The sequence below is a fragment of the Paenibacillus sp. 7516 genome (assembly GCF_002272715.1).
Lineage (GTDB): Bacteria > Bacillota > Bacilli > Paenibacillales > Paenibacillaceae > Paenibacillus > Paenibacillus illinoisensis_A.
On sequence record NZ_NPBI01000024.1, the window covers coordinates 115,343 to 531,965 of the forward strand.

368 protein-coding genes, 1 pseudogene and 2 riboswitches (1 of these 371 only partly in view) are annotated in these 416,623 nt (G+C 49.9%); of the genes and pseudogenes, 262 read left to right on the top strand and 107 right to left on the bottom strand.

Going from position 1 to position 416,623, the window contains the following annotated elements; translation table 11 throughout:
• Window positions 1-677: the 3' end of a carboxylesterase/lipase family protein gene (locus CHI14_RS20140; protein WP_095290697.1), read on the top strand. The gene continues 784 nt to the left of window position 1, outside the view; only the last 677 of its 1,461 coding nucleotides appear in the window; its start codon lies beyond the left edge, outside the window; it ends in the stop codon at window positions 675-677.
• A gap of 125 nt (window positions 678-802) precedes the next feature.
• Here the strand turns inward: CHI14_RS20140 and CHI14_RS20145 are convergent, their stop codons facing one another.
• The gene (locus CHI14_RS20145; RefSeq protein ID WP_249281179.1) at window positions 803-1,969 is read right to left on the bottom strand and encodes a VanZ family protein; all 1,167 of its coding nucleotides are present in this window, start codon (window positions 1,967-1,969) and stop codon (window positions 803-805) included.
• Window positions 1,970-2,230: 261 nt separating this feature from the next.
• On the opposite strand from CHI14_RS20145, the gene CHI14_RS20150 reads away from it, so the two are divergent.
• The 3 genes from CHI14_RS20150 (at window position 2,231) to CHI14_RS20160 (ending at window position 5,050) form a co-directional block, all read left to right on the top strand.
• A complete protein-coding gene (locus tag CHI14_RS20150; protein WP_095290698.1) occupies window positions 2,231-2,572 on the top strand; it encodes a zinc ribbon domain-containing protein YjdM in 342 nt (113 codons plus the stop codon).
• A gap of 430 nt (window positions 2,573-3,002) precedes the next feature.
• The gene (locus CHI14_RS20155; protein WP_095290699.1) at window positions 3,003-3,815 is read left to right on the top strand and encodes a class I SAM-dependent methyltransferase; all 813 of its coding nucleotides are present in this window, start codon (window positions 3,003-3,005) and stop codon (window positions 3,813-3,815) included.
• A gap of 173 nt (window positions 3,816-3,988) precedes the next feature.
• A complete protein-coding gene (locus CHI14_RS20160; RefSeq protein WP_095290700.1) occupies window positions 3,989-5,050 on the top strand; it encodes an LLM class flavin-dependent oxidoreductase in 1,062 nt (353 codons plus the stop codon).
• Window positions 5,051-5,165: 115 nt separating this feature from the next.
• Here CHI14_RS20160 and CHI14_RS20165 read toward each other — a convergent pair whose 3' ends face one another.
• Entirely contained in the window at window positions 5,166-5,825 is a 660-nt protein-coding gene (locus CHI14_RS20165; RefSeq protein WP_095290701.1) for a TetR/AcrR family transcriptional regulator, read from the bottom strand.
• A gap of 193 nt (window positions 5,826-6,018) precedes the next feature.
• Between CHI14_RS20165 and CHI14_RS20170 the strand changes: the two genes are divergently transcribed.
• Window positions 6,019-6,834 carry an SDR family NAD(P)-dependent oxidoreductase gene (locus tag CHI14_RS20170; protein WP_095290702.1) on the top strand — a complete coding sequence of 272 codons (816 nt, stop codon included), beginning with the start codon at window positions 6,019-6,021 and terminating at the stop codon, window positions 6,832-6,834.
• A 46-nt stretch (window positions 6,835-6,880) separates the two neighbouring features.
• On the opposite strand, the gene CHI14_RS20175 is transcribed toward CHI14_RS20170, so the two are convergent.
• From CHI14_RS20175 to CHI14_RS20180, 3 genes are all read right to left on the bottom strand, one after another.
• A complete protein-coding gene (locus CHI14_RS20175) occupies window positions 6,881-7,378 on the bottom strand; it encodes a hypothetical protein (protein ID WP_141236712.1) in 498 nt (165 codons plus the stop codon).
• A gap of 164 nt (window positions 7,379-7,542) precedes the next feature.
• The gene (locus tag CHI14_RS30855) at window positions 7,543-7,641 is read right to left on the bottom strand and encodes a hypothetical protein (protein WP_170948222.1); all 99 of its coding nucleotides are present in this window, start codon (window positions 7,639-7,641) and stop codon (window positions 7,543-7,545) included.
• Between the two features lie 60 nt (window positions 7,642-7,701).
• A complete protein-coding gene (locus tag CHI14_RS20180; protein WP_095290704.1) occupies window positions 7,702-8,166 on the bottom strand; it encodes a DUF4385 domain-containing protein in 465 nt (154 codons plus the stop codon).
• 161 nt (window positions 8,167-8,327) lie between these two features.
• On the opposite strand from CHI14_RS20180, the gene CHI14_RS20185 reads away from it, so the two are divergent.
• The 3 genes from CHI14_RS20185 to CHI14_RS20190 all read left to right on the top strand — a co-directional run bounded on the left by CHI14_RS20185 (window position 8,328) and on the right by CHI14_RS20190 (window position 10,724).
• Window positions 8,328-8,795 carry a DUF1877 family protein gene (locus CHI14_RS20185; RefSeq protein WP_095290705.1) on the top strand — a complete coding sequence of 156 codons (468 nt, stop codon included), beginning with the start codon at window positions 8,328-8,330 and terminating at the stop codon, window positions 8,793-8,795.
• Window positions 8,796-8,922: 127 nt separating this feature from the next.
• Window positions 8,923-9,048, top strand: coding sequence for a hypothetical protein (locus CHI14_RS30695; RefSeq protein WP_283163928.1), 126 nt, complete (start codon window positions 8,923-8,925; stop codon window positions 9,046-9,048).
• Window positions 9,049-9,236: 188 nt separating this feature from the next.
• Window positions 9,237-10,724, top strand: a complete 1,488-nt coding sequence (locus CHI14_RS20190) for a copper amine oxidase N-terminal domain-containing protein (RefSeq protein ID WP_095290706.1) — start codon at window positions 9,237-9,239, stop codon at window positions 10,722-10,724.
• Window positions 10,725-10,894: 170 nt separating this feature from the next.
• Here the strand turns inward: CHI14_RS20190 and CHI14_RS20195 are convergent, their stop codons facing one another.
• The 3 genes from CHI14_RS20195 to pdxR (CHI14_RS20205) are packed head-to-tail and all read right to left on the bottom strand — an operon-like array spanning window position 10,895 to window position 13,754.
• Window positions 10,895-11,353: a GNAT family N-acetyltransferase gene (locus tag CHI14_RS20195; RefSeq protein WP_249281180.1), complete on the bottom strand. Its 459-nt coding sequence runs from the start codon at window positions 11,351-11,353 to the stop codon at window positions 10,895-10,897.
• A complete protein-coding gene (locus CHI14_RS20200) occupies window positions 11,350-12,270 on the bottom strand; it encodes a D-alanine--D-alanine ligase (RefSeq protein ID WP_095290707.1) in 921 nt (306 codons plus the stop codon). Before CHI14_RS20200 ends, CHI14_RS20195 begins: the two co-directional genes overlap by 4 nt.
• A gap of 32 nt (window positions 12,271-12,302) precedes the next feature.
• On the bottom strand, window positions 12,303-13,754 hold the full coding sequence (gene pdxR, locus CHI14_RS20205) for a MocR-like pyridoxine biosynthesis transcription factor PdxR (RefSeq protein ID WP_095290708.1): 1,452 nt from the start codon (window positions 13,752-13,754) through the stop codon (window positions 12,303-12,305).
• Between the two features lie 247 nt (window positions 13,755-14,001).
• On the opposite strand from pdxR (CHI14_RS20205), the gene CHI14_RS20210 reads away from it, so the two are divergent.
• The 12 genes from CHI14_RS20210 (at window position 14,002) to CHI14_RS20265 (ending at window position 33,566) form a co-directional block, all read left to right on the top strand.
• A complete protein-coding gene (locus tag CHI14_RS20210) occupies window positions 14,002-15,237 on the top strand; it encodes an MFS transporter (protein WP_095290709.1) in 1,236 nt (411 codons plus the stop codon).
• Between the two features lie 789 nt (window positions 15,238-16,026).
• Window positions 16,027-16,383 carry a nucleotide excision repair endonuclease gene (locus CHI14_RS20215; RefSeq protein WP_095290710.1) on the top strand — a complete coding sequence of 119 codons (357 nt, stop codon included), beginning with the start codon at window positions 16,027-16,029 and terminating at the stop codon, window positions 16,381-16,383.
• 253 nt (window positions 16,384-16,636) lie between these two features.
• Entirely contained in the window at window positions 16,637-17,386 is a 750-nt protein-coding gene (locus CHI14_RS20220; protein ID WP_095290711.1) for a Bax inhibitor-1/YccA family protein, read from the top strand.
• A gap of 275 nt (window positions 17,387-17,661) precedes the next feature.
• Window positions 17,662-18,876: an AraC family transcriptional regulator gene (locus CHI14_RS20225; protein ID WP_095290712.1), complete on the top strand. Its 1,215-nt coding sequence runs from the start codon at window positions 17,662-17,664 to the stop codon at window positions 18,874-18,876.
• A 49-nt stretch (window positions 18,877-18,925) separates the two neighbouring features.
• Window positions 18,926-19,978 (top strand): ABC transporter substrate-binding protein, encoded by a 1,053-nt coding sequence (locus CHI14_RS20230; protein WP_349290388.1) that lies wholly within the window; start codon window positions 18,926-18,928, stop codon window positions 19,976-19,978.
• A gap of 275 nt (window positions 19,979-20,253) precedes the next feature.
• Window positions 20,254-21,114, top strand: coding sequence for an alpha/beta hydrolase (locus tag CHI14_RS20235; protein WP_095290713.1), 861 nt, complete (start codon window positions 20,254-20,256; stop codon window positions 21,112-21,114).
• A gap of 139 nt (window positions 21,115-21,253) precedes the next feature.
• A complete protein-coding gene (locus tag CHI14_RS20240) occupies window positions 21,254-22,039 on the top strand; it encodes a 2,3-dihydro-2,3-dihydroxybenzoate dehydrogenase (RefSeq protein ID WP_095290714.1) in 786 nt (261 codons plus the stop codon).
• A 23-nt stretch (window positions 22,040-22,062) separates the two neighbouring features.
• Window positions 22,063-23,397 carry an isochorismate synthase DhbC gene (gene dhbC, locus CHI14_RS20245; RefSeq protein ID WP_095290715.1) on the top strand — a complete coding sequence of 445 codons (1,335 nt, stop codon included), beginning with the start codon at window positions 22,063-22,065 and terminating at the stop codon, window positions 23,395-23,397.
• Between the two features lie 5 nt (window positions 23,398-23,402).
• Window positions 23,403-25,016: a (2,3-dihydroxybenzoyl)adenylate synthase gene (locus CHI14_RS20250; protein ID WP_095290717.1), complete on the top strand. Its 1,614-nt coding sequence runs from the start codon at window positions 23,403-23,405 to the stop codon at window positions 25,014-25,016.
• A 64-nt stretch (window positions 25,017-25,080) separates the two neighbouring features.
• Window positions 25,081-26,076: an isochorismatase family protein gene (locus CHI14_RS20255; RefSeq protein ID WP_095290718.1), complete on the top strand. Its 996-nt coding sequence runs from the start codon at window positions 25,081-25,083 to the stop codon at window positions 26,074-26,076.
• 44 nt (window positions 26,077-26,120) lie between these two features.
• Window positions 26,121-33,317, top strand: coding sequence for an amino acid adenylation domain-containing protein (locus CHI14_RS20260; RefSeq protein ID WP_095291251.1), 7,197 nt, complete (start codon window positions 26,121-26,123; stop codon window positions 33,315-33,317).
• 12 nt (window positions 33,318-33,329) lie between these two features.
• Complete coding sequence (locus CHI14_RS20265) at window positions 33,330-33,566, top strand: MbtH family protein (protein ID WP_095290719.1); 237 nt, start codon at window positions 33,330-33,332, stop codon at window positions 33,564-33,566.
• A 159-nt stretch (window positions 33,567-33,725) separates the two neighbouring features.
• On the opposite strand, the gene CHI14_RS30760 is transcribed toward CHI14_RS20265, so the two are convergent.
• From CHI14_RS30760 to CHI14_RS20280, 3 genes are all read right to left on the bottom strand, one after another.
• Entirely contained in the window at window positions 33,726-34,265 is a 540-nt protein-coding gene (locus CHI14_RS30760; RefSeq protein ID WP_349290389.1) for a hypothetical protein, read from the bottom strand.
• Complete coding sequence (locus CHI14_RS20275; RefSeq protein WP_170948202.1) at window positions 34,262-34,948, bottom strand: 4'-phosphopantetheinyl transferase family protein; 687 nt, start codon at window positions 34,946-34,948, stop codon at window positions 34,262-34,264. The genes CHI14_RS30760 and CHI14_RS20275 overlap by 4 nt, the downstream gene beginning before the upstream one ends.
• Window positions 34,949-35,033: 85 nt before the next feature.
• Window positions 35,034-35,903: an arylamine N-acetyltransferase family protein gene (locus tag CHI14_RS20280; protein ID WP_095290721.1), complete on the bottom strand. Its 870-nt coding sequence runs from the start codon at window positions 35,901-35,903 to the stop codon at window positions 35,034-35,036.
• Between the two features lie 235 nt (window positions 35,904-36,138).
• On the opposite strand from CHI14_RS20280, the gene greA reads away from it, so the two are divergent.
• From greA to rlmN, 3 genes are all read left to right on the top strand, one after another.
• Complete coding sequence (gene greA, locus CHI14_RS20285; protein WP_095290722.1) at window positions 36,139-36,618, top strand: transcription elongation factor GreA; 480 nt, start codon at window positions 36,139-36,141, stop codon at window positions 36,616-36,618.
• Between the two features lie 295 nt (window positions 36,619-36,913).
• A complete protein-coding gene (locus CHI14_RS20290) occupies window positions 36,914-38,269 on the top strand; it encodes a sodium-dependent transporter (RefSeq protein WP_095290723.1) in 1,356 nt (451 codons plus the stop codon).
• A 177-nt stretch (window positions 38,270-38,446) separates the two neighbouring features.
• Window positions 38,447-39,541 (top strand): dual-specificity RNA methyltransferase RlmN, encoded by a 1,095-nt coding sequence (rlmN, locus tag CHI14_RS20295; RefSeq protein ID WP_095290724.1) that lies wholly within the window; start codon window positions 38,447-38,449, stop codon window positions 39,539-39,541.
• A 99-nt stretch (window positions 39,542-39,640) separates the two neighbouring features.
• Here the strand turns inward: rlmN and CHI14_RS20300 are convergent, their stop codons facing one another.
• Window positions 39,641-40,081 (bottom strand): GNAT family N-acetyltransferase, encoded by a 441-nt coding sequence (locus CHI14_RS20300; protein WP_095290725.1) that lies wholly within the window; start codon window positions 40,079-40,081, stop codon window positions 39,641-39,643.
• A gap of 177 nt (window positions 40,082-40,258) precedes the next feature.
• Between CHI14_RS20300 and CHI14_RS20305 the strand changes: the two genes are divergently transcribed.
• The 5 genes from CHI14_RS20305 (at window position 40,259) to CHI14_RS20320 (ending at window position 44,398) form a co-directional block, all read left to right on the top strand.
• Window positions 40,259-40,735, top strand: coding sequence for a MarR family winged helix-turn-helix transcriptional regulator (locus CHI14_RS20305; protein WP_095290726.1), 477 nt, complete (start codon window positions 40,259-40,261; stop codon window positions 40,733-40,735).
• A gap of 101 nt (window positions 40,736-40,836) precedes the next feature.
• Window positions 40,837-41,955, top strand: a complete 1,119-nt coding sequence (locus CHI14_RS20310) for a glycosyl hydrolase family 8 (protein ID WP_095290727.1) — start codon at window positions 40,837-40,839, stop codon at window positions 41,953-41,955.
• A gap of 113 nt (window positions 41,956-42,068) precedes the next feature.
• Window positions 42,069-42,944, top strand: a complete 876-nt coding sequence (locus tag CHI14_RS20315) for a diguanylate cyclase domain-containing protein (RefSeq protein ID WP_095290728.1) — start codon at window positions 42,069-42,071, stop codon at window positions 42,942-42,944.
• Between the two features lie 22 nt (window positions 42,945-42,966).
• Window positions 42,967-43,110 (top strand): hypothetical protein, encoded by a 144-nt coding sequence (locus tag CHI14_RS30140; protein ID WP_167301716.1) that lies wholly within the window; start codon window positions 42,967-42,969, stop codon window positions 43,108-43,110.
• The gene (locus CHI14_RS20320) at window positions 43,103-44,398 is read left to right on the top strand and encodes a glycosyltransferase family 2 protein (RefSeq protein ID WP_095290729.1); all 1,296 of its coding nucleotides are present in this window, start codon (window positions 43,103-43,105) and stop codon (window positions 44,396-44,398) included. Before CHI14_RS30140 ends, CHI14_RS20320 begins: the two co-directional genes overlap by 8 nt.
• 343 nt (window positions 44,399-44,741) lie before the next feature.
• Here the strand turns inward: CHI14_RS20320 and CHI14_RS20325 are convergent, their stop codons facing one another.
• Together CHI14_RS20325 and CHI14_RS20330 are read right to left on the bottom strand one after the other, a co-directional pair.
• A complete protein-coding gene (locus tag CHI14_RS20325) occupies window positions 44,742-45,521 on the bottom strand; it encodes an ABC transporter ATP-binding protein (protein ID WP_095290730.1) in 780 nt (259 codons plus the stop codon).
• An 83-nt stretch (window positions 45,522-45,604) separates the two neighbouring features.
• A complete protein-coding gene (locus tag CHI14_RS20330; RefSeq protein ID WP_095290731.1) occupies window positions 45,605-46,831 on the bottom strand; it encodes an MFS transporter in 1,227 nt (408 codons plus the stop codon).
• 97 nt (window positions 46,832-46,928) lie between these two features.
• Between CHI14_RS20330 and CHI14_RS20335 the strand changes: the two genes are divergently transcribed.
• From CHI14_RS20335 to CHI14_RS20350, 4 genes are all read left to right on the top strand, one after another.
• On the top strand, window positions 46,929-47,846 hold the full coding sequence (locus CHI14_RS20335) for a helix-turn-helix domain-containing protein (RefSeq protein WP_095290732.1): 918 nt from the start codon (window positions 46,929-46,931) through the stop codon (window positions 47,844-47,846).
• 2 nt (window positions 47,847-47,848) lie between these two features.
• Window positions 47,849-48,883: a pectinesterase family protein gene (locus CHI14_RS20340; protein WP_249281181.1), complete on the top strand. Its 1,035-nt coding sequence runs from the start codon at window positions 47,849-47,851 to the stop codon at window positions 48,881-48,883.
• A 389-nt stretch (window positions 48,884-49,272) separates the two neighbouring features.
• On the top strand, window positions 49,273-50,850 hold the full coding sequence (locus CHI14_RS30700) for a chitinase (RefSeq protein WP_283163930.1): 1,578 nt from the start codon (window positions 49,273-49,275) through the stop codon (window positions 50,848-50,850).
• On the top strand, window positions 50,850-52,952 hold the full coding sequence (locus CHI14_RS20350; RefSeq protein WP_095290735.1) for a glycosyl hydrolase family 18 protein: 2,103 nt from the start codon (window positions 50,850-50,852) through the stop codon (window positions 52,950-52,952). The genes CHI14_RS30700 and CHI14_RS20350 overlap by 1 nt, the downstream gene beginning before the upstream one ends.
• Window positions 52,953-53,101: 149 nt before the next feature.
• Here the strand turns inward: CHI14_RS20350 and CHI14_RS20355 are convergent, their stop codons facing one another.
• Window positions 53,102-53,947 carry an aldo/keto reductase gene (locus CHI14_RS20355; RefSeq protein WP_095290736.1) on the bottom strand — a complete coding sequence of 282 codons (846 nt, stop codon included), beginning with the start codon at window positions 53,945-53,947 and terminating at the stop codon, window positions 53,102-53,104.
• A 224-nt stretch (window positions 53,948-54,171) separates the two neighbouring features.
• Window positions 54,172-55,359 (bottom strand): MFS transporter, encoded by a 1,188-nt coding sequence (locus tag CHI14_RS20360; RefSeq protein ID WP_095290737.1) that lies wholly within the window; start codon window positions 55,357-55,359, stop codon window positions 54,172-54,174.
• A gap of 167 nt (window positions 55,360-55,526) precedes the next feature.
• Between CHI14_RS20360 and CHI14_RS20365 the strand changes: the two genes are divergently transcribed.
• The 3 genes from CHI14_RS20365 (at window position 55,527) to CHI14_RS20375 (ending at window position 57,137) form a co-directional block, all read left to right on the top strand.
• Window positions 55,527-55,925 carry a winged helix-turn-helix transcriptional regulator gene (locus tag CHI14_RS20365; protein WP_095290738.1) on the top strand — a complete coding sequence of 133 codons (399 nt, stop codon included), beginning with the start codon at window positions 55,527-55,529 and terminating at the stop codon, window positions 55,923-55,925.
• Complete coding sequence (locus tag CHI14_RS20370) at window positions 55,922-56,599, top strand: TIGR00266 family protein (RefSeq protein ID WP_095290739.1); 678 nt, start codon at window positions 55,922-55,924, stop codon at window positions 56,597-56,599. The genes CHI14_RS20365 and CHI14_RS20370 overlap by 4 nt, the downstream gene beginning before the upstream one ends.
• Before the next feature lie 82 nt (window positions 56,600-56,681).
• The gene (locus tag CHI14_RS20375; RefSeq protein WP_095290740.1) at window positions 56,682-57,137 is read left to right on the top strand and encodes a MarR family winged helix-turn-helix transcriptional regulator; all 456 of its coding nucleotides are present in this window, start codon (window positions 56,682-56,684) and stop codon (window positions 57,135-57,137) included.
• A gap of 145 nt (window positions 57,138-57,282) precedes the next feature.
• Here CHI14_RS20375 and CHI14_RS20380 read toward each other — a convergent pair whose 3' ends face one another.
• Window positions 57,283-58,257 carry an aldo/keto reductase gene (locus CHI14_RS20380; protein WP_095290741.1) on the bottom strand — a complete coding sequence of 325 codons (975 nt, stop codon included), beginning with the start codon at window positions 58,255-58,257 and terminating at the stop codon, window positions 57,283-57,285.
• A 115-nt stretch (window positions 58,258-58,372) separates the two neighbouring features.
• Here CHI14_RS20380 and CHI14_RS20385 point away from each other — a divergent pair, with 115 nt between their 5' ends.
• Window positions 58,373-59,419 (top strand): LCP family protein, encoded by a 1,047-nt coding sequence (locus tag CHI14_RS20385; protein ID WP_095290742.1) that lies wholly within the window; start codon window positions 58,373-58,375, stop codon window positions 59,417-59,419.
• A gap of 140 nt (window positions 59,420-59,559) precedes the next feature.
• Here CHI14_RS20385 and CHI14_RS20390 read toward each other — a convergent pair whose 3' ends face one another.
• Window positions 59,560-60,144 (bottom strand): P-loop nucleotide/nucleoside kinase family protein, encoded by a 585-nt coding sequence (locus CHI14_RS20390; protein ID WP_095290743.1) that lies wholly within the window; start codon window positions 60,142-60,144, stop codon window positions 59,560-59,562.
• A gap of 272 nt (window positions 60,145-60,416) precedes the next feature.
• On the opposite strand from CHI14_RS20390, the gene CHI14_RS20395 reads away from it, so the two are divergent.
• The 5 genes from CHI14_RS20395 to CHI14_RS30545 all read left to right on the top strand — a co-directional run bounded on the left by CHI14_RS20395 (window position 60,417) and on the right by CHI14_RS30545 (window position 66,215).
• Complete coding sequence (locus CHI14_RS20395) at window positions 60,417-61,214, top strand: IclR family transcriptional regulator (protein WP_095290744.1); 798 nt, start codon at window positions 60,417-60,419, stop codon at window positions 61,212-61,214.
• Window positions 61,215-61,283: 69 nt separating this feature from the next.
• Window positions 61,284-61,928, top strand: coding sequence for a bifunctional 2-keto-4-hydroxyglutarate aldolase/2-keto-3-deoxy-6-phosphogluconate aldolase (locus CHI14_RS20400; protein ID WP_095290746.1), 645 nt, complete (start codon window positions 61,284-61,286; stop codon window positions 61,926-61,928).
• Between the two features lie 272 nt (window positions 61,929-62,200).
• Window positions 62,201-63,517 carry an MFS transporter gene (locus CHI14_RS20405; protein ID WP_095290747.1) on the top strand — a complete coding sequence of 439 codons (1,317 nt, stop codon included), beginning with the start codon at window positions 62,201-62,203 and terminating at the stop codon, window positions 63,515-63,517.
• A 201-nt stretch (window positions 63,518-63,718) separates the two neighbouring features.
• On the top strand, window positions 63,719-65,266 hold the full coding sequence (locus CHI14_RS30540; protein WP_249281182.1) for a DUF2339 domain-containing protein: 1,548 nt from the start codon (window positions 63,719-63,721) through the stop codon (window positions 65,264-65,266).
• Window positions 65,169-66,215 carry a DUF2339 domain-containing protein gene (locus CHI14_RS30545; RefSeq protein ID WP_349290391.1) on the top strand — a complete coding sequence of 349 codons (1,047 nt, stop codon included), beginning with the start codon at window positions 65,169-65,171 and terminating at the stop codon, window positions 66,213-66,215. Before CHI14_RS30540 ends, CHI14_RS30545 begins: the two co-directional genes overlap by 98 nt.
• Window positions 66,216-66,431: 216 nt before the next feature.
• Here CHI14_RS30545 and CHI14_RS30145 read toward each other — a convergent pair whose 3' ends face one another.
• On the bottom strand, window positions 66,432-66,587 hold the full coding sequence (locus CHI14_RS30145; protein WP_170948203.1) for a hypothetical protein: 156 nt from the start codon (window positions 66,585-66,587) through the stop codon (window positions 66,432-66,434).
• 211 nt (window positions 66,588-66,798) lie between these two features.
• Here CHI14_RS30145 and CHI14_RS20415 point away from each other — a divergent pair, with 211 nt between their 5' ends.
• Both CHI14_RS20415 and CHI14_RS20420 read left to right on the top strand, forming a co-directional pair.
• A complete protein-coding gene (locus CHI14_RS20415) occupies window positions 66,799-67,488 on the top strand; it encodes an FHA domain-containing protein (RefSeq protein ID WP_095290749.1) in 690 nt (229 codons plus the stop codon).
• 29 nt (window positions 67,489-67,517) lie between these two features.
• Window positions 67,518-68,096, top strand: a complete 579-nt coding sequence (locus CHI14_RS20420; protein WP_095290750.1) for a class I SAM-dependent methyltransferase — start codon at window positions 67,518-67,520, stop codon at window positions 68,094-68,096.
• 165 nt (window positions 68,097-68,261) lie between these two features.
• Here CHI14_RS20420 and CHI14_RS20425 read toward each other — a convergent pair whose 3' ends face one another.
• Genes CHI14_RS20425 through CHI14_RS20435 form a run of 3 tightly spaced genes read right to left on the bottom strand, consistent with a single transcriptional unit; the run spans window position 68,262 to window position 72,094 of the window.
• Window positions 68,262-70,565, bottom strand: coding sequence for a carbohydrate-binding domain-containing protein (locus tag CHI14_RS20425; protein ID WP_095290751.1), 2,304 nt, complete (start codon window positions 70,563-70,565; stop codon window positions 68,262-68,264).
• A 37-nt stretch (window positions 70,566-70,602) separates the two neighbouring features.
• Window positions 70,603-71,283 carry a DUF4956 domain-containing protein gene (locus CHI14_RS20430; RefSeq protein WP_095290753.1) on the bottom strand — a complete coding sequence of 227 codons (681 nt, stop codon included), beginning with the start codon at window positions 71,281-71,283 and terminating at the stop codon, window positions 70,603-70,605.
• A complete protein-coding gene (locus CHI14_RS20435) occupies window positions 71,276-72,094 on the bottom strand; it encodes a polyphosphate polymerase domain-containing protein (protein ID WP_095290755.1) in 819 nt (272 codons plus the stop codon). Before CHI14_RS20435 ends, CHI14_RS20430 begins: the two co-directional genes overlap by 8 nt.
• Before the next feature lie 253 nt (window positions 72,095-72,347).
• Here CHI14_RS20435 and CHI14_RS20440 point away from each other — a divergent pair, with 253 nt between their 5' ends.
• From CHI14_RS20440 to CHI14_RS20450, 3 genes are read left to right on the top strand one after another with little or no spacing between them, the layout of a single operon-like run.
• Complete coding sequence (locus CHI14_RS20440) at window positions 72,348-73,025, top strand: response regulator transcription factor (protein ID WP_095290757.1); 678 nt, start codon at window positions 72,348-72,350, stop codon at window positions 73,023-73,025.
• On the top strand, window positions 73,025-74,317 hold the full coding sequence (locus CHI14_RS20445; protein ID WP_095290759.1) for a sensor histidine kinase: 1,293 nt from the start codon (window positions 73,025-73,027) through the stop codon (window positions 74,315-74,317). The genes CHI14_RS20440 and CHI14_RS20445 overlap by 1 nt, the downstream gene beginning before the upstream one ends.
• Window positions 74,318-74,359: 42 nt before the next feature.
• Entirely contained in the window at window positions 74,360-74,683 is a 324-nt protein-coding gene (locus tag CHI14_RS20450; protein WP_227780152.1) for a hypothetical protein, read from the top strand.
• 146 nt (window positions 74,684-74,829) lie between these two features.
• Here CHI14_RS20450 and CHI14_RS20455 read toward each other — a convergent pair whose 3' ends face one another.
• Entirely contained in the window at window positions 74,830-75,594 is a 765-nt protein-coding gene (locus CHI14_RS20455; protein WP_095290762.1) for an SDR family NAD(P)-dependent oxidoreductase, read from the bottom strand.
• Window positions 75,595-75,793: 199 nt separating this feature from the next.
• Here CHI14_RS20455 and CHI14_RS20460 point away from each other — a divergent pair, with 199 nt between their 5' ends.
• Window positions 75,794-76,429, top strand: coding sequence for a TetR/AcrR family transcriptional regulator (locus CHI14_RS20460; protein WP_170948204.1), 636 nt, complete (start codon window positions 75,794-75,796; stop codon window positions 76,427-76,429).
• Between the two features lie 18 nt (window positions 76,430-76,447).
• Here CHI14_RS20460 and cobA read toward each other — a convergent pair whose 3' ends face one another.
• The 4 genes from cobA to nirB are packed head-to-tail and all read right to left on the bottom strand — an operon-like array spanning window position 76,448 to window position 80,922.
• Window positions 76,448-77,218 carry a uroporphyrinogen-III C-methyltransferase gene (gene cobA, locus CHI14_RS20465; protein ID WP_095290767.1) on the bottom strand — a complete coding sequence of 257 codons (771 nt, stop codon included), beginning with the start codon at window positions 77,216-77,218 and terminating at the stop codon, window positions 76,448-76,450.
• A complete protein-coding gene (locus CHI14_RS20470; RefSeq protein ID WP_095290769.1) occupies window positions 77,215-78,096 on the bottom strand; it encodes a formate/nitrite transporter family protein in 882 nt (293 codons plus the stop codon). Before CHI14_RS20470 ends, cobA begins: the two co-directional genes overlap by 4 nt.
• Window positions 78,097-78,146: 50 nt before the next feature.
• Complete coding sequence (nirD, locus tag CHI14_RS20475; protein ID WP_095290771.1) at window positions 78,147-78,464, bottom strand: nitrite reductase small subunit NirD; 318 nt, start codon at window positions 78,462-78,464, stop codon at window positions 78,147-78,149.
• Between the two features lie 16 nt (window positions 78,465-78,480).
• Window positions 78,481-80,922, bottom strand: a complete 2,442-nt coding sequence (gene nirB / locus CHI14_RS20480) for a nitrite reductase large subunit NirB (RefSeq protein ID WP_095290772.1) — start codon at window positions 80,920-80,922, stop codon at window positions 78,481-78,483.
• Window positions 80,923-81,431: 509 nt separating this feature from the next.
• Here nirB and CHI14_RS20485 point away from each other — a divergent pair.
• Together CHI14_RS20485 and CHI14_RS20490 are read left to right on the top strand one after the other, a co-directional pair.
• The gene (locus tag CHI14_RS20485) at window positions 81,432-82,025 is read left to right on the top strand and encodes an ANTAR domain-containing response regulator (protein WP_095290774.1); all 594 of its coding nucleotides are present in this window, start codon (window positions 81,432-81,434) and stop codon (window positions 82,023-82,025) included.
• An 18-nt stretch (window positions 82,026-82,043) separates the two neighbouring features.
• Window positions 82,044-83,120, top strand: a complete 1,077-nt coding sequence (locus CHI14_RS20490; protein WP_095290775.1) for an anthranilate phosphoribosyltransferase — start codon at window positions 82,044-82,046, stop codon at window positions 83,118-83,120.
• Window positions 83,121-83,128: 8 nt separating this feature from the next.
• On the opposite strand, the gene CHI14_RS20495 is transcribed toward CHI14_RS20490, so the two are convergent.
• The 3 genes from CHI14_RS20495 to CHI14_RS29770 form a co-directional block, all read right to left on the bottom strand.
• The gene (locus CHI14_RS20495) at window positions 83,129-83,677 is read right to left on the bottom strand and encodes an acyl-CoA thioesterase (protein ID WP_095290777.1); all 549 of its coding nucleotides are present in this window, start codon (window positions 83,675-83,677) and stop codon (window positions 83,129-83,131) included.
• A gap of 176 nt (window positions 83,678-83,853) precedes the next feature.
• Entirely contained in the window at window positions 83,854-84,477 is a 624-nt protein-coding gene (locus CHI14_RS20500) for an acetate uptake transporter (protein ID WP_095290778.1), read from the bottom strand.
• Window positions 84,478-84,533: 56 nt separating this feature from the next.
• Window positions 84,534-84,722: a hypothetical protein gene (locus tag CHI14_RS29770; protein WP_141236713.1), complete on the bottom strand. Its 189-nt coding sequence runs from the start codon at window positions 84,720-84,722 to the stop codon at window positions 84,534-84,536.
• 258 nt (window positions 84,723-84,980) lie between these two features.
• On the opposite strand from CHI14_RS29770, the gene CHI14_RS20505 reads away from it, so the two are divergent.
• A complete protein-coding gene (locus CHI14_RS20505; RefSeq protein WP_095290779.1) occupies window positions 84,981-85,157 on the top strand; it encodes an aspartyl-phosphate phosphatase Spo0E family protein in 177 nt (58 codons plus the stop codon).
• Between the two features lie 137 nt (window positions 85,158-85,294).
• Here the strand turns inward: CHI14_RS20505 and CHI14_RS20510 are convergent, their stop codons facing one another.
• The gene (locus CHI14_RS20510) at window positions 85,295-86,224 is read right to left on the bottom strand and encodes a response regulator (protein ID WP_095290781.1); all 930 of its coding nucleotides are present in this window, start codon (window positions 86,222-86,224) and stop codon (window positions 85,295-85,297) included.
• Window positions 86,225-86,660: 436 nt separating this feature from the next.
• On the opposite strand from CHI14_RS20510, the gene CHI14_RS20515 reads away from it, so the two are divergent.
• On the top strand, window positions 86,661-88,097 hold the full coding sequence (locus tag CHI14_RS20515) for an alanine/glycine:cation symporter family protein (RefSeq protein WP_095290783.1): 1,437 nt from the start codon (window positions 86,661-86,663) through the stop codon (window positions 88,095-88,097).
• Between the two features lie 142 nt (window positions 88,098-88,239).
• On the opposite strand, the gene CHI14_RS20520 is transcribed toward CHI14_RS20515, so the two are convergent.
• A complete protein-coding gene (locus tag CHI14_RS20520) occupies window positions 88,240-89,082 on the bottom strand; it encodes a methyl-accepting chemotaxis protein (RefSeq protein WP_095290785.1) in 843 nt (280 codons plus the stop codon).
• Between the two features lie 285 nt (window positions 89,083-89,367).
• Between CHI14_RS20520 and CHI14_RS20525 the strand changes: the two genes are divergently transcribed.
• Window positions 89,368-90,060 (top strand): Crp/Fnr family transcriptional regulator, encoded by a 693-nt coding sequence (locus CHI14_RS20525; RefSeq protein WP_095290788.1) that lies wholly within the window; start codon window positions 89,368-89,370, stop codon window positions 90,058-90,060.
• A 119-nt stretch (window positions 90,061-90,179) separates the two neighbouring features.
• On the opposite strand, the gene pepT is transcribed toward CHI14_RS20525, so the two are convergent.
• A complete protein-coding gene (pepT, locus tag CHI14_RS20530) occupies window positions 90,180-91,418 on the bottom strand; it encodes a peptidase T (RefSeq protein ID WP_095291254.1) in 1,239 nt (412 codons plus the stop codon).
• A gap of 313 nt (window positions 91,419-91,731) precedes the next feature.
• Between pepT and CHI14_RS20535 the strand changes: the two genes are divergently transcribed.
• The 5 genes from CHI14_RS20535 (at window position 91,732) to CHI14_RS20555 (ending at window position 99,441) form a co-directional block, all read left to right on the top strand.
• Window positions 91,732-92,766, top strand: a complete 1,035-nt coding sequence (locus tag CHI14_RS20535; RefSeq protein ID WP_095290790.1) for an NADH:flavin oxidoreductase/NADH oxidase — start codon at window positions 91,732-91,734, stop codon at window positions 92,764-92,766.
• A 275-nt stretch (window positions 92,767-93,041) separates the two neighbouring features.
• Entirely contained in the window at window positions 93,042-93,464 is a 423-nt protein-coding gene (locus CHI14_RS20540; RefSeq protein WP_481856436.1) for an SRPBCC family protein, read from the top strand.
• Window positions 93,465-93,698: 234 nt separating this feature from the next.
• Window positions 93,699-96,782, top strand: coding sequence for an ATP-binding protein (locus tag CHI14_RS20545; RefSeq protein WP_095290794.1), 3,084 nt, complete (start codon window positions 93,699-93,701; stop codon window positions 96,780-96,782).
• A gap of 126 nt (window positions 96,783-96,908) precedes the next feature.
• Window positions 96,909-98,072, top strand: a complete 1,164-nt coding sequence (locus CHI14_RS20550) for a response regulator (RefSeq protein WP_095290796.1) — start codon at window positions 96,909-96,911, stop codon at window positions 98,070-98,072.
• 25 nt (window positions 98,073-98,097) lie between these two features.
• Window positions 98,098-99,441: a cryptochrome/photolyase family protein gene (locus tag CHI14_RS20555; protein ID WP_095290798.1), complete on the top strand. Its 1,344-nt coding sequence runs from the start codon at window positions 98,098-98,100 to the stop codon at window positions 99,439-99,441.
• Here the strand turns inward: CHI14_RS20555 and CHI14_RS20560 are convergent.
• The gene (locus CHI14_RS20560; protein ID WP_095290800.1) at window positions 99,395-100,138 is read right to left on the bottom strand and encodes an effector binding domain-containing protein; all 744 of its coding nucleotides are present in this window, start codon (window positions 100,136-100,138) and stop codon (window positions 99,395-99,397) included. The genes CHI14_RS20555 and CHI14_RS20560 overlap by 47 nt on opposite strands.
• Before the next feature lie 156 nt (window positions 100,139-100,294).
• Between CHI14_RS20560 and CHI14_RS20565 the strand changes: the two genes are divergently transcribed.
• The 5 genes and pseudogenes from CHI14_RS20565 to CHI14_RS20580 all read left to right on the top strand — a co-directional run bounded on the left by CHI14_RS20565 (window position 100,295) and on the right by CHI14_RS20580 (window position 104,940).
• Window positions 100,295-100,759 (top strand): GyrI-like domain-containing protein, encoded by a 465-nt coding sequence (locus tag CHI14_RS20565; protein WP_249281184.1) that lies wholly within the window; start codon window positions 100,295-100,297, stop codon window positions 100,757-100,759.
• 213 nt (window positions 100,760-100,972) lie between these two features.
• On the top strand, window positions 100,973-102,148 hold the full coding sequence (locus tag CHI14_RS20570; RefSeq protein WP_095290804.1) for an acyltransferase: 1,176 nt from the start codon (window positions 100,973-100,975) through the stop codon (window positions 102,146-102,148).
• A 224-nt stretch (window positions 102,149-102,372) separates the two neighbouring features.
• Window positions 102,373-102,498, top strand: coding sequence for a hypothetical protein (locus CHI14_RS30705; protein ID WP_255247963.1), 126 nt, complete (start codon window positions 102,373-102,375; stop codon window positions 102,496-102,498).
• A 1,097-nt stretch (window positions 102,499-103,595) separates the two neighbouring features.
• Window positions 103,596-104,033, top strand: a pseudogene (locus tag CHI14_RS20575) (HNH endonuclease); the annotation flags it as partial.
• 250 nt (window positions 104,034-104,283) lie between these two features.
• Complete coding sequence (locus CHI14_RS20580; protein WP_095290807.1) at window positions 104,284-104,940, top strand: TVP38/TMEM64 family protein; 657 nt, start codon at window positions 104,284-104,286, stop codon at window positions 104,938-104,940.
• Between the two features lie 131 nt (window positions 104,941-105,071).
• Here the strand turns inward: CHI14_RS20580 and CHI14_RS20585 are convergent, their stop codons facing one another.
• Window positions 105,072-105,617 carry a cupin domain-containing protein gene (locus CHI14_RS20585; RefSeq protein WP_249281185.1) on the bottom strand — a complete coding sequence of 182 codons (546 nt, stop codon included), beginning with the start codon at window positions 105,615-105,617 and terminating at the stop codon, window positions 105,072-105,074.
• A 146-nt stretch (window positions 105,618-105,763) separates the two neighbouring features.
• Between CHI14_RS20585 and CHI14_RS20590 the strand changes: the two genes are divergently transcribed.
• Entirely contained in the window at window positions 105,764-106,765 is a 1,002-nt protein-coding gene (locus CHI14_RS20590) for an NAD-dependent epimerase/dehydratase family protein (protein WP_170948206.1), read from the top strand.
• A 169-nt stretch (window positions 106,766-106,934) separates the two neighbouring features.
• On the opposite strand, the gene CHI14_RS20595 is transcribed toward CHI14_RS20590, so the two are convergent.
• A complete protein-coding gene (locus tag CHI14_RS20595; RefSeq protein ID WP_082704104.1) occupies window positions 106,935-107,108 on the bottom strand; it encodes a CsbD family protein in 174 nt (57 codons plus the stop codon).
• A gap of 681 nt (window positions 107,109-107,789) precedes the next feature.
• On the opposite strand from CHI14_RS20595, the gene CHI14_RS20605 reads away from it, so the two are divergent.
• From CHI14_RS20605 to CHI14_RS20645, 9 genes are all read left to right on the top strand, one after another.
• Window positions 107,790-108,236, top strand: coding sequence for a DUF1641 domain-containing protein (locus CHI14_RS20605; protein WP_095290826.1), 447 nt, complete (start codon window positions 107,790-107,792; stop codon window positions 108,234-108,236).
• Window positions 108,237-108,259: 23 nt separating this feature from the next.
• A complete protein-coding gene (locus CHI14_RS20610; protein WP_095290835.1) occupies window positions 108,260-109,441 on the top strand; it encodes an NAD(P)/FAD-dependent oxidoreductase in 1,182 nt (393 codons plus the stop codon).
• 313 nt (window positions 109,442-109,754) lie between these two features.
• The gene (locus CHI14_RS20615; RefSeq protein WP_095290837.1) at window positions 109,755-110,399 is read left to right on the top strand and encodes an SDR family oxidoreductase; all 645 of its coding nucleotides are present in this window, start codon (window positions 109,755-109,757) and stop codon (window positions 110,397-110,399) included.
• Between the two features lie 47 nt (window positions 110,400-110,446).
• Window positions 110,447-111,190 carry a response regulator transcription factor gene (locus tag CHI14_RS20620; protein ID WP_095290839.1) on the top strand — a complete coding sequence of 248 codons (744 nt, stop codon included), beginning with the start codon at window positions 110,447-110,449 and terminating at the stop codon, window positions 111,188-111,190.
• Window positions 111,187-112,575, top strand: coding sequence for a sensor histidine kinase (locus CHI14_RS20625; protein ID WP_095290841.1), 1,389 nt, complete (start codon window positions 111,187-111,189; stop codon window positions 112,573-112,575). The genes CHI14_RS20620 and CHI14_RS20625 overlap by 4 nt, the downstream gene beginning before the upstream one ends.
• 76 nt (window positions 112,576-112,651) lie before the next feature.
• On the top strand, window positions 112,652-113,443 hold the full coding sequence (locus CHI14_RS20630; RefSeq protein WP_141236714.1) for a PepSY domain-containing protein: 792 nt from the start codon (window positions 112,652-112,654) through the stop codon (window positions 113,441-113,443).
• Window positions 113,444-113,596: 153 nt separating this feature from the next.
• Window positions 113,597-114,232 (top strand): PepSY domain-containing protein, encoded by a 636-nt coding sequence (locus CHI14_RS20635; RefSeq protein WP_170948207.1) that lies wholly within the window; start codon window positions 113,597-113,599, stop codon window positions 114,230-114,232.
• 251 nt (window positions 114,233-114,483) lie between these two features.
• A complete protein-coding gene (locus CHI14_RS20640; RefSeq protein ID WP_095290845.1) occupies window positions 114,484-115,269 on the top strand; it encodes an ABC transporter ATP-binding protein in 786 nt (261 codons plus the stop codon).
• 1 nt (window position 115,270) lies between these two features.
• Complete coding sequence (locus CHI14_RS20645) at window positions 115,271-116,926, top strand: hypothetical protein (protein ID WP_095290846.1); 1,656 nt, start codon at window positions 115,271-115,273, stop codon at window positions 116,924-116,926.
• Between the two features lie 133 nt (window positions 116,927-117,059).
• Here CHI14_RS20645 and CHI14_RS20650 read toward each other — a convergent pair whose 3' ends face one another.
• Entirely contained in the window at window positions 117,060-118,160 is a 1,101-nt protein-coding gene (locus tag CHI14_RS20650) for a Leu/Phe/Val dehydrogenase (RefSeq protein ID WP_095290848.1), read from the bottom strand.
• 314 nt (window positions 118,161-118,474) lie between these two features.
• Between CHI14_RS20650 and CHI14_RS20655 the strand changes: the two genes are divergently transcribed.
• A complete protein-coding gene (locus CHI14_RS20655; RefSeq protein WP_095290851.1) occupies window positions 118,475-118,990 on the top strand; it encodes a DUF2179 domain-containing protein in 516 nt (171 codons plus the stop codon).
• Window positions 118,991-119,282: 292 nt separating this feature from the next.
• Window positions 119,283-120,710 (top strand): pectate lyase family protein, encoded by a 1,428-nt coding sequence (locus tag CHI14_RS20660; RefSeq protein WP_095290853.1) that lies wholly within the window; start codon window positions 119,283-119,285, stop codon window positions 120,708-120,710.
• 143 nt (window positions 120,711-120,853) lie between these two features.
• Here CHI14_RS20660 and CHI14_RS20665 read toward each other — a convergent pair whose 3' ends face one another.
• The 3 genes from CHI14_RS20665 to CHI14_RS20675 form a co-directional block, all read right to left on the bottom strand.
• The gene (locus tag CHI14_RS20665) at window positions 120,854-121,867 is read right to left on the bottom strand and encodes a substrate-binding domain-containing protein (protein ID WP_095290855.1); all 1,014 of its coding nucleotides are present in this window, start codon (window positions 121,865-121,867) and stop codon (window positions 120,854-120,856) included.
• 202 nt (window positions 121,868-122,069) lie between these two features.
• Complete coding sequence (locus tag CHI14_RS20670) at window positions 122,070-123,254, bottom strand: glycoside hydrolase family 130 protein (RefSeq protein ID WP_095290857.1); 1,185 nt, start codon at window positions 123,252-123,254, stop codon at window positions 122,070-122,072.
• Window positions 123,255-123,256: 2 nt separating this feature from the next.
• Entirely contained in the window at window positions 123,257-124,438 is a 1,182-nt protein-coding gene (locus CHI14_RS20675) for an AGE family epimerase/isomerase (RefSeq protein WP_095290859.1), read from the bottom strand.
• Window positions 124,439-124,661: 223 nt separating this feature from the next.
• Between CHI14_RS20675 and CHI14_RS20680 the strand changes: the two genes are divergently transcribed.
• The 15 genes from CHI14_RS20680 to CHI14_RS20745 all read left to right on the top strand — a co-directional run bounded on the left by CHI14_RS20680 (window position 124,662) and on the right by CHI14_RS20745 (window position 138,649).
• The gene (locus tag CHI14_RS20680) at window positions 124,662-125,975 is read left to right on the top strand and encodes an ABC transporter substrate-binding protein (protein ID WP_095290861.1); all 1,314 of its coding nucleotides are present in this window, start codon (window positions 124,662-124,664) and stop codon (window positions 125,973-125,975) included.
• 231 nt (window positions 125,976-126,206) lie between these two features.
• Window positions 126,207-127,094 carry a carbohydrate ABC transporter permease gene (locus CHI14_RS20685; protein WP_095290862.1) on the top strand — a complete coding sequence of 296 codons (888 nt, stop codon included), beginning with the start codon at window positions 126,207-126,209 and terminating at the stop codon, window positions 127,092-127,094.
• Window positions 127,091-127,930 carry a carbohydrate ABC transporter permease gene (locus CHI14_RS20690; RefSeq protein ID WP_227779688.1) on the top strand — a complete coding sequence of 280 codons (840 nt, stop codon included), beginning with the start codon at window positions 127,091-127,093 and terminating at the stop codon, window positions 127,928-127,930. The genes CHI14_RS20685 and CHI14_RS20690 overlap by 4 nt, the downstream gene beginning before the upstream one ends.
• 107 nt (window positions 127,931-128,037) lie before the next feature.
• Window positions 128,038-129,075 carry a glycoside hydrolase family 130 protein gene (locus CHI14_RS20695; protein ID WP_095290866.1) on the top strand — a complete coding sequence of 346 codons (1,038 nt, stop codon included), beginning with the start codon at window positions 128,038-128,040 and terminating at the stop codon, window positions 129,073-129,075.
• Window positions 129,076-129,120: 45 nt separating this feature from the next.
• Window positions 129,121-130,062, top strand: a complete 942-nt coding sequence (locus tag CHI14_RS20700) for a glycoside hydrolase family 113 (protein ID WP_095291261.1) — start codon at window positions 129,121-129,123, stop codon at window positions 130,060-130,062.
• Window positions 130,063-130,295: 233 nt separating this feature from the next.
• Complete coding sequence (locus CHI14_RS20705) at window positions 130,296-131,261, top strand: phosphotransferase family protein (protein ID WP_141236715.1); 966 nt, start codon at window positions 130,296-130,298, stop codon at window positions 131,259-131,261.
• Window positions 131,262-131,278: 17 nt separating this feature from the next.
• Window positions 131,279-132,277 carry a glycosyltransferase gene (locus tag CHI14_RS20710; RefSeq protein ID WP_095290870.1) on the top strand — a complete coding sequence of 333 codons (999 nt, stop codon included), beginning with the start codon at window positions 131,279-131,281 and terminating at the stop codon, window positions 132,275-132,277.
• A gap of 40 nt (window positions 132,278-132,317) precedes the next feature.
• Window positions 132,318-132,602: a hypothetical protein gene (locus CHI14_RS20715; RefSeq protein WP_095290871.1), complete on the top strand. Its 285-nt coding sequence runs from the start codon at window positions 132,318-132,320 to the stop codon at window positions 132,600-132,602.
• A gap of 113 nt (window positions 132,603-132,715) precedes the next feature.
• Window positions 132,716-132,877, top strand: coding sequence for a hypothetical protein (locus CHI14_RS30150; protein WP_170948208.1), 162 nt, complete (start codon window positions 132,716-132,718; stop codon window positions 132,875-132,877).
• A gap of 97 nt (window positions 132,878-132,974) precedes the next feature.
• A complete protein-coding gene (abc-f, locus tag CHI14_RS20720; protein ID WP_095290872.1) occupies window positions 132,975-134,900 on the top strand; it encodes a ribosomal protection-like ABC-F family protein in 1,926 nt (641 codons plus the stop codon).
• Between the two features lie 250 nt (window positions 134,901-135,150).
• Window positions 135,151-135,618: a hypothetical protein gene (locus CHI14_RS20725; RefSeq protein ID WP_095290874.1), complete on the top strand. Its 468-nt coding sequence runs from the start codon at window positions 135,151-135,153 to the stop codon at window positions 135,616-135,618.
• On the top strand, window positions 135,618-135,902 hold the full coding sequence (locus CHI14_RS20730) for a hypothetical protein (RefSeq protein WP_095290875.1): 285 nt from the start codon (window positions 135,618-135,620) through the stop codon (window positions 135,900-135,902). Before CHI14_RS20725 ends, CHI14_RS20730 begins: the two co-directional genes overlap by 1 nt.
• Before the next feature lie 5 nt (window positions 135,903-135,907).
• Window positions 135,908-137,224 (top strand): glutathionylspermidine synthase family protein, encoded by a 1,317-nt coding sequence (locus CHI14_RS20735; RefSeq protein ID WP_095290877.1) that lies wholly within the window; start codon window positions 135,908-135,910, stop codon window positions 137,222-137,224.
• Window positions 137,225-137,239: 15 nt separating this feature from the next.
• Complete coding sequence (locus tag CHI14_RS20740) at window positions 137,240-137,644, top strand: DUF350 domain-containing protein (protein WP_095290879.1); 405 nt, start codon at window positions 137,240-137,242, stop codon at window positions 137,642-137,644.
• Window positions 137,645-137,701: 57 nt separating this feature from the next.
• A complete protein-coding gene (locus tag CHI14_RS20745) occupies window positions 137,702-138,649 on the top strand; it encodes a nucleoside hydrolase (RefSeq protein ID WP_095290881.1) in 948 nt (315 codons plus the stop codon).
• 75 nt (window positions 138,650-138,724) lie between these two features.
• Here the strand turns inward: CHI14_RS20745 and CHI14_RS20750 are convergent, their stop codons facing one another.
• Window positions 138,725-139,192 carry a heme-degrading domain-containing protein gene (locus CHI14_RS20750; RefSeq protein ID WP_095291263.1) on the bottom strand — a complete coding sequence of 156 codons (468 nt, stop codon included), beginning with the start codon at window positions 139,190-139,192 and terminating at the stop codon, window positions 138,725-138,727.
• 243 nt (window positions 139,193-139,435) lie between these two features.
• On the opposite strand from CHI14_RS20750, the gene lspA reads away from it, so the two are divergent.
• From lspA to CHI14_RS20820, 14 genes are all read left to right on the top strand, one after another.
• The gene (gene lspA / locus CHI14_RS20755; RefSeq protein WP_095290883.1) at window positions 139,436-139,927 is read left to right on the top strand and encodes a signal peptidase II; all 492 of its coding nucleotides are present in this window, start codon (window positions 139,436-139,438) and stop codon (window positions 139,925-139,927) included.
• Window positions 139,928-140,242: 315 nt separating this feature from the next.
• Entirely contained in the window at window positions 140,243-141,430 is a 1,188-nt protein-coding gene (locus tag CHI14_RS20760; protein WP_481856439.1) for an ABC transporter substrate-binding protein, read from the top strand.
• 24 nt (window positions 141,431-141,454) lie between these two features.
• Complete coding sequence (locus CHI14_RS20765; protein WP_095290884.1) at window positions 141,455-142,321, top strand: carbohydrate ABC transporter permease; 867 nt, start codon at window positions 141,455-141,457, stop codon at window positions 142,319-142,321.
• Window positions 142,321-143,148, top strand: a complete 828-nt coding sequence (locus CHI14_RS20770) for a carbohydrate ABC transporter permease (protein WP_095290886.1) — start codon at window positions 142,321-142,323, stop codon at window positions 143,146-143,148. Before CHI14_RS20765 ends, CHI14_RS20770 begins: the two co-directional genes overlap by 1 nt.
• Before the next feature lie 250 nt (window positions 143,149-143,398).
• Window positions 143,399-145,186 carry a cache domain-containing sensor histidine kinase gene (locus CHI14_RS20775; protein ID WP_170948209.1) on the top strand — a complete coding sequence of 596 codons (1,788 nt, stop codon included), beginning with the start codon at window positions 143,399-143,401 and terminating at the stop codon, window positions 145,184-145,186.
• Window positions 145,176-145,964: a response regulator gene (locus CHI14_RS20780; protein ID WP_095290887.1), complete on the top strand. Its 789-nt coding sequence runs from the start codon at window positions 145,176-145,178 to the stop codon at window positions 145,962-145,964. Before CHI14_RS20775 ends, CHI14_RS20780 begins: the two co-directional genes overlap by 11 nt.
• Window positions 145,965-146,089: 125 nt before the next feature.
• Complete coding sequence (locus tag CHI14_RS20785; protein ID WP_095290889.1) at window positions 146,090-147,427, top strand: extracellular solute-binding protein; 1,338 nt, start codon at window positions 146,090-146,092, stop codon at window positions 147,425-147,427.
• Window positions 147,428-147,483: 56 nt separating this feature from the next.
• Window positions 147,484-148,365, top strand: coding sequence for a carbohydrate ABC transporter permease (locus CHI14_RS20790; protein WP_095290890.1), 882 nt, complete (start codon window positions 147,484-147,486; stop codon window positions 148,363-148,365).
• 56 nt (window positions 148,366-148,421) lie between these two features.
• Entirely contained in the window at window positions 148,422-149,285 is an 864-nt protein-coding gene (locus tag CHI14_RS20795) for a carbohydrate ABC transporter permease (RefSeq protein WP_095291269.1), read from the top strand.
• 255 nt (window positions 149,286-149,540) lie between these two features.
• Window positions 149,541-150,950 carry an MATE family efflux transporter gene (locus CHI14_RS20800; RefSeq protein WP_095290892.1) on the top strand — a complete coding sequence of 470 codons (1,410 nt, stop codon included), beginning with the start codon at window positions 149,541-149,543 and terminating at the stop codon, window positions 150,948-150,950.
• A gap of 181 nt (window positions 150,951-151,131) precedes the next feature.
• Window positions 151,132-152,010 carry a helix-turn-helix transcriptional regulator gene (locus CHI14_RS20805; protein ID WP_095291271.1) on the top strand — a complete coding sequence of 293 codons (879 nt, stop codon included), beginning with the start codon at window positions 151,132-151,134 and terminating at the stop codon, window positions 152,008-152,010.
• 233 nt (window positions 152,011-152,243) lie between these two features.
• Window positions 152,244-152,954, top strand: coding sequence for a response regulator transcription factor (locus tag CHI14_RS20810; protein ID WP_095290894.1), 711 nt, complete (start codon window positions 152,244-152,246; stop codon window positions 152,952-152,954).
• Window positions 152,951-154,453 (top strand): sensor histidine kinase, encoded by a 1,503-nt coding sequence (locus tag CHI14_RS20815; protein ID WP_095290895.1) that lies wholly within the window; start codon window positions 152,951-152,953, stop codon window positions 154,451-154,453. The genes CHI14_RS20810 and CHI14_RS20815 overlap by 4 nt, the downstream gene beginning before the upstream one ends.
• 59 nt (window positions 154,454-154,512) lie before the next feature.
• Window positions 154,513-155,619 carry a DUF5050 domain-containing protein gene (locus CHI14_RS20820; RefSeq protein WP_095290897.1) on the top strand — a complete coding sequence of 369 codons (1,107 nt, stop codon included), beginning with the start codon at window positions 154,513-154,515 and terminating at the stop codon, window positions 155,617-155,619.
• A 45-nt stretch (window positions 155,620-155,664) separates the two neighbouring features.
• On the opposite strand, the gene CHI14_RS20825 is transcribed toward CHI14_RS20820, so the two are convergent.
• The 4 genes from CHI14_RS20825 to CHI14_RS30340 form a co-directional block, all read right to left on the bottom strand.
• Window positions 155,665-156,081: a YvaD family protein gene (locus tag CHI14_RS20825; RefSeq protein ID WP_095290898.1), complete on the bottom strand. Its 417-nt coding sequence runs from the start codon at window positions 156,079-156,081 to the stop codon at window positions 155,665-155,667.
• A 2-nt stretch (window positions 156,082-156,083) separates the two neighbouring features.
• Entirely contained in the window at window positions 156,084-156,518 is a 435-nt protein-coding gene (locus tag CHI14_RS20830; RefSeq protein ID WP_095290900.1) for a DMT family transporter, read from the bottom strand.
• The gene (locus tag CHI14_RS20835; RefSeq protein ID WP_095290901.1) at window positions 156,518-157,087 is read right to left on the bottom strand and encodes a TetR/AcrR family transcriptional regulator; all 570 of its coding nucleotides are present in this window, start codon (window positions 157,085-157,087) and stop codon (window positions 156,518-156,520) included. The genes CHI14_RS20830 and CHI14_RS20835 overlap by 1 nt, the downstream gene beginning before the upstream one ends.
• 223 nt (window positions 157,088-157,310) lie before the next feature.
• Window positions 157,311-160,937, bottom strand: a complete 3,627-nt coding sequence (locus CHI14_RS30340) for an InlB B-repeat-containing protein (protein ID WP_095290903.1) — start codon at window positions 160,935-160,937, stop codon at window positions 157,311-157,313.
• A gap of 416 nt (window positions 160,938-161,353) precedes the next feature.
• On the opposite strand from CHI14_RS30340, the gene trhO reads away from it, so the two are divergent.
• The 9 genes from trhO to CHI14_RS20885 all read left to right on the top strand — a co-directional run bounded on the left by trhO (window position 161,354) and on the right by CHI14_RS20885 (window position 170,517).
• Window positions 161,354-162,241: an oxygen-dependent tRNA uridine(34) hydroxylase TrhO gene (gene trhO / locus CHI14_RS20845; RefSeq protein ID WP_095290904.1), complete on the top strand. Its 888-nt coding sequence runs from the start codon at window positions 161,354-161,356 to the stop codon at window positions 162,239-162,241.
• 21 nt (window positions 162,242-162,262) lie between these two features.
• Window positions 162,263-162,901 (top strand): helix-turn-helix transcriptional regulator, encoded by a 639-nt coding sequence (locus CHI14_RS20850; protein WP_095291272.1) that lies wholly within the window; start codon window positions 162,263-162,265, stop codon window positions 162,899-162,901.
• 238 nt (window positions 162,902-163,139) lie between these two features.
• Window positions 163,140-163,712, top strand: coding sequence for a TetR/AcrR family transcriptional regulator (locus CHI14_RS20855; protein ID WP_095290906.1), 573 nt, complete (start codon window positions 163,140-163,142; stop codon window positions 163,710-163,712).
• 70 nt (window positions 163,713-163,782) lie between these two features.
• Window positions 163,783-164,586 (top strand): phosphotransferase family protein, encoded by an 804-nt coding sequence (locus CHI14_RS20860; RefSeq protein WP_249281187.1) that lies wholly within the window; start codon window positions 163,783-163,785, stop codon window positions 164,584-164,586.
• Window positions 164,587-164,912: 326 nt separating this feature from the next.
• Window positions 164,913-165,968, top strand: a complete 1,056-nt coding sequence (locus tag CHI14_RS20865) for an ABC transporter substrate-binding protein (protein WP_095290909.1) — start codon at window positions 164,913-164,915, stop codon at window positions 165,966-165,968.
• 149 nt (window positions 165,969-166,117) lie between these two features.
• The gene (locus tag CHI14_RS20870; protein WP_236146853.1) at window positions 166,118-166,978 is read left to right on the top strand and encodes an ABC transporter permease; all 861 of its coding nucleotides are present in this window, start codon (window positions 166,118-166,120) and stop codon (window positions 166,976-166,978) included.
• Between the two features lie 2 nt (window positions 166,979-166,980).
• Window positions 166,981-167,775, top strand: a complete 795-nt coding sequence (locus CHI14_RS20875; protein ID WP_095290912.1) for an ABC transporter ATP-binding protein — start codon at window positions 166,981-166,983, stop codon at window positions 167,773-167,775.
• A gap of 163 nt (window positions 167,776-167,938) precedes the next feature.
• Window positions 167,939-169,117 carry a winged helix-turn-helix domain-containing protein gene (locus CHI14_RS20880; protein WP_095290914.1) on the top strand — a complete coding sequence of 393 codons (1,179 nt, stop codon included), beginning with the start codon at window positions 167,939-167,941 and terminating at the stop codon, window positions 169,115-169,117.
• Window positions 169,118-169,197: 80 nt separating this feature from the next.
• Window positions 169,198-170,517: an MFS transporter gene (locus CHI14_RS20885; RefSeq protein WP_249281188.1), complete on the top strand. Its 1,320-nt coding sequence runs from the start codon at window positions 169,198-169,200 to the stop codon at window positions 170,515-170,517.
• A gap of 89 nt (window positions 170,518-170,606) precedes the next feature.
• Here the strand turns inward: CHI14_RS20885 and CHI14_RS20890 are convergent, their stop codons facing one another.
• Genes CHI14_RS20890 through CHI14_RS20910 form a run of 5 tightly spaced genes read right to left on the bottom strand, consistent with a single transcriptional unit; the run spans window position 170,607 to window position 175,090 of the window.
• Entirely contained in the window at window positions 170,607-170,843 is a 237-nt protein-coding gene (locus CHI14_RS20890; RefSeq protein WP_095290915.1) for a hypothetical protein, read from the bottom strand.
• A 42-nt stretch (window positions 170,844-170,885) separates the two neighbouring features.
• Window positions 170,886-171,572, bottom strand: a complete 687-nt coding sequence (locus tag CHI14_RS20895) for a class I SAM-dependent methyltransferase (RefSeq protein WP_095290917.1) — start codon at window positions 171,570-171,572, stop codon at window positions 170,886-170,888.
• Window positions 171,569-172,906, bottom strand: coding sequence for a glycosyltransferase family 4 protein (locus CHI14_RS20900; RefSeq protein ID WP_095290918.1), 1,338 nt, complete (start codon window positions 172,904-172,906; stop codon window positions 171,569-171,571). The genes CHI14_RS20895 and CHI14_RS20900 overlap by 4 nt, the downstream gene beginning before the upstream one ends.
• A 1-nt stretch (window position 172,907) precedes the next feature.
• Window positions 172,908-173,798 (bottom strand): glycosyltransferase, encoded by an 891-nt coding sequence (locus tag CHI14_RS20905; protein ID WP_249281189.1) that lies wholly within the window; start codon window positions 173,796-173,798, stop codon window positions 172,908-172,910.
• Window positions 173,798-175,090 carry a hypothetical protein gene (locus CHI14_RS20910; RefSeq protein WP_095290920.1) on the bottom strand — a complete coding sequence of 431 codons (1,293 nt, stop codon included), beginning with the start codon at window positions 175,088-175,090 and terminating at the stop codon, window positions 173,798-173,800. The genes CHI14_RS20905 and CHI14_RS20910 overlap by 1 nt, the downstream gene beginning before the upstream one ends.
• A gap of 390 nt (window positions 175,091-175,480) precedes the next feature.
• On the opposite strand from CHI14_RS20910, the gene CHI14_RS20915 reads away from it, so the two are divergent.
• From CHI14_RS20915 to cydC, 4 genes are read left to right on the top strand one after another with little or no spacing between them, the layout of a single operon-like run.
• Window positions 175,481-176,896 carry a cytochrome ubiquinol oxidase subunit I gene (locus CHI14_RS20915; RefSeq protein WP_095290921.1) on the top strand — a complete coding sequence of 472 codons (1,416 nt, stop codon included), beginning with the start codon at window positions 175,481-175,483 and terminating at the stop codon, window positions 176,894-176,896.
• Window positions 176,841-177,896 carry a cytochrome d ubiquinol oxidase subunit II gene (gene cydB, locus CHI14_RS20920; RefSeq protein ID WP_249281190.1) on the top strand — a complete coding sequence of 352 codons (1,056 nt, stop codon included), beginning with the start codon at window positions 176,841-176,843 and terminating at the stop codon, window positions 177,894-177,896. Before CHI14_RS20915 ends, cydB begins: the two co-directional genes overlap by 56 nt.
• A gap of 1 nt (window position 177,897) precedes the next feature.
• Window positions 177,898-179,766 carry a thiol reductant ABC exporter subunit CydD gene (gene cydD, locus CHI14_RS20925; RefSeq protein ID WP_095290923.1) on the top strand — a complete coding sequence of 623 codons (1,869 nt, stop codon included), beginning with the start codon at window positions 177,898-177,900 and terminating at the stop codon, window positions 179,764-179,766.
• Window position 179,767: 1 nt separating this feature from the next.
• Window positions 179,768-181,669, top strand: coding sequence for a thiol reductant ABC exporter subunit CydC (gene cydC, locus CHI14_RS20930; RefSeq protein ID WP_095290924.1), 1,902 nt, complete (start codon window positions 179,768-179,770; stop codon window positions 181,667-181,669).
• 166 nt (window positions 181,670-181,835) lie between these two features.
• On the opposite strand, the gene CHI14_RS20935 is transcribed toward cydC, so the two are convergent.
• From CHI14_RS20935 to CHI14_RS20945, 3 genes are all read right to left on the bottom strand, one after another.
• Window positions 181,836-182,795, bottom strand: coding sequence for an MraY family glycosyltransferase (locus CHI14_RS20935; protein ID WP_095291280.1), 960 nt, complete (start codon window positions 182,793-182,795; stop codon window positions 181,836-181,838).
• A gap of 128 nt (window positions 182,796-182,923) precedes the next feature.
• Window positions 182,924-183,730 (bottom strand): hypothetical protein, encoded by an 807-nt coding sequence (locus tag CHI14_RS20940; RefSeq protein WP_095291282.1) that lies wholly within the window; start codon window positions 183,728-183,730, stop codon window positions 182,924-182,926.
• An 8-nt stretch (window positions 183,731-183,738) separates the two neighbouring features.
• Window positions 183,739-184,047, bottom strand: coding sequence for an ArsR/SmtB family transcription factor (locus CHI14_RS20945; RefSeq protein ID WP_095290926.1), 309 nt, complete (start codon window positions 184,045-184,047; stop codon window positions 183,739-183,741).
• A gap of 159 nt (window positions 184,048-184,206) precedes the next feature.
• Here CHI14_RS20945 and CHI14_RS20950 point away from each other — a divergent pair, with 159 nt between their 5' ends.
• On the top strand, window positions 184,207-184,578 hold the full coding sequence (locus CHI14_RS20950; RefSeq protein WP_095290928.1) for a polyketide cyclase: 372 nt from the start codon (window positions 184,207-184,209) through the stop codon (window positions 184,576-184,578).
• 64 nt (window positions 184,579-184,642) lie between these two features.
• On the opposite strand, the gene gntK is transcribed toward CHI14_RS20950, so the two are convergent.
• The 4 genes from gntK to CHI14_RS20970 form a co-directional block, all read right to left on the bottom strand.
• Window positions 184,643-186,196: a gluconokinase gene (gene gntK / locus CHI14_RS20955; protein WP_095290929.1), complete on the bottom strand. Its 1,554-nt coding sequence runs from the start codon at window positions 186,194-186,196 to the stop codon at window positions 184,643-184,645.
• 84 nt (window positions 186,197-186,280) lie between these two features.
• Window positions 186,281-187,108, bottom strand: coding sequence for a carbohydrate ABC transporter permease (locus tag CHI14_RS20960; RefSeq protein WP_095290931.1), 828 nt, complete (start codon window positions 187,106-187,108; stop codon window positions 186,281-186,283).
• Between the two features lie 21 nt (window positions 187,109-187,129).
• Window positions 187,130-188,080 (bottom strand): carbohydrate ABC transporter permease, encoded by a 951-nt coding sequence (locus CHI14_RS20965; protein ID WP_249281191.1) that lies wholly within the window; start codon window positions 188,078-188,080, stop codon window positions 187,130-187,132.
• 45 nt (window positions 188,081-188,125) lie between these two features.
• Complete coding sequence (locus tag CHI14_RS20970; RefSeq protein ID WP_095290933.1) at window positions 188,126-189,400, bottom strand: ABC transporter substrate-binding protein; 1,275 nt, start codon at window positions 189,398-189,400, stop codon at window positions 188,126-188,128.
• Between the two features lie 324 nt (window positions 189,401-189,724).
• Here CHI14_RS20970 and CHI14_RS20975 point away from each other — a divergent pair, with 324 nt between their 5' ends.
• From CHI14_RS20975 to CHI14_RS20995, 5 genes are all read left to right on the top strand, one after another.
• Window positions 189,725-190,492: a GTP cyclohydrolase II gene (locus CHI14_RS20975; protein ID WP_095291285.1), complete on the top strand. Its 768-nt coding sequence runs from the start codon at window positions 189,725-189,727 to the stop codon at window positions 190,490-190,492.
• 235 nt (window positions 190,493-190,727) lie between these two features.
• Window positions 190,728-191,306 carry a glycerol-3-phosphate responsive antiterminator gene (locus tag CHI14_RS20980; RefSeq protein WP_095291287.1) on the top strand — a complete coding sequence of 193 codons (579 nt, stop codon included), beginning with the start codon at window positions 190,728-190,730 and terminating at the stop codon, window positions 191,304-191,306.
• 82 nt (window positions 191,307-191,388) lie between these two features.
• Entirely contained in the window at window positions 191,389-192,876 is a 1,488-nt protein-coding gene (glpK, locus tag CHI14_RS20985) for a glycerol kinase GlpK (protein WP_095290934.1), read from the top strand.
• 402 nt (window positions 192,877-193,278) lie between these two features.
• Entirely contained in the window at window positions 193,279-194,937 is a 1,659-nt protein-coding gene (locus CHI14_RS20990) for a glycerol-3-phosphate dehydrogenase/oxidase (protein ID WP_095290936.1), read from the top strand.
• Between the two features lie 68 nt (window positions 194,938-195,005).
• Entirely contained in the window at window positions 195,006-196,010 is a 1,005-nt protein-coding gene (locus tag CHI14_RS20995) for a Gfo/Idh/MocA family protein (protein ID WP_095290938.1), read from the top strand.
• Window positions 196,011-196,124: 114 nt separating this feature from the next.
• On the opposite strand, the gene CHI14_RS21000 is transcribed toward CHI14_RS20995, so the two are convergent.
• A complete protein-coding gene (locus CHI14_RS21000) occupies window positions 196,125-196,397 on the bottom strand; it encodes a winged helix-turn-helix transcriptional regulator (protein WP_236146850.1) in 273 nt (90 codons plus the stop codon).
• 482 nt (window positions 196,398-196,879) lie between these two features.
• Here CHI14_RS21000 and CHI14_RS21005 point away from each other — a divergent pair, with 482 nt between their 5' ends.
• Window positions 196,880-197,251, top strand: coding sequence for a DoxX family protein (locus CHI14_RS21005; protein WP_095290939.1), 372 nt, complete (start codon window positions 196,880-196,882; stop codon window positions 197,249-197,251).
• A gap of 114 nt (window positions 197,252-197,365) precedes the next feature.
• Here the strand turns inward: CHI14_RS21005 and CHI14_RS21010 are convergent, their stop codons facing one another.
• The 5 genes from CHI14_RS21010 to CHI14_RS21030 form a co-directional block, all read right to left on the bottom strand.
• Window positions 197,366-198,202 (bottom strand): DNA alkylation repair protein, encoded by an 837-nt coding sequence (locus CHI14_RS21010; RefSeq protein WP_249281192.1) that lies wholly within the window; start codon window positions 198,200-198,202, stop codon window positions 197,366-197,368.
• Between the two features lie 75 nt (window positions 198,203-198,277).
• Entirely contained in the window at window positions 198,278-198,973 is a 696-nt protein-coding gene (locus CHI14_RS21015) for a Crp/Fnr family transcriptional regulator (protein WP_095290941.1), read from the bottom strand.
• Window positions 198,974-199,098: 125 nt separating this feature from the next.
• Window positions 199,099-199,617 (bottom strand): AbrB/MazE/SpoVT family DNA-binding domain-containing protein, encoded by a 519-nt coding sequence (locus CHI14_RS21020; RefSeq protein ID WP_095290943.1) that lies wholly within the window; start codon window positions 199,615-199,617, stop codon window positions 199,099-199,101.
• 105 nt (window positions 199,618-199,722) lie between these two features.
• A complete protein-coding gene (locus CHI14_RS21025; RefSeq protein ID WP_095290944.1) occupies window positions 199,723-200,403 on the bottom strand; it encodes a CidB/LrgB family autolysis modulator in 681 nt (226 codons plus the stop codon).
• A complete protein-coding gene (locus CHI14_RS21030) occupies window positions 200,400-200,771 on the bottom strand; it encodes a CidA/LrgA family protein (RefSeq protein WP_095290946.1) in 372 nt (123 codons plus the stop codon). The genes CHI14_RS21025 and CHI14_RS21030 overlap by 4 nt, the downstream gene beginning before the upstream one ends.
• Window positions 200,772-200,934: 163 nt before the next feature.
• On the opposite strand from CHI14_RS21030, the gene cidR reads away from it, so the two are divergent.
• From cidR to CHI14_RS21050, 4 genes are read left to right on the top strand one after another with little or no spacing between them, the layout of a single operon-like run.
• Window positions 200,935-201,828, top strand: coding sequence for a cidABC operon transcriptional activator CidR (gene cidR / locus CHI14_RS21035; RefSeq protein WP_095290947.1), 894 nt, complete (start codon window positions 200,935-200,937; stop codon window positions 201,826-201,828).
• A 57-nt stretch (window positions 201,829-201,885) separates the two neighbouring features.
• Entirely contained in the window at window positions 201,886-202,743 is an 858-nt protein-coding gene (locus CHI14_RS21040) for a carbon-nitrogen hydrolase family protein (protein ID WP_095290949.1), read from the top strand.
• A gap of 51 nt (window positions 202,744-202,794) precedes the next feature.
• Complete coding sequence (locus tag CHI14_RS21045; RefSeq protein WP_095290951.1) at window positions 202,795-203,472, top strand: GNAT family N-acetyltransferase; 678 nt, start codon at window positions 202,795-202,797, stop codon at window positions 203,470-203,472.
• Window positions 203,473-203,503: 31 nt separating this feature from the next.
• Entirely contained in the window at window positions 203,504-204,175 is a 672-nt protein-coding gene (locus tag CHI14_RS21050; RefSeq protein WP_095290952.1) for a GNAT family protein, read from the top strand.
• A 120-nt stretch (window positions 204,176-204,295) separates the two neighbouring features.
• On the opposite strand, the gene CHI14_RS21055 is transcribed toward CHI14_RS21050, so the two are convergent.
• Both CHI14_RS21055 and CHI14_RS30710 read right to left on the bottom strand, forming a co-directional pair.
• Window positions 204,296-206,278: an LTA synthase family protein gene (locus CHI14_RS21055; RefSeq protein ID WP_481856440.1), complete on the bottom strand. Its 1,983-nt coding sequence runs from the start codon at window positions 206,276-206,278 to the stop codon at window positions 204,296-204,298.
• 164 nt (window positions 206,279-206,442) lie between these two features.
• On the bottom strand, window positions 206,443-206,940 hold the full coding sequence (locus CHI14_RS30710) for an antibiotic biosynthesis monooxygenase family protein (RefSeq protein WP_095290954.1): 498 nt from the start codon (window positions 206,938-206,940) through the stop codon (window positions 206,443-206,445).
• A gap of 135 nt (window positions 206,941-207,075) precedes the next feature.
• Between CHI14_RS30710 and CHI14_RS21065 the strand changes: the two genes are divergently transcribed.
• Window positions 207,076-209,421 carry a helicase C-terminal domain-containing protein gene (locus CHI14_RS21065; RefSeq protein ID WP_095290955.1) on the top strand — a complete coding sequence of 782 codons (2,346 nt, stop codon included), beginning with the start codon at window positions 207,076-207,078 and terminating at the stop codon, window positions 209,419-209,421.
• 107 nt (window positions 209,422-209,528) lie between these two features.
• Window positions 209,529-211,001, top strand: a complete 1,473-nt coding sequence (locus tag CHI14_RS21070) for an alpha-amylase (RefSeq protein ID WP_095290957.1) — start codon at window positions 209,529-209,531, stop codon at window positions 210,999-211,001.
• Between the two features lie 209 nt (window positions 211,002-211,210).
• Here the strand turns inward: CHI14_RS21070 and CHI14_RS21075 are convergent, their stop codons facing one another.
• On the bottom strand, window positions 211,211-211,960 hold the full coding sequence (locus CHI14_RS21075; protein ID WP_095290959.1) for an MBL fold metallo-hydrolase: 750 nt from the start codon (window positions 211,958-211,960) through the stop codon (window positions 211,211-211,213).
• Between the two features lie 203 nt (window positions 211,961-212,163).
• On the opposite strand from CHI14_RS21075, the gene uxaC reads away from it, so the two are divergent.
• From uxaC to CHI14_RS21095, 4 genes are all read left to right on the top strand, one after another.
• Complete coding sequence (gene uxaC, locus CHI14_RS21080; RefSeq protein ID WP_095290961.1) at window positions 212,164-213,606, top strand: glucuronate isomerase; 1,443 nt, start codon at window positions 212,164-212,166, stop codon at window positions 213,604-213,606.
• Between the two features lie 179 nt (window positions 213,607-213,785).
• A complete protein-coding gene (locus CHI14_RS21085; protein ID WP_095290962.1) occupies window positions 213,786-214,328 on the top strand; it encodes a MarR family winged helix-turn-helix transcriptional regulator in 543 nt (180 codons plus the stop codon).
• The gene (locus CHI14_RS21090) at window positions 214,325-216,052 is read left to right on the top strand and encodes an ABC transporter ATP-binding protein (RefSeq protein WP_095290964.1); all 1,728 of its coding nucleotides are present in this window, start codon (window positions 214,325-214,327) and stop codon (window positions 216,050-216,052) included. Before CHI14_RS21085 ends, CHI14_RS21090 begins: the two co-directional genes overlap by 4 nt.
• Window positions 216,049-217,932 carry an ABC transporter ATP-binding protein gene (locus tag CHI14_RS21095; RefSeq protein ID WP_095290966.1) on the top strand — a complete coding sequence of 628 codons (1,884 nt, stop codon included), beginning with the start codon at window positions 216,049-216,051 and terminating at the stop codon, window positions 217,930-217,932. Before CHI14_RS21090 ends, CHI14_RS21095 begins: the two co-directional genes overlap by 4 nt.
• Window positions 217,933-218,039: 107 nt before the next feature.
• On the opposite strand, the gene CHI14_RS21100 is transcribed toward CHI14_RS21095, so the two are convergent.
• The gene (locus CHI14_RS21100) at window positions 218,040-218,633 is read right to left on the bottom strand and encodes a hypothetical protein (protein WP_095290967.1); all 594 of its coding nucleotides are present in this window, start codon (window positions 218,631-218,633) and stop codon (window positions 218,040-218,042) included.
• Window positions 218,634-218,912: 279 nt separating this feature from the next.
• Between CHI14_RS21100 and CHI14_RS21105 the strand changes: the two genes are divergently transcribed.
• Entirely contained in the window at window positions 218,913-220,124 is a 1,212-nt protein-coding gene (locus tag CHI14_RS21105; protein ID WP_170948211.1) for a serpin family protein, read from the top strand.
• Between the two features lie 58 nt (window positions 220,125-220,182).
• Entirely contained in the window at window positions 220,183-221,079 is an 897-nt protein-coding gene (locus CHI14_RS21110; protein WP_095290971.1) for a diacylglycerol/lipid kinase family protein, read from the top strand.
• Between the two features lie 27 nt (window positions 221,080-221,106).
• On the opposite strand, the gene CHI14_RS21115 is transcribed toward CHI14_RS21110, so the two are convergent.
• On the bottom strand, window positions 221,107-221,709 hold the full coding sequence (locus CHI14_RS21115; RefSeq protein ID WP_095290972.1) for a GNAT family N-acetyltransferase: 603 nt from the start codon (window positions 221,707-221,709) through the stop codon (window positions 221,107-221,109).
• Window positions 221,710-221,874: 165 nt separating this feature from the next.
• On the opposite strand from CHI14_RS21115, the gene pdxR (CHI14_RS21120) reads away from it, so the two are divergent.
• On the top strand, window positions 221,875-223,350 hold the full coding sequence (pdxR, locus tag CHI14_RS21120; RefSeq protein ID WP_249281194.1) for a MocR-like pyridoxine biosynthesis transcription factor PdxR: 1,476 nt from the start codon (window positions 221,875-221,877) through the stop codon (window positions 223,348-223,350).
• On the opposite strand, the gene CHI14_RS21125 is transcribed toward pdxR (CHI14_RS21120), so the two are convergent.
• Complete coding sequence (locus tag CHI14_RS21125) at window positions 223,338-223,961, bottom strand: TetR/AcrR family transcriptional regulator (protein ID WP_095290974.1); 624 nt, start codon at window positions 223,959-223,961, stop codon at window positions 223,338-223,340. The two genes, pdxR (CHI14_RS21120) and CHI14_RS21125, sit on opposite strands and share 13 nt — an antisense overlap.
• A gap of 175 nt (window positions 223,962-224,136) precedes the next feature.
• Between CHI14_RS21125 and CHI14_RS21130 the strand changes: the two genes are divergently transcribed.
• Together CHI14_RS21130 and CHI14_RS21135 are read left to right on the top strand one after the other, a co-directional pair.
• Window positions 224,137-226,368 (top strand): MMPL family transporter, encoded by a 2,232-nt coding sequence (locus CHI14_RS21130; RefSeq protein ID WP_095290976.1) that lies wholly within the window; start codon window positions 224,137-224,139, stop codon window positions 226,366-226,368.
• Window positions 226,369-226,599: 231 nt separating this feature from the next.
• Window positions 226,600-227,553, top strand: coding sequence for a nucleoside hydrolase (locus tag CHI14_RS21135; protein ID WP_095290977.1), 954 nt, complete (start codon window positions 226,600-226,602; stop codon window positions 227,551-227,553).
• 183 nt (window positions 227,554-227,736) lie between these two features.
• Here CHI14_RS21135 and CHI14_RS21140 read toward each other — a convergent pair whose 3' ends face one another.
• Together CHI14_RS21140 and CHI14_RS21145 are read right to left on the bottom strand one after the other, a co-directional pair.
• A complete protein-coding gene (locus CHI14_RS21140) occupies window positions 227,737-228,480 on the bottom strand; it encodes a DUF3105 domain-containing protein (protein WP_095290979.1) in 744 nt (247 codons plus the stop codon).
• A gap of 260 nt (window positions 228,481-228,740) precedes the next feature.
• The gene (locus CHI14_RS21145; RefSeq protein ID WP_141236717.1) at window positions 228,741-229,649 is read right to left on the bottom strand and encodes a zinc ribbon domain-containing protein; all 909 of its coding nucleotides are present in this window, start codon (window positions 229,647-229,649) and stop codon (window positions 228,741-228,743) included.
• A gap of 360 nt (window positions 229,650-230,009) precedes the next feature.
• On the opposite strand from CHI14_RS21145, the gene CHI14_RS21150 reads away from it, so the two are divergent.
• The 10 genes from CHI14_RS21150 to CHI14_RS21200 all read left to right on the top strand — a co-directional run bounded on the left by CHI14_RS21150 (window position 230,010) and on the right by CHI14_RS21200 (window position 240,920).
• On the top strand, window positions 230,010-230,354 hold the full coding sequence (locus CHI14_RS21150; protein WP_095290982.1) for a Na-translocating system protein MpsC family protein: 345 nt from the start codon (window positions 230,010-230,012) through the stop codon (window positions 230,352-230,354).
• A gap of 237 nt (window positions 230,355-230,591) precedes the next feature.
• A complete protein-coding gene (locus CHI14_RS21155) occupies window positions 230,592-231,662 on the top strand; it encodes an ABC transporter substrate-binding protein (RefSeq protein ID WP_095291295.1) in 1,071 nt (356 codons plus the stop codon).
• 99 nt (window positions 231,663-231,761) lie between these two features.
• Window positions 231,762-232,700 (top strand): nucleoside hydrolase, encoded by a 939-nt coding sequence (locus CHI14_RS21160; protein WP_095290984.1) that lies wholly within the window; start codon window positions 231,762-231,764, stop codon window positions 232,698-232,700.
• Window positions 232,701-232,979: 279 nt separating this feature from the next.
• The gene (locus CHI14_RS21165; protein ID WP_095290986.1) at window positions 232,980-233,801 is read left to right on the top strand and encodes an ABC transporter permease; all 822 of its coding nucleotides are present in this window, start codon (window positions 232,980-232,982) and stop codon (window positions 233,799-233,801) included.
• 6 nt (window positions 233,802-233,807) lie between these two features.
• Window positions 233,808-234,599 (top strand): ABC transporter permease, encoded by a 792-nt coding sequence (locus tag CHI14_RS21170; RefSeq protein WP_095290988.1) that lies wholly within the window; start codon window positions 233,808-233,810, stop codon window positions 234,597-234,599.
• An 18-nt stretch (window positions 234,600-234,617) separates the two neighbouring features.
• The gene (locus tag CHI14_RS21175; RefSeq protein ID WP_095290989.1) at window positions 234,618-235,676 is read left to right on the top strand and encodes an ABC transporter ATP-binding protein; all 1,059 of its coding nucleotides are present in this window, start codon (window positions 234,618-234,620) and stop codon (window positions 235,674-235,676) included.
• Between the two features lie 105 nt (window positions 235,677-235,781).
• Entirely contained in the window at window positions 235,782-237,521 is a 1,740-nt protein-coding gene (locus CHI14_RS21180; RefSeq protein ID WP_095290991.1) for an adenine deaminase, read from the top strand.
• A 496-nt stretch (window positions 237,522-238,017) separates the two neighbouring features.
• The gene (locus CHI14_RS21190) at window positions 238,018-238,758 is read left to right on the top strand and encodes an HAD family hydrolase (protein ID WP_095290995.1); all 741 of its coding nucleotides are present in this window, start codon (window positions 238,018-238,020) and stop codon (window positions 238,756-238,758) included.
• A gap of 345 nt (window positions 238,759-239,103) precedes the next feature.
• Window positions 239,104-239,583, top strand: a complete 480-nt coding sequence (locus CHI14_RS21195) for a Dps family protein (RefSeq protein WP_095290997.1) — start codon at window positions 239,104-239,106, stop codon at window positions 239,581-239,583.
• A gap of 128 nt (window positions 239,584-239,711) precedes the next feature.
• Complete coding sequence (locus CHI14_RS21200) at window positions 239,712-240,920, top strand: nitric oxide synthase oxygenase (protein WP_095290999.1); 1,209 nt, start codon at window positions 239,712-239,714, stop codon at window positions 240,918-240,920.
• Window positions 240,921-241,023: 103 nt separating this feature from the next.
• Here CHI14_RS21200 and CHI14_RS21205 read toward each other — a convergent pair whose 3' ends face one another.
• Window positions 241,024-242,373: an MFS transporter gene (locus CHI14_RS21205; protein ID WP_095291001.1), complete on the bottom strand. Its 1,350-nt coding sequence runs from the start codon at window positions 242,371-242,373 to the stop codon at window positions 241,024-241,026.
• 258 nt (window positions 242,374-242,631) lie between these two features.
• Here CHI14_RS21205 and CHI14_RS21210 point away from each other — a divergent pair, with 258 nt between their 5' ends.
• From CHI14_RS21210 to CHI14_RS21225, 4 genes are read left to right on the top strand one after another with little or no spacing between them, the layout of a single operon-like run.
• Window positions 242,632-243,741, top strand: coding sequence for an ABC transporter ATP-binding protein (locus CHI14_RS21210; protein ID WP_095291002.1), 1,110 nt, complete (start codon window positions 242,632-242,634; stop codon window positions 243,739-243,741).
• Window positions 243,731-244,564 carry an ABC transporter permease gene (locus tag CHI14_RS21215; RefSeq protein ID WP_095291004.1) on the top strand — a complete coding sequence of 278 codons (834 nt, stop codon included), beginning with the start codon at window positions 243,731-243,733 and terminating at the stop codon, window positions 244,562-244,564. Before CHI14_RS21210 ends, CHI14_RS21215 begins: the two co-directional genes overlap by 11 nt.
• Window positions 244,539-245,345, top strand: a complete 807-nt coding sequence (locus CHI14_RS21220; protein WP_095291005.1) for an ABC transporter permease — start codon at window positions 244,539-244,541, stop codon at window positions 245,343-245,345. The genes CHI14_RS21215 and CHI14_RS21220 overlap by 26 nt, the downstream gene beginning before the upstream one ends.
• Entirely contained in the window at window positions 245,342-246,415 is a 1,074-nt protein-coding gene (locus CHI14_RS21225; protein ID WP_095291007.1) for an ABC transporter substrate-binding protein, read from the top strand. The genes CHI14_RS21220 and CHI14_RS21225 overlap by 4 nt, the downstream gene beginning before the upstream one ends.
• A 372-nt stretch (window positions 246,416-246,787) precedes the next feature.
• Here CHI14_RS21225 and CHI14_RS21230 read toward each other — a convergent pair whose 3' ends face one another.
• Both CHI14_RS21230 and CHI14_RS21235 read right to left on the bottom strand, forming a co-directional pair.
• Window positions 246,788-247,288 (bottom strand): hypothetical protein, encoded by a 501-nt coding sequence (locus tag CHI14_RS21230; RefSeq protein ID WP_095291009.1) that lies wholly within the window; start codon window positions 247,286-247,288, stop codon window positions 246,788-246,790.
• A 215-nt stretch (window positions 247,289-247,503) separates the two neighbouring features.
• On the bottom strand, window positions 247,504-248,523 hold the full coding sequence (locus CHI14_RS21235) for an AraC family transcriptional regulator (protein ID WP_095291011.1): 1,020 nt from the start codon (window positions 248,521-248,523) through the stop codon (window positions 247,504-247,506).
• Between the two features lie 129 nt (window positions 248,524-248,652).
• On the opposite strand from CHI14_RS21235, the gene CHI14_RS21240 reads away from it, so the two are divergent.
• Window positions 248,653-249,240 (top strand): NAD(P)H-dependent oxidoreductase, encoded by a 588-nt coding sequence (locus tag CHI14_RS21240; RefSeq protein ID WP_095291013.1) that lies wholly within the window; start codon window positions 248,653-248,655, stop codon window positions 249,238-249,240.
• A gap of 154 nt (window positions 249,241-249,394) precedes the next feature.
• On the opposite strand, the gene CHI14_RS21245 is transcribed toward CHI14_RS21240, so the two are convergent.
• The 3 genes from CHI14_RS21245 to CHI14_RS21255 form a co-directional block, all read right to left on the bottom strand.
• A complete protein-coding gene (locus CHI14_RS21245) occupies window positions 249,395-250,396 on the bottom strand; it encodes a cation diffusion facilitator family transporter (RefSeq protein WP_170948212.1) in 1,002 nt (333 codons plus the stop codon).
• 275 nt (window positions 250,397-250,671) lie between these two features.
• On the bottom strand, window positions 250,672-251,442 hold the full coding sequence (locus CHI14_RS21250; protein WP_095291014.1) for a DODA-type extradiol aromatic ring-opening family dioxygenase: 771 nt from the start codon (window positions 251,440-251,442) through the stop codon (window positions 250,672-250,674).
• Entirely contained in the window at window positions 251,442-252,116 is a 675-nt protein-coding gene (locus CHI14_RS21255) for an alpha/beta hydrolase (protein ID WP_095291016.1), read from the bottom strand. The genes CHI14_RS21250 and CHI14_RS21255 overlap by 1 nt, the downstream gene beginning before the upstream one ends.
• Before the next feature lie 239 nt (window positions 252,117-252,355).
• On the opposite strand from CHI14_RS21255, the gene CHI14_RS21260 reads away from it, so the two are divergent.
• A complete protein-coding gene (locus CHI14_RS21260) occupies window positions 252,356-252,904 on the top strand; it encodes a helix-turn-helix domain-containing protein (RefSeq protein WP_095291018.1) in 549 nt (182 codons plus the stop codon).
• Window positions 252,905-252,982: 78 nt separating this feature from the next.
• Here the strand turns inward: CHI14_RS21260 and CHI14_RS21265 are convergent, their stop codons facing one another.
• The 5 genes from CHI14_RS21265 to CHI14_RS21285 form a co-directional block, all read right to left on the bottom strand.
• Window positions 252,983-253,702, bottom strand: coding sequence for a 3-ketoacyl-ACP reductase (locus CHI14_RS21265; protein WP_095291019.1), 720 nt, complete (start codon window positions 253,700-253,702; stop codon window positions 252,983-252,985).
• Window positions 253,703-253,780: 78 nt separating this feature from the next.
• The gene (locus tag CHI14_RS21270) at window positions 253,781-254,680 is read right to left on the bottom strand and encodes a DUF4097 family beta strand repeat-containing protein (protein ID WP_095291021.1); all 900 of its coding nucleotides are present in this window, start codon (window positions 254,678-254,680) and stop codon (window positions 253,781-253,783) included.
• Complete coding sequence (locus CHI14_RS21275) at window positions 254,677-255,270, bottom strand: DUF1700 domain-containing protein (protein ID WP_095291022.1); 594 nt, start codon at window positions 255,268-255,270, stop codon at window positions 254,677-254,679. Before CHI14_RS21275 ends, CHI14_RS21270 begins: the two co-directional genes overlap by 4 nt.
• A complete protein-coding gene (locus tag CHI14_RS21280) occupies window positions 255,263-255,592 on the bottom strand; it encodes a PadR family transcriptional regulator (protein ID WP_095291024.1) in 330 nt (109 codons plus the stop codon). The genes CHI14_RS21275 and CHI14_RS21280 overlap by 8 nt, the downstream gene beginning before the upstream one ends.
• A 261-nt stretch (window positions 255,593-255,853) precedes the next feature.
• A complete protein-coding gene (locus tag CHI14_RS21285) occupies window positions 255,854-257,398 on the bottom strand; it encodes an FAD-dependent oxidoreductase (RefSeq protein WP_095291026.1) in 1,545 nt (514 codons plus the stop codon).
• A gap of 386 nt (window positions 257,399-257,784) precedes the next feature.
• Between CHI14_RS21285 and CHI14_RS21290 the strand changes: the two genes are divergently transcribed.
• Window positions 257,785-260,604: a glycoside hydrolase family 3 C-terminal domain-containing protein gene (locus CHI14_RS21290; protein WP_095291028.1), complete on the top strand. Its 2,820-nt coding sequence runs from the start codon at window positions 257,785-257,787 to the stop codon at window positions 260,602-260,604.
• A 98-nt stretch (window positions 260,605-260,702) separates the two neighbouring features.
• Here the strand turns inward: CHI14_RS21290 and CHI14_RS21295 are convergent, their stop codons facing one another.
• The 3 genes from CHI14_RS21295 to CHI14_RS21305 all read right to left on the bottom strand — a co-directional run bounded on the left by CHI14_RS21295 (window position 260,703) and on the right by CHI14_RS21305 (window position 264,191).
• On the bottom strand, window positions 260,703-261,542 hold the full coding sequence (locus tag CHI14_RS21295) for a methyl-accepting chemotaxis protein (protein WP_095291030.1): 840 nt from the start codon (window positions 261,540-261,542) through the stop codon (window positions 260,703-260,705).
• A gap of 181 nt (window positions 261,543-261,723) precedes the next feature.
• Window positions 261,724-262,233, bottom strand: a complete 510-nt coding sequence (gene nrdG / locus CHI14_RS21300) for an anaerobic ribonucleoside-triphosphate reductase activating protein (RefSeq protein ID WP_095291032.1) — start codon at window positions 262,231-262,233, stop codon at window positions 261,724-261,726.
• Window positions 262,230-264,191 carry an anaerobic ribonucleoside triphosphate reductase gene (locus CHI14_RS21305; RefSeq protein WP_095291033.1) on the bottom strand — a complete coding sequence of 654 codons (1,962 nt, stop codon included), beginning with the start codon at window positions 264,189-264,191 and terminating at the stop codon, window positions 262,230-262,232. Before CHI14_RS21305 ends, nrdG begins: the two co-directional genes overlap by 4 nt.
• 382 nt (window positions 264,192-264,573) lie before the next feature.
• On the opposite strand from CHI14_RS21305, the gene CHI14_RS21310 reads away from it, so the two are divergent.
• Window positions 264,574-266,217, top strand: a complete 1,644-nt coding sequence (locus CHI14_RS21310; RefSeq protein WP_095291035.1) for a GAF domain-containing sensor histidine kinase — start codon at window positions 264,574-264,576, stop codon at window positions 266,215-266,217.
• A gap of 181 nt (window positions 266,218-266,398) precedes the next feature.
• Window positions 266,399-267,337 (top strand): aldo/keto reductase family protein, encoded by a 939-nt coding sequence (locus tag CHI14_RS21315; protein ID WP_095291036.1) that lies wholly within the window; start codon window positions 266,399-266,401, stop codon window positions 267,335-267,337.
• Window positions 267,338-267,444: 107 nt separating this feature from the next.
• Here the strand turns inward: CHI14_RS21315 and CHI14_RS21320 are convergent, their stop codons facing one another.
• Window positions 267,445-268,536, bottom strand: a complete 1,092-nt coding sequence (locus CHI14_RS21320) for a GGDEF domain-containing protein (protein WP_249281195.1) — start codon at window positions 268,534-268,536, stop codon at window positions 267,445-267,447.
• A 307-nt stretch (window positions 268,537-268,843) separates the two neighbouring features.
• Here CHI14_RS21320 and CHI14_RS21325 point away from each other — a divergent pair, with 307 nt between their 5' ends.
• From CHI14_RS21325 to CHI14_RS21500, 35 genes are all read left to right on the top strand, one after another.
• A complete protein-coding gene (locus CHI14_RS21325; RefSeq protein WP_095291039.1) occupies window positions 268,844-269,239 on the top strand; it encodes a Fur family transcriptional regulator in 396 nt (131 codons plus the stop codon).
• On the top strand, window positions 269,215-270,021 hold the full coding sequence (locus CHI14_RS21330) for a winged helix-turn-helix domain-containing protein (protein ID WP_095291041.1): 807 nt from the start codon (window positions 269,215-269,217) through the stop codon (window positions 270,019-270,021). The genes CHI14_RS21325 and CHI14_RS21330 overlap by 25 nt, the downstream gene beginning before the upstream one ends.
• A 234-nt stretch (window positions 270,022-270,255) precedes the next feature.
• A complete protein-coding gene (locus CHI14_RS21335) occupies window positions 270,256-271,716 on the top strand; it encodes a catalase (protein WP_095291043.1) in 1,461 nt (486 codons plus the stop codon).
• 258 nt (window positions 271,717-271,974) lie between these two features.
• Window positions 271,975-272,391, top strand: coding sequence for a BlaI/MecI/CopY family transcriptional regulator (locus tag CHI14_RS21340; protein WP_095291044.1), 417 nt, complete (start codon window positions 271,975-271,977; stop codon window positions 272,389-272,391).
• A gap of 1 nt (window position 272,392) precedes the next feature.
• The gene (locus CHI14_RS21345; protein ID WP_095291046.1) at window positions 272,393-273,253 is read left to right on the top strand and encodes a M56 family metallopeptidase; all 861 of its coding nucleotides are present in this window, start codon (window positions 272,393-272,395) and stop codon (window positions 273,251-273,253) included.
• 39 nt (window positions 273,254-273,292) lie between these two features.
• A complete protein-coding gene (locus tag CHI14_RS21350; protein WP_095291047.1) occupies window positions 273,293-273,703 on the top strand; it encodes a DoxX family protein in 411 nt (136 codons plus the stop codon).
• A 211-nt stretch (window positions 273,704-273,914) separates the two neighbouring features.
• Window positions 273,915-274,616 carry a pirin family protein gene (locus tag CHI14_RS21355; protein ID WP_095291049.1) on the top strand — a complete coding sequence of 234 codons (702 nt, stop codon included), beginning with the start codon at window positions 273,915-273,917 and terminating at the stop codon, window positions 274,614-274,616.
• A 54-nt stretch (window positions 274,617-274,670) separates the two neighbouring features.
• Window positions 274,671-275,006, top strand: coding sequence for a hypothetical protein (locus CHI14_RS21360; protein WP_095291051.1), 336 nt, complete (start codon window positions 274,671-274,673; stop codon window positions 275,004-275,006).
• 245 nt (window positions 275,007-275,251) lie between these two features.
• Entirely contained in the window at window positions 275,252-276,205 is a 954-nt protein-coding gene (locus CHI14_RS21365) for an ABC transporter permease (protein ID WP_095291052.1), read from the top strand.
• 2 nt (window positions 276,206-276,207) lie between these two features.
• Entirely contained in the window at window positions 276,208-277,170 is a 963-nt protein-coding gene (locus CHI14_RS21370) for an iron chelate uptake ABC transporter family permease subunit (RefSeq protein WP_095291054.1), read from the top strand.
• Complete coding sequence (locus CHI14_RS21375; RefSeq protein ID WP_095291055.1) at window positions 277,164-277,922, top strand: iron ABC transporter ATP-binding protein; 759 nt, start codon at window positions 277,164-277,166, stop codon at window positions 277,920-277,922. The genes CHI14_RS21370 and CHI14_RS21375 overlap by 7 nt, the downstream gene beginning before the upstream one ends.
• 39 nt (window positions 277,923-277,961) lie before the next feature.
• Complete coding sequence (locus CHI14_RS21380; RefSeq protein ID WP_095291057.1) at window positions 277,962-278,948, top strand: siderophore ABC transporter substrate-binding protein; 987 nt, start codon at window positions 277,962-277,964, stop codon at window positions 278,946-278,948.
• 175 nt (window positions 278,949-279,123) lie between these two features.
• On the top strand, window positions 279,124-280,707 hold the full coding sequence (locus CHI14_RS21385) for a spore germination protein (protein ID WP_095291059.1): 1,584 nt from the start codon (window positions 279,124-279,126) through the stop codon (window positions 280,705-280,707).
• Between the two features lie 13 nt (window positions 280,708-280,720).
• Window positions 280,721-281,911 (top strand): Ger(x)C family spore germination protein, encoded by a 1,191-nt coding sequence (locus CHI14_RS21390; RefSeq protein WP_170948213.1) that lies wholly within the window; start codon window positions 280,721-280,723, stop codon window positions 281,909-281,911.
• Window positions 281,904-282,125 carry a hypothetical protein gene (locus CHI14_RS21395; RefSeq protein WP_095291062.1) on the top strand — a complete coding sequence of 74 codons (222 nt, stop codon included), beginning with the start codon at window positions 281,904-281,906 and terminating at the stop codon, window positions 282,123-282,125. Before CHI14_RS21390 ends, CHI14_RS21395 begins: the two co-directional genes overlap by 8 nt.
• Before the next feature lie 48 nt (window positions 282,126-282,173).
• Window positions 282,174-283,376: a GerAB/ArcD/ProY family transporter gene (locus CHI14_RS21400; RefSeq protein ID WP_170948214.1), complete on the top strand. Its 1,203-nt coding sequence runs from the start codon at window positions 282,174-282,176 to the stop codon at window positions 283,374-283,376.
• A gap of 131 nt (window positions 283,377-283,507) precedes the next feature.
• Window positions 283,508-284,332 carry a uroporphyrinogen-III synthase gene (locus tag CHI14_RS21405; protein WP_095291065.1) on the top strand — a complete coding sequence of 275 codons (825 nt, stop codon included), beginning with the start codon at window positions 283,508-283,510 and terminating at the stop codon, window positions 284,330-284,332.
• Window positions 284,333-284,529: 197 nt separating this feature from the next.
• A riboswitch (cobalamin riboswitch) is annotated at window positions 284,530-284,718 on the top strand.
• A gap of 400 nt (window positions 284,719-285,118) precedes the next feature.
• Window positions 285,119-287,017 (top strand): precorrin-3B C(17)-methyltransferase, encoded by a 1,899-nt coding sequence (gene cobJ, locus CHI14_RS21415; protein ID WP_095291068.1) that lies wholly within the window; start codon window positions 285,119-285,121, stop codon window positions 287,015-287,017.
• A 201-nt stretch (window positions 287,018-287,218) separates the two neighbouring features.
• Window positions 287,219-288,487, top strand: coding sequence for a sirohydrochlorin chelatase (locus CHI14_RS21420; protein WP_095291070.1), 1,269 nt, complete (start codon window positions 287,219-287,221; stop codon window positions 288,485-288,487).
• Entirely contained in the window at window positions 288,484-289,254 is a 771-nt protein-coding gene (gene cobK / locus CHI14_RS21425; protein WP_095291071.1) for a precorrin-6A reductase, read from the top strand. Before CHI14_RS21420 ends, cobK begins: the two co-directional genes overlap by 4 nt.
• 69 nt (window positions 289,255-289,323) lie before the next feature.
• Window positions 289,324-289,971 (top strand): precorrin-8X methylmutase, encoded by a 648-nt coding sequence (locus tag CHI14_RS21430; protein ID WP_095291073.1) that lies wholly within the window; start codon window positions 289,324-289,326, stop codon window positions 289,969-289,971.
• Between the two features lie 716 nt (window positions 289,972-290,687).
• Entirely contained in the window at window positions 290,688-291,842 is a 1,155-nt protein-coding gene (locus CHI14_RS21435) for a cobalt-precorrin-5B (C(1))-methyltransferase (protein WP_095291074.1), read from the top strand.
• Window positions 291,805-293,085 (top strand): precorrin-6y C5,15-methyltransferase (decarboxylating) subunit CbiE, encoded by a 1,281-nt coding sequence (gene cbiE, locus CHI14_RS21440; RefSeq protein WP_249281196.1) that lies wholly within the window; start codon window positions 291,805-291,807, stop codon window positions 293,083-293,085. Before CHI14_RS21435 ends, cbiE begins: the two co-directional genes overlap by 38 nt.
• A gap of 32 nt (window positions 293,086-293,117) precedes the next feature.
• Window positions 293,118-293,834, top strand: coding sequence for a precorrin-2 C(20)-methyltransferase (gene cobI, locus CHI14_RS21445; RefSeq protein WP_095291300.1), 717 nt, complete (start codon window positions 293,118-293,120; stop codon window positions 293,832-293,834).
• Window positions 293,831-294,628: a precorrin-4 C(11)-methyltransferase gene (gene cobM / locus CHI14_RS21450; protein WP_095291076.1), complete on the top strand. Its 798-nt coding sequence runs from the start codon at window positions 293,831-293,833 to the stop codon at window positions 294,626-294,628. The genes cobI and cobM overlap by 4 nt, the downstream gene beginning before the upstream one ends.
• Window positions 294,621-295,709 (top strand): cobalt-precorrin 5A hydrolase, encoded by a 1,089-nt coding sequence (locus CHI14_RS21455; protein ID WP_095291078.1) that lies wholly within the window; start codon window positions 294,621-294,623, stop codon window positions 295,707-295,709. The genes cobM and CHI14_RS21455 overlap by 8 nt, the downstream gene beginning before the upstream one ends.
• Window positions 295,710-295,817: 108 nt before the next feature.
• Window positions 295,818-297,320, top strand: coding sequence for a cobyrinic acid a,c-diamide synthase CobB (locus CHI14_RS21460; protein ID WP_095291079.1), 1,503 nt, complete (start codon window positions 295,818-295,820; stop codon window positions 297,318-297,320).
• Window positions 297,321-297,484: 164 nt separating this feature from the next.
• Window positions 297,485-298,207 carry an SDR family NAD(P)-dependent oxidoreductase gene (locus CHI14_RS21465; RefSeq protein WP_095291081.1) on the top strand — a complete coding sequence of 241 codons (723 nt, stop codon included), beginning with the start codon at window positions 297,485-297,487 and terminating at the stop codon, window positions 298,205-298,207.
• A 36-nt stretch (window positions 298,208-298,243) separates the two neighbouring features.
• Window positions 298,244-298,882 carry a ThuA domain-containing protein gene (locus CHI14_RS21470; RefSeq protein ID WP_095291082.1) on the top strand — a complete coding sequence of 213 codons (639 nt, stop codon included), beginning with the start codon at window positions 298,244-298,246 and terminating at the stop codon, window positions 298,880-298,882.
• Between the two features lie 72 nt (window positions 298,883-298,954).
• A complete protein-coding gene (locus tag CHI14_RS21475; RefSeq protein ID WP_095291084.1) occupies window positions 298,955-299,335 on the top strand; it encodes a phasin family protein in 381 nt (126 codons plus the stop codon).
• A complete protein-coding gene (locus CHI14_RS21480; protein WP_095291086.1) occupies window positions 299,336-301,006 on the top strand; it encodes an ABC1 kinase family protein in 1,671 nt (556 codons plus the stop codon).
• A gap of 537 nt (window positions 301,007-301,543) precedes the next feature.
• On the top strand, window positions 301,544-302,992 hold the full coding sequence (locus CHI14_RS21485; RefSeq protein ID WP_095291087.1) for a SulP family inorganic anion transporter: 1,449 nt from the start codon (window positions 301,544-301,546) through the stop codon (window positions 302,990-302,992).
• Window positions 302,993-303,197: 205 nt separating this feature from the next.
• Entirely contained in the window at window positions 303,198-304,727 is a 1,530-nt protein-coding gene (locus CHI14_RS21490; RefSeq protein ID WP_095291089.1) for a DEAD/DEAH box helicase, read from the top strand.
• Between the two features lie 339 nt (window positions 304,728-305,066).
• Window positions 305,067-306,266, top strand: coding sequence for a hypothetical protein (locus tag CHI14_RS21495; protein WP_212677014.1), 1,200 nt, complete (start codon window positions 305,067-305,069; stop codon window positions 306,264-306,266).
• Window positions 306,267-306,299: 33 nt separating this feature from the next.
• The gene (locus CHI14_RS21500; protein ID WP_095291092.1) at window positions 306,300-307,472 is read left to right on the top strand and encodes a hypothetical protein; all 1,173 of its coding nucleotides are present in this window, start codon (window positions 306,300-306,302) and stop codon (window positions 307,470-307,472) included.
• A 212-nt stretch (window positions 307,473-307,684) separates the two neighbouring features.
• Here the strand turns inward: CHI14_RS21500 and CHI14_RS21505 are convergent, their stop codons facing one another.
• Window positions 307,685-308,617 (bottom strand): hypothetical protein, encoded by a 933-nt coding sequence (locus CHI14_RS21505; RefSeq protein WP_095291093.1) that lies wholly within the window; start codon window positions 308,615-308,617, stop codon window positions 307,685-307,687.
• A 433-nt stretch (window positions 308,618-309,050) separates the two neighbouring features.
• Between CHI14_RS21505 and CHI14_RS21510 the strand changes: the two genes are divergently transcribed.
• The 11 genes from CHI14_RS21510 to CHI14_RS21565 all read left to right on the top strand — a co-directional run bounded on the left by CHI14_RS21510 (window position 309,051) and on the right by CHI14_RS21565 (window position 326,725).
• Window positions 309,051-310,844: a vWA domain-containing protein gene (locus CHI14_RS21510; RefSeq protein WP_095291095.1), complete on the top strand. Its 1,794-nt coding sequence runs from the start codon at window positions 309,051-309,053 to the stop codon at window positions 310,842-310,844.
• A gap of 53 nt (window positions 310,845-310,897) precedes the next feature.
• On the top strand, window positions 310,898-314,287 hold the full coding sequence (locus CHI14_RS21515; RefSeq protein ID WP_095291097.1) for a tubulin-like doman-containing protein: 3,390 nt from the start codon (window positions 310,898-310,900) through the stop codon (window positions 314,285-314,287).
• Window position 314,288: 1 nt separating this feature from the next.
• Entirely contained in the window at window positions 314,289-316,733 is a 2,445-nt protein-coding gene (locus CHI14_RS21520; protein ID WP_095291098.1) for a transcription initiation factor TFIID, read from the top strand.
• A gap of 73 nt (window positions 316,734-316,806) precedes the next feature.
• Window positions 316,807-318,090 (top strand): vWA domain-containing protein, encoded by a 1,284-nt coding sequence (locus CHI14_RS21525; RefSeq protein ID WP_095291100.1) that lies wholly within the window; start codon window positions 316,807-316,809, stop codon window positions 318,088-318,090.
• A gap of 21 nt (window positions 318,091-318,111) precedes the next feature.
• On the top strand, window positions 318,112-318,759 hold the full coding sequence (locus CHI14_RS21530; RefSeq protein ID WP_095291102.1) for a beta-mannanase: 648 nt from the start codon (window positions 318,112-318,114) through the stop codon (window positions 318,757-318,759).
• A gap of 47 nt (window positions 318,760-318,806) precedes the next feature.
• Window positions 318,807-320,066 (top strand): TRAFAC clade GTPase domain-containing protein, encoded by a 1,260-nt coding sequence (locus CHI14_RS21535; RefSeq protein ID WP_095291103.1) that lies wholly within the window; start codon window positions 318,807-318,809, stop codon window positions 320,064-320,066.
• Complete coding sequence (locus CHI14_RS21540; protein WP_095291104.1) at window positions 320,066-323,257, top strand: GAP1-N2 domain-containing protein; 3,192 nt, start codon at window positions 320,066-320,068, stop codon at window positions 323,255-323,257. Before CHI14_RS21535 ends, CHI14_RS21540 begins: the two co-directional genes overlap by 1 nt.
• A 237-nt stretch (window positions 323,258-323,494) precedes the next feature.
• A complete protein-coding gene (locus CHI14_RS21545) occupies window positions 323,495-323,989 on the top strand; it encodes a hypothetical protein (protein ID WP_170948216.1) in 495 nt (164 codons plus the stop codon).
• 322 nt (window positions 323,990-324,311) lie between these two features.
• Window positions 324,312-325,199 (top strand): ABC transporter ATP-binding protein, encoded by an 888-nt coding sequence (locus CHI14_RS21555; protein WP_095291107.1) that lies wholly within the window; start codon window positions 324,312-324,314, stop codon window positions 325,197-325,199.
• 91 nt (window positions 325,200-325,290) lie between these two features.
• Window positions 325,291-326,103 (top strand): ferric iron reductase, encoded by an 813-nt coding sequence (locus CHI14_RS21560; protein WP_095291108.1) that lies wholly within the window; start codon window positions 325,291-325,293, stop codon window positions 326,101-326,103.
• A gap of 142 nt (window positions 326,104-326,245) precedes the next feature.
• Window positions 326,246-326,725: a glutathione peroxidase gene (locus CHI14_RS21565; RefSeq protein ID WP_095291109.1), complete on the top strand. Its 480-nt coding sequence runs from the start codon at window positions 326,246-326,248 to the stop codon at window positions 326,723-326,725.
• A 72-nt stretch (window positions 326,726-326,797) separates the two neighbouring features.
• On the opposite strand, the gene pelA is transcribed toward CHI14_RS21565, so the two are convergent.
• Window positions 326,798-327,970: a pectate lyase gene (gene pelA, locus CHI14_RS21570; RefSeq protein ID WP_249281197.1), complete on the bottom strand. Its 1,173-nt coding sequence runs from the start codon at window positions 327,968-327,970 to the stop codon at window positions 326,798-326,800.
• Between the two features lie 513 nt (window positions 327,971-328,483).
• Between pelA and CHI14_RS21575 the strand changes: the two genes are divergently transcribed.
• From CHI14_RS21575 to CHI14_RS21600, 6 genes are all read left to right on the top strand, one after another.
• Complete coding sequence (locus CHI14_RS21575; protein WP_095291111.1) at window positions 328,484-329,845, top strand: FAD-dependent oxidoreductase; 1,362 nt, start codon at window positions 328,484-328,486, stop codon at window positions 329,843-329,845.
• A gap of 143 nt (window positions 329,846-329,988) precedes the next feature.
• Window positions 329,989-330,459, top strand: a complete 471-nt coding sequence (locus tag CHI14_RS21580) for a DinB family protein (protein ID WP_095291112.1) — start codon at window positions 329,989-329,991, stop codon at window positions 330,457-330,459.
• A gap of 164 nt (window positions 330,460-330,623) precedes the next feature.
• Window positions 330,624-331,463 (top strand): formate/nitrite transporter family protein, encoded by an 840-nt coding sequence (locus CHI14_RS21585; protein WP_095291113.1) that lies wholly within the window; start codon window positions 330,624-330,626, stop codon window positions 331,461-331,463.
• A 392-nt stretch (window positions 331,464-331,855) separates the two neighbouring features.
• Window positions 331,856-333,919 carry a molybdopterin-containing oxidoreductase family protein gene (locus tag CHI14_RS21590; RefSeq protein ID WP_095291114.1) on the top strand — a complete coding sequence of 688 codons (2,064 nt, stop codon included), beginning with the start codon at window positions 331,856-331,858 and terminating at the stop codon, window positions 333,917-333,919.
• A gap of 167 nt (window positions 333,920-334,086) precedes the next feature.
• A complete protein-coding gene (locus CHI14_RS21595) occupies window positions 334,087-335,310 on the top strand; it encodes an MFS transporter (RefSeq protein ID WP_095291115.1) in 1,224 nt (407 codons plus the stop codon).
• 196 nt (window positions 335,311-335,506) lie between these two features.
• The gene (locus CHI14_RS21600; RefSeq protein WP_095291116.1) at window positions 335,507-336,421 is read left to right on the top strand and encodes a class I SAM-dependent methyltransferase; all 915 of its coding nucleotides are present in this window, start codon (window positions 335,507-335,509) and stop codon (window positions 336,419-336,421) included.
• A 99-nt stretch (window positions 336,422-336,520) separates the two neighbouring features.
• Here CHI14_RS21600 and CHI14_RS21605 read toward each other — a convergent pair whose 3' ends face one another.
• Both CHI14_RS21605 and CHI14_RS21610 read right to left on the bottom strand, forming a co-directional pair.
• A complete protein-coding gene (locus CHI14_RS21605) occupies window positions 336,521-338,233 on the bottom strand; it encodes an ABC transporter ATP-binding protein (protein WP_095291117.1) in 1,713 nt (570 codons plus the stop codon).
• 97 nt (window positions 338,234-338,330) lie between these two features.
• Window positions 338,331-338,501 carry a hypothetical protein gene (locus CHI14_RS21610; protein ID WP_212677015.1) on the bottom strand — a complete coding sequence of 57 codons (171 nt, stop codon included), beginning with the start codon at window positions 338,499-338,501 and terminating at the stop codon, window positions 338,331-338,333.
• Window positions 338,502-339,201: 700 nt separating this feature from the next.
• Here CHI14_RS21610 and CHI14_RS21620 point away from each other — a divergent pair.
• The 3 genes from CHI14_RS21620 to CHI14_RS21630 all read left to right on the top strand — a co-directional run bounded on the left by CHI14_RS21620 (window position 339,202) and on the right by CHI14_RS21630 (window position 344,610).
• A complete protein-coding gene (locus tag CHI14_RS21620; protein ID WP_095291121.1) occupies window positions 339,202-340,218 on the top strand; it encodes a LacI family DNA-binding transcriptional regulator in 1,017 nt (338 codons plus the stop codon).
• A gap of 114 nt (window positions 340,219-340,332) precedes the next feature.
• Complete coding sequence (locus CHI14_RS21625) at window positions 340,333-341,100, top strand: alpha/beta hydrolase (protein ID WP_095291122.1); 768 nt, start codon at window positions 340,333-340,335, stop codon at window positions 341,098-341,100.
• Window positions 341,101-341,229: 129 nt separating this feature from the next.
• A complete protein-coding gene (locus CHI14_RS21630) occupies window positions 341,230-344,610 on the top strand; it encodes a GH36-type glycosyl hydrolase domain-containing protein (RefSeq protein ID WP_095291124.1) in 3,381 nt (1,126 codons plus the stop codon).
• 143 nt (window positions 344,611-344,753) lie between these two features.
• Here the strand turns inward: CHI14_RS21630 and CHI14_RS21635 are convergent, their stop codons facing one another.
• Entirely contained in the window at window positions 344,754-345,926 is a 1,173-nt protein-coding gene (locus CHI14_RS21635; protein WP_481856441.1) for a methyltransferase domain-containing protein, read from the bottom strand.
• A 196-nt stretch (window positions 345,927-346,122) separates the two neighbouring features.
• Between CHI14_RS21635 and CHI14_RS21640 the strand changes: the two genes are divergently transcribed.
• Entirely contained in the window at window positions 346,123-346,626 is a 504-nt protein-coding gene (locus CHI14_RS21640; protein WP_095291126.1) for a GNAT family N-acetyltransferase, read from the top strand.
• Window positions 346,627-346,652: 26 nt separating this feature from the next.
• Entirely contained in the window at window positions 346,653-347,441 is a 789-nt protein-coding gene (locus CHI14_RS21645) for an SDR family oxidoreductase (RefSeq protein ID WP_095291127.1), read from the top strand.
• Window positions 347,442-347,577: 136 nt separating this feature from the next.
• Here the strand turns inward: CHI14_RS21645 and CHI14_RS21650 are convergent, their stop codons facing one another.
• From CHI14_RS21650 to CHI14_RS21660, 3 genes are all read right to left on the bottom strand, one after another.
• Window positions 347,578-348,129, bottom strand: coding sequence for a hypothetical protein (locus CHI14_RS21650; RefSeq protein WP_141236720.1), 552 nt, complete (start codon window positions 348,127-348,129; stop codon window positions 347,578-347,580).
• A 244-nt stretch (window positions 348,130-348,373) separates the two neighbouring features.
• Window positions 348,374-348,922: a GNAT family N-acetyltransferase gene (locus CHI14_RS21655; protein ID WP_095291130.1), complete on the bottom strand. Its 549-nt coding sequence runs from the start codon at window positions 348,920-348,922 to the stop codon at window positions 348,374-348,376.
• Between the two features lie 32 nt (window positions 348,923-348,954).
• The gene (locus tag CHI14_RS21660) at window positions 348,955-349,212 is read right to left on the bottom strand and encodes a DUF2164 domain-containing protein (RefSeq protein ID WP_095291132.1); all 258 of its coding nucleotides are present in this window, start codon (window positions 349,210-349,212) and stop codon (window positions 348,955-348,957) included.
• 191 nt (window positions 349,213-349,403) lie between these two features.
• On the opposite strand from CHI14_RS21660, the gene CHI14_RS21665 reads away from it, so the two are divergent.
• Complete coding sequence (locus CHI14_RS21665) at window positions 349,404-351,131, top strand: glutamine--tRNA ligase/YqeY domain fusion protein (protein ID WP_170948218.1); 1,728 nt, start codon at window positions 349,404-349,406, stop codon at window positions 351,129-351,131.
• A 78-nt stretch (window positions 351,132-351,209) separates the two neighbouring features.
• Here the strand turns inward: CHI14_RS21665 and CHI14_RS21670 are convergent, their stop codons facing one another.
• Window positions 351,210-352,439: an MFS transporter gene (locus CHI14_RS21670; RefSeq protein WP_249281198.1), complete on the bottom strand. Its 1,230-nt coding sequence runs from the start codon at window positions 352,437-352,439 to the stop codon at window positions 351,210-351,212.
• 114 nt (window positions 352,440-352,553) lie between these two features.
• On the opposite strand from CHI14_RS21670, the gene mobA reads away from it, so the two are divergent.
• Window positions 352,554-353,168, top strand: coding sequence for a molybdenum cofactor guanylyltransferase (mobA, locus tag CHI14_RS21675; protein WP_170948219.1), 615 nt, complete (start codon window positions 352,554-352,556; stop codon window positions 353,166-353,168).
• Between the two features lie 86 nt (window positions 353,169-353,254).
• On the opposite strand, the gene CHI14_RS21680 is transcribed toward mobA, so the two are convergent.
• Entirely contained in the window at window positions 353,255-354,745 is a 1,491-nt protein-coding gene (locus CHI14_RS21680) for an aminotransferase-like domain-containing protein (protein WP_095291137.1), read from the bottom strand.
• Window positions 354,746-354,923: 178 nt separating this feature from the next.
• Here CHI14_RS21680 and CHI14_RS21685 point away from each other — a divergent pair, with 178 nt between their 5' ends.
• On the top strand, window positions 354,924-355,532 hold the full coding sequence (locus CHI14_RS21685) for a LysE/ArgO family amino acid transporter (protein ID WP_095291139.1): 609 nt from the start codon (window positions 354,924-354,926) through the stop codon (window positions 355,530-355,532).
• A 113-nt stretch (window positions 355,533-355,645) separates the two neighbouring features.
• Here CHI14_RS21685 and CHI14_RS30715 read toward each other — a convergent pair whose 3' ends face one another.
• The 3 genes from CHI14_RS30715 to CHI14_RS21700 form a co-directional block, all read right to left on the bottom strand.
• Window positions 355,646-356,482, bottom strand: a complete 837-nt coding sequence (locus CHI14_RS30715; RefSeq protein WP_095291140.1) for a methyl-accepting chemotaxis protein — start codon at window positions 356,480-356,482, stop codon at window positions 355,646-355,648.
• A 313-nt stretch (window positions 356,483-356,795) separates the two neighbouring features.
• Window positions 356,796-357,797 (bottom strand): GTP 3',8-cyclase MoaA, encoded by a 1,002-nt coding sequence (gene moaA / locus CHI14_RS21695; RefSeq protein WP_095291142.1) that lies wholly within the window; start codon window positions 357,795-357,797, stop codon window positions 356,796-356,798.
• A gap of 127 nt (window positions 357,798-357,924) precedes the next feature.
• Window positions 357,925-360,147, bottom strand: coding sequence for a methyl-accepting chemotaxis protein (locus CHI14_RS21700; protein WP_095291143.1), 2,223 nt, complete (start codon window positions 360,145-360,147; stop codon window positions 357,925-357,927).
• A 577-nt stretch (window positions 360,148-360,724) separates the two neighbouring features.
• On the opposite strand from CHI14_RS21700, the gene CHI14_RS21710 reads away from it, so the two are divergent.
• The 11 genes from CHI14_RS21710 to CHI14_RS21760 all read left to right on the top strand — a co-directional run bounded on the left by CHI14_RS21710 (window position 360,725) and on the right by CHI14_RS21760 (window position 372,618).
• A complete protein-coding gene (locus CHI14_RS21710; protein WP_349290394.1) occupies window positions 360,725-361,540 on the top strand; it encodes an ABC transporter ATP-binding protein in 816 nt (271 codons plus the stop codon).
• On the top strand, window positions 361,521-362,333 hold the full coding sequence (locus tag CHI14_RS21715; RefSeq protein ID WP_095291148.1) for an ABC transporter permease: 813 nt from the start codon (window positions 361,521-361,523) through the stop codon (window positions 362,331-362,333). Before CHI14_RS21710 ends, CHI14_RS21715 begins: the two co-directional genes overlap by 20 nt.
• Window positions 362,330-363,265 (top strand): ABC transporter permease, encoded by a 936-nt coding sequence (locus tag CHI14_RS21720; protein WP_249281199.1) that lies wholly within the window; start codon window positions 362,330-362,332, stop codon window positions 363,263-363,265. Before CHI14_RS21715 ends, CHI14_RS21720 begins: the two co-directional genes overlap by 4 nt.
• Before the next feature lie 80 nt (window positions 363,266-363,345).
• Window positions 363,346-364,407 (top strand): ABC transporter substrate-binding protein, encoded by a 1,062-nt coding sequence (locus CHI14_RS21725; RefSeq protein WP_095291150.1) that lies wholly within the window; start codon window positions 363,346-363,348, stop codon window positions 364,405-364,407.
• Window positions 364,408-364,429: 22 nt separating this feature from the next.
• The gene (locus CHI14_RS21730) at window positions 364,430-365,803 is read left to right on the top strand and encodes an aspartate aminotransferase family protein (RefSeq protein ID WP_095291152.1); all 1,374 of its coding nucleotides are present in this window, start codon (window positions 364,430-364,432) and stop codon (window positions 365,801-365,803) included.
• 64 nt (window positions 365,804-365,867) lie between these two features.
• A complete protein-coding gene (locus tag CHI14_RS21735) occupies window positions 365,868-367,148 on the top strand; it encodes a M20 family metallo-hydrolase (protein WP_095291154.1) in 1,281 nt (426 codons plus the stop codon).
• 92 nt (window positions 367,149-367,240) lie between these two features.
• Complete coding sequence (locus CHI14_RS21740; RefSeq protein WP_095291155.1) at window positions 367,241-368,122, top strand: nitrilase-related carbon-nitrogen hydrolase; 882 nt, start codon at window positions 367,241-367,243, stop codon at window positions 368,120-368,122.
• Between the two features lie 68 nt (window positions 368,123-368,190).
• Window positions 368,191-369,561 (top strand): NAD(P)-dependent oxidoreductase, encoded by a 1,371-nt coding sequence (locus CHI14_RS21745; RefSeq protein ID WP_095291157.1) that lies wholly within the window; start codon window positions 368,191-368,193, stop codon window positions 369,559-369,561.
• A gap of 92 nt (window positions 369,562-369,653) precedes the next feature.
• Window positions 369,654-370,949 (top strand): NAD-dependent dihydropyrimidine dehydrogenase subunit PreA, encoded by a 1,296-nt coding sequence (gene preA, locus CHI14_RS21750; RefSeq protein ID WP_095291159.1) that lies wholly within the window; start codon window positions 369,654-369,656, stop codon window positions 370,947-370,949.
• Window positions 370,946-372,385: a dihydropyrimidinase gene (gene hydA, locus CHI14_RS21755; RefSeq protein ID WP_095291161.1), complete on the top strand. Its 1,440-nt coding sequence runs from the start codon at window positions 370,946-370,948 to the stop codon at window positions 372,383-372,385. The genes preA and hydA overlap by 4 nt, the downstream gene beginning before the upstream one ends.
• Window positions 372,386-372,390: 5 nt before the next feature.
• Window positions 372,391-372,618: a hypothetical protein gene (locus CHI14_RS21760; RefSeq protein WP_095291162.1), complete on the top strand. Its 228-nt coding sequence runs from the start codon at window positions 372,391-372,393 to the stop codon at window positions 372,616-372,618.
• Between the two features lie 12 nt (window positions 372,619-372,630).
• Here the strand turns inward: CHI14_RS21760 and CHI14_RS21765 are convergent, their stop codons facing one another.
• The 7 genes from CHI14_RS21765 to CHI14_RS21795 all read right to left on the bottom strand — a co-directional run bounded on the left by CHI14_RS21765 (window position 372,631) and on the right by CHI14_RS21795 (window position 381,916).
• Window positions 372,631-374,307 (bottom strand): PucR family transcriptional regulator, encoded by a 1,677-nt coding sequence (locus CHI14_RS21765; RefSeq protein ID WP_095291164.1) that lies wholly within the window; start codon window positions 374,305-374,307, stop codon window positions 372,631-372,633.
• A gap of 401 nt (window positions 374,308-374,708) precedes the next feature.
• The gene (locus tag CHI14_RS21770; RefSeq protein ID WP_095291166.1) at window positions 374,709-377,921 is read right to left on the bottom strand and encodes an efflux RND transporter permease subunit; all 3,213 of its coding nucleotides are present in this window, start codon (window positions 377,919-377,921) and stop codon (window positions 374,709-374,711) included.
• A 35-nt stretch (window positions 377,922-377,956) separates the two neighbouring features.
• Window positions 377,957-378,889, bottom strand: a complete 933-nt coding sequence (locus CHI14_RS21775) for a TetR/AcrR family transcriptional regulator (RefSeq protein ID WP_170948220.1) — start codon at window positions 378,887-378,889, stop codon at window positions 377,957-377,959.
• A gap of 251 nt (window positions 378,890-379,140) precedes the next feature.
• Window positions 379,141-379,455 carry a DMT family transporter gene (locus CHI14_RS21780; RefSeq protein WP_095291169.1) on the bottom strand — a complete coding sequence of 105 codons (315 nt, stop codon included), beginning with the start codon at window positions 379,453-379,455 and terminating at the stop codon, window positions 379,141-379,143.
• Window positions 379,455-379,799, bottom strand: coding sequence for a DMT family transporter (locus CHI14_RS21785; protein ID WP_095291171.1), 345 nt, complete (start codon window positions 379,797-379,799; stop codon window positions 379,455-379,457). The genes CHI14_RS21780 and CHI14_RS21785 overlap by 1 nt, the downstream gene beginning before the upstream one ends.
• Entirely contained in the window at window positions 379,796-380,419 is a 624-nt protein-coding gene (locus CHI14_RS21790) for a TetR/AcrR family transcriptional regulator (protein WP_095291172.1), read from the bottom strand. The genes CHI14_RS21785 and CHI14_RS21790 overlap by 4 nt, the downstream gene beginning before the upstream one ends.
• A 126-nt stretch (window positions 380,420-380,545) precedes the next feature.
• A complete protein-coding gene (locus CHI14_RS21795; RefSeq protein ID WP_481856442.1) occupies window positions 380,546-381,916 on the bottom strand; it encodes a phospholipase D family protein in 1,371 nt (456 codons plus the stop codon).
• 370 nt (window positions 381,917-382,286) lie between these two features.
• On the opposite strand from CHI14_RS21795, the gene CHI14_RS21800 reads away from it, so the two are divergent.
• The 9 genes from CHI14_RS21800 to fni all read left to right on the top strand — a co-directional run bounded on the left by CHI14_RS21800 (window position 382,287) and on the right by fni (window position 392,775).
• Window positions 382,287-383,219: a MerR family transcriptional regulator gene (locus CHI14_RS21800; RefSeq protein ID WP_095291175.1), complete on the top strand. Its 933-nt coding sequence runs from the start codon at window positions 382,287-382,289 to the stop codon at window positions 383,217-383,219.
• A gap of 257 nt (window positions 383,220-383,476) precedes the next feature.
• Window positions 383,477-385,027: a phytoene desaturase family protein gene (locus tag CHI14_RS21805; RefSeq protein ID WP_095291178.1), complete on the top strand. Its 1,551-nt coding sequence runs from the start codon at window positions 383,477-383,479 to the stop codon at window positions 385,025-385,027.
• A complete protein-coding gene (locus CHI14_RS21810) occupies window positions 385,024-386,487 on the top strand; it encodes a phytoene desaturase family protein (RefSeq protein ID WP_095291180.1) in 1,464 nt (487 codons plus the stop codon). Before CHI14_RS21805 ends, CHI14_RS21810 begins: the two co-directional genes overlap by 4 nt.
• Window positions 386,484-387,356: a phytoene/squalene synthase family protein gene (locus CHI14_RS21815; protein WP_095291182.1), complete on the top strand. Its 873-nt coding sequence runs from the start codon at window positions 386,484-386,486 to the stop codon at window positions 387,354-387,356. Before CHI14_RS21810 ends, CHI14_RS21815 begins: the two co-directional genes overlap by 4 nt.
• Window positions 387,356-388,123, top strand: a complete 768-nt coding sequence (locus tag CHI14_RS21820; RefSeq protein ID WP_095291184.1) for a carotenoid biosynthesis protein — start codon at window positions 387,356-387,358, stop codon at window positions 388,121-388,123. The genes CHI14_RS21815 and CHI14_RS21820 overlap by 1 nt, the downstream gene beginning before the upstream one ends.
• Entirely contained in the window at window positions 388,092-388,853 is a 762-nt protein-coding gene (locus CHI14_RS21825; protein WP_095291185.1) for a lysophospholipid acyltransferase family protein, read from the top strand. The genes CHI14_RS21820 and CHI14_RS21825 overlap by 32 nt, the downstream gene beginning before the upstream one ends.
• 1 nt (window position 388,854) lies before the next feature.
• Window positions 388,855-390,003, top strand: coding sequence for a glycosyltransferase family 2 protein (locus CHI14_RS21830; RefSeq protein WP_095291187.1), 1,149 nt, complete (start codon window positions 388,855-388,857; stop codon window positions 390,001-390,003).
• Window positions 390,000-391,484, top strand: a complete 1,485-nt coding sequence (locus CHI14_RS21835) for a phytoene desaturase family protein (RefSeq protein ID WP_095291189.1) — start codon at window positions 390,000-390,002, stop codon at window positions 391,482-391,484. Before CHI14_RS21830 ends, CHI14_RS21835 begins: the two co-directional genes overlap by 4 nt.
• A 223-nt stretch (window positions 391,485-391,707) precedes the next feature.
• Window positions 391,708-392,775 carry a type 2 isopentenyl-diphosphate Delta-isomerase gene (gene fni, locus CHI14_RS21840; RefSeq protein WP_095291191.1) on the top strand — a complete coding sequence of 356 codons (1,068 nt, stop codon included), beginning with the start codon at window positions 391,708-391,710 and terminating at the stop codon, window positions 392,773-392,775.
• 80 nt (window positions 392,776-392,855) lie between these two features.
• Here the strand turns inward: fni and CHI14_RS21845 are convergent, their stop codons facing one another.
• Entirely contained in the window at window positions 392,856-393,290 is a 435-nt protein-coding gene (locus CHI14_RS21845; protein WP_095291193.1) for a hypothetical protein, read from the bottom strand.
• 158 nt (window positions 393,291-393,448) lie between these two features.
• On the opposite strand from CHI14_RS21845, the gene CHI14_RS21850 reads away from it, so the two are divergent.
• From CHI14_RS21850 to CHI14_RS21965, 25 genes are all read left to right on the top strand, one after another.
• On the top strand, window positions 393,449-393,919 hold the full coding sequence (locus CHI14_RS21850; protein ID WP_095291195.1) for a GNAT family N-acetyltransferase: 471 nt from the start codon (window positions 393,449-393,451) through the stop codon (window positions 393,917-393,919).
• Window positions 393,920-394,026: 107 nt separating this feature from the next.
• Window positions 394,027-395,127 (top strand): redox-regulated ATPase YchF, encoded by a 1,101-nt coding sequence (gene ychF / locus CHI14_RS21855; RefSeq protein WP_095291196.1) that lies wholly within the window; start codon window positions 394,027-394,029, stop codon window positions 395,125-395,127.
• Window positions 395,128-395,352: 225 nt separating this feature from the next.
• Window positions 395,353-395,511 carry a hypothetical protein gene (locus CHI14_RS30190; protein WP_170948221.1) on the top strand — a complete coding sequence of 53 codons (159 nt, stop codon included), beginning with the start codon at window positions 395,353-395,355 and terminating at the stop codon, window positions 395,509-395,511.
• Window positions 395,512-395,904: 393 nt separating this feature from the next.
• Window positions 395,905-396,972: a peptide chain release factor 1 gene (prfA, locus tag CHI14_RS21860; RefSeq protein ID WP_095291198.1), complete on the top strand. Its 1,068-nt coding sequence runs from the start codon at window positions 395,905-395,907 to the stop codon at window positions 396,970-396,972.
• 25 nt (window positions 396,973-396,997) lie between these two features.
• Entirely contained in the window at window positions 396,998-397,882 is an 885-nt protein-coding gene (prmC, locus tag CHI14_RS21865; protein ID WP_095291306.1) for a peptide chain release factor N(5)-glutamine methyltransferase, read from the top strand.
• Window positions 397,883-397,967: 85 nt separating this feature from the next.
• Complete coding sequence (locus CHI14_RS21870) at window positions 397,968-399,188, top strand: FtsW/RodA/SpoVE family cell cycle protein (protein WP_095291199.1); 1,221 nt, start codon at window positions 397,968-397,970, stop codon at window positions 399,186-399,188.
• A gap of 246 nt (window positions 399,189-399,434) precedes the next feature.
• Window positions 399,435-400,655: an FtsW/RodA/SpoVE family cell cycle protein gene (locus CHI14_RS21875; RefSeq protein ID WP_095291201.1), complete on the top strand. Its 1,221-nt coding sequence runs from the start codon at window positions 399,435-399,437 to the stop codon at window positions 400,653-400,655.
• Between the two features lie 238 nt (window positions 400,656-400,893).
• Window positions 400,894-401,556, top strand: coding sequence for a stage II sporulation protein R (gene spoIIR / locus CHI14_RS21880; RefSeq protein WP_095291205.1), 663 nt, complete (start codon window positions 400,894-400,896; stop codon window positions 401,554-401,556).
• Between the two features lie 235 nt (window positions 401,557-401,791).
• Entirely contained in the window at window positions 401,792-403,015 is a 1,224-nt protein-coding gene (locus CHI14_RS21885) for an L-threonylcarbamoyladenylate synthase (RefSeq protein WP_249281201.1), read from the top strand.
• Between the two features lie 215 nt (window positions 403,016-403,230).
• Window positions 403,231-403,791, top strand: a complete 561-nt coding sequence (locus CHI14_RS21890; RefSeq protein WP_095291207.1) for a manganese efflux pump MntP — start codon at window positions 403,231-403,233, stop codon at window positions 403,789-403,791.
• Window positions 403,792-403,916: 125 nt separating this feature from the next.
• The gene (locus CHI14_RS21895; protein ID WP_095291209.1) at window positions 403,917-404,489 is read left to right on the top strand and encodes a low molecular weight protein arginine phosphatase; all 573 of its coding nucleotides are present in this window, start codon (window positions 403,917-403,919) and stop codon (window positions 404,487-404,489) included.
• A 137-nt stretch (window positions 404,490-404,626) separates the two neighbouring features.
• Window positions 404,627-404,708: riboswitch (ZMP/ZTP riboswitch) on the top strand.
• Window positions 404,709-404,850: 142 nt separating this feature from the next.
• A complete protein-coding gene (locus CHI14_RS21900) occupies window positions 404,851-405,444 on the top strand; it encodes a TIGR01440 family protein (protein ID WP_095291211.1) in 594 nt (197 codons plus the stop codon).
• A 229-nt stretch (window positions 405,445-405,673) separates the two neighbouring features.
• Window positions 405,674-406,921, top strand: coding sequence for a serine hydroxymethyltransferase (locus CHI14_RS21905; protein WP_095291213.1), 1,248 nt, complete (start codon window positions 405,674-405,676; stop codon window positions 406,919-406,921).
• Between the two features lie 230 nt (window positions 406,922-407,151).
• Entirely contained in the window at window positions 407,152-407,781 is a 630-nt protein-coding gene (gene upp / locus CHI14_RS21910; protein ID WP_062321690.1) for a uracil phosphoribosyltransferase, read from the top strand.
• 38 nt (window positions 407,782-407,819) lie between these two features.
• A complete protein-coding gene (gene wecB, locus CHI14_RS21915) occupies window positions 407,820-408,977 on the top strand; it encodes a non-hydrolyzing UDP-N-acetylglucosamine 2-epimerase (RefSeq protein ID WP_095291216.1) in 1,158 nt (385 codons plus the stop codon).
• A gap of 187 nt (window positions 408,978-409,164) precedes the next feature.
• A complete protein-coding gene (locus tag CHI14_RS21920; RefSeq protein ID WP_024632723.1) occupies window positions 409,165-409,419 on the top strand; it encodes an AtpZ/AtpI family protein in 255 nt (84 codons plus the stop codon).
• The gene (locus CHI14_RS21925; RefSeq protein ID WP_095291219.1) at window positions 409,412-409,789 is read left to right on the top strand and encodes an ATP synthase subunit I; all 378 of its coding nucleotides are present in this window, start codon (window positions 409,412-409,414) and stop codon (window positions 409,787-409,789) included. The genes CHI14_RS21920 and CHI14_RS21925 overlap by 8 nt, the downstream gene beginning before the upstream one ends.
• Before the next feature lie 45 nt (window positions 409,790-409,834).
• Window positions 409,835-410,653 carry a F0F1 ATP synthase subunit A gene (atpB, locus tag CHI14_RS21930; protein WP_095291222.1) on the top strand — a complete coding sequence of 273 codons (819 nt, stop codon included), beginning with the start codon at window positions 409,835-409,837 and terminating at the stop codon, window positions 410,651-410,653.
• A gap of 79 nt (window positions 410,654-410,732) precedes the next feature.
• Window positions 410,733-410,957 carry a F0F1 ATP synthase subunit C gene (gene atpE / locus CHI14_RS21935; RefSeq protein ID WP_017691934.1) on the top strand — a complete coding sequence of 75 codons (225 nt, stop codon included), beginning with the start codon at window positions 410,733-410,735 and terminating at the stop codon, window positions 410,955-410,957.
• A gap of 114 nt (window positions 410,958-411,071) precedes the next feature.
• A complete protein-coding gene (gene atpF, locus CHI14_RS21940) occupies window positions 411,072-411,560 on the top strand; it encodes a F0F1 ATP synthase subunit B (protein ID WP_095291225.1) in 489 nt (162 codons plus the stop codon).
• Entirely contained in the window at window positions 411,557-412,105 is a 549-nt protein-coding gene (locus CHI14_RS21945; protein ID WP_095291227.1) for a F0F1 ATP synthase subunit delta, read from the top strand. The genes atpF and CHI14_RS21945 overlap by 4 nt, the downstream gene beginning before the upstream one ends.
• A 16-nt stretch (window positions 412,106-412,121) precedes the next feature.
• Window positions 412,122-413,636: a F0F1 ATP synthase subunit alpha gene (atpA, locus tag CHI14_RS21950; protein WP_095291229.1), complete on the top strand. Its 1,515-nt coding sequence runs from the start codon at window positions 412,122-412,124 to the stop codon at window positions 413,634-413,636.
• Window positions 413,637-413,844: 208 nt separating this feature from the next.
• The gene (gene atpG, locus CHI14_RS21955) at window positions 413,845-414,717 is read left to right on the top strand and encodes an ATP synthase F1 subunit gamma (protein ID WP_095291230.1); all 873 of its coding nucleotides are present in this window, start codon (window positions 413,845-413,847) and stop codon (window positions 414,715-414,717) included.
• 95 nt (window positions 414,718-414,812) lie between these two features.
• Complete coding sequence (gene atpD, locus CHI14_RS21960) at window positions 414,813-416,216, top strand: F0F1 ATP synthase subunit beta (RefSeq protein WP_095291232.1); 1,404 nt, start codon at window positions 414,813-414,815, stop codon at window positions 416,214-416,216.
• A gap of 63 nt (window positions 416,217-416,279) precedes the next feature.
• Window positions 416,280-416,623 (top strand): F0F1 ATP synthase subunit epsilon (locus CHI14_RS21965; RefSeq protein ID WP_095291234.1); only part of this gene is annotated, 344 nt, incomplete at its 3' end.

Consider the following 416,623-nt stretch of genomic DNA (forward strand, 5'->3'; position numbering starts at 1 on the left):
AAACGGTCAAAAAACACAGCGGTGCTGCCATGGCTCTGTTGTTCCAGCCCGTACTGGATGGAGTAACGCTCCCGCAGTCTCCACTTGAGGCTATACGTGCGGGAGCTGCCCAAGGCATCCCTGTATTGATTGGAACTACCCTGCATGAAGGTGCGCTGTTCATTCAGCCGCATGTCCCTTATTCGGAAGAAATCGATATGGTACAGGCTGTCGACTTCATGACGCCCGATCTGGAGAATCGTGCAGCGATTGCGGACAGCTATCCCAAAACGGCAGATGGACAGGCTCAGGTCATGACCGATCTGTTCTTCTGGCGCTCGGCGCTTCAATACGCGACTGCTCAACAGAAATATGCCCCCGTGTGGATGTACCGCTTTGATTGGGTCATGCCGGAGCATCCATTGCTGAGAAAGTCGATCCACAGCATTGATATCTTCTTTGCATTCAACACACTGCATGCGCTGAAATCCATGAACGCCGAACCGGATGCAGCAGCTGCAGAACTGGCGGGCAAGGTGCAGGATGCCTGGATCTCCTTTGCCAAGAATGGCCGTCCGGAAACGGCTGGTGTGAACTGGCCTCCTTATGAGGAGAATCGCGCGACGTTGATCTTTAATCATGAGATTGAACTTGCGCATGACCCAGAGTCATCCAAGCGGGAACTGCTTGGCGTGTAAACGAGCGAATTACAGTGTCATCATACACAGATCAAAGGCGTCTTCCGTCATGCTTGATGGAAGACGCCTTTTTTGTGGCCATTCATTACACTGCTGCTGACCAAGTGTCCGATGTACGGCGTAATTCATTTACGGGAGGCTCTGATATTGGATACATGATCACAATAGAATGAGCGGCTGCCTCTAGAGAAGAGTACCAGTATGACGTGAATGAAGAGTGCTCCAAACAGGAGCATATAGAGACCGATCATACCGATCGAAATCCATACTTTATACGGCTCAAGCACCGAGTCATTATTGACAAAGGCATAATCGTTAACGAGCCGGATCATGGTAAAAATAAGCCAAGGCACATAAAGCGCGAGCCAGCGTTTAAACAGCAAAGGCATGGAAGGTTTCCCTGTCTGCCTGCGAACATACCGGAAGCGCATAAGTGCGGAGCCTGGTGTGTTACCGTCCCGGATACTCGGAATGAGAAACAATACAATGAGCATCGCAATGGTTGTATTAGCTGCGCTGTTGATAACATTGGTACTGGATAGACTGAAGATTGAGAGCAGATTCGATAGGAATACCACCACAACACCGTCGATGATGAGTGCAAGCAGCTGAGGGATCGGAAACACTTGGTTTTGCTCCACAATTTGCTCACTTTTCGCCTGAATGCTGGCACGTGACGGGAATAGAGCAAGCAGGATCGGGGCTGCGAAGAATCCGAGTACCGCTCCTGACGTATTCGACAGCAGGTCATCGACATCAAACAGTCGATAAGGGCAGTTGTAATAACCGTAGAATCCGGTGATTTGCGTAATCTCAAAAAACAGGGAAAGTCCAAATCCGCCAAGTAAGGCATATTTCCAGTAGGATCTCTTTTGGAAAAAATACCGGACATAGACACCCAGAGGCATGAGCAGCAGCACGTTAAACAGAATTTGCAGAAAGGCCCTGCCTTGGATCATCCCCATGTAGGTGGACGGCTGGGACCATACAATCGGTGTTTCTTTCATAATATCTTTTACAAAAGAAAAGGGAACGAGATTGTAATATACCGTATCGGCAGCCTGTTGGGCACAGGTATTGCGGGTTGTCGGAAAGGGCAGGATGACGAGACAATACGCAGCGAGAATGTAAAATATGAACGAAAAACTGATGGCAAAGCGTGACCAGCTGAAAAAGCCGTCTTTGCGATAGCCATAAATAAGCCAAGGAACAAGTAAAAACATGGCGATGACCACGAAAATAAAGAAAGCCGTTTGTACAGGGAAAACATAAGAAGACATGGACATAGACATGACAAGAAACTCCTTTTGAAAAATATATATGAATCAGAATCTGAATTTGGATATGTCACGGGAATCTCTCCCGGATAGGTATATCGTATAGGATCCGTTTTAAAGTAAGGAGAGGTGAACCTTAAATTTCGTTTAAATTCCATGAACCGAACGCAGAAAGGGGGCTAACATGGATTTAACGTGATCCTTTCGCTGGAAGGAACATGAGGAATCCCGTATACTTGCGAGAAGCCCAAAAAAGGAATGGAGAGTTTAAACAATATGTCCAATTTACCTAACTGCCCCAAATGCAATTCCGAATACACATACGAGGACGGTAATCTGCTGGTATGCCCGGAATGTGCGCATGAGTGGACGTTGGAATCCGAAACCGAGCGTGCAGAAGAAACCAAAGTAGTACGTGACTCGAACGGGAATGTTCTGAATGATGGAGACACCGTGACAGTCATTAAGGATCTGAAGGTGAAAGGCAGCTCGCTGGTTGTCAAACAGGGAACCAAAGTCAAAAATATTCGTTTAATTGACGGTGACCATGATATCGACTGCAAAATCGATAGTTTGGGTGCGATGAAGCTGAAGTCTGAATTTGTGAAAAAGATCTAAAAGATCTAGAAGGTTACATAGTGTATTTCACGAACGAAGTATCCGAAATGAATTGACAGGAAATATATGGATGATATATACTGTCTGAAATTTAACAGGCAAACGCAATGATCAGGAGTACTAAGGACTAAGGCTGGCTCAGAGAACTGCCGTATGGTGCAAGGCAGTCCAACCTGTCCCCAACTCGCCTATGAGCGGCAGGATTGAGCAGCAGTCATTTAGACGGACTGAGATCAGATCCTGACGGCTAACCCCCGTCATCAGGTTCCTGAGTTTCTGTGGCCCAGTAGATACAGAGAGATCTGTCTTTAGCATGGTTCATGGATGAAGAAGAGTGGTACCGCGAAGGTCATACCTGTCGCCTCTTAGTTGAGGTGGCAGGTTTTTTGCATTTTTTGACCCTAAATGAAAAGAGGCAGGTGTCGGATGAATGACGAGAGAACGCATTATTGACTATTATTCCGGGTTTGACGAGTGGGGAAGATTGGAGCGGGAACCGCTGGAGTTCACCATTAACATGCATTACATCAGGGCACATCTTCCTGCAGCTGGACGTGTTCTGGATAATGGCGCAGGACCAGGGAAATATGCGATGGAGCTTGCGAGGGATGGATACCGAGTAACCCTGTCTGACTTGACACCTGCTTCTGTGGATATCGCAAGGCAGAAGGCTGAGGAATATGAGCTGACGAAGCAGTTCGAGGGATTCCACGTACTGGATGCAACCCGTCTTGAGGGGCTGGCTGACAATACATACGATGCATCGCTGATGCTGGGACCGCTGTATCATCTCCAGACTGAACAGGAGCGGGTGGCGGCTGTAAGAGAACTGCACCGGGTAACGAAGCAAGGCGGGATGGTGTACATCGCGATGCAAAGCCGAATGAGAATGGGCATTAACTCGCTGCAGTCTCCCCAGCACTGGAAACCAAATGATCATATGAGTGCCATTCGTGCTTTTGTGGAAAAGGGGACATTCGACCATCAGGATCATGGCCGATTCACAGGGGCGTACTATTTTAACATTCAGGATATTCAGCCATTCATGGAGCAGCACGGATTCCAAACGGTGAATCTGATTGGATCATCCAGCCTCGGGGCCATGCTCACAGCAGAACAGCAGCAGTATTGGAAAGAGCGCGGGGAGTATGAGGAGCTAATCCAATTCATGATTGAGAAGGCCGAAGATCCTACAATCCTGGGGATTTCCTCTCACCTGCTGTACATCGGGACCAAGAAATAATCATGAATGTCACAAAAATAGAGAACAATATTCAAAATCATGCCCTCTGGAGAAAGAGGGCTCTTGTGTTTTTCTTCAAAATAGTTCAATATTAAGATACATAACAAAAGGTGATCTACTTACAATAGGTTAGATGAACGACGGATCGCTTCATAAACAGGGAGGAACAGAACATGGAAATCGGAATTAGTACCTTTGTAGAGACAAATCCAGATGTAACAACCGGAGAACTCATAAGTCACGCACAGCGTATTCGTGATGTTGTAGAAGAGATTGTCCTGGCTGACGAGGTCGGTCTGGATGTATACGGCGTAGGGGAGCATCATCGTGCTGACTATGCAGCATCATCCCCGGCAGTAATTTTGGCAGCAGCAGCTTCACAGACCAAGCGCATCCGGCTGACCAGTGCCGTAACTGTACTGTCATCGGATGATCCGGTACGGGTATTTCAGGACTTTGCAACGCTGGACGGCATCTCGAATGGACGTGCGGAGATTATGGCGGGCCGGGGTTCGTTTATCGAATCCTTCCCTCTATTCGGCTATGATCTGAATGACTACGACGAGTTATTCGATGAGAAACTGGATCTGCTGCTTAAGCTTCGTGATTCGGAAAAGGTAACCTGGGAAGGCAAGCATCGTCCTTCCTTCAATAATCTGGGCATCTACCCGCGTCCAGTGCAGGAGAAACTGCCAGTATGGATCGGTAGTGGTGGTAATCAGGAATCGGTTGTCCGCGCAGGTCTGCTCGGTCTGCCGCTGGTACTCGCGATTATCGGTGGTCGTCCGGTACAATTTGCTCCACTGGTGGAGTTGTACAAAAAAGCAGCAGCTCATGCAGGGCATGATGCTTCCAAACTGACTGTGGCATCACACTCTCACGGTTTTATCGCGGATACGATGGATGAGGCTGTTGAGAAATTCTTCCCGCCTGCTCAGGCTGTCATGAACATGCTGGGCCGTGAACGTGGCTGGGGACACTACAGCCGTGCAACATTTGATGCGGCACGCAGCCTTGAAGGAGCACTGTACGTTGGTGACGTAGAGACGGTGGCTCAGAAGATTATTTACCTGCGCAAGGAAGTCGGCATCACTCGTTTCATGCTGCACACCCCTCTCGGCACAATGCCGCACAATGAGGTGATGAGAGCCATTGAATTGCTTGGTAAAGAGGTTGCTCCAATCGTTCGCAATGAGATTGCACGTTGGGAAGCCGAAAATGGAGAAGCGCGCTAATTCTGCTCGCTCGTTGATCAGAAAATAGAAGGTCACTTATTTTAACGTAATAAAAGGAGTAGAGGCTCAGCATACCAAGCTGGGCTTCCACTCCTTTTTTGTTTTGGCGCGATAACTATCTTTTGCTGTCCGTTTCAAAGAGAGACTGTACAATCATGGACAGCGTATGATCATAGAGCTTTTTGGCGGAAGCTTCACTCTCCAAGTGACCTCCCAGATACAGATGAATGACACCATGCAAGGGGGCCCAGATCATTTGAACGGCAAGCAGGGGTTCTTTCTCCTGGAGCAACTCCTGCTCATTTGCAGCTTTTATTAAATCAATGAGTTGCTTCATTGCGGTTGCGGTCCCCTCCAGACTTTCCGCATCCGGTTTGAACTCGGCGAATGACCCGCCAAACATCAGCTGATAGAAGCTGGATTGCGTCATGCCGAAATCCCAGTAGGCATAGGCAAGCGCACGAAAATATTGTTGATATGAAGTTTGCTGCGGCACGGCTTCAAAGGACTGAGACAGGAGTATGCATCCCTCCAGATAGAGGTGTTTGGCCAGCCCCTCTTTCTTGCCAAAGAGGTTATATATGATCTTGGTGGAGCACTCCATCCGTTCCGCCACACGTCGTACCGTGACGGCTTCAGGGCCGTGTTCCTGTAATAATGCTGCAGCAGCATGCACAATATTTTGTCGCAGGTTTTCGGAATGCTGGAGTCTTGCTTCCTGAAAAGTCGTTACCGTATGAATTGACTCCTTAGAATGTGATTGGTGATCTTTCATTTATGTTCATCCTCGTAGCGTCATATTTGTTTTCTAACGGAAACCATGTTTCTTATGAGTATTCTACTGTTTTGTGCCTGATATCGTCAATTTTCCAAATGCGAATTGACAGGATCAAGAAATAAGGATACTATGTTTTCATTAGGAAACGTTGTTTCCGATAAAAAACGACTGTATAAAAGGCGGATGAAAAATGAAAAAAATTCAGAATCAGTGGGCACTAATCACTGGAGCTTCCTCGGGTATCGGAGAGGCTTTTGCATTGGAAATGGCATCAAAAGGAAATCATGTCGTACTGGTGGCCAGATCGGAAGCAAAACTGAAGCAGCTGGCAGATCGCATAGAACGATCATATAAAGTTAGAGCAGAGGTCATCGTAGCGGATCTATCTGAAGTGAATGCACCACAGCAGATCTATGATGAATGTAAAAATCGGGGCATACGGGTAGATACCTTAATCAATAATGCAGGCTTTGCAACACATGGATGGTTCGAGCAGGTGGATGGATTGCGCCAGCAGGAAGAGATCATGCTTAATGTACTGGCTGTAACCAACATGACCCATCTATTCCTGCCGGCGATGCTGCAAACGCGCAATGGAACGGTGATCAATGTCTCTTCCACGGCAGCCTTCCAGCCTGATCCGTATATGGCTGTATACGGGGCAACCAAATCATTCGTTCTTTCCTTCACAGAGGCATTATACGAAGAGAATAGACAGCGGGGAGTTCGCTTTTTGGCCATATGTCCCGGTGCGACAGAGACGTCTTTCTTTGATGTCGTGAACGCCGAAGAGGCCTCTGTTGGAAAACGGGATACGCCTGAGCATGTGGTAGAAGTAGCGATGAAGGCATTGGAATCGGGTAAGCCCTATGCTGTACCAGGAGCCTCGAATTACTGGACGGCTCAATTGTCCCGGGTTTTACCACGCAAACAGATCCTGCGAGTGGTTGGAGGAATGTTGACTCCGCGTCCTCAGAGTGGCAAAGCACAAAGGGCACGGGCCTGAATCTATAGGAAAAAACGTTGACAGCAAAGATCCTTGCTGTCAACGTTTATGTACTAACAATTTTAATAATGCCATATAGAAAGCTGGCTCCTGCTGCACCGAGTGCAAATAGCCGAACTTTAAGTCCCAATCCGTCAAAGCTGAATACTTTCGGTAGCAGCCAGAATAAGCTGATGGTTGTCCAGAGCGCGTACAAGATTCCTGCAGTTAGCAGTTGTCTCCCCGAGATTTCCCTGATCGCGGAACCCAGCATGCCAGGAAAGGTTGCATCACCAATCATTTTCAGATTCCAGTAAGAGAGAAGAAAATAAACAAGCGCAACGCCCATCGTCCCCACGATCATTAGTGTATCCTTGCTTAGCAGTAAACTGCTAAGGGTCCGTGACCTGTTTTTCATTTCCCCGAAACCGACCAGGAAAAAAACGAATCCTAATACCAGTCCTACACCGGCTCCTGCCGTGCACAGCGTATGCAGAACGATACCGAGGATGCCGATTCCCCATAACATGTCATCACCTTCTTCAACAGCCTTACGAACTTCCATCCGCAGAATATACCATGCTGTCCATTCTACGCCTGATTTTATGGCTCATCAATGAAGTGCCTACCCCTGTTATCTGATTCCCGCTTTTGATCAACGTATAGTGAATGACTTCGCCGCTTCAGAAATGGAAGGCCAGATCAATCTGATTATGCAGTTCATTGAGCCTATTCCGGCTGTAGAATCATTTGATTCGTTTCATAAGAAGGTGCAAATGTAGTCAGGAATTCTTTGTAAGGAGTCCAGTTCTGCGGAGCAGTGAACAGGCGTTATGCATTATATCAAAAGGAGTATCAGGATGAGCCATGTATTTTTTAACCAGATGCCTATTCGTTATCCGATTCATACTTTTCCCGGTGCTGCTTCTTCATTTCAATATAATCCGGGTCAGTCTTCGCAATCTCCCACTGCGCCTTGAAGATAGCTGCGGCTTCCGCTTTTACCTTATCATTCTGATAGGGGAGAATCGAGCCGTCCTCTTTGGAATATTTGCGTCCACCTTTATGGTTCGTATATCGCCGGGCCCGTGTATATCCCATCTGCAGAAACTTGCGCGCCATATCCATGCCAACGAAATCATTCTTTTTCTTATATTCCAAAAACAGCTCGTAGATCTTCTCCGATGATTCGGTCGCGATCTCGGGTGTCTTAAAGCGCCAATAGGGCAGAATCTCGCTCTTGTAGGGTTCCACCATCAGCACGCCCTGCTCTCCTCGCCCGACGGTATATAGCTCTGGATGTTTGCGCAGATCGAGCTCTTCGTAATTCAGGCTGTAATCGAATTTTTTCATCGGTGTGGTCCCTCCTTGAGATACCATGTATGGTATTGCCATGCTTGAACATGGGATTTTGTAATCGTAATATAACTTCTACCTCTTTTTACCCCGATTCTTTTGGAACATGCACGGTTAATGGGGAACAAGAGAAGTAAAACCATAGGAGGGATCATGATATGGGAATGTCCGGTAGGTATCTTGTGGTGACCGACGAGTTGCTTGAATCAATCAAGTCAGGCGAGATCAGTGTGCATGATTGTTCCGTCGATCTGGATATTGATAAAACGTGGCAGATGCTTCAGTTCACCTTAACCGGGAACTTGGCGGACGGAGAGGCGCCTCTCGGATATGTGGTGCCGATGTCAGGGGAACAATATTTGGGGAATTATTCGGACATGGATCTGTTTCTGCTCTCGAACGAACAGGTGCTGGAAGCCTATATGGCTCTAGAGCAGCTGGACCCCGATGAACTGAAGGCACGTTTTGACCTGGACCAAATGATTACGGAAGGCGTCTATCCGGTCATGGAAGGCTGGGATGCAGATGAGACGTTCACGGAGATTGTTCAGACAATGAATGATGTTCAGGCTCTATATCAGGCAGCAGCAGCCGCCGGGAATGGAATTGTCTTTTATATTTTCTGAAACGGTTCATAAAGACGACGCTCCTTTATGTTTAAGCTGCTTCGGTTCGGGTTATTGATAAAAATAAGGCGATTGCCTTGCCTTGATGATTATCACGAAAAATCCGGTAGAAGAGAGGGATTGCGATATGACACAGGACCAGAATGAAGAGAACAAAGCCATTCAAGACGACGAGCCGGATCAATTTGAGACCCCTGTAACGACAGAGGACAATGAACCGACTGAAGAAGTTACCGAGGAAACCAAAGAGTAATGTACGAGGTCGTTTAAAATAAATTTTTATCCAAAGGTCGGACACATTTCCGGCCTTTTTTTACGTTTCACTGGTTTACAACATTTACCTGGTGGCCTCATAATAGGAATGAACCACATTTTTCCTAAGGAGGAGATCGTATCAAAAATCGAAGGTTAGCCAAGTGGATCGCCGTACCACTCGTTTTGATGATGGTGGCGCTTACGGGATGTCAGGCTGTTGGTGGGGTGGATGTTAGTAAGGCCATGGCCAACAGTACAAACGTAAAATCCGGTGAATCGAGACAATCCATGCACATTAACATAGAGCCGGCTAAAGAATTCGTTACCGAGAAAGACAATGAGATGATTGATCTTATTAATTCCGTATCCCTGGACATTGAAAATGCCAAAGTGAAGGATGCCCAAACGGCATCGATCCAAGGCTCTGTAAGTTACCAAGGAACCAAACTGCCTTTCCACCTTTCCATGGACGAAACCCAAATGGTGATCGACCTGGACGGTGCGCAGAAGCCGCTGTACATGTCACTTGAGGCTCTGGAAGGCGCGCAAACACTTCCGATGATGGATACCGAGGCTCTGGAAAAGCAGATCGAGGAGCTCTCTCCCAAATTGCTTTCCTTTGTCCTGAAGCATCTGTCCAATCCGAAAAATATCTCCGTTACGCCTGTACAGGAATCGGTTAACGGTGAGTCCCTCAGCCTCTCCAAGCTTCACATGGAGATCACTGGAGAAGAGATTCTTGCCATGGTTAAACCGTTCCTGACAAGTGTTGCCCAGGATGAGCAAGGACTCAAGGATCTGATCGGAGATCTATATGAAGTGTTCTATCCACTGCTGACAGCAATCAACCAGGTGGAAGAAGTGGACACAGGAGCCTTGACCTCCTTAATGCCAGAATCCAGAGAGGCAGCTGTTGCAGCCATGTACCCGATGATCAAGGCAGGGCTCGACGAGCTTCTGGTCAACTATGATCAAGGGCTGAACGAATTGTTGAATGAAATGCCCGAACTGAAGACGGTATTTGGCACAGATACCACGTTTAAGCTCGATTTCTATCTCGACAGTGCACTGAACATCCGCAAGCAAAATGCTGAGTTGAAAGTGGCACTGCCTGCCTCCGAGGATCTGCCTTTGCAATCCGTGACGCTATACGCAGACAGCGAACAGTGGAATATCGGTGGGGCGGTAACCGTGGATGCGGTTGATACAACAGGTGGCGTAATCAATCTGATGAAGGAAGACATCACTCCGGGTCAGATGCTGCGCAACTTCGATTCCAAATCCGTCGTGTATCAGCTGCTGAAAGACGAAGCCGGCATCACTCGGAAGAGCATTATGCTGTATCCAGAAGATGAGATCTATGGTGCCATTACGGTGAAAAATACAACATTCGTTCCTCTGCGTTACCTGTCCGAGGAATTGGATGCTGAGGTGAAATGGACCAAGGGATCGGATACCATCGTTGTTATTGACGACATTACAGGCAATGAGATTGTCCTGACTGTGGGTTCCAAGAACGCAACGGTTGCAGGCAAGGAAGTAACCATGGTTGAATCCGCCTATGTGGGCAAAAACGGTAAGACTTACGTTCCACTGCGCTTCATGGCAGAGTCTCTTGGAGCAACCGTGGATAAGGAAAAAGAAACCGGCTGGATCTTTATCGATCGGCCATAAGTTATAACATCTGTACGACATTTTCGGGTGAAGCGCCGATTATCAATGGTGCCGTTATCCCGATCGATGGTGCGCAGCCAGCCAAATATTAAGTGTAATCTCCGTCATGAGAAAGCGCCTGTCCCAGCAAGTTGTTGGGGACAGGCGCTTTTATTCGTATGATGTGAATATTAGGCAGGCTGAAGAGCCTGCGGCTTTTTGCTGAATCCAGTACTCCCAGCGGTAAAGCCCATCTGCCGATAGAACTCATGAGCTGCTTCACGGTCGGGACGGTTACCGCTGTTTAAGGAGAGCGAGTCTATGCCTTGGCTGGCGGCCCATTGCTCTGCTGCCAGAATCAGCTGACGGCCTATCCCGGTGCCTCTGAACTGGTCATGCACGATGAGGGCCAGGATGCGGCAGTGCTGACCGTTTTTCTCATACAGGTAAGAGGTCTGCATGCCAATCAATCCGATCACACGTCCACGGACCTCGGCGACGAGCGTATTAAAATTTGCATCAGCCGTAATATGGGCATAACGCTCCTGCATTTCAGCATACGTTGTGGGATAGCCCAGTTGGTCCATGAGAATGACCATATCCTGCAGATCTTCCGTTGAACTGGTGCGTATTGTCACATCCTGGCTCATGATAGCTGTGCCTCCTTATTTCGTTCCTTCAGTGAGAGTTCAATGATGGTATCCAGCAGCTCCGTAAAGGAAATGCCTGCAGCGGCTGCACTTTTGGGCAGCAGACTGTTACGGGTAAGACCTGGAAGCGTGTTGACTTCAAGCACATAAGGCATGCCATCACGAATGATCATATCCACGCGGGCATAGACGCTGCATTTCAGCACACGGTAACAGGCAAGTGCGGCATCTTCCACGCGCTGATGGATGTCGGCAGGGAGCTGAATCACCTGTTCTTCGGCACCGCCGTCATTATATTTGGAACTATAGTCGAAGAACTCGGCACTTGAACGAATGGAGATGATCGGGAGCATCCTGCCATCTACAATGGCACAGGTAATTTCATCTCCTGCGATATATTGTTCAATCATCACCGTGTCATCCCATACGAGTGCAGCTTCAACCGCAGCTTGAAGAGATGAAGGCTCTTGAACAACCTGGGTGCCAATGCTGGAGCCGCCTGAGTTGGGCTTCACAACGACCGGATACGTCAACTGCTGCACCGCCGTAGATGACAGTTCTTCCAGATGGTTCACCTGCACCCACGCTCCAGTAGGTATGCCCGCATGGTGCATGAGCTGTTTGGACATATCCTTATCCATACATACGCTGCTGGACAAGACGCCGCAACCGGTGTATGGAATGCCAAGCGACTCCAGGGTCCCTTGAACTGTACCGTCTTCGCCGTATTTGCCATGCAGCGCGAGTAAGGCTACATCAATACCCGCCGACTTGTCGATCAGATCCCGTTTGCTGCTTAGCTCAATGGGAATGACCTCATATTTATCTCTGTCCAGATGGGCAATCATCTCCTGTCCGGTGAGCAGGGAAATATCCCGCTCGGAAGATGTACCGCCCATAATCACGCCAACCTTCATGTGTAATCCTCCCATGTTGTTATTCAGCTGCTTCAGCTCATCTGTGCCGCGGTCTCACCAATGATACGGATACCTTTGCGAATATTCTCATCGCTGACTCTGGAGAAGCCCAGACGCATCGTATTTAACCCCTGACCTGGTTCCAGATAAAAGGTATCGCCAGGCGTGAAGGTCACACCCTTCACCTTGCAGGCAGCCAGCAATTCCCGTGTGCGGTATCCCGGGGGAAATTGTACAAATAAATGCAAACCGCCCTCGCCGGAGATCTGGCACATGGGCAGATGCTTGCGCAAGCAGCGCACGACCAGTTCGTATTTCCGCTTATATTCAGTGCGGGCCCGCTTCAGATATTTCTCAAAATTGCCGTTGCTCAAGTATTGATAGAGCAGGGATTGGTCCAGTGTTGAGGTGTGAATGCTGCGGGCCCGTTTCATGCTTTCCAAATAATCAATCAGTGCTGCATCTGCAATGACCCAGCCTACCCGCAGCCCGGGGAAGAGTACTTTGGAGAAGCTGCCCAGATAGATCAGTCCATTACCCTTGCCCGCACTAGCGATGAGAGGGGAGACGTGGGAACCGGAATAACGCAGTTCCTCATTGAACCCGTCCTCGATAATGGGCACTTCGTATTGATTCATTAACCGGATAATCTCTGCCCGTTTGGCAGGAGAAGTCACCGTTCCGGTTGGATTGTGATAAGAAGGTACCAAATAGGCCAGATCATACGAACTTGTGACGAGTTCATGCTCCAACTGCTGCAGGTTCAATCCATCTGGCTCCATGTCCACGCCGGTGAGGCTGAACTCATGAAGCTTCAGATTTTTGATGGCCGTATGATGTGTAGGGTTCTCGCATAGAGCTCTGCCGCTTTGTCTGCGCAGTGCACCAAGCACCAGATCGAAGCCTTCCGTGAATCCGTTGGTAATAAGAATATCCTTGCCGCTCAGGTCAACGCCCTTGTTCTCCATGTACCGGAGCAGATAGTTCATCAAAGGACGGTAGCCTTGTGCATATCCGTAGTTCAGCAGCACTTCGCCTTCGAGAGACATGCGATCAAGGAAGGCCCGTTTCACATTATGCAGATCAAACAGCTTTTCATCCGGGGCAATACTGGTAAACGAGATCTCGCCACGTTCTGCACCGGAACCATGTTTCATCAGATCATATTGTTCCGCCTGAATCGCATAGTCGCTTACCCGGCTCTTCCAATCCAGCTGCCAGCCGGTGGTCGGCTCAGGCGCTTCAATCATGGGGCTGACGTAGTTCCCTTTGCCTTTCACCGCATAGATCAGACCTTCTTCTTCAAGCTCGGCATAAGCGAGCAGGACGGTGCTGCGGCTAACCTTCATCAGTGTACTGAGTTCACGGGTGGAGGGCAGCTTTTGCTTCGCTTGCAGTCCGCCTTTGAGCATCAATCGCTTCATATAATCTTTGACTTGTATATATACAGGGCGGTCCTCCGTCAGTTGCAGATCGGAATACATCCCATCACTCCCTCTGTTTGCTATCTTGCCATATTATAAACCCCACCGAAAGAACCACAATACCTCTGTTTCCATTACTAGGTGGTTGGAACCCGGAACCGATAGCTGTCGATCCGTCCAGTCGCCTTTAGTCACGGTAATTTATTTCCAATGCCTCTATTTTTCATGGCTTTTCTATAGTAACCTAGATCTTAACATGACCCAAAATGCTTTAATTCCAATATGACGACACCGGAGGAAATCCCGCATGGCAAGAACGCTTTTCCCGAGACTTCGCGGCAACAGCCGGGGCTGCCTCGCTTTCGAACCGTTTTTCTTGATTCCGTACAGCATGATGGCAACGTACGCTACGCTGTACATGTATGAGCTGGGCGTTACCGAGACCAATATTGGCTGGATTACGACGCTCGGGCTGATCGTGCAAGTGCTGTCATCATTCATGAGCGGGTATCTGACCGACCGCATGGGACGTAAACGCGCCATCCTCACCTTCGACGTGCTCAGTTGGAGCGTGGCGATGCTGATCTTTGCCTTTTCCCAAAACGTCTGGTTTTTCGTTATCGCGACATTCATCAACGGGCTTCAGCGTGTTCCGCATATCGCCTTTTACTGTCTGATCGTCGAGGATACGCCAAAAAAGGACCGGACTTACGTTTTCACGCTGCTTCAGATCATCGGCGTAGTCGGTGGTTTGTTCGCTCCGCTTGGCGGTCTGTTGGTCGATTATTACGGACTGGTGGACGGCACTCGGATCATGTATGTGCTGTGTTCGGTGCTGATGACCTTCCAATTCATTGGGCGGCACCTGACCACGAAGGAAACAGAGATGGGCTATCGGAAAATGAAAGAGACGAAGGAACTCGGGCTCAAAAAGAGTTTGATCGACTACAGCGGCGCGATCCGAGACCTGTTTGCCAGCCGCAGCCTGATGCTGATCTTCGTCGTTTATATCCTGTTCAACTTTCAAATGACGCTAAAAACGACCTATCTTTCGCTGTATCTGGCCGACTATCTGAAAGTGGACAGCGGACTAATCTCGCTCGTTCCTGCCGTTTCCTCTATCATTATGCTGCTCGCGCTGTGGTTCATCATGCCTAAGATTCCAGCCGAAGGAGAAACGCGCTCGATGATGGCTGGCTTCGTGCTGTCGTTGCTTTCGAACGTGATGCTGGTGCTGTGGCCGACGTCGAATCTGGTCTGGATTGGTTTGAGTACCGTGCTTGCCGCCGTCGGATTGATGATCAGCTCGCCGTACCTCGAAGCGGCCGTCCAGAACGCGATCGACGACGAAAAAAGAGCAAAGGTATTCTCGATGCTTTCCGTCGTGATTCTGCTGCTTACTTCCCCGGCTGGTATCGTGGGAGGCTGGGCGTACGCGCTCGATCCGCGGATTCCGATCTGGATCATTACGGCTTCTTTTGCTGCCGCCTTTGTGTTTTTAATGATTTATTTGAATCGGGGGAGAGAAAAAGCCCATTTGTAAGGGAATCGGGGGCTTTCCGCTATCGTCTCGTATTTATGAATTTATCTGGGAACGTTTAAGAGGTGCCGCTTGGTCGGCGTCTCTTTTTTCTTTTATATATACTGCGAACTCAAGATTCAATGAGGTTTGGCTTGAGTATACGGAGGTTGTTATAGATGGTTTAAGGAGGACAACGTAAAAAAGCCCTGGCTTCGTGCCGGGCTGTGGGTGTAGCTTGATCCAATTCTATATAGATCTGCTGTTATGAAGTTATGACTTACTAAGATTGCATGGCATGACCATTCTTCTCTTTTCTAGGATCGATAGCTATCGGTTCTTCTACGTGGATCTAGTTGTTCCTTGCTGACTGGAATTGCAGGCTTTCTAATTCAAATCCACTTCTTACTGCTACATCTACTTCTTTTTCTAAGTTACAATCTACAATTAATCTCTTTCTACATTGCTTGCTGCAAGGGTCGTATTGATGATGAATCCTAAAAGCTACAGACTTGCAATACGTGCTAACTGTCCTCTTGTTGTGGTGCGCACATTACAGAATTCAGTATGAAAAAGATCATGATTCATAGGGTACAATAGACTGAAGTAGATATAAAGACATATGTCTTAGTGCCCAATTTCTTCCTCATACCCCTATAGTACCACTTTGAATCAGGGAAGTTAACCTTTTTTTTGAAATTATTGTCGTAATAGTTGAAAAAAGCGTGAATTGTGCATCTTATAGGATGAAATGGTTTCCTGTAATAATGTATGATAGGATGTAAGCCTATAGATAATGAGGAAGTGAGCCCAATGATTCAGATTACCGTACCAACACCGGATGTAACCATCACAAAACAGGCTAACCCGCAGCTTAGCCACATCTATGGTTTCACCGATTTTCACCTGATTACGCGTGAAAAGGGTGGAATCTTCATGTTTTACAATGCCGATGGAGAGCTGTTATTTGTCGGGAAAGCAAGAAAATTGAGACCGCGGATCAAGAAGCATTTTGAGGATACCGTTTCTCCAATGAAGAACCACCGGGAAGAAGTAGCGACCATTGAAGTTTGTCTGGTGGAAGATGCCGTAGACCGTGAAATTTATGAGACCTATATCATTAATACGATGCGTGCGAAATACAATGTAGACAAAGTGTTCTACAACTAAGTCTTCTGCCTAGAAACTACAGCAACAACTAGCATGTAAATGTCTGTATCAAGCTAAAAAAAGGTTTTACAGCCTGGGACATATGTCCTACAGGGTTGTAACGATGGATAAGGATGTGATCGACCGATTGCATCCAAGTCTGTGCTTGAACATCGAAAGATATGAATAGCAGATCACTGGAAATGTAGTAGAACATGAAGAACGTAAAAATTGGTTTCAAAGATTGACCCAATACATAGAAGAGGTGATTGTTTTGATCGGACGCAGTGGTAACCCCACACTCAAGGACAGTACATTTAAAAATACCGGTGGATATGGAGATGACCGGTACCAGCGTTACATGACGATTAACGGCACAGTGAACAAAGCATTCATTACGCTGGTCATCCTGCTCGGCAGCGCATTTGCGACATGGATGATGTTTTTTAACGGTCAGGAAGTGCTTCCTCTCGCCATCGGAGGTGCCATCGTCGGATTTATTCTGGCACTGATTATCTCGTTCAAACCTGTGGCAGCACCCTATCTGGTTCCCATCTATGCCATCGCGGAAGGCATGTTCCTTGGCGCACTCTCCGCAACCTACGAGTCATTGTACAATGGAATCACTTTGCAGGCTGCTTTGCTGACTATGGCAGTGTTCATCGCCCTGCTAGTCGCTTACAAATCGAGACTGATCAAAGCTACGGAGAACTTCAAGCTGGGAGTGGTAGCGGCAACCGGCGGCATTATGATCATGTATCTGCTCAGTTTCGTGCTGGGATTGTTCGGTATTACCGTTCCCTATCTGCATGACAATAGTCTGATCGGAATTGGGATTTCTGTCGTGATCGTGATCGTGGCGGCGCTGAATCTGGTGCTTGATTTTGACTTTATTGAGAACGGCGCAGAACAAGGTGCCCCAAAATATATGGAGTGGTACGGCGCATTTGGGCTTATGGTTACCCTGGTATGGCTGTATATCGAGATTTTACGTCTGCTCAGCAAGCTGCGGAGCCGGGACTAGAAACGAATAAATATTAAGATAACGAATTAAATCGAAGAGCTAACGCGTGCATCGTCACGTCGTTGGCTTTTTTTGTTCATATGGAAGCTGATGATCATTTGAACGGAAACGGGTGCACATATTTCCATATATGGATTGACTGAGAGGAAAAGAATATGATACTTTAATTGATAATGATTATCATTGTCGATAAATGATGAATCAGTCAAACTGACCTCAACGTACGCTGTACGCTTTATATTAAAATGATCAAACAGATCGAGAGGAGTGGCCTCATGTTACTGGAGAATGAATTGCACCGTGCTGTGCGAGCCCCCGTTATGAGTCGCAGCCCCAAGACGGACCTTGCTGAAGTAAAAACCTATATGGACGAGCATTACAATGAAGCATTGTCTATTGCCGATCTTGCTCAGAGAGCAAATATCAGTCCAAAGTATTTTGTTGATCTATTCAAAAAAACCTACGGTCTCAGCGCAATGGAGTATCTGACAGATCTCCGCATTAACCGGGCCAAGCGTTATCTGAAGGAATCCGGATATAAACTGCGTGATATTGCGCTCAGAGTCGGATACAGCGATGAATATTATTTCAGCCGCAAATTCAAAAAGGAAGTCGGCGTGTCTCCTTCCGATTATGCCAAGAACGCCAGAAAACGCATTGCCACCTGCTCCTCCAGCGTCATCGGACAGCTGCTGGCCCTCAATGTGATGCCCATTGCTGCGCCCATCGATCCGAAATGGACAGCGTATTATTATAACGCGCACCGCACGGATATCCAATCCCATCTTAAACTAACAGATCCTTATACCAGCTGGAGATTCGAAGCGAACGTGGAGAGGCTTGTGCACATACGGCCGGACGCCATCATTGGTACCGATCAACTCAGTGAAGAGGACCAAGCTGGGCTTGCAGATATTGCGCCTTGCTGTTTCGTCCCCAAGCATCAGACCGATTGGCGTACACAGCTGCGCATGATTGCTGCGTTCCTGGAACGGGAGGAACAGGCAGAACAGTGGATTGGACTATATAACAAGCGGGTAGAGAAAGCGCGGGAATCGATGCAGAAGGAAGTGGGATGCGAGAAGGTGGCTGTGATCCGGGTATATGGTCAGCGCCTCTATCTCTATTGTAATCCGGGGATCGAGGAGGTGCTCTATGGCGCATTGCAGCTGGAGACCTTTCCCGATGCCAGTACCAATACACCGCTGACGCTGGAACAATTAAATGCAATGAATCCGGACCGGATCCTGGTCATGGTATGTCCCGAGGCCGTATCGCGGGCATACTGGCTCAGTCTGCAGCACTCGCCAGTATGGAGGCAGCTGAACGCTGTGCGTCAGTATCAGACGCATTTAATCACCGGCGATCCCTGGTTTGATTACTCTGCAGTAGGCGTTATGCGCATGCTGGATGAGGCATTGCTCATTTTCACGGGATATTGTCCAAATATATATCTGGATAACGTCCATGGTGATTCACGAGCGACATGACATATAATCCATCTATCTAAATGAGAATGTTTATCAAGGGGGATATATCATGCATCAGCAGGAAAAAGAGAACGGGCAGCGTTTCGCTCCAAGTAGGTGGATTAATCATCGGCTGTCAGCTTTGATTGTGCTCGTATTCATGGTGGGATTACTGGCGGCCTGCGGCTCCACATCAGAACATGAAGGAGCAGCGCAGCAGGAGCAGAAGACAACCGAAGCCTCCACAACGGCCTCATCAGAAACGGCCGTACAAGAAGAAGAGGCAGCAGAAACTACATCTGGCGAACGGACTGTAAAAGACGAAATGGGACATGATGTGGTCGTTCCTGCCAAAGTGGAGCGTGTATTTGCACCTTATCTCGAGGATTCCCTGCTTACACTTGGCGTCAAGCCCGTTGCTCAATGGGCCAGCGGCACCCAAGGCCATGTTTACTTGCAGGATCAGCTAAGTGGCGTACCTACACTCGATTTCTCGAGTGGGCTGCCTTCGCCTGAAGCATTGATGGCTTACAACCCTGATTTTATTATCCTGCACACGGCGAATTATGCCGAGAACGGTGTATATGAGAGTTACTCCAAGATTGCACCAACCTATGTATTTAACAATGCATCCGGGGATGTAGAGAAGTCACTGGAGGTCATTGGCGATCTGCTTGGAAAAACGGTTGAGGCTGAGCAGGCAATCGAGACATATCACGCCAAGGTAGACGCGGCAAAGGCGGAGATTGCCAAGGTAGCGGACGGCAAGAAAGCGGCGATTATCCGCTTCGCTCCCCGCGGAATCAGCATGATGGGCGGCAACTATTTCAGCGGCTATGTCGTATACGAACAGTTGGGACTCGGCAAGCCTGCGCTCGTCGAGACGGAGAACAGTGCCATTGTCTCCTCCGAAGTGCTGCCCGAGATTGACGCAGATTATATTTTCACCGTGGAACAAGGACCAGGAAGCATGAAAGAGATGACGGATACCAAAGTATGGCAGAGCATGCCTGCCGTTAAAGCAGGAAATGTTTATGCAGTCGAGCCAGCACCATGGCTGGGCGGAGGATTGATTGCCTATGGTCATGTCATTGACGATACATTGAAGGCATTGACCCAATAATAGCGATGAATCAGCTCCTTCTCGGAGTGCCCCGAACCGGATATTATTTCTGTGTTCGAGGTGTCACGGGGAGGGGCTGTTGTTTTTTGCCAAGGTAAAAATGATCAAGAAAAATATGTAAATATGGAGATAATCAAAATGAATTCTGGATATCGTCCATGGGACAGCCGAAATCACTCTTTTATAATTGGTAATGAGAATCAATCTCATATAAATCGATACAATCTAATTACACATAGCAATATAAGTTGAACAACGAGGAGGATCCATCCGTAATGACGTTTCAGCCTAATCAATCAGCCTCAGGTACCCTTGAGCAGATGGCACGCAGTGCTGTTCCCATTCCCCGTTCAGAACAGTGGACGATGAAATCGAGAGCGGGCAATCATGCCTATCAGATCATGGTATATCAGCCTGCAGAGGCCGCCCCGCCGTCTGGATATCCTGTGATCTACCTGCTCGACGCTAACTCTGTGTTCGGCACGATGGTGGAAGCGGCTCGCATACAGGGACGCAGACCAGAGAAGACCGGGGCACTCCCAGCGATCATCGTTGGAATCGGGTACCCGACTGCAGGGGCGTTCTCGCCTCATCGATATTACGATTTTACTCCGCAGGCTACGACGGAATATACCCACAAGTCGGATGGAACAATTCTGCCTGAGCAGGGGGGAGCTGATGCTTTTCTGCAGTTCATTGAAGAGGAACTGAAGCCGGGCATGGAGCAGCAGTTCAACATAGATCGGAACAGACAGGCCATTTTTGGCCATTCTCTTGGCGGGTTGTTCGTTCTGCACACCCTTTTTACCAAGCCGGACGCTTTCCGTTACTACATTGCTGGAAGCCCTTCGCTTCATTGGAACCAGAAGGTGATGCTGGCCGAGGAACAGACGTTCATCGCAGGTCTGGAGCAGCATCCGGTCAATGTTAAGGTCTGGATTGGCATGGGCGAACAGGAGAAGAACCATCCTGCCCGCAACAATGACAAGGCATCGGGTTTAACGGAACGTCTAACTGCACTGAAACTGCCGGGGCTCGATATCCAATATACCGAGTTCGAGGAAGAGAATCATGTCTCGGTGCTGCCGTTTCTGATCAGTCGTACCATACGTTTGGCCTGCAGTCCCGAAGCGTAGGGACTCGAGGAGTGAGTATTGCTCGAGTCAGGTATGGGATTGGCCGCTTTTGGATTGGCTGAGATGTCATGGATAATCGGATTGATTTCAACAATCATTCAACGTTCAACAGGGCTTTAAGTCAGGGGAGGTACACAGCGTGAGTTATACAGGATTTCATGGAAAAGTGGCTCTGGTTACGGGTGCAGCACAGGGAATCGGCGAAGCGGTTGCCAGAACTCTGGCTGAACAGGGTGCAGTTGTAGCAGCAGTAGACATTCGGGAAGAGCAGCTGGATCAGCTGGTTGTGGATCTAAATCATCAAGGCCATCAGGCGGCTGCTTATCCTGCTGACATTGCGAATCGCCAAACGGTAGACGATACCGTACAGCGAATCGAGGCAACACTTGGACCGATTGGTATTTTGATAAATGCAGCTGGTGTGCTGCATACAGGTACAGTGGCAGCCCTGAGTGACGAGGAATGGACAAGGACATTCGACGTTAATACCCACGGTGTATTTTATATGTCACGTGCGGTTGTACGAAATATGGCGAAGCGCCAATCGGGAACGGTGGTTACTGTCGGCTCGAACGCCTCGGGCGTACCCCGGATGCACATGTCGGCTTATGCAGCCTCCAAGGCGGCGTCCACCATGTTTACCAAATGTCTTGCGCTTGAATATGCGGAGCAGCATATCCGCTGCAATATTGTATCTCCAGGGTCGACGGACACCCCCATGCAGCGCGCGTTGTGGCAGGATGAACAGGGCGCGCAGGCCGTCATTGCAGGATCACAGCAGGCGTACCGTCTCGGCATTCCTCTGAACAGGCTGGCATTGCCTTCCGATATCGCGGATGCCGTACTCTTTTTGGCATCAGATCAGGCGAGACATATTACCATGCATGATTTGTGTGTGGATGGAGGCGCCACGCTCGGCGTCTGAATCAAGATAAGGAGATGATGAATATGTCAAAAGCGGGTGCAATCACAGCAACCTCCGCCTTACACCTTCTGGAGCAATATCGGGAGGGGACGTCCTTTTTCTGGTCTTCACCGCAACATACCTTGCTCGCTCAGGGCGAACGACTGAGGTTTCCTGTCTCCGCTGTTCAGCAGCAGGTGGAATCTGATTCCTCAGGAAACATCGATCATGCGCATGGTAACCACGTGGAAGGAGTACATTTTGTTATTGAACAGGTTCGTAAAATGATTCAGGAAGCGCAGCAAACGGGCCTTCGGAAACCAATTGTGGTGGGAGCGATACCTTTTGATCCAAGTCAGTCCACTGCCGAGCTGTTGATCCCGGAAACGGTGCAATGGGCAGAACCTCCAAGCCATGCTGTGAACGGATCATACGAGAGACGCCCGGCGGCTACTGGCTGTGAGATTGAGGAAGTGCCTGGGGCCGAGACGTATCAACAAAGTGTTACTCATGTGCTGAGGCAGATGGAGCAGGGAGAACTCGACAAAGTTGTGTTATCCCGCACACTACGTGTGGTCTCAGATGATCTTGTGGACACACATCAGCTTCTGCGTAATTTGTTCAGGGATAATGCACACGGGTATACGTTTGCGGTTCCCATGAGGAAAGTTTGCGAAACGGAAAGTACTATAACAACGACATATCGCGACGATAATGAAGTGAATTACCAAGGAACACGTACGTTTATTGGAGCAAGTCCGGAGCTGTTGGTGACTCGAAAAGGCACCATCATACGGGCGAATCCGCTGGCTGGCTCCGCTGCTCGTAGTGATGACCCTGCTGAGGATCGCCGCCGCGCAGAGGCGCTGCTGGCTTCAGCCAAAGATCGGCATGAGCATGCTGTCGTTATTGATGCTGTTGCTGCTGCACTCCGACCTCTTTGCAAACAACTGATCGTTCCGGCAGAGCCCTCCTTGATCCAGACAAGCACGATGTGGCATCTGTCTACCGAGATTCATGGAGAATTGCTGGATAGAGATGTTTCGTCATTGGAGGTGGCCTTTGCTCTCCATCCGACCCCTGCTATCTGCGGCACGCCTGTAATAACGGCCAGAGAGGCCATTGGGTCACAGGAACCGTTTGATCGCGGACTGTTTACCGGCATGGTTGGCTGGTGCGACAGCGAGGGTGACGGGGAATGGGCTGTGACCATTCGCTGTGCAGAAGTGGAGGGCAATGAACTTCGATTATTTGCTGGGGCAGGCATCGTAGCGGGCTCCACACCGGAAGCGGAACTGGCCGAGACCTCCGCCAAATTCAGGACGATGCTGCTTGCCATGGGTCTGGACTCCACCGTATCCCGTTTGAAGGAGGAATAAAAGAGATGCTGCCAGGATATCAGGCTTGGCCTGAAGAGTTTGCAGAGCTTTATCGTCAGGAAGGTTGCTGGGAAGGCATTACATTTGGAGAAATGCTCCAGCAGCGTGCGGATGTATATGGCAATCGTACTGCCATTATTAGCGGTGAAGAGCAATTAACCTATGCAGAGTTGGATACACGAGTCGACCGGTTGGCAGCAGGATTGTATGCCAAGGGAATACGGCAATATGACCGCGTTATTGTTCAGCTGCCGAATATACCGGCTTTTGTTGAAGTGATCTTTGCCCTGTTCCGTCTGGGAGCACTGCCGGTGTTTGCACTGCCTTTGCATCGGAAAAGTGAAATCGAGTACTTCGCCCAATTCTCTGAGGCTGTTGCTTATCTGATCCCGGATCAGGATGGAGGATTCGATTACCGCAAACTTGCGGCAGAAGTGCAGGCTGGGGTGCCGAGCCTTAGACATATCATCGTGGCAGGAGAAGCCGGTCCATTTACTTCGCTTGAGGATCTGTATATTGATCCCGTTCAGCTGCAGGATGATCAACCAGTCTCTTCGGATGTAGCCTTTCTTCAGTTGTCTGGTGGAAGCACCGGACGGTCCAAGATGATTCCACGCACCCATGATGACTATATCTACAGTCTGCGGAGAAGCGTCGAGGTCTGCGGACTCAGCCCGGAAAGTGTATACCTGGCTGTTCTGCCTGTAGCGCATAATTACCCTCTGAGTTCACCAGGAGTACTAGGCACACTCTATGCAGGAGGTACGGTTGTGCTGTCACGGGGGGCAAGCCCCGATGAAGCTTTCCCGCTCATGAAGGAGCATCAGGTGACCATCACAGCGCTGGTACCGCCGCTCGCCCTGATCTGGCTGAACGCGGCCGCTGCAAGAGGAACCAAGCTGACATCCCTGAAGGTTCTCCAGGTTGGTGGAGCCAAATTCAGTGCGGAGGTGGCTGGACGCGTCAGACCTGTCCTGGGCTGCACACTGCAGCAAGTCTTTGGCATGGCCGAGGGGCTAGTGAATTACACTCGTTTGGATGATCCCGAGCATATCATTATTAACACACAGGGCAAACCGATGTCCCCGTATGACGAGGTAAGGATTGTGGATGACGAGGACATTGAAGTGGAATTGGGGCAATCCGGGCATCTGTTGACCCGGGGCCCCTATACCATTCGCGGATATTACAAGGCCGAAGAACATAACACGAAATCCTTCACCACAGACGGGTTCTATCGTACAGGAGATATTGCGAGCTTAACACCTGAGGGTTACCTCATTGTGGAGGGCCGGGCGAAGGATCAGATCAACCGTGGTGGCGACAAGGTGGCTGCCGAGGAAGTGGAGAACCATCTGCTGTCCCATCCGGCTGTTCATGATGCAGCACTGGTGTCCATGCCGGATGAGTATTTAGGCGAGCGCTCCTGTGCGTTTATTGTACCCAGCGGCGAGACTCCGGCTGCTGCCGAAATCAAGTCCTATCTGCGCAGTCGCGGCCTGGCGAGCTACAAAATCCCGGATCGGGTTGAGTTTGTCCACTCTTTTCCCAAGACGGGTGTGGGCAAGGTTAGCAAAAAGGCACTGCGCGACATGCTGACGATGAAGCAGCCCATATAACGACCATGATGCAGGGCTACGTTGAAACGGTATGAAATAAATAACGCTGAAAAGAGGGATATGGATGGCACTTCCAGTTATTAAGTCATATGCAATGCCTGCAGAGTCGGAGCTTCCGGTCAATAAGGTAGCGTGGACACCGGATGCGAAGCGTGCAGTACTACTCATTCACGATATGCAGCAATATTTCGTGGATGCTTTTACGGCCGGGGAATCGCCTTTAGTGGAGCTGATTGATCATATTGGACAACTTCGTGCAAAGTGTCATGAACTGGACATACCCGTGGTGTATTCTGCCCAGCCGGGTGGACAGACGCCGGAACAGCGCGGACTGCAGCTGGACTTCTGGGGAGCGGGCATTAATGGGGGACCTACGCAAAAGCAAATCATTGAACCACTGACACCTGCTCCTCAGGATACGTTTATGACCAAATGGCGATACAGCGCCTTCCAGAAGACGGATCTGCTTGAATTGATGCAGAAGCAGGGACGGGATCAGCTGATCGTATGCGGCATCTATGCTCATATTGGTTGTCTGATGACCTCCTGTGAGGCGTTTATGAACGACATTCAGGCGTTCCTGGTAGCCGATGCAGTAGCCGATTTTTCAGCCGAGAAGCACCGTATGGCTCTTACCTATGCGTCCGAGCGCTGCGCAGTAACGCTAACCACCGGGCGATTGCTTGAATCGCTCGATGTCTCTGCTAAAGGAAGCGATTCGATCGGGGCAAGCTTCTCGGAGGCAAGATCACACACTGCTGCAGCGATGGAGTCTGCTGAGACGAGTACTGGCAGCGGTGCTCAGGCGAGACTGGACGCGCTGCGAGTACAGGTCGCCGAACTGCTGCAGGAGCAACCATCCCAGATTGGGGAGCATGATGACCTCATTGAGATCTGGGGGCTCGATTCCATACGTATGATGAGCCTGGCGGAGCGTTTTCGGGTGGAAGGAACAGAGGTAACCTTTGTCGATCTGGCCGAGCAGCCTACGCTAGCCGCGTGGGCGGTGCTGTTGAGTGCACAGCCTCATAGGGTCATGCCAAACGGAGATTACTTTTGAACGGGGCGGTGAACTTGTCGCAGCGTCGGAATGGAACGTGGCCCATGTCGGCTGCCCAGTCCGGGATCTGGTTTGCTCATCAATTGAATCCGGACAACCCCATGTACAATACAGGCGAATACGTGGTTATTCACGGGCATGTTGATGTACAACAGTTTGAACAGAGTGTTCGTCAAACCGTCGAGGAGGCCGAAACCTTAAACATGGTTTATGGTGAAAATGAACACGGCCCTTACCAGACCCTCAACCAGGAAGGCGATCATTGGACGTTTCATATACTGGATGTTCGCGGCGAACAGGATCCCCATGCGGCCGCTTTGGCCTGGATGCACCAGGATCTCGCCAGCCCCGTCAACCTTGCAACAGGACCGGTATTTACAGAAGCCCTGTTCCAAGTGAGCGAAGGGCGCTACTACTGGTACCAGCGCGTGCATCATATTGCAATTGACGGATACGGCGTATCGCTAATTACCCGTAGGGTAGCAAGTCTGTATACTGCCAGGGTTAAGGGTGGATCAGGTGAGAGTGTCATAGAAACACGAGCATTTGGCCCGCTGTCCTCTGTCATTCAGGAGGATGAGGCTTATCATGAGTCTGCTGCAAGGGAGCAGGATCGCACGTTTTGGCTGGAACGTTATGCTGATGAACCGGACGTCGTAAGTTTGGGCGAAAAGGCTTCGCGCACAGCGGACCATTTTCTGCGGCAGAGGTTTGAACTTGCACAGTCCGATCGGGATCGCCTTCAGGATGCGGCGGCCCGGTACGGGGTGACCTGGCCTGATCTGTTTATTGCAGCAGCAGCCATTTATGTGCATCGGATCACCGGCACGCGAGATGTGATACTGGCTTTGCCTGTCATGTGCAGGCTGGGATCGATAGCCTTGCGTGTGCCAGGCATGGTTATGAACGTGCTTCCGCTGCGCTTGAAAGTTGAGTCTGATATGCGTGTATCTGCCCTGGCCGAACAGATTGTGCGGGAGATCCGGGCTGTTCGCAAGCATCAACGTTACCGTCACCAGGATCTGCGGCGTGATCTGAAGCTGCTGGGGGAGAATCGCCGACTATTTGGGCCGATGATCAATGTCATGCCATTCCATCATGAGCTGAATTTCGCGGGTCAGCTCGGGATGATCCATAACTTGTCTACGGGTCCGGTCGATGACCTGTCCATCCATGTCGTGGACCAAGGGCACGGTCATGGACTTCGGATTGACTTTGATGCCAATCCATCCGTCTACAGTGAATCGGATTTGCTGAGCCATCAGCTCCGTTATATGCAGCTGTTGAACCTAATGATGCAGGAAGGAATGGAAGAGCAGTACGTAGGTCAAATGGAAGTGCTGTTACCTGAAGAACGTGACCGGGTCCTGAACGGGTGGAATCAGACACAGCACAAGGCTCCTGAGCGGAACTCGGCGGCCATGTTCGAACAGCAGGTTCGGCGTACCCCGTCTGTCATGGCCGCAACGTTTGAGGCTGAATCTCTGACATATGCCGAGCTTAACGAGCGTTCAAACCGTCTTGCTCACGAGTTGATCCAGCACTACAAGGTGGGACCGGAGCAGATTGTAGCCATTGCTATGCCGCGATCTCTGGAGGTCGTGGTTGCCATTCTGGCTGTTCATAAGACGGGAGCAGCTTACCTTCCGCTGGACCCGGATTACCCTGAAGAGAGACTAACCTACATGCTTGAGGATGCGAGACCGGCATGTCTGATTACGGTGAAGCACAATCTGTCCCATTTGCAGCACATGTCCGATGTCCCCATGTTGGCCTTGGATGAACCGAAGGTTGCGGCGAGAATAGGCCGTCAGTCCGGAAGCAATCCCGAACCAGAGGATCTCACAAAAGCTGCCTCGCAGCTGAATCCCTCTTATATCATCTATACCTCCGGATCAACAGGTAAACCGAAGGGGGTTGCCGTTACCCATCTCGGCCTGTCCAATTTGCTTGAAGATATGAAGCTGAGACTGAAGGTCGGTCCGCAGGATCGCTGGTTATCGGTCACGACAATTGCTTTTGACATTTCTGTTCTTGAGGTATTCCTGCCTCTTACGACCGGAGCAAGGCTGGATATAGCCCGCAAAGAGACTATTCTTGATTCGGTGGCTCTGGCTGGACAGATGAGACGGCAGGGAACAACGATTATGCAAGCTACGCCAACGTTATGGCAGTCTTTGGTGACCAGCAAGCCTGGGACATTTGACGGTTTGACGGTCATTACCGGCGGTGAAGCCCTCTCTGAGGAATTGAAGCTTTCCTTGCAGGAGATGGGATGTCACGTTCATAACCAGTATGGGCCGACAGAGACCACGATTTATTCAACGGCTGCTGCCATGGTGGCTGAATCAACGGGTAAACCCTCTATTGGCGGACCGGTTCGAAATACGCAGCTATACGTGCTGGATGGGAGTCTGAATCCAGTTCCTCCGGGTATTGTCGGAGAATTATATATCGCGGGAGATGGGCTGGCACGAGGTTATCTGGGAAGACCCGACCTGACCGCCGAGCGGTTTGTTGCGAATCCCTTCGGACAAGCAGGCAGCCGCATGTATCGTACAGGAGACTTGGCGAAGTGGCTGCCTGACGGATCGATTGACTATTTGGGCAGGGCAGACCACCAGATCAAAATCAGAGGATTCCGCATCGAATTGGGTGAGATTGAATCGGTCATTTCCAGCTATCCGGGCGTAGCCCAGGTTACGGTTATGGCACGCGAGGATCAACCAGGGAATCCGCGTCTGGCCGCATATGTCGTTGCAGCCTCCGAATACACGTCAGGCCTGGATCTGTCGCTGCTTCGGGCACATGTGGCGGAGGAACTGCCGGATTACATGGTGCCAGCTGCCTTCATGACCCTTGCCGAAATGCCGCTGACCCCCAATAAAAAGATCGACCGCAAGCAGCTGCCTGTCCCTTCCGTGCTGTCCCATGCCAGCGGACGTGAGGCCAGAACCCCTCAGGAGGAGTTGCTGTGCAGTTTATTCGCTGAGATTCTGGGTGTCGCTCGTGTAGGGATCGACGATGATTTCTTCGAACTTGGTGGTCATTCCCTGCTTGCAGGCCGTATAACAGCCCGGATTCGGGATGTGTTTGGAGCAGAGCTGAGCATTGGCAGTGTATTCGAGTTACCAACGGCAGCAGGCCTCGCCAAGAGATTAGATCAGGTGGGGTCAGTCCGACCAGTAATAGAGCCTGCTGCCCGTCATGGTGAGATTCCTCTCTCTTTTGCTCAGCGGCGGCTCTGGTTCCTGTATTGTCTGGAAGGACCGAGTCCTACGTACAATATTCCGCTTGTGGTGCGGTTAACGGGCAAACTTGATATTCCTGCGCTTCAAGCCGCCGTTCAGGACATTGTTGATCGCCATGAGACGTTGAGAACGTTATATCCGCCAGAGTTTGGTTCTGCAAGCCAGACCATTCTGGATGCCGAAGAGTTTCGTGTGAAATTACATGTAAGATACGCTGCAGTGGATGAGCTGGGGGAGCTTCTGACCGAAGCTTCCCGGTACAGCTTCGAGCTCTCAAGCGAGCCGGGTATCCGTACGGAGCTGTTTACATCCGGTCCGGACGAGCATGTTCTGTTGTTACTGCTTCATCATATAGCTGGAGATGGTTGGTCCCTGTCGCCTTTGATGCGGGACTTGTCCCAAGCATACAGGGCACGTGTTCAGGGGGCGGCGCCTTCATGGAAACCTCTGCGCGTTCAATATGCCGATTACGCGGTGTGGCAGGATCGACTGCTTGGTGACGAAGAGCAGCCGGACAGCCTGATTGCAAGGCAGCTGGACTTCTGGAGCCATCAACTGGAAGGCTTGCCGGAACAAGTGACGTTTCCAGCCGATTATCCGCGTCCGGTGGTCTCCAGCTACCGGGGTGGAACGATTCCTTTTACCATTAGTCCGAAACTGCATGAACAGCTCTTGGCTGTGGCGCGGGAGAACAAGGTCAGTCTCTTCATGGTTTTGCATGCCGTATTGACGGTACTGCTTACACGCATGGGAGCGGGTACGGATATTGCGATGGGGACCCCGATTGCCGGCAGGATCGACGATGCACTGGACGAAGTGGTGGGCATGTTCATCAATACCCTTGTGCTGCGTACAGACACTTCCGGGGATCCGACGTTCCGGGAACTGCTGGCACGTGTGCGGGAAGTGGATTTGGCTGCTTACGAACATCAGGATCTGCCTTTTGAGCGTTTGGTTGAAGTGCTGAATCCGTCCAGGTCCCGCTCCAAGCATCCACTCTTTCAGGTGATGCTGGTCCTGCAAAATACGCCAGACGTTCAGCTGGATCTGCCAGGTGTGGTATCCCAAACGAGTATGCAGGGCGTGGGTTCCTCCAAATTCGATCTGACTGTGGAGCTCACGGAACAACGTGAACAGAATGGCTCACCGGCGGGAGTCGAGGGCGTGCTGGAGTACAGTACGGATCTTTTCCGGGAATCAACGGCAGCAGAGCTTGTGGTCCGATTGATCCAGGTGCTGGAGGATGCCGTCCAGCAAACGGATGAACACATTAGCTGCTTTAACGTGGTAACTCCCAAGGAACGTGCGCTCTTGGAGCAGCAGTGCTTTGCCGCAGGGGATGATGCTTCTTTACCTGGAATGACCATTGCTGAACGCTTTGAAGTTCAGGTAGCGGCTACCCCCGATGCACCGGCTGTGAGCTTGGGAGACACGGTCATTAACTATCAAGAGCTCAATGCAAGAGCCAACAGGCTGGCAAGATTGTTGATTGCAGAAGGTGTGGGCCCAGAGCAGATGGTTGCTCTTGCACTGCCACGTTCCACTGAGATGGTGGTCGGTATTCTGGGTGTGTTAAAAGCAGGGGCGGCCTATCTTCCGCTTGATCCGAATTATCCATCAGACCGATTGACGCATATGCTGACAGACGCAGCTCCGGGCGTGATGATTACAAACGAGGAAGTAGCTTCCCTGCTGCCTCAGCTGGAATCCGTACAATGGTTGAATCTGGACGACTCTCAAACCATTCAGCGGTTGTCTGCTCAGGATGAACGAAATCCCGCAGATGGTGAGCGCAATGGACACGTATCTCCTCTCAGTCCGGCTTACATGATCTATACCTCGGGTTCCACAGGCAAACCAAAGGGAGTGGTTATTCCCCATGCCAATGTGATCCGGTTATTTGAGGCTACACAGCACTGGTTCCAATTTAATGCGAGTGATGTATGGACGTTATTCCATTCTTACGCCTTTGACTTCTCGGTCTGGGAGATCTGGGGACCACTGCTGCATGGGGGCCGGCTGGTCGTTGTGCCGCATGAGATTAGTCGCTCTCCAGGTGCCTTCCTGCAGCTGCTGGCAGAGCAAGAGGTAACGGTGTTGAATCAGACGCCGTCAGCATTCTACCAGCTGATGCAGGCAGATCGGGAGCATCCGGAGTGGGGGCAGAAGCTTGGACTCCGCTACGTGATCTTTGGAGGAGAGGCATTGGAGCTCGGTCGGTTGGAGGGTTGGTATGAGCGTCATCCAGATGATGCACCCAAACTGATTAATATGTATGGCATTACAGAGACCACCGTCCATGTCAGCTATCAGGAATTGCATGAAGGCAGTGCCGCAGAAGGAGCCAGCAGCTGGATCGGCTGTGCCATTCCGGATCTGCGCGTATACGTGCTGGATGATCATCTCCAGCCTGTGCCTGCAGGTGTGACAGGTGAGATGTATGTGGCCGGAGCAGGCCTTGCCCGCGGGTATTGGGGCAGACCGGATCTTACGGCAGAGCGTTTCGTCGCAGATCCATACGGTCCGGCAGGAACACGCATGTACCGAACGGGAGATTTGGCCAAAAGACTTCATGATGGGTCACTTGATTACTTGGGCCGGGCGGATCAGCAGGTGAAAATACGCGGTTTCCGCATCGAACTTGGCGAGATCGAAGCGGTGCTGGCCAGACATCCCGAGGTTGCACAAGCTGCGGTCATCGTCCGCGAAGACCAGCCGGGAGATAAACGCCTCGTGGCGTATATTGTGCCAAACTCGAAGAGGGGTTCCGGACCAGAATCGGCTATCCTTCGTCGTCATGCTTCAGCAAGTCTGCCTGACTACATGGTTCCGTCAGCGGTGGTCACCATGGAGGCTATACCACTCACGGCCAACGGCAAGCTGGACCGCAAAGCTTTGCCTGTACCGGAAATGCAGCTGACTTCCGGTGGCCGGGCACCGCGTAATCCGCAAGAGCAGATTTTGTGTGATCTGTTTGCCGAAGTGCTGGGATTGCGAAGTGTCAGTATCGATGATGGGTTCTTTGACCTTGGTGGACATTCCCTGCTCGCTGTTCGTTTGATGAGCCGAATCCGGGAGGCCATGGGCAAGGAACCGGGGATTGGCATTTTGTTTGAAACGGCAACGGTTGCCGGGCTGGCCGAACGGCTTGAAATGGATTCGGATACGGGAACAGGTTCGCTGCAAGTGCTGCTGCCTCTCCGGACTCACGGAGCCCACCTTCCGCTGTTCTGTGTTCATCCTGCCGGAGGATTAAGCTGGTGTTATGCAGGATTGATGAAACATCTGGGTATGGAATACCCGATTTACGGATTGCAGGCCCGCGGCATTGCCCAGTACGAGGATCTTCCGGCTACGCTGGAGGACATGACGGCAGATTATATCCGTCATATTCGCTCCGTACAGCCTGAGGGACCTTACCGATTGCTGGGCTGGTCCCTTGGAGGCAATGTTGCTCAAGCCATGGCTGTACAGCTTCAGTCGGAAGGGGAAGAGGTGGAGTTGCTCGCCATGCTGGATGCCTATCCGAGTCATTATCTTCCGATTCGCGGGGAACCGGATGAGGAAGAGGCGCTGACCGCCTTGCTTGCCCTTGGTGGATATGATCCGGACAGTATTGGGGAAGGTCCGCTGGATATGGAAGCAGCCATGCGTATTCTGCGCAGTGAAGGAAGTGCGCTGGCCAGTCTGGATGAGGAGACGATCATGAAACTGCGGAAAACGTATGAAAATTCCGTGCGGATTCTGGGGGCTTACACGCCTTCCCGATTCGAAGGGGATCTGATTTTCTTCCGTTCTACCGTGATTCCGGACTGGTTTGACCCCATTGAACCAGAGATGTGGAATGCCTATATTGGAGGCCAAATGGAAAGGCATGATATTGCCTGCCGCCACAAGGATCTCTGCCAGCCTGGACCACTGGCTGAAATATGCCAGACGCTGACGGCCAAGCTGGAGATGCTGAATCAGCGCCAAGTTCATCTTAAATAGGAGGATAAGCCGATGAGCAACCCTTTTGAACAGGAAGACAGCAATTATCTGGTATTAATTAATGAGGAAGGGCAGTATTCGCTCTGGCCTGCATCCATTCCAGTCCCTGCAGGCTGGACCCAGATGCTGGGCAAGGCAAAACGCCGGGTGTGTCTTGATTACATTGCGGAGCAGTGGACGGACCTGAAGCCACTAAGCCTCTGTGATGAAACGGGGATGCCCGGTGTGGTTCAAGAGGCTGGCGGATGAGACTCCGGCTGCATTCCAAGGCCATTGTCAGTATAAATAAATATCAAAAATCCCTGGCTTGTTTGCCAGGGATTTTGGTGTTTCTACATATTTACTATTAAGTATCTACAAGTTGAATCTAGAAAAAACGGTATTGCTAAGCTTCTTTCAAAGGATAGATTATGCTGCTGGGGCAACAATTTGAGTTCTCTCAAGAACGGCTTGAGATTCAGCATTTGCAGGGCGGTAGCCTTTTTCGAGCAATTCTTTAATATAAATTTTGTTGTAGACGAACGAGAATACGATTCCGCTAACCCAAGCCCCGATACCAAAAGTGAAGGCTCCGATAGCTGCAGCGATTAAAAACATAATAACAGCCCATTTCAAATCACCACGGAACAGAGCAGGGAGAAACCCGAAAAAGAATGTTGTCCAACTGAAACCAACTTTACGTTTTTGGTTACACCTGCACTGTTTTGCAAAAAGATATGCATTTGTCCACTTCCTTCTAAAATAATGAATCGGAGAGAGAATCGGGGATCGACAAAAGTATGTAAGGTATAATCTAGTTATAAAAGCCTGATCTGTTTTTCCTATTTCTCGTCCAAGTGGTTCTATAGTACCATTAATTGGACATGATGTAATCATTTTTTTTGAAAATTTATGTTTTAAAAGGTGAAAATAAAAAAAGAAGGAAGGAATGAAAATTCCCTCCTTCACCGTATTAATGAATATAACTCCTCAATAGTAATCACATCAGGCTGTGTTGGCAGTTCCATTGCGGCGGAACCGGTGGCTGCCAGCATATGCCCCTCATCCAGACGCTGGCTGAGGAATTGATACGTCGGTGCTTCGGGACAATACCAGAGTCCGTCCATGCCACGCAGCATGGAAAAGGAGTCTAGCGGCATGGATAACCCCATACCAATGGCCTTGATATAACTTTCTTTCAGCGTCCACAGCCGATAAAAGGTTTCCAGCTGCTGTTCTGCGGGCTCTGCTGCCAGAATTCGGCTCTCCAACGGAGAGAAGAAACGTTCGGCAATCGTCATGTCGATGGGGGATATTTTCTCTACATCCACACCGAGTGGAGCGTGACCTCCTGAAATTACTGCAACCCAATCACCGGAATGGGATACATTGAAGGGCAGGTCCGGGTGGCTGATAAGTGAAGGCTTACCGTATGTATTGCGGATAAAGGCAAGCTCACCCGGTCTCGCACCAGTCCACTTGCCCAATGTCACACGAGCCAGCACCTCCCCAAGCACCGAACGATAGGCATCGGCCTGATGGACAAAACGTGACGCTTGCTGCCGCCGCTCAGCCGAGACGTGCGCGAGGAGCGAATGCCAAACTTCATTGGGGATTTCTGCAGGAATGCGCAGAACTTGAATGTTTATCATCATTTATCACCTGACGAGATATTCGGCATGCTCAGCAGAATTCCCTTTATATTCCTTCGTACTCCCAATGAGTTATCGCCTGCTTTTACACCTGTTGCGTTCTCTTCCACTCCTCATGCCCAGCTCGAATGCGTTCCCACATCTTCACGCGCTCCAGTTCACTGTAGCGTACCAACGGTTCATGAAAGACTTCGTCCAACAACTCTCTCCAATCGGTATAGCTCTGTATTTCGGTTTTATGAATGCCTTCTGCGGTATGGGTTCGCAGCATGCATCCACGCAGCTCGTTGCTGGCCACAGCATCCCTCTGGCGAAGCAGGAAAACATTATGCCATGGTGATTCGGCCGATTGACTGTAGAAATGATGTTTGGGGATAAACTCATCGAGGGTAAGGAGCACCTCCGGAGCATAGTCTACGCCCTCACTGGGTCCATGAGGTTCGTATTCAAGCCGCCATCCCTCAGAAGCAACGCTGGATGAGGTTAAGTTGTAGGTGAAAGGTGCCTCTCCATAAACCTCATAACGAAGTGGCAAAGGCTCGAAGGGCATGCCACCCAGGCCAACATCGACGATCCAGCGTTCGGTCTCAGGTCCAGCTTCAGGTAGGAGTACGGACAGCCCAAGATGGAACGAATTCACACGCGGCTGCTCGCCATGGGGCTGCACTCCCGCGCGATGCCACTGTACTTCATAGCCGAGAGAACGAAGCAGGACACTGAATGCGCCATTGAGATGGAAACAGTACCCGCTGCGTCCTTGCAGGACAAGTCGGACTGAATTGGCAAGATCGATTGCTTCAGGGCGACCTGTAAAGATATCTATCGTTTGCCATGAAAGGTATTGTACATGTGCACGATGAAGTTCTGACAAAAATTCCAATGTTGGCGGTTTAATATCATCAATGTGGATTCGTTTCAGATAGGACTTCAGTTCTGAATCTGTCAATGTGTTCAAGCGGAATCACCTCAAATCGATTAGTCGGCCATTTTTAAAGGAAGCGAAATAGCCATGATTTTATTGTAGAAGTGACAAGTGAAAATGGATACTCACGTTTACTCGGATTGTACCGGTACAATTGAGACAGCATCTATATCGTGGAGGATGAAATTCTTTTTTCGGGGGTATGTTAACCGTTTGGAGTGGATATAGGTTAGAATATAGATAGAAAGCAGGATTAGGAGATGGAAAAATGGCTAATGATGAAGTAATTTTGACACAGGAAGGCTTGGAAAAGCTGGAGGACGAGCTGAGGGAATTGAAGACGGTGAAGCGTAAAGAATTGGCTGAGCGTCTGAAGCTTGCGATCAGTTACGGTGACCTGAAGGAAAATAGTGAGTATCATTCAGCCAAAGATGATCAGGCATTTATGGAAACCCGCATTTTGATTCTGGAGAAGATGCTGACCAAGGCAAGAGTGATTAGTTCGGATAATATCGACTCCAACAAGGTGAGCATTGGCTCAATCGTGCTGCTGAATGATATTGAATTTGCAGAAAAGATTGAATATCAACTGGTTGGCCCAGCTGAGGCCGATGTAGCGAATAACAAAATTTCCTACGAAAGCCCACTTGGCAAGGAGATTATGGGCAAGGAAGTAGGCAGCGTCATTCATGTCAATGCACCGATGGGTGTTATCAAATATGAGTTGCTTGAGATCAGATCGAACTAACTACAGATCAAATAAGGGTTACGTTGCTGCCAGGGGGTGGCGAGCGTAATCCTTTTTTGTAACCAAAAACAGTCATTTGGAAGGTTATCGGAAGTCTTCATGATGTGTAATATAATGCAAGGGGTTGGAGTGTCTGAATTTATCCCATACTGAAATGTAGGGGAATATTCAATAAAAATAACCTTTCTCTCGAATGTAAATAAATAACATTTCGATAAATTTCGATTTTCGAATGACCTGACACGAGGAGTGTTATATAATTACGGGAAAACTTTAAAGTGATGGAGTAGATACGATGAATTTTAGTAAGCCAAACCTGGAGCAAGACAATACCGGCAAAGGTGAGCGCTTCTCACGCGCCGGGTTTATCCTAGCCGCCATCGGTAGTTCGGTTGGTCTGGGTAACATGTGGAAATTCCCTTATATTACAGGGGAAAATGGGGGAGCTGCGTTTTTCCTGCTCTTCATCGTCTGTCTATTGCTGATTGGTCTGCCCGTTCTGCTTGCAGAGCTTGCCATCGGACGCAGTGGCAGAGGCAGCGCCGCTACGGCATTTATCAAGGCTGGTGGACATAAGGGCTGGCTTGCGGCAGGTTTACTGCAAGTACTGACACCGTTTATCATTCTTTCCTTCTACGTTATTATTGCAGGGTGGACGCTGCACTATGCTGTGACCACGTTTAGCGGTAGGTTGTTCGACAATCCGGATTATGCCGGGCAGTTTGGTTCCTTTGTAGGCGGATATCTGCCGATCATGTGGCAACTGCTTGCAGTATTGATTACGGGCTGGATCGTAGCCAAAGGGGTTTCCAACGGGATCGAGAAATTCAACAAGGTCCTGATCCCAGCCATGCTGGTTCTGCTCATTATCCTGATGATTCGGGCAGTGACTCTGCCTGGAGCCGGTGCGGGAGTTTCCTTTTTCCTGAATCCCGATTTCTCGCAGCTTACGACTGAATCAGCGCTGGTTGCACTTGGACATGCCTTTTTCTCCCTGTCGCTCGGGATGGGTATCCTGGTGACTTATGGTTCCTATGTAGATAAAAATCAATCGCTGGGTGCGGCAACTGTCGCTGTCGGCGCGGGTGACCTGATCTATGCATTTATTGCCGGTTTAATCATCTTCCCAACGACATTTTCGTTTGGAATTGCACCGGACCAAGGACCTTCACTTATTTTCGTGGCTCTTCCAGCTGCGTTCTCGGCTATGCCGCTCGGATTCCTGTTTGGTGGACTGTTCTTCATCCTGCTGGCAATCGCAGCACTGACATCAGCCGTATCCTTGCTTGAAGTTCCGGTGAAATACTTCATGGAACGGTTGTCCTGGAGCAGAAACCGTGCCGTATGGGTGATCTCGCTGGCTGTTTTCATCGTTGGCTTGCCTTCCGTACTGTCGCTGGGCTTGCTGCCTGAATGGACCATTGGTTCGAAAAGTGTGTTCGACTGGATGGACTTTGTAGCGTCCAACATTCTGCTGCCTATCGGCGGATTGCTTGTGACGATCTTTGCGGGTTACTTCTGGAAAAAGGCTGCCGAGGCTTCAGGCCTGAATGCAGGCTGGTTCCGGATTTGGTTGTTCATGCTGCGTTATGTAGCACCCATTCTTGTCGTTCTCGTGCTGCTGCACACATCCGGTATCATTCACTTCTAACCGTGAAGACCGGGTAAGAGGAAACGATGTGCATTGTGCAGATTTGCCATAGCTAAAACCTCTTGGAAGAAATGCAAAAGCCCTTGTGTTCCCTCGATAATTTTGGGACAATACAGAGTAGAGGTTTTTTGGTAGGACCGATAAGCCATATGCTTTTTGCGAAAAGAGGACTATACAATGAACAAATCATCCATTTATGGATTAACATTAGAGCAACTTCGTTCCTGGTTACCGGAGCATGGGCAAAAGAAATCCCGTGCTTCCCGGATCTGGGAATGGTTATATCAAGAGCGCGCACATGATTTTCCCGAGATGAACGATGTGCGTCAGGAATGTCTGGATGTTCTCTCTGAACACTTCACGATGAACTCGATGAGTGAACACGTGAAGCAGGAGTCGGCAGACGGTACGGTGAAGTTTCTGCTGCGTATGCAGGACGGCAACCTGATTGAGACGGTATTGATGCGTCAAAAATACGGTCTAACTGTCTGCGTAACGACCCAAGTGGGCTGTAATATTGGCTGCAGCTTCTGCGCGAGCGGATTGATTAAGAAAAGTCGTGACCTGTCCGCAGGAGAGATTGTGGAACAGATCATGCATGTACAGCGGCACCTGGATGCAGCGGGTCAAGGCGAGCGAGTAACCAACGTTGTCGTGATGGGGATTGGTGAACCGTTTGATAATTTCGAGAACATGAGTAATTTCATCGAAGTGATCAAGGATCGTAAGGGGCTGGCCCTTGCTGCCAAACGTATCACTGTATCCACAAGTGGACTGCCTGACAAGATTAAGGAATTTGCAGACAGCAGTTTGCAGGTTAATCTGGCGATCTCCTTGCATGCACCGAATAACGAACTGCGTACACACATCATGAAGATCAACCGGGCCTTCCCGATTGAACAGCTGATGGATGCAGTGGATTATTATTTGGCGACCACGAACAAACGCATCATGTTTGAATATATTTTGCTTCGGGATGTTAACGATCAACGGGAGCATGCAGCCGAGCTGGCTGAACTGTTGTCCAGCCGTAAGAGCATGGTCAGCGTCAATCTGATTCCATACAATCCGGTTGATGAGCATAGTCAATATCAGCGGAGTACGGAAGAATCGATTCTGGGCTTCTATGACACACTTAAGAAAAATAACATCAACTCCACGGTACGTATGGAACACGGTACTGACATCGATGCTGCCTGCGGTCAACTGCGCAGTAAACAGATGAAAAATAATGCCGCTGAATCACAGCCAGACCGTCTAGCGATGGGGTAACTACCCTTGAGATGATTGGTGCGGCATCGTTATAGTGCACGTAGGCAAAACGCCTCCGTATCTCACTGAAAAAGTGAGTACAGAGGCGTTTTTTAATATCTATTGGAGCTGTTTGGTCATTAACAGATGGGGAATGCCATCTTCCATAAACACATCGGAGGCTGCGGCATATCCAAGACGTTCGTAGAACCCCGAAGCTTGAACCTGCGCATGCAGTTTGGCCTTCTTCAGCCCTTGATCCAGAGCCATTTGCTCGAGTTTATCGATCAGCACCCGGCCGAGGCCATGTTTGCGATAATTCATCATCACACAGATCCGTTCCAGCTTGGCGACATTCTCGACAATACGCAATCTGGAGGAAGCGGCGGGTACACCGTCCACGTAGAGGAGAATATGACGGGCTTCAGTGCCGAGCGCATCATAGGCGTCGAATTCATCTTCGGCAGGAACCCCTTGCTCTTCTACAAAGATCGCGGTACGAATGGCGAAGCAGGCATCGAGTAGTTCCTGATTATCAACTTCTACAATAGTGGTATTCATGAATGTTTCTCCTTTGGCCGATAGTAATGTCATTCTGGCATGGTAAACTGATACAAAAGCAAAATGGGATCCTCAAAAGAAGCAAAATTTCATCGTTCACTTTTAAGATGAGTTAATTTTAGTTATATCACTAGTTATGTTGCGAATGCAACAAAATGATAAGGGGGTGTGCGTACAATGACTGAGAAAAAAGAAGTGCTGCGCGAGATCGGCATGATCGCACGTTGTTTGGATTCCATCAGCAATGTTGAATTTCAACATTTGAACCTCTCTCGTGGACAGTATTTGTATCTGTATCGCATATGCGAGAACCCTGGCATCATTCCTAACCAGCTGGCTGAGATGATCAAGGTGGACCGCACCACGGCAGCCAGAGCAATCAGCAAGTTGGAGGCGGACGGGTTTATCGTCAAGAAGTCGGCATTGGGTAATAAAAAGAACAAGCAATTATATCCAACAGAGGCCGGACTGGATGCCTGGGCTTTTATTCAAAAAGAGGGAGTGCACTCCGACCAGGTTACGCTGGAGGGACTGACAGAGGAAGAGATTGAGCTGGCGGTCAGCCTTCTGCGGCGGATGCGTCATAATATCGAAGTGGATTGGAAGTTTGTCAAAAAAGGCGGCCGCCGGGCCTACATGAACGAGTCCGAATGAGCAGAGCCCCTATCCTTGATCCCTACATCCCAGACCATAGCCGAGCTTATTTCAAGGAAAAGAATCAACATTCCACAGGATTAATCGCACAGGAGGCAATCATGAAGAGCATCAAGCGTAGAAGACTGACGTGGCTGTTGGCAATATCCATTATTGCAGTCAGTATTGTAGCCTGGTCGTTTCTGTACATGAAGGGGAGGTTTGTGATGAACGAGGTGTCCCCGACGGTGGCATTTGTCCAGAACCATATGACCAATCCGAATGGCACGCTGGCTTCCTATTTGCAGGATGCTAAATCAGAGCAGGCAGACATTGTTGCCGGCAGGGAGGCGTTGTCGGAATCACTTGGTTTGTGGATGCAATATGCGGTGGTTAAGAACAATCAGTCATTGTTTGAACAGAGCTATGGTCTGCTGACGACTTATTTTCTAATGCCTCAAAAGTATGTTGCCTGGAAACTGGACAAGGAAGGCAAGTCCCACGTAACGACGAATGCACTTGGTGATGATTTTCGAATTATAGACGCCTTATTGAAGGCTGCGGATCAATGGGAACAGGGCAGAGATGAGAAGTTGACCACGGCTGCCGAGATCTCCCGTACTTTGAGCCAATCTGTACAGAATGAAGGATACTTTGTCGATTTTCATGACTTTACAGGCGGGTATTCCCCCGATACGTTGAGCTTGGTATATGTGGACTTGCCGGCGCTCGAGCAGATGGAAGAGCACGAGATGCTGCAGCCTGGGACATACGCCAAGTATGAGAATTTGCTTCAAAACATGCCCGATGACGGAGTGTTCTATCCCAAAACATTCAACGTTGTAACCAAGGAGTATACATATGATGACAAGGTAAACCTTATCGATCAGCTCATCATAGCGAACCACCTAGCCAACACCAGTCGGAAACCGGACAAACTGATTTCTTTTTTGAAAAAGGAATTTGAAACCCGTCATCAGCTGCCCGGACAGTATGTTCGTAACAATCGTGTACCGGCAGTAAACTATGAATCGCCTTCCGTATATGGACTCGCCATCTTGCTTGCCTTGCGCTCCGGTGATCCCAAATGGGCCAAACAGCTGTATAACCATATGATCACGATGCGTGGTCAGGATGTGGCTTATCCGGGAGGATATGTGTTTAATGGGAACACCCATATGTTTGATAATCTGTTCCCTTTGCTTGGAGAGACTGAATTACAGAAGTTCCTTAAACAGTAATAGATTTGTATTCTTATTTGGGTATAGATATGGTAGGATACCATTGTCTAATGATGTCATAAATTGGCGGATTACTAGAAGACATAACTTAAACCATCGGAGAGAAGGAAACTATGAGAAACAAAGCACCTATCCAACGTATCGCATGGGGATATGCCAGTCTGATTGGATTAGCTGTTATTCAGCAGCTCGTCATTTATCTCAAAATCTACATGAATCAGAGTTTTACCACGCTTGATGTCATTTTCAGCATTGTGTCGCTTGGCGCGCTGGTCCTTGGTTTTGTGATACCTGTCGGAGTGTCTGTTGTTGCCGGGTTTGTATACCTGGTTTCTTATTTTGTATGGCTTGTGACCTACGCGAACGTGGATGTACTGACGTTCTCATGGTGGCTGTTGATCCCAGCCAATGTGGCAGTTGCTGCCTTCATTAAAGCAAGTCTGGTTCGAAGCGCACGTGTGATGGAGCGGCTGCAGGAACTGCAGGACCGCAATCCGGAGCTTGATCTGGATACCACCCTCGGCAATAAGGAAGCCCTCGCAGATACGGTTATCAAGCAGAGTAACCTGGCAAGAAGATACTCGGAGCAGTATGGATTCAGCATGGCCATGTTCAAGATTGAATTTCTGCCGCTGGTCCTTGAATCACTCGGATCCGTCCGGTATGCGCAATTTCTGCTTGAGCTATCGAACACCATTCAGAAGCAAATTCGGTTCGAAGATTATAAATTTTTTGTAGACCGGGGACGGTTCGTCATTATCTGTCCGATGACCAATGTGGAATATTTGCCTGTGCTCACAGCACGGATCAAAAAGGCCATGATGGATCTGCCATTTATCGATAAAAAGGGAAACGAGCTGCAGACGGTTATTCGCTCCGGGGCACTCGTTTTTCAGAAGGAACAGTTCAGTAAGTACGAGGATATCGATGCTGTAATTGCTGCACTAGAACGGAATACAGAGACAGATCTCATTGGAGAATACATCTAGATGCAGGAGGAGGCATAGTCCGGTGAATTATTTAACATGGTTTGTTCCGCTCTGCATTATCGTCAGCAGCTTCTTCACGATCACCATACTTATCTTAACCGTTGCGACACTGCGTTTTCGAGGGAAAATCAACAGGAAATATGATCGGAGGAAGTTGAATGGCTGATTTCCTGCTGCTGATGTCCATTCTTAGTATCTGGATATCGGTCACTGAATCTATTGTCATTATGGCCGGGGCGATTCGATTCATTAATAAACAAGAGAAAAAGGGAATTCAAATCCCAGAGAACATGGATGACTATCCAACGGTAACGGTTATGGTGCCTGCACATAATGAAGGCGTAGTTATCGTTTCCACGGTTGAGCATATTCTGCGTCTGAATTATCCCGAACATAAAGTTCAGGTCATTGTCATTGCTGATAATTGCACGGATGATACCGCTGAACGGCTGAAGACACTTAAGGCTAAGAGCAGCTATGCAGACCGGGATTTCACGATTCTGGAGCGGAAAGGCACTGGAGGGAAATCCGGGGCACTGAATGATGGCCTCGAACTTGCCTGGGGCGAATGGATCTGCATTTATGATGCAGATGCGGCACCTGAACGAAATGCATTAATGTTTCTGACACAGAAAGCACTGGAGAACCCAGAGAAGCATGGTGCTGTATTTGGACGTAACAAGGCTCGTAACCGGGGACAGAATTTTCTCTCCCGCTGCATTAATCTGGAGCTTGTTACCGTTCAGCGTGTTCATCACACAGGGCTATGGGAGTTATTCAAACTGGGGACGATTCCAGGCACCAACTATATCATTAAGGCCAATCTGATTCGTGAAATTGGCGGATGGGATCCCGACGCCATTACAGAAGATACAGCTGTGTCGTTTGATATTCTTACCCGTGGTCAGCTGATTGCATTAGCGCCGCAAGCGGAAGCCTATCAACAGGAGCCCGAGCAGCTGAAAGTATATATGAAACAACGCCAGCGCTGGTCCAAGGGAAATTATCAGGTGGTTATTGATAATATTAAGCATCTGTTCGACCGTACAAGCTGGAGAATTAAACTCCATGTCCTGTACTATGCTGCGAGTTATTTCTGGTTTATGATCGCCATTATTGTTTCGGATATTATCTTCGTCTCTAACCTTGTATACCAAGTTATCGCACTGTTTAATCCCAACGTTATTTCTCCATTCCAGTTCTCCGGGGACGTGTACGTGTACCTTGTGGTTGCTTGGGCACTTATGTATTACATTTATGTACTGCAAATTAATCTGGCACTCTCTGCGGATATTGGACAGAGCAATACCCAAAACTTCATTGTGGCCTGCCTTTCCTACTTCACATATGCCCAGCTGTTTCTGGTTATCTCCGTTAAGGCATTTGTCTCTCTCATTGGGGACAAGCTGTTCCGCAGAGAAACCAAATGGTATAAAACACAGCGATTCGGCTGAGTTCATTTATGTTCAAACAAAGGCTGTTTCTGACCTGTTCAGAGGCAGTCCTTTTTTTATGGAAGAACACGTGCACAATAGGTATAATCTTTCGGAGAATGGAAACGGAGGACTGCGTAGTGAGCGAACATGGATCGGATTTTTATGACAGCGGCAATATTTCGTGAATGAAGAAACCTATCTTCGCAGACAACGAATTCCGCTATTTCTATTCCTCTTGCGAGCAAATAACACACAGGTTGCTGTGGATAGATGGAATAACCTGAAGCAGCCAAAAAACCTATCCACATGTGGATAAGTTTTTGGCTTTTTAAGTACGTAGGCTGTGTACAGATGAGCCATTTTATTTATCCGCAGCTCTCACATACACACGATCCCCATGATGTTCCACATCTACAGGCGCTTCAAAAAAGTTACTCAACACTTCGGTGTTCATCACCTCAGAGGTTAACCCGCTGCTTACAACCTCACCTCGCCGCAGCAGGAGACTATGACTGAATACGGGCAGAATCTCTTCGGTATGGTGGGTCACGTAAATTAGAGAAGGTGAGTCTGGTCTCTGCGATAATTCACTGATACTCTCCAGCAGCCGCTCACGGGAGAACAGATCAAGCCCATTGCAAGGCTCGTCCAAAATAAGAATGCGCGGATTCGCCATCAGGGCTCTGGCAATAAGAAGCTTCTGCTTCTCGCCCTGGGAACAGGTTCGATATTCGCGATCCCATAAGTGCTGACAGCCAAGAGTGGTCATCAGTTCCCGGGCCTGATCCAGATCCTCATCGGATAACTTATCATATAGACCGATCGTGGCATGCTTGCCGCTAATGACGACATACTGAGTACGATCCGTCCCATGTAATTTCTCCTGGAGGGAAGAACTGACCCAACCGATGGTTTTACGCAGTTCACGCAGGTCGACCTCTCCATACGGATGTCCAAGCACCGAAATCGTGCCTTCAGTAGGCCAGAGATAACCGGTGATCATGTTAAGCAGCGTGGTCTTGCCGGAGCCATTGAGGCCGAGCAATGCCCAGTGTTCACCATCATTAACCCGCCAGCTGACATCATTCAGCAGGGTGATCGGTCCCCTTTTCCAAGTCACGTGTTGTACATCAATAATCATGTCGTATTCCTTCCTTCTGTTTAACCTCTGTCTCGATTATCCTGACCTTATTGTAGTCACAAAATGACTGTCGTTTCAATGTATTAGGCCGTTCTTGGCCGATCTCGGCGCAGGAATACAGCACACACCCCGAGTAGGGGCAAGAAGGAACATAGCTTGATGACAAATGAAATGCTGGTCACATCAATCAGCGAACCGAGCACAACAGACCCAAGTCCCGCCATACCGAACGACAAGCCGAAGAACAATCCGGACACCGTTCCGATATGACGTGGCAGTAGTTCCTGCGCATACACAATAATGACGCTGAAGCCTGACATGAGAATTAGTCCGATGATGCCGCATAATACCATGGATAAAAAAGGTCCGGCATAAGGCAGCAGTAATGAAAATGGTGCGGTACCCGCGATGGAGAACCAGATCATCGGTTTACGTCCGTAACGATCAGCCAGCGGGCCGCCGAGCAAGGTTCCGATCATCCCCGCAAATTGTAGAATGAACAGGCAGATCTGTGCCTGCGAAAGAGGCAGGTTATACGCATCCGCGTAATAAAAGGCATAGTACCCGGTCATGCCGGCAATATATACGAATTTGGAAAATAGCAGCAGGATGAGGATTCCCATTGTAAAAGCAATAAATCCCCGACTTACAGGCTGGGCAGTAGGCTGTCCGATGCCATTTGACTGTACAGGCTGTTGCTGACGGGTGTGATTTTCTGCCAGCTTGTGTCGGTACCAACGGCTGACGGAAGACTGGATAACAATCCCGATCAGGGCAAAACCCATCAACCATAAGAAACTAAGCTGCCCTTGTGGCAGAAGAATAAAGGCAACGAGCAGTGGCGCGAGGGCTTGACCCGTGTTGCCACCGACTTGGAAGATAGACTGTGCCATTCCGCGTCCACGACCAGCTGCCAGGTGGGCGACACGTGAGGACTCGGGATGTAGAATGGATGAGCCTATGCCAATCAATGCTGCGGAAACAAGCAGCATCCATAACTCGGAAGACAAGGCGAAGCCAAGAACACCAATCAGGGAGAATAACATGCCTCCGGAAAGCAGGATCGGCATCGGCTTACGATCAGACATATAACCGATCAGCGGTTGTAGAACGGATGCGGTAATATTCAATGTGAAGGCAATCCAGCCCATTTGAGCGAAACTGAGCTGCATGGTTTGCTGGAACAGCGGGAAGGCAGACGGAACAACGGTCTGCATTGCATCATTCAACAGATGGGCGAAGCTGACTCCGGCAAGCGCCCAGTTGGCGGAGTGATTGAATTGCATTTTGCTTACAGCGGCTTGAGCCACGGGAGATCACCTCGAATTATTTTTTTACCATGATAAAAGATTCAGACAGCTATTGTCTTTGTGAAAAGTGCTTGGAAAGTGAGCACGATTTGCTATAATGTCTGCAGGTGAGGAAACGATGGAATTAAACATGACGTTGAATGGATTGGAATTGTGGAAGGCTTCAGGTGGTTTCTCCAATGAACCCCATGTACATGATGACTGGTATCAGGTTACGTTGCCAGTAAGAGGCGAGTGTCATCTGGTGCAGGAACAGCAGGCTTATCCTCTGCAAGCAGGACAGGGCATAATTGCCCATCCCCAGATGGAGCACTTTTTCGAGATTGGTTCAGATTCGGCAGTTATCGTTATCAAGTTCCGTAATCCGCCAGGAGGTTGCTTGGGGGATTCAGATCGAGGAAGGGCGCAGACCGAATTTCGGCCCACACAAATCTTCGACCCTGCTGAAATCAGCAGACTGTTCCGAGGTTGGAGCGCCCTTTTGCTGGACGACGCGCCTCAACCGTTGCAAATACAGGAAATCGAATTAGCCGTAGAGGCATATCTTTCACAAGTGCTGTCTGGTGGACAACAGAATAGAGGTAGCCTGACGGTAGCAACCGCAGGAATTGATGCCACTGGGGGTGCCGTGTCGAATCTGGTTTGTGAGCAACTTCAAAATCTGTTTGAGCGAACAACCAGCAACGGAGGCGCGTTCATTGATCCCCATCTCCGGCGCGTGCTGGAGTATATACACAGTGACTATACAAGTTCGATGGACATTGATTCCATGGCTACAATAGCGCACCAGAGCAGATATCATTTTATGCGCTCCTTCAAAGCATTGACAGGTTCAACACCGTACCAGTATGTGCTGCATTTGCGTGTGGAGGAAGCCACCAGACGACTGCGTCTTACGACAGATTCAGTGACCACAATTAGCTTTTGGCTGGGATTCTCCAATGTCAGTCAGTTCTATAGAGTGTTTCAGCGAATAATGGGTGTAACACCGATGGAGTATCGGAACCAGATGTAGAATTGGAATACGTACAGGGAGTGGATCAGCATATGAATGGTTACCTGGTTGCTGCGGATGGGAGCGGTGATTTTGCCACGATTCAGGCTGCGATTGACGCCATACCGGACCATAATAGTGGTAAGTTTGTTATTCGTATTAGACAAGGTGTTTATGTTGAGAAGCTGCATATCGAGAAGCCGTGGGTTCATCTCATCGGTGAGGGAGCAGAGCAGACCGTTGTTACATATGACGACTATGCACTCAAGACGTTCCCTAACGGGGAGTTATATCATACGTTCCATTCATATACAACCTTTATTGGTGCAGATAATTTCACTGCAGAGGGGCTTTCCTTCGTAAATTCGGCCGGTCCCGGCAAGGATGTTGGCCAGGCTCTTGCGGTGTATGTGGATGGTGACCGAGCAGCTTTCCACAACTGCCGCTTTATCGGGCATCAGGATACGATCTTCACCGGACCACTCCCGGAGCAGCCGATCGACAGAAGTTCCTTCGGTGGTCCGCGTGACGGGGCAGAGAGGCGGAAGCTGCGCCAATATTATGAAGACTGTTATATCGAGGGCGATATCGATTTTATTTTCGGTTCGGCTACAGCCGTATTCAAGGGTTGTGAGATTTTTGCGAAGAAACGCTTGTTTGATGACCCTACGGCCTCTACAGAGGAAGTTCATGGCTGGATCACTGCGGCTTCTACACCAGAAGATGTCCGGTACGGTTATGTGTTCATCGACTGTTCCCTGACCAGCGATGCACCTCCGCAATCGGTATACCTCGGCAGGCCGTGGAGAAATCACGCCAAAGTATGTTTCCTGCATTGCTGGATGGGTGCTCATGTGAAGCAGGAGGGCTGGCATAACTGGAACAAACCTGATGCAGAGGCCAGCGTGGTGTTCGCCGAATATAACAGTAAGGGTCCGGGAGCAGGGAGCGGGGCCGGGCGAGTGCCGTGGGCAACCATTCTGAATGAGCAGCAGGCAATGGAATATTCATTATCTCGCGTGCTCTCCGGAGAGGATGAATGGCAACCCTTTGGCTGAAGGGTAATTATCCCTATTTTCTCAAGAGCAATGCTTTACTACCTGTTGCAGGAGCTTATGCAAGGCTGTCTTTCAAGTCCATTATGGGCTTGGCAGACAGCCTTTTTTTGCAGCATATTCAATTTTCGCCCTCGAAAAGAATATTTTATCCCTTATCTCATGTGCATTTTACTGATTAAATACAGAAGAGGATCTGTAAATTCCCTGTAAAATCTGGATGTTATTAATCTTAAACGTAAATGGAGTGCAGATCCAATGTCGAAGAGAGGGAGGGAAGTTGCAAAATTAAATATGGATCACGAATTAAATTCTTATCGTCGCAGATCACATGCCAGTGCACAGAGAAGCTTTTACAAGGTGAAAACAAGCTGAGTACAGGAGGGATTTGCTTGAATCAAGCTGTTCGAGTCCGCCCGGTTATCATAGTCGCTTTGGCATTTCTTCTGATCATTTTGTGGTTTGCACCAAGAGCAGACGCCGCTGCCCAGTGGCAGGCCGGCACCGCATACAAGAAAGGAGACCTCGTAACATATCAAAACAAAAATTATGAATGCATTCAGTCCCATACGGCTTTGAACGGCTGGGAGCCTCCTCTAGTTCCTGCACTGTGGACCTATGTTGGGGATGGTCCCGGGGAGGGAGGAGAGACACCTGTTCCGGATACAACCCCACCCTCCATTCCTGCAGGCTTAGCCTCATCCTCGATCACGGGAACCTCAGTCCAGCTTACCTGGAATGCATCCACCGATAATGTGGGGGTGACCGGATACGACGTGTACCAAAATGGGGCTCTCGTAACGAGCACCTCAGCTGCAACAACGACAATAAGTGGGCTAACCAGCGGCACTGCTTATGTTTTTACAGTAAAAGCAAAAGATGCTGCAGGCAATGTGTCTGCTGCAAGCAATCCCCTTAGTGTAACAACTTCCACTGGAGCTCCGAATCCGGGGCCAATCGGTAACAAATGGCTGATCGGCTACTGGCATAACTTCGACAATGGCTCTACCAATATCAGACTTCGCAACGTGTCCACAGCCTACGACATCATTAATGTCTCCTTTGCCGAACCGGTTTCGCACGGCAGCGGCACGCTCGCTTTTACTCCATATAACGCAACGACAGCCGAATTCAAATCAGATATTGCTTATCTTCAGAGTCAGGGAAAAAAAGTACTGCTGTCCATGGGAGGAGCCAATGGAACGATTGAGCTTACCGATGCAGGCAAGAGGCAGCAGTTCGAGGAGTCGCTGAAATCCATTATTTCGACTTACGGTTTCAATGGTCTTGATATCGACCTAGAAGGAAGCTCCCTCTCCCTGAATGCAGGGGATACCGATTTCCGTAATCCGACGACACCCAAGATCGTTAATCTCATCCAGGGTGTAAAGGCGGTCAAGTCATACTTTGGCAGTGAGTTCATACTTACAGCAGCACCGGAGACGGCTTATGTCCAAGGTGGTTATCTGTCCTATGGCGGTCCCTGGGGAGCATATCTGCCGGTTATTCATGCCTTGCGTAACGACCTGACGCTGCTCCACGTGCAGCACTACAACAGTGGCTCCATGGTCGGGCTGGACGGACGCTCCTACGCTCAGGGCACAGCAGATTTCCACGTAGCCATGGCCGAGATGCTGCTTCAGGGCTTTCAAGTAGGTGGAAGCTCGGGTTCATTCTTCAGTCCATTGCGTCCGGATCAGATTGCGATCGGTGTACCGGCATCCCAGCAGGCAGCCGGTGGGGGCTATACATCACCTGCCGAGCTGCAGAAGGCATTGAATTACTTGATCAAGGGTGTATCCTATGGCGGTTCTTATACCTTGCGCCAACCCGCGGGGTATCCGGGCCTTAAGGGCATTATGACCTGGTCCATTAACTGGGATGCATATACGAACCATCAGTTTTCGAACGCACATCGTTCGTATTTGAACGGGCTCAGCACGCAAACGACGAAGGAGGTTGTGTACTAATGTCATATAAAGCCAAACACATGGATTTCAAAAAAGTCGGTAAGGTTCTCCTCGGTCTGGTCCTGCTCTTATCTGTCATCATCCCTACATTTACATTTCAATCTCGAACGGCCGAAGCAGCAGATGCCTATAAAATTGTCGGTTACTATCCTGCCTGGGCGGCATACGGACGAAACTACAATGTAACGGATATTGATCCCACCAAGGTGACACATATCAACTATGCGTTTGCCGATATTTGCTGGAACGGCATTCATGGAAATCCAGACCCTTCGGGCCCCAATCCGGTGACTTGGAGCTGCCAGAATGAGAAGAGCCAGACAATTAACGTACCGAATGGAACGATTGTTCTTGGAGACCCCTGGATCGACACAGGCAAACAATTCGCAGGGGACACATGGGATCAGCCCTATGCAGGGAATATCAATCAGCTCAACAAGCTGAAGCAGGTCAATCCGAATCTGAAAACAATCATCTCCATTGGAGGATGGACGTGGTCCAACCGTTTCTCTGATGTAGCCGCAACATCAGCTACCCGTGAGGTCTTTGCCAACTCTGCCGTCGATTTCCTGCGGAAATACAACTTTGACGGGGTGGATCTCGACTGGGAATACCCGGTATCAGGCGGGCTGGATGGTAACAGCAAGCGTCCAGAAGATAAGCAAAATTATACCCTTCTCTTAAGCAAAATCCGCGAGAAGCTGGATGCGGCGGAAGCCGCTGACGGCAAAGAGTACCTGCTTACGATTGCAAGCGGAGCATCTCCAACCTATGCTGCCAATACGGAGCTAGCGAACATTGCTTCCATTGTCGACTGGATTAACATCATGACCTACGATTTTAACGGAGCCTGGCAAAAAATCAGTGCACACAATGCACCGCTGAATGCGGATCCTGCCGCTGCAAGTGCAGGAGTACCGGATACCAATACATTTAATGTGGCTGCCGGAGCACAAGGGCATCTAAATGCAGGAGTACCGGCTGCCAAGCTGGTGCTGGGTGTTCCATTTTACGGTCGAGGCTGGGATGGATGCGCACAGGCGAATAACGGCCAGTATCAAACGTGTTCGGGTGGTTCTTCTATAGGAACTTGGGAGGCAGGTTCCTTTGACTTTTATGATCTGGAAGCCAACTACATTAATAAAAATGGATACACACGCTATTGGAACGACACAGCCAAAGTACCGTTTCTGTATAACGCCTCCAACAAGCGCTTCATCAGCTATGACGATGCGGAGTCCATCGGACACAAAACCGCATATATCAAGAGCAAAGGGCTTGGCGGAGCGATGTTCTGGGAGCTCAGTGGGGACCGCAACAAGACACTCCAAAACAAGTTGAAATCCGATCTGTCAACCGGGGGCACAGTGCCTCCTGCCGATACGACGGCACCGAGTGTACCGGGTAATGCCCGTTCGACAGGAGTAACGGCAAGCTCCGTAACCTTGGCCTGGAATGCTTCAACGGATAACGTTGGCGTTACCGGTTATAACGTCTACAATGGCACTAGCCTAGTGACTTCCGTTACTGGAACAACCGCAACCATTAGCGGGCTTGCATCAGGCACTTCCTATACCTTCACGGTAAAGTCAAAGGATGCCGCAGGCAATCTGTCCGCAGCTAGTAATAGCATTACCGTAAGCACTACTGTTCAGCCGGGGGGAGATACCCAAGCACCAACCGTGCCGACGAGCCTTACATCAACTGCAAAAACCTCATCCACGATCACCCTTAGCTGGGCAGCCTCCACGGACAACGTTGGTGTAACCGGATATGAGGTATACAACGGAACTGCTTTGGTGACAACCGTTAGTGGAACAACTGCAACTGTTACGGGCCTAACGGCAGACACCTCTTATACATTCACAGTAAAAGCGAAGGATGCGGCAGGTAACCTGTCTGCTGCGAGCAGTGCCTTGACGGTGAAAACCGAAGTGGGTACGACGAATCCCGGCGTCTCCGCTTGGCAGGCAAATACGGCTTATGTCGTAGGGCAGCTGGTTACGTATAATGGAAAAACGTATAAATGCCTGCAATCCCATACCTCCTTAACGGGGTGGGAACCTTCCAATGTGGCTGCATTGTGGCAGCTTCAACCGTAACATACCTGTAAAGGAGGATGCTCCTGATGAACTCAGGAGTGTCCTCTATGTGATAAGGCTTTTCCTTGAGAAGGATTGCAAACCAAAACACACAAAAGCCCCCAACCCCCGCATATGCGAGGGAATGGAGGCTTTTTGCTTCATTTAAATTAGAAATCAAAGTTGTCCGGGTCTGGTCCAACACGAACATCTTCGTTGAGGGCGCTGATTCGATCCATCTCATCGTTGGACAATTCAAAGTCGAAAATGGAAGAGTTCTCAATGATCCGATTTTCCTTAGTGGACTTCGGAATGGTGATGACACCGTTTTGCAGATCCCAGCGCAGGATGACTTGTGCCACGGATTTGCCTTTGGCAGAAGCAATCTCGGTAAGTACCGGGTTGTCCAGCAGTTGACCCTGCATCAGCGGGGACCAGGCTTCAAGCTGAATACCATGTTTCTCACAGAAGGCTTTCAGTTCAACCTGAGTAAGGCGAGGATGGTACTCGACTTGGTTAACCATCGGTTTCACTTTGGCATCCTGCATCAGGTCTTCAAGGTGATGGATCTGGAAGTTGCTTACACCAATCGCTTTGATTCGACCTGCAGCATAGAGCTCTTCCATCGCTTTCCATGCACCTTTGTATTTGCCTGCTTTTGGCCAGTGAATCAGGTACAGATCCAGATATTCCAGACCGAGCTTGTTCAAAGTTGTATCGAAGGCTGCAAGAGTCTCTTCATATCCAAGGTCTGCAGTCCAGGCTTTGGATGTGACAAACAGTTCTTCGCGCTTCAGGTTGTTTTCTTTCAACGCTTCGGCAATCGCCTGTCCAACACCGGATTCGTTACCATATATAGCGGCAGTATCAATGCTGCGGTAGCCATGCTGGATTGCTTTTTTGACCGCTTCGATCAATTCTGCGCCTTCTTCTACCTTAAATACGCCTAGTCCAAACCAAGGCATTTGAACGCCGTTATGCAAAGCTACTGTAGATTGTAAGTGTTGCGCTGTCATGTGATGACCTCCTAAGTGTGTTCGTAATTCAAAAAAAGTAATTCTCAAATCGTTCAATCTGATCCCCCAAAATTAAATGAGAGTAGATTAAATAGGGTCCAATGTACTATAATACTATACCATGCGAAACCGGTTCCTTTAAATAAGGGCTTCATGAGTCGCTGAACGTGATCAGTCTGAGAATTTAAATTTTTTTCGGTGTAGCCCGTTCTCATATCGAATGCTTATGCAACTGATGATCTGCGTTCAAGGACTCTGGCCCATCCTGTCAGGAGAACGGCGGCAAGAACCATAATTGCTCCAACCCAAGTCGTATGCACAAGCCCAATGGAGTCGGTTATGACCCCACCCAGGTATGCGCCTATGGCGATACCCGCATTAAAGGCAGCGATGTTGAAGGCAGAAGCCACATCCTTGGCCTGTGGCGCATAGCGTTCTGCGAGCGTGACGACATACATCTGAAGTCCGGGTACATTCATGAAGGCAAGCAGACCCATGCCGAGAATGGTGAGCAGTGCTGCGAGCTTGAACGGTACGGTAAAGTATAGTATGCCCAGAATGACCGTCTGAACGATAAACATATAAAATAATGCCTTCAGCGGATTACGGTTGGCCGCTTTGCCCCCAATGATATTGCCGATTGCGATGGCGATTCCGTATAACAACAGAATGGCTGCCACGGTTTTCTCGGAATATCCGCTGATATCATGCAGAAGCGGAGATAGGTACGTGAAAACGACGAATGTCCCTCCATACCCGACCGCTGTGATTGCAAACGCCAGCAGCAGCCTTCCTCCCGTTACAAGCTTCAATTGGTCACGGAATGCTGTGCGTGTTCCGCGCTGCAGGGTGGAAGGAACAAGTACCATATTACCAATAAGGGCAATGATGCCGACAATAACAATGAGAATAAATGCAGCACGCCAACCTAAATGTTGACCGATCAGCGTACCGAGAGGCACCCCGGTCACGGTAGCGATGGTCAGGCCCGAGAACATAATCGCAATGGCACTGGCCCGGCGGTTTGCTGGCACGAGGTCAGCCGCAATAGTGGAACCGATGGACATAAAAACCCCATGTGACAGGGCTGAAATAATCCGGGCTATAAGCAGCATGGTGATGCCACTGGATAGCGCGGCCATCGTATTGCCTGCAATGAAAACAACCATGATGGCCATCAACAGTGTCTTGCGTGACACGGTTGAAGTTAATGAGGTCAGGATGGGCGCCCCGAAGGTTACACCGAGCGCATATAAAGTAACGGTCAGTCCCGCTGTAGTTACGGAAATGCCCAGGTCACCCGCAATGAGTGGCAGCAGTCCTACACTGATAAACTCAGTCGTGCCGATGGCAAACGCACTAATGGCAAGTGCGAGTAGGGCCCAGGTGCTGCGTTTTGAATCTTGTACCATGTTTCTTGTTCAACTCCCCGAATGTAGATTTACGTACCGGCAAATGCTATTATGAATTATTCGATATAAAATGAATAGTACGTACTTTTTAGTACCATACGTACTTTTTGGTGCCTATATAGCTAAGCTTGGCAAGTTCATCAGATGATGAGGGGAGGAAGCATATAATGAACAGAAAAAAATACAATATCTCGGTCGAGGCTACGCTTGAGGTGATCGGCGGCAAGTGGAAGTGTGTCATTCTCTGCCATCTCACACATGGCAAAAAACGTACCAGTGATCTTAAGCGTATTATGCCCGCCATTACCCAAAAGATGTTAACCCAACAGCTTCGGGAGCTGGAGGATGACGGGATCGTGAACCGGATCGTCTATAATCAGGTCCCACCCAAGGTAGAGTATGAGCTCAGTGAATATGGCTGGAGTCTGGAGCCAATTCTGAATGCACTATGCAATTGGGGAGAGCAGCACATCGTGAAGGAGTACGGAGACAAATCAGCGATGCTCGAGGACAATGGATTGAACCATTTTGATTCGGATGAGAACAAGGAGCTGATCAAGCAATGAATTATGAGATTTTGCATGAAGGTGCTTTTGCCATGCTCAAGGTTCGTTTGCAGCGCGGAGAGCGATTCAAGGCAGAGAGCGGCGCCATGGTATCCATGACACCGACAGTGCAGCTGAAAGGATCTGCGGAGGGCGGCATGTTTGCCGGATTCGGCAGAATGATCAGCGGGGAGAAGTTCTTTTTTCAAGAGTTAACTGCTGCAGGAGGGCCTGCAGAGATTTTGCTGTCACCTTCCACCATGGGCGGCGTGGAGGCTGTTGAGCTGGATGGCTCCTATTCTTTGTATGTGCAGAAGGATGGATTTTTGGCCGGGACAGAAGGCATTCAGGTAAATAGTAAAATGCAAAACCTGAAGAAGGGGCTCTTCTCGGGAGAGGGTTTCTTCATTGTAGAGATTAGCGGGAGAGGCACGGTATTTCTGTCTTCATATGGTGCAATTCACGCTATTCATCTGGCAGCTGGAGAAGAAGTCATTGTGGATAACGCTCACTTGGTTGCCTGGCCTCAATATATGGAGTATCATATCGAAAAAGCATCGCAGGGCTGGTTATCCAGTGTGACCAGTGGTGAAGGACTGGTATGCCGATTCAGAGGCGAGGGCACAGTCCTGATCCAGAGCCGCAATCCGCAGGGATTCGGACAATGGGTGAAGCAGTTCATCCCTTCCCGCTGACGATCAGTCAGCCATCCGATGATCTCTACAATGCACGGCATACAACCAGTCCCAAGGCATCAGTGATGGAGGAATAAATGAGATGAGTTCACAGTATAAAAACGCACATGAAAGTCCAGGACACCTGCTGTGGCAGGTCACAACGATGTGGCAGAAGGAAGTACGCAGGGTGCTTGATCCATTGGGATTAACCCCGCCGCAATTTGTACTTCTGCATGGCTGTTTATGGCTGAATGAGAGAGATACGGAAGGGAAAGGTGTAACGCAGGTTCAGCTTGCGCATTTTGCCAACGTGGATGTGAATGTCACCTCTCAGGTTCTTCGAGCGCTTGAAAAACGGGGATTGATCCATCGCAGTCGCCATCAAACCGATACCCGTGCGAACATTATTGCTACAACGCCGGAAGGCACGGAACTGGCCAATCGGGGAATTCAGCTTGTTGAAGAGGCTGACAGACAATTCTTTGACCTGGTAAGCGATCATAAGGAAGAGTATATGGACATTATGCGGAAGCTTATCAAACATAAATCGGAATAGTCGCTGTATGGCATCCCACAATTTATTGAACTCATAGATGATATACCCATCGAAGCAAAGTAAGATGAGTTGGCACCTGGCCTTCTCTACATACAGACATTGAAAACCTCCCAGACCATGAGCCGGGGAGGTTTTTTAATAGCTTCTATTCGAGCCGGTACGAGGCGAACGGCTCGCCATGACGGAACGAGTCACTAAGTTGATCCAACTCCGTGATCATGTCTGGCGTAAGCTCCAGGCTTAAACTAGCCAGGTTGTGCTCCAGCTGCTCGGTACGCGTGGCACCAACGATTACCGTCGAAACGGCTGGACGAGCCAGCAACCAGGCGAGCGACAGAACACTTGGAGAGCAGCCGTATTCTGCTGCTTTCTCGCTTACCTGCTCTCCTAATCTGACATTGTGCTCCAACAGGAACCGGTTGAAGGATGGATCCGTATCCGCTCGAGAGCCCGAAGGAATGCCAGCTTGTGCATTATATTTGCCAGTTAGAATGCCGCCCGCAAGTGGGAAATAGGGAATGATTCCGACGCCTTGATCAAGACACATGGGGACAAGTTCCAGCTCTGGGGTGCGGTCTGCCAGGGAGTAGCTGGTTTGAGTGGAAATATAGCGCACATGACCTTTCAGTTCGCTAATGCCGAGAGCTTTCATGAGTTCCCAGGCCGCATAGTTGGACGCTCCGATATAGCGAACTTTACCGGAGGACACCATATCGTCCAGCGTTCGCAAGGTTTCCTCCAGCGGAGTGTACGGATCAAACGTGTGGATCTGATACAGATCCACGTAGTCCGTCTGCAGACGCCGGAGGCTCTGTTCCAGTTCTTGCTGCAAATGATAGCGGGAGGAACCCCGCCCATGCGGACCATCATGCCGGGGAAGTCCGGCCTTGGTTGCAAGCACGGCGTTTTCACGTCGACCCTGCAGGGCCTGTCCAATAATCCGTTCCGATTCGGTTCCGGCGTAGATGTTGGCGGTATCGATAAAGTTGATTCCCTGATCCAGTGCTGCATGAATAATGCGGATTGAAGCCGCGTCATCTGCACGTTTACCAAAAGCATTCGTACCGAGCCCAAGTGCGGATACACGCAAGCCGCTGTTGCCCAAACGTCGATATTCCATTCATCATCGCTCCTTCTGTGTCAGTTCTTGTATAGCAGATTATAACGTAATCTATTGAAAACGTGTTATTAATATAGTTAAATGATTCTAAGAACCCGTTATTAAAGGAGATATGATGGAAAACAGTGCTGCACATTTAACCCGCCGGAAGCCGAAGAAACCGAAGAAGAGATGGAAGAAACCTCTAATCATTACCCTAAGCGTGCTGATCGTGCTGGGAGGACTCGGATATGTCTACCAAAAACAACTTGTAGTGCTGGCATTTAACCTATTTGCCTCAGGTACGGTGAAGGAAGCGCTTGATGACTCCTTCAAACCGGTTGGAGATCAGAATGCGGAAGTCCCTGTGGTACAACACACTGACCCATTCTCGCTACTGCTGCTGGGGATTGATCAACGGGATAATGAACCAAGCCGTTCGGATACGATCATCTATTCCGTCGTGCGTCCGGAAGACAATAAAGTGCTGCTGCTGTCCATTCCGCGAGACTCCTATACCGAGATTGTCGGGCGGGATGTGAAATCGAAGATTAATTCAGCCTATGCCCATGGCGAGGCCAAGATGGCTATGGATACGGTGGAGAATCTGCTGGGGAACAAGGTGGACTTCTATGCCGCGATTAATTTTAACGGACTCAAGGATATTGTCGATGCGGTTGGCGGCGTTGAGCTGCCGATCAAGAAAAATATCGAGAACAAGCTCAAGAGTCATGAGAAGCTGTTTGTGGAAGCAAACAAACCCATCTATAGCGGCGAAGAAGCGCTTGGCTATGTCAGATACCGGGAGGACTCCGATTTTAACCGGACGATGCGCCACCGGATTTTCCTGAGCGCGTTCATGAATCGTGCATTGGAGGTCAAAAATCTGACCAAGATCCCGGACGTCATCAAGATTGCCGGATCGAACTTTACAACCAATATGAGCTCGGATTTCATCGTGAACTTTGCCGAGTCCTTATATATGAAAGACAGCGCGCCAACAATCAGCAACTATATGCTGAAAGGTGAAGGCGCAACCCGCAGTGGAACTTGGTATTATGATCTATCGGAGGATGATCTGCAGCATGTGCATGGAATGATTGCCAGCTGGCTGGACCCGAACGCTGCACAAGTGATTGAGCCGGAGACAACAGATGAGAACGAACCAGCGGACAAATATTAGGACGGAAGAAGTAACGAGTTGTCAGTAGTATAGATATAGGGAAGTACACGGATAGTTAAACGTCCGTGTACTTTTTTTATGGAATAGAATATGAGATCAGAAGTTTTTGGCTCGTGTTTTCTTCGTTAAAGGCTAGGGCATCAAGATGACACAGCAGATAAAGGTAGGATCGACATAAGATGTCTCAGATCGCACTCTTCTGAGCTGTTATCTACGGTGATGAGTTCAATATTTTCCCACTTACAGATGTTGGCCTGCATTCCTTCGACAAAGGAATCCCAGTGATCCAGTTTCCACCTGTCTCGCTCTAGGCCCCGGTTTCTGAGCCGCTGCTGTAGAACCTCTACATTCACATCAACTCGTAATACGACAGGAATGACCTCTCTCCACTCATACTTGGAGATCAATTGATTAATGTAATCGCTTTTATGAAAGTAACCAACAAAAGGTGCGTCCAGAATGACCGATCTGCCTAACTGCAGATTGTCATTAGCCACATTTAATAACGTTTCATACTCCAGATCCATCACGATATCGCGGTAATAGGCGTTGCCGTCGCGCTCGTGAGGGGAATAGCCACGTGCTTCCAGAAGCTTTCCCGTAAAAGTGTTACATACGACATCTTTATCCAGATAACAAAGATGGTGTTCGGCAGCAAGCCTTTTGCCGATCGTCGATTTGCCAGAGCCGGCAGAACCGATTAGAAAAATCAGGACAGGTCTCATGAGCTTCCCCCTAAATGATAGTTAAATCATAGATAATCCTACATTCTGGGTTCGCATATACGAACCAGTTTCGTGTTGGTGAACATTCGCTTTTAGAGTATACCGTTTTCTTTCGAAATACAATCTTTTTTGTGGAAAAATAATAAATAAAAAAATTTGAGAAAGCGGTTGATATTTTTCGAGGCGCTGATCTATAATGAGGGCATCGTTCGGTGATGTGAAATAAGTTCACATATGCGAACTTCGACGTCGAAGAAATTGAAGGAGATAGCATGGACAATATTCGCATGAATAAATCTGCGGAACGAGTTGCTGATTTACTCGTTTTATTTGCCAAGAGTGGTGCTCCGTTAACACTGAATGAAATTTGCAAACAGATGAACATGCCAAAAAGCAGTGGGTTCGAACTCGTGCAAACTTTGCTGCACAAAGGGTTTATTGAAATGGACGATATACGTCTCAAGACATATCGGCTGGGTATCGCGGTGTTTGAAACAGGCATGGCTTATTTGTCCAACATGGGCGTTCCACATCTGGCTAGACCTTTGCTTCAAGAGCTTAATCGTCAGACCGGAAGCACGGCCTTTCTTGGCATTGAGGATAAGGGGAAGATTGTATATTTGGACAAAGCGGAGAGTTATTCGGTGATGCGTCCAACAGCTAAGCTGGGTTCCCGCCGATATATGCATACTACAGGTCTGGGCAAAGCGCTGTTGGCTGCCCTGCCGACCAGTAAAGTGTTGGAGATTTTGGGAGAAGGCGAGATTCCATCGCGCACATCCTACTCTAAAGTAACGATTCCTGATATTTTGCAGGACATGCAGGAGATTCGCGAGCGTGGTTATTCCATTGATGACCGAGAAGACCATCTGGAGATGTATTGCATTGGATCTGCTGTCTATGATCAGTGGGAGGAGCCAGTAGCAGCAATCAGTGTTGCCAGCATGTATTCCACGATGACTCCGGAACGTGAGGCAAGCATTGTAAAGCTGGTCAAGGAAGCGGCATGGAAGCTTTCAGGTCAACTTGGTTTCAGCGGTGATCGGTTATACCCGGGAAAGCAGGAGTAGACCGAAGTGAACCAAACCCAATATACATGGTTTTAACAATAGACAGATAGGGATGAGGAGGAAATTGATATGTGGCGAAAGTTGGAGAGTATGAACACCATTGCTGAGACTGGAATTGTGTTGATAATTCGATCAGACAGTGAGGAAGAGGCATTATCTGTCGCCGAGGCGGCAATAGCAGGGGGGATTCGGGCGCTCGAAATTACGATGAGTGTGCCAGGTGCACTGGATGTAATTAAGGTGTTATCACGAAAGTACTCATCCCAAGGTATTCTGATTGGTGCAGGCACCATTCTGGATGGCGAGACAGCCCGAGCTGCCATACTGGCAGGGGCTGAGATGCTGGTAAGTCCTCAGCTCAATCCTGACATGATCAAGGTGGCTAATCGGTACCAGGCGGTTACGATCAGTGGTGCGTTCACAGCTAAGGAGATCGTCGAAAGTCTTGAAGCGGGTGCAGATATCGTCAAGCTGTTCCCGGCAGAATCCGTAGGGCCACAATATGTAAAAGCGATTTCTGCCCCTCTGCCACAAGCGGCGATTGCCCCTACTGGCGGAGTTACACCGCAAAATGTGCATGAATGGTTAACTGCGGGTTGTATTGGAGTTGGTGTGGGCAGCTATATCACCAAAGCCGCTAAAGACTCGGGGGATTACGGGCGAGTAACGAAGGCTGCTGAAGAATTTCTGCAGGCAGTAGCGGCTGCACGCTAATTTGCTTCATCCGGCTTACGTTGACCGTGCGAAGTTCACAACGATCAAGGATAGATCTCCGGGCTGACCGTTGTGAACCCGCAGGGTACTGAATAAGAGCAGCTGTTGCAATAAAGAAATTCGTTACCATGTTATGAAAACGTATACTTAACTGGATGCTGCGGTATTATTGGAAAGCAGTAAGGTTTAGCTGTCGCCTTTAATTACCATATTTATTCATTATATATAATTTAAGTAATTGTAATTTATATATGTTGAGGAGAGTGAGTTCAATGGCAACGTTAAAAACATCAACATCCCCTGCCTCGGTTCCACAAGCTCCAAAAGTGGGTTTGAGATGGGGAATTATCCTGTTATTGCTGCTGGGTGCAGTCGTTAACTATTTGGACAGGTCCAACCTGAGCATTGCCAATACAACCATTGCAGCAGAATTTGGGCTGTCCTCCACGCAGATGGGCTTACTGTTATCCGCTTTTTTATGGCCTTATGCATTAGCGAATTTGCCTGCGGGCTGGCTGGTAGACAAGTTTGGCCCCAAAAAGATGTTTGCATGGGCTTCAGGCCTGTGGTCAATAGCTACCATTCTGAGTGCATTTACCAATACTTATTCTCTGTTATACGCTATGCGGATGCTGCTTGGTGTATCCGAGTCTCCTTTTTTTACTTCTGGGCTGAAGGTGACAGAGCGCTGGTTTGCCAAAAGTGAGCGAGGGTTGCCAACCTCTATTATTAATACCGGCTCACAGATTGCCAATGCAATCGCACCTCCACTGCTAACCGTTCTGATGTTAACGATGACGTGGAGAGGCATGTTTATTTTTGTCGGTGTAATCGGTCTAATCATCATGCTGATCTGGATCAAGGTATATCGTGACCCGACGTTTACCGAAAAGCAGATGATCAAGGGCGTGGAAGCTGCTGCAAACCAGAGCGAGAGTGTGGATGGAACAACGGTTGCAGAGGCACCAAAAGCAAACTGGGGTTCACTGTTCAAGCATAAAAGCACCTGGTTTATGATTATCGGAAACTTCGGTATTATGTTTACCATCTGGGTGTACCTGACATGGCTTCCGAGCTATCTGGAGAAGGAGCAGGGCTTTACGTTGAAAGAAACAGGCTGGATTGCATCTATTCCGTTCGTAGCTGGAATTATTGGAGTTCTGCTGGGCGGGTTGATCTCGGACTTTTTCATTCGAAAAGGGGTCAATGCGGTCACCTCACGCAAGGTTCCCATTGTTGGCGGAGCTATTCTGGCCGCAGCTTCAGTAGCACCTATTCCGTTCATCGATAATACAGTAGTGAGCATCGTATTGTTATCCATAGGTTACTTTGCTTCGCAGCTGCCATCCGGCGTGATTTGGACTCTGGCAGCAGATATTGCTCCTGGGGAACAAGTGGCCTCATTGGGAGCGATCCAGAACTTTGGCGGATTCCTGGGTGCAGCGCTTGCTCCCATTGTAACCGGATACATTTTGGATACCACAGGCAGCTTTAATAATGTATTTTTGCTAGGGGCGGGTCTGTTGCTTTTGGGCGCTCTATCCTACGGTGTATTTCTGAAAAAACCAATCTCTAAAGCAGTCCACTGAAGCTGTTGAGTAAAAACTTAACTTCTATATAAGAAAGCATCAGCATACTCTGGCATTTGTCATTTCAAAAACCAGGGTTGCTGATGTTTTTTTATTTGGCCATGTCTATTGGTTGGAAAGTTATAATTAAAAGCTCATTTCTGGATGCATATATAGTAAAATACAGGAAAATAGATTAACATCAACCAATGGAGGAGCCTTATGAAGGACTTCAAGGACCGACTTCGCCAGGTTCAGGAACAGCAAAGGCAGTTGGTGAAAGAATACAACACGCTGCTTCAGGACTATCAGTCCGATGACCTGATTGTGCAGAATGAACAGCTTCGTGAGCAGGTGGATGCACACGAGTTGAAGCTGCGTCAGATCGAGGCACGTGCACGCAAGATGGAGGAGGAGAATGCCCGTCTTCGGATGGCGTTGTCCGAACAGATGCTGGATGAGAAGCTGAATCTTATTCGCGTATCCCAGGAGAAAATGGAGACATATTTCCGCGGGAAAACAGCTGTACATAATGACCGGTTGGAAGCTCACGAACATCGTACCAAAATAAACATGAACGCTCTATTCAATAAGGCTTCGGAGGAACTTCAGGAAGATGCGATGGAGTTCAAGGAGAGGATTGCTTATCTTGCTGCAGAGGTGAAGGAAAGCATCGAACGGCGTAGACAAACGCTGCAGGAACGGGAAGAAGCAGTTCGGCAGCAGATGCAGCTTGGCTATGAGCATATGGCAGAGGAAGGTTTGAGTGAAGAAACCATTCAGCGCCGGATTCGTCAGAACCGCATGGAGATGAAGATTGGGCTAAGCTGGATCAACAAGGTTGCCATCCTGCTTATTATTCTTGGCGTTGGTGCAGCGTTCCAGTATTCGTACTCCACGTGGTTCAATGATGAGATGAAGGGCGGTGCGTTCTTCCTGCTCGGCGTGCTGATGCTTGCCGGAGGGGAGTGGCTGTTTCGGCGGAAACGTCAGACGTTTGCGATGGGATTGCTTGGAGGCGGAATCTCAGTACTGTTCGGCTCTATTTTCTACAGTTATTTTCTGCTCCATATTATCGGTCTATATACGGGTCTTGGACTTTCTGTCCTTGTATCGGCGGTGTCCGTCCTGCTATCGCTAAGATATCAGTCGAGGACGATCTGCTCGCTTGGCCTGGTGGGCGGTTATCTTCCCCTGTTCTCGTATATGGCCTATTTCGGACTCAGCGGGAACTCTGTGTATGTTGCCATGGTCTATTTGCTGCTTCTTAACGGCATTATTGTACTCATTTCCTTCGGAAAACGTTGGCCGATCGTGCATTATATCAGTTTTCTGTTTAATACACCGTCCATGTTAATCCTCCTGTGGCTATCGCCGAACAACGTTGTGGGCATGGTGTATTCAGTTGCTACGTTTGCATTATATCTGGGAATTACACTCGCGTATCCATTCAAACATCGGGTTAAATTGACCTGGTGGGACTTCGCCCTGCTGGCGCTTATATTCTCCCTGGTGTATGTTGGACTCGCCGGGTGGGTACACCGCAATATGGTTCAGGAGAAACAAACCATACTATTGTTCTATATCACATCCTTGACCTTTGCCATTCTGATGATTCCGTTCCAGTTTGGGGCGAAGTGGCTGTCCATGGGGATGGTTAATCGAGGGGATTTTGCTTGTTATCCTAGGTCATCTGAAACAGTTCAGATCAGTAGAACGTGCGGGGTGGGGCGTTGTAATCCTGTGTGTGTTCACCTTCGTATATTATGATGTGCTGGTGCTATACATGGTGGGGGAGCAATCCTATTTTATGCTGAAATACTCCTGTATTACGCTGGGTGCGCTTTTGATTACATCGTATTATGCCATGGTTGGCAGCGGGAAAGGGCTATTGTCCAAAACCAAAATTCATCATAGTGTGCTGGAGCTTGGCGGGCTGAATATATTCAAGTACGTTACCCTTGGCAACCTATGGATATATGTTCTGTACGAGTCTAATGAACTCTATACCCGAGCAGTTGATGGGACCTTCCTACTCTACTTGTTCTACAAATGGCTGATGTTTGCTGCATTAACCATCGCACTGGCGTATGCCTTAAGCCGAGCTAAGTTATTCCATGACCAGATGGTAAAGTACTACACAACCTTTCTGCATGCAGCAGGCTGCTGTATTGCACTTGCAGTAACGTTGTCCATGCCGGCACTCGATCCTGGAGCCCAGCAGCATACGGCTGCAGAGATAGTGGGATTGCTGGTTCTGATTATTTTTAATATTGGGGTGTTTTTCGCTGGAAGAGACTTGCTGATTGCGGGCATACGCGGACAGTTCAAGAGCGTGGAGTGGTACCCGGTCATTGCGGGAATCTACCTGTTGGGTGTCATCACAGTCTTCCTGACGGTGCAGTTTCAATGGGGAGACATCGGTCTGATGTTCAGCTTGATGTATCTGCTGCTTGCGATTCTCTATATTGCTTACGGATTCCGTAGAAGGTACGTCATGATTCGTCGTCTCGGACTCGGTCTGACCTTATTCTCCACAGGGAAAATGGTATTCTACGATGTCGGTTTGCTGACAACGGGCAGTAAAATCATCGCCTACTTTAGCTTCGGTGTGTTATTGCTGGGCATTTCGTATCTGTATCAGAAGGTATCCAGTCGGATGGAGGAAGCTCAGGCCAAGAAGACCCCACAGGTGGAAGAATCGGATAGGTCTGAGTAAGTACTTTTTTAAATATGAACAATCGTCAGATCGCATTTTCAATGGTACATTTCTAAGCAACGCAAACAGGCCTCTTCCCGCTGTGATGTCAGCGTGTAAGGGGCTTCTTCATGTGGTCTTATGCGATTATGCGGGCAGGGAGTTATGTTCTATCCAAACGTGATTATGACATTGGTGAAACGTTTATGACATGGATCGCGTTATAATAGAATAAGCTCACGGCTGGGTGTTCAGATGCAACCATGATGTTTCAGATGCGGGTGTGCCGTTCAATAATTCTCTCCGTTCGTCTGTTTGGCGTGATAGCACAGTAAGTGTGATGGACAGAGCAAAGGCGAGCAGTACGTATATGAAAATCTTCTTTTTGTTCATGATGATAACCCTCTCTTGTTGATTAGGCTGGATGAAAGATCGTTATGAGAAAAAAAGCACAACGTCTGGTATAGTAGAGAAACGAATATATCATTGCCTGTATACACTATATAAATAGCCAGGAATGCAAACAATGGAACAAATCTGATGAAGTTATCATTATTCATGAAACGTATAGAGCTAGAGTGAAAATCGAAGGTGGGAGATGAACATGCGGGAGACGGCAAAAATCGTCATTCGTACACCTGGGCAGGAGAGCGACGGTTCATTTGCTTACGTAAGCCAGGGACGCTCCATCACGGTGGGACGTTATACGGGCGGCGGTGAATCGGACTTGTCCGTGTATAATCAGTTGATATCGAAGCGGCACTGCCGCATTCATTATGATGCACAGCGTCAGCTGTGGGTTGAGGATCTGGATAGCAAAAATGGTACCGAGTTGAACGGGCAGCGGCTCGTTCCCTATGAGAAATACCCGTTTGCCGAAGGAGACATTCTGACCATGGTCAATGGTTTGATCCAGCTTCGGACGGAGGGTGATCTCGAAGAAACACGCGAATACCGTATATCCGATCTGCTGGGTGAGGGAGTCCGGGTGCATGATCACCTGCAGACTGTACAGATTGGCGAGGTGGAAATTCCGCTGTCGAAAAAGGAGTTCCAGCTGTTCAAGCTGCTGTACAGTCAATTGGATCATTTTGTGACGAGAGAGCAGATCGTTGGCCAGGTATGGCCTGAACGAAGCATGCTGGAGAGCGATTCGGTAGGAATCGATGAGATCAACTCGCTGATCTATCGGACCAATCGCAAGTTGGGTGTCCATTTTACAATTAAGTCCGTTTACAAAAAGGGTGTATACATGAAGTCACATGTGTCTGGCGTTATGGGCGGCATGATGTAAACAGTCTGTATGAACAAAGGGATGAGGCCATGTTGATCATTCAATTCATTCCATGGCTGATTGCCGTGGTGACGCTAATCGCCGTAATATCGATTGTGCTGGTCAGCTGGAAAAATGGAATCTCGCCCATGCCCACATCCAGAATGGCCCGGCAGGTGGTCATTCAGGAGGTCAATCGCATTCCGGGTTATGGGGATATCATTGAGGCAGGTTCCGGCTGGGGGACGCTGGGCGTGGATATCGCCCGCGATTGTCCGGGCAAGCGTGTAACGGGCATTGAGAATTCGGTCATTCCCTTCTGGTTTTCACAAGTCATGTCCAGCATGATGATTGGATTCAGGAAAGCCAAGGGCGGACGGAATTCCCTGAAGGGACGGCTGCGGTTCATACGCGGCGATATCTACAAGAGCTCCTATGAACACGCTGACGGCGTGGTCTGTTATCTGTTTCCTGGTGCCATGACCCGGCTCGTGGACAAGTTTAGCAGGGAGCTTCCACCGGGGGCGCGGGTTATCAGTGTATGTTTCGCGCTTCCGGGCAAAGTTCCTCTCCGAACGATCACGTGCAAGGATGCTTTGCGTACGAAGGTTTATGTATACACATTTTGAAGAGAACGATGGTTATACCTTTCCTCAACGGAAAGGAGTGTGATCCTGTCACCAAAAGATGACGAAAGAAGGCGCCGAACCCACTTCTACAGTGAATTCGGCGCCTTCTATTGTTATCCTGAACAGGCGATTTATTTTATGCCGCTCCGTTCCGTGCGTCATTACTTATTTTGCGGAGTTTTCGGAGTCTGTCGCGTTGGTACTTGTGCTGTCTGTCGTTGTACCGGACTCTGTTCTGTTTCGTCCGCCTCCGAATCCACCTTGGCCGCGTCCTCCACCAGGACCACCCATGCCGGTATTGGCAGTGGTTACACCAGATTCATTCACCCAGGTAACGTTGCTAGTGGATTGGAATGTAACCACTTTGGTGCCGCCACTGTACGTACCGTCTGTGTAGAGGCCATCCGTAGCTGTACCAGTCGATGTTCCGCCAGAGTAGATTTCATAAGAGCCGTCTTCTTTCAGATCAGGAGAGCTGATGACAACGGATTGATAATCTTTTGCTGGAGCAAAGGTTATGATGTTGTTGCCATCGCTGTCTTGTATGTGAACCAGTGTTCCTGCTTTTTGCGTTTCAGGGAATGTCATTACGATTGTGTTTTGAGTTGAACTCTCTGATGTACCTTGAGCCATACCGGAGCTGCCGGCTGCGATCAGGTAACCACCACTCAATTCAAATGTGCCATCATAGTCGAGCGGGCCGTTGCCATCATTGGTTGGACCATTCACAATTACAGTTCCGCCAGTCATGTAGATGGAACCATTGGAGTCAAGTCCGTCACCGTCTGCATTGACGGTAAGGGATCCACCGTTAATGTGAAGCTCACTGTTTCCGGCAGATTCACCCGGCATACCACCTGGAGCACCACCTTGTGGACGAGTATTGCCACTAGCGTCTGTGCTTTGATCCGTATCTGTAGTTGTTGATGTTTTTCCAGTCGTCTCTGTTACAGAGATGTTGGAAGCAGTAGTGGCATCAGTTGTTTGAGTATTATCTTCTTCTGTGGTAGCCGCAGCATCCGCAGTTGCTGCAGTGATGTCACCTGAAGCATTGACGCCATCATCTGAAGAAGTTACGTCCACATCACCATCATTCAGTGTAATGGTTGCTCCTTCAAGCCCTTCATAGCTCTTCGCAATGTTGATAGTTCCACCGTTAATGGTGAGCGCCAGATCAGCGTGAATACCGTCATCGCCGGATTCAAGGGTAATCTTGCCATCGTTGATCGTTACATTGCTATTGCTGTGCAGGGAATCATCCATGGAATCAATGGTGTACGTACCGCCGTTAACGGTAAGATCTGCCCCCGCTTTAAGTGCTTTGGCACTTGTCGATTCTGTTTCTGTTGTAGTTGTCGTCGCAGCATCTGCATCCGAAGCAGTAGTCGATGCCTTATCAGCGGAACTTGCCGGTGCTGTACCTGCTGCATTCGTTCCGTCCGCTGCCGGCATATCAGCAGGCGGTTCACCATCTGGTGGAGTCCCCATGTCTGTTGGAGGTGTTCCGCCACCGCCGCCAAATGGACCTTCTTCTGCTTTGGCTGGTGCATTGGCACTGCCGCCGCCAGTGACGATGTTAAAGGTTCCGCCATCAGTAACGAGCGCAGTCTCAGCCTGAATACCATCGTTACCACTTTGGATATCGAATGTACCACCGGCAATGGCTACGAATCCTTTTTCGGCATCGATATCGTTGGTCGATTTCATACCGTCGCCTTCAGCATCAACCGTAATGGTACCTTCTTGGACAGCAAGCATATCCTTGCCTTTGATGCCGTCATCTGCTGCTTTGACGTTAATGGTGCCACTTACAATGATGAGATCATCTTTACTTGTGATCCCTTCGTTGTAGTTACCTGTTACGTTGAGTTTACCTGTGCCGTTAAACGTCAGATCTGCCTTACTGAAGATGGCTGCATCGGGCTCATCCGTTGCATCATCAGCGTATACATAGGTTGTACCATCCGAAACGGCATTCTCCGTTCCTTCTTGCAGGGTAATCACAGCTTTGCCAGCTTCCTTAATGTAGATGGCCGCACTGTCGTTATCGTGAATGGTTGCCCCATTCAGCACGAGGTGAACGGTTCCTTTATCGGTTACATTAACTACAATCTGCCCGTCTGTCAGTTCCCCGCTAAGCACATACGTACCTGCCTCGGAGATGGTTACCGATCCGTTCGCCGCTTTGGCTCCGGAGCCGGTAACGGTTGCTGTCTTCCCGCTCAGTTTAATGGTTGTAGAGTCGGTTTCACTCCAGCTTACATTGGTATCGTCTGCATCCAGGGAGACCAGATCCGCATATTTGACGGAGGTCTGCTCACTAACGGAAACGGTTTTGGTTGTGCCTGTTGTTGACGTTGCGGCGTTGGCGGTTGAGTTGGTTGCTGCTGGAGAACTGCATGCCGCAAGCATTGCGGTAATCATCGCTACGGACCATAACTTGCTACCTGTAATCCATTTTTTATTCATAATATATCGTTCCTCTCGATTATAAAATGTCTAGCAATTAATATTCCGGCGTTGGTGCCATGTTGAGGGAGATATCCAGATTCCCGTTGCGTGTACGAACGGCATCAAGGAATTCCTTCTGATTGACGTGTTGGCCAAGGTGAACCAGATAGACCAGTTCATACAAGCTGCCAAGTTCGGTTGTTCTCACTTTGTTCAACTGGTACTCAACATTGAATTTTTTGAATACTTCATCAAAGGCTTCTTCATAGCTCAGGTTTTCAGGAATGGTGACTTTGAGCAATTTTTGTTGACTCTTTTTGGCTCCAAATTTGAAATGACTCAGAACAAACATCAGTACACACAAGATGATGGTGAACAATACCGCGTATCCAAATGCGCCGACGCCGCAGGCAAGACCGGAAGCCATGGTGAACAGGACGTAGGAGATATCCTTGGGATCACCAGGCGCGCTTCGGAAACGGATGATCGAGAAGGCACCGGCCAAGCTGAAGGCGCGGGCTACGTTGCTGCCGATCAGCAGGATAATGATCGCAACGATAACAGGCAGGACAACCATGGTTAATGTGAAACTTTGTGAGTATGTGTTTGCATTGGTTTTCATGTATGTGAGACTGATAATTGCACCCATAAGGATGGCTAGGCCAATCGTGATCACGGCGCTGCTGAATGTCAGCGTTGTGTCGGTTAGAGCAGAACTGAAAATGGAATCAAGCATATACTACACTCTCTCTTTCTATGATCGTTTGGTTTGGTTTCATGGCAGGATCGAAGTCGGTACCCGGAACGAGGATTCGTTCACCCTGGTAGTTCAGGTTCGTCGTTCTGACGAGGCGTTTGAATTCGTTGCCGTATTTGGAGAAGCCTACACGGTACAAGCCGTGTTCAGACAATAGCTGGGATAGCCAGAACGGAACGGTTTTTTCCGCCTTGACCTCCATCAGCCAGCGACCGTCCTCCACCAGTGGTTCACCGTAGTCACCCTGCTCCAGCTTCAGATCGTATCTGCGGCTGCGGATATTGGTGTCAAAGGTGATGCGGAGATCGCGGCTGTTCTTATCGAACAATGCTTTGCGTTCATAGGCCAGATACACTTTCGGTTCCAGGTTGTATAAGCGAAGGAAGTATTCGATCTCATCGACAACCTGCTTGTTCATGTAGTCTGCCAGCTCAGGCGCCTGTCCCGTACGAACGAATTCGTAAGCCTCATCCAGCATCAGGGCCGTTCTTCTTTTGTTTACCAGGCCAAACACTTTCTTTTTGATCTCCAAATACACTTTGGCATTCTCTTCAGGTACACCGTAAGCCCGTAGTCTCAGCTTCTCCTTATATTTGGGCTTGGAGAGGCTTGCGCGGATCAGGGAATCCTGCGGAGTATCAAAGTACAGGTTGCTGATGGAGTAGAACTCGTGTTTCTTGTTGTACGCGTCCAGTTCCATGTACTTCAGCAGATCACGGTAGAAGCGTTCATATTGCTCATCGGTCAGAAGATACTTGCTCTCATATCGGTTGAATACTTCAATCGCCATTTAAGATTCATTCCTTTCATTCATGGGTTGTATGTTTTATTTCATCGTGTATCGCTTCCATGTCTGTATCTTAGAGCGCCAACCTTGAATGAATCTTAAATGATTTTACATTCCGTTGATCTTTTTTTACCTTCCTATAATAGTTCTCGTAAAATAAATGAATTAAGATTGATTCAAGATTCCGCAGGTAGAATGATTGATATAATAAAAGAAAGTGGCGACGAACAATTCAAGGCAGAGGAATGAATAGATCATGAGAATATTAATTGCGGAAGATGAGGTTCATTTGGCAGAGGCCGTATCCCAGATATTGAAGAAAAACAATTACTCCGTGGACATGGTCCACGACGGCAGATCAGGACTCGATTATGCGCTAAGCGGTATATACGATCTGCTGCTGCTCGACATCATGATGCCGGAGATGGATGGGATCAGCGTGTTGAGGAAGCTGCGCAGTGAGGGAAACCACACTCCTGTCATCCTGCTGACGGCCAAGGGTGAGCTATCGGACAAAGTAACCGGACTCGATTATGGGGCGGATGACTATATTGCGAAGCCGTTTGCGACAGAGGAACTGCTGGCCCGGATTCGGGCAGCCCTTAGAAGAAAAGGCGAGGTTGTACCCGAGGATGGGTTGAAGTTTGGCGATATTGAATTGAATACAACGCAGCTGAAGCTGGCTGTGCAGGGCAAGGAGATTAAGCTTAATTTGAAAGAGAACGAGCTGCTGGAGCTCCTGATCACACGTAAACAGGCCATCACGTCCAAGGAACAGATTATAGAGAAGCTGTGGGGTTTCGATTCTGAAGTGGAGTATAACAATGTGGAGGTATACATCTCGTTTTTGCGCAAGAAGTTGACCTTCCTGAACTCCAAGGTCCGCATCAATACCATCCGGGGTGTGGGTTATGTACTTGAGGTGACGTCCTGATGTTTAAGAGACTGCGCAACCGGTTTTTGGTCGTCAATCTGGTATCGATCTCCATCATGATGCTGGTTGCTTTTGCAACGATCTATATCATTACGTACCAGAATGTACAGCGGGAAACCAATATGGAGTTATTCAAGGTATCGGATTTCTATCACAGCCCATATAATTCGTCCAAGATGCCGCGTGGGGACGATGCTATCACAGGTAATCCGCCAACGGATGGGCAGCAGAACGGACCCGGCGGAGATCCCAATTCGCCGCCAGGGCGTTCCGTCTCGTTCATGGTGAAGACGGATAATGAATGGAACATTACGGATTCACAATCCAGATTCAGCATGGAGGAACCATTTTACGCAGAGGCATTGGAGAAGGTGGACAAGGCTGATTATGCAGAGCGTAAGACCGGACAGTTTGCGCTAAATGGAACGAACTGGGCGTACGTCATTGATCCGAGCAGCGATGGACATATGATTGTGTTCATTGATGTAACTGCCCAGCAGGGCATTCTTACGAATCTCATCTATACCTTCACCATCGTAGGTCTGTTCATGTTAATCGTCATCTACTTCCTGAGCCGTTACTTTGCCAATCGTTCCATAGCTCCGGTCAAGGAAGCGTTCGATAAACAGAAACAGTTCATCGCGGACGCCTCTCATGAGCTGAAGACACCTCTGGCCATCATTAATACCAACACCGACGTGCTGCTTGCCAACCGGGATGATACTATTGATAACCAGTCCAAATGGCTGCATTATATCAAGTCGGAGACAGAGCGCATGTCCCGGTTAACGAGTGATCTGTTATATCTGACCGAGATCGACGATTCACGTTCCACGATGATCCACTCCAAGTTTGATATGAGTGATGCGGTGGAGACCATTATTTTGACGATGGAAGCTGTTATCTTTGAGAAAAATATATCTCTCGACTACAGCATTGAGCCGGAGCTCATGGTCCATGGCAATAGTGAACAGATCAAGCAGGTCATTCTGATTCTGCTGGATAACGCTGTGAAATATTCCAAAGCCAAAGGCGAGGTCAATGTTTCACTGAAGAAGCACAATCATGAGGTGGTGCTAGCCGTCTCCAATACAGGGGATGGTATTGCACCGGAGCATTTGGATCGTATCTTCGATCGATTCTATCGTACGGATGCATCCAGAGCACGCAAGCATGGTGGACACGGTCTCGGTTTGGCGATTGCCAAATCCATCGTGGACCAGCACAAAGGTCAGATCTATGCTCGTAGTGTAGTAGGAGAGGGAGCGACGTTCTATGTTCGTCTAACTTAGATCTGAATAAGGCATGTCTGTTATGGGTTAACCTATGCTACAATGGCAACAGTATGTATGAACCAAGGAGCTGAACTGAACGTGACGGAAGCGAATTCGATTAATGAGCAGGAAATGATGCAATATATCGCGGACAAAACCAAAGCGAGTCAGGCGAATATTTCGCTTGTGCTGAAGCATGAGCAAGCCTACATCAACAAAGCGCATGAAAATGCCAAAGGCGAAGTGGACATCGACGGCGATGATCTGGCTGACTATATCCTGAGCCGCAAAGATGTGAAGCTCGATGAATTGACGGTTGAAGGCATTCTGGATGCCGAAATGGACTATCTCATGGAAAAAGGCCACGCTGGATACGTGGATTAAGATCATTTTGCCCGTAGTAATCAATGTACCAGAAAAAAAGACCCCAACCTCCACGTTACAGTGGAAAGTTGAGGTCTTCTTTTATATTTCTGTGAAGGGGCTTAATGTATTACCCGATCGTTTTGATAAAAGATTCGTACAGCTTATTATTGACCCATCATGCCGCCATCTACAGTGTAGAGGGAAGCTGTTACATAGGAAGCTTCTTCGGACAAGAGGAAGTTCATTACGGCTGCCACTTCTTCCGGTTCGCCATAACGTCCCATTGGAATGCTGGCTACGGTAGCATCCTGATAGTTTTCCACGTCACCGGAGTTTGCTTCGATTTGACGCATCATGCGAGTGTTAATCGTTCCTGGCAATACCGCGTTTACTCGGATATTGAATGGAGCAAGTTCATTTGCTGCTGTACGAGTGAGACCAACTACGGCATGTTTGGACATAATATATGGGGATACGGCTGGGGCACCCATCAGACCTGCAAGGGAAGATGTGTTCAGAATCGCACCGGATTTTTGTTTTTTCATTACTGGAATGACATTTTGCAGACCAAGGAATACGCCACGAACGTTAACGTTATATACCGTATCCAGTGCTTCAACGCTGAGGTCTTCGATCAGACCGGTTGGACCTTCGATACCCGCGTTATTGGCAAAATAGTCGATTCTGCCAAAAGCATCGAGTGCTTTTTGAACATAATTTTTCACGTCGGCTTCTTGGGATACGTTTGCTTTAACCGCAATCACATGCTCTTTGTCGAGGTTCAGTTCAGTGATTGTTTTTTGAATGGCTTCTTCGTTCAGGTCTACCAGAACCAGATTAATTTTGCGTTCAGCCAGTCTGCGTGCCAATTCTTTACCAATTCCTCCGGCAGCTCCTGTAATTACTGCTGTATGTGTATAAGTACTCATGATATATTCGCTCCTTATTTATTATTGGCAGGTTTTTCTCTAAAAAAAGTTTCAACCTGCCGTCTATCTTTCCTGTCTCAATGTTAAGATATACATAACGGTGTGACAATAATCATTGACAGCGCATATGTCTGGTATCGGACACAGATGTAAGCGGTGTTCATTTAGGTTACAATAATGGACAAAGGAGGCGAAAATGTTGATTATCGAACACCCCCAGGACCGGAGAGCACGAAGAACGCAGGATGCAATCATCGCTGCGACGGTTTCATTAATATTGGAAAAGGGAGCCGACGCCGTCACCATCCGTGACATTACAGAACGTGCAGATTACAATCGGGGCACTTTTTATTTGCATTTTCCTGGCAAGCCGGAACTTCTTGAATTCATTTTGGAGGATTTTATGCAGGGAGTGGGCCAAGCCTATGCCAAACCGTATGCTGAATTAAAGGAAGTGGATATGACCGGATTACTTCCTTCGACTATGCCTGTATTTGAATATATCGAAGCTCATCAGGATGTCTTCCGTGCCTTGATCACCATGCATGGCGATATGGCCTTAAGACTGTGCAATATGTTCCGGACTTACTTAACCGAGGATTTCGTACTGGTAACTGAAGATAGCGAGTACACGATCAATTATGATATTATGCTGAGCTACCTGATATCTGCGACGGTGGGTGTCATCATGCACTGGGCAGAGATTGGATTCAAATATTCAGCGCATTATATGGGGGAGCAGTTGACGGCATTAATAAACATCAAACCGACCCGTCTGCTGATAGAACCAGGACAGAAGGGTCGGACCATTCATGAACGTATGCTGTTGGATTAAGAAAAGGAAAGCGGGCAGCTATCCCGTCATAGAGGTGTCTGCTGCTTGCTGGAGCTGAATCAATTGTTCGCGTACGAGAACGGCTTCGCCAACAATGATTAGCGCGGGATTGGTCACCTTTTCCAAAAGGGAAAGAGTGTGAAGCTGGCCCAGTGTACCAGTAATGATTCGTTCCTTCGCGGTGGTTCCGCGTTCAATTAAGGCTGCGGGTGTATTGCTGCTTTTGCCGGATTGCAGCAGTTCACGTTGAATGTGGGGTAATTGGCTGATGCCCATATAGATGACCAGAGTGTCCACACTATGGGCGAGCAGATCCCAGCGAACGGAAGATACACGGCCATCACTCCCTGTACCTGTGACACATGCGAAGGTCGAAGCCACTCCACGATGGGTTAGCGGAATCAGGGATGAAGCCGATGTACCCACAGCAGAAGTGATACCAGGAATGACCTCAAAAGGGATTCCGGCTTCAGCCAGCACGAGGGCTTCTTCACCGCCGCGACCGAAGATGAACGGGTCACCGCCTTTAAGCCGAACCACCTGTTTGCCTTCCGCAGCGTGAGCAACCAGTAACCGACCAATCATCTCCTGACTCATGGAATGCAGCCCAGGGGACTTCCCACAATAGATTCGGAGTGCTGCTTCAGGAGCTTCGGCAAGCAAGTCATCATTCACCAGTCGGTCATACATCAGTACATCTGCCGTTTGAATGCGTCTCAGAGCTTTCACCGTAATGAGTTCCGGATCTCCGGGTCCAGCGCCTACGATACTTACCAGGCCCCGGCTCATGATCGTGTCCCCAGTTTGGACCCAGAATCAGCATTTGCCAATCCTGAACGACCGCCATGGATGGTTGCGAGTTTGGATGCCATCGGAATGGGGTTTCCCCAGCGGTGTGCAGCGTACAGCCCTAACCCGGTAAATATGGCACCACCAATGAAATTACCAAACAGCACCGGAATCTGATTCCACAGCCACCAGTCGGCAATACTGATGTCAGCACCCAGCATCATGCCCGCCGGGATGACAAACATATTTACAACAGCGTGTTCGAATCCTTGAGCAAAAAATATCGTAATCGGCAGCCACATGGCCACGATTTTACCGAGTGTGGAGGTGGACGTCATCGCCATGACTGCACCTAGTGTCACCATCCAGTTACATAGAATAGCCTTAATGATGACCAAAACAATACCTGCGCCGCCCAGATGCTGATATCCGAGCGTCTTGGCTTCGCTGGTCTGAATCAGCGTTTGAATGAGGGGACTGCTCATATCGGTTCCCATCTTCGTCAGTGTGAGTTCATATAACAGAGCATAGAACAGGCATCCAAGTATATGGCCTGCAATGACCCAGAAGTAATTACGCATCATATCCATCAGTGTGACTCTGCGTTTCATAACCGCGAGTGGAATCATGGCGAAGCTGCCTGTCACCAGCTCAAGTCCGAGCAGAATAATGATCACGAACCCTGCAGGGAATATCAGTGCACCTGCCAAACCAACGGAAGTTTGAGATACAGCGGTATATGCCAGCGTTGTTGCAAAAGCGAGAATTGCCCCGGCCAGAAAACCACGGATTAACATCTGCACCCGGTTCATTCTGGCTTTATTCTCACCTGCGTCCACCATCGATTGCAGTACTTCTGCCGGTTTAACAAAATCCATCGTGCACGCCTCCCTGATTCATGATGTCAGGCATATCTTCTGGTTAAAGACTAACCTGCAATGGTAATGTAGATCTCACCGCTATGATCATCGACCTCAGTTTTATATGTGTTCAGACATCCATCGTCCGGCTCGTGTACTTTGCCGCTGCGGAGGTCAATTTTCCAGTCATGCAGCGGGCAATGGACAGCCGTTCCACATACCATGCCTTCTGACAGCCTGCCGCCCTTGTGAGGGCAGCGATTCTCTATGGCGTGCAGTGTTCCATCACTCAATTTGAAGACGGCAATCTCGGTGTCCAAGACCGTAAACGTCCGTGCTCCCTTTTCATCAATATCCGCCAGATGTCCAATTCGCAATCGATTCATCGCTGATCCTCCTCTTCTAGTGGGCTGCCGGCTGGGTGCCAGCAAGTGGGGTGAAGTTTTTACGCAATTTTTCGTCTTCAATAATTTCCTTCCATGGATCAACAGTGCGGCCCAGTGTCAGTTCAAGCCGTTCGACCAGAGCCAGGCGCTCTTCACGGTCTTCGAGTGCCTTCTTCACATGGTCCAGACCGACACGTTCAATCCAGGCTGCCGTTCTCTCATTCCAGCGTGCGTTTTCTCTATAATATTGAAGGTAAGCATAAGTCCACTCTTCAACTTCGGCATCGGTTTTCACGGTGCACAGTAATTCTGCTGCGCGGACCTTGACCCCGCCGTTGCCGCCAACGTGCAGTTCCCATGCACCGTCAATCGCGACAACTCCCAGATCCTTAATGGTGGCTTCCGCACAGTTCCGCGGACATCCAGAGACCGCAAGCTTCACTTTGGCGGGAGCAACCATTTTGTCGAGTTTCTTCTCCAGACGAATGCCCATCTCAATGGAATCCTGAGTTCCAAACCGGCAGAAGGTGTTGCCGACGCATGTTTTCACCGTTCGCAGTGCCTTCCCGTAGCCAAATCCGGAAGGCATATCGAGTTCTTCCCAGATCTTCGGCAAATTTTCCTTTTGTACACCTAGCAAGTCAAGGCGCTGTCCACCTGTGAACTTCACCATCGGCACATCATATTTCTCGGCAACGGTTGCGATCTTAATCAGTTCCGCTGGGGAAGTGACGCCTCCGTAAATTCGGGGGATGACCGAATAGGTTCCGTCTTTTTGAATATTGGCGTGGTAGCGTTCGTTCGTGAACTTGGATACTCGCTCATCTTCGTACTCAGCTGGCCAGATCATGCCAAGGTAATAGTTGAGGGACGGACGACATTTGGAGCAGCCTTCCGGTTCATTCCAGCCAAGCACATTCATGACTTCCTTGACGGTTTTCAGCCCCATCTCTTTGATCTGGGCAACGATCTCGTCACGGTCGTATGAGGTACAGCCGCAGATGCCCTCTTTCACCTGTTCCCCGACAGCATCCCCTGCATAATGGACGAGCAGCGATTCAACAATGGGCTTACATCCCCCACAGGAAGCGGAAGCTTTGGTACAGGACTTGATGGCACCAAGGGTGTTGCATCCTTTATTCAGCACCGCGTCCCCGATGGCAGCTTTGGTGACACCATTACAGCCGCAGACAATCTCATCGTCTGGCATAGCTGCCATCCGCTCGGCTACCGATGGGCCGGAACCTGAACCGCCGGCGGATACCCCGAGCAAAATTTCCTTTTCACGTCCACTGATATTCTCTCCGCTTTTAATGAGGGAAAAGAGGGAGGCGCCGTCTGAGGTATCTCCGAACAGTACAGCTCCGATAAGCTGTCCGTCCTTCAAGACCATCTTTTTGTAAACCCCGTCTACGTCATCCTGTATACGAATGCTGCGGGTATCTGCTGCATCCTTGAATTGGCCTGCAGAGAATACATCCACGCCCGATACCTTCAGCTTGGTGGACGTCACAGACCCTTCATACCCTTCGGTTGCTGCACCGGCCAGGCGTTTGGCCAGAACCATGCCCTGTTCATACAGCGGGGCTACCAATCCATATGCGATGCCGCGGTGCTCCGCACATTCACCGACTGCCGAAATGCCAGGAATACTGGTGTTCATGTAATCATCCACGATGACACCGCGGTTCACGTTCAGGCCTGCCTGACGGGCCAGTTCAACCTGAGGGCGAATGCCGACAGCCATAACAACCAGATCAGTCTCGAGCACCGTCTGATCTGTGAAGCGCAGTGATTTTACCCGATGTTTACCCGTAATTTCTTCCGTATGTTTTTTCAAAAGAAACTTCATGCCTTGCTCCTCAAGCTCCCGTTGAAGCATCAGGCCTGCAGGCAGATCCAGATTCCGGTCCATCAGATGTCCGTTAATATGAATAACGGTGACATCCATTCCCAGATTGAGCAGCCCGCGTGCGGCCTCCAGCCCAAGCAGTCCACCACCGATTACAGCCGCTTTGCGATACTTTTGCGAGGCTGCCATCATCGTCTCACAGTCCTTGATATCACGGAAACCGATGACACCTTCCTTGTCTGCTCCAGGTAAGGGCAGAATGAATGCCTGCGATCCGGTTGCCAGAATCAGCTCATCATATGAAGCACGGACACCAGCCTGGGACACCACTTCCTTGCGCTCGGCATTGATCCGAATCACGGGATCTCCTGGGTACACCCGAATGCCGTTATCCTCGTACCAGCTCCATTCGTTGATTACGATATCTTCAATGCTCGTGCCGCCTGCAAGTACAGAGGAGAGCATGATGCGATTGTAGTTGGGGTGCGGCTCAGCACCAAAAACCGTAATTTCATAAGCATGCGGAGCGAGTTTAAGAATATGTTCAATTGTACGAATACCTGCCATACCATTGCCGACCAGCACCAGTTTTTTCGTTGTACTCATTGTGATTAGCCCCCTTGGTTCCATTCTGCGAACTGCCTCGCTTTTTCGTTCCGGAAAAATAGAAAAAGCCTGTCATGCCTCGGAGGACTGCGCATATGCATACGCATGCCATGGATCCGAGATTGCAAAACAGGCTTCATTGCCGTTTCAACCAGCTACGCCGTTGTAACTGTGATCGTTTAAATATGGAGTTGTTATGGCCTAACTATAAAAGATCCTTCCTTTCATGTCAATATAGTTAACACAAAAAAGTATTTGAAATTTGAAGTTAATTATGTTTACATGTGTGTAATGGAAACAAGAACTGAACGAGGAACGAACAGCGTGTATCACCCTTTTTATGATTATGGAAATTAGCCCAATAGGTTACCGACATGCCTAATCAGTTTCAAACATGTATATTTTCAACTTAAGATATTGTTAGGTTATATAACATATTATCTTGATGAACCATTTTAGGTGCTTAAGCTAACCATTCTGCCTATGCATTAGGGAGGGATTGATCCATCATGCGATCATTATTGGTCATCCGTGTAGAACCAACGATAGCGGCCTCATCCGATGCAATCCCTCTAACTCCTGAGAGATTGCTGGGGGCAAACGGGTACCATGTGCAGGTGACAGACAGTGAGAAGGAAGCTCTGAAGCTGGCAGCTGAAGCAGAGGCATCCATCCTGCATCTGTCGCTGGCCGATGTGGAATATTGGGTACGATGCCTGGGAAAGGGGAAGGTGAACACCCCATTGATATGGTGGTGTGCACCGGATACAGCCTCTTCCTCAGTAGAATCCTGCGAGGTAGAGACCTCATTGGATGGAATACTGACCCCATCCATGATTGGGCCTGAAATTCACTGGACGCTGCACTTTGCAGCCAAGCGTTATATGGAACGCAAGCAGTGGGAGCAGGAACGGAAACAGCTGCAGTCCCGGCTGGAGGATCGAAAGTGGATTGATATGGCGAAGGCCATTTTATGTGATCTGAAGCAAATCTCTGAGTCGGAAGCCTATGACCTGTTGCGCAAGAGAGCCATGGATGAACGTAAACGGATGGTGGATGTCGCCACGGCAATCGTGAAGGCGCATCAACTGCTCCAGTCGTAATTGAAAGGAGGACGCATCATGGATATGTCTGAGATTCTCAGGGAGGTTGGACGTGGAAAACGCGGTTCGCGTGATCTGAATTATGCCGAGGCGCTGGCTGTAGCCGAGCACATTCTGAGCCAGGAGGTGTCGCCTGCTCAGACAGCCGCTTTTCTAATGGCGGAGCGGATGAAGATGGAGAATGTCGAGGAACTGGAGGCCTTTGTTCATGCATGCCGGAACAGTTCAGACCGCCTGTCCGTATTTCAGGATGGACTGGACTGTGCAGGTCCGTATGATGGACGGACCAAATCGTTCATGGCTACCTTCCCGGTTGCTTTTGTGCTGGCAGCAGCCGGGCTTCCGGTGACATTGCACGGGAGCGAACCTCTGCCGCCCAAGTGGGGGGTAACCCTGTCCATGCTGCTCAGGGAAGCGGGTATTGATACAAGGAAAATGGATCGGGAAGAAGCCAGAGTGGCGGCGCAGAGAACGGATGTCATGTACGTATCCTCCGAAGACTGGTGCGCTCCGCTTCGACAGCTAAGACCGCTTCGAGAAGAACTTGGCTTTCGTACCGTGTTTAACACAGCGGAGAAGCTGATTGATTTTAACCATTCGCCGTATCTTGTTTTTGGCGTATTTCATAATACATTTTTGGATCGGATCGCGAAGCTGCTTACTCGCTTTGAATACCGTCGTGCTTACGTGGTACAGGGAATGGAAGGTTCGGAAGACCTCTATATTGATCGGCCTACACGTGTGTATACAGTGGAGAACGGAGATACAAGACTGGAGCTGGTGGACCCTGCTGCTTATGAGCTGGATATTCCTGTACCCGAGATGGCATGGACAGCGGCGAAACAGCTTGAAGTGGCACAATCGGTGCTCAGCGGAGAGGGGCATATCGCTTTTGTGAATCAGGTGTTGTTGAATGGCGGCTTCCGTCTGTATGTAACAGGTCGCGTCAATTCGATTGAAGAGGGCATCTATACCTGCCAAGGTTTACTGGATAGCGGTGCAGCGTATCGGAAGTATCAGCAATGGACGGTCTCCATGGGCGGGGAACTACCGGATAGCAGAGCAGTGTCCACGTATCCGGCTACCTCCAGATGATGTTGTAACTACTCCCAAGGATAGGTGACGGTAAGGAAGTCAGCAAATTTCTTGCTCTCTTCCCGCCGCTGCTTCCGCATGGCCGCCCGATCCGGAGCGGTCTCATATAGTTTCTTCTCTTCTTCCGTTTCTGGAATGAGGCGGGGGACAATGAGTTTTCGATTATTTTCATCCAACGCCACAAAGGTCAGAAATGCTGTTGCCGCAATCTTTTTCTCCCCTGTCTTCAAGTCCTCACGGATTACTTTCACAAATATCTCCATGGAGCTGCGTCCCGTCCAGGTGGCAAAGGATTCCAGCGTAACGGAATCGGTTGGGTTAATGGGATACAAAAAGTCGACTGAGTCGGTTGAAGCGGTTACTGTATTGACCCGGCATAGTTTGGAAGCGGCAATGGATGCAATATCATCAATATAGGACATTAACTTGCCGCCGAATAAAGTGTTATGGTTGTTCACATCGGTCGGAAATACTCGTGCGGTCTTGAAGCAGCGCGTCTCGCGCACATATTTTTTCTCCGCCTGTTCGGGCCCCGTATCTTTAGGTATCTCTCTCATGTTTCTTCCTCCTGACCATCTGGCTGCTGCATCTCTGAAGCATGTGCCAGGTCTATCGTCTATTCATGTTATTCCTAGTATAGGTGCCCACCAAGTTCATATTCCGATGATTTCATGATTGCCAAAAAAACCGCCAGGCGCGGACCGGCGCGCGGGCGGTTTGGTGCTGCTGTATATTAAACCTTGGCTTTGAAGATGCCGGACGGTCCGCCTACGGGCAGGAAAGTATATCCGAAATGAGCGTTCAGCACAGAAGCTCCTGTGCCGTAGAGCGACACGATACCAATACCCATTTCAGCATATGCTGCGATGGTATGGAAGACGTGAGGAGCTACGCCGAAAGCATCAAACGTCAGGCCAAGGAACAGGAAGTCAATCAGAATGAAAATGATGAGCAGTACTTTATTGGCTTCCACAGCGCCCAGCGTCATGAACAGGGTGAATACGAGGTATCCGGCAAAAGCAAATCCGAGCTGCTTACCGTCAGCCTGTTCTGCCAAGGTGGAGCCAAACACGCCCATTTTGATCAGCCAGTTGGCACCCATCGCAAACCAGAAAAATGCGTATGCGCCAAAAGCAGTCGTGCCAAATGTGTTATTGCGTTTGGAATCTTGGATACAGGCGAACAACTGTGCAAATGCACCCAGGAAGATCGCCCATGGGATAGCATAGCTGAGTCCGTCCGTAATGCCAAGTTTCTGGGAGGAAGCGACCAGGGTCACAATAGCCAGCCCAAATAATCCCATTGCGCTGGGATCGGCGTTTATGATTTTAACTTGAGTCCGTGAATCGGTTTGCATGGTGTTGATGAGCCTCCAATGATATCAAATCAGGATGTAAACAAGAATACAATCCTCTAGTAACTTTCGTATCCGCCGGGTCCGGACACACACATCGCCCTATTGTACCTGAATGGCCCGGTTATGGAAAGGAATTTGTTCACCGCACGAATCCGATATCCCGAACGTTCAAACACCCCTTCCATAGCATGCAGAATGGCCTCTTTGCTCAGTTTGCCTGCCAAAGGGGTGTTTTTGTTGTTCATTTTCCAAAATACACAATAAAGACACATTCATACAAGAAGTAGGATAGGGGAAGAAAATATGGATGCCTAACATTCATCTCACTTCAGAAATGGCTTCGCAGCGCCACTTTTGCGGCATCCGGGTAAACATAGTTATTCATGACTTTCAAAAACTGGGGAAGGATACAAAACATCCATGCCGACTATGCCATATGTTAATCCAACTATAGATTGACAGTAAAAACTAAAATATAACACAGAAATAAGGAGGTCAAAGGCATGGTTATGAGTTTGGATTTAAAAAATCAAATCGAAAAAGCCAGACATAACCTTCATATGTTGGTAGAACATCACGAGGGTGGGCTTGGGCATCCGGATGTCATCAGGCAGTCCATGGCATTGGATGAATTGATTAATGAATATAATCGAATGAATCGAAGCCAGACAAGAGCTTGAGTGATTCATATAATAGTAGGACAACCATAGATGAGTACATACGACGATGCGGGCATGAACATAACCGGAAGGACAGCTTTCTTCTCGAAGCTGCTTGATTCCTGTTAATTCATGCCCGCATATGTTTTGGAAGCGTTTCAATGTAAAAGCCGTTTGGCTTCCATATACAGTACCTGAACGAATTTTTTGGTATTAATTCGCGTCTGGGATAAGGATGGCTCCACATTGTTCTGCAGCTCCAGCATTTTCTTGCGAATTTCTGTGAAATCGAAGAATTTAGAAGCATAGTTCTCGAATTTGGGATGTGTATAATCCGTTAATCCCAGGGATACCACATGACTTAACGTCTGAAATATCGCCCGGCGAACACGCTGCTCTGAGGCCTTGACCTCTTTGGTTATCTCGGTGGCCGAGGCATCCGTTCCCAGTTTGCGTATCGCAATATTCTGAAAAATATCCTTGAGCGACGGGAATGTATAAGGCGAGATGGTGTGATCTTCAGCTTCAATCTGTTCCAGATATTCCAGCATGTCCAGCAGATCCTTGCTGCCTGTCTCACCGATCATGCCCATCTCCGACAGAAGGAAATGTCCAGCAGTGGCAATCGTTTTGTTAGGGGCAGGTGCGGTATGGCGTCCGGCAGATTGAATGCCGGTCAATCCCTGCAATGTCCGCTGAATATCCTGAATGGACTGCTGCATCCGCAGACGTTCTTCGACCAGACGGAGAACGGATAAAATCTCCAGCCGATTAATCGGCTTCGTAATGTAGTATTCAATGCCTAGCGAATAGGCTTCACCAATCATGTTTTTCGATTCAATCTGGGAGATCATCACGATCTTGCCCTCGAATCTTCCTTCCAGTGCGCGTACGGTCTGTATTCCATCCCGATGGGGCATGAGCAGATCAATCAGCAGCACATCTACCTTCTGTAATTCCAGCAGCTCGGCATGAATGTGAGCCCCGTCCTCTGCTTCTCCGGCAATCTCACCCAATCCTTCATCTTCAATAATATCCATCAGCATGGAACGAACGCCAGGATCATCATCCACGATAAAATAACGCATGTTTTCGGTATCCTCCTCTCTCTTTAGCGGATGTAATGGGGCCAATGTATGCTGCAGACAGATGAACTGTCGCGAGTTGGGTTCATTTTAATTCCTATCTTACTTCGTTGTTTCCTTTCTGCATAGAACCAGCCATGCAGCAATAAGTCAATATGTCAGATAACGTAACAGAGTTTTGCTGAAAACGGCCTTTTTATAAAAAAAATCCAATGTTCGTTGTAGGAAAGTGTCGTTTTTCGTAGATAGGACTGTAGTATAAGTAACATCTGAATGAGCTGGCTATGAATTGTGTGGAATGGTACAAATGCCAATCGGAACGAAATATCATCATTCAGAGCTATGCCATGGATTCTATATGCAATAGTATGGGAATTTTACGCTCAGACATGCAAACGGAATGCTGTTTAACAATATATGAATAAAAGGAGTATTGCCAATGGAGCAAACAATACAAGATATTGTCGTTGTTTTCAACGATTTTTTATGGTCCAAGCTGTTGATCCTATTGCTGGTAGTATGCGGGATTTACTTCACGACCAAGACCCGTTTCATGCAGTTCCGCATGATCGGAGACATGGTCAAGGTGCTGGCTGAGCCCAAGAGCAAGGAAGCGGATAAAATCTCGCCTTTTCAGGCGTTCTGTATCAGCATGGCTGCCCGTGTAGGTACCGGTAATATTACGGGGATTGCACTGGCTATTGCCCTTGGGGGACCGGGTGCTGTGTTCTGGATGTGGATCATTGCAATTATCGGTTCAGCCTCCAGTTTCGTAGAGAGTACACTCGCACAGATCTATAAAGTGAAGGATAACGGGGGCTTCCGCGGAGGACCGGCTTATTATATGGAACGTGGGCTAGGCAAACGGTGGATGGGGGTATTGTTTGCCATTCTCATCACACTCTCGTTCGGCCTTGTCTTTAACGCTGTGCAGTCCAACACGATCACTGTGGCATTCCAGAACTCGTTCGGACTTGATCGGTTGACGGTAGGTATTGTAATGGCGGTGATCTTTGCCGGAATCATTATGGGCGGCGTGAAGCGGATTGCCAAGGCTTCCGAATACATTGTGGTGGTCCTTGCTGTGCTCTATATCGGGGTTGCTGCATTTGTTGTTCTGGCGAATATCACCCAGCTTCCAGCCATGATTGCGTTGATCGTAAAAAATGCATTCGGCATTGAACAGGTCGCCGGCGGTACATTGGGTGCTGCGCTGATGAACGGCGTCAAGCGTGGGTTATTCTCCAACGAGGCAGGAATGGGTAGTGCGCCTAATGCTGCGGCTACGGCGGATGCGACGCATCCGGTCAAGCAGGGACTTATTCAGTCTTTTGGCGTCCTGATCGATACACTTGTCATTTGTACAAGTACGGCCATGATTATTTTGCTATCCGGAGTCTACGAAGGCTCCAATCTGGGGGGCATCGAATTGACCCAAGCGGCATTGAGTGTGCATATCGGATCTTGGGCATCAGGCTTTTTGGCTGTTATGGTATTCCTGTTTGCCTTCAGTACACTCATCGGGAATTATTATTACGGGGAGACCAATATTGAGTTTATCAAGTCTAATAAGATATGGCTGTGGGTGTACCGGATTGGCGTCATCGCCATGGTGCTGTTTGGTGCAATAGCAAAAGTCCAGCTGGTCTGGGATCTGGCGGATCTCTTTATGGGGCTGATGGTCGTCGTCAATCTGATTGCAATCCTCATGTTGTCCAGAGTAACGTTTGAGGCGCTGAAGGATTACAAAAGACAGAAGGCTGAGGGGCGTGACCCTGTCTTTACCCGTGACCTTATCCGTATTCCGGGTGAAGTGGAGTGCTGGGAGTCTGAAGCGGGCGTAACAGGAACCCAAGAGATGAAGAATACAAAATAGGATTAGCGAAGCTCGGGTGGTAAGAGCCGGGTAGGATAAAAAAACAAAAAAACAGGACACCGACGAAGCCAATAGGGAACGCGGGGTCCTGTTTCATTATTCATATATTTTCAGCTACATATTGATCGCTCAGGATACCATTTTACTTTGTATGAACAGAGTAACTGATCAGTTGATCTGCCAGCATCTTCATGCGGTCGCCCGTTTCATTCAGTTTCTCAATGACATCAGTGAAGGAGGATACAAGGGTAGCTTGTTCCTGGGAAGAGGCAGCAATCTGTGAAACTTCTACTTCCATCTGTTTAATGACCTGTTGGACGTCTTTCAGACTTGCATCAATATCGGTTGTGGCCTGTTTGGCGTCCACGGAGAGCTTGCGCACTTCGGAAGCAACAACGCCAAAGCCTGCACCAGCTTCACCTACACGCGCTGCTTCAATAGCAGCATTGAGGCCGAGCAGGTTGGTTTGTTCGGAGACTTCCCGGATGAATCCGGCAACCTTATTGATTTGGGCGGAGTTTTGGACTGCAAGGCGTGTGTTCTCCAGAATTTGTTCACTGGTCGCCTGCAATTCCTCGGCATGAGCTGCCACATGCTGAACCATCTCCACCAGGTTGCTATTAATGGATTGATTTTCTTGTATAATGGCTTCTAGCTGATTCTGATTGGATTGATCGTAAGATATGCAGAAAATGGCGACAACTTCATTATTGTCATCAAAGACGGGAATGTTCAAAATATCCAGCTCGATCCCGTAGACTTCTGCGGGCAGTCTGGTGAGCGAAGGTTCGCGCCCGTTGGTCAGAGCTGTAAAGTTTTTATAATCATCCAGCAGTGGCTCTCCTTTTTGAAAACCGAGATTGAATCTCTCATTGGCAACGGCGTACAATACTTTCTCATGATCATACACAGTCAAGCCGGCTGGTTCTCTAAGAATCAGGCTAATATAAGGCATAACTTTCAGAAGTGCATCTACAACATTCATGGGTCAAACCATCCTTTCATATTCCCTATTTGCGATTAAATTCAAAAAACGTACATAATGCTTTAATTATCATCGGATAAGATTGCGCTATCATTAACTCCATTTTTAAATAAAATAATGACGAATTACGGACGAAATCTGAGGATTTTCCCATGTAAAATGATTTATTGGATATAAGTGTTAGTTGTAACTATTTTTATATCAGGATATTGGAGCAGTCTGATGCCGAAATTGGGACATATGTCCATTTCTATACGTTAAATACTTGGGTGGGGGTTACCTGGAATGAGAGAAATCATGGATTTTGGGCGAATGCGTCAGCTGGCACGTGAACATGGTCTGGATCAGGTGTTGGATGAGCCTGCACTTGCAGAATTAAGACTACTGGAAGCCTCCAAAGGTGAGATTATATGTGCAAAGGGAGAACGGCCGGAACGGTTCTATTTTCTCGTTGAAGGCAAACTGAAGATTTATACGACACTGCCAAACGGCAAGTCACTGCTGCTCCGTTTCAGCACGCCGCCAGCCCTCGTGGGCGATCTGGAGCTGGTCAATGGAAAGGAAGCCAAGAATACGGTCGAATCCGTCAACAAAAGTCTGCTGCTGGGCGTTAGCTATCGTTATCTTCAAAACACGTATGCGGATAATCCGAAATTCCTGCATTTCATGCTTAGTCATGTGACCCATAAACTGTATACGTTCTCCAATCTATCAAGCCTGAATTTGCTGTACCCGGTCGAAAGCAGGTTTGCCAGCTATCTGTTGTCAACGATGGAACAGGGCGAGCAGGTGACGGAAGAGATCCAAACGTCCAAGCTGACAGAGCTGGCAGATATGCTGGGGACGAGCTACCGACATCTGAACCGGGTAATCCATGACCTCTGTGATCGGCAGATTATCCGTAAGGAACAGCGCAAGATTGTCATCTGCCATCTGGAGCAATTGCGCGAGATTGCCGGAGGGAACATGTATGAATAATATCGGCTCCATGGACGTGAAAGTCCCAAATGTAACGCAAAGAGCACCCTATGCCTCAAGCAATGGGTGCTCTTTGCTATCTAAACAGTGTAATCGATGTACGGTGTACATGCCGATGATTAAATATCGCCGCGCTCTTCAAATAATTGAGCAATCTCCACGATAACCTGAGTGGCTTTCACCATGTTATCAACCGAAACATACTCGAATTTGCCGTGGTAATTTTCGCCGCCTGTGAAGATATTTGGTGTAGGCATGCCCATATACGAGAGCTGGGAACCGTCCGTTCCTCCGCGGATGGGGCGAATAACGGGCTCAATGTCCAGACGAGTCATGGCTTCATGCGCAATGTCAACAATCTGGCGCACAGGTTCGATCTTCTCACGCATATTGTAGTATTGATCATTCAGCTGCACGGTGATGCTCTTCTCTCCATACTTGTCTTGGAGCTCTTCCGCAACCTTCAATACATAGGCTTTGCGCTCTTCGAACTTCGCCCGGTCAAAATCACGAATGATATAGCTGAGCTGCGTTTGCTCTACATCGCCTTCAATGGATATAAGATGGTAGAATCCTTCGTACCCCTCCGTGAATTCAGGAGCTTCTTCCGCAGGTAGGCGGCGGTTGAACTCCATGGCGATTTTGGCCGAATTGACCATTTTGTTTTTCGCGGTTCCAGGGTGAACATTCGTACCTTTGACTGTAATTTTGGCTGCAGCCGCATTGAAGCTCTCATATTCAAGCTCTCCCAGTGGTCCGCCATCTACCGTGTAGGCATACTTGGCTCCAAAAGCAGGCACGTCGAACTTGTGCGGTCCGCGTCCAATCTCTTCGTCGGGAGTGAAGGCAACCCTGATCTTTCCGTGTTTGATCTCCGGGTGAGCGATCAGATATTCCATTGCCGTCATGATCTCGGCAATACCTGCCTTGTTGTCGGCACCCAGCAAGGTTGTCCCATCTGTTGTCATGAGGGTGTGGCCCTTATATTCACGCAGTTCGGGGAAGTCAGTAGTAGACAATACCACATCCAGCTCCTGGTTCAACACGATATCCTGACCATCATACTGGTCGATGACCTGTGGCTTTACATTTTTGCCAGTGAAGTCTGTCGCTGTATCCAAGTGAGCCAGGAAGCCGATTACGGGAACATCCTTATCCGTGTTGGATGGCAGAGTAGCCATGACATAGCCATTCTCATCCATCGTTACGTCCTGTAAACCAATGGCTTTGCATTCACCTACCAGGTATTCACCCAAGGCGAGTTGGCCCGGTGTGGAGGGGCAGGTTTCACTGTTTTCATCCGATTGTGTATCCATTTGAGCATAAGTTGTCAGTCGCTCGATTAAAATATCTTTCACCATCATCGCTCCTTCGGCTTGGGTTGGTTTCATATGGGGTATATTATCTCCTGTGTATGAAAGTATCATATCATGTTTTGGACCAACTTCGTGTAGGGGCTGTAAGTGCTGGCAGGGTAGTTCTAGGTATAAAAAAGGGTACTATGGCACAAAAATGTACGTACTTGCATTCAGGGAAGGCTCCTTCATAATAAAGAATGGTCGAAGGATTGGCGAGAGAGACTGCCACAAGATTGGGTAACTGTTTTTCATGCTGGAAAACAAGCGATTGCCTCAACATATATCAATATTATTGAATAGGAGATGTATCCATATGTCAGAGAAATTATTTTCCCCCTATCAGTTCAAGGGGCTTCAACTGAATAACCGTGTAGTAATGGCGCCAATGTGTCAGTACTCCGTAACGGCCAAGGATGGCATCCCGAATGATTGGCATCAGGTTCACTATGTAAGTCGTGCGGTTGGAGGTACAGGTCTAATTGTCATTGAAATGACAGATGTTGAACCAGATGGCCGCATTACCGATAACGACCTGGGCATCTGGTCAGACGAGCATATTCCGGCCTTTGCCAAGCTGGTGGATGGTATGCATGCCCATGGCTCGAAAGTGGCGATTCAAATCGCACATGCAGGGCGAAAAGCAGAGGATGCAGAGCAGCCGGTAGCTCCATCCGTGGTCACTTTCCCGGGTGAAGACTTTAGGGAGCCTCGTGCGCTAACTACTGAAGAAGTAGAAGCGATGGTACAGAAATTTGCCGACGGTGTTCGCCGCGCAGTGCAGGCTGGAGTGGATGCCATTGAGCTGCACGGAGCACATGGATACCTCATTCACCAGTTCCATTCCAAGCTGATGAATCATCGGGAAGATGTATACGGACAGGATCTGGCTCGATTCGGCGTTGAGATTATTCGTGCAGTGAAAAAGGAAATGCCGGAAGACATGCCGCTCATTATGCGCATCTCTGCAGTTGAATACGCTGATGGCGGCTACGATATTGAGCACACCCTGGATGTGGCTCGTGCTTATCAGGCAGCAGGTGTAGACATATTCCACATCAGCTCTGGCGGAGAAGGACCTGCTGGACAACGGAAACCGGGTAACTACCCAGGTTATCAAGTTCCATTTGCCCGTCGTTTCCGCGAAGAACTGAACGTTCCGGTGATTGCTGTAGGGCTGCTGGATGATGCAGCTCTCGCTCAAGCCGTTATTGGCAACGGCGATGCCGATCTGGTTGCAGTGGGCAGAGGCATGCTGCGCGATCCATACTGGGCTAACCATGCGGCTCTGGCGCTCGGTGTCAGCAAGGATAAGGCAGCGATTGCGGAGCAGTATTCCCGCGGTTATTAATTTTATCTAAAACATATAGAAATTCGTAAGACAGGTCGTGGCAAAGGTGAACCTTATGCTGCGGCCTGATTTTGCATTTTGATAGCCAAGCAGTGGTGGTTGGGATTCCATCGTTCGGTGCAGACTAAGACGGGAGTTACACATCTTTTATATATGCGTTTCAAGATGAGGTTCGTAGGGGGTCCAATGCTAGATTCGGTTGTTAAATGAATTCATTTGACACCTATCTTCTTATCCCAAACAATGAGTAATATCTATTTAAGGAGGCGATGGTTATGACATCATCATCGAGCGCACTGCCGGATATCCGGCAGCGATTGGTACTTCATGCACCGCTGGAAAAGGTATGGGAGACTGTATCCACGGCAGAAGGCATGGAAGCCTGGTTTATGCCAAGCAATCTGGAGCCGGTGGAAGGACATGAATTCGTGCTGGAGGCCGGCCCCTTTGGCAAATCACCATGCCGGATTACGGAGGTTCAGCCGCTTCATAAGCTATCCTTTCAATGGGGCAAGGATTGGACACTTACCTTCGAACTGCAGGAACAGCCCGAAGGTACGGCATTAACGTTGATTCACAGCGGTTGGGATGCCGATAAACTGACTGAATTCGGACAGGCGCATGCCATCGTGCGTGAGCGAATGGAGCAGGGCTGGTCAGGCATCGTACAGAAACTGGCACAGGTTGTAAGCCAATAAGAGAGGATTGTCAGTTGCGATCAGGGTCATTTCCTGATTGAACAGCTGGCAGTCCTTTTTTTATTTTGTAAGCTTTTAATGGAGAGTTCATACCAGACGGTGAACCGCCTTAAAAAATGTGATTCTTTTTAGTTTCCTTCTATTTCCGTTGGCAGCAGAAACGTGTAACATGGATCATGAAGATTAAACGACAAAAAGTGACGTCTATCGTCACAAGTCGGAAGGATTTCATCGATGAAAAAACACTGGATTATGCTGACGATTAGTTTCATTTGTATTGTTGTCTTCCCCGTTGGGTGGATTGTGCAGAGTATTATAACTGAGCGCGGGAATCCGGTCGTTAAACAAGGCATAATCGATTTGACCACATGGGATTTCACCAAAAAGGGTGCAGCCACATTGGACGGAGTCTGGGACTTCTACCCGAACCAATTACTGACCCCGGTTGATTTTGAGGCGGATGTGTCCGGACGCAAACCACTTGGGCCACCTGCGGCTATTCAAGTCCCGGCCAGGTGGAATAAGACAATGGGTGAGGCTCATGGCTACGGAACATACCACCTTCGTGTCAAACTCAGGCCCAGCTTCGAGAAGAATGACTATGGCATTCGTACACAGAATATTCGTATGGCACACCGTATTTTTATAGATGGCAAAGAGATCGGAGGCAAGGGACTGCCTGGCGAAACAAGGGAAACAGACCTCCAGTACAACTTGCCGTTTACCGGGTTTACCTCGATTGAGGGAGACCGTGCAGATATCATCATTCAGGTTTCCAACTATACATACTCTTCCGGAGGAATTGTAGCTTCACTGTTATTTGGAGATGAACATAGCATTCTGTACAGCCAGCAGTGGGACTGGCTCAAGGATCTGATGACCCTTTTCGGATTTATCCTTCCTGCGGCGTTTTTCCTGCTGCTGTTCAGGCTGCGCCGGAGTGAGAAGGAACTTCGTTACCTGGGTTTATTCAGTCTCTCCGGAGCCATGTATGCACTGACGCATGGGGAGAAACTGCTGGGCACCTTTGTACCGTTTCTACCGAATACTGAAATTCTAAGGCTTCAATTAATAAGTTCAGCACTGGCCTATTACTATTTGCTTCGCTATATGGATGCGCTTGTTCCGGGTGCAATTCACAAATGGTACGTACGCCTGGGAATTACGCTGGTGATTCTGCAATGCGCAATCGGCCTTACCTTGTCTCCGGTATTATTCTCGCAACTGGAGCCTCTAATGCTGATGGTGTCGCTTAGCGTCATTGTATACACTCTTCGAGCAATGTTTTATTGGTTGAAAAAGAGGCCCAATGACAGCCATTACGTGCTGATCAGCATGATGAGCATCCTCATGGTCGTTATTCTGTATACCATCGGCGCATTCACGACGCAGGATACGGCCTTTCTCGCCCTATATGAGCTATTGTTATTTGTTTTTGCTCAGATGATTCTTACGGCGATCCGGTTCGCGCAGTCCTTTCGTGAAGTTGAGGCGTTATCCGAGCGCTTGCTTGTGATCGACAACCTGAAGGATGAATTCATGGCCAATACGTCGCATGAACTGAGGACCCCGCTGCATGGCATCATTAATATTGCCCAGTCCATGCTGGAAGGAGCGGCAGGGGCTGTGACGCCGAAGCAGGCCAGAAATCTGTCCATGATCACGTCTACCGGTAAGAGGCTTTCACTGCTGGTCAATGACATCCTGGATTTCGCAAAGCTCAAGAATAGTGAGATCGAACTGAAGCGGGAGGCGGTGGATCTGGAGTCCGTTGCCCGCACAGTGGTTGAAGTTTCGGGATTTACCTTCGGGGATAAGCCTATTGTGTTAATACAGGACTGGCCTCCATCCCTGCCACTGGTCGAAGCAGATGAGGATCGGTTACGGCAGATTCTCTATAATCTGATTGGCAATGCATACAAGTACACGCAGCAAGGCGAGATACGGCTATATGCGATTGTGCAGGGGGATCAAATCCGAATGTCAGTGGCGGATACCGGGGTTGGCATTGCTCCAGAGAAACTGGAGGATATATTCCAGTCCTATGAGCAGGAGAATGGTACAAGTGAACGAATTAACGGCGGGACAGGGCTTGGTCTCAGTATTACGCGTAAACTCGTAGAGCTGGGCGGAGGCATGATCTGGGCCCAGTCAGAACCGGGTCAGGGGTCTATTTTTCACTTCACCCTGCCAATTGCCAAAACGCCGCTGCTTCATACTGTTTCCAGACCGACGGCAGCGAGCTACGTGCCTGCCGAACGTGCTAATCCATCTGGAGGGCTTCCTACAGAGCTCGATGAATCAGAAGAAGGCCCTGCAGCAGAGCATACGATTCTGATTGTGGACGACGATCCGGTAAATCTCCAGGTATTGTACAATCTATTGTCAACAGAGCGATACCGGGTCATTTCTGCCGATAGCGGTGCTGCAGCCTTGAAAATGCGAGAACAATACCCGGGAATCGACTTGGTGATTACCGACTGGATGATGCCGCAGATGTCCGGAATTGAATTATGCCGCAAACTGCGTGAGCATAATTCTCTGTCCGAACTGCCGATCCTGATGCTGACGGCGCGTGGATTGCCTGAAGATATCAGGCTGGGATTCCAGTCCGGTGCCAATGATTTCCTGAGCAAGCCGGTCGATGCAGGTGAGCTTCGTGCGAGGGTGCGCACCCTGATTGAAATGCGGGCCTCCGTTCAAGGCGCCATTCGCACAGAGATGGCTTTTTTGCAGGCACAGATCAAACCCCACTTTTTATATAACGCACTTAATGTCATTATCGCTACTTGTGCCGTTAACCCGGACAAAGCTACAGATTTATTGATCGAACTGAGTCACTATCTGCGTGGCAGCTTCGACTTTCAGAACCGGGATCAGCTGGTGCCGCTGACCAAGGAACTTGAGCTGGTGGAGTCCTATGTCCATCTGGAACAGGCCCGGTTTGAAGAACGGCTGGTGGTCAACTATGAAGTGGAACCGGACGTTCGGATCTATGTACCGCCTCTCAGCATTCAGCCACTCGTTGAAAATGCCATTCGTCATGGTGTGATGGAGCGGGCCGCGGGTGGAACCGTGACTCTGAAAATTGCCAGAGAAGACGATCGTATCATCGTCCAGGTTGAAGATAATGGGGTGGGCATTCCTCCGGAGCGTTTGGCCCAGGTTCATTCGGGAAGGACGGAAGGACCGGGAGGGGTAGGCCTGCAAAATATCAACCGGCGTTTAGTGTCCTTATATGGCGAGGGATTGAATATTCAAAGCCATGTGGGCAAAGGAACGCAAATTCGTTTCCGTATTCCTCAGCCCAGAGGTTAATTATTCCGGAATTGTGCCGAGACCGATCATAATGGTTAACAGACTAATAAGTTGATGCAGTCTATTCTGTAATTCCTTTGATATAGAACGAAGAAGAATAAGTAAGGGCAGGAGGCTGGAAGAACAGTGAGAGCCATTGTAATCGATGACGAGAAGCCGGCGCAGCTCCATCTGGAGCGCCTGTTATTGTCGGACGGACGGATTACACCCGTGCGATGTTTTTCAACAGCTCGTGATGGACTGGATTTTCTGGCAAAAGAGCGTGTCGATGTGGTGTTTCTGGATATTGGCATGCCAGAAATGAACGGACTGGAAGCGGCTGAGTATATACAGCAGCTGGATAACAACATTCGAATTATATTTGTAACAGCGTACGCCGATCATGCAGTCGAAGCATTTGAACTGCATGCACTGGATTATGTTCTGAAGCCGGTAAGCTCGGCAAGATTGGGCAAGACCATTGACCGGATTGCTGCTTGGAAGTCTGCTATGCCCGAAATGGCAGCGGCTGCGGAAGTAAAGGAACACGTTTCCAATGCTGCCGAGGATGACGCCCAGTTACCGGGACTGCTCACCTTCAAACATTTGGATATCTATAGAAGCCTGAAACCGGAGGCAACCAAGCATAAATGGAGGACGACCAAATCCCAGGAGCTATTCGCATTTCTGTTTCACCATCGTGGAGAATGGGTAAGCAAAGAGATTCTGCTGGATAAATTATGGGCCGATGTCACCTTGGAAAAAGGGCTAACCCATCTGCATACGTCCGTATACCAGATTCGAAAACTGCTCAAAGAATGGAGTATGACAGGCAAATTGGAATACAACATGAATCGTTACCGTTTGCTGCCGGGCAATCTGGTGAGCGACGTGGAGCAGTTTGAATTGGGGACGGGATATGCAGAAGTCACTTCTACCCATGTGGAAGAGTTGCGGGAGATCATGTTGTTATATCGCGGAGATTATCTTGAAGAGCATGACTACCCTTGGGCCCAATCAAAGGCCCGTGAGCTAAAACGCAAATATATACGATTGGTCATGGACCTGGCTGAATGGAACATGAAGCATGGAAGCGGCAAGGACGCCATTGAGCAGTTGCTCGACTTACAGGAAAGAGAGCCTTATGCTGAAGAGGTTTGCCGATTAATGATGAAGGTATATGCATCTATGGGTGATGGATCAGCCATACTCCAATTATATTCATCATTTGCCAAGACACTCTTGGAGGATTTGGGGCATCAGCCGGAACCGGAAACGAGCCGTCTCTTTCAGGAACTAACGGCGAAGTAGGCACAGGCCGGGCGGGAGGATTGTAGTGAAATTATTTATACATCGCAAGGATTTGCGTACGGAGGATCTGCACGCTTTTGATTATTTGCAGAACCAGGAAGATGAGAGTTTGCACCTATTTATCTACGACCCCTTTCTGCTTCGTCAGGGACGCGATAAGGAACACAGCGGCATTAACTTTCTGAGGCATGCAGCCGGGCTTGAGAGACAGTACCGGGAGGCAGGCAAGCTGCTGCACGTGGCACATGGCAAGCCAGCAGAAGTTGTGGATTACATATTGGGACACACGGAAGAAATTATCGATGAAGTGGTCGTTCACCGGGATATGACACCTTACGCGATCGAAAGGGATCGCAGTATACGCAAGGTTGTGGACAAACACCAGGCCAAGTTCACACAGCTGACGGATCATCTGCTGATCGATCTTCCGCGGTTCGCTGATTTTACAGGCAAATCGGAGCCCTATAAAGTATTTGCTGCCTTTCACCGGCGCTGGATGGAGTTTATGAATGAATTCCCTAATCCTCCTTCGGTACTAACGGTAGCTGATCTTAAGATCAGTAAGCTGTCCATCGAGTTTCCTGATTCGTTTAGGGTACCCGCAGCGCTTACGGATATCGAGCCGGCTGAAGAACCTTATGCACTGCTCGATGAATTCCTGAAGGAGCGTATTGCCGAGTATGGGGAGCATCGGGATGAATATGAAGCATACGAACCAAGCCATCTGAGTTCTTATGTGGCGGTAGGAGCCATCTCGATCCGCAGGATGTACGATGCCGCTTACCGGGCAGAACAGCCGGATGAATGGATTAGACAGCTGTGCTTCCGGGACTTTTATCTATATCGTGCAGTATATGAGAGTCACTATTTTACATATGAGAAGGTATACGATCTGTCACCGTTAAGTGATTATCACTTCGAACGCTGGTGCAAGGCAGAGACGGGAATACCGATTATTGATGCTGCGATGACCGAGCTGAATGAGACGGGGCGCATGCCCAATCGATTGCGTATTCTGACGGCGATGTTTCTGACCAAAAATCTGCAGTGTCCGTTTCCCCTGGGTGAGGCCTACTTCAGACGCAAGCTGCTGGATTATGACAACATTCAGAATCGGGGGAACTGGTTATGGTGTGCTTCACTTGGAGAAAATGCTGCCCCGTATTTCCGGGTAAACAATCCGGTGACACAGTCGGAGAAGTATGATCCCCAGGGAGATTATATCCGGAAATGGCTGCCTGATCTGAAGGATCTGCACAGCAAGGATATCCATCAACCACGCGAGGGTGCGATTGTGGATCTGAAGGCATCCAGGCAGGCGGCTATAGAGGTCTATAAACAAATTCTGTCGAGTCGCCAGAAGGATTAGTACCGTGCAGGGGAATGTGTATATGGATGCTGGAGGGAGGATCGGATGGCCGGATCTCCAAGGCATAGCCTGAAATGTCAGGCTCAAGGCCCTGCTGTCTCAGCTTGTCCATGAGCAGGAGAAATGTCTGATCAATCTCTGCCCGATCCGGAGCACCGAAATGGGTGTATACGGCGTATTCACGGGCTGGAAGGACTATGCCGACCATGCCTTCCGGCACTTCATGGAAGTGGGATACCTCTACTCCGGCAATATAGTGATAGAGGCGTGTACGGCTCAGGGATACGCCTGTCTTCACCCCCGTCCGGGTTTGGCGGGGGATTTCATGTTGTCTACGTTCTAATTCAATCCACAGCTTAGGAATCATCACTTGTGACATATATACAGCTGTAAAAGGAGCCTGAAATTCAAGGCCAATCACATATGTCTGCGGCCGAACCATCCGCTCAAATGAATGACCCTTAGCGATTCGTTGACCTGCCATATCGGCTACTCGACCGGCTGATTGCAGCAAGGTATATCCTCCCCGTCGTCCAGGTTCTGCATATAGGGGCACACCCATTCCACTAAGCTCATGTAAATACCGAAGCATGGTACGGTAAGAAACCCCGAATTCAGCAGCCATTTCTTCAGCGGTAAACGTAGGTTTGTCATACACTCGCATCATAAGTTCAATCAAACGCTGCGTTTTGGTCATGTTCCATCCGCTCCTGATAGAAATATCGATATACTGACAGATTTTGTCACTATATTAGTATAAAATAGAGTCAGGACTTACGGCAACAGGATCAACTTGAAGATAGGGAGAACATGAATGAAAGGGTGAGAGGGTATGGAACAAGTCAATTCTTCAATGTTGGTACGTAAGGAGGCTGCGACCATTATTGGACTGAAATGGGAGGGAACCTTCGCTGAAGCAGGGGCAGGGGGCATTCGTGAGGTGCAAATGGAGTTCAAGCGTCGTTTGCAGGAGATCAGTGATGTGCTTCACCCGCAGGAGCTTCTGGGATTGTCCTATCATACGACAGATACAGGATTTGTCCATTATGTCGCAGTCGAGGTTGGCGAAGATGGAGCATCAACCATTCCATCCGGAATGGTGAAGGTTGATGTTCCGGCACATGACTACGCCAAGTGCAGTCATGTCAAAGGACAGAGTGTGGAAGTTTCATACAATCGAATCTATACCTGGATTGCGGAACAGGGCCATGCCGCGTCGCAAGGTCCGCTTACCCACTATGAAGTGTATCCGATGGATCAGGATCCATATGATCCGGAGCCCGAGTTTACCATTTTCATCCCAGTGAACCAGAAATAAATACTGCTGAGGCAGCATTGCTCGAAGACCGCATTATAGCGGTCTTTTTTACATTTATAGACATGAAAATAGTGTGAAATCCACTGAAAATTTAGGAATTGTTAAGAAAATGGACTACCCATCTTAAGCATTATGCCTTTTAATAGATAGTGAGCTTATCGTACTAAGTCATATCTGACATATTGACGAACACATTAAGGAGAAACGCTAAACATGAGTGAGACATTGAAAAGAGAGCGAATACCGGAGCTGAACCTGGTACGTGCCATGGCGATTATCGGCGTGCTGTGTGTGCATTCCACGTCTTATGCGACGGTGGACATGACAGGTTCGGGTTACTACTGGCTGTACAACTTTATTAATATCTTCATGAAATATGGTACGCCAACTTTTATTTTCATGAGCAGCTTCGTGTTGTTCTATAACTATTATTCCCGTCCCTTGGACAAGAAATTGGTCAGCAATTTTTATAAAAAGAGATTCGTTTACATTCTGCTGCCGTATTTCCTGTTTTCCCTGTTTTATTTTGTTATTCTGCATTTCACCCATTATCAAGGCCGTCCAGTTGGTGAATCTGCCATCAGCTTCATTACCAAACTGTTCACGGGTAAGGCGTATACGCATCTGTACTTTGTATTCATCAACATGCAATTCTATCTGTTATTCCCGCTCGTTCTGTGGCTGCTGAAGAAGTATCCTACGGTGGTTAAGTGGTCTGTACCGATTGGACTGCTGATCCAGTGGGCATTTATCGTAAGTAACAAATACGGGTTCCAAGTGCCCAACAAGGGAAGCTGGGCCTTCTCATACTTCTCCTATTTCATGCTGGGAGCGTTCATCGGGGTCTATTTTCCAAAGATCAAACAATGGTTCGTCATCAGCCGTGAAAATGCGACCAAAGGCCGCGTAGCATCCTGGATTCTGCTGTGGGCCATCTGGATTGCTGCCGGACTCGGACATGTATATATTTATTACCTGCTTCGTATGAAGATCGCGACGTATAACACACTGTGGTATGAGTTTTTCTGGAATTTGCATACCTTTGCTTGTGCGCTCGTACTGATTCAGATTGCATACCTGTTGTATCGCAAGGGGCCTGCATTGATTGCCAAGCCGCTTAATCGACTTGGTGCGCTGTCTTTCGGAATTTATCTGATTCACCCATTTTTCTTGCTGTTATATCGGGAATTCCCCCCGCAAACCGGGGTGTCCTGGCTGGTTCACCTATGGTATGCCGGAGGCTTTGCCGTAGCGCTGTTCGCTTCATGGATTGTAGTGGGGCTGACTGCAAGGTTCGTTCCATTTGCCTGGGTCATCTTCGGGAATCTGCCGAAACCAAAACCACGGGTCATCCCGCAATCCAATTCGGGCCAGCTCGATGTTCGTTAATATTTAATTGCCATTATAGGAATAATAAGCCGTTTCTTGGTCGACCTTAGGGTTGAGCGGGGAACGGTTTTTTTCATGTGTTCCATGAGCATCAGTGGGAACGAATGTTTCTTTTGGAGCGGCCAGGGGTAATGAGAAGGCGGAACACAAATCAAAAATGCAGAGACTTATAGAACAGGATTAAGGTGAGATGAATGAAAACATGTGAACAATGCGGGAAACCGATGCAAGATATATTGGAATATGTAGAGCACATTCTTCATGAATGCAATGGACAGACAACAGAGTACAGCACAGATGGCTATCCGGCACAGACACAGGGGTATGAGTGCGTCCGCGAGCAGATGTGATACAATAGAAAGAAACCGGATTCATACGGAACCGAGGTGACAACATGGAGACGGGCTCAGCCCCTTTCCGGCAGGACATGACGGAACATGAAGCGCAACAGACCAAGGTATGCATGTATTGCGGGCAACAGCGTCCGTTGTCTGAATTTCGGCGCAGAACCGGAAAGAGGGCAGGGCCCGGTGCCAGACGAGGAGCCTGTCGTCGCTGTCGTCAGCGCAGTGGACAGGCTGACGTTAGCGACATCCCAGTGCAGCAGGGTCAGAGTCTGCACATGCGGATGCAAAGACAAGAGAAGATTACAAACGAATCAAGTGCTGCAGCCAATCAACGGGTGATTCAAGAGACAGCGGATGAAGGTTCGGAGAAACAGCACAGCAAAGCTGAACCTCTATCTTCATCCACCTCGGAGCCATCAGGTGATCGGAAGAAAAGAAGACGGAGACGAAAGTCCAAACGGCAGCAGGCACAGCCAGGCCTTGAGCAGTCTGAACGGATCACGGAATCAAGCGCCGCAGACCAAGCAGAACGTGATCCGAAGGATGGTGGACGCACCATAGCCAATGTGCGTGCTGAACAGGCCGCCGCGCAGGCTTCTGTAGCGGCCAGCGAGGCTTCGATGCCGGAAGATCCGCAGGATTCGGCAGCGGGAACAGCAGCTGCGGGTCAGCAGACCGCAGCGGGGCGCAAGCGCAAGCGGCGCCGCAAACGCTCGGCGCCGCCTGGCGCTGGCACTGGACCGGACCGCATCGCGGTCAAGTCCGAGGTGCCAGCGAGCGACCGTGGCGCTGCGGCCACGGTCGGCGGGCCCTTGGCGGCAGCTGCACAGCCTGCCGCTCCAGGGCTGGACCCGGGCCAGGCAGCTCCTGCTGCGACCGGGACAGCCGAGTCTGCTCCCATGCGGCCACAGGGTCCGCAAGGGAGCAGGGCGCGGCCAATGCGCAAAGAACGTGCGCATAAGGCCGCTAGTGAAGATGGCGCCCGGGCAACGACTTCCGGGCACCGTCCCCATTCCCATCATGCCCGCAGCCGAAGCGCGGGGGCAGATGGCCGGCCGCGCCGCCAGACTCCGGCGGTCCCGGCAGCCATTGATCCGGAAGATCCGTCATCGCTCCGTACGAACAGGCAGGGCATGGTCCGCATGCGTGGCAAGACGGATAAAGGCCGCCGCTGGCATCAAGAGATTGACATGGAGCTTGCGGTCACGCTGGTCAAGGAAAAAGCCGCAGTTGTTGTCAATCGGTATACCATTCGCCGATTATTCAGCAACAAGGATTTCAAACGGTACATCATGACCCGGGATCAGTATACCTGCTACTTCTGTGGATCATACGGTGATACGATCGACCATCTTCTGCCTCGGGCCAAAGGCGGTCATACAACTCCGCTAAACTGTGTATGTGCCTGCAATCTGTGCAACCAGTCCAAAGCTGCAATGGATGCAGACGAGTTCATGCGGTCCGGCATACCTGAATGGAATGCCGCTCATCAGGAGGAACTGAACGAACTGCAGATGCAGGAAGCGCAGCTGGAATAAAATATGTTTATTTCTTCTCCTGTTAGGGAGAGGGATACCAATATAGAAAAGCACACCAAGACTTGTTGTACAGGTCAGGGTGTGCTTTTTGCTATGTTGGTCTCATCTGTGAATATTTCTTCAAATTAACAACGGTTTGAAGTGAATTCGTACGTTATACTGTGAGAAGAAGATGAACTGTACCCAGATCATTCGAGGACAGTAATTGCGATGTAAACGGATGGAGACTGAATAGATTGGAAGGATGCACATGACCCCGGTACCTCTGGACATCATGTCCTATATTACGGAAGAGAATATTCGTTATTGGCTGGAGCAGTTTCGTTCCCTGGGGCCGCTTCCGGGTATACTGCTGACCTTTATGAAGTCCTTTGTGCCACCGCTTCCGACCCTGCTGATCGTGGGGGTTAATGGTGCAGTATACGGACTATGGGCGGGATTTTTGTACTCGTGGATTGGAATGGTGCTCGGTTGTACTCTGACCTTCTTGCTGGTCCGGGAGATTGGGAAATCTGCCTTCGTGGAACGATGGTCCAGCAAACCGCGTGTTCAGCGGAGCATGGTATGGATTCGGCGGAATGCGTTTAGTTATGTATTTTTGCTGAGCATCTTTCCGGTCGGTCCGTTTGTCATTATTAATGTGGCGGCAGGTATTGCCCGAATGAGACTCATGTCTTTCCTGCTCGCCGTAGGATTTGGTAAGGGCATCATGATTTTCTGCGTGACCTACATTGGCTCCAATGTGGCCCAATTCCTGGAGCATCCAGTAAGGTGGATTGGTGTACTGCTGTTTATCGCTGTATCGTTGTGGGCCAGTCGGAAGCTGGAGAGACACTTCACCCGTTCATCGTCCGAGGAGAAACGGAACGAATCCAATCCCTCTTCAGGGAACACCATTTCTTCCTGATCAGCCGCATGCAATACGGTTCTACGGTACCTGGTTACGCGCATAAGCTAAACAGACTGTTATCGAGGATATGGATTTTTCTCGTTAACAGTCTGTTTTTCTTTTTGGTTCACTCATATGCAGGCACCCTCTTATTTGCCTTTATTCCATAATTCCAACAATGGTCCCTCGTTCCCGTAGACTGGATCCGTATCAGGGATGGGCACACCCTGAATCTCTCGTAGCACTTCAGGACGTTCTCCCGGATCACCTGTACGGGTATTGTAGCTTGTGCCGCCAGGGTAAGCACCTGCTATACGAAAATCAGAGCTGGCTTCCAGACGCTTATGTCCTGTTCCTGCAGGAAGCACAACAATATCTCCCGTTTGCAGATAAACTCTCTGTCCCTTTTCCCCGCCCAGAATCAGCTGAACGAAACCGCTTACCACTGCTAGTGCTTCATGGGCATTGCTATGAAAGTGATGATAGTCAAACACACCATTAATCCAGCTGTTTCCCCAATTATTGTTGTTCAACAGCGACTCTGCTCGGGACGGGTCTTTTGCCCATACGCCCTTATACAGCAGAACTGGTAAGTTTGGGTTGTTCGGAATCACGCCATCGTCTTTGAAGTAAAAGGTCTCTATATTCTCTCTTGGTTCATTCATCATCATCACCTCACTATTTATTACCCGCATTCATGTCGTACTCCACAGCAAGACAAATAAAAAACGAATAAAAAATGAATGGAAAATGATACAAAACGTATCAATTTAAGGTTATACTCAATACATACGCTCGCCTTAAGAGCCTGCCTGAGTAAAATCCAAGGAGGAATGGTTTGGTGAACATTGTCATTACAGGGGCTTCCGGATTTGTGGGATTCAATCTTTCTCATTATTTGGCCCAAAAAGGCCACCGCATTACCCTGATCGACCGGGATGACTATTGTCAGAGACTTGTTCACAGCTCCCCGCTGCATGAGATGACCTTCACTTGTTGTGACCTCGCTTCAGACCGCTTCAGCTTGCCTCAGGGAACCGATTATATCATTCACCTGGCAGCCATGCCGCATGTGGATTATTCCTACCATCACCCAGGAGAAGTGTTTCGTAACAACACACTAAGCACGCAGGCCATTTTGCAATATGCAGCCGATCATCGTATTCCGGTTGTACTGGCCTCCTCGGTAGAGGTCTATGGAGGCGAGTTTGGCAGAGTGTACTCCGAATCAGACGTATATGCTCCAGTATCACCCTATTCGGCATCCAAAGTAGCCTGTGAGACGCTCGCTCATTCCTATGCCCAATGTTACAACCTCCCTATCAAAATCTTCCGTCTAACCAACCTTTATGGGCCATGGCAGCTGCCTGACCGAATCATTCCCCGCAATTTTGGCCGGATGCTGGATGGCTTGCGGCTGGATATTCAAGGATCTGCTGTACGTGATTTTCTGTATATCGATGATGCACTGAAAGCCATTGAACAGATTATGCTGCATGGACAAGATCGGCATACGTATAACATCTCGACAGGACAAGGCACAACGATGCAGGAGATTGGCGAGCTGCTGCAATCACTGCAGCGCTCCATAGGAGATGTGGAGATTCGGGATCAGGAACCGACTCAGTCCAGAGGCTCCAGTTTGGTCGTTTATTCGGGCAAATTAAGAGAAGAATTGGGATGGAAACCGCAGATTACATTGGAACAGGGGCTGGAAAAGACATACCGCTGGTATCATGAGCATCCGGATTGGGTACGACAATTCAGCAGACAGTATCAAACATCGAGAGGAAGTCATGAGTTTATCGTGGATATGGCTAGATATGCGGCCCCAGCGATTTGATACAGCTTACTGCAATCAAAAAAAGCCAGGGAAGGGTGATTGGAATAACACCTTCCTTGGCTTTTTTCTGCCCCGTAGGTATAGGCATGTTTATGCAGCTTGTCTACGGGCCGACATCATCACGTATATAGTGCACGACTTGGTCGTACGAAGCATATGAGACCGGATCCTAGTGGCGATCTTTTACATCGGCAATTTTATCTTGAACCGCGCCTTTCGCCTTGTCCTTTTTACCCTCAGCCTGAAGGGATCTGTTATTTGTTGCGTTACCGATCTGATCCTTCACTTCGCCTTTGGCTTTATTCACGCCTGCTTTGATTTTATCGCTAGTTGAATTACTCATATCGAACATCTCCTTCATTTCTGGTGTAGTCCTTATTAACCGGGTTTCTGTAATTTTAAACTTCGTCCATCATAAGAAGCTGTCGTAGGGGCCTGAAACAAAGTGAAGATTCTCATCAGGAAGAATTGAGCGAATAGGGAATAAGCCAGCATGACAAGCTGCATAATAACGATAGTGACCAAATTCGTTGCATGGAATTCATGGTTTTGGAAAACACTTCCTAAAAATAAGACTGAAAAAATCCTCTATATGTACTTTTTCGCACATATGGACGTATGTGATCTTGTCTTAATACCACATGTGGTAGGAACGCAGATCTGGAACAAAAGGATAAACGGTTACATTCCGAGCGCGAAGCTTGACAAAAAAATCGGATTTGTTACAATGTTCACAATATCTTCACAAGTGTAAAAAATTTCTTTTTCATGTTCATGTGTAAGAGGTGTAATATAAGGGTATAGAGTTCGGTTTCGGCCTGCTTGTCGTTTTGCGTCAACACATGTTGTCCGCAATAGACCCAATACAATACATGATCCGAGAGCGGCCCTTGGGCTTCGCTCTTTCTATTGTGTGAAATTTGGTACATTTCAATGTATCCCTTGTATTCGTGGTTCGGCTCTGCTTGACAGGCATCATGAAAGTCGCGGACTTCTATCCCAAAGTAAAGGAGGACTTTCTCTTATGTCACAATCGCCTACTCAACAAGAGGTGCCAGTTACAGAAGGTGCCAACGTTTCCGAGCGCCAGTCCTTGGACGTGCTCGATCAACTGATGAAACCTGAGGTACAGGAGTCTCTGACCGTTCTGGTTGAAAACCTGCCTAAACTGGCTGAAATGGTTACTGCCATGACCAAAGCTTATGACTTTGCACAAAGCGTAGCTACAGACAAAGTTCTGATCAGCGACACAATGAGCGCAATGGGTGAATTCGCTAAACCAGTTGTAGACAAAGCCAAAGGTGTAGCTTCCGCTGCAATCGAAGCAAGTGATCGTGCGCAAGCAGAGCAAACTTCGGTTGGTCTGTTCGCTATGCTCAAAATGCTTAAAGATCCAAACGTACAACAAACGCTGCGTTTTGCTCAATCATTCCTGAGCATTCTGAACGAGCGTCAACAACAGCAACGTTAAGATTAGAAGAACGGAGGATGGATATGTCGAAGCAAATTTTGATCTTGGGCGGAGGTTACGGTGGTCTTTTGACTGCGCTGACTGCGCGTCAATACCTGACACCGGAAGAAGCGACAATCACAGTCGTGAACCGTTACCCTACGCACCAAATTATTACGGAACTGCACCGTCTTGCAGCAGGAAGCATTGCTGAAAAGGCAGTTGCTCTTCCGCTTGAAAAATTGCTGCGTGGTAAAAACGTGAACTTGAAAATCGATACGGTGGATACAATCAAGCCGGACGAGAAAAAAGTTCTGATGACCAGCGGCTCTACTTACTCTTATGATGCACTCGTCGTTGCCCTGGGTAGCGAAACGGCATTCTTCGGAATTCCGGGATTGCAGGAGTACAGCTTCACGCTGAAATCCGTTAGCGATGCTAACCGCATTCGTGCACACGTTGAAGCACGTCTGGATGCTTACAAACAATCCGGCAACAAAGCAGACGCAACGTTTGTTATTGGTGGCGGCGGTTTGACTGGCATCGAGCTTGTCGGCGAATTCGCTGACCTGCTGCCAGGCGTATGCCAAGAAAAAGGTATCGATTTCAACGATATCTCCCTGTATACCGTTGAAGCAGGTCCATCCATTCTTGCAGGATTCCCGCCAGAATTGGTTGACCGTGCAAAATCAAGTCTCGAGAAACGTGGCGTTAACTTCATCGTTGGCGTAGCGATCACAGAGATGAAAGAAAACGAAGTATTGCTGAAAGACGGCAGCTCCATCCCTACGAACACACTCGTATGGACAGGTGGCGTACAAGGTAATGCGGTTGTTGCTAACAGTGGAATTGAAGTGGATCGCGGCCGTGCTAAAGTTACGGAAGTTCTGCAATCCACATCCCACAAAGATGTGTTCGTTGCTGGTGACAGCGCAGTTGTCTTCCCTAGCGAAGGTGCTCGCCCTTATCCTCCAACTGCACAACTGGCTTGGCAAATGGGTGAAACCATTGGTCACAATCTGAGCGTAATGTTCAAAGGTGGCGCAATGGAATCCTTCACACCAGTATTCTCCGGTACACTGGGAAGTCTGGGTCGTAAGGATGCTGTCGGCATGATCGGTGGCAACCAGACTCGTCTGAAAGGTCTGCCAGCAACCATGATGAAAGAAGCAAGTAACATCCGTTACCTGTCTCACATCCACGGATTGTTCGCACTGGCTTACTAATTTAGTAGCCATTCATAAAAGGGTGCCCTTTGGGGCACCCTTTTTGCGTTGCTTCAGCCAGGGTTAAACGCTAAGGAGCAAGTGAGGTTAAAAGGGCTGCAGAACTGGATGAGCTGGGTCAGGTATAGACAGTACAGGGTGTATGGTATATTAAGAAGTATATGAAGCATTATTTATGCGCTGACATGCGCTAAACGGATGGGATCACAGCAGCCGGCGCTTAGAAGCGCCGGCTTTCGTTTAAATTAAAGACAAGTCCAGAGAAGGATAAAGCTACACGGGGTTACCCGTTTAACCGAGAGGAGCATGACATATGAATGTATTGGTTATTGGAGCAAACGGACAAATCGGCAAGATGCTTGTGGAACAGCTCGCCCAGGGAGGCAAGCATCAGGTGACGGCGATGATTCGCAGACCGGAACAGGCGGATGCTTTGAAACAGTTAGGTGCAAATGTAGTCATGGGTGATCTGGAGGGCAGCGTGAATGACCTGGCTGAAGCGATGAAGGATCATGATGCCGTCGTATTCACGGCAGGGTCCGGTGGGTCTACAGGTGCAGACAAGACACTCCTTATTGATCTCGACGGGGCTGTAAAAACAATGGAGGCCGCACTGCAGCAGGGCATTTCCAGATACATTCTGGTCAGTGCTTTTGGTGCAGATCAGCGGGAGAAATGGTCGGATGCCATTAAACCATACTATGTGGCGAAGCATTATGCCGATCGCGCGCTGTTTGCAAGCGAGCTGAATTATACGATTATTCGCCCTGGTGGCTTGAAAAACGAACCAGGAACAGGCAAAATCGCGGTAGGAACAGACTTGAAACCAGGAAGCATATCTCGTGAGGATGTGGCCCGAGTTATCGCGGCATCCCTGCAAGAGGAGAAGACATATCGAATGGCCTTTGACCTGATTGCCGGGGACGACCTCGTGGAGGATGCATTGGGCAAACTGTAGAGTTCTATTGTAAGATATCGGGAGAATGGAACGAGGGGGAACTCGGTATGAATGAAGCCGTGCTGGTGATTGAAGATGAACCCAAAATTGCACGCCTGCTTGAACTTGAATTACAGTATGAGGGATATCAGGTGGGGAAGGCAGGGAGCGGTACGGAAGGGTTGGAAATGTATCATGGCGGCCAGTGGGATCTGATTCTGTTGGATATCATGCTGCCAGGTCTGAGTGGAATTGAGGTATTGCGGCGAATCCGTGCCAAAGATGCCATGGTACCCATCCTGATGCTGACAGCGAAGGATTCGGTCGAGGACAAGGTGTCTGGACTTGATCTCGGTGCCAATGATTACATTACTAAACCTTTCCGAATCGAAGAACTGCTTGCCAGAGTGCGGGCAGCGCTCCGGCTGAGTGCCGCAGCCGCTTCTTCATCCGGGGTAATACGACATGCCAATCAAGACACAACAAGCCATATGACTGAAGAAGATACAGGCTGGCTTACTGCCGCTGGATTGAAGTTGAATGAGGGTACAAGGGAGGTTTCCCGGGATGGAATACCTATCGAACTTACTCCACGTGAGTTCGATCTTCTCGTGTATCTGCTGCAGAATCAGCGTCAGGTATTAAGTCGTGACCAGATTGTACAGGCCGTTTGGGGTTACGATTATTACGGAGATACCAATGTCGTGGATGTGTATATCCGTTATGTGCGCAAAAAGGTAGATAACGGATTCACTCCACCCTTAATACATACCGTTCGTGGTGTTGGATACGTTCTGAAGGAGCAATCATGAGTCTGCGGAGCAAAATTTATGGATACTCCTCGGTATTGTTTGCGGTGCTGCTCATCGCTGTAAACCTGTCCGTGTATATCGTATTTGAACGAATTTCAATGTCTAATGAGATCAAGCGTGTCGAAGCTGAGGCCGGCTCGATCGTAACAGGAGTGCGCGATTCTGCCGAATCCATTCCTCCGGATGATCTGCTGCGTGCCTATGCGCCGGTGGAAGGAATGCTGCGCATTGTCAATGAGGATGGTACCAGTTCCGATCCGGTAACGACAGCGACAGAGCCTCAATTGAACGAGATGCTAAGCAAACTGCCCTATAAGTACGAGAGCCAAAAGAAATCGGAGTATACCCGGGTTGGACAGCTGGAGTATGTCTGGGTGTCTGTGCCCGTAATCTGGCCTGATGGTGAAGTGGTGAATGTACAAGTCACCGAAAGTGTCGCAGATACCGAGAATGGCTTGTCTGTGCTGCGTACGGTTCTGGTCGCTGTAACGATTATCGCGTTGATCCCTGCGATCATCTCCAGCCGAATTCTGGCGAACCGGATGACAAGGCCGATTCAGCAGATGACCCGTACCATGAGTGATATCCAGTCAAGCGGCCAGTTTAAGCGGCTTCCACTGGCTGCCCAATCGAAGGATGAACTGAGTACCATGGGGCAGACGTTCAACCGCATGATGGATTTGCTGGAATCCAACTTCGAGCGGCAGGAGCGTTTCGTTTCGGATGCCTCGCATGAGCTGAAAACACCGCTGACCATTATTGAGAGTTATGCCAGTCTGCTGCAGCGACGGGGCAAGGAACGACCTGAGGTGTTCGACGAGGCTGTTGAAGCCATACTGTCTGAATCCGTTCGCATGCGGGAGATGACTGAACAGCTGCTCTTGCTGGCCAAGCAGCCGGAGCAATGGAACGTACAGCTGGAAAGGCTTGATATCACACGTCTGGCTCAGGATTCCACTCGAGCCTTCCGGGAAGCCTATCACCGTGAAGTTTATTGTGATGATCCGGGCAGTATCTGGGTGATCAGTGATGAAAGTAAGTTGAAGCAGATGTTGTTTATTCTGCTGGACAATGCCCGCAAGTACAGCGAGGATGCCATTGAAGTCAGACTGGAATCGAAAGGACAGGAATGCCGGATATGCATCGTTGATTCGGGGATTGGAATGCCGGAGGAAGAGCTAACCAAAGTATTTGATCGTTTCTACCGTGTGGACCCGGCAAGAACCCGCAGCGGCGGAGCAAGTGGATCGGGCTTGGGATTGTCTCTCGCGAAGGACATCGCAGGGGCTATAGGGGCACGTGTTGAACTGAAGAGTGCAGAAGGTGTAGGCACTGAAGCTTCGATTATTTTGCCAGTATCCGTTCAGACGACCCTGTTCTCATGAAATTCTCATTCTTCTCTTGTATACTGATGCCAAGAGTCTCACGAGAGCAGATGCACTTGTGAAAGGGGGAGGCAGATTGGAAAAGTCACAGATACCACCGGAAATGAAACGGGAACAGCAGCAGACGAGCGGAAGGTCAAAGCGACCGATATGGTGGGGGGCAGGTATTGTGGCTGTGCTGCTTGTCGCAATCGTAGGCTGGTGGCAGCCATGGCAGTCCAGCCGTGTGATGCTTAGTGCGGATGCAGCGGCTCAGGCCGTATTGGAACAATACCCTGGAGAAATTGTGAATTCCACGTTGAAGGACGGTACGTATATCATGCAGCTTCGATCCGAAACTGGGCTATATGATGTACAGCTGGATGCAGTAACCGCTACAGTCAATGCCATTACGCGGCTGGAATCCAATCCTCAGGCTGAAGAAAAAACACTGCTCAGCCGGGAGCAGATCAAGACGGAGTTACGGAAGCAAACCGATGAGCAGCTGGTATCACTGGAACTGGTGGAACAGCAGGGAAGTCCGGTTTATCTGGCCGTATGGAAAATGAAGGATAATCGCCGGGAGCAGTGGACGGTTGATCCATATAACGGGGAGAAGCAATCTTCCCAGACGCTGGATGCTCCAGCTTCCGAACCGGGAAAAGAGAATGATACTCCGCAGTTTCTTAGTGAGAAGGAAGCTGAGCAAAAGGCACTTGCCAGAGTTCCCGGGGAAGTGGATGACACGGAGCTCCGCGGAACGAATAGTGGGAATCCCTATTATCTGGTCGAGATTGATCTGGAGGACGGCAGGGAAGCTATCGTGCAGGTGAACGCGATATCCGGAGCGATTCGGTCCGTGACATGGGATGAAGACGAAGAAGATTAAGTAAAGTCTCAACAATGGAGATGCAATGATGCTGTGAATGTTCATCTCATTTTCTCATCAAATTCTAATCTGACTCTCGCTAATCTCTCATACGCACAGGTTATTCTATAACTGTAGACGAGAACGAGAACAATAACGAGGAGATGAAACATGATGATGAACAAACACAAACTATGGATTGGCAGCATTTCGGCAGCAGTACTTCTTGGAGGATCGGCGGTAGCGGCGAGCAGCAGTGTAAACGGACAGTCGGTACAAACCACGCCATCATCGACTTCGCAGTCGGTCACACAGAATCAGAGCAACACTGGCAAATTGCTGACAGGAGCGCAAGCCAAAGCAGCGGCATTAAAAGCGGCTGAGGGTAAAGTGGACGATATCGATCTGGAGCGCAGAAACGGCCAAACGTTCTACGAAGTTGAAATCGACCGCAAAGGAAGCAATGACGTTGTGGTACGACTGGATGCCTACACAGGCAAGATCCTGGCGGTTGTGGATGATGAAGACTATGACGACGATGATGATTATAATTACAATGGCTCTGTTACAAGTACTTCTTCCAACCAGTCTGCTGCAAAACAGGTTAAACTGACCGAAGCACAAGCCTCTGCGATTGCCCTGAAACAGGTGTCAGGTGGAAAAGTAACCGAAATTGAGCTCGACCATGATGACGGACGTTATGTCTATGAGATCGAGATCAGAACCGCGGATGGGGAAGCGGATGTTGATGTGGATGCCAATACAGGTAAAGTGCTGTCCTTTGACCAGGATTTTGACGACGAGGATTAATGAAAGAACGTTAAGACACCCATTAAAATAAATACAAGTTAGCATGCTCTTACATCTTGAGAGAATACCTCTTGAAAGCTGCGTGCTCATAGTAAAGGACGCTTCATATGAAGCGTCCTTTTTGCTGTCTTTTCATCATTATCTTAGAGGTCTGTTGTTAATTATGATGTTCATTTCGGATCACAACATCCTAAACTGTGGTAAACTAGTAGAATTATAGAAATAGACAGAGACAGGAGCTGGATAACGAAGTGAACGAAGAACAAGTACTTTCCATTGAAGGCTTGCGGATGCGTTATAACGGACGTTATGTCCTGAACGGAATTGATCTTGAGGTGAAGCGGGGAGAGATGATCGGGTACATCGGTCCGAATGGAGCTGGCAAAAGCACCACGGTCAAAATTCTGCTGGGACTGGTTGAAGGATATGTGGGTAAGGTTTGCATCTTTGGCAAAGATATCGCAGATGGTGATACGGAATATAAACGCAGAATCGGTTATGTACCTGAAGTTGCAGAGCTGTATGAACAACTGACGCCAGCAGAATACCTGACATTTATTGGGGAACTGTATGGCTTGTCTTATGCGGATGCTGATTACAAGGCGAAGCAGCTGATGGATTGCTTTGGACTCGAGAAATCCTATCATTCCCGCATTGCCTCGTTCTCGAAGGGGATGCGCCAGAAAGTGCTGCTCATCTCAGCATTGCTGCATGATCCGGATCTGCTGTTTTTGGATGAACCGCTCAGTGGACTCGACGCCAATAGCGTGATGGTGGTCAAGGAGATTTTGTCACAGCTGTCGGCCAAAGGGACAACCATCTTCTATTCCTCACACATCATGGACGTGGTCGAGAAGATCAGCAGCCGGATCATTCTCATTGCGGAAGGAAGAGTGATGGCAGACGGGACATTCAGGCAGCTGCAGCAGCAGTCCATGGAAGGCACGCTCGAAGAGGTGTTTAACCAATTAACGGGCTTTAATGAGCATAAGGCGATTGCCGAACGCTTTGTATCGATCGTGCAGGAGGTGTATTGATATGGCGGAATCCTCCGAATTCCGTACGCTGAAGATCCTGGATCATTTTCGCCATATCATTACCAAGACGGGTGCGGATTATGATGTACTGCGGCTTATATTGAGAGTAAAATTTCAAATGGACCAGCGTAGGGTACCGACTGTATTGTCGGCACGCAGCGGTAATAAGGAGCAGAAGGAAGGGAACCTGTACCTTCGGTCCCTCTGGTTGTACGGATTGATGGGTTTGCTTCTGGTGCCATTTGTCGTCTGGGATACGGGTCATTATATGCTCCAGATGGGTCTGGTCAACGCTGTACTGATGTTTATCATCATGACGTCCATGATCTCGGACTTTTCATCTGTGCTGCTGGATATCCGGGATCGGAATATCATTATGACCAAGCCGGTGAATGGCCGTACGATTGGCATGGCCCGGGCCATTCATGCCGGAGTCTATTTGCTGCTGCTGACAGGTTCCCTGACAGCCGTACCACTGGTTGCGGGCTTAATCACACATGGCATCGGATTCTTCCTGTTATTCATCGCGGAACTCATTCTGATCAATATGTTCATTCTGGTCACTACATCTCTAGTTTACCTGTTCATGATGAAGTTTCTGGATGGAGAGAAGCTGAAAGACATGATCAACATGGTACAGATTTTGTTATCCGTTGGAATCGCTGTTGGATATCAGCTGGTGGCACGGTCATTCAGTATCATTGATTTTGACATGGTATTCACGCCAGCCTGGTGGCAGCTCTTACTTCCTCCCGTGTGGTATGCAGCTGTATATGAATGGCTGTTCGGTGGTGGTGGGGATGTATGGCTGTATACCTTCAGCGCGCTGGCTGTTGTTGTTCCAATGATCAGTTTGGTTATCTATGTGAAGCTGATGCCTTCCTTTGAACTGTATTTGGAGAAAATGGCCCATTCCGGATCAACCTCGGGGCGAAGAAAAGGGTCATGGGATCGCACGCTTGCCAGAGCGTTCTGCCGTTCCGGAGAGGAGCAGGCCTGCTTCCGGCTGTCAGCGAGCATGATGCGGAATGAGCGGGAATTCAAGCTGAAGGTATACCCATCCATTGGATTATCCTTTGTCCTGCCTTATGTCTTCTGGTTCACCCAGCTGCAGTCATCCACGTGGGCGGAACTTAGAGAGAGCTCGTTCTTTTATACACTGTACATCATGCTGATTATTATCGTTTCGGTGATCATCATGCTGAAGTATTCGGGCCAATACAAGGCATTTTGGGCCTTCCGGGCCGCGCCGATTGCGAGTGAGAATGTGCTCTATAAGGGTGCACTGAAGGCATTTATGAGCAATATGTTCTTGCCTGTGTTTCTGCTGAATGCCATTGTGTTTGCCTGGACATTTGGTCTGCGCATTCTGCCTGATCTGGCTGTGATCCTGCTGGTGGCTACGGCCCTGATTCCGTTAACAGGCAAATTGTTATTGCGCAAGCCGCCGTTCTCCCTATCCTTTAGTATTGCCCAGCAAAGTGATGGCTGGTTCGTATTCGCGGGATTTCCGGTGATTGCCTTGCTATGGGGGATGCATGTTTTCTTTCGTACGCTGCCAGGAGGCATCTGGATCTTCGGTGGACTTCTGATTGTGGCCAATGTGCTGCTCTGGACCATGTTATACCGTGACAAGCGGGTGCATGCTCAGGCTTGAAGTGAGTGGGGAGTAGACAAGGAACGGAACAACGCACGAAAGTACACCATAAGAACGAAGGCCAACCCGTTCATCTGAACCAGGTTGGCCTTTTGCCTTTGAAGATCATTCGGTAAAGAAAGAGGAGGGCAATTCATGGCTGAGCAAGTCGGGCCTCAGCCATCCGGTCTGCGGCATCGGCAGTGGAGATGCTTGATGCCGCAGCTAGTTGGTAGACCTGGGTGAGTGTATCCGCGATTTCCGCCACCCGCTGGCGGATCTGGTCCGGCCCCTCACCCTCCAGCTCGTAGGCGGTGCTGATGATGCCGCCTGCGTTAAGCACATAGTCAGGCGCGTACAGAATACCCCGCGCCTGCATGCGGCGAACAACCGGCTCCCGGTGGCTGAGCTGGTTGTTCGCTGCCCCGGCAACGATGGAGCAGCGCAGCTCTTCCACTGTTGTCGGGGTCAACACGCCCCCCAGTGCACAGGGGGCGAACACCTTGCAGTCAGCGGCGTGAATATGGGCCGGATCGGCCGGGGTAGCGCCGCTGAACTGCACAAGGGCACGTTGTACACGTTCTGGTACAACGTCTGCCACAATGAGCCGTGCCCCGGCTGCATGCAGGTGGCGGCACAGGGCATGCCCAACCTTGCCCAGTCCCTGGACGGCAACGGGAATGCCCTGAAGAGTAGTGACCCCCTGATGCTGCAGCGAGGTCACAATGCCTGTATACACCCCGTAGGCAGTCATCTCGGCGGTGAAGTCATTTTGTGCCCCCAGTGACCCGGTTGTATCCGTCACATAGGTGGTTTCCAACCGGATCTGGTCCATGTCTGCTGCCGTAGTTCCCAGATCTAGGCCTGTAACATAGCGTCCGTTCAGTCGTTCCAGGAAGCGTCCCAGCGTGCGAAAAATATGCGCACGTTGAGAGACACTCAGGTTCAAGCTGTTATTGCCGGACGGCTCCACTCCCGATACTTGTTCTGCCGCCGGCAGCTCCCAGACCACGGCTTTTCCGCCGCCATACGGCAGGTTGGATACGGCATTTTTGTAAGTCATGCCTTTGGCCAGTTTAATTGCATCGCGAACAGCTTCTTCCTCCGAAGCATAAGACCAGCAGCGGCAGCCTCCCAGCGCTGGCCCAAGGACGGTGCTGTGGATGGCAATGACAGCCCGCAGTCCACTGTGTGGATCATGACAAAATACGAGTTCTTCGAGGCCTTCGCGCTCCATTTCCTGCCATAGCAGCATGGCCCTTCCCCCTTATGTCACCTTGTACCCATCTTGTCGTCTGAGCGTTTGCTCTCCGTTCACTGCTCTTCATTCTATTCGCAAAAACCTGGTTTCGCCCCTGGGTCTTCGGCCGGGTTGATAATCGGGACAAACGGTTCTATAATGGCAATTCCAGCGTGTCATTCGACAAGAAAGCCCCGAGATTTGCTTTCAACCGTTTAAAAGGCTCGCATAATGTCCAATGATGGAGATATGGAAAAACGTACAGGATACGGACCGAAGCCCGGATCGTGGGCCCAACCGTTGTGCATGCCAGGAAAGAGGGATTGCCGTTGCTTAAAATATTGTTGTTTATCTTTTTGATCCAAATCGTGTATGTGTCGGCTTATACGCTTCGGATGATTCTGACACTCAAAGGACAGAAATATATCGCAGCCCTCATCAGCATGGGTGAGATCGTCATTTATGTACTGGGGCTGAATTTGGTCTTGAAGTACCTGACCCAACCGTCTGCATTGATCGTTTATGCCGTAGGCTATGGCCTGGGTGTATTGCTCGGAGCCTGGATTGAAGAAAAGATTGCGCTCGGTTATGTTACGGTTAAAGTCATCTGTAATCAGATGGGCGGGAATGTAGCCAATGCACTGCGAGATAGAGGTTATGGGGTTACGGCCTGGGTAGGCAGTGGACGTGACGGAGATCGTTTGGTCATGGAGATTCTGGCGAAACGGAAAAATCAGAAATTGCTGTACCAGACCATTCTGGAACTGGACCCGAAGGCATTTGTGATTACTGTAGAACCGAAGCAGTTCCATGGCGGATTTTGGACACGTTCCATCAAAAAATAGGATAAAACAGGCATGCCGCGCTGCAGGCCTGTTTTTTTGTGAGCAGTTTCGGTTTCATTGCTTTTCCTTATCCCTGAAGAACTTCCTTAGAAGTTAATTTCGTACGATTGGTGGTTGCCTAGAGTACACTCCTCGCAGCACCCATGCAGCTCCGACAACGATTATCAAGAACCCAAAATAGGGATTATTGTTGTAATCGCTTCCAGGATGTACATTGTGGACATGTCCTTCATGACATGCACTGGCAGGGTTGGACGGACATGCTCATTATAATTCAGGGAGGAATCGTTCTATGAAAAGCAGGATTCGAACATGGTGCAGTGCCGCACTGGCTCTTACATTGGGGCTGACCCTACTGTCTGGCCCAACAAGTGTACAGGCAGCAGGAAACGCAGATTACAATCTTACAGGTTTCTCCCAGGGGAACACGGGCGGGGGTTCCATCAGCGAATCGGATACGTCCAGGTATAAAAAGGTCTATAATGCAGCGGATCTGGCTGCAGCGTTGAAAAAGAACTCCGGTGTCAAAGTCGTCGAGATCATGAACGACCTGAATCTGGGGTGGAACGAAATTCCGAGCGCCGCCCAGACATCCCCTTTTGCGAAGCATAATGATGCACTGACTCACCCCGTACTGAAGCAGACGGGCGTAAGCAAGCTGACGATTGACAGCTTCAATGGACTGACCATTTTCTCAGCTAACGGGGCTAAGATCAAACATGCAGCCATCAGCGTCAAACGCAGCTCCAATGTTATCATTCGTAACCTTGAATTTGACGAGTTATGGGAATGGGATGAAGCAACCAAGGGCGATTATGATAAAAATGACTGGGATTATATCACCCATGAAGAGAACAGTAACGTGTGGATTGACCACTGTACATTCAATAAAGCCTACGACGGGCTTGTGGATTCGAAAAAGGGAACCAGCGGTGTGACCATTTCCTGGTCTCTCTTCAAAGGGGATGACGGCAGCGCGAACAGCTGGGTTACCCAGCAGATCAATGAGCTGGAAGCGAACAAGGCAGCCTATCCGATGTACAACTATCTGCGCAGCAGCGCGGTAGGGCTCAACAAAGCCGATATCATTGCCATTTCGTCCCCTCAGAAAAAAGGACATTTGGTCGGCTCAACGAGCTTCGAATCAGCGAACGCCAATCTGTCCATGACCCTGCACCATAACCTGTATAAGGACATTCAGGATCGCATGCCACGCCTGCGTGGAGGGAATGCACATGCCTATAATATCGTGATGGATGCGACAGGGGCGCGTGCAGCCAAATCCAAAATTACGTCGGCGATGGCTGCTGCGATCTCGTCCAAAGGCTATCATTTTGATATCATCAGCAACGGGGCCATCTCCACAGAGAGCGGGGCGGTGCTGGTGGAGAAATCGGTGATCCAGGACGTGCAGTTCCCGGTTCGGAATAATCAGACGGATCCGGCCGATGCTGCGTATACAGGCAAAATTCGGGTGACGGACACGATATATTCCCTGGATGGAAGCTCATTCCGCGGCAGCAGTGATACTTCAGGCAGTCCGCTCAGCCCGGTACCGGCTGCAGTGAAGAGCTTCTCCTGGAATGGATTTTCGTCCCTTCCTTACAGTTATACTACGGATGATCCGGCGACGCTGAATGCCCGACTGACGGGATCAAGTGGAGCGGGTGCAGGCAAATTAACCTGGTCCAAAGACAATTGGCTGAAGACAAGCTACTAGATAACCCAATGCAGCAGGTAATGTGATGATTGAATGAGGGGTGGGGGGATGCCAACCCGCTCCACCGCATTTTTTATAAACAAAGAGTGCTCCTGCAGCCACCATGGCCGGGAGCACTCTTTTTAAGCAACAGAAGTCCTTAGTTAAACCAATCCATCATCCTGAGAAGCAGGTGCAGCACTCACGGAATCACGATAAATGATGTTGCCCTTCACATGTACGCGTCCGAAGCTGCGGCTTGGGTTATCAATCTTTTTGAGCATGGATTGAACCGCCGTGCGCGCCATCTGTTCCACATCGACTTCAACCGTAGTTAGTTGGGGGTCGGAGAGGGTGGCATAGATATCGTTATCGAAACCAACCACGGAGCATTGTGCGGGCACCTGTATCCCCAAGGAGGTCAGTTTCTGAACGAGTAAATGAGCGACCTGATCGCAGTTACATACAAAAGCCGTCGGCAGCTGCTCGGGCAGATCGATCTCAATGAACGTACCCCGCTCATCCCTGTCGTTAAGCACAAGCTCCTGATTCATCGGCAACCGATGCTCCAGCAATGATTTGTAATATCCAAGGAATCGATCCTGAATGCTGCTTGTAGAATATAGATTCCCGACATAAGCAATACGCCGGTGTCCCTGCTGGACCAGAACGTTGGTCAGCTCGTAAGCAGCGTAAAAGTTATCGGTAACGACAGAATCGATATCCGCATGCTCGTCGTAGAAATCAAGAAACATTTTGGGAACGTCCATCGACTGCACCAGTTCGATATACTCTTTGCTGATCTGCCCAAGCACAATGAAACCATCCACTTTGCTGTCGCTGTATAGTTTGGGCAGTGTTAAATCCTCTTCGTCCTGACCATTCAGAATGTGCAGAATACCATAGTATCCTTGGTCCTCCAAATGCTTGGTGATGCGCTGGAATACGCGTACGTAGAACGATTGGGTAGGTCCGGTAAAACGCTCCGGGATAATAACACCTATATTATGAGTCAAGCCTTCCTTCATCGAGCGGGCTGCGGCATTATACCGATAGCCCATCTGAACGGCAAGCACTTTGATTTTTTCCTTCAATTCGCCACTGACGCCATCTTTATCATTCAATGCTTTCGAGACCGTCACACTGCTAACTCCGAGCTTATCGGCGATATCCCGCATGGTGATATTGTTCTTCAGCTTTGGTCGCCTCCTTCAAGCCGGTTTACATACAATGTGCTGTCATTATGATTAGCGCTTACTTAAACATAATAACCACCCATATCAGTATACATCGTTACCCACATGGAATAAAGAAATTCTGGCAGGATCTGCGCTAATTTTTCAGCATCTTGCGTTTTTGGGTTGAAGGCTGGTCTTCATATTAAACCGATTGTTTTTGCAAAAGTTCCAAGTTCCGTTCGATCAGATCACCACGCTGGCTGGCACAATCCAGGGAACGATACGGATCGGCCGGGGTGTTGAAGGTGTAATCAACCAGTTTATCCAGCGTCGTGGTGGCCACATGACAGCGGGTATCGCTGGATGCGTAATAAATGAAGACTTTACCCTGTTCATTAACCACCGCACCGTTGCAAAAAATAACATTGGATACATCGCCTACACGCTCGTCGTCATAAGGTGCAATGAAATGCCCGCCCGGCTTGGCGATGATTCGTGCCGGATCATTCAGATCCGTGGCGAATGTGTACAGTACATAACGCAGACCCGCCGCCGTGTTGCGTACCCCGTGCGCAATGTGAATCCAGCCGCGATCTGTCTTGAGCGGGGCAGGTCCCTGGCCGTTTTTCACTTCGTATACCGTATGATATTTGCGTTCATCGATGATGGTTTCCTTGGCAATAACCGGATTCAGAATATCATCACATAGCCCAAAGGCGATTCCGCCGCCGCTGCCGGTGGAGATGAATCCGTCCTGTGGGCGAGTGTAAAATGCATATTTGCCATCGACAAACTCCGGGTGCAGAACCACATTCCGCTGTTGTGGTGAGCCTGTCGTAATGTTGGGCAGTCGCTCCCAGCTAACCAGATCGCGTGTGCGCACAAGACCTGCCTGTGCCACCGCGCTGGACGTATCAAATGCCGGAGCTTCGGGGTCTTTGCGCTCAGAGCAGTATATTCCGTAGATCCAGCCATCTTCATGCTGAACGAGTCGCATATCATACTGGTTGGTCTCTTCTGCATCGATGTCTTCCCACACTAATGGCTTGCCCGTGAAGCGAAATCCGTCGATGCCGTTGTCGCTCTCAGCGAGAGCAAAGATCGATTTGCGGTCCAACCCTTCGGTTCGGATGACCATCACGTATTTGCCATTGAAGTAGATGGCCCCCGGATTAAGCGTAGCGTTAATACCCAGACGCTCCATGAAATGGGGGTTGGTCGTATCGTCCAGATCGAATCTCCAGTGGAGCGGCACGTGATGGCGAGTAAACACCGGATAACGATACCGATCATATACACCGTTGTAGAATGCAGGATCAATCTCATTTTGGCGTGTAAGCAGCTGCTCCTGTTGCTCCAGTAACTCCTTATACTTTGGGTGTATCATCGTTATCCCATCCTCTCAATTAGTTCAATACAAAACCTGCTATTGTGATACGGGCATTTCCATGGTCCGGCAATTTCACTCTGATCCGGAACGCCGTCTCCGTCTACCGACCAGTACCATTCCCCGCCAGCACGGCGATCGATAATATGTTCCGTCGTATATGCCCACAAGCGGTTCACTCTCTCCAGAAACATAGTGTCGCCAGTACGCTGATAGGCGTTATAGAAGCCGACCATTGCCTCTGCCTGCACCCACCATATCCGTTTCTCATCCACATGAGTTCCCTCTTGTTCGTTCATCAGAGAGCCGTCGGCCTGTACAGCCACTTTGGAGATGTTATAGGCAATATCCGTCACCATCGCGGAGTACTCCGGATGTTGATCCAGCCCCAGCACTCTCAACGCGTCGTCAATTAGCCAGCTGGCTTCAATGTCATGCCCGAAGGATTGCAGATCGATAATGGATTCCCATGCCTTGTTGAAAAAGACCCCGAGAAACTTCGTGTTCTTGTCATACACCCGTTCATACAAGATGCCGAGCAGGCGTTCTAGCGCCGCTCTCACCTGCTGAACCGGCCATACTCGGTAGAGGGTGGTGTAGGCCTCCAGCACATGGATATGTGTATTCATCGTATAATCCGCAATCACACCGTTCTCGCTCAGCATTTCATTCGGCTGTTCATTCCAGAAGCGGTCGAATTGTTCCTTATACGCAGGTAATTCTGCATTCAGGCCTTTATCCTCAATCAGAGCAAAAAGCGTTTTTGCAAGTTCCAAAGCAGAGGCATCCCCAGTAGCACGGTAGTACTCGCTCAGTGAATACACCCCGAAGGATTGCGTATACACATGTTTACTTGTATCGAGTGGAGCTCCCTCGGCATCCACCATCCAATACATGCCGCCATATTCCGTATCAAGGACATGGTCCGCCAGAAAACGGTAGGCGTGTTCTGCGTGATCACGCCAGATTTTATTTCCGGTTACCCGGTAAGCTGCTGCAAAAGACCACAGCTGTCGTGCCGTGGCGATTCCGCCTTTGGGAGCGAGAGGGTCGACCTGAAGATCATTGGCAACCCAACCATAGAATCCTCCGTGGGTATTGTCCTTGAGGGCAGACCAAAATGGCAAAATATGTCCTTCCCAGTGTTCTTTTATTTCAGTCCGGATGTCACTGCTGTTCGTCATAAGTAAGCGCCCCTTCGAATTACAGGATCAAGTTTAAGTTAAGTTATCGGTAACTTTATTTAATAATATTAGATTCGGATATAGACGTTGTCAACGAATCGTTTGAGAAAAAACTTTTGTTAAGTAATAAATAATTTAATTGACAGGTAAGCGTTACCATAATAAAATCCATTTTGTAACCTTAACGATAACTTAAATTAACTTAGCAAAGGGGTCGAATCGATTGAAGAAAAACAAAGGCTGGATGCTTCTGCTTACCATGCTGCTCATTACTTCGCTACTCGCAGCTTGTTCTTCCGGAGGCGAATCTTCACAGGCAGGGGAGGAAATCAGCACAGATCCTGCGGATATCAAAGGTGAAATTACCGTTTTGACACAGCGTACGGATATTGTGGATACCGTGTTCAAGGATTACGCAGCAGCATTTAACAAGGAGTATCCGGATGTCAAAGTTAACTTCCAGTCACTGGCCGATTATGAGGGCCAAGTGAAAATCCGGATGAGTACCAAAGACTATGGTGACGTGCTGATGATTCCGACCAGCGTACCTATCGCCGATATCCCGGACTTTTTTGAACCGCTGGGTACGTATGACGAGTTGAAAGACAAGTACACAGGGATTGAAGAACGTATGGTTGATGGCCAGGTATATGGTATCCCTACCGTCATCACATTCTCTGGAATTATCTATAACAAGCAGGTATTCAAGGATGCCGGCATTACAGAAGTGCCCAAGACACCTGAGCAGTTCCAGGCAGCTCTCCAACTTGTGAAAGACAATACGGATGCAATTCCTCTGTACACCAACTATGCGTCCGGTTGGGCTTTGACGCAGTGGGAATCCGATCTGGCGACGGTTGCAGGCAGCGTGGACTACGTTAACATTGATCAGCCGAATACGGATGAGAACTTTGTGGCCGGCAAGCCGCATTATGAATTGTACAAAGTGCTGTACGACGCTGCTAAGAATGGCCTGATCGAGAAGGATCCAACCACAACCGATTGGGAAAGCTCCAAGGCTGACCTTGCGAACGGCAAAATTGCAACGATGGCACTTGGATCATGGGCGATTACGCAAATCCAGGGCTTGACGGATACACCGGATAATATCGGATTCTTGCCATTCCCTACAAATGCAAGTGAGGTCGTCGTTCCGCTCGCCGCAGACTATAACATCGGCATGAACGTGAATAGCGAGAACAAGCCTGCTGCGAAAGCATGGATCGACTGGTTCCTCGCGAAATCCAACTATGCAGTTGAGCAGGGCGGAGGCATGAGCGCAGACAAAAATGCGGAGCTGCCACCCATTTTGGATCAATACAAGGACGTTACATTCTCCACATTAACCCCTGCCAAAGAAGGACAGGAAGGCTTGGTTGATAAAATCGACAATGAAGGTGAGATCGGCCTCTGGCAGCCGGACTTCAAAAAACGCATTATTGAAGCAGCCATCGGTAACCGCAGCGAATCGTATGACGACATCATGAAGGATCTGAATGACAAATGGGTGAAAGCGCGGGCAGAACTCACGAAGTAAGCAGTTTACAGCAGATGCATCGTTGTCACTGCAATACGTACGTCTGACCACCGTTGACATACAGCGAGGCATCGCACACGGACTGAAGGAAGAAGGGTTTCCCTTTTCATCAAGGCATTTTGCATCTGTTTAACGGATGTGAAATGCCATCTTCAGTAGTGTATTTATCAGCGTAATGGGCGGGAGTCTTTCGATATAAAAGCGGCAGAACCGCTTGGAGGTGTGGAGAGCATGAAATACTTAAAGATTTCGAATTGGGGTTATTCAGCGCAGCGCATATTTATCATCTGTGCCTTCTCAATTATTCCGTTGGCACTGCTGTTCACGTTTGCTTATTTACCTGTCATTAACATGTTCAAATACAGCTTCACCGACTGGAACGGGTACAGCAAAAGATTCGACTATGTTGGGTTTGAGAACTACACGCGGATCTTCAGTGACCCTGAATATTTCAAAGTGTTTATTGTCAGTCTCTACTATTTTGCTGCCACGTTCATACAGATGGGCCTGGCCCTATACTTTGCAACAATCCTGAGTTTCAAAATTCGAGGCAAAAACTTTTTCAAAGGGATATTGTTCTTCCCCTATCTGCTGAATGGCGTAGCGATCGGATTTATCTTCCTCTTTTTCTTCAAACCGGACGGTACCCTCGATACCCTCATGCAGGCGGTTGGACTTGGGCAGTATACCCAGCTCTGGCTGGGGAATCCGAACATTATTAACGTGTCACTCGCAGGTGCATCCGTATGGAGATACATGGGCTTCAACTTCATCATCTTCCTGGGTGCGATCTCTTCCATTCAAAAGGATGTCTATGAAGCTTCGGATATTGACGGGGCCAATCGCTGGCAGCAGTTCCGCCATATCATCCTGCCGAGTATTACACGTATCCTGCAGCTCAACCTGATCTTGGCGATTAGCGGCGCAATCAGTGCGTTCGATATTCCATACATTATGACCGACGGCTCCAACGGAAGTGAGACCTTTGTCATCCAGACCGTCCACTTGGCATTTAAGTACGGCAAACTGGGCTTGGCATCGGCAATGGCTGTTGTGCTGCTGTTCATCGTCATTCTCGTTACGCTCGTTCAGCGTGTGACCATGAAAGGGGAGGAATGAACGTGCATCAACTCAAATACACCCTTGCGAGCCTATTCAAATATGCCTCACTTATTCTTGCCGCGTTCATTGCGCTTGTACCCATCGTTGTGGTGTTGTTTGCATCGCTTAAGACCAACGCCGAATATGCAACGAGCAGTCCGCTTGCCCCGCCAGCCAACTGGCTGAACTTTGCGAACTATACCAAGGCTTTTGTGGACGGCAACATGCTGGTTGGTTTCAAAAATACGATTATTATCCTGATCATTTCCATCGTGGGTGCGACTTTAACGGGCTCCATGATCGCTTACGTGCTGGATCGATTCAAGTTTAAAGGTAAAAAAATCATGGTTGCTGCGTTCCTGCTCGCTACCCTGATTCCGAGTGTCACGACACAGGTAGCCACATTCCAGATTATTAACGCCCTGGATCTGTTCAACACCCGCTGGGCAGCCATTGTAATGTATCTGGGGACAGATATCATTGCCGTGTATATTTTCCTCCAGTTCCTGGGTTCCATCTCCAATGCACTCGATGAATCCGCCATGCTGGATGGGGCCTCCTACTTCACAATCTACTGGAAAATTATTTTGCCCTTGCTGAAACCGGCGATTGTTACGGTCATTATCGTAAAAGGGGTCAACATCTACAACGATTTCTACACACCGTTTCTATACATGCCAAAGACCGATTTGCAGGTCATATCTACTGCCTTGTTCAAATTCAAGGGGCCATTCGGTTCCCAGTGGGAGGTTATCAGTGCAGGCATTATGATTGCCATCATTCCAACGATGATCATCTTCCTGCTATTACAGAAGTACATTTACAACGGCTTCGCACAAGGCTCTGTGAAATAAGAGGCGAAGGTTGCATGAAATGGATATGAACATGCACAGGAACGGAGAGGGCAGTAAAAACCTGGAGAAACATAGTCGCCTTTATCACCGAAGGGAGAAATGAAACGATGACAGTTGTTAAACCGAAAAACGTACACATTGTTGGAGATGCCTTACCCAATATGCCTTGGGAGGATAAACCGGAGGGGACAGAAGGGCCCGTCTGGAGACATTCAGCCAATCCGGTCGTGCCGCGTAACCCGGTCAAAGGAGTTGCCCGTATTTTTAACAGTGCCGTTGTTCCTTATGAAGGAAAGTTCATTGGTGTGTTCCGCGCCGAAACGATTAATGGCCGTCCGCACCTGCATATGGGTTCGAGTGAAGACGGTCTTACATGGACCATTGAAGAGGAGCGCATTCCTTTTGTGGATGAGAATGGTGATCCCTTTATGCCGAACTATGCGTACGACCCGCGTCTGGTGAAGGTGGAAGACACGTATTATATCATCTGGTGTACTGATTTCTACGGTGCAGCGCTGGGCTTGGCCCAAACGGATGATTTCAAAACGTTTGTGCGCCTTGAAAACCCGATGCTGCCGTTCAACCGCAATGGTGTGTTGTTTCCACGCAAAATCAATGATAACTATGTCATGCTGTCCAGACCGAGTGACAGCGGCCACACACCATTTGGCGACATTTTCCTGAGTGAAAGTCCGGATCTTGTGTACTGGGGCAAGCATCGCCATGTCATGAGCAAAGGCGGTCAGGGCTGGTGGCAATCGGTCAAGATTGGCGGCGGTCCTGCTCCGATTGAAACATCTGAAGGCTGGCTGATGTTCTACCATGGTGTCACCGGAACGTGCAACGGTTTTGTATACAGCATGGGTGCAGTCATTCTGGATCTGGATGAGCCATCGAGAGTAAAATATCGTTCCTCCAATTTCGTGCTGACGCCTGAGAAATGGTATGAGGAGCAAGGCTTTGTGGACAATGTCATCTTCCCATGCGCCACACTGCATGATGCGGAGACAGGACAGATCGCCATCTATTATGGAGCTGCGGATACGTATGTTGGCGTGGCGTATACCACCGTGGAAGAGATCGTAAATTACGTCATTGAGACGGACGAAGTTATCGCGGGAGACCGTGAGGAAGGCAAGCTGTAATTGAACATTTCTATAGATTGAAAGGGGTTCTACAAGGCAATGCATATGGAGTACATTAAGGGATTTACATTTGGCTGGATGAGCGGCAGAGGGGAATTCCGTAAACCGGAAGCCAAAGAGTCTCTGCGCCTGATGGCTGAACGAACGGGCAGTTCACATGTCATCTTTGCGCTGGCGGCACTCCAAGACCACCCGCAGGCGGTGGAAGTGAAGTATCGGGGAGAGCATATGGTGGAGGATGACGAATTGCTGGACATGATTCGTTACGCCCGCACCCTTGGGCTGCGCGTGATTTTGAAACCAACCGTTAATTGCACCGATGGCACGTGGCGCGCACACATTAACTTTTTTGATATTGATGTGCCGTGTGAGCCGAAGTGGAAGGACTGGTTCCGCAGTTATGCCGCTTATCAGAAGCACTATGCAGCCATTGCGGAGCAGGAGAATTGCGAGATGTTTATCGTTGGCTGCGAGATGGTACAGTCCGAACGTCGTAGTGCGGAATGGCGCGAGGTGATTGCGGCTGTACGTAAGGTGTACTCCGGACTTGTGTCATACAATACGGACAAGTATCAGGAAGGTCATGTGACATGGTGGGATGCAGTGGATGTGATCTCATCGAGCGGATATTATCCCATCGGAGACTGGGAAGCGCAGCTGGACCGTATTGAACAGGAGATTGCACCCTACAAGAAACCCTTTTTCTTCGCTGAAGCAGGCTGTCCCAGCCGCAGTGGATCGGCACAGGTGCCGAACGATTGGGGGCTTGAGGGCGAAGTGAGTGCCGAAGAACAGGAGCGTTTCTACGAAGCCATGTTCCGGCATGCCAGCCAGCGGGAATGGGTACGCGGATTCGGTCTATGGGACTGGAGTGCGAACCTATATCAGGAAAAGAATGCCCTGACCGATGATGGTTACGGCGTGTATGGTAAACCGGCGGAGCGTGTTATTCGTCGTTTCTATGAAAGGTTGTCGGTCGAAGTTTAGCATCTCTGGCTATAGGAATTCCGAACAGCAACATTGATGATGAAGCAGAGCGAGCAATGACGAAGAAGACGGCGTACATGCAGATAATCGTGGATTATCCTCATGTGCGTCTTTTTTTGTTTTCCTTGGGCGAGAGTACTTCGTTTCACGCTTGCGGGCATGTGCGCAGCAACGTATGATGGATAGAACATATCAATGAGCAGGTACGGAAAGACGAATGGACGGTGTTGATCATGAACAAACATGCACATGGCTGGGTCACGGCTGAAGGGACCCTGAACGAACAGGCTATAACCAGCCGGGAACCGCTCTATAAGGGCATGAACGCCAGGTATGTGGAGCGATTTACGGTCCACAGCGGAGAGAGTTACATTTTCAAACCACTCACGAATCTGGGGCAGCATGGGCGTGAACGGTGGATATCCATGCATGTACTGTCCTTACTGCCCTCCATCTACCCGAAGCTAATAGATTCCTCAGACGAAGCCATTGCTCCGGAACAGAGCTGGCTGATCTACGAGGACCTTGGGCCGCTTGTGCATGATTTGCAGGAAGATACATTGCTGTCTGCAGCTGTACATATGGCGGAATGGCACACGCTCTGGGCACCCCAATGGGACGAGCTGCCCCGTGTGGGCCAGAAGCCGTCCATTGGGAACATGCTGCAGGAACTCCGGGATGCCCAGGAATCAACGGATGAATTGCTGTCCAAGCTGGGAGTGACGCTCAATGCATCCGATTGGGACGAGATCAGGGCGCTTATTCAAACAGCTGACAAAAAACTTCCGCTTGTCCTGTGTCACGGGGATCTGCATCCCGGCAATATGGCCGATGTGAATGGCAGACTTGTCATTATCGATTGGGAACATGCCCATCTGAATACGCCCCTCTGGGATGTATATCATCTGGTGGATCTGTCTCATCCGCTGTTTCCGAGACATGTTACACCACAGCTTCGGGAGCGGATCATTCAGACGTATCTGGACGAGCTGGAGCAGCGCGGGCAGCGGACCGAGAGAATTTCTTTTCGAAGATGGTATGCCGCGTATGCCGTTGTATTCTCGCTCTGGATGCTGCGCTTGATTGATTCGGATCTGCAGAAGGCAGACTGCGTATGGCCGGAGGAGCAGCTGCGCAATCAATGGAATGAGACGGCAACCACGCTGGAACAGTGCATGAACCAGCTATTTACCGAATAGACATGAGGGGGCAGAACATGCGTAAAGTAGGACTCGTTATGCGCAAAATTCAATTCACCGAGGCGCAGGGACCACGCGTATTTGCTGATCGGCTGAAGCAGATCGGTCTGGAGCTTGGGGTAGATATTGTGTTTATATCGCCGGAGCGCCATGTGAGCGGGTATGACTGGCTGCCCGGTTATGAACACGAGAAGGGGGATCTGGTGAACTACGATATCGTGCTGGACCAGATTTATAGCCAAAATATAGAGCATGTCATCTACACGGTATCCGGGTTTACATTTTTGAAGATGTTTTTGCCCAAAAGTGTGCTGTTTCCGCACAGCTTCCCTGACCCGGCACTGACAGGGTATGAGATGATGAAGCCATTCTATAGCATGGTGGATAAAGCCATTGTGCAGACGGAGTTTTTGAAAACAGAACTCGGACGCAACTTCGGCGTACATGACGTGAGCGTGATTCCGATCGGCTTCAATGAGGAGCTGGCACACCGCCATTATGACCCAAGTCAGGTCGTGCACAACCGCGTGCTCTGGATCGGCCGGGATGAAGCGAATCGTCGCCCGGATCTGGTGCTGGAATATGCCCGGCAGAACCCGGACAAGGACGTGTACATGGTATTTGGCGGATGGCGTTATGAGGAGAGCATGAAGAAGTATGACATACCGGACAATGTGAAACTTCAGTTTGCATTGACCCAGGATGAAGTCTTTACTCTGATGAACTCTGCCAAGGTATATTGGAGCTGCTCTGCGTTTGATACATTTGCGATGCCCCTGACGGAAGCGATGGCTATGGGCAAAATGATCGTGAAGCCTGAGCATGCGTGCTACGGCCATATTCGTTCTACACATGCCTTTGCAGGCAATGAGGATAACTGGTTTGAGCTGGTGAATATGGCTGCTGCTGCACCGCGCAATGTATCGGAGGACAACCGTGAGTATGCGTTTGGAGCCTTTTCGCGCACAATTATGAAGGAAGGGTACCGGACGTTTTTTGCAGATTGGTTGAAATAAGCTGATGAGTAGCAAACTCCAACTGTGAGGAGAGGATTTTGTGGATATCGTTATTCTTTGGACGCTTGGCATGTGGGCAGTACAGCTGTTAATGGAATGGCTTGTGTACCGGATCCAGGGCCGCCGAATGACATGGGTTCAGTCCATCCTGCCTTGTGTGACTTTGCTCGGAGGGGCTATTGTAATCATGATCAGCATCGATATTGGTGGATGGAACGGTATCGGATATGCACTGCTTGGTGCAGCTCTGGGTACATCGGGCTTATTGACGTTGATCACGGTCGCCATTACGGCTCTGGTGCTGCAGCGTCGGAGAAGGAAATGATCAGGTCTTGGGGAAAAGAGCCACGGAATTGATGCTAGGCGCATGACATGGTTGCAGAGATGCAATCGTCTGTGATATATTGGCATTAATTATGACAAGGGAGGTGAAGACAGGTGAATCACGAGATGCTTAACAACCGTATTAGCCAGCTGCCGATTGCTATGGCTGGCATTGTTCACACTTTTCGCTACAACGGGAGAAGTCTGTCCAATTTTGAATATACGGAAGTTAACCATTGCGAGAAGATGCCTGCCTTAACCTCATTCGGACGATAAGCGATTAAGCTTGAATTCTGAAGGGCCGCGGAGCTAACCTCTGCGGCTCTTTTTGTGTTGCAGTCAGGATCTTCCATACCATAGGAGGAACCTTATTATGATGATTATTAGCGCGCAACAACTGACTAAATACCACGGAGCACATCTGGTGCTGGACGGCATAACTTTTGAAATTATGGAAGGGGACAAAGTCGCCCTTATCGGCCGCAACGGAAGCGGCAAAACGACACTGATGCGCCTGATGGCCCGGCTGAATCAGCCGGACGAAGGGCAATTGATGATCAAAAAGGATACACGGATCGGTTATGTAGCCCAGGTACCGGAAGGACTGGATGATTATACCGTACTGGACGTGCTGGCTCTGGGATTCAAAGCACTTATGGAGTGCCGCAGCCGGATGAAGGAAATGGAGCAGCAGATGTCTGACCCGGACTATGCAGCAGATCCAGACCAATTGGAACGTTTGCTGAAACGATATGCCGCACTGCAGGAACAGTTTGAACGTGAGGGCGGGTATGAGATGGACGCACGGATTGATCAGGTGGCGGAAGGACTGGATATTGCCAAAGCACACTATGGCTGGAGGTTCGGCTCCCTCTCCGGAGGAGAGCAGACCCGCGTCGTGCTTGCTTCACAGCTGATCGTCCGTCCCGATCTGTTGCTGCTGGATGAGCCAACCAATCACCTTGATTTGGAGCGGGTGGAATGGCTGGAAGGCTATCTTCGGGAGTACACAGGCACGATCGTGCTGATCTCCCATGACCGTTATTTTCTGGACCGGGTGGTGACCCGAACACTGGAGCTGGAGGATGGCGAAGCGCAAACGTCAGCAGGCGGCTATACGGAATACATGAAGGTGAAGGAACAACGGCTGCTGCAGCAATTTGAGGAGTTCAAGGAGCAGCAGAAGGTCATGAAGAAAATGAAGGAAACGATCCGTCAGTTGGAGGAATGGGGACGCATTGGCGGGAACGAGAAGTTCTTCCGGCGGGCCGCTTCGATGCGGAAGGCACTGGAGCGGATGGAGCAGGTGAAGCGGCCCGTGCTGGAGCGGCGCAATGCTGATTTCGATGTGCGTCCTACAGACCGCACGGGCCGCCGCGTAGCGGTAATTGATCAGGTGGAGAAGGCTTACGGAAAACGTCCGATTCTGCGCGGCGTTTCAGCGCTGCTGGAGTTCGGAGACAAGGTTGCCCTGATTGGCCGTAATGGCTCAGGCAAGACCACATTGTTCAAGCTGCTGCTGGGAGAAGAGCAGGCTACTTCCGGTCAGCTTGAATGGGGAGCAAGGGTGGATGTTGGTTATCTGGCACAGCAGGAGGAGCCTTCCAATCCGAAGCTGAGCGTGCTTGAACATTTCCGCCTGGAGGCAGGTGTGGAAGAAGGCGAAGCACGTGGTATTCTGGCAAGGTATCTGTTCTATGGGGCAGATGTATTCCGCTCGGTTGGGCAGTTATCTGGTGGGGAGTGGACCCGTCTACGGTTATCCCTGCTGGTGCATCGCAAGCCGAACGTACTGCTGCTGGATGAGCCAACCAACCACCTGGACATTGCTTCAAGAGAAGCACTGGAAGAATCCTTGGTTGACTTTGAAGGCACGGTGCTTGCCATCTCTCATGATCGCTACTTCGTGAACCGTATGGCTTCACGTGTCTGGGAGCTGGAGAATGGTGAGATGACCACCTACCTCGGGGATTATGAAGCCTATCGGGAGAAAAAGCTTGAACTGCAAATGCGAGCAGGTGAAGCGGCCCAGCATACCGTTCCGATTCCGACTCTTCCTCGTGAGCGTGCCGAATCTAAGGAACAACGTAATTCTCGCCAAGGAGAGAATGGAGCGGGGAAACGACGGTCAGCCGAGCAGTTGGAACAGAAGCTGGCTCGTCTGGAGGCACAGATTCAGCAGCTCGACCACCAGCTTGAAGTGCAGGCAAGCTCTGCGGAACTGGAACAACTGTGGAATGAGCGTGAGCAGCTGTCGGGTGAATACAACGAGTTATTGGCCCAATGGGCTGAATTATGATCGTTCGTCAAAGCAAGGACGAACATGAAAGGTCGGAGAATGGTCTCCGGCCTTTTTGTTTTCATGATGGTGAATACAGTCATCCTGCACTGCAATAGGCTTCAAAAGGTGCATTGCGAATGTCCTTATTTACATGTCATAGGGAATAGTGTAACTTTTTCCCTTCTCATGCGTTAAATACGTTTGTATGATTTTGAAGCGGCTCATCTTAGAGCTACACAAAAGGGAGGTTATCGTTATCTATTACGCATTGACTTATCGAAGCTGGTCGGACGATCGGCAGGCCGAGACCGGGCAGCTGGAGCACGTATCTGTTACCCGGGATGAACTGTTTATGCGCAAACTGGTGGATGCAACCCTGATGAAAAACAAATTATGGGCCCACCTGTCCAACGAGTGCGAGGATCTGCGGGATCATGCCATCTATGTGACTGCGTACGACAGCCAGATGCCGGCAGATTACGGTACAGCGATTGCGGACGCTGCACTGGCCATGTGCAAAATGTCCTCGATGTACAGCGCAGAGTACATGCTGTGGAATGGAAAGGCATTTCAGGAGTTGGAACTCGCAGACTCGTCCTCGTACACGATGGAACTCGCCGAGCGTCTGCTGGACCATTATATGGTTCGTAACGGAACGACGTATGAATTCGTGTATTCGGTGCTGGATGCGGATCGCCGGAAAGTGTTGTTTTTTATGAAGGAGGTAGACCTGTAATGACAGAAGAAGAGCGGCACCATTCATCGAAACCCGGGTCAAAGGCGAAGCTGGTTGCCTTTTCCCTGATGCTGGCTGTACCTGCGGTATTGTCGGGCTGCGGCAGCAATGACGAGTGCGACCCGGATTACGACACCGGATGTGAGTATGATTCCAGCAGTGGGCATTATTATTATGGCGGTTCATACGGTGGCGGCAGCAGTAGCAGCAAGAGCAGCTCGTATAGTAGCTCGAAGTCCAAATCGAGCGGGTTTGGCAGCTTCTTCCGCAGTTCGGGAGGTTAAGGGGTATGAGGCATATCCACTCACTGCCATATGGTCACGAAGAGGTGTTTGCGGGCGAAGCAGGGCAGCATGTTCCGTATCACCGGATGTATGGCAAGCAATATTGTGTACCCTCACTAACCCTGTATACGCCTTACGAAATGAAGGAATTGCAGCATGCCGCTGCACAGGTTGATGGAATATACAGCAAAGTCATGCGGTTTATCCAGCAGTACATGCCGGATAGCTTTCTGGAGCAGCAGCTGGGTATTCATCCAGGGCTCATTGCGACAGCAAGGATGGAGACGGTGACGGGTGGTATTACACGTCAGGACTGGATCATCGGCGAGGCGGGGTTCAAGTGTATCGAAAACAATACCGACACGCCTACGGGCATACCCGAAGCTGCGGTGCTGGAGCGCATTATGGTGGGCATGGCCGAACGTGATGACTTCAGGGCGCCATCAGCAGACATGGATGCCTGCATCCGGGAATGCTTCCGCGGGTGGCTGGAGTCTTATGCCGAGCAAGGTCTGCGAGGACCAGTGACTTTTACTTCATTTGGTGAGCATGTGGAGGATCGGACCAATACGGAATATCTGATGAGACGCTGCCAGGAGGCTGGATATGAGGTGCGTTATGCTCCTCTGGAGGAGCTTGAGATTGTTCCCGGAGAATCACTGTATCATGATGGGCACGAGATTCAGCTGCTGTATCGTCTGTATCCGCTGGAGTATCTCGTTGATGATCGGGATGAGACAACAGGTGTGGACATCGGTGCAGCACTGCTTGCACTGGTACAGGAAGGCCGGCTTGGGCTGATGAACCCCGTACAGCATGTCCTGATGCAGAGCAAAGGCTTCATGGCTGCGATCTGGTCACTGTATGAGCGCAATGAACAGACACCAGAGTACTGCGGTTTTCGGTTGTTTACGGATGCGGAGCTTGAGTCCATTTCGCGGTATCTGTTGCCCACTTATTTTGAAGCAGGACCCTTTGAACTGGAGTCTACTCCCTATGTTGAGAAAAGCTATTGGGGCCGTGAGGGACGAGGCACACTGCTGTTGGGTGAAGGAACGGAGAGTAACGCATCAGGAGCAGGCCAGGACGAAGATGAAGAAATCGCTGCGTATTATAACAACCAACCGAAGATTTATCAGCAGCTGGTTCCGATGGAACAGGCGAGCATTCTGACAGAGGATGGGGAATATAGCGGCTATCTGCTGACGGGCGTGTTTGTCATAGGTGGGCGTTTCGCCGGTGTACTGCCCCGAATCGGGGAGAAAGTGACCGGAGATATGGCCTATTATTGTGCGGCTGCGGTCAATGAACGTATTGGATGATGAGGAGGAGTAGAAATGGATAATTTGGGATTGAACCTGCTGAATGTAGCGGTGGGTGTCGGCATTCTGCTGGTGGTATTGGTATGTGGGTATTTCGCTTTTAGCAAGCTGACCCGGTATAACGATAGTGAGGAAATTGCCAAAGGCAACGAAGCAGCAGGGATGTATATGGGCAGCAAGCTGCTGGGACTGTGCATTATTGTCGGTATGGTGTCCTTCTCCACGCATTCATGGCTGGATATGCTGTTATGGTCTGTGCTTGGAATCATTATTCTGTGTCTGGTCTATATTATATTTGATTTCCTGATTCCCAAAATGCGTGTATGCGATGAGATTGCAAGAGGCAATCTGGCGGTAGCACAGCTGCTGCGTTCCATTATCATCGGCGTTTCCATCGTCATCGGTACGTTTTTGATGTAAAATGTACCCTAGTGTTTATGTGGAATGAATATTAAACGGAAGAAGGAGCGCGGCATCATGAGAAAAGTCATCATTGATACAGATACAGCAGGAGACGATACAATTGCGATCCTGACAGCACTGCACCACTTCCAAGTGGAAGGCATCACGATTACGGGGGGTAACGTCCAGTTTGACCAAGAGGTTGAAAATGCTCTGTACACCGTACAGGTTGCTGGACATGGCGGCAAGGTCCCAGTGTACAAAGGGTGCGAACGTCCGCTGATGGCCTACGGGCAGGCGCAGCACCGCACAGTGGAAGATGTGCATGGTGACGACGGCATGGGCGGCGCGCATTTCCCCAAGGCAGATCAGCGTCCCGAAAGCAGCCACGCGGTTGATTTTATCATTGAGAAAGTGCATGCCAATCCGGGAGAGATCTCTCTTCTGGCGATTGCACCCCTGACCAACATTGCGATGGCGATTCAAAAGGACCCGACGATTATTCCAGAGATTGCTCATCTCTACATCATGGGCGGTACGAATAATGCACTGGGCAATATTACGCCAGCGGCGGAGTACAACTTCTACGTTGACCCTGAAGCTGCCAAAATTGTCCTGCATGCCGGCATTCCAACCACGATGGTTGGCTGGGAGATGTGTACCCAATATTCCGTTATGGATGATGACGACCATGCAGAAATTGCAGCGCTCGGAACATCCGGAGCCGATTTCTTCACAGCGATCAACAGAGTGGTTATGCAGTTCAACAAGTCAGTACATAAGCTGAATGGCACCACACACCCGGATACACTGCTGATGGCGGTAGCAGCAGACGAATCGCTGATGACGAAGTCTGGTCAATATTACGTGGATGTGGAAGCCGCAGGAGAACTGACGCGTGGATACAGCGTAGTGGATATCAACGGACGTTTCGGCAAAGAACCTAACGTGCGCGTATGTGAAGCCATCGATCGGCCGAAGTTTAAATCCATGCTGTTGGATGTTTTGTCGGCTATTCAATGAACCAAGGAATGATCTAAACACGGCAAGCCCACTTGGGTCCGCAAGGACCAGGTGGGCTTTTCTTGTTACATTTCGTTAGCCTTGCTGCAGCAAAAATGAACGGATTCCGGTGGTGACCAGGTCGTGGTCTTCTTCATCGGGCAGACCCGATACCGTAATTGTGCCAACCTGTCCCTGACCCTCCACAATCAATGGAAAGGCACCACCAGCCAGTACGAAGTCTGAGGAAGGCAGGCTGAAATCCTGCTCGAGCGTTTTATCCTCACTGCGCAGACGCAGGGCGGTATGCCATGAGCTGGAGGAGAAGTGGTTTACCACGTTGTTTTTACGCCGGATCCAATCCTCATTGTCCGGGTGGGTGCCTTCCATGGCATGCAGGAAAAGGCGGTGTCCACGGAGGGTAATGTCGATGGTTACGGCCTGTGAACGGCTTTTTGCCTCCTCGATCAGATGGATTCCAAGCTTTAGTGCCAGTTCAGAGTCGAACGTACGAAATACCAAATCCTTTTCTTCCTGCTGCATTTCCTTAAGTCTCTCTGTCATCGTTAGATTCAATTTACAGACAGCCCCTTTACATGTGTAGTTTATGTCTACATTCGACGTAAGATAGGGTGGTCCCTTCCGAGCTCCGGTTGGGTTATGGTTTTGCCTTCTGCCCTGCATTTCCACAACAGTCCATTTGGAGACATGACTTTAGCTGTGGTAAAGTGAAGGAAACGTAACTTTGGACATTCCACAGGTTTACATAGGATAGAGCAAAACGAGTTGGGCAGGAGGAGAGGCAATATGCTGTTTTATTTTATAGCACTGCTGGTTACGCTGGTGGATCAGGGAACCAAGATGGCCGTGAGAATGTATATGGAAGTCGGGGACATGATGAGACTCGGTGACTCGGGCATGCAGCTGCAGCACTATGAGAACAGCGGGATGGCGGGAAGCATGTTTCAGGGAAATGCGCGTCTGTTCGGCGTTGTCGCCATCCTGTTCATTGCCGGCATTCTGTATTATCGAAGAAAAGGTGAAATTCGCGGTTTCTGGATGCAGGCAGGAGCAGGCTTCATGGTCGGTGGAGCCTTGGGAAATGCAATCGACCGTTTTGTATTTGCAAAAGTAACGGATTTTCTAGTATTTCCATCTGGGCGGGGCATTCTCAACCTGGCTGATGTAGCAATTAACATTGGGGTGATACTCTTGGTGATCGGAATGTTAATCCGTGCATTGAAGAGCTACCGGGCCAAGCGATCACGCAATGCCTTGCCCAAAGTTGAACGTTGGTAATACGATATTAATCAAGTGTTGCAATCACGCACAATGGAAAAAAGAAGGACATCGGATATAGGCCGATGTCCTTCTTTTTGTTATACAGCCGTACAATCTGGAAAATACACCCATGATTCATTTTAACCGAAACCGTTTTAGAAATAGAAAAGGGTTGAATAACGCCATTCTGTATGGTGGATAAGGTGAAAGGATTAACCATATGGTTATTTCACCAGTTTAATGGGTAAATCTTTACGTATATAACGCTGAGGGAGGTACAACATGAGAACATCGCTTACCAAGGCACTCGGGACAATGCTGCTGTGTGGAATAATGGCTGTGCTCCTATCCTCTTGTACAAGTGGGGAGAGCGCAAACGGCAAAGTGCAGGTCGAATTTTTCCAGAACAAACCCGAAGCCAAAGCAACTTTTGACGAACTGATCAAAACTTTCAATGCGGAGCATTCCGATATACAGGTCACTCAGGTGAATCCGCCCGATGCGGAGACCGTGTTGAAGACCCGCGTCGTGAAGAACGATGTGCCCGACATTATGGCCATGGGTGCAACCGATACATATTCGATTTTGGCCCAAAGTGAAATTTTTGCTGATCTGACGGACAGCTCGCTGACCAAGACCATTGATCCGAATTACATACAAATGCTGAAGGATGTCACGGGTATGGAGGAAGTGACCGGTATTCCTTACGCAACTAATGCAAACGGCATCATGTACAACAAAACGTTGTTTAAGGAAATGGGACTGGATGTTCCCAAGACATGGGACGAGCTGATTGCTACCGCCCAAAAGATCAAGGATGCGGGCAAGATTCCGTTCTACTTCACCTATAAGGATGACTGGCAGACCAATCTCCCGTTCAATGCACTAGGACCCAACCTGGTCGGTATTGATTTCTATCTGGATCGTCGCGAGAACAAGGTGACCTTCAAGGAGAAATACCGCGAGGTGGCGGAAAAGCAGCTTGAACTGATGAATTACGGTCATGGCGATAACTTCGGTAAGGCCTATTCCGACGGTAACCGGGCTTTTGCCAACGGTGAAGCATTCATGTATATCCAGGGAACCTGGGCGATCTCCGAGATTCGCAAAGCCAACCCGAATGTGGATATCGGCTTCTTCCCTTTCCCGACCGGAAATGATCCAAGTGAGATCAAGCTGGTGAACGGCATCGACTCCCTTTTTACGATTTCGGCGGATACGCCAAACCGGGAACAGGCTGAGACCTTTATTGCATTCCTGCTGGAGCCCGAAAACATCGGGAAATACATTGAAGAGCAAACGTTATTTGCAGCAGTCGAAGGTGTGGAGCAGGACGACCCTGCGGTGCAGGAGCTGACGCCTTATATCGAGCAGGGCAAAGTTATTGATTTTGCCGATCACTACATTCCGGCTGCGGTGCAGCTGAATTCCATCGTACAGTCCTTTTTGCAGAACAAAGACATCGACAACTATCTGGATACACTCGACAAAGAATGGGACAAGGTAGCGAACCGGCGTTAAGCCTTGTCCGAAGGAGGATGGAGTATGAACAAACGTATGGCACCCTATTACTGGATGACGGTTCCGGCGGTGGTATTGTTCTTCGTGTTTATGACGCTGCCGGCTCTCCAGGGGATTTATTATTCCTTTACGAACTATAACGGGTTTGGGAAAAGCTATGATTTCGTTGGTTTCAAAAACTATTTCAACCTGTTTCAGGACGACAATGTAGGCAATGCTTACTGGTTTACATTCAAGTTTGCCATCGTGGTAACTATTCTGACCAATATTCTGAGCCTGCTCATCGCACTCGGGCTGAATGCCAAGATCAAGTTCCGCAACTTTTTCCGCGGCATTTACTTCCTTCCGAACATCCTGAGTGTATTGATCGTAGGTTACATATTTAACTACCTGTTCTCGAACGTTTTTCCAATTTGGGGACAAAATCTGGGGATTAATGCCCTGTCGACGAACATTTTGGGTAGCGAAAGCCTGGCATGGATCGGGATCGTTATCGTGGCCGTATGGCAATCGGTAGCACTCAATACGATTCTGTATCTGGCCGGTCTGCAAACAATACCAACAACGCTGTACGAGGCATCCAACCTCGACGGTGCAGGCAAATGGCGTGAATTCTGGAGCATTACCTTCCCGCTCATTGCCCCATTTTTCACCATCAATATGGTACTGGCTATGAAAAACTCTCTGATGGTCTTCGATCAGATCGTTGCCTTGACCAACGGTGGACCCGGCCGAGCGACACAATCCATCTCTCACCTGATCTATACGGGTGGATTTGAAGGCGGCGAATATGCATATCAATCTGCGAACTCGGTTATTTACTTCATCGTTATTGCGGTGATTTCGATTCTGCAAATCCGGTTCCTGCAAAGAAGGGAGATGGATCTGTAATGAGAAGCCGTACACGTACCAACTGGCTGGTGATGCTGCTCGTTATTCTGGGCACATTATTCATACTATTTCCGCTCTATATGACGGTTACGATTGCGTTGAAAAATCCGGAGCAAATGGCTCAGTCGGTATTTGCCTTCCCGACCCAATTGCACTGGGAGAACTTCGCAAGCGCCATCGACATGACGAACTTCTTCCAATCGTTCCGTAACAGTGCTGTCGTTACTGCATCTACTGTCATTTTGACGCTCCTTAGTAACTCCATGGTGGCTTACGCTATCGCCCGCAATATGGAGAAACGCAAGTTTTTCAAAGGGCTGTACTATTACTTCGTCAGTGCGATGTTCATTCCGTTTCCGATCATCATGCTGCCGATTGTCAAACTGACATCTTCACTGGAGATGACGAACCTGCTTGGCTTGACCTTATTACATACGGTGTATGGACTCGCCTTTAACGTCTTCGTGTATGTCGGATATATCCGGTCCATTCCGGTGGCACTGGAGGAGGCAGCTTTTGTGGATGGAGCGACAACCTGGGGCACATTCTGGAAAATTATTTTCCCGCTCATGGCACCGATCAGTGCTACGGTTGGTATTCTGACATGTCTGTCCACCTACAATGACTTCCTGCTGCCGCTCATCATTATCAGTGATCCGGCACAGTACACACTACCGCTGGTGCAATACGTCTTCCAGGGTCAGTTCAATACCGACTTTAACCTGGCATTTGCATCCTACCTGCTGGCTTTGCTGCCGATGATTATCATCTATCTGTTTGCTCAGAAGTGGATCATTAACGGGGTAACTCAAGGTTCTGTAAAATAAAGCATTGTGAGTATAGAGGGGCGGACCTAAGAGTCCTCTCCTCTCTTTTTTTATTCCAAGGACGCACTCCGAACATTTCGAACGGATTGATTAACCCGGGAAACTGTGCTATTTTTTATTCGTTAGTTTAATCATTAAACAAAGAGAGCGAGTGTCGTATTTTGCAAGCGCTTTAATTAAATAAGTGAATGAAACCAGCATCGGTGTACTCAATCTCAAGAGCAAGGGAGTAGGATGGTGGTTTTTTTACATGCAGAAAGGAGAATGGACGGAGTTGCAGAGGAAATCAGGGCGCTATAACTCGCTTCGCAATCAGATCTTTGTCGGTTTCGTCATGGTGATGCTCATTGTTCTGCTGCTCGCAGGTGTAACCGCCTATGACCGGGTGGCTGCGTTGCTGAAGAGCAATGCCGAGAAACATATCCATCAGACCGCAGTGCAGGCCAGTGGACGGTTGGATGCGCTCATTGCACAGGTGAACTCCCTGACGGCCCAGGTCGCGGATGATTCGTATGTGCAGCGTCTGCTCAGTGACGAGAAGCGTGGTAAACCGGCCACTTTTAATCAACGTCAGGCACTGCTTCAGATTGCAGGCAGCTATCAATCTTTTATTAACGGGGCGCAAAGTATGGAGATCTACACAACCGGATACAACCGTATATTCCCGATGGATGACCGATCCCTGGATCTCCGAGTGGAGCGCAGCTGGATCACCCAAGCCGATGAAGGCAAAGGCAGATTAGTGTGGGCAGGCGCTGACCCCGAAGACCCGGGTGTACTTCTCGCCATTCGTCGAATCAACCTGCTGGATCATTCTTTTGAACATGGGGGCTATGTTGTGGTGCGGATGCAGCGTAGTTTTTTTCAACTGAATGATTCGAATGAGGCAGAGGGTTTACAGGATTCCATCCTGCTGCTGGACGGCGATAGTGAAGTGGTGACTTCCAATCTGCAGATTAACCTTGATCCCAAGGCCATTTTGGACAGCGGGTCCGTCGTTCAGAATGGAGAGGAATCCTATATCGTTGTCCGCCATAAGTCCGAGCTGACGGGATGGACACTTGCTGTACTGACACCGCTAGGAGAAACAACCGAAGGGGTATCGATCCTGAGAACGGCGCTGCTTGTTTCGGGAATCATTGGTGTGGTGCTGTTTCTTGTGATGTCCTTTTTCCTGTCCACCATGATCACACGTCCGTTGATTCGGCTGATGCGGGCCATGCGCGGGGCACAGCCCGGAGCGATGAGACCGAATCTGATGGTCAGCTCCACCATGGAGATCAATGAGCTGAATGATGTGTATAACCAGATGGTGTACAGGCAGAACGAATTGACACGTGTGGTGCACGAGAAGGAAGTCATGCAGTCCCGGGCCGAGCTGAAGGCGCTGCAATCCCAGATTAATCCCCATTTTCTGTTTAATACCCTGGAGGCATTCTATTGGTCTTTGGAGGAAAAAGGAGAAGAGGAGCTGGCACTTAGAGTTATTGCCATGTCCCGGTTATTTCGCTACATCATCCCGGGTCCTCATCAGGATGAATGGGTCACGATCGCGGACGAACTGGAGCATGCAGAGCGGTATTTAAACATTATGCAGATGCGGCTGGGCGAGAGAATGCAGTGGGAGATCAGGCTGAGCGAGGAACTGCGCAGCGTGCCTATCCCCAAGCTGCTGATCCAGCCATTGGTGGAAAACGCGATACTGCACGGGATTGAAAATACGTTAAAGCCGGGAAAGGTGGAGATCCGTGTTGAACCTTCCTCGGTAGAAGGTCGTGTACGCGTCAAGGTCCAAGATAATGGGCCGGGCATGGATGAGGAACGTCTGCTATCCATTGTTCAAGCTTTGGACGGCGGGCCTGCTGCATCCACCAAGGGAACGGGAGTGGGGCTGATCAATGTGCATCGCCGGCTGAAAGTCTACTTTGGCAGCCAACTGGGGGATGCAGCCAAACTTGTGGTGGAGAGTGAAGTCGGGAGAGGGACCATCATCTGTTTTGAAATTCCGAGGGAAACGGGGGCTGCACATGATTCATGAGAAAACCATTCTGATTGTGGATGACGAGCCGCGTACAAGAGAAGGCATACGCAAAACACTTGAGGCCTGGTCTACTGGGCGGAACCGGATTCAGACGGCCGCAAGCGGTGTTGAAGCCAGGGACTGGCTCGCCAGCCAGCCTGCAGATCTCCTGATCACCGATGTTCGCATGCCGGAGTTCTCGGGCTTGTCGCTGGTGGAGGCCATTCAGCATTTTCCCAGCAAGCCGGCTGTCCTGATTATGTCGGGGTATGCGGACTTTGATTATGTCCACCAGGCAATCAAGCTCGGTGTGGTCGATTATCTGCTCAAGCCGATTGACAAAGAGCAGCTGCTCCAGACCGTACAGAAGGCACTGCACGTCCATGAACAGCAGCGGCGCATCCAAACGATACAGGAGATGGTTGATCCGAAGCTGTTCGAGGTCAAGGAGCGAAGAGAACAGCAGGGCAATACCCCGATTGGCGAGGCTTTGGCATACATTGAGGCACATCTGGGTGAACCGATGACCATGCGTGAGCTTGCCGATTCGCTGCATCTGAACTCCAGTTATTTCAGCGTGCTGTTCAAGGAGCAGATCGGGCTGAATTTCAGTGAGTATCTCATGCGTAAACGGGTACAGCGGGCCAAGGAATTGCTGGTGCAGACAACGATGCCTATCTCGGAGATCGCGGAGAGCGTCGGTTACCAGACCGATAAATATTTTATCAAAGTCTTCAAGAGCCTGGAGGGGCTGAGTCCAAGCAAATACCGGCATGCCGTAAATGAAAAGAGTTAACAAGTTCACCTTAAAATAGTGGAGTTTTACCAAATCGTCCTGACCTTATAGCGTGGTGATGCCCGTGCTACAATTTCAATAAAGCGGTTACATTAACCGAAAAACCACTATTGGGGGCTGGAAATATGAGCAAAAAAACGCTGGCAATGCTTCTGTCATGGACGCTGGTTCTCGCTGTCATTTTATCGGGGTGCAGCAATGGGGGTTCCGGTGGAGGCGACGAATCCGGCAGTAATGGCGGCGGAGAGGGCAGTGCCGCAGACGGAAAGGTCACGCTGAAATTTATGCATCTCTGGCCGGCAGGCAGTTCTGCGCAGCAGAACAAGCTGGTCAACGATATTATCCAGCAGTATCAAACGGACAATCCAAATGTGACGATCAAGCAGGAAGTGCTGGAGAATGAACAATACAAGAACAAACTGAAGATTCTGTCCGCATCCAATGAACTGCCCGATGTGGGGGTAACCTGGGCAGCAGGCTTCCTGGAGCCTTATGTAAAGGGCAATCTGTTTGCGCCGCTCGATGAACTGCTGAATGGATCCCTTGGTGAGAAGTTTATCGCCGGAACGACAGAGGCTTACGCGGTAGACGGCAAAACCTATGCGCTCCCGATTGAGCTGAATATATCCCCTATTTATTACAACAAAGCGATCTTTGCCAAATATAATTTGCAGCCGCCAGCCACATACGATGAATTCCTGAATGTGCTGAAGACGCTGACCGAGAACGGCGAAGTGCCGATTGCACTCGGGAATAAAGACCGCTGGACCGGTTCACTCTGGTATATGTATCTGGCGAATCGTCTAGGCGGGGATGCGCTGGAGAAAGCGATTAGTGGCTCAGGCAAGTTTGAAGATCCTGCGCTGACACAGGCTGCGGCAGAAGTACAGAAGCTCGTCGATATGAACGCATTCAACAAGGGCTTTAACGGGTTATCCAACGACGAAGGCAAATCCGAATTCATGAATGAGAAGGCTGCCATGTACCTGATGGGAACGTGGGAACTGCCGAACTTTACTACGAACCCGGATATTCCGCAGGAATTCAAGGATAAGGTTGGATTTTTCAAATTTCCGACGATTGACGGCGGCAAAGGAGACATCAACAGCTGGGTAGGCGGACCGGGCGTAGGGTTGTTTGTGGCCCAGAACTCCAAAGTAAAGGAAGAAGCGCAGAAGTTTGTGCAGTATTTTGTGGAAAAATGGGGCGAAAGCTCCGTGACCGAAGCAGGGGTCATTCCGGCGACCAAAGTCGATACGGCGGCAGTACAGCTGCCACAGCTCTATATCGATCTGCTGAACGAGTTGAATCAGGCGAGCAGCCTGACACTCTTTGCAGATGTGCAGATGAAACCAGCTGCTGCTCAGGTGCATCTGGACATGATTCAGGCATTGTTTGGCAAGGCGGTCACTCCTGAGGACTTTGTGAAGAATCATCAGGCTGCGATTGATAAAGGCAACTGATGTACACCTCACTTACACCATTTGAAGGTTTGAACGTTTGAAGGGAGGATCACGTCTTGGACAAAGTCATGTCGAACCGTCTGGTTGCTGCGCTGTATGTGCTGCCTGCGCTGCTACTGCTGCTGGTTCTGGTCTATATCCCGATTGTGCTCACCGGATACTACGGTTTGATGCAGTGGGATGGGATTGGGGCGATGACGTTTATTGGTTTGGATAACTACGCCAGATTGATTCAGGACAGTACGTTCTGGCAGAGCGCCAATCATACTTTTTTGCTCGCCTTGTTCTCTGCGCTGAGCCTGATTGGTTATCTGATGATTGCACTTGTGCTGTCGGGAAAGATCAAGGGCGCGAATGTATTTCGAAAAATATATCTAATCCCGATGCTGCTGTCTTCCGTTGCGATTGCTCAGTTATGGCTGAAAATTTATCATCCCAGCAATGGTGTGCTGAACACCTTCCTGGAAGCGATCGGATTCAGCAATCCGCCGGCCTGGCTGGCGGAGCCATCGCTCGTGCTGTATGCACTGTTCGTGCCGATTCTGTGGCAGTATGCGGGCTTCTATATTCTGATCTATTATGCTGCGCTGAAGAACATCCCGGAATCTCTGGTCGAGGCTGCCCGAATTGATGGTGCGAACCCGTGGCAGATTGCCTTTCGGATCAAGCTGCCACTCATCACGGAAGTCATCAAGGTAACGGTGGTGCTGGCCGTGGTTGGCTCGCTCAAGTATTTTGACCTCATCTATGTGATGACCGATGGGGGCCCTAATGGCTCCAGTGAAGTTATGGCCTCCTATATGTATCGTCAGGCTTTCCGCAGCTTCGACTTTGGTTACGGCAGTGCTGTAGGATTTTTCCTGCTCTTGATCTGTCTGGTGGTCACATGGTTGCTCCGCAAGGCGACGGCTTCCAAAGATACGATCGAGTATTCCTGACGTGAACGTAAAATGAAAGGAGGTCTATCCTGGTGAAGACGGATACGGCTGTTCGGCTGCCCGTACATCCGGAGACGGGCCAAGGTTCAGCATGGTTAAGAAGGTTTGGATATGTGCTGCTCTATGTGCTCTTGTCTCTGGTGGCTGTACTTCAGATATTGCCCTTGATCTGGCTGCTGTTATTCTCGCTCAAAAATAATCAGGAGGTATTTGACATGCCTCCTTTTGCCCTCCCGGCTACGCCGCGTTGGGAGAACTATGTCAAGGTATGGACGGAAGGTAATATCAGCTTATACTTTTTCAACAGTGTATGGATTACGGTGGTTTCTGTGGTGTTCACGGTCCTGTTTGCCAGTCTTGTCACGTTTGCCATCACACGGATGCGCTGGAAGGGACGTTCGCTGGTGCTGGGGCTGTTCATGGTGGGTCTGATGATCCCGGTGCATTCCACGCTGATCCCACTGTTCAGCCTGTTCCTGAAGCTGAATCTCACAGATCATCCGTTATCGGTCATTCTGTCTTACATTGCATTTAATATGCCGATCACGATTATGATCCTGCTTGGATTCTATTATTCACTTCCGAGAGAGGTCGAGGAGGCTGCGGTGATGGACGGATGCTCCGTTAACCGGATCTTCTTCCGCATTGTACTGCCGATGACCGCTTCGGTAATTGCGACAACGGCCATCATTAACATGATCTATGACTGGAACGAATTTATTTTCGTCAATACCTTCATTAGCTCGGATGCGTATAAAACGCTGACGGTTGGTGTACAGAACTTTATCGGGCAGTACACCACCGATTGGGGCGCCATCGGGGCTACGCTGATGATCAGCATCCTGCCGATCCTGATTGCATTTCTGGTGCTGAGTGAACGGATTGTCGAAGGGATCGCGGCCGGTTCGGTCAAAGGATAATGGTCCGGTAATTGGTCCGATCATGCCCTTCTATTAGACGCATCGTCTGCGTTGTAATAGAAGGGTTTTGCTATGTCTCGGCGATGTCTACGGAGCAATGTGGCGGTGACTGCAAGACAGGTTTTATGAAACAAATTAATTCCTATTTCTGGTATTTCAAAAATCTTTCAATTATTTTCGCAAAACTACTGCATTTTCAAATCACCTGTGCTAACATACCCTATGAAATCAAGCCCACGTTGGAAAGGTGAGAAAATGACAGCAATATCCTCGACCAAAGAGTCCCTCCGTTCAGATGCCAAGGATCTGAAGCTGATTCGGCTGACCTGGCCGATTTTCCTGGAACTCTTCTTGTTTATGTTGATGGGGAGCGTAGATACGCTCATGCTTAGTTCGGTATCGGATAATGCAGTCTCCGGAGTGGGCGCAGCCAACCAGATTATCTCGATTGCCATTCTTGTACTCGAAGTCATCGGACATGGTGCTGCGATTGTAGTAGCCCAATATATAGGTTCCAAAAAACTGAGTGAAGCAGCACAGGTTACAGGGAATGCGATTACGCTGAACCTTATGGTTGGACTGATCCTGAGTGTTATTTTTCTGGTGTTTGGTGGACATTTACTGACACTTCTGAATATTCAAGGCGAAATCTATGATTACGCCCGTTCGTATATAAGCATTGTCGGGGGCGGGATTTTCCTGCAGGCTCTCATTAATGCGCTGGCTGCAACCATTCGTACACACGGGTATACCAAGGAAACGATGTACGTCTCCGTGTTTATGAACGTCATCCACGTGATTGGTAACTATGCCCTGATCTTTGGACATTTCGGCCTGCCCAAGCTGGGCGTGGAAGGGGCAGCGATCTCGACGGTGGGAAGCCGTTTCATCTGCCTGCTGATCTTCTTCTGGCTGTTGTACCGTGTGAGTGAGGTTCGGGTAGAGTTCGGTTACTACATTAAATTGTCCAAAAATTTTATCGGCAAAATTCTGCGCATCGGTATTCCGTCTGCGATGGAATCCATGGTGTATCATTCCTGCCAACTCATATTTACGTTGTACGTGACCTATCTTGGGGCGGAAGCCATGGCAACCAAGCAATATGCCGGTAATATTTCCAGCTATATATATCTGTTCAGCATGGCGATCGGCATGGGAACATCCATCATTGTCGGTCGTCTTGTGGGGGCACGCCGCAAAGATGAGGCATACAAACGGGTATTTGACAGTGTAAAATGGGCCCTTCTGGCCACCGTTATTATTGACGTGATCATTATTATCTTCCGCGTACCATTAATGAGCATCTTTACGGAAAACCCGGAGATTATCAAGCTGGGCGCTCAGGTACTCCTGCTCAGTCTGCTGCTTGAAACCGGACGTACCTGCAACATTGTCATTATTGGTTCCCTGCGTGCGGCAGGGGATGCCAAGTTTCCGGTATATATGGGGCTGATCTCGATGGTATGCATGAGCTTGCCTCTCGGATATCTGCTGGTGTTCCAGCTTGATCTGGGGCTGGCAGGTGTGTGGCTTGCCATTGCGGCAGACGAATGGACACGTGCGGTCATTATGTACTTCCGCTGGAAGAGCCGGGCGTGGGAGAAACATGAACTGGTGGAGCATGATGAGGACGAGGTTGGTGCAGAGCCGGTTCCGGCAGTCTGATTCGTTTGCCACGATTGGATATACAGCTCTCAAGGAAAGAGTCGGTCAAGGACATGGTTGTCCCTGATCCGGCTCTTCTTTTTTTATATTTTCCGCAAAAATGATCAAAACGGCCGCTTGGCGAACACGTATAGTAAGGATATGGAAGGGGGTTAATCTCCACTTGAGCCGTTACCAGGAGATGATTCAGGACAGCTTGTTCTATATTGAGACACATCTGCATGAGGAGATAGGACTGGAAGAGGTGGCGTCGGAGGCTTTGTTATCGCCATATCACTATCACCGGGTATTCCGGGATGAGGTGGGCATGACCGTTATCGATTACATTCGTCATCGCCGGATGAGTTTGGCTTCTACTGCACTGCGCTCCACAGATGCAGGCATTTTGGATATTTCTCTCGCCTGCGGCTTTGAAAGTCAGGAAGCATTCACCCGGGCCTTTCGTAAAATGTATGGCATGCCGCCCGGTCGTTTTCGCAAGGTATTCGATCTGAAACTATTTACCGGAAAAACCAGAGGAGGAGAAATACAGATGAATTCTGCAACTGCAATCAAAGGCTGGATGTTAACAGGAAGCCACCCGCAAAATTATGAAATGGGCATCGACCCTGCCGAAGTACATCAAGGTAAGGCCTCGGGATATTTGAAGGCCGTAACACCAATGGAGCCGAATGAGTTTGCCACGATGATGCAGCAATTCCGTGCAGACAAGTATGTGGGGAAACGGATGAAGCTGTCCGGCTTTGTCAAAACCGATCGTGTGGACGCATTCTGCGGACTATGGATGCGTGTGGATAATCATGTCCAGGACGTACTGCAGTTTGATAACATGCATGATAGGCCGATCACGGGAACACAGCCCTGGAATCAATACAGCATTGTGCTGGATGTACCCGCAGAGAGCGCAATAATCTCGTTTGGTGTGATCCTGAACGGTAAGGGCAAGGTCTGGGTGGACAGCTTCCGCTTCGAAGAGGTGGATTTGAATACGCCCTTAACCCATATGGAGACGGAAGTTGAGTTGTCGGACGAGCCGATGAACTTGTCGTTTGAAGAATAGTTTGATCGTTCGATGCTTATAAGCACAAAAAATGGTAAGAGACGAAGGCCGATCCATTTCCAGGTGAGGTCTTTTTGCCTTGTACGGGTATAAAGAAAGTGAAACGAAGTCCAAGCTTAGAGAAAACGGCTTGTTGTATAAATCATATCGTCCTCCATGGATTATCCGGCCAGACCTTGTTAACATAGATCCAGGAATAAAGAACTTAAGAATCAATAAAGAGGATGAATCCGATGACTAAAAAAGTGCTTGTGGTTGATGACGAGTCAAGCATCGTCAGTGCCATTGCTTATGCGCTCCGGCGCGAAGGATATGAAGTAGAGACCGCAAATGATGGCGAGGAGGCACTGGTCAAAGTGGCGTCATTCCATCCGCAGGTCATGATTCTGGATGTCATGATGCCCAGGCTCGATGGATACGGCGTATGCCGCAGACTGGAGGACCGTGAGGATATCGGTATTATTTTGCTGACCGTGAAAAATGACATCGTGGACAAAATCGTCGGACTGGAAATGGGCGCCGATGATTACATGACCAAGCCGTTCGAGATTCGCGAGCTGCTAGCGCGGGTGAAGGCGCTTATGCGCCGGGTGGAGAAGAGCAGTCCACCGCCAGACGAGCAGAAGAATCAGGCCATCGTTAATGGGGATTTGCGCATTCATGTGGCTCACCGGACGGTGACAGTGAAGGAAGAAAAGCTGGATCTTACGCCCAAGGAGTTCAACCTGCTCACCATCCTGATGTCCAATCCGGAGCGGGTGTACACCCGTGATGATCTGCTGGATCGGGTATGGGGCATGGAATATGCAGGAGGCACACGCACAGTGGATATTCATATTCAGCGTTTGCGCAAAAAAATCGGTGATACGGATCAGCAAAAGCTGCAGACGGTGTACGGCATTGGCTATAAGGCATCAGCTCCTGAACCGGGCGGTTCGGCATGAGGGTCAGCATCAAGCTGAAATTCAGCGTGTTTCTGGCGGCATTGCTCATCTTGACCGTTGTGGTACTCAGTTCCCTCGTCCTGCGAGGGATTGAACGCAACCAGCAGTCACAGATCGAAGGCATTCTGTCGCAGCAGACGCGTCTGGTCAATCTGAATGTGCGTCAGGCCTACTATACGGAAGCCATACGGCTGGAGACGGATGCCTTTCTGAAGCAAAATGGCCGCAGGCTGGCCCAGGAACTGGCGAACTCGACAGGTCTGCCCATTGCGCTCTATGACATGAATGGGACACAGGTAGGCTCGTCCATTACACCGGGTGAGAGTCTGGAGATCCAGGAGACGCTGAACTATGCTCTGCAAAATAAAATCGCCTACCGTGAACAGGGGGACACACTGCTCTATGCGGCACCGCTGGATGGTCCGGATGGCCAGATGGGTGCGATATGGATGCAGTACTCGGTCCAGAGCTACCATGAATTCTACGCACGCATTTTGCAGTTGTTCCTATGGGCGGGAATTGCTGTAGTTGTATTGAGCTTTATTCTCGGGTACCTGTTCTATAATCGGTTCGCGGTTGCGATAACCAAGCTGAAGAAATCAGCGGATTCCATTCGGGAAGGCGAGTATATCACCGAATCTCCTGTTAAACGCAAAGATGAACTGGGCGAACTGGGCCAAGGCATTTATTACATGAGCACGTCCATTCAGCAAAACATTACAGATATGCATGCGGAGCAGCAGAAGCTCCAGCTGGCCATTGAGAAGCTGCAGGCACTGGAGCAGCAGCAGAAACAATACATCGGCAACATCAGCCATGAATTCAAAACGCCACTAACCTCGATCAAGGCCTATGTGGAACTGCTTGATATGTACCGGGATGACCCTCAACTGCTGGAGGATGCATCCAGCAACATTGGCAAGGAAACGGAACGGTTATACGAGATGGTCGAGAAGGTGCTGCATTTATCAGCATTGGAGAAATATGATTTTGAGAATCAGGCGGAGGATGTAGAGGTGGGTGCGCTGCTGGAGGACGCCTGCGGACGCATGCGAGGCAAAGCCGAGAAGTTTGCGCTTCGCATGGAGCTGGGCATTCAGCCTGCCGTTATCCGCAGTGATCGGGAGAGCCTCATGCATATCTTCATCAATCTGCTCGATAATGCGATCAAGTATAACGTGCCTGGCGGTGTCATTCGGGTACAGAGCGAGCAGCGGCCACAGAAGCGTGAAGCGGTGATTCGCATCTTCAACTCGGGTATGCCGATTCCGGAAGAGGCAAGAGAGAAGATCTTTGAACCTTTTTATACCGTCAACAAGGACCGGGCGAGAAAAACAGGCGGAACCGGACTTGGTCTGTCACTCGTGAAGCAATTTGTAGAGAAACAGGGCGGGACGATCACCCTGCTGCCGGGTGATGAGAATGAGGAAGGAACAACATTCCAGCTTGTTCTCCCACTCGCCGATTCAAGTTTACAAGTTGGAAACAAGTCTGAATAACTTTGGAAGTATGACATGTGTATGCTTGGTCTATAGCAGAGAAAGCAGGGGGGACCATGATGAATTGGAAACAGGCGGCATGGGGTACGTTGGGTGCGTTAGCTCTGTTGTCCGCAGCAGCTTGCGGGGGGACGACGGCGCCGGGAGGCAGTACACAAAGCGGAAAAACGGGCACGGATATCACGGTAAAAGATAATACCAATACATCAGTGTACCAGAGCTTCAAACTCGAGAAAATTGATAAATTACCCAATATGCGCGGCGTGGCCTGGCTAAGTGATGACTGGATCGTATCGGACAAAGAGAACACGTCGATGAAACCCGTCACGGTTGAAGGCCAGGAGAGATACCCGCATAACTTATATATGTACGATCTGACGAAAGGAACCGATACACCGCTCAAGGAGAGCGAAGTCAGTCTGAGCTCGCCGCTCGTCTCACCGGATGGTCAGTACTTGTTCTACCGGGAGCCGGAGGAATCGACAGGCAAAGGTTTCTTTCTGAATTTGCACAACGGGGAGACGGTGAATGCGGGCAAGGAAGATGGTTTCGTTCAGGAAGGCGCATGGCTGGATAATGAGCATGTTGTCTTTCCGAATATGAAGGGAGACCTCGTCTCAGCCCGTATTGATGGAACAACCAAGGTTCTGGTGGAGACCGGCAATTTCAACGTGCGCAGCGTCAGGGTTTCGGGCAGTATGATCTACTATATTACCGGTGAAGACGGACAATTGAATGCCTATGATACAACCACAGGTGACGTGAAGCAGGTCCTGAAGAGCGTGGAGTGGGTTATTCCGTCCAATGATGGAACTAGGCTGGCCATTGTGAAAAAAACAGCGGATACGAAACGGGCGCTGGTGCTTACCGATCTGGAAGGCAACGAGAAGGCGACGCTCGCCAGAGGCACACAGATCTTCGGGACCAGTTGGTCCGGGGATGATTCCAAGATTGCGTATACGATTAACTCGGAGAGCGATGATGAGAAAGGGCTGTTCGTTTCCAACACGGAATCTGCAGAGCAATTCCAGATCTCGGCCGATATGGACGACATCTCCGATCCACTCGCCTGGAGCCCGGAAGGCAACAAGATTCTGCTGTCTCAGGCAGTTTTACAGAATGAATCGTATCACTTTGTCACTTCTGTTATTACGATTTCGGAGTAACCAAACGAAAAGAGCCTGTTTCCCAGTGGAAATCAGGCTCTTTTCTTATGTATTTTTTAACATGATGGAACCAAGCTGTTCCTTACGGAGAAGCCTCGGTATATAGAATAACGGATAGATCATCAAGTAAAGGTTTGGAACCCACCAGCCCCAATCGAACTCTCCACGGAATGACCAGAACGCAATCGCTTGGAGCCCGGAACAGAAGGTCAATACGAGGGAGATAAGAGCGACCAGCCGCCATCGTTGATCCGAACGGCGAAGTAGGAACAGACTATAGAGTCCTGTTGCGGAAATAAGCAGATCAAGCGGAAGAAACGACAGGTTCCATGCGACCAGCAGAGGGTTGGTATAGTCCTGATATAAGTATTCTTTAGGAATCCATGAACCCCAAGTCACCGCCCAATACAGAATAAAGCCGATATCCGTAAGCAGGAATAAGGTTTTTAACGAACGACTCAACGTTATCCCTCCTTATCTGGTTGTAATTTAGCTCCATGTTGCAGGGAACCCTCCTGTGCCAAAACAGAAGGTGAATATTCTGCTGCCACCTGAAAAGAAGCGTTACTCGGTACTTTCGCTTCAGGACTTCCCATACGTAATCCAGCCACACCAAGGATAATAAGGAGCAGGGATCCGGCCTTCAGCCAGGTCATCGGTTCCTGAAACGCGAATAGCCCAACCACAGCCAGAATGGTTATCCCAGCTCCAGACCATATGGCATAGGCGATACTGACTGGAATTTCTTTTAGCGCGAGACTCATGACCCCAAAACTAATCAGATAAAAAATACCCATAAGTACTGCGAGCCCGGGTTTACTTAATCCTTCAGACATTTTCATGGAGATCGTCCCTGCAACTTCAAATAGAACGGCTACAGCGAGCCATAACCAAGCCATTACAGTCCCTCCTTTGGAAGAACGCCTTCCAGGAGCATATCGACCATCTCCTGCAGTGCTGCCGATAAGGTGCTGCCGTTCCACGATCCCGATGCGGACTGTTCCATCAACCTGTATAAGCCGCCAATATAGACTTGTACAAAAACTTCAGTATCAAATGAACGCAGTTCACCAGATGCCTGTCCTGTGTGTACCAATTGTCTGATCTCATCCCAGTGGTTCGTTATAAAGAGATCTAACTGGCTCCAGACAGCAGGATAATATCGTTGCAATTCAGACAAACGCCGGAGATCAAACATGCCGAGGTCGTCGGGCATCATGACAAGGGCTTGTCTTAACTTCGACGGAAGGGAGAGCGATGCATCATTCATGAGCTGTTGCTCTTTCTGAACGATTTCGGTCAGTGAGGTATCGAGCAAGTCTTTGAGCAAGTCTTCCTTGGAAGGAAAGAATTCATATACCGTCTTGGTACTCATACCCAGTTGTTTGGACAAGTCATTCATACTGAACCGGAAGCCACTACGGATCACCTCAAGGCGGGTGATATCAAGAATGCGTTCTCTACTCATGATTATGACTCCTTGTACTTTGTTTGTTTGATCGGAAAATAAATAAAATAAATTATTTTCCTAGTTTTTTATATTTTATATCCCAGTTTTCTTTGTGTCAAGAAGAGGCACTTTTCCGTATTCCTTATAAAATAAAGAGCCTGTGTTCTGAGGCAGCTCCTCTCCAACTGTTTATACAGTTCAGAGGGGCTACCCGCCAGAACACAGGCTTTATTTATGGGACTTAATTTTGCATACTCAGCAGCAGCTTCACTGCTTCAGCACGCGTTGTGTTGTCTCTTGGAGCAAAAATGTTCAATCCTTTACCATTCAACAGCCCGGACTGTTGCATTCCAGCAACCGCTGCTCTCGCCCATACAGGAATCTGTTCGTTATCTGCAAAGGTTGAGCTGGTTCCGGATTCTGCCTTCACTTGCAGGGCATTCGCTACCATAACGGCCATTTCTGCACGGGTTACGGCATCATTCGGATGGAAGGCACCGCCCGAGTCCCCCTGAATGAATCCTGCCTGCACGGCACGGGCTACGGCAGACTGTGCCCAGATGCCTATGTTTGAGCGGTCGGTGAATGATAAAGGTGCTTCTGCATAATCGGTTTGCAGTGCATTCATCAGCATCACTGTGAACTCGGCACGTGTAACGGATGCATTTGGTTTAAACGATCCATCCACATATCCCTTCACGATGCCATCACGGACAGCCTGCTGAATGAGCTCTTCCGCCCAGTGACCTTTTATATCGTGTAATGCGACTTCTACTGGGGCGTTAGGCTGATCAACCGCGAACACAGCAAATTTGGTGAAATGATTTACGTCGACTTGGATCAGATCGCCATCCATAGAGGATTCTCCAGCAGAAAGCCATATCTTTTCTTGTTCATCAAAATAAAATAGTTCAGCCCGCTGATTGCTTCGCAAGCTTGATCCGTCGAAAGCCATCTTCAATGTTACGGGTTTGTCGAAATTCTGAGTTACATTTTTGAGTAGTTCATATACCGGGCTGAGCAGTTGAGCTTGATTGGTCAGCAGATCGGATGAATCCTCAACCTGGTCGACGGTGATCTTCAGTTCCTGATTCATCGCCCCGGCAGGGATAGTTAATGTCATGCCATTTCCCAAACTTACTTGACCGGCCTGCCCCGGTGCCAGCGTTAAACGGCCGTTTGTTGATGAGTTCGCCGAGTTGGGTGGCGAGGAATTATTGCTCGATCCGTTGCTGTTCTGGCTACCGGAACCACCGCCGTTATTGCCATTGCCGCCTGATGGTGGAGAAGGAATTACGTTCCATTTCGCATATAAGGTAAGATCGGCGATCATCTCCGTTTGATCAAAGTCGAATGGTGTCTTCAACTCAGGATCGATGTACCATCCACTAAACGTATAGCCTGAACGGCTTGGTGAAGCCGGAGCTGTGAGCTTACTCCCGTGCTCAACCGATACATCATCTACGGCAGATCCACCAAGAGTATCGAAGGAGATGGTGTACTTGTCAGCAGTCCATTTCGCATACAGGGTAAGATCGCCAGTCACAGGTGTATTGTCAAAATCGAAAGCCTGACTCAAACCTGAGTCGGTGAACCATCCAGCAAAAGTGTGTCCCACTTTGGTTGGATCAGCCGGAGCCACTGCCAACTCACCATATTGAATCGATTGATCAACGACCGCCGTACCGCCGTTAGAGTTGAAGTTAACGGTGTAATTGTTGATCGACCATTTTGCATACAAGGTAAGATCGGTAGTTACAGTTGTGTTGTCAAAATCAAAAGCCTGACTCAAACTTGAATCGGTGAACCACCCGGCAAAAGTGTGTCCCGCTTTGGTTGGATCAGTCGGGGCTGCCGCCAATTCATTATATTGAATAGACTGGTCATCGACCGCCGTACCGCCGTTAGAGTCGAAGTTGACGGTGTAGGAGTTAATCGACCATTTCGCATACAGGGTGATATCGCCAGTTACAGGTGTATTGTCAAAATCAAAAGCCTGACTCAAACCTGAGTCGGTGAACCATCCAGCGAAAGTGTGTCCCACTTTGGTTGGATCAGCCGGGGCTGCCACTAAATCATTATATTGAATCGATTGATCAACGACCGCCGTACCGCCGTTAGAGTCGAAGTTGAGGGTGTAGGAGTTGATCGTCCATTTTGCATACAAGGTAAGATCGGTAGTTACAGGTGTGTTGTCAAAATCAAAAGCCTGACTCAAACTTGAATCGGTAAACCACCCAGCAAAAGTGTGTCCCACTTTGGTTGGATCGGCAGGTTTACTGGTTTTGTCTCCGTAATTCACGTTCTGTTCAAGCACCTCGGAACCGCCATTACTGTCAAAATGAATGGTCCGCGGCGTATGAAAGCTGAATTGAACGGTTGTTGTGTTGCCTGCACGATCCGTGACAACCAGTACATGTTCTCCTTCGGCCTGAACGGTGTCTCCATTGTTAAATAGGAAACCATTCAACGTCGCTGTCCCTTCATTAAATGTGATGACTGGACTAATGGTATAGACTCCGTTTTGGGTTACGCCTGTGACAATAGGAGGGTGAGTATCCACCGTAAAGTGAATCGTTGTTGTACCAATGCTATTGGTGACTTCCAGGGTATAATCGCCATCTGCCGTGACGGTAGTCCCACTTGTAAATGCAGCGCCATTCAGCAACGCCGTACCACTATTAAAGCTAGGTGTGACCGCTTGATTGTACATTTCGCTGTCGGTTACGCCGCTAACGATGGGGGCTGTGGTTTGCTCAATCGTCAGCGTAACAGCCACCGGCATACTTGTGCCCCATTCGTTATAAGCACTATAAGTGAAACTGTCAGTTCCTACATAATCAGTCACCGGAGTATACGTAAACGAGCCGTCGGAATTCATGACGACTGTTCCGTGCATCGGCCCACTTCTCAACATAGCAACAGAAGCATCTCTATCATTGGAAAGTACGCCTGGGGCAGAAACAACCAAAGCGGCGTTTTGGTTAGTAATATAGTTGTCTTCAAAGGCTTCCGGGAGCTCCCCACCGTCTAAAGTCGGGAAAGCGCCTGTGTTAGCAACATAATAAACGAAAGCAGACTGGCTGCTGTTGAGATTAGGTACATTAAAATTTACCTGACCATCTCCCCCAAACTTGGTGCCGAGTAGGCTGAATAAGGGTTGATTTTGGTTGATGGGCAGTGTTAATCCGTTTGCCGGTATCCAATTGTTTGTTGGGAGACTAACCAGCATAGGTATGATCTCACCTATATATTCTTCACTTGTTCCATTCTCAGCACGCTGGGTTGGATCAGTAGAAATCGCATAGTAAATGATATCGTTCATTTTGGGCATGTTAGGAAGTTTAAATGTGGTATTCCCATCTCCGCCATAAGTCGTGCCGATCATCTGGTATAAATCGCTGTAATTAGATGTGGAGACCTCCTGGCCATTCAAGGCTAACCAACCTGGAGGGGTGAACTGATACGGAAAAATACGAACCTCTCCAAGAACGGATGGCCCCGCACCATAGATGCTCTCATCACGCGAAGGGAAGATTCCGTTTGTGGCTATGTAATAGCCTGTGCCGTCAGGTGCAGCACCGGATAAATTGGGTAATGAGAAAGTTGTTTTTCCATCACCTCCAAAATTATTTCCGAGGAGAGAGTAAAGAGCCGTATTTTGGGTGATCGACATCGATTGCCCTCTAGCTGGCATCCAGCCCGTAGGTATTGCATTGTAGGGAAATAATCGGATCTCCCCAAAGTAAGGCTCTGCTCCCGCTGCCTGTGCCCGTTCGAAAATACCGGAGTTATTCCACTGACCACTCAGTCCAATCAGGAGTACCATCCATAGGATACTTACTTTCTTGAATAAAGGTAAACTCACAATCTCATCCCCATTTTCCTCATAAATGTATTCACGTTATGCTTATCCCCATCCACTGCATTTTCGTGATTTACAGTGGTAAGCCATATAATGATGAGCATAGTGTACTGGATACGAAGGCAAAAATGAATACGATTTTAATTCAAATTTAAAATAAATTTAGATATCTTCCAGAGACACCTCATATATGGATGAAATGTTCCATAACTTTCATCCCTTTCTATACATTTATATTGACTAAGCCCTTCCGATTCCGATAAACTAGAGTGCAGGAATAAAAGTCGTATGTTGGGCAGCAGTTCGAGACGATGTTTCGGGCGGCTGTTTATTTTCTTTTTAATGAGCAAGGTTGCAACGTTGTAGGCTTGTCGGATGATCCGGCCAATATCAACATGGAATAGGAACAGGTGATACACATGTGTAACAGCGCGTACCGCGTGCTTTTATATTATAAGTTCGTGAAGATTGAAGACCCCGAGACATTTACGCAAGAACATCTGCAATACTGCAAGGACCTGGGTGTAAAAGGCCGTATTCTGATTGCATCGGAAGGTATTAATGGTACGGTATCCGGCACGCCGGAGCAGACGGAGCAATATATGAAGGACATGCATGCCAATCCGCTGTTCAGCGATATGGTGTTCAAGATTGATGACGTGGAAGAGCATGCGTTCAAAAAAATATTCGTTCGCCACAAAGCGGAGCTTGTAACCTTCCGCGTGGACGAAGATCTGGACCCGAACGTAACTAGCGGCAAACGCCTCACGCCAAAAGAGTTCCACGAGCATTTGCAACGTGATGACGTCATCGTCATCGATGGCCGCAATGACTATGAATACGAAATTGGTCATTTCCGCGGAGCCATTCGTCCGGACGTTGAGTCGTTCCGTGAGTTTCCGGAGTGGATCCGGGAGAACCTAGGCGACATGAAGGACAAAAAGATCATTACCTACTGCACTGGCGGCATTCGCTGCGAGAAGCTGACCGGTTTCATGATCAAAGAGGGATTCCAGGACGTGGCTCAACTGGAAGGTGGCATCGTAACCTACGGTAAGGACCCTGAGGTACAAGGTCGTCTGTTCGATGGCAAGTGCTACGTATTTGACGAACGTATCTCCGTGCCGATTAACCGGACAGATGAGGATATCGTTATTGCCAGCTGTTATCACTGTGGAACGACACATGACCGATATATTAATTGTCCAACCTGCAACCTGCAGCATGTGTGCTGTGAGGATTGCGAAGAGACGCATAACCGCTTTTGCTCGGATGCCTGCCGGGAGGCAGCACCGGTACACGCATAAGCAGGAGAGCAGGTGCTGCACGTGAAGCGTGAAGACGAAATGACGACGCGTGAACGGATTTTGTTCATGCTGAAGCGGCAGGGCACGATGACCGCAAGAGAAATGACGGCCGAACTTGAACTGACCGGCATGGCAATTCGCCGTCACCTGACGGCACTGGAGCAGGATGGACTAATTGAAGTCCGGGAGGCTCGGGCCACAGCTGGACGTCCATCTTCGGTGTACCATTTGACCGCACGCGGGGATGGTTTTTTTCCAAAATCCTACCCTTCTCTTACGCTTGAATTGCTGGAAGAACTGACGGAGTCTGCCGGTGAAGGCATTGTAGACACGTTGTTCGAGAGCCGGCGCGACAAGCTGCTCCGGAGCAAATTGCCCCAGATGGAGGGCCAGGATCTGGCCGGGCGTGTGGAGGAATTGGCACGAATACAGAATGCTAATGGCTACATGGCTGACGCTTCGAGAGAAGAAGACGGTTCTTATGTGCTGACAGAGCTGAACTGCCCGATTGTACAGGTAGCGAGCGTATATCGTCAGGCTTGCCGCTGTGAATTGGATCTTTTCCGTTCCTTGCTGCAGGCAGATGTCGAGCGCACGGAATGTTACGCTGAGGGCGGCAAAAAATGCACATATCAGATTCGCGAAGCCGCGGGAAATTGATGAACGTAAGGAGGCTGTTTCGATCATTCGAAACAGTCTCTTTTTTTGTTATATAAAACGTAAAAACGTTATTATTAGGGTTGAATACACTTTTATGGTTCACTTAACATCCGGTAAAGTTTTATCAGTTGACGTTATTTAGGAGGAAATATGATCGTACATGTACACTTGACACATGGAACTCATAATAATAACATCCGTTATATAACATCTGTTATTATTATGGAGGGAGAAAATAATGCCACCAAGATCGGAGATCACGCAGGAAAAAGTGTTATCTGCCGCATTTGAGCTTGTGCGGGAGCAAGGATTGGAGGCGGTCACTGCGAGAAACGTCGCTCAGACGCTCCAATGCTCTACCCAACCAATCTATAGCCTCTATAACAACATCGAAGAGCTGAAAGCAAGTGTGTATGATAAAGCTGCCGAATTTGCTCGCAATAGCATGATGGATTATAAGGATAGTGTTAATTCTCCTGCTCTGAACATAACCATCGGTTTTCTGTATTTTGCTCAAAACGAGAAACAGCTGTTTAGAGCCTTGTATCTATCTGGTTATCGGCAATACAATCCACACACCGATCAGTTTCTGGGTGAAGAACTGACCACATCTTATATGCGATACAGCAAGCGATTACAGGACATTTCCTACGAGCAACTCAAGCGTATTTTCTTAAAACTGACGATTTATTTAATCGGCATTGGAACGTTACTCAACTCTCACACCCTAGAGCTGGACATGGACGAAGCCATCGAGATGATCCGGGAAATGTATGAAATGTTACTGCATAAAGAAGGTCTCACTTATTAAATCCGAATAGGGAGTGTGCAAAGTGGTCCATGGGCTCGGTAACAAAATTGGAGAAGGCGGATGCGCTGAAGTGTTTGAATGGGAAGATGGAAGCAAGATCATCAAGTTGGCTAAGCCTAATACCATTCCGGCTGCTTTACAGGCTGAACTGCACCATTGTCGAACTGCTTGGGCCTGCGGGCTTCCCGTTCCGCGCCCCTATGATTTGGTGGTCGTTGGAGGACGATCAGGTATTGTATTTGAACGGATTTATGGCGATCCCATTATAAAGAGATTTGTGGAAAGAGCAGTAGAGCAATCCAGAATGCAGCCACCCATAGATATTATGGAAGATTATATAGACGCCAAGATCACGGCAAAACTTTTTCATCAGATTCACTCTCATTCAGTGGCCAAAATGCCAAGTCAGCGGGAAAATATAAAAAATGATATTAATAGAGCACAATATCTAACAGAAGCGGAGAAGGCAGCTATTATCGCCGAACTGGATGGCTTACTCATCAAGCAGCAGCTTTGTCACGGAGACCCAAATCCAGGTAATATACTGGTTAGGGATAACGACGCAGTCATTATTGACTGGAACAATGCTTCTACAGGAAATCCGGAAGCTGACTTGGCTGAATATGTTATTATGATCCGATATGCGATCTTACCCCCACATTTGCCGAGTGAAGCCAGTGTTCTTCTCGATGCTACAAGGGAAGCCTGCATTAACTTGTTCATGGTGGAGTACGAAAGATTATCTGGTATCCGTTATGCAGATGTTGAACCTTGGATCCTCCCTGTGGCAGCACGCAAACTGGTTGCGGATGGGATCTCCGAAGAGGAAAAGCGTTTGCTTATCAACGAGATTAGAAGAAGGCTCCACATTTGATAGGCAAATTAAATATGGTAAAGGCCATCGGCAGAAATATTGTGGATGGCTTTTTTATTTTGTGTAATGTTTTCTATCACGATTAAGGAATAAACCAAATTGGAAGCGGTACAACCATTGACGGGAAAGAAGTCGCACCTTAATATTAGAGAAACACAAAATGACCAATACGAGTCATGGACTTCAGTCGCATGAGGAATGTCTATGTTTGTCTGCTTTTGTCGATAAAAGCAACAATGCGTTGAAGCGTTCGCTTTGTCCCGCCCTATCGTGTCACTAGGATGAGAGATGGGCAACACATTTAGAAGATGGAGAGGGGTTCTCACATGAAAAAGAAATTCTGGATGTCACTGATGATGGTTGCCTCAATGATTGTAGCCGCAGGTTGCGGAAATAACAGCAGCACGGGTACGGGTACGGAATCCGAAGGATCCGGTACTCCAGCAAGCGAAGGTACTGCAGAAAAATCCTACCGCATTGCCATCTCGCAAATTGTGGAACATCCATCCCTGGATGCAACACGTGAAGGATTTATTGCGGCACTGAAGGAAGCGGGAATCGAAGAAAACAAAAACCTGACCATTGACTACAACAATGCACAAGGTGATTCAACCAACAACCTGTCCATTGCCCAAAAAATCGCAGGGGATTCAAAGAATGACCTGGTGCTCGGGATTGCTACCCCATCTGCACTGGCTCTGGCTCAGCAGGTCAAAGAAAAGCCATTGCTCTTCGCAGCAGTAACGGATCCGCTGGGTGCCAAACTGGTTAGTGACTTGGACAAGCCAGGCGGCAATGTCACTGGTGCATCGGATACGAATCCGGAGGCAATCGTGCAGTTGGCTGATTTTATTGCGAAATACATGACGGACGTAAAAACGGTAGGTTTGGTCATTAACGAAGGCGAACCGAATGCCGTTGTCATGGCAGACAATGCCGAAAAAGCACTGGCAACACACGGAATCAAGCTGGTCAAAGCGCCAGTTACGAATACATCTGAAGTTAAACAGGCAACAGACTCTCTGGTAGGCAAAGTGGATGCCTTCTACATCACACTCGACAACTCGGTTGTCAGTGCAGTGGATACGATCATCCAGACAGCAAACAGCAACAAGATTCCGTTCTTCTCTAGTGACCGGGATACGGTTGAAAAAGGTGCTTTTGCTACCGTAGGTTTTAAATACTATGACCATGGATATCAAGTGGGCGAAATGGCCGCGGATATTCTGAAGAATGGTACGAAGCCTGGCGATATGAAAGTAACCGTTCCGGACAAGCTTGATCTGATCCTGAACCTTAAAGCAGCTGAAGCTCAAGGCATCACCGTTACCGACGAGATGAAGGCGGAAGTGCAGGACCAGGATAACAACATTATTCAATAATCTGACCGGATAACAACCGGCAGTACGGATGCGAGGCGGACGTGCAGTGGGTTCGCCTCATTCTTTTCGAAAGACAGGGAGGAAGTAGCGTGAGTATAAGTTGGAATTCAATCGAAGGGGCAATCGAGCTCGGTCTGTTATATGCCCTCATGGCCCTTGGTGTATATATTACGTTCCGGATTCTCGATTTTCCCGATCTTACCGTAGACGGAAGTTTTACAACAGGAGGCGCAATCGCGGCGGTTATGATCTCCAATGACTTTTCTCCTTGGCTCGCTTGTTTGGCGGCAATGGCTGGAGGAATGATAGCTGGAGCCTGTACCGGTCTGCTGCATACCAAAGGCAAAATTAATGGATTGTTATCCGGGATTCTGATGATGATCGCCCTCTATTCCATTAATATGCGTATTCTTGGTGCGCCGAATAAATCCATTATGGGAATGGATAATCCATTCTCGGGTGAGCATGTCATGGTGCTGATCATCATTGTTGTGCTGGTATTTAAAATCATGCTGGACTTGTTCATGAAAACCGATATTGGACTGGCATTGCGCGCCACAGGCGACAACAAACGCATGATCCGCAGCTTCGGTGCCAATACCGATGTAACGACCATCGTCGGCGTCAGTTTGTCCAACGGACTGGTTGCCTTGTCCGGGGCATTTATTGCCCAGCAATCAGGCTTCGCAGACATTACGATGGGGATTGGTATGATCGTGATCGGATTGGCCTCCGTTATTATCGGGGAAGCCATTCTGGGTGCAAGAACGGTATTCTGGGCAACGCTCGCTGCTGTGGTCGGTTCAATTATTTACCGGATTGTCGTTGCGCTTGCTCTTCAGGTCGAATGGTTCGATACCTCTGATCTGAAGCTGATTACCGCGGTAATCGTCATTATTGCTCTTGTCTTCCCAACCATGCAGCGCTCCATGAAGCAGAAGAGCCTTGCTCGCAAACGAACGGAAGAGCTCATGCGGTCCACGGGTCAACAAGCGAAGGGAGGCATGTGAACATGCTGGAGATTTCACATGTGACGAAGCTGTTCAATCCGGGAACGACAGACGAGAAGACAGCTCTGGTTGGCGTGAATCTGACGATGAATCCGGGGGATTTTGTAACGGTCATCGGCAGTAATGGTGCGGGGAAATCTACGTTGATGAATATCATATCTGGTGTAATGAAGCCAGATATGGGGGATGTGCTGATCAATGACCGGTCCATCAAAAACCTGCCTGAGCATAAGCGCAGCAGCTGGATCGGCCGGGTGTTCCAGGATCCGATGGCAGGAACGGCTCCGCATATGTCCATTGAAGAAAACATGGCGATGGCGTATAAACGCGGTAAAGGGCGTGGCCTTGGCTTCGGGGTTACCCGGGCAAGACGGGAGATCTTCAACGCCCAGCTGCAGAAGCTGGGGATTGGACTCGATAAGCGTCCCAATGCCAAAGTGGGTCTTCTCTCTGGCGGGGAGCGCCAGGCACTCAGCCTTCTTATGGCAACCTTTACCCAGCCGCAGATTCTGCTGCTTGATGAACATACGGCGGCACTTGACCCTTCACGTGCCGAATTGATTACCGAGCTGACCGAAACGCTGGTCCGTGAGATGAAACTAACGACCCTGATGGTAACTCACAATATGGAGCAAGCGATTCGTCTCGGTAACCGTCTGATCATGATGGATAAGGGCAGAATCATTCTGGACGTCAGTGAAGAGCGCAAGCGCACATTGACCGTACCTGAGCTGCTGGGCGAATTCGAGCGCATCAGCGGCAAAAAGATGGCAGACGACCGCGTGGTACTTGGCTGAGGCCAGGCCATACGCGGGCGTATTATACAGAAAACCTTTTGCGTACCCGCAAGAGGTTTTTTGTGGTATGTTGTTTTCTACATGAACGAATACCAGGTTTAGCGTAATCACATTCGTATGAACCCAAACAAGGGATAAGCAAGCATATACAGGGGGACCAGGCATGTCATTGCAATTTGATGAAGGTACATATACCGTAACCCGGCGCACGGATTCCATCCAGCTGCTCGCGAAGGAATTCGCACTTTTTCATTTTTTATATGAAAACAAGGAAAAGGCATTCACCCGCAGCCAGCTGCTGGACAGTGTATGGCCGCTGGAGTATCCGGTTGAGCGCACCGTGGATGACCATGTATATCGGCTGCGTAAGAAACTGAAACAATGGGAAGAAGTTTCGCTGGATACGGTGCGGGGCTACGGTTACAGACTAACCATACGGACGAATATGGCAGCGCTGCCCGCCAACCCCTCCGCACACGATCTGGAGATGCGGGAAGTGATCCATGGATTGTTCCGCAAATATCATTTGTTTGGACAGGGGAAATCGATGCTAACCTTGTTCGATCAGCAGGATGCTCTGGGTATCCAGATTGATTCGTTCTATCAGCTGTATATCCATTTTATCCAGGGGGATCTGGAATGGCTAATGACCACCGAGGAATTTCCTTTTGAGGAGCGTTTATACTGGCTGCTGATTTTTGTACACGCGCTAATCGAACCGGCAGAGAGTTTGCATCTGTATGAGCAGGCATTGAATTCACCTGCGTTGTCTGCGGATCAGCTTCGGGAGCTCCGTATCCTGAATATTGTCGAGGTCTATGCAGAGGTTGGTCAATATCGGCGGGCCAAAGCACAATTAGTAGAGACATATCGCGTCATTGAGACAGATCATCTGGTCAACTTCAAGCTGCCCGTATCCCTGTCGGAGTTGTACGTAGAATTGTGGGGCGGCAGTGGTGAAAGAGTAGAAGAACAGATGAGCAAGTTACGTTCAAGTCTGAAGGATGCGCCATATTTGCGTGAGATTGGACGATTTCAGGTCATGGAGGGGCTGTGGCTGCTGAGGCAGGGGAGAGCTCGAGAAGCAGAGCCGAGAATGGATGACGGGCTGGATGTTCTCAAAATGACATTGAACGCACCACTATACATCAATTCGGCGAATCAGATCTTGTTATTCATGGCACACCACCGAATTGAGGGACGTCTGGTTCACAAATATCGTCAAGTCTATGCTGAAATTGCCAAAGAATACGGTGTTCCTATGTATGGGCAGCGTATTACGAATGAAGTCCGCGCGTATTTATCCCCATTTCCTCCAGCGTCTGATCTTCCTCTGATATAACTCTCGTATGATTACAGCCAAGGAACATGTAAGCCTGGCAACAAGGCTGTAATCAGAGGAGTAGGAGGAACCCCCCCACAATGAACACTGTTTCAAATGAATCTCATCGCTCATCACCTTCGTCCCCAATGCCACCCACAAGTTTGTGGACCAACTTCCGCTTCATGCGTATGTTTATCGCGTATGCGCTCGCTACTTTCGGGGATTGGTTCGATGCCCTTGCCATTCAGGTATTGGTGGCCTATCGATGGGGTGCCGATCCACTGATCATCGCACTGATTCCCGTCTGTATGGCTGTCCCGGGCATTCTGCTGGGTTCGGTAGCGGGTACCCTTGCGGATCGTCTGCACAAAGTAAAGATCATGCTACTCTGTGATGTAATTACCGTTGTGCTTACGGTTGCCATTTTGTTCGCGCCAAGCGCGGCATGGCTGCTTCCGCTTCTGGCCTTGCGAGCCATGATGGGCGTATTCCACATTCCGGCCCAGCAGGCGCTGACGCGTCAAGTAGTGGCCGAGGAGCATCTGTTCCAGGCATCGTCTCTGAACGGTTTTGTCGGACAGTGCTCCAAGGTGGCCGGACCGCTTCTGGGTGCCGTCATCCTGGCGGTATTCTCACCCCAGATTTGTATTATGATCAATGCCTGCACCCGTTTAATATCCGGGTTGGTATTATGGCCATTGCGACGGTTAACGGAGAAGCCGGAACATTCTATAGGCTATGAGACGCAAGACCAGCAGGACCCAGCAGAGACGGAATCGGTGCTGACGCAATGGACGAAAGGGTGGAGCTTTATACAAAACAGCCGGGCCATTTTATGCACGCTGTTGTTTGGCTGTTTGGGCTTAATGGCCATTCTGATGATTGATTATCAGTTCGTAACCCTTTTTCGAAGCATCAAGCCGGGGAATGAAACCTTGATCGGGTGGCTGGGCTCATCGGCAGGTGCAGGTGCTGTTATCATGATTCTGCTGCTGAACCGGCTGCCGCGAGTCAGTTATGGATGGGGGCTCGGTGGAGGTTTTGTCCTTATTGGCGCAGGTATTGGTGCTCTAGGCTGGGTAGTTCCCCATACCCCGGATGTATGGATTATCGTTTGGGGGCTGTGCATTGGTCTCGGAAACGGCCTTTCTATGGTGACTCTGAATTATTTGCTGCAAAAGGAAACCCCTCCTGCTTATGTAGGACGTGTCTTCGGCATCCAAAATTCGATGTCCAGTGTTGTGCTTGTCGTTGCCCCGCTGGCAGGTGGTGCGCTGATTCGTATTATGGGGCCCGGCCTTACCTTTCAATTCATTGGCATTGCTACGCTGGTTATTGGAATGGCAGGCATCGTAATGCAGCGTGTATTATGGGGAATCCGGGAATCACATGGGGCTGTCGTCAAGGAACACGTTTAACATCTATATCTGTTATGAAAAGAAATACGCTAAAAGCCGCTTCCGGTTCGCCGGAGGCGGCTTTACCATTCGGAAAGGTAGAGTATTCATTAGACCTCCCACCAAGCAAAGCAGGCTGTGGACGCCAGCAAGCCTCCAACGGAAAGAGAACCACTGACCGTCAGATTAATGGCCTGACTTGGCGGGCCGCCCGGCGACTCTATGTTCGCCGGGGCTGCACATGCTGCTGCGCCTGACATCTCCCGACGCAGCGGTAACCGAAGGCTTTGCATCTCGCTGTAAGATGTTATTCGTCCATCTCTGACATACCGGGCTTTCACCCGCATAACAGCTAACCCCATTGCTGGCGTTTGACAGTTTCATCCTTGCTAACGGGGATCGACTATCCTTTTTCGAATCACTGCCCGGAAGCAGCGGATTGGCGTCCCATACATGTCGGACCAAATGGCATCATCAGGCTCTTCCACCACGAGCTTTCCATCAATGGTGAGACCGGTAACGGCCATGATGGTCTCGAGTAAATCGGGCCGCATCTCCGGCACATCAAAGGTTGCAATTAATTGTCCATCCGGCTTCATGACCCGGGCGAATTCGCGAAAGGCACGCAGCATCGTGCCTGTATCCAGATGCTCCAGAACCGAAATGCAGAATATACGGTCAAACTTGCCTGAGGCATAAGGCAGCTGCGCCAGGTTCGCCTGAGCACGTTGCAGCCTGGTCAAGTAATGTTCCGGTAAATGACGCGCAGCATCTTCGCCGAAGTCGGAAGCAATATCCTGCCGGATTGCTTCCTCCGACAAGATACGTTCATCCCAATCACAGGCGTGAGCTTCCCGGCAGTGTTCGGCCAGCCAAAACTTGAACGGATGGGAAATGCCGCAGGCTGCATCCAGTACCACATCGTCTTGTTGGGCGAACTGGCGGGCCCATTCATATTCGTAAGGTCTGCTCCACCATGCCGGATGCAGTGGAAATACCAGCGTATCTGTTTTGGGATCGTTTCGCCGAACATATCTGGATACTAATGCCTCATTCTGATTAGGTGTGTCCATCATCCCCGAATCCCCTCTCTCAATCCTGCATCTGCCAAGAACGTCTCCAATACCGAACTCCACTTACGCCGCCATCCGGACAGATCGTAGGCCACGGCTGTCTCCCTGGCATATATGCCGAGGCGCTCCCGCTCCGCCCTGTCCTCCAGCAAGCGAACCAGAGCGGCGGTTAGTGCTTCATCGCCAGGGGGCACAAGCAGCCCATTGAAACCGTCCTGTATGAGATCGTTTAACCCGCCCACGTTGGAGGCAACGACCGGAATGCCGCAGCTCATGGCTTCCAGGCAGGCATAGGAGGTTCCCTCCGAGAACACCGTGGGAATCACGGCAATATCAGCCTGATGGTAGGCCTCGCGGATATCCCTGAAGTCGTACGTACGCTGCAAGATGCGATCCTGGTGCGGATGAGTGCGATGCCAATACCGAAACACCCTGCCCACCGTGCTGCCTTCAACCAGTTCTCCGGCAAATTCAATCTCCAGATCAGGATAGGCACCCAGCAGCCGATCTGCCGCAAGCATCATGGGGATGATGCCCCGTTCCATACTGATTCGGCGCGGATACAGAATTCTTAGAGGGCGGGCAATCTTTGATGGCAGAGCAGTACTATGAATGCTGATAGCAGAATCAGCGATCACGTTTGCCTGATCGGAATTGTCAGCGTTATCAAGCAGAACAGGTTCCTTTGCACTCCATCCGGAGATGACGACCCCGGCTTCTTCCTGGCTGGCGAGGTCCTCCTTCCATGCAGACAGCCATTCCGCTTCCTGTTCCTGTCCGAACCTCGGTCTGGGGGGAGCGGGAGTGAAATAGGAGGTATCCACAGCATTGGGAATAAGGACAACCTGTTGAGGATCATCAAACGTGCATGCCGCCCGGCAAAAGGTCTGAAAATGGGAGTCCACCGATACGATGCGTACCAGTCCATCCAGTGCCAATTGGATGTGCTCAGTCACCTGCTGCTTGGTCTCCAGCGGCAATCCGGGACGATCCCAGTTAATGCCGTGGCAGATGCCAAGACTGCCGGGCTTGTAGCTGATGGGCTGCCAGAGACAGCTGGCATAGATGACCGGGCCGCGAGCTGCAGCTGCCATCCGGGCAAAGGCTTCAGGCACATCATCCATATCGTAGGCGTACCCGAATACATCAATCTGCTCCGTACGTGTCTGAAAGGCTTCATAATAAGACAACTGATGCACTTCGGGATGATGCCCCAGTTCGCGGATCACACTGCACAGATACAGAATATAACGTTCAAGCCCCCCTCCGAACACCCGTCCGAACTCCCGGTTGTATCCATCCGTGAAGCTGTGTGTCAAAATGCTGACCACACCCATCTCAATACTCCTCCTTCCAGGGAACCAGCCGAGGTTCCGGGTCCAGGATGGATTCGTAATGCTCCAGACTGCCCCACTCGCCGCTGGGATCAATGCGTTTGTAACGCAGATACTTGCGAACCCGGTCTTCGAGGCTGCCTGCCCACCCAAGATGCTGTACTTTTAATTCCGTGCGAATGCCAGGCAATACCGAACAGGACAAGGGGAGACGGGGAACATGATGGTTCTGCTGTGGGTAAAAGTAAGGATACTCCGGCATATAGCGGACAAGTGATGCCGTATGCCGTCTGTGCAGGCCCCAAAGTTCGTCATCCCGGTAGTGGGTCCGTCCGCCCCACATATCGTAGAATCGGAATGCCACCCAGTCTGCATGGTCCTGGTTGATCAGATCGCGTATCGCTTCCTTGGCCTCCGTACTGTACAGTTCATCCGCATCGACGGACAGCAACCAGTCCGGTGAAGTACTTACAGCCGCTTGCCATAACGCATTGCGGAGCCGCCATTCCTCTGCAAATAGAGGCTTCTCCAGGATCTCGAGCCGAATCACTTTTGGATAGGACCTGCATATGTCTGGTGTTCCATCGGTACTCGCATCATCCACGATAACGATCTCATCCACGAATTCACTCAGATCATGGAGTACTTCCTCAAGGAATCGTCCGCGTTCATTACGGACCTGCAGCATGGCAGTCAGTTTGTTTCCCTGACTTTTGCGGACACGGCGGATGGAAGAAGGTGTGGGGGATGAATGCTCGCTTTCCACCTCATTGCTCTTCGAGTCCATCTGATGGTCCGCCAATGTTTCAGACGAGGAGGGGGGAACTTCCGTCCGAATGCCAGACTGCATGCCCAGCCCCCGATTATGCTGCGTGCGCTTCTTCGGGTCCAGCATCACGGCACCTCCCCAAGCAGCTGCTGTACAGCGTGATCCAGCAGTTCCATCTCCACAATCCGTGCGAGAGCTTCCTCATTCTCCATAGCAGCTTCGAGAAACTGTCGTACTGCCCCGTGACGATCTCCCCGCAAGGCCATGGCAGTCCCCGATAACTCCTGATAATCCCTGCGGCTGGAACGATCCTGGATATCTATCGTATGGATCAGAGCAAGAGCATCCTCCGCACATCCGGTCTCCTGGTAAATCCGGAACTTCCAATGCCGGGCCGTTTCTCCTCCAAGCGCGTCCAATATCCCCAGCGCAGCTCCGTAATCATCGTTTAACCGCAGCAGCTCTACCTGAACAAGCTGATTCTCTCCCGCCTCCAGCCAGCGGCACAGCTGTTCATAGTGATGCCGTTCCTGTTTGCTGCCTGCACTGATTCCGTAGACTTGCAGCGCAGATTCAACTTCTCCTGCTTTGGCATGAATGGCCGATAGAAACCGATAGTGGGATTGCACACAATCACTTCGTCCGTTCATGATCGCATGTGTAAAGGCTTCCTTCAGGGACGCTGCTGCACGGGAGTCGTCCAGCAGATATTCATAGGCTGCCAGCAAAAAGGAGATCGTCTCATGCGGCCCCGTTTTGGAACGGAGCTGGCGGTAATAGTCTGCTCGCATGCTGCACTGGAGCGGAGTGATGGTGTCCGGTGCTTCGGTAACGGTTTGTCTGAGGGCATGAAGAAAAAGCAGCTCATAATCTCTTAGCGGAAGTTCGAGATCATCCTTGTGTATGGAGCCAGCCGGGGCCTTGTCTTCACCACCCAGCCAGACCGCGCGGACGCCCTGAAAGGCCAGCTTCATGTACCGTGTTTCCGAAGACGTGCCGATCAGATCGGCAGTACCCACCAGTCTGGATATACAACCCTCCCACAGCGGAGAGTTTGCTTCATCGCCTGCTGGTTCGGGAAGCAGCACAATGCTGATCTTCGGATGCATCGATTGAACTGCTGTAAGCCAGTAGGGGTGTGCAATGACGGCTGCGGTGTGATTTTGCTGGAGCAGAATCTCAGCTTCTGGTAGGTTGATTACTGAAATGGCCGGTGGCATCTCTTCGGAACGTTCCTGACTGCTTACATATAAGACCTCTCCCTCGGCTGAGAGCAGAGCTGCAATGTCCGGATAAGGAAAAGTGGGCCATCCTCCTTTGCGGGGAAAAAGAATGTACCGATGGGGAGGACATTTGCTGTCATCCTCATTTGACGCTGTTTTCCCGTTGATCTCCGGTATCCATTCGGGCTTATCCATGGGTCATCACCTCACTTTGACTGCATTCTAACGTTCCACCCCCGCTTCCGGAGGTATTCCATCACTCCACATCATATGTACAGCCCTTAAGGCATTTCGCATGATATGTCTGAGTCTAGCATATGGGCATTACGTGCCAAACATGAGCAACTTCCCTGAATAGACGAAACAGATAAGCCAGCATATTAGGTTGAATTTTATCTAATGTGTGACCATCGTCACATTTTTTTCGCAATTCCGATGTAGATTGTGATAATTGTCACATGTACAAAATGGGCAATCTGGCACAATACGTTCATCACGTATTTGGCGGACAGACAGACAGCGAAGGTGCAGCTTCCATGCCAAATGCAAATCACTGCGATGTAAACAGAAAGAAGGGGTAACGGTATGGATCCGATTATGTTATCGCGTATCCAATATGCACTCACAACGATCTTCCATTTCTTTTTTGTACCGCTGTCCATCGGTCTTGTACTGCTGGTAGCCATTATGGAGACGTTGTACGTAGTCAAAGGCAAGGAGATTTACAAAACGATGGCCAAGTTCTGGGGCAAGCTGTTCCTGATTAACTTTGCCGTCGGGGTCGTGACAGGTATTCTGCAAGAGTTCCAGTTCGGCATGAACTGGTCCGAATATTCCCGCTTCGTCGGGGATGTGTTCGGGGCGCCACTGGCGGTTGAAGCCTTGCTGGCGTTTTTTATGGAGTCTACATTTATCGGGCTCTGGATTTTTGGGTGGGACCGGTTATCCAAAAAGGTGCATCTGGCCTGTATCTGGCTCGTATTTGTCGGCACATTCCTATCTGCATTGTGGATTCTGGCAGCCAATTCATTCATGCAGCATCCAGTCGGTTTCGAGATTAACAACGGCCGTGCCGAGATGAATGATTTCCTCGCGCTGCTTACCAATGGTCAGCTGCTGGTTGAATTCCCGCATACGATCTTTGGCGCATTAATGACAGGGGCCTTCGTGGTAACCGGCATCAGTGCGTACAAATTAATGAAAAAGCAGGATGTGGAGATTTTCCGCAAATCGTTCAATATTGCCATCATTATTGGTCTTGTTTCCTCATTCGGTGTGGCGTTCTCCGGGCACTTCCAGGCGCAATATCTGGTGGAGACGCAGCCGATGAAAATGGCAGCCAGCGAAGGAACTTGGACAACGACGGAAGATCCTGCGCCGTGGACGGTCATCGCATCAATAGATCCGGACAAACAGGAGAACTCCGGTGAGATCAAGATTCCAGGATTGCTCAGTTATCTATCCTACAGCAAATTCTCCGGCAGTGTTCAAGGCATGAAGGAACTCAATGCCGAGTATCAGCAGACATATGGGCCAGGGAACTACATCCCGCCAGTACGGACGACGTTCTGGAGCTTCCGTATCATGATTGCTGCGGGTGGTTTAATGATTGTACTCGCCCTGTACGGTACATTTTTGGCGATGCGCAAGAAGCTGGAGGTAGCTGGAACATGGTTTATGCGCCTGATGGTTTTTGCTATATCCCTGCCTTTTATCGCCAATACGTCGGGCTGGATTATGACGGAGGTGGGACGGCAGCCTTGGACGGTATTCGGATATATGACGACCGAAGCCAGTGTATCGCCTAACGTGAGCGCAGGCCAGATTCTGTTCTCTACCATTGCGTTTACGGCGGCTTACACGGTTCTGGGCATTGTCATGGTCTATCTGTTCGTTCGTGAGATCAAGGCAGGTCCGCACACAGTAGATAAGCCGGAGGAACACGATGAATCGGCCGATCCGTTCGGCATGGATGGGGGGTATTCCGTTGTCACTAAGTGAGCTTTGGTTTCTGTTGATCGCTGTATTGTTTGTCGGTTTTTTCTTTTTGGAAGGCTTCGATTTTGGTGTGGGAATGTCCACAGGCCTGATTGCCAGATCAGATCGGGAACGTCGTACCCTGATTAACTCCATCGGTCCGTTCTGGGATGGAAACGAGGTCTGGCTAATCACGGCAGGCGGCGCAATGTTCGCTGCTTTTCCGCATTGGTATGCCACCTTGTTCAGCGGTTTTTACCTGCCGCTTGTAGTTGTATTACTGGCATTGATCGGCCGTGGAGTCGCTTTTGAATTCCGGAGCAAGATGAAGCAGCAGCGCTGGCGCAAAACATGGGATATCATCATTGTCGTCTCAAGCAGCCTCCTGCCATTTCTGTTCGGGGTTGTCTTTGCAACGCTCATGAAGGGTCTGCCCATTGATGGGGAGATGCAGATGCGAGCGGGATTCCTGGACATCGTCAACCCGTATACCGTTGTTGGCGGTCTAAGTGTAACCTTGTTATGTCTCGTTCATGGTCTGCTGTTCGCTTCCTTGCGAACCGTTGGCGATCTCAGGGAACGGGCGTTGAATATGGCAAATAAACTAATGCTGCCGCTGGCCGCCATTCTTGCGGTGTATGCAGTGATGACCTACTTCATGACAGATGTGTTCGCCGTTCGCGGCTGGGCGCTCTGGATCATGGTGGTCCTTGGTGCCGTTTCATGGGGTCTCGCTGCTTACTTCGTGCGGCATAAGCGTGAGGGCTGGGCTTTCGGTATGACCGGAGCCGTTATTGCCATCGCGTTTGCCTCTGTATTCATTGGCCTGTTTCCAAGAGTCATGGTCAGTTCCTTCGGCTCAGCGTTCGATCTGACCGTCTATAATGCGGCTTCCGGTGCGTATTCACTGAAAGTGATGACGATTGTAGCCTGCACGCTGCTGCCTTTTGTCCTCGGATATCAGATCTGGAGTTATTACATTTTCCGCAAACGTCTGAACGAGCAGCATCACCTGGAGTACTGACATGGGACGGGGATTGCTGAAGCTGCCGGGGATCCGGCCTGTACTGGCGCTGGCTTCAGCGCTGGTGCTGCTGCAGGCGATGACAATCATTATGCAGGCCAAATGGCTTGCCGAGGCCATAACGGCATTGTTCGAAGGGTCATCCATCGCAGAGCAGTACCCTGTGCTGCTGCTGTTCCTGGCTGCTTTTGCTGCCCGGTATGCCATTTCCTTCTGGTTGCAGCTGGTGGCCATGCGGTATGCAGAGAAAACGGGAACAGACCTGCGCAGGCAAATGGTGGAGCAGTGGTTCAGGCTTGGCCCGCGTTTTGCCAAAACGGAAGGAACGGGGCATCTGGTCACGTTGGCACGCGAAGGAACAGCCCAGTACAAGACGTATTTGGAGCTATTTATCCCCCGCATGCTGGGCATGGGATTTACCCCCATCGTTATTCTCTTGTATGTGTTCAAGCTGGATATCATGTCCGGTGTTATTTTGACATTGACCCTTCCCATATTAATTGTGTTCATGATTCTGGTCGGTCTGGCTGCACAGCGTAAGATTGATGGACAATTCAAGTCATACAAGGCACTGGCCAATCACTTTGTGGATACGCTTCGCGGACTCGAAACGCTGAAAACGCTGGGCCAGAGCGGCAAGCATACAGATACGATTGTTCGAGTCAGCCAGCGCTACCGAAAAGGGACGATGTCTACACTGCGCATGGCCTTTTTGTCTTCCTTCGCGCTGGACTTCTTCACCATGCTCTCGGTTGCCTCGGTCGCGGTTGGTCTCGGCTTGCGGCTAACGGAGGGGCAGATTCTGCTGGGTCCGGCACTGACGGTACTTATTTTGGCACCGGAGTATTTTCTTCCTGTTCGTATGGTGGGTGCAGACTATCATGCCACATTGGATGGCAAGGAAGCCGGAGAGGCAATTGTTCAGATGATTGAGCGGGGGAAGGCAGCCGAACAGAGACAGCGGGAAGCATATGCCACTACTGTTCTTCAGACACAGGCAGGGACGGACGGAATGAGACCTGTACAGCAGTCTTCTTCAGACCGTAAACATGCCTCGACCATACGTGTTGTATTGGATGATGATCGCACTGCCAGACAAGTGTCTTCAGCTTCATCGAAGCTGCTCTGGAACAAGGGCAGCCGACTGGCGCTTACCGACATCCAAGTGCGTCATGAAGAGGACGGGGCCACCTCGCTGGAGGATGTCACCTTTCAGATTTCCGGTATGATCAAGGTTGGTATCATCGGTGCAAGTGGTGCAGGGAAATCAACATTGATTGAGGTGCTGGCTGGTTTTCAACTGCCCACATCAGGACGAGTGTTGGTGAACGGTCAGCCCGTGTCCCCGGAGATGATGGGATCCTGGAGAACACAAACGGCTGCCATTCCGCAGCATCCCTATATATTCAGTGGGACCCTTGCTGATAACGTCCGCTTTTATATGCCGGAAGCATCGGATGCGGAGGTTGCAGAGGCTGCTAATGCAGCAGGATTGAACCAGCTGGTCTCTTCCTTGCCAAACGGACTGTATGAGCGAATTGGAGCCGGGGGTAGACAGCTCAGCGGTGGGCAGGAGCAACGGGTAGCCTTGGCCAGAGCCTTGCTAAGTGCACGGCCGGTACTGCTACTGGACGAGCCAACCGCACATCTGGATGTAGAGACCGAGTATGAGCTGAAACAGACGATGCTGCCGTGTTTTGAGGACAAACTGGTATTTTTGGCTACACATCGCCTGCACTGGATGGCGCACATGGATCGCATCATCGTGATGGACGGCGGGACGGTTGCCGAGACAGGAACACATGAAGAGTTGCTTGCAAGACAGGGCGTCTATTACCAGATGATTCGGGCCCAGATGGAGGCGGTATAACATGGAAGCTGAACATGAGCAGATTGAAACGGCCCGAAACGGGAGTGTGAAGAGCAGCTGGATTTCTCCTTACGTGGTACAGTACCGCTGGAGATTTGCCGGAGTTATTGCACTGGGGACATGTGCTGCATGTTGTGCCGTGCTGCTGCTCTTTACCTCAGGGTTCCTGATCTCCAAGTCTGCGCTCCGCCCTGAAAACATTCTGATGGTATATGTACCGATTGTGGGTGTTCGTGCGTTCGGGATTTTCCGTGCGGTGTTTCGATATGTCGAGCGTCTGGCTGGTCATGATGCCGTACTGCGTGTGCTTGCCGATCAACGGGTGAAGCTGTATCGAATTTTGGAGCCCCAAGCCCTGTTCCTGCGTTCACGAATGCAAACGGGGGATGTGCTTGGTGCACTTGCAGAGGATGTCGAGCGGCTGCAGGATATTTATCTGCGTACGGTTTTCCCAGCCATCACGGCACTGATCCTGTACGGTGCGGCAGTTATCTCTTTTGGAACCGTGGATCTGGGTTTTGCATTGTGGATGGGTCTGTACTTGTTATTCCTTATTGGGTTGCTGCCAGCCATCACGCTAAAGATTACATGGAAACAGAAAGTACGGTTGAAAAAGGAGAACAGCCACTTATATACGCGCCTTACTGACGGTGTACTTGGCCTTGGAGACTGGCTGGCCAGTGGTCGGGCAGCAGAGTTTGTTCGTCTTCAGGAGGAGGGGGAGGAAAGGGCAGATTCCGTTCGGCGCAGCCTGCGAAGATGGACGCGCTGGCGTGACCTGATTGCACAATGTGTCATTGGACTGATGGTGGTGTCTGTGACATTGTGGGCAGGAAGCCAGGCTGCAGCAGGACAGCTGCCCGCTGTTATGATCGCGGCATTTGTACTTGTTCTGTTTCCACTTACGGAAGCCTTACTGCCTGTGTCCGATGCGGTGGAGCGTATCCCCGAGTACCGCGAATCGCTGGATCGATTGCAGCATCTGGAGGGTAAGGGACACACTCCAGGTGCCACGTCAGGCAGAGATGAAACGGTGCAGGCGGCTGAAGCCTCTTCTGAATCAGCGGAGATGACGAATCGTTCACGGGATCAACGCATCCGTCTGCGTATCCCTCCGAAGCTGAGAGCAGATATTCGAATTGATCATGTAAGTTACCACTATGCTTCCGAAGATGCCCATGCAGTACAGGGTGTTTCTCTTCATCTGCCCCAGGGGAAACGGCTAGCTATCCTTGGGCGCAGTGGGGGAGGCAAATCCACACTCCTCAAACTGATTCAGGGTGCTCTGCTCCCTTCAGCAGGGGAAGTTCTGATCAATGATCAGCCTGTGCAGACGCTAGGAGATAATGTACCTGATGTCATTGCAGTGCTGAATCAGAATCCGCATCTTTTCGATACAACGGTCGCGAACAATCTGAGGATTGGCCGTCCACATGCAACGGATGAGGAGATCAGACGCGTGGCTGACCAGGTCGGTTTGTCCGGACTTATCGAATCTCTGCCGCAGGGGTACAATACCCCGATGCTGGAGACGGGCATGCGTTTTTCGGGTGGCGAACGACAGCGGATCGCCCTGGCCAGGGTACTGCTGCGGGAGACACCTGTCGTCATCTTCGACGAACCTACAGTGGGACTTGATCCTGTGACGGAACGCGCACTGATGCGCACCATTCTGGACAGCATGCAGGGCAAAACGATGATCTGGGTTACCCATCATCTCATTGGTGCTGAACAGATGGATGAGGTCATTTTTATGGAAAATGGACAGATTGCCATGCAGGGTTCTCACGAACAGCTGCTGGCTCGGGAAGAGCGTTATCGTCGCCTCGTCGAGCTCGACCGACCAGGATGGGCAGACTGGCAGAAGCCAGGGGTCCCGTTGCCGCCCGCAGCTTCTAGGTAAGTGTGGTTGGTTTCGAGGATTGAGGGCTGAGATCATGTTGATCAGATGAAAAGAGAAGACTTACTCCAAGTTATAAAGCTGATGAAAGGGTTATATCAGCCAAAAGACGAGCCCGTGGTTTCACGGGCTCGTCTTTTTTAACTGTATGGAGCAATATGGTCCGTCTCTACATTTCGACCAACATGAGAATGATGGAAGAGAGACAGAGGCAGGTACTGATGAGATATAAAACGCCAACCACCTGCTTATGGTTCAGCCCTGCACGCAGGAGGCGGTAATGAGCCTGGCTTGCATCGGCCTGATAGATGGCTTTGCCTTGAATGAAACGTTTGATAACGACAAAGATATTGTCGAAGATCGGTACACCAAGAGCCAGAATCGGGATGAATAGAGACAGCATGGTCGCTTGCTTGAATGCCCCGTCAAGGGCAATGACAGCCAAAATGAAACCGAGAAATGTCGCTCCGGCATCACCCATAAATACCTTGGCCGGAGGTTTGTTGTATTTCAGGTACCCAAGCGTTACACCGACAAGCACAATGGACATGAGTGCCGAATCGCTTTGGCCTTTGGCCAGGGCAACGACAAACAGCGTGACTGCCGAGATCGCTGACAATCCGCCAGCAAGCCCGTCCATGCCATCCGAGAAGTTAATGACGGTGGTTACGCCGAAGATCCACAGGATCGTCAGAATGAACTGCAGCCAGAACGGAAGCATGATGTATTCCGAGGTCAGCGGGTTCACAAACCCGGTGAATGCAATACCGGAAGCAAATACGAGCACGGCCGCAGAGATCTGAATGATCATTTTGGGCAGGGCGGGAAAGTCTTTGCCTTTTGTTTTGTACCAGTCATCAATGGTGCCGATCGTTAATAGAAGCATACCGCCTGCAACCAGTGCGGCTGTCTCCATGGACAGCTGCTTCGTAAAAGCAATGTATGTCAGGAAGAATCCGGTAAATATCGCGTAACTCGCCGTCAGTGGAATGGGCTGCCTATGCAGCTTGCGCTCTACGTCCTCCCGTGGCTTGTCCACAAAATCAAGGCGGTGGGCCAGTCGGCTAAGCGGAGGAATGAGCAGAAGCACGACAACAAAAGACAGCAAAAAGGCCATTATGTATACCATAAAATTGCTTGATTCACTCCCATCTACCATTTTTCCCCTATTATACGAGCTAGAGCGGAAATCTGTCGATGTCATTATTGTAACCTGCATGATCGCATATGTTGGCAGCAAGCCAAAGTTCAGAACATTTATTGCAAATAAGATCCAAAGAAGTGGTTTGCTGTTTCCGCGTTATAGCCGTCATCTCCTTGCCAGGTAGCTGCAAAAATAAAATCGCCGGAACCACCCTTGCCTCTTCTCGGCGTATCGCCAGGAACCAGCAGTCCAGCAGCAGCCCAGATCTCTAGCAGGGCATCCCGTTCCTGTTTGCTCGATGGGAGCAGACCTTTCCACAGCTTTTCAAGCGAGCGGGCACTATCCTTGGGATCACCAGTCTGGCAGGCTGCGAGAAGCTGTTCAAGGATGGCCTTGTCTTCCGAGGTTACCTCGTAGCTTGAATCGTTATCAAGAAGCAGCAGTTCCAGATCCAACAGACAGTAGAGCAGCCATCCATGACGGACCCCGCCCCATTTGATCCGCTCAAAATTCAGGACGTTCAGATCGACGTTCACATAATGCTTGTCCGATTGTATCCGCAGGTAATTGCAATCCCCGCATGCACTGGTGTTGGCACGAAGCGCGGGCCGTTCCGCATAGGTATGAAGAGGTAAACGTGAGGTTAGTGCCCAACTTGAGAGCGCACTGCGCAAATATACTTTTTTGGTGGACAGGCTATGCAGAAAAGCCGATACGACCCTGTCCTTCAAGGTGATGTCCTGATGAATTTCATGCAGACGCCGGACAATCTCGTCGTGGGTGGTGGTCTGCGGATCGAACATCACATGTTTGCTCTTGGCATATTCAAAATCATCCCCGGAGAACGGTGCACGTTCTGTCTTCCAGCCGCCACCTCCCCAGAATGTGCTCAGCAGTATTTTTGCCGCTTTTTTATCCAACAATGCAATTAACCTCCTGTCGTATTCAATATTAATTCTACAAGACCGGGAAAACGACTGTTTAGATCATCCTTTCGCAAAGAGTAAAAATGCTGTTTGCCTTCAATACGTGGCTGGATCAGGCCTGCTTCACGAAGAATTTTGATGTGATGGGACAGTGTTGATTTGGAAATATGGTCTACTTCGAAGGCGGAACAGTTTTTCTCGCCGGAGCTGGCCAGGCAGTGAGCAATCTTCATGCGTACCGGATCACCAAGTGCATTGCAGACTGTGGTAAACTCCATTTCCGAAGCGATGGGTATCGTAGGTGTTTTCATATCTATGACGGTAGCATATTGAAACGTCTCTTTCAATGTTTGATTTTTTTCGAACTGAAGCTTGTGAGGAGACTGAATTGTGTGATACATTGCTAATCGATAGTTCGAAATTATTCGAACTGTAATTCATATCGGTTTATGACCATCAGGAGGAACACCATGACTACCTTGTTAAACAACTATTTTCGTTTATTTGACGCTTCCCGTACGGATGCACGTGCGATGGAGGATTTACTGTCCCTATTTACACCGGATGCTGAGATTGTGTTAAACGGCACCAGCAGAAGGGGATTTGAAGGTTTTATGAAAGCCTTCTACGAGTACAACATGGACGTCAAACATATGTGGGACGGGTGGGTGCTTCGGCCGGACGGCAGCTATCAGACGAACTGGGCGGTATGTGGGCAAGCTGCTGATGGCACGGTATATGCCAAAACAGGGATTGATATCGCCCGCGTGAATGATGAGGGACAGATTATGTATCTGGAAAATGTGCAGGACGACAAGGACGCATTCCGTAAATATAAATGAGTAATGTATTCATAAGTAGTAAAAAAACAGGTGCCCTTAAATGGACGCCTGTTTTTTCTGCAATTTATTTCTGATGCATTGTTTTATTTTGAAAAGCAGCGATATCCGCATACTCTTCCTCAAACTTGCGGGAGATCCGGATGAAGATCGGCAGCAATTCCCGGTAGATGCGGACATGATCCGGGTCAGGCTGATGGCGATGTGTGGATCCAATCATGCCGGATACCGCACTCAGGGAATCAATTCGGCCAAGTGCATACAAGCCAAGCACGGCTGCGCCAAGGCAGGAGCTCTCAATGCTTTCGGGAATAATGACATCCTGGTCGAAAATATCGGCCATCATCTGCCGCCATAATTCGGAGCGGGCGAAGCCGCCCGTTGCCTGAATTTTGGTGGGACGGCCGATCTTCTCTTCAATAGCCAGCATGACGGTATACAGATTGAACAATACACCTTCCAAAGCTGCGCGGATCATGTGCTCCTTCTTATGATGAAGCGTCAGACCGAAGAACGAGCCGCGGGCATTCGGATTCCAGAGCGGAGCCCGCTCACCTGTCATATACGGATGGAAGAGCAGACCTTCCGATCCTGGTGGTACATTTTCAGCAACCCGTGTGAGCACTTCATAAGGATCAATGCCCAGACGCTTCGCTGTCTCTACCTCAGAAGCTGCAAACTCGTCCCGAATCCAGCGGAAAATGACCCCGCCATTATTCACGGGCCCGCCAATCACCCACGCATCCTCGGTGAGCGCGTAACAGAAGAAGCGTCCTTTCGGATCGGTAACCGGTTTGTCCACGACCGTACGAATGGCTCCGCTGGTGCCGATGGTCACTGCCACCACGCCAGGATCAATTGCATTTACGCCAAGATTGGAGAGCACACCGTCACTTGCCCCGATGACAAATGGCGTCGTGTCTGCAATGCCCATTTCCTTGGCATACTCCGGGTTCAGACCTTGCTTGAGCACATGAGTGGTCGGCATAAGCCGGGATAAATGATCTGGTGTGATTCCTGCCACATGCAGGGCTTCCTCATCCCAGTCCAGCTTCTCCAGATTCATCATTCCGGTGGCAGACGCCATGGAGTGGTCAATCACGTACTCATTGAACAGCTTGAGGAACACGTATTCTTTCATGGAGATGAATTTGTGGGTTTGTTTGAACAGTTCCGGCTGTTCCCGGGTCAGCCACATGATCTTGGTCAGCGGTGACATCGGATGAATGGGCGTTCCTGTTCTCAGATAGATTTCATGACCGTTCATTTCAGTTTTGAGTGCTTCGGTCCATTCCGCGCTGCGATTATCTGCCCACGTCATGGCACGCATCAGCGGTTTACCCTGCCCGTCAACAGGCAGGATGCTGTGCATCGCCGAGCTGAACGATACAAACAGAATCTCATCCGGTTTGACACCCGCCTTGGATGTCGCCTGTTTAACGGATTCTACAACAGCTTGAAAAATATCGTCCGCATCCTGCTCAGCAATCGCAGGGGTAGGGGTATACAGCGGATAATCGGCACCACCCTGAGCCACAATGGTACCGTTTTGTTCGAACAATACGGCCTTGGTGGAAGTGGTGCCGATATCTACGCCAATCATATAGGGTGAAGAAGCCATTTTGTCATCCCTTTCTCTGGAGCATCTGGTATTTATCTTTAGATAAGAATATCAGACTTGAGGGATGGATCAAAATGCCGAGTCTTAATCTTTCACCGCTCCTGCGGCAATATCCGAAATGAACTGGCGGCTGATGAACAGGAACATGATAATGAGCGGAATAACAGCCAGCAGTGTACCGGCGATAACCATCGCGTAATCCGTATTGTACAGTCCATTTAACTGTGAGAGGGCAATCTGCAGGGTGTATTTCCGTTCATCTGTCAGGACAATGAGCGGCCATAGATAGTCGTTCCATACTCCGATAAAGGTAAATGCGCCGAGAAACGCAAACGCAGGTCGCAGGATGGGCAGCGCCACATTCCAATAGAGACGGAAGAAATTACAGCCGTCGATCCGGCCCGCATCGAGCAGGTCATTCGGGATGGACTCTGTGGCATACTGGCGAATCCAGAAGATGCCGAAGGCATTCACCATGCCCGGGATAATCAGAGCCTTGAAAGAACCGACCCAACCGAACGTGGCCATGAGGACGAAGGAAGGCACGAGCGACAGCTGGGAAGGTACCATCATGGTGGCCAGCAGCAGGACGAAGAGCCACTTTTTGCCCGGAAATTCAAACTTCGCAAACGCAAAACCCGCTAATGAGTCGAAGAACAGCACGAGCACGGTCACCATGCCGGATACAAACAGTGTATTGACAAATGCACCCCAGAAGTCGATCTGCTGCAGCACCCGGCTGATATTATTCCACAGTTCTCCCCCGAACCAGAGCTGGGGCGGAAATGCATAGATGTCGGACGTTGTCCGGGTGGACATAACAATCAGCCAATAGAACGGGAACATGGAAATGAGCATGCCCCCGATAAGACCGGTATACAATACGAGCGATTTGAGGTATTTAGACGTCATGAGCGCTCCCCCCTTGTCACATCAGGATGACTTGCCTTGAACAAGCTTCCAGTTCACGATGGAGAACAGGGCGATAATGAGGAACATGCCCCAACCCACCGCTGCACCATATCCGAAGTAATTGTTGATGAACGATTCACGGTAAAGGTACAGAACAATGGTCATCCCGGCTGCGCCTGCACCGCCGTCGTTGCCCACGAGAATCTGAGGTTCGGTGAACAGCTGCATGCCGCCAATCGTTGATGTAATCACCGTGAACAGAATCACAGGGCGCAGCATCGGAATTGTAATTCGGAAGAAGGACTGTATACCGGATGCGCCGTCAATTTTGGCTGCTTCATACAAGGTCTGCGGTATACTCTGAAGTCCAGCCAGATAAATGACCGCATTGTACCCTGTCCAGCGCCAGACGACCATGGAGGAGATCGCCACTTTAATACCCCAAGGCGCATTAAGCCATTCCACGACCGGAAGCCCGACCGACTGCAGGAGATAGTTGAGAAAGCCATAGTTGTTGGCAAACAGTGCACCAAAGATGATTGCTACGGCCACGATGGAGGTGACGTTTGGCAGGAAGTAACCGACCCGAAACAGTGTACGGAACTTCACGAACGGCGCATGCAGCAAAAAGGCGACAATCAGGGCAAAGAACAGCATGGGAATGGTCGAGTATATCCAGATCATGAATGTATTGCCCACAGCCTGCCAGAACTCGGCATCGGTCAGCATGTATTTAAAATTGTTCAGCCCGTTGTAGGTCATTACGCCAATGCCGTCCCACTTGTGGAAAGCCAGGTACAATGAGAAGCCGATGGGAAACAGGCCAAACACGGCAAATAGAATATAAAACGGTGAGATTGCTGCATATAGGGCACGATGTTCCCAAATTTGGAACAGGAGAGATTTCTTCCGATCCAGGTCCGGACGCACGGCTCCGGGTTCGGGAGTGAGATGGGGTTCGGTTACAGCCATATGAATTCCTCCTTATGCGGATATCGAACACACACGTTCTTCAGGTCAACGCTGGAGTTCCCGCTCAACGCGGTGTACGGTATCGGTCCAGACCTGCTGGGGATCGGCATTTTGCTTCGCGACATCATTCAGGCGCCGGGTAATAATGTTGTGTACCGATGGGTAACGCTCACCAAAAAAGGCGTCTGGAACATGCTGTGCCGATTCGGCAAATACAGGCCCTGTCGCCTGTCCGCCGAAGAAGGGCTCCTCTTCTTTCATTGCGGGAGAGTCGAACACACCCGGTGCAGAAGGGAAGAGGTTCAGCGTCTGATATTGCTCCAGCTGATTTTCCGGACTCTGCAGCCAGCGCACCAGCTCGAAGGCTTCCTGAGGATGCTCACTGGACTTCAGAATGGACAGGAACGAACCGCCGTTATTGCCATCTCCGCCAGGAGCACGAGCCACCCGCCACTTACCCGATGTATCTGGCGCGGCTTCCTGCAGCACCTGTTTCATCCAGACCGCACCCACGAAGGATGCAATTTCCCCATTATTCATCGCTGCATTCCAGCCTGGAGTCCAGCCATCTGCATTCGCCAGCAATCCCTTTTGCTTGAAATCAATGGCGGTATCCCAGCTTGTGCGTACCAGAGGAGAATCCATGCCGATAAACGAACCATCCGGGCGGAAGTAACGCTCAGCTCCTTGGGATAACACTTGATTGTAAACGCTTCCAATGTTATCGGTCAGAAATACCTTGCCCCCAAGTTTCTCCTTGATCTGTTCGCCTGCTGCGGCGTATGCTTCCCAGCTATTCAGCTGACGGCTTACATCCTCGGGTTCAGATGGCAGTCCAGCCTCCTTGAAGAGATCTGCCCGGTAAAAGAGAGCTGTCGGTCCCGTATCCATCGGGAAACCAATCATCTGTCCGCTTGGCGTGACGCCCTGCTTCCATTTCCATTCAAGGTACTGGTCTTCGACGTCCCCTGCGCCGAGATCATACAAGTTATAAAAACGGTCTTCACTGGGGAAGAGTTCCATGATCCAGTCGTTTAGGGCAACAATATCAGGCTCGCCTGATTTGGCGGCCAGCGTTGTCTTGAGCTTCGCCTTGAAGTCACCGCCGATCTTCTGGGCAGTCAGTTCAATATTGGGGAACTGTTCCTTGGCCTTGGCAATCAGCTTATCATCAATGGAACGGTTCCAGTACCAAAGTGTAAGCGCTACCTTTTTGTTATTAGCAGAATCGTCTTGTCCTGGCCAGATGGAGCATCCGCTTATAAGCAGGACGCAGACCATCATGATGGCTGTCCAGCAGGTTCTTTTCCGGCGGATCATGTGCACAACCCCCTCATCGTTAAGTTCGAGGCATGAAGTACTTTGGACTACAACATCATTCTATGAGCAGTTTATAAACTCATACCCAATATTCCAAAAATGAAACACAAATTTGTGTCGGTTTCGTATCTTGATTTTATTAGTTACTTTAAAAACAAAAGTTACTTGACACAATATAATTTTTATTTTAAACTTGCTTACATAAAGTAACTAATGATGATGACAATAATATAGATACGTACTATACACGTCCAGTGATCTTTTTTCGGTCTGGATACGAATCAATTTGTATATCAAATGGCTTAACAGGAGGAACGAAACATGATGATCAATTCACATATTATTCAATTACTTGCCCCCAAAATCCAGACTTTTCCGAGTGGAAAAGAATTTATATATCTGGTTGGACCGATTAAGCTCCCGGTCAATCTGGATGGAGAGACGCGTACATTCCAGTGGTACAGCTGGCTGAAATCGGATAAGGTCATGGAGAGCGGCGAGCTGATTGAATCGCTGGCTACTGCCGAACTGGCAGAACGTCAGCAGTCCAGTGTGCTCGTGTACGGCGATTTTGCCGAAGCGCAGGAAGCACTGATCCGGATGCACAGCATCTGTCATACAGGCGATATTTTTGGCAGCAAGCGCTGTGATTGTGGCTTCCAGCTGGAGCAATCCATGAAAATGATCGCAGCCCATGGAGCGGGTGCCTTGTTTTACCTGGCGAACCATGAAGGTCGCGGGATTGGTCTGTTCAGCAAAGCGATGGCGTACATTCTGCAAGAGGAAGGTCTGGATACCGTAGATGCGAACCTGCAGCTTGGCTTTACGGACGATGCTCGTAACTATGACGATGCCATTGCTGTATTGCGTGCACTGCGTTCTGCACCTGTTACGTTGATCACGAACAATCCGCGGAAGCTGGCTGCACTGCAGGAAGCGGGACTGAATGTGGGCGGACGTGTTCCATTGTGGGGCGATCGTTCGGCGTTCAATGAGAAATACCTGCAAACGAAAGTAAGTCGTTCGGGTCACCTGGCAGAGAATGATGGCTGGGACGGGGCCGATGTGCTGCTTCCGCATGCGCAGGCTTAAATCTCACCTTATGTGTTAAATCAGCGTTGATTCCAGTGAAGGTATCTTGCTGTGCAATCGACAAAAAGTTGGCTGTTGTTGTTCACTTCCTCAGGGGTGTACGACAGCAGCCTTTTGGTGTTTACTGCAGAGCAACCACGCTATGGGGATTGCTTCCTACTGCCTGGCCCTGCTTGCCGATCTACCATACGGATTATACAATATAGGCAATCTGAATGATGCAGGAGGAACGATGGTGCCATTTGAGGGACAGAGCATGTTACCCGCTGCCAAGAGCATGAAGCAGTTCGAAGCGATTATTGATGGCCCTTACACCTATGGGGTTTTGCTGGATACCCACATTGCCCAGTTGAACAGCTTGCTGGATGAGGCAAGGCGGCGAAGCAAAAAAATCCTGCTGCATGCCGATCTGGTCCAAGGGCTGAAGAACGATGAGTACGCGGTAGAATATTTGTGTCAGCATATTCGTCCGGCGGGTTTGATCTCCACACGGGCAACGGTTATTCAAAAGGCGAAACAAAAGGGGATCACCGCGATTCAGCGGGTGTTTTTGCTGGATACAAATGCCTTGGAGAAGAGTTATCAACTGCTGACGAAGACACAGCCGGATTATATTGAAGTGCTTCCTGGCGTTATTCCGCATATTATTACCGAGGTAGCGGAACGGACGGGGATTCCCATTATTGCCGGAGGACTGATCCGGTCCGCCCAAGAGGTTGAGCTCGCGCTTCAGGCCGGTGCAACAGCGGTGACCACGTCCAATTTTGACCTGATCCGACATTTTGGGGAATCGCTTACAGAACCGAAACGATAGCATTAATTTCAACATTATTGCATCTGTCAATCAGGCACCTGTGATATCGAATGATGCAATATGCTTACAGGAGGTTGTCGATATGGAAAAGTATATTATGGCTCTTGATCAGGGGACCACGAGTTCACGGGCCATTCTGTTTAACCACAATGGGGAGATTGTACATATCGCCCAGCAGGAGTTTCCGCAGTATTTCCCCAAGCCAGGATGGGTCGAGCAGAATGCAAATGAAATCTGGAGCTCCATTCTTGCGGTTATGGCTTCATGCTTGGCAGAGAGCGGAATTAAGCCTGCCCAGATTGCTGGAATCGGGATTACGAACCAGCGCGAGACGGTTGTGGTGTGGGACAAGGAAACAGGCCGCCCCATCTATAATGCCGTAGTCTGGCAGTCGAGACAAACTGCTGATATATGTGAAGAGCTGAAATCGAAGGGACTGGCAGACCTTTTTCGGGAGAAAACAGGACTGCTTATTGATCCCTATTTTTCCGGTACGAAAGTCAAGTGGGTTCTGGACCATGTGCCAGGAGCACGTGAACGCGCGGAGCAGGGAGAACTGCTATTTGGCACGATCGACAGCTGGCTGATCTGGAAGCTCAGTGGAGGTACCCATGTGACGGACGTATCCAATGCCTCCCGTACATTGATGTACAACATCTATGATCTGCAATGGGATGACGAACTGCTCCGTATTCTCGATATTCCAAAAGCGATGCTGCCGGAAGTGCGGGGCTCCTCTGAAGTGTATGCGCACACGATGGATTATCATTTCTTCGGCCACCGGGTTCCCATTGCTGGCGCAGCGGGGGATCAGCAGGCAGCCCTGTTCGGTCAGGGATGTTATCACAAGGGCAGTATGAAAAACACATATGGTACCGGGTGCTTCATGCTCATGAATACCGGGAAAGATCCGGTAAAGTCGGACCATGGATTGATCACAACGATTGCCTGGGGTGTTAATGGCAAGGTGGAGTATGCACTCGAAGGCAGCATTTTTGTGGCAGGCTCTGCCATTCAGTGGCTGCGTGACGGATTAAGGATGCTGCGTTCCTCCAAGGATAGTGAGGATTATGCTGCACGGGTGCCTTCCACAGACGGTGTGTATATGGTACCGGCCTTCGTGGGGCTAGGTAGTCCGTATTGGGACAGCGAGGTGAAAGGTGCCGTATTCGGCCTGACACGCGGCACTACGAAGGAACATTTTATTCGTGCGACGCTTGAAGCGCTGGCGTATCAAACCAAGGATGTCCTGGCAGCTATGGAATCCGACTCGGGCATTGACGTTCATTCTCTACGCGTCGATGGCGGCGCAGCGGCCAATGACTTTCTGATGCAATTCCAGAGCGACATTCTGGGCATTCCGGTTGAGCGCCCAACGGTGAACGAGACAACGGCTCTGGGGGCGGCTTATTTGGCAGGTCTTGCTGTCGGGTACTGGGAAAGTGCCGATGAACTGAAGGATCATGAGAACACGGAGCGCGTATTCAATCCGCTGATGGAAGAGGATACCAGAAATGATCTGTACGCGGGTTGGCAGCGAGCAGTGAAGGCTGCGATGGCCTTCAAATAAGTAGGATTATGAAGATACGGTCATTTGTACTTTTTCGTTAAATAAATGCTATAGATGATAATTACTGGTGGAAAATGATGCATAACTTACAGGAGATATTTTCCTGGGGAACGAAATCCATATATCCATGATTAGGAAAATAAAGAGGTTAGTGGATCAGATTGAAATTACGTCCTTGGGCAGAACAACTTTTTGAATTTTTTTTGAATAATGTGTCATTTCAGGCCTTCACGCCGCTCAAAATGTGTGATAGGATTAAAGCACAAGTTAAAAAATGATGTCTGGAGATCGGGAGAGACCACGTACCGCTCAGCAATTGCTGCAGCGAATGACGTGGTCTTTTTTTGTTCTTTTTTGAAGGTGGGTTAGCAAAAATAAAGGAAATGAATGGGAGGCATACCGATGACTTCACCTTTCTCGGCAGCGATGCGCGGCGAGTATCTTCAATCCATGGCGAATGCACATTTTGACATATTGGTTATAGGCGGAGGGATCACTGGGGCAGGCATTGCCCTTGATGCAGCGTCCCGCGGACTGAAGACCGCGCTGGTTGAAATGCAGGATTTTGCAGCGGGCACGTCCAGCCGTTCAACCAAACTGGTCCACGGAGGTTTACGATATCTGAAGCAGTTCGAAGTGAGAATGGTAGCTGAGGTAGGACGCGAACGGGCAATTGTCTATGAAAATGGACCTCATGTGACGACACCGGAGCCGATGCTCCTGCCCATTTATACGGGAGGTACGTTTGGGCGCTTCAGCACTTCCATTGGTTTGATGGTGTATGACCGGCTCGCGGGTGTGAAGCGCAGCGAACGCCGTACGATGCTAAACGCTGGAGCTGTCTCGGACAGCGAACCTTTGCTGCGCCGAGAGGGACTGCTGGGTGGCGGGTTATATGTGGAATACCGGACGGATGATGCACGGCTTACCATCGAAGTGATGAAAGAAGCGGTAAAGCGTGGAGCCCAAGCTGTGAATTATGTAAAAGCAGACGGGTTTGTGAAGGAAAACGGAAAGATCATTGGCATCGAGGCCACAGACCAGATCTCAGGCCAACGTGTTCAATTAAGGGCAAGCAAGGTAATCAATGCTTCGGGTCCATGGGTGGATGAGCTCCGCAAGGTAGATGGTTCACGTCAGGGCAAGACGCTGCAAATGACCAAAGGCATTCATCTGGTGTTCGACGGATCAAGGTTTCCTCTACGGCAAGCTGTATATTTTGATACGCCTGATGGGCGAATGGTTTTCGCGGTTCCGCGGGATGGCAAAACATACGTGGGTACCACCGATACTGTTTTCCAGGATGACCCGGCGCATCCTCTGATCTCTGAAGCAGATCGGGATTATGTAATCGATGCGGTAAATGGCATGTTTCCAGATATCCAGATTCGTGCCGAAGATGTGGAATCGGGCTGGGCTGGCATACGTCCATTAATCCATGAGGAGGGCAAGAGTCCTTCCGAAATCTCACGCAAGGATGAAGTGTGGGTCTCTCCCTCCGGACTGATCACCATTGCGGGGGGTAAGCTGACCGGGTATCGCAAAATGGCTGAAATGGTCGTTGATCTGGCAGCCAGGGAGCTGAAGCAGGAAACAGGTAAATCGATTGGGCCATGCATAACCAAGAAGATGCCGATTTCCGGTGGGGACGTTGGTGGCTCAGCAGGATACTCCGTCTATATAGAGCGCAAGATTAAGGATGGGGTAGCACTCGGACTCAATCGGCAAGCTGCAGAGCGGCTGGCTCGTACCTATGGATCCAATGTGGATGCCCTGTATGACCGGTTGCCTGATCCACGGGCCAAGGCGGAACTGCATGGCATGCCGCAGGAACTGCTGCTCATGCTGAATTATGCAATTGAGGAAGAAATGGCCGTAACCCCGGCAGACTTCCTGGTGCGACGAACAGGCGATTTATTTTTCCGAATTGACGAGGTGCGTCAGTATAAGTCGGCAGTTATCCAATACATGAATGATCGGCTGTGCTGGACGGATGAGCAGAGAACAGGGTATGAACAAGAACTGGACCGGCTGATATTGGGGGCATCTGGCAAAATATAATGCAGGATTTCGTATTCGGGGGTCGAATGGAACATGTAAGCGCGTAACAAAGAGAGGGGATTACATCCATGACGTTACAGATTGGCATCATTGGAACAGGCTGGTTCAGCAAAGTCCATGCAGATATTTTGGCACGAATGGAAGGCGTCCGTGTGGCAAGTGTGCTCGGGACCACCTTGGAGAAAGCTGAGGCCATGGCTTCCGTGTATGATGCAGCTGGCTACAGCGAGCTTGAACATATGCTGGATGGGGAGAAGCTGGATGCAGTTTACATCTGCGTTCCGCCAATGTCACATGGTACGATTGAATCGGAACTGATTCGTCGCGGCATCCCTTTCCTTGTGGAGAAACCACTAAGCACAGGAATGGAAATTCCGCGCAACATTTTAGATCAGGTGAAGGATACAGGTTTGCTTACTTCGGTAGGTTATCACTTTCGCTATCAGGAAGCCGCTCAGGTGCTTCGGGGGGCAATGAAGGATCAGACGATTGGCATGGCACTTGGACGCTGGATGGGCGGGATGCCAGGCGTTGCCTGGTGGCGCCGTCAGGATGGATCCGGAGGGCAGTTTGTCGAGCAGACAACACATATTGTGGATCTGCTCCGATATTGTGCAGGAGAAGTTACTGAGGTGTATGCTGCAGCAGCCCAGCGTGTGATGCATGAGAAACATGATCATGTTACCGTGGCAGATGTAGCGAATGTTACGCTTAAGCTGGAGAGCGGTGCCATTGCGAGCATTGCCAATACATGCCTGCTGCCGGATGGAGAAGGCGGTGCCGGACTTCAGTTCTACACGGAAGCGGGAGTATGGGACTGGACACCAGACCGTCTGCTGCTGCCAAGTGCTGCTGCCCACGCGATGGCGGGTCAGGAGATTCCGGCAGGACATAACCCGTATGAACGGGAGAACGAGGCGTTCATTCATGCTCTTCGGACGGGTGACCGTACGCGGATTCTGTCTGATTACGCGGATGCCTGCCGTACGCAGGAGATTACAACAGCAGCGCTGGCATCTGCCGATTCCGGTCTGCCGGTGCAGCTGAAGCCTATTAAGAACCTTTCACATTAAATTACGTAATAGTTAAATTGCAGTTCAAGAAAAAAGCCTGAATGGGAAGCTGATCTGAAGAAGATCAGCACCTATTCAGGCTTTTGGTGTTTTAGATTAGAGGGATCTGCATTGCTATCGTTTCAGCCAGTCGGAGGACCAGCCATAAATTTGGTTGATCACCGGCTCAATAGCCTTGCCTTTGGGGGTCAGCTCGTATTCAACCCGTGGCGGAATTTCAGGATACATATGACGGGTTACGATGCCTTCCATCTCCATTTCCTTCAACCGTTCGGATAACAGACGGCCGCTAATGGCCATTTCCGCTTCCAGCTCCGTGAAGCGCTTAGGTCCGGAGAGCAGCTGATACATGATCAGCAGAACCCACTTCTTACCAATAATGTCCATGGCTTGTGTGATCAAACAGGGACTTGGTGATTTTGCTTTTCTCAGCTTCAACGTGTTCACCTCAATTCGCATAACAATGTAGGAATGGTCCAACTTTCTTGTATATAAAAAAAGTGCCTGGCTTACCGCCACTCTGACGAAAAATAAGAAGCATTCATTCATAAAGGTTACGGCAAAAATCCATGCAACAACCCTTTTGTATGTATTATACACTATTTATCAAAAAATTACTTGAATAAATAATCTTATTATTATATACTCACTTCATAAAAGTAAGCCAGTATCCAATAATACCTAATAGATAGATATGGACCACATTATTCGTTCGCATGTTAGCTTGAAAACCGAGTCGTCGCAAGACGGCTTTGACATAGATTTAGCATCTTGCAGATTTGAATTGAATACGCAATGTGCAGCAGTCAAGATGCTCCAGCTTTACTTTTCATCTAACCTTTAGATCAGTTACAGGAGGAACATACATAATGAAAGTTATTGGATATATTTTTCTGGTAGTGCTTGCAGGTGTATTTGTGATGACGGGGCTTAACAAGGTGATGGGTGCCGAGATGATGGTACAGACATTCGAAAGCTTCTCGTATCCCAAGTGGACGATGTATCTGCTCGGCGCGGTAGAACTGCTTAGTGCAGTGGGTTTATTGATCCCGCGTACCCGCATGGTAGCAGCAGGTGTACTGACATTTATTCTGATTGGTGCACTCGGAAGTCATCTGATCTACGGACAATACGGGGCTATTGCTCTTCCAGCGATCCTGCTCGTTGCCAATATTGTTATTCTGGCGATCGGTATGCGCAAGCTGGAGGAAGAAGAGGTCCTGGAAGTTGTTCAGGCGTAACCTAATTAGACCAACGTATAGATTGAATAACCTAAAGAGGGCGGCTGTGAAAACAGTTGCCCTCTTTTACGATGCCTTCATGTAATTCATTTTTCTTTAGATTGTAAAAAATGATCACAGGCTTCTCTGCGCTCGGGTGGTGATCCGCCTTGTGGCCTTCGTATCTGACATCTGCAGCCAGGTGCTACAGACCTGGCGAACCCAATCCGGATTCGATTTGCTGGCATCATTCAACCAGTTGCTAACCGAATCCTGCACATATTTGTCCTGATCGGATTTCACCAGTTCCAGCAGGGGAAGAGCTAAGGCCGGGTTTTCTTTTAGCACCTGAATATGCTTGGCCCAAACGCCGTGGGGTCTAATGGATTCAATGGCGAAGCGTCTGATTCGCGGATCAGGATCAGCTGTCCAGGGTAGAAGGTGCTTCAGGGCAATGGGTAACTCGATTATGATCGGCTCACGTACAGCCATCCAGGCAATCTCGCGTACACCGAAATGGGGGTCTGCGGCGAAGGGGCGGATGCGATCAAGCTTTTCATTTAAGCTCAGTTGCGAATTCATTCCAATCATGTAAGCTGCCCAGCAGCGAACGCTGTCTGAATGATGCTGGGCAATGGAATAGAAAAGTTGGGTCCGATATTCAGTATCCTTGTGCTCCATGAGAGCAAGCCAAGCAAGAGCTATAGCCGGGATGAGCTTCATAATTCGCTGCTCATTCAACTGTTGTAACTGCTGAATAATTTCTAGGGTATCCTCGATCATTTCCCAATCTTGGGTGATTTGCTGAAATAGAAGGATGTGATCGACTGCGAGCCATTCCGTCAGGTTGACGGATTCGATCTGTCCGGATTGGAGAAGGTTGCGGACATGCTCCGGAATATCCGCCGCTTTGCGAGCACCTTTTCGTAGAAGAATATCACTTGGGATCGTTGCGTGTGCCTTTGCTTGCATGACTAAGCTCCTCCTTGTACACGTGTCCTATACCTACACGATACAGTGAGCAGCGGGCTGGAGATGTAATCCATCTTACATGTGGGCAGACAGGTCGTGCATGGAGGTCATTGCATCCCGATGCAGGGATACCGACTTGAAACCGGTACGGATTCTCCCGGCTTTTGAGAGCTCCTGCAGTACGACAGTAACCGATTCCCGGCTTGCCCCTACCATCCAGGCAATCTCCTGATGGGTCAGTGCGAGATGGATTCGGAAGTAATCCTCTTCCTCAGTCGATCCCATCTGGCTGGCTAGTCGTAAGAGAGCATGCATAATTTTATCATGGAGATTCCCGAGGGCCAGCTTCTGTGTTAGCTCACTCATGTTCTTAATCCGCTCGCTCAGCACCTTCATCAGGTTCATCATGAATGCGGGATGTTCAAGCAGAAACTGGTCAAAACGCTGGCGGTTCATCAGGCAAATGTCGGATTCCTCCATCGTTTCGATATACATTGCCCGTGTACCAAGCGAGATACCGTTCATTTCTCCAAACACGTTGCCTTCTTTCAGAATATCGAGTGTAAACTGCTTTCCTTCTGAACTCAGTGTATAGAGGCGGATGGCCCCTCTTTTCACAAAATAAAAGCCTTCAGTAAATGTATCCGGGGTCTGAATCGATGTATTTTTGGACAGGGTGGTGATGGATGTCATGCTGTCCATTTCGACAAGATCCGCTTCGGACAGACTGGACAGCAGATTAAACTGGGATAAATACAGCATGTTGTTCATGCTACTCTCCTCCATATCAATAAACGGATAAAAAAAGAAGAACCCACACATACACAGGGTTCTCTTGCAGTAGGACTTCCTCATCGGGAAGATCTCCTGATTATAAATAATAAAATGAAATCGTATTATAGCAATTTCTTTAATTGGGAGACGCGTCCTTGGCTAATACCAAGTTTTTCCGCAATCTGCTGCTGAGCCAAACCAGGATTCTGTTCAACAATTTCTTTCATCTGTTGCAGCATGCGAGCCGTCTTGGGCCTCAGGTCAGGATACTCAGTGCTGGCAGGTACAGTTCCCTCATCCCATGTGGGAGACGAGACTTTGGCGGAATCGGCTGCAGGACGCTCCACGGCTGCAGGAGCCTGTTTGTTCTGAGGAACGAACCATTCGGGAGTGTCATCCGGGTGTTTTAATTGAACAGCACACGTCCGGCAGATGAATTGCTCTTTGAAATACATATCCGTATCCATATCACCGCAAAACACACACAACGTTGATTTGTACTTTCTCAAAATCAACTCTTTCCCCTCAATGAAAAACTCAAGCGGATCGCCGATATGGATTTCCATCGTATCCCGCATTTCTTTGGGAAGGACAATTCGTCCAAGGCGGTCCAGAGATCTCTTCATTCCGGTTCTTTTCATCGCATCTCCCCCGCAATATTCGCTTATAAAACATGTCCTTATTGTAAGGAAGAAAGGGCTTTAATACAACAATAATATTTCAAATAATAGGGACAATTCTATCTATTATGGGAAAATAAGTTTAGAAAGAATGGGAGCCACCGCCAGAGTGAACAATGCAGCGAGTACCATGGAGATACTGGAGATGGTTCCTGTCAGGGAACTGAGCTCAAAAGCTTTGGAAGTCCCTGTGCCGTGGGCACCCGTTCCGAGCAGGGTTCCGCGGGCAATCTCTCCATCAATGCGGAGCATTTTAACGATAGAAGGACCCATAATCGCCCCAAGCAAACCGGTCATGATGACAAAAACAGCAGTAACAGCCGGGATCCCCCCAATGGTAGCTGAGACATTCATGGCAATCGGAGTTGTAATGGAACGCGGAATCAGGCTGTGAATCAGCCCGGAGTCCAGCTGAAGCCATTTGGCGAGCAGGGCTGACGAGAGTACGGCAACTACCGATCCGGTCATGACACTGAAGACAATCTCGGATATATGCTTTTTGAGCACATGGAAAAAGGTATAGAGCGGTACAGCAAAAGCTACCGTAGCCGGTTGCAGCAGCAGACTAAGCCATTTGCCGCCGCTGCTGTAATCTGCATAATCCGTCCCGGTCGCAAGCAGCACGCCAACAACAAGCAGGGGCGTGATCAGCAGTGGAGACAGATACACCTTGGGCAATTGGCGATACATGCGTTTGGCAATCAAGTAAATACCGACAGTTAACAACAAGCAGAGAAATCCGATCATCCGGTGTGACGCTCCTTTCGTTTGGCGATTCGTGTGGCAACCAGGCCGGTGCAGACCATAACCAGAAATGTACTCAGCAGGACGATGAACAGAATCTGCAGTCCGTCATGTTCAAGCATGGGCATGTAGTTCATGATGCCAACGGCTGAAGGAATGAAGAACAGCAGCAGTTCTCCCAGCAGCCAGGCGGCTCCGACTTCAATCCAGCGCAGCTTCACGACCCGAGTCTGAAGCAAAATAAACAGTACAACCATACCGAGTATCGAACCCGGCACAGGCAAATGGAGAGCACGGGCCAACTGGTCCATGAGCAGTGAAAAGACCATGAGGAGAGCAACCTGCAATATCCCAAGTCCCCATTTTTTCACTTCAATTCCTCCTTATATTATCAACGTGATTGATTTATTTTTTATGAAAATGAATGGAAACACACTTTCTTGTTACCAATTTTACATCGCATTCTTTCATGAGTAAAATGCATATTAAGAATGTTTTCTATTCCATTTATCTATGAGAGGCTGGAATCAGACGATGGATATCCGCCATTTGCAATATTTTCTGGAAGTCGCTAGGCAGCAGAGCTTTACTAAGGCAGCCGAGGTGTTATATATCACCCAACCAACTATCAGCAAAACCGTGAAAAGTCTTGAAGATGAGCTGGGAGTCACGCTGCTGGATCGGTATGGCAAGAGAGTCGAATTGACCGATGCAGGGCATGTTTTTTTTCGTCAGGCACTGGAAATTGAAAAATCGTTTCGCAGCTTGTCGTCTGAACTCGATGATCTGATGAACCTGAAAAAAGGACATCTGCGTATCGGACTGCCGCCCATGGTGGGCTCGAGCTTTTTCCCCATGATCATCGGTGAATTTCATAAGGCCTATCCGCAAGTGAGCATTCAACTGTTTGAGGATGGTGCGAAAAAAGTAGAAGCCGATGTCATCAGTGGTGCACTGGATATTGGTGTAGCAGTGCTGCCGACGGTGGATGAGCTGCTCGATCATTTTGTGTTCGTGGAAGAAAAGCTGAATCTGCTCGTTCACCCTTCGCATCCGCTGGCGGGCAAAGAATCGGTTGCCCTGCGTGAGCTGGAGCATGATGCCTTTGTGCTGTTCAGGGAGGATTTTGCCCTGCATGATCGGATCATTGCTGCCTGTCAGCATGTAGGATTCCATCCGAGGGTTGTCTATGAGAGCTCCCAGTGGGATTTGCTCAGTGCAATGGTCGCTGCCAATCTGGGTGTGGCATTACTCCCCGAGACCATCTGCCGTGAAGTGGATCATATGCGTGTACGCATTATGCCGGTTGTGGAACCCGTGATTCCTTGGCAGCTCGGCATGATCTGGCGCAAGGACCGATATCTTTCTTTTGCCACACGGGAATGGATCGGTTTCACCAAGGCGATGTTGAGCGAAGAAAGGAAATAGAAATTACTTCATTTCGTTGATACAATGAGAGCAGAATAATGATGGAGGTGGAGAAACATGAAATTGCGGGTATCCGCTGTACAGTACCAATTGCAAACCATCAGCTCCTTTGAGCAGTTTGCTGCTCAAGCCGAGCATTACATACGGACAGCCGACGAATTCGGAACTGAATTTGTGCTGTTCCCTGAATTTTTTACAACTCAGCTCATGTCCATTGGTGACGGTAAGGGCAACGCGCTGACCATTGAGGACTTGCCAGATTTTACGGAGCAGTATGAACAGCTGTTTACATCCCTGGCGGCGAAGTACAACATGCACCTGATCGGGGGAACCCATGTCATCCGGCGTGAAGGGAAGTTGTATAATACCGCCCACATGTTCTATCCGGATGGCCGTATTGCACGCCAGGCCAAGATCCATATTACACCGACCGAAGTACAGGAATGGAACATGGCACCGGGTGATGGCCTTGAAGTATTCGACACGGATAAAGGCAGAATTGCGATGCTGACCTGTTACGATATTGAGTTCCCGGAAATTGTGCGTATGGCAAAAGCCAAAGGAGCTGACGTCATCTTCTGTCCTTCCTGCACGGATGATCGCCATGGATTCTACCGGGTACGCTATACAAGTCATGCCCGTGCGGTAGAGAATCAGGTTTATGTTGTACTGACCGGAACAGTGGGCAATCTGCCGACAGTGGACTTCATGCGTGCCAACTACGGACAGGCTGCCATCATTACGCCGAATGATGTCCCGTTCCCGCCGCGCGGTATTCTGGCCGAAGGTGAGATTAACGATGATATGATCGTAACGGCAGATCTGGATCTGGATTTGCTATATGAAGTACGTGAGCGCGGATCTGTAACGACCTGGCGTGACCGCCGCACCGATCTATATACCGACTGGGAGTAGTCTGAGGCTTGAACTACCCGTATTGTCTGTTGGGAGGAGGAGATTATCAGCATGTATCAAAAAGAGATGTTGATTACCGGTCCGGATAAGCGCGGTAAGCCCGTAAAAGCTATCGTTCGTACGTATCAGGAGGCTGACTTCGATGAACTGATTCGCATCCAGGCCGAGAGCTTCCCTCCGCCTTATCCGGAAGAGCTGCTCTGGAACCATGAGCAGCTGGCCAGTCATGTAGCCAACTACCCGGATGGGGCCATCTGCATTGAGGTAGATGGTGAACTGGCGGGATCGATGACCTCGCTGCGCATGCAATGGGACCCTTCACATCCGGCAAGCCACACGTGGGTTGAAGTGACCGATGATGGGTATATTCGCAATCATCAGCCGGATGGCAACACGCTCTACATCGTTGATCTCTGCGTACGTCCGAAATTTCGCAAGTGGGGACTGGCACAGCTCATGATGCAGGCCATGTATCATCTGGTCATTGTACAGGGGCTCGACCGGCTGCTCGGTGCCGGGAGAATGCCCGGGTACCATCTGGTGGCAGATGAAATGACGGCTGAATCGTATCTGGAGCAGGTGGTATCCGGCGAGAAACACGATCCGGTAATCTCATTCCTGCTGCGCTGCGGGCGTATGCCAGTGGGCGTGGCGACGGAGTATCTGGATGATGAGGAGTCCTGCAACTATGCAGCCCTTATGGAATGGCGCAATCCGTTCAAGACATAATGCACATTTATCATTGGAGGTAGATGAATCCATGGAATTTACACGAATTACTTCGATTAATGATCCTTTGTTTGCCCAAATGCACAAGCTGATGCAGGAGATTTTCCCGCCTGAGGAAGTACTGGACTTCCCGCTGTGGCAGGAACCGCTGGAAGATCCAGGTATTCGCGTATTTGTGGCTGTGCATGAAGGGAACGTCGTGGGAGCGACAGAATACCGTTACTACGAAGACTGGAATGTGGCCATGACGGATTTTACGATTATCGGCCGCGAAGGTTTGGGCATTGGCAGTTTCCTTGCCAACCATCGGAAGCGTGACCTGCAGCAGCTTGCCGCGGCAAACGGCAAGGAACTGTTCGGCATGTTCGCCGAGATCTATAACCCGTATCTTAGCCAGGATCATGAATTTGGCGGCATTAAACCCATGGATCCGTATGTACGGCGCGAAGTGCTGTCCCACCTGGGATATCAACGACTGGATTTCCCGTATGTTCATCCTTCCTGGCAAGGGGACGGAGAAGCAGTGGGTGGACTTGACCTCTGCTTCATGCCGGGCAATGAGGCGCAGGGGGAGCTGCCAGCCAGCCTGGTGGCCGATTTCCTGAATCGCTATTATGCTGTACTGCCGAATAAACCGCAGGAATGGCTTGCCATGGTGGATCAGCTGAAAGCTCGCACTTCGGTGCCGCTGCTGCCTTTGTAATTACGAATCAGAAATACAGCATGACACAGCCTGCGAACGGCTGGAAATGCATAAAGCCCATGAAGCAGGATTCCATTCCTGTTTCATGGGCTTTTTAATAGATTGAATGACTGCTTCCAGCTACTTCTCTGTATTCCGGTCAGGCAGCTGTATTAAATAACTGTTGGACAAATGCATAAGATCCAAAGCACGCTCGTACTCGTCCTTGGTAATGTAACCTGAGGAGGACACTATGTCGTTATCCGTTGTGGCGGTTGCGGGAACAGCTGCCTCTTCCGATGACTCCTTTTTCGGTTCCGAACGGTTCTCCACCTGCCTGATGTCCTGCCTTCCGGCATCGGCAAGCGAGTAATGGGTTCCGTCACCATAACCGGTCTCCGGAATGAATAATGAGGCATCATTAAGCACAGAACCGGTAGGCAGATAATAGCGTTCCGGCAGCAGGTTGCCTGACTCCCGCAGCAGATCCTGCCCGAAGTGCAGTTGATCCTGGAGAGATGCTCCCGTGAGTCCGGCTATCGTTGGCAGAATGTCCACCTGTCCGCCGATCTGACCCAGCTGCTCTGCAGGCGTGACACCGGGAGCCGTAATGATGAGCGGAATGTTAATCATATCCGCGGATGTATACTCCCGGCCGTAGATTTCCTTCATTAGCTCTTTGTCGTCCCGGTCCAGCGAATAGATGGGCAGGCCGAGGTGGTCTCCGTATACCACCAGCAGGCTGTTTTCCCATAGTCCGCGTTGTTTTAAACCCTCAATGAACTGTCCCACCGCCTGATCGGCATAATGCTGGGATACCAGATAATCACCAGGCAGGGTGTCTGTGTACCGTTCTGGCAGCGTCAGACTAACCTTGCTTTCCGGCAAATGGTACGGGTGATGTGCAGACATGGAGATGATCTGTGCATAGAAGGGGGAGCCTTCTGCCTGCATCTCTTCCAATTTGTCGAGCGTTTTGGAATACAGCACCTCATCCGATGCCGAGAAAGCTATGGAATCCGCAGTGCCAAAATAGTCAATATCATAATATTGGTCAAAACCAAGCGCCTGGTAGAGCTGATCCCGATTCCAGAAACGAACATCGTTTGAATGGAATGTAGCTGTCTGATACCCGTTTGCGGACAACAGTTTGGGGAGACTTGGCAGGGCTTTATCGGCATAGACCGTAGATGCTGCTCCGTTTGGCGGTGTATAGAAGGATGTATTTACAACAAACTCGGCATCCGATGTATTCCCCTGACCTACCTGCTGATAGAAGTTCGGGAAAAACAGGCTTTCCTGTGCAAGCTGGTTGAGATGTGGTGTGACTTCCTGGCCATCCACCTTCAGACCAATCAGGAAATTCTGGAATGATTCCAGCTGGAGGACAATCACGTTCCGGCCTTTAGCTGCCCCCGAATCCACGATAGAGTCCAGCGCTGTCGTTTGTTTGATTTGATCGATGTGATCCTGATCAATCTCATCAAGCGGAACGGGTTTGTCAGGCCGATCCGCCAGAATGGTATATGCCTCGTAACCGAGGATACCCATTTGTTCCGCTTGCGTAATTTCGCTCATGCTTGCCCGGTTAGGATATATGTTCAGCATGCAGATTACCAGGGAAACCATCAGAATAACGGAGGCGACTCTGCGTCTGCTTCTACGGTCCAGAGGTATCTTTCCCGGACGTTCGGTAACGCCGAGCTTGATCCGGCGCCGGATCAGGATGCCGCCAATAATCAGAATATCCGCAAAAATAAACAAGTAATACGGGTCCAGCAGGGAGAACATGCTGCTCTTCACCGACGTCACCTGATTCACCTGCGCGAGCGCATGATAATTGACGATGACCCCGTAATATTTGTAATACATAATGGCAGCGAAAAAAATGCCTGACAGCACCAGGTTCAGCGCAAGATAGGCCCACATCCGTCTTTTGGCTGCAAACCACTCAATCAGACAAAAGCAGATCCAGATAAGCGGCAGCTCAGTGAGCAAAGGTTTCCATACCGGGATATCATCGAAAATGACGATCCAGGCCAGGGAGCTTTTGATAATCATGATCACGGTAAACAATATAAACGGTCCGCTTAGAAACCGGGTGAGTGAACTGCGTGACAACATAACCGCCTTCCCTTCCGAAGTTTCATTTAACAAGTATTATGCTACCTCATGGTATGCTGTGTCAAAAATAAGAAATATAAAAAGCCCCTCCCATTCAGGGAGAGGCCATGTGATCTGCTGCATAAGTAAAACTGGTGGGGTGCTTGAGTCTATCAGGCTACCCATTATTCTATCGTATATGTCGTGACATAAGAGGCTCTTGGAAACATGGCTGGTTTCTGTGCGGTCAGTCCTTCACTTGTACTGCGATTGCGGTGGGCATGATTGTATGCCTGAGACTGCTGCCAGCTTTTGAAGTGATCCTCAGACTCCCACAGGGTAAGTACAACATACGTATCGTCTTTCAGGGGACGGAGCACACGGATACCGACAAAACCTGGCTCATCCTCCACTTTGCGTGCACGGTTTTTGAACCGATTCTCGAAGTCACCACGGCCGTCTTCCGTCACCGGGATATTATTCAAAACCGCAAAGCTGCCGCCTGTCCAGGAGCCTGCGGCATCAAATGCCTCATATGCGGCTATGCTATCATCCGACTCAATATGAAGCAGACGTTCAGTCGTTTCGATGGCAAGACGAACCTGCTCCTCGCTCCGCAAGGTCAGATGCGGATATGCAGCGAGCACGTCCGGAATCGGGGAAGGAACCAAATAAATATACATGGAATCTGCCTCCTTAAATGTACGTTCCCCTTCAACATAGCATACGGGGAGGGACGAGTCCAATCTGCGGAATGGCTGGTTTGGCCAGGTCTTTTCATGATAAAGTAGAAAGACTAAAACAGAACGGGTGATCGTATGACAAATACCATTCGAATATCAGTCAGGCCTTTGGTTGAATATGTATACCGCAGCGGCAGTATTCGTCCCGGATTCCGCTCCAACGCATCCATGCAGGAAGGAACTCGAATTCACCAGCGGGTGCAGAAGGATTACACGGAAGAGGATCTGAAAGAAGTCGTGCTTGAAGCTGAAATCCGGCATGGAGACCTGGTCTATGTAATCGAAGGGCGATGTGATGGTCTGATTCGTCTGGAGGGTCAGCTGACGGTGGATGAGATCAAATCAACAGCCGGCAACCTGGATGATCTGGGCGACGGGCTTCCGGTCCACTGGGCGCAGGCCATCATGTATGCATATATGTATGCCGTTCAGCATGATGAGCCAAGAATGCAAGTGCAGCTTACCTACGTGCAGACCGTGAATAGTCAGGAGAGAAGATATCGGCGCATGCTCGAACGTGAGGAGCTTGAGCAATTTGCCGCTGAGGTCATCGCTGGATACGCTCCTTATGCCGAGATGATTGCTGCATATGAAGAGAAGCGGGATGTCACTGTTAAAGAACTGCCGTTTCCCTTTCGCAAATATCGGGAAGGGCAGCGCAAGCTGGCAGGGGCAGTATATCAGACCATCCGTGAAGGCAAGGGACTGATGGCCAAGGCCCCAACCGGAATTGGGAAAACAATGTCCGTCTTATTTCCCGCGGTGAAGGCGATTGGTGAAGGTGAAGCCAGTCGGTTGTTCTACCTTACGGCAAGAACGACGACTCGTGTTGCGGCAGAAGAGGCTTTTGCCAGAATGCAGGCGGAAGGGTTGAACATGCATGTGATCAGCCTGACTGCGAAGGACAAGATCTGCTTCAAGGAAGAAGAAGCCTGTGATACCGGACAATGCGGCATGTGTGAAGGGTATTACGATCGCATTAATGGGGCAGTGCTGGATATGCTGGAGCATGAAACATTGATGACACGCCCAGTCATCGAACAGTACGCGCGTAAACACCGGGTGTGTCCGTTCGAATTTTCACTGGATGCGGCATATGCGGCCGATGCAGTCATCTGTGACTATAACTACATTTTTGACCCGCGTATTTCCCTCAAACGCATGCTGGAGGAGCAGAAACGCAAAACGGTGCTGCTGGTGGATGAGGCGCATAATCTGGTCGATCGCGGCCGCATGATGTTCTCCGCTGAGCTGGAGAAGGCTGTTTTTCTGGATGTCAAAAGGGAGTTTAAGACGCTGGGCAGCAGTGTCGCTGCCGCGAAGGCCATTACAGACCATGCGGGAGCCATTGATAAGTACCTGATCACCCTGCGCAAAAATGGAGGAGAAGAGGGCAAGCTGCTGCAGCAGGAGGCACCGGAAGAACTGATTGAATTGCTGGAGCCCTTTGTCATGGTTGCGGAGCAGAATCTTGTGGAAGGCGGTTCGGGAAATGCCGAGACGGATCAACTGCTGCTGGATGCCTACTTCACAGCCCAGAACTTCCTGCGTATCGCCAAGCTGTATGATGAACGATTCGTCACGTTTGCCGAATGTGTACGAAGCGAAGTGAGAGTGAAGCTGTTCTGCCTTGATCCATCCGTGCTGCTCCGTCAGACAGCGAAAGGGTTCCGTTCCATCATTCATTTCTCGGCAACCTTGTCACCACTGGGATATTACCGGGACATGCTTGGTGCGGAGGAAGAGGACTACACGTTGCGTATCCCTTCACCCTTTCAGCGGGAACAATTGGATGTAAGGCTGCTTCCCTTGTCCATTCGCTACAAGGACCGGCAGCGTTCCAGGCAGCCGATTGCGAGCATGCTGCATCAGCTCGTATCCGAGTGGCCGCGGAGCAATCTGCTTGTCTTTTTCCCTTCGTATCCGTATATGCGTGAAGTCTACGAGACCTACATGCAGCTTCCTGGTGAGGCCGATACGGTCATGCAGGAACAGGGCATGAATGAGCTGGAAAGGGAGGCATTCCTGAATGCATTCCAGCCGCATCCGGAACGAACGAGGCTCGTATTCGCCGTGATGGGCGGCGTATTTTCAGAAGGGGTGGATCTGCCGGGAGATCGTCTTAATGGGGTCGTTGTGGTAGGTGCAGGGCTTCCCCAGATTGGACTGGAAAACAACGTGCTTCGTGACTATTTTGATCGCTCAGGACGTAATGGCTTTAATTATGCTTATGTTTTCCCAGGAATGAACAAAGTGCTGCAGGCAGGCGGCAGGCTGATTCGCACGGAAGAGGATACGGGCGTACTCGTATTGGTGGATGATCGCTTCACCCAGGAGCCGTATCGTTCCCTTCTGCCCGAGGAGTGGCTGGATTACAAGCGCATATCCCCTTCAACCGGAAACTTCTCTGCGGGTGATTGAAGCCTAGGCCAAAAAGGGTATTACTTGGATAGCAAACGAACGAACAAGGGCGAATACATATCCGTTCCAACGTCCGCTTCGAAAGCAATCAAGGAGGTCGGTTTTTGATGAAAAGGAATCATACGATGATGCAGTTTTTTGAATGGCATTTGGCTGCAGACGGTAAGCATTGGAAACGACTGGCCCAAATGGCTCCGGAGCTGAAAGCCAAAGGCATTGATTCGGTATGGGTGCCCCCTGTGACCAAAGCCATTACCCCGGAGGATACCGGATATGGTGTCTATGATCTGTACGATCTCGGGGAGTTCGACCAGAAAGGCAGTGTGCGGACGAAGTACGGTACCAAACAGGAATTGGTGGATGCCATTGCCGAGTGTCAGAAAAACGGTGTTGCCGTCTATGTTGACCTGGTGATGAACCATAAGGCCGGTGCCGACGAGAAGGAAGTGTTCAAAGTCATTGAAGTGGACCCTAACGACCGGACGAAGGAAATATCCAAACCGTTCGAGATCGAAGGCTGGACCAAATTTACGTTTCCGGGTCGTGGCGACCAATACTCGTCCTTCAAGTGGACCTCAGAGCACTTTAACGGTACGGACTTTGATGCCAAGACAGAACGCAGCGGCATATTCCGCATCGCAGGAGAGAACAAGAAATGGAATCAGAATGTCGATGACGAGTTCGGCAACTATGATTATCTGATGTTCGCCAATATCGATTACAATCACCCGCAGGTCCGCAAGGAGATGCTCCAATGGGGGAAATGGCTGATCGATACGCTGCAATGCAGTGGTTTCCGCCTGGATGCAATCAAGCATATAAACCATGAATTCATCAAGGAATTTGCAGCAGAGATGATTCGCAAGCGGGGGCAGGACTTCTACATCGTAGGCGAGTTCTGGAATTCCAATCTCGATGCCTGCCGTCAATTCCTGGATACGGTGGATTATCAGATCGACCTGTTCGATGTGTCCCTTCACTATAAGCTGCATGAGGCATCACTGGCAGGCAGAGATTTCGACCTGTCCAAAATCTTCGATGATACGCTCGTTCAGACACACCCAACGCATGCAGTAACATTTGTCGATAACCATGACTCCCAGCCGCATGAAGCACTGGAATCATGGATTGACGACTGGTTTAAACCCAGCGCGTATGCACTGACCCTGCTGCGCCGTGATGGGTATCCGGTCGTCTTTTACGGGGATTATTATGGTATTGGCGGTCCTGAACCTGTGGAGGGTAAAAAGGAGATTCTGGATATCTTGCTGTCTGCCCGTTATAACAAGGCTTATGGGGAACAGGAGGATTATTTCGATCATCCCAATACCATTGGATGGGTACGCCGCGGCGTGGAAGAAATCGAGGGCTCCGGTTGTGCGGTGGTGGTCTCCAACGGGGATGATGGCGAGAAACGAATGTTTGTCGGCGAACATCGTGCCGGTGAAGTATGGACCGATCTGACGCACAGCTGCGAGGATAGCATCACCATTGAGAAGGACGGCTGGGCTACGTTCCATGTGTGTGGCGGTGGCTTATCCGTATGGGCTTTGCCTGATGAAGAGACTGCGACGGAGTAAGATTTGATATAAATATAGACAACTAAACCACCTGAAATGGCGACGGAATGCCTGCAGGTGGTTTTTGTGCTGGGTCCAGCTTTTATTATTGTGCTAATGAAGGCAGCCTCTATTCGGCTCCATTTGGGAACGTGAACGAAGGCCACCTCATCTTCTAGTAAAACGATGCTTCAGCTTTCTGAAGCTACTCGGAGCATCCTATACTCACCTTATTTCTCATTCAGCTCAAACGATTCCAGTGTGCCGACCATGCGCAGGTCATGCTCTCGGTGGAATCGTTCCCGGGTACTCGCATCTGCATATTCGTCATGATAATGCATTAAGACGGTCTTTTGCCTTACTTCCGCGGGCAGCTGTTCCAGGTCCTTCAGCGAGGTATGGGATTTGATCACCAAATCATGCATGTGGCATTCATGGAAAATCAGCTGCACCTCTGCGGCAGCCTGTTCTACCCGTTCCTGATCCAGCGTGCTATCTGCACTGTAGTAGAAGTAGGGCTTCGCAAGAATACCATTGCTGACCATGCCCGGAACGTGCTGTGTGCGGAAAGTCTCAAACGTCACGCCGCCCAGCTCGAATGTGCCCCCATCCGGCAGTGGAACGATATCATAATAATCGCTCATTGTACGCTCGCCATCGGTGGTGTAGCGCATGCCTGGAGATAAGATGCTCCATAGCGGATCGACCAGCTGTTCGTGGATAAACAGGCGTGGTTTGCGGTCACCCACAATTTGCGAATAGTATCCGAGCATCTGTACACCGTTAATGTGGTCTTCATGCAAATGTGTGATAAATACATTATGGATATCAGTCATGGGGAACCCAACCTCTTTGAGCGCTTTTGCATTCGATTCCGGAAAATCAATGACCAGGTGCGTGCCCCCAAATTCGGCGAGCATGCTGTTGTGATGCTGCTCTACGCTGAACATGTCCCCTGTGCCCAGAAATGTAATTTTCAACGATTTCATCTCCTTGTATGATCTTCAGATCAGCATATAGTTCATTAAAACCAGTATATCTTGTTCGGGGGCATATGCCTAAACCAACCTTTTTTGAATACGCTATCATTTTTTATTGAACTTTGGGAGGAAACAGTGTAGCGTAAAGATGGGAAGTGTACCCATATGAACGTAAACTCACCCAAAGGGAGCGTGCGAAGCGAATGAAGTCTTTTTTGGATGAACAATTTTTGCTGCACAATGAGACAGCCGTCAAGTTATATGAGGATTACGCCAAGGACATGCCGATTATTGACTATCACTGCCATCTCAGTCCACAGGAGATCTACGAGAACAAGACGTTTGGCAATATTACGGAAGCCTGGTTGTACGGTGATCACTACAAGTGGCGGCTAATGCGGGCAAACGGTATCGAAGAGCAGTACATCACTGGCGGAGAGGGCGTGACCGATTACGATCGCTTCCTGGCCTATGCCAAAACGGTACCCATGATGATCGGTAACCCGTTGTATGCCTGGTCCCATCTGGAGCTGCAGCGGTACTTCGGGGTATATGAAGTGTTGAATGAGCGCAGTGCTCCAGGAATTTGGGAAAAGGTAAATGCCAAGCTGAACAGTGAAGGATTTGGCGCACGTGACCTGATCACGAAATCGGGTGTCACAGTTGTGTGCACGACCGATGATCCTTGCGATTCATTGGAATACCATCTGAAGATTCAGGAAATCGAAGGCTTTGATACAGCTGTGCTGCCTTCTTTCCGTCCGGATAAGGGGCTTGAACTGAACCGGGATACCTTCATCGAATGGGTGGGCAAGCTGTCTCAGGCTTCGGGTACAGCAATCTCTGATTATGATTCATTCCTCTCTGCACTGGAGTCCCGGGTGGAGTTCTTCCACTCCGTGGGTGGCAGAGTTTCCGACCATGCACTGGACTACGTGCCATATGGCAAGGCTACACGGGAAGAAGCGGCAGCCATTTTTGCCAAAGCACTCGCAGGTCATCAAGTGAGCCGTGAGGATGAGAATAAATACAAGACCGTTACGCTGACCTTCTTGGGCAAGCTTTATGCGGAGCGGGGCTGGGTGATGCAGTTCCATATGAATGCAGCCCGTAACAATAACAGCCGGATGTTCGCTCAGCTTGGACCGGATACCGGATATGATGCGGTGAATGATACGCCGCTCTCTTCTGCGATGATCGGTCTGCTGGACGCACTGGAGCAGGAGAAGGCACTGCCCAAAACCATACTATATTCCTTGAATCCGCGGGATAATGAAGTGCTGGCTGCCATTGTCGGCAGCTTCCAGGGCGGCGGTATACCAGGCAAAATTCAGCTTGGCGCAGCATGGTGGTTCAACGATACCAAGGATGGCATGCTCGCTCAGATGAGAGCACTGGCCAACGTTGGTTTGCTGAGCCGTTTTGTGGGGATGTTAACGGACTCTCGCAGCTTCCTCTCCTATACAAGACACGAATATTTCCGCCGTCTGGTCTGCAACTTGATCGGCGAATGGGTGGAACAGGGAGAGGCACCGCATGATATGGAATTGCTCGGACAGATGGTTCAGGGCATTGCCTACAACAATGCCAAGGAGTATTTCCCATTCTCGGCTTCCCTCAAAAAAGTATCTGCTTCGCAGTCCTGATTAATATAGAACTTTTCGAAACCGTGGCGATCTGCCACGGTTTTTTGTGGTGTCATTTACCTGTTTGACTTCCACCCCTGGTGAAAATATAATTAGGATACCTAATTAATTGATATACTATTTAATAGTAATCCTATGTTAATTGAGAATTCATTGAGAATGTAAAGGAGGAACCCTATATGACAGGTCTGGATCCAGTGGCCCAGAAGCTGCTGTATTCCATCATGCAGTTTAATAAAGGCAAATGGAGACAGCATAAGCCCCACGGTCGCAACCATAATGAAATTATGGTATTGGCCTGTTTGCTCCACGGTTCACATCCGGGAGAGCGTCTGGATTGGCGAGATAATCCCCCCGATTTTCACAGCGAATTGAATGAAGATCATCCAGGACTGAAAGTATCGGAGATCAGTGCATTGCTGCGAGTAAAATCACCGACGATTACCCCAGTCATTCGTGGCCTGGAGGATGAGGGACTGGTCAAGCGAACCATGGACCCCGATGATCGCCGTGCCGTGCGCATTACGATTACGGAAGCAGGTCGTGATATTATTCGGGCTGCTCATGACGAGCGCATGCAGATATTCAACAGATTGGTTGAGCATCTGGGAGAGGAAGACAGTACCCAGTTAGCCGAGCTGCTGACGAAAGTATATAGCTTTTTTGACTCGCTCGCTTCCCAGGAAAAGGAGCATTCAACAGAAGGAGATGATACGCCATGATGAAATTGTTTCGCATGCTCAAGCCTTATCAAATCCCCATTATCTTCATATTGGGTCTGGTATTGCTGCAATCACTCGCCGAGCTGTACCTGCCAACCTTGATGGCCGATATCGTTAATGATGGTATCGTCAAAGGTGATGTTCCGTACATTTGGCAAATTGGCGGATGGATGCTGGTCATTGCCATTGGGGGTACGGCTTGTTCCGTATTGGCCAGTTACCTGTCTTCCCGTACAGCAGGCGGATTCGCCAAGCAGCTGCGCAGCCGGGTTTTCCGCCACGTGGAGAATTTCTCGCTGCAGGAGTTTGATAAGCTAGGCACCGCATCACTGATCACCCGTACGACGAATGACATTACGCAGGTTCAGAACGTATTAACGATGATGCTGCGCATGATGATCATGGCTCCGATGATGTGTATCGGTGGTATCTTCATGGCGGTATCCCAGGATGCCAAATTGTCTACGATCTTCCTGGTCGTGCTGCCTGTACTGGCGGGTGCCATTGCACTGATTGGGGCTAAGGGCCTGCCGCTGTTTAAACAAATCCAAAAAAAGCTGGACCGGCTGAATTTGGTTCTGCGTGAACAACTGACAGGTATCCGTGTCGTTCGTTCCTTCAACCGCGGAGAACATGAACGCGTTCGTTTTAACGGAGCGAATACGGATTTGAGAGATGCCTCCATTAAAGTTAACGTCCTTATGGCGACATTAATGCCTGTTATGATGCTTGTCATGAACTTCTCCATGATCGCCATTCTATACTTCGGAGGACAGCGCATAGACAGTGGAAACATGGACATTGGTTCCCTGATTGCGTTTATCCAGTACGCGATGCAGATTATGTTCTCCCTGATTATGGTTTCCATTATTTTTGTCATGATTCCAAGAGCTTCTGCATCCGCAGAACGGATCAACGAAGTGCTGGATATGCAGCCTGACCTTAGTGATCCCGAGCAGCCTCGTGGCATGAAATCCCTGCAGGGCACCATTGAATTCGACAATGTGACCTTCCGTTATCCGGGAGCAGAGAATGCGGCATTGTCGGGTATTTCGTTTACGGCCCGTCCAGGAGAGACCACAGCCATTATTGGCGGTACAGGATCAGGGAAATCCACGCTGCTCAGCCTTATTCCCCGTTTCTATGATGTTACGGAAGGTAGCGTGCGGGTTAACGGTACGGATGTACGTGAGATTAGTCAGGAAGATTTACGTGCGAAAATTGGCTTTGTGCCACAAAAGGCAGTCCTCTTCACGGGAACGATTGCGGAGAATATCCGCCACGGGAAAGATGATGCCACGATGGAGGAAATCGTTCATGCAGCCCGGACCGCTCAGGCCGAGAACTTCATTTCCGAGATGAAGGACGGATATGACAGCCTTATTGCTCAAGGTGGTAATAACGTTTCTGGTGGACAGAAACAGCGTTTGTCCATTGCACGCGCACTTGTTCGTCGCCCGGAAGTGTATATATTCGACGACAGCTTCTCCGCCTTGGATTTCAAAACAGATGCCAAACTTCGTGCTGCGCTGAAATCCGAAACGACCGAAGCGGCGGTGCTAATTGTTGCACAGCGAGTAAGTACAGTTATGGATGCAGATCGCATTCTGGTTATGGATGAAGGACGCATTGTTGGTTCCGGTACCCATAAGGAACTGCTCGCGAACAATGAAGTGTACCGCGAGATTGTATCATCCCAGCTGACAGAGGAGGAGATAGCATGAGTGAACGTACCGAACATAAAAGCAGAGCACCACGTTCCGGCGGACCAGGTCACCCTGGTGGCGGTATGGGCATGCGTCCTCCAGGCGAGAAGCCGAAGGACTTCAAAGGTACACTGCGACGGTTGATCCAGTATCTCCAGCCACACCGATATCGTCTGCTTGGTGTACTTGTCGCAGCGATTCTCAGTACCGTGTTCAGCATTATCAGTCCGAAGGTTATGGCTGAAGGAACCGATATACTGAGCCAAGGCGCCATTGCCATTCTACAGGGCATACAGGGCGCGGGTATTGATTTTCCTGCATTAATGAAAGTGTTGTATCTGCTCCTGGGATTGTACCTGTTCAGTGCAGCATTTATGTATATTCAGCAATATTTGATGGCTGGCGTTGCCCAGCGAGTGGTCTATGACATGCGTGAGCAGATCAGCGCCAAAGTGGGCCGGCTGCCACTGAAATACTTTGACTCCCGCACTCATGGGGAGACGCTCAGCCGGGCGACCAATGATGTGGACAACATCAGTAATACGCTTCAGCAGAGTTTGGCACAGTTTATTACTTCTGTCGTAACCATTGTCGGAGTAATTATCATGATGCTGACGATTAGTCCATGGATGACACTGATCACCATTTTGACGCTGCCGCTCAGTGTAATCGTTGTGATGCTGGTGGCATCCCGTTCACAAAAGCATTTTGCGGGACAGCAGAAATCACTGGGTGAGCTGAACGGACATGTCGAGGAAATGTACACTGGACACAAGGTCGTAAAAGCATTTGGACGCGAAGAACAATCGGTGCAGCAATTTGAGAAAGTCAATGAAGAGCTGTATGAATCGGGCTGGAAGGCTCAATTTATCTCAGGGATCATCATGCCGCTTATGAGTTTTGTCGGTAACCTGGGTTATGTTCTGATCTGCGTGGTCGGCGGGATCTTTGTTACACGCGGCGCCATCTCGATCGGGGATATTCTGGCGTTCACGCAGTACTCTCGTCAATTCACACAACCGATTAACCAGATTGCCAACATCTCCAATATCATTCAGTCCACCATCGCTTCGGCAGAGCGGGTGTTCGAACTGCTGGATGAAGAGGAAGAGGTACCAGAGTCCAACAAGCCAGTACAATTACAGCAGCCTCAAGGAGCGGTTGCGTTCCAAGGCGTTAATTTTGGATATAAACCGGATGAACTGCTTATCAAAAATATGAATATTGATGTAAAACCGGGTCAGACCGTAGCCATTGTAGGGCCAACTGGCGCCGGTAAGACGACACTGATCAACCTGTTGATGCGTTTCTACGAAATTCAGGATGGAAAAATCACGATTGATGGTGTCGATATCCGGGACATGGAACGCGGCAAACTGCGCAGCCTGTTCGGAATGGTGCTTCAGGATACCTGGCTGTTTAACGGAACCATTCGGGACAACATTGCGTATGGACGTGAGGGTGCAACCGAAGCAGAAGTGGTTAAGGCGGCAGATGCAGCCCATGCCGATCACTTTATCCGTACGCTGCCGGATGGCTATGATACCGTGCTGAACGAAGAAGCATCCAATATCTCTCAGGGACAGAAACAGCTGCTGACGATTGCAAGAGCCATCTTGGCGAATCCGTCCATTCTTATTCTGGATGAAGCAACGAGCAGCGTGGATACCCGGACTGAGGTATTTATTCAGAAAGCAATGAATGATCTGATGAAGGATCGTACCAGCTTCGTCATTGCTCACCGCTTGTCTACCATTCGTGGGGCAGATCTCATCCTTGTCATGGATCACGGTAATGTGATTGAACAGGGCAACCATGATGAATTGATGGCACAGCAAGGATTCTATGCCGATCTGTATAACAGCCAGTTTGCAGAGCAGCAGCCTCAGGCGATCTAATTGAAACGATGCATACAATGATATAGAAATAAGCCGGACTCCCCTGTTGGGAGCCCGGCTTATTTACTGTGTGGTATCCTTTTGCCGCAAAATTGAAAATGAATGAATTACTTGTCTTTGGATTCCGCCACAGCTGTACGATCTGCTTCATCACGGGAATCGGCTTTCTCCTCGGGCTTTGCATCCGCGCTCGCTTCTTGAAGAGCTGATGGGGCGGGTTCGCCCGGAATTTGCTCACGCTGTTCAAGCATGCGTTTCACGACCTCATAACAGTCATCGACATGTTTGTTACCCACATAACGCATGGCTGTGAAGCTGAGAGCTGCGGCTAGACCTTGGCCTGCAAGTGGAACGAACTTGGCAACGGATTTGGTCGCTACGCGTACTCCGACCCGTTTCAGTACCTGAACGACAAGTTCCTTCGTTACCATGCGTCCGATGACTTTGCTTCCGATGGACATGACGAATCCGTAAATCATGGATTTGGTTTCAGGGTCCATGCCGTCGAGCTGTTTTTGCGACAATCCGAATTTATTGTTAATGGCAGGCAATAGCTGCATAAGCATCCCCACATCAGCCAGTACGTCTGTACCAGGTAAAGGGACAAGTGTAGTACCAGCAGAAGCGGTTGCTCTCTTGCGGACCATCGTGCGGCATTCCTTGCGGACTTGCTCCAATTGTTCCAACGTTGCTGGAATCATAGGAAATCCCTCCATTTCGTATATGGTATAGATATAACCGATTTAGCTCCTTTTGAATGGCGTTTTCCCCGTGAGGCTGATTATTGAGTGTTAAGTAACCTTTTCTCTCTATCAAGCGTTTAGTAAAAAAAGGAAAATACTCATTGGCCATGTACGATTTCTATTTATTACGGATGTGAGAGGATTACGATGCATACACGGTTATATGTACACCTGTTATTATGTTGTGTATGTTGGCTGTTCATTACAAGCTGTTCAGCACAGGAGGGGAAGGACCAGATGGAATCCAGCACCAATCAGGAATTATCCACTGATGAACGGAATGCACTGCTGAAGAAAATCGAGCCGAAGCAGATTGAGGCGATGAACCGATTGGGGCTGCAGCTGATCAGAGAGCTTGGAGCGCAGGAGGCATCAAGTGGGAAGAATCTGCTGATCTCTCCTTATAGTATCTCAGTGGGGATGGGCATGGCATACCTTGGCAGTGAGGGAGAAACAAGGCGGGAAATGGCAGAAGCAATGGGTTGGTCAGGACGGGATGATGGGCAATTAAACACTACGGAAGCAGCACTGCATCAATTATTGACGCATCCTGGCTCTGAAATAGAGATGGAAATTGCCAATGCGGTGTGGATTAAGAACGGAGTCACAGTAGAAGATGAGTATAAGGCTAAATTACAGCAAACATTTGAAGCCGAAATCGGGTCATTACATACACAACCTGAACAGGCCAAAGATGAAATTAATCGTTGGGTGGAAGAGCATACTCGTGGCAGGATCCCACAATTGATGCAGGAATCACCTGCAGCGGAAACGCTCATGATTTTGGTGAATGCCATAGCCTTTGACGGCAACTGGACGAATGAATTTCAACCTGAGTATACAAAAGATGGCGATTTCCGGCTTGCAAACGGAAGTACGATGTCTGTGCCGATGATGCATCAATCGAAGCAGTTTCATTACTCGGAAAATGAGGATTGGCAGGCCATTCGGCTTCCCTATGGGGATGGACAAATGTATATGCTGGTTGTATTGCCCCGGGAAGGTCGTACGTTGGAAGAAATCCAGCAGCAGCTGGAGGATCATCCCCAAAAGCTAGATGAAACATCTGACTTCAGGTTGGTAGAGCTGTCTTTGCCCCGTTTTCGAGCCGAGTATGGAGTTCATTTAAAAGAAGCCATGCAGCAGCTTGGGATAGAGAAGGCCTTTGACCCGTATGCTGCTGATTTTACAAAAATGATCCCGCGTGGACCGGGCTGGCAAGCCTATATTGGCCAAATCATCCACCGAGCTGTGATGGAAGTGAGTGAGCAAGGAACCGTAGCGGCTGCTTCTACACTCTTGGATATGAGAGCAGGGAGTGCTCCACCTACGGATCGTGTCCAGATGGAGGTTAATCGTCCATTCATGGTTGCTGTGGTGGATGATTCAACTGGAGCATGGGTTTTCGCTGGAGCCATTCAGCAACCTGAACAGGTCACTCCCCATTGACCTGCTTCAACCTCGACGGCAACAGGGTAAACAAGCATTAGAATGGAGGAAGAGAGCGATGACATTTAACAAAGCATTGTTAATTCATCACAATCATGCCGGAAAAGCAAATCGTGCAGATGCTGTAGGTACTGCAACCGGTGTGCTAGCGCCTGCTGTTCGTGAGCTTGTTGTTGTACGTACCGACGAACCCGGACAGGGGGAAGCCTTATGCCGGGATCGCGGGGAACAGTTCGATGTCGTTTTTATTTTGGGCGGAGACGGTACGGTGCATGAATGCGTGAATGGACTGGCGAGTCTGCAGAACCCACCGCTGATTGGGATTTTGCCTGGGGGGACCTGTAATGATTTTGCACGTTCTCTCGGATTGTCACCGGATGTGGAGGTTGCGGCACGTCAGCTGCTTGAGGGTCATGCTGTTTTGATTGATATTGGGCAGGCCAATGATCGGGTGTTCACGAACTTTTTTGGCATTGGATTAATCAGTGATACATCGCAGAATATTAACTCCAACCTGAAGGGTACGCTGGGTAAGCTGAGCTATTTCATCAGCACATTGCAGACCATTAGTAACACCGAGCCTTTTCATTACCGGATGGAGGCAGACGGCAAAACGATGGAAGGGGAAGCCGTCATGATCTATGCGGCGAACGGACGGTTTCTTGGAACAAATTCACTTCCATTTGCTCCAGATGCGCTGCAGGATGGCGAACTGGATATCCTCATTATCCATGAGACGGGTATTCCGCTGCTGCGAGAGATCCTGTCGCACAAACCGGAGGGAGAGTGGCAGCCACAGAATGAAAGTATCAGTTACTTCAAGGCGTCAACCCTGCTGCTGGAGACGGATGCTCCCATGCCCGTTGATACTGATGGCGAATTGTACATGAAGACACCCGCCGAGCTGTCGGTGCTGGCGGGTCATCTGAATTTTTTGACCGGAGATGTGTACTAGGCACTTCTCCGGTTCTTTTGATATCAATTACCTTGCCGGCGCAGGGCCTGTCATCTGACTTGGGGCATACCGTTCACGGAACTCATGCTCCAACATACTCATGAGAATGGCATCATGATATTGGTGGTTGTAGTACAGTGCATCTCTTCGGATACCTTCGCGCTGGAAGCCGAGCCTCTCGTAGGTACGAACGGCTCGCTCATTGAAGGCATATACCTCAAGCTCGATTCGGTGCAGGTTGCAAATGCCAAAGCCGTAATCAAGCATCAAAAGCAGCGCCTCGCTGCCATAGCCCTTGCCTTGGTGCTCCGTACGATCGATTCCTATTCGCAGGTGTGCACTGCGGTTCTTGGCGTGCATGTCCATGAGGACAACCTCGCCGATGAGCTGATCATTTTCCTGTAAGGCGATGAGCAGCATAAGCCGGGAGTCATCCTGGCCTGCGTTCTCAACAAAGCGTTCCACTTGTGTACGGGTGAAGCTGTTCTGTGTTCCTGTAAGTCTCCGCATCTCAGGGTCAAACAGACCCGGAAAGTAGTCATCGACATCCGTCGTCTCAAACGGACGAAGATAGATGCGTTCTGTCTCCAGCAGACGGGGAACACGTGGGGATGATGTTGGTTGGGACATTCGTGATACCTCCTAAAATTCATGCACTTCAGGATGACCTGAGGTCTTGCCTGTACATATGTAATTGGTTTGATCATTGAATCCTGACATGAGTATATTCCATTACTGTATACTTCGAAATGTGCAGTTTATTAAATTTTCATAGGACAGTTGGGGTGTATTCAATTGATTCAGCTACCGAAATTGGATGAAAATATGGGAAGACCGATCTATGTAGAGCTCTCAGATCATATCAAAAAAGAAATCATTACCGGAAATCTGGCTGAGCATGGCAAGCTGCCTTCTGTGCGTAAACTGGCTGAGCTTCTCGGCATAAGCACAACACCTGTCGAATGGGCATATCAACAGTTAGTTGCTGAGGGATACATATACAGTTTGCCACGCCGTGGGTATCGAATTCGTGCCATGACGGATAACTATAGTGCAATTCAGATCCCGATGGAAGACAGTCATTCGGGTAATACAGGGGAGCAAATTCAGTACCCTAAATCAGACGAAAGTGCCATTCGTCCTGCGAGACGGGTCCATTATGATTTTCACATGTCACGCAATGATTTCAGTCTATTTCCATTTGCGAAGTGGCACCAATATACGAATCGCATCTGGCGCGAAGAGTCAGAGGAATTATTATTCTATGGGGACCCGCAAGGGGAGTGGGGACTACGGTGTGAGATTGCCTCTTATTTGAGGCAGTTCCGGGGTGTAAATTGTACACCTAAGCATGTTGTTGTGGGCGCCGAGCAGCATCTGCTGCTATCTCTGCTTGCACAGACGTTGCGCCAACTGGGGGGTGTGCAGACCATCGGGGTTGAGAATCCCGGATACAGGCTGCTACCGGGTACATTCCGTAATTATGGTTACGAAGTCGTTCCCGTTTCGCTTGACGATGAAGGAATATATCTTACTGAACTGAATCGGCTTAAAGTGAATCTGCTTGGGGTTTCCCCGTCGCATCAATTCCCGCTGGGCATGGCAATGCCTATAGCGAGAAGGTTAGCTTTGCTGGATTGGGCAGAACGAACAGAGGCATACATCATTGAAGATGATTATGACGGCGAGTTTCGATATCACGGGCGTCCGATTCCTTCCATGCAAGGGTTGCGCGAGAGCGGAAGGGTCATCTATATGGGTGGATTTTCGCAAGTCCTGGCACCCACACTGTGTATTCACTATATGGTGCTTCCCGAAGAGTTAATGCTGCCTTTCCGGGAAATGTATAAGACGGTTCTGTTTGAGCAGTCTGCCTCCCGGCTCCATCAGCGGACATTGGAAGTGTTCATGCATGAGGGGGAGCTAGGCAAGCATATCCGCAAGATGCGTAATCACTACAGACGCAAGCATGATCTGCTTATTCAGTCGATTCGGCATCATTTTGGAGAACAGGTTGACATCATTGGCCAAAACGCAGGATTTCATCTGGTACTCCGCATCGAGTCTGCACGAACAGCCGCAGAGATGGCAGCTGCGGCTGTAAATGAGGGCATACAAATCAGCTCAACAGAGTATCTATGGGCTGACGGAGAGAGACCTCCTGATGGCAAAAAGGAGTTCATGATTGGCTTTGCCGGAATTGATGCAGAACGAATCGAGCCAGGGATCGCGGCATTGGCGAAGGTCTGGAATGATCTTCACTTTCGCTGAACCGCTCCGTCCAGAAATAAGGAAACAAGCTCATGAGCCAAGTCTTCAATGCTTGCATGCATGCTGCGCACATCCTCACGGTTCGCGAGCATGAGCAGGGACGTGAATGCTTGGGCGAGCAGCATAGGGTTCGCAGGGCGCAAATAACCGCTGTCCATCTCCCGCTTGAAGTGTGTGGCGAGAACATCGAAGATCTGAGTCTCGGCTTCACGGATTTGCGCAAGCTGGTCGGCATTGAGATACGATTCGGCTTCACGCATCATGGTTTCCGTGTCCACATGGGACTGCTGCATTTTGGCTGCAGCAACATTCTCCAGTCGCTGCTGCAAGGAGCCGGGCTCTTCCAAACGAAGAGCCGTCTGCTGCTGGCCCATGGCCATCATACGCGTTATGGCGACAGTGAAGAGTTCCGGTTTGCTGGAAAAATGATAATAGATGGACGCCTTGGTCACATGGCATAGTGAGGCAATCTGTTGAAGAGAGACGGGTTCGTAACCATATTCCATAAATAACTGCGAAGCAGTCATTAGTATCTTGGACTGGACTGATGTCTGATCGGTACCTGCTTTTGGTCTTCCGGGTGACCGGGAAGGTGTAGTTTTTTTAGTCATGTGGCATACCTCTTCACATAAAAATTATCTTGGCATAAAGTGTTCAAAAAATTAGTGTTGCAAAATTAACCTTACGGTATATATAATTAACTCGATTATACTATGACCCGTGGTTCATTTCTACAATTCATATACAATACGGTTTCATAGAAACAGAACAGGAGATGAAGAAACGATGCAAGAAGGATCGGGCTACGGCCGCTGGGTTGCGGGCAAACGAACCAAATGGATTACACTGTTAGTTTGGATTATTATTGCGGTTGTCCTTGGCGTGGTATGGCCAGCCGTAGGCGAGCGCGAGACGAATAACGCACAAGACCTGAGTGATTCCAAGCCGTCAGTACAGGCAGCTGCGATTGCTCAAAAGGAGTTTCCAGGTGGGGAAGGCCTCCCTGCATTAATTGTGTGGCATCAAGCGGGCGGGCTGACGGACCAACAGATCGAACAGATTCAGGCGCTGACTGAGCGGCTGGATCAGGATCCGGTAGAGCAGCAGCAAGCGGTAGTGCCTTTGTATCAATTACCGCCGCAGGCCATTCAAGGCCAGCTGTCGGAAGACGGAAGTACGCTGGTTATGCCGCTTTTCTTCAATGAAGGTGCAGACTCGGAACAATTGAAGGAAGGCATTGAGGCAGTTGAGCAGAAAACGGAGGACATTTTTGGCTCCAATCCGTTTGATGTCGCTATAGACGATACCAATGCACTAAGTGCACGCGTCACCGGACCTGTAGGGATATCCATTGATGCGAGCGGACTATTCTCATCGGCCGACGTGTCCCTATTGATCGCAACGGTGGTACTCGTTCTGGTACTGCTGCTGCTGATCTACCGTTCTCCGGTACTGGCGATCATCCCTATTATTGCGGTTGGTTTCGCCTACATGGTCACAAGTCCGATACTCGGATTCATGGCCGATCAGGGCTGGATTACGGTTGATGCACAGTCCATCTCCATCATGACCGTATTATTGTTCGGAGCAGGTACGGACTACTGCCTATTCATGATCTCCAGATTCCGCCAGATTCTCTATCATGAGCCGGACAAAAAGAAGGCATTGTTCCAGGCCATCACTGGATCATCCGGTGCAATCGCCATGAGTGGATTCACAGTCGTTGCAGCCCTGCTCGTGCTGCTGCTGGCTGAGTACGGTGCATATCACCGTTTTGCTGTTCCATTCAGTTTGTCCATTTTCATCATGTTTATTGCCAGCTTGACGCTGGTTCCGGCACTGCTTGCCATCTTCGGGCGTGGATCATTCTACCCGTTCGTACCACGTACGCACGATATGGAAGTGGAGCGTGCCAAGAAAAAAGGCAAACCGGCTCCGGCTCCGCGCAAAATCAAGGAAAGCTGGATTGGCCGCACCGTCATCACCAAGCCATGGACTGTACTGGTCATTACGCTGGTACTGCTCGGTGGACTGGCTGCCTTCTCCAGCCAGATCAAATTCACGTATGACTTGCTGTCTTCCTTCCCGGAAGATGTACCTTCACGTGAAGGATTTACGGTCATTGGGGAACAGTTTTCCGAAGGGGAATTGGCACCAGCCAAGGTCATTATAGATTCAGAGGGCAAGGAAACCGATCTGAAGCAGCGTCTCGAAGCATTGGATTATGTAAGTAAGGTGGGTGAAGCTCAGCAGGGTGCTGAGAATGCCAACATCACCGCCTATGATGTCGAGTTTAACTTGAACCCATACTCCATGGAGGCTATGCAGCATATTCCGGATTTGCGGGCGACGGCTGAGCAGGCATTAACTGACGCAGGAATTACAGGTGTGGACAGTCACGTCTGGATTGATGGCCAAACTGCGGAGCAGTACGACATTGAAGTGACCGGAGAGCGGGATGCGAGCATCATTATCCCTGTTGTCATCGGCATGATTACATTGCTGCTTTTGTTATACCTGCGCTCTGTTGTAGCGACGGCGTATCTGATTGCCACAGTGGTCCTCTCCTATTTCTCGGCCCTTGGCCTCGGATGGCTTATCATCCATTATGGCTTGGGTGCAGATGCCATTCAGGGTGCGATTCCGCTGTATTCATTCGTATTCCTGGTAGCACTCGGTGAGGACTATAACATCTTCATGATCTCAAGTATCTGGCAGAAACGCAAAACGATGCCTTTACGCCAAGCGATTAAGGAAGGTGTAGGCGAGACAGGCTCTGTTATTACTTCCGCAGGTCTGATTCTCGCAGGTACGTTTGCCGTACTGGCAACACTGCCTATTCAAGTACTGGTGCAGTTCGGAATTATTACGGCAGCAGGTGTGCTGCTCGATACATTCCTTGTCCGTCCATTCATGGTACCTGCCATTACAGCCTTGTTGGGCAAATGGGCATTCTGGCCAGGCAAATACAAGCCTGTCGCCGAGGAAGCAAGAGAGAAGCAAACGACCTCCATGTAATGTGAAGTCGGAATTCAGGCTGGATGGATACATTCCACCCGCGATGAGCAGTGCACGGACATAGAAAAGCGGGCAGTGCGAACAACAGCACTGCCCGCATTTTTATGCCAACTCCGAGGGGATGGTTTACGTATAACAGGGTTTTGGGACATAATAGAGGGAACGTTGGTCCAGGGGCTGACGGATGAAAGTACATCAATGGGACAACCAGGGGAAGGATGAAAGTAAGTAATGACGAACCAACTTAATGTGTATTTTAACCATGACGGCGGCGTGGATGACCTCGTATCGCTGTTCATGCTTCTGCAGATGGATAATGTAAAAGTTACAGGTGTATCGGTTATTCCGGCAGACGGATATTTGGAGCCAGCGACGGATGCCAGCCGTAAAATTATTGATCGCTTCGGTACATATTCCGTTGAAGTATCGAAATCCAACTCCAGAGGTAAGAATCCTTTTCCTGCAGCGTGGAGATTGCACTCCTTTTATGTAGATGCACTGCCTATACTGAACGAATCTGGCAAAATGGAAGCGCCTTTGTCAGCTGTACCGGCTCATCAGCACCTGATTGAGAAGGTTCGTAACACAGAAGGCAAAACACTTCTTTTGTTCACAGGTCCACTGACGGACCTCGCACGTGCACTTGACGAAGCACCAGACATTGAAGAGAAAATCGACAAGCTGGTCTGGATGGGTGGTACGTTTGAAAAAGGAAACGTGGAAGAGCCTGAGCATGACGGCACAGCCGAATGGAACGTATTCTGGGATCCGGAAGCGGCTTACCGTGTATGGGAAAGCGGCATCCAGATTGACCTGGTTGCACTGGAAAGCACGAATAAAGTCCCTCTTACACCTGCTGTGCGTAACCGCTGGGCAGCAGAGCGCCGCTTCGAAGGCGTGGACTTCCTCGGAAACTGTTACGCAGGATGCCCGCCACTGGTGTACAGTGAAACGAATTCCACATATTATCTGTGGGACGTGCTGACAACAGCTTCCGTTGGTCGCGAAGATATCGTGAAGAAGAAAACCGTGAATTGCATCGTAATTCCAGATGGTCCTAGCCAGGGCCGTACGGTAGAGCAAGCGGACGGACGTCCCGTGCAGCTGGTGTACGATACGGATCCGGATGCATTCTTCACTTATATGACTGATCTGGGTAAAAAGGCTGCTCCGCAGCGCTACTAAACCAGACAACCACATCGTTTTCTTCTACTATTAGAAAATCAACAAAAAGCCGCAGGCAGAGCGCCCGGGATTCTCTCGGGTTCTGCCGTGCGGCTTTTTGTTAGTTTGAGTCACACAAACATAGCTGCGTGTCAAAGTGTTCTCCGTGAATCCAGGATTCGACGGATAATGGTGCATCAACGATTACATCGTTCCCCCACCTTGGCGAATGGAAGAAGGAATTTTCTCTGGTCCCTGGTTAATGTACCGGTTAATAAATGTACCGACTTTGGCATCGTCGAAGGTGTCCAGCTTCATCGTTTTGGTCCAGGCCGTTACGACGACTTCACTGCCCTCTGGAATATCCTTGTTTGGTACAGCCAGTATGCCGGCCCCGGCCTCACGGAACTTGGCCAGATATTTCAGGTGCTCCTTCAGGTCGTCACTGGCGTTCTCACGATAATAGATGATGATATCGCCATGCTCCAGATTGTGAACAAGATAAGGATATCCCGGGAAATCGGTGTAAAAGCCAAACTTGATGTCATGTGGGTTATGAGGCCCTGAAGTGGGAATAGTCATATCGTAATCAATAGGGTCTTCCGTATGTTCTGCACCATAGTAAGGATCATCCGTTACTTCAATGTTGGCGTTAGCGTTAAGATCAGCCACGTCATATTTGTCGAATGCACCTTGCGTGAAGAACAGAATCAGGATTATGGCGGAGACGCCGAGCAATGCGTGTGCAGTCAGCCGGATGGAGCGGCTTTTCTTTTTGATGGTGGCTCGTTCATCCTTCTTCATATGACTTAGTACTTTGCCCTGTGTACGCGAAGCTAGAATATAAGCCGCGATGGAGAGCAGCAGCAGGACTGCCCCTACAATGAGCCACAGATAGGATGTTCCTGCCTCGTGGTTCATTTGCATGTGATTCATATCGTGATTCATCGATTGATCCTCTTCTTTCTTTTCTAAAATGGAAATAGCCTTTAATAACACTACATCATGTAGTGATCAGCTGCGCCTAGAACCCTTCTTCAAGGACCACAGTGAAGTTCTCGGTACGTAAATTCAAACATAAAGTTTGCACTACACATTATAGTGTATTGCACATGCCAGTGCAATCCTGGATCGGGAAACGAAAAAAGACTCTTCTGATTCGAACCAGAGGAGTCTTTCCGAGATATAAATGATGAATGGAAAGCGGACTACAGACGACCGAATGGTGATAGCATCATGCCCAGAATTCCAAGAATGGAGCCTGCAAGCAAACGGTACAAAATGTAGAGCAAAACAACGTTGGCAATAAGGACTGTATACATGCTGTCAATAGCTGACTTCGTACGATTGAGCGGATGTTGGAACAGCACCGCATTCATGCCTGCAAAAACAATGACATACGAAACAACCAGAAGGAAGATCGCGATCGGATATGAAATAAAGATAAACAAGTTCGCGAGCACGAGTGCTGCAACAGACGGAACAAGTAGGGTACCATACTGTGCTACTAGTGTTTTCGGACGGAACGTGATTTTCTCGATTTTTAATACAGCGTAGATCAGTACTACAGCGACAATCAGGATGATAGCGGTAAACAGCAGCGGGCGTATGAATCCGGCTACGAATAAACCACCCATATCTAACCGGCTGAAGGTAAGTAAAAAGTATGTAGAGGACAGGATTGCAATGAGAGCCATCGTTATTAATCCGTTCAGCGCGTGTTGATCGCCGACGGTTTTCATCGTTTGGTAAGGACGGGCTAGGACGCTAAGAAAATAGGATACGTACTGTTTGCTGACTTCTTTGGCTTGCTGAACCTTCTCATTCTGCATGACATTGTTCCACTGATTGGTGTCTCCTGCAGATGAGTGGTTATTCGGGCCGGAATTGTCGTACGTCTGGTCATGAGGTGTTGGAGCAGAAGGTGTACGGGATGGAACGGATTGAGAAGGTGCTGCTTGCGTACTGGACCAACGTGTATATTCCGATTCGGCAGCAGCTGCTGATTCGTGGTCACGGGGAGAGGTAGAAGAAGATGGGGACTGAGTCAGATCTGTACCACACCTCTCGCAGTAATGTGCATTTCCATTTTCATGATTACATACCGGGCATTTCATAACAGGGGGCCTCCAATTTCATATATTAAGTAATATAGACATTTTGTCTCATTTTAACGTTTCGTGCCGAAGTTTGTCTATGTTTACAGCTTAATTAATAACCGTAATTTCCCAAATTAAACGAACGGTGTATCAAAAATGATTTTCCAAGCAACAATATTATAGGAAGTCATCAGGTAGAGCGTTTTCGTTTACAGTGGAATTGGCATACGAATTTCGGTGTTTTTTTGGTCATCGTTCGCTTTTGTGTGTTATTTGCATGTTAAGTATATCTTTTGGGTTGCCTCCTACCTCATATTTATGTATAATCAAACGTGTTAACACGTCGAATGTACGGTAGTAAATGATGAAGGTGAATTCATGGAACTGCTGGACAGTAATGAAAGCAAGAAAAAGATGTGCCAGTATTACAACGAAATTTCGAAGGAACTATTCGGCTTCGGAACCACTCTCCTGAGAGTGACCGTGGATCAGAATATTGTGACCTTCTTTGCCAAGCACCGACGTTCGCCACGCTCTGACGCCCTGGAAGGGGAGGCCCCCGGCTTGAAGCTGGAAGTGGACTTCCGCATGTCTGTCTTATATAAGAAGAAATTCCGGGAGAAGCTCGAGCAGCACATGGGTTTGCCAATTGAAGCTGTACTAAGGGATTACGATGCGTCCACACAGTGGGCCATTACGAATATCATTCTGGAACAGGCATAACGTGGATCGACTGGTTCGATTCGGGTCATGCGCGCGTTTCGTTTATATCGTCCCCAACAATTTCATATGATGGCGTCTAGTCTTCGGATTGATTCTGAAGCAGAAACCAATGATGTACCGGCAGCGGGTGTCGCTTTCCTTTGTTTACGAAGAAAAGTGTTCTTGTTCTTACAAGAATGCTTTTCTTTTTGTTTTTTTATAACACATCACACATTTCAGGAGGAATTCAGGATCATGATGAAAAAGTGGGTTAGCGGTTTGGCAGCAGTGGCAATGACATCGGTATTACTTGCAGGTTGCGGCAGCAGCACGGATGATGCGACAGGTGGATCAGGCAGCGAGGGAACAGCAGCGAACAAACTGGTGATCTCCACTTGGGGCTTTTCCGAAGATTTCTTCAATGAAGAAGTATTTGGTCCATTCGAAAAAGAACACAATGTGGACATCGTGCTTGAGGTCGGTAACAATGCTGAGCGTCTGAACAAAATCCGTCAAGGTACATCGAATGTCGATGTTATTTACCTCTCCGACTACTATGCACAACAAGGTATCGATGAAGGTCTGTTTGAGAAAATCGATCGTTCGAAAATTCCGAATATTAATGATATTTACGATATTGCCAAAGCACCACTTGGCGAAGATTATGGCCCGGCTTACACGGTTGGACAGCTTGGTATCGCCTACAATCCTGACCTCGTTTCCAAAGAAGTGACTTCATGGAGTGATCTGTGGGATCCGGCATTTGAGAATAACCTGACGATCCCGAATATTACGGCAACAGCAGGACCAATGGTCGTGGATGCAGCTTCTCGCGTAGCCGGAAACGATACATTTAATGAAGATGCGGCATTTACGAAACTGAAAGAATTGAGCGGCAATGTTGTTAAATTCTACAGCCAAACGTCCGAGTTCGTGAACATGTTCTCGCAAGAAGAGATTGCAGGCGGACCGATCATGGAAATGTACTTCAAGGATCTGAAAGCAGCTGTACCAAATGCGAAATTTGTTGCACCTAGCGAAGGCGCATATGCAGTGATGAATACAATCAACGTGGTGAAAGGCAGCAAAAATAAAGAACTCGCCGAAGAATTCATTAACTGGCAGCTGAGCCAGGATGTACAAGCGAAGTCTGCCAAAGCCAAAGTGGATTCACCGGTAAACACCAAAGTTGAATTGACTGCAGAAGAAGCAGAAGGCGTGACGTATGGCGCTGACGTGGTTGAGAAGCTGAACAAGCTGGATATGGAATTCGTGAACCAACAAGCGAAAGCTTGGACTGATCGTTGGAACCGTGAGATTGCACAATAAGAAACATTGGATAGAGCTAGATAAGAACGACAGATAGCGACTTATCGGAATGAATAACCTTTGCAGCAAGCATGATGAATGGTAAGGAGTGGAGAACGTATGAGTGAGGCGTTACAACGCATCATCCTGGATGTAGATACGGGTATTGATGATGCGCTGGCCATTTTGCTGGCCGTCAAGAGCCGGAAGCTGGACATTCTCGGCATTACCACAGTCTGCGGGAACGTATCGCTCCAGCAGGCAACGGATAATACATGCAAGATTCTTGAACTGGCGGATGCGTCTGATATTCCAGTGATTGCTGGAGCGGCCAGTCCGCTCACCCGCCAATCCCATTATGAACATCGGGTACATGGACAGGATGGATTGGGCGGAGCACTGCCTGATCCAGCCGTGTCCAAGCAAGCGGAAGAGGGTTTTGCGCCGGACTATATTATAGAGCAAGCCAAGCTGTATCCGGGTGAACTCACGCTGATTATGACTGCGCCATTGACCAACCTGGCACTTGCCTTGCTGAAGTGTCCAGAACTGCCTTCTTTATTGAAGGAAGTGATCTTCATGGGTGGGGTTGTTCGCGGACATGGCAATATTACACCGACGGCAGAGTACAATACGTATGCTGATCCGGAAGCTGCACGCATTGTTCTGCATGCAGGCATTGAGAAGCTTACGCAGGTTGGCCTGGATGTCACGCGTCAAACGCTGCTGAATGAAGCTACGATTGAGCGTCTCACAGATCCTGCGCTGCGTGCGTACGTGGCTCAGAGCACAGAGATTTACATCAACCGTTACGAACAAATGAACGGCATCCGGGCTTGCGCTCTGCATGATCCGCTGGCAGTGGGCGTTGCCCTTGCACCCGAACTGGTAGGACGCCAATCGTATTACGTGGATGTCGAGACGGCCAGCCGCCTGTGCGATGGCCAGATGGTATGCGACTTTCAAAACCGTTTGGGCCAGAAGCCTAACACGCTTGTCTGCGAAACGGTGGACGCGGAAGCGTTCCTTGAACTTTTTATTAACGCATTAAATGCGTAGCTATGATCTTTACGGAATTTGGGTTCAGTCTAAAATCAGTCCTTACGTATTTCGCTGCTAGTGGAGGGGACGAAATCGATTCTGTAGAAGCGAAGCGTTCGCCTTTATCCTTGGATTTTTCCTTCTATAAGAAGGAGATCAAGAAAATCCAAGAATAACAGCGATCGAAAGAACGATTCGGACCGGAACGGTTGGTGCGATTCACGTAAAGCACTATTTTTGAAATGTGTCTAAATGGGACGTAGGAATAAAACCATCTTATAAGTCAGGAGTACCGCGATGAAGAAATCAGTAATCTACTGGCTATTGCTGCCGGGGTTCGTGTTTTTGGCGGCATTTATGATCATTCCGATTGTCCTGACGATCGGATCAACGTTTTTCCAGGAAAACTCCTTCACGTTTGAAGGATACATGCACTTTTTCAGAGACCCTTACTTTTTGAAAATATTGCTTACGACGCTGCAGGTCAGCGTGGTCACCACCCTTGTCTGTGTGGTGCTCGGATTCCCGACAGCTTATTATATTTCGCAGAAAGCGCCGCGCCGCAAAGGTATCCTGCTGGCACTGGCCATTTTCCCATTGCTGACGAGCCCGGTGGTACGCTCGTTCAGCTGGATGATCATTCTTGGACGCAAAGGTCTGATCAACAATGCACTCGTTGGCCTGGGCATCGTGGATAAACCGCTGGATATTCTGTACACGCCGGCAGCCATGATGATTGGTCTGACTCACCTGTTCCTGCCGCTCATGATCATCTCTCTGGTCGGTGTGCTTGAGAACATCGACAATGACCTGCTCAAAGCGGCACAAAGTCTGGGAGCTTCTCGTATCACGGCATTCCGCCGGGTCGTATTCCCGCTGGCTGTGCCAGGGCTTGTGATCGGAGCCGTGCTTGTATTTGTCGGAAGCCTCACGGCGTATACGACACCCGCACTTCTTGGAGGCAAGCAGCGAGTTATCGCCACGTTCCTGTATCAAAACGCCATGACCCTTAACGACTGGTATCTGGCCTCGGTCGTTGCCGCAATTATGATTGTCATCACGTTTGTCGTGGTCGGTGTCATGAACAAAATGGCCAAAACTTTAAATCCGAAGGGGTAGACACAAATGCGGGAGAAACATATCGGGCTGGGCCTGTTCAGTCTGCTGGTCTTTATCTTTCTGCTGGGCCCGCTTCTGATCATATCGGTCACTTCGTTTGAACCGGGAACGGTACTCAAATTTCCGCCGGAAGGCTTCTCCTTCCGCTGGTACGAAAATATTTTTAACACAGGCGGTTTCCTCCGCACGTTCCAGACGTCCATCATCATTTCCCTGCTGGGAAATCTGCTGGCGCTGATTCTCGGAGTACCGGCTGCCTATGCACTCAGTCGTTACGATTTCAAAGGCAAGTCTGTGCTGAATGCATTGTTCCTGTCCCCGGTACTCATTCCGGGAATCGTGCTTGGTTTTACATTGATGAAATATCTGATCGTGATCTACCATCTGCCGATGTATCTGGGCCTGCTGATCGGTCACACGATTATCATGCTTCCATTTATCATTCGCGTCATTGCTTCCAGTCTGTCGAGCTTTGACTTTGCCGTGGAAGAAGCTGCACTGAGTCTTGGCGCGGGACGGGTAAGAACGTTCTTTCAGATCGTGCTGCCCAACATTCGTTCGGGGATTCTGGCGGCTGTGCTGATTGCCTTCCTGGAGTCGTTCAACAACGTGGATATCTCCGTGTTCATGACTGGACCGGGGGTAAGTACACTGCCGATTCAGATGCTGACGTATGTTGAGAACTATTTTGACCCGACAATTGCAGCTATTTCCGTGCTGCTGATGGTACTGACCGGACTTTTAATGTTCGTGATCGAACGGATCATGGGCGGATTTTCATACTTTACTAAACGTTAATTGGAGGCGCAGAACGCTATGGCATTGCTGACATTGGATCGCGTATCGGTGGCTTACGATAACCAGACGATCCTGAAGGATTTTCAATTGGAGCTGGAAAAAGGTAAGCTGCTCTCCCTGCTCGGACCGAGCGGTTGCGGCAAAACAACTACGCTGCGCCTCATCGCCGGATTCCTGGAAGCAACACAGGGCAAGTTTATGTTCGGCGGCAAGGACTATACGAAGGTTCCGGTAAACAAGCGGAACTTCGGATTTGTATTTCAGAGTTATGCGCTATTCCCGCATCTGTCTGTCTATGACAACGTGGCCTTCGGCCTGCGGATGCGCAAGGTAAAAGACAAGGATATCTCAGCACGTGTTATGCGCATTCTGGAAGTGGTGAACCTGAACGGCTTCGAGAAGCGTTTTCCGCAGGAACTGTCCGGTGGACAGCGGCAGCGGGTGGCAATTGCTCGTGCACTCGTGATTGAGCCGGATCTGCTGCTGTTTGACGAACCGCTCAGTAACCTGGATGCCAACCTGCGACTGAACATGCGGGTGGAGATCCGCCGAATTCAACAGGAGCTTGGTATTACAACGCTGTATGTCTCCCATGACCAGGAAGAGTGTTTCTCGATCTCGGATCAGGTAGCCATCATGAACAAGGGCGTTGTCGAGCAGCTCGATCGCCCGGAGACCATTTTCAAATATCCGGCAACGGAATTTGTAGCCCAATTTATTGGATTCCACAACTTTATTGAGTTTGCTGAACGCAGTGATGCAGGAGACCAGATCTCGCTAAAAGCGGGAGGTCGTTTGTTTACGGCAACAGCCCATCCCGGAACAGCACGTCCCGGCGCTCGCAAAGGTGCAATTCGCCCGGATGATCTGATTGTCAGTGGAGATACGTCAGCGGATCTGGCCAATGCTTTGCCAGGTATCGTGAAGGTGAGTACGTATCTTGGACGCAGCTATCAATATGTGATTGAGACCGAACTCGGTGATTTTACGGCGAACCAGGAGATGGAGACACCGTACCTCAGCGGGCAGCGTGTCAGCCTGATTTTCCCGCAGGACAAGCTTGTCCTCGTTGAATAGAAGTAATATTCGTGAATAGCAGCAGGAAGCAGAAACAGAAGCAGCAAACGCAGCATGCTGCATGATTGGAAATGCAGCATGCTCAAAAGAAGGAGATTATGCCCCATGCGTGCAGATCAACTGATTGTGAATGTAAATGTGTATAACAGTTATTATAAACGGTTTGAATTGAATAACGTCGCTGTACTTGACGGCCGATTCATGTATGTCGGACCCGGCGGTCCTGAGCTGATTCAGGCAGACGAAGTGATCGATGCGCGGGGAAGATACATGATTCCTGGCCTGATCGATATTCACCTGCATATTGAGAGTACCATGGTGACGCCGGCTACGTTTTCCCATGGCCTGATTCGCTGCGGAGTAACGTCCATTGTAGCGGAACCGCATGAGATGGCCAATGTGTTCGGACTGGAAGGTGTGCAGGAGATGATGGCTGCGAGTCGTGAGACCATGGTCAACATGTTCTATGCCATCCCGAGCTCCGTTCCGGCAACGCCAATGGAAACGACGGGCGGATCTATTGAGATCGAAGATATGGATGTACTTCTCGCAACCGGAGAGATCATCTGTCTGGGTGAAATCATGAACTACGTGGATGTCATCCGTGACCCGGAATGCAAGACCAACCAGATTCTCCAGCATATTCGCCAAAATTACCCGGATCTCGTGATCGAAGGTCATACACCGAAGTTGCTAGGGCTGGACCTGCACCGACTGATCTATGCAGGTGTGGACTCGGATCATACCCATCAGAGCATTGAAGGACTGCAGGCGCGGATTTCAGCAGGCATGTTCATTGAGATCCAGGAGAAATCGATGACCCCTGAGGTTATGGATTACCTGATTCAGCATGATGTAGCTCAGCATTTCTGCTTCGTGACGGATGACGTTATGCCGGACTCCCTCGTGGAACGAGGTCATCTGGATCATATTGTGCGTAAGGCCATTCAGATGGGCATGCGTCCGGAAGATGCCATTTACGCAGCAACGTCTACACCGGCATCCCGAATGAAAATGACGGATCGGGGCAGTATCGCCCCAGGCAAGGTGGCAGATTACGTTCTCGTATCGAATCTGGAGACATTGGCAATTGATCAAGTGTACAAAAATGGCCGGAAAGCTTATGACGACTACGAACCGTATAAGCAGGAACGGATGACGGGGCAGTTCCCGCCCCATTTCTATAACAGTGTACAATTGGACAAGCTGACAGGAGAGGACTTCACGATTTCATTGAGCGATCCCAAAGTTAGGGAAACTGCTAATCAGGCGGAACAAGATTCATTCAACTGCCGTGTAATGATGGTGAAGGACGGCTCAACCTTTGTGGAAGAACATATCGCAGAGGTTCAGGCAGCGAATGGCGAACTTCAGTGGGAAGATAGTGGATACGGACAGATAGCTACCTTTGAACGATATGGTGTGAACGGCAATCGGGCACATGGTTTGATCGGTGGAGATACGATTAAACGGGGAGCCATCGCAACGACATATTCACATGATAACCACAACCTTCTGGTCGTGGGTCGCAATCGTGAAGATATGATTCTGGCAGCTAACACGGTCATTTCGAGCCAGGGTGGGTTCTGTGTGGTAGAGGATGGCAAAGTGCTGTCTCATCTGGAACTGCCTGTAGGCGGCATTTTGACAGAAGAACCGCTCGCGGTTGTGTCTCATCAAGTGAAGGAACTGCGGAAAGCGATGCTCTCTCTTGGTTATGTGCACTATAACCCGATCATGTCGATCAGCACCCATTCACTTGCTGTGAGCCCTGCGCTGAAAATTACAGATCACGGTTTGATTGATGTGAATGCAGGCAAGGTTGCACCGTTGGTTGTAGAGTGAATGGATAGTTCATTCAATTGAAGAACGTGAATAGGTAGGTATACTGTAGAAAGAGTGCAGTATATCTACCTTTTTTGCAGTTGGGTTAAGGCGAGATACATTGATCTTTCTTTTCCGCCTTCAATGTCCATTTTTACGCTTCTTCATTTTTATGAGCATGACTGCGTGATACACTGACCTTATTGCACACCCCGTCATCGGGATTACGATTAACAGATAGCTGGAAGACGGTTTGGCATCGTAAGTATAATAGGCGTAGACTAGTACGAGTGCAGCAACCACGAAAAGAATGAGGTTCAAGACTAAGCTATAGATATTTTGGTTCTTTTCTTTCGGGTATGTGGAGAATGTCATGCAGTTTGGCTGCCTCCTTGCAAATTCGTTAAAGGGTTATTGTATCATTTATTAAAGTTTATACCCATAATATTCTAATCGTTTATTAATTTTATAAATGAAATATAGCTCACATAATTGAAGATAGAGAAAGGGGTCCATTATGTTATCCAAAGACCACACTCAAAAAGCCATATTTTTTGATGTAGATGATACATTGTATGACCACTTGCAGCCGCTTAGAGGAGCACTGCAAGAGGTTCTTGGTTTAGCCGATGATGTTCCATATGCCGAGGTTTATCACCGATTCCGCTATTACAGCGACTGGTTGTCCGATCAGGAGGGTCTTTCTGCCATTCCAGAAGCGGAAGCCGTGGAACGGATGCGCAGACGCAGATTTGAACTGACGATGAAGGAGTTTGGGGTACCTTTAAGCGAGGGACAGGGTGAGGCGCTGCAAGCGCAGTATCTGAGCAGACAGTTTCAGATTCAGCCATTTGAAGGTGCTTATGATCTGATGAAGAGCCTTATGGCAGACGGACACTTTGTAGGACTCATTACAAATGGTGAGGGAAGACATCAGAGACGCAAGCTCGAAGCACTGAATGTGTTTGACCTCGTTCCCGAGGAGAGAATCTTCATCTCAGGAACCATCGGGTATGCCAAGCCGGATCGGCAATTGTTCGAACATGTGAATAAACAGACAGGCACAGATGCTCGCTCCAGTTATTATATCGGGGATTCATGGCGTAATGATGTAGTAGGTGCGGTAAATGCCGGATGGAATGTCATCTGGTTCAACCATCGGGATGCTCTGCCGGAATCGAATCATCAGCCCCATCATGTGGCTCGTGATTATAATGAAATAACTCGCATTCTTACATCCGAGTTTGTTCTACAATAAAGAGTGCTATATGTGTTCTTGCAGCCCTGTTTGCCTTACTTAGGTACGCAGCAGGGCTTTTTGGGTTGTGGAAAATGTGAGGATGATCGCTGCATATCAAGTGAATTCGAGGTATAAATGCTGTGTGTAATCTTACAAATAGCAAGATCCCGCTTCTATTGGAAGATGAAGTGGAACTTCATGGAATCTTCATTTAGAAGAGTAGGGTGAGGCCTTCACAAAGTAGGAGGGTGGTGCTATAATTAAAACAAGATTTAGATTAAGTCTAAATTAAAGAAGGAAAATGAATCGGATTTACTTGACCTTACATCAAATTATATTGGTATACGAGAGGGGAACCTATCCATGAGCACAATTCAAACTACAACGAACACTATTGCAAACCACACCGCAGCATTGCAAGACGTCCTGAACCGCCAGATTGCAGGCTGGTCTGTATTGTATACGAAATTGCACCATTTCCACTGGTATGTTCAAGGACCACATTTCTTCACTCTGCATGCCAAATTCGAAGAACTGTATAACCTGGCTACGGCGAACATGGATGAAGTCGCAGAACGCTTGCTTGCTATTGGTGGGCGTCCGGTAGCTACGATGTCCGAACAGCTTCGTTTGTCTCCAGTTGATGAGGCACAGGGACAGTTGTCTGCTGAGCGTATGGTAGAGTCTGTGGTTGCTGATCTGCGCACCATGGTAGAAGTGATAGAGCAAGGCATCCATGCAGCAGAAGCAGCAGAGGATAACGCAACGGAAGATATGCTGATTGGCTTCACAGCGGCATTGGATAAAGAAATCTGGATGTTAAACGCATTTCTGGGCAAATAAGCTAAGATAACCCGCATCCTGACAAACGATATGTAGAGTCCGTGAACAAAGTCCCCGTTCGCTTACAAATCCGGTGTGCTTGCCGTATAATAATGGCATTCGAGAGACACAGATTGGTGGAATGAATGATGCGGACAGACCTGGATCAATTGCAGGGAGAAGCTGAACGGTTTATATATACATGTTATGAAGAGCTGGGCCATTCGCGAGAAGATGCGGAGGCCCGGCTTATTGCTGTTCATCAGGAGATTGTAGATACGGGCACTTATGTGCATACGACCGAAGAACTGGAGCACGGCTGCAAAATGGCTTGGCGGAACAGCAACCGCTGTATCGGACGATTGTTCTGGGACAAGCTGCGGATTGCGGATGCGCGTCATGCAGACACAGCCGGAACTGCTGCGGAGGCCGTAATGAATCATATTCGCGTCGCGTCCAATGGCGGTAAGATTATCCCGATGATTACGATTCTTCCGCCGAATGGGCCAAGTGGAGCTCCAGTGCGGATCTGGAACCACCAGCTCATCCGTTATGCCGGATACGAGACGGAACAAGGTATCATTGGAGATCCTGCATCCCTGGAACTGACTAAGGCGGCCATGTCACTTGGCTGGCAAGGGGCAGGGGGAGATTACGATGTATTACCGCTCATTATTCAGGCGCAAGGACAAGCTCCCGAGTGGTATGCTGTACCCCATGAGGATATTGTAGAAGTGAACATTGAACACCCCGAGCGAGCTGAAATTGCAGAACTCGGCATGCGTTGGTATGGTGTGCCGATGATTGCGGATATGCGGCTTGAGATTGGAGGCATCTCTTATCCGGCTGCGCCGTTTAACGGCTGGTATATGGAGACCGAAATTGGTGCACGTAATCTGGCGGACACCTTCCGCTACAATAAACTGCCTGCAGTGGCAGCAGCACTCGGACTGAACACATCCAGCGAAACGACGCTATGGAAGGACCGCGCACTCGTTGAATTGAATGTAGCCGTACTGCATTCCTTCAAGAAAGCAGGCGTCAGCATGGTGGATCACCATACGGCGGCGTCTCAATTTGCTTTGTTCGAGCAGAGGGAGGCAAAGGCAGGGCGTGAGCTGACTGGAGACTGGGTCTGGCTGATTCCCCCTGTTTCTCCGGCAACGACGCACATTTTCCACAGCTCCTATCGCAATGAAATCGTGAAGCCGAATTTTTTCCGTCAGGAACCAGCGTATACACTAGATGGAGAACCATCTGGAGCTGAACCAGAGAATGTTGAACAACAGCATACGGATGTCAATCACCATCGGCCGCAGGCTGGAGATTCATCCCTGAGATGCCCGTTTGCACACTAGGTGCGAGCGGGATGTTTTTTGCTTTTAGCTCCACATATCGCCTCTTTAATAGGAAGAAAATAAAAGGATAAGGACCGCCCACTCATGTGAGCGGTTTTGTACGTTACCCCTGTTTCGCTCTGTACCTGCTCCGCATCACCGCCTGAACGGCAATAGCCGCAGCGATCAGCACCAGATTGAACACAAACACGGCGTATAGCGAAACGTACTCTACAAGCAGCGCAGCAATCAGAGGAGAAATGATGGAGCCAATCTCCGCTGCAGAGACGATTTTGCCAATGACCTCACTTCTGCCTGAATCAGGGATGTGGTCCCCGATATGAGCGAAAAAGGAATCCATGTAACAGGCCCCGCCAACTCCACCAATCAGCATGCCAACATAAACCCATGCATAAGAAGAGGTGCTTAGAAAAACAACCACTTCAATGCCGATCATCAACATGCCGAGCATGCAGAGCAGCAGTCGATCACCCATGCGGTCGGATAGATAACCGGCTACGGGTGCAGCAGCCAGCGTGGAGATCCCAGCCACGGTAAAAGCCAGGCTGGTCGCAAATGGGTCCCAATGCATCATGTGGGCCGCATAGAGGGCGAAGTATGTCAGAAATACCGCATAGGCACTCATCTCAAGAAAGTGTACCGTACCGTAACCAATTAACTGCTGCCGCTGGGTTAGCCCTGTCCGAGACCCTGCATGGGTATCATCGAGAGGAGTACTGGATGGTGGAGAAGCAGCAGCCGTATCGTGCACAGCAATATCGTTTATGGCGGTATACTTAGCTGCCGAAGGGAGGAGTTTATTCTCATAGGCATTGTTTATCGGAATGTCTGGGTCTGCCCCTGCCCCTGAGTCCAGCTCTGGCATTTGCTCGCGCTCATCGGCTGTAAACTTTTGTTTAGATTCTGGCCTGTTCCTGATCCCCATAGCAGTTCCCATGGCTATCAGGCAGCATAGCGTAACGAGCAGAAATGGAACCGATAACGGCCAGTGCAGGGCAAGCCAGCCGCTAATCACCGGCCCAAGCACCATGCCTCCACCTTCACTGCTGCTGATATATCCATTGTACAGACCGCGGTTATCCGCATTGCCCCCATCCCCGATAATGGATCGGACGATGACCGTAAGTCCGGTGGAAGCGAGTCCCTGCAGCAGCCGCAGCAGACCGAACAGAAGCGCAGCAGAAGAGACAGCGAAGCCGCCCATACAGACCGCGAGAATGAACAGCATGACGATTAGCGCCCTTTGACCTCCCAGCTTACGGTAGAGTGCCGCAGCCGGAACCCCTCCAATGACTTTTCCAACATAAAAGAGTGCAAAAATAACCCCCATCATCCAGCCGGACAGACCGAATTCCTCAATAAATAAAGGAAACAGGGGGAGGATCATGAAACCGCCCATCTGACTAAGAAAACAAATAATCATCAGCAAAGGCAGGTTACGGCGAATGTCCACGTTCGAAGACTCCTTTCCTACGAACTCAGGTAAGCTCAAAAACCCTCCAATCGCCTTATAGGATGCGTAGATATCGACATATAAACGTAATGTATGCAGGATTTGTGAAAATAAGAAGAAAAGACACTCTGCGTTTACATCAAAACCATTGCGGATATAGCTGAATCATATATAATAGATGGGATTTGTAATAATGAAGCGTTTATAGAAAGTGTACAGGGTAAGTTGTACCTCAAGTTTAAGGGGGCGAGATGAAACATGTCAGATCAACAACCAATTATCCGGTTCGACCGGGTGACCCAGCAATACGATCAGGATGAAGCCGTATTGAAGGAAGTCAGCTTCGAGATTGAGCGGGGTAAATTTTATACGCTGCTTGGCCCTTCGGGTTGCGGCAAAACGACGATATTGCGGCTGATTGCCGGCTTTGCGGAGCCGACTCAGGGCAGCATTTATTTTAACGGAGCATTGATCAACCGTGTTCCTGCCCATCAGCGCCAGGTTAATACGGTATTTCAGGATTATGCGTTATTTCCACATTTGAATGTATTTGAGAACGTGGCTTTCGGTTTGCGGATCAAAAAGATGAAAACGGCTGAAATACGCAGCAAAGTATTGGAAGCCCTCAAATTCGTCAACCTTTCCGGGTATGAGAACCGCGAGATTGGCGAAATGTCCGGTGGACAGCGTCAGCGGGTCGCCATTGCACGTGCAATTGTCAATGAGCCTGAGATCCTGCTGCTGGACGAGCCGTTGTCTGCACTCGATCTGAAGCTCCGGACCGAAATGCAGTACGAGCTGCGTGAGCTGCAGCAGCGTCTGGGCATTACGTTTATTTTCGTTACGCATGACCAGGAGGAGGCGCTGGCCATGTCGGATGAGATTTTCGTTCTGAACGGCGGCGTCATTCAGCAGAGCGGTACGCCGAATGACATCTACGATGAACCGATTAACCGTTTTGTGGCTGACTTTATCGGTGAATCGAACATCGTACCCGGCAAGATGAAGCAGGACTTCGTGGTGGAATTCGCTGGTGCACAGTATGAATGTGTCGACCAGGGATTGCAGCCGAACGAGCCGGTTGAGATCGTGATCCGTCCGGAGGATCTGGAGATTACGACCGAGGATCAAGGCAAGCTGAAGGTCAATGTCGACTCCCAGCTGTTCCGCGGGGTGCATTACGAGATTTCGAGTTATGACGATGCAGGCAATGAATGGCTGGTACATTCCACGAAGAAAGCAGTCGTGGGCGAACGTATCGGGCTGTATTTTGATCCGGAGGCTATTCACGTCATGCGCTTCAACGAGACCGAAGAGGAATTCGACAAACGACTCGAAGCCTATCAAGAGGCCGTCCATGCAGAGTAAGGCGAGTACACGCAATGCGTATCTGATTCCATATGTATTATGGATGGTGCTGTTCGTCGTCGCTCCGGTACTGCTGGTTGTCTATTATTCGTTCTTTGATGTAGAGGGCAATTTCACATTTGGCAACTATGCCCGCTTCTTCACGCCCGTATATATGCAGATGACACTGAGTTCATTCTGGTATGCGCTGCTGATTACGGTGTTTGCCCTGTTGGTTTCGTATCCGACGGCGTACCTGCTGACCCGGACGAAGCACAAGCAGCTGTGGCTGCTGCTGATCATTTTGCCTAGCTGGATCAATCTGTTGTTAAAAGCCTATGCCTTCATCGGCCTGTTCGGAACATACGGCCTGACCAACTCCTTGCTTGAAGTGATTGGCATCGGTTCACAGCAGATTCTCTTCACCGATTTCAGCTTTATCTTCGTTTCGGTGTACATCTTCATCCCGTTCATGATTCTGCCGATCTTCAACGCGCTGGAAGAGATGAATCCTTCGCTGATCTATGCGGCGAGGGACCTCGGGGCTTCATCCTGGCTGACGTTTCGCCGGGTCATCTTCCCGCTGACGCTCACTGGAGTCAAATCGGGATGCCAGGCTGTATTTATCCCTGCGTTGTCCCTCTTCATGATCACCCGCCTTATTGCGGGTAACCGGGTTATTACGCTAGGAACAGCCATTGAACAGCATTTCCTCGTCACCCAGGACTGGGGGATGGGGTCGACGATTGCCGTCTTTTTGATTATTGCGATGGCGATTATTATGTTTCTGACCGGATCAGGGAAGAGGGAGGTGCGTAATGGGAAGAAACGGAAAGCTGTCTAACGTTTATCTGGCTGTCGTCTTTGCGATCCTGTACGCACCGATTGCGTACCTGATCTTCTATTCCTTCAACAGCGGCGGTCACATGCGTAACTTTGAAGGGTTCACACTGGAATGGTACAGGGAAGTATTTGCCGATACCCGGCTGCTGATCATTGTACTGAATACCTTTATTATCGCGCTGCTGTCATCGGCCATCTCGACGATCCTTGGCGTGGCCGGAGCCCTCGCGATCTATCATGTGCGGCGTAAACGGACCAAGAATACACTGCTATCACTCAATAACGTATTGATCGTAAGCCCGGATGTCATCATCGGTGCATCCTTCCTGATTTTGTTCACCATGATCGGGATCAAGCTGGGCTTCACATCGGTCCTGCTGTCCCATATCGCGTTCAGCGTGCCGATTGTGGTCATCATGGTGCTGCCAAAACTGCAGGAAATGAGCCCATCGCTGATGGATGCGGCTCGTGATCTGGGCGCAGGCTCATGGCAGATCCTCACACGTGTAGTACTGCCATACGTTAAACCGGGGATTTTCGCCGGATTCTTCATGGCACTGACGTACTCCCTGGATGACTTCGCGGTAACCTTCTTTGTAACGGGGAACGGGTACTCGACGCTATCCGTAGAGATCTATTCCCGGGCGAGACAGGGTGTGTCGTTGTCCATTAATGCGCTGTCGACACTGCTCTTCCTGCTGACGGTGCTGCTGGTTATTGGCTATTACTTCATTAACCGCCGCGCTGCACGGACACCTGCCGGAAGGGGGCTGCGTCCATGAAGCAACTGGTACGGACATTTGCGATTGTATTTGTGGCCGCCTTTGCCCTGATGATCCTGGCCTCCTATCTCAACAAGAGTCAGGGATACTCGGGCGGAAACACGCTGACCATCTACAACTGGGGCGATTATATCGACCCGGATCTGTTGGCGGAGTTTGAAGAGGAGACAGGTATCAAGGTCATCTACCAGACGTTTGACTCCAATGAAGCGATGCTTACCAAGATTGAGCAAGGTGGAACGACCTTTGACGTAGCGATTCCTTCCGAATATGCGATTAGCAAAATGAAAGAAGAGAACCTGCTCGTTCCACTCGATCACAGCAAATTAACCAATCTGGACAATATTGATCCTGATTTCCTGAACTTGTCCTTTGACGAAGGCAATCAGTATTCGATTCCGTACTTCTGGGGAACGGTGGGGATTGTATACAATCCTGAGCTAGTTGACGGATTGACGTTTGAGAGCTGGGATGACCTGTGGGACCCACGTCTGAAAAATCAGATCCTGCTGCTGGATGGTGCCCGTGAAGTCATCGGGATGGGGCTGAACAGTCTGCACTATTCCCTGAATGACACCAATGAAGACCATCTGCAGGAGGCGCTGGCGAAACTGTCTACCCTGACGCCTAACGTCAGAGCCATCGTCGGTGACGAGATCAAAATGCTGCTGGCTAATGAGGAAGCGGCGGTTGGACTCGTCTGGTCTGGAGACGCTTCGGAGATTATGGATGAGAACGACAAGCTCGATTACGTGGTGCCTGAGGAAGGATCGAACCTCTGGTTCGATAATATGGTCATTCCGAAGACGGCAAGCAACATTGAAGGAGCACACCAGTTTATCAACTTTATGCTGGACCCTGATCATGCCGCACGTAATGCCGAATATGTCGGATATTCCACACCGAACGCCGAGGCGCTCAAGCTACTGCCAGAGGATATCTCCAGTGATGAGCGGTTCTATCCGGATGATTCCCTGACAAGCAAGCTGGAAGTGTACGATAATCTGGGTAAAAAAATGCTTTCGCATTATAACGACCTGTTCCTTGAGTTTAAAATGCACAGCAAATAATAATGATTGGCATACAGGTGCCGCACGAGCTTCATATTAGGCTGTATCGCACCTGCATATATGCTTTTAAAGTCAAAATCCCCTGAATCCATTTAAAGGATCAGGGGATTTTTTCTGACTACCCACACTCCAAGCAAATAGCTCAGGTTGTTGCCATAACGGGTTTACACATAACGGAGAGGACAGAACAAACTGTAGAAGCGAAGCGTGCGCCTAGAAACTTTCTGAAAGAAAGCTACTTCGGAAGCATACGCTATTCCCGGATTTCTCCCTGTCGAAGGGGGAATCAAGGAAATCCGGGAATAACAGCGATCGAAAGTTGTCCTGTCATCGGAGTGGTCTAGTGTAATCCCAGCCCTTCAGCTTATACCACTACATGTTTCTTTTGCGTCCCACGATTAACCAAGCCCCGCCCATAATCAGCACAATGGCCACGAACGGCTGAATGAAGGACATGCTGCTCAGCATCGAACCGATGGACATCACCGTGAAGAAGAGCAGCGAGATCACTGTCAGGATGTTGATAGGGATGAGCAGCCACTTGTTTCGTCCGCCAAACCAGTACAATTCAAACAAACCTAAAGCAACCGCAAGGATAAAGCCAGGCCACATCGTGCTCCAGTTACCAAAGAGCATGGCGATCTGGCTAACTACGCCGGCAGTCAGCAAAATACCGCCCGGTACAAGCAAGCCAACCCCTCTACCAATCATGGAGAAGTACAGCCAGTGGAAGAACAGGCCGAGCGGAATAACGAACAGGGTAGGCCAGAAGTTGGCGAAGATCGTACCCGGACCGAGTGAACCTCCCTGGTTCAGAATCAAGTACACGCCCAGCAAAATGAGTACAGGCGCCAGGATCGTACGTTTAGCCATGATATCTCTCCTTTTCATCGTTTCATTAGCGTCGTTCCGAACAGACATGAAGTCTTTTTTCTCGTTACACACAGCATACCATGAATTGGAATTATCCATCCTCGGTCTTTGGCGTTAAAAAGAACCTAGACTTAAGTCTAGGTAGGGACCACATGGTGACTTTCATCATCAGGCCTTAACTCGTGTGCTTTCTACATAGGTGACCAATTTTGTATTCAGGTCAGACCCGCCCGGTATTGCCCTGGCGTCTGTCCAGTCCACTTTTTGAAAGCATTCTGAAACGCACTCTGTTCGGAAAAATGAAGGGCATAGGCAATTTCACCGACAGAATACTGTCCTTCCCGCAAATAATTCAGGGCAAGCTCCTTCCGTACCTGAACGGAGATTTCATGGTACGTCGTACCTTCTTCTCGCAACCTGCTTTGAAGTGTGCGAATGCTCACGCCGAGATGTTCTGCGGTGTGTTGTAATGTGGGAAAGGAGGCAGGAAGGCTGTCGATCAGCCAGCGGCTGACCTTGCCGGAGAACGTATGAGAAGGCTGCAGCAGAGCCTTGCTTTTCTCGGCCATCGTTTCAAACACCTGCAGCATTTTCGCATCCGAATAGAGCACAGGCTGACTGAGAATGTCTTTGTGCAGACGCAGCAGATTATGGGGATCCCCGAATTGGGGAGCTGCGCCGAACATGTCAATGTAAGGGCGGAGGTCATCCGTATGATCCGGAGCCTCATGGCTAAAACGAACCTCTTTTACCGGTACCGGACAATTCGCGAGCTTACGGATCAGATACAGAACGGATATGGTCATGTCTTCCACGCAATGGCGGGACATCTGCTGCGGCGATTGCAAAAATAGACGAAGGACCACATCCTGCCCCTGAATTTCCCAATCCAGATTGAAGCCGCTGTACAGAATGATGTTATACCGCTGATATGCGGCGAGGGCATCACCAATGGTCTGGGAATGCATCATCACGTAACCGGGAAGGCCCAGATCTGCGAAGTCGAGCAGGGTACCTTGATTAAGGCCAAAATACACATCGTTTGAATATACAGAAGCTTGCTGCATTATCCGTTCCAGTGCTTCGACCGGAACTCGGGCGTCAGCATGTTCCAGGACGGTCGAATCGAAATCGGCATATTTGAAAAATGCTTCGGGTTCAAACCCTTTGTGAACAAGAGTTTTCATCAATGGATACAGCAAGGAAATGGATACTCCGATATTGTGGTTGTTCATGTACCTCCATTTGCGCGAATTAGCAACATTTTCGGCGCCCTCGATCATTTGTTTAGATGTAAAGTCACCTTATGATGGGGATACGCCAGCTTCTTCGGCTTTCATTTATTATACAGGAGGAACCCAAGTATGAAATCCAATATTCTGGTGATTAATGGCCATCCGGATCCCGAGAGCTATTGTAGAGCCTTATCTGATGCTTATATTCAAGGTGCCCGAAAATCCGGCAGTGATGTGAATTTGCTTGATTTGAACCAAATGCAGTTTAATCCGAACCTTAAATACGGTTATCGTAAGCGGACAGAACTTGAGGAGGATCTGGTCAAAGCCCAGGAATTGATCCGTCAAGCCGATCATTTGGTGTTTGTGTATCCGCTCTGGTGGGGGACGATGCCGGCTATTCTGAAAGGGTTTTTCGATCGGGTATTCCTGCCGGGGTTTGCCATGAGCTACCGGGAAGGCTCGCTCCTGTGGGACAAATTATTAAAGGGAAAGTCCGCTCAGCTCATCGTGACGATGGATACACCCCGCTGGTATTACCGTTTGATCTACAGGCAAGCCGGGCACCGGATCATGAGTTCAAATATATTGAAATTCTCCGGTGTATCACCGGTACGGGTTACGGATATTAGCCCGATCAAGGGATCTACCGAAGCATTCCGGATGAAATGGCTGGGGAAAATCGAGGAAATGGGGGCCAAACAGGGAAAGAGATGATGGTAAGGTACCAGCTCCGGCGATAGGGACTAATTCTACTATTCCAATTGATGTCCTGTATCCAAAGACAATGGTTGAAGATTATTCGTTGAACATGCAGCAAGCCCACTCCGAAGAGTGGGCTTGCTCAGTTTGGATATACAATAAAAAGGCGTTATTTTACAACATCCGAATGTTTCTTGCCCCAGCTGTTCACCCCATCATCTTCGATAATGGAAATGGCTGCATCGGCAATATCCGGATTGGTCATCAATTTCTCCTGAATACGGAACTTGATATCATCGGCTTCGGCCAGGGACAGGCCTTTGGTCAGCTCAATCAGTCCTTCAACATGATAATAACGGCCTTCCTGGATTATACGCATCATCTGGATATCGGCCACATGGGAGTCTGCCAAGATCGTTTGGGACACCTTGTCCTCGATATCCTGTGGTGCAGCTACACCAATCAGTCCAATCATATTGTCATATCCGACGCGGAAGGCTACGGCAATCATCAGACAGCCAATCAGGGTAGTCACAATGCCATCCAGCAATGCGAAATTGGTCAATGCAATAACAACGACAGAGACGAGGGCAAGTGTTGCTCCGAGTACAGCTACCACATCTTCGTAGAACACAAGGCGTGTCGGCGGTGCAGCGCGTCCTACGTTTTTGATCGCTGCCGGAACAAGGGAGAAACCGGACGCCTTGGGCGCACGTGCTTCCACGAGAATTTCCTTCATCGCTTTAATCAAAATAGCGCCGTCAATCACAATGTTCAAGATGAGCACGCCGATGTTGATCCAGAGTCCGCCTGAATGACCCGCAGGGTGCTGCAGCAGATGAATGCCTTCATGGATCGTTTCGTAAGCCATAATCGTAACCACGATGACGGCAATCATACAGAAGATGTTGATGACCCGTCCAAAACCGGTCGGGAAGCGGCGTGTCGGTTTTTTCTCGGATAACACACTTCCGACAAAGACGAACCCCTGATTGATGGCATCGGCGAGCGAGTGCATGGCTGAGGCAAACATGGCCCCACTGCCACTGAATAGAAAGGCTCCTCCTTTGCACAATGCAAGTACGGCATTACCTGCCATAGCTACAGCCGAGGACGTATTCCCCTTTTTGACGAGAGACATAAAGCTCTCTGACTTTGCTTGATCAGCCACGTTGATTGTTCCTCCCAGAAGATTTGATAGGTGTAAAATTTAAGATTCTTAGTTACATCTTGTGCATTTCCACTAAATGTTATTATAACCCGCTTTACATATCCCAGCATTATGCAAAAAAGGCCATATTATAATATGGACAAATTTTAGGGTCTTGAATAAGGAAGAATCATAGATATTTGATTCAAACAAAAGGCATGAAAAAAAGCACTCCTAGGGAGTGCCGATTGTTGAATTCCTTGCGTTCAGCGATGAATATTGCTGCTTAAACTTTCTTATTCAAACTTCCAACAGGACAAGCTTAGATTGCCGTATTGATATGCTTTGAATAACAGGGATGCCTTCTTGGTCTGATCGCCAGCTCCCATAGCCAGCAGCAGGGGAACAAAATGCTCTGGTGTAGGGACTGCAGCACGAGCGGATGGTGCTACCTTGTCATAAGCGAAGAGGGCTTCCGTATCCCACTGGACAAGCTTGTCCTCCAGCCATTGGTCAAACTCCATGGCCCAGGAGTCCACGCCGTTACTTTCCCAGTTCAGCTGGCGCAAATTGTGGACTGTACCGCCGCTGCCAATCACAAGGATATCCTGTTCGCGAAGTGCAGCAAGTGCTTGACCGATCTGATACTGCTGCTCATTCGTCAAGTAGCGATTCACGGAAAGTGCAATGACCGGGATATCTGCATCCGGGTAGAGCAAGCGAAGAACAACCCAGGCACCGTGATCGAGCCCGCGCTCGGAATCAGCCTCAGTGGGAATGCCAGCTTCTTCAAGCAGACGAAGAACATCTGCTGTTGTCTCTGCGTGCCCATGAGCCGGATATTTGATCTGATACAGTTCCGGTTGGAAACCGCCAAAGTCATAGATTGTCTCATATTGAGCCGTAGAGGATACAAGTTGAGTTGCGGACTCCCAATGGGCGGAGAATAAGACGATGGCTCGCGGTTTGGGCAGATCCTGTCCGAGTTTTTGCAGGAATTCGGTATAAACATTCTCCTCCAGTGCAAGTGAAGGCGCACCATGGGCGATAAAGAAGGATGGCATCATTATGCATTCAGTCCTTTCGTATGGTCAGCAGTCAGTTCAGCATCGCTGCGAAGCCATAATTGGAATTGATCGTAAAGCTCTGCGGTGACGTGATGTCCACCAGAATAAGGAACGTAAGTTACACTGCGAGCATGTTTACGGAAATAATTCGCATTGTCTTCACCCAATTGCAGGGGAAACATGTGATCCTGGTCTCCATGGGAGATAAATACGGATAACGATGTTCCAGGCTCTATTGGGTATTCGTCTTTTACAAATTGCGGAATGTATCCGCTCATGGCTACGATTCCTTTGATAGCATCACCCATGATCAAGGAGAGCGTCATCGCCATAATGGCACCCTGACTGAATCCCGCAATATAACGTCGAGCCGGGTCAATGGCATATTCAGAGGACAAATCTCCGATCAGCTGCTGCAAGCCTTGAACCGAAGCGTCAAACAGCTCACGAATAGGATTACCAATGCTTTTAATTTGAAAATAGGCATAACCGCTCCCCTGAACAAGGGGTCCCCGAACAGCTACGATAATAAAATCGGATTGCAGAGGTTCCATTAGACGAAGCATATCCTGCTCGTCCGAACCCATACCATGGAGGGCAAAAATAACGGGATATTGCTGATCTGTATTGTAGCCCGAAGGCAATCGAACTTCATAAGTAAATGAGGTATTCATTGGAATCACCGCCCGAAGAAAGTTATATGATAATAGTTCACTAATATGAAATAAATATTCTTATTGATGAACAAAATTTATCATGGATCCATTGTAGGGTCAATATTTTTTTTGTATTATGAAAATATGTTACGTATTAGAAATCTCTAAATTAATACTAAAATTACGTTGTCATTTATTATGAGTCTCCCCGTGCGACAGACTGAGGATTTAGCAAGAGAAGGGTAGGGAAAAGTATTATGGATATCGGTTTGGCCATTCGTACGATTCGGAAGCAGAAACAGATTACAATCATGCAAATGTGCGAGGGGACGGGGTTGTCAAAAGGCTTCATAAGCAACGTCGAAAATAACAAAACATCCCCTTCCATTGCTACACTTGAAAGTATCGCGGATTATCTGGAGGTTCCCCTGCCTTACCTGCTGCTTACGCCAGAGCAGCGGATGAATGTGGTGCGCAAGGATGAGCGGGAGGAAACGACTGCGGGGAGCGGTTCGATCAAGGTACAGCATCTGACGGCAAAAGGGGCCATGCGCATGTCGATTGTAGAGCTGCCACCGGGTGTTTCCACAGGGATTAACAAGCATGCAGGGGAAGAGAGTCACCTGGTCCTCCAGGGCAGGATTCGTGCAGCACAGTGTGAGGACGTTGAGATATTGGAAGTTGGGGATTCGTTTAGCTGGAATGCCATCGTTCCTCATGAGGTAACGAATATTGGAGATGAGACAGCAGTCGTGTTAATCGCAGTGTCCAAAGAGCTGGATCTGGACCGTTTGTGGGACAAATAGGGGCGCGGCAGCACCTCTTAGGCAAAATGAAAAAAGACCGCCAGGAGGTTTCCGGGCGGCCAGATTCATTTCTGCTGTTTACTGCGGATTGGTTGTCCAGATTCCAGCAGCTTTGACAAATACACGATCAGAGAGCTTAAGTGTGGCCAGGGCAAGCTCGGCTACATCTTCCGCTTGCATCATGCGATCCTCGTCTCCGATTTTCAATCCGGCATTGGTAGCAAGCTCTGTATTGACTGTACTTGGGGTTAATGCCGTTACACGAATGTTGGATTTGCGAACTTCCTGCATCAGGGATTCGGTCATCCCTAGCAGCGCGAACTTGGATGCACAGTATGCTGAACCTGTAGCAAATCCACGTTCACCTGCTGTAGAAGCAATGTTGATAATACTGCCGCTGCTTTCCTTAATCATGCTCGGCAGGACGGCACGAGTCACATAATATGTACCCATAACGTTAACATGCAGGATACGCTCCCATTCCTCAGGCTCCATGTCGAGCAAGGTGCCGAAGCTGGCAATACCTGCATTATTGATGAGAATGTCAACCGCACCAAGTTCCATTTCTATTGCTGCTACTGCTGCTTCGGCCTGTGTACGATCGGAAATGTCAGCTACAGCACTTGTGACTTTAATGCCATATGCCTCGCTTAACGTTTGCTGAAGGGCCTCCAGATCGGAAGCCGTACGTGCAATCAAGCCGAGATGCACACCTTCCTTGGCAAGTGCCTCGGCAATGGCGCGGCCAATACCTTTACCGGCTCCTGTAATGACAGCCGTTTTATTTTTAAGTTCCATGTGGGTAATTCCTCCTTATAAGTTGGAATGGCAGTTGATTATACTATATTACCCACAGTTCTGATATTTGCTTCATCACTACTTGGTGATACGGATGCTGCCAGAGGTGGTACGGGCCTTGATGACTTCCTTGCTGTTCATCGGAGATTCCGGTACATTTACATCTCCGGAAGTGGTACGAGCGTCGTAGACTCCTTCAAAATCGGGTGCAGCTTGAATGAAGACGTCTCCTGATTGTCCCGATACATCTACCGCTGCAGAATGGGTCTGTTCGATATGAACACTTCCAGAAGTGAAGCGGATATTGGCTGCTCCATTTAACTGTGTGATTTCTACATCTCCTGATGTTATTTCACTGTTCACATTACCTTCTAACTGATCTGCAGTGAAGCTTCCTGAGGTTTGATTCACAGTCATGTCGCCATCGATAGTTGAAGCCTTGATGTCCCCTGAAGAGAGATCCAGATCAATACGCGGGGCCGATATATCTTCCAGACGAATGGATCCCGAGGTATTGTTGAGCTCAAGCAGATTGGCATGTAAACCGGCCAACGTCCAGTCGCTTGAGGATGAATCGAGTTTAACCTCATTTAATTGGTGACCTTCAGGCAGGGCCACGGTGATTTTGGAATCCCGATCACTCCAATACAGGGTAAAAAACTGTAATTGCTGACGTTCTGTCTGAACTAGCTTGAACGTGCCACCCGATAAAGTGGCCTGTTCGAAACTCTGGATGACAACCGGATCCCATTTACCGTCTACCTCAATATAACCATTGGAATCCGGGCTGACCACGAATTCGATATCTGCGCTAAAATTGGCATCCATAATTACATTTTGCAACTCATCATTTTTAAAATCCCACCGTTTGGAGTAAGCTTCCCGATCATCTCCGAACTGAATTCCATATATGGACGTTCCGAGCAAACCTATTCCGATACAGATGACAGCCAAAGCCAACCACTTTTTTGTACTCATGCGGAAACGTCTCCTTTCATCGTTTTACTATTCCATCTAATGTATTGTAGCGTGACGGCCTTGAAGCCCTTGAATACTTGCATTGCGGCCAAGAAGAACAGAATCCCAACACCAAATGCTCCGATAGCCACGAACAGTTCTGCCTTATCAAAATGACTGAGGAACAGGAAGTCCACAGCAGCTCCAACGGGGGCCAATACCAGCAAGGACATACTGGCAATGGCGAGCCATAGCGACCAGAGGGTTAATCCAAGAGGAATGCCCAGAATCAAATTCAGAAAAATCAGGCCAATACCTGTAAAAAAGTTGCGAGCTGCCCGGTTGCTGTTCTTCGGCGGCCGCATTTCACCATAAGTCGGAGCGTAGAAGGGATCGGAACCCGGCGTGTTCACGTCATAGCGGTCACCAAGTGCTTCCCGTGCAATCTCTTCCGGACGGCCTAACTCGCCGGCAATCTCCTCTTCGGTTCTTCCTTCCTGAAGCCCGAGCTCGAAGTGCTGATCATAGTCTGCGAGCAGCTCCGCCCGTTCCTGAGGCTCCATCGGCCGCAGATGGATTTCCATGGCCTGCATAAATTGTTGTCTATTCATGATCGGTTCCTTCCTCAATCAGATTTGCGACATTGCGCACAAATTCATTCCATTCCGTAGTCAGTGCCTGCATGTAGTCACGACCTGTGTCCGACAGCTTGTAATATTTGCGGGGCGGTCCCTCGCTTGATTCCTGTAAATAGGTGGTGCAGTACCCGTCTTGAACAAGTCTGCGGAGTAATGGGTACAGTGCACCCTCGGCAACTTCAATATGTTTGGAAACCGCCTGAGCCAGTTCGTAGCCATACCGATCCTGGCGGTTAATCAGCACCAGGACGCATAGCTCCAGTACTCCCTTTTTGAACTGGATATTCACGTTCACACAGGTTCCTCCTTAATCCTTCATCAGATACTAGTGTGTATTGATCAGTAGTTATAAAATCATAATAGCATTCAGTACTGTATATTGCAAGGTAGTGATTTTAAAATAGTTCCTTGTCATGGTTGTGCTCAAGAACAAACACCCGATGTTGGTGAAAACCTCGATTGACTTCCCATAAGAACAGCATACGCAAAACCCGGGTAGGATGCCTCCGTCCGAAGACGGAATCCTACCCGGGTCTGTAAACCGAGTCTACCCTGTTTATTCTGTGGCTTCAAGCACTTGAAGATCTTTGACAGCCGGTCCTTCAATGACTTTGCCGGCAAAATCGAAGCGGGAACCATGGCAAGGGCAATCCCACGAGCGTTCCCCTTCATTCCATTCCACTTCGCAACCCAGATGCGTGCAGGTTGTATCGACCAAAAACAGTTTACCGCTGGTGTCCTTGTAAGCACCGGCCCGTTTGCCGTTATGACGAACAACGGCACCTTCGTCATTGCCGATCTCGCTGACGTCCTTGTGAACGATGCCTACTTTTCCGGAGATCAGCTCTTTCGCTACATTCGCGTTTTCGATAATGAAGTTTTTCACACCGGGATCTGCCTTGAATCTGGCCGGATCGAATACAGCCGCATGAGGATTTTCACGTCCCGTAATACGATCCGCCAGAATATGCCCGGCCATCGTTCCAGTCGTCATGCCCCATTTGGCGAATCCGGTAGCCACATAGACTCGTTCATGCCTTCCGGTAATCGGTCCAATATAAGGCACCTTATCAATGGATATCAGATCCTGTGCGGACCAGCGGAACGGAATGCTGCGGATGCCGTACGTTTCCTGTGCAAAGCGTTCGAGGCGTTCATAATGACCATAGGTGCAGATTCCTTGTCCGGTTTTATGGTTTTCCCCGCCGAAGAGGATGAGTTCCTTTCCTTCATGGAGCACCTTGCGCAGGGATCTGGTGGGTTCATCATCCGAAATATACATGCCGCCGATGTAAGGCTTTTGAGGCTCCACTGCAACAGCATAGGACCGCTCCGCGTGTAACCTTGTGAAATAAAAACCCGGGTCATACACGGGGAAGTGGGAAGCCACAACGACATGTTCTGCGGTCACGGATGGTCCGCTATCATAAGTCCGTACATGAAGTGAAGCATCTTCTTCCACGTCGGTGACCGTCGTATGCTCATATATCTGCACTCCCTGCTTAACGGCAGAATCAAGCAAGTAGTGTAAATAGGCGAGAGGGTCAAAGCGAGCTTGACCGGGCATCTTAATACCTGCTCTCGATGGAACTTGAATCGGAAGCGGATCGACCCATTGACCTGGAATGTTCAGCTTGCCGTAAGCGGTGAGCTCGATCTCCAGCTTTTTCAGATTATCTTCGGATTGAATGTACACATAGGCATCTTCCTCTGCCCACTGGCAATCGATCTGTCTCTCTTTCACGAGATTGCGCATCCAGTTGGCGGCCTTAGCATTGCCTTCATAATACATACGTGCCTGTTCCTGTCCGAAGTGGTGGAGCAGTTCATCGAAAATTACCCCATGCTGCGCAGAAACCTTGGCTGTGGTATGTCCGGTTGTACCATCCAGTACTTTCCCGGCTTCCAGCACCACAACACGCATCCCGGTTTGGGCAAGCAAATAGGCTGTTGTGATGCCTGCAATCCCTGCACCAATAATGGCTACATCTGCAGTGATATCTTCAGTAAGCTTCGGAAAGGCATCAAATTCATGGGTAGCCCTCCAGAGTGATTCCGGAACCAGGGGCAGGCCCGCAGGGGGCTGTTGGTTGTCGCTCATTTCGGTTGTCCTCCTTGATCGTTCTTCAGGTCATAATTACATGGTTCGTATCCCAGGCAAGCACGAATGGGATGTACTCCTATCCATGATTGCCACACTATGTCCGAATAAAACGAGGTCGCAGAGACTTTACAAATCATTGTTCACATTTTCCTGGAGAGGACCCCTGTTTTTTTTGCCAGACATGCATTATGATAAGATTATCGAAACCGTTTTAGTAAATGTAATAAGATAACGTGTATAAATGTGTAAATGCTGATTTAACAATGTTTTTACCTATATAAAACGAGTCGAAGATTTATCGAAGTGCACAGTGTTCATTACATTTTATGTATTCGCTATCATTAGCCAATAAACGATCTGAAGTGCAAAGGAGATTTCAACCCATGACTAATCAAACCAAATATCCATTTCAGGATACAACGCTCGAACTGGACGCAAGGGTTAAAGACCTGGTATCCCGTCTGACGGAAGATGAAAAAATCGAATCCATGCTGCAATACCAGCCAGCGGTAGAGCGCCTGGGTATTGCTGCTTATAAACACGGAACAGAAGCCGCGCATGGCCTGGCATGGCTTGGGGAAGCTACATCCTTCCCGCAGCCTGTTGGACTGGCTTGCACATGGGATGCGGAGCTTATGAAAGAAATCGGTTCTGTCATCGGAGACGAGGCGCGCGTGTTCTACAAACGCAATCCGGCTGTGAATGGTCTCACTCTGTGGGCACCTACAGTAGATATGGAACGTGACCCACGTTGGGGCCGCAATGAAGAGGCTTATGGCGAAGATCCGGAACTGACTGCCGAACTTACCACAGCACTGGTTAAGGGGATCCAGGGAGATCATCCGAAATATTACAAGGCTGTTGCAACGCTCAAGCACTTCCTTGCCAACAATAATGAAGTGGATCGCGGAAGCGGCTCATCGAGCATTGATCCGCGCAATATGCGTGAATATTATTTGAAAGCATTCGAGAAGCCGTTCAAGGAAGGCGGAGCGCAGTCGATGATGACCGCGTATAACTCCATTAATGGCACGCCGGCGCTGCTTCATCCTTTTGTGAACGAAATTGTCAAAGGCGAGTGGGGCATGGATGGTTTCATTGTCAGCGATGCAGGTGATGTGATGGGGATCAAGAACGATCATAAGTACTATGATTCTCATACACCGGGCACGGTGGAGTCCGTAAAAGCGGGAATCGACAGCATTACCGATGATGCGGATCTGTCCAAGCAAGCACTGCGCGAAGGCCTTGAACAAGGAACACTTACAATGGAAGATATCGACCAGGCATTGTTCAATACATTCCGTGTACGTTTCCGTCTGGGTGAGTTCGATCCGGCTGAAGGCAATCCGTATGCGTCCATTGGCGAAGAAGCGATGATGACAGAGAAGGCGAAGGCCCTGTCGCTTAGAGCAGCAAGAGAACAGGTTGTATTGCTCAAAAACGATAAAGGCACTCTGCCGCTGGATAAAACCAAATCAGGCAAAGTGGCTGTCATTGGTCAGCTGGGCGGTACTGTTTACCGTGACTGGTATGCTGGTACCATGCCTTACAGCGTATCTCCGCTTGAAGCGATCAGCGGTAAGGTTGGCAGTGATAAGGTTGCGTTCAAGGATGGAAATGACCGGATTACCTTGACTTCGGTAGCAAATGGAAAAGCAATCGGACTGGCTGAAGGCGAGAAATCACCTCTCATTGCATCGGGAGAAGCGGAGACGTTCACGCTGACGGATTGGGGCTTCGGCAGTCTTACTCTGCAGGCAGAAAGCAATGGCAAATATCTGACCACGGATGAAGAGACGGTAACGGCTTCAGCAGATGAAGTGTACGGCTGGTTCGTGAAGGAAGTATTCCACTTGCTTCCGCAGGAAGACGGTAGTGTGGGCCTGACAACATGGAATGGCAAAACGGTTACCGCGCCAAATGGCGGAAACGACGCATTTGCCGTGTCAGAAGAGCTGAAGTCTTTTGGCGCGACCGAGAGGTTTAAGAAGGACATCGTTGTGAACGGGCTGGATGAAGCTGTAGCAGCAGCGAAAGAAGCAGAAACGGCCATTGTATTTGTCGGGAACAATCCGCTTGTGAACGGGAAGGAAGAGATTGACCGTCCAAGCCTGGATCTGGCTGAATCCCAGCAGCGTCTGGTTGAGGCTGTATATGCGGCCAATCCGAATACCATTGTGGTTATTGTGGGCAGTTACCCGTTCACATCCAATTGGGTTCAAGAGAACATCCCGGCTGTATTGTACACTTCCCATGCAGGACAGGAGCTGGGTACGGCTGTGGCCGACGTGCTCTACGGAGATTACGCACCAGCAGGCCGTCTGAACATGACGTGGGTGCAATCCGCAGATCAGTTAACAGATATCAAGGACTATGACATCATCCAATCCGGACGTACGTATCAGTATTTTGAAGGTAATGTACTGTATCCATTCGGACATGGATTAACGTATACTGCGTTCAAATACAGCAACCTGGAGTTGAATCCTGACCAAGCGGGAACAGAAGGAACGGTCAAAGTAAGCGTCGACGTAACCAACACTGGAACCATTGCCAGTGATGAAGTGGTACAGTTGTATGTACGCGCCGGCAAATCCCGGGTGAAACGTCCACTCAAAACGTTAAAGGGATTCCGTCGTCTCCATGTTGAAGCTGGCGCAACCGTAAAAGTAAGTTTCGACCTGCCAGTACAGGAACTGGCCATCTGGGATGTCACCCGTGATCGTTATGTAGTTGAAGCAGGAACGTATTCCATCATGGTTGGCAAATCGTCATCCGATATTCAGCTTGTTGCTGATCTGACAGTCGATGGTGAGACGATCCCTGCCCGCAATCTGAGCGTGGTGACCCGTGCTGAGAACTATGATGCTTACTTTGGTGTGGATCTGGATGAGAGCAAAGAAGGTGGAACTTCTGTCCGCGTGACGGGTGAACAAGGATGGATTGCTTTCAAAGACGCCGATCTGGGTGATCATGCAGCAGTCATTGAAGCACGTGTATCGTCAGAACAACCAGGTGCAGCACTTGAAGTTCGTCTGGACGCAGCAGACGGAACACTGGCAGGACGTGTCGACATCGCACAAAGTGGTGCACAGCAATGGTCTACGGTGAAAGCCGATCTTCAAGGTGCAGCAGGCGAGCGGGACATCTATCTTGTATTGTCTGCGGGTGTACGCATAAGCCATTTTGAGATTCGCTAAAAACGAATAGAATGAGCTTACAGCATATTGAATGATTGAATAGAAAAAGCCTCCGAATCAAATTCGGGGGCTTTTCGACTTAAACATCGATATGTAAATTATCTGCCGTCAAACGTAATCAGTTTGTTCACGAATTGTTTCAGTTGCTGGCTGGTTTCATTCAGCTGTTCAATGGTACTCATGAAATTGTTGACGAGTTCCGCCTGTTCCTGCGAGCTGGCGGTAATCTCTCCAAGCTCATTTTCCATCATTTGAATGGATTGCCGGACAGCGAGGAGGGATTCTTCAATTTGGGTGGTGGCTTGCTTGGTATCTACCGACAGTTTGCGGATTTCCTTCGCAACGACGCCGAATCCTGCTCCTGCATCACCTACACGGGCAGCCTCAATGGCTGCGTTTAAACCGAGCAGGTTGGTTTGTTCTGAAATTTCCCGAATGAAGCTCGCAACCTGAGTTACGTTTCCTGATTTCTGTACAGCTTGTTTGGAGTTATTCCGAATTTCCTCGGTCGTGGCACTCAGCTCCTCGGAATGTGCAGCCACATGCTGCACGCTATCAATAAGCTGATTGGTCAGATGCTCCGTCGCTTCCATGAGCTGTTGTAACTGAGCCTGATCATCCATGCTATAGAGCAGATTGAAAATGGCAATGACCTCACCCTGTTCGTTTTTGATCGGCAAGTACGATACATCAAATGGAACACCGAATAATTCCTTGGGGTAATGATCGAACTGCTTCTCCGTAGTGCCTTTCAGATCGGCAAAATTACGATTGGGTTCAAGCAAAGGATCTCCCGCTTTGAATTCCAATTGTTTTAAGGACTCTCCTGCAGAAAAGTACAGGAACTTCTCCCGATCGATAATGGAAAGGGTTACATCCTGGCGTATGGTATCACGGAAAAACGGCATGCATGTAATGAGTGCTTGAATAATATCCATAATTGGGTAAATGCCTCCTAAAATGTTTAATATAGAAAAGTACCAAAGTTTATTTTAGTAACTACCTATATTATATCGGCATGCAATAAAGAAGTGCGTAGTGAAAAACAAAAAATTCCCATTGAAATGCACGCGATTCATACTCTGCGTATTTTCAATGAGAATATCGATTGGGATCATGCTATAACGACTCAAGGTCTACTGTAACAATTTGTTTATTTCTTAACGTCGCCTGCACATCCACCAAGCGCTGATTGCGGCTGCCCCGAAAAGGTAAGGATACATCCCGTTTGGCAGCCACGTAGGGGCCATCAACAATGACATCACACAGCCAGGCCAGTTCAGCCCGTATCGGATCAGCGACAAGCTCTTCATAGGTGAATCCCGTGTAGGCCCACACCGTTCGGTCAGGGCATTCATCGCGGAAACGGCGAACCCAAGGGATGCATTCCTCTGCTGAGAAAAAAGGATCACCTCCGCATAATGTAACCCCATCCAGCAGGGGATGGGCAGTTACCTCGTGCAACATCTGCTGCTGCCGCTCTGTGGTGAAATGTTCCCCTGCCCGGAAGCTCCATGAATCCGGACTGAAGCATCCTGGGCAGGCATGACGGCACCCGCTGATAAAGATGACAGCTCGCAGGCCAGGCCCTTCATTTACAGACTCGGGAATATAACCGTACAGATTCACTTGTGTTTCACCCGATCCCGCACTTCTGCCTGTTTCGCGGAATTGAAGCGTACCTTGTAGTCGCCGGTAAGATAACCGGTGACCCGGCGCAATCGCTGGAAGTGCACGTGGTCCTCGTGTGCCTCACACCCAGGACATACATCACCGATGACACCTTCATATCCGCATGCCGGACAGCGGTCAATCGGGTGATTAATGGAGAAATATCCAATATCCTGTGCGAGTGCATATTGAACAATACGCTGGAAGGCACTGGTATTGGCCCGTACATTTCCATCCAATTCAACATAGGATATGGCTCCGGCATTACATAGCGTATGGAAGGGAGCCTCCAGTTCAATTTTGCGGTAGGCTGGCAGGGTGTAATAGACCGGAATGTGAAATGAATTTGTGTAATATTCCCGGTCATTGACCCCAGCAATGAGGCCAAATCGCTCGCGGTCAATCTTGGTGAACTTGCCGGATAACCCTTCGGCAGGCGTGGCAAACAGCGTAACATTTAGGTTATGCAGTTCACTCATGCGATCACAGAATTCACGCATGGTGCGGATAACGGTCAACGCCTCACGGTGGATATGGGGGTCCTGTCCATGGTGCCGACCATACAGTGCGGTCATGCATTCGGCAAGCCCGATAAAACCAATGGACAAAGTGCCATGCTTCAACAGTTCGGCTACCGGTTCATCTGGTGCGAGCTGCTCACCGCCTTCCCACACGCCTTCCCGCATCATGAAATCAGATGCCTTGGCAGGCTGTGCCGTTTGGATACGATAGCGGTGCAGCAGTCCGGAAGCAGCGCGTTCCATGACCTTTTCAAGAGCTTTATAGAACCCCGTACGGTCGGCGACGGCCCGTGCACCCTGACAGATGCCATGGAGAATGCCGAGTTTGACCAGATTGATGGTGTTGAACGAAAGGTTGCCTTTGCCGCTCTGCCGATTGCGTCCGAAGCGGTCTGCCAGCGTACGTGTACGGCATCCCATGGTGGCGATGATGGTATCCGGATCTTCAGGGCGATAATAAGGCAGGTTGAATGATGCATCCACGTTGACAAAGTTCGGATACATGCGCCGGGAAGAGCAAGTCACGGCTAGACGGAACAAGTCGTAGTTGGGTTCCCCTTGAGCCTGGTTAATTCCCTGTTTGCACTGGAAGATATGCTGTGGAAACACGGGGGTCTCCCCGCCGCCAAGGCCGCGGATGGTTGCCTCCAGCAGGGAACGGGATACAAGCCTGCCTTCGGCTGAGGTGCATAGTCCGTAGTTCAGTGAAGTAAAAGGGATCTGTCCACCTGCCCGGCTGCTCATGGTATTCAGATTGTGAATCAGGGATTCGGCAGCCTGTCCGGTCTCCAGTTCTGTTTCCTCACAGGCAAAAGCAAAAGCACGCGGGCATGCTTCCCGTGCCACTGGACTGTCCAGGTGCAGATGCTCGTCGTCAATCTGTGTGTGCTCTCCAAGCAAACGCTGTCCTTTGCGATAATGTTTGCGGAAGGAGCGCTGTACATAAGGAGCCAGATCCCAGTCGATTTTGTTGGCCGATACCCCGCCGTACTGACTGTTTTGCTGCGATTGAAATATGATGGCGACGAGCGCCATTGCCGACATGATGGTCTGCGGGGTACGCACGGAGCCGTTACCCGTATTGAAGCCGGAGGCCAGCAGTCGATCAAACGGGATAAAGATGCAATTGGTTGTTCCAAGCGCATACTGATCCAGATCATGAACGTAGAGATCTCCATTCTCCACAGATGCAGCAAGCTCTTCCGGCAGCACATGACGAAGAGCATGCCACTTGGCCGTCTCCGAGCCGAGCCTGCTCATCTTGCCGCTGAACGAATCACCATTGAGGTTAGCGTTCTCCCTCAGTGTGTCCGCGTCTTCTGCGCCAATAATTCGTCTTCCCAGGTCGGATAATAGATCGGATGCCGGTGGAGCGGCATACTCAAGCAGGTTCATGTGAGATTCCTCCCAAATATTGATTTATAATATCGGTTATTTCATCTAAACACTATATGTAGATTTGCATTATCCATTTATAAACTATATGTGGATTTTTGGGTGTGATCATTCTCACACAGTAACCTTCTACCGGCAGGAACTGCAGCGGGGGGAGTGGATAAAGGTTTTCAAAGTGAACCGGGAAGAGTATAATTCCTATTTATGCTGCGCTAGGGATAAGAGTGGTTTTCATGCACCATGATTCTCTTGGGGTTCTATGGTGGTAAACATATATGTACATGTTGTGACAGTTAACTTGAGAAATATGACCCTCATATACAGGACGGATTCATTTTGAGATAGAGATGTAGAAATACAGCTAAGATTTGAGGGGTGGATCATGGGAACGGCAGGGATAACAAGAGGCTTCTATGAAAGTGTACAGGAAGCAGCGTCCCACATCGTGGACGTGTTAAGCGGTGTATTGGAGGTCAATACGATCTTTGTTGCCACCAATGACGGGACGACCAATGTCATTTTGGAAGCTTTTAACCGAAACGAGGAACTGGTTATCAGTGGCAGTGAACTTCCATTTGATTCTTCCTACTGCAGTCTGGTACTGCGAAATACAAAAGAAAACCTGACCATAACGGATACTGCAGCACATCCGCTGACTTGCTCAATGGATGTAACCAAGGCGCTCGGTAACCGTTTTTTTGTGGGCATACCCATTATGCGGCGTTCGGGTGAAACCTTTGGGACGATTTGTTTAATGGACAAGCCGGACTATGTCATCCGTGAGACAGATATGAAGACGTTGAACGCCATGGCAGTATTTCTTGGATATGTCGTTGACTTGGAGAGTAATTTGCTCATACAGAAACAAAAGCTGAACGATACGGAGCAGCTGAAACAACAGCTGCAGGTGGAGAAGGAACGTGCAGAATCGGAAGCGATGACGAAGGCTCAGATGATTGCGCTAATGAGTCATGAGATTCGCAACCCGCTCAATGGCATTCTTGGTTTAACCGATCTGATGCGCACACCGGATATGCCTGAAGAGCATGTGGAATATGTGAACATGATCGAGACCAGTGGCAACATCCTCCTGTCTTTGCTGAATAATATAATGAACTTTAATATTAATGAAACAGGTAGAACGGTAGTTCATGATGATCCCTTTGATCTGGTTTCTACTATTGAGAGTACCGTGTATTTGCATGCTGGGCTGGCGTTGGAGAAAGGAATCGAACTGGGACTCAACCTTGAAATGAATGTCTCTCAAGTTTTCGTGGGAGATGAGGTCAAGATCGGTCAGCTGCTCGCTAATGTGCTGAAATATGCCATTGATTCCACGCGTACAGGTTCCGTGCTCGTTACAGCAGTCGTAGATAGCCAGAATGGGGATGAGGCGGGTACGTTGCTGCTTCATATCAAATATACAGGTCGGATGCTGACATCGGACAAAAAACTGCAGGCGATTAATTCACTGGACGGAAATGTCAGCATTCAAAAGCTTGTGGGTACCAACCTCAGTCTGGCCGTCAGCCAAAATCTCGCCATTCTCATGCATGGCAGTATTGAGGTGAGCAGCCTGGGTGAAGAGGAGACGGAATTTCAGATCAGACTGCCCCTGATGAAGCACTGGGAACTTCCGCAGCTTACAGGCATTCAAGAGCGATTGAAAGGTAAAAATGTACTGCTGGTCAAAGCTCCTGATATTTTGCAGGGGGTATCTTCCCTCATGCGCAGGTGGCAGATGGATGTGAACATGACATCAGACACGAGCCAGGCAAAACACTGGATGGAAGATGGACTTGAGCCTGAAATTGCAGTTATTGACATGGGGTTAGACCCAGACAAGGCCATGAAGTTTATTCATGAATTAAAGGGAATGGCAAAACAACTGCCCATTATCATCCTTGTCCCCTACGGAATGCATATGGATCCTCAGGAGGCGGGGAACGTTAATGCTGTCTTGACCAAGCCGGTTAGACAGTTGGACTTGCTGAACGCACTGAGCGCGACATTGCACCGGGCATAATATAAATAAGCAGCGTACCTTATCAGGTACGCTTTTTTATTCTATACGGAAAGAGCGCACCTCAAATCCGATCGGTTTATTATCCGTTTTCTTTTGTTAAATCCCTTCTCATCTACGCTGGTTACGTTACAATAGAAAAGTAAGAATCATACTAATTATTCTAGAGGAGGATGTGCATTCAATGGAATACCGCAGATTGGGTGGAAGCGGACTGAAAGTAAGCGAGATCAGCTTGGGCAGCTGGCTGACGTACGGAGGATATGTGGAGCGTGAAAATGCGGTGAAGTCGATTGAAACCGCATTCGATGAAGGCATCAACTTTTTTGATACAGCAAACGTATACGAGCGCGGCGCGGCGGAAGAGCTGCTTGGGCAGACTCTGAAGGCATATTCCCGTGACTCCTATGTTCTTGCAACCAAAGTGTTCGGCAAAATGGGCGACGGTCCGAATGACCAGGGCTTATCCCGCAAACATATTAAGGAGCAATGTGATGCCAGTTTGAAACGCTTAGGCGTGGAATATGTGGACATCTACTATTGCCATCGTTATCATACGGAAACACCGATCGAAGAAACGCTGCGAGCACTGGATGACCTCGTTCGTCAAGGAAAAGTGCTGTACGTAGGCGTAAGCCAATGGACAGCTGCTCAGATGGAGGCAGCGCTCGGTACCGCCGATCGTCTTCTGCTCGATCATATCGTGGTCAATCAGCCGGTCTATAACATGTTCGACCGCTACATTGAGAAGGAGATTATTCCACTTGGTGAGCGCAAGGGTATCGGACAAGTTGTCTATTCTCCACTTGCCCAAGGCTTGTTAACCGGCAAGTACACCTCGGCTTCAGATCTCCCGGAGAACTCCCGTGCGGCGAAGCTCGGTTGGGATGAAGGCAAGATCAATGCAGACAAAATCGGAAAAGTGCGTCAGCTGATTGAAGTAGCGGACAAGCTGGATCTGAAGGTTGGGCAGCTGGCACTTGCATGGATTTTGCGTCAAACCAATGTATCCAGTGCACTTGTAGGGGCAAGCCGTCCAGAGCAGGTGAAGGAGAATGCTGCTGCTTCAGGTGTGAAACTGAATTCAGCCATTATTGAAGAGATCGAGCAGATCCTGTCTTAGTGGGTAGCAGCCTTTCAAGGCGTAATTATGCAAACTAAATCGTAAAAAAGGATGCCCCGCAGCCGTGATGAGGCTTAACTGCGGGACATCCTTTTTTTAGTTTTAAGCTAGAGCAAACGATTGCCGATAAGCACCTTGGATCGCTTCGGAATGGCGCAGACCCGATTTCTCCCGGTATTTTTGGCTTCATATAATGCACGGTCTGCCTGCTCGAAGAAGTCAGCGTCATCCCGCTCATCGCAATGATCCGGGAAGACGGCTACCCCGATCGAAATGGTCAGGCGAATGGTTGTGCCATCCGGCAGAGCGAAGAGATACTTTTCAACAGACTGGCGGATAGATTCCGCAATGGCCAGGGCTTGATGATTGCCGCAGTCCAGCAGCAGGATTGCAAATTCCTCGCCTCCGTTACGCGAGACCATGTCAGCTGATCGCGAATGTTCGATTAGTAATTGCCCCAGCTGTTTCAAAACAGCATCTCCAGCGCTGTGACCGTACGTATCATTCACTTTTTTGAAGCGGTCGATGTCAATGACGAGCAGGGAAAGCTTCTGTTTGTTTTCCCGGGCACGCTCCAGCTGCAGTTCCAGGGATTTCTCAAACTGACGGCGATTGCTGAGATTGGTGAGGTGGTCTGTGGATGCTCTGCGTTCCAGAAGGAATAACATCTCATTCGATTTATTAATAAATTCGGCGATAAAATAAATAAAGATCCCACCGACAAAGGAAATCGTCATTTGTAACGGATATACTTTCATTAATGAATTCATGCTGCTGGTATTTAACATTAGAATCACAAAAATCAGTGTAATGCCCAGCAGGTTCATCGTTATGATTTTGGTTAATCTCGACCAGGAAGCATAGGCAAAATATACACCGGATAAACCGATCAGTGTCATGACGAAACCGGCATCAATCGCTGGAGACGACAGACCAAAGATGGCAATGCGCAGGATGGAGATGACAAGACCAGAGATGACCGATGCCAGACCTCCCAGATACACTGCGGCTGTAACAATCGCAAGATGGCGCAGATCCACAATGGTATTTTCATTGAGAGGGAAGGAATAGTTCATCAGCACAGTGCCATAGATACCAAATAGGAGGCCGCCGATCATCTGCACACGTAATGAGGGGAACGGGACACGGATATTGTAGTATTTGGAAATAATTCCGGATATGTACATGAATGTGATCATGACACAAATATTTATAAAGAACGTGCTTAACAATGAACAGCCCTCCTTTAACGCACATTACTATATTTTATCTGAAAAAGAGCACAGTAGCGAACCAAATTATAACAAATGTGCAATTCGATTGCTGGAAATGGGTTGTTATTAATATAAGTTTTCTGGTAATGAACTCGTATTGACTTCATTATACATTAAGATTTATACTTAATCTAAATCAAAATTTGTTTCAACGTTTCTGGGAATCATAGCGATCGATGGATTGCTGTGTCATTGTATATATTTTGGAATGGATTAATAAAGGAGAATTGCCGTGAGAACTCTAAATCTGACGATACAAAGACAGGCCGTATATGATGTAGTACGCCACTCGGAAGACCATCCGACTGCTGCGGACGTGATGAACCGACTGGTCGAACAAGGCTATAATCTGGCCTATGGCACCGTATATAATTCGCTCCGTTATTTAACAGACAAGGAATTGATCCGGGAGCTTAAGCTTGGTGAGACTGCCAGCCGATATGACGCCCGCATGGATGACCACCAGCATATTATGTGTGAAGTCTGTGGCAAAGTGGATGAGGTTATGACAGAGGTGCCTTCGGCGTGGATGCAGCAGGTGGCCGAGGAAACCGGTTATGCAATTGATCACGCTCATGTGGTCTTTGGAGGTGTCTGCGGGGAATGCAAAAACAAACGGATCAAGTAAAAATCAGGATGTCTGATCGCCGTTTACCGCTGCGGGTTAAGCCAGCTCTTGCTGATCCGGCTCCCTTTGTGGAAGCTTGTCCTGTTACACGGCGTGTCATTCTGATCAGTCCGATGCCAGGCCAGGTTCATGAACTGGTCAAAGCATTGACGGACAGCTGCTTCGATGTATTGGTGTTTCATCGCTGGGAACCGGATCTTCATGAACGGCTGGTATTTGATCTGTTGATCTATGATCTGTCTGTGGCTGGAACGATTGATGCGTTCGCTGGCATCAGCAGCCGTTTGAACCGGGAGGCAGAGCATATGGCGCCTTGCCTGTATCTGGTGGGCGAGAATATGATAGGGAGCGCAAGCGGACCCATGCTTCAGGAAGAGCTGCTGGTATGGCCGGCACGTCCGCAGGAAGCACTGTACCGGGTGCAGCGCATGATTGGCAATAGTCCGGTTACGCCCAAGCGCGGCTTCTTGCCCGAGGAAGGACAACGGATCAGCTTCAAAGACTTGTGGCTGGACCGTGAACGGATGAGTGTTCAGCGGGACAATGAGCGGATTCACCTGACGAAGACCGAATACGATCTGCTGCTGAAGCTGATTGATGCCAAAGGAGCTGTCATTTCCCGGGAGGAGATGCTCAGCGATATTTGGGAGACTGATTTTACGGGTGGAAGCAATGTAGTGGATGTTCATATCAAAAGCTTGCGCAAAAAGCTTGGAGATAACGCAGCTTCCCCGCAATATATTGTTACAGTAAGAGGAGTGGGCTACCGCCTGGCGGATTAGTCCGCTTTTTTTTATTTCCAGTTATTTATGACATAAGCAGATATTCATCCTTCATTCATGAAACGATCAGGATACTCATCATAACCTCATGTGAAGCTCATGCAGACGCTCTATGGGACATGTTAGAATCATTTTAACAGTTAGATCAAGTCTAAATGTATATTTAAAGTAATGACGAATATGATTTAAATAATAGATACGCAGGCATGAGCCCATCATGAGGAGGATGCAGTAATGACAGAACGTATGACAACTAACCAGGGAGCACCCGTGGGTGATAACCAGAATTCCCGCACAGCAGGCAGAAGAGGACCCACTCTACTTGAAGATTATCATTTGATCGAGAAGATTGCCCATTTTGACCGTGAACGTATTCCGGAGCGGGTAGTGCATGCCAGAGGTGCGGGTGCTCATGGGGTATTTACCCTGGAGAACAGCATGAAAGAGTTCACCAAAGCAGATTTCCTGCAGGAGCCTGGAACGGAAACGCCTGTACTGGTCCGTTTCTCCACGGTAATTCACGGGACGGGTTCGCCAGAGACTGCCCGTGATCCGCGCGGGTTTGCAGTCAAGCTATACACGCGGGAAGGCAACTATGATATTGTCGGCAACCACCTGCCTGTATTCTTCATCCGTGACGCGATGAAATTCCCGGATATGGTGCATTCCCTGAAGCCTGCGCCAGATACGAATATTCAAGATCCTGCACGGTACTGGGATTTCATGACGCTCTCGCCAGAATCGACGCATATGATGACGTGGTTGTTCTCCGATCTGGGAACGCCGGCGAATTACCGTGAGATGGATGGATTCGGTGTGCACGCGTTCAAATGGATCAACGCGCAGGGCGAGATCCACTATGTGAAGTATAAGTGGGAATCTGCGCAGGGTGTGCGCGGCTTCTCTCGTCAAGAAGCGTCTGAAGTGCAAGGACAGGACTTCAACCACGCTACCCGGGATCTGTATGACCATATCAAAAACGGCCAGTATCCGCAGTGGAAGCTGCAGGTACAGCTTCTGAAGCCGGAGCAGATGGATGATTTCTCATTTGATCCGCTTGATCCGACCAAAACCTGGCCGGAAGATATCATTCCGTTTCAAACGGTAGGAACCATGACCCTGAATCGCAATCCGCAAAACTTCTTCGCTGAAGTCGAACAGGCGGCTTTCTCGCCAAGTGCATTGGTGCCTGGGATTGAGCCATCTGAGGATAAACTGCTGCAAGGACGCCTGTTCTCCTATCCGGATACCCAGCGTCACCGGCTTGGACCAAACTATCTGCAGATTCCGGTGAACTGCCCGTATGCACCGGTTCGCAACCATCAGCGCGATGGACTCATGAATGTGAATCAGGATCCCTCGCCTGTGAACTATGAGCCGAACAGCTCCTCCAGCAGTCCACAGGAAGACCCTGCATACCGGGATACTCAGGTGCCGCTGCACGGTCATGTTACACGGGAGAAAATTGAGAAAACCGATGATTACACGCAAGCAGGGGAATTGTTCCGTTCCTTTACCGCAGAGGAGCAAAATAATCTGCTAGATAATCTGATTAATGACTTGAAGGGAGTTCCGGCTCAGACGCAGATGCGTGCGTTATGCCACTTCTTCCAGGCGGATGGACAGTTCGGTGGCCGACTGGCTCGTGGGCTTGGTGTAGATATCTCGGCATACATGCCACCCGGCAGACCGTAAATAAGAGACATTATTAATATATTTTCATAGCGTGTAGGAAATAAAAATAATACCGATGAGGCTGGGCATGACTGCAAGAAATGCAGGACTGTCCAGTCTTTTTGCTGTCTTTGCAGCCGAGCTGGCTTCTCATATACCCTCCCAATGATATTCTGAAATGGAAAACAAATTTACAAATCATTTACAATAAATAACTGACATAGAGGTTGACTTCTTGTTTGTTGTCACTACAATGGGTAGTGTGAGGGGTGTCTGAATATGAAAATACACAATTTTAAAGTGGGTGAGCGTGGGCTGAATCGTTTTTTTGGCCCGCTGGAAGCGAAGATTATGGATATCTTATGGGCGCGTCCAGGCAGCAGCATCCGTGAGGTGCAAACAGCACTTGAACAAGATAAAGATGTTAATTTCAATACCGTCATGACCGTTATGAACCGACTCGTGGACAAGGGGCTGCTTCGCAAAACACAGAAGGGCCGGACGTCACTGTATCACCCGGTACAGAGCAAGGAGGAGTTTATGAACGACCAATCGAAGGAGCTGTCGCATGAACTGGTTGACGAATTCGGTGCACTTGCAGTGAGCCACATGCTGGATGCACTGGATGAAGCCGATGCGGGGTTAATTGAACGTCTGGAGCAGAAGATCAAACAATGGAAAAAGGATAGCGACTGATATGTGGAAGGCCCGCTCGAAACTGTTGTTTACTGTCGGGTTTGGCATTCCGCTACTTGTGTTCATTCAAATGTTTATGTACGCCATGTACAAACTGTTTGGCTGGGATATTCCCTTTAATCTGCTCTGGCTGTGCAATCATTGGATGAGCCGTATGGGCTGGTTATCGGTTGGCCACTTTTTGATGCTGCTTGTCGTGCTAACTTTTGGAGGAACAGGCTGGCTGTTCATGCATCGAATGATGAAGACGCAAACAGCCGTACACAAGCTCCTTGCAATCGAGAACCAAGCGATGTCGAGAGCCCTTGAGGCCAAGTATCGTTATCTCAAACAACCGGGATTTATCGTCGTGGACAAGCAGTCGCCGATTGCTTTTACGATTGGTTTATGGAGACCATATATTGTTCTCTCGACGGGGTTGCTGGATATGCTCGATGCTGAAGAAGAAGAAGCTGTTGTCTATCATGAAGTCCATCATCTGTGGCACCGTGATCCGCTGAAGACAATGCTGCTGTCTGTGTTTGCCATGATGATGCCGTATATTCCTGTTTTGAAGCATACTTCAAAACAATATCATATCGTCCGCGAAATTTTAGCCGATAACGAAGCAATTGAACGTACCGGAAATGCAGCGGGAATTGGCAGTGCCTTGCTCAAACTGATCCGCGCTTGTCCTGAACCATGGCGGGTACGGGAAATGGCTGTGCAATCCTCGTTTGCCGACACGTCGGTTAATGTGCGCATCTCTCGTTTGCTCGATCCAGAACAAGATGTTGAGCTGGCTCTCCCGTGGTTCGCCATATTAATGTCGGCGACAGTGTTTCTGTTGATGTCTGTTTTGTTTGTTTGGTCGATCGGATAATTTGAATGTGACACTTTAATGTCAAGGAGGAAGATGTACATGAATAGTAGGAGTGTAGAGATTGGCTTGTTCTTCTTAAGAATCATGATCGGTCTCATCTTTGTATTGCATGGGTGGAGCAAGTTTGAAGGTGGAATCAGTGGTGCGGTAGGTTTTTTTGAGAGCATGGGTATCCCTGGGTTCCTCGCATCCGTTGTAGCCATTATTGAGCTGGCCGGCGGGGCCGCGATGATTCTGGGACTGGGAACACGTGTGTTTGCTGCATTGTTTATTGTCTTGATGGCAGGGGTTCTGTTTACGGCCAAAGTAGGTCAGCCATTTATTGGCGGTACTGAATTTGATTACCTGACGCTGGCAGGTTCCCTGACCTTGCTATTCACCGGCAGCCGCTTCCTGGCGGTGGATCAGTATATAGCCAGACAAGGTAAGGTTCGGAATGCAAGTTCATAAGACTCACCGTTTGTAAGCATGTATTTCATTAAAAGCAGGCTAGGCCTGCAACGAAGCCTTTTCCTGCTGGATTGGTTTGCGGGTAATTATACTTGTGAACTGCTCTGGCAGGAGAAGGTTTTTCGTTTTGGACGCCAAGCCTAAACTTTTGGTACAATGAGAATAAGTATGCTACTAAGAAAAAATAAGAACATTAAGGAGGATGTGCTTTATGATTAATGTCATTCCATCCGAAGCCCGTGCCAACTTCGACCGGGGCTGGCTGCGCGGCAGTCACAGCTTTTCCTTTGGAGAATATCAGGACCCGGAGAACACAGCTTTTGGACCGATGAGGGTAGCAAATGATGATGTGATTGCACCTGGACGTGGTTTTGGTGCACATCCGCATAGTGACATGGAGATCGTGTCCATCGTGCTGAATGGCAAGCTTCGCCATGAAGACAATCTTGGCAATGTAGCTGTAACCTCGTTTGGGGGGATCCAGCGAATGTCGGCGGGCAGCGGCATGATTCACACCGAGCACAATGCGTCCGATACGGAAGAGGTACGTTTGCTTCAGCTCTGGTTTATGCCTACGACGAGGGGGCTGCAGCCTTCATATGAGACAACATCATTCGATCCTGCTGCACTAACGGGAGCGCTCCTGCCTGTAGTATCTCCTGAAGGCGGACCGCGGGTTGCATCCATTCATCAGGATATGACCATATATTTAAGCCGTTTGACTAACGGTGAGGCATTAACATATAAGCAGGACGAGGGAAGACGTCAGTATATCTTTGTAATTGAGGGTAAGCTCGGACTGAATGGTGAGCACGATTTGACGGCAGGTGATACAGCAAGGGTAGAACAGACTCAGGTCACGGAATTGCAGGCAGGTGAGGATGCGTTCTTCATGCTCATTGATTTGCCTTAACTTGAGTGGAACGCAGCATTAATAGACACGAGCAATAAGGGAGGATATACGTCTATGGCACAGCAGGAATGGTTTATGGTTAAACATGGGGTAACCGGGCGAGGTCTCGCGAATAGCAAAACAGATTCCCTGTCCTATCGGTTCCAAAAAGAGGGCGAAGGCTTCGTATTCACCGTTACAGGTTTGGATGATCCAACCGTGGAACAGATCATTGATCTCAGGCAGGAGCTCAACGTCTTTCGATTCGTACAGCGCAAGGATCAGCCCCTCGTGAAGCACTGGTACTATGTCCAAGGAGACCGGGTTGCATACGATAAGGATCGTGGTACCCTTACAATTTTTGCGAATTCCGAGATTCGATATGTGCCTGAAGATTACTTCGCTGATTAATGATCATACTTAGATGGGTCTTCCATACCGGAAGGCCTATTTCTTTTTGTCTATTTCAGTATGGCGTGTGGTGTCTTTCAGGTTGTTTCAGGAAATCCCAAAAATTGCGAAGCCAAACAAGGTTGACATCTGGAAATTAATATAGATATAATTCATATCAATTGATAATGAATATCAATATCATAAGCTGAAGAATAGAGTCATTACGTTGTCTTAAGGCTATCGGTGAGGGGTTTAGTAGAGAGATGAAGTTAGGTTATATGTTGATCGCACTGGCTGTTCTGTCTATTGTTTACATATTTATCGGCAATTCGGACATTTCGCCCCTGGATATATTCCACTTGACCCCAGTGCAGCTGCAGGTACTGCAAGTCAGCCGGTTTCCCCGTCTGATCAGCATTCTGGTCGCGGGCATCAGTATGAGCGTTATTGGTCTGATTATGCAGCAGCTGACACGCAACCGGTTTGTTTCGCCTACAACAGCAGGTACCATGGATTCCGCAAGGCTTGGAATTCTGGTGACCCTGATGTGGTTCCCTGGAGCGTCCTCTCTGCAAAAAATGCTTGTCGCCTTCGCCTTTGCCCTGGCAGGTACGCTGATCTTTATGCGAATTCTCGAGAAGGTCAAATTCAAGGACACGATCTACATCGCTCTTCTGGGCTTGATGTTCGGTAACATCGTTAGTTCGGTGACGACCTTTTTTGCCTACAAAAACGATTTGATCCAAAACATTTCCTCTTGGCTGCAGGGTGACTTCTCCACCATCATGAAGGGCCGATATGAATTGATCTATATCAGTATTCCGCTGCTGATTATCGTCTATCTCTTCGCCAACCGTTTCACACTGGCGGGGATGGGAGAAGACTTCGCTACCAACCTTGGCCTGGCGTATCGAAGAGTGGTCAACCTCGGATTGATTCTGGTAGCCATGGTCTCGGCTGTGGTCATTATCACCGTAGGAACCATTCCGTTTTTGGGTCTGGTCGTGCCCAACATTGTCACGCTGTATAAGGGAGATAACTTGCGTGACACTCTGCCCCATACGGCCGTGCTTGGGGCGATATTCGTTCTGGTCTGTGACATTCTGGGTCAATTGATTATTTATCCGTATCAGCTGTCCATCAGTTTGACAGTGGGAGTCGTAGGCAGTGTGCTGTTTCTGTATTTACTGCTTCGAAGAAAGGCAAATGGGTCATGAGAATGAAATATTCAGCGAATACGCTAAAGTTTGGCATCTTGATCGCAGCGGCGCTCATTCTGATTGGTGTGTTTCTGGTCATTCAGTCGGGGGGCAACTGGGATTATATCCTGCCGCGCCGGGGGAAGAAGATTCTGGCCATCGTGGTCACTGGAGCATGTATTGCATACTCAACGACCATCTTCCAAACGATAACCAACAATCGCATCCTAACACCTGGCATCATGGGACTCGACTCCCTGTATATGTTGTTTCAGACGTTTGCAGTGTTTGTGTTTGGAAGCAGTCATATCAGCTTTGTAAATAAAAATCTTAATTTTGCAGTGTCTGTCCTGCTAATGACCCTCTTTGCCCTGCTGCTGCATCATTTCATGTTCAGGCGGGAACGAGGGCGCAATATCTATCTGCTGCTGCTCGTGGGTCTGATCCTGGGAACGCTCTTTCAGAGCCTGTCCTCCTTCATGGAGGTCCTGATTGATCCCAATGAATTTCTCATCCTGCAAGGCAAAATGTTTGCCAGTTTTAACAATGTAAATACGGATCTGTTGATCATTTCGATGGCTTCCATCCTCCTGATCCTGCTGTATGCGCGGAAATTCACCAAGTATCTTGATGTTCTGGCACTTGGGAAGGATCATGCGGTGAACCTCGGTGTGGATTACCACTATATCGTGAAACGGCTGCTGCTCGTTGTCATGGTGCTGGTGTCCATCTCTACTGCACTTGTAGGTCCGATCATGTTCCTGGGATTGCTGGTGGTGAATCTGGCTCATCAGGTGTTCCGGACACACCGGCACACCGTGCTGATCTGGGGCTCGGTCATCATCGCTGTCGTTGCCTTGGTAGGCGGACAGCTGATCGTGGAACGGGTATTCACCTTCTCGACAACCGTAAGTGTCATTATCAACTTTGTAGGCGGTGTGTATTTCATCTATTTGCTGCTAAAGGAGAGTAAGTCGTGGTAGAAGTCAGAAATGTCTCAAAACAATACGGCGGCGTCCGGGTAGTGGATGACGTATCACTGAATATTGCCAAAGGGAAGATCACGTCCTTTATCGGACCGAACGGCGCCGGCAAGAGTACACTGTTATCCATGATCACCAGGCTCATTGGCAAAGACACCGGTCAGGTCCTGATTGAAGGCAAGGAAATTGAAGGCTGGAAGAGCAAGGAGTTATCCAAGAAAATATCCGTGCTTAAACAATCCAACCATATCAATATCAGGCTGACGGTGGAGGATCTGGTGGCGTTCGGGCGTTTCCCATACTCACAAGGACGGCTTACACCGGAAGACCGCCAGTGGATACAGGAAGCCATTGATTATATGGATCTTGGTCCGTACCGCAAAAGGTATTTGGACGAACTCAGTGGTGGACAGCGGCAGAGGGCGTACATCGCCATGGTTATTGCGCAGAACACCGAATATATCCTGCTGGATGAACCGCTGAACAACCTGGACATGAAACATTCCGTGCAGATTATGAAAGTGCTGCGCAAAATGGTGGACGAGCTTGGCAAAACGATAGTCATTGTCATTCATGATATCAATTTTGCATCCTGCTACTCCGATTATATTGTTGCGCTCAAGGAGGGCCGGGTCGTTCAGGAAGGCAAAACGGAGGACATCATTGATACGGAAGTATTACAGCAGGTATATGACATGCATATTCCGGTGCAGGTGATCGATGGACGCAAGATTTGTGTGTACTTTTCGTAAGAAGGTAAAACCAATATAGAGAGTGAGAGGTGTCTATTTATGAAAAAGGGTTGGTTGTTTACGCTGCTCGTTGTATTGTCTGTGGTGCTGGCAGCATGCGGGGGTAATAAAACAGCGGAGAATGCGGGTGCAAGCACAGGAACAGGTTCAGAGGCCAATGGGGGGGCAGCACAGTCCAATGAGGAGATTGTTATTAAACATCAACTTGGCGAGACCAAAGTGAAGAAAAATCCGCAAAACGTGGTGGTGTTTGACTATGGGGTGCTGGACACCCTGGATCAGTTGGGCGTAGAAGTTGCCGGTGTTCCTCAAGAAGGCGTTCCTCCATATTTGGAAAAATATAAAGACGCCAAGTACACCAACGTTGGTAGTTTGAAAGAAGCCGATTTTGAGAAAGTAAATGCGATGAGTCCTGACTTGATTATTATCTCGGGACGTTTGGCTGATTCATATGAAGAATTGAGCAAGATTGCACCGACCATTTATATGGCAGTAGACACCGAGGATTACATGAATTCCCTGACGGAAAACGTGAAGACACTGGGTGAGATTTTCGGCAAGGAAGCTGAAGCGGAGCAAGCGTTGACTACCATCGAAGCATCTGCTCAAGCCTTGAAAGACAAAGTAACGGCTGCAGGCAAAAACGCACTGATCGTGCTGACAAACGAAGGCAAACTGAGCGCATATGGTGCAGGCTCTCGATTTGGAGTCATTCATGACGTATTTGGTTTTAAACCAGCAGATGCCAATATTGAAGTGTCAACTCATGGACAGAGCGTTTCCTTTGAATATGTGATGGAAACGAATCCGGATTACCTGTTTGTGGTAGACCGCAGCGCAGTGGTTGCAGGCAGTGGGGAAGCAGCTCCAGCTAAACAGGTCATCGAGAATGATCTGGTTAAGAATACAACAGCGTACAAAGAAGGACACATTGTATACCTTGACCCGAACTACTGGTACTTGTCCGGTGGCGGCCTGGAATCCATTCAGGAAATGATCAAGGAAGTGGACTCAAGCGTCGAATAACTGAAGTGTATAACAGCAAAATATTGGAATTGGGAAGAAGGATCTCTGCGAATGCAGGGATCCTTTTTTGTTTTCCTGAAGACGGAAGGATGCTTGGATTTTTGTAAATCGTCCACATAATTCCCGTTCATTTGGCACAAGCTACCTTGTATAAAAAAAGAGCGGAGGGACGGACATGGCCGACAGGACAACAGGAAAAGAAGCTGCCTCAAACGCAGCCGAAAAAAAACATATCCCCTTGGGGCTGCCATCTCCGCCCATATTGAAACAGCCCATCGGATTGACACATGAGAGCCATATGCTTGCCCTGGAAGACATTTTCTCGGACAGCTCGGATGTGGTATTCCGCAACGTCATGATATCACCTGAAGTTCAGGGGCTTCTGGTGTACATCGAAGGGATTGTGAACTCGGCCGATATCCAGGATCATATGCTACGTCCACTAATCCGGGGGCTGGTCGAACAGCGTACCGATGAGCCTGACGTCCCCATCGATGATACCCGAATAGCACTAACGCAGGTGAAGAAGGTAGACTCCTGGGCAGAAGCGGCAGATGGTGTGCTGGAATCATCGGCGCTTCTGCTGATTAATGGAAGCAGGGATGCCTGGCTCTTTAATGTCAAAGGCGGCGTTCGCCGGGGAGTAGAGGAACCTCAAACCGAATCGGTTATTCGGGGACCACGCGAAGGATTTACGGAGACACTTCGTGTAAATACAGCTCTCATCCGATTCAAGTTGAAGAATTCGTCACTCAAAATGTTGAGCATGACCATCGGGACAGAGACCAAGACCAATGTGGTGCTGACCTATCTGGACGGCATAGCAGATTCGAACCATATCAAGGATGTCAAGGACCGCCTGAACAAAATCAAGATTGACGGCATTCTGGAAACCGGGTATATCGAGGAATTGATTGAAGATCATCCGTATTCCCCGTTCCCACAGATGCATTATACGGAACGCCCCGATACGGTCGTGGGGAACCTGCTGGAGGGCCGCTTTGCCATTCTGGTGGATGGCAGCCCGTTTGCGCTGATTGGTCCGGTGACCATGTGGCAGATGCTGCAGGCCAGTGAGGACTATTATGAACGGTTCTTTATCACCAATCTGGTGCGATGGATCCGGTTTCTGTTTGTGGCGATTGCCTTGTTTCTGCCAGCTCTTTATATCGCCATCACGACTTTTCATCAGGATATGCTTCCAACAACGCTGATTCTGAGTATCGCCGGAGCCAGGGAAGCCATTCCGTTCCCGGCTCTGGTGGAAGCTCTTATTATGGAACTTTCATTTGAAGCCTTGCGTGAAGCGGGGGTCAGATTACCGAAGACGGTAGGTCAGGCAGTCAGCATCCTGGGTGCACTCGTGATCGGGCAGGCCGCGGTTCAGGCCGGGATTGTATCGGCGCCCATGGTTATCATCGTATCCATGACAGGTATTGCATCGTTTACCATCCCGCGCTTTAACTTTGCTATCACGGTTCGTTTGCTGCGGTTTCCAATCATGCTGCTCGCCGGAGCGCTCGGACTGTACGGCATTGTCATCGGACTGGTATTGATCTCGGTCCATCTGACGCAGATGACATCTTTCGGCGTGCCGTACCTGTCAGGGCTGAGTCCTTACAGCAGGACAGATACCAAGGATATAGTCATTCGTACACCATGGTGGAAAATGATTAATCGTCCTTCTACAGTGCATCGGGATCAGAAGCGTATGAATGCCAAGATTAATGGTTCGCCAGAAGCTGAGGAGGGGTGGTAAACTCATGCATTTCATGCATAAATATCGCACCGTGGTGCTGCTATTCCTGTGTACCCTCTTGTTATCAGGCTGTTGGGATCGTGAAGAAATTAATGATATTGCATTTGTGATTGGAATTGCTGTGGACAAGGAGAAGCAGGATTATAGGACAAGCTTGCAAATAGCGTTACCTGGTCAGTCTGGCGCTTCCGGAAGTGAAGGTGGCGGTGGAGGCACAAGTGGGGATAAATCCTGGTTCATGCTGTCCACGACAGCCAAAACGTTTCGCGGGACCTCGCTAGAAGGGCAAAAGGCCCTATCCCGGCGTCTCTATTATGCCCATCGTCGAACGCTGCTGATCGGGGAGGACTTGGCGAGGGAAGGGATTGCTCCCATGCTGGACCTATTAACCAGATACCCACTGAATCGTTTGTCTGCGATGCCTGTAGTCACCAAGGGTGAAGCGTTTAAGGTTCTAGATGCGGACGCACCGATTGAAAAATTCCCCTCGGAGATGGTGCGCGAGTTATGTTTTTTGAATATGCGGCATCCGCGTTCGCTCAAATTGTTTATAGACTCCATCCTTTCGGACGGAATCGATCCCTTTCTCCCGATTGCTTCCGTTGCTGAAAATGTACCGAAGGATTGGAAGGATGTCAAAACCAATATCAAGCTGGATGGACTGGCCATCTTCAAAAAGGACAAACTGGTGGGGATGATCGAAAAAGCCCCTGCGGATGCACTTATTTTGGCTATGGGTGAAGCCAATACGCCAGAGGTAATGATTAAAGCTCCAGAGGGAGAGGGGACGTTGTTCCTGAAGCTGAACGAAAACAATTCTTCGTTCCAGCCGCATATTCGTAATGACAAGGTGAGTGTCAGGATTCAACTATACGCCAAGGGAGTTTTGGTGGATAACGAATCGAATTACGGCGACCTGCGGGAACGTGAGATTTTGACGCTTAACGAAGCGATTCACAAAAAAGTGAAAGAAGATATCGAGGAGGGCGTAAGGCTGCTCCAGCGAAAGTATAATGCCGATATTCTGGGGCTGGGTCGTTCCATACATCAGCAGATGCCGAAAGAATGGGACAAGATCAAGGACCGCTGGTATGACATTTATCCAAATATGGAGGTTGTGGTAGAGCCCCATATCATCATTGAGAATGTAGGGATCACCAATAAACCGATTGGATTGACCGAGGAGGAGATCATCCATGATTAAGCCGCTCATGTTTACTTATCTGGCCATGGTCATCGTTGTCATTATCATGGACTTTAAGCACCTGAGGCAGGCAGCGGCGATTAACCGATGGTTATCCTATGGCGTGATTGCATGCAGCATCGGGATTTGGTTCTATGTTACCCATCTGAGCAAAACGTTTTTTCTGACAGTTTGGCTTACACATTTGATCCAGCGGTACTTGCCGCTGCCATAGATGTTGTATATCGTTATCTCGGATGAACAGGCAGAAAGGAGGTATTTGATGAATCAGGGAGTGACAAGCCGGCAGCTTACGCTGCTAATCTTGCTGATGAGTGTAACAGGTACGCTCATTCAACCCCATGCACAGGCCATTTTTTATGCCGAACAGCATGCCTATCTATCCTACATCCCTGTATTTCTAGTCACACTTGCATCGATGGGGATGTTAAATCGTGTCCAGAGCCGGTTTCCCGATCAGGACCTGTTTGAGTCTTTGGTCGAAAGATTTCCCTTCTTGGGACGGGTAACGGGCTTAATGTATATCATGTTTTTCATTTTGATATTTGCCCGTGACATCCGGCTGATCGGTGACTACGTAAGTATAACCTTGCTTGAGACGACGCCCATATCCATTATCGTGTTGTCTCTCTTGGTTATGGCTGTGTTTATTGTCAGAGGAGGACTTGGTTCCTTAATTGGGATGTCCGAGCTGTACATTACCTTATTTCTGCTCAACTCGGTCATTGTCCCATTCATGTTGATTCAACAAATTAACCTGGATAATCTGATGCCATACTTCGATATTGATGCAGCAGGTGTGGGTAAAGGAAGCTGGTATATCTTCTCCTTCTTCGCAGAGATGGTTGCATTGCCTTTTGTAATCAAGGGAAGCGACTTTCGGTTCAGATCGGTGACTTGGGGAGTAACGATTGCTGCCTTGCTGATGATGCTGATTATGATCGAGACCATTACCTCCATTGGTGTGCCAATTGCATCGAGGCTGGTTTATCCTTCGTATGAAATTGCCAGACAGCTGCAAGTAAGTGACTTTCTGGATCGGTTCGACCTGGCCTTGGCTGCGGCTACGCTGCCTACCATGATTACGAAGATTGCATTTGACCTGTATTTTATCTGCTGGGGACTGAAACGGATGATTCCCAAGGTATCCGGTAAGCTGATGACCGGTCCGGTTGCGCTGGTAGGATTCGTATGTGCATTTTGGTTTTTCAAGAATGCGATTCAGCTGTTCCGCTTCACGCGGGAATGGACATGGATTGCCATTCTGTTCGAAGTGATTTTCCCCCTCATTCTTTTCGTGTTTCTTCGACCGCGTAAAAAGGAAAAGGACGCCTCACGTCAAGGAGAGAAGCATCGTGAACCATCCAAAAAGCAGCATGAACAGGAGAAGAACAGACGCGATTCTGACCAGGAAGACGACACAGGAAAGGATGAAATGCAGGGGGGCGAGCTTCAGCCTTCCTGATGCCAATCATAAAAAATCGTTATAGAAGAACACACTAAATGACGTGAAACAAGGTTTCCCTCCATGAAACTACCCTGTATACTGTAGTCAAACGAATGACGTTCGGACGAACGAACTGGGGGGAAACATGAATGGCTCAACATTTGGCAGGTATACGTGTAGCACTGACGGGACCACGTAAATCCAAGGAGATGGCGTTGTTAGTTGAGAAAATGGGTGGCATTCCACTCGTGCGGCCAGCACAGGGAACGGTATTCCTGGACGATCGGAACATACGCAATGGTCTCGTCTCCTTGATCTCTGATCCGCCCGACTGGGCGGTATTAACTACAGGCATGGGACTTGATGCCATATTTGAAATGGCAGAGGATATGGACATAGCTGGTCAACTGCTGGATGTTCTGTCGGAAGCTTCAATTGCGGCAAGAGGATACAAAACGGTGAACTCACTTCGTAAGCGCAAGCTCGCACCGCTGGTCCGGGATGATGACGGCAGTACGGACGGGCTGATCCGTGAATTCGCACCACATGATCTTGCCGGCAAGAAAGTCATGCTCCAGCTTCATGGAGAGACTGCGCCGAAGCTGGTCAACTGGCTGGAAGAACAGGGGGCCGAGGTAAGACAGGTTCTGCCTTATCGTCATGTACCACCGGAAGAGGCCGAACTGGAACTGCTTTTGAATGAAATTGTGCAGCGTGAGGTTGATGCCGTAGCATTCACCAGCGGTCCCCAAGTACGGTTTTTGGCAAAGTATGCGGCTTCCCAAGGCAAGCTGGAACAGATGCAGCAGGCCTTCCGGGACGGTGTCATTCCCGCATCTGTCGGCAAAGTGACTGCGAACGCCATGCGTGAAGAAGGGATTGAAGCACGAGTTGTTCCGGAGGAAGAAAAGATGGGAGCGCTCATCGTTGAGCTGGGACGATATATTGCTGCAGCAAACGCAGATCAATCCTGATAAGCAGATCAGGACGCAGGTCTGTTAAAGGATCCAGTAAGATCGTTATTGAGGGTTTCGTATATGGACATCGTATTTCAAGTTCTGATCGGTTCTGGATCAGAACTTTTTTCCGTTTTGTCTGAAAATAGAATCAAGGACAAACATCATAAGCATGGACATTTTTTCCTGAGCGGTGTTATGATGAAAGCAATATCATTCATGAAAACAAGCAAGGTGCTCTTGCGTCGAGCAAGAGGTAACAGGGAATCGGGTGTAAATCCCGAGCGGTCCCGCCACTGTAATGGGGAAGCCCTTTTCATCCAAGTCACTCGTACATTCGGGGAAGACAGAAAAGGAAGCTGATGATCCAGAGCCAGGAGACCTACCTTGCATGTGTCACCGAACCCTTCGCGGAAAGGAGTGGTGTACGAAGAATCAGGAAACGGGCGAACAACCGGTTCGCCTGGCAGGCCCTTTGCGGCCATGCAGCCACAGGTCTATCCTCTATAGGGCCGTGGACTGTCTTCTTGAGTGTACGTACATGCGTATCCCATCCGTTATAAGGATGGGATTTTTTTGTTTTTTTACAGTCGATCCGGAACTGGATTTAATCGAACATGCCGCGAAGAAGAAGGTCGGTCAAGCCGTCCTTTTTCACTGTTTTGGAATAGCCGGGATAAGAAGGTTGAGCTGCACGGAGCAACTCAATAATCAAGAGCTCGTTACAGACAACGGCTAAAGTAGCGATGATATAGATGTGATTGGCGTGTTAAGGGTGAACAGGGAGATGGAGGAGGAGAAGCAATGCAGAGTCAAGGAAAGCTGCTGATTATCGGATTTGGCCCGGGAGCGATGGAGCATATCACCACACGGGCATTGGAGGCACTTCGGGAGAGTGAGGTCATCATTGGTTATAACACTTACGTTGATCTGATTCGTCCACTTCTGGACGGACAGGAGATTGTACGTACAGGCATGACCGAAGAAGTAAGCCGGGCACAGGAAGCGGTCAGACAGGCCGAGATGGGTAAAATCGTTGCAGTAATCTCCAGTGGCGATGCAGGTGTATATGGCATGGCCGGACTGGTGTATGAGGTGCTGATGGAGCAAGGCTGGAAGCCGGAAACTGGCGTTGGCGTTGAAGTTATTCCGGGTGTATCTGCCATTCAATCCTGTGCTTCCTTGCTGGGTGCACCCGTGATGCATGATGCATGTACGATCAGCCTGAGTGACCACCTTACGCCATGGGAGACGATTATTCGCCGAGTTGAAGCAGCAGCATCAGCTGATTTTGTTATTGCTCTGTACAACCCTCGCAGTGGACGCCGGACACGCCAGATCGTGGAGACGCAGGAGATGCTGCTGCGATACCGTAGTCCCCAGACACCGGTGGGGCTTGTAAAAAGTGCCTACCGTGAACGTCAGGATGTCGTGATGACCACGCTGGAAGACATGTTGAATCATGATATCGGCATGCTTACGACGGTGATCATTGGTAATTCCTCGACCATGATGTACGAAGGACTCATGGTCACACCGCGCGGATATCAGCGGAAATACACGCTGAATACCGCGGAACAGCCGCTCAGACCGCATGAGCGGCTCCGCACGGAAGCTGAGCCTTGGTCGCTCGGCGCGATGGAGGCCCGTTCGGCCGCTGCCGCCGATGCAGCAGGCACGGTCCCCGATGCGCAGACCGCACAGCCAGCGGCGGAAACAGCCCTGCGCGGCGCAAGCGCCAGTACAGGCATGGAGCCGCAAGGGCAGCAGGGCGCCGGCATGCCTGCTGCACAGCCAGCGGGCGGCAGTACCGCAGTGCTTGCAGCCGAGCGGCCTGCGGCGGTGCAAGGTGCACCGCGTGCTGCCTTGGCGGTGCCGCATGCTGGTGCAGCCGAACTGGCTGCCGAGGCGCTGACGCGGCTTGCGGCAGGCGGTAAGCTCGCTGGCGAAGCGGCCAGCCGCTGGCTGGATGCAGCCGGGTCAGGCGTGCCAGCCGGGACGCCGCAGACGGCAGGGGCATCTGCTGAGCGGCAAGCACCCGAGCCGGGACGCAAGGCACCGCTGTTCGAGATTGGCGTGTCGCCTGGCGTCGGCAACAAGAAGTTTACAGCAGCCCAGATGGCGCTGCTGGCGCAATGCGCGAGTGAAGAAGGCGAGCTGGAATACACGCCGGAGCATCAGATTATTTTGCGGGTACCGACCTTTGAACCGGATCAGCTGGTAGAGGAACTGCGTGCAGCGAATTTCATCGTGGTGCCGATCGGTGACGTTATTAAGGTGAAGGCCTGTGACTTCTGCAATATGGAGAAGGATGATGCTGTTCCGATGGCCAATCATTTGCAGGCTGTTATAGGCGGACTTAGTGCGCCGAAAGAGACCAGCGTGGCTCTGAATGGCTGCGGCATGGCATGTTATGGTGCCGTACTCGAGGACATCGGAATCGTCTACCGCAAAGGCGGGTACGACCTGTTCCTTGGCGGCAAGAAGTTCGGACGAAACGCTCACCCTGCCCAGCCGGTAGCCGAGGGGATACCAGGTGATCAGATTGGCGGGATTGTGGAGCGGATCGTAGCGGAGTACAAGGAAAAGGGACACCCGAATGAAAGATTCCATAAATTTTTCAAACGCGTCGGGGTAATTCAGGGCTTCCGTCACGTAGATGCGCCTGTGACCGTGGAAGTAAACCCGGTATGCGGCGACTAGGGGTTGTGCCAGTGTTGTTATCGTCTGAATATTTTTTATCCAACGTTTGTAGTTATACCGGAAATGTTCATTGCACTTTTTTATAGATCGAAATGATTGGGTAACCAGGTTACCCTGCGTGAAAGGCTCGTTTACCGAGTAAGCACAACCAAAATTGAGATGCCTGGTCTATGGATCAGGCGGGGGAGGAAGAAGCCAGAGATGAATGCCATTTTGCTGGTGGGACACGGCAGCCGTGATCCCGAGGGGAACCGGGAGTTAATGGAGTTTGCACGTGCGGTAGCGGAGAAAGCACCGGAGAATACCGTGGTAGAGACCTGTTTTTTGGAATTAACAAGACCGAGTATTGCCGAAGGGGTTACCGCTTGTGTGGATAAAGGGGCAACGCGCGTTGTATTGGTGCCGATTATTCTGTTTGCTGCGGGCCACGCCAAAATTGATATCCCGAATGCCATCGACCGGGCCAAGATTCGTTATCCGCAAGTGGAATTCGTATATGGGCGTCCGATTGGCGTACATGAGAAAGTCGTTCAAATTATGCAAACCCGTCTGCAGGAAGCACAGCCTGTCCTTGTTACCGCCAATCAAGGCGGCGCAGCAGTGGCGGCTCCGCCTGCTCCTGTCACGGATGAGGAGACAGCCGTGCTTGTCCTTGGACGGGGAAGCAGTGACCCGGATGCCAACAGTGACTTTTTCAAAATGACCCGGATGTTATGGGAGAAGCTACCGTACAAATGGGCCGAAAGCAGCTTTATCGGCGTGACGCAGCCTTCATTCCCGGATGGATTGCAGCGTTGTCTCCTGCTCGGGGCGAAGAAAATCGTCATCATGCCTTATTTCCTTTTCACAGGTGTACTGATCAAACGCATTGATGAGATGACAGCAGAATTTGCTGCCGCACATCCGGACGTTCAGGTAGAAATTGGAGGATATTTTGGATTCCATCCGAAATTGGTAGAACTGGTATTGGAACGCGCGAACGAAGGGTTGAATGGACGGGTAGCGGCCAACTGCGACAACTGCCAATTCAGACTTGAGGCTGCCAAACATCACCACCATCACCATGATCACGATCATCATCACGACCACGATCATGACCACGACCACCATCATCATGATCATGCACACGATCACAGTCATGACCACCATCATCACGATCATGCACACGATCACAGCCATGACCATCATCATCATCATGACCAGGACCATGGACACACCCACGATCATCACGCAGATGATCACGACCACCACGATAAGGAGCATCATACTCACGAACATGCCGTGAGCAGCCGTGAAGCATCGCTGGATTATCATCATGACCACGACGGGGAACTGCACCATTCGCATCATGACCACGAAGGTACGTTGCATAATCAAGATGAAGAGGGCGGAGACGGAGAGAACATCTCACCAGAAGATGCTGGGCATGCTCAGATCGCAGCTGCGTCGGAGCGGGTGAACCGTCCATGATCTTGATGTTATGCGGTACAAGTGATGCGCGGGAATTGGCTGTACAGATTCAGCAGCAGGGGATGGACGTACTCACATCGGTTGTAACCGAGAGTGCAGCGCACAGTCTGTCCGAGGCGGGGCTGCCGGTTCGAACAGGCAGGCTGACGATAGAAGCCATGGTCCAGCTTGTCCGTGAAAAAGGAAGCCGTGCCATAGTAGATGCAAGTCATCCCTTTGCGGAAGAGGCCCATGCCAATGCCATGGAAGCAGCCAGACAGGCAGGAATCCCTTATATCCGTTACGAGCGAACGGGACTTGCCTACGATGACCATCCGCTGCTTCATGTCGTACCTTCCTATGATGAAGCCGCTCTTAAGGCAAAAGAGCTCAAAGGTTCTGTCATGTTAACGACTGGAAGCAAAACGCTGCAGATTTTCACCAAGCATCTGCTCGGTGATCCTGACATTCGTCTCGTTGCCCGTATGCTTCCGCGTCTCGACAATATGGAGAAATGCGGTGAACTGGGTGTGGAACAGCGCAATATTATTGCGATGCAGGGGCCCTTTTCCCGTGAAATGAACGAAGCATTGTACAAGCATTATGCCACCACCGTTATGGTGACCAAGGAAAGCGGCAAGACCGGGGCTGTAGATGAGAAGATTCAATCTGCGCTGGAGTTAGGCATCCAGGTTGTATTGATATCCCGCCCAGAAGCCGAATTCGGAACGGTATTTGATGAATTTGAAGGCGTACTCTCCGAGTTAAAGCGCGTATTGGCGGAGTAGGACACCCGAATAGATCAAATTGGGATAGACCCATTTTGAATCATATTACGATTGAAGGAGTGAGTGCATATGGATTTCAAAACGGAATTTAAACCATTAACTGTACAGCCTCAGGAGATTGAGGGAAAAAGCTTCGAGATGATTACCGAGGAGCTGGGTGAGCACCCATTCACAGAAGAACAATATCCCGTTGTACAGCGTGTCATTCATGCCTCAGCTGACTTCGAACTTGGCCGCAGCATGGTGTTCCATCCGGATGCCATTCAGGCAGGAATTGCAGCCCTTCGTGCGGGACAATCCGTCATTGCCGATGTACAGATGATCCAGGCTGGTGTCAGCAAGGATCGTATTCGCGGGTTCGGCGGAGATGTGCACGTGCATATTTCCGACCCAGATGTGATGGAGGAAGCGAAGCGGTTGAATACAACGCGGGCCATCATCTCGACGCGTAAAGCAACCAAGGCCTACGATGGTGGAATCTATGCCATTGGTAACGCACCGACAGCATTGCTGGAGCTGATTCGTTTGGTAAAAGAAGGCCAAGCCAAGCCAGGCTTAATCATTGGTATGCCTGTCGGATTCGTGTCCGCAGCCGAATCCAAGGACGAGCTGCGCAAGCTGGACATCCCGTTTATTACGAACATCGGCCGCAAAGGCGGCAGCACCATCGTGGTAGCTGCCTTGAACGCGATCTCACTGATGGCAGTGAAGGCTTAGTCGCTGTTTCAGCCTAAACTGAGCGCGTACCGAGCAGGGAATAAAGGGCAGCGCTAACGAACCTCAAGGGCTCTACATTATCGTTAATGATGAGTTTTAAACTCTAACGAACCTGAGTGAAGCTATTCTGCTCAAAAGCCGCCAAAAACGGTGGGGACATGGGCTTTATGTTGAAGTAGCCACGCTACGATTCGTTAGATTTTCAGGTTGTAGAGATCGGCTCGAATAGCACTTCCTGAGATCGTTAGAGTCAGCCATGATCAACTGAAACGGAGCGAATGTTGGAGCATGTAGGGTACAAAATGCATGAGGTAGATTCGATCCTTAAACATCGCTCAATTGCTAAATTGTGATGGCATGAACCGTAAACTTGGTAACTACATTCCAAGCTATCTGCTAGTAGCATGGAATGTCCAGTTACCCATAATAAACCTCATGACATTGTTTAGCTCATGAGGTTTGATCACGAACTTTGTTAGGTATGCAAAGACGCAGGGAGTAGCGAAGGGGACGGAATCGATTCTGTAGAAGCGACAGCGTTCGCCTTTGTCTCCGGAATTCTCCCTATACATAAGGGAATCAAAGAAATCTGGAGACAACAGCGATCGGAAGAACGATCCGTACCCGTAGCGGCTACCCCGTAGTTTTCGCATACGCGGTGATCCAAGTGTCATCTACTATGTAATGTGATAAGAAAGGACGGGAGGTTCAAAGCCATGGAAAAGAAACGCATGAAAAGCGGGGAAGCACCCGATCCGGACAAACCGATGCGTTCCGGCTTCACCACAGGAGCCTGCGCTACGGCCGTTGCCAAGGGGGCCACGCAGCTCTTGTTAACCGGAGTTACTCCTGCACAGGCTGTGGTTTCATTGCCCGCAGGCTTTGACCACTCGTTCGAACTGATCGAGCAGGAACTGATGACGGACGGCACGGCCACCTGTGCCACCATCAAGGATGCCGGGGATGACCCGGATGCTACGCATCTGGCGAAGATCATCGCACATGTCTCCTGGCGGGAGGAGCCTGGTGTGGAGCTGGATGGCGGCATCGGGGTAGGTCGTGTCACCAAGCCCGGCTTGCCTGTTCCTGTGGGCGAAGCGGCGATTAATCCTGTACCGCGCCGCATGATTACCGAGGCTGTGACCCAGGTACTTGCCGAACATGGGACAGCCAGAGGTGTGAGGGTTGTCATAAGCGTGCCGGACGGCGAAGAGATCGCCAAGAAGACGTTGAATTCGCGTCTCGGCATTCTGGGCGGCATCTCCATTTTGGGCACACGTGGCGTGGTCGTTCCGTTCTCGACCTCTGCGTACAAAGCCAGTGTGGTACAGGCCATCTCAGTTGCGCAGGCGTCCGGTTGCGATCACATTGTGCTGACGACAGGCGGCAGCAGTGAGAAATATGCGATGAAAATGATGCCCGAACTGCCTGAAGAAGCCTTCATTCAGATGGGTGACTTTGTCGGTTTCGCCATCAAACACGGGAAACGACTGGGCATGAAACGCATCAGCCTGGTCGGGATGCCGGGCAAATTTGCCAAAGTGGCCCAAGGGGTCATGATGGTGCACTCCAAGAGTGCGCCGGTGGATTTTGGATTTCTTGCGTCCGTGGCCCGCGAGACCGGGGCTGGAGATGAACTGGCGCAAGCGATCGAGGAAGCCAACACGGCGACTCAAGTGGCCGACATGATGACTGAGGCGGGGTATTTGCCCTATTTTGAAAAGCTATGTACGTACGCCTGTAGGCACTGTCTGGAGCATGCAGGAGGCGGCGTAACGGTTGAAGTGGTATTGGTAACGATGAAAGGAATGGAACTGGGGAGGGCGGAAATCAGTGAACTGGACGACAGCAACTGGAGCAAAGAATCATAGAATCCGTATCATCGGCGTAGGTGAAGAAGGTGCGGCAGGATTGACGGTGGATAGTCTGAATCGGATTCAGGAAGCGGATGTGCTTGTGGGCGGCGAACGTCAGCTGCAGTACTTCCCAGGATTTGCGGGAGAGAAGCTCACGATTAGGAGCGGATTAAGCGACTTGGTTGTGAAAATAAAAGCGCTGCAGGACACGCACAACATCGTTGTGCTTGCCTCGGGAGACCCGCTGTTCTACGGAATTGCCGGGTATCTTGCGCGTAAGCTTGGCCCGGATCAACTGGAGATCCGGCCTAATCTCAGTTCGCTGCAGCTGGCATTCGCCAAGCTTGGCGAGAGCTGGCACGACGCCGTGCTTGAAAGCGTGCACGGACGTCCGCTCAAAGGCCTTGCACAGCGCATTGATGGCCAAGCCAAAATTGCGCTGCTCACGGACGAACATAACAGCCCCGCTGCGATCGGAGCTTATCTGCAGCAGTTCGGCATGACCGAGTATGATGCCTACGTTGCCGAGAACCTCGGCGGGCCAGACGAGCGTGCCCGCCATTACACCCTGGACGAGCTGGCGGCAGCCGAATGCAGCCCGCTGAACGTCGTTATTTTGCTGCGCCGCAAGGATGCACCGCCGCCGCGCAAAGGGTTTGGGTTTGCGGATGAGGAATTCCACCAGCGCAAACCGGAGAAGGGCCTGATTACCAAGCGCGAGGTCCGCGCCTTCAGCTTGTCGGAGCTGCGACTTGGCGAGGACAGCATCGTGTGGGATATCGGCGCAGGTTCCGGCTCGGTGGCGGTGGAGTGTACGCGGCTCGCGCCGCGGGGTCAGGTCTTCGCCATCGAGAAGAACGAAGGGGACCTCGTGAACATCGAGGCCAACCGGATCAAATTCCGGACGGACTTTACCGTCCTTCATGCCAAAGCACCAGCAGGGCTGGACGAACTACCGAATCCGGATGCGGTGTTCATTGGCGGCAGCGGCGGCGAGCTCGCGCAGCTGATCGCCCTATGCGCGTCCCGGCTGCGCCCCGAGGGACGCATCGTCGTGAATGCAGCGACAATCGAGACGCTGCATGACAGCATGAAGGCCATGCGTGAAGCGGGTATGGATGCATCGGTGACGCTGCTTCAGACGGCGCGCAGCAAGCCGATTCTGAACATGACCCGTTTTGACGGATTGAATCCAATCTACGTGATCACAGGCCAGCATGCAGCGACAGAGGAAGCGGTAGCCGGAGCGGAAGAATGACTTTTCAAGGACAGGACAAGGGGGAAAACAACATGAGTACCGCAGCAGTAGGTACGCTGTATGGCGTGGGTGTCGGGCCGGGAGACCCGGAACTGATTACGGTGAAGGCATACCGAATGATCCGAGAGTGTCCGGTGGTGGCGTATCCGAAGAAGCGTAAAGGCGGCAAATCGTATGCCCACGAGATCGTGGAACTGTATGTTAACCCGGAAGAGAAAGAGATGCTCGGCCTGATCTTTCCGATGACCAAGGACCCGGTTGTCCTTGAACGGGAGTGGGGCAAAACCGTCGAAGCCTGTTGGGGTGCGCTGAAGGAGGGTAAGGATGTGGCCTTTGTAACCGAAGGCGATCCGAATCTGTACAGCACCTTTATTCATCTGGCACGACTGATGCGTGAACTGCATCCCGAAGTACCCATTGCTTCGATTCCGGGAATTTCATCTGTACTGGGTGCCGCTGCTGCACTGGATATCCATCTGGCAGACGGTGATGAGCAGGTGGGCATTATCCCCGCAACCGCCGATAAGGAAGCGATGCGTCAGGCAATTGAGCATCACGATACGATTGTATTTATCAAAGTGGCGAAGGTGCTTGACCCGATGCTTGAACTGCTGGACGAGATGGGTCTCGGGGGCAAAGCCTCGGTTGTCACCAAAGTCACTTCTCCATATGAACTGGTCTGGCGCGATGCCCGTGAACTGAAAGGGCAGGAGCTGGAATATCTGAGCCTGATGGTGGTGAGCAAATGAAAACACTGGAACCGAAAGTATATATCGTAGGTGCAGGCCCGGGTGACCCCGAACTGATTACGGTGAAGGGCTCGAACATTTTGAAAAATGCAGATCTGGTTCTGTACACCGACTCCCTCGTGAACGATGAACTGATTGCGACGGCAAAGCCTGAAGCAGAAGTGCTGCAAAGCTCCGGCATGGATCTGGAGCAGCAGGTTGAGCTCATGTGCGAAGCCACTCGTGCAGGCCGCAGCGTAGCTCGTGTGCATACTGGTGATCCGGCGATGTACGGCGCAATTCTGGAACAGATGGTACTGCTGAAACAGCAGGGCGTGGAGTATGAGATTATCCCGGGTGTTAGCTCGGTCTTTGCTTCGGCGGCCGCTCTCGGAGCGGAACTAACTGTGCCTGAACTGACGCAGACGGTTATTCTGACACGCGCAGAAGGACGTACGCCAGTGCCGGAACGCGAGAAGCTGCGTGATCTGGCATCGCATCACTGTACGGTGGCCCTCTTCCTGAGTGCAACACTAGCGAAAAAAGTCGTGGTTGAATTCCTCGCCGCAGGGTGGAGCGAAGATACACCGGTTGCGGTTGTGCAGCGGGCGACTTGGCCGGATCAGAAAATTGTACGGACCACGCTCGCCAATCTGGCTGCCGATCTGCGTGCCGCTGGTATTACGATGCATGCGATGATTCTGGCAGGCTGGGCACTTGATCCCGATCTAGTGAACCGGGATGCCCATCGTTCCAAGCTGTATGACAAATCCTTCACCCATGGTTATCGTAAAGGAGTGAAGTCCGGTGAGTAATCCGTTTGCAGCCGTGGCCATTACGAAGCATGGCGTGGAGATGGTACGCAATCTGGCTGGACAATTCCAGGGTACGGATGTGTATTACATGAGCAAGTTCGCCCGCGGGGATGAAGAAGAGCTGGGTTATCAGCTGTTTGAAGGCTCGGTGAAACTGATTCTGCCGGATCTGTTCAAGCGGTACAATGGCATCATTCTATTTATTTCGCTGGGGGCGGTAGTCCGCATGATCGCCCCAATTCTGGTGGACAAAAAGGTGGATCCTGCCGTGCTGGTTATTGATGACCGCGGAGAGAACGTCATCAGTGTCCTGTCCGGCCATCTCGGCGGTGCGAATGAACTGACTCGTCAGGTTGCAGAAGTACTCGGTGCACGTGCGGTAATAACAACCGCTTCGGATGTGCAAGGAACGATTCCGGTAGACATGTTCGGACGGGAGCTGGGCTGGATCGTGGACAGCTTCGACAAGGCTACGCCAGTCAGTGCGGCAGTTGTTAACGAGGAGCCCGTTGCGCTGATTCAGGAGACGGGAGAGCGGAACTGGTGGCGATATAACAAGCCTGTACCGGATCATATCCGTGTCTTCAGCAGCATGGAGGAAACCGAGTCATTTCTATTTAATGCGGCACTTGTGGTCAGCGACCGCCTGCTCACAGAAGATGAACAGACACGTTTTCTGACGAATGGTGTGCTGTATCGACCGAAGAGCCTCGTACTGGGCATGGGCTGCAACCGCGGCACATCTGCCGAAGAACTGGAGCAGGAGATGCTCACCACATTGGAAGAGTTGTCTCTTTCGGTGAAAAGCGTACGAAACATAGCGACGATCGATCTGAAAAAGGATGAAGAAGGCCTGCTGGCTCTATGCGCCAAATATGGCTGGGAACTAGTGACGTACACGCCAGCCGAGCTAAATACTGTTAAGCTTCCAAATCCATCGGAGACGGTATTTAAATATACCGGCGCTTACGGTGTGAGCGAGCCTGCGGCATTATTGTCTTCCGGAGCAGATCACTGGCTGCTGGAGAAGAAAAAGAGCGGGAACCTGACGATTTCCGTAACGCGAATCCCTTTTGACTAAACTATTTCTGGAATCATGCGCTTCACGAGATGAAGCCATTATCGTTGATTTAAGCCGCATCGTTTATTGGTGCGGTTTTGTTATATCGAAGAAAGGTGGAAACTGATCATGACCATTTCAAATCAACATGCCAGACCACGGCTGATCATAGCCGGAACGGGAAGCGGTGCAGGGAAAACAACCGTGACCCTGGGCCTGATGAAAGCACTGGCCCGGAGCGGGATGAGCGTACAGGGCTTCAAGTGCGGACCGGATTATATTGATCCAACCTATCATACGGCTGTAACGGGCAGAGCATCGCGAAATCTGGATGCATGGATGACCTCTCCGGAGTATGTAAGAGAAGCATTTGCCAAAGCGTCAGCGGGACATGATATTTCCGTTATTGAAGGTGTCATGGGACTGTATGACGGCAAAGATCCCTTAAGCAATACAGGGTCTACTGCGGAGATCGCTCTCGTAACACAGACTCCGGTCATTTTGGTCGTGGATGTTCGCAGCATGGCACGCAGTGCAGCTGCGATCGTCCTTGGTTTTCAGCAGCTGGAGCAGGAGCTTAACATCGCTGGTGTCATCGTCAATCGCTGCGGAAGTGCCGGCCACTACAGTATTGTGAAGAAAGCCATTGAGCAGATGTGCGGCATTCCTGTGGTCGGCTGGCTGAAACGGGAGGAAGACATGTCGATTCCCGAGCGTCACCTGGGGCTGGTCCCTGCCATTGAACGAGGAGAATTGGAGCCTCTATTCGAGCGGGCTGCGGATGCATTGCTGGAAGGCACCGATCTGGATGCGATTATTGCGATAGCGAAGGCTGCACCTGACATAGAAGAAGAGTTAATCATTAACCGTAAGGATGTTTCACGGCAAAACCCAGATCCAATGTGGACCGATGTTAACTTGAAGAGCAGCGAAGACAGCACGGTAGGCCAGCCCGATGAACAAGAGGCTTCGGCACGTCCAATAATAGCCGTTGCCCGGGATGCCGCTTTTAATTTCTATTACCCGGACAATCTGGAGCTGCTCGAAGCAGCCGGAGCCGGGTTGAAGTATTTCAGTCCGCTTGCAGGGGAAGGCATACCGTCTGAAGCGGATGGCATTTATCTTGGCGGGGGCTTCCCGGAGGAGTTTGCTGCATTGATCGCAGATAACGTCTCGTTTCTGGAGGGACTGCGTGAGGCCGTTCGCAGTGAAATGCCTTTGTTTGCGGAATGTGGAGGTTATATGGTACTGGCGGAGACGTTAACAAATCGTGAAGGGCTAACTTTTAACATGGCAGGGATTATACCTGCTCAAGTACAGATGCAAGCGAAGCGCGCGGCACTCGGTTATCGTGAGGCCAGAGCTGTAGAGGATTCCTTTTTGTTCAAAAAAGGAGAGGTGATCCGGGGTCATGAATTTCATTACTCTACCATGACCTACCAAGAGGAAGGCGACATTCCCTATGCTTATGAGACTAAGGGATTACGGGGCATGAAGCAGGAGGGATATGCCAGAGGTAACGTTGTAGCCGGGTATACCCATGTTCATCTCGGTTCTCATCCGGATGCGGCAGTGAGATGGGTGCAGCATTGTCTGTCATACCGACTGAGAAGAAGTGGTCAGCATATATGAAGAACGATTTTTAGATGAAGTGACAAAAGAGAAGATAATCCTGCAAGTGTCGCATCATGAGACTTTGGTCGTGAAGTTGAGCTTTCCTGTTTACATTTAAAGGTTTTTGCCTGACCATGTGGAATGAATTAAAAGACAGAGCAGCCTGGATAGGGAGGGAAAGCATGGTGAGAACCGTATGTGTGACCGGGGCAGCCCGGGGACTTGGATTGGCTCTGACAGCACAAATGCTGAAGAGAGGATATATTGTATATGCTGCAGGTCTGGATATGGAGAGCTCAGAGGGGATTCGTCTGTTAATGCAAGCTTATCCGAAGCATCTTCGGGTCATCGACCTGGATATTGCCGATGATCTGTCGGTTGCGCTGTTTACCGAAACCATCAAACTGGATACAGATCGTCTGGATATGCTGATCAATAATGCGGCTATACTAGGGAATATTACGGATCATGTCCGCGGGCCGTTAAACTTTGCCGAGATGGCGGAGGTATTCAACGTGAATACGCTGGGTTCGCTGCGTGTAACTCACGCATTGCTGCCCCTCCTTCTTGCGGGCGCGGGCAAGCTGATTGTGGACATTTCATCGGAGGCGGGCAGTATTGAGCAGTGCGACAGACATGGCTGGTTCGCTTACTGCATGTCCAAATCTGCACTAAACATGCAGGCCCGGCTTGTGCATAATGGAATCAAGGATGAAGGTGGACAGGTCATGCTGATTCATCCCGGGTGGGTGCAGAGTTATATGAGCGGTGAATTGAACACAGCCGCAGACCTTACGCCAGAACAATCGGCACAGCATATCGCAGCACTTATTGACCGCCACAAGGACTTTATGGGAGATCAGCCTGCCTATGTAGATTACAAGGGGGACGAGCTTCCCTGGTAATCTTGTTACAGCTTTAACATGAAAGGAGTTTTATTAATGGACCATCGTAAAAAGGCGTTGTTACTCGGCGATTATACACATCCGGATTGGCATCCGCTGCAGGATGTTGACGCAGAGATCAGCCGTATTTTTCATGATAGCATGACCGTGCAGTGCAGCGAGAATCGCAATATGCTGCTGCAGGAGAATATATCGGGATTTGATGTATGTATTTCATACATGGACGATTGGAAGGGGAAAGTCTCTCCTCAGCAGACAGCGGGATTACTGTCGTATGTGAGCAATGGAGGCGGACTGGTTATTCTACATAACGGAATTTCGCTTCAAAATCGTTATGAACTCAAGCAGATGATTGGTGCGAAATTCCTGCATCATCCACCATATGGACCGCTGGAGTTTACCGTAACGGAGCATAAACACCCTGTGACCGAGGGGATTACCGGATTCACCATGGAAGAAGAGCCTTATCTGTTTGAGTTCGGGTCATTTGCCGAAACCACAATTCTGCTTGAATACCAGACTGAAGATGGACCTAAGCCTGCGGCTTGGGCACATACCTATGGATTAGGCCGGATCGTATACCTCATGCCAGGGCATCATGTGCCTTCTTTTGCACACGAATCCTATCGCCAGCTGATTCTGCAGGCAGGCAAATGGGCAGCGCGCTACGTGTAACCTGCTCGCTTCTTTGTTGTGCTGGGTATAAAGGGTATAATATAGAGATCAACGAAGAGGAGGATGACAAGAATGAGCGATTTGTTCAAAAAGGCGATCTCATTGGGGTTAGGTCTTACCGTCGTAAGTAAGGAAAAAATCGAAAAAACCGTAGATGATCTGGTCAAGCGCGGGGAACTAGCGCCCGGTGAATCCAAAGCTTTAGTAGAGCGTCTGATGGAACGTGGCGACGAAGAACAGGGCCAGCTCAAGCGAGTGATTCATGAGCAGGTCAAGCGGGTGCTTCAGGAAGTAGGCGTACCTTCGGAGAGTGATGTGACCAGTCTGGAACAGCGCGTTGCTGTACTGGAGAAAAAGCTCGCCGAACTGGGCCAAACACCAAAAATGCAACCAGATGTATCCCCAGCTCCACTTGAAGTTCCTCCTCCGCACAAAGGAAACGAGATCGAGTAGATGGCTGTGCGAATTAAACATGTCGGCAGATACCGGGAAATTGCCATGGCGCTGGTGCGTCATGGCTTCGGTTATATGGTCGAGGAGCTGGGGCTGTTCCAGCTGCTGGCCATACCCCGGCGGTGGATGTCACGTGAAGCACACACGACCAAAACGCTGAGCGAACGGATCAGGCTTGTGCTGCAAGAGCTGGGGCCGGCTTTCGTGAAGCTGGGGCAATTGGCAAGCACAAGAGCGGATCTGCTGCCCGAGCCGGTCATCCGTGAACTGGTGAAGCTGCAGGATCAGGTTCCCCCTTTCTCTTCGGAAACGGCACGGGGGATTTTGGAACAGGAATTGGATACACCGCTGGAAGAGATCTTTTCCCGGTTTGACGATACCCCGGTGGCTGCAGCCAGCATCGGGCAGGTGCATCTGGGCAAGCTTCGAAGCGGAGAGGCCGTCGCCATCAAAATCCAGCGTCCCGGCATCTCACGGATTGTGCAGCGAGATTTGGATATTTTGCGTGAGCTGACGGCGATGGCGGAGAAACGATGGGACTGGGTGAAGCAGTACCAGATTCCGCAGATGGTAGAGGAGTATGCCCAGGCGCTGATGGCTGAACTGGATTATACCGTCGAGGGGCGGAATACCGAGAAGATCGCCCAGCAGTACCAGCAGGATAACAAGGTCAAAATCCCGCTAATCTACTGGGATCAGACTTCCTCGCGTGTGTTAACCATGGAATATGTGGAGGGCATCAAACTGAATGACCGTGACGAACTGGTCAGACGTGGACATGACCTGAATGACATTGCCCAGCGACTGGTGGATTCCTTGTTGAATCAGATCTTTATTCATGGCTTCTTCCATGCGGATCCGCATCCTGGCAACCTGATGGTGTTAAAAGACGGGCGACTGGCGTTTATTGATTTTGGCATGGTCGGCACTCTGAGCGATGAGATGAAGCAGCATCTGGCTTCGCTCATCATCGGGTTGATGCGCAAGGATACAGACAGCATGATCCGGGCGATTGAGAAACTGGGCATGATGCCTGATGACATGGACCTCCGCGGTCTCCACAACGATCTGGACAAGCTGCGCAGCAAATATTATGATATTCCCTTTTCCAAAATCAGTGTGGGTCAGGCGCTTAACGATCTGTTCGGTGTCGCACAGAGACACCGGGTCGTTATGCCAGCCGACATCGTGCTGCTGGGGAAATCGCTGCTCACGATGGAAGGCGTGATCGAACATCTGGATCCATCACTCAGCATTGTGGATATGGCAGAACCCTTCGGCCGGAAGCTGATCAAGGACCGGTTCAGTCCGGGCCGAATCAAGAATCGGTTGTTCCGCAGTGCGGCAGACCTGGCTGAGAGTGTGATCGGACTGCCGGGGCAGCTCCGGCAGCTATCCTCCATTATCAGTAAAGGCAAGCTGCGGCTTGAGGTCAGCGTACCCGAACTGGACACACTGATGCGCAGGCTGGACCAGATCAGTAATCGTCTGTCTTTCAGTATCGTGCTGCTCGCCTTTTGTATCATTATGGTCGGACTCATTATTGGTTCCTCAATCAGCCATCAGTCAACGATGCTGTGGGATATTCCGGTCATTGAGATCGGTTTTCTGGTTGCCATTCTGATGGTGGCCTTTCTGCTCTATTCGATTTTCAAATCGGGAAGATTCTAGTTACATTTAGGTAGGAAAGAGCTGTTAATGCTTCTTGGCGAAGGAGCGTTAACGGCTTTTTTTGGTCTGGGAAATAATGCATCAACTCTAAAATAGATAAACAGAGCATAACGGAGATATATTATAAAAATAAGAGAAATCCAGGAATAATCTATCGTTTGCGAAGATATAGCCTGTTCGTATAAAAGGATCGTTCTGTCTATAATAATAGGTCAGTACATAACGGACCCGGTCTTTCTGAGAGGGGAAGACCAGAGATATCAGTTGTCAGCTTCTGACATCTCCCAAGCTCGAACCTGAATGATGTAACAGAACCATGTGGAACGCACTGGAACGGATCTAGCAGGATGCTGCGGACTTCGGACAACATACTCCGGATGAAGAGCATCTTATATCAACACGTACAGGCCATGTTGCGGAGATAGTGTTCCGCTGTTTTGTGCTGCCCTGTCGTGGTTGGTCAGTGACGTGCCTAGCTGCTGCATTTCAGGAAATCAACCCACGGGGTTATAGGTGTAGGAGGAACGGCAAGAATATATGAATACGTTAAAACAACAATGGTTCGGCAACATTCGCGGAGACGTGCTGGCAGGTATTACGGTAGCGCTGGCGCTGATTCCGGAAGCTATTGCCTTCTCCATCATTGCAGGTGTCGATCCGATGGTCGGATTGTACGCATCGATTACGATTGCGATCGTGATCTCGATTGCAGGCGGAAGACCGGGAATGATCTCGGCTGCTACGGGCGCCATGGCGGTGCTGATGGTTGGTCTCGTCAAGGATTACGGCGTGGAATACCTGTTCGCGGCCACGATATTGACGGGCATTATTCAGTTTATTTTGGGGATTTTTAAAGTTGGGAAGTTCATAACGTTTGTACCGCATTCGGTACTTACCGGATTCGTAAATGCCCTGGCGATTTTGATCTTCATGGCCCAGCTGACGCATTTTACAGGCGCGAACTGGATCATGTATGCAATGGTCGCAGGCACGCTGGCCATCATTTATATTTTGCCACGGTTTTTCAAAGGCGTTCCGGCTCCTCTGATTGCGATTATCGTTATGACGATTATTACGGTCGTGTTCCATCTGGATGTGAAGCAGGTAGGCGACATGGGGAATTTGACGAGTACCCTCCCAATGTTCCATCTGCCTAATATTGAGTGGTCCTTCAACACGCTGATGATTTTGCTGCCCTATTCATTTACGATGGCGCTGGTAGGTTTGCTGGAATCCCTGCTGACCGCTACTATCGTGGATGAGATGACGGAGACCAAGAGCAGCAAAAACCGTGAGGTGCGCGGTCAAGGGATTGCCAACTTCGTTAACGGTTTATTTGGAGGCATGGGCGGCTGTGCCATGATCGGACAATCCGTCATTAATGTGAAGTCTGGCGGCCGGGGACGGCTGTCCACATTTACGGCAGGCGCCTTTCTGGCCATCCTGCTGCTGCTGCTCAGCGGAGTGGTGAAACAGGTGCCGATGGGTGCGCTGGTAGGTGTCATGTTTATGGTGTGTATCGGTACGTTTGACTGGAGTTCCGTCAAAAATATCGCACGTGTTCCCCGCGCAGAGGCCTTCGTTATGGTGGTTACCGTTGTGATCGTCGTCATCACCAATGATCTATCCATCGGTGTATTGGTTGGCGTTGTGCTTAGCGCCCTGCATTTTGGATGGAAACAGGCCAAGATTCGTGTTCATGCCAGCGAGGAGCAGGGCCAAAAGGTATATCGTGTTCACGGTCCGTTCTTCTTCGGCTCTTCATCCCGCTTCGTGGAGGAGTTTCATGCCGAGACGGATCCGGAGGAGATCACGATTGATTTTGGCGGATCACATATCTGGGATAACACGGCCGTTGTTGCCATCGGCAAGGTGAAGTTCAAATACGCCAAACTGGGCAAAACGGTGCATCTCCGAGGCTTGAACGAGGAAAGCTCACGTTTGCTGGAGAGAAGCGGGTTTGCGGTCTCACAGAGCCATGGTTAATGGAGATAAATGATCTCTGGAACATAAAATACATTAAAAGGGTGCCGGAACATGTCCGGTACCCTTTTGTTTTGCTGGACAAACGTGTAAACTACACGGTATGGAGAAAAAGAGCAGGCGGACTGATTGCTTTTTGAAAATCCATTTCATGGGGAAGAATACATTGAAATGGGCTTATCTAAATGAACATACAGAGGTGTAACGATTGGCAAACTTTGAACAACTGGGCATTCGCCCGGAATGGTGCGAGATCCTGAAACATCAGGGGATCGCCGTGCCGACACCGGTACAGGAGCGCTCAATTCCCGTACTGTTGGGCGGACGTGACATTATTGCTGAGGCACAGACAGGTACAGGGAAAACGCTGGCTTTTTTGCTGCCGATTATTCAGAAAATCAACGTATCGGACCGCTCCCCACAGGCATTGATTATCGCCCCTACGCGTGAGCTGGCCCTGCAAATTACAGAGGAAGCGAAGAAGCTGACGGCCAATGACGATAAGCTTCATGTGCTTGCTGTGTATGGCGGACAGGACGTGGAGAAACAGCTGCGCAAGCTGCAAAATGGGACTCAGATCGTCATTGGTACACCGGGACGTCTTCTGGATCACCTGCGCCGCGGCACGCTGAAGCTCGATAATGTGAAGAAACTGGTGCTGGATGAAGCGGACCAAATGCTGCACATGGGCTTCCTGGACGATGTAGAAACCATTCTACGTGAATTGCCGCATAAACGTCAGACGATGCTGTTCTCGGCAACAATGCCGAAGGGTATCCGCAACTTGGCGAAGAACTATATGAAGGATCCCGAGGATGTAAAAGTATCTTCGAAATCGGTTATCCCAATCAATCAGATTCGTCAGCAGGTGCTGGAGTGTACGGATCGTGGCAAGTTCGATGCGCTTCGCGGCATGATTGATACGTATCGCCCGTACCTGGCGATTATTTTCTGCCGGACCAAGCGCCGTGCATCCAAGCTGAATGAAGATCTGCGCGAAGCAGGATACGAGAGTGACGAGCTTCATGGGGATCTGTCCCAATCCAAGCGTGAGAATGTCATGAAGGCATTCCGCGATGCAAAACTGCAAATCCTCGTGGCTACCGATGTGGCGGCACGCGGACTGGATGTGGAAGGCGTAACGCATGTATTCAACTATGACATTCCACATGATGCAGAGAGCTATATCCACCGGATCGGCCGTACGGGTCGTGCCGGCGGAACGGGTCTTGCCGTGACGTTTGCAACGCAGCATGACAGACCTGAGCTTGCACGTATTGAAGAAGGAACCAATCAGAAGCTGACACGCATCCAGTGGACGAGCGAAGGTCCAGTGGCCTCCACCGGAGCAGCCAGACGTTCCATCAACAGTCAGGATAATGATGAACGTTCAGGTGGACGCTCTGCCGGAACAGGCAGTGCCCGTCGCGGCGCAGGCCGCAGCGGACGTAATGAAGGTGGCCGCGGAGGCCGTGGTTCCCGCGGTGGTGAAGGTGGACGCAGCGGTGGACGTAGCGGCGGCCGCAGTGGCGATGAGCGCAGCGCAGGACGCGGATCGGCGCGCAGCAGCGACAGCAGTCGCGGTGCAGCAGGCCAGGGTGGTCGTGGCGGGCGCGGTGCAGGTCGCAGCGGTGATGAGCGCAGCAGCGGCTGGGCTGGCCGCAGTGCGGATAAGCGTAATTCAGGCGGGCGCGGGCCAGCCAAAAGTGACCGCCGCGATTCTCGTCGCGGACGGTAAGACCTTGTCGTCCGCGGCAGTGCAGCCGCACTGGACGATCAGTTTGACGCCATGCCTAGGATAACGGCATGGCGAGAATATGAGAGCACTCGGGTACCAATGTACGGAGTGCTTAATGAGAGGGTCGCGACGAATTCCGTCGCGGCCCTTTTTACATATGCGGTATTGCACGCAACGCGCTTCCTTCTGGGGCGTATTGGATAGATATGTTGAAATATGTGAAAGGCACATTGCTCGGCCTCCATGGTGCATATGTGGATAATGCGGGTATACAAGAAGTGGAAAAATCTAGCCGGCTGGCATATGGGTCATGATGAAGCAGGCAGATCGGAGGTTTTCATGAATACATATCCTCTAATACAGGAGCAGCGTAAGATTCTGCCATTTTACTGGCTGTTTACACGATTGATGATGGGCATCGCCCTGCTGATTGCACTAGCCTTGGTTGCTGTCCCCCTGTACCTAATCTGGGAAGTATCAGCGGTGTGGACCTGGTTCACGATAGTGTTCATTCCGCTCGGGGGATGGATCTTCTATGCCGTCTTGCGCAGGATGCGCTACTTGTCCTGGAGAAATCAGCATTTGAACCGAACCGAGATGGACAATTATCAGATTCACTACGTGAGGTGGAATCTGGATTCCCATACTCCTGAAGAGCACCGATTTGAGCGGTCAGCCATCCAGCGCGTGTACTATGGGCGTTATTTGACGAAGGATGCACATTTTTACCAACGCGCGTCATTTAGGGAACCTGTACGTACCATTCAATTTTGGCCTGAAGTACATATCCTCTATCAGCAGGGTTTGGAGCACAGACTGTGTACAGTACGTTTCTATGAAGAGACAGAGGCCGATGCTTGGCTTAGCCAGTTGGCATCACAGGGAGTTGAACTAAGATTCACCATGTATTCCACCGAGAACCTTGCTCCGGAGGCAGAAGTACGTGCCGCTCTGGAAAAGGATGAGTATCAGGAAGTGGTGCCTTGGAACATTCCGGTTGAGGACAACTTCGAAATCTATCGGCAGAGAATTGTAGAGGAGCTCATAAGTCACGATCATCGTTCCCTTGGGATCAGGGAAGAGAAGAAACAGGAAAAGGAGAAAAGAAGCGCAGCACGAAAACAGATCAAAGCGTTCCGGAGTGTGGGCTGGGCCTGGCTGGTTTTTGTGCTTCAGTGGGGGATTGCATTCCTGCTAATGGAACTGGCAAAGAAGGGGCAGCTCAATCCGGACGCCATGTTCATACCGTTCATGATCTTGGTGGGCATGGGTGTGGTGTTTGCATTCTTGACAAAGGTTTTTGTGTGGAAGCATGTGTTAATCTACTCGGCATTTACATTCGTGAATGCCATTATCATGAGTGTTTCGCTATATGAAACCGAGGATATCAGCCCAGGTGCCCGGATGTTGGATTCTCTGGGCAGCGCCAGTCTGCTGGGTATTCTCTTTATCTGTGTGCCGCTCCTGGTCTATCAATTCAAGGTGGCTGCACGTGAGGCATTGAACAAAAAGTACAATAACAAATCAACACACAGATAGGGTGTGAATAGAAGGATATCGAAGGAGGCGGGCATGGATACAGATGATAACTCCCTGAACAGCTTTCAGGGGCTGATTGAGAAACAAAGACCAATGAGGCCGTCGGTGAAATCGAAGCTAACTACAAATCGGATCGTGGGGATCGCGATGGTCGTCTTGCCGCTGGTGCTGATGGTGCTGCATTTCTCAGCGGAGACCTGGTTTTTGCTGGGGCTTGTTCCTTTTGGTGCGGTGTTATTTTATCGTTCAATGACATTTTTGCGTATGGAAGCGAGGCGTGAGTCTCACCCGTCATATACGAAGCTTGATCCCAAGGAAGTAAGTTACGTCAGTTGGAATCCACGTTCCGATATATCTGAAGAAAATCGATTTGACGTTTCCTGTATCGAGCATGCATATTATGGCAGGCATACCGTGGAGCATATGCACTATTATCTGGAGAAAACCCCGGAGACAGCGATCATGCCGCCTGTCATTCATTTCATTTATGATCAAAACCTGAAGCGGAGAGTCCACAGCGTTACCTTTCTGGATGAAAAGGATGCAGAGAAATGGATGGAATTTCTCTCTTCGCTGCAGGTTCCGTTGAAGTTTACGGCTGAGCCCACCTCGGACCAGATGACGGAAGTAGAGCTGCTGGATAAGCTCCTGAACGACAGGGATCAGAAGCCGTTTCTTTACAAGCGGAATGTAGACCGGCAATTTTACAACTACCTGGATACGGTAGACGATGAGTTTCATAGGGCGTATGAGGAAGGCAGTCTGTCGAAAGAGGAAGAAGAAGAATTCCTTCAGAGAGTACGTGCATATCAGGAAAAGGAACGTAATGCTTCAGCATGGATGAGTGTTGGGCCGGGTTGGTTTGTTTTTCTGCTTCAGTGGGGGGTGGCTTACTACCTGGGCCTGGAGGCAGAGCAGGGCAAGATCGAAGCGGAGCACTGGCTAACACCTAGTATATATATCATGGGATTAAGTTTGCTGTTTTTTATATTGGTCAAAAGGCTGCGTTGGAAGCAGATTCTCATATACACCATCGGTTCCTTTATCAATCTGATGGTTGCAAGTATGGTCCTGGAGCTTCTGGATCATACCGAGCCCACAGCGCAAATGTACGTTTCCTTATATGGGAGCGTGTTGTTGTGCTCCGTGCTGTTCTGGATTCCATACGTCCTAATCTACCCCTTGAAGGCAAGAAAAAGAGATTAACATGGCAGATGGATTCGACTTGAACCGTCGTTATGCAGTTGTTTGAAAAGAGCACCCTATTCTCATGTGAGAATAAGGGGCTCTTTGGGTTGTGGACAGGTGGATATTGTTAGGGTTGCTCTTGCATATTCTTGTCCCCAAAAATCGATGCAGGGGTCCTTGGGAATCACGTCGTCTATATATTAGGGAATCGTTGTGCACGAAAATGCTCTTTAGGAATGAATCTCGGTAACGTTGTCCCGATATTTCTCGTTATATACTCTCCCAACGGATTCAGCCAAGCCGCCACGTGCCTTGCCAGGATACAGCTCAAGCGTACGATAGAGACGCATAAACCGGTCTTTGGGCATAAAGCGTGCGTAGCGGGTAATAAGACTTGGGAACAACTCGATATATTTGCTTTTACGCACAGCCGCTGCAGCAACAGCAGTCAGAATCTGAATTCCGTTGTGCAGCTGCAAAATATTAACTTCGTATGTGGCGATATACCGGATCGCATCTTCACGAATCAACTCCGGCTTAAGCCGGGCAATTTCACCGATGTATTCGGCGAGCAGCCGCTCGAAGCTGCGCAGCAGCAGGGGCTGGAGCTGCAGATCCATATCACTTCGCAGCACGAAGGATTGCAGCAGGGCAACCTGCTGCAGACGTATCCGATCATTGTAGACGAGCGATCCAATCTCGCGCAGCATCTCGTAAGCGAGGGCCTCGTCTTCTTTGCGGGCTTCGGCCACGAGCGCCCAGTTTCGGTTGATACCCTGACGGATGTCCTCCCGGTCTTCGTTTAACATGCGCTTCATTTGCCGGTTTTGCTGGGCAGGGAAGGTACGGTGATGCATGAAGATGAGCCATCCGATCAGCAGCAGGGTCACGGTGGCTGCCATCATGGTCTGATCCGTTGTTTCACCGAAGTAGGTGGCGGCAGCTCCGAGTATAACGGCAAGGAACAGATCCCGTGCGATTCGGCGTTTCACTCGTGAGCCGGCACGCTCCTGGACAGAAACGAGGGCGCTGCGACCACAGGAGGTACACTCATCCTCCCACAAGCAGGTATATTGTCCACAACGCTTGCACACGTGCAGCTTCTCAAAAGCATAGGTCGTTCGGTTAAAGGGTCTGATGGATACCACTTGTTTGGTACTCATGCTTAATCACGCTCACCATTCAGTATAGTGTATAGGGTACGGTCCGAATCCTCTGATGTTACGGGTTTGCGACCCTGGAAAAAGAGCGAGATTCCTTTTATAAGGACAAAAAGAAACAATATGGCGAGGCATCCGTATGTAACCATAATCGATTCCTTTCTAGGCATAGTTGTTATGCAGAATAGTGTAAATCTGAAACACGGTTTCGTTATATTGCAGTTTGCTGGCAATAACTATATCATATTTCCATAGTTGGAATTAAAATGCCAGTAGAAGCGCCGAATAGGTCGATTTTTGTCAGTCATTACAAAACTGTAACTCAAGATAGGGGTGCTTTTCAGAATATATTAGTAGACTGTTAAGATTTCCTTAAGGCTTGACGCCTATAATAAACTATTCCCATTTTAATCTCAAACGTGAAGGAGTACACCCAATGCTGCGGACACGCAAAATACGCTGGCTTAGCGGAACCCTGGTTCTGCTGACATTTCTAACGCTGCTGCTGCCTAAGGCGTTGCTGCCCCAAGCTGCAGCTGCTCAGGCACAGACGAGCGGGATCGACGCCGTACTTGTAGCCGATGTAAGTAACTCGATGAATACAAGTGACCGTGACAAGATCAGTAATGAAGCCATGAAAATGTTTATTGATATGCTGCCGGTCCAGGGGGACAAGGTAGGAATTGTTGCTTATACCGATCAGGTAGAGCGGGAAAAAGCGCTGCTGGAGATTCAGTCCGACGCGGACAAGAGCGGCCTGAAAGACTTTATTGATCAGCTCGGCCGCGGACCCTATACCGATATTTCTGTCGGTGTGGCTGAAGCCGTGAATGTACTGAATCATGGTGCAGATGCATCGCACTCACCCATGATCGTACTGCTTGCAGACGGCAACAATGACTTTAACCAAACCAAAGGTCGCACCCAGGCACAGTCTGATGCAGATCTGGCGAAGGCTGTTCAAGAAGCACAGGATCAGGGCATTCCGGTCTATACGATTGGACTGAACGCAGACGGTAAACTGAACAAGGATGCGCTAGCTGATCTGGCCAGTCAGACAGGAGGCAAGTCATTCATCACGGATACGCCGGATGATCTGCCGCAGATTCTGAGTGAGATATTTGCAGATCATGCCAAGCTGAATGTCGTGAAATTGCCTTCCATCACAGGCAACGGCAATTTTCAGGAAGTCACGGTCAACGTACCAAATGACAGCGTGCTTGAGGCCAATATTTCAATTATGTCTTCCAAGCAGGTAGAGATTGAATTAACCGATCCTTCGGGCAAAGCAGTGGATCTGAACTCGGATGCAGCCAAGCTCTCGACATCCAAAAGTTATTCACTCGTCAAGCTGCTCAAGCCCCAGGAAGGCGACTGGAAACTTCGGGTAAAAGGGGCTCCGAAAGACAGCATTGATATCAACCTGCTGTTCAACTATGATCTGCAGCTCGTCGTGGACCCAATTAAGACCAAGTCCTATACGAAGGGTGACAAGGTGGATCTGACAGCCAAGCTGGAAAATGGAGGTCAGCCGCTCCAGGATAACGATCTGTATGCAGATATGAAGGCGACGTTGGTCGTAAACGATCTGGATACGAACAAGAGTGAGGAGCAACCGCTGGAGAATACAGGCAGCGGCTTTGCAGGTACATTTGAAGTGCCGGACAATCATAACTATGAACTGGTGATTCGTGCGGAGGAGGACAGCTTCTACCGTGAAAGTGCGCCTATTACCATCAATGCAGGGGGGACGGCAGGTGCGGGAACACAGCCAACCACCTCAGCTGGTGAGCAGGACAAGCCGTTTCCATGGTTACCTGTCATTTTGGGAGTCGTAGCCTTGCTGGTGATTGGAGTGGGTGCCTGGTTCCTGATGGGTTGGCTGAAACGCAAAAACCGCGGCTTTGTCGGTCAGATTATTGTCGAGATTCGGGATGAGAACACCGGGGACAAGTCCTATCCACAATACAAAAAACTGGCATCCTTCCGGGGCAGATTCCATCTGCACCAGCTTTTACAGCTGGATCCGGAATTGAAGGAAACCGAGAAATATATATTTACGCCCAGCAATGGGGACCGAATTATCATTCGCAATACTGCAGGCGGTACATTGGAGAAATCCGGACGTGCCGTGGATGCAAGCTCAGGCGTTGAACTGAAGAACGGTGACCGGCTGAGCATCCCGCTGCAACAGGCGGATAAGACGATTTTGATTGAGTATCTGGTATAAGAAGTTTGAATGCCTAAGCAAGGCATGTGCGTTAACCAAAGGGAGGACATGGAATGAAACCAATTGTCAGAGAACATATTCAGCAGCTGGATGTATCGCTAGGCGGAGGGATTGTCAGCGAGAAAATCAGGGTCGATACAATTGATAACCCGATCTTGATTATCGGTCTTGGAGGTACGGGAATTGATGCATTGCTGCGTCTTAAATATCAGATTAACCGGCGCTTCAAGCTGCCTCAGGACCCGGTATCCAAGAAAAAAATGGACAAGCCGGACAACGTGGAATTTCTCGCGTTTGAAACCAACGAGCAGGACCGTGCGAAGAAGTACAAAGGCATCGGACTGGACCCGATTAACGAATTCGTTCTGCTGTCCAATGCCGAGATCGGTGGACTGCTGCAGAACCGCAGCGTGCTCGAGCCGTATATTACGGACTGGCTGTCTCCGGAACTGAGCATCACGGACGGCATGAATGGAGCAGCAGGGGTACGCCAGGCTGGACGGTTGCTGCTGTTCACCAAGATCAATCAGGTCGTGCAGGCAATCGACAAAAAGATCAAAACATTATCCGTAGGCACCAACAAGAAGCTGATGGTATTCCTGCTTACCGGTTTGTCCGGTGGTACGGGCAGTGGCTGCTTCCTCGATATCTCCTATATCGTGCGCGGTATCATTGAACGGGATCACGGTTCTGCCGGGATCGACCGCGTCAATACGCTGGGTTACCTGTTTACGCCAGACGTGAATCTATCGAACAAAAGTTTGAGCGAGCATACACGCGAGTATATTCGCAAAAACGGCTATGCTGCGCTCAAAGAGCTGGATTACTGGATGAATGTCGACAGTCGCGGCGAGCGTTTCACGCAGAAATACGGCAATATCCTGAATGTTAATTCACCGCTGCCGCCGTTTAACCTGTGTCACCTGATTTCGGCAACGAATACGGAAGGTAAGCTGCTGGAGAATGCCTATGACTACTGCATGAACGTAACGGCCGAGAACATCACCAACTTCATGGCCAGCGAGGAAAAACAGTCGGGCGAAGAATTCGCAATTCACGATTATATCAGCAACATCCGTACCAACATTGCACAGATGAACAAGGCGTATCCGGCCAACTATGATTACAACATTATCGGTGCCTCTTCGGCGGTACTGCCGATTGAAGAGATGACGACGTATCTGGCTTACCGGATGTTCGACAAAATGAGCACCATGTTCTCCAAAGCTCCGAACCAGGAGGATACGGAGAAGTTCGCCCGCAAGCTGGGCATCGATCTCGAAAGTGTCGTGAAGTCCTTCGAGTCCCGCGTGCCAGAGCCGCTGCCGGGTTATCAGAACAGCGAGCGTCTGTCATACGGCAATGTCGTGAAATCACAGGTCGTAAACATGGATACCGAGCTGGAGCAGAACTTCCTGGCCCGTGCCCGCGAAGAATATATCAAGGCGAAGAAACAGCTGCCGGGCGAGATTGCCGGTCAGTTTACCGAACAGATCCGGCGCATGTTTTTGCATCCCGAACAGGGTCCGTTCTACGTCTCTCGTCTGATCTACACCGAAAAAGGCTTCTGTATACTGAAGATGATCCAGTCGTATATCGAAACGCTGCGGGAGAATGCATTCCGCATTCCGCGCGACATTGAAGCTGCGCAGGAGCAATCGGAGGAGAAACTGGGTGACGCGAAGAGTGCCTTCGTCTCCAAAGAGAAGAAAAAGAATGCTTATATTGAAGCTAAAATTCATGAGTACTGGCTGCACGCCGACGTGGAACGCAACGATCAGATGATCGAGTTCTATGAGGATCTGTATGAACTGTTGAATCAGGAAAACAGCCGCATCTATAACGTATTTACCGAGACGCTGAATGCGCTCAGCTCGATTTTCTCCAAAAACGGAGATATTCTGACGCGTGGCGAAGAACAGTCCGATCACAAAGGCAACAAAACCTACTACTGGAACGTCGTTAGTGTACCGGATATCGTCAATGTGGTGGATGGGCTGCTGGACAAGCGCGACACGGATGACCTGATCCGTGACTTCTCCCGTGAGCTGCTGGAGAACTCCAACCAGTGGGTGAAGGAAAACGAGATCGATGTGGTCAGCTCCATTTCGGACTTCCTGACGGAGAAATTCGGGGACCTCATTACCCGTTCCATGGAAGATTTCCTGGTGATCAAATACGGGCAGGATGAGTCTGTTGAGAAATTCGTGGAGCGTCACATCGCCGGCAAGCTGGATGATGAGGCCGTTCCGGTGTTCAACCTCAGCAACAGCACAGGCAGTCTGCATTTCCCGTCATGGGGATTCGTCTCTGTGCCGACACAGGCGCCAGGCATTCTCAAAGGGATTCGCAATTATCAGAACAATGCGGTGGGCAAATCCCACTTTACCGTCAAGGAAAGCGAAGTTCGCAACCGGATTTTCTGGCTGAATACGCGCAACGGGGTGCCGCTGTTTGTGTATACGCCGCTCAAAGTTTATGAGGAAAGCTATGAACGCACCATTTTGGACAAGGAAGGCATCGGACGCCATCTGGTACAGACGGAGAAAAACAACTGGACCTACCTGCCATCTCCGATTCCGGAAAAGTCCTGGGGCGATGTTTATGAGAATGTCCGGGTGAAGCAGTATAACGCGCGGGTACGTACCGAATTCGAGCAAGCGATTGGATACAACATCATTACGGCCAAAACAATCGACGAGAATACGAGCAATCGATTTGCCGTTGTTACAACGGAACCGTTTGATCTGGCCGCGAAGCTGAATGCTTACGACATGCGTCTGACGTCGACGACCCCGAATCTGGGTGAGGTAAAACGGGCAGTGACCGAACTGAAACGTCTGCAATCCGAAGGGCTGCCACGTGTAGGGGTCAAGGATATTTTCGGCAGTATTAATGAGGATATGGCCAAAGAAAACCTGGTACGTTCCCCGCAGCTTATCGCACGGGTACGTGAAGAACTGGCGAAGATGAATGCCATCTCGGCCAAAGTGGCTGAACTCGAAGGCATTCTTGCACAGCATCAGGATGAGGAACAGTGGTACGATCGCTTCATCGAAGCTCTGTATACCGACACGATCGTCAAGAAAGGCGCACTTTACGTCTACGACCGCGATCCGGAAGAGGATGCCTGGGAACCGTTCGCGAACCTGATGAAGAGCCGTAACTTTGCCGAGTACGAAGTGTTTGGCAACTTCCGCGGTTTGTCGGAAAAAGATCGCAGTACACTGCTGCGCAAAGCTTCCCGCCGGGATAACGAACTAACGGCTTCAGAGGACATCGCTCCGCTGCTGGCCAAACTGGATGATCTGGCTGCCCTGTTCATGGAATCGCGCGATCGACTGGAATATGAACGTGTGGAGCTGGCGAACGGCGAAGACATCTATCAGTTTTACAGAACGATGTCGTCGAAGCTGAATGACATCCGCAGAAGGCTGAAGTAACATGGCGGCCGGGATGGAGTTCAAGTTAAACAATACCCTGAAGCGGGATCTGGAGAAGTACGCAGCACAGTATGCGGCAGAGCAGGAGCGGCAAGGCAGCCTGGGTGATGGACGAAGCAGCATCCATTACCCGGCCCTGTTTCTGTTTGTTGGTGACCTGGTCGAACCGGCCATGGCTGCAGTGCGCGAGATCAATCAGTTGAAGTGGGATAACGGAGAAGGTGTGGTGTATCTCCAGATAGGATCGGAGGGGCGGGAGGACCAAGGAAAACGGGAACATCGTGATTCATTGGAAGACGGTCAGGTGACCCGTCATATCCTGCCTCTATCTACCGAACAGGCTGGACGTCCTTCAAAGACCATGCGCAAGGATGTACACCGCAGTTTTCACGATTCGGAGCAGGCGCTCTTCGGGCTGAATCGCACGTTACGACGGGTGAGCAATCGGATCGCTGAATATGGACGACTGTATTCATCGTTTGACCGGATTTACGTAACCGTCGTGACAAGGGCGGATGATCCACTGAACGTGCTCCTGCCTGAACTGACCAAGCTGACCGAGACTATTCTGGCCCAATCATTCAAGTCGGTCCAGACCGATCTGCATGTACTGGTCAGCGAGATGGAGCAGGTGGATTCCTTCGGATATGCAAGTGCAGCCGGACTTGCCTTTTTGCGGGAACTGGATTATATGCAAGCACTGGACTATACGTTCAGCGGTAATCTGCTCGTAACGGAAGATGGGATTTCCATTCCCGTTGTGCATCCTTCTTCGCCTCTGTTTGATCTCGTCTATATCCTGTCTGACAAAAATGAGCGAGGAACCGGCGTGACCGGGGGATGGATAGAGAATGCCGAGATTATCTGCCGAATCAGCCTGCTGAAGAACCGGAAACAGGATCCGGATGCGCTCGGTGCGGTTGCAAGCACAGGGGCCAATACCTACAATAATACGTCGTTCAAAAACAACATTCGTACGACCTCGGATCAGCACGGTTATGCGAGTGCGGGTTTTGCCGAGATCAGACGGCCCAACCAACCGATTGCGCTCGCGGTATTGTATCATCTATACCGCTATCTGTTGGGCCTTATGCGACAGGAGCCGGATTGGAGCATGAAAGACAAGCTTGCTTTCTTCGGCCTGGACGCTTCATCCGTTGAGCATAAGGTTGAAGGACTGCTGCACGAGCAGGATCTGGTGGGTGGCATGAGCGGCATTATGACGCATAACGTCAGCTTCTCCGATCTCAAGCCGTTATCACTGCGTGAAGCGGAGCGGGCGCTATTCGGTCAGGGTGCAGAGGCGTACTTTCGTGATAACATGGTACGTCCGGCGGAAGAACGTCTGCGTCAGCGCAGCAGCCAGGGCTCCCTACTCCGCCGGGCAGAGCAGTCACGGACAGAGTACCCGGAGATTGGCTATTTCCAATGGGCTTCATGGAGTGACAGCAGCCCTGGGAGCGTACGTGAGGCCTTGCTGGGACTCATTCGCGACAAATCGGTTCAACTTGATTCAGCACGTGCCCTGCTGGAACAGCGGCAGCAGGAGCAAGTGGAGGATCAGCCAATCAAGCGGGCATTGTTCCGGGACAAGCAGAATGTACGGAATCTGATCGATTGTTTGTTGGAACGCGTGTATGTGCCCAAGACAGAGCTGTTACGACTGGAAAACGAACTGCAATTGCTTCGTATCTACGATTCGGAGATGGAACAGCTTCATAACTTCAGTCGCGATGTAACGACAGCACTCGAAGCGCTGGAACGTACGCTCCGTGAAGCGGCAGAAGAGCGTATCGCGGCCGCGGATGAATATATCGGACAGAATGTGATGGAGTATTACGGGAAGGTAACGGAAGCATTGATTGCCGATTTGGAGGCCAAGCGGGGCCGGGATGTTTGGTTCGAGGAGCGTTATATGGGAGACATTAACCGGCTTGCTGCCGAAGGCAACGAGCGTCTGCTGCAACGTCTAATGGAGGTATGCCATACGCTGCTTCTCACAGCAGCACCGCTGAGGGTCCCTTTTGAGGAAGAACTGCTGCAGCGAGCGAATGTAACGATTACCTATGGGGACAAAAACGTATTGACCCGCGATGATCTGTTCCGCAGGTTATACCGTACGCTGGAAGATCAGGCGGTTGTGAGAATACGGGTATTCGATTATACCCAGGAACACCGGTATGAAGAAAAGTATTTCTTTGGCGATCATCACAGTGCTTTCATGGATTACGCGGCGCATGCCGAGGAAACGTCCCGCATCTATAAGCTGGGAGTTGTGTACGAAGAACGCAGCAGTGGTGTGGAAAAGTTGAACCTGATGGGAGGGTTCCATCTGGAGGATCTGATGGTCTATCGCAACGGCAAGGTGTATTACGACTCCTATACGGAGAACGGTTATGAGCTTCATCCAGCAGGCCTGGCTGATAAGCTATCACCTATGCGATAGAACGACATGTCATGATCGACTCCGGTATTAATTCAGCCTATGATGGGCTGGTTTGGAAAGGATGCATGCGAACATGCAGCGAAAAATCAATCTTCTCCTGGTCCTGTTCAGCCTGATTGGCGGAGCCGTGGGATTTGCGGCAGGAGAAATCATGCTGCATCAGTGGCTTGGGGAGATGCCCCGCCTGCTGCTGATGGGATTATACTTCGGCGTGCTGGCGCTGAGCGTAGGTCTGTTCTGTCTGCTCGCCGAGATGATCTCACCGAAGCTTAATGGAGCTTCCTGGAAGCTGAGATATCTTGGCTTGTCGTGGAAACTGCTCGTTCCAGCAACACTGGTGTTCCTGTTTGTCGTTGGGCTGGTCTTTCAATTGCTGTATCAGATCAATCCAGGCGGCGTGAAGCAGGTGAAGGACATTGTACTGATGATCGATAACTCGGGCAGCATGTCGGAAACGGACCCGGATAATGGACGTTTCGAGGCAGCCAAGACGTTGATCAGTCAGATGGAAAGTGACAAGCAGGTCGCTGTTATTACATTTGATGATCAGCCGCAGTTATTGCAGCCTTTTACTGCATTAGATAGTGAGGCGGCAAAAGCAGAGGTAAACGGTAAGATCGACGGCATTGTCACAACATCGGGCGGTACAAACTTCGATGCCGTGCTCCGGGAAGCCATGGAGCAGATCCAAAACAAGCAGGATCCAAAACGCGGTACCGTAGCTATTTTACTGTCGGATGGATTCAGTGAAGCAGATACTTCGGATATCTTATCCCAGTACGCGAACGAGCAGATTGCCGTGAATACGGTAGGTCTGAGTCTGGTTGACCCATCGGGTACCGATTTGCTGCGCAGTATCGCTCAGCAGACAGGTGGCATGTACTATGACGTGCCGGATTCCGGTGGTCTCAGCATGGCATTTCAGCAAATTTACGATACGATTGATGAACGGACGCTGGTGACGGAACGTACAGGCATGATGGAACACAGTACCTATCTGGCCATCTTCCGCGTTGCTGCTATGCTATTGATTGGTGTAGCACTGGGCGTATCGCTTGGGCTGGTGTTTGATAACCGCCATCTGGCCGTCAGCTTCGGCATCGGTGGAGCGGTCTCAGGCCTGCTAGCAGGCCTTTTGCTGGAGTGGGGACTGGACGGTTCTTCTGTAGGGGATGCATTGGTGAGACTGGGTGCGATGTTCATATTATCTGGGGTACTCACCCTGTTCACCTGGATTATTCCGGTCAAGGAGAATACGCCGCGGAAGAGCAAGGGTCGCCGTGAGGCAGGCAGGGGAAATCCGACCGCAGACGGATTCGGTCAGCGGGGGAGAGACACACGCAGCAAAGGATTTTAAACATCGGGAGGTTGGCGACACATGCGATATGCAGATGCGGACCCTTCGGTACCTCTGATTCGCAGACTTACACTTGCTGTGGATGATGGTTACTGTACCCTGCGCTGGCTCTGGCCCGAAGGCGTAGAAGCCGTGTACGTGGAGCGGTTGGAGCTCGAAATGGTCGAAGGTGGACAGAGCAGGGATCAGACTGTGAATGGCAAACTGAAACTGTATACGAGAGAAGAATACAAGGCGAGTAACGGATATACAGACCGGATGACAGGATTTGGTGCCATCCGGTACACGATACATGTTTGCCGAATGGACGAAGACGGTCCTGTGCTGCTGCGCCAGCAGAATGACGAGAATACGGTCATCGCCAGTGCAGGGAAAGCGGATATCCGTTTCTCCATTCGTTACAAAAGCGGTTTTTTTCAAAAAAGGAAGACGGTTCTCATGACTGTGACGGCTGAAGTACCCGTGCCGAAGGAAGCCCTCTGTTATGTTCGCAAGCAGGGCGGAGTTCCTCTCAATAAGGAAGATGGCACGGTTTATCCTTTTGTCAGTGATTTTAATCCAGGGAAAAATGAGATGCCGCCCGTGGAAGTGGCCAAGGATGACTATGTGAGGCTGTTTTTCACGGACGGACCGAGATACGGAGCCGTTTACCGCCTAATATCAGACTAGATGAATGTGAGGCAGTTCAGTCTGCCTGAACAGGGAGGGGAGTGGCTATGAGCTTTTTTAGTCGGTTTTTGAAGAAACAGCAGCCCGTAGAACGGCCGCTGTTTTACGATATAGTCTGTCCGTATTGCTTCAGCAAGTTTTCGCCGGAAGAAGTAGTGTTCCGGGCTGCGCATCACCGGGATGACGATGAGGATTATGCACTGGGGGAAGATGCGAAGCTTAATCGGTATCGTGAGCGTTTTGGGCTGGACACGGTATTTGATATGGAGGCCGTTCTGGCTCCGCATGATGTGCCTGAGGAACATCGTATTTATTCGGATAACATCGTGATGGGACTGAACGACCGATATGGTGTGGTTACACGGCGCCGGCTGTGCCCGCATTGTCATAATGAGCTGCCCGTGACGGCAGGCAAGGCACCGAGCAATATCATTTCCATTATTGGGGCATCCCAGGTAGGAAAATCGGTGTATATGACATCGTTAATCCATACGCTTCAGCATTATACGGCTGACCATTTTGATGCGGCCTGCATGCCGCTGAATGCGGAAATTAGCCGCAGATTCCGCGCAGATTACGAAGAACCGCTGTTCGAGCGGGGAGATCTGCTGGATTCCACGCAGAAGGAGAAGCTGCAGGAGCCGTTTATTTTTCAATTTGTATTTAAGGATGAAGATAAAGCACCGCTGACATTGGTCTTTTTTGATGTGGCGGGTGAAGGTATGGTCGAGCAGGATTATCTGGGTCTGCATGGTCAGCATATCAAGAACTCAGCGGGCATTTTGTTTATGGTGGATCCGCTCCAGATTCGTTCCATTCGGGACAAAATCCGCATTAACCTTGGCAACGAGCCGGGCGAGTGGACGCCAAGGTATGATGAACCACGCGATGTTGTGTTGACTTTGTTCGGTGATTTTATCGCTTATCAGGATAAAGCTAAGACAAATATTCCGACAGCCGTTGTGCTTACCAAGAGCGACATGCTGCATTCTCTTAAGGATGAAGAGGGGGATTATATCAAATCCAACAGCAATGTATTCCGCAATATGGTACACCGCGATTGGTTCGATCTGACCGAATTCGAGAATATCGACGGGGAAATTCGGCGCTTTATCGAGAAGGTGGACCGTCCGTTCAAAGGCACGATGGATGTGTACTTCAAGGATACGGCCTATTTCGCGGTATCTGCGCTGGGCAGTAATCCGGTGGATATGAAGCTGCAGGGCGTCGTGAGCCCCATCCGTGTGGACGAGCCCTTTCTATGGCTGCTGTACAAGCTGAAGTACATAGAGGGGAGAGTGGAATAATGAGTTCTTCCATGACCCCGCCTATTGAACAGCAGATGTACACAAGAGAGCGGCGCGGGGTGTTTCGCACAACGGAGGGGTTCGATACGGTTGCGGCATCGCCGGGACTGGACCCTTCCTTTATCAAGAAAGTACTTCATCCCTTTTGCGTCTATGACGCTCCAGCAGAATTAACAGGGCGAAGCGAGAAGGACCAGGCGAAATTCCCGCCATCCATCCATCTGATTCATCTGGAGAGCGGGGAGACGATCCTTGGTCAAAATGTGTACCAGTCTGCTGATTTTACCGGGCTGCGCAGCGCCTTTTTTGCACACAACTATGTCCTGTCACCGGAACGCTTCGAGGAACAGATGAAGCAGGGGAATTGGCTGGATACCGTATTTGCCACGTCATATGACATCGAACAAGGCACGGTATTGCCTGCCCTGATGGAACTGCCGGGTGCACCACTGAATGGCCGAGTGGCCGCCACCAGAGCAGGAGCAGGCACAAGTGCACGCTCCGTAGCGCCAGCAGACCTGCTGGCCTCACTGAAAATGAACGAAACTCTCTTCAAGCGCCTGCTCTATGCCGTCATGCAGGCAGTAGCAACCCGGCGGAAGGTATATATTGCACTCGATCTTCCTGCCGAGGAGATCACAGCCGGAGCCAAGGAGCTGCTTCGTCTGCTCTATGCCGCACTGCCCTATGCGTTTAGGCGGCAGCTCGGCTTTATGACATTTGCCAAGGAGCCTCAGGCCAAGAAGGGAGTCCATCTTCAGTTTGTAGAGCGGGGCACGCTCCGTCCAAAAGACCGGAATACGGAGAAGGACTTTACCTTCGACTTGGCTACGGGCAGGGTAACCCATGCGGAAGTATCGGTTGCCCAGCTTCCCTATGCGGAATTTGCCTGGTCGCTTCTGCAGGAGCCAACTCATGCGGATGCTTTTTATACTTTTGCAGACGAGATGTTATCCGGCACCGAACCGGGACGTGAGCTTTCTATCCAGGCCTATGGGGAATTGTCCATGTTTTATCGTCTCGAGCAAGGGATGGAAGATCTCTACCTAAATGATAAAGGCGGGGTCCTGAGCGGGCTGCTTACCTATCTGAAACCCGAAGGCGGAGTACAACTTCGTTCACGTTTGAACGAACTGTTCCTCACTCTGCTCAGCCGGGAACTGGACAGTGTCAAAAGAGAGAACGTACCTGAAGAGACGGTTGCCTCACGCATCGCGGAATATTTCCGCGTCGCTGCGCCTCTCGTTCAATCCCGCATCGTGGATTATTTCATCTATGCGGTGAACAATGCCAGATCTCAGAAGCGGATGAGGGCGGTACAGGAATTGTATGATCTGCTCGACCGCGATTCCGGGCTGAGTCGTGCATTCTTCGATAAGGTACTGGCCAATGAATCACTGACAAAACTGCTGTTTGAACCTTATCTGGACAATCAGCTGAAACGTACCGAGACCGCTTCGGATGTGATCGGCGTGATCGAACGCTGGGTAACCACGCATACATCTGCGGTTTACAACAGCTTCCTGCTTGACCGGACAGCGACAGAGCTGCGTGAACGATTATGTTCTGCGCCGAATCCGGTGCATGCTGCGAGTGAAGCACTTAAGCGTGTTAGCGTGCTGGATCACCTTTCTTCTGACATGCTCGTGGGTGATGGAATTAAGGCCCGAATTGGGCAGTCTCAGACGGTCACCCGATCTGGCCGTTCGAGTGGAGCCGAGTCAGCGGGATTATCCGCATATCAGGAAGAACTGACACGCCTGGCTGACAAGCTGGCCTATGTCATTAACCTGTTTTTGATTCAGGATCTTGATCTGGAACGGGTGAACCGTGAGCAGTTACTGAGCATTGATATTTTGCTGCATGACAGCGAAGTACGTGATTGGGCGGCGCGTCAGGGACAGGATGTAACGGCTCGTACAAACATGATGCTGGCAGCCAGAGCATGGCTGAGCGGCGAAGACCGTGAAGAAGAGGTACTTGAGTCACTTAGCCTTGCGGAGCGGAATGAACTTCAGCGTTGGGTACGCAGATGGCTCGCAGGGGAACTGCGGGATCAACCGGGAACACCTGCATATGAGGCGCTTCCGCTGGCTTTCTACCGGGGAGGAAGCGGCAGCAAACTGGACTATGCTGGGCTGATTGAGTTTGTCCGCAGTAGTGCTGGCAGTAAGGAAGTATTGTATTCATTTTTTGAATGGTCGGGGAGCGAAAGGTTGTTCATACGGAGTTCCCAGGCGAGCAAAGCCTATTCAGATGCCATTGTAGCCTATTTCAAAGATCATGACCGTGAAGCCTTCAAGTCCAAGTCGGCATTCAAGCCGTATTACACGAGAGCGAGTAAAACAATGAAGCCGGTCTATGATCGGGCCAAGAACGAACTTTCATCACCGCTTGTGCGCATGCTGACAGGCAAAAGAAAAAATCTTTTTCTAGGGTCTGTTATCGTTATCCTGATCCTGGGGATCGCCGGGGTAACGTATGCCCTGACGAATAAGACGGACGCGCCAGAAGAGGCAGCGCCATCGACACAGGAACCTGTGGTTCCGGCAGAGCCCGAGGTACAGTTAGCTGAGCAGATCGCCTATGTCATTCGGGGAGCCGAGGTGGATGGCACGACGACCGAAGCGCAGCTCGTAATCCGTTTCATGAATGAAGCGGACAGCAATGCGTTATTGCCAGGTCCAGTTCAATTAACTTTGAAGGATGGCACAACGCTGGAGATGGATGCTGCGTCGGACTGGGAGAGTTTTAACCGGAATGAGGACCCGGATACGGAAGGATCAGCTGAAGATGGGACTTCGTCTGAGGGAACGTCCGGGGATACGTCTACAGGATCTACAAACGAAGATCAGCAGGGAGAGGAGCCTGTTCAGGGGACAGATTCGACTACGTCAGATGACTCTGCTGCAGATGCAGCGGCAGGTACAGAGACGAGTGGAGATGCGTCCGGTTCTGCGGACACGAATGAAGATCTTGGAGAAGGAACAGGCACCACATCGTCCGAACCTTCAGGGACAGCAGGCGAATCAGGAGCGTCCTCTTCAACAGAATTGACGCCTGCTGAGGCGGACCGTCTGTATCCTTATGGTCAGCAAGTGCCGCTGCCTGATGAGGTTAATCCGGAAGATATCGTAAGTGTCCAGAGCGGTACAATGGTTATCCAATTGGTGCCAGAGCCTAAGCTGTAGGAGCGTTATGATTTGTTTTTAACCCAAATGAAATTATTGCAGGATGACCTTCGAATGTAAATCGGGGTCATCTTTTTTTTGATTTTTCCTGCTCCCAATCTTTTAAGGACGATCTTATTTGAGTAGATAATGCAAATCATGCAACTTTCCGGTTTCCTGGGATGTCTGACAAGAGAGGGGCCTATTCCAAAACTGAAGGAAAGCAGGGGAACCATAATGCGTTCATATTTTATATTGATGATGTGCATTGTACTCTTTGGTTGTTCGAATGATGCAAGCAGGGATGCTCAGCCGGATCACATTCAGTTAGAAGATGGGGGCTCATTGACCGCAACGAAACAAGTTGGGGAATACCTGCTTCGATTGGTCGTTCAGCCGGCAGGTGAGAACACGTATATGTTTCACTCAGGTATTAAGTATGTGGGGACGGATACGAGCCATACGATTGCTCACTCCAAACACGTGTTTATGGTGGATATACAGGCGAACGGGGAGTCGATTTTACCTCCAAGAACAACAACTAATATAGGTCTCACAACGGAATTGACGAATGAGGATTGGTACACGGAACCGTATGAAATAACACTGACTCAAGCACAGCTCGAAAAGATGGATGGATCAGAAGCCAACATTGTGCTGCATGCCTATTTTCAGGGCGGACAGTCAGGTTATGAGGACGAGAAGAAGATGATTTTAAGTGCTTCCCAAGCTCTGCTGCAGGAAGAAGAGTAGATTCTTCTTTTGTTCACAGATCAGACACAACTTCTGGATTCATCATTTTTGGACAATCCCCAACAGGGACCAACTGCACGTATACGTTGAGAAAAGCTCTCACATAAATGAGGCCAATTCCGATCGGAAAGTCCACTGAACTGCCATATAATCGCTCCAAACAAGCAAGAAGTTTGGTATTTCTTATTGACAAATGATAATGATTATCAGTATCTTTGTTATAGAAGATTTGTTGCGCCGGAAATACGCTGAACATATAAATTCGTTTTCGTTATCGATAGCCGGAATACATAACCGGGATAAATGAGAGAGGGATGATCGCATGTTTCGTCTGGAGACGTCCAAGCTGGATATCGCTTATGAGGAAAGACTGATTGTTGAAGATCTGAATATTCAAATTCCCCAAGGAAAAATTACAGCGCTTGTTGGAGCCAATGGTTCAGGTAAATCAACCATCCTGAAGACGATGGCACGGATCATGAATCCAAAAGCAGGTAGTGTTTTGCTCGACGGGAAGTCCATTCATAAGCAATCCACCCGTGAAGTAGCCAAGCAGCTTGCGATTTTGCCGCAGAATCCTACAGCACCAGAGGGACTCACAGTAACGGAACTGGTATCCTACGGAAGATTTCCTTATCAAAAAGGCTTCGGTTCCATGCGTGCTGAAGACAAACGCATGATTGAGTGGGCCATCGAAGTAACGGGCATGACGGAGTTCCACGACCGCCCAATTGATCAATTGTCAGGCGGACAGCGTCAACGTGCCTGGATTGCCATGGCTCTTGCACAAGAAACAGATATCCTGTTCCTAGACGAGCCGACAACGTTCCTCGACATGGCTCACCAGCTTGAAGTTCTGCAATTGCTGGAGATGCTGAACGAGACCGCGAACCGCACCATCGTTATGGTTGTGCATGATCTGAATCATGCTTCCCGCTATGCCCATCACATGATCGGTATTAAAAAAGGTAAAGCAATTGCTACAGGCTCCCCTGTAGAAGTCATGAATTGTGACGTGCTTCGCGAAGTGTTCAACATTGAAGCCGATATCGTGATTGATCCACGTTCCGGTGTGCCGCTGTGCCTGCCATTTGCTCTTGCCGGCGAACGCCAGCAAACGGCAGCGCCAGAGCAAATGGTGATGAATGGTGCCATGATGAATGCCGCTGGACGTTCCGAACAACTTGTTCGTACCGCAACAGGAAGTTAATACAGTGGACCATTGGTGGTCTTGAAATATAGAATAAGCCGCTTTGCATTTATGCAGGCGGCTCATTCGCATTCATGGGAGGCATGCTGAAATGGGAGCTATCAACTATACCTGGTTACAGCAATATGGAAGAATCACAACCGAACCTGGGGATGAACCAGTTTGGGAAATTCACATGACCGAGCTTAGACAACCGGAGAAGGCGAGAGAGCTGCTGGATGTATATAATAAACATCTTCAGGCAGATTCAATCCGATCCGCAGCGGTGTACTTCATGCATTCGGTGCGTGGGCTAATGCTGGGGATTCATTATATGACGGCATTATGTGATACATGGCTTGATCTATCACTGGAGAACATGAAGCTGCAGCTCGAAGTTCAGGATGGCCGTGCAGCCTTTCGTTTTCAACTGCTGGATGGAACAGAACATTCTCAACCTGCACCAGTGAATCTCATAGATGCAGCACAATCCTCTTGGCGCAAGGATATCCTAACCGCATACTACACGGAGCAGCTTCGACCCTTGATCGAAGGGGTTGCCTCTGCCGGAGAAGCGAACCTTGGTCAGATGTGGTCACAGCTTGCCTCCATGCTCCGTTGGTACAAGAACACAGCGTTACAAATGAACATCGAAGAAGCTGAGCGAGAAGCGGTGATGGAAGGGTATGAACATGTCATTGCTCTACCTGCCGGTCTGCTCGGATTGAAGAAGAATCTGTTATCGTTCAAGCCCGTAGAGATTGATAATCCACATCAACCGGGAGAGACCATGCTGATGAAGCCCGTGTGCTGCCTGCATCACCAGGTGTATGGAGGCCAAAATTACTGTTATAGCTGTCCCAAACTCAGTAAGGCCGAACGGCAGAAGCGTTATGATGACATCATGGCAGCTAAGTCCGGATAACAAGCAGAAGGCCTCAAGGCTGAATTTGGTAATTGGTGAGCACCGGGTCTATAATATGGAGACAGGCGCTGTATTATGTTGTGTGCATACAAGGTAATGACGGCTGCCCCAAAACCAACATCGATCATGGGAGGAATCAGTCATGTCCGTATATTCATATCAGGCCGTAACGCCAGCCAATCAGGAAGTATCACTGGATCTGTACCAAGGTAAAGTTCTTGTCATCGCCAATACGGCCAGCAAGTGTGGATTGACTCCGCAATATGGAGAGCTGCAGAAGCTGTATGATCGTTACCGCGATCAGGGTTTGGTAGTACTGGGTTTCCCTTGTAATCAGTTTGGAGGACAGGAGCCGGGTACAAGCGAGGAAGCCGAATCCTTCTGCCAAATAAACTATGGTGTGAATTTCCCTGTATTCGCCAAAGTGGACGTGAACGGCGAGGATGCGCATCCTTTGTTCCAGTATCTTCGCCAGCAGCAGCCAGGCGCAGCTGAAGACGACACGATTCAATGGAATTTCACCAAATTCCTGGTCAATCGTGAAGGTGAAGTGGTGGGACGCTTTGAACCCAAAGAGTCTCCTGAAGCGATGACTGCAGAGATTGAGAAACTGCTGGGATAATCAAATAAAACAGATCAAGCCTGCCTCCAGTTGGAGGACAGGCTTTTTTTGAAGCTTTTATACTGGGAGGATTTACGGGAGCGGTTTGCTTAAATTGTAATATCCCTGATCCGAGGCAAGCTGCAGGAGATTACGGGCATAGTTTCCTGCCCAGGAATAGCCGTGCCGCCGCTCCTCGCTGATCTCCATAATATCCATGTACTTCTTGCCGTCGCGGTCCGCGTAGAAGGGCACATCTTCATCTACATTGTAGAAACGGTACCAGATTACACTGGACGGGTCAGGCTCGAAATACACGGGTCCCTGACGATTATATTTGGTTCCATCCTCTCGGACCTGGTCAAACCAGCGGAGGGCGCTTTTGGCTGCGTGTTCAATCTCGGGTGTCTGAGGCCTGGACATAAGAAAAGCCGTGATGGCTACAGATTCGGATCCCGATTTCGAGGGCAGTTCATAGGCTCTGCCGGATACAGGCGCATAGGTTACAGGGTCATGCTGGGCACCCCAAACTGTAGGCACACCGCCGTTTTTAATTTGAGCTTTCAATGTATATGCGATTCCTCGATCCAAGGCTGCAGCCAGTTTCGACCGTGTATCCTCACTCAGAATATCGTTATTGAAGCCTTTACGCTTCTCAATGATATCGTCGATGAGTACCATGGTTCGCACCATGGCATTGTCATTATATGTAACGCTGTCGGAGTAATTGCTCCGTTGTGGATAAACCTGAGGCCATCCGCCAGAAGGATATTGGGAAACGAGGATAAAATCCACTGCTTTGCGGACACTGTCCCGGAAGACGGGATTGCCCGTCTTTTCATACATATCAGCCAGGAAGCGGATCTCTGTTGTGGTTGCATCATTATCAAACGTTCCGAGCTCTACACCTTTGGGGTCTTTCCAATCTGAACGCGGCGTCACCCCGTCCCATGAAGATTTGTATTTCTCCTCCATTGCTTTGAAGAATCCACCATGGGGCAGCTGCCAGGATACAATGTTTAGCGCATATGCGGTGTCCTTGGCCAAGTCCCCCGTAGAGAACGTGCTGTAATCCCTGAACTTATTCAGCAGTGAAGATACATCAACCCCTGCAGAAGTTTTGGAGGATAACACCTCGGTTTTAATGGTGACAGGCGGGGAATCTGCAAAAGCAACCACGGGCCTGGCGATATCTGCGGTCAACATGGCGATAATTGCAGTGACAGGAACCAGTGTTAATGAAACAGAGATGGAACGTTTCTTCAAAGGAATGCCTCCCAACATAATTGGTATTCTATTTATATAAAATCCAAATAAAGGGTCAATAATATTGTAAGCGCTTTCTGAGGGAAAAATCAACTGATAAGCTTAAAATTATATATTTGTTATCGTTCAGCCACCAGCCTAACTATGCGGTGAGGATGAGGGCCTTTTTTCTCCAAAAGGTTCAATAGCATAAACCGTTATTGGTCAGGGGACAATAGGTCTTAGAGGTTGAAACAGCGGCTCGTCCACAGGGGCGATATCCTATTTTTTAAAATTTTTTAAGAAAACACTTGTAATGTGAAAAAGATCACATTATAATGAGTACATGAAGTGAAATAAATCACAAACTCACCAAGTTGGTAGTGAATGTTTTCACGTAATCGTTTAGTTTCATTAGTGAATGTATTCACAAGACAGTAAAACCATTGTCGATTTAAATCTCAGGAATCAAGCGCAGCAAACTGATAAATGAAGCACGGTTTATATTTTATAACTCCAAGGGGGACCTTTATTATGAAAATCGCAGTTATCGGATGTACACATGCAGGAACCGCAGCCATCGTTAATACCGCCAAATTGTACCCGGATGCTACCATCACGGTGTATGAGCGCAATGACAACATTTCCTTCCTATCTTGCGGTATCGCCCTTTATGTCGGCGGGGTTGTGAAGGATCCGGATGGACTGTTCTACTCTTCGCCAAACCAGCTGGCTGAGCTGGGTGTAGTCACCAAGATGCTGCATGAGGTTACAGCAGTGGATGCCGCGAACCATAAACTTCAGGCTAAAAACCTGAAAACAGGGGAAGAATTTGAAGATACGTTCGACAAGCTTATTGTGACGACAGGATCATGGCCGGTCGTTCCTAAACTCGAGGGAATTGAGATGGAGAACATCTTGCTCTGCAAAAACTACAACCATTCCAATACGATCATCGAAAAAGCCAAAGAAGCTAAACGCGTTACCGTTGTCGGTGCAGGGTACATCGGTATTGAACTGGTTGAAGCATTCCAAATGAATGGTAAGGAAGTCACCTTGATCGATAGTGTGGACCGGATTCTCAATAAATATCTGGACCCCGAGTTTACAGATGCCATTGAGGACACACTGACTGGACGCGGGATCAAGCTTGCACTGGGTCAGACTGTACAGAAATTCACCGGAGAGAATGGCAAGGTAACGAAGGTCATCACATCCAAGGGTGAATTCGAGACAGACCTCGTAATCCTGTGTATTGGTTTCCGTCCGAATACCGAATTGCTCAAAGGCCAGGTGGATATGCTGCCGAACGGTGCGATTATCGTGGATAAATATATGCAAACAAGCCAAAAAGACGTGTTCGCTGCAGGTGACAGCTGTGCCATTCACTATAATCCAACAGGCAAGGCTTCTTACATTCCACTGGCGACCAATGCCGTAAGAATGGGTACACTGGTAGCTCGTAACCTGGTTCGTCCAACAACGCCATACATGGGTACACAAGGGACATCTGGGATTAAAATTTACGACCAGAATATTGCAGGTACAGGGCTGACCGAAACATCTGCTACAGATGACGGGCTGGTAGTGGAAGCTGTAACGCTTGAAGATGCTTATCGTCCGGAGTTCATGCCAACGGCTGAGAAACTGCTGCTCAAAGTCATTTACGAACAGGCTACACGCCGAATCGTTGGAGCACAAGTGATGTCCAAGGCGGATCTGACGCAATCGATCAATACGATCTCGGTTTGCATCCAGAACAACATGACTGTAGATGAGCTAGCCTTCATCGACTTCTTCTTCCAACCGCATTACAACAAGCCATGGAACTTCCTGAACTCGGCTGGTCTTCAGGCTTTGCCTCCAGTGGAAGCGAAAGCACCAGCGATGGTGTAACTAATGAATCCGAGAACTGCCGCAGAAATGCGGCAGTTTTTTTATATAACTTGATGTAGTTGATTCTGGAAATGAGTGCTATATTAACAACAGGTTAGAGGTCATACTGCAATAGATATGAACATAAAGGAGTGGTTCACAACATGCTTACAAATACAATATCCGAACTCAAAGTTCTGCTACAATCGGTACCTCGTTCGTTTCTTGCACTGAATCCAAATGAACTTGTACAGCCACGCATGGAAGGAAAATGGTCCCGTCTTCAGATTCTTGGTCATTTATGTGATTCGGCTCTTCATAACGTAAGCAGGTTTGTCCAAATGCAGCATCAGACCGAACCATTGTCTATAACGCCTTATCATCAAGACCAATGGGTAGAGAGCCAACAATATGTCAGTGCACCGATTGAAGAGGTGTTAAATCTCTGGATCAGTCTGAATCAGTCCGTCATTCGTGTTCTATCCAGCATGCCGGAGACAGGGGAATCAGCAACGTGTGTCTTACCTGATGGAAGTGTGGTTACGATGGAATGGCTGGCACAAGATTACGTCCAGCATCTGAAGCACCATCTGCAGCAAATTTTTGGTGAACATCATAACCTGGGAACAGAATAATTAACCAACCAGCCGCACTCAAGCAAGAGAGCACGGAAGCTGGGACAAGGGGACTTTTAGGACTTTGTGATAAAAGTAACAAACTTGCCGAACCCTTCGCGATACAATGAACATATCAACGATGTAAGCTGATTTCGTTCATGAACAGTGAAGGAGAGGATGGCATGGCGGCAAAAACACCTCTTGAGGTTGCACAATATACGGTGAACACAGGGATGAAGAAAGGACAGAACCAGGTGTCCTCTGTGCTCGTTCTCAGTTTCCTGGCAGGGGCATTTATTGCGCTTGGGTTCCTGCTGGATATTCGCGTGATTGCCTCCGTCCCGGCGGAATGGGGCAGCTTGGTTAACCTGATCGGTGCAGCGGTATTCCCTGTAGGCTTGATCATGGTATTGATTGGCGGGGGAGAACTCCTGACAGGCAATATGATGGCAGTACCGCTTGCTACGCTAGCCCGTAAACTGTCCGTAGCCAGCATGCTGAAGAATCTTACTTTGGTCACGATCGGAAACTTTTTGGGTGCACTGTTCGTGGCATATGCGTTCGGGCATGTGCTTGGTCTCACAGGAGAAGGAGTATATCTGACCAAGGTTGTGGATATGGCAGGACACAAGCTGCATGACGGCTTTCTACAGGCGTTTATATCCGGAATCGGATGTAACTGGCTGGTAGCCCTGGCGGTGTGGCTGTCTTACGCTTCGGATACGATGAGCGGCAAGGTGCTCGGTATCTGGTTTCCGACGATGGCCTTTGTCGCTATTGGCTTCCAGCACGTGGTTGCCAATATGTTTCTTATTCCGGCTGCCATCTTCGAAGGGCACTACTCATGGGGGCAGTACATCATGAACTTTATCCCGGTATGGCTCGGTAATCTGACTGGAGGCGCATTGTTCGTTGCGGCTGCCTACTGGATGGTGTACCTGCGGAAGGCCGAACCCGAGGTCAAAGCGGTTGTTCAGCCAGTAGAGACGGAGGCCAGACCGATGTGGAGCAAACAGGCATAATCACTCGTACAATTTCAAATGTATATATAATCAGCGATCCCTTACTGCCATGAGGTCACGGTGTATGTTATACCGTAAGCCGGCGAAGATGGGATCGCTTTTTTTGCAGACAAAATAAATTCGCCATGACAAGGTTCGGGGGAACGAAACCTGTTCATGGCGAATTTCGGGAGTGGTCCATGATATGGCATGAGGAGGAAGTGGGGAAACACTAACCTAATGCCTTGTTTTTAATTTACCCCTGAATTTCGAGGATGAATCATGGGGCCAAAACTTTTTTTTAGATTAAATGCATCAAGCCTGAGCGCACAAAACATGACTGTTCTCTTTACGTCATAACCTCCAAAATTATATGATGTAAGGATAGTTTTAAATGGGGAGGACTTGTACATATGATCGATCAGGAGAATGGCGTGTTTCCGGCGGTTTGCCCGCTTGACTGCCCGGATACTTGCGGCCTGCTGCTTCATAAGGAGAACGGTAAAATCGTGAAGGTGGCGGGTAACCCTGACCATCCGATTACGAAAGGTGCCATCTGCAATAAAGTCAGAAACATGGCAGAGCGGGTATATCACCCCGAGCGGCTGCAATATCCGATGAGACGTGTCGGCGCGAAAGGTGAAGGCAAGTTCGAACGTATAAGCTGGGATGAAGCTATCCATGAAATTACGGGAAAATTCAAATCTATATCTACGAAGTACGGCTCGGAGAGTATTTTGCCATACAGTTTCTACGGCAATATGGGGATCCTTGGAGTGGATGGGATGGATCGTCGTTTCTTCAATGCGCTTGGTGCTAGTATGCTGGAGCAAACGATCTGCAATGCGGCCGGGAATACCGGATGGAAATATACGATGGGCGCCAATCGGGGAACTTTGCCCGAAGATACGGAGCATTCGGACCTTATTCTGGTCTGGGGAGGCAACATTGTCAGTACAAACATGCACCAGGTTGTCCTGGCTGAGAAGGCCCGCAAAAAAGGTGCTCAAATCGTGGTCATCGATGTTCACCGGAATCGTACAGCTCAGTGGGGAGACTGGTTTATTCCGCTCTACCCGGGAACAGACAGCGCACTCGCACTGGGACTGATGAATGTACTGTTTGACCGGGGCCTGACGGACGAAGCTTTTATGCAAAAGTATACTGTGGGTCATGAGGCACTGCGTGATCATGTCCGCGGCTATACCCCTGAACGGGTTGCGCGCATCACGGGTGTACCGGAAGCGGATATCGTGAAGCTGGCTGAGCTGTACGGAAACGCACAGGCGGCACATATTCACATCGGCAACGGTCTTCAGCACCATGACAACGGAGGCATGAATGTACGAAGCATTGCCTGTCTGCCTGCCATCACGGGACAATGGCTGAAACGAGGCGGCGGAGCGGTACGCACCAACAGCTATGCGAGCACCAATAGCGATGCGCTGGAGCGTCCAGAGCTTCGGAGCAATCCGGAGGCGCGGGTGGTGAACATGAACCGGATTGGTGAAGCATTGCTGGAAGCAAAGCAGCCAATCCGGGCACTAATGGTCTACTGCAGCAATCCCCTGGTGGTGGCACCGGATACCGAGCGGGTGGAGCGAGGTTTTGCACGGGAAGATCTGTTTACCGTTGTGCATGATCTGTTCATGACGGATACGGCCAAGTATGCAGACATTGTGCTGCCGGCCAAGTCTTCGTTTGAAGCAACCGATCTGTATACGTCCTACTGGCATCAGTATGTTCATTTGCAGGAACCGGTCATTGCCCCAATTGGCGAGAGCAAGAGCAATGTGGAACTGTTTTCGCTGCTGGGACAGGCGATGGGATATGATCCTGAGATTTTTGGTGAGACACCGGAACAGATGATTGCGGACGCCCTGACGGATACAGGTAATCCTTATATGAACGGAGTAACGTTGGAGGCCCTTCAGGAGCATCGTTTTGTGAGACTGGACATGTCGTCGCATGAATCATTCCTGGAACAGCTGCCTACGCCATCCGGGAAGATCGAGCTGTATTCCGAAACGATGGCAGAGAGAGGCCTTCCGCCGCTGCCTACATATCGTGCTCTAGTTGAAGGGTATGACGGGGAACATCCGGCCGGACCTGATGATGTGCATCCGCTTATGTTCCTGTCGCCACCGAATCACAATTTCCTGAATTCAACCTTTGCCAATACGGAGAAGCATCAACGTATGGAGAAACTGCCCATGCTGCAGATTCATCCGGAGGATGCGGCTCACAGAAACATTGAAGATGGCGATGCGGTGGTTGTATGGAATGACCGGGGACGGATCGAACTGACTGCCAAGGTGAGCGAATCCATGCTGCCGGGTACGGTGATCAGCCAAGGCTTGTGGTGGGATGGAAGCGGTCGGAAACAGCGGGTGAATTCACTGACATCGGGTCGGCTGTCGGACATGGGCAACGGGGCAACGTTCTTCTCGGCCACTGTCGAAGTGAAGCGTCAATGAGTGTGCTTGCAGATTGAGGCTTTTCAGGTAAGATGAACAAGGGATAAACCTTGAAGCAAGAATAAAAGGCAATGTTTAATATACAAATAGCCTCCGCTCAGGTAGTTTAAGCCGCCGTGAGTGGAGGTTTGTTTTGTTCGTTTATGGTAGTAAGGAGAATGAAGATGATGAGATGGCTGGATACATATCCAAAAGAGGTTAAAGTATTTTTGCTGGCAAGTCTGGTTAACGCGACAGGCAGTGCCCTGATGTGGCCGCTAACCACAATGTACGTATTTGATGAACTCGGGCGGACGATGGCTAATGCAGGATTCGTCATTTTGATCCAGTCGCTCGGCGGCATCTTCGGCCAGCTGCTCGGCGGTGCATTATATCACAGGGTCGGCGTGAAGAAGCTGATCATTGGATCGCTTGCCCTTAATGCACTTGGCCTGTTTGCCCTGCCCTGGATTAGTGCGTACTGGGTTGTATTTATATGTGCCATGGGCTGGATCGGCTTGTTCAGTTCCTTGTCGCTGCCTGCGATTCAGGCCTTTATTGGCTTTCGGTTTGCGGAGCGGCGGGGAGAGCTGTTCAATATTATTTATGTGGCGAACAACATCGGTGTAGCGATTGGGACGGCACTCAGCGGTTTCTTGGCCGACTTTTCCTATCACCTCAGCTTTGTACTGAATGGCGTGACCTCTGCCGGGTTTGCAGTCTTCTTCTGGTACTATCTGTCGCGTGTGGATACCGATCAGGGAGAAATGCATCTGACGAAACGGAAAACGGTCCAGAATGGTCCCGGGATCTGGGCGCTGCTTGGCAACACCAGGTTATACCTGTTTATGAGCCTGGGGGTATTGTTTATCCTGTTTGGCAATTCCATCTGGAACACAGGTGTATCGCCGTACATTATCTCCGAAGGGATGGAGAAACGAATGTACGGACTGCTCTGGACACTGAACGGGGTTCTGATCTTCGTGGGCCAACCGTTCACGAGCTGGGTTAAACGCACCATGGCCCGTACTTCCACTGCGCAGATGGCAGCGAGTGCGATATTCTATGGATTGGCTTATATCGTCATGATTACGATGTACAGCTATCAGGGCATGGTATTTGCGATGGTGCTGGCGACCTTTGGAGAAATGCTGATCTCACCTGCAACCCCTGCCTTTATTTCCGACCATGCGGGCAGAGCTGCACCATTTTATATTGGAGTATCCGGCGGGATCGGATCGATTGGTCGTGTCATCGGCCCTTATGTGATGGGTGTGATGTATGATAAACAGGGCTTGATTTCTGTAGCCTGGCTGGCAACGGCGATGGCAGGGGTGGCACTGCTCGGTTTTGCACTTCATGCCGTCCTGAATCGCCACCGCGAGGTGAAGGAGTATGGGTTGGATACCTAGAGTCTTCGAGGTGGGAGTATCATTGGAGCAGACATGTTGGACGAGTGAAAGATCCATCCAGCATGTCTGCGTGTTCCGCAAAATTGGGATTGACAAAAATGTGTTTTTATGCTATAATTTACATATTGCTTAAATCCGTATATACTAAGGTTCTCCTGGCCAGGGGGACCTTATTTTGTTATGCGGGAGGATAAATATGAAGCCAAATGAATCCAGCATTACTTCTTTGATCTCGGCCTTTGGCCGCGCCTATCACAGCCAGTACGACACACCTCTAATTTTCAATGATCACATAGCCAAGGCTCTGATTTCTCCACAGGAGTTTGAACAGATTCGGGAGAATATGGTGCAGGGCATTCATTTCTTCAATCCCGAGATGGTCGATATGGTGAAGGAGGACCCCGATAAAGTATTGAGGTGGATCACCCAAGTCCAATTGTCTCCCATTGCTTTGGCGAGGGCAGCCTATTGCGAGCAGGTGCTGCTTCACGAAGTCAACCTGGGAGCCAAACAATACGTCATTCTGGGAGCCGGAATGGATACTTTTGCGTTAAGAACCCCGGAACTGGGCGACAGGCTGAATATTTTTGAAGTTGACCATCCAGCCACGCAGCAGTTTAAGAGTGATAGGCTGAGTTGGGCCAATTTGTCGATCCCGGACAACTTGCACTTGATCCCAATGGACTTCGCGCATGGGTTTGCTTATGAAAATCTGACCAGCAAAGGTTTCAAAAATCAGAAAACGTTCCTCAGCCTGCTTGGCGTTTCGTATTACCTGTCCAAAGAGGTATTGTTCAATCTTTTGCGGCAGGCTTTCGCCAACCTTCCGTCCGGAAGCTCGATGGTACTGGATTATGCAGATGAACGACTCTTTGAGGAGAAAGGCATCTTTAATCGGGTAGAGAACATGTTGAAGCTGGCTGTGTCCTCCGGGGAGCCAATGCAATCCTGTTTCGCGTATCACGAGATCGAGCAAATGCTAGCCGATGCAGGACTGCTCATCTATGAGCATCTGACACCAGACGATATCCAGGAGAGATACTTCAACAATCGTACAGATGACTTGACTGCGTTTGAGACGATTCATTTTATCCATGTTGTAAAAAAATAGCTAATTTTAGGGTGTAGCTTGGCATACTCTAAATTAGTAAAACACCCTTCCTCCGTTAAGTCAGGAGGAAGGGTGTTTGAGCTAAATAATGAAGCCACTTTATCCAAACTGCGCCTGATGCAGTCGGCTATAGGAGCCTTCTCGTTCGAGAAGTTCATCATGGCTGCCTTGTTCTGCTACGCCACCGTTCTCTACGACAATAATGCGGTCCGCATGCCGAATGGTTGCCAATCGATGCGCAATAACGAGCGTTGTACGTCCCTGAGCCAGCTCGGACAGTGCCAGCTGAATGGCGGCTTCTGTTTCGGTATCCAGAGCCGAAGTCGCTTCGTCCAGAATGAGGATGGGCGGATTTTTCAGAATCATGCGCGCGATGGACAGGCGCTGTTTCTGTCCGCCGGACAATTTCACGCCGCGTTCACCAATCATGGTGTCGAGGCCTTCCGGCTGTGACCGTACCAGCTCTTCCAATTGTGCCCGGCGGATGGCTTCCCAGATTTCCTCATCCGATGCATTCAATTTGCCGTAGGCAATATTTTCACGAATGGTGCCGTCAAACAGGAATATGTCCTGCTGTACAATGCCGATATTGGAGCGCAGCGACTCCAGTGTCATATCCTTCACCGGAATGCCGTCAATAGTAATATGGCCAGCATCCACATCATAGAAGCGCGGGATCAGGCTGCACAGCGTCGATTTGCCCGCTCCGGAGGGTCCAACCAGTGCAACGGTCTGCCCGGCTTGAATCTCCAGGTTGACCTGGTCCAATGTAGGCTTATGTTCAGCATAGGAAAATCTAACATTATGGAAAGCGACATCTCCGCTTACGCTTGTGATGGGCTTGGCCTGCGGTGTATCTTCTACATCTGGCACAGCTTCGAGCAGTTCCAAGTACCGCTTGAAACCCGCAATGCCTTTCGGATAGGTTTCAATGACAGAGTTAATCTGTTTGATCGGACCCAGGAAAATATTCGACAGCATCACGAAGGCGATAAATTCCCCGTAGGTCATACTTCCTTGAATGACAAACCATGTTCCGCATACCAGCACAAACAGCGAGACGAATTTCATCAAAATAAAGCTAAGCGAGGAGTTCCACGCCATAATGCGGTAGGTGATCAATTTGGTGAGGCGGAAGCGTTCATTATTTTCAGTAAAACGACCGATTTCGTGATTTTCATTGGCAAAAGCCTGTACCACACGGATTCCGCTGACCGTGTTCTCGACCCGAGCATTGTAGTCTGCAATATCGGCAAACATGCGTTTGAAGGCACTGGACATCTTGCGGCTGAAATACAGGGACAGGTAGATCATCAGCGGCACGATGATAAAGGTCAGTACGGCGAGCTGCCAATTGATGCTGAGCATGATACCGAAGGCACCTGCCAGAGTCATCAGGGCGATGAATAGATCCTCCGGTCCATGGTGCGCGATCTCTCCAATATCCATCAGATCATTGGTCATACGTGATACAAGGTGGCCTGTCTTGTTATTGTCGAAAAAGCGGAAGGACTGCTTCTGTACACGCGTGAACAGTTCTCTCCGCATATCGGACTCAATGTTAATCCCCAGCTTATGTCCCCAATAGGTGACTGCAAAATGGAAAAAGGAACTGAGCAGATAGATGCCGAGCAATGCGGCACATGCAGTAAGAATCATGGACCAGTTGCCCCCAGGAAGTAGTTTGTCCACTACCTGGTTTACTGCCAGTGGAAACACGAGTTCCAGCAGGGCAGCTGCAATGGCACAAGAGAAATCCAGAATAAAAAGTCCCCTGTAGGGGCGGTAATAGGCCATGAAACGGCGAAGCATATGTATTTCTCCCTTCTATAACGCAAAAAGCCCAGGCAGCTTCAAGGCCTGTCCAAACACAGCGTTCAGTCGTGTTGGATTATTTTATAAATGCTATTTACTTGCGGTTCTGCTGCGTACGTTCCACGATCATATCAGTAAATTCCTCTGCCTGGCCCTGGATTGCGATCGGATCGAAATACCAGTAGCGATCCTCCTGTAGTTCGTACACCTGGTTGTTCTTCACAGCCGGCAGTTGTTTCGGTCGACCCGTTGGTAGTTTCCGCATCTGTACCAGTCTGTTCTGCAGCGCTGGAACCTGCACTACTGCTGCAGGCAGACAGAATCATAATGATGCCAGCATAAGCAGCAAGCCGGAAAAGCGTTTATTGATGGCAAACATCGCTATGTTCCTCCTGTGATAATCAATAATGATTATTATTCTCATTAATAACATAGAGGAAGATTTTACATTTGTAAATGGACAACTATGATCAATGTTCTATGGACAATGTTAGTTTGTGCATTATAGTCTGCAGCTGTTCAATAACCGATAGTGGATCAAATCCGTAAAACATGTCTGCTTCAATCTCGTAGACTTGTTCATAGCGAAGTCCATTTATTTCATTGAAAATGAATAAAGAGGTTGAAATCGCTATCAACACCGACTATAATAAAAATGTCGAAACGTTTCAATGTCTTGCCAAGAAGCATGTCCATACGATCTTTGTAAGGAACTTCCTGTTGAGGTTTACATTGAAAGGCTTGTTTCGATGCTAATGGATCCCAAGTTAAAGCTGGTCCGAATGAGCCGTTGGGCAAGAAGTCAAATGGAAGAATTTTTTTTGATATCACTTCGAAACGTTTCGATTGAATAGAAATGGCTATCATTCAATGATAAAGTATAGAATTTGGTGGTTGTCACAACCATTTACAGTATAAAATGTAGGTAACTTATAATTGGTCAAGTTAGAAGGAGCGAGCGTGGAATGGCAACGATTAAGGATGTGGCAAAGCTGGCAGGTGTGGCGCTCTCGACCGCTTCCTATGCATTAAACGGGGACAGCAAGGTTAGCGCCAAGACCAAGGCAAAAGTGCTGGAGGCAGCCCGGGAACTGAATTATCGCAAAAACGGCTTTGCCATGGACCTGAAACGGAGCCGTACGAATACGATTGCGTTAATTCTGACTGATCTTTCGGGTCCGTATTACTCGGAGTTGATTCGCAGTGTTCAGGATGTGGCGCTTGCGAATGGATATGATCTGATTGCATGCAGTTCGATGGGTGGTCGTGATTCAACGGCAGTCCGGTTTTTGCGGGAAAAGAGAGTGGATGGTGCTGTTGTACTCGCACACAACATCCATGATGACATTTTGGTGGAATCTGCGGGGCAGCGTTTTCCTATTATTGTAATGGATCGTCATTTGTCGGGTGACCATCTGGTCAATGTGCTGGTTGACGGTGAACAAGGTGGATACCTGGCTACGCGTCACCTGATCAATGAGGGACACCGGAAGATTGCCTACATTAGCGGTCCATCCAACTCGTATGATAATGCCCTGCGTTACCAGGGATACTTGAGAGCCATGCAGGAAGCGGGGCTTGAGGAGAAATCCAAATGGCGTCTAAGCGGCAATTTCGTTCGTGAAGGCGGGCACAGCGCAACCAAAATGATGATTATGCAGGGCGAGCTTCCAACCGCTGTATTTTACGGGAATGACGAAATGGCTATAGGTGGTTTGAAGGCACTGGAAGAGAGCGGCATATCCGTGCCAAATGATATTTCGGTTATCGGGTTTGATGACATTCAATTGTCTGAATTCGTTCGTCCTCCCCTCACTACCATAAGGCAGCCGAAGCACGAGGCCGGATCACTTGCAGGACATCTGCTGTTCCAGATGCTGAATGGTGAAGCCGTGAATCCATCGTACACGTTGACGATTGATATGGTGGAACGCGAGTCTGTACGCTCTGTGCAGGCAGAGTCGGGTACCCAGCCTGCATAAGAAGCAGCATTTGGATGGGAATGGTCCCTAGTATGCCGGGAGCATAAGGGACCGTATCTCAACTAAATAATCTAATGATCCTTACGTAAATCTCGTTGAACAGGAGATGAAGCAATGGCTTTGATCCAATGCCAGTTGTTCGCCGAAAGTCTTGGCGTGTCTACAGACATTACACTTATACTGCCTGAGCATTCACCGCTTCGCGCAAGCCGGGATGGAAAACTGCCTGTCCTGTATCTGCTGCATGGACGCGGTGCAGACCACTCCGAATGGACACGGCATTCATCCATCGAACGTTTGGCCGAGGCCCGGGGGATTGCGGTTGTGATGCCATCCGCAGGGCGAAGCTACTATATGGATATGCAGCAGGGCGGGTCTTATTTTACATATATAAGTGAGGAACTGCCTGCATTCGTGAAGTCGCTCTTTCCCATTTCGGACCGCCGTGAAGATACATTTGTAACAGGCGTTTCCATGGGCGGGTATGGTGCATTCAAGCTGGGTCTGCGTTTTCCGGAACGATATGCTGCGGCAGCCAGCCTCTCGGGCGGGCTTGATCTGGCAAGCAGGGTACGTGGCGAGGGAAACTTCACCCCTGCAGAAATGCAGAGCATCTTCGGGAGTCCGGAGCGAATTGAAGGCAGTGATGACGATCTGCTGGCTGTTAGCCGCAGACTGGCTGCGTCAGGGACGGCGTTCCCACAATTGTATCAATGCTGCGGGACAGAAGATTTTCTGTACGAAGCCAACCAGACATTTCGGCATACGATGAAGGAACTGGATGTACAGGTGACGTATGAGGAAGAGCCAGGTGGCCATGAGTGGAGTTATTGGGATATGAAGATCAAGCGTGTTCTGGAATGGTTGCCTGTTCAGGTATAGCCAGCGTGAAAATAAAACCAGGGGTTCGTAACCGGATTGGCCTTGAACAGGTCGGTTTGCAGAAGAACCCTATTCTTTTTCGGTCGATTCGAAACGTTTCGATTTTTACTAAATGAAGGAGTGAATGACATGACAACGATGATCAATGAACCGATCCGGCTGACTGCCGGGGAATTGACGTTTACCTTTTTGAACAGTGGGGACCTGTACCAGGCAACATCCGGTACAACCATGCTGAACCAGCTGCTAAGCAACCAGATCGATGGAGCTCTGAACAATCTGTATCTGCGAGTACACGAGGGCGAGAACATTAGCTCTTTCCCGCTGCTGGGTGCACGTTCGAACAGTAAGGTGATTACAAGCAAGACTCAGCCAGACCATCAACTGATCTGGGAAGGCAGCATCCCATTGGAAGGCCAGGAACAAGGCATCGGTTATCAGGTCGTGTTCACTGCAGCATCGCAAGGCGTTTGGTTCTGGGATGTGAAACTGAAAGGGCAGCATAACGGAGTGGATATCGTCTACGGACAGGATGTTGGACTGGCTGATCCGGGTGCGGTACGCAGCAACGAGGCCTATCTGTCACAGTATATTGACCATACTGTCTTTGAGGATGGAGCGAAGGGATACGTTGTGTGTTCCCGTCAAAACCAGCCACAGGGAGGCGCATTCCCATATATGCAGCAGGGTTCTTTGACCAAGGCAGTCGGTTATTCCACAGACGGCTTCCAGTTCTTCGGTCTGTCCTACAAGGAAACCAACGAACCGGAAAGTCTCAGCCGTAAAACTTTGGCTAATGAGACTTATCAATATGAGTTCGCTTATACAGCGCTGCAATCCGAGCTGTTGAACCTGAACGGGGATGCTGAGGTTGTCTTCTATGGACTGGCGAAGTCCAATCATCCTGAAGGTATCTCTGCTCTGGAGTATGCAGATGAAGTGTCTGCGGCATGGGACGCTGTACAGAAACTCGAAGTTCAGCACGGTGAAACACTTGAGCAAGTGAAGCTGTCTTCCAGCCTGGGCGAGCCGCTTGTGGCACTGGACATGACGGAAGAGGAAATCAAGGAACTGTTCCCTGATCGTCATCAAGAAGAGCGTAATGAGGATTCACTCCTGTCCTTCTTCACAGGCAGCTACGAACATATCGTTCTAAAAGCCAAGGAACTGCTGGTGGAGCGTCCTCACGGTCATATCCTGATGAACGGTGGCAACGTGAAGCTTGGAGCACAGGTCATTACAACAACGTCTTATATGTACGGTATCTTCAACTCGCAGCTGGTTATCGGCAACACGAATTTTAACAAAATGATCAGTAACGCCCGCAATGCACTGAACGTGCCGAAGACTGCCGGACAACGCATTTACGTAGAGATGGATGGGCAATATCGTCTGCTCACCATGCCGTCATTGTTCGAAATTGGCTTCAACTATGTACGCTGGATGTACAAAACCGAATCCGATACACTCATCGTGACGAACTATACTGGGGCGCATACAACCGAAGTAAGCATGAACGTGCGTTCTACAAGCGGTAAGGCCTATCGCTATCTGGTAACCAACCAGATCACAATGAATGTGAACGAATACGAATATCCACTGCACATGACGCAGGATGGCAATACATTGGTCTTCAAAGCGGACCCAAAAGCAATCAGTGCCGGCACATATCCTGACTTGCAATATCGCATGTCTGTAGAGGGTGCTTCAATGAACGCAGGTGACGAGACGCTGCTGGCAAGCGGTATCCGCAGTGGATCGGCTTCGCTGGTTACACTTAGCCTGGAAGAGAGTGCAGAGTGGACGCTTAAAGTGCAGGGTGTGCTGGAAGGCCAAGCTGATGAAGCGGGATCGACTCTTACATTTGAAGAGGAAGTACAGGCTTATCGCGAATTCTTCGCGGGTGTAATGAATGGCTTCCGTTTGTCCCGCGGGGAAGGTCAGCGTGCTGAGGATCTGTTCAAAGTGAATGCCTTGGCCTGGTGGTACACACACAACATGCTGGTTCACTATTCCGTTCCTCACGGTCTGGAGCAATACGGCGGCGCAGCATGGGGTACACGGGACGTATGTCAGGGTCCGGTTGAATACTTCATGGCTACTCAAAAATACGAGCAGGTACGCGATATCATCAAAATGGTCTACACGCACCAATACGAGGATGACGGCAATTGGCCGCAATGGTTTATGTTTGATAAATACTTTGCCATTCAGCAGGAAGAAAGTCATGGCGATATCATCGTCTGGCCGCTGAAAGTGCTGGCAGACTATCTGACGGCGACGCGTGACTATGCGATTCTGGATGAAAAAGTGCCTTACACCGTCAAACACAGCTTCGGATTCACGGAAGACACAGCAACGGTACTGGATCATGCGAAGAAAGAGATCGAATACATTCGTTCCCACTTCCTGCACGATACGTTCCTGTCTTCCTATGGCGATGGGGACTGGGACGATACCCTGCAACCAGCCAATGCACAGCTCAAGCAGTTTATGGTGAGCAGCTGGACGGTAGCACTGACGTATCAATCCGTCAACGTGCTGTCACAGGCTTTGAAATACAAGGATGCTTCCTTCGCAGAGGAGCTTGAAGCTCTGGCTCAGGGTATCCGTGAGGACTTCAACCGTTACATGCTGGGAACCGATGTTATTCCGGGCTTTGTGTACATGGAGGACGCGGATCAGGCGAAGCTGATGCTGCATCCGACCGATACAGAGACAGGTATTCAGTATCGTCTGCTGCCTATGACACGCAGCATGATCGGTGAATTGCTTACGGCAGAACAAGCTGAATCGCATTATGCACTGATTCGCGAGCATTTCCTGTGTCCGGATGGCGTGCGCTTGATGAATCGTCCGGCTCAGTATGCCGGCGGTGTAAGCAGCCACTTCAAGCGGGCAGAACAGGCATCCAACTTCGGACGCGAGATCGGGTTGCAGTACGTACACGCCCACATTCGTTATGTGGAAGCGATGGCCAAGCTCGGTAAGACCGACCAGGTATGGAATGGACTCGCGATGATCAATCCGGTTGGAATCGGTGAGGTTGTGCCTAACGCAGAGATCCGTCAAGCCAATGCGTACTTCAGCAGTTCTGATGGCAAATTCAATACACGTTATGACGCACAGGAGCATTTTGATCAATTGCGCAAAGGTACCGTGCAAGTGAAGGGTGGATGGAGAATCTACTCCAGCGGCCCGGGGATCTACATGAACCAGCTGATCTCGAATGCACTTGGTATCCGTCAGGAAGGCGGAGATTTGGTCATTGACCCTGTCCTGCCAGCTGAGCTGGACGGCATGCAATTCGAGTTTGAATATGCAGGTGAACCGGTAACGTTTATCTATCACCTGAACGAAGGATCGGTTAACCGCGTAACCGTAAACGGCAAGGAGATCCGCACAGAAGTTATGGCGAACCGTTACCGTAAGGGCGGAGTCTGCATCTCACTGGATGAGTTCAGACAGCTGCGTACTTCGGATCGTACCATCGTTGATATTTATATGTAACTCACTTCTTATAGCTTGATGCTTGAGTGTAATGAAAGGCCATCCTCCTTAACAGGCAGGATGGCCTTTTTTTCATGAAACGTGCGAGACAATGGTCCACGGCCTATGTCAGATGGGGAGCGCGCGCTGACTTATCACCTTTATCAACGCAGCGGAACTGCCAGCATCGTCTGCAGCAGCTCATTGTGACGAACGGTTTTCGTAACATAGCCATGCGTCTCAAGCCACCCGGTTAATTCATCCAGCAGGGGGAAATGGCGTTCTCTTATGGCAAGCAGCTGCTCACCGTTTCCATCTGCCTCAGCTTGTCTTATATAAGCCTCGCGGTGAAGTGCATTCGTAAACATGAGATCGGTTAGACAGATTCGTCCCCGCGGGGTTAATACCCGCTGCATCTCCTGCAGTGCCAGCTGCTGCTGGTCCGGACTCAGATGATGGAAGGCGAAGCTGGATACAAGAAAATCAAAGGTCTGGTCGGCAAAAGGCAGTGCCAGGAAGTTCCCCAGCTTCACTTGCATCCCGGGATACTTGGTACGGCATGTGCGCAGCATTTCTCTGGACTGGTCAATCCCTGTCATGATGGCATGGCGTTCCAATAATTTGCCTGCCAGATTACCGGTGCCTGTTCCGATATCAAGTCCGTGTTCACCGGGAACAGGGGAGATCCAATTCGCAGTCTGTTCCAGCGCTTCGTCATAGTTGTGATATAGATAAAAAGAAGACGACGGGGCCTTCTTGGTATCCTGGTGTTCTCCGGCGTTCCTGGATTCGTTATAAGGCATGCTATCGGCTTCCTCCAGGAAAGATGGGGAAGATGCAGGGATGCTGCCGCTTTTCGCGTGAACACGCTCATCATGGATAGCAGCCTGAGTATCATAGTTCCAACGATCATGCCAGTTCTGGCGTGCTTCCCGCAGGCGGCGGGAACTGTCTGCCAGCTCATGGAGATGGCTAACATCCAGCGGCCCGTCCTGACGATTGAGATCAATCATGCGCTGGGTCGTATCCAGCATGCGTTTCAGTTCAACCCACTGGGCATACATGACGGCCTGCTGCAGCTCCAGATATTCCTCCAGCCGCTGCTGGTTGCCTTGATCAATCTCACCGAGCGCGTGAGTAATATCCTGAAGTGACATGCCGATCTCCCGCAGAGCGGCAATCGTCTGTAGCCGCCAAATGTCATTTTCCGTATAGCTCCGGTATCCATTGCTGGCCTGCTTCGCAGGGAGAATTAATCCTTTTTCCTCGTAAAAACGGATCGCTCTGGGGGATATGCCAAGCCTGCCTGCCGCCTCTTTGATATTCAAGGGCCGCACCTCCTTCATGATAATCAGTATAAACGATGACGTAACGTAAAGGTTAAGGGTACATCGCCATTTTAGTTCAGGCTTAGGGCTGTGCTACAATATAATCAAATGAAAAAAATGCGCTAGTGGCATCTATCAGCTATAATCCAAGGGCCATGCAACGCGCTGAAATAATGTAATTACCTGTATGAAAGGTTGAAATGCGATGCTTACCCGTCAAACGTATAAAATTCGGCCATCCGAGATGAAGGATGCACCCCAACTAATGGAGATGGATGCTCTCGTGTGGGATATACATACCTCTCCAGCGCCATTCCATTGGAAGTCCAGACAGCAATTTCTGCAGCATTGTCCGCCCGGCAGCCAGCTGGTTGCCGTTCAGGGAGAACGGGTCTGCGGCTATGTGGGCTTTTATCCGGCTACAGGGATGCTTGTCAATCGTCATGTCTACGAGATTAATATTGCTGTCCATCCCAATGACCGGCGCAGTGGCGTGGCCACGTCCCTAATGCATGCGATGAAAGAATATGCTCGTGAACAGGGGATACATAAGCTGCGTCTTCGCGTGCTGTCGAGCAATCCGGGAGCGATAGCTTTTTATACCCAATGCGGATTTGAGACGGAGGGCCGACTGGTGTCGGAATTTTATATCGCCGGGAAGTACGTGGACGATATTCTCATGAGTTATTTTATCCGGACTGAACGGTAGTCGGGTGGCGAAGGAGGAACAATATAATGGATATGGGACTTCGGGGTAAAAAAGCGCTGGTGCTGGCATCCAGTCAGGGACTGGGCAAGGCGGTGGCAGCACAGCTGGCCGCAGAAGGCGCAGATGTGATGCTTGCGAGCAGGAACGAGGAGAAGCTCGCAGCCGTCAAGCAAGAACTGCTGGAACTGGACGGTGGAGGACGCGTTGAATACTGCGTAACGGATGTTACACGGAAGGAAGACATTAACGCATTAATCCATAAGACAGGGGAGCTGTTCGGGCAGATTGATATTCTGGTGAACAACTCCGGCGGTCCTCCTTCGGGAACATTTGAATCATTAACAGATGAGGATTGGGAACATGCATTTGAGTTGAATGTTATGAGCTATGTACGTATGATTCGGGGGGCCCTCCCTTATATGAAGACCAACGGCGGACATATTGTGAATATTGCTTCAACTTCGGTGAAACAGCCAATTCCGGGGCTGATTCTGTCCAACACGTTCCGTACGGGTGTCTTTGGTCTGGCGAAGACGTTGTCACAGGAGCTTGCCCCTTATGGCATTCTGATCAATACGGTGGCACCCGGACGAATCGGAACAGATCGGATACGTGAACTCGACACAGCCCGCGCAGAACAGAACGGAATTAGTGAAGAAGAGGTAGCCGAACAGTTCCGCAAGGAAATCCCTCTGGGAAGATACGGTCAGCCCGAAGAGTTCGCCAAAGCCGTTGTGTTCCTTTTATCCGGGGCCAATACCTACATTACTGGTACTTCGCTAGTGGTGGATGGCGGTATGGTACGAGCTCTCTAGGATGGAAAGGTAATTTGTCTGAAGAGTTCCGGTTATATATAGGAACGATGTAAAACCCTCTGTCACACCATGGGTGAAGACGGAGGGTTTTTGATCGAAAACATGCAAAAACATACAAACGAGCTGGCACGATCCATCAGGCCGGATCAGTGCTGTTCGTGCTGGTGGATTCGTCTGAGCTGCCTGAATCGGATTCAGTTCCTGATGCCTCGCCACGCTTGCCTCTGGAACCTTGTCGTGTTTCCGGCAGTACACCGTTCACCAAGTCCGTCACCCGTTCGTTCAGGCCGGCTATCCGTTTGTCATACTGGGTCTGTGTAATGTCCCCGTCAGACAGATGCTGCTGCAGCTCGCTCTTCCCGGCAGCGACTAGCTTGTCGATTACAGTCTGCACGTCCACATGATTGCTGGCAGCGATCTCGGCAATAGTGATGCCTGCCTTGCGGGCTTCCTTCAGTTCGTCTGCTGTTACGCCGAGGGCGGAGACCAGTTCATCGGTGTATCGGCCATGCCCGGCTCCCTTGTTGGCATTTATGGATTTTGATGATTTCGATATATGTGAATTCGTTGCGGAGCTGGCATTTTTCTTCTGAGCGGAAGTGCCTGCAGCTGGATCGGCACTCGCGATGCTGTTTGCAAACCATCCTCCGCCAAGTGCGATTGTCAAAGCCATCGTGCTGGTAATCATCATAGTTCTTGATGTTCTGCTTCTCTTCATCAGCGATCATCCTCTTTCTCTGTATAGTTGTGTAGGGTATGGGCCAAGAACCCACAACCTTATCTTAGGCATCCAGGATGAAGAGAGGATGAAAATGACCTTAAGCGGCAGTAAAAGTTGAATTTGTCGGCCCAATCCAAAATGCCCCTTACCTGCATGAAGGCAGCTTCGTGCAGGTAAGGGGCATTCCATGTTGTATCCATATGTATGCGGGTTAGCGTAAAAGCTCCCATTCATGCTGCAGCATGCCGTACACGGCATGATTGACGTATCCCTTAGGCAGTTTCTCTGCCTGACGAATAACACCTTCCAGGACAAATCCAAGACGCTCAGGGATGGCACGACTGCGCTTGTTGTTCGTAGCAGAACGAATCTCGACCCGGTTCAGGTCCAGGGTGACCAGAGCATAATCGACCAGAACACGACAAGCGCTGGTCATGAGTCCCTGTCCTTCAAAGCCCTTGCCAAGCCAGTATCCAATGCTTACCGAACGATTGGTCCAGTTAATCTCGTGGAATCCGATAATGCCAGCGAGCTCGCCCTTCAGCCATACACCTGCGGTGAAGCCTCCGTTCTCGGCAGCCTGCTTCAGCGCGTTATTAATGAAACTTGAGGTATGTTCAATTTCGGTGACATGGTCCACCCATGGAAGCCAGTGTCTCAATTGATCGCGGGAACGATCTGTAAGTTCAAACAGTGGCTTCGTGTGCTCTATAGAGAGTGGACGGAGTTCGGTATATTCATCCAATGAATAGGTAAACATGAGTGCAACCTTCTTTCTTTATAAGTAATGGTTTAGCGGGAAGCAGAGGGCAGTTTGCGCTCCAAAGCAAACAGATCCTCTTCCATGGAGGCCATGCGTTGATTCACGGTGGTGCGAGCATCACTGAGAGCCTGATTATATATGTAGGGAGCGAGCTTCGTCATAAACAGATCGAGCACCCCCCATGCGGCCAGATCGCCAAGTTCTTCGCCGCGTTCCTCTTGGAAATACGACTGGATCGTGCGAATGGCTTCATCCTGCTGTTCTTTGGTCAGTTTCAGCGTGTTCAAGTGGGAATCCCTCCCTATATTTTGTTTTTACTATCATGCTACATGATTCGTGCGAACCCGTCAAAATGGTTTTTGGCCTATCTTGCATACAGGCAATCCGGACTTTGGTGCCGTTCTTTATTGAACTCGTCTCTCGTTAAAGGTATATTTAGATGAAACACTTTGTAATTTCTGAAAGCTCCAATCAATTCATGAAAGGTTTGATACCTGTGGACAATCGTACAACCCCTCCTAACTTTATCAAAAATATTATTACCGAAGATCTCCGGTCAGGAAAAGTCCAGGAAGTCATTACCCGTTTTCCTCCGGAACCGAACGGTTATCTGCATATTGGCCATGCCAAGGCCATCTGGATCAACTTCACGCTGGGCGCTGAATTCGGCGGCAAGACGAACCTGCGTTTTGACGACACGAATCCGGTGAAGGAAGATGTGGAATACGTACAATCCATCCAGGAGGATGTCAAATGGCTCGGCTTTGAGTGGAACGAGAAGCGTTTTGCCTCGGACTACTTTGACGAGATGTACAACCGTGCTGTCCTGCTGATCCAAAAAGGAAAGGCCTACGTCGACGACCAAAGCGCCGATGAAATTCGGGAAATGCGCGGCACACTGACCGAACCGGGCAAGAACAGCCCGTATCGTGATCGTACCGTTGAAGAGAACCTGGATCTGTTCGCACGGATGCGCGCAGGCGAGTTCCAAAATGGAGAAAAAGTGCTGCGTGCGAAGATCGATATGGCTTCACCTAATATTAACTTGCGTGATCCGGTCATCTACCGTATCGCTCATGCACACCATCACAACACTGGGGACAAATGGTGTATCTATCCGATGTATGCCTTCGCTCATCCGCTGGAAGATGCCATTGAAGGTGTGACACATTCCCTCTGTTCCCTGGAATTTGAGGATCAACGGCCATTCTATGATTGGGTTATCGCTGAATGTGAGATGGAGAGCCAGCCGCATCAGTATGAATTCGGTCGCCTGAATCTGTCCCAGATGGTAACGAGCAAACGGAAACTGAAGCTGCTTGTGGACGAAGGACATGTGGATGGATGGGACGATCCGCGCATGCCAACGATTTCGGGTCTCCGTCGCCGGGGTTACACGCCGGAAGCGATTCGTGATTTTGTATTCGAGACAGGCATTTCGAAAAGTCAGGGCGTAATTGACCTGCAAACGCTGGAGCACTTTGTCCGTGAGGATCTGAAGCTGAAAGCTCCGCGTACCATGGCGGTTCTGCACCCGCTGAAAGTGGTCATCACCAACTACCCTGAAGGGGAAGTGGAGTGGCTGGAAGCAGAGAACAATGTGGAAAATCCGAAGATGGGTAATCGTAAAATTCCGTTCTCCCGCGAGATTTACATTGAGCAAGACGACTTCATGGAAAATCCGCCGAACAAGTACTTCCGTCTATTCCCTGGTAATGAGGTTCGACTGAAACATGCGTACTTCATCAAATGCAACGATGTGATCAAGGATGCTGAAGGCAATGTGACCGAGATTCATTGTACCTATGATGTGGAGACGAAGAGCGGCAGTGGATTCACAGGCCGTAAAGTCAAAGGAACTATCCACTGGGTGGAAGCAAGCCAGGCTGTTCCGGCTGAATTCCGTCTGTACGAGCCATTGATCTTGGCAGAAGCACCGGATGCTGATGTAGAAGCAGAAGTAGCTGGGGCTGAGATCGTGGAAGAGCAACCGGAAAAAACATTCCTGGATCAATTGAATCCGAATTCCCTTGAGATCGTTCACGGGTATGTGGAGCAAGAGATGCAGGAAGCGAAAGCACAGGATAAATTCCAGTTCTTCCGCCATGGATATTTCAGTGTGGATCCGAAGCATTCGGAGCCAGGCCGCCCTGTATTTAACCGGGTCGTATCGCTGAAAAGCTCGTTCCAACTGCCGAAGGCATAAGATACATGAAATAAATAAAAGGGCGTCTCCGCGCAATAGCTGCGTGGAGACGCCCTTTGTCTTACTTCCCTTTATCCATTATCCGTCCTCATCGATGCTTCCCATTTCAGTCAGCACAATAGGCTGGTAGCCATTTCTGCGATTGATCAACCACATAACTCCGAAACCGGCTGCACCGATGAGTGAGAAAAAGACGCCAATATTATACATGACCTCGGCACCGAAGCTCTGGAATAACCAGCCGCCGAACAAGCCGGCAATGACACCGGATATGCCGCCCCAGGCCATCGTATACACAGCTTGGCCAGAGGAACGATAAGGTCTCGGAATAAACAGCATGGTCAGCTGGGTTCCAACATAGAAGTATCCGCCAAACGTAATGGAATGCATCAGCTGGATAAATACAATCTCCAGGGGATTAACGGCCTCGGCCATCAGCTGCCAACGAACGGCGAATAACAGGCTGACGAGTACGAGACTTGCAAGCAGCATGCTCATTTTTCGTTTCAGGAAGCGATCCAGCAGCAGGAAGACACCTACCTCAAGAATGGATGAGGTGAAGATGGCCCACCCGACCATCTGTTTGTTGCCGCCCATCTCTGTTATATAGAGGGACATAAATGTACTATTCATCGCATTGGGAACCGACACCAGCACACCGAGTCCGATAAACGTCATGAAATACGGATTGAACATCACCCTGCCGAAACGACGGAAGGTGACCACGGGGGTATCCGAAGCAATAGGCTGTCTTGGCAGAAACATGGCAAATGCAAATGCGATGGCAATCATGCAGGCAAAGACAATCGATACACTGCCGACGCCCAATCGATCGATAAGTGGTCCCGCAGCTGCTGCAGTCAGAGCCCAGCCAAGGGAGCCCCACAGCCGAAATGTACCGAATTTCTGCGTGGTCCCATCGATATACCCGAGAATAAGACTGTTGGTTTGGGCAAACAGCGGACTTTGGAAGAAATAAAAGAATATCATGGCTCCATAGATCCAGGCATAGGTCGGCGCATGAAAGACCGCTTGGGCCAGCACGAAGGTGCCCCCCATCATCATCATCAGGATAATGCGAATATTGCGGGATTTGTCACTCCAGAAGCCCCAGAACGGATTGGCAAATAAAGAGACAAAGGGGCCAATCGCCATCAGACTGCCGATTTCCAGCTTGGTCATGCCGATTTCCTGCAGATACAATTGGAGAAAGCCGGCGAAGATGGAGATGGCTCCGTATATGAAAAAGTTATATAGCTTCAGCGAAACCAAAGAGGGATTGCCTCTTCCGGGTGCATATCTATCCAAATAGAGCCATTCCTTTCAGAATCAATATTCTTCAATGTATCATTTGTTGAAAGGGGATTCAATGTATAGAATAAGTTTATTATATGAGAACCGGAAGGGATGATAACCGTGAACATGAAGGAATGGACCGGCATTATACTGGCAGGGGGCATGTCCAGCCGGATGGGTTCCAACAAGGCGCTGCTGCCCCTGCATGGTTCCATTGTCTTGGAACAGGTGGCTGCGGCGCTGGCACCTGCAGTATCCCGTGTCATCGTTGCTGCCGGACCCAACGGGGATGCTTATCAAGCGCTCGGTTATACATGTGTTGAGGATCGCTACCCTGGAAAGGGACCGCTGGCCGGGCTGCATGCCGCACTTGAAGCATCGGAGACCGAGTGGAATCTGGTCTGCGCCTGTGACCTGCCTTTGATCCAGCCTTCTTTTTTTACCGCCATGCAATGGCTTGCTGAATCGGACAGAAGGCCTCCGGCGTTGGTTCCGCGTCTGGAAGGACGGGTTCATCCACTGGTGGGCATGTATCACCGGGATGTCCTTCCCAGCCTCGAACAGTGCCTGACCGAAGACCGCTTGCGGGTCACCCGTTGGCTGGAGGAGATTGGGTCTCGGTATGTGGAAGCAGAGGATCTGGAAAGGGCAGGAATCCAGGATGCTGCGGCACAGTTAAGCAATATGAACACCATGCAGGAGTATCAGGATCTGGTGGACAAGCGTCCGCCGGGCATGTGAGCAGTAGGTATTACATCTAGACGAGAGCCCGCCTTTGACCACACAAGACCTGGTGAGACATCTTCGTGGTCCTGTGTGGTTATTGGTTATGACTCCAACAGGTTTCTGGCTGCTTTGGCTAACAGCTGCATCCCGCGCTCCATCTCTTCTTCCGAAGCATACGCATAGGACAGTCTGAGGTGGTCCGCATCCAGGCGGTCGTACAGAAAACCAGGGTGAATGAGCACCCCATCCTGGAGGCAGGCATGGAACAGCTGGCGGATCGAAAGCGGGCCGGCAGTGAACTTGAGCCAGATGTAAAAGCCTCCGGCTGGTTGGTTCCACTCTGCAATGCCGTTGAAGTAACGTTCCAGGAGATCCAGCATGAAATCTCTCCGGCGGCGAAGCTCTGGCCGCAGACGATCCATGTGCCGCGTGTGGTACCCTTCAGCAAACCACAGCTCGGCCGCTTCCTGCGCCAGTGAACTGGTACCATAGTCTGTCTGCATCTTGATGTCTGCCAGGCGGCGAATAACCGGCTCAGGTCCTACCAGCCAGCCCAGACGCAGACCAGGGCTGACAGCCTTGGACAGTGTGCCCATATGAAGCACGCGGCCATCCGTGTCCCTCGCTTTTAACGATAGCGGCGGGGGCATGTCCAGCCACAGGTCCGTGTAAGCTGCATCCTCCAGAATGGATATGCCTCCGGCACGGGCTGCAGACATCAACTCGTTTCGGCGAGCTTCACTCATGACGGAACCCGTCGGATTGTGAAAACTCGGTATGGTGTAGAGCAGCGGTAAGGGATGTCCCTGATGAGTGCCTCCCCCGATCATATTTTCCAGACGCGGTATGTGTAATCCATTTGCATCCATGGGAACGCCATGCATTTTTAATCCGGCGGATTGAAAGGCATGAATGGAATAGAGGTAGGAGGGTTTCTCCAGCAGGACAGCCGACCCGCGGGGAAGCAGGCCCACCGATATCAAATGCAGCGCCTGCAGCGAGCCCGAGACAATTAGAATGGCACTGGGAGACGCCTGAATGCCGCAAGTCAGCAAATAGTCAGACAAGGCCTCACGGAGCTCCAGGCTGCCTTGAGGCTGAAGGTAGTTTAACGTACGGGAACGATCCGAGAGGGAACGCAGGATGTCATTGAAGGCCTCCTCCGGCATTAGTTCAGGTGCAAGCTCTCCAGTACCGAGCCGAATGATGCCAGGCTGGAACTCGGCACGGTTAATAAGCTGTACTTCAGGAAGGTTTGGGTAATACCAGCCCTCCTCAATGGCTTCATTCCAGTTGGGCGGCGTCGTGTGGGCAAGTGCATGCCAGCCGGAACCGGAGACATAGGTTCCTCCGCCGCGTCTGCCTTCAATCATGCCGGCAGCGATCAGGTTGTCCAGCGCAGCGACCAGTGTACTGCGGTTGACGCCCATGGACTTAGCCAATACTCGCTGGGAAGGCAGGCGGTAGCCCGCGGTCCACTCTCCGGTCGTTATTTTTTCACGGATATATATTTCTATTTGACGGAACAGAGACAGGGGGATCGCAGGATCAGGTTTCCAGTCAATACCCTGTCTTGGATCGGAATGCTTCATGCCGAGCTTGCCTCCAGTGGGATAAGGTGATTCAGTCATTTATTTGTATACCGAATTTGTACACCAAAATGGTATACCGACAACTATATCATTTGGTTGGTCTCCATGCCATCCAATTGGTTGGTCACACGGAAAGTCATCCCTTCTAATATAGAGACATATACAAGGGGGATGAACAATGAGTGTAATTATTCACGCCGTGGTACTGGCGTTTGGCCTGATCCTGCCACTTGGCGTGCAGAATGTGTTTATTTTTAACCAGGGGATGAGCCAGCGAAGTTTACTGCGTGCACTTCCGGCAGTAGTGACTGCTGGTATTAGCGATACAATATTAATTGGAGCTGCGGTCGGAGGGGTGTCCCTCATTTTATTGCAGTGGCCGCTGCTCTCCGGTGTGTTGTATGCAGGCGGCAGTGTATTTCTGCTGTATATGGCATGGAGCATATGGAAATCATCCGGAACTTTGAGTGAATCAGCATCCGCGCTCACTGCAGGACGTCAGATTGCCTTCGCCGCTTCCGTATCCCTGCTTAATCCGCATGCACTGCTGGATACAGTAGCTGTCATTGGCACCAGCTCACTTCAGTATGAAGGGATGGACCGGATTGCTTTTGCCATCACGGCAGCGGCGGTTTCGTGGGTATGGTTCCTTGGACTCGCAAGTGCTGGAAGGTGGATGGGAAGAACAGATACCACTGGACGGATCAGTCTGGTCTTCAACCGGTTATCGGCAGTGGTGATGATCGTGATGGCCGCCATGATGATATGGAAACTGATTCATATGTAATGTTTCACGGGAATTTTTGCTGAGAAAAACCCCGCACGATAGCGTGCAGGGTTCATTGTGTTACAGGACGAGCTGCAGCCAGTCATAACATCTGGTCATGCTGCTGTGTATCGTTATTCCGCCTTCAGAATCATGGATTGAATAAAGGACTTCAGTTCCTCACTCACGCTGTTCAGCTGGTCAATAACCTCGCTAAATTCCGTGACGAGTTCAGCCTGCTGCGTACTGGACTGGGAGATGGACGCAATCTCCTGCTCCATCTGGCGGATGGAATACTGCACGTCCTGAAGGGAGCGTTCGATATTCACGGTAGCTTCCTTCGTTCCGGTGGACAGCTTGCGCACTTCGGAGGCCACTACACCGAATCCGGCGCCCGCTTCACCCGCTCGTGCCGCTTCAATAGCTGCGTTGAGGCCGAGTAAATTGGTTTGTTCAGAGACTTCCCGGATAAACGAGGCCACTTTATTAACTTCCGCTGCATTTTGAACGGCGACCTTGGTATTGTCCATAATCTGTGAAGAGGAGGCAGTCAGCTCTTCGGACTGGGCCGCTACAGTTTGAACCATGTCCGTCAGCCTGCCGCTGATGCCACTGATCAATTCGGTGAAATGTCCAAGCTGCTCTTCGTTTTTGAGAGAGAAACCGATGGCCAGCGCACCAACAATATTCCCCGCTTCATCGCGCAGAGGCGTAGCTGTGGAATTAAGGGCCGTTCCGTAATGATGTGCTTCAATGCGATTGGCAGAAGTCTCACCGTTGATCAGGGCACGGCGCAGTGTAGGATCCTCAAGTGAAACCGGGTCACCTGCCTTGATACCGAGGTCAAGATCTTCGCTGGGCACATAATACCAGAATTTCTCGGTGTCGGTTACAGCAATCATCAGATTATGTCCCTTAAGCATGATTTTGAAATATGGACTTGCTGCGACCATGGCTTCAACAATGTTCATCCAGTCAGCTCCTAAGTGCGGTATATTTTTTTGATTTTCATTGACTATACATCGTCCAGATCCCAGAGATTATGAAGAGCTAGAGGGAAATATATATTCAGTTCTTCTTATTGTAACAATTTCAGTAGCAGAAAGGAAAAAGAAGTTCTAATCTATAGTGATCCTCTTAGGGTTCTACGAAAAAAAGCCGCAAAGGATATCTCCTTCACGGCTTCATAACAAGCTAGTAGTGGTAGCACAGCTTTTGTTGAGCTCACTTACCATTCATAATTTCTTCATTCGTTCGTACCCAGTATAGGGTTCAAAAGAAGGCCTACCCGCCGATTTGGGACATGCGCCGTACGGTTGGGGTATGGCTTTGCATTTTTTGCTCCAGCGCAAGCGCCATTTCATGGTTCTTCGGCTTCGTGCCGAGTGCCTTGAGGAAGAGGGCAGCCATCGCATCCGGATCATCAACATAGCGGCGAACATTGTACTCATCCGACCAGTACAGGCAGGCCTTGATGTGTCCGTCTGCCGTCAGGCGCAGCCGGTTGCAATTATCACAGAAGTGATCGCTAACCGGGTGAATCAGTCCGAAGGTTCCCTGTGAACCAGCAATCTTCATGTTGCGGGAAGGACCATTCCCTGCCGGTCCGGATGTGCTCTCTACGGTCCAGCCGGCTTCCGCACACACATCGGTGACGGTTTCCAGCGGGAGGTACGATTTGCGCCATGAATCCGAAGCATGTCCGATGGGCATGTATTCGATAAAACGCACATGAAGCGGTTGATCGATCGTCATCGCAATGAAATCCTTGATTTCATCATCATTGATGCCCTTCATCAGGACCACATTCAGCTTGATTGGCGCAAGTCCAGCAGCCGTTGCAGCTTCGATCCCCTTGAGCACCTTATTGACGTCTCCTCCGCGGGTAATCATGGAGAATCGGTCCGCATGAAGGGAATCGAGACTGATGTTAATCCGGTTTAACCCAGCGTCTTTTAGTGCCTGGGCCTGTTTATCAAGTAATAGCGCATTGGTCGTCAAAGCGATATCCTCAATCCCGTCGATGGCCGAGATCATGCCAACAAGTTTATGCAGATCTTTGCGTACCAGAGGTTCACCGCCAGTCAGCCGCACTTTGCGCATGCCCATCGGGGCGAGCACCTTGAGCACCTGGGTAATTTCTTCGTAACTCATAATTTCATCATGTGGGGCGAACTCCATGCCTTCGGCCGGCATGCAGTACACACAACGCAAATTACAGCGGTCCGTAACGGAAATACGGATGTAGTCATGGATCCTGCCAAACGAATCCTGGAGCATTTCCATGCTGACCACCCTTTCATTGATTCAGATTGGAAAGCTTCTATAAAATGAACGATACGACAACGTCGAAATTCAAAAGAACAGTTGCATCAAATTTTAGCCATTTCTCCAATCCGCGTCAACGATAACGTCAGGTGGCAGCAATTTTTTCGGAATGAGTCAGCTGGAATTGACCCACAATCTGCTGCAAAAATACGGTGATGGCTTCCACGTTATGCGAAGACTGTTGAACATGCATCATGTCACTGAGCAGTGCCATCATCTCGGTCTCCACCTCTGCGGACGTCGAGCGGTTTTTATGACTGATGGCAGCGATATTTTCCATAAGTCTAACAACTTGATCCACGACCTGTGTCCTCTGCGAATCTTCGGCTGACGCACTTTGCAGAAGTTGAGCAGCTGCTTGAACCAGTGTACTGCCTTCAGCAAGCACCTGATCTCCCTCATGAATGGAGCGGGCAGCAGTATCGGCTGCGGTAGTGATATTGTTCAGAATCTGATGGATGACCTCGGTAGAAGAACGGGACAGCTCAGCCAGCTTGCGAATCTCCCCGGCAACGACAGCGAAACCCCGGCCATGCTCCCCGACACGTGCTGCTTCAATGGATGCATTCAGCGCAAGCAGGTTCGTTTGAGCGGATATCTCATCGATGGCCGCCAGTGCACGGTAAATGTCCTGCATGGTCTCCATAAAGGAAAGAATCGTACGGTTGGTATCCTTGACGGTGCCCGAGATCTGCGTCATTTTGCCGCCAATGCGCTCCACTTCCTGACGTGCGACATCAATCTGTTCTGTGGCCGAGGCCTCCAGCTGCTGCAGCGTAAGACGCATATGATCTGCTGCCAACTTGGCTTGATCGAGATCCTCCAGCTGTTCACGTATGCCGTGGATCATGGATCCAATCTTATGATTTACACGTTCGGTCGTAACTTGGGTCGTTTCGGTGGAAGTGCGCATCTGATACTGGTTGTTCATTACATCCACGGTGGCAACCTGTACCTTGAGCATGATGCCTTCGAGCGAGTCAATCATGTTATTGATCCATTTTGCGAGTTCACCGGATTCATCCTGTGCAAAAGCGGATGTATCGAGCCGCTGGGTCAGATCGCCCTGACCTTCCGCGTTGATCCGAATAAACCGGCTGATGCGCCGCAAGTCCTCGTGCACGCGTTGATTGTGTCTCCGCTGCAGCTGATCTGCTGTGACCAAACCCAGAATGATATTAAATGCCGCTAGAGCTGCTGCACTCCAGGCACTTCCTGATAAGGCATATACGAGAGCGGCTCCCCCAATGCCTGACAAACCGATAAACAGGCTGTGCAGCTTGAACTGACGCCAGCCGATACTGCGTACCCGGTATACTTCCTCCAAATCACCTTCGCACATCATGCCCCATCGATCGGGACAGTGGGGGAGCTGGAAGGTGATGCCTTTGCCAATAACAGAGATGTGACGATAATCGGAATAGCCCGGATAGGCTGCAAACAGATTCGACCCGTTACGAATGGTATTAGCAACGCCAGGATGCAGCTCCCCAGTGGAAGGGTCGGTGAACATCAACTCCAGTTCGGTATGCTCTTTGACGGATACAATCCCCCAATGGGTTGTGACACCATCCTTGAGATTTTCGCCATGTGTAAATGTATGATCCTCAAATCGGCTGCGAGACAGAGCTGTACCTGGCTGCAGATGCGGGCGCAGTTTCGACTCGGCCATGAAGAGATAATTGTCTCCCGAATCGGGATAGACATGTCCGGACTCCCGTTGGATCAAGTCCCCGAGTACATCATTGGGGATTCGGCAGCACAGTGAACCGATGTAGCGGCCTTCCTGCAGCAGGGGTTCAATGAACATGAGCGTGACATCATCATGAAAAGAGGAGGAGCGGGGCCCGATCTCCATGGTCACTGGATCCGAATAGGGTCCATAGAGACATCTTTTCCCGGTTGCATCTGCTCTGGCATATTTCAAGCCTGGACCAATGGAAGCTTCGTTATCTTCATAGATCTGTCCAATATGTTTTTTATATGTAGAAAATATAACCTGATTCTGTTCGTCCAACATAAAAATCTCTGTGCTATCTGCTGCCCGGATGTACGCTGCTTTGAAGCATGCATCCCATTTGCTGCTATTTTGTACGATGTGTGCTGTGTCCAGAAGTTCTGCAGACTGGATCTGATGCACGAATTGATCCATATGTCGCCACTGTTCATCTGCCCAATCCAGTAGAAGCTGCCGCCTGGTTTCGGCAATTCCCTCAAAAATCTGCTCCACATCATTCTTGATATGTGCGTTCAACCGATACGACCGCCATAACGGCCACCCTTTTCTCCAGCCAAGCCAATCAAACATACAGACCACCCCGATCTTTGAAGTTGAAAGCTTAATTGCACAGCCCTTTCCTGATAAAACGATATGGATTCTGTCATTTCCCAAAGAAGTAGTATTCCTATCTTTTCCATATAAAACGTTATACAAGAAAAACGACAAGAATACGAGGGTATATGTCAAATTTTCCGAATATTTATTCAATAAATACAAAGAAACATGCGCTTTTTAAGGAGGACAGGTATGCGAAGGACCTATATTATAGGTCTTAATGTACTGGGATCCGTACCCAGTTCTATACACAGGCTTGAATAAGCCATTTATAAAGAACATTGAAATACAGGCTATATATGAATATCGAATAACGTGGTGTCAGATAAACCATCCATGGGCTGACATCATTCTGAATGAGAATTTGTCTCATTTTACACTGTGTAACATGAACAGGCCCATACTCAAAACAGTCTGTATAATGTAATCTCCGCCCAATGATTTATAGTATTACCTAACCAGAAAAACCTGTTACGTTCGTGAACGCAAACCTTCCATTCGGCCTTGGTGTGAAATGAAACCTAACTTCCCCGCGAAAAGGAGAATGCCCATGTCATCCTTGAACGTCCCCGAAGCTCGCCACATTGAAATTGATCATGTATCTGTCGTGTTTGGTACTGGAACCAAACAGGTCACCGCACTGTCTGATGTAACGTTCCATATCCAGTCCAATGAATTCGTCTCACTGCTTGGTCCCTCAGGCTGTGGCAAGTCAACATTGCTCAGGATCATCGCCGATCTGCTGCAGCCGACTTCAGGCAGCATTCGGATTGCAGGATCAGAACCTGAAAAGGCGCGCCTGCAGCGACAATTCGGTATCGTATTCCAGACGCCAGCCCTGTTTGATTGGCGCACGGTACGTCACAATGTAGAGCTGCCGCTGGAGATTCTGGGCACAAGCAAAAAAGAATGCCGCCGCATCAGCAGTGAGCTGCTTGAGATGGTCGGGCTCACCCGATTTGCTGACCACTATCCTTGGCAGCTCAGTGGAGGCATGCAGCAGCGGGTATCCATTGCCCGTGCGCTCTCGCTGGATCCGCCGCTGCTGCTGATGGATGAGCCGTTCTCCGCGCTGGATGAATTCACGAAAGAGAAGCTTCAACTGGAACTGCTTGAGATCAAGCGGTCCACGGGCAAAACCTTCCTCTTTGTCACACACAGTATCCCCGAAGCCGTATTCCTGTCAGATCGCATTATTGTCCTCTCGGCACATCCCGGGCAAGTACATTCCATTCACTCTGTGGCACTGCCTTCGGATCGAACCAATGAACTGAGAGAGACCGAAGACTTCTACCACATGCTGACCACCATTCGCAATTGTTTTCATGAGGAGCGTGATCCGGGCCATGTCCCTGCGCTCACTTAAACTGGATTACCGATCCTGGATCGTGATATGGATTCTATCCCTATTGCTGCTGTGGGAGGGGATAGCTTGGATTCTCCACATGTGGATGTCACCGCAGCAGGCTGCATCCCGCCTGCCATACCTTCATGACGTTCTCGCCGCACTGGTTCGCTACTCAGGCACTCTCGCTGAGCAGGGGGCAGTGACGTTCGGCAATGCAGCGATTGGATTCGCAGGAGGAGCAATGCTGGGGCTGATGCTGGCGCTTCTAATGAGTGCGGCCATCTGGCTGGAACGGACATTGTCTCCCTATGTTATCTCCTCGCAGATGATCCCAATTATCGGTCTCGCACCGATTGTATACGGCATTATTCATCATGCCGAGTGGGCCAGGATTGTCATGGCGGCTTATGTTACATTCTTCCCCATTGTCATTCACACGCTAAAAGGGTTAAAGAGCGCCGCACCGGAGCATCTGGAGCTGATGCGTTCGTGCGGAGCCTCGCTGCCGGCCAGATATATCAAATGCCTGCTGCCTTCAGCTCTGCCAGGACTGTTCTCCGGGATGAAAATCGCTGCCCCGCTAGCGGTCACTTCTTCCATCGTTGTTGAACTGATGGGTGCACCCGATGGACTCGGTGTCCTGATGGTCAGTTCCTTGTATTATGGCAGTGCTCAAGTCGGCATGTTCTGGGCTACGATCATGCTTAGCATCGGCATTGGTCTAATCTCGTATCTGGTCATCAGCCTGGCCGAACGCTGGTTAACGCCTTGGCAGCCCGAATTCAGAGCGAAGGGAGGGAACGCGGTATGAGCGAAGGGGTAATGGTGAACCGCAGCCGGGAGGAGAATGGAACAGCTGCGGTGTCCGGCTCTGCGTCTCTGCCCGGTTCAGCTATGGCTGCTGCTGTCCCCGGCTCGGAAATTCAGGGGCAGCAGGGACAAGCAGAACAGGAACGGCCGGTAGGTACTGCGCGGAGTAAACGGGTCGTTCTACATTTGCTCCCCTGGCTGGCCGGCCTATGTTTTATCGCCATGTGGCAGTTCCGGTTGTTTCATCAATTATTCTCACTGGAAAGTTACCAGCTTCCTGTACCTTCAGCCATTGCAGCATCCATCCGGGATAATGCAGAAATGCTCTTTCGATATGCCCTATATAGTGGAACGGAAATGCTTGGAGGTTTCCTGCTGGGTTCCCTTCTGGGGGCGGTTGCAGCCGCAGGTGCCTCGTTCTTCCCCATCAGCGGCAAGGCAGGGATCGCGGTGATGTCGGCTCTTAACGCAGTGCCGATTGTTGCACTGGCACCCATCATGAACAACTGGTTTGGGGACGGCATCTGGTCACGGATTGCCGTAGTGGCCGTCATTACGATGGCAGCCATGGCAGTCAGTCTGTTCAAAGGGCTCACTTCCATACAGCCGCAGTACAGTGAGCTGCTGGACGGACTCGCTGCAAGCCGTATGCAGGTGTTCATGAAGCTGCGTTTGCCACACGCCATGCCGTCCCTCTTTGCCGGACTGAAGATCAACATGTCCACCAGTATTATCGGTGCCATTGTGGGCGAATTTTTTATCGCTTCCCAAGGACTTGGATATCTGCTGTCGGATCAGATTCGACTCGCCAACATGCCGCTAGCCTGGTCTTGTATCGTCATCGCCGCCGCTCTCGGCATCGTGCTCTATGAAGCCGTTGTACTGGCGGAGAAGCGGCTCATTCCATGGAACCGTGTGCGCGCTAACGCATAACCCTCACCATCGTGCGGGAATACCACAGATCCGCTGCTGTACCTGATTGAATTCTTATATAAACAGGGGGTTGTTTGTATATGTACAAAACGTTGAAATCGGATTTGATGGTCGTTATGTTGATGCTTGCGGTTGCCTTGCTGGCAGCATGTTCCGCGAAGACGGAACCGTCTGCCGAACCTGCTGCTGCAAGTTCAGGAGGAGAGGCGGAGCAGTCCTTAACCAAAGTGAAAATTCAGCTTAAATGGGTTCCGCAGGCCCAGTTCGCCGGAATTTATGCCGCGAAGGAACAAGGTTTTTTTGAAGATGAAGGCATTGATGCAGAGATTATTCCGGGTGGCCCGGATATCGTCATTGAACAGCAGGTGGTCAACGGCGCAGCCGATGTCGGCATCACGGGGGTAGACAGTCTGCTGGTGAGCCGCGACAACGGCCTGCCGCTGGTCTCCCTTGCCCAGATTTCACAGAAGAGCAGCTATCGCCTGATCGCCAAGAAGTCAGCAGGAATAACTGATCCGGCCCAGATGAAAGGCAAAAAGGTAAGCACATGGTTCGGCAGCCAGCAGTTTCAGGTCCTCGCTTTTATGGAGAAGAACGGACTTGATCCGAAGAAGGATATTGAGCTGGTGAAGCAGGGGTTTACGATGGATCAGTTTTTCAATGACCAGGTAGATGTCGCGACAGCAACCATATATAACGAATATCACGTCGTGCTGGAGAGCGGCGTACAGGAGTCCGATCTGGATGTGTTCAACATTGAGGAAGCTGGCGTAGGCATGCTGGAAGATACATTGATCGCGAAGAAGGACTGGGTCGATGGCAACCGAGATCTTGCCGTTAAAGTCACCCGTGCCATTCTGAAAGGCTGGAACTATGCCATCGACAACCAGGAGGAAACGGTGGATATCGTCATGAGCAATGTGACCGACGGCAGTACGACCCGTGAGCATCAGGTTACGATGCTGGAAGAGATTGCGAAGCTGATTCGTCCGGAAGGGTTTACGGAGCAGCAGGTTGGCAGTTTTGTGGATGAATCGTTTGCCCGTACAGCAGATATTGCACTGAATTATGGATTGATCAAGAAGGCAGCCAATCTGGATGAAGCACTGGAGAAGAGCATTTACGAAGAAGCGGTGAAATAAGGCAGTCGAAGGAGGATGGCGAATGAGCTCCGTGGATCAGCAACCTCAGCCGCTTGGCGGTACCAAGGAAGAATGGCTGGAGAAAGACCGCAAATATGTGTGGCATCACATCTCGCCTCATAATGATCATCCAATGATAGCGGTCAGCGGGGAAGGCAGCTGGATCACGGATCAAGATGGTACGCGGTATCTTGATGCCATGTCTGGCTTATGGTGCGTGAATGTGGGGCATGGACGGGAGGAGATTGCGAAAAGCGCATATGAGCAGATGAAATCACTCGCTTATGTGCCGATGACCCAGAGCCACGAGCCGGCGATTTTGCTGGCAGAGAAGCTGAATGAATGGCTGGAGGGAGACTATCGAATCTTTTTCTCCAATTCCGGGTCGGATGCCAATGAGGTGGCGTTCAAAATAGCCCGTCAGTTTCATCACCAAAATGGTGAGCCAACCAGACACAAGTTCATCTCCCGTCACCGGGCTTATCATGGCAACTCCATGGGCGCACTCGGTGCCACCGGGCAAGCTGCCCGCAAGATCAAGTACGAGCCGCTGGGCGTGGGCTTCTCCCATGTCCCACCTCCGTATTGCTACCGCTGTCCGTTTGGACGGAACAAGGAGGGCTGTGGACTGGAGTGTGCAACCATCTATGAGGAGGTCATCCGCTGGGAAGGCCCCGAGACCGTGGCCGCGGTGATCATGGAACCGGTGATTACGGGGGGCGGCATGATTGTCCCGCCTCCGGACTACATGCGTACAGTGAAGGAGATCTGTGATCGTTATGGTGTACTGCTGATCGTGGATGAAGTGATCTGCGGGTTCGGTCGTTCCGGCCAGAAGTTCGGACACCAGAATTACGGGGTGCAGCCGGATATAGTCACCATGGCCAAGGGGATGACCAGCGCGTACGCTCCATTATCGGCTACAGCCGTGCGAGCGGATCTGTATGATACGTTCCGGGAACCCGGATCGGATGCTCACTTTCGTCATGTGAACACCTTCGGCGGCAATCCGGTATCCTGCCGGGTAGCACTGGCCAACATCGAAATCCTGGAGCGTGAAAATCTGGTGGAGCGTGCGGATGAACTGGGGCGAGTCCTTCGTGAGAAGCTGGAGCCGCTGCAGGAGCTGCCTGTGGTCGGAGATGTTCGAATGTTTGGATTCGCCTGCGGCATCGAGCTTATAGAAGCGGACGGCTCTCCGGCTGATGCAGGGAAGGTGGCACACGTGCTGGCCAGTTGTAAGAGAGACGGCATTCTTATCGGTAAAAACGGGGACACGGTACCTGGCTTCGCCAACATTTTGACGATATCACCGCCCTTTGTCACCACGGCGGATGAGCTGGAGCTGATTGCGGAAAGTTTGCTTAAGGCACTGCGGAGTGTGGAGGCAGGATAGTGGATGGATAGTTAATCACAGAAATGTACTCTTTTGAAAATAGAACACATGGAGGCGAGGGAAGATGCAGACCACAACCGGAATAGGCATTAACCATCTTCGGCTGAATGAACGAATTGAACAATTGTCCCGTATTGGACGAATCGGAGAGACGGGCGTTTGCCGGCTGGCCCTCACCCCTGAAGATATGGAAGGCATTATCCAGGTGCGTCTCTGGATGGAAGAAGCCGGATTGGTGACCCGTCTGGATCCATTCGGGAATCTGATTGGCCGCCTGGAAGGTGCTGATCCTGCGCAGCCCATCTTGATGATCGGCTCGCATATTGATTCACAGCCTTATGGCGGTCGGTATGATGGTGCGATTGGTGTCCTGGGGGCCCTGGAAGCTGTGCAGTGCCTGATGGAAAGTGCCATTCAGCCTCCGATGCCAATTGAGGTCGTAGCTTTTTGCGATGAAGAGGGTTCCCGATTCAACAAAGGCCTGTTCGGCTCCCGGGGAATGACCGGGCAGTTGGAAGAGGGAGAACTGGAGCGGCAGGACAGAAATGGGGTGACACGCCGGGAGGCGCTGGAAGCCTTCGGTTGCTCAGTAGAGAAATTCGCCGAAGGAATCTATGCGCCTGGTTCCATCGGCAGCTATCTGGAGCTGCACATCGAACAGGGCCCTGTGCTGGAATCGCTGGAAGCCCCGGTGGGACTGGTCACGGGCATCTCCGGTCCGTTATGGCTCACGGTTACGATCAAGGGCATGGCAGGGCATGCCGGTTCGGTACCGATGGCGATGCGGCATGATGCGCTCGTGGGCAGTGCCAGAGTCATTGCAGCGTTTGACGACATGGTTAGAGCAGATCCGGCTGCACCCACGGTTGGTACGGTGGGCAGTCTGAGGGTGTTCCCCGACTCGCGCAACATCATCCCTGAGGAAGTCAGCTTCACCTTGGACTTGCGCGATATGGAGATGGAACGCCGCAACCAGCTTGAAGCCCGGCTGATGAATGTGCTTGCTGAAGTATGCAGTCAGCATGGGCTCACCTATTCCGTGGCTGAAGATACCAATAGTGAACCGCGCTACTGTGCGGAACGAATCAAGGCAGCCATTCGCTCGTCTGCAGAGGAGATGGACTTGTCCTTGCCGGAGCTCATGAGTGGTCCGTTCCATGATGCACTGGCGCTATCTTATGTATGCGCCTATGGCATGATTTTTGTCCGCAGCAAGGATGGGATCAGCCATCATCCGAGTGAGTATTCCTCCCCGGAGGACATTGCGCTGGGAACGGAGGTATTATATCGCACGATTCGGCAGATGTGCAGTCAGCTGCCTGCTGACATCGAATCGGAGGACTGATCCACCTTTTTTGATATGAAAAAGGAAGCGATGAACGATCGGATTTATCTCTAATACATCCTAATCTGGGTAGAAGGAGGCGCTACAGGCGTATGGGGAAAATCAATATAGGCCTGATTCAGGCTTCGCATGAAGTGGAAGGATCGGCCCCGGTTGAAGAGCACAAGGAGGCTGCCATCCAGAAGCATATCACCCTGGTCCGTGAGGCTGCAGCACGAGGAGCACAGATTATCGGACTGCAGGAGGTCTTCTATGGACCCTACTTTTGCACCGAACAAAATCCCAAATGGTACGCATCTGCCGAACCGGTGCCGGAGGGACCGACAACCAGGCGTTTTCAGACGCTTGCGAAGGAACTGGGCGTCGTGATCATTTTGCCTGTGTACGAGGTGGAAGGCATTGCTTCGTATTACAATACGGCTGCCGTGATTGATGCCGATGGCTCCTATCTGGGCAAATACCGCAAGCATCATATCCCGCATGTGGAAGCAGGCGAGGGTACGAACGGCTTCTGGGAAAAATATTATTTCAGGCCCGGGAATCTCGGATACCCGGTATTTGATACAGCTTACGCCAGAGTAGGCGTGTACATCTGCTACGATCGGCACTTTCCGGAAGGAGCCCGTCTGCTCGGACTCGCCGGAGCTGAGATTGTGTTCAATCCGTCAGCCACGGTGGCGGGTACATCGGAATATCTGTGGAAATTGGAACAGCCTGCCCACGCTGTTGCCAACGGCTATTACGTAGCTGCCATTAACCGGGTAGGCGTGGAGGCGCCTTGGAATATGGGTGAATTTTACGGTCAGTCGTATCTGGTGGACCCGCGCGGACGGATGGTTGCCATGGGCAGCAGGGATCAGGATGAGATTGTCATCGGCGAGATGGATACCGAAATCATCCGTGAAGTGCGCAATGTGTGGCAATTTTACCGGGATCGGCGCCCGGAGACGTATGAGCATCTGGTTAACCTGTAACTGGCATTTGAAAGGTTGCATTCAAAAATAAACCGGACCCTAATTCAATCCCTAGGAGGTGCATGTTCATGATAAACAGCACGGGAGCAGCGTTATCCGATTATGGATGGGAGAGCCGTTTTGCCGAGATGAAACCCGCCATGACAGGCAAGGAAGCGATGGAGGAATCCAACCGCTGTCTGTACTGTTATGATGCACCTTGCATCAAGGCGTGCCCAACGGACATCAATATCCCTTCGTTTATCCGGAAAATCTCGACAGGTCATCTGAAAGGCTCGGCCCGAACCATTATGGATGCCAATCCGGTAGGAGCCAGCTGTGCAAGAGTCTGTCCAACCGAGGAGTTGTGCGAAGGCGCCTGTGTACTGAACGAATCGTCGAAGCCCATTCGCATCGGTGATCTGCAGCGATATGCCACGGATTGGGCACGGGCGGCCAATGAACCTTTGTTTCAGGCAGCCCCCTCCAATGGCCGTTCCATCGCTGTTGTTGGCGCCGGGCCTGCCGGCTTGTCCGCAGCCAGAGAGCTTGGCCGTGCAGGGTATGAGGTGACGATCTATGAAGCGAAGCCCAAGGGTGGTGGATTAAATACGTACGGGATCGTCTCCTTTCGTTTACCGCAAGAAGTGTCCCTGTGGGAAGTGGAGCAGGTTGAAGCGCTGGGAGTAAACATCCGGTACGGTGTACGCATAGGCGTGGATCTGTCTCCTGCACAACTGCTGGAACAGCATGAAGCTGTCATTCTGGCTTGTGGAATGGGTTCCGTTCCGATGCTTGGGATCGAAGGAGAGAGCTTGGAAGGGGTGTACGATGCCATTGAACTGGTGGAATCCACGAAACAGGGCGTACCGCCTGCGCTGAATGGTCTGAGAGTAGCCGTCATAGGTGCGGGCAACACGGCAGTGGATGCAGCCACCTGCTCGGTACGTCTGGGAGCAGAACGTGTGCAGATGCTCTATCGGCGCGGAGAGGTTCAGATGACGGCCTATGCATTTGAATATGCGTTTGCGAAACAGGAAGGGGTAGAGTTCCGCTGGTTTACGATGCCGCAGCGCATCATTGGCGATGAGAATGGGCGAGTCCGGGCTGTGGAGTGTGTGAAAATGGAGCTGGTCACACCGCCAGGAGGCGGGCGTGCATTACCCGTGCCCCAAGAAGGAACGGAGTTCCTAATTGAATGTGACACCGTCGTCCGGGCGATCGGACAGAACCGGCTGCTGCCTCTCATTGAAGCCTTCGGTCTGCGTCATCAATGGGGTGTTGTCGAGGTGGAGCAGCAGTCCTACCGAACCTCTCATCCGCAGATCTATGCGGCAGGGGATGTGATTTTCGGCCAGGGGCAAGGCGAGGCCATGGTTGTCTCGGCTGCCCAGCAGGGGAAGCTGGCTGCAGCAGCACTGATGAAGGCACTGCCTGGACAGGTGGAGGAGACGGCTTGAGGTGAGCTTGTGCTTCGTATGCTGTTCAGACCATGAAGCCATCGAGTGCAAAGCAAGACCATAGATGCAAACAACACCAAGGAGGGATCGTTATGGCTGACTTATCCATAAATCTGGCAGGTATTCGATCACCCAATCCATTCTGGCTGGCATCCGCGCCGCCGACGAATACGGGATATCAGGTGCAGCGCGCCTTCGAGGCAGGCTGGGGAGGTGCGGTGTGGAAGACGCTGGGTGAACCGATCATTAACACGTCATCCCGTTTTGCCGCTGTACATTTCGGCGGACAGCGGGTAGCGGGCTTCAACAATATTGAGCTGATCTCCGATCGTCCACTGGAGGTCAATCTGCGGGAGATTGCCGAAACCAAGAAGCGCTTCCCGGATCGGGCGGTCATTGCCTCACTGATGGTGGAACCGAAGCGGGAGAAGTGGCATGAGATTGTCAAAAAGGTAGAAGCGGTCGGGGTGGATGGTCTGGAGCTGAATTTTGGCTGCCCCCATGGGATGGCTGAACGCGGCATGGGGGCCGCTTCCGGTCAGCAGCCGGATCTGGTTGAGCTGCAGACGATGTGGGTGAAGGAAGTCGCGACGACCCCCGTGATCGTGAAGCTGACACCGAATATTACGGATATTACGGCAACGGCCCGGGCCGCAGTGCGCGGTGGTGCGGATGCCATTTCTCTTATCAACACTATTAACTCTCTGGCAGGGGTGGATCTGGATTCGTGGAATACCGTGCCCCATGTAGGCGGCAAAGGTGCCCATGGCGGCTATTGCGGACCAGCCGTGAAGCCGATTGCCCTCAACATGGTGGCCGAATGTGCCCGCCATCCTGAAGTGGGCGTGCCCATCTCGGGCATTGGCGGCATATCCGATTGGCGGGATACGGCGGAGTTTTTGCTCATGGGAGCGACAGGCGTCCAAGTGTGCACGGCAGCGATGCATCATGGTTTTCGCATCGTGGAGGATATGATCGATGGGCTGAATGATTATTTGGATGAGAAGGGCCTGAGCAGTGTGGCGGAACTTGTGGGTCAGACGGTCCCCCGATACTCGGACTGGGGTAATCTGGATCTCAATTACAAAGTGGTCGCCCGCATCAACCGTGATGTCTGTATTAACTGCAACAAGTGCCATATCGCTTGTGAGGATACATCGCACCAGTGTATTGATATGCTGAACGATCCTTCCGGCGCCTATCTGGAAGTAGTCGAGGAAGATTGTGTGGGCTGTAACCTATGCTCGATTGTATGTCCGGTGGACGGGGCTATTGAAATGGTCGAGGTAGCACCTGAACAGACTCCATTAACCTGGAATGAACGTCAATCTGCGATTGCTGTGCTGCAATCGATTAGAGATCAATCAACCAAGGAGGCGATATCATGAGTGGGCGCAAACTGATTCAACATGGCGTATTGGTCACGGCAGCAGACACATTTGAAGCAGATATACTCATTGAGAACGGGAAAATCACGCAGATTGGCATGGGCATGGTGGCGGATGACCGAACGGAGATCGTGGATGCCTCCGGCTGTTATGTCATTCCCGGCGGTATTGATCCGCATACACATCTGGATATGCCTTTTGGCGGGACAGTGACCGCGGATGATTTTGCAACGGGTACCGCAGCGGCAGGGTTTGGCGGAACAACGACAATTCTTGATTTCTGTCTGACCCAGAAGGGCAAACCGCTCACCGAATCCCTGAAGGAATGGCATGCGAAGGCCAAGGGGAAGGCTGCCATCGACTATGGATTTCATCTGATGATCGGAGAGATGAATGACCAGGTATTGGAGGAGCTGCCGCAGGTCATTGAGGAAGAAGGGGTGTCTTCCTTCAAAGTGTTCATGGCCTATAAAAACCAGTTCCAGGCTGATGATGGCATCCTCTATCAGACGCTGCAAAAGGCCAAGGAGTACGGTGCACTGGTCATGGTGCATGCCGAGAACGGCGATGTCATCGATCTGCTTGTGCGACAGGCGCTCGCTGACGGGCGGACCGATCCGATCCATCACGCCCTTACCCGTCCTTCCATCCTGGAAGGAGAGGCGACAGGACGCGCTGCACGTCTCGCTGCCCTTGCGGATTCACAGCTGTATGTCGTGCATGTGACGTGTGCCGAAGCCGTAGAGCAGATTGCACGCATGCGTGACATGGGCTACCGGATCTGGGGTGAGACATGTCCGCAGTATCTGACGCTGGATCAGTCCATCATGGATCAGCCTGATTTTGAAGGGGCGAAGTATGTCTGGTCCCCTCCTCTGCGGGAAGCCTCCCATCAGGAGGTGTTGTGGAACGCACTGAAGAGCGGCCAGTTGCAGACGATTGGGTCCGATCACTGCTCATTTAATTTCAAGGGACAAAAGGATCTAGGAAAGAATGACTTTAGCAAAATACCTAATGGTGGGCCAGTTATTGAGGACCGGCTTAGCATTTTATACTCGGAGGGAGTTGCCAAGGGACGCATTTCATTGAATCAATGGGTAGATCTGTGTTCTACCCGGGCGAGCAAGCTGTTTGGGATGTTTCCGCAGAAAGGGACGCTTGCAGTCGGTACCGATGCGGATATCGTTATTTTTGATCCGTCCATTTCCCGAGAGATATCGGCGAGTACACATCATATGAATGTGGATTATAGCGCCTTCGAAGGCATGCAGGTACAGGGATGTCCCGTTACCGTGCTGTGCCGGGGGGAGTATGTCATTAAGGATCGTCAGTTTGCAGGTGTGGCAGGATCGGGCCAGTATGTGAAGCGTGCCAAATACGATGAAGGTGCCCCCATGCCTGGGCGGCAGGCAGTTACGACAGTGACGGGAGGTTGAGGCGAATGATGGAGAATGAAGCATTTGAAGCGGAGAAAGTGGCGATCGAACGAATGGTTGCGCTGGGATATCGAATCTATTCGGTTCAGGAGCATCTGGAGGGTGCCAGTGTCGTATGGGAACATCCCGAGCATCCGGGCGAAATGAAAGAGCAGCATGTGGGTACAGCGTCCGGACGAAAGTGGTTCGTCCACTTTCTGATCCGGCAGCTTCAGGAACAGCGGGGGGCATAGTCCTCTTGCCATTTATGCAATTGGACCATGAACGTATTCATAAGCGTAGATGGCGAGTTCGATAGCGACGCGTTTCTCGGGGAGGATATAGTCTTCTCCGAGCAAAGCTTCGATTTTGTCGAGCCGGTGATAGAGGGTCTGTCTGACAATGAATAGGGTAGTAGCGGTCTCCTGTTTGGAGCAGCACAGCACAAAATACTGCTTGAGTGTGCGCAGCAGTTGGCCGCCTTTCTCTGCATCATGCCGGATGATGGGGCCGAGGTATTCCTCAATAAAATCCTCCAGATTACCGCTCTGCTTCATCCCGGCGATGATGCGGTAACCGTGGAGATTGCTGTAAAACGGCTGCTGCATGGGTCCGGTATCCTTTTGAATGCGCAGCGTTTCCTTGGCCGTATCCAGGCTGTCCTTGAGTCGTGACAAATCGGCACAGCTGTGACCAATGCCCAGCAGACCGGAGAACAGACGATGGGTCTGGTCCGTTTCGTGTTGCTGTAGCTGCTCTATGCAGCGCCAGAGATGGCTTTTGCGCTGAGGACCTGGCTGAGGATCGAGGATGATCAGGATGATCTGATGATTCAATACCGTGCTGAAAAGGGAGAACCCTTCCCGGGAGAATACAGAGCGGGCGACGATATTGCGCTGTATAAGCAGCTTCTGCAGCTTGAGGCTGTCGGTATAACTCGGGTTACTGTCAAACAAAACGACGGTGCCTTTGCTGGCACCAAGCAGAGGGCTGGCGGACAGGTACTCTTGAATTTCCTTGGCCGTGTGATGTCCGTTCAGCCAGTCGATGACCCACATGTCTTCCTTGTAACGACGCTTCTCCTCCATGTATTTGGTTCGCATCCAGTCCTGTGCAATAGCAGCCGCGCAGCGCTCCAGCGCCTGAATGACAAATTCATCAGTAGGCTTGTGACGCAGTGACTCAAGCTCCTGTTCAGGAAGTTTCTCCAGGAAAAGTACCAGGTCCGCGAAGGTGTAATCGAGCGCCTGAACAGGCAGGGTATAGGCATCCATGGGTTGCTCCAAACGATGGGAATAGCTTGATTGTCCTGACTCAGATGAATGGTTGCGCTGGGTTAACCAAGCCATTCTACGGATCTCCAATTGCTCTGGGGGACAATAAGGAACTGCACTGGCTTCCCCCTCAAGTGGGTATAATGCAACCGGGCAGCCGGTTGTGCGTGATAACAAGCGAAGCAGCGGCTGTACGCCGTCTCCGTTTAGCAGGAGCTGGTTGAACGAGGTAGTCAGATTATCGAGTTCAGCGAGCATTCGCTGATGATTGCGAATCAGGGCGAAGTGCAGATCTTGTGTAATATCAATATAGCGGACTTGTTCATGGAACCAGATCAGTGGAAAGTCATCTGCTGCTGCGATTTCCTTCATCGCTCCAAGTTGTGACTTGGTGTGAATCCCCAGTTCGATACAGAGTCCAGCCGCTCCACGGGCAATTAACTGCCGCAGGAAAGACAAACCTTGCTGCTCATCAGCCTGCCAGCCGATGCCGGTGGTCAGTACCAGTTCTCCTCCGTTTAACAGATCGCCCACATCCGGTACCTCCATAATATGGACCCAACGGACATACCTCTCCAGTGCACGTTCACTGGCCAGTACCTCTGCCTTGCGAAATACAGGCCGTTTCAACATGTCTCTCATCTGAAGTTGGAGCGTCGTTTCCCCCATACAATCACCGTCCTTCCCCAATTGCATGCCGATTGCAATCCCGCCTCATGATGCGGGTTTCTGAAGAGCGTCTGTTATGTTGTGATGTACGAGCTGGATGACCTGTCTAAAATCCGTTAACTTACATAATTAAGCTATATTATAAGTCCGTTTACCGATGATGGGCTGAAAACTAACGCTGATTTGTTTTACATCACAAACTAGACTCCTTTTTTTGTAATCTGGAATAATCCAGGTTCGGATTGGTGTCGTTTTACCTGACATTTAGGGAGGGAGCCCCTTAATGGACAAACCAAAAAACCTCCTGATCTCATTGAAATGGACAGTCATTCCAATGGAGAACCAGGAGGTTTTTTATTTTTCTGTATTGCTCATTATGAACCGAAGTTCAAGTGAGCAGCTTAATCTTCGATTCTTTTCTTCTTGAATTTCATCAGGAATTCATACACGATCGGCACAATAACCAGGGTAAGCAGCGTAGAACTGATCAGACCGCCGATAACGGTAATACCCAGGCCTTTCGAGATGATTCCCGCACTTTCTTCCAGTCCAGTAACGAGTGGCAGCAGGGCGCCAATCGTTGCAAGTGCAGTCATCAGGATTGGACGCAGACGTGTTGCTCCTGCTTCAAGCAAGGCTTCACGCGTAGACATGCCGTCTTTCTCCATGTGAATGACACGGTCGATCAGGACGATGGCATTGGTGACTACGATCCCGATCAGCATCAGTCCACCCATCATGGCAGAGACGTCAATGGTGCCGCCAGCCAGGAACAGACCTACCATGATACCAATAACGGTAAACGGCAGGGAGAACAGGATGGCGAATGGTGCGAGACCGCCGCCAAATGTAACGACAAGTACAAAGTATACAATGGCGATGGCTGCCAGCATGGCAAGACCGAGTTGGGTAAAGGTATCATTGATTTGCTCGGTTGTACCGCCGAATTTCACCTCAACGCCATCAGGCAGGTCCAGCTTGTCGATGTTATCCTGCAGGGTTTGTGAAGCCTTCTGCACATCGGAAGCCAGGATGGTCGCCGAAACTTGGGCAACGACCTTGCCGTCAATGCGCATAATCGAGTTCGGAGAAGTACCTTCTTCAACGTTTGCAACATCCTTGATCGGTACTTGGATGCCGAGCGGAGAAGTCACTGTCTCATTTTCAATGTCGGTGATGCTGTCGAATGTCTTTTGATCTGTCTCGACATACACTTTATAGGTTTTGTTATCAATATCCACTTCCGTCAGCACCGGACGTTCCTGTACAGGGCTCAGTGCCATAGCCAATTGGCCTGCAGTCAGACCGAGCGAGCTCAGCTTTTCCTGATCCGCAACAAGGGTGTATTGACCATACGTGTCAGAGAGCGTGGTGTCTGCTTTTTCGAAGTTTTCGGTATCGGCTTCAACCAGCTTGAACACTTCATCCGTGACAGGCTTGAGCTGTTCCACATTGTCGCCGTAGATGGAGATGCTCAGGCTGCTGCCTCCCAGACCGCCGGACATATCCAGCTCACTCCAGGTACCTACGGGAACTTCTTTCCGCAAACCTTCTACAAGCTGTTCCTTCACTTGGCTGAAATCTTTGGTATCTTCATTGTATTCGATATAGAAGAGTGCCGAGTTCGAGCTTCCTCCACCCATGCTGCTCAGTGGATTACTGCCGCCGATGGAATACTGCATTTTCTCCAGGCCAGGCTGCTTCAGCAAATATTTTTCAGCAGCAAGCGCTTCTTTTTCAACGTCTTCACGCAGGGAGCCGGTTTCCGGGCTGTATGTGATCGTCACATATTTGTCCTGCTGTTCTGGCAAGAAGCTTGCACCGATGAACGGATACAGGAACAAACTGCCGACGAGCAAGACCACGGCGATGCCGACGGTAATGATTTTGTGCGAAAGTGTCCAGTTCAGCAGGCGTTTGTAACCCTCAGCCATCTTCCCTGGTTTTTCCTCATGATTTTGCTTGTTCTTCAGGCCTTTGCGGAACAGGGTATGAGCCAGCATCGGAACGATGGTGATAGCCACGAGCAAGGATGCCAGCAGCGCAAATACCATGGTTAATGCAAATGGCATGAAGAGCTCGCCTACCATGCCGCTAACGAGTGCGAGTGGCAGGAACACGGCGATGGTTACAATCGTGGAAGAGAGGATCGGAATGAACATTTCACGGGTTGCTTCCCGGATCAGTTCACGGCCTTTCAGTTTCTCTCCTTTGAGCGTCAATCTGCGATAGATGTTCTCGATTACAACGATGGAGTCATCCACGACCCGTCCAATGGCAACGGTCATGGCGCCCAGTGTCATCATGTTCAGTGTGATGTCCATGAGCAGGAGCGCAGTCAATGCCATGAGCAAGGAGAGCGGAATCGAGATAATCGAGATAATGGTTGAACGAATATTGCGCAGGAACAACAGGATAATCAGGATGGCAAACAGGGCACCAAAGACCGCTTTGCCAAGCATCGTATTGACGGAATCCTGAATCGGCTTACCTTGGTCAAGCAATACCGTCAGTTGTGCGTTTTTGAATTGCGACTGCAATTCTTCCGCTTTGTCTTTAACGGCATTCACGACATCCACGGTATTGGCGTCATTGGATTTCACGATGGAGATACCAATGGACTCCATGCCATCTGTCCGTGAAATGGATTCGGCCTGACCGATGACCTCAATGTTCGCGATTTCGCTTAATTTTACCGTAGGAATTCCTGCTGCATTGGCAGCACCGGAAGCACTGCCTGCACTTGCATTTCCACCCGCGGATGGTGCGGCAGACGGGGTCGATCCCTGTGCGGCATTTGGAGCTGCTGCTTGGCCTACAGCACCGCCTGCTTGAGCAGATGGATCTGCTGCTGCACCTGCACCGCTAGGCACCACAGGAATAGCAAGGTTCTTCAGGTCATCGAGATCAATGATGTTACCATCAACTACAACAGCTTTCTGTGCTTCGTCCAGTTCGAACAATCCAAGTGGAACGCGGACAGAGGAACCTTGAACGATGCCGTTAACGGTATCTTCTGTCAGGCCGAGTTCATTCATTTTGTCCTGGTTGAACTTCAGTTGAACTTCCTTGACATACTGACCGGAAACCTGTACTTGGGCTACACCGTCGATATCTTCGAGTGCAGGCTGAATATCGGATTCAACGAGTCTGGTCAACTGCTCCAGATCTCCGCCGTCCTTATCGGACAGGCTCAGTGAGACAACCGGGAATGAATTGATGCTGAATTTGGAAATGGTCGGTTTCTGTACACCGTCCGGAAGCTGCACTTCATTTAGCGCCTCGCGAACAGCTGCAGTAGCGTTGTTCAGATCGGTTCCATAATCAAATTCCAGTGTGATGGAAGCAGCATTCTCCATAGAAGTGGAAGTAAGTGTCTTGATTCCCTCCACATTGCGCAGAGTCTGTTCCAGCGGCTTGGTCACATCTTCTACGATAGCTTCTGGAGCCGCTCCGGGATCAATCGCCGTGACACTTAGAAATGGCACATTGATGTTCGGGATGGTTTCCTGTTTCATCGTCAGTCCGCTGTACAAGCCAGCGAAGGAAATGATAATGGTCAGAATCCAGATCGCGAACTTGTTGTTCAGTGAAAAATTAATGATTCCTTTCATACGATGGTCTCTTCTCCTCTCTGTTCTCCCTGTTTCTATTTGTTTGACGAGTCAGCCTGGATGAACCGGCTATACATGGCATCCAGAATGTGCTGAAGCTCGGAGTGCAACGATTCAATGGCTGGAATGTTCTCCAGGTTGTGCATCATGCCCAGGATAATCGCCCTGCGCGGCGTGAATTCCATCATTTCCTGCTTGAGAATGGCGATGGTTTCTAACGCATCGTTTCGGGATTGTCCTGCGGACAGATCGGTAGTAACGATATCCTGCATCTGTTTGATGATGTGAATGGGATGACGCATCATGGTGGAATCCGATTTGGATTCGCTGGTCCATGCCGGCCAGTTTTCCAAGCTGATCAAAGGCTCAGGTCGCTGATCCAGCAAACCGTACGCTGCATAATCCATCGTTTGCAGCAGATTCGCGGCCATTTTGGATACGGTAAGGGAAGGCATCTCCGTAAACCAGATCTTGACGTAGGACAGGAAAAGGCCGTGCGTCAGCAAAATAAGATCCACAGTATAGGGCTCAATCTCGGGACCGTACAGATCCTCCAGCTTATCCTTGAACCAGTGCAGGGTTCGGATCTCCATATCCCTGTGATGCGGGTCGCATTTCCTGCCGGGATGCTGCTGCTCATCATCCATCATCATGCTGCGCAGCTGCACCCGAAGGAATTCTTTTAATTCGGATACATGAAGGAGCAGCGTCTCAATCTGCTTGTGCAGGCGTTCTCGTGATGTGAGGCCAGCCTCATGTTCAATCTGTGACATCTCATCCAGCAGGGTATAGATGCAGTACTCCATCGTACTGGCTTCCAATTCCTCTTTGGATTTGAAAATCAGGTAGAGGCTTCCCTTGGACATGCCGCATAGCTCCGCAATTTCCTGCATGGACGTTGCAGCGCTGCCTTTGGCAGAAAACAGCTTGAGAGCTGTCGTTATAATGAGTTTTTTCTTCTCATTCATTTCATGAATTGGGTTCATTAACGATACCTTCACCTCATCTGCGGAACTTATGAGTTCTTGAATTGACTTTAGGGTCAGAACAAGTATAAACGAAGTGGAAGGGCGAATTCAAATGGTAGGGAATTGGTAATTCAAACAATCAGAGTAGTCCCGTTTTTCAAGAAGGAGAGAGAGTGCCTATTTACATTATATACCAAAAAGGCGACTTCCAGATGGAAGTCGCCCTAGTTTTTACAGAATGAATGCAATATTTACGTAATCAGTTTCAATCCAACTGCAGCCACCAGAATCATGGCAATGAACAGCAGCCGTTTGGCCTCCTTGCGCTCGCCGAACAGGAACATACCCGTTAATGTGCTGCCTACGGTACCAATGCCTGTCCAGACAGCGTAGGCGGTGCCCATCGGAATGGAGGTCATCGCATAGGACAGCAGCGAGAAGCTGAATACAAAGGAAATGAGCATAAGCACGATATAAGGCCAGCCCTTTTTGGTCGAAGCGCCGTTGATTCCGATTACGCCAAAAATCTCACAGATACCTGCGCCTACAATTGCTAACCATGCCATTATGCCACACCTTCTTTCGCTTCTTCTTGCTGATCCGTCACGAGCTTCAGTCCGATTACGCCACAGAGCAGCAGTCCGATCAGCAGGATTTTGGCCAGACGGAATGGCTCCCCGAACAACAGCATTTCCGCAAGCACGGTGCCTGCGGTACCGATTCCGGTAAATACGGCATAGACCGTGCCCACCGGCAATCTCTTGGAGGCTGCGATGATCAGGGCGAAGCTGATGACGATGGCTGCAGCGGTCAGCGCCCATTCCCATAGATTGGAGGCATGCTTCAGTCCGCTTACCCAGACAATTTCGATGATGCCTCCGATAAATACATATAACCAGTTGCGGTTCATGATGATGCTTCTCCTTCCGGCACGATCTTCTGTGCCTCTTCGTTCAAATGATGAATGCCATGCCAAAAGACAGGCCATGCCGCCTCAAGACGTCTATTGTACCGGCGTGAGCTTCCATAAATAATCTCCACGGTAATTCCATCGAGAGAAGTCATAAAGGCAATGGCAGCTTGTTCCGTTGAAATCGAAGGTAATTCTCCATGACGTACCGCTCGCTGCAGGAGCCGGTTCAGTGATCGCTCCATGCCATCAAGAAACGGATGCGCGATGTCCATCACTTCGTTGTACAGTCCGGGAGGGGGGAAGTAGGACATGCGCAGCATCAAGCGTGTTGAAGGGCTGGCGTTATATTCCTGTTCGAACCACGGAAACACTCCCTTGAGTCTGTCTTCCAGGGGAAGTTCGGCATGATCGCGGAAATATTCCAATGTATGGCGTTTTACTTCTCGAAAAGCATGAGCCAGTGCCTGGAGGAACAAGTCTTCCTTGCCACTGAAATGGGCATATATGGACGGTTTCTTAATTCCTACATCGTCAGCAATAGCCCGAAGGGATGCCCCTTCATATCCATCTCTGGCAAAGTGGAACAAGGCCGCATTACGTATGGATTGTGCTGTCATTTTATTCACCTTCCTAACGGTCGTTAGGAGACCATATTTTCATATTTCACATCAGATGTCAAGTCCATTCAAAAAAAGCCGCCTGCAGAAATTTCACAGGCGACCAATACACAGCTCAAGGGTAGCTTAGAACGTGGTAAATCCCAGTATGAGCTGCAGTTTATAGAGAATTCCCTTCAGGAAAGTGGTTTTCTCCTGGAATTCGTCCAGATTCAGAGTGAACTCGGCATCCTCATTATTCCACACGCGTTCAAAATAATCCGCCACATTGCGACTGAACTCATTATCTGCAGGCGCAGCGACCCATAGTTCATTTTCAAGATTATAGTCATTCATGTTTCGGGGCGTAAGGTTGGTTGATCCGCCAAGCACAATATGATCTCCAGTGGCTTTGGCAATATACAACATTTTGGTGTGATACTGCTCCTTGGTTGTGTTGTACCAGCGGATTTGGATCTTGCCATCCGATTTATCATGCAGTTCGGCGGCTACAGGCCGATTCGGAATACCGATTTTCTCCTGACCGAATGCATTCTCGTTTGGATCAAGCACTAGCCGGATATCTACTTCTCGTTTGGAAGCATCAAGCAATGCGTCCAGTACTTTCGGAGAAGCGATGTAGAACATGCCCATCCACAAGGTGTCCCCTTTTTCCGTCAAATTGATCTCATGCAATACGGCATCATTCACTTTTCCTTCGGTCAGATAGCGAATGCGCAGATCGCCTTGATTTGGATCGGTGGAAGGAGCTGTGTAGGAAGGAACTTGACCTCCCCCTGATATGTTCAGTACGGCTTGTTCCGAATGAAGTATATCTCCAATGACGGGTCCCGTAACTTCAAACGCCACATTGGAGTGATAGGCACTTGCATCATGGATGTTGCCGGAGGAGACGATTGCCTTTTTCTCACTGGCCACGACCTTGCGGTGATTGGCCTTTACATTAAGCAGCTTAAGGTAAGAACGCATGGTAACGTCCGGGCCATCGCTTGCCATCAGGTTCGGAATCCAGCCATCTCCCGACTGGCCAAACCATTGGAAGAACGTACGCCAGACTGCCGAGTATACGGGCGTCGAATCCCGGAGTGGATCAACATTGGTAATCACAACCTCAATGCCGGCCTGCTTCATTTGCTCCAGCAGTTCATTGGGGGCCGAATTATAATTGGTGTTCACTTCATCCGTAATGAACAGAATCTGCATGTCGGGATGCTGCTTTTTTTTGGCGACCAGAGCATCTGTGAATTCTACGCTAACTGGTGGAAAGTGCTGCCCCTTATGCTGATAGTTGTTGAACAGAAACATATCCACCACAACAAATTGCTCCGCCTCTTCCACAATCTGCAGCATGCGCTGAAAAATCTGCTGCTCGTGCTCCATCTGCCCGTCTGCGGACGGATAAGTAAGATCATGAAGAAATGCGACCTCGTCTACGCGATATTCCGGGCTTTCATAGGAAATGCCTGCCGGCAGTGGTTTATAGGTTTGATATAACATGACGGCCACAAGCCATAAAATAAGGAGTCCAAGAGCTGTTCGTATGTATGGAAAACGACGTCTGGATGTTTGGTGTTCTGATGATGAACGCCTCGTAGTAAACAACGGCATATCCCCTTTCTGTAAACGTGCTGACTACTATTACCACTCTGTCATGAGCGTTGACGCAGGCTGTGTAGGGGAAAGAGAGAAATGTACTTATTCATATACGATTTGCCTGAATGGAATCGACAGGTGTGTGGCCGTTGTGTATAATGGGTGTATTATTTTTGTAGAATGTTGGGATTTCCATATACCTGACAAGGACGGAGGAAGTATTCGTTAACCTATAGACGGTCGGGATATTTCAGAAAAGAGAGTAGGTAATCAAGTGTATTCCATCAAACAAGTCGCTGCCATGCTGGACATTCCAACGGTTACGCTCCGGGCTTGGGAGAATCGGTACAGTGCGGTAACCCCTGAACGGACAGAATCGGGTTATCGGTTGTACACGGATGAAAATGTTGAAGATTTGCGTTGGCTGAAGGAGCAGGTTGAACAGCATCAGACCAACATATCAGAAGCCGTACGCATGTTAAAAGAAAACAAAGCAAAAACGCCAGAAGCGGTCATTCCGGCTCCGCTCACCGCCCCTGTTCCCACAATGGAAGAGGCCTACTTACGCATGACCGATCAGATATATGACTCGCTCTACCATTTCCAAGGTGAACGTGCCAACGGTTTGATTGATTTTGGTTTTACCATGTATGGATATGACTCGATGTTTTACCATGTGCTTGTACCCATTCTCGTTCGTGTGGGGGATGCATGGGAGCAGGGAAGAGCCTCAGTCGCACAGGAGCATTTTATGACCCAGCTGATCTCACAGCGGTTCTATCAGTTTTTCCATCTGTTCCCGATCTATCCGCATCTACCCAAAGTTCTGGCGCTCTGTCCGGAGGGGGAGCATCATCAGGTGGGATTGCTGTTGTTCTCGTTGTTTATGCGTAAAAATGGAGCCGAAGTATTATATCTCGGTGCCAATACCCCTGAGGAAGGGGTATTTCCTATAATCCGGGAGCAGAAGATCAAGCTGGTCTGTCTCTCCATTACGAATCCAGCCTTAAGCGAGCAGAGTGACCGGCTTGTCGATCGCATTATGACCGAGTTTCCGCAAATGCGCTTTATCCTTGGAGGCAAGGGTTATGAGCGCAATGAGAATGCAGCTTACCCGGAGTGGATCATGCCGGAGGATTCATCAGACTGGCAGGCATGGCTTGAGCGAGAGTATCTGACCGACAATCCAACCCGAACACATGGCTAAGCGCCCATTTATCGGGGCTATAATTGAAAAGGCATCCTTTGACACAAGTGCGTCAGGGGGTGTCTTTTCTTGATTTTAACGATCATTTTCGCAGTTATTTGACCCGTGAGTCATATTTATGTTTACAAGTTCGTATAATATTTGTATTATATTTGTATAACGTTTTGGCTATAATCCGCTTCGGTGATTCTGCAATGGTTTAATAATAGGTTAAGAATGGTAGAAGTGCGTTTTCGACCATAAGAAAGGTGAGTGGCATGATATCTAATCAGCAACGTAAACGTGCGGCTGTAATTGGTGCCGGTCCAGGCGGGCTTGCAGCGGCCATGTTATTGTCCGGTCAGGGATACGAAGTGGACGTTTATGAGAAACAACCGGTGATTGGTGGACGCTCTGCCAGACTGGAGCTCGGTGAATACCGATTCGACCGCGGTGCGACGTTCTTGATGATGCCCGGTCTGCTTGAAGAGATGTTCGAGTTGGTAGGACGCAAACTATCCGATTACGTGGACCTTAAGGAACTGACGCCCTTGTATGCGCTGAACTTCGGCGATAAGGTGTTCACGCCTTCCCGTAATCGTGAAGATACTGCTGCTCAGATCAAGGAACTGTTCCCTGGTAATGAAGACCATTACCTGAGGTTCATGCAGGATGAGGAAGTCAAGTTTGGTAAAGTCATGCCTTTGCTGCGCCGGCCTTTCGGCAAGCTGGCAGATTATCTGCGCAAGGATGCGATAACGGCTCTTCCGAAGCTGGACGTGAACAATACGGTCTATGGCATCCTGTCCCGTTATTTTACTGACGAGCGTTTGCGCTGGGCCTTTACGTTTCAATCCAAATATTTGGGCATGTCTGCCTGGGATTGTCCGGGTACATTCACGATTCTGTCATTCATCGAGCATCATTATGGGCTGTTTCATCCGATTGGCGGTGTGAATCGCGTATTCCAGAGCATGGCTGATATTGTAAAGGAATATGGTGGACGTATACATACATCCTGTCCAGTGAAGAAGGTTATCGTGCGCAATGGACGAGCGGAGGGCCTACTGCTTGAGAACGGTGAACGCATTGAAGCGGATCACGTCGTCGTTAATGCAGACTTTGCCCATGCGGTGAATCATCTGTTCGACCCAGGTGTGCTTAAGAAATATACGCCGGAGAAAATGAAACGCAAGAAGTACTCCTGTTCTACAGCGATGCTCTATCTGGGAGTAGACGGCGAGATTGATCTGCCGCATCACTCGATTTACTTTCCGGAAGATTACCGATTGAACGTGGATGAGATCACGAAGCATAAAGTGTTGTCCGCTGACCCGTCCCTATATATTCATAACCCTTCCAAGCTCGATTCGACACTCGCACCTCCAGGAAAATCTGCATTATACGTGCTCATGCCTTCTCCGAACCTTACAGGGGACATTGATTGGGATGTGGAACGGGAGAATGTACGCGAGGCGATGATGCAGCGGCTTGAAGCGATCCCCGAGCTCGCAGACATTCGCAGTCGTATCGAAGAGTCCATGATGTTTACCCCGCTTGACTGGGAAAATGAACTGGATGTGTACCGTGGTGCGACATTTAACATGGCTCACAATCTGGGTCAGATGATGTATCTGCGTCCGCATAACCAGTTCGAAGAGCTGAAAGGGGTATGGCTGGTCGGCGGTGGAACCCACCCGGGCAGCGGACTGCCAACCATATTTGAATCTGCTCGAATCAGTGTCAGACTGATCCAGGAAGAGGATGCCAAAACCCGCTCGAACCGGTCTTCTTATGTGAAGACTGCTGAAGCCGGAGGTCATTCATGAAGCGGGCAGCCATTGTAGGGGCAGGCATTGGTGGGCTGACCTCGGCCCTGCTGCTGAACCGGCAGGGATGGGACGTCACCGTTTATGAACGGGGTTCCCGAGTGGGCGGACGCATTGGCTATGAGCAGAACGGGGAATATCGCATTGACCAGGGTCCAACCATCGTACTTCTGCCCGACATGCTGCATGGCATTCTGGAGGAGGCTGGCGTGGATCGCTCCAAAGTGGAGCTGCTCCGCTGTGATCCGTTATACAGGGTTCACTACAGCAGCGGACGTGTCATGACCAAGATGACAGACCGCGGTCAGCAGGCCGAAGAGATCGAGCGGTTATTCCCGGGAGAGAGCGGAGGATTCACAAGATTCATGAAGGACATGGATACCCTGTTCCCGGCAGGGCGGTCTGCTTTCCTGGAAAGAGCTTTTCAGCGGAAAAGGGATTTCTTCACACCGTCTCTCATGTCCCTGATGGGCAGGCTCCGTGCACACAAAAGTGTACGTAAAGCCGTAGGAGATTATTTTCATCATGAGGAACTGGTTGATGCCTATTCACTTCAGAGTCTGTATATTGGAGGTTCGCCGTTCGGGACTCCGGGAATCTATTCCCTTCTTCCTTATGCAGAGCATGAATATGGAATCTGGATGGTGAAGGGCGGATATGCCGCATTACCGGGGATTCTGGAATCAGAACTGATCGCGCGTGGCGGGCGTGTTGTGCTGAATATGGAAGTAACGGGACTGCGTATTGAACATGGCGTTTGCCGAGGTATTGAAACGGCCGCAGGTTCGGAAGATGTAGACGCAGTCATCTATAATGGCGATTTCCCTCATCTGACAGGTCTACTGGGCGACATACCGGAAGCACCGCGCAAAAAGAAACCCTATCGTCCCTCATCCGGTTGTGTGTTGATTTATGTTGGGGTCGACAAAACCTGGGAAGATGCAACGACGCATCAATTTTTCCTGCCACCCAGTCTTGATGGAAGCTTGCGGGAAGTATTCAATCAGCGCCGTATTCCGGAACAGCCTTCATTTTATGTATTTAACCCGGTAGCTGTTGATGATTCCGCTGCGCCAGCCGGTCAAAGTGTATTGTATTTCCTTGTTCCCGTGCCAGATGCGGAAGGTGTGGACTGGTCCAGAGAGAGCGGGGCACTGGTGGAACGGGTGTTGGAGGAAGCGGAACAACGCGGTTTCCCGGGACTTCGTGCAGCGATCAGATGGAAGAAAGTACGCACGCCAGCAGATGCCGAGCGAGATGGTCTCTACGGCGGTGGAAGCTTCGGTATTGCACCAATTCTGTTTCAATCGGGCGTGTATCGGCCGCAGCCGAAGCCGTTTCCGACGATACACGGATTGTACGCAGCGGGAGCATCGGTGCATCCAGGAGGTGGCGTTCCGATCGTAATGCAAAGTGCACGCATGGCCGTCAATCTACTCATGAAGGAGATGGGAACATGAATGAAATGATTTTGAACAGGTGCGAAGAGTTGATGCAGAAGGGATCCTCTTCTTTTTATCAGGCTTTCAGAGGTCTGCCAAGTCCGCGCCGTGAAGCGGTGTATGTGATCTATGCGTTCTGCCGCATCATTGATGACAGTGTCGATGAACCGGAGAAGTCGATGTATACCATACATGAGATTCGGGATCATTTTGAATACCTGGAAGAGGCAGAGGGCCATTTTATCTGGCCTGCATTGAGATGGTTATTCTCGAACTTTCCCCACTTGGACAAAGGGCCTTTCTTCCGGCAGATGGATGGACAGATGACCGATCTGGAGGTAACGCATTATGCAACGATGAAGGATCTGGAACATTACTGCTATCTTGTAGCAGGAACGGTAGGGGAGATGCTGCTTCCTGTGCTGCGTGATGACAATGGTGCCGAAGTCGCCGTAAACGGCATTGCTCTTGGCAAGGGCATGCAGATCGTCAACATTATTCGTGACGTGGGGGAAGATCGGGCAAGAGCACGCCGTTATGTTCCACTTGAAATCATGGATAAGCACGGGTACTCCGAACAGGATTGGGCAGATGGTATTGTGGACGAACGGTTTATAGCCATCATTCAGGAATTGAAAGCATCAGCACTTGAATGGTTCCGTCTTGGCATGGATCGGCTCGAGACCTACCCTACGGAAAGTGCATTTGCGATTGAACTGGCGGCAGCCTTCTACTCCACCATATTACATGCGGTAGAACGTAACGACTACGATGTATATAACAAACGGGCATTTGTGACCGATGAGCTGAAACTGGAGATGCTTGGAGCCATTGTGAAACGTTATCCGGTACTCGCCTATCAGGCTTCTCGTACGGCGGTCTCCTGATGATTCAAGGTCTGTATTGGGCATGGTACATCATTGGCGCCACGCTAATGCTAACCATTGGAGTACCTGAACAATTATCATTTTCCAACGGACTGTTTCTTGTGATCTATGCACTTTATGTCGTGGAACTGATCTATCGGGGACGAAGAAGAAACGGAATGTCCGACCAGTCAGTCATCTGGAAGAAGCCAGGACTGTGGGTGTCTTCTGCCATTCTGTGGCTGGGTGGCATGGGGATAGAGTGGATTGGTGTTCATACGAATTGGCCCTTTGGTGAATATGGCTATTCAGACTTCTTTGGCGTTCACTTGTTCAGTGTGCCGGTTACCCTGGGATTTGCCTGGATTGCCGTCGTCGGGAATTCTGCATTGTTAAGCGGCGGGGGTTCGACCTGGAAAGGGAAACTGATTCGGGCAATCAAGACCGGTTTCTGGGCCATTTTGCTGGATCTGGTACTGGATCCGGTTGCACACGCCAGAGGTTTCTGGCATTGGGAGGCCCCCGGTGGCTTCTATGGCGTCCCTTGGACCAATTACATCAGTTGGTTCATTATGGGTGCGTTCCTGTCGCTCTTTCTTCCAGCCATGCCTGCTGACCGCAGTTCGCTGCTGCGGGCCAAGTGGCTGTACCAGCTGTTCATCCTGCTATTCGGTCTGCTCGCATGGAAAGAAGGCATCACAGGCAGTTTCATCATTGCGCTTGGGGGCATGCTGCTAGCAGAAGGGAGCTGGTTCTATGATTCCCGCCGCAAAATCAAACCCGTTTAACCGAATGTTTTATTTATACAATCAGTATTACTTGCTGCGTCGTCGCTTTCGTTCGTTCACGTTAGCGGGGACGCTGGATCCGCAGTTTGACGGCGTGTCAGACTCTCCCATTGACCCGAACCGGCCTGTTCTCTATTTCATGAATCATAGCTCCTGGTGGGACGGACTGCTGCTCTATCATGCATCCCGCCGTACTTCAATGGGGGACCATTACGTCATGATGGAAGAGAGGCAGCTGCAGCAATATGCCTTCTTCCGCAAGCTCGGCGCATACTCCATCAACAAGGAGAGTGCTTCTGCGATCCGAAAGACCATGCAATACACAACAGGGCTGCTTCAATCCGGTAAAAGGGTGTGGATCTTTCCTCAAGGTGAAATTCTGCATCAGGATGCAAGACCCATTCGGTTTCGCCCAGGCATTGGCTTACTGCTTCGCCGTTCCCCGCAGACGCTAGCCGTTCCTGTGACCCTGTGTCATGGTATGGTTCAGCATGATATGCCGGAAGTTTCGATGCTCGCCGGTCCGCCTCTAATAGAAGACTGGCATGTATGGAAGAGCGAAGAAATTGCAGCCAGGCTTGGCCGGGTGTTGGAACAGCAGTTAGATGAGCATAAGTCTCAGCTGGTTCGCATCGGACAAGGGAGTCTGCCGGGGGCAGTTTCCCTGATTCGTAACGGAAGATCCACAAGTGAAAAATACGATGCAGCACGAAAGCGGGGGGGCCGTTAACATGAGTGCATCCGAAATATTATGGATCATATTGACGACTGCACTCGGTGTGCAGTTGATTTTTGCTCTCTGGAATGCGACCTGTCTTCCCGGAATTCGTTCGTTCCCTGCTGACCGGCTGCTGCACCAGGATAAGCTCGTATCTGTCCTGATTCCGGCTCGGAATGAAAGGCTGCATATTGAAGGGTGTCTGGAGAGTGTACTCGCAAGCGACACAACCGGCTACCGGATGGAAGTGCTGGTACTGAATGATCGTTCCGAGGATGAAACGGCGGCCTTGGTTCAGGAGATCGCGAATCGGGATGCGCGTGTGCGGCTGCTTGATGGGGCGGAGCCCCCGGCTGGATGGATGGGCAAGTCATATGCGTGCCACCAACTGGTTCAGGAGGCCAAAGGCGAGTGGTTTATGTTCGTTGACGCGGATGTCAGGCTTGAACCAGAGGCTATTCGGCAAACCGTAGCTGCCGGCTGTGAGTTGGGGAGAGGTCTTGTGACGGGGTTTCCCTATCAGGTGGCCAAGACCTGGATGGAGAAGCTGGTCGTACCGATGATGGTATTCACGATCATCAGCCATCTTCCCATTTTCATGATACGCAGATCATCAAGTCCGCTATTTGTAGCAGCAACCGGAGCCTTCCTGCTGATTCATCGTTCGAGCTACGAAGCTTCCGGTGGCCATGCAGCCATCCAGGGAGACCTGGTGGACGACATGAGTCTGGCGAAGGCGGTCAAGCGTGCAGGTCATCCGGTTATGCTGGCGGATGTGCATGAATTGGTCAGCACGCGGATGTATCAGAATGGAACCGAAGTATGGAACGGGTATAAGAAGAACATGTATGAAGGAACGGGACGCAGGGATGTGCTCCTGCTGGGTACCCTAGTCATGTATACCCTAATGTACCTTGTCCCCCCACTTGGATTGCTGTTCGGATTACTGTCAGGGAGCTCTGCAGCTATCATGTATGGACTCATTGGCACACTGCTGGGCATGGGTGTGAAAAGGGTGGCAGACCAGACAGGAGGGCAACCCTGGTGGCTTGCATGTCTGCAATCTGTCAGCATGGCCTGCGTGATTGGTATTGGAATGGCATCCTGGCGGGCCGGTCGCTCAGGGAAAGGATACGTTTGGAAAGGCAGGCGGTATAGTTGAGCAGAAAAGTGGTCATTATTGGTGCGGGCTTCGGTGGCTTGTCCTGTGCCATTCGCCTTGCATCACAAGGCATACAGGTAACCATACTGGAGCGTCAGACACATGTGGGTGGCAAGCTGCAGCAAGTGGAACGGAACGGATATCATTTTGACCGCGGTCCAAGTACGATTACGATGCCTTCCACCTTCCGCTCTGTCTTTGAGCATGCGGGTACCCAAATGGAGGATTACGTCCAGCTGTATGAGTTGGAGCCCCGAACACGCAATGTGTTTGCAGACGGTACCGTGGTGGATCTGTCAGGCAAGCGGGAATGGATGGAGGAACAGATTGCAGTGTACAGCCCGGAAGATGCACTGCGTTACGATGCATTCATGGATGAATCTGCAGCGCTTTATGCGGAAGCCGATCGTCATTTTCTTGGCAAACTGCTGCTGACCGCAAAAGACAAGTACAATCTCCAGATGCTTCGCAGCTTGCTGCGCGTGCGCCCCGCCGTGAAGCTCAATCAGCTGCTGCGATCCTATTTCAGTCATCCCAACACCTTGGCGCTGTTCGGTCGTTACGCGACATACGTCGGCTCATCGCCTTATCAGGCTCCATCCATTTTCGCGATGATGGGCCATGTAGAGGCAGATGAAGGGGTATACGGTGTAAAAGGCGGAACCTATGAGCTGATCAAAGCCATGGCGAAGCTTGCTGAGGAAAAAGGAGTACGGATAATGACGGGCACCGAGGTCCGGCAGATTATCGTTCGGCATGGGAAGGTCATCGGTGTGGATACGGATCGAGGCTTCCATGAAGCGGATCAGGTGGTGGCCAACGGGGATGTGCTCAGTGTAAACCGTCTCCTGCTTGCACCGGAACATCGAAAGCAGATGAGTGATGGAAGGATTCGCAAATATGAGCCGTCCATTTCCGGTTATGTGACTCTGGCAGGTGTGCGGAAGCAGTATGACTCCCTGCTGCACCATACCGTCTTTTTCCCGGAAAGGTATGAACCGGAGTTCGAACATATTTTCCGTGAACGCAGGATGCCGCTGGATCCGACCATCTACATCTGTTATTCCGGTTATTCGGAGGCAGGTATGGCTCCGGCAGGAGCGAGTAATCTGTTTATATTGGTGAACGCCCCGTATCTGTCGGATGCATGGAATTGGGAGGAGCAAACGGAACGCTACGGCGAGTTGGTACTGGATAAGCTTGAACAGCGGGGAATTACAGGATTAAAGCAATCAGATGTGTTAATACGGTACACGCCACAGGATATTGAACGCGATACATTGGCGCATCAAGGATCGATCTACGGGATTTCCTCCAATTCAGTGAGGCAGACCTTCTCTCGCCCCGGGAACAAAAGCAGGGATGTACAGGGGTTATGGTACGTGGGTGGAACGACGCATCCGGGAGGCGGGACGCCGATCGTAACGCTATCCGGGCAGCTGGTCGGCGAGCAGCTAGCATCCGTGCTCAATGATTCATAAGAGATGAGCGGGTGCGCCCTTTCATTAGCATGTCCGGAACGGTATACTGGGTAGAGTTGACGCGTGGAAGATATCACCGAAGACTCTATAGGAATTTTTTACATGCAGAATTGTGCGTTACATATGAGCAAAAATAAGCAAACAAATGCAATTATTCAATTGAACGGAACCGGCAGGGGGTCCCTGTCCATCCGCACAATTTCTCACATAAGGAGGTCTCATCATGAATGAACAAGAGCGAGCCGGCAAGCGGCTGCTTCCCGAGGTGGCTACGGGGGAACGGAAGCTGGAGCATGTGCGCCTCTGTCTGGAAGAGAATGTGGCAGGAGAAGGGATCACGAGCGGAATGGAGCGGTACGTATTTCGTCATAATCCCCTGCCTGAACTGAATTTTGATGAGGTCAGTCTGAACACGGTGTTCTTGGGAAAAGAGATTCGTACACCGCTGCTCATCAGCTCAATGACAGGTGGGAGCCAAACGACAGGCGCCATTAACGAGCGGCTTGCCCGCGTGGCCAATGCCAGAGGCTGGGCGCTTGGCGTAGGTTCCATACGGGCAGCAGTGGAACAACCTGAACTGGCGCCGACCTTCGATGTACGACGCTGGGCCCCTGACATCCCGGTGATCGCCAACCTGGGCGCAGTGCAGTTGAATTACGGCTTCAACACGGCTGACTTCCAGCGTGCCGTTGAGATCGCCGGTGCGGATGTGCTGGTATTGCACCTGAACGGTTTGCAGGAGATCTTCCAGCCGGAGGGCAATACGGACTTCAGCGGGTTGTTGAACCGGATTGAAGATCTGTGCCGTACGCTGGATGTACCCGTTGGAGTGAAGGAAGTAGGCTGGGGCATTGATGGAATAACGGCACAGCGGCTGTATGATGCAGGTGCAGCATTTATCGACGTGGCCGGAGCGGGAGGCACCAGCTGGGTGCAGGTGGAGAAATACCGGAACAACAACCCGGTTCGCCGGGCAGCAGCCGAAGCCTTTGCTGATTGGGGCATTCCGACTGCCGAGTGCATCCGGGAAGTCAGAGCACTGAATCCCGAAGGGGTTGTGATTGGCAGCGGCGGACTTCATCATGGTGTGGATGCGGCCAAGGCGCTCGCGCTGGGTGCAGACCTGGCCGGTTTCGGCCGCTCCCTGCTTGAATCTGCAGTGGCTTCGGATGAAGCACTGGATGGTCGGCTGGAGCAGGTGGAGTTCGAACTTCGTACGGTTATGTTTGGTATCGGAGCCGGGCGAATCGAAGATTTGCAGCAGACAAAGCGATTGGTCGAGCGGCGTTAATACGGAAGAGGGGCATCCCCGTCATCTTCATGCTGATGACATCGGGGTAAGTCCCTTTTTGTTATGAAAAGACAGAAGGATTACCAACACTCTTCTTTTACCGTGATATTGTCGTTGGTTACGGTGACGTAGGTATTGCCGGATAGATACTCCGTATAACCACAGACGATTTTGGTATGAATTTCTCCTCGGCTATCGGTGAATTGCAGGTGTACAGAGGATTCCCCGGAAGGACTAAGCCTAGGAGCGAACTTTACTTTTTTACCGCTGGCGATATCCTTCTTCAGCTTGTACACGGAGCCATCTCTTTCACTGTTAACCGGGCCTTCACCTTGGACCAGGCTTGCATTAACATTTGTAAGATCGTAGTCAGATTGATTGTGAATGGTGATCCTGAGCGATCGGAATTGGTCTATGGTTGGATACGCCATACCTATAATGATCCCAATAAAGATAACCACACCCGCCAAGAGAATGATGATTTTCCTTGAAGGTCGTTTGCGACGTCTGTTCATCTTATATGTGCTCCTCTCGTTATGGTTAATAAACAATGGAAGTCTGATAAAAGTTATGCAGATTTTTTTTCACTTCATGTATGATGGACAATAAAACGTTTCAATAAGATTAGCTGTTAGAAGATTGAAAACGGAATTGGAACCCGGGAGGGAATACTATGGAGCTTGTATCCATGAATGAGCAGGAATTTACGGATTTTCGTAAGCGTTCGATTGCGGATTTTGCAGTCGAGAAAGTAGAAGCAGGAGCATGGGCAGAGGAAGAGGCGCAGGAGCTCGCTGAGGCTTCTTACAATCGCTTTTTGCCTGAAGGGCTGAATACGCCTGGAGCGTACATTTATAACCTGGTGCATCCAGTGGACGGCAATGTGGGGTACATCTGGTTTAACATTACGGACAATCGCCGGGGTAAGGAAGCCTTTTTGCTCGATATTGTTGTCGAAGAAGCACATCGGGGCAAGGGGTATGGTACCGAAACGATGGAAGCACTTGAACAAGCGGCCCACAGTCTTCAGGTGGATCGAATTGGTTTGCATGTGTTTGGACATAATGTGCGGGCGAGCAGCTTGTATCGCAAGATGGGGTACGAGATCACTGATCTGACGATGTACAAGGAACTTAAACGGTAGTCAGGCAGATACGAAACCCGAAGTTCCTTGATGCCTCCGGGTTTGTCATATATAATGTATAGGATTATCCATACCGAACAAGTAATGAATGAGGAGTTGTCATATACATGGCTTTGAAAGCTGGAATCGTGGGCCTGCCTAACGTTGGTAAATCCACTCTGTTTAACGCAATTACACAAGCAGGTGCCGAGTCGGCAAACTATCCGTTCTGTACGATTGATCCGAACGTGGGGATCGTTGAAGTACCGGACGAGCGTTTGGACAAATTGACAGAACTCGTTGTACCGAAGAAGACGGTACCCACAGCGTTTGAATTCGTAGATATCGCAGGGCTTGTGCGCGGCGCAAGTAAAGGCGAAGGTCTGGGTAACAAGTTTCTTGCCCATATTCGTGAAGTGGATGCGATTGTTCACGTGGTACGCTGCTTTGTTGATGAGAATATCACTCACGTAGATGGCAAAATTGATCCGGTAAGCGACATCCAGACGATTAATCTGGAGCTGATCCTGGCTGATATCGAGAGTGTTGAGAAAAAAATCGATCGCTCCAAGAAAAACATGAAGGGCGGCAACAAGCAGGCTGCTCAAGAAGTGGAAGTACTGGAGAAAGTGAAGGCTGTTCTGTACGAAGATAAGCCGGCACGCAGCATGGAATTGACAGACGAAGAGCGTCTGATCGTACGTGATCTGCACCTGCTTACCCTGAAGCCGGTTCTGTACGCAGCTAACGTAGCCGAGGATGAAATCGGTGATGTGGCGAACAATGCCTATGTGCAAAAAGTAAGAGAATTCGCGGCTGCTGAAAATGCAGAAGTGGTGCCGATCAGTGCAAAAGTCGAAGAAGAAATCTCCGAGCTGGAAGGCGAAGATAAACAAATGTTCCTGGAAGAGCTCGGTATCGAGGATTCCGGTCTGAACCTGTTGATCAAAGCCGCTTACAAACTGCTGGGTCTGTACACATACTTCACGGCAGGTGTACAGGAAGTTCGTGCGTGGACGATCCGCAAAGGTACAAAAGCACCGGGCGCAGCGGGTGTAATTCATACGGACTTCGAGCGCGGATTCATTCGTGCAGAAGTCGTTTCCTACGAAGACCTGGTTGCAGCTGGTTCCATGAACGGTGCCAAAGAACGCGGACAGCTTCGTTTGGAAGGTAAAGAATATGTGGTCAATGACGGAGATGTTATGCACTTCCGTTTCAACGTATAAGCGTATAACCAATCTAAGCAGTACATGATAGACATGAACAGCCCTGCTGTCTTCCCTGAAGATGGCAGGGTTTTTAATTGGGATGAAGGGTGTAGTGGCAGATTAGAGGGAGTAGGCGAGAATGCAGGGAAGGATCCGTGATGGCAACCCGCTTGTTCTGCTTATACTGGATTGTTTGCGCAGTGTGGATATAATAGAGGAAAAGGGCATGGGGAGGATGGACAAATGGAGGATGCAGTAACCCGTATTCAATATGATGAAGCATATGTGAAAGCGATGCATTTACCGAGAGAGATTAGCGATCTGCTTCTTGTTGAAGGATTACCCCAGTTTCGCGATGAGGGTAACGATCTGCTGGGTGTCCATTTTCGGTGCTTGTTGTAGCTGATATTCATTGAAGAATAATGTAATAATGCCATTGTCAGTTGTGCCATAATCCAAAGCGAGCCTGTAGGCAGGTGGAAAAGCATCTGTTCAGGATGAGAAGAATATGCTATAATTAAGAGTCGTGTACCTAGGTTGATTTAGCTCGCTTTTTGTAAGACTTAAGCGGGGCTTCGCGTAAGGTACATGAGCTCTTTTATATAACTTAAAAGTAAAGGATTTGATGACGTTGTAGCGATGTTGCGTCGGTCATTAATGAATGTTACGGTCAGGGTTCGGTTGGACTGAGAACCTATGCGTTATGAAAATAGATGATATAGATAATAAACATGGAACGCCTGCCCGGAGACGTGCAGCGTATAACCGAAAATAAATCGTGAGGTGACTATATATATGTTGGATAAATTACAGGCATTGGCGGACCGTTATGACAAGCTTAGCGAGCTGCTCTGTGACCCGGATGTGGCAAGTGATAACAAAAAGCTGCGTGAGTATTCCAAAGAGCAGTCCGATCTGCAGCCGACGTACGAAGCATACAATGAGTACAAACAGGTGAGTCAGGATCTCGAAGCAGCAAAAGAAATGCAAGGCGAGAAGCTGGATGACGAAATGCGTGAAATGGTCAAAATGGAAATCGAAGAACTCAGCGCCCGTCAGAAAGAACTGGACGAACTGATTCGTGTTCTCATGCTGCCGAAAGATCCGAATGACGACAAAAACGTCATCGTGGAAATTCGCGGAGCAGCTGGTGGAGATGAAGCGGCATTGTTTGCAGCGGATCTATACCGCATGTACACACGTTATGCCGATAATCAAGGCTGGCGCGTGGAATTGATGGATGCCAATACGAATGATGTCGGCGGATTCAAAGAGGTTATTTTCCTCATCAACGGCCGCGGTGCATACAGCAAAATGAAGTACGAGAGTGGAGCGCACCGTGTACAACGTATCCCTACAACCGAATCAGGCGGACGGATTCATACGTCCACTTCAACGGTAGCCGTTATGCCTGAAGCTGAAGATTTCGATATTGAAATTCATGATAAAGACATTCGTGTGGATACGTTCTGTTCCAGCGGTGCCGGCGGACAGTCGGTTAACACGACGAAATCTGCTGTACGGGTAACGCACGTTCCAACCGGAATCGTAGCGACATGTCAGGACGGTAAATCGCAGAACTCGAACAAGGAAAAAGCGCTGCAAGTATTGCGTACCCGGATCTTCGATATGATGCGCCAGGAAGAAGAAGCGAAAATTGCAGGGGAGCGCAAGAGTAAAGTGGGTACAGGGGACCGCAGTGAGCGGATTCGTACGTACAACTTCCCGCAAAGCCGTGTAACCGATCACCGCATTGGTCTGACCATGCACAAATTGGATCAGGTCATGAACGGAGAGATTGAAGAAATCCTGTCTGCGCTGACGATTGCCGAGCAGACGGAGATGATGGATAGAGGAGAATAATGCTGTGACCCGCGCGCAGTTTGTGATGACGCCGGAACAGAGCTGTCGGGAAGCCTTCGTGGAGGCTTCCTCTTTTTTGGAAAAGAGCGGCGTGTACGAGCCGCAGAATAATGCCCGGCTGCTGCTGGAGCATGTACTCGGCGTCTATGGCGCCGCGTATTACATGATGCAGCCGGAACCCTTCCCCAGCGAGCTGCGCAGCCGCTGGGAGGACGCCGTCACGCGCAAGGCTGCGGGTGAGCCGGCGCAGTATATCATCGGCAGCCAGGAGTTCTATGGGCTGCCGTTCGAGGTCACGCCGGCCGTGCTGATTCCGCGGCCGGAGACCGAGCTGCTGGTCGAGGCTGTGCTGCGCGAAGCCGACCGCGTGTTTCCCGGCGGCGCTCCGCTCGCCGTCGATATTGGCACGGGCAGCGGTGCGATCGCGGTGACGATCGCCTCGCAGCGTCCGCGCTGGCAGGTCGGCGCCGGAGACATATCGGCGGCGGCGCTGCAAGTGGCCGCACGGAACGCGGCCGCGAACGGGGTACAGATCGACTTCCGCGAAGGCGATCTGCTGGCCCCGTTCGCAGGGGTTCGGGTGGACATTCTGGTGTCCAACCCGCCATATATCCCGGCGGCGGATATCGCCGGGCTGCAGCCTGAGGTGCGCGATCATGAGCCGCACACGGCACTGGACGGCGGTCCGGATGGATTGGCACCGTACCGGGTTATGCTGGAGCAGCTGGCGCTGCTGCCTGCGCCGCCGCAGGTCATTGGTTTTGAACTCGGTCAGGGACAGGCTCGCGACATCGCCGCATTGCTTGAATCAGCCGGACACTGGCCGGAAATTATCATTGTCCCAGACCTTGCCGGGATCGAGCGGCATGTCCTGGGTGTTCGTACTTCGGAACAGGTGACGAAAATGTAAGGTTCTGCGGGTTTTCTTTTTGCCGCGAAATCCTCTACAATGGGATATACCGAAGATTGCTGAATGCTTGGGGGAACATAACTACATGCTGCATAAATTCAAAAAGATAGACTACTCGATTGTTTTTATATTGGTTATATTGATGGTTATCAGTATTTTGTCGATTTATAGTACAACCTTTGGCAGGCCAAAGCTGGAGGGACTCACGCAAAGTGCCGTTATGTATTATATTTTGGGCTTCGTGGTCTTTTTTGGAATGTCGATGATTAATTACAAATTCATTATCAAAAACTATCTGTATATCTATGGCGTAGGTATGCTCTTGCTTATTTTTGTTATGTTCTTTGGTAAAGAGTATTATGGGGCAAAGGGCTGGTTATCCATTTTCGGTGTAAGTTTGCAGCCTGCTGAATTGTTCAAGCTATGCCTGATTGTGTTCTTGTCCGCCTTATTGGCTCGAAAGAAGAATCGTCCGCTTTATTTTGGACGTGATGTCATTCCGGTCTCACTCTGTGTTTTGCCGCCATTACTACTCGTACTTCTTCAAAATGACTTGGGGAATGCTTTGAGTTATGTAATCATTCTCGTGGGCCTGTTATGGATTGGTAATATTAAATTCTCTCATGCTCTTATTGGCTTTATTATTGCAGTAGCTGCTTTTGTTGGCGGTATACAAGCTTATATTCATTATCATGATGAGATTGTTAAATTTCTGAAGGACGTTGGGCGTTCTCACTGGGCGGATCGCTTCGACCCATGGCTTGTGCCCGATCAGACCTCCAGAGACGTGCTCTGGCAGACCTATAACGCGAAGCTGGCGATTGGCTCTGGGGGCATTAGTGGTAAAGGATACTTGGAAGGTACAACGATTCAGTCAAATCGGGTACCGCTGGCTTATGCCGACTCGATCTTTGTGCAGATTGGGGAGGAGTTTGGCTTTGTAGGTGCTTCAGTGCTGCTGCTGCTGTACTTTATTCTCATCCACAGGCTGGTACTTATTGCGCTCGAATGTAAAGATCGCGCAGGGCCTTACCTCATTGTCGGCATTATAGCGATGCTGCTTTACCAGATATTTGTCAACATCGGTCCGTTTATTGGTCTGATGCCGCTGACCGGGATCACGCTGCCGTTTATCAGTTCGGGTGGTACGTCAATCATGATTAACATGATCAGTATGGGTATCGTGATGAGTATTAAGGTTCATACGGAAGAGAACGAGGATATTCTGGGCTCTGCAGAACAACCGGGAATTACGGATATCGTCCTCAAGTTGTTCAGAAGGAAACCGTCCCAGCAGGAACAGTAATTCCTTTTGTCATGTGCAGGAAACAAACAAGTGAGTCATAGAACCCTGGAAAGATCAATCCAAGCCATTTGGATCTGATGCTTCCAGGGTTTTTCTTATGCTAGATTTTCTCTAATAGCTATGTAAGTTGAAATCCATCCTCCACGCGGTGATTAAAATTTCCAATTTCTCTCTCTATTTTATACAATGGAAATTATAAGTCAATTTGGAAAATGCGTATAGGTATCCGGGAGGACGATTGCAGTGATGTGGAGAATGCTGAAAAAGATGGACGGTGTAATTCTGTTTGTATTGTTTTTGCTGATGATCGCAAGTGTGTTTGCCATCTATAGTGGTACGCAGACGGATGCCACTTTGGCCAGGCATCATATCAAAACCTTGTTGTTTTATATTGTCGGATTTGTCGCAGTAGTGGGCATCGGATTAGTGAATTACAAACTGTATGTGAAATATGCCTTTTATCTGTATGCCTTAGGAATCGTTTTGCTTGTTCTCGTCAACTTTGTGGGCGGACCTATTAATAATGCCAACGGATGGATCAAGCTTGGGGACAATCTTTCGTTTCAACCTGCGGAGTTGTTCAAGATGATCCTGATTCTATTTCTCGCACATTTGCTTGTGAAGCGCCAGCGAAGCACGCTCGGGTTCTGGAGAGATATCATTCCCATCGGATGTTGGGCGTTCGTTCCGTTTGCACTCGTCATGATTCAGAATGATTTGGGCAACGCGCTGGGTTACGTCGTCATCTTGGCCGCGGTATTGTGGATCGGTAATATCAAGCTAAAACACGCAATCATTGGCCTTGTTATTGTAGCCGTAACTTTCTTTGGTTTCGTCAAAGCCTACACGACGTATCATGATGAAATCTTTACCTTTCTCGAGAAGGTAGGCCGTGAACACTGGGCGGAAAGGATAGATCCGTGGCTCGTACCGGAAAAGGCCACATCCAAGGCGACATGGCACACCAAAAATGCAGGCTTGGCTATAGGCTCCGGAGGCATTATCGGCAAAGGGTATTTGCAGGGAACTTCCGTCCAAAGTGGACGCGTGCCGTATACCTATTCGGATTCCATCTTTGTCGTTATCGCTGAGGAATTCGGTTTTGTAGGAGCGTCGGTGCTGTTACTGCTGTACTTCATTCTGATTCACCGAATGGTTCTGATTGGTATGGAATGCAAGGATCGGGCGGGACCGATCATTATTGTAGGCATTATTGGCATGCTCTTATACCAAGTGTTTGAAAACATAGGCGCGTTCCTCGGACTGATGCCACTAACAGGGATTACCCTTCCGTTCATCAGTTATGGCGGTACTTCATTGCTCATTAATATGGCTTGTATCGGACTGGTCATGAGCATTAAATTATATGGAGATGAAGAGGAAGATGACCTGCTGCTTGGAGAGCAGAAGCCTGGTTTGCCAGACCGGTTACTGCATTTGCTGAGAAAAGAAAAGAGCGCGTTGTAATCATCGAATAGGGTTATGTATTAACAGTTAGATTTGATAGATCTTAAGCAAGGCTGATGCACATCGGTAACAGATGTGGTCGGCCTTTTCTTAATCCGGCTCAACCACGTTAAAATGAAAGAATGAATTTGCTAGATTTATAATTTTTGCTAGGTTTACTTCTGTCTCTTCCGGGCATACTGATAGACATGAGAGAGTTGCAGGGAACATGATCACGGGAGCCGAGGGGGAGAACGGGATGAGCAGAAGAACAGTGAAACAAATGGGACTTATTATCGTTTGTCTTATGATGATTATTATGATGTGGGAAGGTCAGAAGACGGATGCAGCTGTAGCCGCTACAGCAATTCCGGAGCAATCCATCCGTTTGCGGATTCTAGCGAATTCGGATGCGCCAGGAGACCAACTGGTGAAACGCGAGATTCGGGATGCTGTGGTCGCCCAGATGAGTGAGTGGGTTACAGAGCTGGATAATCCGCAAAGTCTGGATGAAGCACGCCATGTCATTCGTGAGCATTTGTCTGAAATTGAAGATCGGGTGGGAGAAGAGTTGGCCAGCCGTGGACTGGACTATCCATTTCAAGTGGAGCTTGGTGTCGTTCCGTTCCCTACCAAACTATATGGAGGCACGGTATATCCCGCAGGTGATTATGAAGCAGTGCGTATAACACTGGGAGAAGGAAAGGGTCAGAACTGGTGGTGTGTGCTGTTTCCGCCATTATGCTTCATTGATGCAAGCACAGGGGATGCGCTGGCGAATCCGTCTACGGTATCTGCAGCGGCTGCTGCTGAGCCTGGAGATGCTGAAGCATCTGTCCAGGGAGCAACACCGGAAGCGCGTTTTTTCCTGGTGGATCTGGCGGTTAAACTATGGGATTGGGTAGCCGGGTTGTTTGCATAATATCGTGAGAATGATAGGGAAGGGCGACTTCGATACAGGAAGCTGCCCTTTTGCCCCATTTTTCAATGAATGGCTGTCATGCTTAACGGATGGAGTTATAAGAGAGATAGCGAGCCCGTTCTTAGGTTGAACAGATATGCTATAATTATAGGTATTCGAAATGAAAGCAAGACAGCTACCGTCAAGGTCGAGGCCCCGCGGTACTAACCTATTGAAGTTTAGGGATGATGGATATATGAGTAGAGAACAAGGCCAATACACAGGAAACAAAGATTCGGGAAACCCGGAAGGATTGCTTACCTCGGTGTGGGATGTCAGAGCATTGATGATTGAGAATCAGCCGCATGTTGTGGGTAATTTGGTTATGGGTGAACCTGAGGGACAGGAATTTGATGAGAAAAAGGAGAGCGCCTATCAGCAGGCGCTCGCTGACTTGCAGGCTGCCGCTGCCTGCATTCGTCAAGGCCAGACCATTGCGTTTCCGACAGAGACGGTATACGGTTTGGGCGCGGATGCGCGCAGTACAGCTGCGGTAGAGGCTATATTTGAAGCCAAAGGCCGCCCGTCAGACAATCCGCTCATTGTGCATATTGCACATCGCGATCAGCTGGATTCACTGGTTACGGAAGTGAATGAGGCGGCAGAAGCGCTGATCAAAGCCTTTTGGCCAGGCCCGCTCACGATTGTGCTGCCTGTTAAGCCAGGAGCCGTATCCCCACGGGTTACGGCTGGCTTGGATACGGTGGGTGTTCGCATGCCGGATCACCCGGTTGCTCTGCAGCTGCTCGCAGCAGCGGCGTGCCCAGTGGCTGCGCCAAGCGCTAACCGCTCCGGGCGGCCAAGCCCGACGCTCGCTTCACATGTGAGCGAGGATCTGGCTGGCCGCATCGGCGGCATCGTGGATGGCGGCCCCACGGGTGTGGGCGTCGAGTCCACGGTAGTGCAGGTCGGTGACGACGGTACCGTCACCATCCTGCGCCCTGGCGGCATTACGGCGGAACAGTTGTCCGCCGTTGCCGCCCGTGTCGCCACGGACCCAGCGATTCTCGCGGGTGGGTCCGAAGGCGAAGGCAGCCCGGCGCCGCGCTCGCCGGGCATGAAGTACACGCACTATGCGCCCGCAGGGTCGCTGTGCGTGGTAGAGGGGCCGCCGCCAGCCGTGGCGGCCTGGATCAGCGCCGCCCTCGCGGAGGCGGCGCAGCGCGGAGAGCGCACCGCGGTGCTGGCGTTCGCCGAGCACGCGGAGCAGTACCGCGCCGATGCCGTATTCTCGCTGGGCAATGCCAGCGAGCTTGAAGAAGCAGCGCGCCGGCTGTACGCCGCGCTGCGCAGCTGCGATGAGCAGGGAGCCACATACATTGTGGCTGAAGCCTGCTCACGCGAAGGGCTGGGAGCAGCCGTCATGAACCGGCTGCTCAAAGCTGCGGGTCACCAACTTATACAGGTTGGGGACCAGTAACATAATGACCGGAGCTGACGATGTCTCTCCGGTCCACCTAATCGGCAGGCCGTGGCAGCAAGCACCACCACACCACGACCTGCCGATTAGATCAATCCTCTTTTGATACGCCTGCCTGCGTCTCTGCCGTCTATTCATTCTCGTTCTCCCGTCATGTTTGTGTCCTTGTCCGCATATCGTGTACAAGAACCTTTACGTGACTTGGGGGTATGGGAATGTGGGATGTGTCTGCCCATTTGGGGCAGTTGGTAACCATTTTGATTATGGCCGTCGCCCTCGGGCTGGATGCCTTTTCGCTGGGTATTGGGATTGGCATGAAAGGCATTCGTTTGCGTGATGTGCTGCGAATCAGTTTGGTTACGGCCTTGTTTCATGTCATCATGCCGCTGATCGGCATGTACACGGGAAAATACGTCAGCTCTCTCTTGGGAGATATTACGACGTATGCTGCAGGCGGATTGCTGGTTCTGCTTGGGGGTCACATGATTCTGAATGCATTTCGTGAAGGTGATACCAAGCTGGTGGACCATCGCTCCATGCTCGGTGTGATTTTATTTTCACTCAGTGTGAGTGTGGATTCGTTTTCCGTTGGGGTGTCCCTCGGCATGTTTAGCAGTGATCTGGTGCTGACCGTACTTGCCTTTGGTGCATGCGGTGGAATCATGTCCGTCATGGGACTGCTGCTGGGAAGACGAGTAAGCCAGAACCTTGGTGATTATGGTGAAGCGATTGGCGGAGCCATCCTGCTTGCGTTTGGACTGTTGTTTATTTTTTAATAGTCATAGAGCGGAACAGCTGGAGCCCCTTGTGCAGTCATAACCGATACTCTTTAAATTTTCATCATTTAAAATTAAAATATTGCATCATTCGACAACATTTGCGAAATGGGGAGGCTATCACAATGAAACATATTTTGTTTGTATGTACAGGGAATACGTGCCGCAGCCCCATGGCGGAAGGGCTTTTGCGCAAGCTGGCAGCGGAACGGGGCATTCAGGTAGAGGTTCGTTCTGCAGGTGTGGCAGCAGCATCGGGAATGCCAATTTCCCGTCATGCCGAAGCAGTATTAAGAGATCACCAGGCGGAAGGGCCTGGTCATTCCACACAGCTTAACGCGAGCCTGATGGACTGGGCAGATTTGGTCCTTACGTTAACGCGGAGCCATAAACAGCATGTCATGCAGGTTTTTCCGGATTCGGTACACAAGACGTACACGCTGAAAGAATATGTGGAGAATGATAATCAGGTTCTGAATGACCTTCAGGAACTGGACAGCCTGTTCGCCACACTGGAACTGAAGCGTGCACTGGGTCAGGAGATTCTGGCATCAGAACGTGAGCGCGTGATCGAGATTCGGCAGCGTATTCCAAGCTTTGATATATCTGACCCGTTTGGCGGCAGTCGAGATGATTACAATATCGCCGCTGCGGAGATCAGAACTGCGCTGGATCGCCTCCTGGACAAGTTGGGATAAACCGGGATTGTGCAGGTCATAGTAATTGGGCAGGGAAGATTGAATCTTCAAATTAATTTGTTATGCAAAAACGAACACGTAGTGTAAATTACCCGTTGATTTTAAGCGTGGGTTGTTTTATGATGAAGGGGAAAACAGGGATCCGGTGTAACTGGCGACGAAGTGGGCACAACCACAATGGAGCACCGGAACAAACGGCCGGTCGCCTGGGCAAAAGAGCAATTCTGCGATACCCGCAGACTGCTCTTTTTTTCGTCTTTCATCTGATTATTCGCTATAATAGTACCTGAAATGCCGTGCTTGAATACAAGAGCGGGCAGCCGTGAGGGAGTCAGGCATGATTTTATCGGGAGGCGATAGGATGACTATTGAGTTAGATTCGGATCAACCCGGATTGCAGGAACAGACCGTAACCATTCTGCGTGAACTGGCACTTGCCGGAAAGCTTGGACCTGGACAGATCGTTGTGATCGGTACAAGCACAAGCGAGGTTGCAGGCCAAAAGATTGGTACGAGTGGTGCCGTTGATGTAGCACAGCAGCTTCTTGCAGGGATTCGCGAGGTGCAGCAGGAATTCGGTTTTGAGCCTGTGTTTCAGTGCTGTGAACACTTGAACCGCGCATTGGTGATGGAACGTTCACTGCTCACACGTCTTGGTTTGACTGAAGTGGGCGCCGTACCGGTTCCCAAGGCAGGCGGTTCCATGGCATCCGCAGCATATCGTTCGCTGAGTGATCCTTGTCTGGCTGAACATGTGCAGGCTCATGCAGGAGTAGATATCGGGGAAACGATGATTGGCATGCACTTGCGGCATGTGGCAGTCCCCTTCCGTACAACACTTCGCTATATCGGGGAAGCCCGTGTGACGACAGCTTTGACCCGTCCGAAGCTGATTGGCGGCGAACGTGCGGTGTATCAGATGGAAGAACAACCAGATTCGACATTTTGCGACTAAATCTTCAACCTACTATAAAGCGAAACTGAAAGGTTACACTCCTAACTCCGATTGCAGTACCATCTTCCGATCGCTGTTATCCCCAGATTTTTTGAATCCCCTTTTAAAGGGGAAATCCGGTGATAAAGGCGAACACTTCGTTTCTTTAGATTGGTCCTGCACTCTCCGTTTTCGTGTAAACATCAATTTTGCTTTATAACTTCACTAATATACTGGGAGGAATTTAAACATGGAACAATTGCGTAAGAATGACCCTGCAGTACTTGAAGCGATGAATTTGGAGTTGAAACGCCAACAGAACAACATTGAGCTGATTGCATCCGAGAACATCGTAAGTGAAGCGGTAATTGAGGCGCTTGGATCTGTACTGACGAACAAGTACGCTGAAGGATACCCAGGCAAACGTTATTATGGTGGCTGCGAGCACGTGGATGTCGTGGAAGATATCGCACGTGACCGTGCGAAGGAACTGTTTGGAGCTGAGCACGTAAACGTACAGCCTCACTCTGGAGCACAAGCAAATATGGCAGTTTACCTTGCAGCATTGAAACCAGGTGACACGGTACTGGGTATGAATCTTGCCCATGGTGGACACTTGACTCACGGCAGCCCGGTGAATGCATCTGGTTTGCTCTACAACTTCGTGGCATATGGCGTACAGGAAGATACATTCCTGATCGATTATGATGAAGTGCGCAAAGCAGCGTTCAAGCACCGTCCTCGTCTGATTGTTGCAGGCGCAAGTGCATACCCGCGTACGATTGATTTTGAAAAACTCGCTTCTATCGCAAACGATGTAGGTGCATTGTTCATGGTGGACATGGCCCATATTGCAGGACTGGTTGCTGCTGGATTGCATCCGAGCCCGGTTCCACATGCCCATTTCGTAACAACGACAACACACAAAACGCTGCGCGGACCTCGTGGCGGTATGATCCTGTGCCGCAAATCTTGGGCAGCAGCAATTGATAAAGCCGTATTCCCAGGTTCCCAAGGTGGACCTTTGATGCACGTTATTGCTTCCAAAGCGGTGGCACTCGGTGAGGCCCTGCAGCCTTCGTTCAAAACTTATGCACAAAACGTAGTGAAAAACGCTCAGGTTTTGGCGGAAACACTGATTGCCGAAGGATTGAACATTGTATCCGGCGGTACAGACAACCACTTGATGCTGATTGACACTCGCAGCGTGAACATCACAGGTAAGGAAGCTGAGCATGTCCTCGATTCCATCGGTATTACCGTGAACAAAAATGCAATTCCATTTGATCCGACCAGCCCGTTTGTAACGAGCGGCATTCGTATTGGTACTCCGGCAGCTACTTCCCGTGGCATGAACGAAGAAGCCATGGTTGCTATCGGTAAAATCATTGCCAAAACATTGAAAAATCCTAAAGATACAGCGAAACTGGATGAGGCCCGCGCGGAAGTAACGGCTCTGACAGACCAATTCCCGCTGTACACAGATCTGAAATACTAGTCCATCTACCAATGGAATTATTGTACAACTAGAGCAAAAAGGACCGGAACATGCCAAGTTTCCGGTCCTATTTTTATAGTATTCGGTTTTCTGTAATGATTACATGTCCTTTGATGGTGTAATTCGGTGTAGGTGATGATATAATATACAGGATTTATCGGGCCTATGAATGATGATTAGGCATTATTGGAAATGCTGAACATGAAGAACTTACCGGAGGGACAAATTAGATGGGAAAATTAGTAATATGTGATCACCCCTTGATTCAACACAAACTGACGTTTATACGCGACATGCGTACGAATACGAAAGATTTCCGTGAATTGGTGGATGAAGTGGCTACACTGATGGCTTACGAGATTACAAGAGATGTTGAACTGGAGACTATTGATGTACAAACTCCTGTAGCTGAAACACAAGGCAAAGTTATTTCCGGACGTATGCTCGGACTGGTGCCGATTCTGCGTGCAGGACTCGGAATGCTCGATGGCGTTGTGAAATTGTTGCCAGCTGCAAAAGTTGGACATGTTGGTCTGTTCCGTGATCCGGAAACATTGCAACCGGTAGAATACTACACCAAACTGCCTACAGACGTTACAGAGCGTCAATTGATTGTCATCGACCCGATGCTGGCGACTGGCGGTTCTGCCATTGCTGCTATTGACGTGCTCAAAAAACGAGGCTGCACGCAAATTAAAATGATGAACCTTGTGGCAGCACCTGAAGGCGTAAAAGCTGTTCAGGAGGCGCACCCGGATGTAGACATCTACGTTGCGGCGCTGGATGATCGTCTGGATGATCACGGTTATATCGTTCCCGGATTGGGAGATGCAGGAGACCGTCTGTACGGCACTAAATAAGCATGCTGCATGCTGAATAGAAAAGGGGCTTTGTTTGAATGTCCAAGAAAATTAAAGTCATGACGATATTCGGAGTTCGTCCGGAAGCCATCAAGATGGCTCCGCTTATTTTGGAACTTCAGAAACATCCCGAATCTATCGAATCCATCGTCTGTGTGACCGCACAACATCGTCAAATGCTGGATCAGGTTCTTGAAGTGTTTAACATTCAACCGGACTATGATCTGGACGTGATGAAAGATCGCCAAACGCTGAATGAAATTACGATTCGTGTGCTTGGTGGCCTGGAGCCTGTACTGCGCGAAGCGAAACCCGATATCGTGCTTGTTCACGGGGATACGCTGACTACGTTTGTAGCCAGCTATGCAGCGTTTCTACAGCAGATTCAGGTGGGCCATGTGGAAGCAGGTCTTCGTACATGGAATAAACTGTCTCCGTATCCGGAGGAAATGAACCGCCAGTTAACCGGTGTGCTTGCAGACATGCATTTTGCACCAACGGATTGGTCTTTCTCCAACCTTGCCAAAGAAAATAAACCGGAGTCTAGTACCTATGTCACAGGCAACACGGTAACAGATGTGTTTCAATATACAGTACGGCAGGATTACACACATCCGGTACTTGAATGGGCACAGGGCAAACGTCTTGTGCTGATGACAGCTCACCGCCGTGAATCCCAAGGCGAGCCTCACCGCAACATTTTCCAGGCCGTCAAACGGATTGCCGACGAGTTCGAAGATATTGCCATCGTGTACCCGGTGCATCCAAGTCCTGCTGTGAAGGAGCCGGCTCACGCGATTTTGGGGAATCACCCCCGTATTCAATTAATTGATCCACTAGACGTGGTGGATTTGCATAACTTTTATCCGCATACTCACTTGATTTTGACCGATTCAGGCGGTTTGCAGGAAGAAGCGCCTTCGTTTGGTGTGCCCGTGCTGGTCCTGCGGGATACAACGGAGCGCCCGGAAGGCATCGAGGCCGGAACGTTGGAACTGGTGGGTACGGATGAGGAACGTGTTTATGAACGGACCAAAGCTCTGCTTACGGATGAAACGCTGTATGCAAGCATGAGTCAAGCTGCCAATCCATACGGTGATGGACATGCATCGGAAAGAATTGTCAATGCGATTTTGCACCATTTTGGCGTAAATAGTGAGCGTCCGGAATCATTTCACAGAAAATTCAAAAAATAATTCGTTTTTTCTGACTGAATCATAAAGGGTACAGCATACAGTTAAACTGTACGGTTTACGCGGGTTTATGGGCTCCCGGGGGCCTATAAACCCGTCGTTTTACCCTTTAAAACGCTAAAATCAATCAATTGACAAAGGCTCTCATCATTCAGTAAAATTAACTGGGATTGCAAGGGTGGCGTGGAAAATGGCCGATTCGAACAAACCAAATTCATCCCGTAACCATGACGATAATGTATGGAAAGCGATGGGACTCGTGACAGCTTTTGGGATCGAGATTGCCATTCTCGCTGTTGCCGGATATTACGCTGGCTCCTGGTTGGACAAGACCATTGGAGGTAACGGAATATGGATCGCCGTAAGCGTTCTCTTTTTTCTGGCCGCAGGCGGCGTGAGCATCTACTTTATCGCGAAAAAATTCATGGGGGAAAGTGATGAGTGAACTAACCAGATACCGCAGATGGATGACTGTTTTCATCATGTACTTTCTTATGATTTGTTTTCTCGCAGCGGCCTTTATGCCACGTGTGGAGACAATTGCTTTGGGACTGGCCCTGGGTACGGGAATTAGCTGGATCAATGCATTTTACCTGGGCTACAAAGTAAGGAAAATGTCTGATGATGCGGCAGAAGGTAACTTGAAGCGTGTGAACCTGGGATTTTTGACAAGAGCGGCACTCGCTGTGCTCGGTATATTCATATCGATGCGCTTTCCGCAGTACTTCAATACATATGCGGTTGCAGGCGGTCTGGTCATTGCGCAATTTTCCTTACTGATTATAGGGATCGTCTATTCCCGCAGAGCAGAATGATGTTAGGTGCTGCAGCTTTCAAGTCGAGAAAGGGGTGAGAAAAATATGCATGAAGCTCCAATTATTATGCTTGGCGGATTTCGATTGGATCTATCGGTTGTGTTGATGCTGGTTGTTACAGGTGCCCTCGTTTTTATCTTTGCTGTACTGGCTACACGGAGGTTGTCCGTTGAAAACCCCGGCAAGCTGCAAAATTTTATGGAGTGGGCAGTCGAATTCGTCCGCAATCTGATTTCCAGTACGATGGATATGAAGAAAGGGAAGCACTTTATCTCTCTCGCTCTTTCCATGATCATGTTCATCTTTGTCGGTAACATGCTGGGTCTTCCGTTCCAGGCAGTAACCGCAGTGGACAGCGCAGAGCATGCGCAGGTGTTTGGTCAGCCGATCGTTACAGCGGTCGATGCGTTTGAAGAAGCGCATGCCAAAGACCCTGAAGCACACCCACACGTTGAATTGGCATGGTGGAAATCACCTACAGCTGATTTATCGGTAACGATGGGACTGGCGCTTGTTGCGTTCATGGTATCTCATGGACTCGGATTGTTCCGCAACACGAGAGGTTATCTCAAGCACTACCTTCAGCCATTCGCCTTGTTCTTGCCCATCAACTTGATTGAGACGGCATCCAAGCTGTTGACACACGGTATGCGTCTATTCGCGAATATCTTCGCGGGTGAGGTACTGATCACAACGATCCTGAAGCTGACGACATTCAAAGTGTTTGGCGCAATTGCTGCCATTCCGTTGCTGATGGTGTGGCAAGGCTTTAGTATCTTTATCGGCGCGATCCAGGCATTTGTTTTTGTAATCTTGATGATGGTGTACATTTCACAGAGCATCGAGACGCACGACGAACATTAAGTTCCAAGCCCGACGAAGATTTCTTCACCAGGCTGAACAATAAAAAAATTCGATTTATAATTTTAAGGAGGATATACAAATGGGAGCAATGGCATTAATCGCAGCAGCAATTGTTGCAGGACTGGGCGCGTTTGGCGCAGGTATCGGTAACGGTATGGTAATCAGCAAGACAGTAGAAGGAATCGCTCGTCAACCAGAAGCAAAATCCACTCTTCAAACAACAATGTTTATCGGGGTAGGTCTGATCGAGGTATTGCCGATCATCGGTGTGGTACTCGCGTTCATGTTCTACGGTATGGCTTAATTAAATTGATAAGGTTTGGCGGGGAAGGCCATAGCCATCCGCGCCTTCTTTTTAGGTAATGTCCGTTCATGCGGATGAACGTTTCAAGGATACCTCCAGGAAGGAGTGAACAGATTGAGTTTCGTATGGGAAAATACGCTTCTTGCGATTATCGCATTTGCAATTTTATATTGGCTGCTTAGCCGTTATGCTTTCGGTCCTTTGTTCTCCATCATGGAAAAACGTCGCGAACTCGTGCTGACGCAGATGAATGAGGCTGCTCAGACTCGGGAACAGGCCATTGCCTATGTGGAGGAACAAAAACAAGCACTGGAGCAAGCGCGCAAGGAAGCTCACGACATCATTGAACAGTCCAAACAAACGGGCGGCAAACAGGCTGAGTCAATTCTGGCTGATGCAAAAGCTGAAGCTAATCGTCTGAAAGACGATGCGGTACGTGAAATTGAAAGTGAGAAGAACAAAGCAGTTGCAGCGCTTCGCAGCGAACTGGGTACAGCTTCCGTTCAAATTGCTTCCAAATTGATCAAAAAAGAAGTTGAGAACGGTCCAGCACAAGAAGAGCTTGTGAACCAATACCTCAATGAGGTAGGGGGCCGACAATGAGCCGCGATACGATTGTTGCCAAGCGTTATGCGAAAGCATTGTTCGAAGTCGCTCTCCAGCAGCAGCAGGTGCTTGAAGTTGAACAGGAACTGCGTGCGGTTGTCAGTGGATTGACTGGGGATGCCGAGATCATCAAGTTCATCGTATCTCCGAACATCTCTGATGAAGCCAAGCGGAACGTGCTTCATGCGAGCCTTGAAGGCAAAGTGTCCGAACCTGTTCTGCGTACGGTTCTGCTCCTGATTGAGCGTGGCCGTGTTGAACTGCTGGAAGCTCTTTTGAGTGATTATCTGAAGATCGAGGGCGATTCGCTCGGCATTGCCGATGCACGCGTTTACTCGACTTATGCATTGAATGATGAAGAAAAAGAAGCGGTAGCCCGTGAATTCGGAGGCCGTGTGAATAAAAAGATCCGTATCGAGAACATTGTCGATTCGACTCTGCTGGGCGGATTGAAAGTCGCCATTGGCGATACGATCTATGACGGCAGCTTGGCTGGCAAGCTCGAACGTCTTGAGCAGTCTTTTAACAGACGAGTACAGTAGATTGGGGTGAGGACACTTGAGTATCAAACCAGAAGAAATCAGTACATTAATTAAGAGCCAAATCGAACAATACAAGACCGATATCGATGTAGTCGAAGTCGGGACGGTTATCGAGGTTGGTGATGGTATTGCTCGTGTATACGGACTTGAGAACGTCATGTCCAACGAGTTGGTTGAATTCCCAAGCGGTGTAATGGGACTCGCCATGAACGTGGAAGAAAGCAATGTCGGTGTCGTTATCCTGGGACCTTACTATGATATTCGTGAAGGCGACCAAGTGAAGCGTACTGGCCAAATCATGCAAGTGCCTGTAGGCGAAGCATTGATTGGACGTGTTGTGAACCCGCTCGGTATTCCTGTCGATGGCAAAGGGCCAATCGCGACAACGGAATTCCGTCCGGTTGAAGGTAAAGCACCAGGCGTAATGGATCGTAAATCCGTTCATGAGCCGATGCAAACAGGTATCAAAGCCATTGATGCCATGGTACCAATCGGTCGCGGACAACGTGAGTTGATCATCGGTGACCGTCAAACAGGTAAAACATCGATCGCAATCGATGCGATCCTGAACCAAAAAGGCAGCGGCATGAAGTGTATCTATGTGGCTATCGGTCAGAAACAATCTACAGTTGCACAAGTTGTGGAAACTCTTCGTCGTAAAGGCGCAATGGAGTACACGATCGTTGTAACTGCAGCTGCTTCCGATCCATCACCACTCTTGTACATCGCACCGTATTCCGGTTGTTCGATGGGTGAGTACTTCATGTACAAAGGCGAGCACGTTCTGGTTATCTATGATGACTTGACTAAACAAGCTTCTGCTTACCGTGAGCTTTCCTTGCTGCTTCGTCGTCCTCCAGGTCGTGAGGCTTATCCGGGTGACGTCTTCTACTTGCACTCCCGTTTGCTGGAGCGTGCTGCGAAGCTGAATGATGAACTTGGTGGTGGTTCTTTAACCGCACTTCCGTTTATTGAAACACAAGCTTCCGACGTATCTGCTTACATCCCGACGAACGTAATCTCCATCACGGACGGACAAATCTTCCTGGAAGCCGACTTGTTCAATGCTGGACAACGCCCGGCGATCAACGTAGGTATTTCCGTATCCCGTGTCGGTGGTTCTGCTCAGATCAAAGCGATGAAAAAGGTTGCAGGTTCCCTGCGTCTGGACCTCGCTCAATATCGTGAGCTTCAAGCGTTCTCCCAGTTCGGTTCCGATCTGGATAAAGCCACTCAGGCCCGCCTGAATCGTGGTGCTCGCATGATGGAAATCCTGAAGCAGGGTGTAAACCAGCCTCTGCCTGTTGAACAACAGGTTGTAAGCTTGTATACAGCGGTTAAAGGATTCCTGGATGAAATCCCTACAGGTGATGTGACTCGCTTTGAACACGAATTCCTCGCGTTCATGGAGAGCAACCATCCGGAGATTCTCGGGTCCATCCGTGATACAAAAGAATTGACTGCAGACAACGAAAATGCACTAAAAGGTGCAATCGAGAAGTTCAGAAAGAGCTTCGCTGTCTCTGTCTAAATAGATGATTGCAGCTGCGGAGTTGTTTAACCGATTCCGCATGTCTGCATGTAAAACTTTGATGCTTTCAAAGTTTTAATATGCACACGAAGTAACTTTGGCTCTGTCAAAGTAAGATTGTGCTTACGATGTAGTTTTGACTTTGTCAAAACTGGTTTGGGCTTACGAAGTAACTTTGGCTCCGCCAAAGTTTTGAGGTGGTGAAATCATGGCAAAAGGCATGCGCGAAATTAAGCGGCAAATTAAAAGCGTACAGAGCACCAAGCAAATCACCAAAGCAATGGAGATGGTTGCAGCTGCAAAACTGCGTAAAGCGCAGGAAAAAGCTGAGGCAGCCCGTCCGTATTCGGAGAAACTGAAAGAAGTTGTGGCTAGTATTGCGTCAAGCACGCAAGGCATCCAGCATCCGATGCTCGAGAGCCGTCCGGTCAAAAAGACAGCTTACCTGATCATTACATCGGACCGCGGTCTTGCGGGTGGATACAATGCGAACGTTTTGCGTCAGGTCAATCTGACACTCAAAGAGCGCCATAACTCCCAAGATGACTACGAGTTGTTCGTTATTGGGCGTAAAGGACGCGATTACTTCAGACGGCGCGAAATTGCGATGGCATCCGTTACAACGGATCTATCCGATTCACCAGCATTTGCAGACATCAAATCTATTGCACACGAGGCTGTTCAAGGATTTGAGTTGGCTAAATTTGATGAATTGTACATTTGTTATAACCGCTTTGTGAATGCGTTGACCCAGATTCCTACGGTAGAAAAACTTCTTCCAATGGAAACACCTGAGGTATCTGCTGCGGAAGGACCGACGGCGAGCTACGAATACGAGCCTTCAGCTGAAGCTGTACTGGAAGTTTTGCTACCGCGTTATGCGGAAACGCTGATCTACGGTGCACTTCTGAACGGTAAGGCGAGTGAGCTGGGCGCGAAAATGACGGCAATGGGTAATGCAACCAAAAATGCATCCAAACTCATTAACGATTTGTCATTGACATACAACCGTGCCCGTCAAGCGGCGATCACGCAGGAGATTACGGAAATTGTGGCAGGTGCCAACGCAGCACAAGGCTAACCGTTTTTTATTTAATGAAGGCTTGCACTGCAAAGATAAACGAACGGAACTTTATTTTTGCCAAAGTAGCAGGCTTGTAGGAGGGGAACGTTAAGATGAACAAAGGACGCGTTGTGAGCATCATGGGTCCGGTTGTTGACGTCGAGTTTGATCGCGGCGGTCTGCCGGAAATCCTCAATGCCATTACGATCACTACAGTAACCGAAAGCGGCGTAAGTGTAAGTCTTACACTCGAAGCTTCGAAACATCTGGGTGACAACCGGGTACGTTGTATCGCGATGTCCTCCACGGACGGTCTCGTACGTGGTATGGAAGCAGTAGATACAGGAGCTCCAATCTCTGTACCTGTTGGGGAAGCGACACTGGGTCGTGTATTTAACGTACTCGGCGAAGCAATTGATACTGGCGGTACGGTAGCTGCTGAACATAAAAACCCGATTCACCGCTCTGCTCCTGCATTCGATGAACTGACGACTCAAGCAGAAATGCTGGAGACAGGTATCAAAGTTATCGACTTGCTGGCTCCTTACGCCAAAGGTGGTAAAATCGGTTTGTTCGGTGGTGCCGGTGTAGGTAAAACCGTTACTATCCAGGAATTGATCAACAACATTGCGCAAGAGCACGGTGGTATCTCCGTATTCGCGGGTGTTGGTGAGCGTACACGTGAAGGTAACGACTTGTATCACGAGATGAGTGATTCCGGCGTTATCAACAAAACAGCAATGGTCTTCGGCCAAATGAACGAGCCTCCAGGCGCACGTCTTCGTGTAGCCCTCACAGGTCTGACTATGGCGGAATATTTCCGTGATGAAGAAGGCCGTGACGTGTTGCTCTTTATCGATAACATCTTCCGTTTCACCCAAGCGGGTTCAGAAGTATCTGCCTTGCTCGGACGTATGCCTTCCGCGGTAGGTTACCAGCCTACGCTGGCTACAGAAATGGGTCAATTGCAAGAGCGTATCACTTCCACGAAAAAAGGATCGGTTACATCCATCCAGGCGATCTACGTACCTGCGGATGACTATACGGATCCGGCTCCTGCAACAACGTTTGCTCACTTGGATGCAACAACGAACCTGGAGCGTAAAATTTCCGAGATGGGTATCTACCCTGCGGTAGATCCACTTGCATCCAGCTCCCGGATCTTGGCACCAGAAGTTGTGGGTGAAGAACACTATAGCGTAGCACAAGGCGTTAAACGCATCTTGGCACGTTATAATGAGCTGCAGGATATCATTGCGATCCTGGGTATGGACGAGCTGAGTGAAGAAGACAGAGCGCTCGTTTACCGTGCTCGTAAAATTCAACGTTTCTTGTCCCAGCCTTTCCACGTTGCTGAAGCATTTAACGGTATTCCGGGTAAATACGTTCCGGTTAAAGAAACAGTGCGCAGCTTTAAAGAGATTCTCGAAGGCAAGCATGACGATCTGCCGGAAGCAGCATTCCTCTTCGTGGGTACGATTGAAGAGGCAGTGGAGAAAGCTAAAACACTGGTATAATCTGAATCCAGGATTGTCCTTATGAAGCGAGCTATCCTTCGGATAGTTTCAGGAGGGATGGAATTGAGCACCTTTTTGTTGGAAATCGTAACGCCTGAGCGTTTGGTCTATTCGGCGCAAGCAGATAGCATCATCGCTCGTGGTATTGAAGGGGAACTGGGGATCTTGCCAGGCCATATCCCTATGGTTACTCCGTTGCAGATTGCACCGATTATTATCAAAAACGGAAAAGAGAACAAGCAGGTCGCTATTGGCGGCGGCTTTATCGAAGTCCGCAAAGATAAGGTTGTTGTTCTCGCAGAAAGTGCCGAATTCCCGGAAGATATCGATGTGGATCGTGCGCGTGCAGCGAAGGAACGGGCAGAACGCCGTCTCAGCAGCCAAAGCAACCAGGACCACTTTGATCA

Excerpts from the sequence above, each read along its gene's own strand:
- CHI14_RS21465 (WP_095291081.1), top strand. The coding sequence starts at position 297,485 with ATGGTGAGAACCGTATGTGTGACCGGGGCAGCCCGGGGACTTGGATTG.
- CHI14_RS21100 (WP_095290967.1), bottom strand. The coding sequence starts at position 218,633 with ATGATTCCAGCAACGTTGGAACAATTGGAGCAAGTCCGCAAGGAATGC.
- cobA (WP_095290767.1), bottom strand. The coding sequence starts at position 77,218 with ATGAGCCGGGGCCTGGTAAGTATCGTAGGCGCTGGACCCGGAGATCCG.
- CHI14_RS21645 (WP_095291127.1), top strand. The coding sequence starts at position 346,653 with ATGGATATGGGACTTCGGGGTAAAAAAGCGCTGGTGCTGGCATCCAGT.
- CHI14_RS20455 (WP_095290762.1), bottom strand. The coding sequence starts at position 75,594 with ATGAGTACTTATACACATACAGCAGTAATTACAGGAGCTGCCGGAGGA.
- CHI14_RS21340 (WP_095291044.1), top strand. The coding sequence starts at position 271,975 with ATGAAAATACACAATTTTAAAGTGGGTGAGCGTGGGCTGAATCGTTTT.
- CHI14_RS21405 (WP_095291065.1), top strand. The coding sequence starts at position 283,508 with ATGGCTCAACATTTGGCAGGTATACGTGTAGCACTGACGGGACCACGT.
- CHI14_RS21125 (WP_095290974.1), bottom strand. The coding sequence starts at position 223,961 with ATGACTAAAAAAACTACACCTTCCCGGTCACCCGGAAGACCAAAAGCA.
- rlmN (WP_095290724.1), top strand. The coding sequence starts at position 38,447 with ATGAACAAATCATCCATTTATGGATTAACATTAGAGCAACTTCGTTCC.
- CHI14_RS20690 (WP_227779688.1), top strand. The coding sequence starts at position 127,091 with ATGAACGTGCATCAACTCAAATACACCCTTGCGAGCCTATTCAAATAT.
- CHI14_RS21585 (WP_095291113.1), top strand. The coding sequence starts at position 330,624 with ATGGCGGCAAAAACACCTCTTGAGGTTGCACAATATACGGTGAACACA.
- CHI14_RS20490 (WP_095290775.1), top strand. The coding sequence starts at position 82,044 with ATGGATATGTCTGAGATTCTCAGGGAGGTTGGACGTGGAAAACGCGGT.
- CHI14_RS21420 (WP_095291070.1), top strand. The coding sequence starts at position 287,219 with ATGAATGCCATTTTGCTGGTGGGACACGGCAGCCGTGATCCCGAGGGG.
- CHI14_RS21560 (WP_095291108.1), top strand. The coding sequence starts at position 325,291 with ATGGGAGCTATCAACTATACCTGGTTACAGCAATATGGAAGAATCACA.
- CHI14_RS20605 (WP_095290826.1), top strand. The coding sequence starts at position 107,790 with ATGTCACAATCGCCTACTCAACAAGAGGTGCCAGTTACAGAAGGTGCC.
- CHI14_RS21640 (WP_095291126.1), top strand. The coding sequence starts at position 346,123 with ATGCTTACCCGTCAAACGTATAAAATTCGGCCATCCGAGATGAAGGAT.
- abc-f (WP_095290872.1), top strand. The coding sequence starts at position 132,975 with ATGATGATTATTAGCGCGCAACAACTGACTAAATACCACGGAGCACAT.
- CHI14_RS20155 (WP_095290699.1), top strand. The coding sequence starts at position 3,003 with ATGACGAGAGAACGCATTATTGACTATTATTCCGGGTTTGACGAGTGG.
- CHI14_RS20380 (WP_095290741.1), bottom strand. The coding sequence starts at position 58,257 with ATGGAATATCGACGTTTGGGCAACAGCGGCTTGCGTGTATCCGCACTT.
- CHI14_RS21780 (WP_095291169.1), bottom strand. The coding sequence starts at position 379,455 with ATGGCATGGTTAGCAATTGTAGGCGCAGGTATCTGTGAGATTTTTGGC.
- CHI14_RS20665 (WP_095290855.1), bottom strand. The coding sequence starts at position 121,867 with ATGCGGGATATCGCCGATAAGCTCGGAGTTAGCAGTGTGACGGTCTCG.
- CHI14_RS20165 (WP_095290701.1), bottom strand. The coding sequence starts at position 5,825 with ATGAAAGATCACCAATCACATTCTAAGGAGTCAATTCATACGGTAACG.
- CHI14_RS20370 (WP_095290739.1), top strand. The coding sequence starts at position 55,922 with ATGAATTATGAGATTTTGCATGAAGGTGCTTTTGCCATGCTCAAGGTT.
- CHI14_RS20560 (WP_095290800.1), bottom strand. The coding sequence starts at position 100,138 with ATGACCAAAACGCAGCGTTTGATTGAACTTATGATGCGAGTGTATGAC.
- CHI14_RS21500 (WP_095291092.1), top strand. The coding sequence starts at position 306,300 with ATGGATACAGATGATAACTCCCTGAACAGCTTTCAGGGGCTGATTGAG.
- CHI14_RS21895 (WP_095291209.1), top strand. The coding sequence starts at position 403,917 with ATGAAACATATTTTGTTTGTATGTACAGGGAATACGTGCCGCAGCCCC.
- CHI14_RS20365 (WP_095290738.1), top strand. The coding sequence starts at position 55,527 with ATGAACAGAAAAAAATACAATATCTCGGTCGAGGCTACGCTTGAGGTG.
- CHI14_RS20215 (WP_095290710.1), top strand. The coding sequence starts at position 16,027 with ATGATTCAGATTACCGTACCAACACCGGATGTAACCATCACAAAACAG.
- CHI14_RS20670 (WP_095290857.1), bottom strand. The coding sequence starts at position 123,254 with ATGATACACCCAAAGTATAAGGAGTTACTGGAGCAACAGGAGCAGCTG.
- CHI14_RS21380 (WP_095291057.1), top strand. The coding sequence starts at position 277,962 with ATGAAAAAGGGTTGGTTGTTTACGCTGCTCGTTGTATTGTCTGTGGTG.
- CHI14_RS21145 (WP_141236717.1), bottom strand. The coding sequence starts at position 229,649 with ATGAAATGCCCGGTATGTAATCATGAAAATGGAAATGCACATTACTGC.
- CHI14_RS21515 (WP_095291097.1), top strand. The coding sequence starts at position 310,898 with ATGAAACCAATTGTCAGAGAACATATTCAGCAGCTGGATGTATCGCTA.
- CHI14_RS21740 (WP_095291155.1), top strand. The coding sequence starts at position 367,241 with ATGGGGAAAATCAATATAGGCCTGATTCAGGCTTCGCATGAAGTGGAA.
- atpD (WP_095291232.1), top strand. The coding sequence starts at position 414,813 with ATGAACAAAGGACGCGTTGTGAGCATCATGGGTCCGGTTGTTGACGTC.
- CHI14_RS21170 (WP_095290988.1), top strand. The coding sequence starts at position 233,808 with ATGCGGGAGAAACATATCGGGCTGGGCCTGTTCAGTCTGCTGGTCTTT.
- CHI14_RS21175 (WP_095290989.1), top strand. The coding sequence starts at position 234,618 with ATGGCATTGCTGACATTGGATCGCGTATCGGTGGCTTACGATAACCAG.
- CHI14_RS21820 (WP_095291184.1), top strand. The coding sequence starts at position 387,356 with ATGATTCAAGGTCTGTATTGGGCATGGTACATCATTGGCGCCACGCTA.
- CHI14_RS20435 (WP_095290755.1), bottom strand. The coding sequence starts at position 72,094 with ATGGCGATTGAAGTATTCAACCGATATGAGAGCAAGTATCTTCTGACC.
- CHI14_RS21510 (WP_095291095.1), top strand. The coding sequence starts at position 309,051 with ATGCTGCGGACACGCAAAATACGCTGGCTTAGCGGAACCCTGGTTCTG.
- CHI14_RS20310 (WP_095290727.1), top strand. The coding sequence starts at position 40,837 with ATGAAGAGCATCAAGCGTAGAAGACTGACGTGGCTGTTGGCAATATCC.
- wecB (WP_095291216.1), top strand. The coding sequence starts at position 407,820 with ATGTCCAAGAAAATTAAAGTCATGACGATATTCGGAGTTCGTCCGGAA.
- pdxR (WP_095290708.1), bottom strand. The coding sequence starts at position 13,754 with ATGTATTCCGATCTGCAACTGACGGAGGACCGCCCTGTATATATACAA.
- CHI14_RS21845 (WP_095291193.1), bottom strand. The coding sequence starts at position 393,290 with ATGAACAGACGTCGCAAACGACCTTCAAGGAAAATCATCATTCTCTTG.
- CHI14_RS20900 (WP_095290918.1), bottom strand. The coding sequence starts at position 172,906 with ATGGGTGTGGTCAGCATTTTGACACACAGCTTCACGGATGGATACAAC.
- CHI14_RS21590 (WP_095291114.1), top strand. The coding sequence starts at position 331,856 with ATGATCGATCAGGAGAATGGCGTGTTTCCGGCGGTTTGCCCGCTTGAC.
- CHI14_RS20350 (WP_095290735.1), top strand. The coding sequence starts at position 50,850 with ATGTCATATAAAGCCAAACACATGGATTTCAAAAAAGTCGGTAAGGTT.
- CHI14_RS21190 (WP_095290995.1), top strand. The coding sequence starts at position 238,018 with ATGTTATCCAAAGACCACACTCAAAAAGCCATATTTTTTGATGTAGAT.
- CHI14_RS20450 (WP_227780152.1), top strand. The coding sequence starts at position 74,360 with ATGGCAACAGTATGTATGAACCAAGGAGCTGAACTGAACGTGACGGAA.
- CHI14_RS20775 (WP_170948209.1), top strand. The coding sequence starts at position 143,399 with ATGCAGAAAGGAGAATGGACGGAGTTGCAGAGGAAATCAGGGCGCTAT.
- CHI14_RS21480 (WP_095291086.1), top strand. The coding sequence starts at position 299,336 with ATGGCTGTGCGAATTAAACATGTCGGCAGATACCGGGAAATTGCCATG.
- CHI14_RS21535 (WP_095291103.1), top strand. The coding sequence starts at position 318,807 with ATGAGCTTTTTTAGTCGGTTTTTGAAGAAACAGCAGCCCGTAGAACGG.
- CHI14_RS21795 (WP_481856442.1), bottom strand. The coding sequence starts at position 381,916 with ATGTTATATCAAACCTATAAACCACTGCCGGCAGGCATTTCCTATGAA.
- CHI14_RS21020 (WP_095290943.1), bottom strand. The coding sequence starts at position 199,617 with ATGAAAAGAACCGGAATGAAGAGATCTCTGGACCGCCTTGGACGAATT.
- CHI14_RS21870 (WP_095291199.1), top strand. The coding sequence starts at position 397,968 with ATGCTGCATAAATTCAAAAAGATAGACTACTCGATTGTTTTTATATTG.
- hydA (WP_095291161.1), top strand. The coding sequence starts at position 370,946 with ATGAGTGGGCGCAAACTGATTCAACATGGCGTATTGGTCACGGCAGCA.
- CHI14_RS21180 (WP_095290991.1), top strand. The coding sequence starts at position 235,782 with ATGCGTGCAGATCAACTGATTGTGAATGTAAATGTGTATAACAGTTAT.
- prmC (WP_095291306.1), top strand. The coding sequence starts at position 396,998 with ATGACGCCGGAACAGAGCTGTCGGGAAGCCTTCGTGGAGGCTTCCTCT.
- atpE (WP_017691934.1), top strand. The coding sequence starts at position 410,733 with ATGGGAGCAATGGCATTAATCGCAGCAGCAATTGTTGCAGGACTGGGC.
- CHI14_RS20170 (WP_095290702.1), top strand. The coding sequence starts at position 6,019 with ATGAAAAAAATTCAGAATCAGTGGGCACTAATCACTGGAGCTTCCTCG.
- CHI14_RS20180 (WP_095290704.1), bottom strand. The coding sequence starts at position 8,166 with ATGAAAAAATTCGATTACAGCCTGAATTACGAAGAGCTCGATCTGCGC.
- CHI14_RS21015 (WP_095290941.1), bottom strand. The coding sequence starts at position 198,973 with ATGAACAACATGCTGTATTTATCCCAGTTTAATCTGCTGTCCAGTCTG.
- CHI14_RS21825 (WP_095291185.1), top strand. The coding sequence starts at position 388,092 with ATGATTCCCGCCGCAAAATCAAACCCGTTTAACCGAATGTTTTATTTA.
- CHI14_RS20500 (WP_095290778.1), bottom strand. The coding sequence starts at position 84,477 with ATGCAAACCGATTCACGGACTCAAGTTAAAATCATAAACGCCGATCCC.
- CHI14_RS20495 (WP_095290777.1), bottom strand. The coding sequence starts at position 83,677 with ATGAGAGAGATACCTAAAGATACGGGGCCCGAACAGGCGGAGAAAAAA.
- CHI14_RS20865 (WP_095290909.1), top strand. The coding sequence starts at position 164,913 with ATGAAAAAGAAATTCTGGATGTCACTGATGATGGTTGCCTCAATGATT.
- CHI14_RS20570 (WP_095290804.1), top strand. The coding sequence starts at position 100,973 with ATGAGTGAGACATTGAAAAGAGAGCGAATACCGGAGCTGAACCTGGTA.
- CHI14_RS20585 (WP_249281185.1), bottom strand. The coding sequence starts at position 105,617 with ATGCGGGTAATAAATAGTGAGGTGATGATGATGAATGAACCAAGAGAG.
- CHI14_RS20145 (WP_249281179.1), bottom strand. The coding sequence starts at position 1,969 with ATGTCTATGTCCATGTCTTCTTATGTTTTCCCTGTACAAACGGCTTTC.
- CHI14_RS20780 (WP_095290887.1), top strand. The coding sequence starts at position 145,176 with ATGATTCATGAGAAAACCATTCTGATTGTGGATGACGAGCCGCGTACA.
- CHI14_RS21130 (WP_095290976.1), top strand. The coding sequence starts at position 224,137 with ATGCAAGAAGGATCGGGCTACGGCCGCTGGGTTGCGGGCAAACGAACC.
- greA (WP_095290722.1), top strand. The coding sequence starts at position 36,139 with ATGGCTAATGATGAAGTAATTTTGACACAGGAAGGCTTGGAAAAGCTG.
- CHI14_RS21460 (WP_095291079.1), top strand. The coding sequence starts at position 295,818 with ATGACCATTTCAAATCAACATGCCAGACCACGGCTGATCATAGCCGGA.
- CHI14_RS20440 (WP_095290757.1), top strand. The coding sequence starts at position 72,348 with ATGAGAATATTAATTGCGGAAGATGAGGTTCATTTGGCAGAGGCCGTA.
- preA (WP_095291159.1), top strand. The coding sequence starts at position 369,654 with ATGGCTGACTTATCCATAAATCTGGCAGGTATTCGATCACCCAATCCA.
- trhO (WP_095290904.1), top strand. The coding sequence starts at position 161,354 with ATGTGTAACAGCGCGTACCGCGTGCTTTTATATTATAAGTTCGTGAAG.
- CHI14_RS21115 (WP_095290972.1), bottom strand. The coding sequence starts at position 221,709 with ATGTCCCAACCAACATCATCCCCACGTGTTCCCCGTCTGCTGGAGACA.
- CHI14_RS21310 (WP_095291035.1), top strand. The coding sequence starts at position 264,574 with ATGGGAACGGCAGGGATAACAAGAGGCTTCTATGAAAGTGTACAGGAA.
- CHI14_RS20675 (WP_095290859.1), bottom strand. The coding sequence starts at position 124,438 with ATGACGAACAGCAGTGACATCCGGACTGAAATAAAAGAACACTGGGAA.
- CHI14_RS21395 (WP_095291062.1), top strand. The coding sequence starts at position 281,904 with ATGATTAAGCCGCTCATGTTTACTTATCTGGCCATGGTCATCGTTGTC.
- lspA (WP_095290883.1), top strand. The coding sequence starts at position 139,436 with ATGCTGTTTTATTTTATAGCACTGCTGGTTACGCTGGTGGATCAGGGA.
- CHI14_RS21260 (WP_095291018.1), top strand. The coding sequence starts at position 252,356 with ATGGATATCGGTTTGGCCATTCGTACGATTCGGAAGCAGAAACAGATT.
- CHI14_RS20355 (WP_095290736.1), bottom strand. The coding sequence starts at position 53,947 with ATGACAGCGCAACACTTACAATCTACAGTAGCTTTGCATAACGGCGTT.
- CHI14_RS21495 (WP_212677014.1), top strand. The coding sequence starts at position 305,067 with ATGAATACATATCCTCTAATACAGGAGCAGCGTAAGATTCTGCCATTT.
- CHI14_RS21745 (WP_095291157.1), top strand. The coding sequence starts at position 368,191 with ATGATAAACAGCACGGGAGCAGCGTTATCCGATTATGGATGGGAGAGC.
- upp (WP_062321690.1), top strand. The coding sequence starts at position 407,152 with ATGGGAAAATTAGTAATATGTGATCACCCCTTGATTCAACACAAACTG.
- CHI14_RS20405 (WP_095290747.1), top strand. The coding sequence starts at position 62,201 with ATGGCAACGTTAAAAACATCAACATCCCCTGCCTCGGTTCCACAAGCT.
- CHI14_RS20820 (WP_095290897.1), top strand. The coding sequence starts at position 154,513 with ATGAATTGGAAACAGGCGGCATGGGGTACGTTGGGTGCGTTAGCTCTG.
- CHI14_RS21265 (WP_095291019.1), bottom strand. The coding sequence starts at position 253,702 with ATGGAACTTAAAAATAAAACGGCTGTCATTACAGGAGCCGGTAAAGGT.
- nirD (WP_095290771.1), bottom strand. The coding sequence starts at position 78,464 with ATGAATCGATTGCGAATTGGACATCTGGCGGATATTGATGAAAAGGGA.
- CHI14_RS21625 (WP_095291122.1), top strand. The coding sequence starts at position 340,333 with ATGGCTTTGATCCAATGCCAGTTGTTCGCCGAAAGTCTTGGCGTGTCT.
- CHI14_RS20855 (WP_095290906.1), top strand. The coding sequence starts at position 163,140 with ATGCCACCAAGATCGGAGATCACGCAGGAAAAAGTGTTATCTGCCGCA.
- CHI14_RS20470 (WP_095290769.1), bottom strand. The coding sequence starts at position 78,096 with ATGGATTTTGTTAAACCGGCAGAAGTACTGCAATCGATGGTGGACGCA.
- CHI14_RS21050 (WP_095290952.1), top strand. The coding sequence starts at position 203,504 with ATGGAATTTACACGAATTACTTCGATTAATGATCCTTTGTTTGCCCAA.
- CHI14_RS20960 (WP_095290931.1), bottom strand. The coding sequence starts at position 187,108 with ATGACGTCTAAATACCTCAAATCGCTCGTATTGTATACCGGTCTTATC.
- CHI14_RS21090 (WP_095290964.1), top strand. The coding sequence starts at position 214,325 with ATGATGAAATTGTTTCGCATGCTCAAGCCTTATCAAATCCCCATTATC.
- CHI14_RS21520 (WP_095291098.1), top strand. The coding sequence starts at position 314,289 with ATGGCGGCCGGGATGGAGTTCAAGTTAAACAATACCCTGAAGCGGGAT.
- CHI14_RS21620 (WP_095291121.1), top strand. The coding sequence starts at position 339,202 with ATGGCAACGATTAAGGATGTGGCAAAGCTGGCAGGTGTGGCGCTCTCG.
- CHI14_RS20610 (WP_095290835.1), top strand. The coding sequence starts at position 108,260 with ATGTCGAAGCAAATTTTGATCTTGGGCGGAGGTTACGGTGGTCTTTTG.
- CHI14_RS21830 (WP_095291187.1), top strand. The coding sequence starts at position 388,855 with ATGAGTGCATCCGAAATATTATGGATCATATTGACGACTGCACTCGGT.
- CHI14_RS21370 (WP_095291054.1), top strand. The coding sequence starts at position 276,208 with ATGAAATATTCAGCGAATACGCTAAAGTTTGGCATCTTGATCGCAGCG.
- CHI14_RS21630 (WP_095291124.1), top strand. The coding sequence starts at position 341,230 with ATGACAACGATGATCAATGAACCGATCCGGCTGACTGCCGGGGAATTG.
- CHI14_RS20290 (WP_095290723.1), top strand. The coding sequence starts at position 36,914 with ATGAATTTTAGTAAGCCAAACCTGGAGCAAGACAATACCGGCAAAGGT.
- CHI14_RS21400 (WP_170948214.1), top strand. The coding sequence starts at position 282,174 with ATGAATCAGGGAGTGACAAGCCGGCAGCTTACGCTGCTAATCTTGCTG.
- CHI14_RS20225 (WP_095290712.1), top strand. The coding sequence starts at position 17,662 with ATGTTACTGGAGAATGAATTGCACCGTGCTGTGCGAGCCCCCGTTATG.
- CHI14_RS21055 (WP_481856440.1), bottom strand. The coding sequence starts at position 206,278 with ATGTTGTCACGCAGTTCACTCACCCGGTTTCTAAGCGGACCGTTTATA.
- CHI14_RS20870 (WP_236146853.1), top strand. The coding sequence starts at position 166,118 with ATGGCCCTTGGTGTATATATTACGTTCCGGATTCTCGATTTTCCCGAT.
- CHI14_RS21250 (WP_095291014.1), bottom strand. The coding sequence starts at position 251,442 with ATGATGCCATCCTTCTTTATCGCCCATGGTGCGCCTTCACTTGCACTG.
- CHI14_RS20595 (WP_082704104.1), bottom strand. The coding sequence starts at position 107,108 with ATGAGTAATTCAACTAGCGATAAAATCAAAGCAGGCGTGAATAAAGCC.
- CHI14_RS20415 (WP_095290749.1), top strand. The coding sequence starts at position 66,799 with ATGCGGGAGACGGCAAAAATCGTCATTCGTACACCTGGGCAGGAGAGC.
- CHI14_RS20890 (WP_095290915.1), bottom strand. The coding sequence starts at position 170,843 with ATGCGGGTGAAAGCCCGGTATGTCAGAGATGGACGAATAACATCTTAC.
- CHI14_RS21545 (WP_170948216.1), top strand. The coding sequence starts at position 323,495 with ATGATGTGCATTGTACTCTTTGGTTGTTCGAATGATGCAAGCAGGGAT.
- CHI14_RS20695 (WP_095290866.1), top strand. The coding sequence starts at position 128,038 with ATGACAGTTGTTAAACCGAAAAACGTACACATTGTTGGAGATGCCTTA.
- CHI14_RS21885 (WP_249281201.1), top strand. The coding sequence starts at position 401,792 with ATGAGTAGAGAACAAGGCCAATACACAGGAAACAAAGATTCGGGAAAC.
- CHI14_RS21150 (WP_095290982.1), top strand. The coding sequence starts at position 230,010 with ATGGAACTGCTGGACAGTAATGAAAGCAAGAAAAAGATGTGCCAGTAT.
- CHI14_RS21000 (WP_236146850.1), bottom strand. The coding sequence starts at position 196,397 with ATGGACATTATTGGTAAGAAGTGGGTTCTGCTGATCATGTATCAGCTG.
- CHI14_RS21575 (WP_095291111.1), top strand. The coding sequence starts at position 328,484 with ATGAAAATCGCAGTTATCGGATGTACACATGCAGGAACCGCAGCCATC.
- CHI14_RS21285 (WP_095291026.1), bottom strand. The coding sequence starts at position 257,398 with ATGAGCGACAACCAACAGCCCCCTGCGGGCCTGCCCCTGGTTCCGGAA.
- cobM (WP_095291076.1), top strand. The coding sequence starts at position 293,831 with ATGAAAACACTGGAACCGAAAGTATATATCGTAGGTGCAGGCCCGGGT.
- CHI14_RS20360 (WP_095290737.1), bottom strand. The coding sequence starts at position 55,359 with ATGGTACAAGATTCAAAACGCAGCACCTGGGCCCTACTCGCACTTGCC.
- CHI14_RS21580 (WP_095291112.1), top strand. The coding sequence starts at position 329,989 with ATGCTTACAAATACAATATCCGAACTCAAAGTTCTGCTACAATCGGTA.
- cydD (WP_095290923.1), top strand. The coding sequence starts at position 177,898 with ATGGGACGGGGATTGCTGAAGCTGCCGGGGATCCGGCCTGTACTGGCG.
- CHI14_RS20875 (WP_095290912.1), top strand. The coding sequence starts at position 166,981 with ATGCTGGAGATTTCACATGTGACGAAGCTGTTCAATCCGGGAACGACA.
- CHI14_RS20835 (WP_095290901.1), bottom strand. The coding sequence starts at position 157,087 with ATGAGTAGAGAACGCATTCTTGATATCACCCGCCTTGAGGTGATCCGT.
- CHI14_RS20910 (WP_095290920.1), bottom strand. The coding sequence starts at position 175,090 with ATGGATAAGCCCGAATGGATACCGGAGATCAACGGGAAAACAGCGTCA.
- CHI14_RS21770 (WP_095291166.1), bottom strand. The coding sequence starts at position 377,921 with ATGAAAGGAATCATTAATTTTTCACTGAACAACAAGTTCGCGATCTGG.
- CHI14_RS21315 (WP_095291036.1), top strand. The coding sequence starts at position 266,399 with ATGGAATACCGCAGATTGGGTGGAAGCGGACTGAAAGTAAGCGAGATC.
- CHI14_RS21700 (WP_095291143.1), bottom strand. The coding sequence starts at position 360,147 with ATGTTTGATTGGCTTGGCTGGAGAAAAGGGTGGCCGTTATGGCGGTCG.
- CHI14_RS20760 (WP_481856439.1), top strand. The coding sequence starts at position 140,243 with ATGGCTGTGCTCCTATCCTCTTGTACAAGTGGGGAGAGCGCAAACGGC.
- CHI14_RS20970 (WP_095290933.1), bottom strand. The coding sequence starts at position 189,400 with ATGATCCGCCGGAAAAGAACCTGCTGGACAGCCATCATGATGGTCTGC.
- CHI14_RS21220 (WP_095291005.1), top strand. The coding sequence starts at position 244,539 with ATGGGAAGAAACGGAAAGCTGTCTAACGTTTATCTGGCTGTCGTCTTT.
- CHI14_RS20685 (WP_095290862.1), top strand. The coding sequence starts at position 126,207 with ATGAAATACTTAAAGATTTCGAATTGGGGTTATTCAGCGCAGCGCATA.
- CHI14_RS21730 (WP_095291152.1), top strand. The coding sequence starts at position 364,430 with ATGAGCTCCGTGGATCAGCAACCTCAGCCGCTTGGCGGTACCAAGGAA.
- CHI14_RS20325 (WP_095290730.1), bottom strand. The coding sequence starts at position 45,521 with ATGATTATTGATGTACAACACGTGACTTGGAAAAGGGGACCGATCACC.
- CHI14_RS21135 (WP_095290977.1), top strand. The coding sequence starts at position 226,600 with ATGACGAACCAACTTAATGTGTATTTTAACCATGACGGCGGCGTGGAT.
- CHI14_RS20625 (WP_095290841.1), top strand. The coding sequence starts at position 111,187 with ATGAGTCTGCGGAGCAAAATTTATGGATACTCCTCGGTATTGTTTGCG.
- CHI14_RS20660 (WP_095290853.1), top strand. The coding sequence starts at position 119,283 with ATGAAAAGCAGGATTCGAACATGGTGCAGTGCCGCACTGGCTCTTACA.
- CHI14_RS21725 (WP_095291150.1), top strand. The coding sequence starts at position 363,346 with ATGTACAAAACGTTGAAATCGGATTTGATGGTCGTTATGTTGATGCTT.
- CHI14_RS30145 (WP_170948203.1), bottom strand. The coding sequence starts at position 66,587 with ATGAACAAAAAGAAGATTTTCATATACGTACTGCTCGCCTTTGCTCTG.
- CHI14_RS21240 (WP_095291013.1), top strand. The coding sequence starts at position 248,653 with ATGAAATCCAATATTCTGGTGATTAATGGCCATCCGGATCCCGAGAGC.
- CHI14_RS21715 (WP_095291148.1), top strand. The coding sequence starts at position 361,521 with ATGTCCCTGCGCTCACTTAAACTGGATTACCGATCCTGGATCGTGATA.
- CHI14_RS21720 (WP_249281199.1), top strand. The coding sequence starts at position 362,330 with ATGAGCGAAGGGGTAATGGTGAACCGCAGCCGGGAGGAGAATGGAACA.
- CHI14_RS21255 (WP_095291016.1), bottom strand. The coding sequence starts at position 252,116 with ATGAATACCTCATTTACTTATGAAGTTCGATTGCCTTCGGGCTACAAT.
- CHI14_RS21275 (WP_095291022.1), bottom strand. The coding sequence starts at position 255,270 with ATGAATAGACAACAATTTATGCAGGCCATGGAAATCCATCTGCGGCCG.
- CHI14_RS20905 (WP_249281189.1), bottom strand. The coding sequence starts at position 173,798 with ATGCTGGACCCGAAGAAGCGCACGCAGCATAATCGGGGGCTGGGCATG.
- CHI14_RS21200 (WP_095290999.1), top strand. The coding sequence starts at position 239,712 with ATGCGGACAGACCTGGATCAATTGCAGGGAGAAGCTGAACGGTTTATA.
- CHI14_RS20750 (WP_095291263.1), bottom strand. The coding sequence starts at position 139,192 with ATGACAGAGAGACTTAAGGAAATGCAGCAGGAAGAAAAGGATTTGGTA.
- CHI14_RS21735 (WP_095291154.1), top strand. The coding sequence starts at position 365,868 with ATGCAGACCACAACCGGAATAGGCATTAACCATCTTCGGCTGAATGAA.
- CHI14_RS30715 (WP_095291140.1), bottom strand. The coding sequence starts at position 356,482 with ATGAACATTGTTGAAGCCATGGTCGCAGCAAGTCCATATTTCAAAATC.
- CHI14_RS21475 (WP_095291084.1), top strand. The coding sequence starts at position 298,955 with ATGAGCGATTTGTTCAAAAAGGCGATCTCATTGGGGTTAGGTCTTACC.
- cobI (WP_095291300.1), top strand. The coding sequence starts at position 293,118 with ATGAGTACCGCAGCAGTAGGTACGCTGTATGGCGTGGGTGTCGGGCCG.
- CHI14_RS20700 (WP_095291261.1), top strand. The coding sequence starts at position 129,121 with ATGGAGTACATTAAGGGATTTACATTTGGCTGGATGAGCGGCAGAGGG.
- CHI14_RS20160 (WP_095290700.1), top strand. The coding sequence starts at position 3,989 with ATGGAAATCGGAATTAGTACCTTTGTAGAGACAAATCCAGATGTAACA.
- CHI14_RS21110 (WP_095290971.1), top strand. The coding sequence starts at position 220,183 with ATGACATTTAACAAAGCATTGTTAATTCATCACAATCATGCCGGAAAA.
- CHI14_RS21505 (WP_095291093.1), bottom strand. The coding sequence starts at position 308,617 with ATGAGTACCAAACAAGTGGTATCCATCAGACCCTTTAACCGAACGACC.
- CHI14_RS20520 (WP_095290785.1), bottom strand. The coding sequence starts at position 89,082 with ATGAATGTTGTAGATGCACTTCTGAAAGTTATGCCTTATATTAGCCTG.
- CHI14_RS20235 (WP_095290713.1), top strand. The coding sequence starts at position 20,254 with ATGACGTTTCAGCCTAATCAATCAGCCTCAGGTACCCTTGAGCAGATG.
- CHI14_RS20425 (WP_095290751.1), bottom strand. The coding sequence starts at position 70,565 with ATGAATAAAAAATGGATTACAGGTAGCAAGTTATGGTCCGTAGCGATG.
- CHI14_RS20950 (WP_095290928.1), top strand. The coding sequence starts at position 184,207 with ATGACTACCTTGTTAAACAACTATTTTCGTTTATTTGACGCTTCCCGT.
- CHI14_RS30540 (WP_249281182.1), top strand. The coding sequence starts at position 63,719 with ATGAAGGACTTCAAGGACCGACTTCGCCAGGTTCAGGAACAGCAAAGG.
- CHI14_RS21650 (WP_141236720.1), bottom strand. The coding sequence starts at position 348,129 with ATGATTACCAGCACGATGGCTTTGACAATCGCACTTGGCGGAGGATGG.
- CHI14_RS21105 (WP_170948211.1), top strand. The coding sequence starts at position 218,913 with ATGGAATCCAGCACCAATCAGGAATTATCCACTGATGAACGGAATGCA.
- atpB (WP_095291222.1), top strand. The coding sequence starts at position 409,835 with ATGCATGAAGCTCCAATTATTATGCTTGGCGGATTTCGATTGGATCTA.
- CHI14_RS20230 (WP_349290388.1), top strand. The coding sequence starts at position 18,926 with ATGCATCAGCAGGAAAAAGAGAACGGGCAGCGTTTCGCTCCAAGTAGG.
- CHI14_RS21435 (WP_095291074.1), top strand. The coding sequence starts at position 290,688 with ATGGAAAAGAAACGCATGAAAAGCGGGGAAGCACCCGATCCGGACAAA.
- CHI14_RS21045 (WP_095290951.1), top strand. The coding sequence starts at position 202,795 with ATGTATCAAAAAGAGATGTTGATTACCGGTCCGGATAAGCGCGGTAAG.
- moaA (WP_095291142.1), bottom strand. The coding sequence starts at position 357,797 with ATGGAAATGCTCCAGGATTCGTTTGGCAGGATCCATGACTACATCCGT.
- CHI14_RS20965 (WP_249281191.1), bottom strand. The coding sequence starts at position 188,080 with ATGGCTGTAACCGAACCCCATCTCACTCCCGAACCCGGAGCCGTGCGT.
- CHI14_RS20390 (WP_095290743.1), bottom strand. The coding sequence starts at position 60,144 with ATGAGACCTGTCCTGATTTTTCTAATCGGTTCTGCCGGCTCTGGCAAA.
- CHI14_RS21235 (WP_095291011.1), bottom strand. The coding sequence starts at position 248,523 with ATGAACAACCACAATATCGGAGTATCCATTTCCTTGCTGTATCCATTG.
- CHI14_RS21140 (WP_095290979.1), bottom strand. The coding sequence starts at position 228,480 with ATGAATCACGATATGAATCACATGCAAATGAACCACGAGGCAGGAACA.
- CHI14_RS30710 (WP_095290954.1), bottom strand. The coding sequence starts at position 206,940 with ATGTATATTTATTTGGTTCCTTCCCCGATTCCGGACGTGCTCGCTGCA.
- CHI14_RS20880 (WP_095290914.1), top strand. The coding sequence starts at position 167,939 with ATGTCATTGCAATTTGATGAAGGTACATATACCGTAACCCGGCGCACG.
- cydC (WP_095290924.1), top strand. The coding sequence starts at position 179,768 with ATGGAAGCTGAACATGAGCAGATTGAAACGGCCCGAAACGGGAGTGTG.
- CHI14_RS20785 (WP_095290889.1), top strand. The coding sequence starts at position 146,090 with ATGAGCAAAAAAACGCTGGCAATGCTTCTGTCATGGACGCTGGTTCTC.
- nirB (WP_095290772.1), bottom strand. The coding sequence starts at position 80,922 with ATGAGTACAACGAAAAAACTGGTGCTGGTCGGCAATGGTATGGCAGGT.
- CHI14_RS20265 (WP_095290719.1), top strand. The coding sequence starts at position 33,330 with ATGAGCAACCCTTTTGAACAGGAAGACAGCAATTATCTGGTATTAATT.
- CHI14_RS21005 (WP_095290939.1), top strand. The coding sequence starts at position 196,880 with ATGAAAGTTATTGGATATATTTTTCTGGTAGTGCTTGCAGGTGTATTT.
- CHI14_RS21195 (WP_095290997.1), top strand. The coding sequence starts at position 239,104 with ATGAGCACAATTCAAACTACAACGAACACTATTGCAAACCACACCGCA.
- CHI14_RS20540 (WP_481856436.1), top strand. The coding sequence starts at position 93,042 with ATGACATCATCATCGAGCGCACTGCCGGATATCCGGCAGCGATTGGTA.
- CHI14_RS20885 (WP_249281188.1), top strand. The coding sequence starts at position 169,198 with ATGAACACTGTTTCAAATGAATCTCATCGCTCATCACCTTCGTCCCCA.
- CHI14_RS21805 (WP_095291178.1), top strand. The coding sequence starts at position 383,477 with ATGATATCTAATCAGCAACGTAAACGTGCGGCTGTAATTGGTGCCGGT.
- CHI14_RS21680 (WP_095291137.1), bottom strand. The coding sequence starts at position 354,745 with ATGAAGCATTCCGATCCAAGACAGGGTATTGACTGGAAACCTGATCCT.
- CHI14_RS21785 (WP_095291171.1), bottom strand. The coding sequence starts at position 379,799 with ATGAACCGCAACTGGTTATATGTATTTATCGGAGGCATCATCGAAATT.
- CHI14_RS20830 (WP_095290900.1), bottom strand. The coding sequence starts at position 156,518 with ATGGCTTGGTTATGGCTCGCTGTAGCCGTTCTATTTGAAGTTGCAGGG.
- CHI14_RS21905 (WP_095291213.1), top strand. The coding sequence starts at position 405,674 with ATGGAACAATTGCGTAAGAATGACCCTGCAGTACTTGAAGCGATGAAT.
- CHI14_RS20315 (WP_095290728.1), top strand. The coding sequence starts at position 42,069 with ATGAGAAACAAAGCACCTATCCAACGTATCGCATGGGGATATGCCAGT.
- CHI14_RS21335 (WP_095291043.1), top strand. The coding sequence starts at position 270,256 with ATGACAGAACGTATGACAACTAACCAGGGAGCACCCGTGGGTGATAAC.
- CHI14_RS21685 (WP_095291139.1), top strand. The coding sequence starts at position 354,924 with ATGAGTGTAATTATTCACGCCGTGGTACTGGCGTTTGGCCTGATCCTG.
- CHI14_RS20510 (WP_095290781.1), bottom strand. The coding sequence starts at position 86,224 with ATGCGTTATTTTATCGTGGATGATGATCCTGGCGTTCGTTCCATGCTG.
- CHI14_RS20615 (WP_095290837.1), top strand. The coding sequence starts at position 109,755 with ATGAATGTATTGGTTATTGGAGCAAACGGACAAATCGGCAAGATGCTT.
- CHI14_RS21010 (WP_249281192.1), bottom strand. The coding sequence starts at position 198,202 with ATGCAAGCAAAGGCACACGCAACGATCCCAAGTGATATTCTTCTACGA.
- CHI14_RS21065 (WP_095290955.1), top strand. The coding sequence starts at position 207,076 with ATGACAAATACCATTCGAATATCAGTCAGGCCTTTGGTTGAATATGTA.
- CHI14_RS20815 (WP_095290895.1), top strand. The coding sequence starts at position 152,951 with ATGAGGGTCAGCATCAAGCTGAAATTCAGCGTGTTTCTGGCGGCATTG.
- CHI14_RS21765 (WP_095291164.1), bottom strand. The coding sequence starts at position 374,307 with ATGGGGGAAACGACGCTCCAACTTCAGATGAGAGACATGTTGAAACGG.
- spoIIR (WP_095291205.1), top strand. The coding sequence starts at position 400,894 with ATGAGCAGAAGAACAGTGAAACAAATGGGACTTATTATCGTTTGTCTT.
- CHI14_RS20545 (WP_095290794.1), top strand. The coding sequence starts at position 93,699 with ATGAAAAAACACTGGATTATGCTGACGATTAGTTTCATTTGTATTGTT.
- CHI14_RS21565 (WP_095291109.1), top strand. The coding sequence starts at position 326,246 with ATGTCCGTATATTCATATCAGGCCGTAACGCCAGCCAATCAGGAAGTA.
- CHI14_RS21850 (WP_095291195.1), top strand. The coding sequence starts at position 393,449 with ATGGAGCTTGTATCCATGAATGAGCAGGAATTTACGGATTTTCGTAAG.
- CHI14_RS30695 (WP_283163928.1), top strand. The coding sequence starts at position 8,923 with ATGACACAGGACCAGAATGAAGAGAACAAAGCCATTCAAGACGACGAG.
- CHI14_RS20770 (WP_095290886.1), top strand. The coding sequence starts at position 142,321 with ATGAGAAGCCGTACACGTACCAACTGGCTGGTGATGCTGCTCGTTATT.
- CHI14_RS21165 (WP_095290986.1), top strand. The coding sequence starts at position 232,980 with ATGAAGAAATCAGTAATCTACTGGCTATTGCTGCCGGGGTTCGTGTTT.
- CHI14_RS20395 (WP_095290744.1), top strand. The coding sequence starts at position 60,417 with ATGGACAATATTCGCATGAATAAATCTGCGGAACGAGTTGCTGATTTA.
- CHI14_RS21775 (WP_170948220.1), bottom strand. The coding sequence starts at position 378,889 with ATGAATGAGAAGAAAAAACTCATTATAACGACAGCTCTCAAGCTGTTT.
- CHI14_RS20385 (WP_095290742.1), top strand. The coding sequence starts at position 58,373 with ATGGAAAACAGTGCTGCACATTTAACCCGCCGGAAGCCGAAGAAACCG.
- CHI14_RS21095 (WP_095290966.1), top strand. The coding sequence starts at position 216,049 with ATGAGTGAACGTACCGAACATAAAAGCAGAGCACCACGTTCCGGCGGA.
- CHI14_RS21470 (WP_095291082.1), top strand. The coding sequence starts at position 298,244 with ATGGACCATCGTAAAAAGGCGTTGTTACTCGGCGATTATACACATCCG.
- glpK (WP_095290934.1), top strand. The coding sequence starts at position 191,389 with ATGGAAAAGTATATTATGGCTCTTGATCAGGGGACCACGAGTTCACGG.
- cobJ (WP_095291068.1), top strand. The coding sequence starts at position 285,119 with ATGCAGAGTCAAGGAAAGCTGCTGATTATCGGATTTGGCCCGGGAGCG.
- CHI14_RS21540 (WP_095291104.1), top strand. The coding sequence starts at position 320,066 with ATGAGTTCTTCCATGACCCCGCCTATTGAACAGCAGATGTACACAAGA.
- CHI14_RS20200 (WP_095290707.1), bottom strand. The coding sequence starts at position 12,270 with ATGAAGGTTGGCGTGATTATGGGCGGTACATCTTCCGAGCGGGATATT.
- dhbC (WP_095290715.1), top strand. The coding sequence starts at position 22,063 with ATGTCAAAAGCGGGTGCAATCACAGCAACCTCCGCCTTACACCTTCTG.
- prfA (WP_095291198.1), top strand. The coding sequence starts at position 395,905 with ATGTTGGATAAATTACAGGCATTGGCGGACCGTTATGACAAGCTTAGC.
- CHI14_RS21555 (WP_095291107.1), top strand. The coding sequence starts at position 324,312 with ATGTTTCGTCTGGAGACGTCCAAGCTGGATATCGCTTATGAGGAAAGA.
- CHI14_RS20620 (WP_095290839.1), top strand. The coding sequence starts at position 110,447 with ATGAATGAAGCCGTGCTGGTGATTGAAGATGAACCCAAAATTGCACGC.
- cobK (WP_095291071.1), top strand. The coding sequence starts at position 288,484 with ATGATCTTGATGTTATGCGGTACAAGTGATGCGCGGGAATTGGCTGTA.
- CHI14_RS21810 (WP_095291180.1), top strand. The coding sequence starts at position 385,024 with ATGAAGCGGGCAGCCATTGTAGGGGCAGGCATTGGTGGGCTGACCTCG.
- CHI14_RS21815 (WP_095291182.1), top strand. The coding sequence starts at position 386,484 with ATGAATGAAATGATTTTGAACAGGTGCGAAGAGTTGATGCAGAAGGGA.
- CHI14_RS20400 (WP_095290746.1), top strand. The coding sequence starts at position 61,284 with ATGTGGCGAAAGTTGGAGAGTATGAACACCATTGCTGAGACTGGAATT.
- CHI14_RS21385 (WP_095291059.1), top strand. The coding sequence starts at position 279,124 with ATGGCCGACAGGACAACAGGAAAAGAAGCTGCCTCAAACGCAGCCGAA.
- CHI14_RS21365 (WP_095291052.1), top strand. The coding sequence starts at position 275,252 with ATGAAGTTAGGTTATATGTTGATCGCACTGGCTGTTCTGTCTATTGTT.
- CHI14_RS21875 (WP_095291201.1), top strand. The coding sequence starts at position 399,435 with ATGTGGAGAATGCTGAAAAAGATGGACGGTGTAATTCTGTTTGTATTG.
- CHI14_RS20275 (WP_170948202.1), bottom strand. The coding sequence starts at position 34,948 with ATGATAAACATTCAAGTTCTGCGCATTCCTGCAGAAATCCCCAATGAA.
- CHI14_RS30705 (WP_255247963.1), top strand. The coding sequence starts at position 102,373 with ATGCAAGATATATTGGAATATGTAGAGCACATTCTTCATGAATGCAAT.
- gntK (WP_095290929.1), bottom strand. The coding sequence starts at position 186,196 with ATGGCTTCTTCACCCTATATGATTGGCGTAGATATCGGCACCACTTCC.
- CHI14_RS20420 (WP_095290750.1), top strand. The coding sequence starts at position 67,518 with ATGTTGATCATTCAATTCATTCCATGGCTGATTGCCGTGGTGACGCTA.
- atpG (WP_095291230.1), top strand. The coding sequence starts at position 413,845 with ATGGCAAAAGGCATGCGCGAAATTAAGCGGCAAATTAAAAGCGTACAG.
- CHI14_RS20250 (WP_095290717.1), top strand. The coding sequence starts at position 23,403 with ATGCTGCCAGGATATCAGGCTTGGCCTGAAGAGTTTGCAGAGCTTTAT.
- mobA (WP_170948219.1), top strand. The coding sequence starts at position 352,554 with ATGAAGGAATGGACCGGCATTATACTGGCAGGGGGCATGTCCAGCCGG.
- CHI14_RS21270 (WP_095291021.1), bottom strand. The coding sequence starts at position 254,680 with ATGAGTACAAAAAAGTGGTTGGCTTTGGCTGTCATCTGTATCGGAATA.
- CHI14_RS21655 (WP_095291130.1), bottom strand. The coding sequence starts at position 348,922 with ATGTTTACCTATTCATTGGATGAATATACCGAACTCCGTCCACTCTCT.
- CHI14_RS20485 (WP_095290774.1), top strand. The coding sequence starts at position 81,432 with ATGCGATCATTATTGGTCATCCGTGTAGAACCAACGATAGCGGCCTCA.
- CHI14_RS21430 (WP_095291073.1), top strand. The coding sequence starts at position 289,324 with ATGGATTTCAAAACGGAATTTAAACCATTAACTGTACAGCCTCAGGAG.
- CHI14_RS21900 (WP_095291211.1), top strand. The coding sequence starts at position 404,851 with ATGACTATTGAGTTAGATTCGGATCAACCCGGATTGCAGGAACAGACC.
- CHI14_RS20730 (WP_095290875.1), top strand. The coding sequence starts at position 135,618 with ATGACAGAAGAAGAGCGGCACCATTCATCGAAACCCGGGTCAAAGGCG.
- CHI14_RS20375 (WP_095290740.1), top strand. The coding sequence starts at position 56,682 with ATGAGTTCACAGTATAAAAACGCACATGAAAGTCCAGGACACCTGCTG.
- CHI14_RS21230 (WP_095291009.1), bottom strand. The coding sequence starts at position 247,288 with ATGGCTAAACGTACGATCCTGGCGCCTGTACTCATTTTGCTGGGCGTG.
- CHI14_RS21710 (WP_349290394.1), top strand. The coding sequence starts at position 360,725 with ATGTCATCCTTGAACGTCCCCGAAGCTCGCCACATTGAAATTGATCAT.
- CHI14_RS21215 (WP_095291004.1), top strand. The coding sequence starts at position 243,731 with ATGCAGAGTAAGGCGAGTACACGCAATGCGTATCTGATTCCATATGTA.
- CHI14_RS20945 (WP_095290926.1), bottom strand. The coding sequence starts at position 184,047 with ATGAAAACACCTACGATACCCATCGCTTCGGAAATGGAGTTTACCACA.
- CHI14_RS20635 (WP_170948207.1), top strand. The coding sequence starts at position 113,597 with ATGATGAACAAACACAAACTATGGATTGGCAGCATTTCGGCAGCAGTA.
- CHI14_RS20935 (WP_095291280.1), bottom strand. The coding sequence starts at position 182,795 with ATGGTATACATAATGGCCTTTTTGCTGTCTTTTGTTGTCGTGCTTCTG.
- CHI14_RS20745 (WP_095290881.1), top strand. The coding sequence starts at position 137,702 with ATGAGAAAAGTCATCATTGATACAGATACAGCAGGAGACGATACAATT.
- CHI14_RS20740 (WP_095290879.1), top strand. The coding sequence starts at position 137,240 with ATGGATAATTTGGGATTGAACCTGCTGAATGTAGCGGTGGGTGTCGGC.
- CHI14_RS20650 (WP_095290848.1), bottom strand. The coding sequence starts at position 118,160 with ATGCTGCTATGGCAGGAAATGGAGCGCGAAGGCCTCGAAGAACTCGTA.
- CHI14_RS21330 (WP_095291041.1), top strand. The coding sequence starts at position 269,215 with ATGCAAAAACAAACGGATCAAGTAAAAATCAGGATGTCTGATCGCCGT.
- CHI14_RS20535 (WP_095290790.1), top strand. The coding sequence starts at position 91,732 with ATGTCAGAGAAATTATTTTCCCCCTATCAGTTCAAGGGGCTTCAACTG.
- CHI14_RS21070 (WP_095290957.1), top strand. The coding sequence starts at position 209,529 with ATGAAAAGGAATCATACGATGATGCAGTTTTTTGAATGGCATTTGGCT.
- CHI14_RS20320 (WP_095290729.1), top strand. The coding sequence starts at position 43,103 with ATGGCTGATTTCCTGCTGCTGATGTCCATTCTTAGTATCTGGATATCG.
- CHI14_RS20915 (WP_095290921.1), top strand. The coding sequence starts at position 175,481 with ATGGATCCGATTATGTTATCGCGTATCCAATATGCACTCACAACGATC.
- CHI14_RS20255 (WP_095290718.1), top strand. The coding sequence starts at position 25,081 with ATGGCACTTCCAGTTATTAAGTCATATGCAATGCCTGCAGAGTCGGAG.
- CHI14_RS20305 (WP_095290726.1), top strand. The coding sequence starts at position 40,259 with ATGACTGAGAAAAAAGAAGTGCTGCGCGAGATCGGCATGATCGCACGT.
- CHI14_RS21530 (WP_095291102.1), top strand. The coding sequence starts at position 318,112 with ATGCGATATGCAGATGCGGACCCTTCGGTACCTCTGATTCGCAGACTT.
- CHI14_RS20975 (WP_095291285.1), top strand. The coding sequence starts at position 189,725 with ATGATCAATTCACATATTATTCAATTACTTGCCCCCAAAATCCAGACT.
- CHI14_RS21790 (WP_095291172.1), bottom strand. The coding sequence starts at position 380,419 with ATGACAGCACAATCCATACGTAATGCGGCCTTGTTCCACTTTGCCAGA.
- CHI14_RS21665 (WP_170948218.1), top strand. The coding sequence starts at position 349,404 with ATGAAAGGTTTGATACCTGTGGACAATCGTACAACCCCTCCTAACTTT.
- CHI14_RS21350 (WP_095291047.1), top strand. The coding sequence starts at position 273,293 with ATGAATAGTAGGAGTGTAGAGATTGGCTTGTTCTTCTTAAGAATCATG.
- CHI14_RS21305 (WP_095291033.1), bottom strand. The coding sequence starts at position 264,191 with ATGAACCTGCTTGAGTATGCCGCTCCACCGGCATCCGATCTATTATCC.
- CHI14_RS20895 (WP_095290917.1), bottom strand. The coding sequence starts at position 171,572 with ATGATGGACACACCTAATCAGAATGAGGCATTAGTATCCAGATATGTT.
- CHI14_RS21345 (WP_095291046.1), top strand. The coding sequence starts at position 272,393 with ATGTGGAAGGCCCGCTCGAAACTGTTGTTTACTGTCGGGTTTGGCATT.
- cidR (WP_095290947.1), top strand. The coding sequence starts at position 200,935 with ATGGATATCCGCCATTTGCAATATTTTCTGGAAGTCGCTAGGCAGCAG.
- CHI14_RS20990 (WP_095290936.1), top strand. The coding sequence starts at position 193,279 with ATGACTTCACCTTTCTCGGCAGCGATGCGCGGCGAGTATCTTCAATCC.
- CHI14_RS20805 (WP_095291271.1), top strand. The coding sequence starts at position 151,132 with ATGATTCAGGACAGCTTGTTCTATATTGAGACACATCTGCATGAGGAG.
- CHI14_RS21760 (WP_095291162.1), top strand. The coding sequence starts at position 372,391 with ATGATGGAGAATGAAGCATTTGAAGCGGAGAAAGTGGCGATCGAACGA.
- CHI14_RS20175 (WP_141236712.1), bottom strand. The coding sequence starts at position 7,378 with ATGGAAGTTCGTAAGGCTGTTGAAGAAGGTGATGACATGTTATGGGGA.
- CHI14_RS20565 (WP_249281184.1), top strand. The coding sequence starts at position 100,295 with ATGTTGGTACGTAAGGAGGCTGCGACCATTATTGGACTGAAATGGGAG.
- CHI14_RS21085 (WP_095290962.1), top strand. The coding sequence starts at position 213,786 with ATGACAGGTCTGGATCCAGTGGCCCAGAAGCTGCTGTATTCCATCATG.
- CHI14_RS21295 (WP_095291030.1), bottom strand. The coding sequence starts at position 261,542 with ATGGATATTATTCAAGCACTCATTACATGCATGCCGTTTTTCCGTGAT.
- CHI14_RS20710 (WP_095290870.1), top strand. The coding sequence starts at position 131,279 with ATGCGTAAAGTAGGACTCGTTATGCGCAAAATTCAATTCACCGAGGCG.
- CHI14_RS20335 (WP_095290732.1), top strand. The coding sequence starts at position 46,929 with ATGTCTGCAGGTGAGGAAACGATGGAATTAAACATGACGTTGAATGGA.
- CHI14_RS20190 (WP_095290706.1), top strand. The coding sequence starts at position 9,237 with ATGATGGTGGCGCTTACGGGATGTCAGGCTGTTGGTGGGGTGGATGTT.
- CHI14_RS21595 (WP_095291115.1), top strand. The coding sequence starts at position 334,087 with ATGAGATGGCTGGATACATATCCAAAAGAGGTTAAAGTATTTTTGCTG.
- CHI14_RS21040 (WP_095290949.1), top strand. The coding sequence starts at position 201,886 with ATGAAATTGCGGGTATCCGCTGTACAGTACCAATTGCAAACCATCAGC.
- CHI14_RS20765 (WP_095290884.1), top strand. The coding sequence starts at position 141,455 with ATGAACAAACGTATGGCACCCTATTACTGGATGACGGTTCCGGCGGTG.
- CHI14_RS20645 (WP_095290846.1), top strand. The coding sequence starts at position 115,271 with ATGGCGGAATCCTCCGAATTCCGTACGCTGAAGATCCTGGATCATTTT.
- CHI14_RS21290 (WP_095291028.1), top strand. The coding sequence starts at position 257,785 with ATGACTAATCAAACCAAATATCCATTTCAGGATACAACGCTCGAACTG.
- CHI14_RS20580 (WP_095290807.1), top strand. The coding sequence starts at position 104,284 with ATGACCCCGGTACCTCTGGACATCATGTCCTATATTACGGAAGAGAAT.
- cydB (WP_249281190.1), top strand. The coding sequence starts at position 176,841 with ATGAATCGGCCGATCCGTTCGGCATGGATGGGGGGTATTCCGTTGTCA.
- CHI14_RS21485 (WP_095291087.1), top strand. The coding sequence starts at position 301,544 with ATGAATACGTTAAAACAACAATGGTTCGGCAACATTCGCGGAGACGTG.
- CHI14_RS20185 (WP_095290705.1), top strand. The coding sequence starts at position 8,328 with ATGGGAATGTCCGGTAGGTATCTTGTGGTGACCGACGAGTTGCTTGAA.
- CHI14_RS21360 (WP_095291051.1), top strand. The coding sequence starts at position 274,671 with ATGGCACAGCAGGAATGGTTTATGGTTAAACATGGGGTAACCGGGCGA.
- CHI14_RS20705 (WP_141236715.1), top strand. The coding sequence starts at position 130,296 with ATGAACAAACATGCACATGGCTGGGTCACGGCTGAAGGGACCCTGAAC.
- CHI14_RS20260 (WP_095291251.1), top strand. The coding sequence starts at position 26,121 with ATGTCGGCTGCCCAGTCCGGGATCTGGTTTGCTCATCAATTGAATCCG.
- CHI14_RS21920 (WP_024632723.1), top strand. The coding sequence starts at position 409,165 with ATGGCCGATTCGAACAAACCAAATTCATCCCGTAACCATGACGATAAT.
- CHI14_RS20995 (WP_095290938.1), top strand. The coding sequence starts at position 195,006 with ATGACGTTACAGATTGGCATCATTGGAACAGGCTGGTTCAGCAAAGTC.
- CHI14_RS20735 (WP_095290877.1), top strand. The coding sequence starts at position 135,908 with ATGAGGCATATCCACTCACTGCCATATGGTCACGAAGAGGTGTTTGCG.
- CHI14_RS20515 (WP_095290783.1), top strand. The coding sequence starts at position 86,661 with ATGGAGCAAACAATACAAGATATTGTCGTTGTTTTCAACGATTTTTTA.
- CHI14_RS21355 (WP_095291049.1), top strand. The coding sequence starts at position 273,915 with ATGATTAATGTCATTCCATCCGAAGCCCGTGCCAACTTCGACCGGGGC.
- CHI14_RS21390 (WP_170948213.1), top strand. The coding sequence starts at position 280,721 with ATGCATAAATATCGCACCGTGGTGCTGCTATTCCTGTGTACCCTCTTG.
- CHI14_RS20445 (WP_095290759.1), top strand. The coding sequence starts at position 73,025 with ATGTTTAAGAGACTGCGCAACCGGTTTTTGGTCGTCAATCTGGTATCG.
- CHI14_RS21610 (WP_212677015.1), bottom strand. The coding sequence starts at position 338,501 with ATGCGGAAACTACCAACGGGTCGACCGAAACAACTGCCGGCTGTGAAG.
- CHI14_RS20210 (WP_095290709.1), top strand. The coding sequence starts at position 14,002 with ATGGCAAGAACGCTTTTCCCGAGACTTCGCGGCAACAGCCGGGGCTGC.
- CHI14_RS21925 (WP_095291219.1), top strand. The coding sequence starts at position 409,412 with ATGAGTGAACTAACCAGATACCGCAGATGGATGACTGTTTTCATCATG.
- CHI14_RS21945 (WP_095291227.1), top strand. The coding sequence starts at position 411,557 with ATGAGCCGCGATACGATTGTTGCCAAGCGTTATGCGAAAGCATTGTTC.
- CHI14_RS29770 (WP_141236713.1), bottom strand. The coding sequence starts at position 84,722 with ATGAACAACAAAAACACCCCTTTGGCAGGCAAACTGAGCAAAGAGGCC.
- CHI14_RS30190 (WP_170948221.1), top strand. The coding sequence starts at position 395,353 with ATGGAGGATGCAGTAACCCGTATTCAATATGATGAAGCATATGTGAAA.
- uxaC (WP_095290961.1), top strand. The coding sequence starts at position 212,164 with ATGAAGTCTTTTTTGGATGAACAATTTTTGCTGCACAATGAGACAGCC.
- CHI14_RS21155 (WP_095291295.1), top strand. The coding sequence starts at position 230,592 with ATGAAAAAGTGGGTTAGCGGTTTGGCAGCAGTGGCAATGACATCGGTA.
- CHI14_RS20430 (WP_095290753.1), bottom strand. The coding sequence starts at position 71,283 with ATGCTTGATTCCATTTTCAGTTCTGCTCTAACCGACACAACGCTGACA.
- CHI14_RS21890 (WP_095291207.1), top strand. The coding sequence starts at position 403,231 with ATGTGGGATGTGTCTGCCCATTTGGGGCAGTTGGTAACCATTTTGATT.
- CHI14_RS20150 (WP_095290698.1), top strand. The coding sequence starts at position 2,231 with ATGTCCAATTTACCTAACTGCCCCAAATGCAATTCCGAATACACATAC.
- CHI14_RS20810 (WP_095290894.1), top strand. The coding sequence starts at position 152,244 with ATGACTAAAAAAGTGCTTGTGGTTGATGACGAGTCAAGCATCGTCAGT.
- CHI14_RS20525 (WP_095290788.1), top strand. The coding sequence starts at position 89,368 with ATGAGAGAAATCATGGATTTTGGGCGAATGCGTCAGCTGGCACGTGAA.
- CHI14_RS21600 (WP_095291116.1), top strand. The coding sequence starts at position 335,507 with ATGAAGCCAAATGAATCCAGCATTACTTCTTTGATCTCGGCCTTTGGC.
- CHI14_RS21525 (WP_095291100.1), top strand. The coding sequence starts at position 316,807 with ATGCAGCGAAAAATCAATCTTCTCCTGGTCCTGTTCAGCCTGATTGGC.
- CHI14_RS21320 (WP_249281195.1), bottom strand. The coding sequence starts at position 268,536 with ATGATCACATTCATGTACATATCCGGAATTATTTCCAAATACTACAAT.
- CHI14_RS21225 (WP_095291007.1), top strand. The coding sequence starts at position 245,342 with ATGAAGCAACTGGTACGGACATTTGCGATTGTATTTGTGGCCGCCTTT.
- CHI14_RS20300 (WP_095290725.1), bottom strand. The coding sequence starts at position 40,081 with ATGAATACCACTATTGTAGAAGTTGATAATCAGGAACTACTCGATGCC.
- CHI14_RS21160 (WP_095290984.1), top strand. The coding sequence starts at position 231,762 with ATGAGTGAGGCGTTACAACGCATCATCCTGGATGTAGATACGGGTATT.
- CHI14_RS21605 (WP_095291117.1), bottom strand. The coding sequence starts at position 338,233 with ATGCTTCGCCGTTTCATGGCCTATTACCGCCCCTACAGGGGACTTTTT.
- CHI14_RS20195 (WP_249281180.1), bottom strand. The coding sequence starts at position 11,353 with ATGAGCCAGGATGTGACAATACGCACCAGTTCAACGGAAGATCTGCAG.
- CHI14_RS21210 (WP_095291002.1), top strand. The coding sequence starts at position 242,632 with ATGTCAGATCAACAACCAATTATCCGGTTCGACCGGGTGACCCAGCAA.
- fni (WP_095291191.1), top strand. The coding sequence starts at position 391,708 with ATGAATGAACAAGAGCGAGCCGGCAAGCGGCTGCTTCCCGAGGTGGCT.
- CHI14_RS21025 (WP_095290944.1), bottom strand. The coding sequence starts at position 200,403 with ATGATCGGATTTCTCTGCTTGTTGTTAACTGTCGGTATTTACTTGATT.
- CHI14_RS20800 (WP_095290892.1), top strand. The coding sequence starts at position 149,541 with ATGACAGCAATATCCTCGACCAAAGAGTCCCTCCGTTCAGATGCCAAG.
- CHI14_RS20505 (WP_095290779.1), top strand. The coding sequence starts at position 84,981 with ATGGTTATGAGTTTGGATTTAAAAAATCAAATCGAAAAAGCCAGACAT.
- ychF (WP_095291196.1), top strand. The coding sequence starts at position 394,027 with ATGGCTTTGAAAGCTGGAATCGTGGGCCTGCCTAACGTTGGTAAATCC.